The organism is Pseudoalteromonas piscicida (assembly GCF_000238315.3).
GTDB classification, from domain to species: domain Bacteria; phylum Pseudomonadota; class Gammaproteobacteria; order Enterobacterales; family Alteromonadaceae; genus Pseudoalteromonas; species Pseudoalteromonas piscicida.
In genome coordinates this window covers 780,172-1,241,544 of the sequence record NZ_CP011924.1, presented here as the reverse complement: position 1 = coordinate 1,241,544, position 461,373 = coordinate 780,172, and the positions used below count along the sequence as shown (strand labels likewise).

Annotated in this window: 399 protein-coding genes, 8 tRNA genes, 8 pseudogenes and 1 riboswitch (2 of these 416 cut by a window edge); of the genes and pseudogenes, 148 read left to right on the top strand and 267 right to left on the bottom strand. The window is 42.7% G+C overall.

Features of this window, described 5'->3' with window-relative positions:
* From PPIS_RS05730 to PPIS_RS05705, 6 genes are all read left to right on the top strand, one after another.
* Window positions 1–174 carry the 3' portion of a DUF1203 domain-containing protein gene (locus PPIS_RS05730; RefSeq protein ID WP_010372673.1) on the top strand. The gene continues 300 nt to the left of window position 1, outside the view, so the window shows 174 of its 474 coding nt (coding positions 301–474); its start codon lies beyond the left edge, outside the window; it ends in the stop codon at window positions 172–174.
* A 144-nt stretch (window positions 175–318) separates the two neighbouring features.
* A complete protein-coding gene (locus PPIS_RS05725; protein ID WP_010372677.1) occupies window positions 319–1,593 on the top strand; it encodes an RNA polymerase sigma factor in 1,275 nt (424 codons plus the stop codon).
* A gap of 137 nt (window positions 1,594–1,730) precedes the next feature.
* Window positions 1,731–2,579 (top strand): YciI family protein, encoded by an 849-nt coding sequence (locus PPIS_RS05720; RefSeq protein WP_010372679.1) that lies wholly within the window; start codon window positions 1,731–1,733, stop codon window positions 2,577–2,579.
* Between the two features lie 85 nt (window positions 2,580–2,664).
* Complete coding sequence (locus PPIS_RS05715) at window positions 2,665–3,054, top strand: YciI family protein (RefSeq protein WP_010372682.1); 390 nt, start codon at window positions 2,665–2,667, stop codon at window positions 3,052–3,054.
* 14 nt (window positions 3,055–3,068) lie between these two features.
* Complete coding sequence (locus tag PPIS_RS05710; RefSeq protein ID WP_010372685.1) at window positions 3,069–3,422, top strand: DUF1428 domain-containing protein; 354 nt, start codon at window positions 3,069–3,071, stop codon at window positions 3,420–3,422.
* Window positions 3,423–3,476: 54 nt separating this feature from the next.
* Window positions 3,477–4,109, top strand: a complete 633-nt coding sequence (locus PPIS_RS05705; RefSeq protein WP_010372688.1) for a glutathione S-transferase family protein — start codon at window positions 3,477–3,479, stop codon at window positions 4,107–4,109.
* An 87-nt stretch (window positions 4,110–4,196) separates the two neighbouring features.
* Here the strand turns inward: PPIS_RS05705 and fur are convergent, their stop codons facing one another.
* The 5 genes from fur to PPIS_RS05680 all read right to left on the bottom strand — a co-directional run bounded on the left by fur (window position 4,197) and on the right by PPIS_RS05680 (window position 6,643).
* Window positions 4,197–4,643 carry a ferric iron uptake transcriptional regulator gene (gene fur / locus PPIS_RS05700; protein ID WP_010372691.1) on the bottom strand — a complete coding sequence of 149 codons (447 nt, stop codon included), beginning with the start codon at window positions 4,641–4,643 and terminating at the stop codon, window positions 4,197–4,199.
* 103 nt (window positions 4,644–4,746) lie between these two features.
* Complete coding sequence (fldA, locus tag PPIS_RS05695) at window positions 4,747–5,274, bottom strand: flavodoxin FldA (RefSeq protein WP_010372695.1); 528 nt, start codon at window positions 5,272–5,274, stop codon at window positions 4,747–4,749.
* A gap of 14 nt (window positions 5,275–5,288) precedes the next feature.
* On the bottom strand, window positions 5,289–5,567 hold the full coding sequence (gene ybfE / locus PPIS_RS05690) for a LexA regulated protein (RefSeq protein WP_010372698.1): 279 nt from the start codon (window positions 5,565–5,567) through the stop codon (window positions 5,289–5,291).
* On the bottom strand, window positions 5,567–5,788 hold the full coding sequence (locus PPIS_RS05685) for a DUF2788 domain-containing protein (RefSeq protein WP_010372701.1): 222 nt from the start codon (window positions 5,786–5,788) through the stop codon (window positions 5,567–5,569). The genes ybfE and PPIS_RS05685 overlap by 1 nt, the downstream gene beginning before the upstream one ends.
* An 87-nt stretch (window positions 5,789–5,875) precedes the next feature.
* A complete protein-coding gene (locus tag PPIS_RS05680) occupies window positions 5,876–6,643 on the bottom strand; it encodes an alpha/beta fold hydrolase (RefSeq protein ID WP_019647349.1) in 768 nt (255 codons plus the stop codon).
* Window positions 6,644–6,779: 136 nt separating this feature from the next.
* Between PPIS_RS05680 and seqA the strand changes: the two genes are divergently transcribed.
* From seqA to PPIS_RS05645, 7 genes are all read left to right on the top strand, one after another.
* Window positions 6,780–7,328 carry a replication initiation negative regulator SeqA gene (gene seqA / locus PPIS_RS05675; RefSeq protein WP_010372707.1) on the top strand — a complete coding sequence of 183 codons (549 nt, stop codon included), beginning with the start codon at window positions 6,780–6,782 and terminating at the stop codon, window positions 7,326–7,328.
* Between the two features lie 13 nt (window positions 7,329–7,341).
* Window positions 7,342–8,979 (top strand): phosphoglucomutase (alpha-D-glucose-1,6-bisphosphate-dependent), encoded by a 1,638-nt coding sequence (gene pgm, locus PPIS_RS05670; RefSeq protein WP_010372710.1) that lies wholly within the window; start codon window positions 7,342–7,344, stop codon window positions 8,977–8,979.
* Window positions 8,980–9,061: 82 nt separating this feature from the next.
* Window positions 9,062–10,096: a succinylglutamate desuccinylase gene (gene astE / locus PPIS_RS05665; RefSeq protein ID WP_010372713.1), complete on the top strand. Its 1,035-nt coding sequence runs from the start codon at window positions 9,062–9,064 to the stop codon at window positions 10,094–10,096.
* Window positions 10,097–10,447: 351 nt separating this feature from the next.
* Window positions 10,448–11,665 (top strand): thiamine pyrophosphate-dependent dehydrogenase E1 component subunit alpha, encoded by a 1,218-nt coding sequence (locus tag PPIS_RS05660; RefSeq protein WP_010372716.1) that lies wholly within the window; start codon window positions 10,448–10,450, stop codon window positions 11,663–11,665.
* The gene (locus PPIS_RS05655; protein ID WP_010372719.1) at window positions 11,665–12,642 is read left to right on the top strand and encodes an alpha-ketoacid dehydrogenase subunit beta; all 978 of its coding nucleotides are present in this window, start codon (window positions 11,665–11,667) and stop codon (window positions 12,640–12,642) included. Before PPIS_RS05660 ends, PPIS_RS05655 begins: the two co-directional genes overlap by 1 nt.
* Window positions 12,643–12,651: 9 nt before the next feature.
* Window positions 12,652–14,223, top strand: coding sequence for a dihydrolipoyllysine-residue acetyltransferase (locus PPIS_RS05650; protein WP_010372722.1), 1,572 nt, complete (start codon window positions 12,652–12,654; stop codon window positions 14,221–14,223).
* Between the two features lie 952 nt (window positions 14,224–15,175).
* A complete protein-coding gene (locus PPIS_RS05645; protein ID WP_010372725.1) occupies window positions 15,176–18,127 on the top strand; it encodes a TonB-dependent receptor domain-containing protein in 2,952 nt (983 codons plus the stop codon).
* Between the two features lie 724 nt (window positions 18,128–18,851).
* Here the strand turns inward: PPIS_RS05645 and PPIS_RS05640 are convergent.
* The 7 genes from PPIS_RS05640 to PPIS_RS05610 all read right to left on the bottom strand — a co-directional run bounded on the left by PPIS_RS05640 (window position 18,852) and on the right by PPIS_RS05610 (window position 27,973).
* Window positions 18,852–19,100, bottom strand: coding sequence for a hypothetical protein (locus PPIS_RS05640; RefSeq protein WP_010372728.1), 249 nt, complete (start codon window positions 19,098–19,100; stop codon window positions 18,852–18,854).
* 12 nt (window positions 19,101–19,112) lie between these two features.
* Window positions 19,113–19,937, bottom strand: coding sequence for a CsiV family protein (locus tag PPIS_RS05635; protein WP_010372731.1), 825 nt, complete (start codon window positions 19,935–19,937; stop codon window positions 19,113–19,115).
* Window positions 19,934–23,407, bottom strand: a complete 3,474-nt coding sequence (gene mfd / locus PPIS_RS05630; protein ID WP_010372734.1) for a transcription-repair coupling factor — start codon at window positions 23,405–23,407, stop codon at window positions 19,934–19,936. The genes PPIS_RS05635 and mfd overlap by 4 nt, the downstream gene beginning before the upstream one ends.
* A gap of 16 nt (window positions 23,408–23,423) precedes the next feature.
* Window positions 23,424–24,314, bottom strand: a complete 891-nt coding sequence (locus PPIS_RS05625; protein ID WP_010372737.1) for a carbon-nitrogen hydrolase — start codon at window positions 24,312–24,314, stop codon at window positions 23,424–23,426.
* Window positions 24,315–24,319: 5 nt separating this feature from the next.
* A complete protein-coding gene (locus PPIS_RS05620) occupies window positions 24,320–25,357 on the bottom strand; it encodes an agmatine deiminase family protein (protein ID WP_010372741.1) in 1,038 nt (345 codons plus the stop codon).
* Window positions 25,358–25,471: 114 nt separating this feature from the next.
* Complete coding sequence (locus tag PPIS_RS05615) at window positions 25,472–26,038, bottom strand: hypothetical protein (protein WP_010372743.1); 567 nt, start codon at window positions 26,036–26,038, stop codon at window positions 25,472–25,474.
* Between the two features lie 66 nt (window positions 26,039–26,104).
* Entirely contained in the window at window positions 26,105–27,973 is a 1,869-nt protein-coding gene (locus tag PPIS_RS05610; protein WP_010372745.1) for a methyl-accepting chemotaxis protein, read from the bottom strand.
* A 165-nt stretch (window positions 27,974–28,138) separates the two neighbouring features.
* Here PPIS_RS05610 and PPIS_RS05605 point away from each other — a divergent pair, with 165 nt between their 5' ends.
* Window positions 28,139–29,098: a DUF4382 domain-containing protein gene (locus tag PPIS_RS05605; RefSeq protein ID WP_010372748.1), complete on the top strand. Its 960-nt coding sequence runs from the start codon at window positions 28,139–28,141 to the stop codon at window positions 29,096–29,098.
* Window positions 29,099–29,183: 85 nt separating this feature from the next.
* Here the strand turns inward: PPIS_RS05605 and ald are convergent, their stop codons facing one another.
* On the bottom strand, window positions 29,184–30,305 hold the full coding sequence (gene ald, locus PPIS_RS05600; RefSeq protein ID WP_010372751.1) for an alanine dehydrogenase: 1,122 nt from the start codon (window positions 30,303–30,305) through the stop codon (window positions 29,184–29,186).
* A 139-nt stretch (window positions 30,306–30,444) separates the two neighbouring features.
* On the opposite strand from ald, the gene lrp reads away from it, so the two are divergent.
* The 7 genes from lrp (at window position 30,445) to rmf (ending at window position 37,964) form a co-directional block, all read left to right on the top strand.
* Complete coding sequence (lrp, locus tag PPIS_RS05595) at window positions 30,445–30,924, top strand: leucine-responsive transcriptional regulator Lrp (RefSeq protein ID WP_010372754.1); 480 nt, start codon at window positions 30,445–30,447, stop codon at window positions 30,922–30,924.
* Between the two features lie 114 nt (window positions 30,925–31,038).
* Window positions 31,039–33,648 (top strand): DNA translocase FtsK, encoded by a 2,610-nt coding sequence (locus PPIS_RS05590; RefSeq protein ID WP_010372757.1) that lies wholly within the window; start codon window positions 31,039–31,041, stop codon window positions 33,646–33,648.
* Window positions 33,648–34,286, top strand: coding sequence for an outer membrane lipoprotein periplasmic chaperone LolA (lolA, locus tag PPIS_RS05585; RefSeq protein ID WP_010372760.1), 639 nt, complete (start codon window positions 33,648–33,650; stop codon window positions 34,284–34,286). Before PPIS_RS05590 ends, lolA begins: the two co-directional genes overlap by 1 nt.
* The gene (locus PPIS_RS05580) at window positions 34,279–35,619 is read left to right on the top strand and encodes a replication-associated recombination protein A (RefSeq protein ID WP_010372762.1); all 1,341 of its coding nucleotides are present in this window, start codon (window positions 34,279–34,281) and stop codon (window positions 35,617–35,619) included. Before lolA ends, PPIS_RS05580 begins: the two co-directional genes overlap by 8 nt.
* 2 nt (window positions 35,620–35,621) lie before the next feature.
* The gene (gene crcB / locus PPIS_RS05575; RefSeq protein ID WP_010372765.1) at window positions 35,622–36,002 is read left to right on the top strand and encodes a fluoride efflux transporter CrcB; all 381 of its coding nucleotides are present in this window, start codon (window positions 35,622–35,624) and stop codon (window positions 36,000–36,002) included.
* Between the two features lie 7 nt (window positions 36,003–36,009).
* Window positions 36,010–37,305 (top strand): serine--tRNA ligase, encoded by a 1,296-nt coding sequence (gene serS / locus PPIS_RS05570; RefSeq protein ID WP_010372768.1) that lies wholly within the window; start codon window positions 36,010–36,012, stop codon window positions 37,303–37,305.
* A 488-nt stretch (window positions 37,306–37,793) separates the two neighbouring features.
* Complete coding sequence (gene rmf / locus PPIS_RS05565; protein WP_010372771.1) at window positions 37,794–37,964, top strand: ribosome modulation factor; 171 nt, start codon at window positions 37,794–37,796, stop codon at window positions 37,962–37,964.
* A 78-nt stretch (window positions 37,965–38,042) separates the two neighbouring features.
* Here the strand turns inward: rmf and fabA are convergent, their stop codons facing one another.
* Window positions 38,043–38,558, bottom strand: coding sequence for a 3-hydroxyacyl-[acyl-carrier-protein] dehydratase FabA (fabA, locus tag PPIS_RS05560; RefSeq protein WP_010372774.1), 516 nt, complete (start codon window positions 38,556–38,558; stop codon window positions 38,043–38,045).
* Window positions 38,559–38,798: 240 nt separating this feature from the next.
* Between fabA and PPIS_RS05555 the strand changes: the two genes are divergently transcribed.
* From PPIS_RS05555 to PPIS_RS05480, 16 genes are all read left to right on the top strand, one after another.
* A complete protein-coding gene (locus PPIS_RS05555; protein WP_010372778.1) occupies window positions 38,799–39,653 on the top strand; it encodes a 6-carboxytetrahydropterin synthase in 855 nt (284 codons plus the stop codon).
* Complete coding sequence (locus PPIS_RS05550) at window positions 39,646–40,470, top strand: M23 family metallopeptidase (protein ID WP_010372781.1); 825 nt, start codon at window positions 39,646–39,648, stop codon at window positions 40,468–40,470. Before PPIS_RS05555 ends, PPIS_RS05550 begins: the two co-directional genes overlap by 8 nt.
* Complete coding sequence (locus PPIS_RS05545; RefSeq protein ID WP_010372783.1) at window positions 40,467–40,901, top strand: acyl-CoA thioesterase; 435 nt, start codon at window positions 40,467–40,469, stop codon at window positions 40,899–40,901. Before PPIS_RS05550 ends, PPIS_RS05545 begins: the two co-directional genes overlap by 4 nt.
* Window positions 40,902–41,185: 284 nt before the next feature.
* Entirely contained in the window at window positions 41,186–41,551 is a 366-nt protein-coding gene (locus tag PPIS_RS05540) for a response regulator (protein WP_010372787.1), read from the top strand.
* Window positions 41,548–42,129 carry a chemotaxis protein CheC gene (locus PPIS_RS05535; protein WP_010372790.1) on the top strand — a complete coding sequence of 194 codons (582 nt, stop codon included), beginning with the start codon at window positions 41,548–41,550 and terminating at the stop codon, window positions 42,127–42,129. The genes PPIS_RS05540 and PPIS_RS05535 overlap by 4 nt, the downstream gene beginning before the upstream one ends.
* A gap of 2 nt (window positions 42,130–42,131) precedes the next feature.
* Entirely contained in the window at window positions 42,132–43,430 is a 1,299-nt protein-coding gene (locus PPIS_RS05530) for a sensor histidine kinase (protein WP_010372793.1), read from the top strand.
* Between the two features lie 316 nt (window positions 43,431–43,746).
* On the top strand, window positions 43,747–44,262 hold the full coding sequence (locus PPIS_RS05525) for a chemotaxis protein CheW (RefSeq protein WP_010372797.1): 516 nt from the start codon (window positions 43,747–43,749) through the stop codon (window positions 44,260–44,262).
* Window positions 44,262–45,449, top strand: coding sequence for a methyl-accepting chemotaxis protein (locus tag PPIS_RS05520; protein ID WP_010372799.1), 1,188 nt, complete (start codon window positions 44,262–44,264; stop codon window positions 45,447–45,449). Before PPIS_RS05525 ends, PPIS_RS05520 begins: the two co-directional genes overlap by 1 nt.
* An 8-nt stretch (window positions 45,450–45,457) precedes the next feature.
* Entirely contained in the window at window positions 45,458–45,823 is a 366-nt protein-coding gene (locus PPIS_RS05515; protein WP_010372802.1) for a response regulator, read from the top strand.
* Between the two features lie 10 nt (window positions 45,824–45,833).
* Window positions 45,834–46,118: an STAS domain-containing protein gene (locus tag PPIS_RS05510; RefSeq protein WP_010372805.1), complete on the top strand. Its 285-nt coding sequence runs from the start codon at window positions 45,834–45,836 to the stop codon at window positions 46,116–46,118.
* A 1-nt stretch (window position 46,119) separates the two neighbouring features.
* Window positions 46,120–48,096: a chemotaxis protein CheA gene (locus PPIS_RS05505; protein WP_010372807.1), complete on the top strand. Its 1,977-nt coding sequence runs from the start codon at window positions 46,120–46,122 to the stop codon at window positions 48,094–48,096.
* Between the two features lie 14 nt (window positions 48,097–48,110).
* Complete coding sequence (locus PPIS_RS05500) at window positions 48,111–50,345, top strand: methyl-accepting chemotaxis protein (RefSeq protein WP_010372810.1); 2,235 nt, start codon at window positions 48,111–48,113, stop codon at window positions 50,343–50,345.
* Window positions 50,346–50,356: 11 nt separating this feature from the next.
* A complete protein-coding gene (locus PPIS_RS05495; protein WP_010372812.1) occupies window positions 50,357–51,157 on the top strand; it encodes a CheR family methyltransferase in 801 nt (266 codons plus the stop codon).
* Window positions 51,151–51,651, top strand: a complete 501-nt coding sequence (locus tag PPIS_RS05490) for a chemotaxis protein CheD (RefSeq protein ID WP_248694148.1) — start codon at window positions 51,151–51,153, stop codon at window positions 51,649–51,651. Before PPIS_RS05495 ends, PPIS_RS05490 begins: the two co-directional genes overlap by 7 nt.
* The gene (locus PPIS_RS05485) at window positions 51,651–52,703 is read left to right on the top strand and encodes a protein-glutamate methylesterase/protein-glutamine glutaminase (protein ID WP_010372818.1); all 1,053 of its coding nucleotides are present in this window, start codon (window positions 51,651–51,653) and stop codon (window positions 52,701–52,703) included. Before PPIS_RS05490 ends, PPIS_RS05485 begins: the two co-directional genes overlap by 1 nt.
* Before the next feature lie 54 nt (window positions 52,704–52,757).
* Window positions 52,758–53,609 (top strand): lysozyme inhibitor LprI family protein, encoded by an 852-nt coding sequence (locus tag PPIS_RS05480; protein WP_010372821.1) that lies wholly within the window; start codon window positions 52,758–52,760, stop codon window positions 53,607–53,609.
* 34 nt (window positions 53,610–53,643) lie between these two features.
* Here the strand turns inward: PPIS_RS05480 and PPIS_RS05475 are convergent, their stop codons facing one another.
* The 18 genes from PPIS_RS05475 to ggt form a co-directional block, all read right to left on the bottom strand.
* Window positions 53,644–54,036, bottom strand: a complete 393-nt coding sequence (locus PPIS_RS05475; protein ID WP_232288044.1) for a hypothetical protein — start codon at window positions 54,034–54,036, stop codon at window positions 53,644–53,646.
* A gap of 59 nt (window positions 54,037–54,095) precedes the next feature.
* Window positions 54,096–56,387, bottom strand: coding sequence for a sensor domain-containing diguanylate cyclase (locus PPIS_RS05470; RefSeq protein WP_010372826.1), 2,292 nt, complete (start codon window positions 56,385–56,387; stop codon window positions 54,096–54,098).
* A 2-nt stretch (window positions 56,388–56,389) separates the two neighbouring features.
* Window positions 56,390–57,367 (bottom strand): response regulator, encoded by a 978-nt coding sequence (locus tag PPIS_RS05465; protein WP_010372831.1) that lies wholly within the window; start codon window positions 57,365–57,367, stop codon window positions 56,390–56,392.
* On the bottom strand, window positions 57,339–58,478 hold the full coding sequence (locus PPIS_RS05460) for a response regulator (protein WP_010372833.1): 1,140 nt from the start codon (window positions 58,476–58,478) through the stop codon (window positions 57,339–57,341). The genes PPIS_RS05465 and PPIS_RS05460 overlap by 29 nt, the downstream gene beginning before the upstream one ends.
* A complete protein-coding gene (locus PPIS_RS05455; RefSeq protein WP_010372837.1) occupies window positions 58,468–60,366 on the bottom strand; it encodes an EAL domain-containing response regulator in 1,899 nt (632 codons plus the stop codon). Before PPIS_RS05455 ends, PPIS_RS05460 begins: the two co-directional genes overlap by 11 nt.
* Window positions 60,367–60,368: 2 nt before the next feature.
* Window positions 60,369–60,968 carry a response regulator gene (locus tag PPIS_RS05450; RefSeq protein ID WP_010372839.1) on the bottom strand — a complete coding sequence of 200 codons (600 nt, stop codon included), beginning with the start codon at window positions 60,966–60,968 and terminating at the stop codon, window positions 60,369–60,371.
* A 149-nt stretch (window positions 60,969–61,117) separates the two neighbouring features.
* Window positions 61,118–62,446, bottom strand: a complete 1,329-nt coding sequence (locus PPIS_RS05445; protein ID WP_010372843.1) for a Na+/H+ antiporter family protein — start codon at window positions 62,444–62,446, stop codon at window positions 61,118–61,120.
* A 1-nt stretch (window position 62,447) separates the two neighbouring features.
* Window positions 62,448–64,391 (bottom strand): transglutaminase TgpA family protein, encoded by a 1,944-nt coding sequence (locus PPIS_RS05440; RefSeq protein ID WP_010372846.1) that lies wholly within the window; start codon window positions 64,389–64,391, stop codon window positions 62,448–62,450.
* On the bottom strand, window positions 64,381–65,310 hold the full coding sequence (locus tag PPIS_RS05435; protein WP_248694149.1) for a DUF58 domain-containing protein: 930 nt from the start codon (window positions 65,308–65,310) through the stop codon (window positions 64,381–64,383). The genes PPIS_RS05440 and PPIS_RS05435 overlap by 11 nt, the downstream gene beginning before the upstream one ends.
* Window positions 65,311–65,324: 14 nt before the next feature.
* Window positions 65,325–66,230, bottom strand: coding sequence for an AAA family ATPase (locus PPIS_RS05430; protein WP_010372853.1), 906 nt, complete (start codon window positions 66,228–66,230; stop codon window positions 65,325–65,327).
* Window positions 66,227–66,610: a response regulator gene (locus tag PPIS_RS05425; protein WP_010372856.1), complete on the bottom strand. Its 384-nt coding sequence runs from the start codon at window positions 66,608–66,610 to the stop codon at window positions 66,227–66,229. The genes PPIS_RS05430 and PPIS_RS05425 overlap by 4 nt, the downstream gene beginning before the upstream one ends.
* Before the next feature lie 259 nt (window positions 66,611–66,869).
* Window positions 66,870–68,126, bottom strand: coding sequence for a S41 family peptidase (locus PPIS_RS05420; protein WP_010372860.1), 1,257 nt, complete (start codon window positions 68,124–68,126; stop codon window positions 66,870–66,872).
* A gap of 45 nt (window positions 68,127–68,171) precedes the next feature.
* Complete coding sequence (locus PPIS_RS05415; RefSeq protein WP_010372863.1) at window positions 68,172–68,744, bottom strand: MiaE family protein; 573 nt, start codon at window positions 68,742–68,744, stop codon at window positions 68,172–68,174.
* 42 nt (window positions 68,745–68,786) lie between these two features.
* Entirely contained in the window at window positions 68,787–69,440 is a 654-nt protein-coding gene (locus tag PPIS_RS05410) for a sulfotransferase family protein (RefSeq protein WP_010372865.1), read from the bottom strand.
* Window positions 69,441–69,442: 2 nt separating this feature from the next.
* Window positions 69,443–69,817: an MAPEG family protein gene (locus PPIS_RS05405; protein WP_010372867.1), complete on the bottom strand. Its 375-nt coding sequence runs from the start codon at window positions 69,815–69,817 to the stop codon at window positions 69,443–69,445.
* 56 nt (window positions 69,818–69,873) lie between these two features.
* Window positions 69,874–70,578 carry an SIMPL domain-containing protein gene (locus PPIS_RS05400; RefSeq protein ID WP_010372871.1) on the bottom strand — a complete coding sequence of 235 codons (705 nt, stop codon included), beginning with the start codon at window positions 70,576–70,578 and terminating at the stop codon, window positions 69,874–69,876.
* Window positions 70,579–70,795: 217 nt separating this feature from the next.
* Window positions 70,796–72,490, bottom strand: coding sequence for an NAD-dependent malic enzyme (locus PPIS_RS05395; RefSeq protein ID WP_010372873.1), 1,695 nt, complete (start codon window positions 72,488–72,490; stop codon window positions 70,796–70,798).
* Between the two features lie 172 nt (window positions 72,491–72,662).
* Window positions 72,663–74,423 carry a gamma-glutamyltransferase gene (gene ggt, locus PPIS_RS05390; RefSeq protein WP_010372875.1) on the bottom strand — a complete coding sequence of 587 codons (1,761 nt, stop codon included), beginning with the start codon at window positions 74,421–74,423 and terminating at the stop codon, window positions 72,663–72,665.
* A gap of 82 nt (window positions 74,424–74,505) precedes the next feature.
* Here ggt and rrtA point away from each other — a divergent pair, with 82 nt between their 5' ends.
* Window positions 74,506–75,090 (top strand): rhombosortase, encoded by a 585-nt coding sequence (gene rrtA, locus PPIS_RS05385; RefSeq protein ID WP_010372877.1) that lies wholly within the window; start codon window positions 74,506–74,508, stop codon window positions 75,088–75,090.
* Window positions 75,091–75,115: 25 nt separating this feature from the next.
* On the opposite strand, the gene PPIS_RS05380 is transcribed toward rrtA, so the two are convergent.
* From PPIS_RS05380 to PPIS_RS05365, 4 genes are all read right to left on the bottom strand, one after another.
* Window positions 75,116–77,599, bottom strand: a complete 2,484-nt coding sequence (locus PPIS_RS05380) for a S9 family peptidase (RefSeq protein WP_010372879.1) — start codon at window positions 77,597–77,599, stop codon at window positions 75,116–75,118.
* A 356-nt stretch (window positions 77,600–77,955) separates the two neighbouring features.
* Window positions 77,956–79,104 (bottom strand): 5-(carboxyamino)imidazole ribonucleotide synthase, encoded by a 1,149-nt coding sequence (locus PPIS_RS05375; protein WP_021032613.1) that lies wholly within the window; start codon window positions 79,102–79,104, stop codon window positions 77,956–77,958.
* Window position 79,105: 1 nt separating this feature from the next.
* Window positions 79,106–79,588, bottom strand: coding sequence for a 5-(carboxyamino)imidazole ribonucleotide mutase (gene purE / locus PPIS_RS05370; RefSeq protein WP_010372883.1), 483 nt, complete (start codon window positions 79,586–79,588; stop codon window positions 79,106–79,108).
* Between the two features lie 132 nt (window positions 79,589–79,720).
* Window positions 79,721–79,927, bottom strand: a complete 207-nt coding sequence (locus tag PPIS_RS05365; RefSeq protein ID WP_010372884.1) for a hypothetical protein — start codon at window positions 79,925–79,927, stop codon at window positions 79,721–79,723.
* A gap of 129 nt (window positions 79,928–80,056) precedes the next feature.
* On the opposite strand from PPIS_RS05365, the gene PPIS_RS05360 reads away from it, so the two are divergent.
* Window positions 80,057–80,581 carry a TetR/AcrR family transcriptional regulator gene (locus PPIS_RS05360; RefSeq protein WP_010372886.1) on the top strand — a complete coding sequence of 175 codons (525 nt, stop codon included), beginning with the start codon at window positions 80,057–80,059 and terminating at the stop codon, window positions 80,579–80,581.
* Between the two features lie 146 nt (window positions 80,582–80,727).
* Window positions 80,728–81,588: a protease HtpX gene (gene htpX, locus PPIS_RS05355; protein WP_010372888.1), complete on the top strand. Its 861-nt coding sequence runs from the start codon at window positions 80,728–80,730 to the stop codon at window positions 81,586–81,588.
* Between the two features lie 44 nt (window positions 81,589–81,632).
* Here htpX and PPIS_RS05350 read toward each other — a convergent pair whose 3' ends face one another.
* Window positions 81,633–82,112 carry a GNAT family N-acetyltransferase gene (locus PPIS_RS05350; protein WP_010372889.1) on the bottom strand — a complete coding sequence of 160 codons (480 nt, stop codon included), beginning with the start codon at window positions 82,110–82,112 and terminating at the stop codon, window positions 81,633–81,635.
* A gap of 115 nt (window positions 82,113–82,227) precedes the next feature.
* On the opposite strand from PPIS_RS05350, the pseudogene PPIS_RS05345 reads away from it, so the two are divergent.
* The 3 genes and pseudogenes from PPIS_RS05345 (at window position 82,228) to PPIS_RS05335 (ending at window position 85,259) form a co-directional block, all read left to right on the top strand.
* Window positions 82,228–82,430: pseudogene (locus PPIS_RS05345) on the top strand (hypothetical protein).
* Between the two features lie 187 nt (window positions 82,431–82,617).
* Window positions 82,618–84,123 carry a hemolysin-type calcium-binding region gene (locus PPIS_RS05340; protein ID WP_010372895.1) on the top strand — a complete coding sequence of 502 codons (1,506 nt, stop codon included), beginning with the start codon at window positions 82,618–82,620 and terminating at the stop codon, window positions 84,121–84,123.
* Between the two features lie 125 nt (window positions 84,124–84,248).
* The gene (locus PPIS_RS05335; RefSeq protein ID WP_039956069.1) at window positions 84,249–85,259 is read left to right on the top strand and encodes an IS110 family RNA-guided transposase; all 1,011 of its coding nucleotides are present in this window, start codon (window positions 84,249–84,251) and stop codon (window positions 85,257–85,259) included.
* Between the two features lie 445 nt (window positions 85,260–85,704).
* On the opposite strand, the gene bioD is transcribed toward PPIS_RS05335, so the two are convergent.
* From bioD to bioB, 4 genes are read right to left on the bottom strand one after another with little or no spacing between them, the layout of a single operon-like run.
* A complete protein-coding gene (gene bioD, locus PPIS_RS05330) occupies window positions 85,705–86,400 on the bottom strand; it encodes a dethiobiotin synthase (protein ID WP_010379438.1) in 696 nt (231 codons plus the stop codon).
* Entirely contained in the window at window positions 86,397–87,176 is a 780-nt protein-coding gene (locus PPIS_RS05325; RefSeq protein WP_010379437.1) for a methyltransferase domain-containing protein, read from the bottom strand. Before PPIS_RS05325 ends, bioD begins: the two co-directional genes overlap by 4 nt.
* The gene (locus PPIS_RS05320) at window positions 87,173–88,315 is read right to left on the bottom strand and encodes an aminotransferase class I/II-fold pyridoxal phosphate-dependent enzyme (RefSeq protein WP_010379435.1); all 1,143 of its coding nucleotides are present in this window, start codon (window positions 88,313–88,315) and stop codon (window positions 87,173–87,175) included. The genes PPIS_RS05325 and PPIS_RS05320 overlap by 4 nt, the downstream gene beginning before the upstream one ends.
* Window positions 88,316–88,318: 3 nt before the next feature.
* Window positions 88,319–89,362 carry a biotin synthase BioB gene (bioB, locus tag PPIS_RS05315; protein WP_010379433.1) on the bottom strand — a complete coding sequence of 348 codons (1,044 nt, stop codon included), beginning with the start codon at window positions 89,360–89,362 and terminating at the stop codon, window positions 88,319–88,321.
* A gap of 148 nt (window positions 89,363–89,510) precedes the next feature.
* On the opposite strand from bioB, the gene bioA reads away from it, so the two are divergent.
* Window positions 89,511–90,800 carry an adenosylmethionine--8-amino-7-oxononanoate transaminase gene (gene bioA / locus PPIS_RS05310; protein WP_010379431.1) on the top strand — a complete coding sequence of 430 codons (1,290 nt, stop codon included), beginning with the start codon at window positions 89,511–89,513 and terminating at the stop codon, window positions 90,798–90,800.
* A 188-nt stretch (window positions 90,801–90,988) separates the two neighbouring features.
* A complete protein-coding gene (locus PPIS_RS05305; RefSeq protein WP_010379427.1) occupies window positions 90,989–92,326 on the top strand; it encodes a KamA family radical SAM protein in 1,338 nt (445 codons plus the stop codon).
* A 428-nt stretch (window positions 92,327–92,754) separates the two neighbouring features.
* Here PPIS_RS05305 and PPIS_RS05300 read toward each other — a convergent pair whose 3' ends face one another.
* Complete coding sequence (locus tag PPIS_RS05300; RefSeq protein ID WP_010379424.1) at window positions 92,755–93,312, bottom strand: YbhB/YbcL family Raf kinase inhibitor-like protein; 558 nt, start codon at window positions 93,310–93,312, stop codon at window positions 92,755–92,757.
* Between the two features lie 77 nt (window positions 93,313–93,389).
* The gene (locus tag PPIS_RS05295) at window positions 93,390–94,205 is read right to left on the bottom strand and encodes a helix-turn-helix transcriptional regulator (protein WP_010379422.1); all 816 of its coding nucleotides are present in this window, start codon (window positions 94,203–94,205) and stop codon (window positions 93,390–93,392) included.
* Between the two features lie 438 nt (window positions 94,206–94,643).
* Between PPIS_RS05295 and PPIS_RS05290 the strand changes: the two genes are divergently transcribed.
* From PPIS_RS05290 to PPIS_RS05265, 6 genes and pseudogenes are all read left to right on the top strand, one after another.
* A complete protein-coding gene (locus PPIS_RS05290; protein WP_010379420.1) occupies window positions 94,644–95,615 on the top strand; it encodes a hypothetical protein in 972 nt (323 codons plus the stop codon).
* A 219-nt stretch (window positions 95,616–95,834) separates the two neighbouring features.
* Window positions 95,835–96,080 (top strand): annotated as a pseudogene (locus PPIS_RS05285) (reverse transcriptase domain-containing protein); the annotation flags it as partial.
* A 76-nt stretch (window positions 96,081–96,156) separates the two neighbouring features.
* A protein-coding gene (locus PPIS_RS05280; RefSeq protein ID WP_096040897.1) for an IS3 family transposase occupies window positions 96,157–97,337 on the top strand; the annotation gives its coding sequence in 2 pieces (ribosomal slippage) (window positions 96,157–96,415 and window positions 96,415–97,337; 1,182 coding nt in all).
* Window positions 97,285–97,833, top strand: a complete 549-nt coding sequence (locus PPIS_RS05275; protein ID WP_081629155.1) for an HNH endonuclease — start codon at window positions 97,285–97,287, stop codon at window positions 97,831–97,833. The genes PPIS_RS05280 and PPIS_RS05275 overlap by 53 nt, the downstream gene beginning before the upstream one ends.
* A gap of 124 nt (window positions 97,834–97,957) precedes the next feature.
* Window positions 97,958–98,281, top strand: coding sequence for a hypothetical protein (locus tag PPIS_RS05270; protein ID WP_249031250.1), 324 nt, complete (start codon window positions 97,958–97,960; stop codon window positions 98,279–98,281).
* 353 nt (window positions 98,282–98,634) lie between these two features.
* Entirely contained in the window at window positions 98,635–99,594 is a 960-nt protein-coding gene (locus PPIS_RS05265; protein ID WP_010379065.1) for an integron integrase, read from the top strand.
* A gap of 272 nt (window positions 99,595–99,866) precedes the next feature.
* Here PPIS_RS05265 and PPIS_RS05260 read toward each other — a convergent pair whose 3' ends face one another.
* The gene (locus PPIS_RS05260; RefSeq protein ID WP_026000942.1) at window positions 99,867–100,301 is read right to left on the bottom strand and encodes an AAA family ATPase; all 435 of its coding nucleotides are present in this window, start codon (window positions 100,299–100,301) and stop codon (window positions 99,867–99,869) included.
* A gap of 228 nt (window positions 100,302–100,529) precedes the next feature.
* On the opposite strand from PPIS_RS05260, the gene asnS reads away from it, so the two are divergent.
* A complete protein-coding gene (gene asnS / locus PPIS_RS05255; RefSeq protein WP_010379069.1) occupies window positions 100,530–101,927 on the top strand; it encodes an asparagine--tRNA ligase in 1,398 nt (465 codons plus the stop codon).
* 94 nt (window positions 101,928–102,021) lie between these two features.
* Here the strand turns inward: asnS and PPIS_RS05250 are convergent, their stop codons facing one another.
* The 11 genes and pseudogenes from PPIS_RS05250 to trhO form a co-directional block, all read right to left on the bottom strand.
* Window positions 102,022–102,636, bottom strand: coding sequence for a BamJ family beta-barrel-assembly machinery protein (locus tag PPIS_RS05250; protein WP_010379072.1), 615 nt, complete (start codon window positions 102,634–102,636; stop codon window positions 102,022–102,024).
* A gap of 119 nt (window positions 102,637–102,755) precedes the next feature.
* Window positions 102,756–103,139 carry a hypothetical protein gene (locus tag PPIS_RS05245; RefSeq protein WP_010379075.1) on the bottom strand — a complete coding sequence of 128 codons (384 nt, stop codon included), beginning with the start codon at window positions 103,137–103,139 and terminating at the stop codon, window positions 102,756–102,758.
* Between the two features lie 53 nt (window positions 103,140–103,192).
* Window positions 103,193–103,283 (bottom strand) — tRNA-Ser (locus PPIS_RS05240).
* A gap of 90 nt (window positions 103,284–103,373) precedes the next feature.
* Window positions 103,374–103,745, bottom strand: coding sequence for a hypothetical protein (locus tag PPIS_RS05235; RefSeq protein ID WP_010379077.1), 372 nt, complete (start codon window positions 103,743–103,745; stop codon window positions 103,374–103,376).
* Between the two features lie 234 nt (window positions 103,746–103,979).
* Window positions 103,980–104,549 (bottom strand): annotated as a pseudogene (locus tag PPIS_RS05230) (efflux RND transporter permease subunit); the annotation flags it as partial.
* A gap of 156 nt (window positions 104,550–104,705) precedes the next feature.
* The gene (locus tag PPIS_RS05225; protein ID WP_010379077.1) at window positions 104,706–105,077 is read right to left on the bottom strand and encodes a hypothetical protein; all 372 of its coding nucleotides are present in this window, start codon (window positions 105,075–105,077) and stop codon (window positions 104,706–104,708) included.
* A gap of 234 nt (window positions 105,078–105,311) precedes the next feature.
* Window positions 105,312–108,362: an efflux RND transporter permease subunit gene (locus PPIS_RS05220; protein ID WP_211219535.1), complete on the bottom strand. Its 3,051-nt coding sequence runs from the start codon at window positions 108,360–108,362 to the stop codon at window positions 105,312–105,314.
* Between the two features lie 45 nt (window positions 108,363–108,407).
* On the bottom strand, window positions 108,408–109,445 hold the full coding sequence (locus PPIS_RS05215; protein ID WP_010379082.1) for an efflux RND transporter periplasmic adaptor subunit: 1,038 nt from the start codon (window positions 109,443–109,445) through the stop codon (window positions 108,408–108,410).
* Window positions 109,446–109,643: 198 nt separating this feature from the next.
* Window positions 109,644–110,654, bottom strand: coding sequence for an L-threonylcarbamoyladenylate synthase (locus PPIS_RS05210; protein ID WP_010379084.1), 1,011 nt, complete (start codon window positions 110,652–110,654; stop codon window positions 109,644–109,646).
* Window positions 110,655–110,761: 107 nt separating this feature from the next.
* A complete protein-coding gene (locus PPIS_RS05205) occupies window positions 110,762–112,144 on the bottom strand; it encodes an NAD-dependent succinate-semialdehyde dehydrogenase (RefSeq protein WP_010379086.1) in 1,383 nt (460 codons plus the stop codon).
* 302 nt (window positions 112,145–112,446) lie between these two features.
* Window positions 112,447–113,430, bottom strand: a complete 984-nt coding sequence (gene trhO, locus PPIS_RS05200; protein ID WP_010379088.1) for an oxygen-dependent tRNA uridine(34) hydroxylase TrhO — start codon at window positions 113,428–113,430, stop codon at window positions 112,447–112,449.
* Between the two features lie 208 nt (window positions 113,431–113,638).
* Here trhO and PPIS_RS05195 point away from each other — a divergent pair, with 208 nt between their 5' ends.
* Window positions 113,639–114,970: a DEAD/DEAH box helicase gene (locus PPIS_RS05195; RefSeq protein WP_010379090.1), complete on the top strand. Its 1,332-nt coding sequence runs from the start codon at window positions 113,639–113,641 to the stop codon at window positions 114,968–114,970.
* A 2-nt stretch (window positions 114,971–114,972) separates the two neighbouring features.
* The gene (locus tag PPIS_RS05190; RefSeq protein WP_010379092.1) at window positions 114,973–115,803 is read left to right on the top strand and encodes a CvfB family protein; all 831 of its coding nucleotides are present in this window, start codon (window positions 114,973–114,975) and stop codon (window positions 115,801–115,803) included.
* Window positions 115,804–116,045: 242 nt separating this feature from the next.
* On the opposite strand, the gene PPIS_RS05180 is transcribed toward PPIS_RS05190, so the two are convergent.
* From PPIS_RS05180 to tssJ, 36 genes are all read right to left on the bottom strand, one after another.
* Complete coding sequence (locus PPIS_RS05180) at window positions 116,046–116,927, bottom strand: patatin-like phospholipase family protein (protein ID WP_010379094.1); 882 nt, start codon at window positions 116,925–116,927, stop codon at window positions 116,046–116,048.
* Between the two features lie 215 nt (window positions 116,928–117,142).
* Window positions 117,143–118,024 carry a patatin-like phospholipase family protein gene (locus PPIS_RS05175; RefSeq protein WP_010379094.1) on the bottom strand — a complete coding sequence of 294 codons (882 nt, stop codon included), beginning with the start codon at window positions 118,022–118,024 and terminating at the stop codon, window positions 117,143–117,145.
* A gap of 161 nt (window positions 118,025–118,185) precedes the next feature.
* Window positions 118,186–121,302, bottom strand: coding sequence for an efflux RND transporter permease subunit (locus PPIS_RS05170; protein WP_010379096.1), 3,117 nt, complete (start codon window positions 121,300–121,302; stop codon window positions 118,186–118,188).
* A 9-nt stretch (window positions 121,303–121,311) separates the two neighbouring features.
* Complete coding sequence (locus PPIS_RS05165) at window positions 121,312–122,352, bottom strand: efflux RND transporter periplasmic adaptor subunit (RefSeq protein WP_010379098.1); 1,041 nt, start codon at window positions 122,350–122,352, stop codon at window positions 121,312–121,314.
* Between the two features lie 278 nt (window positions 122,353–122,630).
* Window positions 122,631–124,799 carry a DUF6359 domain-containing protein gene (locus PPIS_RS05160; RefSeq protein ID WP_010379100.1) on the bottom strand — a complete coding sequence of 723 codons (2,169 nt, stop codon included), beginning with the start codon at window positions 124,797–124,799 and terminating at the stop codon, window positions 122,631–122,633.
* A gap of 70 nt (window positions 124,800–124,869) precedes the next feature.
* Complete coding sequence (locus PPIS_RS05155) at window positions 124,870–126,909, bottom strand: bifunctional 2',3'-cyclic-nucleotide 2'-phosphodiesterase/3'-nucleotidase (RefSeq protein WP_010379103.1); 2,040 nt, start codon at window positions 126,907–126,909, stop codon at window positions 124,870–124,872.
* A gap of 319 nt (window positions 126,910–127,228) precedes the next feature.
* Window positions 127,229–129,736 (bottom strand): DUF5666 domain-containing protein, encoded by a 2,508-nt coding sequence (locus tag PPIS_RS05150; RefSeq protein ID WP_010379105.1) that lies wholly within the window; start codon window positions 129,734–129,736, stop codon window positions 127,229–127,231.
* A 218-nt stretch (window positions 129,737–129,954) separates the two neighbouring features.
* Window positions 129,955–130,911 carry a hypothetical protein gene (locus PPIS_RS05145; RefSeq protein ID WP_096040871.1) on the bottom strand — a complete coding sequence of 319 codons (957 nt, stop codon included), beginning with the start codon at window positions 130,909–130,911 and terminating at the stop codon, window positions 129,955–129,957.
* A 13-nt stretch (window positions 130,912–130,924) separates the two neighbouring features.
* Window positions 130,925–131,701 (bottom strand): hypothetical protein, encoded by a 777-nt coding sequence (locus tag PPIS_RS05140; RefSeq protein ID WP_249031249.1) that lies wholly within the window; start codon window positions 131,699–131,701, stop codon window positions 130,925–130,927.
* An 11-nt stretch (window positions 131,702–131,712) separates the two neighbouring features.
* On the bottom strand, window positions 131,713–131,988 hold the full coding sequence (locus PPIS_RS05135; RefSeq protein ID WP_010379529.1) for a hypothetical protein: 276 nt from the start codon (window positions 131,986–131,988) through the stop codon (window positions 131,713–131,715).
* 121 nt (window positions 131,989–132,109) lie between these two features.
* Window positions 132,110–133,069, bottom strand: coding sequence for a hypothetical protein (locus PPIS_RS05130; RefSeq protein ID WP_010379524.1), 960 nt, complete (start codon window positions 133,067–133,069; stop codon window positions 132,110–132,112).
* Window positions 133,070–133,265: 196 nt separating this feature from the next.
* A complete protein-coding gene (locus PPIS_RS05125) occupies window positions 133,266–134,225 on the bottom strand; it encodes a hypothetical protein (protein ID WP_010379518.1) in 960 nt (319 codons plus the stop codon).
* 51 nt (window positions 134,226–134,276) lie between these two features.
* Complete coding sequence (locus PPIS_RS05120) at window positions 134,277–135,233, bottom strand: hypothetical protein (RefSeq protein WP_096040870.1); 957 nt, start codon at window positions 135,231–135,233, stop codon at window positions 134,277–134,279.
* Between the two features lie 13 nt (window positions 135,234–135,246).
* Entirely contained in the window at window positions 135,247–136,263 is a 1,017-nt protein-coding gene (locus PPIS_RS05115) for a hypothetical protein (protein WP_096040869.1), read from the bottom strand.
* A gap of 13 nt (window positions 136,264–136,276) precedes the next feature.
* Entirely contained in the window at window positions 136,277–140,086 is a 3,810-nt protein-coding gene (locus tag PPIS_RS05110; protein WP_010377089.1) for a hypothetical protein, read from the bottom strand.
* Window positions 140,083–141,105, bottom strand: coding sequence for a DUF4150 domain-containing protein (locus PPIS_RS05105; RefSeq protein WP_010377086.1), 1,023 nt, complete (start codon window positions 141,103–141,105; stop codon window positions 140,083–140,085). Before PPIS_RS05105 ends, PPIS_RS05110 begins: the two co-directional genes overlap by 4 nt.
* On the bottom strand, window positions 141,102–142,004 hold the full coding sequence (locus PPIS_RS05100; RefSeq protein WP_010377084.1) for a hypothetical protein: 903 nt from the start codon (window positions 142,002–142,004) through the stop codon (window positions 141,102–141,104). Before PPIS_RS05100 ends, PPIS_RS05105 begins: the two co-directional genes overlap by 4 nt.
* Complete coding sequence (locus PPIS_RS05095) at window positions 141,994–143,034, bottom strand: DUF2169 family type VI secretion system accessory protein (protein ID WP_026345619.1); 1,041 nt, start codon at window positions 143,032–143,034, stop codon at window positions 141,994–141,996. The genes PPIS_RS05100 and PPIS_RS05095 overlap by 11 nt, the downstream gene beginning before the upstream one ends.
* On the bottom strand, window positions 143,021–144,172 hold the full coding sequence (locus PPIS_RS05090) for a hypothetical protein (RefSeq protein WP_010377080.1): 1,152 nt from the start codon (window positions 144,170–144,172) through the stop codon (window positions 143,021–143,023). The genes PPIS_RS05095 and PPIS_RS05090 overlap by 14 nt, the downstream gene beginning before the upstream one ends.
* Window positions 144,173–144,189: 17 nt before the next feature.
* The gene (locus tag PPIS_RS05085; RefSeq protein ID WP_010377078.1) at window positions 144,190–144,612 is read right to left on the bottom strand and encodes a hypothetical protein; all 423 of its coding nucleotides are present in this window, start codon (window positions 144,610–144,612) and stop codon (window positions 144,190–144,192) included.
* 16 nt (window positions 144,613–144,628) lie between these two features.
* A complete protein-coding gene (locus tag PPIS_RS05080) occupies window positions 144,629–146,668 on the bottom strand; it encodes a type VI secretion system Vgr family protein (protein WP_010377075.1) in 2,040 nt (679 codons plus the stop codon).
* Window positions 146,669–146,694: 26 nt separating this feature from the next.
* On the bottom strand, window positions 146,695–149,382 hold the full coding sequence (tssH, locus tag PPIS_RS05075) for a type VI secretion system ATPase TssH (RefSeq protein WP_010377072.1): 2,688 nt from the start codon (window positions 149,380–149,382) through the stop codon (window positions 146,695–146,697).
* A gap of 28 nt (window positions 149,383–149,410) precedes the next feature.
* Window positions 149,411–150,376, bottom strand: a complete 966-nt coding sequence (gene tssG / locus PPIS_RS05070; protein ID WP_248694207.1) for a type VI secretion system baseplate subunit TssG — start codon at window positions 150,374–150,376, stop codon at window positions 149,411–149,413.
* On the bottom strand, window positions 150,377–152,101 hold the full coding sequence (tssF, locus tag PPIS_RS05065; RefSeq protein ID WP_010377069.1) for a type VI secretion system baseplate subunit TssF: 1,725 nt from the start codon (window positions 152,099–152,101) through the stop codon (window positions 150,377–150,379).
* Complete coding sequence (gene tssE, locus PPIS_RS05060; protein WP_010377066.1) at window positions 152,101–152,502, bottom strand: type VI secretion system baseplate subunit TssE; 402 nt, start codon at window positions 152,500–152,502, stop codon at window positions 152,101–152,103. The genes tssF and tssE overlap by 1 nt, the downstream gene beginning before the upstream one ends.
* A gap of 78 nt (window positions 152,503–152,580) precedes the next feature.
* Window positions 152,581–153,066, bottom strand: coding sequence for an Hcp family type VI secretion system effector (locus PPIS_RS05055; protein ID WP_010377064.1), 486 nt, complete (start codon window positions 153,064–153,066; stop codon window positions 152,581–152,583).
* Window positions 153,067–153,271: 205 nt separating this feature from the next.
* Window positions 153,272–153,739: a hypothetical protein gene (locus PPIS_RS05050; RefSeq protein ID WP_010377061.1), complete on the bottom strand. Its 468-nt coding sequence runs from the start codon at window positions 153,737–153,739 to the stop codon at window positions 153,272–153,274.
* A 106-nt stretch (window positions 153,740–153,845) separates the two neighbouring features.
* On the bottom strand, window positions 153,846–154,238 hold the full coding sequence (locus tag PPIS_RS05045; RefSeq protein ID WP_010377059.1) for a hypothetical protein: 393 nt from the start codon (window positions 154,236–154,238) through the stop codon (window positions 153,846–153,848).
* 252 nt (window positions 154,239–154,490) lie between these two features.
* The gene (tssC, locus tag PPIS_RS05040) at window positions 154,491–156,017 is read right to left on the bottom strand and encodes a type VI secretion system contractile sheath large subunit (protein WP_010377056.1); all 1,527 of its coding nucleotides are present in this window, start codon (window positions 156,015–156,017) and stop codon (window positions 154,491–154,493) included.
* 12 nt (window positions 156,018–156,029) lie between these two features.
* A complete protein-coding gene (gene tssB, locus PPIS_RS05035; RefSeq protein WP_010377053.1) occupies window positions 156,030–156,548 on the bottom strand; it encodes a type VI secretion system contractile sheath small subunit in 519 nt (172 codons plus the stop codon).
* A 58-nt stretch (window positions 156,549–156,606) separates the two neighbouring features.
* Window positions 156,607–158,190 (bottom strand): TssA family type VI secretion system protein, encoded by a 1,584-nt coding sequence (locus PPIS_RS05030; protein ID WP_010377052.1) that lies wholly within the window; start codon window positions 158,188–158,190, stop codon window positions 156,607–156,609.
* Window positions 158,187–159,179, bottom strand: coding sequence for a type VI secretion system-associated protein TagF (gene tagF, locus PPIS_RS05025; RefSeq protein WP_010377050.1), 993 nt, complete (start codon window positions 159,177–159,179; stop codon window positions 158,187–158,189). Before tagF ends, PPIS_RS05030 begins: the two co-directional genes overlap by 4 nt.
* Window positions 159,180–159,186: 7 nt before the next feature.
* Window positions 159,187–162,897, bottom strand: a complete 3,711-nt coding sequence (gene tssM, locus PPIS_RS05020) for a type VI secretion system membrane subunit TssM (RefSeq protein ID WP_010377049.1) — start codon at window positions 162,895–162,897, stop codon at window positions 159,187–159,189.
* 4 nt (window positions 162,898–162,901) lie between these two features.
* Window positions 162,902–163,624: a type IVB secretion system protein IcmH/DotU gene (gene icmH, locus PPIS_RS05015; protein WP_010377048.1), complete on the bottom strand. Its 723-nt coding sequence runs from the start codon at window positions 163,622–163,624 to the stop codon at window positions 162,902–162,904.
* A 16-nt stretch (window positions 163,625–163,640) separates the two neighbouring features.
* Window positions 163,641–164,981 carry a type VI secretion system baseplate subunit TssK gene (gene tssK / locus PPIS_RS05010; protein WP_010377047.1) on the bottom strand — a complete coding sequence of 447 codons (1,341 nt, stop codon included), beginning with the start codon at window positions 164,979–164,981 and terminating at the stop codon, window positions 163,641–163,643.
* Complete coding sequence (tssJ, locus tag PPIS_RS05005) at window positions 164,981–165,412, bottom strand: type VI secretion system lipoprotein TssJ (protein WP_010377046.1); 432 nt, start codon at window positions 165,410–165,412, stop codon at window positions 164,981–164,983. Before tssJ ends, tssK begins: the two co-directional genes overlap by 1 nt.
* A 1,600-nt stretch (window positions 165,413–167,012) precedes the next feature.
* Between tssJ and PPIS_RS04990 the strand changes: the two genes are divergently transcribed.
* Window positions 167,013–167,336, top strand: coding sequence for a hypothetical protein (locus PPIS_RS04990; RefSeq protein ID WP_010377043.1), 324 nt, complete (start codon window positions 167,013–167,015; stop codon window positions 167,334–167,336).
* Between the two features lie 60 nt (window positions 167,337–167,396).
* Here the strand turns inward: PPIS_RS04990 and PPIS_RS25690 are convergent, their stop codons facing one another.
* The 11 genes from PPIS_RS25690 to gyrA form a co-directional block, all read right to left on the bottom strand.
* A complete protein-coding gene (locus PPIS_RS25690) occupies window positions 167,397–167,696 on the bottom strand; it encodes an ISAs1 family transposase (RefSeq protein ID WP_321527296.1) in 300 nt (99 codons plus the stop codon).
* Window positions 167,697–167,809: 113 nt separating this feature from the next.
* Window positions 167,810–168,418, bottom strand: a complete 609-nt coding sequence (locus PPIS_RS25685; RefSeq protein WP_010377040.1) for an ISAs1 family transposase — start codon at window positions 168,416–168,418, stop codon at window positions 167,810–167,812.
* A 476-nt stretch (window positions 168,419–168,894) separates the two neighbouring features.
* Complete coding sequence (gene pyrF, locus PPIS_RS04980; protein ID WP_010377038.1) at window positions 168,895–169,605, bottom strand: orotidine-5'-phosphate decarboxylase; 711 nt, start codon at window positions 169,603–169,605, stop codon at window positions 168,895–168,897.
* Between the two features lie 28 nt (window positions 169,606–169,633).
* A complete protein-coding gene (locus PPIS_RS04975) occupies window positions 169,634–170,770 on the bottom strand; it encodes a lipopolysaccharide assembly protein LapB (RefSeq protein ID WP_010377036.1) in 1,137 nt (378 codons plus the stop codon).
* Window positions 170,771–170,772: 2 nt separating this feature from the next.
* Window positions 170,773–171,036, bottom strand: a complete 264-nt coding sequence (locus tag PPIS_RS04970; RefSeq protein WP_010377035.1) for a lipopolysaccharide assembly protein LapA domain-containing protein — start codon at window positions 171,034–171,036, stop codon at window positions 170,773–170,775.
* 17 nt (window positions 171,037–171,053) lie between these two features.
* Entirely contained in the window at window positions 171,054–171,344 is a 291-nt protein-coding gene (gene ihfB / locus PPIS_RS04965) for an integration host factor subunit beta (protein ID WP_010377033.1), read from the bottom strand.
* 61 nt (window positions 171,345–171,405) lie between these two features.
* The gene (gene rpsA / locus PPIS_RS04960; protein ID WP_010377031.1) at window positions 171,406–173,073 is read right to left on the bottom strand and encodes a 30S ribosomal protein S1; all 1,668 of its coding nucleotides are present in this window, start codon (window positions 173,071–173,073) and stop codon (window positions 171,406–171,408) included.
* 97 nt (window positions 173,074–173,170) lie between these two features.
* Window positions 173,171–173,887, bottom strand: a complete 717-nt coding sequence (gene cmk / locus PPIS_RS04955) for a (d)CMP kinase (RefSeq protein WP_010377029.1) — start codon at window positions 173,885–173,887, stop codon at window positions 173,171–173,173.
* Between the two features lie 253 nt (window positions 173,888–174,140).
* Window positions 174,141–175,421 (bottom strand): 3-phosphoshikimate 1-carboxyvinyltransferase, encoded by a 1,281-nt coding sequence (aroA, locus tag PPIS_RS04950; protein ID WP_010377028.1) that lies wholly within the window; start codon window positions 175,419–175,421, stop codon window positions 174,141–174,143.
* The gene (gene serC / locus PPIS_RS04945; protein ID WP_010377026.1) at window positions 175,421–176,503 is read right to left on the bottom strand and encodes a 3-phosphoserine/phosphohydroxythreonine transaminase; all 1,083 of its coding nucleotides are present in this window, start codon (window positions 176,501–176,503) and stop codon (window positions 175,421–175,423) included. Before serC ends, aroA begins: the two co-directional genes overlap by 1 nt.
* Before the next feature lie 211 nt (window positions 176,504–176,714).
* Window positions 176,715–179,387 carry a DNA gyrase subunit A gene (gene gyrA, locus PPIS_RS04940; protein ID WP_010377024.1) on the bottom strand — a complete coding sequence of 891 codons (2,673 nt, stop codon included), beginning with the start codon at window positions 179,385–179,387 and terminating at the stop codon, window positions 176,715–176,717.
* Window positions 179,388–179,652: 265 nt separating this feature from the next.
* Here gyrA and ubiG point away from each other — a divergent pair, with 265 nt between their 5' ends.
* The 5 genes from ubiG (at window position 179,653) to yfaE (ending at window position 185,104) form a co-directional block, all read left to right on the top strand.
* On the top strand, window positions 179,653–180,363 hold the full coding sequence (gene ubiG / locus PPIS_RS04935; RefSeq protein WP_010377022.1) for a bifunctional 2-polyprenyl-6-hydroxyphenol methylase/3-demethylubiquinol 3-O-methyltransferase UbiG: 711 nt from the start codon (window positions 179,653–179,655) through the stop codon (window positions 180,361–180,363).
* Window positions 180,360–181,007 (top strand): HAD family hydrolase, encoded by a 648-nt coding sequence (locus tag PPIS_RS04930; protein ID WP_010377020.1) that lies wholly within the window; start codon window positions 180,360–180,362, stop codon window positions 181,005–181,007. The genes ubiG and PPIS_RS04930 overlap by 4 nt, the downstream gene beginning before the upstream one ends.
* Before the next feature lie 355 nt (window positions 181,008–181,362).
* Window positions 181,363–183,648, top strand: a complete 2,286-nt coding sequence (gene nrdA, locus PPIS_RS04925) for a class 1a ribonucleoside-diphosphate reductase subunit alpha (protein WP_010377018.1) — start codon at window positions 181,363–181,365, stop codon at window positions 183,646–183,648.
* Window positions 183,649–183,701: 53 nt separating this feature from the next.
* Window positions 183,702–184,832, top strand: a complete 1,131-nt coding sequence (gene nrdB / locus PPIS_RS04920; RefSeq protein ID WP_010377015.1) for a class Ia ribonucleoside-diphosphate reductase subunit beta — start codon at window positions 183,702–183,704, stop codon at window positions 184,830–184,832.
* Window positions 184,832–185,104 carry a class I ribonucleotide reductase maintenance protein YfaE gene (yfaE, locus tag PPIS_RS04915; protein ID WP_010377013.1) on the top strand — a complete coding sequence of 91 codons (273 nt, stop codon included), beginning with the start codon at window positions 184,832–184,834 and terminating at the stop codon, window positions 185,102–185,104. Before nrdB ends, yfaE begins: the two co-directional genes overlap by 1 nt.
* A 59-nt stretch (window positions 185,105–185,163) precedes the next feature.
* Here yfaE and PPIS_RS04910 read toward each other — a convergent pair whose 3' ends face one another.
* Window positions 185,164–185,688 (bottom strand): YaeQ family protein, encoded by a 525-nt coding sequence (locus PPIS_RS04910; RefSeq protein WP_010377010.1) that lies wholly within the window; start codon window positions 185,686–185,688, stop codon window positions 185,164–185,166.
* A gap of 174 nt (window positions 185,689–185,862) precedes the next feature.
* Between PPIS_RS04910 and PPIS_RS04905 the strand changes: the two genes are divergently transcribed.
* A complete protein-coding gene (locus PPIS_RS04905) occupies window positions 185,863–188,322 on the top strand; it encodes a TonB-dependent receptor (RefSeq protein WP_010377008.1) in 2,460 nt (819 codons plus the stop codon).
* A gap of 68 nt (window positions 188,323–188,390) precedes the next feature.
* Here the strand turns inward: PPIS_RS04905 and PPIS_RS25305 are convergent, their stop codons facing one another.
* From PPIS_RS25305 to PPIS_RS04875, 6 genes are all read right to left on the bottom strand, one after another.
* Entirely contained in the window at window positions 188,391–188,912 is a 522-nt protein-coding gene (locus PPIS_RS25305; protein ID WP_010377005.1) for a M1 family aminopeptidase, read from the bottom strand.
* Window positions 188,913–189,055: 143 nt separating this feature from the next.
* A complete protein-coding gene (locus PPIS_RS25300; RefSeq protein ID WP_010377003.1) occupies window positions 189,056–189,817 on the bottom strand; it encodes a M1 aminopeptidase family protein in 762 nt (253 codons plus the stop codon).
* A gap of 124 nt (window positions 189,818–189,941) precedes the next feature.
* Window positions 189,942–190,574, bottom strand: coding sequence for a uracil phosphoribosyltransferase (gene upp, locus PPIS_RS04895; RefSeq protein ID WP_010377000.1), 633 nt, complete (start codon window positions 190,572–190,574; stop codon window positions 189,942–189,944).
* 12 nt (window positions 190,575–190,586) lie between these two features.
* Window positions 190,587–191,135, bottom strand: coding sequence for an NAD(P)H nitroreductase (locus PPIS_RS04890; RefSeq protein WP_010376998.1), 549 nt, complete (start codon window positions 191,133–191,135; stop codon window positions 190,587–190,589).
* A gap of 185 nt (window positions 191,136–191,320) precedes the next feature.
* Window positions 191,321–192,028, bottom strand: coding sequence for an HvfX family Cu-binding RiPP maturation protein (locus PPIS_RS04885; protein WP_010376996.1), 708 nt, complete (start codon window positions 192,026–192,028; stop codon window positions 191,321–191,323).
* 328 nt (window positions 192,029–192,356) lie between these two features.
* Window positions 192,357–194,318 (bottom strand): FAD-dependent oxidoreductase, encoded by a 1,962-nt coding sequence (locus PPIS_RS04875; protein WP_010376994.1) that lies wholly within the window; start codon window positions 194,316–194,318, stop codon window positions 192,357–192,359.
* A 212-nt stretch (window positions 194,319–194,530) separates the two neighbouring features.
* Between PPIS_RS04875 and sppA the strand changes: the two genes are divergently transcribed.
* The gene (sppA, locus tag PPIS_RS04870; protein ID WP_010376992.1) at window positions 194,531–196,411 is read left to right on the top strand and encodes a signal peptide peptidase SppA; all 1,881 of its coding nucleotides are present in this window, start codon (window positions 194,531–194,533) and stop codon (window positions 196,409–196,411) included.
* Between the two features lie 71 nt (window positions 196,412–196,482).
* Window positions 196,483–197,493 (top strand): asparaginase, encoded by a 1,011-nt coding sequence (gene ansA / locus PPIS_RS04865; protein ID WP_010376991.1) that lies wholly within the window; start codon window positions 196,483–196,485, stop codon window positions 197,491–197,493.
* 89 nt (window positions 197,494–197,582) lie between these two features.
* Here the strand turns inward: ansA and gndA are convergent, their stop codons facing one another.
* Window positions 197,583–198,956: an NADP-dependent phosphogluconate dehydrogenase gene (gene gndA / locus PPIS_RS04860; protein WP_010376989.1), complete on the bottom strand. Its 1,374-nt coding sequence runs from the start codon at window positions 198,954–198,956 to the stop codon at window positions 197,583–197,585.
* A gap of 442 nt (window positions 198,957–199,398) precedes the next feature.
* On the opposite strand from gndA, the gene pyk reads away from it, so the two are divergent.
* Window positions 199,399–200,832 (top strand): pyruvate kinase, encoded by a 1,434-nt coding sequence (gene pyk, locus PPIS_RS04855; RefSeq protein ID WP_010376985.1) that lies wholly within the window; start codon window positions 199,399–199,401, stop codon window positions 200,830–200,832.
* A 131-nt stretch (window positions 200,833–200,963) separates the two neighbouring features.
* Here the strand turns inward: pyk and PPIS_RS04850 are convergent, their stop codons facing one another.
* From PPIS_RS04850 to PPIS_RS04825, 6 genes are all read right to left on the bottom strand, one after another.
* Window positions 200,964–201,788 (bottom strand): LytR/AlgR family response regulator transcription factor, encoded by an 825-nt coding sequence (locus PPIS_RS04850; RefSeq protein WP_010376983.1) that lies wholly within the window; start codon window positions 201,786–201,788, stop codon window positions 200,964–200,966.
* Window positions 201,788–202,858, bottom strand: coding sequence for a sensor histidine kinase (locus PPIS_RS04845; RefSeq protein WP_010376981.1), 1,071 nt, complete (start codon window positions 202,856–202,858; stop codon window positions 201,788–201,790). Before PPIS_RS04845 ends, PPIS_RS04850 begins: the two co-directional genes overlap by 1 nt.
* Window positions 202,859–203,031: 173 nt before the next feature.
* Window positions 203,032–204,588, bottom strand: coding sequence for a SulP family inorganic anion transporter (locus PPIS_RS04840; protein WP_010376980.1), 1,557 nt, complete (start codon window positions 204,586–204,588; stop codon window positions 203,032–203,034).
* 204 nt (window positions 204,589–204,792) lie between these two features.
* Complete coding sequence (locus tag PPIS_RS04835) at window positions 204,793–205,251, bottom strand: Lrp/AsnC family transcriptional regulator (protein ID WP_010376979.1); 459 nt, start codon at window positions 205,249–205,251, stop codon at window positions 204,793–204,795.
* Window positions 205,252–205,362: 111 nt separating this feature from the next.
* On the bottom strand, window positions 205,363–206,004 hold the full coding sequence (locus PPIS_RS04830) for an MBL fold metallo-hydrolase (RefSeq protein ID WP_010376978.1): 642 nt from the start codon (window positions 206,002–206,004) through the stop codon (window positions 205,363–205,365).
* Window positions 206,005–206,006: 2 nt separating this feature from the next.
* The gene (locus PPIS_RS04825; protein WP_010376977.1) at window positions 206,007–207,797 is read right to left on the bottom strand and encodes a M14 family metallopeptidase; all 1,791 of its coding nucleotides are present in this window, start codon (window positions 207,795–207,797) and stop codon (window positions 206,007–206,009) included.
* Window positions 207,798–207,920: 123 nt separating this feature from the next.
* On the opposite strand from PPIS_RS04825, the gene PPIS_RS04820 reads away from it, so the two are divergent.
* Window positions 207,921–208,697 carry an SDR family oxidoreductase gene (locus PPIS_RS04820; RefSeq protein WP_010376974.1) on the top strand — a complete coding sequence of 259 codons (777 nt, stop codon included), beginning with the start codon at window positions 207,921–207,923 and terminating at the stop codon, window positions 208,695–208,697.
* Window positions 208,698–208,855: 158 nt separating this feature from the next.
* Here PPIS_RS04820 and rplT read toward each other — a convergent pair whose 3' ends face one another.
* The 4 genes from rplT to thrS all read right to left on the bottom strand — a co-directional run bounded on the left by rplT (window position 208,856) and on the right by thrS (window position 212,143).
* Entirely contained in the window at window positions 208,856–209,215 is a 360-nt protein-coding gene (rplT, locus tag PPIS_RS04815; protein WP_010376973.1) for a 50S ribosomal protein L20, read from the bottom strand.
* A gap of 15 nt (window positions 209,216–209,230) precedes the next feature.
* Complete coding sequence (gene rpmI, locus PPIS_RS04810; RefSeq protein WP_010604868.1) at window positions 209,231–209,431, bottom strand: 50S ribosomal protein L35; 201 nt, start codon at window positions 209,429–209,431, stop codon at window positions 209,231–209,233.
* Window positions 209,432–209,612: 181 nt separating this feature from the next.
* On the bottom strand, window positions 209,613–210,176 hold the full coding sequence (infC, locus tag PPIS_RS04805) for a translation initiation factor IF-3 (RefSeq protein WP_017217300.1): 564 nt from the start codon (window positions 210,174–210,176) through the stop codon (window positions 209,613–209,615).
* 56 nt (window positions 210,177–210,232) lie between these two features.
* Window positions 210,233–212,143 carry a threonine--tRNA ligase gene (thrS, locus tag PPIS_RS04800; RefSeq protein ID WP_010376970.1) on the bottom strand — a complete coding sequence of 637 codons (1,911 nt, stop codon included), beginning with the start codon at window positions 212,141–212,143 and terminating at the stop codon, window positions 210,233–210,235.
* A 229-nt stretch (window positions 212,144–212,372) separates the two neighbouring features.
* Here thrS and PPIS_RS04795 point away from each other — a divergent pair, with 229 nt between their 5' ends.
* The 4 genes from PPIS_RS04795 (at window position 212,373) to PPIS_RS04780 (ending at window position 217,146) form a co-directional block, all read left to right on the top strand.
* Entirely contained in the window at window positions 212,373–213,365 is a 993-nt protein-coding gene (locus PPIS_RS04795) for an endonuclease/exonuclease/phosphatase family protein (protein ID WP_010376969.1), read from the top strand.
* 34 nt (window positions 213,366–213,399) lie between these two features.
* Window positions 213,400–213,846: a DUF3010 family protein gene (locus PPIS_RS04790; protein WP_010376968.1), complete on the top strand. Its 447-nt coding sequence runs from the start codon at window positions 213,400–213,402 to the stop codon at window positions 213,844–213,846.
* A 178-nt stretch (window positions 213,847–214,024) separates the two neighbouring features.
* Window positions 214,025–215,212 (top strand): hypothetical protein, encoded by a 1,188-nt coding sequence (locus PPIS_RS04785; RefSeq protein WP_010376967.1) that lies wholly within the window; start codon window positions 214,025–214,027, stop codon window positions 215,210–215,212.
* Between the two features lie 89 nt (window positions 215,213–215,301).
* Window positions 215,302–217,146: an ABC transporter ATP-binding protein gene (locus PPIS_RS04780; protein ID WP_010376965.1), complete on the top strand. Its 1,845-nt coding sequence runs from the start codon at window positions 215,302–215,304 to the stop codon at window positions 217,144–217,146.
* Here PPIS_RS04780 and PPIS_RS04775 read toward each other — a convergent pair.
* Entirely contained in the window at window positions 217,130–217,732 is a 603-nt protein-coding gene (locus PPIS_RS04775; RefSeq protein WP_010376963.1) for a TetR/AcrR family transcriptional regulator, read from the bottom strand. The two genes, PPIS_RS04780 and PPIS_RS04775, sit on opposite strands and share 17 nt — an antisense overlap.
* A 418-nt stretch (window positions 217,733–218,150) precedes the next feature.
* Between PPIS_RS04775 and PPIS_RS04770 the strand changes: the two genes are divergently transcribed.
* The 5 genes from PPIS_RS04770 (at window position 218,151) to PPIS_RS04750 (ending at window position 228,267) form a co-directional block, all read left to right on the top strand.
* Window positions 218,151–219,323, top strand: coding sequence for an efflux RND transporter periplasmic adaptor subunit (locus tag PPIS_RS04770; protein WP_010376961.1), 1,173 nt, complete (start codon window positions 218,151–218,153; stop codon window positions 219,321–219,323).
* Window positions 219,324–219,327: 4 nt separating this feature from the next.
* Complete coding sequence (locus PPIS_RS04765; protein ID WP_010376959.1) at window positions 219,328–222,501, top strand: efflux RND transporter permease subunit; 3,174 nt, start codon at window positions 219,328–219,330, stop codon at window positions 222,499–222,501.
* 228 nt (window positions 222,502–222,729) lie between these two features.
* Window positions 222,730–224,439: an AMP-binding protein gene (locus PPIS_RS04760; RefSeq protein WP_010376956.1), complete on the top strand. Its 1,710-nt coding sequence runs from the start codon at window positions 222,730–222,732 to the stop codon at window positions 224,437–224,439.
* 234 nt (window positions 224,440–224,673) lie between these two features.
* Entirely contained in the window at window positions 224,674–226,605 is a 1,932-nt protein-coding gene (locus tag PPIS_RS04755) for a S41 family peptidase (RefSeq protein ID WP_010376954.1), read from the top strand.
* Between the two features lie 219 nt (window positions 226,606–226,824).
* A complete protein-coding gene (locus PPIS_RS04750) occupies window positions 226,825–228,267 on the top strand; it encodes a catalase (protein WP_010376952.1) in 1,443 nt (480 codons plus the stop codon).
* A 57-nt stretch (window positions 228,268–228,324) separates the two neighbouring features.
* On the opposite strand, the gene PPIS_RS04745 is transcribed toward PPIS_RS04750, so the two are convergent.
* From PPIS_RS04745 to PPIS_RS04675, 14 genes and pseudogenes are all read right to left on the bottom strand, one after another.
* Window positions 228,325–228,771, bottom strand: a complete 447-nt coding sequence (locus PPIS_RS04745; protein ID WP_019647539.1) for a hypothetical protein — start codon at window positions 228,769–228,771, stop codon at window positions 228,325–228,327.
* A 483-nt stretch (window positions 228,772–229,254) separates the two neighbouring features.
* The gene (locus PPIS_RS04740) at window positions 229,255–230,592 is read right to left on the bottom strand and encodes a sensor histidine kinase (RefSeq protein WP_010376948.1); all 1,338 of its coding nucleotides are present in this window, start codon (window positions 230,590–230,592) and stop codon (window positions 229,255–229,257) included.
* A complete protein-coding gene (locus PPIS_RS04735) occupies window positions 230,589–231,908 on the bottom strand; it encodes a sigma-54-dependent transcriptional regulator (RefSeq protein ID WP_010376946.1) in 1,320 nt (439 codons plus the stop codon). Before PPIS_RS04735 ends, PPIS_RS04740 begins: the two co-directional genes overlap by 4 nt.
* Window positions 231,909–231,968: 60 nt before the next feature.
* Window positions 231,969–233,189: an ABC transporter permease gene (locus PPIS_RS04730; protein ID WP_010376944.1), complete on the bottom strand. Its 1,221-nt coding sequence runs from the start codon at window positions 233,187–233,189 to the stop codon at window positions 231,969–231,971.
* A gap of 2 nt (window positions 233,190–233,191) precedes the next feature.
* Window positions 233,192–234,553 (bottom strand): ABC transporter permease, encoded by a 1,362-nt coding sequence (locus tag PPIS_RS04725; RefSeq protein WP_010376942.1) that lies wholly within the window; start codon window positions 234,551–234,553, stop codon window positions 233,192–233,194.
* 9 nt (window positions 234,554–234,562) lie between these two features.
* Window positions 234,563–235,258: an ABC transporter ATP-binding protein gene (locus PPIS_RS04720; RefSeq protein WP_010376940.1), complete on the bottom strand. Its 696-nt coding sequence runs from the start codon at window positions 235,256–235,258 to the stop codon at window positions 234,563–234,565.
* A 41-nt stretch (window positions 235,259–235,299) separates the two neighbouring features.
* On the bottom strand, window positions 235,300–236,568 hold the full coding sequence (locus PPIS_RS04715; RefSeq protein ID WP_010376937.1) for an efflux RND transporter periplasmic adaptor subunit: 1,269 nt from the start codon (window positions 236,566–236,568) through the stop codon (window positions 235,300–235,302).
* A 537-nt stretch (window positions 236,569–237,105) separates the two neighbouring features.
* Window positions 237,106–237,825, bottom strand: a complete 720-nt coding sequence (locus PPIS_RS04710; protein ID WP_145957325.1) for an IS110 family RNA-guided transposase — start codon at window positions 237,823–237,825, stop codon at window positions 237,106–237,108.
* Between the two features lie 324 nt (window positions 237,826–238,149).
* The gene (locus PPIS_RS04705) at window positions 238,150–239,181 is read right to left on the bottom strand and encodes an IS110 family RNA-guided transposase (protein WP_169922903.1); all 1,032 of its coding nucleotides are present in this window, start codon (window positions 239,179–239,181) and stop codon (window positions 238,150–238,152) included.
* Window positions 239,182–239,470: 289 nt separating this feature from the next.
* Window positions 239,471–241,366 carry an acetate--CoA ligase gene (locus PPIS_RS04700; RefSeq protein WP_010371424.1) on the bottom strand — a complete coding sequence of 632 codons (1,896 nt, stop codon included), beginning with the start codon at window positions 241,364–241,366 and terminating at the stop codon, window positions 239,471–239,473.
* A 710-nt stretch (window positions 241,367–242,076) separates the two neighbouring features.
* Window positions 242,077–242,742, bottom strand: a pseudogene (locus tag PPIS_RS04695) (GntR family transcriptional regulator).
* Window positions 242,743–243,383: 641 nt separating this feature from the next.
* Window positions 243,384–244,880 (bottom strand): aldehyde dehydrogenase (NADP(+)), encoded by a 1,497-nt coding sequence (locus tag PPIS_RS04685; RefSeq protein WP_026345560.1) that lies wholly within the window; start codon window positions 244,878–244,880, stop codon window positions 243,384–243,386.
* Window positions 244,881–244,964: 84 nt separating this feature from the next.
* Entirely contained in the window at window positions 244,965–245,966 is a 1,002-nt protein-coding gene (locus tag PPIS_RS04680) for a 4-hydroxyproline epimerase (RefSeq protein WP_010371438.1), read from the bottom strand.
* 4 nt (window positions 245,967–245,970) lie between these two features.
* Window positions 245,971–246,885: a dihydrodipicolinate synthase family protein gene (locus PPIS_RS04675; protein ID WP_010371439.1), complete on the bottom strand. Its 915-nt coding sequence runs from the start codon at window positions 246,883–246,885 to the stop codon at window positions 245,971–245,973.
* 228 nt (window positions 246,886–247,113) lie between these two features.
* Here PPIS_RS04675 and PPIS_RS04670 point away from each other — a divergent pair, with 228 nt between their 5' ends.
* The 4 genes from PPIS_RS04670 to PPIS_RS04655 all read left to right on the top strand — a co-directional run bounded on the left by PPIS_RS04670 (window position 247,114) and on the right by PPIS_RS04655 (window position 250,704).
* On the top strand, window positions 247,114–248,349 hold the full coding sequence (locus PPIS_RS04670; RefSeq protein ID WP_010371440.1) for an NAD(P)/FAD-dependent oxidoreductase: 1,236 nt from the start codon (window positions 247,114–247,116) through the stop codon (window positions 248,347–248,349).
* A gap of 177 nt (window positions 248,350–248,526) precedes the next feature.
* A complete protein-coding gene (locus PPIS_RS04665; RefSeq protein WP_010371441.1) occupies window positions 248,527–249,738 on the top strand; it encodes a M24 family metallopeptidase in 1,212 nt (403 codons plus the stop codon).
* Window positions 249,739–249,857: 119 nt separating this feature from the next.
* Entirely contained in the window at window positions 249,858–250,169 is a 312-nt protein-coding gene (locus PPIS_RS04660) for an antibiotic biosynthesis monooxygenase family protein (RefSeq protein ID WP_010371442.1), read from the top strand.
* Window positions 250,170–250,392: 223 nt separating this feature from the next.
* Window positions 250,393–250,704, top strand: coding sequence for a hypothetical protein (locus tag PPIS_RS04655; RefSeq protein ID WP_010371443.1), 312 nt, complete (start codon window positions 250,393–250,395; stop codon window positions 250,702–250,704).
* 64 nt (window positions 250,705–250,768) lie between these two features.
* Here PPIS_RS04655 and PPIS_RS04650 read toward each other — a convergent pair whose 3' ends face one another.
* The 9 genes from PPIS_RS04650 to sdhC form a co-directional block, all read right to left on the bottom strand.
* Entirely contained in the window at window positions 250,769–251,335 is a 567-nt protein-coding gene (locus PPIS_RS04650) for a Crp/Fnr family transcriptional regulator (protein WP_010371444.1), read from the bottom strand.
* Between the two features lie 120 nt (window positions 251,336–251,455).
* A complete protein-coding gene (gene sucD / locus PPIS_RS04645; protein WP_010371451.1) occupies window positions 251,456–252,328 on the bottom strand; it encodes a succinate--CoA ligase subunit alpha in 873 nt (290 codons plus the stop codon).
* Entirely contained in the window at window positions 252,328–253,494 is a 1,167-nt protein-coding gene (gene sucC / locus PPIS_RS04640; protein WP_010371452.1) for an ADP-forming succinate--CoA ligase subunit beta, read from the bottom strand. Before sucC ends, sucD begins: the two co-directional genes overlap by 1 nt.
* A 173-nt stretch (window positions 253,495–253,667) precedes the next feature.
* Window positions 253,668–255,161, bottom strand: a complete 1,494-nt coding sequence (gene odhB / locus PPIS_RS04635; RefSeq protein WP_010371456.1) for a 2-oxoglutarate dehydrogenase complex dihydrolipoyllysine-residue succinyltransferase — start codon at window positions 255,159–255,161, stop codon at window positions 253,668–253,670.
* 10 nt (window positions 255,162–255,171) lie between these two features.
* Window positions 255,172–257,985, bottom strand: coding sequence for a 2-oxoglutarate dehydrogenase E1 component (sucA, locus tag PPIS_RS04630; protein ID WP_010371459.1), 2,814 nt, complete (start codon window positions 257,983–257,985; stop codon window positions 255,172–255,174).
* A gap of 84 nt (window positions 257,986–258,069) precedes the next feature.
* Complete coding sequence (locus PPIS_RS04625; RefSeq protein WP_010371461.1) at window positions 258,070–258,789, bottom strand: succinate dehydrogenase iron-sulfur subunit; 720 nt, start codon at window positions 258,787–258,789, stop codon at window positions 258,070–258,072.
* A gap of 10 nt (window positions 258,790–258,799) precedes the next feature.
* Complete coding sequence (gene sdhA, locus PPIS_RS04620; RefSeq protein WP_010371464.1) at window positions 258,800–260,572, bottom strand: succinate dehydrogenase flavoprotein subunit; 1,773 nt, start codon at window positions 260,570–260,572, stop codon at window positions 258,800–258,802.
* Window positions 260,573–260,920 (bottom strand): succinate dehydrogenase, hydrophobic membrane anchor protein, encoded by a 348-nt coding sequence (gene sdhD, locus PPIS_RS04615; protein ID WP_010371467.1) that lies wholly within the window; start codon window positions 260,918–260,920, stop codon window positions 260,573–260,575.
* Window positions 260,911–261,288, bottom strand: a complete 378-nt coding sequence (gene sdhC, locus PPIS_RS04610; RefSeq protein ID WP_125252744.1) for a succinate dehydrogenase, cytochrome b556 subunit — start codon at window positions 261,286–261,288, stop codon at window positions 260,911–260,913. The genes sdhD and sdhC overlap by 10 nt, the downstream gene beginning before the upstream one ends.
* Window positions 261,289–261,704: 416 nt before the next feature.
* On the opposite strand from sdhC, the gene PPIS_RS04605 reads away from it, so the two are divergent.
* The 3 genes from PPIS_RS04605 to PPIS_RS04595 all read left to right on the top strand — a co-directional run bounded on the left by PPIS_RS04605 (window position 261,705) and on the right by PPIS_RS04595 (window position 264,717).
* Window positions 261,705–262,991, top strand: a complete 1,287-nt coding sequence (locus PPIS_RS04605) for a citrate synthase (RefSeq protein WP_010371472.1) — start codon at window positions 261,705–261,707, stop codon at window positions 262,989–262,991.
* A gap of 102 nt (window positions 262,992–263,093) precedes the next feature.
* Window positions 263,094–264,305 (top strand): aminotransferase class V-fold PLP-dependent enzyme, encoded by a 1,212-nt coding sequence (locus tag PPIS_RS04600; protein WP_010371474.1) that lies wholly within the window; start codon window positions 263,094–263,096, stop codon window positions 264,303–264,305.
* A 4-nt stretch (window positions 264,306–264,309) separates the two neighbouring features.
* Window positions 264,310–264,717 (top strand): SufE family protein, encoded by a 408-nt coding sequence (locus PPIS_RS04595; protein WP_010371476.1) that lies wholly within the window; start codon window positions 264,310–264,312, stop codon window positions 264,715–264,717.
* A 29-nt stretch (window positions 264,718–264,746) separates the two neighbouring features.
* Here PPIS_RS04595 and tcdA read toward each other — a convergent pair whose 3' ends face one another.
* The 7 genes from tcdA to PPIS_RS04560 form a co-directional block, all read right to left on the bottom strand.
* Window positions 264,747–265,544, bottom strand: a complete 798-nt coding sequence (gene tcdA / locus PPIS_RS04590; protein ID WP_010371478.1) for a tRNA cyclic N6-threonylcarbamoyladenosine(37) synthase TcdA — start codon at window positions 265,542–265,544, stop codon at window positions 264,747–264,749.
* Window position 265,545: 1 nt separating this feature from the next.
* Window positions 265,546–266,211, bottom strand: a complete 666-nt coding sequence (locus tag PPIS_RS04585; RefSeq protein WP_010371480.1) for a TIGR01621 family pseudouridine synthase — start codon at window positions 266,209–266,211, stop codon at window positions 265,546–265,548.
* Window positions 266,198–266,959 (bottom strand): 3-deoxy-manno-octulosonate cytidylyltransferase, encoded by a 762-nt coding sequence (kdsB, locus tag PPIS_RS04580; RefSeq protein WP_010371489.1) that lies wholly within the window; start codon window positions 266,957–266,959, stop codon window positions 266,198–266,200. The genes PPIS_RS04585 and kdsB overlap by 14 nt, the downstream gene beginning before the upstream one ends.
* A complete protein-coding gene (locus tag PPIS_RS04575; protein WP_010371492.1) occupies window positions 266,947–267,144 on the bottom strand; it encodes a Trm112 family protein in 198 nt (65 codons plus the stop codon). The genes kdsB and PPIS_RS04575 overlap by 13 nt, the downstream gene beginning before the upstream one ends.
* On the bottom strand, window positions 267,134–268,117 hold the full coding sequence (gene lpxK, locus PPIS_RS04570) for a tetraacyldisaccharide 4'-kinase (RefSeq protein ID WP_010371495.1): 984 nt from the start codon (window positions 268,115–268,117) through the stop codon (window positions 267,134–267,136). The genes PPIS_RS04575 and lpxK overlap by 11 nt, the downstream gene beginning before the upstream one ends.
* Complete coding sequence (gene msbA, locus PPIS_RS04565) at window positions 268,118–269,857, bottom strand: lipid A export permease/ATP-binding protein MsbA (protein ID WP_010371498.1); 1,740 nt, start codon at window positions 269,855–269,857, stop codon at window positions 268,118–268,120.
* Between the two features lie 62 nt (window positions 269,858–269,919).
* Window positions 269,920–272,145, bottom strand: coding sequence for a DNA internalization-related competence protein ComEC/Rec2 (locus PPIS_RS04560; RefSeq protein WP_248694153.1), 2,226 nt, complete (start codon window positions 272,143–272,145; stop codon window positions 269,920–269,922).
* Here PPIS_RS04560 and PPIS_RS04555 point away from each other — a divergent pair, their 5' ends adjacent.
* A complete protein-coding gene (locus tag PPIS_RS04555) occupies window positions 272,146–272,655 on the top strand; it encodes a DUF2062 domain-containing protein (RefSeq protein ID WP_010371507.1) in 510 nt (169 codons plus the stop codon).
* A gap of 116 nt (window positions 272,656–272,771) precedes the next feature.
* On the opposite strand, the gene PPIS_RS04550 is transcribed toward PPIS_RS04555, so the two are convergent.
* From PPIS_RS04550 to PPIS_RS04445, 22 genes are all read right to left on the bottom strand, one after another.
* Window positions 272,772–274,496, bottom strand: coding sequence for a DUF3466 family protein (locus PPIS_RS04550; RefSeq protein WP_010371509.1), 1,725 nt, complete (start codon window positions 274,494–274,496; stop codon window positions 272,772–272,774).
* Window positions 274,497–274,504: 8 nt separating this feature from the next.
* Entirely contained in the window at window positions 274,505–276,421 is a 1,917-nt protein-coding gene (gene uup, locus PPIS_RS04545) for an ATP-binding cassette ATPase Uup (protein WP_010371512.1), read from the bottom strand.
* 1 nt (window position 276,422) lies between these two features.
* The gene (locus PPIS_RS04540) at window positions 276,423–276,653 is read right to left on the bottom strand and encodes a glutaredoxin family protein (protein WP_010371514.1); all 231 of its coding nucleotides are present in this window, start codon (window positions 276,651–276,653) and stop codon (window positions 276,423–276,425) included.
* Window positions 276,646–278,757 (bottom strand): bifunctional 23S rRNA (guanine(2069)-N(7))-methyltransferase RlmK/23S rRNA (guanine(2445)-N(2))-methyltransferase RlmL, encoded by a 2,112-nt coding sequence (rlmKL, locus tag PPIS_RS04535; protein WP_010371516.1) that lies wholly within the window; start codon window positions 278,755–278,757, stop codon window positions 276,646–276,648. Before rlmKL ends, PPIS_RS04540 begins: the two co-directional genes overlap by 8 nt.
* 466 nt (window positions 278,758–279,223) lie before the next feature.
* Window positions 279,224–279,967 (bottom strand): RICIN domain-containing protein, encoded by a 744-nt coding sequence (locus PPIS_RS04530; RefSeq protein WP_010371518.1) that lies wholly within the window; start codon window positions 279,965–279,967, stop codon window positions 279,224–279,226.
* Between the two features lie 159 nt (window positions 279,968–280,126).
* On the bottom strand, window positions 280,127–280,654 hold the full coding sequence (locus PPIS_RS04525) for a cell division protein ZapC domain-containing protein (RefSeq protein ID WP_081629144.1): 528 nt from the start codon (window positions 280,652–280,654) through the stop codon (window positions 280,127–280,129).
* A 121-nt stretch (window positions 280,655–280,775) separates the two neighbouring features.
* On the bottom strand, window positions 280,776–281,786 hold the full coding sequence (gene pyrD, locus PPIS_RS04520; RefSeq protein ID WP_010371524.1) for a quinone-dependent dihydroorotate dehydrogenase: 1,011 nt from the start codon (window positions 281,784–281,786) through the stop codon (window positions 280,776–280,778).
* Window positions 281,787–281,923: 137 nt separating this feature from the next.
* Window positions 281,924–286,762 carry an NAD-glutamate dehydrogenase gene (locus PPIS_RS04515; protein ID WP_010371529.1) on the bottom strand — a complete coding sequence of 1,613 codons (4,839 nt, stop codon included), beginning with the start codon at window positions 286,760–286,762 and terminating at the stop codon, window positions 281,924–281,926.
* Window positions 286,763–286,973: 211 nt separating this feature from the next.
* Window positions 286,974–289,295: an efflux RND transporter permease subunit gene (locus PPIS_RS04510; protein ID WP_010371532.1), complete on the bottom strand. Its 2,322-nt coding sequence runs from the start codon at window positions 289,293–289,295 to the stop codon at window positions 286,974–286,976.
* Window positions 289,295–290,296: a WD40/YVTN/BNR-like repeat-containing protein gene (locus PPIS_RS04505; protein ID WP_026345563.1), complete on the bottom strand. Its 1,002-nt coding sequence runs from the start codon at window positions 290,294–290,296 to the stop codon at window positions 289,295–289,297. Before PPIS_RS04505 ends, PPIS_RS04510 begins: the two co-directional genes overlap by 1 nt.
* Before the next feature lie 78 nt (window positions 290,297–290,374).
* Window positions 290,375–291,742 carry a DUF1329 domain-containing protein gene (locus PPIS_RS04500; protein ID WP_010371539.1) on the bottom strand — a complete coding sequence of 456 codons (1,368 nt, stop codon included), beginning with the start codon at window positions 291,740–291,742 and terminating at the stop codon, window positions 290,375–290,377.
* 11 nt (window positions 291,743–291,753) lie between these two features.
* Window positions 291,754–293,853: a DUF1302 domain-containing protein gene (locus PPIS_RS04495; protein WP_010371542.1), complete on the bottom strand. Its 2,100-nt coding sequence runs from the start codon at window positions 293,851–293,853 to the stop codon at window positions 291,754–291,756.
* Window positions 293,854–294,102: 249 nt separating this feature from the next.
* Window positions 294,103–294,324, bottom strand: a complete 222-nt coding sequence (locus PPIS_RS04490; protein ID WP_010371545.1) for a DUF2835 domain-containing protein — start codon at window positions 294,322–294,324, stop codon at window positions 294,103–294,105.
* The gene (gene pepN / locus PPIS_RS04485; RefSeq protein ID WP_010371548.1) at window positions 294,325–296,910 is read right to left on the bottom strand and encodes an aminopeptidase N; all 2,586 of its coding nucleotides are present in this window, start codon (window positions 296,908–296,910) and stop codon (window positions 294,325–294,327) included.
* Window positions 296,911–297,045: 135 nt separating this feature from the next.
* Window positions 297,046–298,527 (bottom strand): Na+/H+ antiporter NhaC, encoded by a 1,482-nt coding sequence (nhaC, locus tag PPIS_RS04480; RefSeq protein ID WP_010371552.1) that lies wholly within the window; start codon window positions 298,525–298,527, stop codon window positions 297,046–297,048.
* 224 nt (window positions 298,528–298,751) lie between these two features.
* Window positions 298,752–300,788: a carboxy terminal-processing peptidase gene (gene prc, locus PPIS_RS04475; RefSeq protein WP_010371555.1), complete on the bottom strand. Its 2,037-nt coding sequence runs from the start codon at window positions 300,786–300,788 to the stop codon at window positions 298,752–298,754.
* A 10-nt stretch (window positions 300,789–300,798) separates the two neighbouring features.
* On the bottom strand, window positions 300,799–301,449 hold the full coding sequence (gene proQ / locus PPIS_RS04470) for an RNA chaperone ProQ (protein WP_010371556.1): 651 nt from the start codon (window positions 301,447–301,449) through the stop codon (window positions 300,799–300,801).
* Window positions 301,450–301,464: 15 nt separating this feature from the next.
* Window positions 301,465–301,743: a hypothetical protein gene (locus PPIS_RS04465; protein WP_010371557.1), complete on the bottom strand. Its 279-nt coding sequence runs from the start codon at window positions 301,741–301,743 to the stop codon at window positions 301,465–301,467.
* Window positions 301,743–302,201: a GAF domain-containing protein gene (locus PPIS_RS04460; RefSeq protein WP_010371559.1), complete on the bottom strand. Its 459-nt coding sequence runs from the start codon at window positions 302,199–302,201 to the stop codon at window positions 301,743–301,745. The genes PPIS_RS04465 and PPIS_RS04460 overlap by 1 nt, the downstream gene beginning before the upstream one ends.
* A gap of 121 nt (window positions 302,202–302,322) precedes the next feature.
* The gene (locus tag PPIS_RS04455) at window positions 302,323–302,700 is read right to left on the bottom strand and encodes a hypothetical protein (RefSeq protein WP_010371562.1); all 378 of its coding nucleotides are present in this window, start codon (window positions 302,698–302,700) and stop codon (window positions 302,323–302,325) included.
* A 182-nt stretch (window positions 302,701–302,882) separates the two neighbouring features.
* Window positions 302,883–302,973 (bottom strand) — tRNA-Ser (locus PPIS_RS04450).
* A gap of 42 nt (window positions 302,974–303,015) precedes the next feature.
* Window positions 303,016–303,106, bottom strand: a tRNA-Ser gene (locus PPIS_RS04445).
* Window positions 303,107–303,403: 297 nt separating this feature from the next.
* Between PPIS_RS04445 and PPIS_RS04440 the strand changes: the two genes are divergently transcribed.
* Genes PPIS_RS04440 through PPIS_RS04420 form a run of 5 tightly spaced genes read left to right on the top strand, consistent with a single transcriptional unit; the run spans window position 303,404 to window position 305,419 of the window.
* The gene (locus PPIS_RS04440; RefSeq protein ID WP_010371565.1) at window positions 303,404–304,069 is read left to right on the top strand and encodes a Bax inhibitor-1/YccA family protein; all 666 of its coding nucleotides are present in this window, start codon (window positions 303,404–303,406) and stop codon (window positions 304,067–304,069) included.
* A 54-nt stretch (window positions 304,070–304,123) separates the two neighbouring features.
* Window positions 304,124–304,477 (top strand): sulfurtransferase complex subunit TusD, encoded by a 354-nt coding sequence (gene tusD, locus PPIS_RS04435; RefSeq protein WP_019647356.1) that lies wholly within the window; start codon window positions 304,124–304,126, stop codon window positions 304,475–304,477.
* A complete protein-coding gene (locus PPIS_RS04430) occupies window positions 304,474–304,833 on the top strand; it encodes a DsrE family protein (protein WP_010371570.1) in 360 nt (119 codons plus the stop codon). The genes tusD and PPIS_RS04430 overlap by 4 nt, the downstream gene beginning before the upstream one ends.
* Complete coding sequence (locus PPIS_RS04425; RefSeq protein ID WP_010371573.1) at window positions 304,830–305,084, top strand: hypothetical protein; 255 nt, start codon at window positions 304,830–304,832, stop codon at window positions 305,082–305,084. The genes PPIS_RS04430 and PPIS_RS04425 overlap by 4 nt, the downstream gene beginning before the upstream one ends.
* Before the next feature lie 5 nt (window positions 305,085–305,089).
* The gene (locus tag PPIS_RS04420; protein ID WP_010371575.1) at window positions 305,090–305,419 is read left to right on the top strand and encodes a TusE/DsrC/DsvC family sulfur relay protein; all 330 of its coding nucleotides are present in this window, start codon (window positions 305,090–305,092) and stop codon (window positions 305,417–305,419) included.
* A 301-nt stretch (window positions 305,420–305,720) separates the two neighbouring features.
* On the opposite strand, the pseudogene PPIS_RS04415 reads toward PPIS_RS04420, so the two are convergent.
* From PPIS_RS04415 to PPIS_RS04405, 3 genes and pseudogenes are all read right to left on the bottom strand, one after another.
* Window positions 305,721–306,572: pseudogene (locus PPIS_RS04415) on the bottom strand (amidohydrolase family protein); the annotation flags it as partial.
* A 269-nt stretch (window positions 306,573–306,841) separates the two neighbouring features.
* The gene (locus PPIS_RS04410; protein WP_010371577.1) at window positions 306,842–308,071 is read right to left on the bottom strand and encodes an amidohydrolase family protein; all 1,230 of its coding nucleotides are present in this window, start codon (window positions 308,069–308,071) and stop codon (window positions 306,842–306,844) included.
* A gap of 12 nt (window positions 308,072–308,083) precedes the next feature.
* Window positions 308,084–309,466: an amidohydrolase gene (locus PPIS_RS04405; RefSeq protein ID WP_010371579.1), complete on the bottom strand. Its 1,383-nt coding sequence runs from the start codon at window positions 309,464–309,466 to the stop codon at window positions 308,084–308,086.
* Between the two features lie 452 nt (window positions 309,467–309,918).
* Between PPIS_RS04405 and PPIS_RS04400 the strand changes: the two genes are divergently transcribed.
* The gene (locus PPIS_RS04400; RefSeq protein WP_010371580.1) at window positions 309,919–310,263 is read left to right on the top strand and encodes a DUF3718 domain-containing protein; all 345 of its coding nucleotides are present in this window, start codon (window positions 309,919–309,921) and stop codon (window positions 310,261–310,263) included.
* 71 nt (window positions 310,264–310,334) lie between these two features.
* On the opposite strand, the gene PPIS_RS04395 is transcribed toward PPIS_RS04400, so the two are convergent.
* Window positions 310,335–311,027 carry a DUF445 domain-containing protein gene (locus PPIS_RS04395; RefSeq protein WP_010371583.1) on the bottom strand — a complete coding sequence of 231 codons (693 nt, stop codon included), beginning with the start codon at window positions 311,025–311,027 and terminating at the stop codon, window positions 310,335–310,337.
* Between the two features lie 125 nt (window positions 311,028–311,152).
* On the opposite strand from PPIS_RS04395, the pseudogene PPIS_RS04390 reads away from it, so the two are divergent.
* Together PPIS_RS04390 and PPIS_RS04385 are read left to right on the top strand one after the other, a co-directional pair.
* Window positions 311,153–312,007 (top strand): annotated as a pseudogene (locus tag PPIS_RS04390) (fructosamine kinase family protein).
* A 70-nt stretch (window positions 312,008–312,077) separates the two neighbouring features.
* Window positions 312,078–312,281, top strand: a complete 204-nt coding sequence (locus PPIS_RS04385; RefSeq protein ID WP_010371584.1) for a CPXCG motif-containing cysteine-rich protein — start codon at window positions 312,078–312,080, stop codon at window positions 312,279–312,281.
* A gap of 122 nt (window positions 312,282–312,403) precedes the next feature.
* Here PPIS_RS04385 and PPIS_RS04380 read toward each other — a convergent pair whose 3' ends face one another.
* Window positions 312,404–313,045, bottom strand: a complete 642-nt coding sequence (locus PPIS_RS04380) for a riboflavin synthase (RefSeq protein ID WP_010371586.1) — start codon at window positions 313,043–313,045, stop codon at window positions 312,404–312,406.
* A gap of 175 nt (window positions 313,046–313,220) precedes the next feature.
* Between PPIS_RS04380 and PPIS_RS04375 the strand changes: the two genes are divergently transcribed.
* From PPIS_RS04375 to PPIS_RS04345, 7 genes are all read left to right on the top strand, one after another.
* On the top strand, window positions 313,221–314,579 hold the full coding sequence (locus PPIS_RS04375; RefSeq protein WP_010371587.1) for an MATE family efflux transporter: 1,359 nt from the start codon (window positions 313,221–313,223) through the stop codon (window positions 314,577–314,579).
* Window positions 314,554–315,549, top strand: a complete 996-nt coding sequence (locus tag PPIS_RS04370) for a DUF3080 family protein (protein WP_010371590.1) — start codon at window positions 314,554–314,556, stop codon at window positions 315,547–315,549. Before PPIS_RS04375 ends, PPIS_RS04370 begins: the two co-directional genes overlap by 26 nt.
* A gap of 124 nt (window positions 315,550–315,673) precedes the next feature.
* Window positions 315,674–315,750, top strand: a tRNA-Val gene (locus PPIS_RS04365).
* 11 nt (window positions 315,751–315,761) lie between these two features.
* Window positions 315,762–315,838 (top strand) — tRNA-Val (locus PPIS_RS04360).
* 11 nt (window positions 315,839–315,849) lie between these two features.
* A tRNA-Val gene (locus PPIS_RS04355) sits at window positions 315,850–315,926 on the top strand.
* Window positions 315,927–315,937: 11 nt separating this feature from the next.
* Window positions 315,938–316,014: transfer RNA gene (locus PPIS_RS04350), tRNA-Val, on the top strand.
* 11 nt (window positions 316,015–316,025) lie between these two features.
* Window positions 316,026–316,102: transfer RNA gene (locus PPIS_RS04345), tRNA-Val, on the top strand.
* A 164-nt stretch (window positions 316,103–316,266) separates the two neighbouring features.
* Here PPIS_RS04345 and PPIS_RS04340 read toward each other — a convergent pair.
* Genes PPIS_RS04340 through PPIS_RS04330 form a run of 3 tightly spaced genes read right to left on the bottom strand, consistent with a single transcriptional unit; the run spans window position 316,267 to window position 318,117 of the window.
* A complete protein-coding gene (locus tag PPIS_RS04340; protein WP_010371592.1) occupies window positions 316,267–316,695 on the bottom strand; it encodes a GNAT family N-acetyltransferase in 429 nt (142 codons plus the stop codon).
* A 58-nt stretch (window positions 316,696–316,753) separates the two neighbouring features.
* Entirely contained in the window at window positions 316,754–317,746 is a 993-nt protein-coding gene (locus PPIS_RS04335) for an NAD(P)H-quinone oxidoreductase (RefSeq protein WP_010371593.1), read from the bottom strand.
* Window positions 317,728–318,117 (bottom strand): hypothetical protein, encoded by a 390-nt coding sequence (locus PPIS_RS04330; protein WP_010371595.1) that lies wholly within the window; start codon window positions 318,115–318,117, stop codon window positions 317,728–317,730. The genes PPIS_RS04335 and PPIS_RS04330 overlap by 19 nt, the downstream gene beginning before the upstream one ends.
* A gap of 134 nt (window positions 318,118–318,251) precedes the next feature.
* Here PPIS_RS04330 and PPIS_RS04325 point away from each other — a divergent pair, with 134 nt between their 5' ends.
* Window positions 318,252–319,088 carry a hypothetical protein gene (locus PPIS_RS04325; protein ID WP_010371597.1) on the top strand — a complete coding sequence of 279 codons (837 nt, stop codon included), beginning with the start codon at window positions 318,252–318,254 and terminating at the stop codon, window positions 319,086–319,088.
* Window positions 319,089–319,152: 64 nt separating this feature from the next.
* On the opposite strand, the gene PPIS_RS04320 is transcribed toward PPIS_RS04325, so the two are convergent.
* The 5 genes from PPIS_RS04320 to PPIS_RS04300 form a co-directional block, all read right to left on the bottom strand.
* The gene (locus tag PPIS_RS04320) at window positions 319,153–321,834 is read right to left on the bottom strand and encodes an ATP-binding protein (RefSeq protein ID WP_010371600.1); all 2,682 of its coding nucleotides are present in this window, start codon (window positions 321,832–321,834) and stop codon (window positions 319,153–319,155) included.
* 104 nt (window positions 321,835–321,938) lie between these two features.
* Window positions 321,939–324,179 (bottom strand): TonB-dependent receptor, encoded by a 2,241-nt coding sequence (locus PPIS_RS04315; RefSeq protein WP_010371603.1) that lies wholly within the window; start codon window positions 324,177–324,179, stop codon window positions 321,939–321,941.
* A 204-nt stretch (window positions 324,180–324,383) separates the two neighbouring features.
* A complete protein-coding gene (locus tag PPIS_RS04310; RefSeq protein WP_026345565.1) occupies window positions 324,384–326,627 on the bottom strand; it encodes an NAD(P)-binding protein in 2,244 nt (747 codons plus the stop codon).
* A 113-nt stretch (window positions 326,628–326,740) separates the two neighbouring features.
* Window positions 326,741–327,718, bottom strand: a complete 978-nt coding sequence (locus PPIS_RS04305) for an acetoacetate decarboxylase (protein ID WP_026345566.1) — start codon at window positions 327,716–327,718, stop codon at window positions 326,741–326,743.
* A 69-nt stretch (window positions 327,719–327,787) separates the two neighbouring features.
* Window positions 327,788–328,375 (bottom strand): dienelactone hydrolase family protein, encoded by a 588-nt coding sequence (locus tag PPIS_RS04300; RefSeq protein ID WP_010371605.1) that lies wholly within the window; start codon window positions 328,373–328,375, stop codon window positions 327,788–327,790.
* 284 nt (window positions 328,376–328,659) lie between these two features.
* Between PPIS_RS04300 and PPIS_RS04295 the strand changes: the two genes are divergently transcribed.
* Window positions 328,660–329,490 carry a TIGR02285 family protein gene (locus PPIS_RS04295; protein WP_010371607.1) on the top strand — a complete coding sequence of 277 codons (831 nt, stop codon included), beginning with the start codon at window positions 328,660–328,662 and terminating at the stop codon, window positions 329,488–329,490.
* 94 nt (window positions 329,491–329,584) lie between these two features.
* On the opposite strand, the gene PPIS_RS04290 is transcribed toward PPIS_RS04295, so the two are convergent.
* From PPIS_RS04290 to PPIS_RS04275, 4 genes are all read right to left on the bottom strand, one after another.
* Window positions 329,585–330,157: a YceI family protein gene (locus PPIS_RS04290; RefSeq protein ID WP_010371610.1), complete on the bottom strand. Its 573-nt coding sequence runs from the start codon at window positions 330,155–330,157 to the stop codon at window positions 329,585–329,587.
* A gap of 3 nt (window positions 330,158–330,160) precedes the next feature.
* Complete coding sequence (locus PPIS_RS04285; protein ID WP_010371613.1) at window positions 330,161–330,736, bottom strand: cytochrome b; 576 nt, start codon at window positions 330,734–330,736, stop codon at window positions 330,161–330,163.
* Between the two features lie 153 nt (window positions 330,737–330,889).
* Complete coding sequence (ccoG, locus tag PPIS_RS04280) at window positions 330,890–332,272, bottom strand: cytochrome c oxidase accessory protein CcoG (RefSeq protein ID WP_010371615.1); 1,383 nt, start codon at window positions 332,270–332,272, stop codon at window positions 330,890–330,892.
* 141 nt (window positions 332,273–332,413) lie between these two features.
* Entirely contained in the window at window positions 332,414–333,841 is a 1,428-nt protein-coding gene (locus tag PPIS_RS04275) for a sigma-54 interaction domain-containing protein (protein WP_010371618.1), read from the bottom strand.
* A gap of 154 nt (window positions 333,842–333,995) precedes the next feature.
* On the opposite strand from PPIS_RS04275, the gene rsmF reads away from it, so the two are divergent.
* A complete protein-coding gene (gene rsmF, locus PPIS_RS04270; RefSeq protein ID WP_019647359.1) occupies window positions 333,996–335,435 on the top strand; it encodes a 16S rRNA (cytosine(1407)-C(5))-methyltransferase RsmF in 1,440 nt (479 codons plus the stop codon).
* Between the two features lie 261 nt (window positions 335,436–335,696).
* Here the strand turns inward: rsmF and PPIS_RS04265 are convergent, their stop codons facing one another.
* Complete coding sequence (locus PPIS_RS04265) at window positions 335,697–335,945, bottom strand: YkgJ family cysteine cluster protein (protein WP_010371625.1); 249 nt, start codon at window positions 335,943–335,945, stop codon at window positions 335,697–335,699.
* A gap of 236 nt (window positions 335,946–336,181) precedes the next feature.
* Here PPIS_RS04265 and PPIS_RS04260 point away from each other — a divergent pair, with 236 nt between their 5' ends.
* Window positions 336,182–337,357, top strand: coding sequence for an efflux RND transporter periplasmic adaptor subunit (locus PPIS_RS04260; protein ID WP_010371629.1), 1,176 nt, complete (start codon window positions 336,182–336,184; stop codon window positions 337,355–337,357).
* Window positions 337,358–337,362: 5 nt separating this feature from the next.
* On the top strand, window positions 337,363–340,533 hold the full coding sequence (locus PPIS_RS04255) for an efflux RND transporter permease subunit (protein WP_010371632.1): 3,171 nt from the start codon (window positions 337,363–337,365) through the stop codon (window positions 340,531–340,533).
* A 67-nt stretch (window positions 340,534–340,600) separates the two neighbouring features.
* Here the strand turns inward: PPIS_RS04255 and PPIS_RS04250 are convergent, their stop codons facing one another.
* Both PPIS_RS04250 and PPIS_RS04245 read right to left on the bottom strand, forming a co-directional pair.
* Window positions 340,601–341,815 carry a pyridoxal phosphate-dependent aminotransferase gene (locus tag PPIS_RS04250; RefSeq protein WP_010371634.1) on the bottom strand — a complete coding sequence of 405 codons (1,215 nt, stop codon included), beginning with the start codon at window positions 341,813–341,815 and terminating at the stop codon, window positions 340,601–340,603.
* Window positions 341,816–342,003: 188 nt separating this feature from the next.
* Window positions 342,004–342,348, bottom strand: a complete 345-nt coding sequence (locus PPIS_RS04245; RefSeq protein WP_010371637.1) for an Hpt domain-containing protein — start codon at window positions 342,346–342,348, stop codon at window positions 342,004–342,006.
* Between the two features lie 119 nt (window positions 342,349–342,467).
* Here PPIS_RS04245 and PPIS_RS04240 point away from each other — a divergent pair, with 119 nt between their 5' ends.
* Both PPIS_RS04240 and PPIS_RS04235 read left to right on the top strand, forming a co-directional pair.
* Window positions 342,468–343,058 (top strand): tRNA-uridine aminocarboxypropyltransferase, encoded by a 591-nt coding sequence (locus PPIS_RS04240; protein ID WP_019647361.1) that lies wholly within the window; start codon window positions 342,468–342,470, stop codon window positions 343,056–343,058.
* A 9-nt stretch (window positions 343,059–343,067) separates the two neighbouring features.
* Window positions 343,068–343,856 carry a CLCA_X family protein gene (locus PPIS_RS04235; RefSeq protein ID WP_010371643.1) on the top strand — a complete coding sequence of 263 codons (789 nt, stop codon included), beginning with the start codon at window positions 343,068–343,070 and terminating at the stop codon, window positions 343,854–343,856.
* Here the strand turns inward: PPIS_RS04235 and PPIS_RS04230 are convergent.
* From PPIS_RS04230 to apbC, 3 genes are all read right to left on the bottom strand, one after another.
* The gene (locus tag PPIS_RS04230) at window positions 343,816–346,281 is read right to left on the bottom strand and encodes an EAL domain-containing protein (RefSeq protein WP_010371645.1); all 2,466 of its coding nucleotides are present in this window, start codon (window positions 346,279–346,281) and stop codon (window positions 343,816–343,818) included. The genes PPIS_RS04235 and PPIS_RS04230 overlap by 41 nt on opposite strands.
* A gap of 438 nt (window positions 346,282–346,719) precedes the next feature.
* Window positions 346,720–347,304: a dCTP deaminase gene (gene dcd, locus PPIS_RS04225; protein ID WP_010371648.1), complete on the bottom strand. Its 585-nt coding sequence runs from the start codon at window positions 347,302–347,304 to the stop codon at window positions 346,720–346,722.
* Between the two features lie 2 nt (window positions 347,305–347,306).
* Window positions 347,307–348,410: an iron-sulfur cluster carrier protein ApbC gene (gene apbC, locus PPIS_RS04220; protein ID WP_010371651.1), complete on the bottom strand. Its 1,104-nt coding sequence runs from the start codon at window positions 348,408–348,410 to the stop codon at window positions 347,307–347,309.
* Window positions 348,411–348,612: 202 nt separating this feature from the next.
* On the opposite strand from apbC, the gene metG reads away from it, so the two are divergent.
* Window positions 348,613–350,649 (top strand): methionine--tRNA ligase, encoded by a 2,037-nt coding sequence (gene metG, locus PPIS_RS04215; protein ID WP_010371654.1) that lies wholly within the window; start codon window positions 348,613–348,615, stop codon window positions 350,647–350,649.
* Window positions 350,650–351,274: 625 nt separating this feature from the next.
* Here the strand turns inward: metG and PPIS_RS04205 are convergent.
* From PPIS_RS04205 to PPIS_RS04180, 6 genes are all read right to left on the bottom strand, one after another.
* On the bottom strand, window positions 351,275–352,222 hold the full coding sequence (locus PPIS_RS04205; protein WP_249031248.1) for an ABC transporter permease: 948 nt from the start codon (window positions 352,220–352,222) through the stop codon (window positions 351,275–351,277).
* Window positions 352,223–352,258: 36 nt separating this feature from the next.
* Window positions 352,259–353,401 carry an ABC transporter permease gene (locus PPIS_RS04200; RefSeq protein ID WP_010371660.1) on the bottom strand — a complete coding sequence of 381 codons (1,143 nt, stop codon included), beginning with the start codon at window positions 353,399–353,401 and terminating at the stop codon, window positions 352,259–352,261.
* Complete coding sequence (locus PPIS_RS04195; protein WP_010371663.1) at window positions 353,385–354,317, bottom strand: ABC transporter ATP-binding protein; 933 nt, start codon at window positions 354,315–354,317, stop codon at window positions 353,385–353,387. Before PPIS_RS04195 ends, PPIS_RS04200 begins: the two co-directional genes overlap by 17 nt.
* Window positions 354,310–355,260, bottom strand: coding sequence for an HlyD family secretion protein (locus PPIS_RS04190; protein ID WP_010371665.1), 951 nt, complete (start codon window positions 355,258–355,260; stop codon window positions 354,310–354,312). Before PPIS_RS04190 ends, PPIS_RS04195 begins: the two co-directional genes overlap by 8 nt.
* Window positions 355,257–355,904: a TetR/AcrR family transcriptional regulator gene (locus PPIS_RS04185; RefSeq protein ID WP_010371666.1), complete on the bottom strand. Its 648-nt coding sequence runs from the start codon at window positions 355,902–355,904 to the stop codon at window positions 355,257–355,259. The genes PPIS_RS04190 and PPIS_RS04185 overlap by 4 nt, the downstream gene beginning before the upstream one ends.
* Before the next feature lie 443 nt (window positions 355,905–356,347).
* Entirely contained in the window at window positions 356,348–357,652 is a 1,305-nt protein-coding gene (locus PPIS_RS04180; RefSeq protein WP_010371669.1) for an NAD(P)/FAD-dependent oxidoreductase, read from the bottom strand.
* Between the two features lie 625 nt (window positions 357,653–358,277).
* On the opposite strand from PPIS_RS04180, the gene PPIS_RS04175 reads away from it, so the two are divergent.
* From PPIS_RS04175 to PPIS_RS04075, 22 genes are all read left to right on the top strand, one after another.
* Window positions 358,278–359,426: an AAA family ATPase gene (locus tag PPIS_RS04175; RefSeq protein WP_010371671.1), complete on the top strand. Its 1,149-nt coding sequence runs from the start codon at window positions 358,278–358,280 to the stop codon at window positions 359,424–359,426.
* A gap of 109 nt (window positions 359,427–359,535) precedes the next feature.
* Window positions 359,536–360,756 (top strand): AraC family transcriptional regulator, encoded by a 1,221-nt coding sequence (locus PPIS_RS04170; protein ID WP_010371674.1) that lies wholly within the window; start codon window positions 359,536–359,538, stop codon window positions 360,754–360,756.
* A gap of 298 nt (window positions 360,757–361,054) precedes the next feature.
* Complete coding sequence (locus PPIS_RS04165; RefSeq protein ID WP_010371676.1) at window positions 361,055–361,351, top strand: RebB family R body protein; 297 nt, start codon at window positions 361,055–361,057, stop codon at window positions 361,349–361,351.
* 138 nt (window positions 361,352–361,489) lie between these two features.
* Window positions 361,490–361,756, top strand: coding sequence for a RebB family R body protein (locus PPIS_RS04160; RefSeq protein ID WP_010371679.1), 267 nt, complete (start codon window positions 361,490–361,492; stop codon window positions 361,754–361,756).
* A gap of 71 nt (window positions 361,757–361,827) precedes the next feature.
* Window positions 361,828–362,094: a RebB family R body protein gene (locus PPIS_RS04155; protein ID WP_010371682.1), complete on the top strand. Its 267-nt coding sequence runs from the start codon at window positions 361,828–361,830 to the stop codon at window positions 362,092–362,094.
* Between the two features lie 81 nt (window positions 362,095–362,175).
* The gene (locus PPIS_RS04150) at window positions 362,176–362,367 is read left to right on the top strand and encodes a RebB family R body protein (protein ID WP_010371687.1); all 192 of its coding nucleotides are present in this window, start codon (window positions 362,176–362,178) and stop codon (window positions 362,365–362,367) included.
* 16 nt (window positions 362,368–362,383) lie between these two features.
* Complete coding sequence (locus PPIS_RS04145) at window positions 362,384–362,719, top strand: RebB family R body protein (protein WP_010371690.1); 336 nt, start codon at window positions 362,384–362,386, stop codon at window positions 362,717–362,719.
* A 41-nt stretch (window positions 362,720–362,760) separates the two neighbouring features.
* The gene (locus PPIS_RS04140) at window positions 362,761–363,120 is read left to right on the top strand and encodes a hypothetical protein (RefSeq protein ID WP_010371693.1); all 360 of its coding nucleotides are present in this window, start codon (window positions 362,761–362,763) and stop codon (window positions 363,118–363,120) included.
* Window positions 363,121–363,159: 39 nt separating this feature from the next.
* Window positions 363,160–364,167, top strand: coding sequence for a hypothetical protein (locus PPIS_RS04135; protein ID WP_010371695.1), 1,008 nt, complete (start codon window positions 363,160–363,162; stop codon window positions 364,165–364,167).
* A gap of 15 nt (window positions 364,168–364,182) precedes the next feature.
* Window positions 364,183–364,650, top strand: a complete 468-nt coding sequence (locus PPIS_RS04130) for a hypothetical protein (RefSeq protein ID WP_010371699.1) — start codon at window positions 364,183–364,185, stop codon at window positions 364,648–364,650.
* 26 nt (window positions 364,651–364,676) lie between these two features.
* Entirely contained in the window at window positions 364,677–365,252 is a 576-nt protein-coding gene (locus tag PPIS_RS25295; RefSeq protein WP_019647364.1) for a hypothetical protein, read from the top strand.
* 102 nt (window positions 365,253–365,354) lie between these two features.
* Entirely contained in the window at window positions 365,355–366,086 is a 732-nt protein-coding gene (locus tag PPIS_RS25290; protein WP_019647365.1) for a hypothetical protein, read from the top strand.
* Window positions 366,087–366,113: 27 nt separating this feature from the next.
* Window positions 366,114–366,371, top strand: a complete 258-nt coding sequence (locus tag PPIS_RS04120; RefSeq protein ID WP_010371701.1) for a hypothetical protein — start codon at window positions 366,114–366,116, stop codon at window positions 366,369–366,371.
* Between the two features lie 160 nt (window positions 366,372–366,531).
* The gene (locus PPIS_RS04115; RefSeq protein WP_248694151.1) at window positions 366,532–367,011 is read left to right on the top strand and encodes an eCIS core domain-containing protein; all 480 of its coding nucleotides are present in this window, start codon (window positions 366,532–366,534) and stop codon (window positions 367,009–367,011) included.
* Between the two features lie 169 nt (window positions 367,012–367,180).
* A complete protein-coding gene (locus tag PPIS_RS04110) occupies window positions 367,181–368,032 on the top strand; it encodes a hypothetical protein (protein WP_010371704.1) in 852 nt (283 codons plus the stop codon).
* A gap of 214 nt (window positions 368,033–368,246) precedes the next feature.
* Window positions 368,247–369,092 carry a glycosyl hydrolase family 18 protein gene (locus PPIS_RS04105; RefSeq protein ID WP_249031247.1) on the top strand — a complete coding sequence of 282 codons (846 nt, stop codon included), beginning with the start codon at window positions 368,247–368,249 and terminating at the stop codon, window positions 369,090–369,092.
* Window positions 369,093–369,295: 203 nt separating this feature from the next.
* A complete protein-coding gene (locus PPIS_RS04100) occupies window positions 369,296–369,964 on the top strand; it encodes a hypothetical protein (RefSeq protein ID WP_010371709.1) in 669 nt (222 codons plus the stop codon).
* Window positions 369,965–370,149: 185 nt separating this feature from the next.
* Window positions 370,150–371,523, top strand: a complete 1,374-nt coding sequence (locus PPIS_RS04095; protein ID WP_010371712.1) for an ATP-binding protein — start codon at window positions 370,150–370,152, stop codon at window positions 371,521–371,523.
* A 536-nt stretch (window positions 371,524–372,059) separates the two neighbouring features.
* A complete protein-coding gene (locus tag PPIS_RS04090) occupies window positions 372,060–372,332 on the top strand; it encodes a RebB family R body protein (RefSeq protein ID WP_010371716.1) in 273 nt (90 codons plus the stop codon).
* 56 nt (window positions 372,333–372,388) lie between these two features.
* Complete coding sequence (locus PPIS_RS04085; RefSeq protein WP_010371720.1) at window positions 372,389–373,405, top strand: cyanobactin maturation protease PatG family protein; 1,017 nt, start codon at window positions 372,389–372,391, stop codon at window positions 373,403–373,405.
* Window positions 373,406–373,423: 18 nt separating this feature from the next.
* A complete protein-coding gene (locus PPIS_RS04080; protein WP_010371723.1) occupies window positions 373,424–374,218 on the top strand; it encodes a hypothetical protein in 795 nt (264 codons plus the stop codon).
* Window positions 374,219–374,227: 9 nt separating this feature from the next.
* A complete protein-coding gene (locus PPIS_RS04075) occupies window positions 374,228–375,136 on the top strand; it encodes a cyanobactin maturation protease PatG family protein (RefSeq protein WP_010371727.1) in 909 nt (302 codons plus the stop codon).
* A gap of 119 nt (window positions 375,137–375,255) precedes the next feature.
* On the opposite strand, the gene PPIS_RS04070 is transcribed toward PPIS_RS04075, so the two are convergent.
* On the bottom strand, window positions 375,256–376,521 hold the full coding sequence (locus PPIS_RS04070) for a Xaa-Pro dipeptidase (RefSeq protein ID WP_010371730.1): 1,266 nt from the start codon (window positions 376,519–376,521) through the stop codon (window positions 375,256–375,258).
* A gap of 89 nt (window positions 376,522–376,610) precedes the next feature.
* Window positions 376,611–378,356 (bottom strand): MFS transporter, encoded by a 1,746-nt coding sequence (locus PPIS_RS04065; protein ID WP_010371733.1) that lies wholly within the window; start codon window positions 378,354–378,356, stop codon window positions 376,611–376,613.
* 74 nt (window positions 378,357–378,430) lie between these two features.
* Here PPIS_RS04065 and PPIS_RS04060 point away from each other — a divergent pair, with 74 nt between their 5' ends.
* A complete protein-coding gene (locus PPIS_RS04060; RefSeq protein ID WP_010371736.1) occupies window positions 378,431–380,845 on the top strand; it encodes a hypothetical protein in 2,415 nt (804 codons plus the stop codon).
* Window positions 380,846–380,957: 112 nt separating this feature from the next.
* On the opposite strand, the gene PPIS_RS04055 is transcribed toward PPIS_RS04060, so the two are convergent.
* From PPIS_RS04055 to PPIS_RS04025, 7 genes are read right to left on the bottom strand one after another with little or no spacing between them, the layout of a single operon-like run.
* The gene (locus tag PPIS_RS04055; protein ID WP_010371739.1) at window positions 380,958–381,491 is read right to left on the bottom strand and encodes a GrpB family protein; all 534 of its coding nucleotides are present in this window, start codon (window positions 381,489–381,491) and stop codon (window positions 380,958–380,960) included.
* Between the two features lie 31 nt (window positions 381,492–381,522).
* Window positions 381,523–382,071, bottom strand: coding sequence for an HPP family protein (locus PPIS_RS04050; protein ID WP_010371740.1), 549 nt, complete (start codon window positions 382,069–382,071; stop codon window positions 381,523–381,525).
* 31 nt (window positions 382,072–382,102) lie between these two features.
* Window positions 382,103–382,498, bottom strand: a complete 396-nt coding sequence (locus PPIS_RS04045) for an ACT domain-containing protein (RefSeq protein ID WP_010371744.1) — start codon at window positions 382,496–382,498, stop codon at window positions 382,103–382,105.
* Window positions 382,495–382,932, bottom strand: coding sequence for a GFA family protein (locus PPIS_RS04040; RefSeq protein ID WP_010371747.1), 438 nt, complete (start codon window positions 382,930–382,932; stop codon window positions 382,495–382,497). The genes PPIS_RS04045 and PPIS_RS04040 overlap by 4 nt, the downstream gene beginning before the upstream one ends.
* Before the next feature lie 2 nt (window positions 382,933–382,934).
* On the bottom strand, window positions 382,935–383,393 hold the full coding sequence (locus tag PPIS_RS04035; RefSeq protein WP_010371749.1) for a YaiI/YqxD family protein: 459 nt from the start codon (window positions 383,391–383,393) through the stop codon (window positions 382,935–382,937).
* 41 nt (window positions 383,394–383,434) lie between these two features.
* Window positions 383,435–383,875 (bottom strand): GNAT family N-acetyltransferase, encoded by a 441-nt coding sequence (locus tag PPIS_RS04030; protein ID WP_010371752.1) that lies wholly within the window; start codon window positions 383,873–383,875, stop codon window positions 383,435–383,437.
* Window positions 383,862–384,659 (bottom strand): PhzF family phenazine biosynthesis protein, encoded by a 798-nt coding sequence (locus PPIS_RS04025; protein WP_010371755.1) that lies wholly within the window; start codon window positions 384,657–384,659, stop codon window positions 383,862–383,864. The genes PPIS_RS04030 and PPIS_RS04025 overlap by 14 nt, the downstream gene beginning before the upstream one ends.
* Window positions 384,660–384,805: 146 nt before the next feature.
* Here PPIS_RS04025 and PPIS_RS04020 point away from each other — a divergent pair, with 146 nt between their 5' ends.
* A complete protein-coding gene (locus PPIS_RS04020) occupies window positions 384,806–384,991 on the top strand; it encodes a hypothetical protein (protein ID WP_010371758.1) in 186 nt (61 codons plus the stop codon).
* A gap of 50 nt (window positions 384,992–385,041) precedes the next feature.
* Here PPIS_RS04020 and PPIS_RS04015 read toward each other — a convergent pair whose 3' ends face one another.
* From PPIS_RS04015 to PPIS_RS04005, 3 genes are all read right to left on the bottom strand, one after another.
* The gene (locus PPIS_RS04015) at window positions 385,042–385,260 is read right to left on the bottom strand and encodes a DUF6500 family protein (RefSeq protein WP_010371761.1); all 219 of its coding nucleotides are present in this window, start codon (window positions 385,258–385,260) and stop codon (window positions 385,042–385,044) included.
* A 118-nt stretch (window positions 385,261–385,378) separates the two neighbouring features.
* Window positions 385,379–385,849 carry a DUF3291 domain-containing protein gene (locus tag PPIS_RS04010; protein ID WP_010371763.1) on the bottom strand — a complete coding sequence of 157 codons (471 nt, stop codon included), beginning with the start codon at window positions 385,847–385,849 and terminating at the stop codon, window positions 385,379–385,381.
* Between the two features lie 115 nt (window positions 385,850–385,964).
* Window positions 385,965–386,972, bottom strand: coding sequence for a phytanoyl-CoA dioxygenase family protein (locus PPIS_RS04005; protein ID WP_010371765.1), 1,008 nt, complete (start codon window positions 386,970–386,972; stop codon window positions 385,965–385,967).
* 133 nt (window positions 386,973–387,105) lie between these two features.
* Between PPIS_RS04005 and PPIS_RS04000 the strand changes: the two genes are divergently transcribed.
* Window positions 387,106–387,567: a carboxymuconolactone decarboxylase family protein gene (locus tag PPIS_RS04000; protein WP_010371767.1), complete on the top strand. Its 462-nt coding sequence runs from the start codon at window positions 387,106–387,108 to the stop codon at window positions 387,565–387,567.
* A complete protein-coding gene (locus PPIS_RS03995) occupies window positions 387,545–388,309 on the top strand; it encodes an AraC family transcriptional regulator (RefSeq protein WP_010371770.1) in 765 nt (254 codons plus the stop codon). The genes PPIS_RS04000 and PPIS_RS03995 overlap by 23 nt, the downstream gene beginning before the upstream one ends.
* 43 nt (window positions 388,310–388,352) lie before the next feature.
* Here the strand turns inward: PPIS_RS03995 and PPIS_RS03990 are convergent, their stop codons facing one another.
* From PPIS_RS03990 to PPIS_RS03950, 9 genes are all read right to left on the bottom strand, one after another.
* Window positions 388,353–389,207 carry an acyl-CoA thioester hydrolase/BAAT C-terminal domain-containing protein gene (locus PPIS_RS03990; protein ID WP_019647366.1) on the bottom strand — a complete coding sequence of 285 codons (855 nt, stop codon included), beginning with the start codon at window positions 389,205–389,207 and terminating at the stop codon, window positions 388,353–388,355.
* A gap of 18 nt (window positions 389,208–389,225) precedes the next feature.
* Entirely contained in the window at window positions 389,226–389,936 is a 711-nt protein-coding gene (locus PPIS_RS03985) for a LytR/AlgR family response regulator transcription factor (RefSeq protein ID WP_010371777.1), read from the bottom strand.
* Window positions 389,930–390,952: a sensor histidine kinase gene (locus PPIS_RS03980; protein ID WP_010371779.1), complete on the bottom strand. Its 1,023-nt coding sequence runs from the start codon at window positions 390,950–390,952 to the stop codon at window positions 389,930–389,932. The genes PPIS_RS03985 and PPIS_RS03980 overlap by 7 nt, the downstream gene beginning before the upstream one ends.
* A 150-nt stretch (window positions 390,953–391,102) precedes the next feature.
* Window positions 391,103–392,035, bottom strand: a complete 933-nt coding sequence (locus PPIS_RS03975) for a class I SAM-dependent methyltransferase (protein ID WP_010371782.1) — start codon at window positions 392,033–392,035, stop codon at window positions 391,103–391,105.
* A 116-nt stretch (window positions 392,036–392,151) separates the two neighbouring features.
* Window positions 392,152–392,736 (bottom strand): GNAT family N-acetyltransferase, encoded by a 585-nt coding sequence (locus tag PPIS_RS03970; RefSeq protein ID WP_010371785.1) that lies wholly within the window; start codon window positions 392,734–392,736, stop codon window positions 392,152–392,154.
* Between the two features lie 88 nt (window positions 392,737–392,824).
* Entirely contained in the window at window positions 392,825–394,048 is a 1,224-nt protein-coding gene (locus PPIS_RS03965) for a DUF418 domain-containing protein (protein WP_010371788.1), read from the bottom strand.
* On the bottom strand, window positions 394,041–395,384 hold the full coding sequence (locus tag PPIS_RS03960; protein ID WP_010371790.1) for a M23 family metallopeptidase: 1,344 nt from the start codon (window positions 395,382–395,384) through the stop codon (window positions 394,041–394,043). Before PPIS_RS03960 ends, PPIS_RS03965 begins: the two co-directional genes overlap by 8 nt.
* A 1-nt stretch (window position 395,385) precedes the next feature.
* Window positions 395,386–396,714 carry a M23/M56 family metallopeptidase gene (locus tag PPIS_RS03955; protein WP_010371794.1) on the bottom strand — a complete coding sequence of 443 codons (1,329 nt, stop codon included), beginning with the start codon at window positions 396,712–396,714 and terminating at the stop codon, window positions 395,386–395,388.
* A 3-nt stretch (window positions 396,715–396,717) separates the two neighbouring features.
* Window positions 396,718–397,098, bottom strand: coding sequence for a BlaI/MecI/CopY family transcriptional regulator (locus PPIS_RS03950; protein ID WP_010371797.1), 381 nt, complete (start codon window positions 397,096–397,098; stop codon window positions 396,718–396,720).
* A gap of 158 nt (window positions 397,099–397,256) precedes the next feature.
* Between PPIS_RS03950 and PPIS_RS03945 the strand changes: the two genes are divergently transcribed.
* A complete protein-coding gene (locus tag PPIS_RS03945) occupies window positions 397,257–398,816 on the top strand; it encodes a sensor histidine kinase (protein WP_010371800.1) in 1,560 nt (519 codons plus the stop codon).
* A gap of 24 nt (window positions 398,817–398,840) precedes the next feature.
* Here PPIS_RS03945 and PPIS_RS03940 read toward each other — a convergent pair whose 3' ends face one another.
* On the bottom strand, window positions 398,841–399,596 hold the full coding sequence (locus tag PPIS_RS03940) for an SDR family oxidoreductase (protein ID WP_010371803.1): 756 nt from the start codon (window positions 399,594–399,596) through the stop codon (window positions 398,841–398,843).
* A gap of 109 nt (window positions 399,597–399,705) precedes the next feature.
* Between PPIS_RS03940 and PPIS_RS03935 the strand changes: the two genes are divergently transcribed.
* The gene (locus PPIS_RS03935; protein ID WP_010371805.1) at window positions 399,706–400,602 is read left to right on the top strand and encodes a LysR family transcriptional regulator; all 897 of its coding nucleotides are present in this window, start codon (window positions 399,706–399,708) and stop codon (window positions 400,600–400,602) included.
* Window positions 400,603–400,608: 6 nt separating this feature from the next.
* Here the strand turns inward: PPIS_RS03935 and PPIS_RS03930 are convergent, their stop codons facing one another.
* Window positions 400,609–401,460: a GNAT family N-acetyltransferase gene (locus PPIS_RS03930; RefSeq protein WP_010371807.1), complete on the bottom strand. Its 852-nt coding sequence runs from the start codon at window positions 401,458–401,460 to the stop codon at window positions 400,609–400,611.
* A 241-nt stretch (window positions 401,461–401,701) separates the two neighbouring features.
* On the opposite strand from PPIS_RS03930, the gene PPIS_RS03925 reads away from it, so the two are divergent.
* Window positions 401,702–402,397 (top strand): hypothetical protein, encoded by a 696-nt coding sequence (locus PPIS_RS03925; RefSeq protein ID WP_010371810.1) that lies wholly within the window; start codon window positions 401,702–401,704, stop codon window positions 402,395–402,397.
* 81 nt (window positions 402,398–402,478) lie between these two features.
* Here the strand turns inward: PPIS_RS03925 and PPIS_RS03920 are convergent, their stop codons facing one another.
* The 7 genes from PPIS_RS03920 to PPIS_RS03890 all read right to left on the bottom strand — a co-directional run bounded on the left by PPIS_RS03920 (window position 402,479) and on the right by PPIS_RS03890 (window position 408,563).
* A complete protein-coding gene (locus PPIS_RS03920; protein ID WP_010371813.1) occupies window positions 402,479–403,741 on the bottom strand; it encodes a sensor histidine kinase in 1,263 nt (420 codons plus the stop codon).
* 21 nt (window positions 403,742–403,762) lie between these two features.
* Complete coding sequence (locus PPIS_RS03915; RefSeq protein WP_010371817.1) at window positions 403,763–404,464, bottom strand: response regulator transcription factor; 702 nt, start codon at window positions 404,462–404,464, stop codon at window positions 403,763–403,765.
* The gene (locus PPIS_RS03910; protein WP_010371819.1) at window positions 404,464–405,375 is read right to left on the bottom strand and encodes an alpha/beta hydrolase; all 912 of its coding nucleotides are present in this window, start codon (window positions 405,373–405,375) and stop codon (window positions 404,464–404,466) included. The genes PPIS_RS03915 and PPIS_RS03910 overlap by 1 nt, the downstream gene beginning before the upstream one ends.
* Complete coding sequence (locus PPIS_RS03905; RefSeq protein WP_249031245.1) at window positions 405,368–406,501, bottom strand: type 1 glutamine amidotransferase domain-containing protein; 1,134 nt, start codon at window positions 406,499–406,501, stop codon at window positions 405,368–405,370. Before PPIS_RS03905 ends, PPIS_RS03910 begins: the two co-directional genes overlap by 8 nt.
* Window positions 406,502–406,620: 119 nt before the next feature.
* Entirely contained in the window at window positions 406,621–407,265 is a 645-nt protein-coding gene (locus PPIS_RS03900) for a DUF6058 family natural product biosynthesis protein (RefSeq protein WP_010371825.1), read from the bottom strand.
* 3 nt (window positions 407,266–407,268) lie between these two features.
* Window positions 407,269–407,658, bottom strand: a complete 390-nt coding sequence (locus PPIS_RS03895; protein ID WP_010371828.1) for a hypothetical protein — start codon at window positions 407,656–407,658, stop codon at window positions 407,269–407,271.
* Between the two features lie 62 nt (window positions 407,659–407,720).
* Window positions 407,721–408,563: an alpha/beta fold hydrolase gene (locus PPIS_RS03890; RefSeq protein WP_010371832.1), complete on the bottom strand. Its 843-nt coding sequence runs from the start codon at window positions 408,561–408,563 to the stop codon at window positions 407,721–407,723.
* A gap of 485 nt (window positions 408,564–409,048) precedes the next feature.
* Here PPIS_RS03890 and speA point away from each other — a divergent pair, with 485 nt between their 5' ends.
* On the top strand, window positions 409,049–410,962 hold the full coding sequence (speA, locus tag PPIS_RS03885) for a biosynthetic arginine decarboxylase (RefSeq protein ID WP_010371835.1): 1,914 nt from the start codon (window positions 409,049–409,051) through the stop codon (window positions 410,960–410,962).
* Window positions 410,963–410,965: 3 nt separating this feature from the next.
* Window positions 410,966–411,886: an agmatinase gene (gene speB, locus PPIS_RS03880; RefSeq protein WP_010371838.1), complete on the top strand. Its 921-nt coding sequence runs from the start codon at window positions 410,966–410,968 to the stop codon at window positions 411,884–411,886.
* A 66-nt stretch (window positions 411,887–411,952) separates the two neighbouring features.
* Here the strand turns inward: speB and PPIS_RS03875 are convergent, their stop codons facing one another.
* Together PPIS_RS03875 and PPIS_RS03870 are read right to left on the bottom strand one after the other, a co-directional pair.
* On the bottom strand, window positions 411,953–412,732 hold the full coding sequence (locus PPIS_RS03875) for a hypothetical protein (protein ID WP_010371841.1): 780 nt from the start codon (window positions 412,730–412,732) through the stop codon (window positions 411,953–411,955).
* A complete protein-coding gene (locus PPIS_RS03870; protein WP_010371844.1) occupies window positions 412,716–413,120 on the bottom strand; it encodes a DUF2513 domain-containing protein in 405 nt (134 codons plus the stop codon). The genes PPIS_RS03875 and PPIS_RS03870 overlap by 17 nt, the downstream gene beginning before the upstream one ends.
* A gap of 1,050 nt (window positions 413,121–414,170) precedes the next feature.
* Here PPIS_RS03870 and PPIS_RS03865 point away from each other — a divergent pair.
* A complete protein-coding gene (locus PPIS_RS03865) occupies window positions 414,171–414,422 on the top strand; it encodes a hypothetical protein (RefSeq protein WP_010371847.1) in 252 nt (83 codons plus the stop codon).
* A gap of 255 nt (window positions 414,423–414,677) precedes the next feature.
* On the opposite strand, the gene PPIS_RS03860 is transcribed toward PPIS_RS03865, so the two are convergent.
* Window positions 414,678–415,160: a MarR family winged helix-turn-helix transcriptional regulator gene (locus PPIS_RS03860; RefSeq protein WP_010371850.1), complete on the bottom strand. Its 483-nt coding sequence runs from the start codon at window positions 415,158–415,160 to the stop codon at window positions 414,678–414,680.
* Window positions 415,161–415,276: 116 nt separating this feature from the next.
* Here PPIS_RS03860 and PPIS_RS03855 point away from each other — a divergent pair, with 116 nt between their 5' ends.
* Window positions 415,277–416,176 carry a DMT family transporter gene (locus PPIS_RS03855; RefSeq protein ID WP_010371852.1) on the top strand — a complete coding sequence of 300 codons (900 nt, stop codon included), beginning with the start codon at window positions 415,277–415,279 and terminating at the stop codon, window positions 416,174–416,176.
* Window positions 416,177–416,225: 49 nt separating this feature from the next.
* Here PPIS_RS03855 and PPIS_RS03850 read toward each other — a convergent pair whose 3' ends face one another.
* The 3 genes from PPIS_RS03850 to PPIS_RS03840 form a co-directional block, all read right to left on the bottom strand.
* Entirely contained in the window at window positions 416,226–416,741 is a 516-nt protein-coding gene (locus PPIS_RS03850; protein ID WP_010371855.1) for a GNAT family N-acetyltransferase, read from the bottom strand.
* A 27-nt stretch (window positions 416,742–416,768) separates the two neighbouring features.
* Window positions 416,769–417,074 carry an NIPSNAP family protein gene (locus tag PPIS_RS03845; RefSeq protein ID WP_010371858.1) on the bottom strand — a complete coding sequence of 102 codons (306 nt, stop codon included), beginning with the start codon at window positions 417,072–417,074 and terminating at the stop codon, window positions 416,769–416,771.
* 95 nt (window positions 417,075–417,169) lie between these two features.
* Window positions 417,170–417,907, bottom strand: coding sequence for a helix-turn-helix transcriptional regulator (locus tag PPIS_RS03840; protein WP_026001090.1), 738 nt, complete (start codon window positions 417,905–417,907; stop codon window positions 417,170–417,172).
* Between the two features lie 106 nt (window positions 417,908–418,013).
* On the opposite strand from PPIS_RS03840, the gene PPIS_RS03835 reads away from it, so the two are divergent.
* Both PPIS_RS03835 and PPIS_RS03830 read left to right on the top strand, forming a co-directional pair.
* Complete coding sequence (locus PPIS_RS03835; RefSeq protein WP_010371864.1) at window positions 418,014–418,532, top strand: hypothetical protein; 519 nt, start codon at window positions 418,014–418,016, stop codon at window positions 418,530–418,532.
* A 229-nt stretch (window positions 418,533–418,761) separates the two neighbouring features.
* Window positions 418,762–419,133: a VOC family protein gene (locus tag PPIS_RS03830; protein WP_248694152.1), complete on the top strand. Its 372-nt coding sequence runs from the start codon at window positions 418,762–418,764 to the stop codon at window positions 419,131–419,133.
* Window positions 419,134–419,232: 99 nt separating this feature from the next.
* Here PPIS_RS03830 and PPIS_RS03825 read toward each other — a convergent pair whose 3' ends face one another.
* The 3 genes from PPIS_RS03825 to PPIS_RS03815 form a co-directional block, all read right to left on the bottom strand.
* Window positions 419,233–420,846 carry a sensor histidine kinase gene (locus PPIS_RS03825; RefSeq protein WP_021032508.1) on the bottom strand — a complete coding sequence of 538 codons (1,614 nt, stop codon included), beginning with the start codon at window positions 420,844–420,846 and terminating at the stop codon, window positions 419,233–419,235.
* Between the two features lie 31 nt (window positions 420,847–420,877).
* The gene (locus PPIS_RS03820) at window positions 420,878–421,681 is read right to left on the bottom strand and encodes a phosphate/phosphite/phosphonate ABC transporter substrate-binding protein (protein WP_010371870.1); all 804 of its coding nucleotides are present in this window, start codon (window positions 421,679–421,681) and stop codon (window positions 420,878–420,880) included.
* A 111-nt stretch (window positions 421,682–421,792) separates the two neighbouring features.
* Window positions 421,793–422,680 (bottom strand): LysR family transcriptional regulator, encoded by an 888-nt coding sequence (locus PPIS_RS03815; RefSeq protein WP_010371872.1) that lies wholly within the window; start codon window positions 422,678–422,680, stop codon window positions 421,793–421,795.
* A gap of 107 nt (window positions 422,681–422,787) precedes the next feature.
* On the opposite strand from PPIS_RS03815, the gene PPIS_RS03810 reads away from it, so the two are divergent.
* Window positions 422,788–423,450 carry an FMN-dependent NADH-azoreductase gene (locus PPIS_RS03810; RefSeq protein WP_010371874.1) on the top strand — a complete coding sequence of 221 codons (663 nt, stop codon included), beginning with the start codon at window positions 422,788–422,790 and terminating at the stop codon, window positions 423,448–423,450.
* Between the two features lie 208 nt (window positions 423,451–423,658).
* Here the strand turns inward: PPIS_RS03810 and PPIS_RS03805 are convergent, their stop codons facing one another.
* From PPIS_RS03805 to PPIS_RS03780, 6 genes are all read right to left on the bottom strand, one after another.
* Window positions 423,659–426,343, bottom strand: coding sequence for a DUF349 domain-containing protein (locus PPIS_RS03805; RefSeq protein ID WP_010371876.1), 2,685 nt, complete (start codon window positions 426,341–426,343; stop codon window positions 423,659–423,661).
* The gene (locus tag PPIS_RS03800; protein WP_010371878.1) at window positions 426,333–426,614 is read right to left on the bottom strand and encodes a YeaC family protein; all 282 of its coding nucleotides are present in this window, start codon (window positions 426,612–426,614) and stop codon (window positions 426,333–426,335) included. Before PPIS_RS03800 ends, PPIS_RS03805 begins: the two co-directional genes overlap by 11 nt.
* A gap of 2 nt (window positions 426,615–426,616) precedes the next feature.
* Window positions 426,617–426,943: a hypothetical protein gene (locus PPIS_RS03795; RefSeq protein WP_010371880.1), complete on the bottom strand. Its 327-nt coding sequence runs from the start codon at window positions 426,941–426,943 to the stop codon at window positions 426,617–426,619.
* A gap of 108 nt (window positions 426,944–427,051) precedes the next feature.
* Window positions 427,052–428,722: an alanine/glycine:cation symporter family protein gene (locus tag PPIS_RS03790; protein ID WP_010371883.1), complete on the bottom strand. Its 1,671-nt coding sequence runs from the start codon at window positions 428,720–428,722 to the stop codon at window positions 427,052–427,054.
* A gap of 149 nt (window positions 428,723–428,871) precedes the next feature.
* Entirely contained in the window at window positions 428,872–429,999 is a 1,128-nt protein-coding gene (locus tag PPIS_RS03785) for a M14 family metallopeptidase (RefSeq protein ID WP_010371885.1), read from the bottom strand.
* A 245-nt stretch (window positions 430,000–430,244) separates the two neighbouring features.
* Window positions 430,245–431,690 (bottom strand): glyceraldehyde-3-phosphate dehydrogenase, encoded by a 1,446-nt coding sequence (locus tag PPIS_RS03780; protein WP_010371888.1) that lies wholly within the window; start codon window positions 431,688–431,690, stop codon window positions 430,245–430,247.
* Between the two features lie 188 nt (window positions 431,691–431,878).
* On the opposite strand from PPIS_RS03780, the gene PPIS_RS03775 reads away from it, so the two are divergent.
* A complete protein-coding gene (locus tag PPIS_RS03775) occupies window positions 431,879–432,679 on the top strand; it encodes a DUF2989 domain-containing protein (protein WP_010371889.1) in 801 nt (266 codons plus the stop codon).
* 61 nt (window positions 432,680–432,740) lie between these two features.
* On the opposite strand, the gene PPIS_RS03770 is transcribed toward PPIS_RS03775, so the two are convergent.
* The 4 genes from PPIS_RS03770 to nhaD form a co-directional block, all read right to left on the bottom strand.
* Window positions 432,741–434,066: a sodium-dependent transporter gene (locus PPIS_RS03770; protein ID WP_010371892.1), complete on the bottom strand. Its 1,326-nt coding sequence runs from the start codon at window positions 434,064–434,066 to the stop codon at window positions 432,741–432,743.
* Window positions 434,067–434,145: 79 nt separating this feature from the next.
* Window positions 434,146–434,676 (bottom strand): DUF924 family protein, encoded by a 531-nt coding sequence (locus PPIS_RS03765; RefSeq protein ID WP_010371894.1) that lies wholly within the window; start codon window positions 434,674–434,676, stop codon window positions 434,146–434,148.
* A 122-nt stretch (window positions 434,677–434,798) separates the two neighbouring features.
* Window positions 434,799–436,145: a lysine-sensitive aspartokinase 3 gene (gene lysC, locus PPIS_RS03760; protein ID WP_010371897.1), complete on the bottom strand. Its 1,347-nt coding sequence runs from the start codon at window positions 436,143–436,145 to the stop codon at window positions 434,799–434,801.
* Between the two features lie 88 nt (window positions 436,146–436,233).
* Window positions 436,234–436,404, bottom strand: a riboswitch (Lysine riboswitch).
* 145 nt (window positions 436,405–436,549) lie between these two features.
* Complete coding sequence (gene nhaD, locus PPIS_RS03755; protein WP_010371900.1) at window positions 436,550–437,797, bottom strand: sodium:proton antiporter NhaD; 1,248 nt, start codon at window positions 437,795–437,797, stop codon at window positions 436,550–436,552.
* 156 nt (window positions 437,798–437,953) lie between these two features.
* Between nhaD and PPIS_RS03750 the strand changes: the two genes are divergently transcribed.
* From PPIS_RS03750 to PPIS_RS03735, 4 genes are all read left to right on the top strand, one after another.
* Window positions 437,954–439,198, top strand: coding sequence for a hypothetical protein (locus PPIS_RS03750; protein ID WP_010371903.1), 1,245 nt, complete (start codon window positions 437,954–437,956; stop codon window positions 439,196–439,198).
* Between the two features lie 4 nt (window positions 439,199–439,202).
* Window positions 439,203–439,751 carry a condensin complex protein MksE gene (locus PPIS_RS03745; RefSeq protein WP_010371906.1) on the top strand — a complete coding sequence of 183 codons (549 nt, stop codon included), beginning with the start codon at window positions 439,203–439,205 and terminating at the stop codon, window positions 439,749–439,751.
* Complete coding sequence (locus PPIS_RS03740) at window positions 439,748–442,525, top strand: coiled-coil domain-containing protein (RefSeq protein WP_010371909.1); 2,778 nt, start codon at window positions 439,748–439,750, stop codon at window positions 442,523–442,525. The genes PPIS_RS03745 and PPIS_RS03740 overlap by 4 nt, the downstream gene beginning before the upstream one ends.
* Window positions 442,526–442,632: 107 nt before the next feature.
* Entirely contained in the window at window positions 442,633–443,184 is a 552-nt protein-coding gene (locus tag PPIS_RS03735) for a DUF4136 domain-containing protein (RefSeq protein WP_010371911.1), read from the top strand.
* A gap of 343 nt (window positions 443,185–443,527) precedes the next feature.
* Here PPIS_RS03735 and PPIS_RS03730 read toward each other — a convergent pair whose 3' ends face one another.
* The 5 genes and pseudogenes from PPIS_RS03730 to PPIS_RS03710 form a co-directional block, all read right to left on the bottom strand.
* Window positions 443,528–444,412, bottom strand: a complete 885-nt coding sequence (locus PPIS_RS03730; RefSeq protein WP_096040864.1) for a hypothetical protein — start codon at window positions 444,410–444,412, stop codon at window positions 443,528–443,530.
* Window positions 444,360–445,540, bottom strand: a protein-coding gene (locus PPIS_RS03725; protein WP_096040897.1) for an IS3 family transposase whose coding sequence is annotated in 2 segments (ribosomal slippage) — window positions 444,360–445,282 and window positions 445,282–445,540 — 1,182 coding nt in all. Because the reading frame shifts where the segments join, the coding sequence is not laid out codon by codon here. The genes PPIS_RS03730 and PPIS_RS03725 overlap by 53 nt, the downstream gene beginning before the upstream one ends.
* Window positions 445,541–445,611: 71 nt before the next feature.
* Window positions 445,612–446,535 (bottom strand): alpha/beta hydrolase, encoded by a 924-nt coding sequence (locus tag PPIS_RS03720; RefSeq protein WP_010378054.1) that lies wholly within the window; start codon window positions 446,533–446,535, stop codon window positions 445,612–445,614.
* Window positions 446,536–446,894: 359 nt separating this feature from the next.
* The gene (locus tag PPIS_RS03715; RefSeq protein WP_010378053.1) at window positions 446,895–447,866 is read right to left on the bottom strand and encodes a hypothetical protein; all 972 of its coding nucleotides are present in this window, start codon (window positions 447,864–447,866) and stop codon (window positions 446,895–446,897) included.
* A gap of 298 nt (window positions 447,867–448,164) precedes the next feature.
* A pseudogene (locus tag PPIS_RS03710) lies at window positions 448,165–448,923 on the bottom strand (transposase); the annotation flags it as partial.
* 236 nt (window positions 448,924–449,159) lie between these two features.
* Here PPIS_RS03710 and PPIS_RS24795 point away from each other — a divergent pair.
* Window positions 449,160–449,279, top strand: a pseudogene (locus PPIS_RS24795) (IS66 family transposase); the annotation flags it as partial.
* Window positions 449,280–449,642: 363 nt separating this feature from the next.
* Here the strand turns inward: PPIS_RS24795 and PPIS_RS03700 are convergent.
* From PPIS_RS03700 to PPIS_RS03645, 11 genes are all read right to left on the bottom strand, one after another.
* Window positions 449,643–449,930 (bottom strand): hypothetical protein, encoded by a 288-nt coding sequence (locus PPIS_RS03700; protein ID WP_010378050.1) that lies wholly within the window; start codon window positions 449,928–449,930, stop codon window positions 449,643–449,645.
* A gap of 45 nt (window positions 449,931–449,975) precedes the next feature.
* On the bottom strand, window positions 449,976–450,203 hold the full coding sequence (locus tag PPIS_RS03695; protein ID WP_010378049.1) for a hypothetical protein: 228 nt from the start codon (window positions 450,201–450,203) through the stop codon (window positions 449,976–449,978).
* A 265-nt stretch (window positions 450,204–450,468) separates the two neighbouring features.
* Window positions 450,469–451,647, bottom strand: a complete 1,179-nt coding sequence (locus tag PPIS_RS03690) for a cystathionine beta-lyase (protein ID WP_010378048.1) — start codon at window positions 451,645–451,647, stop codon at window positions 450,469–450,471.
* 2 nt (window positions 451,648–451,649) lie between these two features.
* Window positions 451,650–452,552 (bottom strand): NAD(+) diphosphatase, encoded by a 903-nt coding sequence (nudC, locus tag PPIS_RS03685; RefSeq protein WP_019647577.1) that lies wholly within the window; start codon window positions 452,550–452,552, stop codon window positions 451,650–451,652.
* 147 nt (window positions 452,553–452,699) lie between these two features.
* Window positions 452,700–453,494, bottom strand: coding sequence for a glucosamine-6-phosphate deaminase (nagB, locus tag PPIS_RS03680; RefSeq protein WP_010378045.1), 795 nt, complete (start codon window positions 453,492–453,494; stop codon window positions 452,700–452,702).
* 262 nt (window positions 453,495–453,756) lie between these two features.
* A complete protein-coding gene (nagX, locus tag PPIS_RS03675; protein ID WP_010378044.1) occupies window positions 453,757–454,890 on the bottom strand; it encodes a transmembrane glucosamine N-acetyltransferase NagX in 1,134 nt (377 codons plus the stop codon).
* A 523-nt stretch (window positions 454,891–455,413) separates the two neighbouring features.
* A complete protein-coding gene (nagA, locus tag PPIS_RS03665) occupies window positions 455,414–456,394 on the bottom strand; it encodes an N-acetylglucosamine-6-phosphate deacetylase (RefSeq protein WP_249031244.1) in 981 nt (326 codons plus the stop codon).
* A 145-nt stretch (window positions 456,395–456,539) separates the two neighbouring features.
* Window positions 456,540–457,664, bottom strand: a complete 1,125-nt coding sequence (gene nagA, locus PPIS_RS03660; RefSeq protein ID WP_010378042.1) for an N-acetylglucosamine-6-phosphate deacetylase — start codon at window positions 457,662–457,664, stop codon at window positions 456,540–456,542.
* Window positions 457,664–458,575: an N-acetylglucosamine kinase gene (gene nagK, locus PPIS_RS03655; protein WP_010378041.1), complete on the bottom strand. Its 912-nt coding sequence runs from the start codon at window positions 458,573–458,575 to the stop codon at window positions 457,664–457,666. Before nagK ends, nagA (PPIS_RS03660) begins: the two co-directional genes overlap by 1 nt.
* 310 nt (window positions 458,576–458,885) lie before the next feature.
* Complete coding sequence (locus PPIS_RS03650; RefSeq protein ID WP_010378040.1) at window positions 458,886–459,728, bottom strand: isopenicillin N synthase family dioxygenase; 843 nt, start codon at window positions 459,726–459,728, stop codon at window positions 458,886–458,888.
* Window positions 459,729–460,114: 386 nt separating this feature from the next.
* Entirely contained in the window at window positions 460,115–461,236 is a 1,122-nt protein-coding gene (locus PPIS_RS03645; RefSeq protein WP_010378038.1) for an ATP-binding response regulator, read from the bottom strand.
* A 105-nt stretch (window positions 461,237–461,341) separates the two neighbouring features.
* On the opposite strand from PPIS_RS03645, the gene PPIS_RS03640 reads away from it, so the two are divergent.
* Window positions 461,342–461,373, top strand: the 5' end (the start) of a protein-coding gene (locus PPIS_RS03640; protein WP_010378037.1) for a response regulator. It continues 3,700 nt past the right edge of the window; the window shows 32 of its 3,732 coding nt (coding positions 1–32); the start codon lies at window positions 461,342–461,344; its stop codon lies beyond the right edge, outside the window.

The following is a 461,373-nucleotide window of genomic DNA, read 5'->3' as shown; positions in this document are numbered from 1 at the left end:
TTACTGTCCATCAGGGCCTACGACAGCTTAGGTGTAATGATAGAGGCGCAAATCGTAAAAGGAATAGAAATTAAAGACTGCCTCCATACCTTATTTGACGACCATAAAATCGAATATGTGCATATTCACAATGCAAACCCCGGTTGCTTTAATTGCATAGCGTGCAGAGTATAGGAAAAAGAAGGTGGATCTGCCCAGGCTAAAACCAATCTGCTGAGTCTTTCAGAGTTGATGGTGTCAAGTTGAGGCGCTTGTCGATTTATGAAATAGTGACTATACCAATTCAAATGGCGATAACCTAGCTGACGAAGGAAAGTGATGAGCAATCAACTTGCTTGCGATAGCAATGCTATTCGTAAGTCTATAGAAGTGCTGTACAAGCAAGAAAGCCGGAAAATTTACGCTACACTGATCCGCCTTCTAGGTGACTTTGAGTTAGCGGAAGAAGCATTGCAAGACGCGTTTAATGTGGCGTTAAAACACTGGCCTACTCAAGGTATGCCAGAAAACCCAGTCCCTTGGTTAATTTCTACTGGTCGCTTTAAAGCCATTGATGCAATACGTAAACAGCAACGTCAAAGAGAAAAGCTAGAAGTTGCTGCTACTGAAATGGATGAGATTTCTGACATCGCAGGCCACGCTCAAGAGCAAAACGCCAATGCAATTGAAGACGACCAATTGCGATTAATTTTTACTTGCTGCCATCCGGCTATTGATCCAAAAGTACAAGTTGCGCTTACTCTGCGGGAGGTCTGTGGACTAACAACAGAAGAAATTGCCAGTGCATTTTTGGTGTCTAACACAACAATGGCACAACGAATTGTGCGCGGTAAAGCGAAGATCCGTGATGCCCGTATTCCGTTCGAGCTGCCAGACGACACTGACTTTAACAACCGACTTGATGCGGTGCTCACTGTTATCTATCTGGTCTTTAATGAAGGGTATTCAGCAACACAAGGCGAACTTGCAATACGCAGTGAACTGACTTCGGAGGCTATCCGCTTAACTCGTTTACTTTATTCTCTAACACCAGATCCAGAAGTGGCGGGATTACTCGCCTTGATGCTCTTGAATGAAGCGCGAAAGGAGGCGCGCACTAATGCCAGCGGTGACATTATTTTACTGGAAGATCAAGACCGAAGCCTTTGGAGTAAAGGTATGATCGCCGAAGGTACGCAGTTGGTCGCTGAAATAATGCGCGCCGGTGAATATGGCTTTTACACCATTCAGGCGGCTATCTCTGCGACCCATGCAGTTGCGATAACTGCAGCGGCGACAGATTGGTCACAGATTGTCGAGTTATATACTCAGCTACACCAAGTGAGCCCATCTCCTGTTATTGAGCTCAACCAAGCGGTCGCAATCGCTATGAAAGAGGGACCAGATGCGGGTATTACCATTATAGAGCGGCTACTAGAGCACAAAGAAATGCAAAGGTATCACTTGGCTCATGCGGCTTATGGCGAACTATTATCTCGTGCTGGCAGAACCGCAAGTGCGATTAATGCATTTAAAACGGCTCTTAATTTAACTACGCAATTACCAGAGCAAAGGGTTCTCAAACAAAAGCTTCTCAAGCTCGGTGAAAATTAATTAAGAAAATTTTCCTTACTTTGTCGATCTCTAGAGAATGCATTCGACTAGATTGTATAGAGCACTTTATTTATCAAAACCGCAGGTGATCTTTGGTTATTCAGCTCTATTTACGAAAGACAACAGGAGAATTGACGATGAAAGTAATGGTGATTGTAAAAGCAAGTGAAGGGTCTGAAGCAGGGGAGTTACCAACCGCGGAATTAATGGCTGCGATGGGGGAATTCAATAATGCATTAGTTGATGCTGGAATTATGACTTCTGGTGATGGTTTAAAGCCGAGTAAAGAGGGAGTTCGCGTTCGTTTTAAAGGCGAAGAGCGGATTGTAACTAAAGGGCCTTTTGCAGAGACTAATGAGTTAATTGCGGGTTATTGGGTTTGGGAAGTAACATCGATGGAAGAGGCGCTAGAATGGGTTAAGCGCTGCCCTAATCCCATGAATGAGGAATCAGATATTGAAGTTCGACCGTTTTATGAAATGGCTGACTTTGCAGATATTGATCCCTGCGGCGAAATCCTCGCAGACGAAGAACAATTAAGACAAAAGATTGCGATGCAAACTGCACATGTTTGCAATTATTTGTTTTTTGCAGGGCGTACCGAAGAGGCACTTGAATACTATCAACAGCATCTATATGCCAAAGTCGGTCTACTTATGCGCTTTAACGAAAGTCCAGATCCTATCCCAGATGGTGCGATACCAGAAAACTTTTCAGATAAAGTAATGCACTGTGAGTTTAGTATTGGCGATATGAAGATTTTTGCATCTGACGGCTGTGGTGATGATGCTTCGTTTGCAGGATTTAGCCTGTCTATAACAATTGATTCTGAACAAGAAGCTCACCGTGCATTCAATGCTCTAGCCGATGGTGGCACGGTCAGAATGCCATTACAAGAAACATTTTGGTCCCCCCTTTATGGTCAAGTCGTTGATAAATTCGGTGTGGCGTGGATGGTGATGCTACCTAGTAACGCCGCTAATTGACCACGAGTACGGAATAGCTAAGTCAAAGCGAGCAGCAAAAGATGCTCGCTATTCAGATATCATTTAATAAGGAGCTGGACACACTATGAAATATGTCGCTTTGGTTTATTACGATGAACAAGCAATGGAAAAGCTCTCACAAGATGAATGGGACGCACTTAACCGTGAATGCATCGCGTGCGGGGAATCATTAAAAGAGCGCGAGCAGATGATAGGGGGTAACGCCTTGCTCTCAACTCAAAGTGCGACAACATTGCGGGTACGAGCGGGTAAAGTCGATATTACCGATGGTCCTTTTGCAGAGACTAAAGAGCAGCTTGCGGGCTTCTATTTACTTGATGTTAAAGACTTAAATGAGGCTATCCAAGCGGCTAGCAAAATTCCGCCTGCACGCTATGGCAGCATCGAAATTCGGCCAGTTCGCGAGTTGCAAGACGAGAACAATGTCAGCTATGAAGCACAAAGACGTGAATAAGAGAGGGGTCAAAGATGAGTTATATTGATGGTTTTGTATGCGCTGTACCCACCAATAAGCGCGAAGAATATCAGGCGCACGCCAGTAAAGTGGCAAAAGTGTTTAAAAAGTTTGGAGCAGAACGCGTTGTCGAGGCATGGGGGGATGATGTTCCTGATGGAACGCTTACCTCTTTTCCACTGGCTGTAAAATGTAAGCCTGATGAAACTGTGGTGTTTTCCTGGATCACTTGGCCTTCAAAAGAAGTCCGTGATGCTGGAATGGCAGAAGTATTTAAAGATCCTATTTGCGATCAAGAAGCTAATCCAATGCCGTTTGATGGCAAAAGGCTTATCTATGGTGGCTTTAAGACAATAGTAGAGTATTAACCTTAGTTATTAAATTGGGCTGAGTTATCAGTCCAATTGACATGGAGATGATATATGTCGAACTTTACCATTACCACGTTTGATTGGGTGCCTGAGCTGCCAAGAGGTTATGTCCGGGATATTCGCTTGCGCTGGGCGCTAGAAGAGGCGGGAATACCCTATGATATAGAGCTTACCGCTTTCAATGAACGAGAAAATACGCATTATTTACATCAACCATTTGGCCAAGTTCCTTGGCTTAGCCATGAAGATAAGGAGATATTCGAAAGTGGTGCTGGTCTGTTATACATCGCTGAGCATAGCGATGAATTAATATCGACAGAAAATAGCTCATCGGTAATACAGTGGCTATTCGCCGCGCTCAACTCTGTAGAAATGGCGAGTCTTCCATGGACAATTTTGAAATTTTCTGGAGATACTTTTGAGAATGATGGTAGCAAAGCGATAGAGCGATTTTTACATAGCCGCTTGAAACACATGAATGAATATCTTAGGGAGAGAAACTGGTTGACTGAGCAATTTTCTGTTGCAGACATCGCGATGGCTGATGTACTTCGTTTGGTCGATAGGTTTGATGGGCTAAAACAATATAGTTATTGCCGAAAGTATCTAGAGCAATGCGTTTCTAGAGCTGCTTTTAAAAAAGCATACAAAGAACAACTGGAATTGTACTCTACAGTAAGGTAACCAAATAAATGGAAGAAGGTGTTTATGCAACAAATTAAAAAAGCCAGCAATTTGCTGGCTTAATGCTTAAATTGGCGAAGTGGTAGCTTAGTTACCATTTTCCTCAGCGTACTTTTTGCACGCTTCTTTATCTTCACACTCACCGTATAGATATAGTGAGTGATTAGTCAGTTTGATGCCATTGCTGTTCGCGATTTCTTCTTGGCGTGTTTCAATAACGTCATCTTCAAACTCGACAACTTTACCACATTTTAAACATACCAAGTGATCATGGTGCGTGCTGCCAGACAGCTCGAAAACAGATTTACCGCCTTCAAAGTGGTGACGTGTTACAATACCAGCATCATCAAATTGGTTTAGTACGCGATATACCGTAGCTAGACCAATTTCTTCACCTTTGTCTAATAAGATCTTGTACACATCTTCTGCGCTGATGTGTTGATTATCAGGAGACTGAAGGATCTCTAAAATTTTGATGCGTGGAAGCGTTACTTTTAAACCAGCCTTTTTAAGCTCTAAGTTGTGATCAGTCATTAAATCTGTCTCAATCTGTTAGTTATAATTTGTCTTAGGTCAATATTCACGACGCTATACCTAAGAATAACTTGCTCGGGCAGCAAGTGCAAAGCAAATGGAATTAATCTTCCAGCTCGCTTAAGCACATTTCATCATATACTTGTGCGCACCATTGTTTAACACGTTGTTCTGTTAACTCTGGCTGACGGTCTTCATCAATACCAAGGCCAACAAATTTACCATCTTCGACGACAGCTTTTGACGCTTCAAAGTCATAACCATCGGTAGACCAATGGCCAACAACAATAGCGCCGCGCTCAGTGACGATATCGTTGATCATGCCCATCGCATCGAGGAAGTATTCAGCATAATCTTCCTGATCGCCACAACCGAAGATAGCAACTAGCTTGCCTTCGAAATCGACTTCTTCAAGTTCAGGGAAAAAATCATCCCAGTCACATTGCGCTTCACCGTAGTACCATGTTGGAATACCGAACAATAGTAAATCAAATTCTGCAATCTCTTCTTTACTGCTTTTAGCAATGTCTTTTACGTCAACGAGCTTTTTACCTAGCTCTTTTTGAATCATTTTAGCAACGTGTTCTGTATTACCAGTATCACTGCCGAAAAAAATACCTACGCTTGCCATTAATTGCTTACCTTCTATCTATTAACCGCTAACTTCTCTTGTAAGATGGTCTCTATGAGTGCACTTCGACTAATGTTTTGCGACTCTGCCATATCACTTAGCGCTTGATACAACTCTGATGAAACCTTAAATTCTACCCTTTTTAGGCCACGAGCACGATCTCTCTTGATTTGATTGCGCTTGTTAACCTTTAACTGCACTTCTCGTGGCAGTGGATTCGTCTTAGGACGTCCGGGACGTTTTTCATTTTCAAATAGGTCGATAGTCGTTCTATCTGTTTCAGCCTTGGCCATTATCCAACACCTGCGCCTTGCCAAAACACTTGGATCAAGCCTTTTGCTATAAATCCAGAGCAACCAAGAAACAACACCAGCCAAACGATATAGCGTCCGAACTTTGGCACGTCACCTTTTTTCAGTACGTCCTGAATCGCCATACCGATGAAAAAGAATATACCAGCTAGCGCAAACCACAGCCCTAGCGTTTCAAATTCATTTATAAATTGACTGACCATCTGAGCTCTACTCAATACTTAAACGGCGGCTACTATATCATAACCTAAATGCATAAATTAAGTTTATAACGGTAAATTCGATTCGTTTTATTGAAGAAAATCAATAATTGAGCGATTTACCGCTTCAGGCTTTTCAGCATGTAGCCAATGGCCCGCACCTTGAATTATTTTTGCTCGCGCATTTGGGAAAGAACGAGCGATGGCATCCCTATGCTCAGGCAGGATGTAGTCAGAATTATTCCCTTTAATGAACAAAGTATCGCACAAACAGGAATGAGTTTCATTAATATTTGATGTAATTGTATCGTATTTTTCAGTAATTACGTCTAAATTGAAACGCCAAGCAAGCTTGCCTTCTTCATTTTTTGCTAAACTTTTGAGCAAAAACTGACGCACACCGACGGTTTCAATATACTGCGACATGATGGTATCTGCTTCACTACGACTTGATACATCACTTTTTTGCACTTCGTTTAGCGCAGCAATTATTGCATCATGTCTTGAGTGATAATCAACAGGTGCAATATCTAATACGACAAGTTTGTTGATACTTTCTGGGAATAGTTGGGCGAATTGCATTGCCACTTTACCACCCATTGAGTGACCAACGAGGTTTATTTTATCCAGTTTTAACTCATCTATTAGTGCTTTGATGTCTTTTGCCATTATTGGATAGGACATTTGCTCATCATGAAAAGAGCGACCGTGATTTCTCAAATCGACGTTAATCACATTGAAATGTTCAGCAAGTGCTTTTGCCACGACATTTACATTTTCCAAAGAACCAAAGAGTCCGTGCATAACAAATACACTAGGTTTAGTTTGGTCGCCAATTTGTTGATAGTTTAACTGCATAAATCCTCCAAATTTGGCGCTAATTGTGACATTGAAGAGTAAAAATGCAAAGCCATAGAGTAATAAGTTAAATTTGGATATACTAAGTGACAATTGAAATGAGTTGCTCCTAATTAGCATAGATGACAGGAAACGCATGAAAAAGATAGAAATAGATGACGAGCTATATCAATACATTGCAAGTAACACACAAAGTATTGGAGAAAGTGCTTCTGAGATTTTACGTCGTTTATTAAAACTCACTCCTGGGACAGAATCTAAACCCGTCGCACAGCAGGAAGAAAAACAAGTACAAGAAGTTGCAGCTGAGTCACAAACAAAAACACCAAGCCAACCTGTAAAGCCAGCAGCGAATGTCTTTAATATTCTGAATAAAGAAGAGCTTGCCATGCAAAAAGGGGTAGTCGGGCGCTTTTTGTTTATCCTATCCGCGCTCCATCGTACACATAAATCCGAATTTAATAGTGTGCTTGAAATTAAGGGCCGCGATAGAATTTACTTCGCTACGAGTAAAAATGCACTACTCGAAAGTGGTAGCAGTATGAACCCGAAAAATATCGCAGACAGCGAATATTGGGTGATGACAAATTCAAATACGACTAGAAAGAAAATGATGCTTCATGAAGTAGCTAAGGTGTTAGGTTACACAGATGAAGCTGCCGAGAAAATTAGAGACTACCTATAAGTAAGGAAATCTTATGGCGATCCATCCGCAAGCTGGCAAAAAGGTATCGAAAGAATTATTGGTAAATGTACCTAAGCTGGTTTCATCGTACTATTTAAATGAGCCTGATTTAGAAGCGCATCCGGAGCATTGTGTCGCCTTTGGCACAAGTGGCCACCGAGGTTGCTCACTTAATTTTAAGTTTAATGAGTCGCATATTCTGGCCATCACTCAAGCGATCTGCGATTACCGTAAAAACAACAATATTTACGGTCCGCTTTTTCTTGGTAAAGACACTCATGCGTTGTCGGAAGCCGCTTTTAACTCGGCTATTGAGGTCTTGGTTGCCAATGAAGTGCAAGTCATCACACAAGAAAATGATGACTACACACCAACCCCAGTGATCAGCCACGCGATTGTCTCGCACAATTTAACCAATCCACACGAGCTTGCAGATGGTATTGTGGTGACGCCATCACATAACCCGCCAGAAGATGGCGGGTTTAAATATAACCCACCAAATGGTGGACCGGCCGATACCGATGTCACCAAATGGATTGAAGATAGGGCGAATCAGCTACTACTCGAAGATTTGGTTGAAGTTGAGTTATTCCCGTTTGCGAAAGCGAGAAGATCTGGATTTATCAAGTATGAAGATCTGATCACACCATACGTTGAAGACTTGGGTAATATCATTGATATGGAAGCCATTGCTCGAGCCGGTGTTAACATTGGCGTGGATCCACTTGGTGGTTCAGGTGTTAATTTCTGGCCTGTGATAGCCGAACACTACGACTTGAAGCTAACGGTTGTAAATGACGTTGTCGACCCAAGTTTTGCCTTTATGCCACTTGATAAAGACGGTAAGGTGCGGATGGATTGTTCATCACCTTTTGCAATGGCTAATTTGATAGCACTGAAAGATGACTACGATATCGGTATTGGTAATGACCCAGATTTCGACAGACATGGTATTGTTACGCCAGACGGCCTGATGAATCCGAATCACTTTTTAGCCGTTGCAATTGACTATCTCATTAAACACCGGAGCTGGAAGAGTTCAGTAAAAATCGGTAAAACACTGGTATCTAGTGCCATGATTGACAAAGTATGTGGCGCAAATGGTCGAGACGTTTACGAAGTGCCAGTTGGCTTTAAATGGTTTGTAGACGGGTTAGCGGCAGGAGAGCTCGCATTTGGCGGTGAAGAGAGTGCTGGCGCTGCGTTTTTAAGAAAAGACGGCAGCACATGGTGTACAGACAAAGACGGTTTTATCATGGGGTTACTTGCCGCTGAGATCCTAGCTGTTACAGGTAAATCGCCATCTCAACATTACCACGCTTTTGAACAAGCATTTGGCGCGCCTGTATACAAACGTATCGATGCACCCGCAAATACTGAGCAAAAAGCAAAGCTCAAGGCATTAAGTGCAGACAATATCAAGGCTGACACCCTAGCAGGTGATAAAATTACTCAGATATTAACCAATGCCCCAGGTAATGGTGCTGCTATTGATGGTCTTAAAGTCGTTACCGAAAACGGTTGGTTTGCGGCGCGTCCATCGGGCACTGAAGATATCTACAAAATTTATCTTGAATCATTTAAAGGTGAAGCGCATTTAGCTGAACTTGAACATGAGGCAAAGACATTGGTTGACTCAGTGATTAGTTAACAAAAAGCTTCTACAAGCCATACTCCTCGTATGGCTTTTTTGTATCCCAATGCGGATTATTCAACAACATCAATTTGGAATTATGACGTACTTAGCAGAATTAAAACAAAGCGGTGACTTTCTTACTATCACAAGAAATAACGAATTTACACTTGAACCCGTAAACTTCACTTTAGACAACGGTACCTTGGTGGAAGTCCATGATACTGGTGTGATCCAGTTTACGCCCGCGGGTGAAACAACGAAAGATATTGTGCTATCGAGCGCTGTGCACGGCAATGAAACCGCGCCAATTGAAATATGTGACGAGCTTATCCAACATATTATTACTGGCAGATTGGCATTGGCACAGCGGGTGTTATTTATTTTTGGTAACCCGAAATCCATTAACATTGGCCAGCGTTTTGTCGATGAAAATCTAAACCGCCTATTTAACGGCGCACATAATCAAGAAACAGATAACCCTGAAAAGGTCAGAGCTCAAAAGCTAGAAGGTTATGTTAAGGCTTTCTTTGAACAGGGGAGCGGTGAGCGATATCGTTGTCACTATGACCTTCATACTGCTATTAGAGGGTCTAAAAACGAAAAGTTTGCAGTTTATCCGTTTTTACATGGTAAGCCGTGGAAGAAATCACAGCTGCAGTTTTTATTGTCATGCGGTGTCAATACCGTATTAATGATGCGCTCGGCGGCGACAACATTTAGTTACTTTTCTTCTTACCAGTTTGGGGCCGATGCTTTCACTATCGAACTTGGGCAGGTGAAGCCATTTGGTGAGAATAACATGGCGAGCTTTGCAAAAACCAAGGAAACTCTAAAAGCATTAATTAGCCAAGAAAAAGTGGAATATAAAGAATTTAATGCAGATGAGTTCGAGCTATTTACCGTTCATCGTACTATCAATCGTACTCAAGCCGAATTTTCTTTTCCATTCGCTGATTCTGCAGAGAATTTTACCGGGTTTGCGAAAGGTGAATTATTAGCGACGGACGGAGATAAGCAGTATTTCGCTGAGGTTGAGGGTGAAGCTATTATCTTCCCAAATGCCAATGTTGCTTTGGGGCAACGTGCATTACTAACCGTTGTACCGTTAGAGGTTAATGAAAACTTCATATAAATCATAGATGTAAAATTCTACTTGCCTTCGTATCAAAATCTTTCCAAAAACATTGATGCATTTTCACGGTTATTCATCTAGGATTAGTTGAATAACCGTTTACGTTAACGTAAAGTTGAAACGCTTTAATTTAATTTACTTACTTAAATCGTAAATATTATTCAGTCTTTGATAAGTTGTTAGACCAGTTATTCATACTAACCACGAATGTGATCAAGACCAATTAACACAATCATAAATGCGAGGTGAGTTAAGACTCTTTTCGTCTTGCGCTATCTGAAGCCAGATCTCGTATGAGGAAGTCGGGTTTGAACTCCGTAAGTTTGTTATGACAACAAGAGAAGGTAGGTTATGACTAACCCCAATAATATATCCTTAAATATCAGCCACGCGCTGGAATTTATAGATGGTCATGCACTCAATATCCCTACATTAAAGATTTTAAGTGACCAAGGCGATGTTTTAGACGGTGCAACAGCACCAGATATTGATAAAGAAACGGCATTAAGAATTTACTCTACAATGCGGTTTATTCGTTTACTTGACGAGCGTATGCAAGGTGCTCAGCGTCAAGGGCGTATTAGCTTCTACATGCAATGTCTTGGCGAAGAAGCCGCTGTTACGGCAAGTGCCGCAGCGCTTAAAGAAGATGACATGATCATGGCTCAGTACCGTGAACAAGCTGCAATTCACTATCGTGGTTTTTCGCTTGAGCAGTTCATGAATCAGCTATTCTCGAATGAGAAGGACTTAGGCAAAGGCCGCCAAATGCCTGTGCACTATGGTTCTAAAGAATTACATTACTTGACTATTTCGTCGCCGCTAGGAACGCAAATTCCTCAAGCAACGGGCTATGCGTACGGGCAAAAGCTAAAACATATTGATAAAGAAACCGGCGAGCTAACGTCTGAAATCGATAATGTCACGATTTGCTATTTTGGCGAAGGTGCTGCGTCAGAAGGGGATTTCCACGCCGGTCTAAACATGGCCGCAGTGCATGGTTCACCGGTCATCTTTTATGCACGTAATAATGGTTATGCGATTTCAACACCTGCGGATGAACAGTTCAAAGGTGATGGTATTGCTGCTCGCGGTGTGGGTTATGGTATAAAAACTATCCGTGTGGATGGTGCTGATGCACTTGCCGTTTACGCCGCGACACAAGCCGCGCGTAAAATCGCAGTTGAAAACGGTGAACCTGTGATGATTGAATCTATTGCATACCGTTTGGGTGCACATTCAACTTCTGATGATCCGTCTGGTTACCGTACTAAAGACGAAGAAGCTGAATTTAAAAATAGTTGCCCGGTAAATCGATTTAAGCAATGGCTTTTAAAACAAGGTTGGCTGGATGAAGCCCAAGATGATGCGGAAAAAGAGAAAATCCGTGAAGATATCTTGGCTGCATTGAAGGTTGCAGAGAAAGTACAGAAGCCTGCTTTAGAAGATCTGGTCTCAGACGTTTATGATACGCCAATTCCATCGCTGCAGAAGCAATATGATGAATTGAAAGCGCATATTAAAGCTTATCCAGACGCATACCCAGTCACCGCAGGGAGAATTAAATAATGGCTAAAATGAACATGCTACACGCCATTAATTCGGCGCTAGATATCACGATGGCGGAGCATCCGCAGGCTTGTATTTTTGGTGAAGACGTAGGCTACTTTGGTGGTGTATTCCGTGCAACTTCAGGCCTTCAAGAAAAATATGGTAAACACCGCGTATTTAATACACCACTGACTGAACAAGGTATTTTGGGTTTTGCCAATGGCCTTGCTGCGTTTGGTGCCCCTGCGCTTGCTGAAATTCAATTTGCGGATTATATCTTCCCAGCATTTGACCAAATCGTGAACGAGTCGGCCAAGTTCCGTTATCGCTCGGGTAATGAGTTTGATGTGGGTAACTTAACAATTCGTACGCCATACGGTGGCGGTATTGCAGGTGGTCTATATCATTCACAATCACCAGAAGCTTACTTTGCACATACACCTGGTCTTAAAATTGTTGTACCGCGTAACCCATATCAAGCAAAAGGCCTACTGCGTGCTGCCATTAAAGACGATAACCCGGTTATTTTCTTTGAACCTAAGCGCTTATATCGTGCTTCTGTTGGTGAAGTGCCAGAAGAAGATTACAGCATCGAGCTTGGTAAAGCCGAAGTGATTAAAGAAGGTACCGACATAACGCTATTGGCTTGGGGCGCGCAGATGGAAATCATCGAACAAGCAGCGCAAAAAGCTGAAGAAGCGGGTATTAGCTGTGAAATAATCGACTTAAGAAGCATTCTTCCTTGGGATATGGACACGGTAGCAAAGTCAGTGGTTAAAACGGGTCGTTTGGTCGTGAGCCACGAAGCGCCAATCACGAATGGTTTTGGCGCTGAGATTGCAGCAACCATACAAAAAGAGTGTTTCCTGCATTTAGAATCTCCAATTGAGCGAGTTTGTGGATTAGACACGCCATATCCTCTAGCACTTGAGAAAGAGTATGTGCCAGATGCACTGAAAGTGTACGCCGCTATCAAACGTTCTATGGAATTTTAAGGATAAGTTATGGTTAAAGAATTTATCTTACCAGATATTGGTGAAGGCATCGTAGAGTGCGAAATCGTCGAGTGGTTGGTGGCTGTTGGTGACGAAGTAAAAGAAGATCAACCTATTTGTGACCTAATGACGGATAAGGCGTTAGTACAGATCCCTGCGGTACATGACGGTGTGATCACTAAGCTGCATTACGAAAAAGGTGAAATTGCAAAGGTGCATGAGCCTTTGTTTGCAATGGATGTTGCCGGCGAGCAAGCTGCTCAGCCGGAGCAAACGGCACCTCAGTCCTCGCCAACTACTTCAACCAGTACTGTACTTGAAGACTTTATCTTACCTGATATTGGTGAAGGCATTGTTGAGTGCGAAATCGTTGAATGGCTTGTTGCTGAAGGCGATGAAATCAAAGAAGATCAGGCCGTATGTGATGTAATGACTGACAAGGCGCTAGTGCAAATTCCAGCCAAGTACGATGGTATTGTTGAAAAACTCTATTATCAAAAAGGCGAGATAGCACAGGTGCATAGTCCGCTATTTCAAATGAAGTTGGCGTCATCTCACGCCGGAAAATCAGACGATCTAATCGCTGATGTCCACAAACCTAAAGAAAGTACAGCACAGGCTGCTACTGCAAACGATGAGGCTACGCGTAGTTTGCCAAAAAATGGTAAAGCAATTGCCTCTCCTGCAGTACGCCGCAAGGCGCGCGAAGTTGGTATTGACCTCTCTGAAGTACCTGGCTCTGGTAAAAATGGTCGTGTGTATAAAGAGGACATCGAACATTTCCTTGAGCACGGTGTAAGTGACGCTTCGACCACGAATGAAGCTAGCACAACGGTACAGTCTCAAACGCAAAAGCCAACACCTACCTCAGAAGGTGGGAAAAGAGTTGAGCCTCTGCGTGGTATGAAAGCGGCGATGGCCAAACAGATGGTGGCTTCTGTTTCGACGATCCCACATTTCACTTACTGCGACGAGATTGACTTAACCGATTTAATTGCGCTTCGTGGTGCCTTGAAAGAGCAATATGCCAAACAAGGCGTGAAGCTGACGATGATGCCATTCTTTATCAAGGCGTTGTCACTTGCTATCAACGAATTCCCAATTTTGAATGCAAAAGTAAATGATGACTGTACGGAAATCACTTATTTTGATGATCACAATATTGGTATGGCGGTGGACAGCAAGCTGGGTCTTCTAGTGCCAAATATTAAGTCATGCCAAAGCAAATCGATTGTGGAAGTTGCCCAGTCTGTGACTGAACTGACAGAAGCGGCGAGAGAAGGGCGTGTATCTCCTGATTCTCTGAAAGGTGGTACTATCTCAATCTCAAACATAGGGGCGATTGGCGGTACTGTTGCGACACCGATTATCAATAAACCTGAAGTTGCTATCGTTGCACTTGGCAAAGTGCAGCAGTTACCACGATTCGATGCACAAGGTAATGTGGTTGCGCGCTCTATCTTGCAGGTAAGTTGGTCTGGCGACCATCGTATTATTGATGGTGGCACGATCGCACGTTTCAATAATTTATGGAAAACCTTCCTAGAGGAACCGGCTAAAATGATGATGGCAATGCGCTAATCCTTGTTTTTGCTAGTTTCTACTTGTTGTAAAGGGCCTTTACGGCCCTTTTTTGATTGCCTCAAAAGCTAGGGAATCTATTTACGTGGTATTGGCCTGTAATTTTCAAACTTAGCCCCATTCAGACAAATCGTAAGCAAACTTATTCCTTCCTAAAAATTAGCGTCTTTACTAAATAACCCGAGCTGTGGATAATTAATACCTTTCTAGCAGCCAATTTAACTCTAACAGCCAGCTATTGGGGCGTAAATTCACCTTGCCTACAGGATGTAGGTACCTTAGCGAGAGCAGGACACAGAAGCGGTGTTATCCCCAAAACTCTCTGGCTAGATAATTTAATGTGAGCTTAAAAACAATGGGGTAGCTATTTTCTTATCCAAACCTCTGGTTAAATACAGATTTTATCGGTGCATTTCAATTCATCTTAAGCCTAGCCGCAAGTTATGTGTCTTTGGAATCACTAACTAATTGGCTTTTTGTCTAAAAGATAACTATCGAATCCTTAGTGTTCGTAGATTAATTTAAAAAAATCAATAAATGTTTTTTTTTTCACTTTTTTAATCCACTTTAATTTCAGCTCAAAAATTAAAATGCCTATCAGCGTACCCCAGCTTTATTAAAGTAAAGTGACATAAAAAATAATGTTGTAATCATTAAGGTAGTCGTTATTTTGTTTTTTATTTGTTAATCTTTGATTTTTTTATTGGTTTATTGTGCATTTTTTTGGAATTTAAAGGGGGTTCTCTTTAAGGATTAACCTTTTGTTTTTTCGTAATTTGTTTTGATATGTTTACATTGTGTTGTTTTGTTAGTTCATGAGTTTAGAAAGAAAGCTTTTATTTTTTTGTTAAAAAAGGTAGAAATGAGTTGTTAATTTGGTTTGCTATCAAAACTTAACTTAATATGAAGTGTTAGCTAAAAATAAAAAAGAATATCAACAAGGGAAATTTCAATGTTTGCTAAAAATAAAATACTTAGCTCCATTCAAATGTCTTTTCTAGCAGCTGCAACTATATCCGGTTCAGCTCTAGCAGAAGAACAGCAAGACGGCTCAGTAAAAGAAATTGAAAAAATTCAAGTGACGGGTTCACGTATTGCGCGATATGAACTTAGTCAACCGTCTCCAACTATCACGTTAACGGGTGAACAAATAGAGCAAGCTGGCATCCCAGACCTTGCGCAGGTACTTTCAGAATTACCTGCGATTGGTGCAACAGGCACGTTAAGAGCGAATACTGGAAGCAATGAAAATGCAGGTTCAAGTACGATAGATTTACGTCGTTTAGGAACAGACAGAACACTAGTATTGGTAAACGGCAAACGACACGTAGCTGGTCAGCAAGGCTCAGCGGTTGTTGATCTATCGACTATTCCAACTTCAATGATTAAACGTGTTGAAGTGATTACTGGCGGTGCATCAGCGATTTACGGTTCTGACGCGGTATCTGGTGTAGTTAACATTATTACCAGAGATGACTTTGAAGGCCTTGAATTGAAAGTAGGTTATAGTGACTCACTTCATGGCATTGGTAACAAAAATAAAACTTTCAGCTTAGTCGGTGGCACATCAACCGCTGACGGGAAAGGCAACGCGACGGTTTATATCACCAAAGACTCTGTTGCGGAAGTAATGAAACGTGACATGTGTCATTACAGTGAAAGTGGTACTGTTAATAACCCAGCAGATACAGGTGAAGATGATGGTATTCCTGATAAGCTGTGGGCGCCAAATATTTTATCTGAGTGGATCAGTCAAACTTCTGTTTTAGATTACAGTAGAACAAACTACACTTTTGATAATGCAGGAAATGGCCAATTAATGCCGACGCGAGATTTATCCAACTCCCCAGCTTTCGGTAGCTTCCCTGATGGCTGTGAGCTATGCTTTTCTACAACAAGATACGAAAACTTTCTTCCTGAGCGTGACAAAGTTACGGTAGGATCATTCTTTAATTACGAAATCAATGATAATGTTAAATTTTACTCAGACGTAAAATACGTACGCTCGGATATTATTCAACAGGCTCAGCCTGCGTATCGTTTTGGCGATGGTGATACCGTTAACTTATTGGAAAACCCTTTCGTGTCGCAAGAGACGCTTGACTTCTTCACGGCTAAGGCTGCACAAGACGATAGTATTGACTTAGAAAAAATAGGTATACATAAGTTCTTTGATGAGATAGGTAACCGAGAGGCACGTAACAAGCGTGAGACATTTAGATTGGTTTCCGGGATCAAAGGTGATTTCACACTGAGTGAAACGCTATTCGATTATGATGTTTATTATTCATACGGACGTACCGAAAATGATCGTGTTCAGGCTAATGACCTCATTATTGGCAACTGGGTTGCTGCACTAGATGCTGTCATTAACCCTGAAACAGGTCAAGCTGATTGTCGTGCTAATGTTCCATCTATGCAAGGGGAAGGCTACTCGAACCCCGCTACAGTAGATGTGAATAGCTGTGTGGCTTACAACCCGTTTGGCTATGATCAAGCGTCTGAAGAAGCAAAGGCGTGGGTTAGTGCTAATGTCACTCGCCAAGATACGATTAAACAAAGGTATTTTGGTGGCTCGGTGTCGTTTGATAGTTCTGAGTGGTTTGAACTACCTGGTGGTGCTATGGGAATGGCACTCGGCTACGAAAAGCGCTGGGAGTCGTCGGGCTCGATTACTGATGAGTTAACTAAATCAGGGGTTCTAAACGAGGTAGCGACGCCAGATACATATGGCGAATATGATGTGTCAGAATGGTTCTTCGAAGTTAATTTACCTATTTTGTCTGACGTTTTCTTAGCACATGAGTTAAGTATTGACGGTGCATTTCGTAGAGCGGATTATTCACATGCTGGTGAAGTAGATGCTTGGAAAGCTGGTTTCATGTGGTCTCCAGTGGAAGGTTATAGTCTTCGTGGTACTTATAGTGAAGCGGTACGAGCTCCTAACGTAACCGAAGCATTCTCTCCTCGTAGTCCTGACTTTGCACGTGTATGGGATCCATGCGATGTAACAAGATTGGCTAACAATCCTAATCGCGCTGCAAACTGTGCCGCATTGGGTATTCCAGCTGACCATGTTGGTCAAGATAATGCTAGTAAACGGGTAATCATCGGCGGAAATCCAAACTTGACGCCTGAAGAATCAACTTCTTTCACACTTGGCTTCGTTACTACTGCGTTTGAGGATTTCTCATTTAGTATCGATTACTATGATATTGAAATTGAAGATGCTATTCAGTCAATTACGCCACAGACAGTAGTGAATAACTGTGTAGATGGCCCTGAGCTTGATCCTATTTATTGCTCGCAAATTACGCGCGATCCAAACAACAAATCAGTTACGTTTGTTGAGTCTGGCTACCAAAATACCGCTAAACGTGTGTTATCAGGTGTAGAGGCTGACTTTAACTATAACCTTGATCTTGCTGATTTCTCGCTACCTGGTAGTGCAAAGATTAACCTATTTGTTAACCATGTTATCGAGTACGATACGTATGAGTTCCAGAACAATCCTGATAAGCCTGACCGTCAAGACGGCGAAATCGGTGATCCAACATGGCAAGCGACTTTCAGAGCAACGTATAACTTAGATGACTTATCTGTCACTTGGAGTAGCCGTTTCATAGACAGATCCGCTATTATCAATTTGAAAGAAACGTACAGCGCAGATGGTAAGAAAGAAGGTGATACACCTGAAGATACCGCATATCCATATGCTCCGAGCATGGTGTATCATGACTTATCGGCTCGCTACTTAGCAACTGAAGACCTTTCGGTTGAATTGGGTGTTCGTAATATTTTCGATAAACTTATACCTGATTATGTTGGTGGCGCAGGTACGTCATCAGCGATCTACGACCCTTGGGGACGCAGAGCGTTTGTTAATCTAACCTATAATTTCTAACATTTGAAATTGAATAGGGCCACCTTTGGGTGGCCTTTTTACTTTACGGCTCTATGGATATTTAATTGTCATTTTTAAACCATTTTTATCTATAAACTGTTCATCTCAATCTAGCATTTACGGCATATACACTTAATTAAGCGAATAGGGATAAGGCTGTTCTAGGCCAAGCGAGTATCCCTATTTCTGACCAAGTGCACTTCTTCTAGAACTAAATATCCACTCGGCATAATGGGACTTGAGGTATCATTTCAGCAGGTTAATATTGCGTAAAAGCTTATAGCTAGGGTGTATTAACTGGTTGTATCCGAGAAAACCGAAGGGTAGGCAGCTGAAATACCATATCGAATATCTACAGAGTATACAGTGAAACCTTGAGTACCTATCCAATATAGGTGGTGGACGATCGTAGTGTTGTTCTCAAACAAACCTTTCAATCGTTGGCACTATTTTTTTAGTAAGAAAAAGCCATCAGCAAAGTAAAAAGAGCTGAAGTGCAATATTTTAAGTGATTGTCACTTCTCTTCTAAGTGGTTTTTCAAAGTTCAACCTGGTCGCTTCATTTTTCAATGAGGTTATTAGATCATAAACTTGGTCAAAACGGTATTAGAAGTGAATATAGATTTTAGGGGGAAACTAGTTTTTTAGTATTTACATTGTTGCATCGATAGGGGGAGTTAAATGAAATGCCTTCACCGATGATGGAAAAGGCATTGAGTAAAACTTACTCTAACCCTTTTTTAGAATACAAAGTGACTTTATCTGAAAGCAGCGTTACTTTAATGTGCTTGTTTTCGCTTCCCCAAATGCAATTGGTGTGTAGGGTTTTTTCTTCACATTTATCAGCAGAGCCAAGAATATTCTCAACTTCAGCTTTGTCCATGCCTACTTCTAGCTTATTGTAGTTTTCTAAACTTACTTTAGAACAGCCGACTAGGGTGAGTAGCGCAGCAGCAGTTAGTAATTTTTTCATAGGGTTGCCCGTCTAATGTTTGTATTTTCTTATTTGAAAGATGACCCCAAGTTTGGGGTGATCTAAGTAATGTATGTCGCCGCTATACACGCGTGTATATTGGGACATACGAGCAGTACGAATGTCGTTGCCGTCTTCGTACTTTAAATCTAAATCTGTGGTCACGTAAAGGTAATGTCTCACGTGAATTTTAATCAGGCCTTCAAGTTGCCAATGCACTTGCTCTTTCGATTCTTGAATATTAAAGCGATTTGACAATGAAGAAAACTTATCGTCATTTTCTATTACGCTATAACTGGATGGTGACGCAAACTGTTTGCCAGCAATAATTTCGATATTGGGAGCACGCTTGTTACTTTGTTCCGGGAATCGCCAACCTGTGTGTAACAGTGGCTTGAGTCCTTTACGTTTTAATTCAGCAATTTTGTTAGAAAAATTAAGCTGGGACTCATCCAACAAATAAATTGAGTCCATATGTTCTTGTGACTCAACTTGCGGCGAAAGAGGCAAAGTGTCGAATTTTTCAACATAGTTTGCATCTGGATCGCAAGAGCTGGAACGCGCGCCCGACGTTAATCCACGAATAAAATCTTGCTCAGCAAACTGCTCGCTGCCTTCCAAGCATAGTTTATAGCCAGTGGTATTAAAACCGTCGAATAATAGTGACTTGATGTTTTTTTGATTGAGCGGTTCAGGTTCAATACTAAAGTCTTCTCGCAAAGAGAAACTAGGCTCTTGCTCAAATGCTATCATTTCTACTTCAAACCAACGGGTGGCATGTGCAGACGCGCTACTTGCCAAAGCCGCTAGGATGGCCAGACTTTTTATTGTTTTCATGCTACAGCCTTTTTCTCAAAGTCATCAATCATCGCATTAACCAGTTTTAATCTCTCTTGGCCATTTTTTTCTTCGATCAGGAACTTCAGTTTATTCGCGCCTTCCATTCTATAGGTTGACGGGCTACTTTGTATCAATCCTATGATGAATGTTGGGTTAACTTTTGTATGACTACTGAACTCAAAGAAGCCACCTTTAGGGTTTGCCTCGACCTTGTTAATGCCCAATTGAGTTGCCTTTAGCTTAACAGACTGCACCGCAAAGAGGTTTTTAGCCGCATCTGGCAACAGCCCAAAGCGGTCGATTAATTCGATTTGCAGCTCATCAAGCTCCGCCAGTGACTTTGTACTAGCAATGCGTTTATACATACTAAGACGAATGTTTACATCATGAATGTAATCATCCGGTAGCAGTGCTGGGAACTTAAGGTCAACCTCGCTTTGCTGCTGAAGTAGGTTATCGAGTGTCGGCTCTTTACCATTTTTTAAAGCTTCAACTGCTTGTTCCAGCATTTCCATATACAGTGTAAAGCCAACGGTTTGAATTTGACCGCTTTGGTCGTCTCCCAGTAACTCACCTGCACCACGGATCTCTAAATCGTGGGTGGCAAGGGCAAAACCTGCGCCTAAGTCTTCGAGTTGCTCAATGGCCTGTAAGCGCTTGACCGCGTCTTTAGTTAAGGCTTGGCTATTCTTCGTGAGTAGGTATGCGTATGCTTGGTGATGGCTTCGTCCTACACGGCCGCGAAGCTGATGTAACTGTGCCAATCCGAGTTTATCGGCTCTATCCATTATGATGGTATTAGCAGAGGGAATATCGATACCGGTTTCAATAATGGTCGTACACACAAGCACATTATACTTTTGGTGATAGAATTCACCCATCAAGTGCTCAAGTTCTTTTTCACGCATTTGCCCGTGGGCGGTGGTGACATTGGCTTCTGGCACGAGCGCTGAGATATCAGCGGTGATTTTGTCTATCGTCTCGACATTATTGTGGAGGAAGTAAACCTGTCCACCGCGCTTGATTTCACGCAAAATTGCTTCGCGGATAAGCTCGTCGTTGCGCTCTCGCACAAAGGTCTTTACTGCTAATCGTTTGGCTGGAGGTGTCGCGATAATAGAGAGATCACGCATACCACTCATTGCCATATTCAGTGTACGCGGGATTGGGGTAGCGGTAAGGGTAAGAATGTCGACATCCGCTCTAAGCTGCTTAATCTTTTCTTTTTGCCTCACACCAAAGCGATGTTCTTCGTCAACAATCAACAAACCCAAATCGGCGAATTTGATGTTTTCTTGGATAAGCTTATGGGTGCCTATCACAATATCAATTTTGCCTTCTTCAAGTTTTTGTAACGTTTCTTTTTGTTCTTTCGCTGAGTTAAAGCGCGAAAGCACACCAACTTCAACAGGCAGATCGGCAAAACGGTCTTTAAAGTTCTCGAAGTGTTGTTGGGCAAGGAGTGTAGTTGGCACTAAGACGGCCACTTGTTTGCTATCGTTGACGGCAACAAATGCAGCACGCATGGCCACTTCGGTTTTACCAAAGCCAACATCACCACAAACTAGCCTGTCCATTGCTAGGCTTGATTGCATGTCTGCAAGTACGGCTGTGATTGCATTGCGTTGATCGTCTGTTTCTTCAAATGGGAAGCTATCAGAAAAGTCTCGATAGGCACTCGCATCTAGCTTAAATGCATATCCCGGTTTACTTTGGCGTTTTGCGTATATATCTAGGAGTTCAGCTGCAACATCTCTGACTTTTTCAGCCGCTTTGCGTTTTGCTTTTTCCCAGGCGTCGTTACCCAATTTATGAAGTGGTGCACAAGCTTCTTCACCTCCTGAGTAACGACTGAGCATATGAAGCGAAGAAACAGGCACATAAAGTTTAGCGTCATTGGCATAGATGATAGTCACAAACTCGGTAGCAATACCCGCTGCATCTATGGTTTCTAGCCCTAAATAGCGGCCTACACCATGATCTAAATGAACAATAGGTTGACCTTCTTTCAACTCAGCGAGGTTTCGGATCAGCGCATCTTGCCCTTGCTCGTATTTATGTTTACGGCGGCGCTTTTGGGAAATCTTAACACCTAACAGCTCTTGCTCGGTGATGATAGACAGCGATTGTTTATCCAGTAGCTTAACACTGGTCGCAAGTGGAGTGACGACCACACCAACATCTGAGTCGCTAGAGACAAACTCTGCAATGCGCTTATAAGGCTTAAGCTTTAGACCCGTTGGTTTTAATAAGGTAAGCAGTGACTCTCTTCTGCCCTCTGATTCAACACTGAATAACACCCGAGACTTTTGTTTTTTCTCAGCAGCGATGTAATCGAGGATTTTTTGATATGGATTAGCTTGTTTATGCTCAATGCGGACATCGTCGATTAATTCTGCTGCGATATTGTTATTGCCCGCTTTGGTTCCCAGTATCGCTTGACTAAGCTTTATTCGAGAGAAGCCGTTAAGGCCTTCAAATAAGGTCTCTATTGGCTGATATAGCTTGGCTGGTGAAAGTAGTGGACGAAGAGGGTCAACCCGGCGACTTTCGTAGCGTTTAGATACGTCTTGCCAAAAGGTTTGGGCCGCAGATTCAATGTCGCCAAAAGGCATAAATACGGTATCTTCAGGTAAATAGTCAAACACCGTCGCTAACGAATCAAAAAAGAGCGGTAAATAATACTCTATACCCGCTGGCCAGTTCCCTTTACTGACTTGCATATAGATGCTGTCTTTTTCACTACTTGCGCCGAACGCTTCGCGGTAATTAATTCTAAAGCGTTCAATGTCTTCTGCATTGGTTGGGAATTCGTGCGCCGGTAATAAATCGATAGCATCAATCTCATCATTTGAGCGTTGGCTTTCGATATCAAAATGACGAATTGAGTCTAACTCATCATCAAAGAAATCTAGTCTAAAGGGGAGTGGGCTACCCATGGGATATAAATCAATAATGGAGCCTCGAACAGCAAACTCACCATGCTCCATTACCTGCTGAACATGACGATAACCCGCTTGAGTTAAGGTATCACGCAAGCTTTGTGCGTCTACTGTGTCACCTTTTTTTACCTGAAGACTCATGCCGTGGATAAAGCTATGTGGTGCGGTACGTAGCATGAGTGTTGAAACAGGAATGATGAGTACGGATTGCTTTTCCTGTTTGAGTGTATTTAGCGTTGCAAGACGCTGGGAGATAATGTCTTGATGTGGTGAAAAGTGATCATAGGGTAATGTTTCCCAGTCAGGAAACATCATGACAGGCGTGTCTTTTAAAAGATACGCCAGTTCATGCTCAAGGCGAAGTGCAGAGGGTGTATCGGGGGTGACGAGTACAACTAAGTTGTCATGTTGTTGGATGTGCTCACTCAAACACAGTGACAAGCTACTGCCAACCAAATTACCCCACGAAATTTTATCCTTGTTTGATTTTACCCAAGGTAAATTGTTCCATTGCACATTCGCCATTGATTACTCCTATTTATTAATCGCGATAAATTTTGCAAAGATCCTGATAGTGATCGATTCGTCTGTCTCTTAAATACGGCCAGATGCGACGAACAGATTCACTGCGTGCAAGATCAACATCAACAACCGAGATTTCCTCAGCTTCTTCAGATGCATGCAATAACATTTCACCTTGCGGACCGGTAACAAAAGAATTGCCCCAGAATTGAATACCTTCACTTTGACCTGAAGGGTCTGATTCATAGCCGACACGGTTAACGCTAATCACAGGTACTCCGTTAGAGACTGCATGTGCACGCTGTGCAATTATCCAAGCATCTCGTTGACGGATTTGCTCTGCTTTATCATCGCGAGGATCCCAGCCAATTGCCGTTGGGTAAATTAAAAACTCAGCGCCTGCCATTGCCATCAGACGCGCACCCTCTGGGAACCACTGATCCCAACACACTAGTACGCCTAATTTACCTACAGAAGTCTGAATTGGAGTAAAGCCCATGTCGCCGGGGGTGAAGTAAAACTTTTCATAAAAACCTGGATCATCAGGAATGTGCATTTTACGGTATTTGCCGGCAATCGTACCGTCAGACTCAAGTACAACTGCGGTGTTGTGATAAAGCCCTGTTGCACGCTTTTCAAATAACGACGCAACGATGACAACATTAAGCTCTTTTGCAAGTGCGCCTAGTGAGTCTGTGCTTGGGCCTGGAATGGTTTCCGCTAAGTCGAAGAGATCGGTGTCTTCTGTCTGGCAAAAATACAAGCTGCGGTGCAATTCTTGTAACACGATAAGCTTAGCACCCTTACTTGCCGCTTTTCGGATACCGTCACAGGTTTTCGCAAAGTTGTTTACGAGATCTGTAGAGTTACTATGTTGAACAATACCAACTTTGATGTTTTTTTCAGTCATGGTACTTACCTTAAAAAACCTTTTGGTAACTGCATCGTAATACAGTGCAGGCTACCGAATTGATGGATGATTGGTAGGCAGTTTACGCCAATTACCGTTCTTTCTGGGTGAGCAAGAGAGACTTTGTCTAGCGCTTCTTGGTCTTTGTCGTCGCCATAGATAGGTACTAACACCGTTTTATTCAAGATCAGATAGTTTGCATAGGTTGCAGGTAATCTCTCACCCTCATTATCAAACTTAGCGCTAGGCCAAGGTAAACTAATCAAACGGTATGGATCGCCATTTGGGGTGCGGAATGTGCGTAGCTGCTGTTCCATTTTATTGAGGGCATCATAGTGCTCGTCTGATTTGTCGTCGCACTTAACATATACCAAGGTGTTATCCGGTGCAAAACGCACTAAAGTGTCGATATGACTATCCGTATCATCACCGGCTAAGTATCCATGATCTACCCACAGGAATGACTCAGCACCCAACTCTTTTTGCAACAATAGTTCTAATTCGATTTTACTTAGATGTGGATTGCGATTTGGGTTCAACAGACACTCTGAAGTGGTCAATAAGACATTGGACTCGTTGATCTCAATGCCGCCGCCTTCCAGTACCACGTCAACTCTTTCAAAGGTACAGTTTGGGTTGAGGACCTGTTTGGCTAGCTGCTGATTGATCTTATTGTCTAAATCCGCAGCAAACTTATTACCCCAACCCGTAAAGGTGAAATCTTTGATACATAGATTTCCTGTACTTGTTTGCGTTGTAAGTGGACCGTGGTCACGGGCCCATGTGTCATTGCAAGGCGTCACAACAAAGTGACACTTGGTTAAGCTAACCTCAGCTGCGCCGAGTAGGTTCTCGATATGCTGTTTTAGCGCTTCATTATGCGCCACGATAACGACTTCTTGAACTTGGGTAATATGTTGGCAAAGTGCAACGTACACAGGTTCAACGTCACTGAGAATGTCGCTCCAATCGGTATCAGAATGCGGCCAAGTAAGCATGATTGCATCTTGTGGTGCCCATTCTGGGAGTAAAGTAAAACTCATTAAATCATCACCATATAATAATAAGCCTATAGTTTATCATTAACCTCAGGTGTGTCAGTAAGTTTTGTGAAGATAATTGAGCATTTAAAGAAGGCACTTAATGCGTTAAATACCTTATTGGTCTTTTTGCTGCTTTAGCTTAAGTTGTCTGGTCTGGGCGTGTAGGCTTGCCCGTACAAGCAACTCTTGATCCGCTTCTCTAATAGCGGTAAAAGCGAGGGTGAATTTACCATCTTGCTTGGCAATGACTTCTGAGTAGCAAAAGATAGCACTGGCTTCATTGCGCAAAAATATTTTAGTTCGTAACGATTGCCCGACCTCATAATCTGCTTCTAACGTTGCGGTCAGGCCGCCGCCGCCGTAGCTGTCACAAAATAAATGACTGTCGTCAGGCTCTTCAGTCGCGAGAATATGGCTGATAATTAAATCAATCTTACGTGATTGCGCCTGCAAATAAGCTGCTAACTCATTGGCAATATCACCCAGATTACGAAGTGGTCGCAGCGCATTAAGATCTAACTCATTAATTTCGTTCGCGAGTTTAAATAGCGGCGGAATTGCAGCTTCTAATTGATATTCGTTTTCTGGAACCATATTGTCATCAACCGGGTAGAGGTTGATCTGAACCTGTTCAGCTATCTGAAAATACTGTTCAAATAATTCCTGCAAATTCGCTTTCATGTTTTATCTCTTGGCATCGCGCCGCTTTACAACTGTCTCTATAGTAACGGTTTAGTTTACCGATAATCAAACTTTGAATTGCTCAAGTAGTTGTTCTTGGGTTGTTATCTTTTCTACTTGAGACTGCATGGTGGCATCTACGCTCTTAGCTTCGCTATACACCGACTCAGAAATACCACGAATTGATGAGCTACTGCTATTCACGTTATTTACAATGTCATTTTGCTCATTCAGCATATCAGCAATGCGGGAATTCAAATCGACAATATGGCGAATGGCACTACGCATATCTTCAAGCGCGGCTCGAGTTTGCTCTGCCTTTTCAACCGTTTTATCGACATAATGTTGGCTTTGTTTCATTACAGTAACCGCGCTTTCTGAACCTGACTGTAGTTGACTTATCATTCCACGGATTTCAGTTGTGGCTTCTTGTGTTCTTTGTGCAAGCGATCTCACTTCGTCTGCAACGACGGCAAAGCCGCGGCCAGACTCACCAGCTCTTGCGGCTTCAATGGCAGCATTGAGCGCTAGGAGGTTGGTTTGCTCAGCGATGCTGTTGATAACCGATAATATTTGTTCAATAGCTGTAGACGAGCTTTCTAACTCCGTAACTACGGTCATTGCCGAACTGATTTGATTAGATAGCTCTTGAATTGTCTCCGTTGTTTCTGCAACGATTTTTTCTCCTTGGCGAGCAACTTGATCGGTTGTTTTAATTGCTTCAGCGGCTTCATGGGCAGATTGAGTTACTTGATGCTCGGTTGCAGACATGTGTGTTGTTGCTTCATCAAGGACTTTGATACTCGCTAATTGCTCTTGAATGGAAAGTTTGGCTTTATTTGCAACCTGAGATGTTTGTTGAGCATCGTTTAAAACTTCATGGCCTAAGCCCTGAATATTCGCTATTAGAGACTGTAAGCTGCTGGTAAAGGCATTAAAATTTTGCGCCAGTGCTGCAAATTCGGGTTCATGCTCGGTATTTAATCGTACGGTTAAGTCCGCATTACCGCGTGCGATAGCAGCCATGGCGGTGTTGATTTCATCCAGCGGCTTTAATAATAAGCTAATCACAAAAGAAAGTAGCACAGTCGCGAGCGCCACAGAAATAAAGGCAAATATGGCTGCATCTCTTTGCAGTCGTGAAAGTGCGGCAAAAACGGTGTCTTCATCCAGCATCACCCCTAAATACCAATCTAAGCCTTCGACTTCTTTAAACTGCACTAATTTGTCTTCGCCGTTCACTTCAACGTATTGAATATTTTCTGAGATACTTATGTCACCGAGAAATGTACGAGAAGACTTACCATTTAGTTTTACATCAGGGTGTGAGATAGTCGACCCGTCTTTACTCACCATAAAGGCAAAACCCGCGTCTAGCAGGTTAAACGAGTTAATCATTTCGCCGAGTTTTGCCAAACTAACGTCGTAAAAAATCGCGCCGTTAAATTGACCTCGTTTAAACACTGGTGCACCGATTGATACCACAATTTCGTTGCTTACTGCATCAGCGTAAGGTGCTGTGATAATGAGCTTTCGTGCAGTTTTTGCGTCGGTATACCAAGGCCGCTTTCTCGGGTCCCAGTTTGCACCAGGGTTCCAATTTGGATCGCTTGCGACATACTTTCCTGTTTGCTCTTCGCCATAACCTATCAGTAGGAAAGAGGTTGTGAGCTGTGGCTGCGAGAGGATAGGAAAGGCTGCGTCTAGGGTGTCAGTGGAAGCCACGAGATTGGTAGCAAGAGCGGCGAGATCGGTTGCTCCTTTCATTTGCGCAGTGACAGTGTTACCAATTCCTTGAATTGTTTCATTCACACTTTGTTCGGTTTGCGCTTTGATTGCTGATTGCACGGAAATGTATTGAATAACAGATAAGATCAGTAATGCTGCAAGCAGTACAAGCGCTGAGACGGATACAACTTTGTGTTTAAACTTCACGGCCACACTCCAATAAGTTTGATACATTAAACTTATGACATTTAATAAGAAAATGCCAAACCTTCTACACAGCATTTGAAGGTATTTCAAATTATTGCATTTATATTAATTATTTATTCATGGTGCAATTCCTATTCTCTAAAACTTAGAAGAGGAGAAAACATCATGTATAAACCAGCTTTAACAGCAATTGCCTCGGCAATGATACTCGCTGCATGCGGTGGCGGTTCAGGTTCTGACTCAAACGACAACAACACCACGCAACCAACCCAAAAAACCACCGTAAGTGTTGGTGTGTCAGATGCTGCTGTGAATAACCTTGCTGAGGTCAACCTTGTTATTCAACGGCTGACATTTAGAGCATCTGGAAAAGAAGATGTGACATTTGATACCTTGGATGCGCAGGGTAATCCAATGAAGATCAATCTGCTTGAGTATACGGGTGATGATATCTATTTAGTTGTAAACGACCAAGAGATCGATGCTGGGGATTATGAGTGGATCAGAGCCGATGTTGTAAACGGTAGTGCTGGGTCGAATTTTGATTTCACTTCGAGCGTCCGTTTTTTAGATGGTAGTCAAGCACCATTAGTCGTAACCCGTAAAGGTAACGATGGTGTAGGTGAAATCCAACTCAATAATGTCTCACTAAATGAAGGTGAGAACCAAATCGTATTGGAGTTTGACTTAAATAAGGCGCTGTTGAAGCGCACAAATGATGACACCGTTTATCTAAAACCAACAGCTGTCCGTTTGGAGAATCTATTAACCAGTTTCGAGATTGAGGGCATGGTTAGCGAGTCTGTAAAAAATGCATGTGTAGCAGATAATGCAGATCTAGCTCCTCTAGTCGGAGAGTACAAACATGTTGTGTATCTTTATAAAGCGGATGTTGCAGTGCCAAGCGACATTAGTGATGAAGACTCAGCGCCAGTAGCCACCGCAAACTTAGATGCTGAGAGTGAATATGAGATAGCATTTATTGGTTCTGGAGATTACAAAGTAGGGTATTCGTGCTTAGGTCATTTAGATGATGCCGAAACGATAGATGCAGATTTTAGTTTGTATCAAACAAAAGACGTTACGTTGACGCAAGATATCGAAGTGAATTTCGAGACAAACTAATACCAATTAGTGTTTTAAGCGAATTGGTATAACAGCAAACAAAAAGGGCTTCAATTGAAGCCCTTTTTACTACTTAAATTCAAAATTAAGCATTTTCTAGTGCAGCACGCGGGTCAACATATTCCATGTTGAAGCCTTCTGCCACTTCTTTACACGTTACTTGACCTTTCAGAACGTTTAAGCCGTCCATGAAGTGTTTGTCATTTAATAGCGCTTGTTTGTAGCCTAAGTTTGCAAGCTTGATGATGTACGGAAGCGTTGCATTGTTAAGTGCAAACGTTGAAGTACGTGGTACAGCACCAGGCATGTTAGCTACACAGTAGTGAACTACGTCATCAACAATGTATGTTGGTTCTGCGTGTGTAGTCGCTTTAGAAGTCGCGATACAACCACCTTGGTCTATAGCAACGTCAACAATGGCAGCACCTGGCTTCATCGCTTTGATGTGTTCTGCAGTTACAAGCTTAGGCGCCGCTGCACCAGGAATTAGTACGCCGCCGATCACAAGATCTGCTTCTAGTACGTGCTTTTCAAGTGCATCAGCCGTTGAGTAGATAACTTTAGCTTGGCTACCAAACTGTGCATTTAGTGAACGTAGTACGTCGATGCTACGGTCAAGGATAGTAACGTCTGCGCCTAGACCAACAGCCATTTGCGCTGCGTTACGTCCAACCATACCACCACCGATCACAACGACTTTAGCTGGTTCAACACCAGGTACACCACCTAGCAGCATACCACGGCCTTCACGCGACTTTTCAAGCGCTTGAGCACCAGCTTGAATTGACATACGACCAGCAACTTCTGACATTGGCGCTAGCAGTGGAAGACCACCACGCGCATCAGTTACCGTTTCGTATGCGATACAGATAGCACCGCTCTTGATTAGATCTTCTGTTTGTGGAAGGTCTGGTGCTAGGTGAAGGTAAGTAAATAGGATTTGATCTTCACGTAGCATTGCGCGCTCAACAGCTTGAGGCTCTTTTACTTTAACAATCATATCAGCAGTAGCAAAAACTTCTGCCGCTGTGTCTAAAACTTTAGCACCAACTTGAACATAATCTTCGTCAGTAAAACCAATGCCGATACCAGCATTTGTTTCAACAACGACTTCGTGACCGTGATTGATTAGTTCACGAACGCTCGCAGGAACCATACCAACGCGGTATTCGTGGTTTTTTATCTCTTTAGGTACACCAATAATCATAATATTCGCCTCAAAATAAGAACGGGGTAAAATTTTTGACTATTATATTTACCTATAGCCAGTGTGTCTCACTGTTTTAATATTTCAATGTAGTGATATACTCTGAATTAATGAATCATTCAGGATAAAAAACTACACTATGTATCAACAACTAGACAGGATCGACAGAAAGATTTTAGTCGAACTTCAGAAAGATGGCAGAATTTCCAACGTAGAATTAGCCAAACGTATAGGATTGAGCGCTACGCCTTGCTTGGAGCGCGTTAAAAAGCTGGAGCGAGAAGGATTTATTCGAGGTTATAAAGCCGTAGTCGATCCTGCTAAGCTAGGGCAGGGACTTTTAGTGTTTGTTGAAGTGACAGTGAATAAAAACTCGCCTGATGTGTTCGATAGATTTAATCAAGCAGTAAAGCAGCATGACGAAATTATTGAATGTCACCTTGTGTCCGGTAGTTTCGACTATTTATTGAAAACACGAGTGACCGACATGTCTGAATATCGAGGAGTTTTAGGAGAAATTTTACTTAAACTGCCAAACATCAGTGAAAGTCGCACTTTTGTGGTCATGGAAGAAGTAAAAGGAGAAGAAGGAGAAGTAATAAAACCTTGTGCACCTTGAGGTATTTCTTGGTAAGGTGTAAGTATATACAGCAATACTAACGCAAATCACTAATTTGCTGACGTTTTGGGCTTTTATAGTCCAGAAAAGAAACAGAAAAAAGGTTTAATTACAATGCGCTTAAATGGTGTGCAACGCCTCTTAGAGACAGGTTTGATTGTAAGCACGGCTGCAGCAATATTTATGTTGTGTGCGTTGATAAGTTTCGACCCAGCCGATCCTGCTTGGACTCAATCCGGTGAGTACGTAAAAGTAAACAATATAACTGGTGCTGCCGGAGCTTGGCTGGCAGACATTATGCTGCTGAGTTTCGGTTGGCTGGCGTTTTTGATACCAGCGGCGCTGCAGTTTCTTGGCTATTTACTGTTTAAAAAACCACATAAGCTTCTGCAACTAGATTACACCACGCTAGGTTTACGCCTTATTGGCGCGACACTGTTTATTACCTCTGCGAGTGCAATCAGCAGCATCAACTTCGATGATATCTATAATTTCTCATCTGGTGGGGTAGTAGGGGATGTGGTTGCTGGTGCAATGATGCCTGCTTTTAACTTTACCGGCACTTCTATACTGTTACTGTGTTTTTTCTTTGCAGGAATGACACTACTTACCGGTGTATCTTGGGTTGAATTCGTTGATTATTTAGGTGAAAAGGTACTCGCCGGCTTTAGATGGGTACGCGATAGACTGACAGCAGAGCGCAATGTAGAGCAAACGCAGTCAGTTTCACAGAAATCTGAGGGCGCTAGCACCAAAACGGATAGAGTAGAAAGTGAGGCACCAATAATAGCTACTCAGCGAAACGATGATCATGAGCAGGCTCTCCAGCAGCAAACCGATACTGAAATTAATATAGATTTCGATGCTGAAGAAGAACCCAGTGGACTTGGTAAATTAAAAGATAAATTGTTCCGCAAAACTAACACTGAATCTACACCTCAAACTTCGTCTGCACCGCACTCTGATCTACAAGAGAAGAAAGAGCCGTCGGTGTTCGATGAGCTAGATGATATTCTAGAGCAAGAAATCAACTTTTCCGCGATAGAGGATGAGCCACTAGATACTGTCGCGGCTTTAAATGCCTTGGATGAAGCGCCAGTGCACGAAACCAAAGTGGTTTCTCCGGCAAGGCCTCTTAAGCCTAAAGCACCTGAAAAGGCGGCCAATGGTTATCAGCCTCCACCAAGCGCCAAAGAGCAATTTGAAGCGCTTCTAGAAGCTCAGCCACCTGCGGATCCATTGCCTTCATTAGATCTCTTGGATAGACCTGACAAGGCTAAAAATCCAATTTCGCAAGAAGAGTTAGATCAGGTCTCGCGGTTAGTTGAAACTAAACTATTAGACTTCAATGTCCAGGCGCAGGTAGTTGGTGTCTATCCTGGCCCTGTCGTTACGCGTTTTGAGTTAGATCTCGCACCGGGCATTAAAGTGGCTAAGATCACAGGTTTAGCAAAAGACTTAGCGCGTTCATTATCTGCAGTCAGTGTGCGTGTAGTTGAGGTTATCCCAGGCAAAACGTATGTGGGTTTAGAGCTACCTAACAAACACCGTGAAATCGTACGTTTGTCTGAAGTGATAGGTGCCCCTAAGTTTGAACAAAACCCATCACCTTTGACCATGGTACTTGGTAAAGATATCGCGGGCCAACCAGTTGTTGCTGATTTAGGTAAAATGCCTCACCTGCTGGTGGCCGGTACCACTGGTTCTGGTAAGTCAGTGGGCGTTAATGTCATGATCTTAAGCTTGTTATATAAGTCGCCGCCAGAAGATGTGCGAATGATCATGATAGATCCGAAAATGCTTGAGCTTTCAGTTTACGAAGGTATCCCACATTTATTATGCGAAGTGGTTACCGATATGAAAGAGGCAGCAAACGCGCTACGCTGGTGTGTGGGGGAAATGGAACGCCGTTATAAGCTGATGTCGGCACTCGGTGTTCGTAACCTCAAAGGTTACAATCAAAAGATTAAAGACGCTAAAGAAGCGGGTCATCCAATTTTAGATCCACTCTTTAAAGATACAGATGGTATGGCGGATGAACCACAGGAGCTAGATAAATTACCGAGTATCGTGGTCGTTATAGACGAATTTGCCGACATGATGATGATTGTTGGTAAAAAAGTAGAAGAGTTAATAGCACGTATTGCGCAAAAAGCGCGAGCGGCAGGCATACACTTAGTGCTGGCAACACAGCGCCCATCAGTGGATGTTATCACGGGTTTGATCAAAGCGAATATACCAACGCGAATGGCGTTCCAAGTATCAAGTAAGATTGATTCGCGTACAATCTTAGACCAGCAAGGTGCAGAAAACCTGCTGGGTATGGGTGACATGCTCTATCTGCCGCCTGGAACGAGTGTTCCGGTTCGTGTACATGGCGCGTTTGTTGACGATCATGAAGTACATGCCGTAGTGAGTGACTGGAAAGCAAGAGGCAAACCAAACTACGTCGAAGAAATTCTATGCGGTGAAGCAACCGAGGATATTTTACTACCTGGCGAAGCACCGGAAGGTGGGGATGAGGAGTCTGATCCACTTTACGATGAAGCCGTTGGGTTTGTTATTGAAACAGGCAAAGTGTCTGTTTCGAGTGTACAACGTAAGTTAAGGGTTGGTTATAACCGTGCAGCTCGATTAGTTGAGCAGATGGAAATGTCTGGGGTGGTAAGTGCTCCTGGTCATAATGGTGCACGAGATGTATTGGTAAAAGGTGGAGCCAATTAATGAAAAAATTTAAGCAAATTGCGTTGCTAACGGTATTATCAAACCTCTTTATTCAGCCTGTGTGGGCTGATGAGGCTGCGATGCAAAGTCTAAAAGGAAGACTGGCTGAATTAACCAGTTTTCAAGGTAAGTTTGAGCAAATCGTTAAAGATCAAGAAGGCAATGAGTTGCAAACCGGCGAAGGGGCGATAACCTTAGCCCAGCCACTAAAAATCCGCTGGCAACAAGAGATGCCGGATGACACTTTATTTGTATCAAGCGGAGCTACAACCTATTACTACGATACGTTTGCTGAGCAAGTGACTATCCTCGATACGACTAAACTTATTGATACCACGCCGTTTGTGCTACTTACGACCCAAGAGGACAGCCAATGGTTGAAGTACGACGTAGCACTTAACGGTCAAGAATATCTGATCACGCCTAAAAACAAAGTAGACTCGCAGGTAGAGCAACTGACACTGCGTTTTGATGACAAAAACGATGGCTTGGCACTATTGAAAGTGAACGATATTTCTGGTCAAGTCTCTACGTTTAGCTTTAAGGAAAGCAAAGTCAATGCACCAGTAAAAGAGAGTTTGTTTGAGTTTACTATTCCACAAGGAGTGGTCGTAGACGACCAAAGAGGCAGTGACTAGTTTAGGGTTTGATTTTACACCTGATGTACGACCGTTGGCCGCAAGAATGCGGCCAACCTCGTTAGAGCATTATGTTGGGCAGAGCCATATTTTGTCTAAAGGATCTGTACTTTATCGTGCGATTGAATCTGGACGCTGTCATAGCCTGATCCTTTGGGGGCCACCCGGAGTGGGTAAAACCACCCTTGCTGAGATCATAGCCAACTATGCGGATGCAGAGCTTATCAAACTTTCCGCTGTTAGCGCGGGAATTAAAGAGATTCGTGAAGCGGTCGTCGATGCTAAAAATCGATTAGCTCAGTTTGGCAGACGTACGCTGTTATTTGTTGACGAAGTACATCGCTTTAATAAATCCCAGCAAGACGGATTTTTACCTCATATTGAAGACGGCACCTTTATTTTTATTGGTGCGACCACTGAAAATCCTTCTTTTGCACTGAATAACGCGATCTTGTCTCGCGCGCGCGTCTATACTTTACAATCGCTTGCAGAGGATGAATTAGGTCAAGTACTCAAAGATGCGTTGTCACGCGATGAACAGCTGTCGAAATTAGCTATCACCATTGATGACAGCGCACTTGAACTCATCGCCAAAGCAGCTTCGGGAGATGCGAGAAAGGCGCTTAATCTGCTGGAGCAGGCTGTTGACTTAAGTTTTGAGCCAAACTCAAACACTCATTTGGTGAATGAACTTGTACTAAAACAAGTGTTGCCCAGCCAATTATCAAGTTATGACAATAAGGGCGACTTATACTATGACCTAATCTCAGCGTTTCATAAGTCAGTTCGCGGCAGCGCACCAGATGCGGCACTTTATTGGTATTGCAAAATATTAGCAGGCGGTGGCGATCCGCTCTATGTTGCACGGCGATTGCTGGCGATCGCCACTGAAGATATCGGCAATGCAGACCCAAGAGCGATGCAAGTTGCGTTAAATGCTTGGGATATATCTCATCGTGTTGGGCCAAGCGAAGGAGAGCGTGCAATAGCACAGGCAACGCTTTATCTCGCGAGTGCGCCAAAAAGTAACGCGGTCTACATGGCGTTCAATCAAGCTAAACGCGATGCTGCTAGTGATCCAAATTACCCCGTACCAGAACATCTCAGAAATGCACCGACAAAACTAATGAAAGAGTTGGGTTTTGGCGAAGAATACCGTTACGCACATAATGAACCCGGCGCGTTTGCTGCTGGAGAAAATTACTTCCCTGAAGCCATTCAAGAGCGACAATATTATCAACCCACAGACAGGGGACTTGAGAAACAAATCGCTGACAAGCTTAACTATCTACAGACGCAAAATGCGCAAAGTAGCACCAAGAGGTACAAGTAGCGATGCTGATAAATTATCTCACAATTGCGCTAGGTGGAGCGTTTGGTGCAATGTTACGCTTTTTTATCAGCGATATGTCGATAAAACTCTTAGGTAAGGGATTCCCTTTTGGGACGTTGATCGTTAATATTCTTGGTTCATTATTGATGGGTGTGCTTTACGGTTTAATTGAAAAAGAAGTTATTTCAGTTTCTCCATCTAAAACGTTGATAGGTATTGGCTTTTTAGGTGCGCTGACTACTTTTTCTACATTCTCAATGGATTCCTTGTTGTTACTTCAACAAGGGCAATATATGAAAATGGCGTTTAACGTCACATTAAACGTGGTGGCGTGTATCTTTATGGCCTGGGTTGGTCTCTGCCTCATCATGCAAAAAGGTTAAAAAAACAATGTTAGATTCTAAATACTTTCGTCAAGACATCGAGGAAGCCGCTGCGCGTCTGAAAAAGCGTGGTTTTGAACTCGATGTTGCTAAGATCACCGAATTAGAAGAAAAGCGCAAAGCGCTACAAACCAAAACTCAGGAATTACAGAGTGAGCGTAACAGTTCCTCCAAAGCGATTGGTCAAGCTAAAGCGAAAGGGGAAGACGTTCAACCTTTACTAGATGCTGTTGCAAACTTGGGCGACCAATTAAGTGCAGCGAAAGAAGAGCAGGATAAAATTCTTGCTGAACTTAATGACTACGCAATGTCGTTGCCAAACCTCCCTGCTGAAGAGGTACCTGCAGGTGCCGATGAGTCTGAGAATGTTGAAGTAAGCACTTGGGGTGAGCCAAAGCAGTTTGATTTTGAAGTTAAAGATCATGTTGACCTTGGCGAAGCGCTTGATAAGGGTCTCGATTTCGAAACTGGTGTTAAGCTAAGTGGTTCTCGCTTTACAGTGATGCGCGGTGGCGTAGCACGTATGCATAGAGCACTTGTACAACTGATGCTGAATACCCACACTGAGCAAAATGGTTATACCGAAATGTATGTACCATATCTTGTGAATAAAGCGAGCTTGTTTGGCACGGGTCAGCTTCCTAAGTTTGCAGAAGATTTGTTCCATACAGAAGCGTTATCTGAAGACCAAGATGGCTTTAGCCTAATTCCGACGGCAGAAGTACCGTTAACTAACTGCGCTCGTGATGTTATTTACGACGAAAAAGAGCTGCCGATTAAGATGACGGCGCACACGCCTTGTTTTAGAAGCGAAGCAGGTAGTTATGGGCGTGATACGCGCGGACTTATTCGTCAACACCAGTTTGATAAGGTTGAACTTGTCCAGCTTGTAAAACCTGAAGATTCTATGGCTGCGTTAGAAGAGTTAACAGGCCATGCTGAGCAAATTTTACAAGCACTTGGCTTACCTTACAGAAAAGTGGTGCTTTGTACAGGAGACATGGGTTTCGGTGCGACGAAAACGTACGATTTGGAAGTTTGGTTACCAGCGCAAAATACCTACAGAGAAATCTCTTCTTGTTCAAACATGTGGGATTTCCAAGCGCGCCGTATGCAAGCGCGTTTCCGCCGTAGTGGTGAGAAGAAGCCAGAACTACTTCATACTCTTAATGGTTCTGGTTTAGCGGTGGGTCGTACTCTAGTTGCGATTTTAGAAAACTACCAGCAGGCAGATGGATCAATTATTGTGCCTGATGCACTAAAACCATATATGGGTGGTGTAGAGGTTATTAAAGCAAGCTAAGACAGTACTGCTTAATTGAGCTTTGCTCGATTTAAAAACTCAAGTTATTGAAAAGAGGTTGGATTCGTCCAGTCTCTTTTTATTACTATATTATGAATGTTTTTTTACAGAGAAATATAGAAAAACAAGATCATCAACCAATAATTTACGTCTTGAATATCTAGGTATCTATATAAAATTAAAATAATTATGCTTTTTGTGCTCAGCTGTACAAGAATTACATTTCTGATCATTGCATGACTCGCTGAGATGTGATTTATTGAAGGTATGGGTTTGGCCAAATCTCATCGGTAAGTAGCACATCTGTATGAAATACGATGTCGCTCGTGTTTAACTTTTCTCAATAAAATCTTTAATTTAAATTGTTAGTACGAATTGTCATTATATCGCAAGTCACTATCTTCGTTTTGAATGACGTTCGCTTAAGTTTGAACTACACAGTATTAGAAACGCTAATGCTGATCGAGAAAAAGGTGAGGATATTACCTATGAAGAGACAGAAAAGAGACCGTTTAGAAAGAGCACATTCACAAGGATTTAAGGCAGGATTAGCCGGTCGGTCGAAAGAAAATTGTCCCTATCAACAAGTAGAACACAGATCAGAATGGTTAGGCGGATGGCGAGAAGCGATGGATAATCGCAACATCTTTAAAACCTGATACCGAATTTTAGGAGAGCAAAGCCCCAGATGGGGCTTTGTGTGTTTTTAAAGCTATAAAACGATAACAGCGAAAAAGTTAAAATGCGCTGGTATCTTGGAAAAGACCTACTTTCAAATCTTTTGCTTCATAGATCACGCGACCATCAACTTCGACGATACCATCTGCTAGACCCATAAATAGCTTACGTTTGATAACGCGCTTCATTTCAATGCGATAAGTTACTTTTTTAGCAGTCGGTAAGATTTGACCCGTAAACTTCACTTCGCCCACACCGAGTGCACGACCAAGACCAGGACCACCAGACCAACCAAGGAAGAAGCCTACCAATTGCCACATCGCATCCAAACCTAAACAGCCGGGCATTACTGGATCACCTTTGAAGTGGCAGTCGAAGAACCACAGATCAGGGTTGATGTCGAGTTCAGCAATAATTTGACCTTTACCATGCTCACCACCGTCATCATTAATCTGAACGATGCGATCCATCATTAGCATGTTGTCGCTAGGTAGGCGGCAGTTGCCTTCACCAAACATTTCTCCACGACCACATAAAATAAGTTCTTCTTTTGTATAGCTGTTCTTCGGTTCCATAAATCTTCTTCTTAACTTGCAAATTGACGCTACTTTAGCGTACAGATGTACGCTAAACAACTCCGAACAGTTAAAAAGCGTACGGAGACTTGTAAATTTTGCGCTAAAGATATGTCTATTTGATTAAATTTCAAAAAATTGAAGAGATTAAATGCAAATCAGTTCCAATTGGGGGTGATTTATAATGTGAAAATCATTATAATCGGGGATGACTTTTTAGCAGGCTATTTTAGGTGATCTATGATCCTTTTTGTTGACTCTTTGACCGTAATTGATTTTTCATACCTTTGCCCACGTCGTGGTGCGGTAGGTGAAAGCTGGATCACCGATATTGTGTTGCATGGTGAGCTAAACGAAGAGTCTATGGTGTTAGACTTTGCAAAAGTTAAAAAGCAAATCAAGCGTATTATCGACGAAAAGCTGGACCACAAATTAGCGGTACCCAGCGCGCTTGCGTGTAATGCAAAACACAGTGAAGGCCGGTTTGAATTTGATATGCAATTTGATGGGAATCACTTAGCCATGAATGCACCGGAAGAAGCGGTGTGTGTAGTGGAAGGGGATGAAATCAATGAAGCCAATGCAATCGCTTACCTTAAGTCTGTTATTATGCCGCATATGCCTGAAAACGTGAAAGGTTTAGATATAACACTGCGTCCAGAGGCCGCAACTGGCTTCTATTATCACTATAGCCATGGCTTAAAGAAACACGATGGTAACTGTCAGCGTATTATTCATGGTCATCGTTCATTGATTGGTGTGAAGCTAAATGATATCAGCATGCCTAGATTACAAAAACAATGGGCGGATAAATGGCAAGATATCTATCTTGGCAGTGAAGAAGACTTGATTGATCCTAGTTTGCTTCAGTACGTAACCGCGCATGATAAAGATTATGCGTTCGCATATACCTCGTCGCAGGGATATTTTGAGTTGGCGATCAGCAAATCACGTTGCGATATATTACCTTGTGATACAACAGTTGAATGTATTGCGGAGTATCTTGCTGGCCAAATAAAGCTGCAAAACCCACATGATAAGGTTGAAGTAAGAGCGTACGAAGGGGTTGGAAAAGGAGCGATTGCGTATGCTTAAACGTGCAATTGTCATATTGCTTGCGAGCACCACATTATTTGCTGAGGCGCTTGAATTAAAAGGTCACCTGACACAAGGTGGCTTGGTCGTCGGCAAGCTTGAAAATGCAACTGAGATAAAGCTAAACGAGACAAAATTAAAACGCTCGAAAGGTGGCTATTTCGTGTTTGGTTTTGGTCGTGATGCTGAACTTAACCACATCTTGAGTTGGCAATCTGATGATGGTCAAAAGCATCGCCAGGCGATAGTGATCACGAAACGAGATTACGATATAGACAAGATCACGGGGGTGGCGAAAAAGTATGTTTCGCCACCTGAGTCGGTGCTAAAGCGCATACGTGAAGAAGCTCAAGCCGTGTCAAAAGCAAGACAAGGCAATTCGGATTTATTATTCTTTAAAGACCCCGTTTTCAGGCCTGCGAAGGGCCGTATTTCAGGTGTTTATGGTAGCCAAAGATATTTTAATGGTGAGCCAAAACGACCACATTTTGGATTAGATATCGCAAACAAAACGGGTGAGCCGGTCTTAGCGCCGGTATCGGGTAAGGTGGTGTTTGCAAATCCAGATCTTTATTACAGTGGCGGCACTTTGATTATCGACCATGGTCACGGCATTACCTCTACGTATATCCACCTTAGTAAACTGGATGTTAAGGTTGGCGATACGGTAAAAACAGGCGATAAAATCGCTGAAATTGGCGCGACGGGCAGGGTAACTGGCCCGCATTTGGATTGGCGCTTTAATTGGTTCGGGGAACGACTCGATCCGGCTCTACTTATGAAAGATACACTAGCGGATAAAGCAGTAAAAAAATGACAGACGAACAAAGACAAGCCATTGTTGAGCAACGTATTAAAAGCTCAATCACACACGTAACAAAGACCGTATTCCCAGGCCGTACAAACCATCATAACACTCTGTTTGGTGGTGACGCTCTTGCTTGGATGGACGAAGTTGCCTTTATTGCTGCAACGCGTTTTTGCCGCAAACCTTTGGTAACGATTTCGTCAGACCGAGTCGATTTCAAAGAGGCAATTCCTGCTGGTACTTTTGCTGAATTAGTATCGAAAGTAGTGCATGTTGGTAATACCAGCTTAAAGGTTGATGTTGAAATCTATCTTGAAAGAATGCACAAAGATGATAAACACTTAGCAATTACAGGTAGTTTTACCTTTGTTGCCGTAGATGACAATCATAGGCCAACTCCTGTGGTTTGTGACAAAATGCTAAATGGCTTTGACAGCTAGTTTTTCGCTCAGATTTTATTTTTAAAATCTCTAAAACAAATATAGGGCTAAGCCCTATATTTAATATAATATAAAGAACACATCATACAAAAGCTTGTAAAATTGCTACTTGTCAAGAACGGCTAAAGCCCTTTTATGATAATTAATCCAGCCATCATTTGTTATTCGAGTCGAGTTTCTTTCATTCAGAGGACAAATGAGTCACTTTTTACTCATAATTTTTTGACAGTCAAAAAGCCAAAGACCATACTTTTTACCAATACAGTGAAATAGGAGTGGTGCTCATGGCAATTCCAGTAACCGTTGCAGACGATTCTATGATGTCGAGAAAGGCTGTGCTTAGGGCAATACCTGAAGACTGGGATGTCGAGGTCAGTGAGGCAAAAAATGGCAAAGAAGCATTGGTGATGGTTGAGCAGGGCAAAGCTGAGGTGTTATTTTTGGATCTAACCATGCCAGAAATGGATGGTTTTGAAGTTCTTACGCATCTTCACGAGCACCATGCGAAAACCGTGGTAATCGTTATTTCCGCTGATATTCAGCCCGAAGCGAAAAAGTTGGTAGATAAACTCGGCGCGTTTCGCTTTTTGCAAAAGCCACTACAAAAAGAAGAACTACATAACACGCTACAAGAGCTAGGTTTATTATGAATATGCCACTCAGTGAAGAGCAAAGGGATGGCTTGCAAGAGCTAATGAATATATCCATGGGTCAGGCAGCCAACTCTCTAGCTCGATTAATCGAAACTAAAATTAGTTTATCTATCCCTGAAATTACTTCGGTAAGCCCAAATCAACTCAATGAGATCTGTAATACCGCACATGTTTATAGAACGAGGCAGTCATTTTTAGGGGAAATTAAAGGTGAAGTCATTAATCTATTGTCACCGCAAGGCTTACAAGAAATAGCCGAACTTATGGACTACGATAGTCCGCTCGATGACTCTGATCTTAATGAAGTCTTATTAGACTTGTCTAACATTTTGGCTGGTGCATGTTTAAACGGCTTTTCTAGTCAGTTAGAGCTTAAGACCTCATTGACTATGCCAACTATTTATAAACATCAGCTATCCGACGATATTGCTGAGTGGAAAACCACACTAGTGATGAAAATCGCATTTATAATCGAGTCTATTGCTTTTGATTCGAGAGTGATTATCTGTCTGGATGAAAACTCCATTAAAACAGTGATCCAAAAACTTAATGCCATGCTTGGAATAGAGGACTGACTGTGTTTAACGAATTGCAGCGTTATATTCCGGTTGGAATTTGTGTCCTAGACCAAGCACATACGGTGGTTTTTGCGAATGAATTTTTGAAAAACCGGCTACCGGATAACACCCCAAAAAATATTGAGGGCATGTCCATCGATGAGGTATTTCCTGAAGCTGCAAAAATCATTAAGCGGAAATTGAAGAGTGTTTTTGCTTTAAAAGCAGCAAGTTTTAGCTACTGGGAACATCGTCCTCATGTGTTTGAACTAAGCAGCAGCCGTCCTGTTACTGGCGATGAAACTTCAATGTATCAGAATATTCAATATGTGCCGATTTTTGAGCATTCTGAAGAAGTGAAAAAGGTATGCGTGATCATACAAGATGTGACGGAGCTTGCGAGCTATTATCAAGAGCAAAAACGTCTAACCGAAGCATTAGAGATCGAAAAGCAGGAGCTAAAAACACTCAACCTTAAGTTAGAAGCTGCACAAAACCAATTACTACAGTCTGAGAAAATGGCAGCAATTGGCCAATTAGCTGCTGGCGTGGCGCATGAAATCAATAATCCAATTGGTTTTGTGAATTCCAATATTCAAAGTTTAGAAGGCCAGGCTAGCGGACTGTTTGCGATGCTCGCTTTTTATGAATCGAATTTTAGTAAATTTGCCGACAGTGACCTAGCACAGCAGGAGCAGCAGCTCCAAAATCAGCATAGTATCGACTTTTTAAAAGAGGACGTACCTGAATTACTGCAAGAGTGTTTAGAAGGGCTGGACCGAGTATCCAAGATAGTTGAGAGTTTAAAATCGTTTTCTCATGTTGATAACCAGGAGTGGCAAGAGGCAGATCTCATTAAAGGGATTGAAAGCACACTAAAAATAGCAAACAACTCAATTAAGTATCATGCGGTTATCAACAAAACTTACTCCCTTGATGATGAAGTGTTGCTATATTGTCAGCCGATGCAGATTAATCAGGTATTTTTAAACTTAATCATCAATGCTGCACAGTCTATAGAGTCAAGCGGTACGGTAACTATCTCTATCGAAGATAAACAAAGCGAGGTGATTATTGCCATCCAAGACACAGGCAAAGGGATCCCAGCTGAGGACATTAATAAAATTTTTAATCCATTTTTTACCACCAAACCTGTTGGTCAAGGCACTGGCCTTGGGCTGTCTCTATCATATAGCATTGTCGCCAAACACAAGGGCCGCATTCAAGTTGACTCACAAGTCGGTGTCGGCACGACGTTTACGGTATCCTTTCCTAAGCTCAGCGAAGCAGATTTCTCTGACGAATTTACGGATAATTAATTAATCAAACCCAGTTCATAAATAAAGTTAGCCTTCATTAGGTTAGCGTTTCTTTGCAATTCATGTACTCCTTTTTTCTGATTATCCAGTTCTCAATTAGTTGGGTTTAGCTTTCTGACACAGCTTTCATCATCAAAAAATCCACTGTAAAACCGTCACATCGATAAGACTTAACACCGGAGATTATTTATAACTATCTGTTTTTAAATTGATTTGTGCAGATAAGAAATAGTTAAAATAAATTATTGTTCAAATTTTGACAGATAAGAAATGCGAGACTAAAGTAACATATAAGACAAATGAGACGGGGCGAAATATGCAAGCGATCACAGAAAACACACAGTCATTGCAATATCTCACTTTTCAGTCAAGACAGGATTGCTATGCAATTGAGATCCTGTCAATAAAAGAGATCATTGAACTGGGCTCCGTGACAAAAGTCCCCTTGATGCCCGAATTCATTAAAGGAGTGATTAATTTAAGAGGCTCAGTTGTACCCGTTATCGATCTGTCAGCTCGGCTTTGTGGAGAAGTAATAGAAGTTGGCAGACGAACTTGCATCATCATTTGTGAATTCAGTATTGCTGACAACCTCATTGAGATGGGTGTCATTGTTGACGGCGTCAATGAAGTCATAGAAGTTGACGCAAAAGATTTAACCAACTCACCTCAGTTTGGCGCGCAAATCAGAGCTGACTTCATCGCTTCCATGGTAAGGCGCGGCGATGAGCTACTTATCGCGCTAGACCTTGAAAAAGTTCTATCAGTTGAAGAGATGGCTGAGCTAATAGAGTTAAGTGATCGTAGTAGTCACCTTGGGGAGTCAGCATAATGCAGATACTTCCAATTAATGAGCTAAAGGCAATCTACAAGTACTACATTAGCGCTGCGGTGTTGCTAAGCCTAGTATTGTCTCTCACGCTATTACTCAGTGTTCGCGTTGATATTTTATCGCTATCTTCTGTGCTCATTACCAGTGCACTCTTAGCGGTAACGTTAAGGCAGCGTCATTTAACTGCAAAAGTCATTCTCGATTGTGAGGCATTTGCTAGTTATTCGAGTGAGATGCAAGAGCATTGCGAGGTAGAGCAGCACAATACGGAATCTGTTGCCGCGATTTTAGAAACCGTTATTAATCAGGTCTACAGTATTAAGACCTTGGGTAATGACTCGGTTTCAGGGCTTACCCTGCAGTTTTCAGAGCTAAGACAGGCACTAAATAACACTATCGAATCGGCACGAGGTTCTGTAGAAAATTTTGGTGATGATGAACATTGTTTTGCCAAACACAGCCAAGAAGAACTCAATGAAGTCCTGCACAGCTTGCGCGTGGCTCTTGGTTCAAAACTCGAGGTTGTTAATTCCAATCAAGCTGTAAGCCATGCTGCCAAGGAATTAACTGAGCAAACCAAATCCATTCAAAAAATCTCAAAAGAGATCACGTTATTGTCACTCAACGCATCAATCGAAGCTGCAAGAGCGGGGGAAGCCGGTCGGGGGTTTGCTGTGGTAGCGGAAAGGGTGCGTGAGCTTTCGGATATTACCTCAGAAGCTGCAGAGCTTATTATTGAAAAGATGAACGGCTTAACCAATGCCGTTGCTGACAATACTGAAAAGCTCACCGAATCACAGGCACAAGACGTTACGCTTATGGATGACGCTGAATTACATATCCGAAAAGTACTCAATGAGATGGCGACGGTCGCTAATGAGCTGACGCAATCGGTACATGGTTTAGATGATACCGCAAGCAAGATAAAAGCGAACGTCGACGACGCGATAACCGATTTTCAATTTCAAGATAGAGTGAGCCAAAAGCTAGAACACATTTGCAAAGGGCTTACTTCATTAGTCTCGCTATACAGGACAGAAGGTGAGCTAGGCGAGGAAGGGTTGGCTGCATTACAGCAAGAAATGTTCAACTCTTACACCATGAAAGAAGAAAGGGAATGTCATGTTTCAACCACTGAAAATACGTCTCAACACGACCATGTTGAAGATGAAGTAACATTTTTCTAGGAGGTCTTATGACTAAGAAAATTATGATTGTAGATGATTCGGCTTCAATTCGTCAGGTGGCAAAAATGACACTACTCGCTGAAGGTTATGAAGTCATTGACGCCTGTGATGGTCTTGACGCAATCAACAAGCTAGATGATGGCAAAATCAACCTGATCATTAGTGACTTGAATATGCCAAACATGGACGGACTGAGCTTGTTGAAGAAGGTGAAAGAAATGGGTCAATATCGTTTTACGCCTTTTTTGATGCTTACCACAGAATCGGGCTCGGATTTCGTGAGTCAAGGCAAGCAAGCTGGAGCAAAGGCTTGGATGATAAAGCCGTTTAAACCCGAAAAGCTGATTAATACCGTTTCACGTATTTTGGCTTAGGAGCATAAATATGAGCAACTTAACCATTGTGCTGCCAGAAGTATTGACCATTTATGAAGTGAGCAAAGTGGCAGCAAAATGGCAGCTCATGTTAAGCGATGATACGACGGCGGTAGCGATTGACCTTAGCGAGCTGCTGGAGGTGGACGCTGCAGGGTTTCAATTAGTTGTTGCACTCGCACAGTGTTGTACGGAAAGGCCATTATCTGTGATAGGGGTTGATGAGCATCACTCACCTTGTGCCTTATGGCTACTCAATACCTTAGTTGCATCAAACTGCGCGCAAAGGAGGTAAGATGGTTGATTTATCCGAAATTCAAGCGGTCTTTATTGAAGAAGCCAAGGAGTTGGTACTTCAATTTGAAGAAAGTCTCTTGGCAATGGAGTCTATACTGCCAAATAGTGACGACGAGATCATTAACGAGGCGTTTCGTGCTGCACATACCATAAAGGGCTCTGCTGGCGTTGTTGGCTATGACCATATTGTCGACTTTACGCATTTTGTTGAAGCCACTATGGAGCTTCTTCGTGATCACGCGCTAAATCCTTGCGAAAGACTGATTTCGACTCTGCTCGAATGTAATGACCATATAAATGCGTTAATTAAGTGCTTAGAGTCCAACGAAGATTTTCCTCAGGCGTTGACCGATGCTGAAGCTGGGCTGCTAGAAAGTTTAAAGTCATATAGTGGTTTGCAAGACCAAGCCTCAAGTGAGCAAACCGTTGTCGAAAATCAAGAAGCAACGCAGAGCTTTCGAGTCTCAGCGCAGTTTTATAAGGCCTGCATGGTGGATGGTTTTGATCCACTCTCGATTATTCGCTACATCGAAAGTAAAGGTAGTACGGTAGAAGTAGATTGGCTAATTGATGAGGTACCTGCGCTTAACGCGGTCACAGCAGATGAACTAGAATTATGCCATTTTAGAATGCAGCTAGAGATACATCACTCTACGCGAGAAGATATTGATGAAGCATTTGAGTTTATTGCTGCAGAATCAAATATTGAGATAGCCCCAATTGAAGATGATAAGCCAACGCCAACACTTGTCAAAGCTGATAAACAGCCCACCAAAAATAACAAAGTCAAACCAAAGAATCCCGAGCGGATGATGAAAATACCGGCGCAGAAGCTAGATGAATTAGTCAATGAACTTGGCGAGCTGGTTATCGTGTCTGCGGCACTCGAAGATCACACCAAAACAATACGTGACTCGGCCCTTACTGAAATTGTTGAACATATTCAACAACTCGTTAGTGATGTGCAAAGCAGTACACTGCAACTCAGAATGGTACAGATAGGCGAAACGTTCAATCGTTTTAGCCGTGTGGTGCGCGACACCTCAAAGGAGTTGGAAAAACAGGTTTCTTTAGAAATTATGGGGGCTGAAACCGAACTTGATAAATCAATGGTTGAAAAGATAGTCGACCCTCTTACGCATTTAGTTCGCAATGCCATTGATCATGGTATGGAGCCACCTGCACAACGAGCGGACAGTGGAAAACCTGAATACGGTACTTTATCACTCAAAGCCTTTCATGATTCTGGCAGTATTGTAATAGAGATCAGCGACGATGGACGTGGGCTAGACAAAGAAAAAATTAAAGAAAAAGCAATTCAGCGTAATCTGATCTCACCTGATACTGAGCTTACCGACAAAGAAATTGCTAACTTAATCTTCGAACCAGGTTTTTCCACAGCCGAAAAAATATCAAATATCTCGGGACGCGGCGTTGGCATGGATGTGGTGAGGAAAAACATTGAAGCGGTACGTGGAACGGTGAGTGTTGAATCTGTCGAGCACCAAGGTACGTGTTTCCAACTCAGGTTGCCGTTAACCATGGCCATTATCGATGGTTTTATGGTGAGTGTTGCTGATGCTAAGTTCGTCATTCCACTCGATATGGTTACAGAGTGTATTGAACTTCCGCTTGGCAATGGGGCAACTCGTCAAACCGATTACATTAATCTTCGCGGTACGGTGCTGCCATTTATTCATTTGAGTCGTATTTTCGACTTACCGACGAACCCTAAGATCAGACCAAGTATTGTCGTTGTGAAGTACGGCCAGTTGCGAGCAGGCATCGTCGTCGATCAGCTGTTAGGTGAGTTTCAAACGGTCATCAAACCACTCGGTGCGTTATTTGAAAAGATGTCGGGGATCAGTGGCTCAAGTATTTTAGGGTCAGGAGACATTGCGCTCATTCTTGATGTACCAAAGCTTATTCATGATTTTGCTCATGAACCTGAATCTAGAAAATTAGCTAACTCTTAATAAGGGGATATACAATGGGAATTTTACCAGCAATCTTTGACAAACAAGTTAATCAGCTGTCAAAGGCAGTCGTAAACGCGATTGAACACTCAGATCTTACCCAAGTAAACCCCGCTTTATATGAAGGGGAAGCCAAAACACTTGCGACCAATGTGTTAAGTTTGCTTAAAAGTAACGCAGAGTTAGCGGCTATCGAAACCACAGGCACCTTTGCTGCACTCTTAGATGGTGCTGGTCGGATTGTTCATCAAAGCAATCAATTTACCCGGCTTATTGCAAATAACGCACAAAGTGATGGTGGATATATTATTGATATGCTGTCATTGCACAATAACTTTTCCGAGCTGATAGACAAAGCAACCACTGTTAATATACCTAGTGGATCTTATCAATTAGAAATCATGAAATTAGCACAGCCCATTGCTAACTGTAGTTTCGTGGCTAAATTAATCAGCCAAGCGAGTTTGAGCGCTGGAAGTAATAGCGATTTTTATAAACAAGCCATGGATTACAGTACCGCTTGCATTATGCTGGCTGATGAAAATTACGACATTGTTTATATAAATCGTGCTATGCGAGACATGTTACTCAGGTTAGAAAGTGCGATCCAAAGCACGTTACCTACCTTTTGCGTTGACAAACTGGTGGGAGGAAGTATTGACCAATTCCACCGTAATCCAAGCCACCAGCGTACTATGTTAGCGAGTTTAACCTCAACGCACGTTGCGAGACTAGGGTTTGGTGAGCACAGCTTGGAGCTCATGATCACCCCTGTATTTGATGAAGACAATAAGCGTATTTCTACTACGGTTGAGTGGAAAGACGTAACTGATGAAAAGCGTAAAGAGCGCTTGTTAGAAGAAGAGTTTGGTGTTGCCTTCCAAGCGGTAGCTTGCGGGGAATTTGACAGACGCATTGAAGCCAATGAATTAGAGGGATCGATAGGCAGAATTGCAGAGGCATATAATAAGTCGATGGAAGTGCTGGAATCGGTACTTGAGGACAATTTTGCCGTGCTAAACGCAGTGAGTGAAGGTAACTTATCATTAAAGCCCAAAGTACAAGCACAAGGGCTTTTAGGTGAGCTGGCGCAACGTACAGCCAATCTCACCGATGTGTTAGATACCTTAGCGAACGATATCGTCGAGTTGGTTTCACAAGCGGTCAAAGGAAACATCCAAAATCGCGCCGATACCTCAAACTATGCCGGCGCATTTAAAACCATGACTGATGGTCTTAACGAGGTATTGGAAGCGACTGAAAAGCCAATTCAAGAAATTGCTAATGTCATGGAGGGGTTAAAAGAAGGCCGCCTTGATGTTGAGATTGCAGGAAGCTATTCAGGTGTCTATGACGAGTTGAAACAAAGCGTAAATAGTACAATCTCCAGTTTAAGTCGCATTATTTGTGATGTTCGTTCTAACTCAGAATCGCTAGCACAGGCATCGACCGAAGTCTCCTCTACAGCCCAGTCACTGGCACAAAGTGCAAGCGAACAAGCCTCATCAGTTGAAGAGACATCAGCCTCTGTAGAGCAAATGACGGCATCCATTGCACAAAATGCAGAAAACTCTAAAATCACTGACGGTATGGCATCTAAAGCGGCAGGTGAAGCACAAGAAGGCGGTAGCGCCGTGGAAGAGACCGTATCGGCCATGAAACAAATTGCTTCTAAGATAGGTATTGTTGATGACATTGCTTATCAAACGAATCTGTTGGCACTCAACGCTGCCATAGAAGCGGCTCGAGCTGGAGAGCATGGTAAAGGGTTTGCTGTGGTGGCTGCAGAAGTCAGAAAGCTTGCTGAGCGATCTCAATTTGCAGCGCAGGAAATATCTCAGTTAGCATCTGGCTCAGTCAGCAAAGCCGAGCGAGCTGGTAGTCTACTTGCTGAAATCGTGCCTGCGATTGGTAAAACCTCTGATTTAGTACAAGAGATCTCCGCAGCGTCAGACGAACAAGCGGCAGGTGTTGGCCAAATCAACGACTCGATGAATCAAATCACCCAGCTAACGCAGCAAAATGCGTCATCGTCAGAAGAACTAGCAGCTACCGCGGAAGAAATGTCCAGTCAAGCAGAGACGCTTACCCAGCTCGTCGCCTATTTTAAAATCGGAGACATTGAAAGCCAAAGCAAAATCCGAGTGTTAGAAGGAGGCAAGCCGCAATCAGAAGCACAACCCGTCGCCGAGCGAAAAGAAGTGAGTGCTGGGCAAGCTCGCTCAAAAGAGCACTTTGAACAGTTCTAAGGAGGTGCCACATGATTGGGGACTTTATTAGCGATCAAGAATTTACCTGTATTGCTGACTTCTTCAAAGCCGAATCAGGAATACATCTTAGGGATCATAAAAAGAACTTAGTCTGTGGACGACTAAATCAAAGACTGAGGATTTTAGGATTAAGTAGCTATGGTGAGTACATTGAGTATCTAAAGATACCCAATAACAAAGGTGAGCGAAATATGTGCATCGACTTGCTGACTACCAATGAAACCTATTTCTTCAGAGAGCGTAAACACTTTGAAAAGCTCGCAGAGCTGTTTACCACGTACTACCAAAAGTCTGCACCAGATATTTGGTGTGCGGCTTGCTCTTCTGGCGAAGAGGCATACACCTTGGCCATGTGCACGCAGGAGTATTATGGTCACGGGAATTGGGTGGTGCGTGCCAGTGATATTTCTGAGCGGATGCTGGATTTAGCGAAAAAGGCAATTTACCCCTTACATCGTGCTAAAAACATTCCTGACGAATATCTAAGGAAATACTGTCTAAATGGCGTCGGAGAGAAGACCGGCTATATCATGGTGAATGATGAGCTCTATCATAAGGTTAATTTTTTCAAAAATAATCTACTTGTGCCTTATATCGGTGGTAAAGCTGACATAATATTCCTCCGTAACGCACTGATTTATTTTGAAAAAGACGAAAAGGTAAAAATCCTCGAGAATATTTATAGGGCGATGCCGAAGCAAGGTTTTTTGTTTTTAGGACACTCCGAGAGCTTAAATGGCGTGTATGACAAATTTGAGTCAATCGCCCCTGCGGTGTATGCAAAATGTTGATGCCAAACAGAGACGTTGAATCAATATTTTTGCAGCCGGGTAGTTTGGCAATTGAGTCATTTCGTCCAGCAACGCTCAATACCTTGCTGGGGTCCTGTGTTTCATTTGTTTTAGTGTCTAAGCAGCACCAACTAGTTGTTGTCAGTCATATGCTATTGCCAACCACAGAAAAGCCGAATGACGATGAGCCCGCTAAATATGTCGATAAGACTTTTTCGTTGGTTCGCCAATATTTAAAGCGGTTTAGTATCGCTGAGGATTGTGTGGAGATTAAGCTTTTTGGTGGTGGAGAGATGTTCAAAACGTCTTGTTCAGAGACTGTCGGTATGCGAAACATCGAAATGAGTCATAAGCTGATTGACGATTATGGATTTAGGCTTATTGCGCGTGATGTTGGTGGCCCTTATTATCGGAGAATTCAAGTGGATCTCAAGGATGGCTCTTGCCAGGTAGACCGTTTTCATGTTGCGTTATCGAGCAGGAGAGCAACCTGATGTCGAATAAAATTTCTGTCTATATTATCGATGACTCTGCTGTGGTAAGGCAAACGGTCACTGCGATGTTGGAGTATTCGCCTGAAATCTGCGTGACTAAGGTGTTTAGCAACCCTGTCTTGGCGCAGCCCAGCGTGTTGGCAGAGCCGCCAGATGTTATTATTCTTGATATAGAAATGCCACAGATGGATGGCATTACCTTTTTACGCTGGCTCATGGCCAATAAACCTATCCCCGTGATCATTTGTTCATCGCTAACAACCACAGGAGCTCAATTGTCGGTAGAGGCACTCTCTCTTGGCGCATTTGAAATCTTAACTAAACCTGAGTGTGGCTTAAAATCATTTCTTGAGTCTCAACGCGAGCAATTTATTAAAGTGGTTAAGCAAGCGAGATTCTACAGACCAAAGTCCTCTACGGAAGACATAAGCCGCGCGCCTGCTATCAATGTTGCAATGAGCAATACCAACCTTTCCATTAATACCACTGATAAAGTGGTAGCCATCGGCACTTCGACAGGGGGGACGCAAGCGCTTGAGTACATATTTAGTCAATTAGAACCCGAATTGCCTGGTATTGTGGTGGTGCAACATATGCCAGCCAACTTCACTAAAGCCTTTGCTCAAAGGCTAAATGATCTTTCAAAATTAAAGATTAAAGAAGCTGAGCATAACGAACGCGTATTGGCTAACCATGTGTATATCGCGCCAGGAAGCCATCACCTTCAGCTTGTTCGTCGTGGTGCATTCTATTACACTCAGCTCAAAGATGGGCCGCCAGTGCAGCGCCATAAGCCTTCGGTCAATGTATTATTTCAATCTGTTGCGAAGCAAGTTAGAAGCAATGCTATCGGATTTATATTAACCGGAATGGGCGCAGATGGTGCATTTGGTTTGTTAGAAATGAAGAAATCGGGGGCGCAGACTTATGCACAAGATGAAAGCTCCAGTATTGTATTTGGAATGCCCAAAGAGGCCATTAAGCTAAATGCTCACAGTAAAGAAGTGACTCTAGCGGACGTGCCGACGACAATAACTCAATGCTTTTCATAATGTTGCTGTTTTGATAAGCGCAACTCTTGTTTACGCGATTAAAAGGAAATTAGCTTGAAAGCGACTACATTAACCCGTAATTTTTTTCATGGATTGGCTGCAGTTATAGCCATCACTCTATTTGGATGTGCGCCACAAACTAGGACAGTTTTAACACCCACCGAGCAATTGAACGTTGAAGCGTTTCACTGTGGCGAGCAGTGGATGACAGAGGTCGATGATCTTTTAATAAGTGGCGATGGTAGCGGGCATGGTCCTGATCTTGGCAGCCAAGAATGGCAATCGGTCATTGAGTTTAAACTTGGTGTAAGAAGTTACTCGGATAAGCCCGACCGTGGCACGCAGGATTGGTGTCGCTATATTGACGAGCACTTAAAACAACATACCCTACATACGCCTACATTCGCTTGTAACGAGGTAAGAGCTGGAAGCATGGAAGCCGTTATTTGTGATAGTGCGGTGTTGTCTCGACTGGATAGCAGGCTCAATTCTGTGTATGAAAAAATTGTAAAAGAGCCGCATTCGAAGCAGCTTCAAGCCGAGCAAAGAGGGTGGATAAAAGGGCGTAATGCGTGTTGGAAATCTAGCGATAGCACGCATTGCTTGAAGCAGTCGTATATTCACCGTATTGCCGAGCTTGAGGCTCGTTTTGCATTAGTGACTAGCTCCGGGCATACGACGTATCTCTGTAACGATAAGTTATTATCCGTTTTTTACTATGATACTCAGCCACTAAGCATGGTCGCAGAATTTAATGACAGTGAAAAGCTGATGTTCATCGATAACTCCGCCAGCGATACTCATTACCGCGGTGGCGATTATCACCTTAAAGTACAAAGTAATGTAGCAATATTAACTTGGGGTTATTATCAACAGCCCATCCAGTGCAAAGTTACAGTAGACTAAGTTTAGAAGCACATTAGCGCTTCGAGTTGAAGCGTTAATCACCGGTTGAATGATAGCAAATCTTGTCGAGCATCATGATAATAAACGAGTCGTCTTTTGCTTTTCCTAAGAACTCCATTGCGTTAAATTCAAACGTCCCATCAGATTTGACTTCGTATTGAAGAAGAAAATCAAACTTTTCGCCTTCTTCTTCTACATAACCATCAATATTTATGTAGTTTCTGCCCCAATCGCTTGTGAGATAATCCCAAGTGAGTTCGGTAAAAAAATTATTCATAACTTGGCGAAAAGTGTAGTCGCTACACTCTTTAAACGGTGTGTCCTGCATTCTGTCAATTTCTAACTCAGCAGTATAATCGGCATAAGCTACAGATGAAGTGACTAAAAATCCAAGTGCAGCTAGGTTACGTGAGAGCGGTTTCATCATTTTTCCATTTTTATGTCTGACGCGAAATTAAAGTATATCAAGCAATATGAAATATTTTGCTATTCGAACCAAACTACTTTATTTTTGCCAGTATGTTTAGCCTCATACAAAGCTTTATCAGCATCATTTAAATGTCCTGTAATAGACATTTTTTCCATCTCGGGAAGTACCGCTTTTACACCAATGCTGACCGTGAGATGTATTTTCTCTTCTTCTGACAGTGTAATTTCCAAGTTGGATATAGATTCTCTGATAGTCTCAATCAATGCGCTAGATGATCCATGTGTGGCATCAAGCAATACAAATGCAAACTCCTCACCTCCCATTCGCGCGGTAAAATCATCACTGCGTAGCGCATCCTTTATGGTGTAAGCAATCAGCTTAATGGCTTTGTCACCAGCATCATGACCGTAGGTATCATTAATTGACTTAAAGTTATCGATATCTACCATACCAATTAAATAGGGGAAGGATATCTCACCAACTTCGGCGGCTTTTTCCATAAAGGCACGTCGGTTGGGCAGGCCTGATAAGGTGTCGGTCATTGCGAGTTCAAGCAGTTTGTTTTCTGCTTCTTGGCGCTCTTTATCGAGTTTAACCGCATAGTATAAACCAGCTAGAGAATCGACTAATGGTTGTAAGAATTTTGCATCTTCTTCGGTATAGTCAAAAAACTTATTCGCAAGTCCTATCATACCGACCAATTCGCCATTGAGTTTTATCGGCAGCCCTAAAAACTTAGAGATCCTTGGGTGTCCTTTTGGCGTGCCTTTCGACGCAGGGTGCTTGCCTCGTTCATTACTAATTACGGTTTTCCCTGTCAGGATAACCGACCCGAACAGATTATTAAAATCAGTAAAATAAAGATCGTTATCATAATACCGCTGTACCAATTGAGAGCTTAGATCATTCCATTGCATTTCTGAAATTGCATGAATAAAGAGCCTTGGCACACCGGCGGTATGCTCAAGCTCGCCGATCAGCGCAAATTGGCTATCCGCAATGTCGATGAGCTCTTCTAGAATTTCACGGCATGATTTAGACAGATCACCAGTCTTTAAATAGGCTGACTGTGCTTTACTGATAAAAGACAGTAATTGTTTTTGCTTTCGCTCTTGCAACTGCGCTTCCATCCGGTAGGTAATATCCCGGTGAGTACCAGCAAGGCGCAGTGCTCTGCCGCTATTATCGCGTTCAACCACTTTGCCATAGGTTTCTATCCACACCCAGTGTCCGTCGGCATGTTTCATTCTATAGGACGTGGTGTAGGCATCGGTTAACCCTTGTAGGTGCTTGGCTAGGTCTCTTTCTACGTGACTACGATCGGCTGGATGAATAAGTTGGCGGAAGTAATTAACGCTGGTCTCAACGTATTCAAATTCAATTCCAAGCATATCACACCACTTTTTATTAACTTTGTTGATATCTGCTGGAATATTCCAATCCCATGTACCTAGCTCCGAGGCTTCTAGTAACAGGCGCATCTGTCGGTTTGTCTCATTGAGTTTGTCTTCGGTGTACTTTTGCGCAGTATTTTCGGTAATAAAAGCCTGAATGCTTGTCATTCTGCCGTCGTGGTTAAAGTGCGCCACGGTGATCATACGGATCCAGATCTGTTTTGAGTCTAATGCCATCTCTAGCAAAATTTCAGACGCCTCTAAACCATCCAAGTGGTTTTGTAAGTTAAAATGAAATTTCTCAACACTTGGCTCGGTGAGTAAGTCTTCAAAATGCAATTCTCCGGAGCATAAGTGGAAAGCGTCAATACCAATTACGCGTTCAATATTCGGAGAAACCGTACGAATGCGCAGCCCATTATTATACTTCCACTTAATTAACACGATCGGTGAAAAACGGATTAACTCTTGATCTTCGAGGTATAACGAATAGTTCTTTTGTAGCTCTAAAATATTGGTGATAAGACCGCTAATTGTCTCGAGTAAATGAACATCTCGCTCGGCATAATTTTTCGGTTTGGTATCGATTAAACAGACGCCACCGATAGGCTTGCCGTCGAGTCGAAAAGGTACACCCAAGTATGAGCGAATGTAGGGCTCGCCAGTAACCAGTGGGTTATTGGCATAGTTTTCATCTAAGGCGGTATCTGGAACAAGTAAAGACTTGTTATGTTTGATTAAGCTCTTACAAAAAGCATCTTGCTCCGGTGTCTTGTCGGCTAGGATCCCATGTCTGGCGATCAGATGTTGCCATTGCCCTTCAATTACGGTGACTAAAGTAATTGGTACCTCGAAATAATCAGAGAGAGAGGTGAGTAGCGTATTGAGGTCGGCGAGCGGAAAGCTTGATTCGACTAAATCTTGTGTTAATTCAACTTTTGCAAAAGTATCCACGCCTACTCTCCATTATTTAAAAATGCAGCAAGTTGAGTGGTATTACTTTGTATCTCGTGAGGTAGTGCGGTATCGAGTAACTTTTCCAACTGAATTTCTAGCTCTATCTGCTTTCTTGGCAATAAGGATTGCTCAATGTTATCCAGTACAAACAGATAGTTATGGGTCGGTGACGGTAATATTTTATAGTTTCTGAAAACTTCTTGAGCCGCAGCTGCCAATTTCGCTGTGGTGAGTTCGCAAGTTGGCAACGCATAGTAAGTGAGAACGGGGTTTATCGAGTAACATAATAGCAGCTCGGTGATAACTTCATAGACGTTAATTTCGTCTGTTACTTCGACTTTTTCTATCGTGATCAGATAGAACTCCTCGTCTTTTGGATTGCTACGGATCTCACATCTCAAAACACCAAGAGGAGTGTGGTAGATGCCATTACCACTAAAGCATGCCGAGAACTCCGCAAGAATCTGAGATTCTATGTCTTTGCTGAGATTATGCTCGACAACTTGGCCTTCATTATTGATTAATACCCGTGGGCAATCACGCTTTTTTAGTTGTTCCTGTAAAACCGTTTTAAAATAATTATTATTGTATACGTCTATTGCTGCATTAACTTCTTCGAGTAATTTGTCGTTCTCCCATGGTTTACACAAAAACTTATGCGCAACCTTGCTGTTAATCATATCAATAAGCATATCGGAGTCGGTATAACCGCTAAGAATTAGGCCAATTGCACCAGGGTTTATTTTTTTGGCTCGTTTTAGAAAATCTCCACCATTCATTAGCGGCATTCTAAAATCAGAGATAATAACCTGAACGGGGTGCGTGTCTATGTACTCAAGAGCTTCAAAAGGATTATCAAAACTGACAACCTCTACCGAAGGCAGCCGTATGACTCGTTTTAACGCCTTAAGTATTGACGTTTCATCGTCTAATATCAGTACTTTGTAACTAACTAAAGTATTTGCTTCTGAGTTCATAGAAAAGCTCCAACCAATCTTGGCTCTTTTGATCAAAAAAGGTGTTGATCACCGTCTGATTGACTTCTTTATTGGTGATAGTGTCTATAAGCAACAATAGCTTAGTGGCATTGCAATCTGAGCTACCCGTTTCTAGGGCATTAATGAGCGCATACAATTGATCTGTGATGGCTGACTCGTAGCCAATTAATGTGGCTGTATAAAGGGCGATATGCAATTTCTCGATATAGCAACTCTGTGGGGAATGACATTGACTTTCGGTAATAAGCTGAGCTATTTCTGAGCCGAGCTCGCCAAGAAATAATAAGGATTGAACAAAAACAACGCGCTCAGAGTCAATTGAGCCGTCATGTAGCTTATGTACCAATTCCTTAAGTAATTTGACCTTTCTAAAATTAATATCGCTTAACTGCTCACAGTTCGCGATATCATATCTGGCTGCAACCATATTGTGATAACACACAGAGACAATAATTACAGACACTAAATCCACACCGAGCGTCTTAATTGCGGTAGAGAGGGAGTATTGCTTTGTCGATAATCCCACATAAGCACTGTTACACAGGTGGAATAATTTAGCTTGAATGAGCACCTCTTGTTCCAGCATTGCTTCAAGCTTGTGAAAATCTAAATCAATGTCTTCAATTTTACTTAGCAAGATAGGCAATTCGTTTTCAATGAAAGTTTCATTTAGGGCACGCTTTATTGCTTCACTTAATGGCAGCTCATTGAGTCGATAAAAAGCGGTGATCACATCATCGAATTCTTCTCTTCTAAATGGCTTAGCGACGATAAAGGTAGCAGAAATTGAAGACTTACACAGTACCTTGCCTGTGGTATCGCCGGTTAACAACACGGTGAGGACTTGTGGATAACGGCGCCTCACGATATTGATTAATTCAACACCGTTAATCGATGGCATAAGGTAATCACTCACTAATATGTCGATGCTTGCTAACGTATCTAGGGATTCTATGAATTGTTTAGGTGATGAAAAGGTCAATATTTCAGCTCCTTCCATGCTGATTTTGAAGTGGCGGTGGAGCGACTTCAACATTAACTCATCGTCATCAACGAGCACAATCCGTGGCACTTGGCTTTTAATAGACATAGTGAGTAAACTCCTCAAGCAAAACAGGTTTTCCGATGAGATATCCTTGTACTTCATCGCATTTTAACTGCTCTAGAATTTCAAGCTGTTCCACGGTTTCTATACCTTCAGCGACAACTTTTAATTCAAGGTCGTGAACTAATCGAATAACATTTTGGACAAGATCTCGAGCTGATTTCGAACTGTCGATGTTTTCAATCAGGCTTTTGTCAATTTTGATAACATCCACTGGCAATTTTGAAATATAGCCCAATGAGGAATAGCCCGTACCGAAGTCATCGATGGCAATGGAGAATCCGATTTCTTTTAATTGTAGTAATTTAGTTTTAGCTTGCTCGAGATTTTCTAAGACAAAGTTCTCGGTGATTTCTAACTCGAATTGTTCGGGTTTGAGCGAATACCTTTCAATAATCGAATACATGGTTTGTACAAAGCAGGGATCGGAAAGTTGATAAGGTGAAACATTCACTGCAACTTTTTGGATCTCAAGTTCTTCCTTTTGCCATTCGCACAGTGCGATACACGCCTGCTCAAGCACCCAAGTTCCTATTTTGACTATTTGTCCGTCTTTTTCTGCTAACGGAATAAAATAATCTGGTGAGTTAGCGCCAAACTGGGTGTTCTTCCAGCGAATTAACACTTCACAACTATTGATTGAATGTTCATTTAAATTAAGCTTAGGCTGGAACCTTAGATAAAACTCATCATTATCAACGGCGTTAAATAATGCTTCAGAGACTTTATGCTCATTTAGTTTTTCTGAAAGCAGTGATTGCGAATAACGCATATAGAAATCAGTGCGTGACTCGCAAACAAATTGGGTATAGATAACTAAGCTGTCTATTGCTTCCGAGAGTGGCTGCTCAGGCTCAATCATGGTGTACGAGACAGAGAACTTGATTTGGATATTTTTGCGAATGAAAAATTGTTTAATTGAGTTGATTAACTCATCTAAAAACTTGTGTACCTCAATTTCACTTTGTACTGAATCTAGCCAGAAAATGGCTTGATCAAAGCTGATTTTAAGCATCGAAAAATGAGTCGCTTCGCTCAATAGAGCATGATCTATGATTTTTTTAAACGTATCAGAATATATTGGGGTATTGGAAATAATATTCTTAACCAACAAATCTCGAATTTTCAGGCAGATCATGACAGAGTTATCGGTGCGATTGATATGTTCGAGAAAGCCCAGTTTGCTCTGATAGAAGTTAGGATATTTATCCTGCTCGCTGGAGAGGGGTTTAATGATAAGTAAGTAGCTGGATTCTGTTTTTAGCTTGAGCTCAACTTGGCATAACACCCCTGAGCTTTTTAGTGTTGCAATTCTGCGCTCGGTAAAATCATCAAGGCATTTATCACTTTCAAAATTAAACAGCTGAAAGAAATTGCCTTTATTGGCCTCGTTAAGCACTAACTCCGTGTAAGCGTAATTACAGTCAATGACATTACCTATGGTATTTACTTCGACTAAAGGCGCATTATTGTTACGCAGGATTTGGGTTTTTAATTCGTTTTTGTGATGGTTTGTGAGTGCCGCTTCTATCGTTGTGTACAGCTCTTCGTTATTCCAAGGCTTGGATAAAAACTTAAAGGTGTTATTCGCATTGATCAGCGACTTCATATCGTCATAATCAGCTTGCCCACTGAGCACGATGCATTCAATACTGGGATCATGCTTTTTCACTTCTTGGATAAGCTCTTGGCCATTCATGTTGGGCATTCTGAAATCAGTAATAAGCACATGAGGTTTGTGCTCTTGTATCAAACTGAGCGCTTGTCTCGGGTCATCGGTATATACCACTTCATAATGCTGTAAACGCAGAGTGCGTTTAAGCGACTTTAGAATATCAATTTCATCATCAACCAACATGATAGGTGCATTCATAGCTACCCCTGTATTAGCGCATTAATTTTTTCTAACAGAATAGAGTTATCAAACGGTTTAGAAAGGGCATCGTTGGCGCCCATCGCTTTAGCCTTTTCAAGTTCTACATCATTTAACGCAGAGACCACCAAAATCTTAATCGCTTTAAATTCTTCTTTTTCGCGGATAAATGAGATCACTTCAAAGCCATCCATTCCCGGCATGGAAAGATCGAGCGTGATTAAACTTGGTTTAAACTCAGAGATGGCAATGCCAGCCATAAAGCCATCCCCAGCTTCTTGTATCAAATAATCGTTGCCTATCACTCGTCGTATCGCTTTTCTATACTGGGGCTCGTCATCAATGATAAGCACCTTAGCTAAATCCCGTTCTTTATCAGAGTGTAGTCCACTTTCTGCGATTTGATAGTCGCTAATAAAGTCTTGCGAAAGGGGGATTTTGTGCTTGTTTAAAAAGGATAAAAAGTCTTCAAGTAAGACACGGTAGTTACCGCGTCCAGGAAGCTTATGACCTTTTAATTCGCCATTGGCAATCCAACGACTCACACTGCGTTGGTGTACGTTACAGTAACTGGCGATTTCGCTTGGTTTAAGTGTTTGCATAGTCTTTTTGCTTTAATTCTCTTACCTATTGGTATAGCACAAGAAAACTAATAAGACAAAAGCGACATTAGAGACAAAGAAAATAGAGTATGTTTATGAGCTAAAGGTATCAAGGCGGGGAGCCTTGATACCATCATGAATGTATAAACCTATAACACCATCGCGGCTATCCAGCCGAAGCAGAGTAGTGGGATGTTGAAGTGAATAAATGTAGGCACCACGGAATCCCATATGTGATCGTGCTGGCCGTCGGCATTTAAGCCAGAAGTGGGTCCAAGTGTGGAATCTGATGCAGGAGAGCCCGCGTCGCCTAATGCACCTGCGGTTCCCACCAAGGCGGCGGTAGCCATAGCAGAAAAGCCAACTTCTAGAGACAAAGGTACAAATAGCGTGGCAATGATTGGCACGGTTGAAAATGAACTGCCAATTCCCATGGTAATAAGTAAGCCAACAAGCAAAATCATCGCAGCGGCAAGTGGTTTATTATCGCCAACAAAATCGGCACAACTTGCTACTAAACTTGCCACATCACCCGTTGCTTTCATGACGGAGGCAAAGCCTTGAGCAGAGATCATGATAAAACCTATCATTGCCATCATCGCCACACCTTTACTGAAAACATCGGAGTTTTGTTCCCATTTAACAATACCAAAGAGGCTAAAAATCATCACGCCAACGAGCCCACCTAATATCATTGAGCCACTGTTATTTTGTGCGATGAGAGAAGCCAGCACCGCAGCGCCACCGACGATCATCACTTTGGTTGCTTCTTGGCCTTCCGGTACTGTGTTTGACTGAGTACTTTGCTGTTGACTCACCTCGTAAACTCGTTTTTTACGATAAGTAATGAAAACGGCAATCAACAGGCCAATCAGCATACCAAGCGCAGGGATCACCATAGCGTATGGCACGTCGAACTTAACCAATTCTAATCCATTATCGACAAGGTTTTTATGCAAAATAGAGTAAAGGTAAATTCCACCGAATCCATATGGCAACACCATATAACTGGTCGCTAAGCCAAACGTTAAAATACACGCAATCGCACGGCGGTCTATCGTCAGCTTGTTCAGTACGACTAATAGCGGTGGAATGAGGATAGGAATAAACGCAATATGAACTGGCACAAGGTTTTGCGACGCAATCGAGCAAGCCAAAATGATAACCATTATAAACATGCTTAAGAACGTTGAGCCTTCGCTATCATTAGCATTAACCAATTTGAGCAGCTTTTGCGCGAGGATTTGAGTTAAGCCAGACTTTGAAATAGCAACCGCAAACCCACCTAACATGGCATAGCTTAAGGCTATTTCTGCGCCACCAGATAGCCCATCATTAAAGGCGTTTAAGGTTGTCTTCAAATCTAAACCGGCCACTAAGCCCGCAGCTATTGCACTGACGGTCATGGCGACAATTACATTTATTCTAAAGAGGGTTAACCCCAACATGAGCAAGACGCCCAAAATAACAGCATTCATACTATTTTCTTGCCTTTCTTTTTATTGATTTATACAACCTCTTCAACTCACCAAGCTCAAGTTTATTAAGTGGTTTTTGTTGATACTGTGACTTTTCAATTAATTTATAAAACTGCCAAAGCGACGCATCTAACTCAGGAAACAACTTACATAACTCAACAATATGTTGTTTCGCCGTAGTGCCGCTTAGCTGCCCTTTGAAATCGGACACTATAGCATTGTAATAGACCAGTTCGATAGGGCGTTTATGCCGAGTAAGCTGCTTGCTAAGGTAAAATAGCGCAATTGAGAGCAAAAGCAGCATAAACAGGGAAAATATGCCGGCCCAAAGCTGACCATTGCTCCCAAACCACTCTTTAAACAGTGCGCCTTGCTTTTCTTTGTCAAAATTAATGACGACGCGAGTCCACTGATAGTCAAGCTCCTCAAGCTTTAATCGCAACCAATTAATAGATTGCCAATTAGACAACCCAATTAAGCTGTAGCCTAAACCGCTTTTGAACTCGCTCGATAATTGTTCTAACTGAGAAAGGCTCCCAGTCATGCGCTCTGGGGCAATCCAGGCGGTTGGGTCTAAGCGTTGCCAGCCAATTCCCGGTGTAAAATATTCAACCCAAGCATGTGCGTCATATTGATAAACGCTGTAATAGCCTTGATTGTCATTTTTTTCACCGCCCAGATACCCAGATACCAAGCGAGCAGGGATCCCCGCGCTTCGCAGTAGAAATGCCGCGGCAGAGGCATAGTGACCGCAAAATCCATTAAACGAGCTAAATAGAAAGTCATCAATCCTATCGCTCGATTGGGCTGTAGTTGGTGTTAGGGTATAGACAAAACCATTTTGCAAAAAATAGCGCTTCATTAATTCAATGAATTGGCTCGTTGTTGTCGATTGACTGTCCCAATCGCGCGCCAGTTGCCTTGCCTGTTGATTAATGCCGTCAGGTAATGCAGTGTTACGCCTATAATACCAAGGCCTTAACGAATCTTGGGGTTCAAAGTCAGTGAAATCGATTTGATACTCGACAGGTTTTGCTGATAGGTTTTTCAAATAGACCGTGCCAAACACATTACTATTCAACTTAGCGCTTTTCGAATAAGAGTATGATAGGCCGTACAACCAAGGAAGTTGGCTTGGCTGTGCAATAATGGTTGCTGCGCCAATCGGGTCTTTTGGCAACGCTCTGACATTGGTACCTTGATACTCAGAGACTTTCCATTGCCGTCCGTCAAATTCATCATGAATAATAGCTCTCCAATAGAAAGGTCCCGTTTGTCGAGTGTCCTCAAATGACGCCCGAAACACCAAGTCGCTGGACTGGGATAAGTTTGCAATATTGAAAGGATCTACATTCTCAGATAATCCTGTTTTTGCTTGATTCTGCGGTGCAGGTAACTGCCAAAATGCCGGGAGTTTTGGTAAAAAAACAACTAATAAAGTAGCCACGGGCAGCACCAATACCAATCCCTTTGCGCTTACCTTAAGCGCAGATTTGAACCTTAGGTTTTGCTCGAGATTAAGCATGATAGCTAAATTAACAGCCAACAAAATTAATACCAAAAATGCTGCAAATATACTTTGTGTAAAAAGAAATAAGCACGGGTAAGTAAAGAAATTCAAAATACATATTTGTGTAAATTGGCGGGCTTGCGTGGCATGCACTTGTTTCAGTAGCGATGCAACCAACATCAAAGCCACAAAAACATTCACGCTGTTTTTTAGACCTATTAATGAGGCCGTCGCAATGGCGCCGAGTAAAGTGACCAAGTTAATAAAACGAATGCTTAACACGTTTGGTTTAGTCACCAATCTCGATGCTTGCCACAGTGTCAAAACGGTACATAACCCGACAAAGCCGATACCAAAATCATCAACAAGAATAATGCTCAGCAGCCATAAAAATAGTGATGTGCTGTAGTACCATTTTGGGAAGCTAGAATTCACTTAATGCCTCCAAGCAACTTAGTTTATGGGTTTCACCTTGACCGAACGGGATCCTGTTTTGTTGCAATAACAGGGCATAACTTGTTTGTTGCTTGTCGGCGTCAAGCACCATAGTACAGAGTTTACTCAGACGTTCTTCTTTGCTGCCTGAAAGCTTAGAATAATCGAAAATAATGCGGTGTAAATCGGCCGACTCCGGTGCATTCTGTTTAATTAACATTTGGTCAGTCTTGGCGTAATGCTTCCAAGAAACGCGGCTTAAACTCATCCCTTTTTGATATTGAGAAAGATGGTCGAACTCAACTGAACGCTCTTTCTGTTGTATGCTTTGGCTAGTATTCGAGGCACTGCCGAAGCTAAACTCTGTGTCTATAACGGGCAATGGAGTAGGGTACACGTAGAAAGCATCGTTTGGTTTTATATACGACCAGGTACGAATAAGGCCAAATGGGAAGTAGCTGAGGATTTTAATTACCCCCGTATCATATACGCCACGAGGTAATTCAGGGGCACTTAGCTCGAGAACTTTTTCATCACTCACTTTGGAAATATGGGTAGCCGTTTGGTTGTATTCACTTGATAGTCTGAGAGATTGGATCTCTGCGCTAGATGAAATACTGAGTCTAATAGATGAACTATATGGGCTAAAATTAGCATTACTTCCCAAATATCGGATATTTGTATTGTTCAAGTTAAAAAAACCTAAAAATAGGGCGGCTATCATCATCACAGCCATAATGTAGGACACTGCAAGGATTAGATTATTCTGATAGTTGATCCCCAATACAAAATTAAGCAAAGCCACAGCGATAAAAAAACCGCCATCCTTAGATGGCAGTATGTAGATATTATTATGAGATAACTGTATTTCTGAGCCTTGATGTCGTTTATAAACATGCTGCTTAACTTTCCGTTTCAAGCGGTTAATCATGCTTAATGTACCGGTACGTTTTGAAAGACCTGTGTCTTAACTTCTACTTCATTAGTCGTGGTTACGCCAAGTCGATGGGCACAGACTGAAGTGAAAACCGCTTGAACGTCATCGGGTATGACGAAATCTCGACCACTAATAAACGCATATGCACGACTTGCGGCTGCAAGTGCGATGCTAGCTCTTGGCGACAAAGGATCGCTAAATTGACCTGAGCTGCGTGTGTAGTTAACTAAGCGAAGGATGTAATCAATAATAGCGTCACTTAGCACAATGTTAGGCACAACTTGTTGATACGCCAACAGTGTTTTGCCATCGATCACTTGTGGTGCTTGAGTCAGTTTTCTCGTTTTTCCAGCTAACTTAATTAACTGCGCTTCTGCCATTTCCGAGGGGTATCCCAAGCTTATACGCATAAAAAAGCGGTCTAGTTGTGACTCAGGCAGTGGATGCGTGCCAGATTGATGCTGAGGATTTTGCGTTGCAATCACAAAAAATGGGCTAGGGAGCTCATGGCTTACGCCATCGATGGTTACTTGATGTTCTTCCATGGACTCCAACAAGGCGCTTTGAGTTTTTGGACTTGCGCGGTTGATTTCATCGGCCAGTAAAACTTGGCTGAAAATTGGACCTGGATGGAATTCAAAAGACTGATTTTCTCGGTTAAAAATGGAAGTACCGGTAATATCAGCTGGGAGCAGATCGCTAGTAAATTGCACTCGACGATATGTCAGACCTAACACATCAGCAAGAGAATGAGATAGCGTCGTCTTACCCATACCCGGCAAATCTTCAATTAGAAGATGGCCGCGACACAAAAGACTGCAGATCGCGAGCTTTATTTGTTCAGGCTTTTCTAAAATAACGGTAGAGAGCGCATCGGTAAGTTTCTTTATCTCTTCATTCATGTAACCAGCTCTAAACGCTTCATTACCGAATCCACTTTATGTGCATTGAAAGGTTTAGCGATAAAGCCCTTAGCACCAAGTTCCCAAGTATTTTGAACATTCTCCATACTATTATGACCCGAGCACATGATGACATGGGCCACAGGAAAGTTTTCGTTGATGTAGGAAAGAATTTCGGTGCCATCTGTATCGGGAAGCTCAATATCTAAGAAGACAACACTGGGTTGTTTGTGCTTTAGTAGCGGCTTTGCGGAATCAAAGTCTTCACAACCATAAACTTCTTCAAACCCTAAGTTCTCCAAAATCTGTGTCAGAAAATCTCTGATCTCAACAGCGTCATCAATTATCAAGATTGGTTCTAGCGGTCTTACAAATTCCATATGTCGATACTTCAAATTACAAATTCAACCACATACTATAAAAAGCGAAACCATAGCTCAATAGAAAATACAGTAAACTTTTTATTAATGTCCGATACCGTCTAGTATTGGACATTAATAGATAATTTATTTAGCTCCTTAATACTGCTAATACTGGGATTTACTACATCCCATAATTTATATTATGTTAAATAAAGTAAATTAAAAGAGAGACTAACTTACTCTTTGTACAATCAAAATTTCGCTGGATGTTTATGGGCTACTTTTTGACCTGTTTATCCGTTTTCGAATGTAGAACTGACACTGCTGTTTCTAATGCTACGTCCTCACCATATTTGTCCATGTCGCCAGCCACGATTATATTTGGTTCGAAGTCTTCACGAAAATTACCATTTACGTGATATAAGCGTTCAAATCCAACTTCAACCCATGCGTCACTTTGAGCAAGGTCGAGACGTTTGATGCCGCCAAGCAAATCAGCCATCGGTGCGCCAATTACTGCGTCCGCACCCAAAGCATCAAAGCCAATTGTCATGCCTTCTCCAATACTGCCGGTCCAGCGCCCAGCAAGTACAACAAACGGTACCTTTATTTGTTGCTTTGCTGGTTTAGTGAACGCGTCTTTTAACTCTGCTTTGTTGAATTGTACAGCTTTCGTTTGCGTACGGTACTTTTGATACACGCTTGGCGCAGCAGTAAAATGTCCAAGTATGGGTTCTGCGACACCTGTATTCCCGCCGCTGGGTGTATTTCTAAGGTCAATAACATAACCTTTCACTTTACCTAAGGATTTTAATGCTGCTTTAAACTCATCAACAGTTTGGGTGTTGCCCATGGCGTTATTAAATCGAATATGACCAAATTCATCTATTTTTGCGTAGGATACTTTAGGTCCATTGCCTAGCGCATTTATTGCATCGTAACTTGCGGCAAGTTCGACAGTGACTAATTTTGTATCCCGTTGGAATTCAATTTCTCGTTTTTGATAACGTTTCCCTCCTAACGCAATATTCAGTGCGTAACTCTTCTGAGCCTTATTTAATTGACTCAATGGCACCTGCATTACGTCTTGTATGGCCTCCGGTATTGTATTGCCATCTACCCTTGTCACTTTATCTCCGGGTTTTAGTCCTTTAACGTCTGCATCGCTGCTACGTTTTACGTCAATGATAAGTGCGCTGTTATCGTTAAATTCGACATACATATCTGCACCCGTTGGATACACGCTGTAATCCTTTTCATTTAATGGACCAAGATTGAGATGCGGATCTGTGAAGTGGCGTAAATATGCTTGGCTTAAATCAATAAAGGCTTGCTTAGAATCTAAATTATTTAACTTATTCTCAAATAGTTGCCGGGTTTGCTGGTAACCTTTAAAGTCATCTAGATACGCGTAATGGGTTTGCAAGTTATGATCGAGCTCTTTCCAAGCATCCAACGCGCTAAAAGCCTCAGCACTTGCAGCAAAATTTGGCGTTAGAAGGAAGCTAGCACATAAAAAAACATTTAATTTCATATTTTTATGTCCTTGTTGTTATTATTTAATCCCAGTTATTTCATGCTAATGAAGCGCTGCGCTAAATGGAATGCGCTTACATATATCCGCTTCTGCAATGAGAATTTCTTCTAGGCGGTTATCTATCGTTAATTTGTCGAAATACTCGTAGCCAAGCTCTACAAAGAGATTTTTGTGTTTTTCTTCTGATTTGGCAATGGCAACATAAAAATCTTTCTCTTTGCCTTCAGGAAGCGCTTCTGCAACTAAAGAAAAACGTTCATGGCCCCTAGCCTCAATTACTGCGCCAATCAGTAATCTATCAATTAAATATTCGTCAGTGCCTTGGCGGAACAATGCGCGCATTTGCTTTATATAGGGGTCTTTTTGATCGTTCCCAAGTAGTGTACCACGCTCGGTTAAGATCTTAAGTACCTGTTTAAAATGGATCATTTCTTCTATTGCGAGATCAGCCATCGCTTTTACTAGCTTGATCCTGTCTGGGTAATGACCAAGCATTGCCATCGCCATTCCAGCTGCTTTTTTTTCTGCAGCGGCGTGGTCTTGAAGAAAGGTATCAAAGTCGGCTAGGACTTTTTCAGTCCAGCTAAAAGGTGTGTGATATTTTAATTCAAACATAATTCTATCTTGTATATACAGCTTGTAGTGAGTATAACAAACTCACGCGCTCGAGCGAACTTGCATACTAAAGAGCGCGGTGTCTTTATCTGCTTTGCCATTACGTGTCGATTCCACTTTATTGGAGTGTGAAAACCACTTCCATGCAGTTACTTTACCACCGATATTGACATGCGGGATGATCACTTTTTCTTGAGTCACGCCTATAAATTCGGCAAGCGTTTGCTCGGCATCAGCGGCGGTTAGGTTGACCGTAATAAAAGGAATATCATTCATTTTGGCGAATCTAAGCACCCTATCATGATGCTTGTAATAACAATCTTGCCAATAACCATCATCTTCAAAATGTTTGTCAAAATCAGGAAAAGTTTCCAAATAACAACGCTTAATGGTGTCGTTAAAGCCCCCTCTTTGTGACAGTAAGTTTTCTTTCATTGCCCTCATCAAACGCTTAATTGAGGGAAGCCATTGCTCAAATTCTCGTGTTAACTGGATTATTTTGGCTTCAGGATATAAAGCATATAATTTTTCATAATCAGCGAAAACGGGTGTGTCAGCAATAAATTCAGCGCAGTCTAATGCTTGCCTTGTGTATGCCGTGTGTGCTGTTTTGTATCCAGCACCTAATGCGGCAATACACAAACTTGTTGTGCCCGTTCGTGGTAAACCCGTTACCAAAAATTTGTGTTTTGTCATAGTTAGATAAAGTAATACACGAGGTTAAATGACGCTAAAATAAGTATTACTCCATATGTTGTCGCCATCGCTACTTTTCTGATTGAAAAGTTAGTTTTACCGAGCGCAACATAGTGTGCAATTCGAGAAAACAAAAAAGCAATGCCAAAAGCATGAAGTAGGTATGGGTTGATTTGTTGAGTTTCGAGTAACAACATCATTAACAGTACGAAAGGTGTGTACTCAATAAAGTTGCCGTGGATCCGTACTGCACTTTGCAGTTCATCGATACCGCCATCTCCTAGCGATACTTTGTGTCTGTGTCTGAGTGATATTATGTTAAAACTGAGTTTAATATAGATTAGTGCCAGCAATGCCGCATATAAACCGGTGATCATAAAAAGCCCTCCAATGGAGGGCTTAGTGTATAAGTTTAATTAGTTAACAGCTAGTATTACTCAATTAAGTAAACAGCATAAACTTCCGCGTTTAATGTAATTGCACCTGTGTTATACGCATTTTTGTATGCGCCTTGATCTGCTTCCATCGCCATTGCCGCAGAGCGCACGTAAGGCTGAACTGGCGCTTGCATTGGTTGGAATGAAACTGAGTACAGTTTTGCCAATTCAACATCAAACTCGCCGGCTAGCTCTTTAGCTGCTTTCTTTGCATCTTTGATGGCGGCTTTTTTGAGGCTTTGCAAATACTTGCCTTCATTTTCAACACCAAATTCCGTGTTATTGAACTGATTGATGCCGCTGTCTACAAACTCTTGAAGTAACTCTGGGTATTTTTTGATGTCTTTAAGCTTCACAGTCAAGCTTCGGCTCACACGAAAACCATCAAACTCTTCTTCATTTGATTCGCGATTGTAGCGTGTCTGTCTGTAGACATTCAGCTGTTCTGCGTGAATATCGTCTTCTTTAATATCGAAGCGTTTTGCGATTTCGATGGCCTTAGCCATAATCTTATCGACGTTTTCTTTAGCTGTGGGCAACGACTTTTGCTTTTCGGTAATGGCAACGCGGATGGTTGCAATATCGGGTTGTACTTGAATAAATGATGTGCCTTTAACATATAAATGCGGCGAGTCAGGCAATGCGCCTGCAAAGCTAAATCCAGATAAACATAATGCCAGTAAGCCAGTTAAAATTCGCATCTTTTGCTCCTAAAATGTGATACCTGCATATTCAAGCATATTTCAATTAACAACTACTGAATTGGATTTCAGGGTAACAAACTTTAACAAAATGTGCGGTTGTCACTTTGAGAAGTCATATGTAACGCTCTCAAACTTAGACTTACGAGTGATTAATAAATAAAATCGCCGCCAATGTGAGTTGGCGGCGATTTCTGTTTTAGCTAAGTAAAAGTAATTAGACGCTACAGCGTTTGTAGTTTCTATACTTAGGGAGCCAATAGTTTTTCTCTATCGCTGCCCAAATTGCGTCGTCTTCCATTTCAAGTGCAACGCCCTCTTCCATTGCTTTTTTAGCAACTGCAAAAGCAATACGTTTACTCAACGGTTCAATTTCAGTTAGTGCTGGTAGTAGACTACCTTTGCCGGTGTTAGCACGTGGTGATGATTCTGCAAGCATTTCGCTAGATACCATCAACATGCTATCTGTAATACGGTTCGCTTTAGCGGCAAGTACACCAAGACCGATCCCAGGGAAGATATAACTGTTATTACATTGCGGTATGATGATTGTTTGCTCACCATGTACAACCGGTTCAAATGGGCTTCCCGTAGCAACAATTGCTTGACCATCAGTCCACTCAATCACATCTTTTGGATGCGCTTCAACCTGGCGTGATGGATTACTCAATGGGAAAATAATTGGCTGCTCGCATCCTGCATACATCGCACGGATCACTTGCTCAGTGAATAGACCCGCTTGACCTGATACACCAATTAAAATGTCTGGTTTTGCACAGTGCATTACATCTAATAAAGATGCAAATTCACCACTGTATGTCCAATCCGCGAGGTTTGCTTGTTGTTGAACTAGCGCTTCTTGGAAATCTCTTAGCCCTTCCATGCCTTCTGTCAGAAGACCAAAACGGTCCACCATAAACACTTGGCTTCTCGCTTGCTCATCGGTTATCCCTTCTGAAATCATTTGGCTAATAATTTGCTCTGCAATACCACAGCCAGCAGAACCTGCGCCTACAAACACCACTTTTTGTTCAGAGAGCTTTGCCCCTTTAACACGGCAAGCGGCTAACAGCGAACCCGCAGTAACCGCAGCGGTACCTTGGATATCATCGTTAAAGCTACAGATTTCATCGCGGTAACGTTTCAATAGTGGCATTGCGTTAGGTTGTGCGAAATCTTCAAACTGTAACAGCACATTAGGCCAACGGCGTTTAACCGCTTTAATGAATAGATCTAGGAATTCGTCATATTCAGCTTGGCCGATACGTGGGTGTCTTGCGCCCATGTACATTGGGTCATTGAGTAGCTTCTCGTTGTTTGTCCCTACGTCAAGCATTACAGGCAGCGTGTAAGCTGGGCTTATCCCACCACATACGGTGTAAAGTGCCAGCTTACCAATAGGAATACCCATACCACCAATACCCTGGTCGCCAAGGCCTAAAATACGTTCACCATCTGTAACCACGATAACTTTTACTTTGCCTTTAGTGGCATTTCGTAAAATATCGTCGATTTGATAACGGTCTTCATAAGAAATAAACAAACCACGAGAGCTGCGATAGATATCAGAAAACTTCTCACATGCATCACCTACAGTTGGGGTGTAGATGATTGGCATCATTTCTTCTAAATGATCGCGTACTAAGCGGTAATACAGCGTTTCGTTGTTGTCCTGAATGGCACGCAGGTAAATGTGCTTGTTTAGGTTGTCGCTAAAGCTTGAATATTGCTGATAACAACGCTCGACTTGCTCTTCAATTGTTTCATAACGAGGAGGTAGTAGTCCTGCTAAGTTGAAATTTTCACGCTCGCGTTGAGAGAATGCACTCCCTTTGTTAAGCAGTGGTGTTTCTAATAGTGTAGGACCTGAATAGGGAATGTAGAGATAATTTGGATCGGTTTGTTTAGTCATATTTACAAGCTTGACACTAATTTTTTAGTCTAAGGGTTCATTATTGTCGAAAAGGATTAAATTACAATGAATTTAGTGCTCATCAGACCATTATTAACGCGCTCCAGAGCACGTTAAACGCATTTTTCTGGAACGCAAAATTATAGCCTAAAAGCACTTAAGAAACCACGGCTTATTCGCTGCTTTCACCGAGTGCAACACCTTCTCTTCTTGGATCTGCGCCACCGATTAAATGTGTTCCACGAACCTCAATGGCATGTAGTCCTGAGTTTAAGTCGCGGATCTGTACTTCATGGCCTTTTTTCTCAAAGTAAGGTGCTTGTTTTGTCAGCTCAGTGCCTTTTTCAAGCGTTGTGTACTTATTGCGATTGGTGATTTTTGGTAAATCAATCGCAGCCTGAACAGATAATCCCCAGTCCAAAACACCAACTAAGGTTTGAGCAACATAGTTGATAATACGGCTGCCACCCGGTGAGCCGACTATCAATTTAAGCGACCCATCTTTGTTAAACACCATTACGGGTGCCATAGAACTTCTTGGGCGTTTGTTTGCTTCTACCCGGTTTGCAACCCATTTATCCCCTACTTTTGGAGAAAGCGCAAAGTCGGTTAATTGGTTATTGAGTAAATATCCGTTGACCATCACCGTTGAGCCAAATGCCATTTCAATCGAGCTTGTCATAGAAATGGCATTACCCTCTGTATCTACAATCGACACATGGCTGGTCGAAGGTAATTCATAACTATCATCCATAGCATAAGCGAGTGTGCCCGAAGTTGGGTCGCCTACTGGAAAGTCGTGATTATCCATTTCACCGATAAGTTTGCTACGGCCTAATAGATATTGCTCGTTAAGCAATGCTTTTGCTGGCACTTCAACAAAATCAGGATCGGCAACGTAAAAATCTCTATCGGCAAACGCTAGGCGAGATGCTTGAGTAAAGAGGTGCAAGGCTTCAGGGTCATTTGCCTTAAACTTACCTAGGTCGTACGGCTCCAGCAGCTTCATCATTTGCAAAACGGCAATACCACCACTGCTAGGTGGTGCCATAGAGCAAACTTTATATACACGATATTCCGTACAGATAGCGTCTCGGGTTTTGCTTTTATAATGTTCTAAGTCGCTCAGCGCCAATTTGCCAGGTGCGATTTCAGACTTTTGCACAGCTTCTACTAATTGAGTGGCATTTTGCCCTTCATAAAAGGCTTGGATCCCTTGTGTTGCTACTTTGTAGTATAGGTTTGCCAAAGGCAGATTCTTTTTAAGGGTCCCTGGTTGTAGTGCTTTACCATCGGGATAAAAATACTCTTTTGCGGGACTGAGCTTTGTCAAACCTGGGTTGAGTTTTTTCTCAAGCAGCATATTTAAACGTGGAGAGACGATAAATCCGTCTCGAGCTAATTCAATCGCTGGTTTGAATAATTCCTGCCATGGCAGTTTACCGTATTTGTCATGTGCTGATTTAAACGCGTGTAGAATACCAGGCACACCAACAGAGCGACCGCCCACCACAGCCTCAATCCATCTAACCGCATTGCCCGTATCATCTAAAAATAGATCAGGACCTGCAAGTTTTGGTGCGGTTTCTCTACCATCAAAACTAATTAATTCATTGCTTTTCTTGTCGTAGTGCAGGATAAACGCCCCGCCACCTACGCCTGAAGATTGCGGCTCAACTAATGTAAGCACAAGTTGGGTTGCTATCATAGCATCAACCGCACTTCCCCCTTTTGAGAGCATCAATTGACCTGCTTTACTCGCATAGGGATTGGCAGCAACGACCATGTACTTTTCTGCGGTGCGTGCTTCTTTAGATTGGAAACCTGTTGCGGCTTCCGGCTCTCTAATTTCGATTTTTTGTTGCTCAGCTAAGGTGTTGGTTGAAAAGCTGAATGCGGCAATCACGGTTAGTGATGCAAGTGTATGTTTCATAATACCCACTTTGCTTACGTCTTATATTTGGCATCATAAAAGCAATTAGGCACAATATGCAAAAATAATAACGTGAAATCGTATGTTTGAACTTCCAACGAACAAAGAATATCTCATTGGCCCTGCGTCTTTGGCGATATTGTCAACAATACTAATGTTGTTCGGGCTTGGCCCACACTTAGATTTTGACAGAAATGCAATTGCTGATGGTGAAATATGGCGTATTTTGAGCGGTCAGTTTACCCATAGCAATTGGTATCACTTGATGTTAAACCTGCTTGGGATCTTATTTATTTGGTTATTACATGCCGAATATACAACTCTAAGAAAATATTGGCTGAATGTACTTTTTCTTGGTCTGTTTACTGGACTCATGATTTTGCTATTTTCGCCAAACATTATTGTATATACAGGCTTGAGTGGCTTATTACATGGGCTTATCGTATGGGGAGCACTTGAAGATATTAAGCGCAAGCTAACAACTGGATATCTGTTGTTTATTGGTGTGTGGGCAAAGATATGTTGGGAGCAATATGCGGGTGCAAGCGTAGATGTAGCTAAGCTGATAGACTCGAGAGTCGCCATTGAAGCACATCTATTTGGTGCAGTTGGTGGTGTGGTTTTAGCTGTTATCTATTTATTTTATAAAACAAAAAAGCCAGCTTAAGCTGGCTTTTTATCCACTCATTTGATTACAAGTTTTCTTTGAACAACTTGTATATACGACGGTATTCATCCAACCAACTTGATGGCTGTCTAAAGCCATGAGGTTCAACTGGATAAATCGCCGTTTCAAAGTCTTCCTTTTCTAGCTCAATCAGACGTTGCACTAAGCGCACAACGTCTTGGAAAAACACGTTATCATCAACCATAGGCGCATTGATCAGTAGCTTGTTTTTCAAACCTTCAGCATGATAGATAGGCGAACTGCGTTTGTATGCAATTGGGTCTACATCTGGGCGATTAAGGATATTTGAGGTATACGGGTCGTTGTAATAGGCCCAATCGGTGACCGGACGTAAAGCTGCGCCTGCTTGGAATAGATCAGGCTGAGTAAATAGCGCCATAAATGTCATAAAGCCGCCGTATGAACCACCATAAGTACCTACAGCACCACGATCAACATTAGCGTTGTTCACCATCCACTCAACACCGTCTGCCAAATCTTCTATTTCTGGTTTACCCATATGACGATAGATTGCTGTTCTCCAGTCTCGACCGTAACCTTTAGAGCCACGATAGTCCATATCCATGACGACATAGCCTTCGCTCGCGAGAAGTGAATGGAACATAAACTCTCTAAAGTAGTTAGACCAACCCATATGAGAGTTCTGCAAATAACCCGCACCATGGTTAAAGATCACAGCCTTACGATTTTTACCCGTTTCGCCTTCTTGATAATCTGCCGGGTAATATACTTTTGCGTAGACAGGCTCACCTTGATGGCTTGAAGGAACCGCAACAATCTTAGGTGCAATTAGCTTCTTATTTAAAAACGCATCTGAGACCGTATTAGTGAGTCGTGACACCGCTGCTTTTGGCGCTGCATCCGCTACATAAAGTTCTGGAGGCATCATGATTTTTGAGTGAGTTAACAACAGCTTTTGCTCATCTGGGCTTAACTGGTAATCAGTCAGGCCATCTAAATCTGTTAACTGCTCATCTTCACCGCTTGCTAAATTGACGCGATAAATTTCGTATAAACCTGGGTGATCTTTATTGGCTTTGTAATAAACAAATTGACTATCGAGGGTTAAGGTTGGTTCAGAAACCACAAACTTCCCTGAAGTCATTGCTTTTGCTTTACCGTTAAGCGGTTTAACATAAAGCTGACTATATCCAGTTTGCTCTGAAAGATAGTACAAAGCATCTTGGTTGTTTAACCAGCCAAAATCATTGTAGGTGTAATTGATCCAAGCATTGTCATGTAGGCGGTGCTGAGAAACGAATTGTTGTTTATCAAAATCTACAGTTGCTAACCATCTGTCTTTATTATCCCAAGCACCAAGCATCACTGCGACTTGAGAACCGTCACTATTCCATTGGATAGCGGATTGACTCCAGCCCCATGTGTCGATCAAGTTGATATCACGTGGTGCTTTTTCACTCTTATATGATTCACCTTTTGCCTTAGCATTTTCGCGTTTCACCTCGGCTAGTACATCTTCATCAAAGCCCGGCAAAGTATCATAGCTTAGCGTGACTTGTTCTGACTTTGCTAAATCAATGAAAATAACATCAGAACTCATTGGTTTAGTGTCTGCAACACGACGGCGAGCTTTTACCGGATCAATGTCACCGTTTTGACTCACATAGTTAGGCATGATGTCAGAATCGGAACGACTTGGTTTATCATCTGTGATCACGGCGATTAACTTGTCACCTGTCGGTGCTAAGCTAACTGAGATAAGCGTTTTTCCTTTACCTAGATAAAACTGATTATCTTGGATGCTTGTGTTATTCGCTTCTATCTCTTGATTTCTTACTTCTCGATCTTTGCTGTTTTTGTGCGTGAGCGCGACGAATTGAATCAGTTTGTGTTGCTGCTCAGCGATATATCCATTTGGCTCTTTCACCCCTTCAGGCTTATCCGCTAAATGTAACTTTACCAGTTCTTTAGTTAAGCCAGTGGCTAAATCGAATGCAAATAGCGCATTGCCTGAACGGTAAGCTAATCGGTTATCACTTAAGAATTGCGGTGCATACTCATAGTTTGAAGAATGAGTAACTTGTGTCATAGCGCCAGACTTCAGGTTTTTAACGAATATGTTGCCTTTAAATTCATAAGATTGTAGCGTCCGCTCTTTATTATAAATCGCGTTTGCAGCACCAACGGCATGCAAATCTGACAGCGAAACCGCTTCGCTTGTTTGTGCGCTACTGACTTTAAATAGATCTCTTAACTCTGAACCTGCTTGCTTACGCTTATAGAAAACGGTTTTGCTATCAGCTCCCCAGTATGCGCTTTCTGGTTGTCTTCCCAACCAATCAGGATGCGCCATTGCTTGTTTTAAGGTGATCTGCTCACCACCAAAATCAACGGGAGTAGCAACGACTTGTGGAACTGGCGAGTTGGATTCAACTTGTTGTGGTTTTGGGCTTACTTCTGTGGTTTGACAACCGGAAAGGAATAAACCTGAAGCGACTGCCATCGAGATAAGAGAGAGTTTCAACATGTGACTTTCTTATAATAGTTAAATTTGCTTAATTTAAGCAGAAAGCCAGCGGAATATCGACAGATTTAAGATTAAAAGCACGATGGGTGGGACAAAAAAAGGCCAGCATAGGGATGCTGGCCAAATACTCTCTGCGCTCACATAGTCGTTGATGGACAACGAGTATGAAATGAGGCCTATCCGCGCCTCACAATAGTAGACCGCACTATCAGAAAAGAGTTCCAAAAATAACGTTAAAAAAATTAAATTTTTTATATCTTCCCTGAGCTCTGTTACTAGGAATGAGTTAACTCAATAGTTATCATAAGCTTAGGTTTTTAGTTAACAATGGACCTTTTTTGCTAAAAACAGTAGTACTAATTCAAAATTAATTGCTGAGCGGTTTCCATAACCCCAGGGTAGTCTGCCTCAGGCAAGATGTCAGCAAGCTCTGCCAGTGCTTCACCTAACTTATGCAGTGAGTCAGCTGACACGTTGATATGCCCCATTTTTCTGCCCGGTTTCGCATCTTTGCCATACCAGTGACTGGTTGTCCCTGAGACAGCAAGAACTTGCGATGGAATGTGACTTTGCCCTAACACATTTATCATCGCGGTTGGGCGAAGCAGGTTTGTATCACCAATCGGTAAACCGGCAACGGCACGAATATGGTTTTCAAACTGGCTTACATGGGCACCTTGTTGAGACCAATGTCCTGAGTTATGTACCCTAGGTGCTATTTCATTAACTAATAATTGACCTTCAACATCGAAAAACTCAATAGCAAGTACACCAACATAATCGAGTGCATTCGCAAGTTTCGCAAATGCGTCTTCCGCTTGCGCTTGAATATTGGCTTTCTCTTTCCCGGCAATTGATAGGGTCAGTACACCATTGGTATGCTGGTTTTCAGTCAACGGATAAATTTTACATTCACCATTTTTAGCGCGCACACCAATAATCGACACTTCACGGTCAAACGGTATCATTTTTTCAGCAACGATAGAGTGAGGCTGTGCTTCAGTGCCTGCTTGCAAAAACTCGGACATTTCGTCCCAAGTACTATCTATTTCAGACTCTGATTTTACTCGCCATTGCCCTTTACCATCATAGCCTGCCTGACAGGTTTTAACGACCAACGGCATGCCTAATTCATCAATCGCTGTGAGAAAATGCGCTTTATCAGTAATGATTTTGAAAGGAGCACAAGGAACAGATGTTTTATCTAGTAGCGCTTTTTCTTTCGCGCGGTCACCACCAGTGGCTATTGCTTCTGCGCCAGGGTAGAACTTACCACTTTGTTCGCAAACCGCCAAAACATCATGTGGAATATGTTCAAATTCGGCAGTGATCGCATCAGCATTGTCAATAGCTTGCTGTAATGACTCTGGTGTTGTTGCAAAGGTAACGGGGTTTATTACCGTTTGGCTGCCAACATCATAAGCCAACACTTTTATATCAAGATGAGTTGACGATAAGCTCATCATACGGGCTAACTGTCCCGCCCCTAAAACAAGAATATTCATGTTATTTCGCAGGATCTGGATTAGCTAGTACAGTTTCTGTTTGTTCTTTTCTGAACGCTTCTACTTTTGCAAAAATTTCTGGCTGCTGACAACCTAAAATTTGAGCTGCTAGCAAACCTGCGTTTGCAGCACCAGCGTCGCCAATCGCTAACGTACCTACCGCAACACCTTTAGGCATTTGGCAAATTGATAGCAATGAGTCCACGCCATTTAGCGTTTTTGATTTTACTGGAACGCCAAGTACAGGCAGACTTGTAAATGCTGCCGCCATACCTGGTAGGTGTGCAGCACCGCCAGCACCGGCAATGATAACTTTGATCCCACGTTCTGCTGCTGTCGAAGCATAATCCGCTAAAAGCTGTGGAGTACGGTGAGCTGAAACCACTTTAGTTTCATAATCAATACCAAATTTATCTAACATTTCAGCTGCATGTTGCATTGTAGGCCAATCTGATTTTGAGCCCATAATGATGCCAACGGTCATAATAATTCCTCGACTAATTTTGAACGATACAGGGCTAAGGTCCTTCACACCTTAGCTGCGGGCATTATACCTGAGTTCGTCTTTAATGCGAAGAATCAACTTATTGCAATTATCACGCGATGGCGTCCTGAGTTATTTAGACACCACCAATTCTTCAATACTTAATGCTTTCGCACGGTTAAAGTGAGAGAAAAACGTTTTAGGACCCATAATTAAGCATAGCACCACAAGGCCACCTGGGATCAGCACCATTTTTAAAGCTGGACCAAGAATATAGCTGTAAAAAAAGATAAAAGGGATGAACAGAATGTATCCGATGAATAAGCTCAAATATTGCATAACAACTCCTATTGAAATTTAATGAGCACGCTCAATTATAATAATGAGCACGCTCATTATTTGCAAACTTTATCTCTTAAATAATCTGGAATTGTGCTACACTCTCTTCGCAAATAAAAAGGTAACCATATGAAAAAAAGAGAAATTACGTACAATAAAATTCTCAGTGCTAGCTGGCAACTTTTTCAAGACAATGGTTTTGAAAACACTACTACTCGGCAAATTGCCCAAGCAGCAAACGTGGCAACGGGAACAGTTTTCTCTCACTTCCCCACTAAGCTCGACATGCTCAAAGTCGCAATGCATAACCAAATAGATGAACTAATTAATGAAGCGAAAACAACAGATGAGCAGCATAGTGCCAGCTTAAAGTTACGTCACTATGCAAAGTATTTATTTGCTTTTTATCTTAGCAATAGAAATTTCAGTAAAGAGCTGCTTTGTGGGATTATTTGGCATAGCGAATTCTTTACGGGACAACTCAATTTGTTCAAACACTTGTTATTCAGTGAGCAGGAATACAATGAGTTGAAAGCAACCGTTATGATGGATTGCTACTTTATGACCTTATTAGAAGGGTTAAGCAATGAGCATAGCTCTGTTGACCAGATGCTGCATTCCCTATCTCAGAAGTTGAAATTGGTTAGTCAATAATTTGTATGATGTGTTCTTTTTGAATATTAATGCGAATTTACTTGTGCTTTTGAACTTCTGACCATATAAAGCATCTAGGACTAGTGTAATAAGCAAGTGCTTGGGAAAAGTTACTTAGTTCCTTATTTTTGTCTAACGAGGTCAAAATGAAACGCGTCATCTTATTCCTTATCACTAACTTAGCAGTGATGCTTGTGTTAGGAATTGTGTTATCTGTCTTAATGTCTGTGTTTGGTATTTCTAGCCGAAGCTATACAGGCATTATGGTTATTGCTGCCGTATTTGGATTCGGTGGTTCTTTTATCTCTCTTTACATGTCTAAGTGGATCGCAAAAAAATCCACAGGGGCCCATGTTATTGAGCAACCACGAAACGAGACTGAACATTGGTTAGTTTCTACTGTCGCAGAGCAAGCTAAAAAAGCAGGAATTGCAATGCCAGAAGTTGCGATTTACGACAGCCCTGAAATGAATGCGTTTGCAACCGGGCCGAGTAAAAATAACAGCTTAGTTGCTGTAAGTACTGGCCTACTTCACAACATGAATCAGGATCAAGCAGAGGCAGTTCTTGCGCACGAAGTGTCGCACGTTGCAAATGGCGACATGGTTACACTTACCTTGATCCAAGGTGTTGTAAATACCTTTGTTATATTCTTCGCTAAAGTATTGGCGGGTATTGTTGACAACTTCTTGAATAGCGATGAAGAAGAGTCAGGTGGAAGCTGGACATATTTTATCTTTGATATGATATTCCAGATCCTCTTTGGTATTTTGGCGTCTGTTGTTGTCGCTTACTTTAGTCGTAAACGAGAATTCGCAGCTGATAAAGGTGCAGCGGATTTAGTCGGTGCGCAAAAAATGCGTTCAGCACTAGAGCGTTTGAAGCACAACCATGAATCGCAATTAGAAGGCTCAATGATGGCTTTTGGTATTGCTTCAGGTAAGTCTGTTGCAGACTTCTTTGCTTCTCACCCGCCACTTGATGAAAGAATTAAAGCACTTTCGTAATTCTTTTCAAATTCTTATTAGGGCAACTGTTAAGTTGCCCTTTTTTATAACCCAATCTTATACAGATTGTTTCCAGCTGCGCAAAACCCCAAACGCTTGAGTAGGTTTAATGAGCGAAGATTATCAGCAGATACATGCGCCAGAATCACATTGAGCCTAAATTCAATCTGGCTTTTGTTTGCAAATAGACAACGTAAAGCTTCAAACATCACGCCTTTACCCCAATAATCAGGCAGTAATTCATAGCCAATATGTAGGCCCTCAATATCACCCTCTTCGTGATAGAAACCAATACAACCAATCACCGCTTTAGTGTTTTTACACACAAGACAAAAGCGTCCACCTCTACCTTCATATTGACGCTCAATATCCATTTGGATCATGCATTTAAGGTCTACTTCAGTGAGGTTATCACCGTAATCGTTATACACTTTTACCTGCGGTAAATTAAGTAGCGCCAATAACTGCGGATTATCTTTGTGCCTTATCGGCCTGATGACTAGCCTTGGTGTTTCAAATTCCATAAAATGCTCAGGTCTATGTTTCTGCCGCAATGGTAGCACTTATTGCAGCAAATACACCTTTCAATATTATGATCGCTTGCATTGCTTTATAATTTAGCATTTTTGGAGAATGAATATGAGTCAAGAGTTCACCGTTATCCCCCAACGACAAAGGTTTACTGCCCACAAAGAGGTGAAGGCTGGACGTTAACGGGCATTACAGGGATCGATGAAAACGCATCAGTGATGTTCTCTGGCGTACGCTATACCATCTCAGCAAAAGAAATCGTTGAGTCATTATTACCAAACTTTAAAAATAGGCAAGAATCAAATAATTAATACTTTTTAATTATTTTACTGTTGTAAAAGTGTAAATTATGATCAATTATAGCGCTAGATTGCAAAGTCAATAATGGAAGCGCCCGCCTTAAAGGATTAAGTCATCGCATTGAGTTGGACTCAATTGCGAAGACATTGCTTTGTGTTGTTTTAAGTTACAGGACGTAAACTTTTTAGGGTTCCTGCTATGTTAAAAGCATCACTCACAACACTTGGTTTACTCTCAACATTACTTTCCACATACACCTATGCAGATAGTTGCCCAGGTCAGGTTTTTGGTATTAACGCTGGCCGCGGCGATATTGGTATTTTGTTTGGCCTAGATGAAGGTGCAGGACAAGCCAGCGCCAATAGTTTAGCCGCTTTTAGTTCGGCTGCACTCGCCTATGATACTAGCAGTGCACGTTGGTACTATGCATCCGCACCAAGGCCAATCGACTATAAAGTTGATACCAGTCATCTAAACTTACCAGCTGACGCAGATATTCCCATTGAAGGTAAAAAACATCGCTATATTCAACTAGCATATTTTGATGGAACCTCTCATACCATTGTCGGTAGAACGGCTTATTTGGTGGGATTGGCATATGACAGCACAAACGATAGACTCATTGGAACGAGTTACGATTCTATTTACAGCATAGATAAAAACACAGGCGACGCAACTAAGCTCTCGGACCTCCCCTCATTGGCGGGAAAATACCGCGGCGATCTTGAGTTTTATAATGGTCGCTTAATCCTAGTCACTAGTGCAGCCGTTTACCAAGTTAATACCAATGACTTTTCTGTGACTAAATTATCTGATCACGACCTAACTGCCGTTACAGGGGCAAGCCTTAATAGTAACGGAGAGCTTATTATCAGTCGCGTTATCATTAATGACGCCGGACACACCAACAAAAGCGCGATTTATAAGCTAAACCCTGATACAGGAAGCACATGTTATATCAATACATTACCAATACGAGTAAATGACCTCGCATATAACCCAAATGGTAGCAGTACATGCTATACCGTTTCTGGTTGCGGCGGCACACCAACCCCTCCTTCGCCACCTTCTTTTACGTTAACGAGTATTGAAAACACGGTTTATGAAGGAAGTACCCTTAGCTATCAAATTACCTTAAGTAAGGCCTTCGAGCAGGACGTCAGCTTTTCGGTGGCGGTCAATGATGTGACAACGCAATCAAATGACTACGTAGCACCATCTACTTCATTGGTAATACCTGCGGGCAGCACAACTGCTACCATTCAAATAGCAACAATAGATGATGCTGAGTACACTGGCGATCGGGAACTCTCTTTGAGCGTAACAGGCGCGAGCAATACCTCAGGCAATGAAACCCTATCGGGAAACATACTCGACAATGAAACCGCATGTGTGCCTGACAACTACACGCGGATTAATTACGCGTTCGTCAGAGAAGACTCATTATTCAATAATGACTGGGGTATCAAAGTAAATGGCCAGTATATTAAATTGCTTGATGAATACGGAAGTGCCGGCAGCTATGACATCCTTCAAGGACAATCCTTTACCTATGTGCTCGCTATTGATGGTAACAGCAATACACTATCAACCAAGTACCAAGTCTCAGGTACCAACCAACGTTGGGAAGATCAAAACGATAATGATTACAATGACTTTGAGGTCAGTGTGACAACACAAACCATTCAAAAAGGTTGTAACTAACAGACTCAAAGCGGCTTACTACTTTTAGAAGCCGCTTTATTTAACCTGATGTAATGGTCTCCTCCCACACTCGGCATCGGTGTGCCATGATTGAATTGCAAACAATCGAAATGGGAGAAGACCAAATGCAGATTACAACAATCAGTATCGACATCGCAAAAAATATTTTTCATTTTATTGGATGTAACCTATCCAATAAGATTGTAGTAAAGAAAGCTATTAAACGTCGTCAACTACTGACTTATTTGGCACAAATGCCAAATTGTAAATTAGTCATGGAAGCGTGTGGAACCTCTAATTATTGGGGTCGTGAAATTAGCCAATTAGGTTTTCAAGTTGAGCTCATACCACCACAACACGTGAAGCCATTTTTGACGGGGAATAAAAATGATTACAACGATGCGTATGCAATTTTAATTGCATCACAGCAGGCACATATTCGCTCAGTTCCAGTGAAAACATTAGAGCAGCAAGATAGTCAAACAATCCATAAAGTGAGAGAGCTTGCAATTGGTCAACGAACAGCACTGAGTAATCAAATTCGAGGTTTGCTACTTGAGTACGGCATTGCCATTACTAAAGGTATCGAAAATGTTCGCAAAGAAGTGGCTGCTTTGTTAGGTGAGGAGCGAGTATTGACCGCGAGCTTTAAACAAGTGCTTAGCCAACTCTATAAACTCCTACAAGTGCTTGATGAAAGTATTGAAACGTACAATCAACAGATAAAAGAGCAAGTTAAAAACAATGAGATATGCGTCAATTTACAGAGTATTCCGGGCATAGGGCCAATAGTTGCAAGTAGTTACTTTAACGAAGTGGGGAATGGTAGTGGTTATACAAAAGGGCGAGATGTTTCAGCCTCATTAGGTCTCGTGCCCAAGCAACGTAGTACGGGTGGAAAATCAGTTTTGCTCGGGATAAGTAAGCGTGGTAATCGATATTTGAGATGTTTACTTATTCAAGGGGCGAAATCGGTTGTATCGAGAGCAAAGTATAAAACAGACCAACTGAGTCTTTGGATAAATCGACTTGTACAAACGCGAGGGCATAATAAAGCCTGTGTCGCTTATGCCAATAAAATGGCTAGAGTGGCCTGGGCAATTACAGTATCAAAAGAGGCATATCAAGCAAGATAAGTAGATTTCTTTCACCGAATTGCGAAAGTGACTGAAGTAGATGACATAACAGGTCAAACCGGCATATTGAAAACCTGTCGAGCTCAGGGGTAGCTAAATACCGATAACCTGATTAGGGCAATATGCGCGATTTACATCTAGGTCAGAGTTTCAAATAAAACTCATTAACAGACCGTATATATGACAGCAATCCTGTCCCTGTTATTTACTAAAGAAACCTTGCAATAAGGGAGGAGACCATATATGAACTCGGGATAAGAAGTAAGTTAATCCACTAAAATCACTAAGTTAAAAAGCGTAATATCACTCTAGCCAGAAGTTATTTCTTAATACAAGGCAAATTTGTGCGTCAATAGCTGGACTATTGCAAGCAAATTTAACGCAGTAGTAAGGGATAACAGCTGCCAGAGAACAAATTGTTATCTCGAATTCAGGTTATTTAATATTAACTGGTGCCCGATTTAAGCTCAAACAACTCGAGTAACGCTGAGCGAAGCTGTAGCTTTGGTGTGCCCTCACTGTAAGGCGCTGTTGCAAGCAGCGGGCAGTCTAGGCGAAGCTTTAAACTTTCAAGGTTTTCTTCAAATACAGACATCTCAGGGTCAATCTGATTTGCTATCCACCCCACCAAATTCAACCCTTTTTGCTTGATAGATTCTGCCGTTAAAAACGCATGATTCAAACATCCAAGCTTCATGCCAACCACTAATATAACGGGAAGTTGTGCTCTGGCGACCCAATCATACAGATATTCATTGTCGTTAATGGGCAGTGCCCAGCCACCTGCACCTTCACATAATATATACTCAGCGCCCAGTTGCTGAATTTCACTAAAGCGCTCGTGTAGCTTATCGACTGTAATGTCAACATTTACCTGTTTGGCTGCAATATGCGGGGCAATTGGTGGTGCAAAACAAAATGGGTTCACTTGCTCGTAAGTACCGTGCACCGTCGCAGCTTCCATTAAACTGATAGCATCAACGTTCACTAGTTCACCAAATGCCTCTTCAGCATCTGCCGCAATCGGCTTAAAGCCAAAAGCCTTTTTGCCGTGCTTGGCTAACAGTTTCAGTAATAGAGTAGAAATATAAGTTTTACCTACTTCAGTGTCGGTCCCAGTTACAAAATATGCTTGATTCATTTCCTTAACTCCAAAAACCCGACTTGATAACTTACATCAAAACCATTTTCACTCTCAGGGTAGCTGCTCAACAGCTGAGCGTAGGCTGATTTGCCTAACAAACCTTGTCGACGAGAAGCTGCTTTTACATCGTTGGCACCGATATTTTTTACCGAGCGCAACGCCTTTATTGGCGTGTCATAACTATCAATTAATAACGCTTCATCCGCCCAAGTCACTTCGAATCCGGCCTGTAGCGCAAAGGATTTAAGTGTAGACAGCGAATAAAATGAATTGATATGGCCACATTGATCGATGGCTCGCCATGCGCTATTGATTTCGTTTAACGAGCCGTCTAGCACGGAGCTTAGCAACACTCGTCCTTCTTTTTTTAGTACTTCATACAATTGCGCAAACAACGCTTGTGGGGAATTAGACCACTGAATTGCAAAATTACTAAAGACTAAGTCGATACAATTTGACTGAATAGCGAGTTTATCCATATCACAGCAAACACTATTTGTCGTATTTTCAGCGCTTGCCAACATCGCCAAGCTAAGATCCGCTCCAACATAATGATTCGTGAAGGCGTTTAATCTATGAAAGTTTTCATGTGGCCCGCATCCTAAATCGAGCAACCTAGGAAACATACGCACCGCACCAAGCTCGCTATTTTGCTGTGTTAAACGTGAAAAGAGTACATCTGCGGCCTGTTTTTGTACGTTAGCGTGTTGAGAGTATGATTGCGCGGCTTTTGAAAAGCACTTTGCTGTTTGCGTATTTTGTGCTTTGCTCATGCTCCCTCCACTAAGGCCGAAACCAATTTGTCTATATCTTCGTGACTGTGCTGTGCCGTTATTGTTATTCGCAATCGTGCGGTATTTTGCGGCACAGTTGGTGGCCTAATAGCGCCAACCCAAAGCCCCTTTTCCTTAAGTTTATGTTGCGCCGCTAATACATTTTCACTGCTACCATACACCAGAGGCTGTATGGCCGTATCACTAGGAATGGGAGATAAGTTAGTTTGTGCAACTAACCACTTAAAATAGTCGATGTTTACTTGTAATTTGTGTCTCGCTTCAGATGCAGCAAGCAACCTATTCAATTGGCATAATGCAACGCTTGCCATAATAGGCGACAACGCTGTTGTATAGATAAACTCACGATTAAATTGCATCATGTAATTTATCACATCATGATTCGCTAATACCGCAGCTCCTTGACAGCCCATCGCTTTGCCAAAGGTGATCACCAAAATTTCAGGTTTAATGCCGCTTTCAATCGTGCCAAGTCCTTGCGCTCCCACAGCGCCAAACGCATGAGCGTCGTCTACCATGAGCCACGCAGAATGAGACTTAGCCAGCACACTGATTTCAGATACTGGCGCTTGGTCTCCATCCATAGAAAACACCCCTTCAGTCACAATGAGTTTACTGTCGGCTTTGGTTTTTTCTAATCGAGACCTTAAGTGCGTCAAATTATTGTGATTAAAGCGAACAAACTTAGCGCAGCCCGCTAAACCACCGTCTAACAGACTGGCATGGTTGAGCTTATCTTGGAACACCGCAGCGCTTAATTGTTTTTCTTGGGGCGTGAACAATGCCTTTAACACACTGGTATTAGCAGCAAAACCGCTTGGAAACAACAGTGCTGCATCATAACCCAAAACGCTGCAAAGCTTATCTTCTAGCTGACGGTGAATATCAAGATAACCCGTAACAAGCGCCGAACTTCGGCTTCCGGCTTCAGTGCATACGAGCGTATTAAACTCCAACGAGTCTGCAAGTCCCAGGTAGTCATTGCTGGCAAAGTTAATATATTGCTGATCAGCAATTTGAATTCTACTTGCAGAGGCCTTTTCAACCACAATGCGCTTTCTTAGCAACCCTTCAGCGTGACGGGCTGCTAAGGCAGATTGAATATACTCAAACGACATTGATTAGTTGGCTTCGTAAAATAGCTCTGATGTCGCTTTGTCTGCAATTGCAGAGCTTAACGATGCCTCATAGGCCTCATCCGAATAATCTTCACGTTTTTCAGGGTTCATCCCAAGTTTTCTGATGAGATTCATATCGGCGTCTGCTTCCGGGTTTTCCGTGGTTAATAGCTTATCACCATAGAAAATTGAGTTAGCGCCAGCGAAGAAACACATAGACTGCATCTGTTCATTCATTGCCGTTCTACCTGCAGATAAACGCACGTAACTGTGTGGCATCATGATACGCGCAACCGCGATAGTACGGATAAATTCAAAGTGATCGAGGTCATCAACATTTTCAAGTGGCGTGCCCTTAACTTTAACAAGCATGTTAATCGGCACACTTTCTGGTTGTTTTGGCAGGTTTGCTAATTGGATCAGCAAGCCATAACGATCCGATGCCTGCTCTCCCATTCCCACAATACCACCAGAACACACTTTCATTCCTGCATCTCTGACGTGATCAAGGGTATCGAGTCTGTCTTGGTAAGTTCTTGTCGTGATAATTTGCTCGTAGTATTCAGGCGAGGTGTCCAAATTATGGTTGTAATAATCAAGGCCCGCTTCTCTTAGCGTGTGCGCTTTTTGATTATCCAGTTTACCCAAAGTCATACAGGTTTCTAGGCCTAGCTCTTTAACTTCTTTCACCATTTTGGCGATGTAAGGCATATCTCTGTCTTTTGGATCAGACCAAGCGGCACCCATACAAAAACGCGTCGCGCCCTTTTCTTTCGCCAACTTAGCTTGAGTTACAACCTTTTCCACTTCCATCAAACGCTCACGTTCAAGATCCGTTTTGTAATGACCTGACTGTGGGCAGTATTTGCAATCTTCAGGACAGGCACCCGTTTTGATAGACAGCAAAGTGGAGATTTGAACTTCATTGGGATTGAAGTTTTTGCGATGAATACTTGCTGCATAAAAAAGTAAGTCGTTAAAAGGCATGGTGAACAGTGTTTTTACTTCTTCATGTGTCCAATCGTGTCTTAGCGCGCCTAATTCCATATTTTCATTCTCTTTTTATTCTTGCCTAAATTTACAACACAAGTATTTTCTAGTGATTAAATTTAGCGCAGTCAAACTGACGGTGATTGGCTTAGTCTACTTCTTAGCTTAGTATTGTCAACGTTACATGCGCCCACAAGGTTTACAAATGAACAATAAATATACAATCGATATTGAATTTGATCGCAAGCATATATGGCACCCCTATACATCAATGATTGACCCTCTGCCCGTCTATCCAGCCGCAAGAACATTCGAGAACAAAATTGAGCTTGAAACCGGCGAAACTCTCATTGACGGTATGGCATCCTGGTGGAGTGCTGTGCATGGTTATGGTCATCCAGAAATAATCACGGCGATAAAAAATCAAGCTGACACGATGAGCCATGTTATGTTTGGGGGGCTAACTCATCAGCCTGCCGTGGAATTATGCAAACTACTCGTGGAGCTGACCCCAGCCCCACTTAATCGAGTATTCCTAGCGGACGGCGGCTCAGTCAGTGTTGAAGTTGCAATCAAAATGGCGATCCAATATTGGTTGAGTAAAGGCAAAAAGAATAAAACGCAAATAATGACAGCCAAAAAAGGCTATCACGGAGATACATTCGCGGCGATGAGCGTTTGCGACCCTGTGAATTCGATGCATGCCATGTACCAAGGCTTTTTACCTGAGCAAGTGTTTGTCGATGCCCCTAGAAGTGAGTTTTACGGCAGCCAAAGTCAAGATGAACTTAACGCGTTAGAAACCGCATTTGCTGCTCATCATGAAAAGGTCGCGGCATTTATCATCGAACCGATAGTACAGAATGCGGGCGGCATGAACTTCTACCATCCAGAATATCTCAAGGCGCTTCGAGCGCTATGCGATAAGTATGAGGTGCTACTGATTTTAGATGAAATTGCGACTGGATTTGGCCGTACAGGTAAAATGTTTGCCTGTGAACATGCAGATATCGCACCGGACATTATGTGTGTTGGTAAAGCACTTACTGGCGGAAACATGACGCTCGCGGCCACTTTGACAACAGAAGAAGTGGCTTTGGGTATTAGCCAAGGCGAAGCGAAAGTGTTAATGCACGGACCAACTTTTATGGGAAATCCGCTGGCATGTGCCGCCGCTGTAGCTAGTCTCACAATCTTAAAGCGTCAAGAAACAATGGCCAATATTGATCGAGTCGCGAGTGCGCTTAACGCACTCGAGCGCTGTCTTGATCTAAGTGCAGTCACAGATGTCAGAGTACTAGGTGCGATTGGCGTGGTGGAGGTAGAAAGGGTTGTTGATGTTGCAAAAATCCAAAAATTCTTCATACAACACGGTGTATGGATAAGGCCTTTTGGCAAGCTAATTTATATTATGCCGCCTTATATCACCTCAAATGAAGATATTGAATCACTCATTGACGCGATTTACGCTGCCATTGAAGGCGAACACTTCTAAAATGCATTAAATTTGGAATTAGGTCTGTTTTTTGACCTAATTCCGACAATGTAACCTAAAACGATGGCGCATAATCAACAAAATTGCGTTATTTCGAACTTTCCTCGCTTTGTACCTGAAATGATATCAATGGCATGTTACCATGGTCGTTTTTATTATTAGCAAGTGAGAAAAGAGACATATTATCTATGCAGCAAACCGTCAAATTGCAGCCAGCTGAAGCTTATCAGCCCCCTCGTTTTACTGTTTACCAACACCGCCAAATCGATAAGATAGAGCAACTGGATAAACTGCCTGAACATCTTCGCTTTCAAATGAAAGTTGTCGCCAATGTATTCCCTTTTCGCGTTAATAACTTTGTGATTGAAGAGCTCATCGATTGGGATAAAGTGCCTAACGACCCCGTTTTTCAGTTAACTTTCCCACAGCGTGGCATGCTGGATGACGAGTCATACGAGCAAATGGCCGACTTGTTAAGCCGCGAACATACACCAGAAGAAGTGTTTAACCTTGCAACCAAAATTCGTCAAAAGTTAAACCCGCACCCAGCTGGTCAAATGGAAAAAAATGTTCCTGAGTATGAAGGTGAACGCGTAGACGGCATCCAACACAAATATAAAGAAACCGTGTTGTTTTTCCCGTCTCAAGGACAATACTGCCACTCATATTGCACTTTCTGCTTCCGCTGGGCGCAGTTTGTTGGCAAAGCTACCCGATTTAACAATAACGACGCCGAGCTGCTCCACAACTACTTAGCCGAACACACTGAAGTGACCGATCTATTGATGACTGGTGGCGATCCTATGGTAATGCGCACCGTTAAATTGCGTAAATACCTTGAGGCACTAAAAGAGCCAAGGTTTGACCATATTCGTACCATCAGGATCGGCACTAAATCTCTCACTTTTTGGCCGTTTAGATACGTCACCGATCCAGATGCGCAAGAGTTGTTAACCTTGCTAAAAGAGTTGGTTGATGCCGGAAAGCATGTGTCAATCATGGCACACGTTAACCACAAACAAGAACTGCGTACTGAAGTCATACGTGAAGCGATTAAACTTATCCGCAAAACTGGCGCACAGATCAGAACACAAGCACCACTTTTAAATAATATAAACGTAGACGCTGATATGTGGGCTGACATGTGGAAAGAGCAAACGCAGCTTGGCATGATCCCCTACTACATGTTTATCGAGCGAGATACCGGCGCTAAGCGTTACTTTGAAATCCCGTTACACAAAACGTGGGAAACATTCCGTGAAGCTTATAAGCAAGTCTCTGGTGTGAGCCGCACAGTTCGAGGCCCTTCAATGAGTGCGGGTCCTGGTAAAGTTGAAGTGTCTGGCGTAACCGAAGTCGCGGGCGAAAAAGTATTTGTGCTGCGCTTTATTCAAGCACGAAACCCAGACTGGGTGCAGCGTCCGTTCTTTGCCAAGTTCGACGAAAATGCCCACTGGCTGGATGACTTAAAGCCTGCATTTGGGGAAGAAAAGTTCTTCTGGCAAGACGAGTACGACGCCATGTAAATGTGAAAATATCAAAAAAGCCAGAAAATTGCTGGCTTTTATTTTATTTGGCGCATTTAAATAACCTGGGTTTTGGATAAAGGATGGGCTAACTCATTGTTTTTAAATCACAGTAAATTATTTCCTTATTTAGCCAGATAGTTTTGCAGATAACTGGCTGCTAAAAGCTCTAATTTGAATAAGTCTTAACTGTATCTATCATTGCTAGGGCTTAATCAAACCTGACTGTCGCTTAATGGCCAAACTTGGCCGTTCAACAGCAACTTCATATCTTAAACCCAATTGCGATAACGGACACTCGACTAACTCGTATTTGGAAATTTCCTAGTTAAAGCTTTAATTCTAAATCGTCAGTTGCGGATAAAAACTTCTATGGGCTGACGACAAGATAAGCCAATGCGCATTGGCTTAATCTTTTTGTTAAGCTTTTAACGTTTATAGAGAGCTTCGATGGTGCTCGAGCCCAGTGAATGAGCGTTAATCATATACCCTACCAATGCTCCAGAAGCGTTTTCAGGCAACTCCAACTTCTTAGATAAAGCATGCACTGTAAATTGATACCTATGTGCACCATGACCCTCGGGAGGACAAGCACCACCAAAGCCGGCAAAACCGTAATCGTTGACGATATTAAAACTGCCTTTAGGCGTTTGGTTTTTATTCACGTCACCAGCTCCAGTAGGTAAAGTGGATACACCTTTGGGAATGTTAACTAACTGCCAGTGCCACCAACCGCTGCCTGTTGGTGCGTCTGGATCATATACGGTAACTGCGAAAGCTTGTGTACCAGCCGGAGCATTACTCCATGATAATTGAGGAGACCTATTCTCACCGCTGCAACCGAAGCCCTGAAATTCATGGGAAGACTTCATAAACGTTCCATGGCTTATATCAGTACTACTGAGTGTAAATGAGTCAGCTAAAGTCGAAGTTGAAATAAATAGTAATGACAACATGCCACTGAATAATTTGATTGATAATTTCATTTGTATCTCCAAGTGAGCTATTAGGAGCACTTATCTTATTGTTAAACATCATGCTCTAATAGCTCAAAAACAATCATTTATTCGCCTGAATCGCTCATCCTCGTTTTCCGCAGTGCTGAGGGGGTTAGGCCGTAAAGCTGTTTGAATCTATCGGTAAAACGTGATGAAGAGGAATATCCACACTTTTCTGCAATCAAACCAATTGGCTCGTAACTGGTTTGAATTAAGTGCAAACCATGACCCAGCTTCACACTATCTTTTATAGCTTGTAGGCTGTTTCCTTCGGCGCTCAATTTTCTTCGAAAAGTTGATTCGCTGAGTGCTAACATGGATGACAAAGTCTTAGCGCTCATGTCGATCGAAACTTGGTCGCGAATAATTTCATATACTTTATGACTTAAAGTAGGAGGCTCGATAACCCCTGCAACCTGATCAAAACCCAATGAAAGTAATACTTGAAGCATCTCCTGACGACGGAGATACCACAAGCTCGGGGGAGAGTATGTCGACCATTCGACAAACTGCTGAATAGTTTGCTCTAGCCTCTTCTCAATTTGTCCTTGGAAATAAGTTTTAAGATTAGGTTTTCTGTGAGAAAGAAAATTAAAATCTGAATAATCAAACTCAAATAACAAGGCATAGTAAGTCACATTATTCGGTATGTTCCTCATTGTGATTTTTGGCGTATTTGAAAGAAAAACAAAACTACCTGAAGGGCAATTAATCTCGTTTTCTCTACCTAGAATCTTAGTGCCAGATAATATCAAGATCAAAAGTGGCTTTATAATAGGCACATTCAATATATGTTGCTCTTCGGACGAGCGATAGATGGAAAAAGGTAGGAGTTCTTTTTCCTTACTAATTGCCTGTGTGATTTCGATGAGTTTCTGCATAAGCGAATTTGATTAAGCCCAACGAGCCTATAGATTTACTCGTTTTTTAATACATTGAGCACAGTGCTATTAACTTTAGCTGAGTTCTTAATTTGATTCAATTGTTTACTCAAAGCGCCTGCCAAGTGAAGCGATTGTGATACGATGGCACTAGTTTTTTAAAGGTCATTGGATAAGCCAAAAATTTACGGAAGGTGAACCACTCAATGATTAGGAATTAGTTAACTGCTGAAAAACACCCGATGTTGTACCAGTACTAAGTGCCCCCCATAATATTTTTGCTTAAAATTAAAAGATATAAAGCTTGCTCCTAAAAACTCTTACCAGTGCTCACCTCGCCCTTAAGAACAAATCGCTGACACCCACCACTAATTTGCACCTTCCTAAGATACCTCCTAAGCTTTAACTCTGCACTCAAAGGATTGAGGAAACCAAACTATGGCAACTGCCCGTAAAAAACAAATTAGTTTAACCGACACCAAATACTACCACTGTATCTCCCGTTGCGTCAGGCACGCCTTTCTGTGCGGTGAAGATAAATTTACTGGCAAATCATACGAACACCGCCGTGATTGGGTTGAAGAAAAGCTCCTGATGTTGGGCTCCGTGTTTTGTATTGATGTCTGTGCTTATGCCGTGATGAGTAATCACACTCACATTGTTTTATATGTTGATGATAAAAAAGCTAAGCGCCTGTCGGATGAAGCAATTGTGATGCGGTGGCACAAGTTGTTTAAAGGCAATTGGATAAGCCAAAAATTTATTGAAGGTGAGGCTCTCAATGAATCGGAGCAATTGATATTCGACGAGCTGGTTGATGAGTACAGAGAAAGGCTCGCAGATATTAGCTGGTTTATGCGAGTGCTTAACAAAGACATCGCCCGCCGAGCAAATAAAGAAGATAATTGTACAGGCCGGTTTTGGGAAGGACGATTTAAATCCCAAGCACTACTGGATGAGGCAGCACTGGCTGCTTGTCTCGCTTACGTAGACCTAAACCCCATTAGAGCTAAAGTCGCCGCAACGCCTGAAACCTCAGACTACACCAGCATCAAAAAACGCATCGACTACGCTAAACAGGGCAAACAACCAAAAAGCCTACTACGCTTTGCTGGTAGCCCAAGAAAACATATGCCGAAAGGACTGCCTTTTGAGCTCAAACCCTATATTGAGTTGGTTGAACTCACAGGCCAATGTATTCGCGCCGACAAGCGAGGTCATATCTTTGAGTCACAACCCATTCTTACTCGACTAAATATCGAACCGGAGAACTGGATAAAACTCACCACGCAATTTTCACGGGTATTCCATGGTGCAGTGGGTCGAGAGCGAAAAATAACCGCTTACTGCGAAACGCTTCAAAAACGACGACGAACGAACCTCACAAACTGCGAGCGCTTGTTGGCTTAGCAAAACTCACATTCTCAACGCTAGAGTTTCTTTCTGTTGTATTTACATCGCTTTGTCGTGCTCGATAACCCAGTTTTAGTGTAGCGATACGCTTATCCGCCAAAGGTCACCCTATCTAAGAACGCTTTTTGTCCATATTCTTTAAGTGGTTCCGCACGTTTTCATCTCACTTTGCCAGCTTAGATACAAATAACGGTGGGTGTCATCAATTATACTTCACCGCAAGGCGGCCCTCTTTCTCCTTTATTATCCAACATTATGTTGGATGATTTAGACAAAGAATTGGAGCAACGAGGTCACCAATTTGCCCGTTACGCTGATGATTTTATAATCTTAGTAAAATCAAAACGTGCGGGCGAACGTGTACTTGCCAGCGTTACTCGGTTCCTTGAAACTAAACTCAAATTGCTTGTTAACACGGATAAAAGACAGGTGGTTAAAACCACACAAAGTAAATTCTTAGGGTGTAGTGGCATAGTTAATTTGGCCACCCATTAAGAAAGAAATGTTATGCTATTTGCATACAAATTTGGGTGAAAAAATGACGAAATTAAAACGCGCAACCTATTCTGCGGCAATCAAATTAGAAACAGCTCAACTTGTAGTTGACCAAGGCTACACACAAGAAGATGCAGCTAAGGCTATGGGGGTTGGTAAATCAACTGTAAGTAAGTGGGTAACTCAATTGAAGCAAGAGCGGAATGGCCAGACCCCCACAGCGTCACCAATGACACCTGAACAAATTGAAATCCGCGAACTTAAAAAGCAAATCCAACGCATTGAATTAGAAAAGGATATATTAAAAAAGGCTACCGCTCTCTTGATGTCCGACTCCCTGAACAATTCTCGTTAATTGAGAAATTAAATCAACGAGAGCGTTACCCAATTAGCGTGTTGTGTAGCGTATTCAATGTGCATCGCAGCAGCTATAAATATTGGGCCATACGGGATACAACGCCTACACCAGAGCAAATAAGGCTAGAAGCTGAAGTTAAAGCCATACATGCAATGAGCGGCGGTTCAGCTGGGGCACGGACAATCGCAGCAATCGCAACGAATAACGATTTTGAATTAAGCCGTTATCGCGCCGCTAAGCTAATGGTTAAACTAAAACTAGAGAGCTGCCAAGTACCACAACATCAATATAAAAGGGGTGGTAATGAGCATCTTGAAATCCCAAATTTGCTAGACAGGCAGTTTGATGTTGTTGAGCCGAATACGGTGTGGTGCGGTGATGTGACGTATATTTGGACAGGCAATCGCTGGGCCTATTTAGCGGTCGTTGTTGATTTATTTGCACGTAAAGTCGTTGGTTGGGCAATGTCGTTGTCGCCAGATACTAGCTTAACGCTAAAAGCGCTTGAACTCGCGTATGAAAGCAGAGGTAAACCAAGTGGATTGATGTTTCACTCAGACCAAGGAAGCCATTATACAAGCTTGAAGTACCGCCAACGTTTATGGCGCTATAAAATTACACAAAGTATGAGCAGGCGCGGAAATTGTTGGGATAATGCGCCAATGGAGCGATTTTTTAGAAGCTTTAAAACGGAGTGGATGCCAAAGGTTGGATACGAAAACTTTAAAGATGCTAAATATGGTGTGAGTGATTATATCAACGGATATTATAACAACGTTAGGCCTCATCATTATAATGCTGGTTTAGCGCCAAATGAATCTGAGGTTAGATACCAAGATTCTAAAACTGTGGCCAAAATTAGTTGACCACTACACTTGTGAGCAGTGCGGGGTTGAGCTTAGTCAATATAAACGACTTTTACATACCCATCACATCAATGGTGTAAAAACAGATAACTCTATAAGTAACTTACGCGCACTTTGCTTGGACTGCCATAAAAAGCAACCTAAGCATGAGCATATGCATGTCACTCACAACGACCAACTGATTATCAATCAACTAAGACGTGAACAACATAAATTTGACTGCAGCGAATACTCTGACGTACTTCAATACGCAGATTCTGCGCTTGAAGGGTTACTGTTAAAATGTAAAAAGTACAATTTGCCAACCCCCGAGCTGGGGATCGGTGTCAGAAACGGTGATGATTTCGTTTCTATCGATTTAGCTTGGCCAAGAAGAAAGTTTGCAATAGTCATCGAAAAGGAACAACTCTCCCCTTTAAGAGCTCAAGGTTGGAATGTTTTCTTAGCGAGCGAATGCCTTGACAACTTCACGAAAATGCAACGTATGGTACGTTAAAACAGATAACAACTACTATAGTTTTAGTCGTTGCAAGTCAAAGTTTTTATTAGAAGTTAGCTCAACTCGTTAGAAAATATAGAATGAATCAGATCTAATTGAGGCTAGTGCCTTCGGAGTAATCGTGAAAGATATAATTATTAGGGCACTGAAGTATGCAATGGTAAGAATTGACAACTCCTACCCTATTGAACGTGAGGTTGACCTCCAATCAGTGTTGTTTGGTGAGCTTTATAAAGCAATGCCAAAAGCTATCGTTCGCTTTGAACACACATTAAAAAGCGACTTTCAATCGTATCGCATGCGGGGTCGTTCAGCTAAAAATAGAAAAAGTAGAGTAGATTTACACATTCAGACAAGGTTAAAAAAGGCAGTAATTGAGCTGAAATACTTTAAGGGTGCGGGCCGGGAAAGTTGTATAGGACTTCATGCTCTTTTTTACATTTGAATTCGTGTAGTTTAGTTTCGAGTTTACTCATATCTCACAGGGAATATAACATTTTATTCGTGCGCATGCGCGTTTACCTCGTTGGACCAGTGAAAACGCGCACAGTTAACTATCAGTATGCAAAGAACTTATCAGCATTCGGCTAAATATACCATCTGGAAAAATGCGCATGCGCGTTTCCCCAAACCTATTATCTCAAATCGCAGACAAATAACCTTCTGATAAAAAATAATATTTTTAATTTATTCATGCGTAAACGCGCAAAAATTTTTTCATTATTTTCCTTGATATCCGAGAATTCTAGATAACACTGTATATATATACAGAAACGTAAGGTAAGGTAAGGAGCTATCATGAGTCTAAAAAGCCCATTTCTGAAAGGTATTCAGGAAGAAATGCGTATGCGTGGTTACAGCATTAGAACAGAAAAAACCTACCTATATTGGATTAAGGCATTCATTAACTTTCACCACAAGCGTCACCCTGAAACAATGGGAACGGAAGAGGTTACACAATTTTTAACCTTCCTTGCCAACCAACGAAATGTGGCTATCAACACACAAAAAATTGCACTTAACGCCTTAGCCTATTTGTATCAGAAGCATTTGCACCATGAGCTTGGGGATTTAGGTTTTTGCTATGCCACTAAACAAAGACATTTACCTACAGTGTTATCCCCATCAGAAATCTCACTAATACTAAATGAACTTGATGGCCGCGATAGACTAATAATAGAACTACTCTATGGTAGCGGACTAAGAGTTTCAGAATGCCTCAGGTTACGTATCCAAGATATTAATATTGATAGAGCTTCGCTGACCGTTAGAGACGGTAAAGGGCATAAAGATAGGCAAACCATCCTCAGCAATAGATGCGCAAAAAAGCTCACTACATATATTGAAATGGCTATTAATATTCAACAGGATGACAACCTTCACGGGATAGGTCCATCTCTGCCAAATGCACTAGAACGCAAGTATCCCAACGCGTTTAGGCAGCATGGGTGGATGTTTATTTTCCCTTCCAGCACTACTTGTATCAATCCTTATACAAGAACACTTTGCAGGCACCATTTACATCAAAGTGTTATTCGTAAAGCGCTCGGGAATGCCGTGCGTAATATTCAAATAAATAAACGCGTCACCTGCCATACGTTTAGGCATAGCTTCGCAACCCATTTGCTTCAAGCTGGTCGTGATATAAGAAGTGTTCAAGAATTACTGGGCCACAATGACGTTAGTACCACACAAATCTATACACATGTACTTGGCCAACATTTTGCAGGTACAACTAGCCCGTTAGACACAATATAAATGTCAGAGTCCTTTCGAAACTCAGTAGCATTACGAAAATTGGGTCAACTGAAGCTAAAAAAGTTGGTTGCACATTCCACTGCTGAATCGAAATGGGGCAGGAATGAGTTGACTAAACGGCCGCTATGTAAAATGAAGCTAACATTGATGACCGTCTCTTGTTTGCTCGAAGGCGAAGTCTAAACCCGCTCTTTTTAACTGTAAGATCGGATATGATACTACCCTGTTTACCATGCACGAGCGTTGTTAGGGTTACTCTACCCTAAGCCTTATCACCATTCGAAAAGGTGGGCCATTTTTGAAATTGTTTTCAAGCCAATGCCATGGCTATTACGCTTGGCATATAAGTGCTGTAGGGATTTATCTTTAATTTCGCCAACAATGACTTCTTTCACTTGATAACCCATTGCCACAGCAGCTGACGCATAAGCAACAAACTCCCATTTTTTTATGTTGGTGTTGTCTACAACGACCAAAGGGATTCCTTCAGCTAAAGCATTAATAAACCGCGCTAAGTTTAAGTTGTGATATTCTGAAAGGCGTTGTTTTTCAAAATGATACTCGCCGTTTTCATTAAGAAAATAATCATCGGTTGAACAGATAAAATACTGTGTTTCATCGCCAGAGACGAGATCGTCGGCTAGCGTTTGCGCATAATGCGATTTTCCAGAGCCAGGTAGACCCCTCAAAATAAAAACTTGTTTCATCGAGTTTTGAACGTCACTGTTAGTATTAATAAAGCTATTTTTATCATCGAACATTCATAATGCCACAGTCCGACTGTTTTTTCATGGCTTTTACTCATTCTTTTCAGCCCAGTTTTTTGCATTTCAGTGTTTTTTTATTTGTCCATCGCAGGTAAGATACGGCTTACATGACGATAAGACACTCTGTCTTTTAATTTACAAATAAAAAATAAATCATTTGGAGTAAAGATGAGCCACACAGCGATAACGGAGCTACTAGCAGGCACCGTTGCGGTTGACAGCCAAGTAACAGTAAAGGGCTGGATCCGTACACGACGTGATTCAAAAGCAGGTATTTCATTTCTAGCCGTTCATGACGGTTCTTGTTTTGACCCTATTCAAGCCGTAGTCCCTAATTCGCTGAATAATTATGACGAAGTGACTCGTCTTACTGCTGGGTGTTCAGTAGCGGTGACTGGTGTGCTTGTACAATCACAAGGTCAAGGTCAATCTTTTGAGATCCAAGCGAACAGCGTTGAGGTATTAGGCTGGGTTGAGAATCCAGATTCATACCCAATGGCTGCAAAACGCCACAGTATTGAATACTTACGCGAACATGCGCACCTTCGCCCTCGCACTAATGTTATGGGCGCGGTTACGCGTGTACGTAACTGTCTTGCACAAGCTATTCACCGTTTTTATCATGAGCGTGGCTACCAGTGGATCAGCACGCCTATCATTACCGCAAGTGACTGTGAAGGCGCAGGCGAGATGTTCCGTGTATCTACACTTGATATGAACAACCTACCACGCACAGACAAAGGCGATGTAGACTATTCAGAAGACTTTTTTGGTAAAGAAGCATTCTTGACCGTATCTGGTCAGCTTAACGGTGAAACATACGCGAGTGCCCTTTCAAAAATCTATACTTTTGGTCCAACATTCCGTGCTGAAAACTCAAACACTTCTCGTCACTTAGCAGAATTTTGGATGGTTGAGCCTGAAGTGGCATTCGCCGACCTTAACGACATAGCAGCGCTTGCAGAAGACATGTTGAAGTATGTGTTTAAAGCAGTACTTGATGAACGTCGTGATGATATGGAGTTTTTCGCACAGCGCATCGAAAAAGATGCCATTACTCGCCTAGAATCATTCATCGATAAAGACTTTGCTCAGGTAGATTACACAGATGCTATCGAAATTCTAAAAGCATGTGATAAAGAGTTTGAATTCCCTGTTGAGTGGGGCGTCGACTTACAATCAGAGCACGAACGTTACCTTGCTGAAGTACACTTTAACGCACCAGTAGTTATCAAAAACTACCCTCGTGATATCAAAGCATTCTACATGCGCCAAAACGAAGACGGTAAAACCGTTGCCGCTATGGACGTCGTTGCGCCTGGTATTGGTGAAATCATTGGTGGTTCACAACGTGAAGAGCGTTTAGATGTGCTAGATGCGCGTCTTGAAGAAATGGGCTTAAACAAAGAAGATTACAGCTGGTACCGCGACCTTCGTAAATATGGGACGGTGCCTCACTCAGGTTTTGGTCTTGGCTTTGAGCGCTTGGTTGCTTATGTTACTGGTATGGGCAACGTACGTGACGTTATTGCCTTCCCTCGTACTAAAGGCAGCGCGACTTACTAAAGTCTTGTCGAACAGCCAAAGTTGTATTTTCAGCAGCTTTGGCTAAACGCAAATAGGCCTTCGTTAAGAAGGCCTTTTTGATCACGCGATACTATTATAAAACTTCTAGTAGCTCAACGTCGAAAATTAGCGTTGAGAAAGGTGCGATTGCAGCACCAGCACCGCGCTCGCCGTATGCAAGCTCATGCGGTACGTATAGACGCCATTTCGAACCTGCAGGCATCATTTGAAGTGCTTCAGTCCAACCTTTGATCACGCCATTTACTGGGAATTCAGCTGGTTGACCACGCTCGTACGAGCTGTCAAAAGTCGTACCGTTGATTAGTGTACCGTGGTAATGAACACGTACTTTTGAATCTTCAACAGGCTTATCACCTTCGCCAGTTTCAACTACTTCATACTGAAGACCTGACTCAGTTACTGTTACTTCAGCACGTTTTGCATTTTCTTCTAGAAATGCAACACCTTCAGCTGCTAATACTTTCGCTTCTTCTTCACGACGCTGTTGGATTTCAGCATTGATCTTCTCAAATGCAGCTTGAATTTCAGGGATCTCAACGCGGAAGCTGTCACCAGCATAAGCGTCTTTCATACCTTCGAATACAGAGTTAAGGTTTAGACCTTCAAAAGGGTTTGCTTTAAGTTGCTCACCCATTTGTAAACCAATACCGTAGCTCGCTTTATCTGCGTCTGTGTTGAATTGAGACATAGTCTTTCCATATTTTTTATTAACAAGAATCTTAGATTGTATCACAGCCAAAATAGGCAAGATACCGGAGCTGCTTGATTATCAAGCAGTCGAGCTATTCGTCGGACACAAAAAAACCGCTAACTAGCGGCTTTCTCTTCGGCATATTGTTTGAGTTTTTTCATTACAAAGGTTGCAAATGGCAGCAATAATACAAGACCAATATTAAGCTCATCACTGTACTCACCCAAGCTACCAACAAAGTAGTGTCCAAATCCAACCACACCAAATAATGCAATAACCACACTGGCGATTTCTGGCCAAGATTTTTCATATTTAGTGATCAGATGACCGACAAGGCAATTGAATAAAAAAATATGCAGTAGCGTCATCGTAATATCAGGGTCTTGTTGCGAATCAATCGACAACGTAAGCGCCATGTTTAGGCCACTAAGATAAAAATAACTAAATACAATCCAAATAGAACTATGTTTTATTATTGCCATGTTACTAGCCGCAGACATACACGCCTCCAAACGAAAAAAACCGCCATTTGGAGGCGGTTTTGGGAATGAGGTGGCGGAGAGATAGGGATTTGAACCCTAGATACGCTATTAACGTATGCCGGTTTTCAAGACCGGTGCTTTCAACCACTCAGCCATCTCTCCGTTGTTGGCGCGCATTTTATGGAGTTATCCATCGGTTGTAAAGCACTATTTCGATTTTTGCATTCAAAAGCGCAAATAATAGCCGAATAATCAATAATATTGCTTTGGCCTTTTGGCAATGTAAGCAAAAATACAACTAGCGATAACCATTGCAATCACGATGATCCCTGAGTCAATCATACCAATGACCGCGTTTTTTGCAGGCAGCACTTTTTCAATGATAACCGGAATAGATGAAAACAACACAACGGTACTGAGCACTTTAAATGCTCTGGAAAAATCAAATCGCTTGGTGTAACTCATCCATGTTGTTAGTAATCCTAATACCAAAATAGGCGCTAATAGCCCCATCCATATCTCACTGGTATAACTCGATAATGCAACGGTTGCCGTGCATCCTATCAAGCTCCAAATAATCCAAGCGGTCCAATTTTCCCGTTCTTTTAAAAATAAATTACCCATGACACATCTTCTTTCAATTAGCTTGTTATTTTTATTATTGTTATAGAAAACAGGATTTACTGTCTTAGAGTAGCAAACATACTGGCTATAAAACAACCACATCGGTTGTGACAGTTTAAATAATGAAAAGTTCAACAAAAAGTATCAAAGAATGTGTTACCACAACATTAATCACTGTATAAAAAAAGCGCAGCCATTGCTGCGCTCACCCCACTTTATTTTTACCCGGGGAATTTAACTTTCAGCTTTATCAAGTTCATCCACTAATAATTTAGTTTCATCAGCCCTCGGTTTTGTAAATCTCGCTAAACCGAGATAAACGACAGGTGTGAGGTAAAGCGTAAAGAAAACCGCTAATCCTAAACCGCCAAATACGACCCAGCCAATTGCATTTCTCGACTCAGCACCTGCGCCAACCGATAAAATCAATGGTAAAGCACCAAGTAATGTGGACACCAAAGTCATCATGATAGGGCGTAAACGGATCACTGCGGCTTCTTCAACGGCTTGTCTTACTGACCGTCCTTTATCACGTAACTGATCTGCGAACTCAACTAACAAGATGGCATTTTTAGCAATTAAACCAATCAACATCACTAAACCGATTTGCGAATATATGTTAAGCGAAGTACCTGTAAGATACAGCGCCAATATGGCAGAAGTAATCCCAAACGGAACTGTGATCATTACTACAACGGCACTATTCACACTTTCAAATTGCGCAGCAAGCACGAGCAATACAATTAAGAACGCCAGCACGTAGGTAAGTAACACTTCGTTGGCCGTTTCTTCAAACGTTAAGGCTTAGATACGCTATTAACGTATGCCGGTTTTCAAGACCGGTGCTTTCAACCACTCAGCCATCTCTCCGTTGTTGGCGCGCATTTTATGGAGTTATCCATCGGTTGTAAAGCACTATTTCGATTTTTGCATTCAAAAGCGCAAATAATAGCCGAATAATCAATAATATTGCTTTGGCCTTTTGGCAATGTAAGCAAAAATACAACTAGCGATAACCATTGCAATCACGATGATCCCTGAGTCAATCATACCAATGACCGCGTTTTTTGCAGGCAGCACTTTTTCAATGATAACCGGAATAGATGAAAACAACACAACGGTACTGAGCACTTTAAATGCTCTGGAAAAATCAAATCGCTTGGTGTAACTCATCCATGTTGTTAGTAATCCTAATACCAAAATAGGCGCTAATAGCCCCATCCATATCTCACTGGTATAACTCGATAATGCAACGGTTGCCGTGCATCCTATCAAGCTCCAAATAATCCAAGCGGTCCAATTTTCCCGTTCTTTTAAAAATAAATTACCCATGACACATCTTCTTTCAATTAGCTTGTTATTTTTATTATTGTTATAGAAAACAGGATTTACTGTCTTAGAGTAGCAAACATACTGGCTATAAAACAACCACATCGGTTGTGACAGTTTAAATAATGAAAAGTTCAACAAAAAGTATCAAAGAATGTGTTACCACAACATTAATCACTGTATAAAAAAAGCGCAGCCATTGCTGCGCTCACCCCACTTTATTTTTACCCGGGGAATTTAACTTTCAGCTTTATCAAGTTCATCCACTAATAATTTAGTTTCATCAGCCCTCGGTTTTGTAAATCTCGCTAAACCGAGATAAACGACAGGTGTGAGGTAAAGCGTAAAGAAAACCGCTAATCCTAAACCGCCAAATACGACCCAGCCAATTGCATTTCTCGACTCAGCACCTGCGCCAACCGATAAAATCAATGGTAAAGCACCAAGTAATGTGGACACCAAAGTCATCATGATAGGGCGTAAACGGATCACTGCGGCTTCTTCAACGGCTTGTCTTACTGACCGTCCTTTATCACGTAACTGATCTGCGAACTCAACTAACAAGATGGCATTTTTAGCAATTAAACCAATCAACATCACTAAACCGATTTGCGAATATATGTTAAGCGAAGTACCTGTAAGATACAGCGCCAATATGGCAGAAGTAATCCCAAACGGAACTGTGATCATTACTACAACGGCACTATTCACACTTTCAAATTGCGCAGCAAGCACGAGCAATACAATTAAGAACGCCAGCACGTAGGTAAGTAACACTTCGTTGGCCGTTTCTTCAAACGTTAAGGCTTCCCCTTTAAACGCCAGCGTCACGCTGTCGGGTAAACTCTGATCTGCCAGCGTTCGTAATTTTTCGACCACTTCAGCCATAGGCATGTCTTCTGGCTGTTTCATATCCAGCTCGATACTACGACGCTGAGCGTGGCGTTCAAGCTCGGCTGCTACGCCCTCTTCCACAATAACGGCAAGGCTACTTAGCGGAACTAATGCACCAGAGCGGCTGCCAACATAAAGGTTAGCCAAATCACTTGGATCTCTGATGGTATGGTTTTGAGCCTGCAGCATAATTGGTATGGATTGGTCGCCAACATTCAAATCAGCAACATCATCGCCATTAATGGCCGCCCTAAGTGTCGTTGAGATATCACTCAAACTAACGCCAAGCTCTTCTGCTCTTCGACGGTCAATGTTTACGCGCAGCTGAGGTTGCGAAGGTTGATAAGAAATTTGCACCGGCGCCACGTCTGGCATTTCTTTTTCAACCAAAGCTGCAAATTGTTGCGCTGCTTTAAATATCTCTAAATAGTCGTTACCAAGTAGCGCAAGCTCGATACCGCCACCTTGGCCTCTTAGGTTTAAGCTGTTTGCACCAAAGGCACGAGCAGGTGCACCGGGTATGTTACCAAGCGGTCCTCTGATCTTATCGATAATTTCCTGTTGCGAGAAATGACGCTCATCCCAATGCTTTAATGGCACAGTGATAAATACAATATTTGGATCCCACTGACCAACAACCGTATAGATTGACTCTATTTCTCCGCTTTCCACAAAAGGTAATAAAATGTCTTCCATTTGTTTGGCTTGTCTATCCATAAAGTTAAGACCAACACCGTCAGGCCCTCTTGCGAAAATCCGGATCTTGCCTCTGTCTTCAGATGGCAAAAGTTCATTATCCAATTGCGAATAGAGCGCACCAGATAAGCTCGCAATAACCACAAATACACCAAAGGTTAGCCATGCATGGTCAAGCACCCAATGGATCGTACCGCGATACATTTCTGCGAGTTTCACACCAATACTCGAAAATAGATGCTTTTTGCTATCTTGCTTTACTTTTAACTTAGAGGTTAATGCTGGCACCAATGACAGTGCTACAAATGAAGAAATAATCACGGCACCAGCTAACACGCCACCAAACTCCCTGAACAGTCGGCCCGCAGTTGACGGTAAAAAGGCAATCGGTATGAATACCGCAGCAAGTACTGCGGTTGTCGCGACTACAGCAAAGAAGACTTCTCTTGTCCCAAGAACCGCCGCAGCGCGACGACCTATCCCTTCGCCACGGCGACGCTGAATATTTTCACTAACAACAATCGCATCATCGACGATAAGTCCAGTGGCCAACACCAGTGCTAGCAAGGTTAAAATATTAACAGAGAAGCCAAGCGCCCAGATCAGCGCCAAAGAACCGATAAGCGCGACCGGGATCGCAAAAGCTGGAATAAGCGTCGCACGCCACGAGCCAATAAATACCCAAAGCGTGAATACCACCAACAATATGGTTATCACTAAAGAGCTCAAGACTTCATCTACGGATGAACGAATAAACTGTGCATCATCGGAGGTGACGAATAGCTCCAGATCTGGAAAGCGTACTTTTATCTTATCAACGAGCTGCAATACTTCATCTGAGATTTCAATGGTATTGGACTGTGCTTGGCGAATGATCTCAAGGCCTATTACAGGCTCTCCATCAAGCCTCACCATAGAGCGAGGATCAGCCGGTCCAAAATACACAGAGGCAATATCCCCCACCCGAGTCTCACCACGAATGATGATATCACTCACCTGCTCAGCGGTTACAGAAGTGGCATCGGCACGGACAATCAGCTGTTGATCGTTCGACTTTAAACTGCCGGCGGGCACATCAAACGGGGCTTGTCTAAGCGCCGCAGCTACATCTGGAACGGTTAGATTAAAGCTTGTCAGTTTTAAGGGATCAAGCCTTACGCGCAGCACCCGCTCTCTATCGCCGTTCAGGCGCACATCAGCTACACCAGGAATAGTTAAAAACTGCGGCGCTAAGTCTTTTTCTACTCGCTCGGTCAATCCTTCAAGTGTTAAAGAGGCACTACTTACAGTTAAAGACACCACCGCTTCTGCATCATTATCCGCTTTAATAATGGACACCCGTTCAACTTCTTCAGGTAGCTCTCTTTGTACTCGAGATACAGATTCGCGTGTTTCGTTGGCTGCATCATCTAGATTAATACCCGGACGAAATTCAACAACAATCCGCGCATTATTCTCTTCACTTTGTGCACGAATGCTTTTTACACCGCTGACACGCGCGACAGCGCCTTCTAACTTACTCGTGACTTCGGTGTCGACGGTCTCAGGCGAGCCGCCAGGAAACGATGCGGACACCGTTAAACGCGGCCTATCTACATCGGGCAGTTCACGAACTTCAACGCCGGCAAGAGCTGCAATACCTGCAATAATAATCAATAAATTTAATACAACGATTAATACCGGACGGCGAATGGCCATCGACGGTAAATCTTGTAACTGTGGTAACTCCGGTTTAGTCACGATTTATTCCTTCGCCAGTGCATTCGTCACCGCAATTTCTTGCCCAGGACGAAGACGTTGCACCCCTTCTACAACTAATAACTCTCTTGCAGCCAAATCACCTGATACCAGCAATTTACCCGGCAAACGCTGTTGGATTTTCACATCAATACGCTTAGCTTTGCCATCTACTTCTTTCCACACATAAGGACCTGTTGCACCCCAAAGCAGTGCAGCTTCAGGAATAACGGCAAACTCTTCACCTAATACCGTTAGCGATACTCTAAAGCTCATTCCAGGCAAAAAACGGTCATTGCGGTTTTCAAAGATGGCTTTGATTTTTAGTGTGCGGGCTGTTGGGTCTATCCTAGAGTCCATTTGTGCTATCTTTGCGTCGATCCGTGTTGAATTATCATTCCAAGGTGTCAGCAGCACGCTATCGGTCGATTTAAGCATGCCATACGCCGATTCCGGTGCCGCAAATTGAACATACAACTTGTCAAAGTTATCGATACTCGCAATCGCGGTTTGGGTGGTAATGCGATCTCCAACCTCAACGTCGGTGAGTCCCATTACGCCAGAAAAAGGGGCGATCACTTGGCGGTCTTCTAATTCATTCTTAGCTTGGATCAAGGCGACCTTTGCTAAATCTCTGTCCGTTACCGCTTTATCTAATTCATTAATTGGGACGGCGCCGCGCTTTTGGCTATCGGTTAAACGGTCAACGGTACGCTGCGCATCTGCAAGACGAATTTTAGCTTCTTCAAGCGCCGCTTTTTGGCGGCGTGAGTCTAGCTCCAATAGCAAAGTACCCGCTTTAACCTGATCGCCCGGTTTAAAATGTACCGCAGTCACCCTATCACCAATTGCGGGATACAAAATAACTGATTGAATAGCTTCAGCATTACCTACAGCCTGAATTTGCTGGCTACTGCTTTCAAATTGAATAGGCTCTGCAATCACTTGCGAAGGTTTGGCCAAAGCGATATTGGTTATTAGCATAGTGGCCGTAAAAACCACCAAGCGCGTTACTTTACACATATTAACCTTAATAATTTCCATTGTTCTTAGCTATATTTGAGTGTAACAGTTAATCACTCACATCAAGATAAACTATTCGATAACACACAGTATAAGTGCGATAAGATGCAGTATGCCTTGCAGCGTTTTAAAGGCAAGATAAGCCCATGTAAAGTAAGGTAAAGTTATGTAAAGATTGAGGCAGAGTGAGGCGCGATAGACTACCGCGCCAAATCATGACTATTGTGCGGCCGCGCGCATCAGTCTGTCGTTAACATCGCGCCACTCGGGGGCAGTTGGTGGTGCTTCTAACAAAATCTCGGTTGCACTTGATTGATCCAATTGATGTAACCCGTGATAAAGGCCCTGCGCATACTTGGCTTTGTCAGCACCGAGTTTGAGATCCACCAGCTCGTTGTTTGCTGAATTCTCAGAGATCATTTGCTCTATTTGCGATGAGTAATACAACACGCCGGTATTCGCTTCGCACTGGCCGCTTAGGCGAGCAACTAATTCTTCCGTCGACAACAGGGTAAGCGGTTTGCTTGGTTGGTAATGGGCTTTTACGTTACCTGGGACGGCTACAGTGTGTACATCAGGCTCATCTACTTCAATATTGAGCACCGCTTCAAGTGCAGCTTTGGTAATAGGGCCCGCTCGCAATATCCTCGGTGTGGCTGAAGATATATCGACAATCGTCGACTCAAGTCCTACTTCACACGGACCACCGTCTAACACAGCTGCTATTTTGCCAGACAATCCAAACAACACTTGCTCGGCGGTGGTTGGACTAATTTTTTTGTAAGGATTGGCAGAAGGCGCAGCAAGTCCGGAGTTAATGCGCTGCAATAAAGCTAGCATTGCAGGATGATTTGGCACACGAATACCCACGGTTGGGTGGCCGCCTGTCACTATATCGCTCACATGTGCTTGCTTTTTGGCAACGATCGTCAGTGGTCCCGGCCAAAACGCATCAGCTAAAGCATCAAAATAGTCTGGCAAAGTTTCCACCCACTCAGTGACCAAAGACTTGTCAGCGAGATGTACGATTAACGGGTGATCTGCTGGGCGTCCTTTTGCTGCAAAGATTTTTTTTACCGCATCGGGTTGCCTTGCATCTGCTGCTAATCCGTAAACGGTTTCTGTTGGAACCGCAACAAGTTGACCATCACGTGCAAGTTCAGCCGCTTGCGCCACTGCGCTTGGATCGGTTGCCAGTAAATGTAAGGTAGTTAAGCTTGCTTCGCCCACGTGTCTTTCTCGCTGTAAAAAATGGACGCGAATTATAACCAATTTAAAATGCAAAGAGCCAGTATTACTGGCTCCAGCGTAAAAGCTAACATCAGGAGCGGTTAGCGTTATTCAGCGCTTGCGACCATCACGGTTTTCACGTTAACAAACTCTTTGATCCCAAAGCCACCATGCTCTCTACCATAGCCACTGTCTTTAACACCACCAAACGGCAAGTTTGGTTGTGCCAACGAATAGCCATTGATATTCACCATGCCAGTATCAAACTCCTTAATAGCAAGCTCTGTTGCACGTTGTGTGTCTTCAGAAAAAATCCCGCCACCTAAACCATAGCGTGAATCATTGGCTACCATCATCGCCTCAGCCTCATCATGCACACGGATCAGCGACGCCACAGGGCCAAAGAGTTCATCATCATAAGCCGGCATACCGGGTTTAACGTCTTCCAAAATGGTGACTGGATAATAAAAGCCTTGTTGCTTTGGAATTTCTCCACCAAGTGTACAGTTTGCACCCGCATTAACCGATTCTTCGACTTGTTGGTGTAATTCATCACGTAGATCTTTACGCGCCATTGGACCTAAGTCGGTGTCTGCTGCGCTTGGATCTCCCACCTTAAGCTGCTTAAAGCCAGCCACAAAAGCCTCTCTAAATTGATCATAAATCTCATCAACGATAATAAAGCGCTTTGCTGCAACGCAGGTTTCACCGTTGTTGACAATACGACCTTGAATACACGCGGACACCGCTTTATTAATATCAGCATCTGCCAGCACCACAAAGGCATCGTTACTGCCAAGTTCTAGGACGGTTTTCTTAGAGAGCTCAGCAGCTTGTTTTGCAACTTGTTTACCTACTTTATCGCTTCCGGTAAACGTAACCCCGCGAATATATGGATTCTTTATCAATTCGCTTGCTGTCTCACCATCAATTAACAGTGATTGATAGCAACCTTTTGGAAAACCGGCCTCTAAATACAACTCTTCAATTAATTTAGCCATTCCAAATACATTTGAGGCATGTTTCATTACCGTGGTATTACCCGCCATCACGTTCGAAACACTGTATCTGATAACCTGATAAAGCGGAAAGTTCCAAGGTTGTATTCCTAAGATCACGCCTATTGGTTGATAAGTGATAATGGCGTGTCCCTGCTCAAATACCCGATGCTCATCCTGTAATTCTTTTTCGCCATGTTCAGCGGTATATCGGCAAATTTCAGCACACAAAGAAACTTCCTGTTCACCCTGCTCCGTCACCTTGCCCATTTCCTCGGTCATCAGTGAGACTAACTTGGATTTATTTTCCTCGATTAAGTCAGCAAGCCTGTTTAGCTTTTGTGCTCTTTGCGTAAATGTGGTTTTCTTCCAAAATGAATAACAATCATTGGCTAAGTCCACCGACTTTTGCGCCTCGTCCAAGCTCATTAACGTATATTCATTAACGGGTTGCTCTGTCGCAGGATTAATTGTGGTTACCGTATTTGACATCATAAAGCTCCTTCAAAAATTTAACGGCGTAAATCAATTTTTAGATTTACAGCGATAGCCTTTAAATAAGCAAGGAAGACACCAATCTGAGAATAATGAATATCCCATTGATTATTATGAATTAATTTAATTTCAGAATTAGATTTAAAAGAATTTGAATACGTGAATTAGAAAAGGCTACACACCTAATATGAAAAGTTTGCAGAGCGAATGGCGCCTGCGCAAATAGCTTGCAATGAAAGTTTAGCAGAGAAAAGGGACCATCTGGTCCCCTTGTTATGTATTCTTAGTACAATGCACCTTTAGCGCTTTTGACGTTGCGCTTCTTTTTGCGCTAGCTTTTCTTCTTTACGCTTACGAATAGCATCCTGTGCTTCATGACCGATATGACCTTCGCCGCGTAGCTTCGCCAGTTCAATTTGCTTTTGGCGCTCAGCAAATCGTGCAACTTGCTCTTCTGTTAAGTCTTTGTGGCAGTGGTGACAAGACACCCCTTCCATATATTCTTCGAGTTGTTTCTCTGCTTCCGTGATTGGCATACGACAAGCATGGCATTGATCATAAGACCCTTTGTTTAAATCATGATCGACAGCAACACGGTTATCAAACACAAAACACTCGCCTTCCCACATGGTTTCTTCTTTTGGCACGTCTTCTAAGTATTTTAGAATGCCGCCTTCCAAGTGATAAACCTCTTCGAAGCCTTGCTCTTTCATATACGCTGTCGATTTTTCACAGCGGATCCCGCCAGTACAGAACATCGCCACTTTTTTGTGTTTTTCTGGGTTTAAGTTATTTTGCGCCCACTCAGGGAACTCACGGAAAGTCTTGGTTTTAGGATCGATGGCATTTTTAAACGTACCGATCTCGATTTCATAGTCGTTACGCGTATCAACTAGCACAACGTCAGGATCTGAAATCAATGCGTTCCAATCTTGTGGTTTTACGTACGTACCAACCACTTCTTTAGGGTTTATACCTTGCACACCCATGGTCACGATTTCTTTCTTAAGCTTTACTTTAGTGCGGTAGAAAGGGCAAGTTTCATCGAACGACTCTTTATAAACGATGTTATCAAGGCCCGGTTGTTTGTCTAACCATGTAAGTAGCGCATCAATGCCTTCACGTTTACCGGCAACGGTACCGTTAATGCCTTCTTCGGCAAGTAGTAACGTACCGCGAACTTCATTCGCTTCCATCACATCGTGAAGTGGCTGTCTTATCTCTTGATAGTTAGGTAAAGAGACAAACTTGTACATAGCACAAACAACGTATTGTTCTGACATTGTATTTTCCTAGATTTAAGCTTTGATTAGCTTACACATTAAGCATGACGATGTGTAAAGCACGAAAACCGAGTCGCAAACCCGGCGCTGAGGCGCGTATTTTACGGATTTTTGATTAAAATGCAAAAAACACAAATTCTATATCCGATAGCGTCTATGCTTTGGTATAATCTCGTGTTTTTAAAATTCAAGACTTGGAGAAATTGACTTGAGATTCACTGAACTTGGGATAGATACGCGCCTAGAACAACAACTGGCTCACCAAGGGATCACGGAACCGACCGAGATCCAAGCGCATGCCATCCCAACGGCTCTAGCTGGCCACGATGTTTTTGCGCAGTCTAAAACAGGCTCTGGCAAAACCCTAGCCTTCTTGCTGCCTGCCGTACAGCGTGTAATGAAACAAAAAGCGCTGAGTAAACGCGATCCTCGCGTTGTTATCGTAGCTCCAACTCGTGAACTCGCGACTCAAGTATTCTCTGAGTGTCGTGCACTGTGTGCTGGCACTAATATTCAAGTCTGTAAGATTTTGGGTGGTGAAAACTACAATGATCAGGTAAAAGCGCTACGCCGCGACCCGCATTTTGTGGTGGGTACTCCTGGTCGTATTGCCGATCACGTTGAAAATCGTTCATTATTTTTAGGCGGTCTTGAACTGCTTATTTTTGATGAAGCAGATCGTATGTTTGACCTTGGCTTTGAAAAACAGTTGGACGTCATTAATGATTCTGCGGATCACCGCCAAAGACAAACGCTGCTATTTTCAGCCACGCTAGACCATACCCAAGTTGAAGCATCGTCACGTCAATTACTTAAATCGCCAAAGCGCATTATGTTAAGCAATGCCCACCAGCAGCATGAAGACATTAAGCAAGCACTCTACTTTGCCGATCATTTAGATCATAAAGAAGCGCTGCTTAAGCACTTCATCACACAAGATGACGTAGGACAGTGCATTATCTTTACCGCAACTCGTGGCGACACAGACCGATTAAGCAAACTGTTAAATGAGATGTCGATTAAAGCGGTATCGTTGTCGGGCGATATGCCGCAAAATAAGCGGTTAGACATTATGGAAAGCTTCAGCCGTGGTATCTATAAAGTACTTGTTACCACAGACGTTGCTTCTCGTGGTCTCGATTTGCTCTCTGTTACCCATGTTATGAATTTTGACTTGCCTAAGCAGGCAGAAGAATATGTCCACCGTATCGGTCGTACAGGACGTGCCGGGTTTAAAGGCACTGCGATTTCATTTGTTGGTCCTAAAGATTGGGATAGCTATGTGGCAATCAAAAACTATCTTGATGAGCCACTACGTTTTGAAGAAGTCCCCGGTCTTGTTGGTAAATTCAAAGGACTTAAGCAAAAACCGCAGCAGAGTAAAAATCGCCCTGCAGAGTCTGCGCCAAAGCAAACAAGTAAACCTAAGAAAAAGCCGGTGAAAAAGTCAAAACCGAGAAAAGTGGTCCCGCCACCGATTGATATTGACGGTACTATGCCGATGCGTCGCAAACCAAAACCACAAACTGACGAGGAATAATCATGTTAGGTCAAATCAAAATGTTAACCATTGAAGAGCTTACCGCTGAAGGGGCTTATTTAAACGGTGGTGAGCTTGGTGACGTATTTCTTCCTCGAGCAGAGGTGCCAAAGCACACCGAAGAAGGTGACTCTGTTGAAGTATTTATCTATTTAGATAACTTGGGACACGCAACGGCAACAACCAAAAAGCCACTTGCACAAGTCGGTGAGTTTGCCCTGCTTCGCGTAAAAGAGATCAATAAGGTTGGTGCTTTTATGGATTTGGGTATTGAAAAAGACGTGTTAGCGCCTTTCAATGAACAAAAACCGAAAATGCGCGACGGCTATAGCTATTTGGTTAGGCTTTACCTAGACAACGCCAGTAAGCGTATTTGTGCGTCTAGTGCGTTGGGTAAATTTTTGAGTAAATCAAAAGCCGAGTACGAAAAATTCGAAGAAGTAGACCTAATCGTCGCGGCAAAAACCGATCTTGGCTATAAAGTGATAGTCAATGAAAAACACTTTGGATTGGTCTTTTTCAATGATGTATTTAAGCGGATGTATATTGGTCAGCGCATGAAGGGCTTTGTAAAAGCAGTTCATGACGAAGATAAGATTGATATCGTGTTAGAAAAGCCGGGTATTGGTAAGGTTAAAGACCTTGCGGAAATCATTTATAGCAAGCTCGAAGAAAGTGGGGGCTATTTACCGCTAGGCGATAAGTCAGATCCTGACGCAATCAAGCGTACTTTCTCTACCTCTAAAGCTAACTTTAAAAAAGCCATCGGTGGTTTGTTTAAAGACGGCCGAATTGATATTGAAGCGACTTCTATTTCAATTCGCAAGTCTTAAACGCACATAATACTTAACCTGAGGTTTGGATAAGGAATGTTCCAACTCATTGTTGCTAAAGAACAACTTAGTTTTTTCCTTGTCTAGCCAGAGAGTTTTAGGGAAAACAAGGCGAATTTACGCACCAATAGCTGGCTATTGGAAGTGAATTCAACGCAGTTAGCGCTAAAACTGGCTGCTAGAAAGGCATTAATTATCCGCAGCTCAGGTTACTTAGCAAGTCTCAACCTGAGACTTGCTTGTCACATTACACTTACTTCAAGCATATCTCGCCATTTATCTACCGCTTTTAATCCAAGTTCAAATCCCAATTTATAATCTGACTTTAAGGTCTCTGGGCTTGAGCCTAAAATCATAGATTCCAGTGGTCTATTGGGCGCTATTTGAATGACGTTAACATCTTCTGGTGGTGAATTCATAAAGTTAACCGCATCGGCATAACGACTTTGATAGTGATGATACATTTCAAACATTCGAGGAGATTGATTAACGCGTCGCATGATTGGCTTTAAGCGCTCAAGCACTGGCATTTTGCCATCGTCATGTGCCTCAATGGTTCTGATCACCCAAATCGTCTTTGCCCCTTGACTGTGTGCCCAGCGTACGGGTAAAGGATCGGCTACACCACCATCCATCATGCCGTGACCCGCAACTTTAACGCCTGGACGATATAAAAAAGGGATTGCACTAGAAGCCTTTAAATGGGTAAACATGTTATCGTGCCAGGTATGCAAATAATGTGGCTCAAGCGAGTCTAAGTGACTTGCAACCGCATAAAAGTTACTTTCCGGCGTGAGGTGATTAGGCTCAGTTGGAAACCGTACTTTGCCGCTGTGCTCTACTTGTTGAAAATACCAATCCAAGTCAATGACGTTACCACCAGTAAAAAATCGCGCGGGACGGAAAAACTGCTGCTCCGTTGTAAGTGATTCGATAGCGGTTTGCGCATATTGACTGGCGCGAGCGCAATAAGCTGCGAGGTTTTGTGCGCCCGCTGAGACACCCACTTTTAAATCAAAAGGCGTAAATTTTTTCTCAAGAAAAGCATCAAGCACGCCCGCTGTAAAAATGCCTTTTTGACCTCCGCCCTCAGCGATAATTGCAGAGCGTATGTTATTTGTCATGTTGTGCTCTTTTTATTATATAAACCTGTACGCATCTTATTTTACTGAGGGCAAAACCTAGAAATTCAAGCTTCCATACAACTTAGCAATAAAAAATGCCCTGCTGAACAGAAACGTTCAAGCACAACGCAGTTAGCGCTAAAACTGGCTGCTAGAAAGGCATTAATTATCCGCAGCTCAGGTTACTTAGCAAGTCTCAACCTGAGACTTGCTTGTCACATTACACTTACTTCAAGCATATCTCGCCATTTATCTACCGCTTTTAATCCAAGTTCAAATCCCAATTTATAATCTGACTTTAAGGTCTCTGGGCTTGAGCCTAAAATCATAGATTCCAGTGGTCTATTGGGCGCTATTTGAATGACGTTAACATCTTCTGGTGGTGAATTCATAAAGTTAACCGCATCGGCATAACGACTTTGATAGTGATGATACATTTCAAACATTCGAGGAGATTGATTAACGCGTCGCATGATTGGCTTTAAGCGCTCAAGCACTGGCATTTTGCCATCGTCATGTGCCTCAATGGTTCTGATCACCCAAATCGTCTTTGCCCCTTGACTGTGTGCCCAGCGTACGGGTAAAGGATCGGCTACACCACCATCCATCATGCCGTGACCCGCAACTTTAACGCCTGGACGATATAAAAAAGGGATTGCACTAGAAGCCTTTAAATGGGTAAACATGTTATCGTGCCAGGTATGCAAATAATGTGGCTCAAGCGAGTCTAAGTGACTTGCAACCGCATAAAAGTTACTTTCCGGCGTGAGGTGATTAGGCTCAGTTGGAAACCGTACTTTGCCGCTGTGCTCTACTTGTTGAAAATACCAATCCAAGTCAATGACGTTACCACCAGTAAAAAATCGCGCGGGACGGAAAAACTGCTGCTCCGTTGTAAGTGATTCGATAGCGGTTTGCGCATATTGACTGGCGCGAGCGCAATAAGCTGCGAGGTTTTGTGCGCCCGCTGAGACACCCACTTTTAAATCAAAAGGCGTAAATTTTTTCTCAAGAAAAGCATCAAGCACGCCCGCTGTAAAAATGCCTTTTTGACCTCCGCCCTCAGCGATAATTGCAGAGCGTATGTTATTTGTCATGTTGTGCTCTTTTTATTATATAAACCTGTACGCATCTTATTTTACTGAGGGCAAAACCTAGAAATTCAAGCTTCCATACAACTTAGCAATAAAAAATGCCCTGCTGAACAGAAACGTTCAAGCAAGGCATTCATAATATCCACAGTGTGATTAATATATGGTTAAAGTTTGCTTACAGAACTCTCTATCGGCCGTTTTAAAAAGCTGACTAATAGCGCCGGTAAAATGGTGAGTGTAACGATAGTTGCCATAGCAATACCACAAAGCACTATCATGCCAACGCCTCGATAAAGCTCAGCTCCTTCTCCTGGAATGAACACCAATGGCGCAAGACCGCATAGGGTTGTCATCGTTGACATCACAATCGGTTTTAATCGCGTTTGTAGTGCTGAGATCACCGCCTCATACACACTCATCGCAGTACTCTCAAGGTTTCTGCGGCTTTGATCGACAATCAGAATAGGGTTATTCACCACAGTCCCTAACAAGATTAAAAAGCCGAGCATAGTGATCATGTCAAAAGGCTGATGGAAAGTGCCTGTTATGCTACCAATGCCATTAATAGCAATTAGTCCAAGTAAACCCCCTGCCATGCCAAGCGGCACTGTTGCCATAATAAATAGCGGATAGCCCCAATGCTTGAAGATTGCGACAAGTAATAAGTAACACAGCGCTAATGCAACGACAAAATTACTGCCCAGCGCTTCTTTGGTTTTGTCTAGTTGGTCGGCAGCGCCACCGATACTCACATTGACACCAGGAAGCAGATCGCCCTGCCTCTGAAGCTGCGGTAATAATTCCGTTCTTACTAATTCCTGCGCTTCCTCTAGCGCAACATTTCTTGGTGGAATAATATATACAGTCACGGTTCTACGCCCATCAACTCGACGCAAACTATCACTGTCTGCTTTTTCTCGTAGATCGGCCAAAGCGCTCAGCGGGATCAGTCCAGCTTTGGTTACAACTGGAGATTGCGCTAATTGCGAAAGACTTTGCTGATTACCCGACTCAGAAAATAAAAAGACGTCTACTTTGTCATCGTCTAAAATCAACTCATCAACATAAGCGCCGTCACTCAGAGCTGCGACCGTATAGCCGAGTTCGTCAGCACTCATACCCACTTCAGCCAGCCGTTGCCACCTTGGTTGAATCTCTATTAACGGTTGGTCGAGTGTCAGAGAAGATGGCGCAGAATCCACTTGTGGATTATCAAAGACCTCCCCCGCTAACCGGTACACTGCATCTGCCGCTCGGTAGAGCGCCGTTTGATCTGTACCGCTAATATCCAAAGCCACCGCTCTTGAACCGCCATCATTACTGGAGATAATCGAGCCTCGTGAAGAAAATGCACGCATTCCTGGGTAGCTTCTAAACTTGGTCGTGATTGCCTCCATCATTTCATCGATGTATTCACGGTTGTATGGTTCACTCAATAGCCAAATGCTACCGACACCAACAGACATCGAATAATACTTTAAAGGTGGCAACGACGTGTTACCTGATACAAAATCGCTGTCATCTTTTTCCAAATGCTTATTTAAATAAGGAAGTAGTTCATCACCAATTTTTCGCATATGGCTGAGGTTATAGCCCGGAGGCGCTATCATCATAGAGAACGCTTTTGGCTCCTCTCCCTCTGGCAAATATTCGGCTTTAGGCATAAATAACCACGCACCACCGAGTAACAACACACTACCGAATACAATACACACTATGCGAGCACGCGGACTTGATAACATCGCCGGAATAAACGTTGGCAGTTTAGGCGTAGACAACATGCCATTGGAGATCTCCTTACAGGCAAAATTTGCATTTGCCGCAGGCACCACAAACAAGGCCACCAACATAGAAGCGATAATTGCAGCAGAAATCGCAATTGCGACATCGGAATAAAGCTGTCCGGCTTCTTGCTGAATAAATAAAATAGGTGCGAATACCAACACTGTGGTCAGGGTTGAAGCGAGCACCGCAGGCCATACCTCTTGAACTCCGGTAATAGCTGCTTGAAGTTTGTCGAGACCTCGGCGTCTGGCTTGCTCTATGTTCTCAAGTACAACAATGGTGTTATCAACCGTCATGCCAATGGCGAACGCAACGCCGGCGAGGGAAATCACGTTGATCGTTCTGTCAAATAGCAACAGACCCAAAAATGCCGCGATGGTACAAATTGGAACGCCCATCACACCAATAAAGGTCGAGCGTGGGCTCTTTAAAAACCAAAACATCACCAGAGTCGCAAGCACCGCACCCAGCGCTAAATTAGTCCAAACATTTTCAACAGAGCCTTTAACGTAACGAACATCATCGCTCAATAGCGTCAGTTGTAGTCCATTACTTGCGAGCATGTCACGGTTGACGCGAGCCACCACCTCCATCATTTCTTCTTTAATGGCCATCACGTTAGAACCGCTTTCCCGTCTCACCGAGAGCATTAAGGCTCGCTCGCCATTGTTATAGGCAATATCGCGCACTTCATAATGATCAAGCTTTACCTGAGCGATGTCTTTGAGCTTAATTGTGGTGCCCGCACGGTGACTGACTACCAGCTCTTCTAGCACTTTAGCTGACTCAAAGCGGCCGACCATACGCAGTAAATAACGCCGTTTACCGCTGTCTATATCGCCGGCAGAGGCATCTTGGTTACGACTGCGTATTGCATTTCTAACATCAACTAAGCTAATTCCACGGCTCGCCAGTTGTTCTTGATCTACCAAAATTTGTACTTGATAGAGTGCACCACCACGCACACCAACCTGTGATACTCCGCTGACTCTCTCCATTTCTGGACGAATAAAGTCTTCGGCATAATCGCGAAGCATATCAATATCAAGATTGAGTGGGTTCCCCGGTTGTGGTTTTAGATTAAAAAACATAAAGGCATTGCTCGAAAACGCGCTGCTGTATAACACCGGCTGGTCAACGTTTTCAGGATAATTTGGCACTTGAGATAACGCATTACTCACGTTTATGAGCGCTTCGTTGACGTCGACACCAAATGGAAACTCAAGCTCTATCTCTGCCTCACCAGTATTGGCATAACTGGACATTCGAGTTAGATTCGCAAGTGAGCGAAGATACCTTTCTTGCTCTATAAGTATTTCTTTTTCAACATCCTGCGGCGTGGCACCGGGCCAATTGGTCACCACAGTGATGGTTCTTACTTCAAGATCTGGGATCATTTGCACCGGAATTTTAAACGCCGCAACAATGCCCAATATCGAACAGATCAATACCGTGACAGCAACTAAAATGGCGTGATTTACACTGGCTCTTAACATCACCCGCTCCTATAATCCCGGTACAATGTTTAATGCCTGGCCTTCTTGCAGTAACTCATTGCCTTCAACCACCACTTGTTGCCCTATCTCTAAGCCAGATAAAACTTCAATATGACCATTAATTCGCTCACCAATTTCAACGTTTAACCGCTTTGCTTGACCGTCAACGGCCACAAAGACACTGAACCCACCGTCGGGGTGACGCAAAATCGCATCGCTAGGAATAATCACGCTTTGGTCTTGTGCTCGAATTAGCGGCAGTTTTGCCGTAGCCGATGCGCCGACACGTATCTGCGCACCTTTTGGGATTGCCAATCTTAATAGAAACGAGCGACTGGTTTTGTCAATGACAGGAAGTTTTGCTAATACATGAGCTTGATGCTGCACGCTTGGCTCGCTTGCGACGCTAAAATTAACGACACGGCCGAGATTAATAAGCTGAAAGTACTCTTGTGGCACTTGCAAATCGAGCCATAGTATATCGCTACTCACTAATTCAAACACCGTTTGTCCACGCGTCACCCACTCACCTAAATTAACTGTGCGCTTTGCAATCACCCCCGTAAAAGGCGCTTTTAATTGATGGCGGTTAACGAGCTCTCGCTGATAAGTTATCTTAGCTTGTGCTTCTAAAAGAGTGGCTTCTGATGCTTGTAACTTAGCCTCTCTGTCAGCAAGCTCAGTTTGCGCAAATAATTTTTGCTGCGACAGAGACTGTGCTTCTTTTACCAACCTTATCGCATTGTTGCGATCGACCTTGGCGCGCTCAAGTGCAGCTTCTACACTTTTCAGCTCAGCTTTTACTAAAGCTGCATCGAGACTCAGCAGTACAGTATTTGCTTCAACAATATCACCGGCTTCAGCTGAAATCTTAGTTATTACACCATCGGTTAAACTTGACACTTGTGCGTATTGTGCTGCACTAATTGAGCCCGTTAAAGACAATGTTCGTTCAAGCTGTTGTTGCTTTACATCAGTGACCACAACATTGACCGCTGCAGCATAAAGGTTAAAGGATAAAAGAGAGAGTATTAAGCAAACGCATTTCATGTAGTTTGTTCCAAAGTTAAAAACACTATTCCTTTCAGTAAACACTATGCAATAGCACCTACTGATCTCGACGAAGCATTGCAGCTGGCGAGTTTATGTCACTATAACGCCGACACACTAACACAAATAAAAATCATTACCATCCAAACTAGGTAAATGACCTCAAAAGTGTAGTTTGTGAAATAATGAATGAACAAAGAATATACAGGAATAACGCTTAGAATAAAGTAGACATAAACGTCGCTATGCCTACTTTAAGGAGGGTCAATTACAATGATTTAATTTAACAATACAAGTGAAGTAACATTGCGAACACCGGGATGACTCATATAGTCATTTTTAATCCCTTCAACTCTCAGTGATTTACCAATCAAACTCGGGTTAAGCTTGGGACTAAATGCATCGCGCTGAGCTGATTCCAACTTAATATATAGTTTGTTGCCAACGACAGTTGAGTCACTTAATTCAAGCGCATAGATATCGTTTACCGCAGCTGTGATTTTGCCACTGACTACCACTGCCGAGCCATTATTCAGCGCCAATACGTCAGCAACACTCATATCACTTGATGGCTCTGTCGTTGTACCAACGGTTTGTATTTCACTGACTTCTCGTATCCCCGGTGCACTCATATACGATGAGCGAACACCTTTGATAACTAAAGTAGAATCAAGAATGGATGGATTAAGCTGCGGACTAAATGCAGCACGCTGGTGACTTTCAAGTTTAACATTTATCGTATGATTTGGATTTTGGCTGTCCTCAAGTACTAAAGCATAGATATCATTAAGTGCAGATTTAACACGCCCTACAAGCTCAATTTCATTGCCCTCGGCGGTTGCAAGCGCCTGCTCAACCGACAATGCCACTGGTGCAATCTGAATATCGCTTACATAACGAATACCAGCCTCACCCATGTAACTGTCTCGAGTACCAGTCACTATAACTGATTGACCAAGGATCTCAGGATTGAGTTGCGGGTTAAAGTCACTGCGCTGAGCAGATTCAAGCTTTACGTTGATACTTAACGATGCGTTGGCAGTATCTGTGAGTAGTATGCCATAGATGCCGTTTACTTCGGCTGTCACTTTACCTAACACAGCAAATTTAGACCCAGTAGAAGCAGCAAGGGCCTGTGCTACAGAAATCGTGCCATCAGGAGTTGGCTCTGGATCAGGATTAGGATCTGGGTTGGTTTGCCCTGAACCATAAGGCGCATTGAAAGAGTTATTTTTATAGCTATCTGTATTCCACGCATCAAAACCCGATGCAGGCGTCCCCCATGGCTGACCATTGTTTGGATCAGACATTTCTTGCGGCGCCATTGGCACAGGTGTTACTTCACCGCTTGCATGACCGTTAGTACCATCAAAGTACTGATACGACTCAGGAGTCGCTAGCCAGTTGATGATATTGACCGAAAGTACAGCGGCATTACCATTGTCTGTCCAGCCAGGGTACGTCTTTTTACTATTGCCATTATCCTGACGCTTGTACTTAGGTGTAGCGTCTTCAATTGGGGAAGAATCACCAATAAATGCGGCTTTGCCTAACCCAGCTTTTGAGATAGCAACATACGGGCCTTCATTTCTACCACCAAAGTAAAGTCCATCATCTTTAGCATGACGCCACTTAGCTGGTGTATCTGAAGGTGAAAAATAAACCAAGCCTTTCGCTTTTTGTTCATCTACAATCGCAAGCGTCGCGCCTGCGGCCATCAATACAGGAGTAACTCCGAGTGTGATCCCTTCTGTTTTGCTCGCAGACTCAATACCACTTACGCCTTGTTTGTAATCCGCGGCATTAAAGCGAAAGCGGATCCCAAAATTTTCTGCAAGCCATCCCATGTCTGCTGATTTTGGATTACGCCAGTCACCGTACTCACCACCTAGATTATACTTAGCCAGATCTGAGCGGTTGTAGCCGTTAAAGACTTCAGTGGCATCCCACGTATTTAGATTACGATCCGCGTCATAATGATCTGCAATAAAAAATATCCCTTTTCCATCCGCTACAAACTGCAATAACGCCGCTTGCTCTGATTGAGTGAAAGGACGGTTAGTTTCTGCCAATACAAAGACATCGGCATCTTTAATCGCATCATAGCTGATAACCGCTTCATTTTGATTGCTTTGAGAGGTACGGTCGTCAAAGAATCTAATCTTGCCGTCATTGTTTAAATCAACACCACGATATTCTTTTACGGTATATCCTTCATTAACTAATGCATCCGCAAAGTCTGAAAACGCACCGTCAATAACCCAATCAGCGTTTCCTTCAACGCCACCGTGTGACACATCAAATAATACTGTCTTACCATTGTTGTTTGTGCTTGGTGTTTTGACTGGAATGTGGTTATTCCAGTCATACGGCTGCGCTGCAAATACAGAGGTGGATATAGCTGCAGCCAAAACTACGCTGCAAAGCTTGAAGTTTACTTGTTTCATTCGTCAAATCCTGTTGAAAATTATAAAAAGAAGCAATAAAAAAGCCGCCAAAATATGGCGGCGTAGTGTATTAGTTCAGCGGTTGTGTTAAATCCAGCTGATAAAGTGCAAAACCTCTTTCGTCGGTTTTGCCGGTAGGTAGAATATGATTAAATTGCTGACTGTAAGTTTCAGCATCCGCACTGGTTGAGCTAAAGAATTCAATATTGGCGCCAACTACAGGTGCAAACGACCAGTTCATATCGGCGGACGGATCAAGTCCTGCAGCACCATTTTGGTCGCTAACAAAAGTAATATAGTCAGCAACGACCTGACGGTTCTCATTTGGCGAGTCGACAACGATTTTATCTCCCTTAATATTTGGGAAATTACCGCCACCAGATGCACGATAGTTATTCGTTGCAACCAAGAATACTTGGTCGTCCTTCACCAACTCACCTTGATACTTCAATGCCTTAATGCGGTTACCGTTTGACACCTTTTCACCGTTTGCCGCGTAGCGTGCAGGCTCAGTGACATCAATTTGATACGTCACACCATCTAGTACATCATAGTTATATGAAGGAAAGTCTGGATTGATCAGCGCTTGAACGCCTTCAGTATTTGGTGTGATTTGATTGAACTGTCCTGCAGACATTTCAAGCCATTCGCGCACTTCGCTCCCTTTGAGCTTCAGCACCTTAAGTACGTTCGGGTAAATGTACATATCCGCAACGTTACGATAGGCGATATCACCTGCAGGTATTGCGGTAAAGTCATCTGGCCCGCCACGCCCTGCTCTGAAAGGCGCACCCGCAGACAGAATAGGTAATCCATCAAGCTCAGTACCTTGCACGATTTTTGCTGTATACCATGCTTGTGCGTCAGTCACGATTTGGATTGAGGGATCGTCATTCACTAACGCAAAATAGCTGTTCACTGTGTTGGTAATTTTAGCAAAAGGCTCATTCACCCATGCGCGAGTTTCAGCATGCTCACGATGTACCGCTGCTTCAATTGCCGCATCGCTTTCTACCAACGATACCGTATTACGATTTTCATCCGTTTCATAGATAGCTTTCAGCGTAGACTGTGAGTCAACCACCACCCATTTACCTGATTTAAATTGGATATCTAGATCAATTACACCAAGATGATTGCCCCAAAAACCAGGCATTACAGCCGCAACGCCATTGATTGTGCCTTTGTCGTTATCGACACCATGTGCCGCTAAGTCTGCGTAGCCCGAACCAGGGAAGTTTGCATGCGCGTGACCAAACATAATGGCGTCTATATCATCCACCTTGGACAAAGCATAAGATGCATTTTCAGCCATTGGCTTATCGGCTGACACGTCTAGGCCTGAGTGCGGAATAGCAACGACAATATCCGCGCCTTCAGCTTTCATCTTAGGTACGTAGTGCTTTGCCATTTTTACGATGTCTTTAGCGATCACTTTGCCTTCAAGATTGGCCTTATCCCATTGCATAATTTGCGGTGGAACAAACCCGATAAAGCCGACTTTAATCACCTGAAGTTTGTCATTCTCATCAAAGAATTGTTTTTCTTGAATTAGGTAAGGCTTAAACAACGGAACATCATTTGTTTCATCTTCGTCGCCATCAACCTTAAATACGTTTGCACTAATATAGGGAAAATTCGCATCGTCGATTGCTTCGTCTAAAAACGCTAAGCCAAAGTTAAACTCATGATTACCAATATTTGCTACATCGTACTCTAGTGTGTTCATGGCCTTATAAACAGGATGAACCTCTCCCTCTTTGAGGTTTTTTATCTTCGCCATATAGTCGCCAAGCGGACTACCTTGGATCAAGTCGCCATTATCTACCAGCATGGAGTTTTTAACTTGGCTTCTCGCTTGATGGATTAACGCCGCGGTTTTCACTAGACCCACTTTGTCATCTTGCTTGTCTGAGAAGTAGTTGTAGTTCAATACATTTGCATGCAAATCTGTGGTTTCTAGTAAACGCAAAGACACCGCAGTGCCCTCTTTTGGAATATCAGGTCCTTTCGGCACGTTTATATCAACATCGTTATCTGAATCTGAGCAGCCAGTAATAATGCTTGTGGCACCGCACAGTAGTGCGATTGGAAGTAGTTTTGTTTTCATAAGTCCTTTCTTTACTTTGTTTGCATACCCGTGCGCATGCTTTTAGTTATTTCAGTAATACCAATTCACGTCTCTTCTTATTCCACTTCATAGAAGCTGAACCAAGAAGCACAGCGAGTCAGAATAAACCGTTGCGTTTTGCGTGGCGGGTGTCACTATACGAGGGAAAAAAGTCAAGAAAGCTAAGCTTTTATGGCAGTTAAGTGCTAGAAATATGACGGTACTAAGTCAGGAGAAGTGAATTAACTTTAAAGTGATAAATATACAAAAAAGCCCCCACATTGGAGGCTTTAATTGCTTACTTAACATTTAGTAGTATTTAGTCTTCGAACTCTACTTTTTCTGCTTGAATATAAGTTTCACCATCCTCGGTTACTAAATAGCCCTCTACTTCAACGTTTTTACCCGTTGCAATATCAGACTGTTCACCATCTTCAAACTGAGTTTGCTCAGACACTTTAATTTTCTGATCGAGTACATAAAACATGGTTGCTGAATCAACCTGCGTGATTGCCCCCTCAACTTCTACGTACTTTATTGCTTGAAACTTCAGCTCTTTAGCAACCACTGTCACGCCATCTATGGTGTATCCTTCGACTTCCACTTCTAAACCATTATCTAGCTTTTCAAAATTACCATGCTTAAACTCTGTGTTTGCGGTAACTTGAACACGCTGCGCGCCGAGATTGAACTGATAATCAAACGGAGAGTCCTTAACTAAATCTTCGATAAACCCCGCAATCTCTACTTCTTCGGCATCGTCATCATCAAATTCAACTTTCTTAGCCAATAGTAGGTTATCTTGGGTTAACACCCCTTCGACTTCAACAGAGACGCCATTCGCTAAGTTTTCACGGCTGCCATCTTTAAACTCAGTATTGTTATCCGTGATAATTGAAATGCCATTTACCATAAACTCAGACGCTGAGACAAAGTTGGTGACGTTACCTTCAACTTCAAGCTCAATGCCGTCTTCAGACTCGATTTCAATTTTAAGCGCAAAAACTGAGCCGTCGGCACGCTGAATCGCTTTGACTTCAACGAAGTCGTCATTGACAAATATGCCGTTTTTAAACTCGGTGTTTTCATCAAAAAATACGGTTTTACCATTGAGGCTAAAAGTTGCATCGACAGGGTTAAAGTCCGAAACCTTACCTGTTAATTCAAAAGTTCGGTCATCAAAGTCGTCGTCTTTGTCGTCAACCTCAACTTTCGTGGCGATAAGTGCATCACCTTGGATCACATAGTCAACTTCCGCGATATCACCTGCCGCCACTTTTTCAAAAAATACCGTTAGATCAACATCACTCTCAAGCTCAAGTTCGGTTGCTCCATTGATAGCAAAGACCAGTTTACCAACAGTGATTGTCTGCTCAGCTGCATTCACAGCAGTAACTTTTCCTTCAACTTCATGCTCTTGCTGATCATTAAAATCACTCGCAGAGAGGCGCTCTAAGTCTCTCACGACATAAGCACCTTCAAAGCCAAAAGCTTCAATTTCAACGACATCGCCAATATTAAGCTTCTCAAGTTTAAGTTCGTTGTCCTCAGCATCTGACTCATCTTCAAATTGGGTATAGTTATCTACAAAATAACTGCTACCAAATACCGTTAGTGTTTGTGCTTCAAGATCAATTGCGTCAATTACACCAGTTAGTTCGATTTCAGAGTGCTTATCAAAGCGTACTTTTTTGGCGATTAAACCTTCTTCAGTTGCAACTGCAAGCACAAATACACGCATACCGACTTGTAAGTCGTCATCGTCGCCTTTCTTATAGTCAGTCTCATCGCTCAATGTAAAAGTATGGCCGCCAATTGCAAAAGCATCGTCACTGACTTGCGTTACTATTCCTTCGAATTTAGCCACCGCTCCCGAAGGCGCTGAATTGGCGCTTTCAACTTCGATGCTGTCAGCAAGTAAAACGCCCTCTACAGGCAAGTTCGATGCCTCTACTTCTACTATTGCATCATTTTCTATCGTGCCTTCGACCTCTGACGCTTGGCTGTAGTCGACAATAAGCGCGCCTAATTTAAATGTCTTGGCATCGAGATTTAGTTCAGAAACCTTGCCTTCAACCTCAAACTCGCCACTTTGTTCTTCAACATCAATACGGGTAGCGATATATTGACCCTGCCCTTGATGCAGCGCACTGATCTCAACGAAGTCTCCCGTATTTAACTCAATAAATGCGATATCTAGCTTTGTGCGCTTATCAACACCAAATTCTTGACCCAACACAGTGATTGTTTGTTTGGCGTAGTCGACTGCCGTCACTACACCTTTAGCGGTTGCGTCGTAGCTAATAGAATCAGCTACTGCAAAATCACCATCTGCGCCTTGCTTACCTTGCAGATTTACCTGCATACCCACTTTAAGATTTGCTTGTTGTTCTGGCGTTGTTTCATAACGCACACCGTTTACGTACACACTGCCGAATCCAGTTACGGTTCCCTGTGCACTTACTGATGTACGGTAGGTAATGGTGATTGTTTCTTCCTCATTGCTGCTTAAATCAACGGTAATTGATTCTTCATTGGGCTGATAAAGCGCCTGATTTACAGAGCGAGAGGTAGCGGTTAGCTTATATTCACCTGTAGCAAGCGCACTGAGTGTAGTGGTAGTAGAAATATCTTCGCTATAGCTTGATGGACCTGTTAACGTTAGATCAGCCTCAGCTCCAGCGGGTAAGCCCTGTACAATGACTTTTATTGAACCTTTGGCTCCGGTGTTATCGCCAGGTTGCGGATCGTCATCACTTCCGCCCCCACATGCGACCAGAAGGCTACTTGATGCCAATAATGATGGTAATAACCATTTTCTATCCATTACATAATCTCCTAAATTTTTGGCTCATTTAGTACATGCAGCTGCTTTGCCACAAAAACTTAACATGCACTCTAGACGGCCAAAAATGAATACCCGCTTTATTACTGGTACCTTGGTATCCACCTAATTGGAGACTGATATTAAATTGGTTTGCTTGTTGAAATAGCTATCATGCTGAGGCCCGCGCAGCTGCAGATGAAAGTTTTTTAGAATTCGTATCACCACACTTCCATGCGATTTACTTGGCAGTCATCTGCATCAAAGTACTTTTTCATCACCTCTGGAAATGGGCCATTGCCGTGAGCATTCCTATTCTTTTTAAACGTATACTCCATAGCACTGTGATAGTACTCGTCAATTGGTTGAGTAATATCCATAAATCTATTCATTTGTGACCAATCGTGAGTATCGCCACCTCCCGCAATACCAATACGATTTCCAAACCAATAGTGCTCGGGGTATTTTCTACAACTTAAGTAACCCGTTTGCATCGATGCGCTGCCTCGCATATTTTTTACTTCTGGACCAACAACATACTCAAGATCTTCTATGGGGATATAAAATGGCTTTCTGAATAAGGTGTACGGCGTTCTTACCAATCCGGTATGGCGATTAAACTCGATTGCATCCACAATACGAATTGCATTCCCTATTTTGTACATTATAAAAGGGAATGCAGTCAGTAAAAACAGCCCCAACCATGAATGCCAAGCTGGCATACTGTCGTCTGTCATACTTACCCCTAACAGACAAACCCCAATGATAGGGCCTAACACCAACCCATGTAGCCTAATAGACCATAATCCCGGTGAGCGCGGTACGGAAACAACCCGACCATCGCATTGGCTAGGGTAACTTACACCACTAAAGTCGTCTCTCGGCGCAAATCTGTCTTTACAGGGTTTTGCTTCTTTAAACTTACAGCCGTTTAATTCTTCAGCCTTGGCTAAGCGTTCCTTATAGCTTTGGTTATGGAGGTAGTCTTTTGATAACGCATCATAAAAATTTCCCTCTCTAATATATTTTAACCTTCGTTCTGAGTACCTTTGCATTTCCTCCAATTCTTTTTTCTCAGCTTCACTAGCTTCTTCTTGATAATATCTTTCTCTTCTTTTGTCGCCTTCTTTGATGATTTCTTCAAGTTCTTCTTGAGTCATCTCTTCAATCTTTTTCATTCGTCGTTTCCTTCTATCTGATTGGCGGCCTTTCAGGAAATCTGAACTTTTGATTTAATCTGGATAGTTTTTTGATATATCTAACCCCATTCGCAATCAAATAGCCATCGTCTTTTTTGGTCACCACCGTTGGTAAAGAGTACAATTCAGTAGCACTTTCGATCACTTTTTTTCCTTTACCATTGGGGTAGCTTTCTACTTCTATGATTAACTCAATAGAGCTACCAACTTCTAGGTTTAACAGTTCACAGAGTCTTCCTTCAGTGAACTCAAAGTAATAACCGGTTCGATTAGGATATAGCTTCCAACCACTGCTAAGCTTGGCCAACTGATGGTGATTTATCTCCTGTATTTTGTCATCACCTTCTTTTGACCAATAAAAACGAGCAGAAAAGCCTTCTAACTCATTGGTAAGGGGCGCGCTTATCTGCACTTTAAACACACTTAAAAATCTTTGAATATTTATCGCAGGCGAGTACAACATACTATAAAAATCGGTTAATGCATTTTCCATTTTGTGTTGCCATGTTGATGCCCTTACAGCAGAACACTTATTGCTATCGTCTATATATTTTTGTTGACGATTTTTACTCCAAGGACAGGCATTTAGCCAAGCCTCAATTTCAGACTCATGAAAAATAAGCAGTAAACCAGCACCAATCAAGATAATCAACAAACCCAATAACCCTAGCGCACTTGCAATAGCGCCAAATGTTGCGACTGCGCCAACACTTAAAGCGGAAATTAAATGTGTTGCAGCGACTAAACTTGCTGAAGCGGTTAGTGACAAAAAACCCACCATCATTTTGCTTCTTTAAACTTACAGCCGTTTAATTCTTCAGCCTTGGCTAAGCGTTCCTTATAGCTTTGATTATGGAGATGATCTTTTGATAGTTCCTCAAAATAGATACCACTAATAAGGTATTTGCTCTCTCTATCAACATATTCACGTATTTCTTCTCTTACTTTTTTCTCTTCTTCTGTGGCTTCTTCTCGATAATACCGTTCTCTTTCCTTCGCTCTTTCCTCTAGGTATTCATCTAACTCTGCTTGAGTCATATCTTCAATCTTTTTCATCAACTACTCCTTTTAGCTGACTACTATAAAGCACTTGTAATGATTAACCCCTACCACACTTCCATGCGATTAATTTAGCAGTCATTGGCATCAAGTTTGAAGCCAGTTATAACTATAAACCCTATTCCGGATAGCAAAATACTAGCTGTAACATTATCATGGTGAACATACCTCTTGGCTTGGGTGGCCGTTTGGGGTCAGGGGTCCATACTTCCCACGGTTTTGTAATTTCTGGTTGAACTTTGCCCTCAGACCAGTCAAATTTTAAAGCCTCTTGAAATATTTGCTCTTCAATTTCTCTTTGCTGTTCAAGGCTGAATTGTGTCCAAAAGCCTTTTGGTCGACCATTGCTTTTATCAAACGATTTCGTGAGCGGATCCAACTCTCGATACAGCTCGTATTCCGGTGTATCAGGTAGAGGTTTATCTTGCTGCATATGCCTTACAATCGCCTCCCATTCCAAAAAACACCGTACAGGCTTCGACGTATCACCAGAGGCATTTATTGTTAGTTTCGCATTCGGGTAAAGCTCTAAGTCTTTATGTCTTATTTCAATAAACCCTTTCATAATACCTAAAGTTGCAAATTCATTTTTAGTGTGACACTCAATGTCTTTCCAATCGAATGTTGGATTACCAAATCGATCAAATTCACTAGCGTTTTTTACTTTCCATGTAAAGCTGACTTTTTGATCTTTGCGGTCAAAATAAGCTCCTTTAAACTTTACACGATCATATGTCAAACCTAAAATATTAACCGTTATAAAGGAGTAAATTGGAATTATAAATAGAATCGGCCAGTAGAAACTTCCGTCAGTAAAAATAACAACAAGAAAGTTCAAAAGTAGCAAGACCCAAATAGCAAAGGAAATACCGCATGGTAAATAAAATAGAAAAAAGGTTGTGCTACTAGGCTTTTCTTCATAATAGTAGCGTTCATTAGTATTTAAATACACATCCAATTTTGGAGTGTAAAACCTTCTATAAATTGCCAAGCCATGCCTATTTTTACTTAGCCCACCTTTAAAGCTATTTTCACGAAAAAATCGATTAAAGAAACTATTTTTCTGAAGTGTGTTCACTATTTTCCTCCCTGAAAAAGCTGTAGCAACCGTTATGGTAACCCTGTTAGAATCTGTATTAACGCGACTTTTATAAAGCTTTGCTTTTTATTGACCTGCTCTTGAGTCAGATCTGGTTTCCACTTTAACCAAGGCTTTACAATTTCCTCACGTTCAGGGCTGTAAGTGAAGTTAAAATCTGCAGCGTCTATCGCCCCTACCACACCTTCCAACGGTTTATTTGGTAATCATCAGCATCAAAGTACTTTTTCATCACCTCGGGAAATGGACCATTGCCGTGAGCATTCTTATTCTTCTTAAACGTATACTCCATAGCTTTTTTATAATAATAGCGGTTGATTGGTTGAGTAATATCCATAAATCTATTCATTTGTGACCAATCGTGAGTATCGCCACCTCCCGCAATACCTATACGATTTCCAAACCAATAGTGCTCGGGGTATTTTCTACAACTTAAGTAACCCGTTTGCATCGATGCGCTGCCTCGCATATTTTTTACTTCTGGACCAACAACATACTCTAGGTCTTCTATGGGGATATAAAAAGGCTTTCTGAATAAGGTGTAGGGCGTTCTTACCAGTCCGGTATGACGGTTAAACTCGATTGCATCAATAAAACGAATTGCATTCCCTAATTTGTACATTATTAAAGGGAATGCAGTCAGTAAAAACAGCCCCAACCATGAATGCCAAGCTGGCATACTGTCGTCTGTCATACTTACTCCTAACAGACAAATCCCAATAATAGGGCCTAATACCAACCCATGTAGCCTAAGGGACCATAATCCCGGTGAGCGCGGTACGGAAACAACCCGACCATCGCATTGGCTAGGGTAACTTACACCACTAAAGTCGTCTCTCGGCGCAAATGCGTCTTTACAGGGTTTTGCTTCTTTAAACTTACAGCCGTTTAATTCTTCAGCCTTGGCTAGTCGTTCCTCATAGCTTAAGTTATGAAGATGATCTATTGGTAGTTCTTCATAAAAAATACCACTTCGACGATAAACTAATTGTCTATCAAAGTATGCGTCTATTTCAGCATCCTTTTTCTTTTCTTCTTCCGTAGCTTCTTCACGGTTATATCGTTCTCTCTCCTTAGCTCTTTCCTCTAAATATTCGTTTAACTCTTCTTGAGTCATCTCTTCAATCTTTTTCATCAACAACTCCTTTTAGTTGACTACCATAAAGCGCTTGTAATGATTAACGCCCTACCACACTTCCATGCGATTAATTTGGCAGTCATCTGCATCAAAGTACTTTTTCATCACCTCTGGAAATGGGCCATTGCCGTGAGCATTCCTATTCTTTTTAAACGTATACTCCATAGCACTGTGATAGTACTCGTCAATTGGTTGAGTAATATCCATAAATCTATTCATTTGTGACCAATCGTGAGTATCGCCACCTCCCGCAATACCAATACGATTTCCAAACCAATAGTGCTCGGGGTATTTTCTACAACTTAAGTAACCCGTTTGCATCGATGCGCTGCCTCGCATATTTTTTACTTCTGGACCAACAACATACTCAAGATCTTCTATGGGGATATAAAATGGCTTTCTGAATAAGGTGTACGGCGTTCTTACCAATCCGGTATGGCGATTAAACTCGATTGCATCCACAATACGAATTGCATTCCCTATTTTGTACATTATAAAAGGGAATGCAGTCAGTAAAAACAGCCCCAACCATGAATGCCAAGCTGGCATACTGTCGTCTGTCATACTTACCCCTAACAGACAAACCCCAATGATAGGGCCTAACACCAACCCATGTAGCCTAATAGACCATAATCCCGGTGAGCGCGGTACGGAAACAACCCGACCATCGCATTGGCTAGGGTAACTTACACCACTAAAGTCGTCTCTCGGCGCAAATCTGTCTTTACAGGGTTTTGCTTCTTTAAACTTACAGCCGTTTAATTCTTCAGCCTTGGCTAAGCGTTCCTTATAGCTTTGGTTATGGAGGTAGTCTTTTGATAACGCATCATAAAAATTTCCCTCTCTAATATATTTTAACCTTCGTTCTGAGTACCTTTGCATTTCCTCCAATTCTTTTTTCTCAGCTTCACTAGCTTCTTCTTGATAATATCTTTCTCTTCTTTTGTCGCCTTCTTTGATGATTTCTTCAAGTTCTTCTTGAGTCATCTCTTCAATCTTTTTCATTCGTCGTTTCCTTCTATCTGATTGGCGGCCTTTCAGGAAATCTGAACTTTTGATTTAATCTGGATAGTTTTTTGATATATCTAACCCCATTCGCAATCAAATAGCCATCGTCTTTTTTGGTCACCACCGTTGGTAAAGAGTACAATTCAGTAGCACTTTCGATCACTTTTTTTCCTTTACCATTGGGGTAGCTTTCTACTTCTATGATTAACTCAATAGAGCTACCAACTTCTAGGTTTAACAGTTCACAGAGTCTTCCTTCAGTGAACTCAAAGTAATAACCGGTTCGATTAGGATATAGCTTCCAACCACTGCTAAGCTTGGCCAACTGATGGTGATTTATCTCCTGTATTTTGTCATCACCTTCTTTTGACCAATAAAAACGAGCAGAAAAGCCTTCTAACTCATTGGTAAGGGGCGCGCTTATCTGCACTTTAAACACACTTAAAAATCTTTGAATATTTATCGCAGGCGAGTACAACATACTATAAAAATCGGTTAATGCATTTTCCATTTTGTGTTGCCATGTTGATGCCCTTACAGCAGAACACTTATTGCTATCGTCTATATATTTTTGTTGACGATTTTTACTCCAAGGACAGGCATTTAGCCAAGCCTCAATTTCAGACTCATGAAAAATAAGCAGTAAACCAGCACCAATCAAGATAATCAACAAACCCAATAACCCTAGCGCACTTGCAATAGCGCCAAATGTTGCGACTGCGCCAACACTTAAAGCGGAAATTAAATGTGTTGCATTTGCTTCTTTAAACTTACAGCCGTTTAATTCTTCAGCCTTGGCTAAGCGTTCCTTATAGCTTTGGTTATGGAGGTAGTCTTTTGATAACGCATCATAAAAATTTCCCTCTCTAATATATTTTAACCTTCGTTCTGAGTACCTTTGCATTTCCTCCAATTCTTTTTTCTCAGCTTCACTAGCTTCTTCTTGATAATATCTTTCTCTTCTTTTGTCGCCTTCTTTGATGATTTCTTCAAGTTCTTCTTGAGTCATCTCTTCAATCTTTTTCATTCGTCGTTTCCTTCTATCTGATTGGCGGCCTTTCAGGAAATCTGAACTTTTGATTTAATCTGGATAGTTTTTTGATATATCTAACCCCATTCGCAATCAAATAGCCATCGTCTTTTTTGGTCACCACCGTTGGTAAAGAGTACAATTCAGTAGCACTTTCGATCACTTTTTTTCCTTTACCATTGGGGTAGCTTTCTACTTCTATGATTAACTCAATAGAGCTACCAACTTCTAGGTTTAACAGTTCACAGAGTCTTCCTTCAGTGAACTCAAAGTAATAACCGGTTCGATTAGGATATAGCTTCCAACCACTGCTAAGCTTGGCCAACTGATGGTGATTTATCTCCTGTATTTTGTCATCACCTTCTTTTGACCAATAAAAACGAGCAGAAAAGCCTTCTAACTCATTGGTAAGGGGCGCGCTTATCTGCACTTTAAACACACTTAAAAATCTTTGAATATTTATCGCAGGCGAGTACAACATACTATAAAAATCGGTTAATGCATTTTCCATTTTGTGTTGCCATGTTGATGCCCTTACAGCAGAACACTTATTGCTATCGTCTATATATTTTTGTTGACGATTTTTACTCCAAGGACAGGCATTTAGCCAAGCCTCAATTTCAGACTCATGAAAAATAAGCAGTAAACCAGCACCAATCAAGATAATCAACAAACCCAATAACCCTAGCGCACTTGCAATAGCGCCAAATGTTGCGACTGCGCCAACACTTAAAGCGGAAATTAAATGTGTTGCAGCGACTAAACTTGCTGAAGCGGTTAGTGACAAAAAACCCACCATCATCGTCATATTGGCATAATATAATGCAGTATCTCCGCTTTCCTTTTCTAACATCGCATCCTTAAACGCAACATAAGCACTAACGACAGCGGCAAGTAGGGAAACCGCGTTTGCTGTAAAAACCAATACCCCTCTTAATACGACCATGCCTGAAACATGCGATGCTGAGTTTTTCAATATGGCGTTTACTTGCCTAGGGGTTGGTAATCCAGCTTTTTTTTCTACCACATTCGCACCGATATTGATCATAATATCGGCAAAATCAAGAATTGCAGAGGCTTTTGTAAGTCCACTTGCACTGGCATTTTTCATTGTATCGAATAAATTAACTGCCTCTAATGCGGCAACAAAAGATAGTGCACCGTTTAATGCTATATTGTATGTGCGAGGTTTTACAGCAAACTTTGAGAGTCTTCCCAAGGAGTCCACTTCTTTTAGGATGCTTTCTTGTTTCCAGATATTCAAGTCGATAAGCCTAGACACGCTTTTTCGTTTGAAATTGGCACTTTCTTTATTACTTTCCAATGCATCAATCCTACTCGCATCCAACACCAATACTTTTTGCTGTAAGCGTTTTTGTGCAAATTCGGCTTTTATTTTTTGTCGCTCCAGTGTTTTTTCAATTTCACCCAAGGTACCATCCAGAGACAAAATATGATCTAACTGTTGCTGAACAATCTGTCCTCCACCTAACTCAGTTCTGACATAAGGGTGTGCTACAGGGGTCTTCTGATGACTATCAGCAAACGCCTCTGCCGCTTTTTCCAGCTCACTGAGGCGCTTAGATGCTCGTTCAGCTTTTGACTGAAAATCCAGAGGTAAAAATCCATCAGGTAAATTGCCATCTAAATAGTCTGCAATTGATAGGTTAATCTCTTTTATCAAACCATTTGTCGAAACATCTACTAATTGCTTAAATCGACCAAAGAGATCCCCTCTGACACTGTTTTCAAATCTAGCTGATTTTGCATACTCTATAGAGCTTGACAATGCACTAAGCTCTCTCTTTGCATTCGTTAGTTGGTATTGCACATTGGAGGCAGTTTTTTTGATATCACGTAATGCTTGCTCTTGGCGCTTTATTTGTAAGTCTAGCTGTGCCACTACTGAGTCAGGATTCATCCCTCCTGCAACAGCCGCATTTAAAATTTGGTTACGCGCTTTAATGTAAGCATTAATTTCCGCTTGTTTAGCTTCAATAGAGCGCTCTAGTGCCACTTTTTCATCTTTTAGTGCATTTGTATCAAGCGCTAACGTTTCTGCTTTAGCTTTACGGTCTCCGTATACCGATTTAATATCCTGCCCTTGCGCTGCATTTAATCCAGTTGGCACCTCGAGACCAATCACCAAGAATCCCCACATCGCCTGTGAGGCTCTTCGGAGTACTTGTATTACCGCATCTGTAAATGATGCGTCTTGGTCATGCATGGGCTGCAAGTTATCTTGCATAAGCGTAAGATCAAAGCGCGTGTCAAATTCGTCGTTTGAACCTTTAAGACGGCACTCATACGCAGTCATTTCATCCTTTATCTTTTTAGGATAGAGCAGCTCAATTAATCTTAGCCTTTCAGTCGGATGCGTCCCCATCGCTTTTAGCCAACATTCTTGCCCTACGTCATTCGCATCCAATTCATCTAACTTTTTGAAATCATCGTCTGACACCGCAAAATGACTGATCAGGGTAATGGTTAAGTCCTTTATTGGGCCGAGTACATCGGAGCATACTGCGTATAGTAAGCATCGGCGTATATCATCGTAGTAGGCATAGTCTTCAATGGAGTAATAAAAAGAATTGTTTTTTTGCTCGTCGCTCATAATCTCAAAGAGCTTCGCTTTTGATTGATTAATTTGCAGACCAAGTTCAAAGGCGCGGTCAGTATGTAGATATTTTCTAAATTCAGTGGTGCTGAAGCTATCTTCTATATACTCCTGATACTGCTGTGCAAGATCTTCGGCGTCTTCATCAACTTCCACTCCGAGCGCCTTCTTCTTTTCTATTCCTTTTGGATAGTGAAAGAAAGTGCTCTGAATTGCAGTTGCTAACGAATGCTTTGCCAATTGGTTTGGACTAGGTTCAAAACGTTCTGTGTTTGACTCTGATTTAAATTCAGGATCTTGTTGTATTGACGTTACGGGAAGGCTTAACAACTCCTTGCGATATATCGCAACTCTGGCACTGGTGTCACGGGCTAACCCTAAACTGTCGGCTAGTACCGGTACATACACACCTGACATATCTGGAACAGGTAAAACTAGGTGATCGGGTAATGTCGAATTATCGTAACCCCGCTTAAAACTTGCCAGTTTATCGAGTTTTTGCATTCTGTTGGCACGTCTGTTGGTCGCTTTCTCCCCATTAAGACCGGGCTTTACACTTGGTCCATAATTTAAACGCGGATCCGTTTCAGCCATACCGCCAAATGCTTCAATTTGCTTCCAGCTCCATTGCGTTTCTGAATAGGCGATTTCTACACTACACTGTTGGCCATACAACCTGTTTGGGACGATGATGGTACTTAATTCTTCTGTGGTGGCTTTCCGCTCCCCTTTGTCGACCATCTCAAGTGCTAATTCTGTATTGTCTACACTACACTCTTTGCCATAGTTATCTTTTTTATACGAATATTCAGCAACACGAATAACTCTATGACCCTTTTGAAAGGCTAAATTGACATCTTTAAACGCGACACCTTCACCATTTTCCCTTGGAAGTACTTCCAGCTCTCGCCATAAGTGTCCGTCAACGTAAATATAGATAAACCCTTCTCTTAGCTGATCTTCTCCCTCTATCCCCATTCTCAACGGATAAATATGGACCAGCTCCACTTCTGCATCTTGCGCAGTGTCATTCGCCGAAGAAGTACCAAGTGGTATTTTGTAGTATCCCGAGGTGCCAAGATCTGGGTTAGTATCAGCAACCATCAAAGACACTTTCTCTTGGTCGTTTGCTAGCCCTTCAAAAACTAGCTCTCTGTGAGCGGTTTCAAGATTCGTTAAGTCTGGTACTGTAAAATCACTCATCCTAGTTTCACTCCATCCTTGTAATACTCTTTACCTGATACGCTTACTTTTAACTTTTTACTTCCTGATTTATCGGGGGTTGCATCTCTTTTTGCCACTGACAGTGAGCTAGGGGTCGCACCGCCCGGTTGATTAAGAGGAGAAGGCGGCGTGTTTTTACTGTTAGAGATCATAAGATCTCCTTGGCGAACTGCAGGTTTTCCTTCGATATACACATCAAAAGAGCTGGTAATAAACTCTGCTTTGCCTTTGATTGTGCCACTGGCAATGCCTTTCTTTTTACCGGGTTGGTCACCTGTGCTTTTTGAAAAGTTACTTTTGATATTTGCTGCGGGATTGCCATTGATTTTTACCGAGCTTGCCGTGCTCGCTGCATCACCGGACTTAGCAAGATTGCTATAAGGAATTGGCACAACAACTTTGCCAATTTTAGTCCAGCACACATCTATGGTATTTAGCATGCCACCACTGTCTTTATGGACTGCAGTGCGACCATTAATTAATACGTTTTGCCCGCTTACGATACCGACTTGCTGTGCTTCGCTATCTACATCTTTTTCAATTTGTTCCTCAGTGCCAGCTTGCCATCCTATTTTGCGTTCAACCAAACCTAAAAATGCCCGAGCGTCATCAATTGGCTTATGCATATCCATGCCAGTATCTGGCTCTTGATGAGGTAAAATTGGCTCGTTTTTTTCGTCGTTCCAGTTTGGCGGTGGGACAATATAGTCACTGGCAAACTCAGTTATCATTTCACCCAATACCATATCGCCATATTTAGCGCGCGCAATCTCATCTATAAATGCGTTTTCATCGCTGGCCTTGTCAGGAAATACGGCTATCCCATTTACACAACCAATGGCACCATTATTTTTCGCTGCGATAGTAAGCTTTAACAATGCAGGATTGTTATGTCGCCACGACACACTCCCGCCTACTCTCAGCGTTGCAGACATGGCATCTTGATCGTACTGAATCGAATCTGGCTCTTTTCCCTTTACTGCTGCGATAAAGCTCATAACACACTCCTTGTTACTGAGATTAATTGTGGTTTTTCTTGCTCTGTGATCAGCCACACTCTTTCAATGTGGCTATTTAACGGGTTGTGTAAATAACTGCTGGCAACCGCAAGCCCCATTGCATTATGGCCAGCGCCAATATAACCAATGGTATTTGCCGTGTTGTTGAGTTCAATTAACGCGTCGTGTTCTTGGTACAAGACGCGGCTAGCATTAAGCCATTCTCTTTGCCACTGCTCACTAAGTAAGCGGGTCGAAATATAAGGCTCGTTTATCTCTGCGTGCAGCTCTTTTAATAGCTCACCTAAGTCGCCCTGGTATGCTTTGGTTTGGCATGCATTTTTATTAGCACTTGTACCAAGCAATGCGCAACCGCCTTCACTTAATACAACACCTTCAGGGCCGCCAACAACTTGTAGCTTGCCTACCCAGTTTGGTTTTGACGCTTCATCATAACCAACGCAACTGTCTACAAATACATAGAGGCTATTTGGCAAGAGCGAATCAATATCAAGCGTTTGATGCAACTGAATATCGTCAACTTTCAGCTCAAGGTGGTCACAAAGCGTCCTAATATCAGACAGCTCTATATATGGCTCTTCTGCTTTTGTGTTGGCAGTAACTAGATTAATGGTGCCATCCCACGTGTTGGCACTGCCATCAAACCGTTGCTTAGCCTGGCTTAATAACGATTCTAGAATGGCTAAACAGCGGTCTTTACGTAGTGTGACCGAGATTTCTTCAATTTGTGCGCGCAAGTATGGGGCATCGAGGCTTCTATCGTATCTAACAATGGCTTTGCTCGGCGTGCAAAAGCGCATGTTGTTTGCGACGGCGGTATATAAAGCACTGGGATGGTTACCGGCGGGGGTTTCTAGCGCGATTAATTCAAACTGCATGTGCCACTCCTTGCGCTTGCGCCTCTTCTACTAAGAACACACTGTTACTGCCTGTTTGGCTCTTTTTTACCCTTCCTCGCCATATTAATGAAAACTGTTGTGTTTGCGAGTCAATTACCAGCGTATCACACTGCATATCAATAGGCATGCCGTCTGGGCCATTAACCAAACGACAGCGAGGCATGATTCTGGGCAACGTTAGCTTTAGACTTTGTCCATAAGGTAAATCTGGTGTCAAGCCCATCATGTCAATCCACCAGCCATCACTAAATGGGTTTTGAGTTTGTTGGTCTTGCGGTGCGACTTGATAATGCGCAGCAGGGACTGCTGCTTTAAATGGGAACTTGCCCTCTAAAGCTTGGGATTCGTCAACCTCAGGAAGTTTATCCACCCTTGGCGACCAAAATGGTGGGATCGCTGCAAAACTTGCAACCGCAGTGTCGTGACTCGGCTTTTTTAATACCTGATTGGCATATTCCACTTGCGGCAATGGCTGGCCTTTCGCTTCTTTATTTTTGAGCTTATAGCCACGACCAAGGGGATTTTGGGTTGAAACTTGTTCTTCATCCGACGGACTTGTGCCGCCATAGGCAAGTTGGTAATTTAATACACAGGGCGATAACACTTGTGGATCGCTCGCCACGGGCCCAAATAGAGATCGCTTCCACACACGCTCACCAGTAACTCGAAGTAATTTATCAACAAAGACCCTGTCGTTACAGCCGAGTTTGAGTCCTACTTCAATCACTCGCGCTTGTTTGTCGGTTGGTGGAAAGCAGGTCAATTCACCATATACTTCAAAACCGGTTTTATAAGGCTGAACTTCGCTAACGGCGGTTAGGCTGGCTTCAAGCCCTTCACCGTCAAAGTCATCAGCAAGTACAACAGGCGCTCCAGTTGGATCGGGATACACATTACCCTTTACGTCGTATTCAAAGTTTTGCTTTACAGCGATGACTACGATGGGATCTTTTTCCTCATCCCAAGCCTCAACCGTGCTACTTTGCCACTCGGATTCATTCACTAGCATGGTTCAACTCCTGTTTCACTGATTGCCATTGAAGATAAGCCATCGGCATGTAAAAAAGCGCAGCGCCAGGTGCATGCGAGGAAATTTTGGAAAGCTTGCGCTGTATAGCAAGGCCAGCCAATCCCTGTTGTAACCAAGCCGCTGGCTCAGAGACTTTACGCCCTGCGAGTTGATGTTGGATATTTGCCGTAATTAGGGCTTGGCGTTCGTATTCTGCTTGCTTAAAACTGGGTAGTTTTTGCGATTTTTGAGATTTAACGCCAGTTTGCGCATCACTTATTGAGAATTCTTCAGGCAAGTCGAGATCGGTGATTTGTTTCCACGCCTCGTAAGCTGGACGAGCGGTACTGGGGACTTCGAGTAACTTAACTAGATTTTGTAACGAGCGGATATGAGAAAAGTATGGAAATACTTCTGCAATGTAGCTTGGATTATGCTGACAATAAAGTAAGCATGGTTCATCCCATTTTGGCTCATCGAGTAAACCTGCCAGCTGCAATAATTTTGCTTTGAGCGCGGCATCATCTGTCATCGCAAACCGCTTTACTAAGTGCTCTGAAAGTTGCTCTGTATTACACAACCACATATTTACCAATGCCGTGTAGGCAATTTCAGGGTTGCTATGATCAAGTGCGGCCATGAGTTGGTGGCGCGACAAGTTAGCCGTACTAAATGCTAAATAGATAAGGCTCGTAGGCCAATTTTCATCTGTTGATAAAATTCGCTGTCTGAGTGCATCACCAAGATCAATGCGCCATGCTGACAAGTTATGAATGAGCAGCTCAGCAAGCGCAGGCTCGCTGTTAATCGCCGTGATGATTTCACTAGCTTGGGCTTCAAGTGCTCTTGTCCCAAAAAGATGGTTAATAAGTAACAACAGCTGTGGTGAGTCAATCTCTTGGGTTAACGTAAATACATCGTCAATCGACCCGTGCGAGATACAATCTAGTTGGGAGCGATTTATCCAGTGCTCGTCGTCCGTCTCAGCTAAGGTATACAAATGATTTAATAATTGTTTTTCAAGGGCATGTAAACGCCCAGTCTCAACTACTTGACGTGCATTAAACTTTTGATAATGACGCCAAAGCGACTTGAGTTGTTGACGGTGAACGGCCAATTTGGTTGCAGCTAAAAACATAGTCACACCGTATCAGCTTAATTTAATCGAATTGGCCAGCCTTGGAGGCTGAGATCTTGCTCAATATCGGCGTTTAGCAGTTTACCTTCAAGCTGTATCTCACCATTGCCGTTGATTGCAATGCTGCCATTTTTGGTTTTGACACAGACTTTTTGCTCGCCATTTAACACCACGGTGCCGTTGTTATTTGTCACCGACGCTGCCGGAAAGTCTTGCGGTGCAGCTAAGCGACCAATAACAATAGGCATTGCCACGCTATGTAGCAACACTTCATCGTCAATACTTACGCGTGTCACACTGTCTAATTGGCCTTTAACCTTCATTTCTACATTAGATTCGTCACACTTCACTCGTAACACTTTACCTAATTTATCAATGGCAGATACACGCCATACGATGTTACTCAACGATTGTGGAAATTGTACGACATTGGTTTTCATAGACTTTGCTCCCTGCTTAGTTATGGCTAATTGCTGAGCCAGACACTGAAATGTTGCTGGCGCTTAAGTTCAAGTTGTTGGCATCAATGGTAATATTACCTGCCGCATCTATTTCTATTTTGCCGCCGCCTTGAGAAAGCTGAATTGAACCGCTACCTTGCCCAACAATAGAAATGTTTCTATCGGCATTGATAGTGAAGTTACCATTTTGTGCCGCAAGCTCGACGTTACCATCAACACTGAAGTAACTGATGTCTTGCGCGGCCTCTAGGTTGATGGATTGTTGCGCTTCAAATTGAATATTGCTGTCAGCAGACTGAATTTTAATGTCGGTATCTGCGGTGAGTTGAATCGCCTCTTTGGCATTGATCTCAATATTGGACTCGATACTTTGGATATAAACAGCATCTTCTACGCGAATGCTTATTTCTTTGTCGGCTTGTGCCACAATATTCGCTTGTGATTGCAGCGTCATCGCTTCTTTCGATTTAATATCGATGTAACCTTTTTTGGTTTCAAGCTTGATAAATTCGCTGCCTTCGGTGGCATTAAATTCGAGCATGTTTTCTTGCGCTTTGGTGAACAGTTGGATTTTCTCTTCGCCTTGTTTGTCATCCATCAACAAGGTGTTTTCTGCCTTTGTTACCAATTTATTTTCAGTAGCATTCTCGGCTGTCACCGGGCTTAGTGCTTCATCGTTAAATAGTGCACCGAGAATAATCGGCCTGTCTAAGTCGCCATTTTCGCCCGCCACCATAACCTCGGTTCCTTTGTTTAAAGGAAAGTGCATGCCGTGCCCGCCAGGCCCACCATAGTGCTGCATAAGTCGAGTCGGTTTACTCTCTTCCCCTTCACCATCTTGGTTGAATGGCAGCTTGACTTTATAGCGTCCTTTGTCATCCACTTCTTGCTCAATCTTGGCGTTAAACGATGCAAAAACCTTTTTGCGCTTAATAACAGGCGCTTTAAACTGCACATCAATTGGGATAATCGTCGCTTGGTTTTTATAGGTTAAGCCTTTTACCTTGGAACCGTATTCAACACTACCGCCTTGACAGCCTTTGTGGGCAACGGACACCACTAAGTAACGACCACTATAATTAAGGTGATCGGTTATGGTTAAAGCTACGCCCGGGCGAAGCGCTCGGCAGTCGGTATCGATAACAAAAACATTTCTCCGGCAGTCGATGCTTTGCTGGTGTACTTTGGTAAGCGCATCGCCATCTCCTTCAGTCATGAAGTTTTCAGCAAATATACAGTCTTCACCAAAGCCACCAACCTCTGATTGATTATTGCTATTAACAGACAGTGCGCAGCCTTTTTCATAGTCTTCGTCATACAGCCTAAAGCCGCTATTTAGTAGGCTCGCTTTTTTAGAAAAGGCAAAGACAGACTCACTCGGTCTAACTTGTCCGGTGGGTGACGCATAAGGCAAGGTGATCTCTTCCATCTCTGAAGAAAAATCACTGCTACTGCCAAACACCGACAGGTTGGCTTGGCTACCCGTTGACTCTGTGCTGCCGTAAACAAAACCGTAGCGGCGCATTAAACGCGTTACAAAGTCAAAATCACTCTCGTCGTATTGCACTGTCATGGCAAGGGATGGTGATGAAGCCTTAAATTGCAATTTTCCTGACGGGAACCCTGCCTTATCTAACACGCTTTTAATAATGGCATCCGCCGACATGTCGGTAAAAACGCGATTAGATCGCTGATGTTTGAGCAACACCAAAAGTGATTGAAAAGATAAGGTATAGACGTAGCCTTGATGACTGCGACCATGGCAAACATATTCGGTAATAATTCCCGAAACCGTTCTGTCAGACATGGCCCACGTAATGGAAAATGTAACATCTTTACCAATCACCAGATCAGGCTCAATTAGCTCTTCACTTAACACCTCAATATCGAAGCGATAGTCACTGCATAGGCTGTCATTCTGTGATTCAAAACTCAATACTTTAAATAAACTCCCAGACAGCCCCGCAATTTCGATTGCAAAGTGACTTTCGTTTGCCTTAGGCAGTTTATCGGCAAGTGATGCGAACATTTCCATTTTTGTCTCCTTACTCGTATCTACCGTTAACTTAAGTCGGCGAATACGGCTTCAATTTCACCATTTTCATCCAGTGTCAGCGTCAGCAGATCTGGCATATCTTCTTCGCTCATAAAGCCCAAAATTGAGCGAGCGATCCCAGGTAAAATTTGTTGTTCAATTGTTGCGTTAACCAATCGTGCGCCGCTATCAGACATAGCGCATTTATCGGCTAGATAATCCAGCGCCGTTTGATCTACGCGCAGTTGTATAGCGTGATTGTCACGAAGTCGCGCCGCGACCTTCTCAAGCTTTAGTGCCACGATATGTTTTAACACATCAGTATCAAGCGGGAAGAAAGGCACAACCTGCATACGCGCTAAAAGCGCAGGTGCAAAATGCGCGAGCAAGTTTGGCTTAATTAAGCTGACTAGCTGCTGAAAGCTCGGTCTCTCAAACGGTGTTTCTTCTTCGTTGTTGTCTTGTGCTTCTTCGTCTTCAGGTACGCCTTGCTGAATGATCCCATCCACCATTTGCTGCATGGCTTGCTGCTCGGTTTCTGGTGTACAAGCATTGATGATTTGCTCAGCCCCTAAATTAGAAGTCATGATGATAACCGTGTTTCTAAAATCGATTTCACGCCCTTCACCATCACGCATTACGCCCATTTCAAACACTTGATAGAACATATTCATGACATCTGCGTGGGCTTTTTCCACTTCGTCAAGTAACACCACAGAATATGGACGTTGGCGCACAGCTTCGGTTAACACCCCACCTTCACCATAACCCACATAACCCGGTGGCGAGCCTTTAAGTTGTGATACCGTGTGTGACTCCTGATATTCACTCATGTTTATCGTGGTTAAGAACTTCTCGCCACCAAATAATAACTCGGCTATGTGTTTTGCCGTTTCGGTTTTACCAACCCCTGAAGGGCCTGCTAATAAGAATACGCCCAATGGGCCAGATGAGGCCGATACACCCGCTTTTGCTACCCGTAAGGTTTGTGCAATCGCAGTCAATCCTGCATTTTGCCCCACAACACTTTGCGCTAGTGATTGCTCAAGCTTAAGTAAGTTCTCCAGCTCGTCTTTCACCATGTTACCAACAGGGATCCCAGTCCAACTTGCGATCACTTGCGCTACCGTATCGCTGGTCACTTCGGAGAAAATCGCATTATCATCTTGATTTAACGCAGCAAGCGCTTGTCTAATCGCAGGTTTCTCTTCGTCACTCGCACCGTGCAAGGCGTTATAAGCATCAATTTGCAGCTCTCGACTTTGCTCAAGCTCAGCAAGCTGCTCTTGGGCTTGTGTAAGCGCATCGGTGAGACTTTGAATACAGGTTTGATCTGCAATCCCAAGCTTTGACTCAATTGCCAAGCGTTCAATTCTGCTTTGATAGTAACGGATCTGCTCTTTGGCTTTATCAATCACAACAGGCGACGTTGCCGGTCCCATTCTGACCATAGCAGCTGCGGTATCTAGTACATCAATGGCTTTGTCAGGCAATTGTCTACCTGTGATATATCGAGCTGACAACGTAACCGCGGCTTCAATTGCACTGTCTGTGATTTGAATTTGGTGGTGCTTTTCGTATTTATCTTTCAGCCCCGTTAGCATGAGCTTTGCAGCTTGCTCGGTTGGCTCATCGACTTTAATTAATTGAAAGCGGCGTTCAAGCGCAGCATCGCGCTCAAAATATTTTTTATATTCGCTCCATGTCGTTGCAGCAAGTGTTCTTACTTCTCCACGTGCAAGCGCAGGTTTTAGTAGGTTTGCGGCATCTCCCATACCAGCATCGCCACCAGCACCAATCAAGGTATGCGCTTCGTCAATAAACAAGATAACGGGGGTAGCTGAGCTCTTTACTTCATCAATGACTTGTTTAAGACGACGCTCAAATTCACCTTTTACACCTGCTCCAGCTTGTAGCAGACCCATATCCAGTACGCAGATCTTAACTTCTTTAAGTTCTGGTGGAACTTGCCCTTCAACAACGCGCTGAGCAAGTCCTTCTACCACTGCCGTTTTACCAACACCGGGTTCACCGACAAAGATTGGATTATTTTTACGGCGACGACACAACACATCGATTGCGAGACGGATCTCTTCGTTGCGCCCAAGGACTGGGTCAATTGCACCAGAACGTGCTTTTTCAGTGAGGTCTTCACAAAATGCTTCTAGCGCGCTTTCACCTTGTGAACGGCTATTCGACACTGTGTTGTCAGCATTTGGCTTACTGAATACTTGACGCTCAGTCGAGCCTTTACAGATCTTATTTAAATTCTGCTTTAAGAAGTGCGTATCAATCTTGTCGAACTCGCGCGCCAGTCCAAATGCAGGGCTGTATATCGCCATGTCTTTGAACGAGTCAATCAGCGCAGCTCCTGTGATCCAATCATTTTGATGGCGCATGTTTGCACTGAGCCATGCTTTTTCTAACCACTCATAGAGGCGACGGGAGAAAACCGGCTTGCTCGGGTTACCAGCATCTTGTTGATTGATAAATTCGAGCGCACTATTCCACAATGCGTCTTGATCAACTTCGAAGAAAGGTAAAATCTTCGCAACATCGCCGTCATTGTGCTCTTCCATTAACTTTAATAGGTAATGCTCTGGTAGCACTTCAAAATGCTTTCGACTCGCTGCGAATCCAGCCGCGGCTTCTAACGCTGTCGCGCTGTGATGATTGAGTTTGTCTATGAGATTCTTTATGCCTGTTGCGTCCATCTTTTAATCCTTGCTATTCCCGTTCGCATTAAAACTGTGATTGTGAATATATTTTCTTCTCTATGCGTGCGTTAACTTTACCTATCGCACAACTTACCCCAAGCTTGCCAGCCCCTAACCGAGTGCCCTCGCGCGCTTGGCGATTGATCTGCACTAACAGTTGCCAATTCATTTTGGTTGAGGTGTGCCAATTTAATAATTGTGATAACCGTTTCGCCTTTACACCACCTGGCTCATATAGCTGTGCCTCAGCCTCGTCCATTGGACCAAGCTCAATGCAAATACGATTGCCGGTGACCAGTACGCGTTTACCCAATACGCCATTGCCACCCAATGAAAAACCGCTTTGTTTTGAGCCTAACTTGCCCGCTTCGGTAATATCTTCCCACTCAACGATATTGTCTTTTAGCGTTAAGCTTTCGTCTTGTAGCGCTTGCTTTAATACTTGCTCAAGCCCAGCTGCACTGGTTTGTTTAGCACTAATAAGATTTAGTTTGCTCTTATCTGACTGATTATTTTCAAATACTGCAGCAACTATCTGATCAAATTGCTGCGCACCAATGCCTGCGAGATTAATCTGAGACTTCTTCCAACTTTGAAATAGCTGGCAATACAATACATGATTAAAGAGATCTAAAAATGCGCGTGTTCTAGCACCTATCTCTTCATCTCCTGCGGCTTGCTCTAATAAGTAGTGCGGCATCGCAGCGTCAACGCCATATAAACCGAGAAATGACGTTTCAAGCCTCAATTTACCTCGTTGCCTTACTTGCAATTCGCAGCGTCTAACGTCTGAGGCTGGAAACCCAAGTTCTTTATACGGTGCAATTTCAACGCGATGACTGTGGCCACTTTGTAACTCGTTATTGCTAGCCCAGTGCTGTTCAATAAGCGTTAGTGCCTTATACAAGCTAAAACGCCAAGGTGTGGCCATCAATTTCGCTATCGGCTCTGGCAGTTTTGCCCAAATGGGTTGGTTTTGCTGCTCCATCATTTACACCTGATAACTATCGCCTGCCGTCACATCCCACTCCCACTCGTGGTAACTTGGCAGCAGCGTAACTCGGGTTTTTAAGCACTCGTTAATTGGCGCATATAATTTAAAGAACTGATGCAACACATCGCAAAAATGATACGCATCAGCTGTGCAAACAAAGCTCTTTTCGTTTAGGGTTAAATGGATCTCTATCCCTTTAACAAACACGCCCTTTTGTAGCAATGAGATAGGTTTAGATTCAGCGCCTTGGATACTCTCAATACGGTTTCGATTTTCAGAGCGCTCCGACCAATCAAACAGTGCCAATAGCTTTTTCAGCTGGGTTGGCTCTGCAAGTTGAGAGAAACGCATATTCAACAAGCTAATGAGCTGCCAATGTAAAGCCTGATCAGGAGAATTAAGCAACTTGCTCGGTCTTACAACATTTTTAACGCCAAGTACCGACGGTACATCAGCGCTTTGTGCATTGATATCGCCTTCTTGCAGTGTTTGCCTTGGCCACGCTGCGTTATGCGCTAATAGATCAGTCGATAAAGTAGTAATATCACCCACTTCTTGCATTGAAAGCTGAATGTACGTCTGCGGCGATACCCCGCCAATATCACGGCTTATCAGTGAATACAAATGGGCGTTATCTTCATATACCGTGCTATACCGAGAAACAAAGTCGATGGCTTCTCCAGTGCTACTGCTTGCGCCTTGTACCGACTTAACGCTATAACAAAAACTTTCTCCAAGCTTATTTTGCACCGGATGCAGTTGGTATTCGGTTTGGTTTTCGCTGACTCGGATAGGCTCCGCATCTACCGGGTAGATATTTACCGCTGGTACACAATTAAGCAGGATATTATCCGCATTTACTTTGTTACCGGGCGGTAATTTAATATCACTGGCTATTTTGATACTGATAGTATTAGTGTCTGGATCAATATTTAGTGTATCCAGTCCCGTTAGTTCAACAAAATAGAACTTTTCACGAGAGTTAAAGTAATCAAGCAGCAACGCATAAGCGGGATGACTCTGTTCGCTATTCGGCAACATTCCGGTGCTGTCTTTATGAAAAGCTGCATCTATTTTTGACTTGCTCAAGGTATATTGCGTCGTACTGCCAAGTTTTCCTGTCTCAACCTCTATCGCTGCGTTTGGGTTCTTCATCATTTGATAAAGACTGGCACAAAGCGGCGTGTCACCACGTAAATACACCCGCAATTTAGAGAGATCGTAATCATCTAAACTGCCTTGGCCTAACCGCTTGAGGTGCAGGTTTAATGTCGCACCGGTATGGATCTCATGATAGTCCACGGAGTAGATCTCAAACGGCAGCACTTTCGTTTCTGCGGTGGTCGTAAAGTGACAAGCCACAGGAGCGTTGTCACTTTTATGGGAAGAGATTTTCGCGCCTTTTGGCACACTCACCAACCCTTGCATGGTGAGTTTTGGCGCAAACTCTAGCACCGTCGTAGACGGATAGTAGTTTAATAATATTGGGCAAATCTGTCTGAGTACTTGCTCAGACACTTCAGGTAGCGTCTCGTCCAATCGTTTTTGCGTGAATGCCGTTAAATAAGCGACTCCTTCGAGCAAGCGCTCAACATGGGGATCTCTATCCTTTAATGCGTCAATATTTAAAAAACCGGCATGTTCAGGATACTGCTGAGCAAATTGTTTACCTGCTTGTGTTAACAGCCTCATTTGCGCATCAAAATATTGCTGCATATCCATTAGTCTGCTCCTCCTGCATTGACGTTTGCTTTACCACCTGACGCAAACTTAGTATTCAATCTGATTATCTCGCCGGTTTTTAATTGCGCTCTTATCTCAAATCGAATCACACAGTTTTCCTCTTTTATGTCGATGGGTCGAACGATGAGGTTGGTGATTCTTGGTTCGTACTTTTCTATGGTTCTTTTTACTTCATTGGCAAGTGTTTGCTGCGAGTAAGGAAGTCCTTCATATAAATCTTCCACATCCGGTAAACCGTAATCACCTAAGTGCTCAAGCACTCCCCTATGCGCATTCAACAGTTGCGTTAGGTGTTTACATACGCTGTCGCTTAGATGCGATAAATTGTTATCGCTATAGGCTTGGCGTGATGGCTGAGCTAGCAAATCAAATAAGGCCATAGAAAAATACGCTCTCTATTCATTGTGCGAACTAGTGTAAGCTTGAAAAGGAGGCCAATAGGCCTCCAACACTCGAAATTAACGACCTTCAGTCCATGAGTCAGAGAACTCAATGTTACCGTCTAGGTACGTCCAAGTGATGCGCTTGTAACGCATGTGCACTGTTTCAAGGTGAGGATAACGCTCTTTATCCAAATCTTTAACGTTGTGCATTGTTGGCGTGATTGAAGTGATTTTCACGTCTTCAAGCGTATGGCGGAAGTACTCACGCTCAGTACCCGTGTCATCAATACGGTACCATTTAAGCTCAAGTTGCTTTAATGTTTGACCGTTTGAACACGCTTTGTACATGTACGGAGTAGCAGCATCCACAGCTTTTGTGATAACAAAAGGCTCGTGCTTACGAGTACCTGTTAGCTCGCCCGTGTCGTTATCAGTTGGGATACGCAATTCGTGATCGAAATGCAAAATCTCAATTGAACCTTCACGCTCAGCTACAGTTACTGAACCTTTAACGTCGTTACCTTGGTCGTCCTTTAACCACATATACGCTGGAATTGCCATTTTTAATTTCTCCTTTTAAGATAAGATGTTTCCTAATTATTAAAGGCATTGATCAAACGCATGTTTTTCACGTTTGATCCCCAAACAAAGCGCCACGCTTTATGCCAATTTGGGAACATGTCCCAAGTTGGTGGCAGCCAACTTGGGGCAATCTTTCACTACATGTTATAAGTCACCACGTAATTCCATCACTAACGTCGCCGCATCAAATGGCGTTTTTAGTATATCCAGCTGCAAAAAAGTGCTGCTGAACCGCTTCGGGTAACTGTTTAAATTCGAATTCTCCACGTACTTCTTCCTCCAAAGCGGAAATAACAAAGCTATCAACCTCTAACCATTCATCACGATTAACCAAAGAGTTGTAGTAGTTAACTGCACTTAAGAAACGAATATATTCGTCTTTCATACAATGGTTAAGCGCCACGTAATGCAGGTAATTTACTGCCTCTACGACTAATTCTGTCTCGAGCTTGTCTGTCTCTAACTCGCTTGGGCGAACGCGTGGAGTATGCTCAAAACACGTTTCCATCGCCGCGGTGTAAGCTATAGCTGCTTTTTGCAATTTCTTTTTTGCAAAAAAGAGCTCTGGTGTCATCTCTTGGCTATATGACAAGTTAGTCACCAAGACTGTACTTAGTATCATCAACCAGTTACATATTTTTCGCTTCAACATGACAATCCTTTGCCTCATCATTTATTTCTCTCAAATATTTCAGTCTTCTATCGCACAACACTTGTTTTGGAGTACAACGAGTAAGCATTTATTATTTTAAGTTTATTCATGACTTAATTGGTTCTCCTATAAAGCTTCTGTACTTAACTACAGGCAAGGAAAATAAAATTAAAATCCAGATTATATTCCCAAAAAACAACATTTCAGACGAGGTATAACCGCCCAAATAAAATTCGTTTAACAACGAGTATATATTTACAAACCACCACACCCAAACTACCAAACCCCATGTTCTTCGACTTAACACACGAACTTGTAATATGAGCAATAAGTTTGCTGCCAAAACCAAGCTATCTAAGACAAAAACAACAATGTCTACAAACGCAACGCTGATCTCAGACGAGGTGAAAAGCTGATTATCGTATATTAAAAATACAGTTAAAGAACACTGCACTAAAAATATAACTTTCCAAATAATATGGTCTGCTTCTACATTCATAAATATACCATTTAATACCAGCAACCATATTAAATTTGGTCTTTTTATTAGTAACCGTTTTCCATAATTGCGCCTATCAACCTAACCCGGTTTGAAACTTCTTCCTTTTTCACTTTTAGATGCAAACTCAATTAACATCTCAAAAGCGCTTGCCGATACTTCTGAGCCTCTACAATTAAGGTTCAATGTCATGCTTAATAATGGGCAGCATTCACTGCCCTAAATACGCTTCATTGGTTCTTCAGCTGGCCTTCACTTTTCGCCAGGCATTTGACCAACGAGTGCGAGGCGTACGTCGATACCTTCCACTTGGAAATGTGGAACCACATACGTATTCACACGGTAATAACCAGGATTACCCGGGATCTCCGACACAGTCACGTTGGCATCTTTTAACGGGTGCGTCGCAATTAGAGACTCGTCTGGATTATTCATCTTAGTAACTAATGCACCTAACCAATCATTAAGTTGCTGCTCAAGTTCGTGACGAGGTTTGCTTGAACCGATATTTTCACGTTGGATCACCTTCATATAGTGCGCAATACGCGATACCAAGTAGATGTATGGTAATCTTGCATTGATCCGCGAGTTAGAGGTGGCTTCCGGCGTCTCAAAAATTTGTGGCTTTTGCGCACTATTTGCAGAGAAGAAACACGCAAAGTCACTGTTTTTGTAGTAGCTCAGTGGGATAAACCCTTGGTTTGCAAACTCAAGCTCTTTGGTTTCAGAAATAAGTACTTCCGTTGGGATCTTAGTTTCTTGACCACGACCTGCTTCAAAAGAATGCAGAGGTAGATTTTCAACGCGACCACCAGATTGTGGACCACGAATATTTACCGCCCAACCATTTTGGTGGAAGCTACGGACGATATTTGCCGCGAATGCAAATGTCGCGTTACCCCATAGATAACGTTCATGATGCTCACTGCTAACGTCTTCTTGATAGTTAAAGTGACGAATTGGATTTAAGTCACCGTATGGTAAACGCAGTAAGAAGCGTGGGAACGCTAATCCAATGTAACGTGCATCTTCTGATTCACGGAAGTTCTTCCAACGTAAAAATTCCGCACGCTCCATGTAAGAGCCCAAATCCTGAATTTTTGATACTTCTTCAAGCGAATCTTTTAGGAAGAACTTGGCACCGACACTGCCTAAGAAAGGACAATGTGCTGCTGCAGAAACCCTTGAAATTTCTTGCAATAACGACACATCCGGCGCTGAACAATCAAATTCAAAGTTTGACACCATAGTCGAAATTGGCTCGCCCCCAGGTGTGTCATACTCAGCTGTATACACTTGCTTATAGAGCGCAGATTGCGTGGTATCTGGTGCTTCTTCGAAGTCGTCACGTAGTGTTTCTTTATCAACATCAAGTAGTTCAAGCTTTACGTTTGAGTTATTTGGACAACGATTCACCAAATAACGCAGTGAACGCCACGCTGACTCTACTTTTTGAAACTGCGGATGATGTAAAATTTCGTCCAGCTGTTCAGAGATAATTTTGTCGACTTTAGCGATGTAGTCATCAAGTAATAACTTGTCGATACGTGACACTTCTTTGCTGTCATTAGTGGCCATGTCTAAAAAGACATTGATAGCAGCAGTTAGGCGTTCATTGGTGTCGGTCTCCGCAAGGTTATTAGCATCACGAAAGTTATCTATGCTGATTTCACTTGAAACCGGCTCAATAGACACAAGATTACAGATTGTTTCATAAGCTGAAGCTGTCAAAGTCTCTTCTTTGCGCGCTTCAACGTTTAACGTTTCTTGCATATTCATCGGTTTGTGTCCTTACTCTTGCGGTTGTTTTTCTTGCTCAGACAAAAGCGGCGCTAACTCGTTTAAGCGTGCTTTTAACTCATCAAGTTCTGGTTTGTTCTGCAAAATGCGCTCAAGCTCTTTTCTCAGCGTTGAGTTATCAAGCAAGTTAGATTTCAGATCACGTAATAAGTTACGCATTGACATCATCTTGTTAAGCTCTGGTACTTGCGCTGCAACTTGCTCTGGATCGAATGACTTAAAATCATCAAACGTTAGGTTAATACCGATTTCACCATCACCTGCGATTTTGTTCGATACTTGAAACTTTGCCTTTGGTGACATGTCTTTAAGCACTTGCTCTAAATTATTTTTATTAATAGCAATGCGCTCACGCTCAGCGAGGTCACTATCGTTTTGGCCGTTGGAATAATCACCAACCACCAAAACTTTCATCGGTAGTTCGCTCTTTTGCGTTGCACCATCGGTTTCCAGCTCAAGCGCTATATTAATCCGCGCTCTTGGGATCTCTTTTTGAAACGTATCAGACATAGTCTTTCCTTATTTAATCAGTCGTTGCGCCTGCCGTTACAAGCCCAGCGGTTAACAATCAAACCCAGTCAATCGCTGAGCTTACTTTGGTTACGAGCATCTGCTGCTTTATCGCGGTTGCTCGTAGGTCAAATTCATCCCCTTGCTCCAAGGATACTGCTTCATTGCATTGCTTAGCATAACGCCAAACCTCTAGAGCAAACGACTCGTGCCATAAATCCAGCCGGTACTGTTCAATGTCTTTTAACAGCTGCTCAAACATTGGATAGGCAAGATCAGCGCGTTCACTGCGCATCAATAAACGCGCTTGATATAATTTTTGCTTCGCAAAATCGAACTTGTCTTGCGCAAACCCTTCCATTAGCAGCAGTGCTTGCGAAAGCTTATTTTGATCAACAAGCGCCTGCGCTTCTTTAAATTTATCTAACCAAATCTTCTGATTGCCATCAGTGCTTACACCTTCACCTTGGTTTAGTAATTTATGTTCGCCAATTCGCTCGCGATTTGCTGCTGAGCAAAACTCACTTCCGTCTTCATATTTAAGGCTGAGCAGTGTTGGGTATTGATCAGCGATTGCGGCAAGTTCTAAATCTATCCACTGTGCTTCTTTAAATAACTTGAGCCCTTTAAGTGCAGCGATGGCTAGCCTTTGTAAATTAAGGTTAAAATGCATCGCCCCTTCCATGAATAAGGCTTCTGCCTTTTCTAACGCCTGAGCAAAATTTTGTGCGGCTAATGCGTTTTCAATAGGCACAAATGCCGCTTGCCTTGGGGCTGGTAAGCGCGTTTTCAACTCATTATCGTGCGGTGGTAATGCAAGCGCCCCCCACCTCACTGCACGTGCCAAGCGAATCGCTCGCATCCAATTTTGGCTTTCTTTGTCATACGCCAATAGTTTGCGAACTTGCTCTGTATAAGCCGAGTCTGACTGCGGTGCTTCCACGGCAATAGCGAGTGTAGAAACTGGCTTTGAAGCAACAGCCGTAGGCTGTGAAGTCGCCGCTACAGCTTGCTGTACTTGAGGCTGCTCAGCTGTGACCACCTCATGCTTCTCGACAGCCTCTTGTACCGTCGCAACAGCTTGTACAGGAACTGGTTGCGAAATCAAACCTTGCTCACACCAGTGTTTTAAATCAGCAAGCGGACCTGAATCTGCATCAAGTATTGCCACGGATTCTGTTGCATACTGTTCAAGTACGCGCTTTAACTCTGGCCACTGCTCCGGCATTGTCGCACTGTGCGCTGTGGCAACACCAAGTAAACGCTGTTGTTGTTGTAAGAACCAAGTATGAACCGATGCTCTCGCACGTTCTTTCACTGGGTGGATCTGCGCCTGATACTGTTGCAAAAGCTGATTAAACAAATCTAACGAGTGGGTCAAACCTTCGAGCCCAAACTCATTGGTAGCGGCCAACGCTAGATACGACGCAATGCGAATATCTTTGGTCTGCTTTTCTAATAGCTCTGATGCCAAAATAAAGTTAGCTTTGAAGTCTGGCTCAGCAACACCTGACGAAGAGGCTTTTAGTAATTTAAATGACTCTTCGTATTTTAAATCGTCACCGCATGGCATGCCGCCTAGAGGCGCTAATAAATTTTCACGCCACTGCTGCCAGCTCTGATACTTATGTGGTTGACTCATAACTTACTCCAACTTCTTAGCGCATCGAAAACACTCATATTTGATGCTTTTGCCAATTCATACATATGCGGTGTCACCGGATGTTGTGGCAAAGTCCCTGTTAGATTAATGGTCGTCGACAAGCTATTATGCTCAAGCCAAACTGACGCAAAATACGAGGCCGGCATAGGTCTGCAATACACCACCAGCGAGGCTTTCTGGCTCAATTGACCATAGTTATAAAAACACCAAGGCTGCCAGTGATGATCGGCCACCATATTGGTGATTAGATGCAGCCAAAATGCACCTAACAACTGGGTATCTTCACCCACTTGTGGCATCGGTAACTTCAACCCGAACTGACAACGCAAACAGCCTTGGGTTTTGATCATTTTGAGCGCCGACATCACTTGGCTGATTAATTGTGCTCGCTGGTCAAGATCTTCTAGTTCAAGCGCATCCCATATACGCTGTATCGGTGAAGCTCGTAGTGAAGACATTGCCTTATCAAAATCAATCGGTTGCGAAACCAGCTCACTTACCTGCTTAAGCTCCTGTGCGCTATGGCGCATTTGCTCAACACTACTGCAGTTTCTGATCAGCTCATGGTTTAGACCTAATGATTTAAACGCACTACCACATTCGCTAAATAAAAATGCAGGGTTTTGTTTGTAGTCCGCATTACTCGATAATACAAACGAGCAAAATGGGTATTGTCTTCCACTTTTATCTTCGCTTGGCTGTAATGTGCCTAATAAACAGTTTTCGTCTTGACCTGAGGCTATAAAAAATAGCGTTGACTGCTCTTTTTGAGAAGCTGCATCTTTTATCAACGCCTGTCGGCTCATGTCTGCGTAACCTTCTTGAAGCCAGCGTTCAAGCGCTATCGCTTCTCTTGAGTCAACGTTAAACTTAATGAAGTCCGCTTGAATTGGGTTTTTACCCATAAATCCAAATGGTTGAGTCGTTGGCACCTTGGCGACTTTCTTATTATTAAAAAAACCGAACATGCTTGTGCTACCTCAACGCCAAGTTTTCATTGGAAGCTACACTTACTTTGGTATCAAACAAAGACTCAGGCAGCGCAAATGACGTCATAAAATATTTGCTGAATATGCCACTGTTTCTGCTCGACTTAAGTGCAACTTGAACTTGGATTGGTTCAACACTAGCCTCTGCTTCTCTTTGTAATTGCCATGTTGCCATAAATTCAGTACCACGAACCCACTGTACATTCGCTTCATTCAATACTTTTAGGAATGCCCAAGGCCCTGACTTTTCGATTTCGATTCTGCGGCCTTCACTGTCTAAACCATATACCACTGCTTTTTCAGTACCCGCACGTGCAGGCCAGTTAAAACGACGCCACTCTTCAGGTTCGTTTCTATAACGGTAATTTTGGTCACTAAAGCCGATATAAGTTTCTTTTAATCCCTTTTGTGCCACAGGCATCATTTGGAAGCTAATCCCTACCTCAGAACCGTCTCGAGGAAATAGAGAACGCGTAACCTTTCTCGCCTTAGTTAGCTTGTCTAGTACCCCAGGCTTAAAGCCGATGCCAATACCATTCCACGTTTTCTCTACCCACTCACCACGTTTTAAACGAAGGTAGGGAGATAGATTCTCAGCCATAAATTGCCAGAACACACCTGACTCTTGGTTCAGTAGTTCGCTAATATCTTCAACTGCAGCATCTGGCCCGTCGATATTAAACGGATATTTACCACGGATATTTTCTTTGTATGTTAAGAATACTTGATTAGACCAACGCTCATTAAGCTGTACTTTCGCTTCGTTCATTACCGTTTGTACACTCGCTAAAAGTGGTGCTTTTAGTAGTTTTTCAAGTGCTTGCTTAGTATCTGGGTCAAGCGCTCTTACTTGGCTTTCTACCACCACCCATGCACTTTGCAGCGCATGGTTTTTGCTATCACCGTTTAACAACGTTTGAGTAAATGACATCGCCATATAGTCATCATTGTTACTCGCCGCGATCGTTTTGATGTCTGAATGAAATGCACTCAAAGCACCGAGATATTGCTCTAGGTAATCAGAGCGAGCGTTCTCTTCTCCTTTTGCCGTATAGCGACGAAGATCTGCAAAGCGGCTCGACAGTTCAGGTACACGCTTTCTCGCAGCGGCTTCTATTTTTGCACCTTTAACCTTGTTGTTTTTAGACTTTGCAAGTAATGCATTTGCCTGCTCGGTTAACTTTTCTGTCTCCACCGTTTTGTTGGGCGAATCAATTAGATTCACGTTGTCATCGATTGACGCCATTAAATCGACCAATGGACCTTCTGGTGACGACAGCTGAGCCAGCGTTAAACTTGCCGCATTGCTCGTATTAAATGGACTTATTTCTACCGAATTTAAGAACTCAAACCACACATTGGCATAGTCTCTGAAATACAGCGCACGGATAGATTTGACCAAAGCGCTTGCTTTTGCTTCATCAACAGAACCTTGGCTTTCTGCATTGTCTGTGCCCATCACCCAATCGCCAGAGAATGCTTTGCTCGCAATGACCTTGATGGCATCGTACACCTCGTTTTCCCATGCTTCTTTGGTGTAAACGTATGGAATGCTGATCTTGGACTGCAAAAAGGTTTTGTTGTTTTGCTGCATCATTTGATCAAGCGTTAGTGCGGCTTTTGATACCGTTACTTTTGCTTTGATCTGCTCATATAATGCGGTTGGCTCTGGCGCGCTCATTAAGTCTGAACGAGCCTGACTCACCAAGAAATCATTATTCTGCCAAATCGCAAGCTGCTGCGGTGTAGGTTCAACCGCTAATTGGGCTAAGTAAAAATCAATCAGTCCTGACAGTTGCTCTGTTAATGCTTGTGTGTCTTCGTTTAGTGTTAGCTCTAAGCGGTCCGCCGTGTAGTCTAATAGCTCAGACTTCGCATAGTCTTTGTTTAAACGTTCAAACTCGTTACTCATCATGAGTTGCAGCTTAAGTGCTTGATAATACTTATCACGTAGTTTTGGTTCGATACGTTTAGCAACCTGCTCTTCTGTACTTAGTAGTGCAATCCAGTTTTGGTGGCTTTCAAAAAGCGCTTGTTGCACAAGCTCCGAACTTGGTTCACCAATGAGCGCTTGTACACGTTGACGTAATACCTGCTCTATTGGTTTTATGGTGTTGTCAGCACTGTAAACCCCGAGTAAGAAATACCAAGGCAGCTTTTTCTCATAACCGATTAGCTCTTGATAGTGTGCAAAAAGAGACAAAGTTGAGTTAAATTGCTCGGCCAACGGCTGGTTTTCAACTCGTGTATTAACCACAGCAGTCGTTAACTTATCACTGGTTGTTAAAAGCTGTTGATTGTGGGTATAAGAGTTAACCAACAAGCCCGCAAGAGCAAATACCGACGTCACACACAAGCATACTGCAAAGCCTTTGAGCCATTTTTGTACGCGGCGCTTTTTCCGGTTACCCCGAGTGAGGTCTTGCAATTTAAACAACATATCTTTGAATACTTGGTTGATAAAGAACGCAGAAGTTATGCTTTCTTGGCGATACTCAAACAATACTGATCTAAATGTAGACAGTTTGCTCGTTGCGCTGCGCTCAATAGGTGTACCCTCTTGCGTACCAGAGGTAAAATACACACCAGCAAACCACGGTACTTCCTGGTACGGGTTTTCTTTAAATAATGTGTCAATAAACTCTTCAACTTTGGCAGACGCCGCTTTGAACTGATTGGGAAAATCGTAAATCAGTTGTTTACGTTGGGCGTTACGCTCACGCGTCATTTTAACTAGGCGCTGATCACACAGTCGCTCATATAGACCAGTTAGATGTTTTGAAAAGTTCTCGCTCGCCACCTCACCGGTATTGGTGCCATCTTCCTCAAGTAAATACGCACCCCAGGGTTGCTTACGCTCATCTTCACTTAATTCATTAAAGAAAGGCTCGAAGCCGCTGATCAAATCACATTTGGTAAACACCACGTATACTGGAAAGATGAGTCCAAGTTGGTTAATTAACTCATCAATACGAGCGCGGATCTGTTTAACATGGTCGCGGATCTGTTCGCTGTCTGAAGTCAAGATGTCGGCAACACTAATCGCAACCATCACGCCATTGATTGGCTGCTTAGAGCGGTATTTACGTAACAGCTTTAAGAATGACAACCATTGATCATTATCTGACTCTTCTGTGGTGTAACGACCTGCGGTATCGATCAAAACGGCTTGATCTGAAAACCACCAGTCACAATTACGCGTGCCACCAAAACCTTGGATATGCAGTTGATTAGATTTTGAATAAGGGAAATGCAGCCCAGAGTTTGCAAATAACGTACTTTTACCCGCTGCCGACGGACCAATGATCATATACCAAGGCAATGCATACAACGCAGCATTACCACGATAGCCAGCACCTAAATGAGAAGCTTTTAATGCAGACAGCGCTTCTTCCATTTTGGCTTTAATTTCTTCGACTTCGGCTTCTGTCCCCGCATGATTATTGGCAATTTCTTTCGCTAACTTGTCACCAGAGCGCTTCACCCACAACCATCGAGCTAATAAAGTAAGACAAAACAGACCAAATACCGCACCCATCACCATTAAACGATGATTTTGATCTTCAAGGCCAATAAACCGACCAGCGAACCAAATTAGCGTCAAAATTGCGAATATGCCGACCCAATGAGCCGTCGCACGAGATGACAAAAATCCTAAGACTAGGTGCACTAGTCCACTACGATTCACTCCTGACATGATGTTACCTCGCTTTCCCTGTTTTCTCTAACTGCGTTAGTACTTCAATATGCTTATCAATTTGCACGACTTGCTGGTTAGCACGATTCTCAATGAAATACGTTGAACCAACATACATACTGGCGAGTAAAGCAAGCGTTACCGATAAAATAACCCAATAAGGTAGGTTTCTTCCTACTTTAGTGACCATACTTTCTTGCGGTTTTGCATTATCAGAAAGCTGTAATTTTGCAGGTCCAGCAAGCTCTTCTAATTGCGCTCTAACATCCAACATCAACGCTTTGAGTTGCTCTACCCCTTTGATCTTATAGATCCCTTCGAAACCCAGTTGTAAACAAACAAAATAGACTTCTAATACCGTGCGTTGCTGCGCTGCTGCGCGTCGGATATTTTCAAGCTTTTCAAAAAAAGCTTCTCCCGCACGCATGTTGCCAAATAATTCTAATTGTAAAGGTCGCGCCATCCACTCCATACTGTACGGCTTCTGTGCCGTCATGATTTGCTCGTCGACCAAAGCGGTTAATGCAAATTTGGCTTCCTGCATTTCCGACGCACTGATCCGTGCGTCATAACAGCTCTTTTCATATTCATCAAAAGCATCCATGACTTTACTGCGTAGACCATCAACTCCTTGATGATCTGCCCCGCCTTGGCGAATTGAAGTAAGCACTTCAAGTACCGGAGAAATGCAGGCGACTAGTTCAGATTTATTTTTCGACGCTTCCATGACCTTTACCTACTAACTATTTACTCGCCACTGAAACCACTTCAAGTTTCACGCCTTGAAGGCTAAATGGCACAAAGATTCTTAACGCTAATTCCTGTACAACTTGTTCCCAAGCGGCACCATGTGGTTCAACTTTAAAATACTCATATCCACCTTTAACAGACACTCTATTCGGTGGACGCTGGCAATGTGTTAACTTCACACCACCAAGCGCTGAAGCGATTAATATTTCTAACTGACTTGGCGCTGCCAGCTTAACTTGCTCTGCAAACAACTCGATCCATTGCGTAGATTCGTTTTCATAGAAAGCTGCGATATACAATTCACCGCGAGTCAAAGTACTGCTTTCTATGTCTTTAACCTCAAAGATAGACTGAGAGATTGCACTGAGTACCAGATCAGACGAGCGCGCTGCGCTTATCGAACCAATAAGGGTTTGAATATGAGATTCGATTAAACCAAAGCTGCGCGTTAAGTCTTGATGGTCATAAACTGGTAACTCAAATTTACTCGCTTCTGGTTCGAAATTTATCAGTTGGCAAACCAGTTTATTTAGCGCCATAAACAATGCATCTGGACTAGTTTTGGCTGTGGTATTTAACTGCTTAATTTCAGGAAAAACAGAGCTAAATGTTTGTAATAACAAAAAGTGTTTGAGTTCTGTTGGACCAAAATCTTCCACGATCCCCATACTTGCGCGGTTTGTAAACATCGCGGTGTACTTAGCTTCAACCATATTGACGAGTTTATTTACACGCTCGGCCAAATAGCCATGGGCTTTGATGTTTAGCAGTGGAGGAATATAACTTGAGTCAATTTCGAACTGCCCATGCTCACCACGTATAACTCTTATACAAGGCAATTGCTCTATAAAACTATTACTTGCGCTGAACTCAACCAGCATAAGTTTAGGTTTAGCAACCATCACTTCTGCTTTTCGGTTTGGATCATGTGCATCTTGAAGCTCAACAAAATCACAGTCATAAGCACTAAGTTGCCCGGTTTGCGGGTAACCTTGGATATTACTTACTGAATGATTGTTTGCAAGCGCCACACTAATGATGTATTCGCTTTTGTTATCTTCAAGCTCAAACATAGGTGCTTCGTTGTCAGCAAAAACATGATGTATATGACGACCACTTTTGAAGATTGCCGCAATACTTTGCAATTTGACTACACCTTTGGCCAATGCCGATTCGTCAAATACAATGCGGTCTAAACCATATGCATTATCTCTAAGACTTTGCTGTACACCAGTTAGTTGAGATTGCTGGTATTGATCGAACAGTTGTAAGTGCTGCTGACTGAGCATTAAACCTTCAGCCCAAACAGGTTTGTATACGTTGTTGTGCTGCATTACTTGTCCTCCTCTACTTCAGGTAAGCGAAGCGAGTTACTTGTAATTTCAATATCTAGAGAAGTAGATAAAGGCACAGGCCAATCATTTAAGTCATAAAATGCGCGCCAGTTACCACCCGTTCTATCTCTAAATAGCGCAACAAAAGCCACGTACTTTGCAGATTCAGCTTGTTCAAACTCGATTTTTATACGATCTGAGGGGTTTACGGTGCGTTCTTCCACCGTAACTAAGGTGTTAGCCAGAATTGATTTATCTGACTTCCAAAGCTGTTCAAATGTAGAATTTTTAAACGCTTGAATATCAGTAAGTTGATATACTTTTAATACCACAGGTAGTGGCTCGTTAAACTGGTTTAAATTTATGTTATCAGTAGCAGTTACGTCTAACTTAACGTAAGTAGACATACAACCAGTCAAAAACAAAACCATTATAAATAAAGCATTCCTAGCCATATCCGCCTCAATTATAAGACATCCAAATTAGATTATTGGAAACAATTAATCTTTTTAATTTCCAGTACAATAGTAAAAATACATTTGATTTAACTATTTAACAAGAAATTACAGAACACAAGTATGCAGTTTGTAACTGAATACTAAGTTAACATTCGGAAATCTTCTTAAAAAATATTTAAGCCATTGTTTTTTTGTAGGTTTTACTTTTTATTGGGCATTCAGAGAGGAAGTCATGAAGCTTAGTGAGCAATTCAGTTTGCATTAAGCTTTCTTACAACTTGTTGAGATAGACACTTCCCTGAAAACAAAAACCACACTAAACATCTGGACTTTTGATGTACATTCTCGAACGGCGCATACGATACACAAACGAATTTTCTAGATCAACCTTAATATCAAATTAATATTATCAAGCTATAAAAAACACACTTGCATTCGACTAAATCTATGTAATAACCTCTATTATTATATGAATTTATTTAATAACAGATAATTACATAAAAAAATCATGTTTACACTACATTAACCAAGCTTTGTGGATTGTTGTGGGAGTTTTTAAATCAACTAAGGTTAAATATCATGCACACAAGGATGACCATTTACGACATAAGCCAAAGTACTAAGATCGTTAGTTTTGAACTAAGTACTTGTATAAAGGAAGCTTTTGTTTACCATAGCACTTTAGGGCCATGTCCCTATCTTTCTTACGAACTTTTTACTGGGAATGATGTAACTTTTGAAACAATCAACTCAGATCAAACAAGCACTTTTTTCATGGGTACCCTTTTTAAAATTTTCACGAGGATGGCTTCTGAGCACACTTATTCTTATCAATTCACCTCAAAGCCAAGGACTGAACTACGTAAACAAACAGAGAAAAACCAAGTTTTTGTAAAAACCAATGTACAACCTTTGATCAACTCCCTTATTTTAAAAGCCAACTATTCACAAGAGTATATAAAATGGCGAGTTACTGAAGATTTGCGCACGCTACCGCGGTGCGTAAAGCGCTAAAAAACGACGACCCTTTTTTCAGCGGACTCTTGGCAAAGTACAGCTTAATTTATTGGCTTGAATGCCATGATTTTATTGGATCGAGAGTGATTCCGGAGAGTAATTGAACCGAACACTTTATGAAACGTTTCTTTAAAGCGACAGAAAATGAATAAAATAATTTACTCATCTATTAATAAGGAAATACCATGATCACAATGGAACAGTATTTTATTGGTTTTTTGGTGTCTTTTACCAGTTTCGTCGTTGCTGTATTGATTAGCAAAAAGAGACATAAGTTAGTTCACCTTGGATAAAAGCCATTGTGTTACTAGGGCCTGTTGACCTTTGCTACTTGAAAGATCAACAGGCCCTAACATCTGTGCTTTCGTTTTTTATCTGTATGTCTATACTTTCAGGGCTATTTTCCAATGCAGTTATCATAAGTAAAGCCGCGGGTCAGTCGCTCATATTTATACTGGTCGGTTTTGGGATCTACAAGTTTATAGCACATACTAAAGTTAAAAGTCGCCAGTAAAATCAGAGCAACATTTATCGCTGAACATAACAAGGAGTTGGAATGCGAGAAGAAAACCGACAAGTCCCACAACAATTGGGCCAGTATCTATACCAGCAAATTAAAGAGCCGTGGAGTGAAGCACGGCTCGTATTGGACTACCATGAAGACAATATGCCTAGGTGTTCCGGCTTTTACTATGACACCAGCACACCAAAACAAGCACACGTTATACCAGTAAGTGATGAAATTTCCGTTCTGTTTTTAAGCTTGTTCGAAAATGCAACGTCAAATCAAGAAGAGAACTGGCAAAAGGCCATTTTCTCAGTACAGCGCAGTGGTCAGTTTAGTTTGAACTTTGAAACTGCGGATAATGAAGAGCCATAATCACCAAAAGGGGGGAGTTCCCCCTTATCCCAAGATGAAAGCATACTTCGTTAACGACCATCAACCGAAGATAAGCTCTGCCCTGAATTCATCGTCAAAGCTGGCCCGAACACACTTGCCACGTATAGAATCTTTACGGCCTGTGTGCTGTTTTACCAGATTGCGAACAACCCGTCTGAACAGCGCCATGTTTTCCGCGGAAATAGGCTCACTTATCTGATAGGCATCTTCTTTAAACACCACGTCCAACACCCAATGCTGCTGGTTCTCGATGTGCCAATGGTGGCGGATGGCCTTTTGTAACATCTGTGCATCTGGCTCAACAGAAGTAACATAAAAGTGCGTGTCTATTTTTGTTATCGACTCGGATTTTTTTGTCTTTCAACCGCGACCAGCGAAGTGATCCCAGGCCATTTTTCTTTTATCTCATCAGGCAGGTTGTTGGCCTTCAGAACATAAGTGATGCGTGTTTACTAATGTCCATGACCACCGCTGACTTGTACATCTTCAAGCAAACTACTCTCTTCTGCAAAGGCTGTTTCAAAACATGAAGTGACTGCTTTATAAAGTGTTCTCTGATTTGCTTTAATCTGAACCAGATAGTCAGCCCCTCTTGAAATAAGTGTTGATAGTGTCGCTTTCTGACAATGTAGCGCATCTAGTGTGACGATTGCATCTGAAACATCAAGCACATCTAACAAGGCTCTGACTGCCGGTATCTCATTGGATTTATTGTCGACTGTACGCTGATATGAAGTTAAACCAGACTCGCAATCAAAAGCTGATACCAGGTGTAAGTTGTGTTCATACTTTTTACTTGCACCGCGTAGGGTTTTGCCATCAAACGTAATAATTGGCTTACCAGATTGAGAGCGCTGCTCGTTGACCCAGCTGAACAAGGCCAAAACCAATGAATCAGTCTCCACTGTTTTAAGAATTCGTGCAATGCTATGTCGCGTTGGGATACCGTGTTTAAAGGCTCTGAACTGTCTGAGCCAAGGGAGTTTACTGTGCCCGAACACTTCAATATCTTTCCAGCCCTCACAACCGGATAGAAAAGCCGAGATGATAAGAAAAAACATTCGTAAGATCATGATGTTGATTGATAGAAGAACGCTTATCTTCAACAAGTTCAAGGTGGCTAAATAACGACATAATTAACAAGTAGATAGTGACAATGTAGGCGTTATTAGATCAGAAAGAGGCGGGGGTTAAAGCCTTTTTACAAAGTACGATCCCACCGTGATGAGCAAACTGAGATCAGTCGGGGGGTTGATTTTATTGCCAGTGGAAATTATAAGCTTAGAGAGAGTACGCTTACGCTTAAGGTTGGTGCAACCGACAATGCAAAGTTAGAAAAGTTTAGCTTTGTTGCTAGTGACGATCCTAACTATACGTTTATGGGAGAGTGGTATATAAATAACAAAACCAAAGTATATGCCCAATACTATGGTAAAGATTATTACTATGCGTTTAGTTGTGACTTAAGGCTCAGTCAATAGCAGACATGACCAACGCATCTTATGCGTTGGTCATTAAAAAATGTAAATTTATACGTTTAAAGTGAAGCTATACTTTGGTTAATTGCTTCTAGAGCTGCCGCTGGGTTTTCAGCTTTAGTGATCGGACGCCCTATCACTAGATAATCACTACCCGCTTTCACTGCTTTTTCAGGTGTCATAATACGTTTTTGATCGCCAGCATCAGCACCTGCTGGTCGAATACCTGGTGTCACAAGCTTAAACTCTTCACCGAGTTGAGCTTTTAAAAGTTCGGCTTCTTGTGCAGAACAAACCACACCATCTAGGCCTGATTCTTTTGCTAATTTTGCTAGATATAGCACTTGCTCTTGAGGTGTCTTTTCAATTCCAAGCTTTAATAACTGTCCTTGATCCATACTCGTTAGCACGGTCACAGCAATAAGTAACGGCGCTTTATCCCCATAAGCTACCAACGCTTCTTTTGCTTTTGACATCATTTCGTGACCGCCACTGGCATGAACATTTACCATCCACACACCAAGCTCAGCTGCAGCAGTTACTGCTTTTGCGACTGTGTTTGGAATATCATGAAATTTCAGGTCTAAGAATACATCAAAATTCATATCTACCAGTTTTTTTACAAACTGAGGGCCAAAATAGGTAAACATCTCTTTACCTACTTTCAATCGGCATTCGTCAGGTGAAAGCTGAGAAACAAATGATAATGCAGCTTCTTCATTATCATAATCAAGCGCAATCAAAACCTTTTTTAAATCTTGTGTCGACATAGTTACCCTATTTGGCCAAATTAAAAACTTAAAAACCGTCTAACCCACGGCTTGGAGCAAGTGACTCCCAATGTTTGCAGGAGGGACATAACCAATACATCGTATGACTTGTAAACCCACAATGACCACATTGATAGTTTGGCTTAGTTGCAATATAAGACTTCACCAATTTATCTATTTCTTGTAGTACGTGATCTATTTTAGCATCTTTGCCGCTAATGAGTTGCAGCAAATAACTAAAGCCCCTAATTGATGGTTCACGCTTTAAACTATCAGTTAGAAACTCTATTGCCTCAGAAATATGACCTTTTTGGACCAACCCTTGGCAAAACTTAATTCTGATCAGCACGCCTCCTTTTTCTAATAACTCTGAGACTAGCTCAAAGAATTGATCGTGAATATTTAATTTAACATAACAGGATTCGAGCTCTTCAATTACTAGTGGTGCCATAAATACAAATTGGCTCACGAGCTTTCGCCAATAATATATACACTTCACGTAATCATCATGTTTGTATGCATCTTTGCCCATTTCGTACAAGGGTCTTACTGTTTCATGCGCGAGCGCTGTCGCTTTTTCGAATAGGCTTGGATTCTTTTCTTGATTTGCAGCTTCACAATAGAAGTTTGCAATAGTGGCGCAATGGGACGACTTTTTGAAAAGCTCAGGATGCGCTTCATACATATGAACGCCTTTTCGCCAATCTCTAGTTTGAGAGTATAGGTTTAAAATTGGATCGAGTGCATCCTTAAACCCAAGCTTTACAAGAATGACTAAGTGTTCTTCAGCACTATCCAACAGACCAGCTAAGATGTAATCTTGAGCTAGCTCTAGACGACAGGACTTCACCACTTCTTCATCTAGATTAGGTTGTTTAAGTAATAGCTCATGAATTTTTATCGCTCTATCTAACTCTCCCCGCTTTCTAAAAAGCGATGCGAGTGTTAAATAATGATCAACGGAGTCTGCTGAGACTTCAAGTAATTTGGTGAGGTGTTCAAGACCCTGATCTTCTTCCCTATCTAGTAGGAATTTTAGGCCTTTACTGTATTCAGAAGTAATTTGTCTACTTTGCTCTAGGGCTTGATTCTTTGCACTATTTTTACCCATAACATAACCGTAAGCGGCGGCTACAGGTAGTAATAAAAACAGCAGCTCGATCATAACTAGCGTTCGGCTGCTTGACTAAGCTTACTATTACTTTTTTTTAGGCGATGATTTTGCCATTTAAGCTTAGATAAAACCGACGCAGTTACAAGTAAACCGATAATTATCCCAAGAGCTAAGCAAATACTCATTAAGGTTGCGAGTGGTAACTCTGCACTTGCAATTACAAAATTGACATTAACAACTTGTGGATTTTGTGTTCCAACTAAAAATGCAATCAGTATGGCAACAACAGCTAATCCCTTTTTCAATACTGCAACCAAGTTTAGCTCCGTTAGACTTAATTATTTAAGCTTTCGTTTACTCTATCGCGCAGCTCTTTGCCTGGCTTAAAGTGTGGTACGTATTTACCATCCAATTCTACAGTTTCGCCCGTCTTAGGATTACGACCAGTGCGAGGTGAACGGAAGTGAAGCGAGAAACTACCAAAACCACGGATTTCGATACGTTCCGAGTCTGATAATGAGCCAGCCATTTGTTCAAGGATTTCTTTTACCGCATTCTCTACATCTTTAACAGGAACGTGAGCGTGCTGCAGTGCAAGTTGTTCTATCAATTCAGACTTTGTCATAATGTTTCCTTTAGTGTAAAAGGAAGGGCTAAGCGCCCTTCCTAGTTTAAAGACTGATTAATTAGTCTTTTTGAGCATTTTTGAAAGCTGCAGCCATTGCGTTTTCGAACGCTGGCTCATCTTTCTTAAGCTTCTCTAGTACTTCTTTTTCTTCAGCTTCGTAGATAGCTTTAACCGATAGGCTGATAGTACGGTTCTTACGATCAACACCTACAAATTTAGCTTCGATTTCGTCGCCTTCAGAAACAGCAGCAGTCGCGTCTTCAACACGCTCTTGCGCGATGTCAGCTACACGGATGTAACCTTCAACGCCTTCGATTAGCTCAACAGTTGCGCCTTTAGCATCAACTTCAGTCACTTTACCTTTAACAATAGCACCTTTTTTGTTGGCGTCTAGGTAGTTAGTGAATGGATCAGCGTCGATTTGCTTAACGCCTAGAGAGATACGCTCACGCTCTGGGTCAACTTGTAGAACGATAGCTGTGATTTCGTCACCTTTCTTGTACTCACGTACAGCTTCTTCGCCTGGAGTGTTCCAAGAGATGTCAGATAGGTGTACAAGACCGTCGATACCGCCGTCAAGACCGATGAAGATACCAAAGTCAGTGATAGACTTGATCTTACCAGAAACTTGGTCGCCTTTGTTGTTAAGACGAGCAAATTCTTGCCAAGGGTTAGCTTTACACTGCTTAAGACCTAGAGAAATACGACGACGCTCTTCGTCGATTTCAAGAACCATAACTTCAACAGTATCACCTAGTGAAACTACTTTTGAAGGGTGAATGTTCTTGTTAGTCCAATCCATTTCTGAAACGTGTACTAGACCTTCAACGCCTTCTTCGATTTCAACGAAACAGCCGTAGTCAGTTAGGTTAGTTACACGACCAGTAAGCTTAGCACCTTCTGGGTAACGACCAGCGATAGCAGCCCATGGATCTTCGCCAAGTTGCTTAAGACCTAGAGAAACACGAGTCTTCTCTTTGTCGAACTTAAGTACTTTAACGTTGATTTCGTCACCTACGTTCACGATCTCTGAAGGGTGCTTAACACGCTTCCAAGCCATGTCAGTGATGTGTAGAAGACCGTCAACACCACCTAAGTCTACGAATGCACCGTAGTCTGTAAGATTCTTAACGATACCCTTAACTTCTTGACCTTCAACAAGGTTTTGAAGAAGCTCTTCACGCTCTTGTGAGTTCTCAGATTCGATAACAGCACGACGTGAAACAACAACGTTGTTGCGCTTCTGGTCTAGCTTGATAACTTTGAACTCTAGCTCTTTACCTTCAAGGTGAGCTGTGTCGCGAACTGGACGTACATCAACAAGTGAACCAGGTAGGAATGCACGGATTGAATCAACTTCAACTGTGAAACCGCCTTTAACTTTACCGTTGATCATACCAACAACAGTTTCGTGCTCTTCACATGCTTTCTCTAGACGGATCCAAGCTTCGTGACGCTTCACTTTCTCACGAGAAAGGATAGTCTCACCGAAACCGTCTTCGATAGCGTCAAGTGCTACATCTACTTCGTCGCCAACAGCAACTTCTAGTTCACCAGCAGCATTTTTGAATTGCTCTGCAGGGATTGCACTTTCAGATTTAAGGCCAGCGTCAACAAGAACAACGTTGTTCTCGATAGCGATTACTGTACCTTTAACGATTGAGCCTTGCTCAACTTCAAAACCCTGTAGGCTTTCTTCAAATAACTGCGCAAAATTTTCTGACATACTAAATACGTCTCTATAAAGTTAAATTACCAATTAGCAACCATGCTGCATGGGGTTGTTAAATAAACACTAGCTTCCTGCCTGTGTCATTAAAAAATTACTTAGGTAAACAACTTTTTGGAAGTTTACCTGCCACAATGGCGTCTTGAATAAAAGACATAACCTGTTCGAACACTTGCTCAGCATTATTCTCAGTTGTATCAACAACTATCGCATCGCTAGCAGGAACTAATGGGGCAACCTTGCGATTCATATCGCGATCATCGCGAGCTTTAATGTCTTCTAACAGACCACTTAGTGTAACATCATGGCCTTTCTCATTCAACTCAACAAATCGCCTGCGAGCACGTTCTTCTGCACTTGCAGTCAAATAAATTTTAAGTTCAGCATCAGGGAACACCACCGTTCCCATGTCACGTCCATCTGCAATTAAGCCAACTTCAGTTCTAAAAGCGCGCTGACGTCGTAATAATGCTTCTCTCACACGAGGTAGCGCCGCAATTTTTGACGCAGCTGCGCCGACTTCTTCATTGCGAATGGTGTTAGTAACATCTTCACCTTCAAGTACAATTTTGCTTTTTTTAGTTTCTTTATCGATAGAAAATTGTACATCCAAATTGGCAGCGAGTGGGACCAACCCCTCTTCGTTATCAGTTGCAATTTGGTGGTGTAATGCTGCTAACGAAAGCACGCGATAAATCGCACCGCTATCCAACACTTCCCAATTTAATGTTTCAGCTAACAAGCGACAAACAGTTCCTTTGCCTGAACCACTTGGGCCGTCTACGGTGATAACTGGCATAGCTGCCTGCATTTAGACCTCCTAAAAATGCTCACCTGAATTTGACGGCGCATAGTATACGTCAATTTGCTGAATATATCCTTATTTACCTGTCATTTTTTGTTATATCTCAAATTATTAGTGCAGCGAACGGTGCTAAATGCCAGGTGCTGACTGGCTTTGACTGAATGAAATTCAGTCAAATATACGCGTATTTGACTTTGTAATGATGACTATTTTAGAGAAGATTTTAAGGTGCTGAACATCTTCAGCACCTTGGATGAAATTAATACTGACTAATACTTTCTAACACTGAAAAATAGGTTGGGAAAGTTTTTGCCGTACATTTAGGGTCGTTAATCGTGATAGCTTGACCACCCACTGCCACCATCGAAAAACACATCGCAATGCGATGGTCATTGTATGTGTCTACATCCGTAAAATTAAAATTAGCTGGTGGTGTAACTTCGATAAAGTCGTGCCCTTCTACTACTTCTGCGCCTACTTTTTTAAGTTCAGTCGCCATGGCAGCTAGCCTATCGGTTTCTTTCACGCGCCAATTGTAGATATTACGAATTGCCGTTTTACCTTTTGCGAATAGTGCTACGGTTGCAAGCGTCATCGCCGCATCGGGGATAGCGTTGGCGTCAATGTCCACACCATTTAGCTCACCTTTTCGGACAACGATACGCTCATCGTGCCAATCAATGTTTGCACCGACTTGTTCCATCACTTTGGCAAAGCCGATATCACCTTGCACACTTTGTTTACCCACTCCCTTTATCTCAATTTCACCACCTGCAATTGCAGCCGCTGCGATGAAATAAGAGGCTGACGAGGCGTCCCCTTCAACCATAAGTGTTCCAGGAGATTGATACTGCTGGCCTGCTTTTACCACGAAATGTTGATAATCGTGGTTTTCGACATGAACCCCAAAGTGCGCCATCACGCCAATGGTAATATCAATATAAGGCTTTGAAACCAGTTCACCTTTAATCGCAATATTCGTATCGCCACTAAAAAGCGGTGCTGCCATCAATAATGCAGTTAGGAATTGGCTTGAGATACTACCGTCAATCTCAACTTCACCACCAGCAAGTTGCTTACCTGTAATTTTTAACGGCGGGTAGTCTTTGTTTTTGAGATATTGAATATCTGCACCAAGCGTTTGCATGGCATCAACAAGATGGCCAATTGGACGCTCTTCCATTCGTGGTTCACCAATCAGTTCATAATCACCGGGTATAGCTGCAAGCACTGCAGTTAATGGGCGATATGCTGTACCGGCATTGCCTAAAAATAGCGGCTCAACAGGGGTGTTAAAGTTACCACCATTTCCTTTGACCAGTGCCACTGTATTATCATCTTCTAACGTTACTTCAACGCCTAACTGAGACAATGCGCCTAACATATGGCGGATGTCATCGCTATCCAATAAGTTCGTCACTTTTGTCGTGCCTTCGCACAACGCTGCAAGCAACAAAATACGATTTGATAAGCTTTTAGAGCCAGGTAGCGTCACACTGCCACTGACTTTAGTAATAGGCTTGAGGGTCAATTGTTCCATCAACTGTTCTCCCGTGCGAATTTATCCATAAATGCAACTAACGCTTTGATCCCTTCAATTGGCATGGCGTTGTATATACTAGCTCGCATGCCGCCAACAAAACGGTGGCCTTCAAGTGCAATTAAACCGTTTTGTTCTGCCTCTGCCAAGAATTTAGCATTTAGGCTATCATCATTTAACCAAAATGGTACGTTCATCAATGAGCGACAATGTTTTGCAACTTTGTTTGAATAGAAGTCAGAGTCGTCAATATAATCGTATAAAATGGCTGCTTTTTCTTGATTGTGCGCTTCCATGGCTTTAACACCACCAATGCTTTCAAGATACTTGAATACCTCAAACGCAAGATACCATGCAAATGTCGGTGGTGTGTTGTACATGCTTTGCTGATCAGCCTCAATGGCGTAATCAAGGATAGCAGGTCTTGGCAGCCCTTCACGCTTCAATAACGTCTTACGTACAATGGCGATACTGAGCCCTGAAGGACCGATATTTTTTTGTGCGCCAGCATAGATCAAATCAAAGTCATCGACGTTAATTTCACGAGATAAAATATTGGAAGACATGTCCGCTACAATTGGTGCGGTTGCATGCTTTGGAACGTCAAATATTTCGATACCGTCGATGGTTTCGTTTGGACAATAGTGAATAAATGAAGCGTTTTCTGGTAACTTCCACTCGGAGACCGGTAAAATGTCGAATTGACCATTTTCGTCAGTACGAATATTAACCGCATGCGTTTGCGTGAATTTTTCACCTTCTTTCGTCGCACCGGTAGACCAGATCCCGTTCTCGATATATACGCCAGGTACACCATCTACATGTAGGTTTAGCGGTACAGCAGCAAAGTGACCTCGACCACCACCATGCATAAACAGGACTTCAAATTCATCAGAGATGTTCATCAAACGACGTAAGCTTGCTTCACATTGCTTTGCCATTTCGAGATACGGTGCCGAACGATGGCTCACTTCCATCACTGAAACACCTAGATTTTGCCAATCTAGAAATTCTTTTTGCGCTTTTTTCATAACTTCAACAGGTAACATCGCAGGACCCGCGCAAAAATTATAAACCGTCATATTTTTCCTCATTCCAAATAATCTAGATCATCCAAAGAATAGCGTTATTCTCATGACTTTTTGGATGAACAATAGGCTGCCCGACTAAAATGTCGGATTGTTGGTAGCCTTAATTTATCAGGCTTCAGGCTGTTGTCATAGAGGAACAGATTGAAAAAATTGACAGAAAGAAAAAAAGCGACCGAAGTCGCTTTTTTTGAGTAGGATTTTTTTATTCCTCTGCGTCAGATCCCGCATCAGGTGTTGCTTCACCTTCTAGCTCTGCAACGTCACCTTCAGGCAGCGCTTCCACTTCAATTTCTTCGATGCGTTGAAGACCTACTACCTTTTCTTCTTCCATCGTACGGATCAGAATAACACCTTGGGTGTTACGGCCTACCGTAGAAACTTCGTTTACACGCGTTCTAACTAGCGTACCACGGTTTGAGATCAACATGATTTCATCGTTGTCATCAACTTGAACCGCGCCAACCACAGAGCCATTTCTTTCAGTTACTTTGATTGACACAACACCTTGTGTTGCACGGCTCTTCGCTGGGTACTCTTCAAGCGGTGTACGCTTACCATAACCATTTTCAGTTACGGTCAAGATTGCACCATCGCTTTGTGGTACGATTAGTGATACCACTTTCACGTCATCTGGCATCTTGATACCACGAACACCTGTTGCTGTACGGCCCATCGGACGTAAAGCCAACATTTCTTCGCCAGTTTCAGGATCGCGCTTCACTTCACCTGTTTCTGAATCTCTTTGCTTCTCGTTAAAGCGTACAACTTTACCATGCTCAGTAAATAGCATGATGTCATTTTCACCTGTGGTGATGTTAGCACCGATCAGGCTATCGCCTTCGTTCAAGTTGATAGCAATAATGCCACTTGCACGCTGACGGCTGTATGCAGTCAGAGGTGTTTTCTTAACGATACCACTTGCCGTCGCCATGACGATAAACTTATCTTCTTCGTATTCACGAACCGGTAAAATTGTCGTAATACGCTCATCAGCTTCGAGTGGTAACAAGTTAACAATTGGCTTACCGCGCGCAGCACGTGATGCAAGCGGCAACTGGTAAACTTTCAACCAATACAAGCGACCAGAAGTGGAGAAACAAAGAATTGTATCGTGAGTATTTGCAACGAGTAGACGTTCGATAAAGTCTTCATCTTTCATCTTAGTTGCAGATCGCCCTTTACCACCACGACGCTGAGCCTCGTAATCGCTAAGAGGTTGATACTTCACATAGCCTTCGTGAGAAAGCGTAACTACAACGTCTTCTTCGTTGATCAAATCTTCTAGACTGATATCGTGCGCAGCAGCAGTGATCTCAGTGCGACGCTCATCACCATACGTTTCTTTGATTTCAACTAACTCATCGCGGATCACTTCCATCAAACGCTCTGGAGTAGAAAGGATGTACAGTAGTTCAGCGATAAGATCGAGTAGTTCTTTGTATTCAGCTAGAATTTTCTCGTGCTCAAGACCCGTTAATTTGTGTAGTCTTAAGTCTAGGATTGCTTGGGCTTGTTGCTCAGACAAATAGTACTGACCATCACGGATCCCTAATTCTTCCGCTAACCAATCTGGACGCGCAACATTTTCTTCGCCAGTACGCTCAAGCATTGATTTAACGTTACCAAGGTCCCAAGCTCGCGCAGTTAGCGCCGCTTTCGCTTCTGCTGGTGTTGGTGACTTACGAATAAGCTCAATGATTGGGTCAATATTGGCTAGCGCAATTGCAAGGCCTTCAAGCGTATGCGCTCTGTCTCTAGCCTTACGCAGGTCAAATACAGTACGACGCGTTACGACTTCACGACGGTGAATAATAAACGCATCAAGCATTTCTTTCAGGTTGAAACACTTAGGCTGGTTGTTGTCTAGTGCAACCATATTGATGCCAAACACAGTTTGTAGTTGTGTTTGCGCGTATAGGTTGTTTAGTACAACCTCACCTACTTCACCGCGTTTGATTTCAATAACAATACGCATACCGTCTTTATCCGACTCGTCGCGTAGTGCACTGATCCCTTCAACCTTTTTATCTTTAACAAGCTCTGCAATCTTTTCGATTAGTCTTGCTTTGTTAACCTGGTAAGGAATTTCGTGAACGATGATGGTTTCTTTGTTTGTTTTCTCATCGACTTCGATTTCAGCTTTCGCGCGGATATAGATCTTACCACGGCCTGTTTTATAGGCTTGTTCGATGCCGTTTTTACCACTGATGATGGCGGCAGTCGGGAAATCAGGACCCAGAATATAGTCGATTAACTCTTCAATGGTGATGTCTGGATTCTGGATCACAGCCAAACAGCCATTGATCACCTCAGTTAAGTTGTGAGGTGGAATATTGGTCGCCATACCAACCGCGATACCAGATGAACCATTCACCAATAAGTTAGGCACTTTAGTTGGTAACACATCTGGAATTTGCTCTGTACCATCGTAGTTTGGTACATAATCAACGGTTTCTTTTTCAAGGTCAGCAAGTAACTCGTGAGCGACTTTCGCCATACGTACTTCGGTATAACGCATCGCAGCTGCAGAGTCACCATCGACAGAACCAAAGTTACCTTGTCCATCTACGAGCATGTAGCGTAGAGAGAAAGGCTGAGCCATACGTACAATAGTATCGTAAACCGCGCTATCACCATGCGGGTGATATTTACCGATTACGTCACCAACTACACGAGCTGACTTTTTATAAGGTTTGTTCCAGTCATTTTTAAGTTCATTCATCGCGAACAATACACGACGGTGAACAGGCTTTAGGCCGTCACGTACATCAGGTAATGCACGACCTACGATTACACTCATTGCATAATCTAGGTATGAATTTTTTAATTCATCTTCGATATTGACTGGCAGGATTTCATTGGCGAGATCAGACATTTGACTCCACTTTCCTTCAGTGTCCACCCCTTTTGTGTCACACTACAACTTGTGTTGAGATGCTATCTGAATATCAAATTGCTTATTCTGCTGAAGCGCCAATTAAACGCACTTCAAAAAATAGCCGAATTGCCTCAGAGTATCAGCGGGGGCTTTGTTTATTATAAAATTCGTCAAGCATGCTAACACACTTTTTACCGTTTTACAGGTGCTATTTTTATCTAATCCCCTTTATAATGCGCTCAATTCGACGAGGAAGTTTTTTATGACCGAACATCAAAATGTAGACCCTAATGAAATCGCTAAATTTGAAGAAATAGCAGAGCGCTGGTGGGACCGAGAGGGAGAATTTAAACCATTACACGACATTAACCCTTTGAGGTTGGACTTTATTAACGATAAGTGTGAAGGCCTATTCGCAAAAACAGTATTGGATGTCGGTTGTGGTGGTGGGATTTTAACAGAAAGCATGGCTAAGCTGGGTGCAAATGCAACCGGTATCGATATGGGGCAAGAGCCGCTTAACGTTGCAAAGCTTCACGCATTAGAGGTCGGCGTTAACGTAGACTATCAAAAAGTGCCAGCGGAAGAATTCGCAGCCATGCACCAAAGTGAATTCGATGTAGTAACTTGCATGGAAATGCTAGAACACGTGCCAGACCCAGAATCCATTATTCGTTCAGTCGCACAGCTAGTTAAGCCTGGTGGTCATGTATTTTTTTCTACCTTAAACAAAACTACAAAAGCATATTTACTGGCTATCGTCGCCGCAGAAAAACTGCTTAAAATGGTTCCTGAAGGCACGCATGAGCATGATAAGTTTATTCGCCCTTCGACCTTAATTGATTGGGCTGAAAAGTACGACCTCAAAGTTAGAGCAGCGACAGGGATTAACTACAACCCTATCGGCAAAACATTTACCTTAACTAAAGACGTTTCAGTTAACTACATTCTACACTTTGAGAAGCTGGCATGATCCAAGCGGTACTATTTGACTTAGACGGCACCTTGCTGGATACCAGTGATGATTTGGGCGCTGCACTAAACCACGTTTTAACTGCTAATAAAATGCCTACTGTCGGCAAACAGGTATATAGCAGTGCGATTTCAAACGGCGTAGCAGCGATGTTGCAGATAGGATTTGGTGAGTCACTAAAGCACTACGACACTAAGGTTTTACGTCAGGGTGTGCTCGACTACTACCTGGAGAATTTATCGGTACACTCCCAATGCTTTGCGCAAATTGGTGAGTTATTAGCGGCACTTCTAGAAAAAGAGATTCAGGTTGGGATCATGACAAACAAGCCTGAGTTTTTAACACTTCCGCTACTAAAACAGATCCCTGAACTTGCAAAGATCGAGACAGTAGTATGCGGAGATACACTGGCGGTGGCCAAACCTCATCCCGAGCCTTTACTGTTAGTGGCGTCAAAATTGGGGGTTTCACCAGAGCAGTGTATTTATGTTGGCGATGCTGAACGAGACATTATTGCTGCAAAATCTGCAAAAATGATTAGTGCCGCAGCAATGTGGGGATTCATTCCATCTGAAGCTGAAGCTAAGTCTTGGTATGCGGATCTCTATCTTACTAACCCATTAGACACGTTATCGCATATTTAGTGTCGATAAAAAAATAAAACACCATATATTGTGTTTTTGCTATAATAGATACGAATTTGTGTAGAAAAAAATCAGTTAGAATTTTTTTTTATTTTTGCTGAAAAGCATCATCTTTTTGTTGATTTTTCTTTGTGGGCAGATAAGTGGATTGTCATAGGTTAGTGGATACTTACATAAATAAATTATCCCAAACTTATCCACAATTCTGCCCGAGTTGTTCTCTTGCAAATTCACGTCAACCCCACTATCTTGTGATCCCTAGCCACTAGGGCACCATATATAGTGGTGGTTTGCTAAACAATTTTATATTCGTGCGATATCTAAAGCGCGTTCCTAAGGAATACAGGCACATAACATGAACCAACAGCTATCTGTATGCAAAAGAAACGGTCGCAAAGAACCGTTAGATCTAGATAAGATCCATCGTGTCATTACATGGGCGGCAGAAGGCCTAGATAACGTCTCAGTTTCTCAGGTTGAATTAAAGTCACACATCCAGTTTTATGACGGTATTCGTACTGGTGATATCCACGAAACGATTATTAAAGCTGCAGCCGATCTGATCTCAAAAGAGTCTCCAGATTATCAGTATCTAGCCGCTCGTTTGGCTATTTTCCACTTGCGTAAGAAAGCCTATGGCTGTTTTGAGCCGCCGCACTTACACGACCACGTGGTAAAGCTGGTTGAAGACAAGCGCTATGATCAGCACCTTCTCACTGACTACACAAAAGCAGAGTTTGATGAACTAAACAGCTACATCGACCATAGCCGAGATATGAACTTCAGCTATGCAGCCGTTAAGCAGTTGGAAGGTAAGTACCTTGTACAAAACCGCGTAACAGGTGAGATCTATGAAAGTGCGCAGTTCTTATATGTTCTTGTTGCTGCAAGCCTGTTTGCAAACTACCCGAAAGAAACGCGTCTAGATTACATTAAGCGATTCTACGATGCGGTTTCAACATTCAAAATTTCATTACCAACGCCAATTATGGCGGGTGTTCGTACGCCGACACGTCAGTTTAGCTCATGCGTACTGATTGAATGTGCCGATAGCCTAGATTCAATCAACGCAACTTCTTCTGCGATTGTAAAATATGTCAGTCAGCGTGCTGGTATTGGTATCAACGCTGGTCGTATTCGTGCACTAGGTAGCCCAATCAGAAATGGTGAAGCGTACCACACAGGATGTATACCGTTTTATAAGCACTTCCAAACTGCCGTTAAAAGCTGTTCTCAAGGCGGTGTGCGTGGTGGCGCAGCTACCCTATTCTACCCGCTTTGGCATCTTGAAGTTGAAAACCTATTAGTACTAAAAAATAACCGTGGTGTTGAAGAAAACCGCGTGCGTCATTTAGATTATGGCGTGCAGTTCAACAAAACCATGTATAGCCGCCTAATTAAAGACGACTATATCACGCTATTTAGTCCATCAGATGTGCCAGGTCTTTACGACGCATTCTTTGAAGATCAAGATAAATTCGAAGAACTGTATGTTAAGTACGAGCAAGATGAGTCTATTCGTAAGAAACGCATTAAAGCGATTGAATTATTCTCAATGTTTGCACAAGAGCGTGCGAGCACTGGTCGTATTTATCTACAAAACGTTGACCACTGTAATACGCACAGCCCGTTTGACTCTAAGGTTGCACCGATCCGCCAGTCAAATCTATGTCTTGAAATTGCACTACCAACGAAGCCGTTAAGCCATGTAAATGACCCTGAAGGTGAAATTGCACTTTGTACGCTTTCAGCATTTAACTTAGGTGCCATCAAGTCTCTAGATGAGCTAGAAGAGTTAGCAGAGCTGGCGGTTCGCGCACTTGATAACCTATTAGACTATCAAGACTACCCTGTTCCTGCTGCGTACAATGCGACGATGGGACGCCGTACACTGGGTATCGGTGTGATTAACTTTGCTTATTATCTTGCAAAGAACGGTGTTAAGTACTCAGACGGTAGCGCTAACGGCCTAACACACAGAACATTTGAAGCTATTCAATACTATCTGATGAAAGCATCGAATGAACTGGCAAAAGAGCGCGGCGCTTGTCCTAAGTTTAACGAGACGACTTATTCACAAGGTATCATGCCAATAGATACCTATAAGCGTGACCTTGATAAAGTCTGTGAAGAGCCATTACAACTTGACTGGGATGCATTAAGAGCAAGTATCCAAGAACACGGTATGCGTAACTCAACGTTGTCAGCCTTGATGCCATCGGAAACATCATCGCAAATTTCAAATGCGACAAACGGCATTGAACCACCTCGTGGCCATATCAGTGTCAAAGCGAGTAAAGATGGTATCTTGAAGCAAGTTGTACCAGAGTACGACCGCCTCAAAGACAACTATGAGCTACTTTGGGATATTCCATCTAACGATGGTTACCTTGCGCTAGTTGGTATTATGCAGAAGTTCATCGATCAAACTATCTCTGCAAATACCAATTATGATCCAAGTAAGTTTGAAGCGGGTAAAGTTCCTATGAAGCTATTGCTAAAAGACTTACTCACCGCGTACAAACTTGGTGTTAAGACACTTTACTACCATAATACCCGCGACGGTGCTTCGGATGCTCAAGATGAGTTGAAACCAGAAGCAGAAGACGATGGCTGTGAAGGCGGCGCTTGTAAGATATAACTTTTTATGCGGGTGGTCTTCACCCGCTTTTTTAGGTATTGAGTAACACATTTATGGCATATTCTACGTTTAGCAGAAATCATAACGACCAATTAAAAGAACCGATGTTTTTCGGGCAAACTGTTAATGTATCTCGCTACGACCAACAGAAGTTCCCTATTTTCGAAAAGCTAATTGAAAAGCAATTATCGTTTTTCTGGCGTCCAGAAGAAGTAGACGTAAGTAAGGATAGATTGGACTTCCAGGCACTTCCTGAGCACGAAAGACATATCTTTTTGAGCAACCTAAAATATCAAACATTGCTAGACAGTGTGCAAGGTCGCTCTCCAAACGTTGCACTTTTGCCGATCGTCTCCATTCCTGAGCTTGAAACTTGGATCGAAACTTGGGCATTTAGTGAAACGATCCACAGTCGCTCTTACACTCACATTATTCGTAATGTGACGCAAAACCCGGAAGTGATCTTTGACGACATTGTGGGCAATGACAAAATTGTTGAACGTGCGGATGCAGTGACCAAGTATTACGACGAACTGATTGAAAAGGTAAGCCTTTATAATCAGTACGGTGAAGGAAAACATGAAATTAACGGCACAACGGTCGTCATTAATTTGTTTGAGCTGAAAAAGCTTCTGTACCTTTGCATCATGTCAGTAAACATCTTAGAAGCGATCCGCTTCTACGTGAGCTTTGCTTGCTCATTTGCTTTTGCTGAGCGAGAGCTTATGGAAGGTAATGCAAAGATAATCAAGCTAATTGCTCGTGATGAGGCGCTTCATTTGTCTGGCACACAGCATATGCTGAATATCATGCAAGAAGGCAAAGACGATCCAGAAATGTCTATCGTGGCAGCACAATGCCGTGAAGAAGCAATTAAGATGTTTGTTGAAGCAGCTGAGCAAGAAAAAGAATGGGCTGAGTACCTGTTTAAAGACGGTTCAATGATTGGCCTAAACAAAGATATTTTGTGTCAATACGTTGAGTACATCACAAATATTCGTATGGCAGCAGTTGGTTTACCAACGCAATTTGAGACCAAATCGAATCCTATTCCGTGGATCAATGCTTGGCTTGTTTCTGACAATGTTCAGGTTGCACCACAGGAAGCTGAGATCAGCTCATACCTTGTTGGACAAATCGACTCTGAAGTTGATGCCTCAGACTTTGGCGATTTCGACCTGTAATGGTTGAAAAGCCACCCTTCCTAATTCAGGTTGAGAATATTAAGGAGCCACTGGAATATGTGGCTTCTTCGTCTTCGATACTCGAAACACTTGAAGCCGCAAATATTGAAGTCCCCTATCAATGTCGCGAGGGTTTTTGCGGCGCCTGCCGCGCCAAACTCATCGAGGGACAAACACAGTACGCGAACGAACCACTTGCTTTTGTGAGAGATGGGGAAATTTTATTGTGCTGTAGCAGACCCACAAGCCATATTAAAATAGAGTTGCCGTAAATAACCAAAACACGAGAGAGTAATTTGTTCTCTAACAGCCGTTATCCCTAACTAATGCCTTAAATCAGCTTGGTAATTTGAGTACGAATATAGTGTTCACTATCAGTAACACTCATCGCCCCATTTTCAAAAATCACATCCCAATGCAAACTTCGCGTCAGCATTTCACACAATTCAGCTACAAAGTCCGTGGGAATACTAAACACAGAGAAAGATCCAATAAACTGTAATTGCGCTCGACGCTCTTCAAACCATTGCTCACCGCCAGCACACAACACCACAACCTTAGTATAAAGCTTTTCATACTTGAGTATCTCATCGACTTCTAAGGTACCAATAAACAAAGCGACTTCAACCTGTTCGTTGTCATCTTCTAGCCATACATCCGGCCAATATTTTTTCTCCGCCTTGCTCCACTTTGCCGGCTTATCAAAAGATAGTGCGCAGATCCCAAGCAGTTTCATCGCAAAGTGCTCGCTACTTTCTTTTGACAACATGGCAGTAGTAAACGCTTCTTCATGGTGGCTATGGTGAAATAAGTCAGCAACCTTAATCCTTGCCTTGAAAATAAATGGCTTATTCATTATGTTGTGCTCACTTTAGCTTGTTTCTTAACTATAGCTGTAATTCTAATTTCAACAATAACTAAGTTATAGTATAACGTTATTGATCCGCAAAATTTGTAGTGTTATATTATCACTCTATTAGTAGAACAGCTCACTCGTTCAATACATAACCTAACTCGTGGTAATAAAAATATGTTTAAGCAGTCTCTTATCGCCAGCGCATTAATTTCAATAATAGGTGCAGCGCCAGCTTATGCTGCACAACTAACAGGTAAAGTGGTTGATGCAAACAACCAACCGCTCAGTAACGCCACTATCCACCTTCATGGCAAAAGCAAATCGGTAAAGTCAGATAAATTTGGCCAATTTACGATTGAGCTTGATGCTGACTCGCAGCTTCATATCTCAAAGCCAAACTACTTAGACCATCGTATTAATGTTACCGAAGAACAAGGTTTCGTACGTGTTGAGCTAACACCAACGTCCGTTGAGAGCATAGTTGTTTATTCTTCTGCCCTGCACAAAAATAGTATGGAAATGACCTCTCCAGTAAGTGTATTAAGCGGTGATGAACTAAAAAACCGTGCAAAACCCACATTGGGTGAAACACTAAAAGGCCAACCAGGGATCAATGCTAGTTACTTTGGTCCGGTGAGTTCAAGCCCAATCATTCGTGGCTTAGATGGACCGAGAGTCAAAATCACACAAAATGGGTTAGACAGTAGCGATGCCTCGCGCGTTGGTCCAGATCACGCCAACACTAATGACTCGCTAGCCGCGCAACAGATTGAAGTGCTAAGAGGCCCAGCTACCCTACTATACGGCTCAGGTGCAATAGGTGGTGTGGTTAATGTCGTTGATAATCGTATTCCGACTGATGTGATCGAAAGCCTTCAGGCCGCTGCCGACTATAGCCATGATACCAACTCAAATACCAATACCTTTGCGGTGTTATTAGAATCAGGCTTTGACGGCTTTAACTTCCATTTCGATGGCGTTAAGCGTAAAGGTGGTGACTATGAAACCCCAAATTTTGCGCTACCTCATGACGAACATGAAGAACACGAGCATGAACATGAGGGCGAAGATCATGCCCACGAAGCAGAAGAGCATGAAACAGAGTACGCCAGTCGCGTCGATAATACCTTTATCGACTCTGAGCAATTTAACTTAGGTACAAGTTACGTCGGCGATCATCTGACCGTTGGTTTCTCTTATGGCCGTGTTGATACGGACTATGGCATTCCTGCTCACTCTCATATTGGTCATGACCATGATCACGAACATGAAGAAGAAGGACATGACCACGAAGAAGAATCCGTATTTGCTCGAGTAAAGCAAGATCGTTGGCAAGGGCTTGTAAATTATGCAGTACACAGTGATTGGCTTGAATCTGTTGGTCTACGTGTCGGCTACACCGATTATGAACACGCTGAAATTGAAGATGGAAATATTGGTACTGTATTTGAGAATGATACAACTGAGTTACGCTTAACGGCGGAGCACCGCTTAGGAGAGTGGCACGGCACTGTTGGTTATCATTTCTCCGACAGCGATTACGCCGCGAACGGTGAAGAAGCTTTTACACCATCGACCAATACCAAAACGCACGCACTTTATATCCTTGAAGAACGTCGCTTTGGAGATTTTACGCTTGAGTTAGGTGCTCGAATCGAAGACTACCAGCTATCAAGTAAAGGTAACCAACTGGAAGCGTACGAAAACGACCATGACCATGACCATGACCATGACCATGAAGGTGAACACGACCACGACCATGGTGGTAACTTAGATAATGGGTTTATTTCTTATGACCTAGAAATGACTAATCTAAGCTTATCTATTGGTGGTGTGTACGACTTTGCTGAAGGTCAAAACGTTGCTGTTTCGCTGTCTCGCTCGGAGCGCGCACCATTAACCGCGGAACTTCTTTCAAATGGTATTCATATCGCAACCAGCACCTATGAGCTAGGGCTTGGTTATGAGCTAGAAGGCGATCATTTACACTTTGAGCCACAAGATATTGAACAAGAGACATCAAACAACTTAGACATCAGCTTTAGAAAGTTCTCAGGTGACTTTGGCTATACCGTTAACTTCTTCTATAACGACATCGAAAACTTCTACTATCAAGCATTAACAGACTATATCTATAGTCCAGAGCACGGTTTAGAAGTGGCAGATCACGAACATGAAGGCGCTGTTCCAGTGTTTAAGTTTGAAAGCAGTGATGCCAAACTATACGGTCTTGAGTTTGATGCCCATTACAAATTAAGCAACTTTGCACGCGTTAAAGTGTTTGGTGACTCGCTAACAGCCAAGTTAGATAACGACGAATATTTACCACGTATCCCAAGTAACAAGCTAGGTCTTGATTACGAACACAGTTACGAGAACTTAACTGCTAACTTCACAGTGACGCATTACTTCAAGCAAGACAACATCGCCAGCTATGAAAGTGAAACTAAGGGCTATACGTTAGTGGATATGTCATTTAACTATGACTTTGAGTTTATGGGCAGTGACATGGTTGGTTATGTTAACCTTGATAATTTGACTAATGAACTCGGCTTTGTGCATAGCTCGTTTATCAAAGAGCAAGCCCCACTTCCAGGTCGTAACATTAAGCTTGGTATCAGAGGCTACTTTTAATACCGATTCCTTTCTTTTATAGAAACCAAAAAGCTACCTCTTATCGGTAGCTTTTTTATTTGGGTTGTTTATATTTTACTGCTTCTTATACTCAACATGATGAAGTGCTCAAAGTTGGTAGCGTCTAAAATATCAAGCGTGAACCTATGGCTATTCACCCAACGAGATAATATCCAATCAATGTTAGGGTTTTTCAAGTCACGCAGTGCAAGGATAAAGTCGCCTGTTGATGCTCCGCTTTTAACATGTTCTGCATAAAAAGTACGTAGTAAATGATTAAACCTTTCCTCTCCTAGCTCATGATGCAAGAGCGCAAAAAATAGCGCCCCTACCGAATAGGCATTAAGCCCCGCTTTGCCATATTCTTCAAACGTAGTCGTTAAATATTTTGGCTGTTTAACAAATTGTTTCTTTGCCCGTTTTAACACGTTTGTCATATGCGAGCTTAAAGACACCGTTTTATTCAACCGCGAATCCGTTAAATACTCTAAAAAGGTCGCCTTGCCTTCATTCCAACGCGGTGAGTAACTTTCATTCGAACGTGGATCCCATAAATGACTAAGTTCATGATACAGGCGGGTTACCTCCACAAACCCTTCGCTGTCTTGGATAATTGCGGTAACGTCAGCTTGAGCACCAAACCCCTTTGGGATCTCTATAAAACTAAACTCACCAGTACTTTGACGTTGACCAAACCAACTTTCATACAGTGTTATAGTTTGCTTTGCCTTTTCTATATAGTCAGTTGCATATTTATCTCCAGGAACGTAAATAGCTTAAAGCCATGTCCTTTTGTCACGGTATATGGTGCAACCATGAAGTCCATTCTCCATGAGGGTTTCTGGTTTTTGTATGAATACACCTTTCGACCATGACTGGTTTCTATTACGCCTAGTAAAATGCCACCATTTGCTACTACTAAGCCACTATCCACTTCGATGTCAGCAGTGTAGTTATACAACTTCTGCCAAAAGCGTGACGCGCGATTTACCCTATCATCAGGCACTGTGATGAGCGGGTAAGCATATGCGTCCATACGAATAATAGAAAATAAAGGGGTGATGTCATCTTTAATATAACCCATCCCAGTTTCCACATATCCCTTTATATGGCCAGAATAATTAACAGTAAAAGTTGTTTGTTGATCTGGTTGGAGCGTCTCAGATAACGATAATTTAATATAATTAGACTGAAATAGTGAGTCATCAATATTACTTACTACTCGTTGTGTATAGTTGAGGGATTTACCCGCTTCCGAAGTGATACTGACTACACTAAGCAAGCGATAAAGTCTTAAAGGGATTACTCTAGTTGGTGTTGTTCCTTGGTTTTTAACCGTTATCGTTGCGCTGCCAGATAGACTGCTTGTTTGTGTATGAATGCTGAGATTGAGATGATAGTTAGTTGCAAATGTTTCTATTTTTTCAATACTAGGGAGCTCGTTTGCTGAAGCAGAAATGCAGCTTAGCCACAAAAAAATACGTAGCAAATACATCGTCTATCCTTAATATTATTTTGTTGTTTTAACAAAAATAGAGCGGAAGACGTGTTTTTACTACCATATTTTTTTGTATCATTGTTTTAGATCAAAAAACAATATCTATTAATCACTAAACCAGCTAGGTTCTCGTACCAAAGATTTTGTCACCGGCATCACCTAGACCTGGCACAATATATCCTTTTTCATTTAGATGACTATCCAGCGAAGCGGTATAAATTTCAACATCAGGATGCGCTTCTTCCACCAGCTTTACTCCCTCTGGCGCTGCCACAAGTACAATCGCTCTGATCTCTTTTGAACCTGCTTTTTTTAGCATGTCGATAGTAGCAATCAGTGAACCACCAGTCGCAAGCATTGGGTCAATAACTAATGCAAGTCTGGCATCGATATTGCCCACCAACTTCTCAAAATAAGGCACAGGCTCAAGTGTTTCTTCGTTGCGCTGTAAACCCACAACACTCACTTTAGCTGCAGGGATCAACTGCAGTATGCCATCTAGCATTCCCAAACCGGCTCTTAAAATTGGCACTAAGGTGATCTTTTTACCTGTAAGCCTTTTAACTGTTAACTCGTTACCGTCCCAAGCAGAAATAACTTGATCGCTCAACGTCAAATCTTTTGTTGCTTCGTAAGTGAGTAAGTTGCCAACTTCTGAGACAATTTCGCGAAAGTTTTTGGTTGATATACCCTGCTCTCGCAAGAGTCCAAGTTTATGCTGAACTAATGGGTGATCAATTACATGTAATGCCATGGCTGCGTATCCTTATAAACTGCTAAAGAAATCTTCTGGTTTATGCCTTACTGGCTTTGTACACTGCACTGTAGGCGTGCCTAAATAAAGGTAGCCTACGATCTCATCTTTTTCATCGAGACCAAGTTGCTTTTTCACTTCAGGGCTTTGGGCAAAGTAGCCCGTTCGCCACACACCAGACAACCCCTGTGCAAAAGCCGCTTGCTGCATAGCAAGTACACTACAACCGGCACTTTGAATTTGCTCAATACGAGGCACTTTTGGATGTTCTTGATAAGGAGATACTGCGATGATCAACATAGGCGCGCGCTCTGGTAGTTGTCTCGCTCTATCTATCACCCGCTGCTCTTGCAGCTCTTTCACCGCCGCTTGATAATAGATTTCACCTAGCTTTTCACGGCCTTTTTCTTCAACTGTAATAAATCTAAACGGTGTTAAGCCACCATGATCTGGCACTTTTAGTGCTGCTTTTTTAATGATTTCTAACTGAGCTGGATTAGGTCCAGGAAAAGACAGATTGCTATCTGACTGGCGTGTTAAGAGTAATTCTATGGCGTCCATTAACTCATCCCGTGTTGTGCCTTCAAAATGGCCGTGAATTATACCAATTTGACTTATTACGTGTCTCGAAATAGACCAAATACTTAAGCAAATTGGTATTACGTGGCTTGTAGTCTACCATTTTCCCTTAAATTCGACCACGCGACATCACGGATTTCTGAATAGCATCTTTGCAATATTTCGTTTTACTCTGGAAGTAAATCGCGTTGTTTCCTATCAATAAGTATCCTCAACCAATAGTCGACACTGACATAACGTCCACCACCGGTAAAAAATAGTGAAAGTAGTAATGCAAAGTAAGTTGCCGCAAATTCAATTCCATTGTTTAAAATAACAATATTGCCTTTTTCGTAGAGATAATTCGGTCTGCCATTTTCTTCGACTATCTCTTTAATTAAATCCAAACGTTGCTTTGCTGCTACGCTATTTTCTAAACTCACTTTGGCTTCGTCAAAGCCGAGCCAGTCTAATACTTTAGCGGCGCTGGTGTCTGGGTTTGTTGGCGTTACCGAAAACCAGCCATGCTCCAAATGCACCGTAGTTGCAGCAACAACCATAGTCACCATGAGCGGAATAGACACTAAACGAGTAAGCAGGCCAAACAAAATTAACCAACCACCTAAAAACTCCGTCCAAGCGGCGAGAAAGGCAAGCAAGTCAGGAAAAGGTAAACCTAAGCCCCATTCACTATTGCCAAACCATGCGACAATATTGGGATCGGCGAGGAGACTTTGTAAAAATGTCGCGTCTGGATTAGACAAATTTAATTTATTGTAACCTGCAATGATCATAACTGGCGCGAGAATAAGGCGCATGAGTAATGGCGCGATACCAGAAAAATTTTGAGATAAATGTTGTAGTTGCCGATACGGCTTTAGTAGGTTGGCAAGCATATGCGGTCCATAGTTGATGTTTGAATTATCAGTATAGACCGCAGATTGGGTTGGGTTATTTCGTAAGGGCCTGTTAATCTTTCAAGTTTGTTTTTGCAGCAGTTTGATTGGTGTTTATACAAGGCAGAGCCTGCGTAGCATAGTTGTTCTATGTGAGTCAGGCGATAACACAGTAGAAATGCCAATCAAGCGCTGCCCTATGGGTTCACCTGAGTGCGCTTTGTTCATTGTTGCTCAACTCTTGCTTAGATTACTAGGCGGCAAGTCGAGCGTCGCGACCAAAACACACTCAGGAGAACAAAAATCAAACAGCAAAGTTCAACAGACCCTAAATCTTTCTTGCTACCTGAAGGGCCTCTGCAATCGCTCGCTTAGCATCAATCGCTGCGGCCAGTTTAGCACCACCAATAACGTGCTGATTTTCAGGTAGTGCCTCTTTATCGAACAAGCTATCGTTAGAAACTTGTCCAATACAAGCAATGACTGTATCTACATCTAACAGTTGTTCTTCACCTGCTACTCTTACAGTCAAACCTTGATTATCAAAGCTGATATATTCGCATTCTGCAATTTGCTGAACATTGTGATGTTTTGCAACAGCTCTGTGGATCCAGCCAGTGGTCTTACCTAAGTCTTTACCAAAACGTCCTTCAGAGCGTTTTAACATATAAATCGGTCTTTTCTCTTGTGATGGTTGCGCTTCGCATTCTATTCCCCATTGAGATTTAAAATCAGGAATCGTTTGTTCTCGCTGTTCAGTTAAAAACGCTACCATGTCAAAGCCAATACCACCTGCGCCTAAAATAGCGATTTTATTGCCTAATTCTACCTCACCTTTAATAACTTCGTCATAGGCAAACACACGTTTCCCATCTGCGCATTCAATTTTCGACATCCGTGGACTTACACCCGTTGCAAATACCACATCATCGAACGCGCTTGCCATTGTTTCTTCGTATGGTGTATTTAGGCAAAGCTCAACACCTAAGCGATTTATTTCGCTGACATAGTATTTAAGCGTATGTTGGAAGTCTTCTTTACCTGGTATTCGCATCGCTAAATTAAACTGACCACCAAGCTCACTACCTTTATCAATCAACTTAACTTGGTGGCCTTTTTTAGCGAGATAATAACTTACAGACAACCCAGCAGGTCCTGCGCCAACAACGAGTACTTGTTTTTTCCTTTGGACACTCTGAAGTGGATAATCCAATTCAAATCCGGCTTGTGGATTCACCAAACATGTTGCTCGTTTACCTTTAAATACATGGTCTAAACAACCCTGATTACAGCCGATGCAAATATTGATTTGCGCCGAGCGCTGCTCTTGATATTTATTAAAGAATTCAGGATCAGCCAGTAACGGACGTGCCATAGAAATAAGGTCGGCATCTCCTTTAGCTAAAATGTCATTAGCAAGATCTGGGGTGTTAATCCTATTTACTGCTACAACAGGTATATCAACGGCTTGTTTTAATCTATGTGACGCTTCACGATAGGCACCTGGGGGCACCATCGACGCAATTGTTGGAACACGCGCTTCGTGCCAACCAATACCAGTGTTGAGAATATCCACACCTGCCGCGACCAAAGCTTTGGCTTGAAGCACAACTTCTTCTGGTGTTGAGCCATTTGGGATTAAGTCCATGACCGACAAACGAAAAACGATAATGAACTTATCGCTCACTTTTGCTCTAACCGCTTTTACAATATCTGTTGCCAATCGCATTCTGTTTTCTAAGCTACCACCATACTCATCGGTGCGTTTATTGGTATGAGCCGCCATAAACTCATTGATTAAATAACCCTCTGAGCCCATGATCTCCACACCATCGTAGCCTGCTTTTTCGGCCAATTTAGCTGAGTGAGCAAAGTCTTTAATCGTACCTTTGATTGCGCTTACGCTCATTGCTTTTGGTTTATATGGATTAATCGGTGCTTTTATCGCACTAGGTGCAGTGTTGAATGGATGATAAGCATAGCGCCCTGCATGTAGTAACTGTAGACAAATTTTGCCACCATGCTTATGTACTACATCAGTGTATGCTTTGTGTTTAATTACATCGTATAACGAGTTAAAAGAAGAAGAAATTGGTGTCAACTTACCGCGTAGGTTTGGACTGTAGCCACCGGTTACTATCAGACCCACTCCACCTTTTGCTCGTTCCTCATAAAACGCAACCAGTCGCTTTCGGTTGTGCCACCCTTCTTCAAGCCCGGTATGCATTGATCCCATTACCAAGCGATTTCGCAAACTGGTATGTTTAAGTTGTAGTTCTTGTTCTAACATTTGCCGCCCCACAAAACTGGTCTTACCTGTGAACATTAACGTTTTTTTATTATTTGGCAAGTCTTAAGGAGAAAGAAATTAACGAATTTGGCAGCATTGGCGATATTTCAATCATGAAAATACTTCGTTACGTTTTTCTATTATTCATGAAACTCGCTCTGATATATGATAAATGTATAGAGTTGTATTGAAGTTAAGCATAAGGGATCATTTTGAAACTGATAGCGAATATTTTTAAAGGCATTTGGGCCACACTGAACTTTTCCAGGCGATTAATTTTAAATCTGCTGTTTTTATTCATTCTTATCGCCATCGTGATAAGTATTGTATCGGGTGAGGATCAGGTTAAGGTCGAAAATAAAAGCGTACTACGTTTAAACCTGAACGGTATCATAGTTGAGCAATTAACCTATGTTGACCCTATTGATGCCGCAATGAGTGATGCTTTTGGTGACTCAGAAGAGCCAAGCGAAATTTTATTAGATGATGTCATCGATGTTATCAATAAAGCAGCTCAAGATGACCGCATTACAGTGATGTATCTTGATTTACAACGTCTTCATAGCGCCCATCTCGATAAATTACGAGATATCAAAGATGCGCTCGCGCAATTCAAAGCAGCAGGCAAAAAAATCTATGCGCACGGCGCCTATTACACTCAAGCTCAATATTATCTCGCCTCGGTAGCCGATGAAATTTCTCTACACCCATACGGTGGAGTTAATATCACCGGATTTGGCATGTATCCGCTGTATTTTAAAGAAGCCCTTGATAAGCTAAAAGTTACGCAGCATATTTTCCGCGTTGGTACATATAAGTCGGCCGTTGAGCCTTATATTCGCAGCGATATGTCACCTGAAGCAAAAGAGTCGAATCTTGGATGGATCACCCCGCTTTGGACACAATATAAAACAGAAGTAGCCGAGAACCGCGGTTTCGATGTGGCTAATTTTGATGAAACCTTCGCTGCATTAACAGACAAAATGGAAGCGGCACAAGGCGATTCCGCCAAATACGCTATCGACAACCAATGGGTCGATGCGTTAACGACCAATCAAGCTTTTGCACAGAAACTGATCGATGAAGTTGGTCTCGATGCAAAAGGAAAATCTTTTAAACAGGTCTCGTTCAATCAATATCTATCGACGTTGCCGCCTAAAGAGTTTGCAGAAAATCCATTTACCGAAAAAGTCGCAGTGGTTGTTGCTAAAGGTCAAATCTCTGATGGCAAGCGTAAAGCTGGTGCTATTGGTGGCGATTCAACAGCTGCACTACTTAAAAAGGCCCGCCTTAACGACAAAGTGAAAGCCGTTGTACTAAGAATTGACTCTGGCGGTGGTAGCATGTTTGCTTCTGAAACCATTCGTAATGAAGTTATTGCACTAAAAGCCGCTGGAAAACCCGTGATAGCATCAATGGGTTCAGTTGCAGCTTCTGGTGGTTATTGGATTGCAGCGTCAGCTAATGAAATTTGGGCATCACCAAGCACGATCACGGGTTCTATTGGTGTATTTGGCATGATCATGACCTTTGAAAATGCAGCAAACTCATTAGGCATATACTCTGATGGTGTTGCAACAACCGAATTAAAAGGCCAATCTCCATTCAGAGGGATAGATGGTGGCTATAAAAACCTTATCCAGATGGGGGTTGAAGATGCCTATGATAAGTTTATCACTATGGTTGCAACCGAGCGAAACCTTGATAAGTCAGCGGTTAACGATGTTGCGCAAGGACGTGTCTGGCTAGCAACTCAGGCGCTTGATTTTGGCCTAGTTGATAAGTTAGGTAACAAGAACGATGCCATTGAAGCGGCAGCAAGTCTTGCCAATTTAGAGATGTATGATGTTATCACTATTGAACAAACACTCACCGAGCAAGAAAAGCTGATGCAGCAATTATTCGGTGCATCTATGGTGCAAAGCGCCATTAGTGCCCTTGTACCTGAGCAATCGATATTCGCAAAAACTGCATTAAATACCCTAGACAGTGTTAGCAATACAATAGCACTACAAACTCAGATGTTAGGCCAGCTTAACGATCCTAACCATGTCTATACGCTTTGCTTAGTGTGTAACGTTTCACCTGAGTAAAATCGATTAAGCACTGCAATTGTGGTGCTGTAATTGTTATACTGAGCCCAGATTTTATTCTGGGCTTTTTTATGAAAAGAAAAAAAATATATATCGCCTATACCGGTGGTACCATTGGTATGAAGCAATCCAGTCGCGGTTACGTTCCGGTTGCAGGATATCTAACAGATACGGTAAAAAATAACGCTGAGTTTACTCGCGATGAAATGCCGCTTTTTGATATTCATGAATATTGCCCGTTAATTGATTCGTCAGATATGTCACCGCATCACTGGCAACTTATCGCGGATGACATTCAATCAAAATATCACGACTACGACGGCTTTGTGGTGCTACATGGCACAGATACAATGGCCTACACTGCCTCTGCACTATCCTTCATGTTTGAGAACTTAACAAAACCTGTGATAGTGACCGGCTCTCAAATTCCGTTGTCACAACTGCGCTCTGATGGTCAAGTAAATCTATTAAACGCGATGTATTTGGCTGCCAACTACCCTATCGCCGAAGTAAGTTTGTTTTTCAACAATAAACTTTACCGCGGTAATAGAGCAATCAAAGCTCATGCTGATGGCTTCGATGCATTCGCTTCTCCAAACCTTTCGCCGCTGGCACAAGCTGGGATCAATATTCAGCTGATTGAAGGGAAGCTAAGCCCTTACGTTGAGCAAAGCTTGCAAGTCACCAAGATTTCACCTCAACCTATCGCGGTAATGCATTTGTATCCAGGGATTTCAACTGAAATCCTTAAGAACCTAATGCGTGGCGAGATGAAAGCGTTAATCTTATTGAGCTTCGGTGTTGGTAACGCGCCACAAGACGAGCATTTTTTAACTGAGCTTAAAGCAATCAGCGACCGCGGAGTGGTGATTATCAACCTCACCCAATGTATTCAAGGAAAAGTGAATATGGGCGGCTACGCGACAGGAAATGCGTTATTAAACTGTGGTGTGATCAGTGGCTACGATATGACACTGGAAGCGTGCTTAACAAAGCTACACTATTTATTTAGCCAGCAGCTAGAGCTTGAAACGATCCGCCATTTGATGCAAGACAATCTGCGCGGTGAGCTAACTCGATAGCAGTAAAGCGAAAAAGTAACACAACAAAAAAGCCGTGGTATCGTTACCACGGCTTTTAAATCAGCTCGAAATGCTCCGAACGTCGATTATTATCTAACTTTTGCTTCGATATCGACAAGATCAGTAAGGTGACAAGTTTCACCACTGTGTGTCTTTATGCCGTGCTCACCAAAGTAATCACGCTGTGCTTGCACCAAGTGTCCGTTGCTTGGCGTGCTCAGTGTTGCAATATAAGTTTGCGTCGCAGCAAGCACTGGGAAAGACAAACCAGTCGCCACCGCTTTACCTGTAATACTACGTAGTGCAAGTGCAGGCTTCTCAAGTGAATCGATAAATTCAACACCTTCAGCGATATCGTCTAAGTAATCAGCTCGGATAATACAGCCCGCACGCCAGGTTTGTAGCGTTTTATTGAGATCCACTTTCCATTGGTGTGCACGAGACGCCCCCTTAATCAGTGCAAGACCTTGGCGGTAACATAGTAAACTGGCAAAATAGAATGCGTCTTTTAACTCGTCTAAATCAACCTCAATTGTTTGCGTTGATTTATTCGCATACGTCATTTCTTTCGCAGCTGGAGTATCAATAGTGTTGGTGAGATGGCGAGCTTGTACCGCAGCCACAAGCGAAGGTACGGCAATACCAAGCTCCAGTGCGTTTTGCGCCGTCCAAAGGCCAGTGCCCTTAGCTCCTACCTTATTGTCGATGAGGTCGACTAAAGACTCGCTCTGCTCTGTTTCTAGACTTAAAATGTGGCTAGAAATTGCAAGTAGATAACTATTTAATTTACCTTCAGACCAAGATTCAAAAATCTCAGCAACTTCTTTAGGAGAGCGACCGGTACCCAGACGAAGCAATTGATAAAGCTCCGCAATGAGCTGCATCAACGCATACTCAATACCGTTGTGCACCATTTTAACAAAGTGACCACTGGCCGATTGCCCCACACGCGCGAAACATGACTCGTTGTTGTAGCTCGCAGCAACCTTTTCGAACCAAGGCTCGATACGCTCCCAACCACCTTCTGACCCACTTGCCATCATTGCAGGACCATGACGTGCACCTTCGGCACCGCCTGAAATTCCCATAGTGGCAAACTCAAATTTATTCTGATATTTCAATTTACGTGCGATACCATCTTTGTAATTACTGTTACCACAGTCAACGATGATATCGTCTTTTTCAACTCCAGCTTCAACCAAATCGCTACAAACTTTATCTACTAGTTCACCCGCTGGAACGAGTAATAAAATCGAGCGAGGAGTCTCTAATCTTCTGATCATATCACCGAGATCAGACACTATGTGTAAGCGCTCCGCCATACCTAACGACTGTGCGCAACTCAATAATTCCGCACCTACTTCGGGGTTCTTGTCGTAAGCGACTAAGGTCATCCCCTTCTCAATTAGATTTAGCGCGAGGTTTTTACCCATCACACCCAAACCAACTAATGCAACCTGCATTTAGTTTCCTCCTCGGTAACATCAAAACTTTATGCGTTCGTGTATGTGCATTATACCTGAGCGACCATGATTGACCAGCGAGACACACAATTCACTGATATCATATCGGTCCCCAAAATATGACAGCTAACACAATTCACTGTATAGCAATATAGTGACAGCAGCACGAATTCACCAATTTTGTGATAAATCTCAAATAGTCCTCTAAGCTGTAAGGTAAAATATTCGAGATTGACGGCCACTGACACCGATGTCATAATGATGACATATAGATCATATAACTTAATTCGAGTGTTAAAAAGGGTTTTGCATAATTCTTTATGCTCTAATTAGTTAAATCGTGATTTTACAATGTGACATGTGTAAAAAAACAGCAATTTTGATTTACTTTTAACACATTCATAAGTTTTTGCTTACCTTGATAAGCTAACAGGAGAATCTGATGCTTAGACGCACAAAAATCGTCGCAACACTGGGGCCAGCGACGGATAGAGATAACAACTTAGAAAAAATCATTCGTGCCGGTACCAACGTAGTCAGACTAAACTTTTCACACGGTGTCGCTCAAGATCACAAAAATAGAGCCGAAGCCGTTCGCGAAATTGCTAAACGCTTGGGTGTAAATGTAGCGATCCTTGCAGATTTACAAGGTCCTAAAATCCGCGTTTCAACATTTAAAGAAGGCAAAGTGTTCCTAGAAGTGGGTGCAAAATTCACTCTCGACGCAAAAATGGAACCTGGCCAAGGTCACGTTGAAGCTGTGGGTATCGACTATAAAGAATTACCGAATGACGTAAAACAAGGTGATTTACTGTTATTGAACGATGGACTTATTCAGCTTGTTGTTGAAGAAGTACAAGGTCACTTGGTTCATACCAATGTTAAAGTTGGCGGCGTATTGTCGAATAATAAAGGGATCAACCGTTTAGGTGGCGGCTTAACAGCACCTGCATTTACTGACAAAGACAAAGAAGACTTGCTCACAGCAACAGAAATTGGTGTGGACTATATCGCGGTTTCGTTCCCTCGCAGTGGTGACGACATGCGTTACGTTAGAGGACTGGCGGAGAAAGCAGGTTCTAATGCACAATTACTTGCAAAAATTGAACGTGCAGAAGCGGTTGAAACCGTAGAAGCGATTGACGACATCGTACTGGCTTCTGATGCGGTGATGGTTGCCCGTGGTGATCTAGGTGTAGAAATTGGCGATGCAGCTCTTGTTGGTAAACAGAAGCAAATTATCAGCCGTGCTCGCTCACTAAACCGTACGGTGATCACTGCCACACAAATGATGGAGTCAATGATTGACAACCCAATGCCAACTCGTGCTGAAGTTATGGATGTCGCAAACGCAGTGCTTGATGGCACTGATGCGGTAATGCTTTCAGCGGAAACCGCTGCTGGTGATTACCCAGAACAAACGGTCGCGGCAATGGCACGTGTGTGTTTAGGTGCAGAATCCCAACCGCAGATCCATATCTCTAAACATCGTTTAGACAGCCGTTTTGCTGATACCTGTGAAACTATCGCTCTGTCGGCAATGTACGCTGCAAACCATTTAGACTCAGTAAAGGCAATTGTTGCACTAACTGAATCGGGTAATACCGCAAAATTGATGTCTCGTATCAGTTCTGGATTGCCTATTTACGCACTGTCTCGCCATCAATCAACACTTGGGCAGGCATCACTCTATCGTGGTGTATATCCGGTAAGATTTGACTCGACGCAATGCTCAGATGATTCAACTGTTCGTGAAGCGCTTGATACGCTAGTAGCTGCAGGCTCATTGGAAAAAGGCGACACAGTGATCATCACACACGGTGATAAGATGGAAACTATCGGCGCCAGTAACACGCTGAAAATCGTCACAGTGTAAAAGCGTTGAACTAGGTAGCCTTGCTGCCTAGTTCATCTTTCCTTAGAATACTCTAAAGTGTACAAGCACATAAAATACACTACGTCACCGTAGGCTAAACACGGTGCAAATCACTTTAGCTCGCTATCGTATCAGCTTGCGAGTGCGGCCTTTACTTTATCACGGTAACTACGGCTGACTTTAAGCTCTTGACCATTCTCAAGTACCAATAAATATTCGCCACTGCTTTGCGTGACCAGTTTACTGATCTGCTTAGTGTTAACAATTGCAGAGCGATGTACGCGCACAAATAACGTTGGATCTAACTCTTGTTCTAGATCTTTCATTGTTTTACGTAAAATATGAGTCTGACCATCGCTACAGTGTAAGCACATGTAGTCACCGGCTGCATCAATCCACTGAATTGACGATGTAGATACTCGAATGATTTCACCCTGCTCTTTTACCGCGAGCGACTCCGGGAATTTTTTATCTTCAATTGTATCTCCTGTTGCAAGTTTTTTAAGGATTTCTTCACAGTTATTACCAGTGATCCCTGCAACAAAGCTGGCTAGCTTTTTCTTATGCGCATTGTCTTGTTGTGTTTTTAAATAGCTTTGCACTTTCTCCACCGCCTGTTTTAATCTGTTGTCATCAACGGGTTTTAAGATGTAATCCAGCGCATGGATCTCAAATGCCTTTACAGCATATTGATCAAACGCAGTTACAAATACGATAGCAGGCAATGGTTTAACACTTTCACTCAACGCTCTCGCCACTTCAAAACCGTTCATGTTCGGCATTTGAATATCGAGAAAGACCAGATCTATGTCCTCAGATTTGCATAGATCGATTGCTTGTTGACCACTGCCACACAATTCTACAACTTCGATTTCAGAAAAATCTCTTAACCTTACCGCTAACCCTTTTCTCGCTAGCGGCTCGTCATCTACGATTAGTGTTCTAATTTTGCTCATTACTTCTTCGCCCTTTCATATGGAACGCGAATGTTTACCTTCAAACCAGTTGGCTCATTATCCGAGAGCACAAATGAATAATTATTTTCGTACAAGGTTTTTAAACGGTCTTTGGTATTCGCTAAACCCACTCCCTGTGCACTTTTCAGTTGCCCACCTTCCAATTCTGCGCCAGGACCATTGTCTCCTACTTCCAAGAGTAGTTCATTGGCAAACACCTGCGCTTTTATTTCAATTTTGCCGCCATGCTCCATATGGGCAATTGCGTATTTAATGCTATTTTCAATGAGTGGTTGTAGGATCAAGCTTGGTACTAGTGCCTGTTCAGCTTCTTCTGTCACATCAAGCTCAATAGATAAGCGCTCATCAAATCGCACCTTCTCAATTTCTAAGTACAGCTTTAATGCATGTAGTTCTTGCTCAAGCGGTACCTTTTTTATTGGATCTGTGTTCAATGTATGCCGCAAGAAATCACTGAGCCTTGAGACCATTTGATTCGCATCTTTGTTTTCTTCAACCAATATAAGCGTTGAAATTGCATTAAGCGTATTGAATAGAAAATGCGGATTCAATTGATATCTCAGCATTTTCAATTGCGCTTCATGGGCCATAGTATTGGCTTTCAAAGCTTTTTGACGCTCACTCTGTAGCAACTGGTAATACTTAATACCAAAGTACAGTCCACTCCAACAGAGTATGATATAGACAGAGTCTAGTCCCTGCTGTAAGTAATAAAACCACTCATCCGGTCGATATCCGTGGCGATATATTTCCCAATGATTAAACTTCTGAACGACCGCCCATAGTGTTCCAGTTACATATGACGCCGTAAACACAACGAATATCAGCACCAACGGTGTTGCATTCCAAATTTTACGATAGAGGTATCGTAGCGGTACGGTCATCAAGCAACCAGCATAGGCATTTAATGCGATGACAAACACATAAATATCACGCATTTCAAAGACTTTTGAGCCAATATAGTTAACTAGCGCGTAGCCCAGCCAACCGGCTATTTGTAATACCCAGAAAAATCTCTGCCTGTTATCAACCAGTGATTGCCACTTCAAAATGATTATACCTCTTCTATCTTAACTGGATTATATCTCAGCATGTCGTCTCTATTCACTGCTGGTGGTCTCAGTTTTTACACACCTTGCCGCAAATAAAAAAGGCACCTTAGTGCCTTTTTTTGAAATAAATTAACCAGTTAATTTATATTCATCTATTCAAACTGTCGCTCTTAAGCAAGCTTGTCAGATGCCACTTTATAAGTAGGATCTGCTTGGCCGTCTAGCTCAACGAGATCTTTAGCTTTACTTAGCAATACTTTACAGTCTTGGCTTAAGTGGCGAAGATGCAGCGTTTTACCAGCCTTTTTATAACGTTCAGCTAACGCATCTATCGCTTCAATTGCACTGTGGTCAGCAACACGGCTATGTTTAAATTCAACAATGATATCATCAGGGTCATTGTTAACATCAAACAGCTCAGCAAAGTTTTTCACCGACCCAAAAAACAGAGGTCCGTGTAATTCATATACCTTGGAGCCTTGCTCATCAATATAATTATTGGTGTAAATATGTTTCGCATGCTCCCACGCGAACACGAGTGCCGAAACAATGACACCAACGCAAACTGCGATGGCCAAATCCGTAATCACTGTAACCCCCGACACCAAGACGATTACAAATGCATCTGATTTAGGGATCTTTCTTATTAATCTAAAACTTGACCATTCAAAAGTCCCTAATACCACCATAAACATTACACCAACTAACGCCGCAAGCGGGATCATCTCGATAAGGCTTGCCGCAAACAGAATAAATACAAGTAGTAATAATGCCGCTGTGATACCTGACAAACGACTACGTCCACCAGAATTAATATTGATCATTGATTGCCCAATCATCGCACAGCCCCCCATCGCACCAAACACACCACAAGTAACGTTAGCCGCACCTTGACCGATACATTCGCGGTTACTGTGACCACGTGTTTCGGTGATTTCGTCGATTAACGTGAGCGTTAGTAGAGATTCAATCAAACCAATCGCTGCTAGGATAAGTGCGTATGGGAAGATGATTTTAAATGTTTCAAATGTCCATGGTACTTCGGGGATATGGAAAGCAGGAAAACCACCGGCTATCGTTGCATCTACGTTACCTGACATATCTTTCAGATAATCAAGCACATTACGAGCATCTAAATCTAAACCAATAACAATACCGGTTACCACTAAAATCGCCGCTAGACTCGAAGGCACAGCGGTTGTTAGCTTTGGTAAAAAGTGAATAATGGCCATAGTCAATGCTACCAAGCCAGCCATAATATATAGCGCCTCACCTTGCATCCACGTAAGATTACCCTGTTCGTCAAGTACTTTGAATTGTCCAAGCTGGGCGAGGAAGATAACGATAGCTAAGCCATTTACAAAGCCTAGCATTACAGGATGCGGTACCATACGTATAAACTTGCCGAGCTTAAATATACCCGCGAGTATTTGTAAAAGGCCCATGAGTAATACGGTTGCAAAGAGATACTCTACACCATGCTCAACAACGAGGCTCACCATTACTACGGCAAGAGCCCCTGTTGCACCCGAGATCATACCCGGCCTACCACCAAAGATTGAAGTCACAAGACCGACAATAAATGCTGCGTATAAACCGACTAATGGGTCCACTTGTGCAACAAAAGCGAAAGCCACAGCCTCAGGCACAAGTGCCAAAGCGACCGTAAGCCCAGACAGTACATCGTTTTTAGCAGAGCTAGGCGCTTTGCTGATAAGATTAAACATCAATATCCTCTGGTGTGAATTGACTATGAACACAAAGGCGGCGGATTTTAGCAAAAAGCAGCGCCTTTAACAAATAAGATACAAGCGTGTATCGCAAACTCGTTTGCAATACATAGCTCAATAAAGCAGTTTATATTGTAGTATAGAACAATGGTGAAAAGATGACGGGAAGCCCTACCCAACGAAGCAGGGCAACAAATTGTATTAAAGTGGTAAGGAAGTGCTGCGCTTAACGCAAGTCATTGTAACGTTTGAGTGTACTTCTTGGACGAATTCTAAATTAAGTAAGTTATCACGAACAAATTGCTCATAGCCTTCAATGCCTTTCGAAATGATACGCAGCATAAAGTCCATGGTACCTGCCATAGAGTAGCACTCTGTCACTTCGTCATAACTTAAGATCAATTTTTCAAACTCGGCAAGGTTGTTGCGGCCATGGTTTGAAAGCCTAACATGCGCATAAACCAACATATCAAATCCGAGTTTTTTCTCATCCAGCAATGCAACTTTGCCTTTGATATAACCGTCTTGCTCTAATTTAGCGATGCGACGCCAACAAGGTGACTGAGATAGTCCCACTTTATCAGCGATTTCAGCGGTAGAAAGACTTGCGTCTTGCTGTAACAATGCCAGTATCTGGCGATCTACTTGGTTCAATGACATATCTATTCTAGTTTAATTAGCACATCAGTCTATTAACCGATGCTGATTGTTATTCCCTGAAGCATAGCAAATTAAAAAATGCATACCACTACTATGCCACTTCCACTATATTTAACCAAATCGGCCACTCATAAAAGGATTTGTCGCCTTTTCGAAGCCAATTGAGGTATTTTCACCATGACCCGAATGCACCACAACCTCATCAGGCAAAGTAAACAGCTTATCTTGTATAGACTGTTTTAGCTGGGCTGCATCGCCTTTTGGAAAGTCAGTACGACCAACAGACCCTTTAAACAACACATCTCCTACTAAAACCTGTTTTGAGCTTGGTTCATAAAATACCACGTGCCCTGGAGTATGCCCTGGACAATGTCTGACTTCGAGAGCTAAGTTTCCCACCTTAACCTTATCACCATCATTTAACCACTTTGATGGTAAAAAAGCAGCATGATTAGGAAAACCAAACATTTGTGATTGCATTGGCAAGGCTTCCAACCAAAATTGGTCGCCCTGATGAGGCCCAATAATCTCGATATTAAAATGTTCACTTAATTCTGTACTTGCCCCCACATGATCAAGGTGCGCATGGGTAAGCAAGATCATGCTTGGCACTAACCCCTGAGTGTCCAACTGCGCGATAATTTTTTCCGCTTCACCACCTGGATCTACAATTGCAGTGGCTTGTGTTTCTGGACACACGATAACACGACAATTTTGCATAAACGGGGTAACTGGAATTGTGAACACTTGCATGGTTAGTTCGCTCCAAACGACATCAAAACAGGATATTTAAGATACGCATTATCATAAAACGGAGTTCTTGCATAAAGCCACTCCATCCTCGCTTTTGGATCGTTTGCAAATTGCTTGTCTTCACGTATTTTTTTATCGAAGGCTAGCGCCATTGCTGGATTTTGTTTTAGCATTTTTCGCGCAAAAGGTTCAAGTGCATAATTTTCAACATATTCTGTACGTTGGAAAATAGTATTGAACTCCCCCCAAGCAAAAAAAGAGTCTGGCGCCTCTGGATGTAGCAAGTGAGTCACCAGCTCTCCAGATTTTTGTGCCGTTGCTACTTTATACCACCCACTGAGATCGACCTTGTCTGAGAGCTCCTTAATGTCAAAAGTCGCATTTACTCTAAAGCGCCCTTCAAAAGGAGCCGTATCGAACTTGTAGTCTTTTACTGTAGCTTGGCTTACTTTTTCCACTACCGTTCCATCCGGCAGTGTAGAAACGGTAATTCCATGCAGTTTTAATTTTTCGACCACTTCCGGATATGCCGGGGGAATGTAAAACTGCTCAGGTACATTCACCGTTGTTTTTACTTCCTTCTGCCAATAAATTGGCAGCTTCTCATAGTTTTGTGGCTCGCCTAAGTACTTAGCTTCCAAATGACCAGACAATGCACTTTCAAACTGCTTGTATTGGATGCCTTTAAATTGAATAAAGTCAGGCTCTTTTGCATAGCTGCGTTCAACAACCAATTGTTTAGGTGTGAATTCAGCCTCTTTTTGAACCGCTTCTCGTAATACCTGAATATTGCTTGAAAGGCCACTGATAACGCCATCCATAAACACATAGGTGCCCAGTACACGCTGCTTATAGGGTTTCAATGAGTGATTCTCTACAAGTATGGTAGGCAGCCCCTTTAAATCTCCCCAACCATTTGAAAATCTTGGCGTTGCCACCCAACCAGCTAGCCCTTTTTTAAAATCTCGTTTATCCATCACAAATACAAGCGGACCTGGAATATGCCCTTGAGCGGCAAGCGCTGCATTAATTTGTGGCGAAATCTGATTTTCTAACACCTCAGCTATTGCCGGTGACTCACTTGCAAAAGTTGGGTTAAAACCATAAGTGACATCGTATTGGTAGTCTGCGCCATCCGTTACATGAACATCGATGTACAGATCCGGATTATATTCATTAATCACCTGCATGACCGCCTTAACTCCTGGCGTATCCAATTTAGTGTAATCACGATTCAGATTTAAGTTATTGGCATTGGTTCTAAAGCCCATAACAGTCGGGCCGCGTTGATTTATACGGTTAAACTCGCTGCGCCTTTCATGCCCATCGACGTTGAGAATAGGGATAAAGAGTAAATTCACTTTCGTCAAGATATCACGGCGCTTACCGGTTGCAACATCGCGAAGCAACATAAACATGGCATCTTTGCCGTCAATTTCTCCGGCATGAATACCAGCTTGTACTAAAATGGTTGGCTTACCATTATTAATAACATTTGACTTGTCACCGCCCTGCTCCGTTGCAACAATCATCTTAATCGCGCGATTACTATTGCTAAATCCGATCGTCTCTAGCTTAAATTGGGTCGGATTAGCAGCCACTAGGCGGTCAACAAATGCCATCGTATCGGCGTAATTAGGAGAATCTATCGCACCACTTAGTTCAAAATCAGTCGTTAATGGGCCTTGTTGTTGTAATAGTTGTTCACTTTTGCCCTGCCACTCTATCAAAGGTGGTAAATGACCGCTCATACCTAGCATTGCAGTAAGCATAATAATGCTGGAACTCATCATATTTATCTATTCCTCTGCTTTTATCTGCCAATTATATCAATATTTTAGATATCGGCTTACAATGTGCGGTGATTCAACAAAAATTTGCAGTTAATCGCAGATAACCATAACTTTAGGGATCAAATGAGCGTACAAAAATCAATTTTAATCACAGGTTGTTCTAGCGGGATTGGTTATTACTGCGCTGTGCAATTGTCAAAAGCAGGATATCAAGTTATTGCTTCGGTTAGAAATGCAAAAGACTTGAATAAATTTGAAGGCACAGACATTCAATGTATTTTGCTCGACTTAGCGTGCGAGCAAAGTATAAATGATGGCTTTAACCAAGCTTTGACAATCGCAAATGGTCAGCTAGACGCGTTGTTCAATAACGGTGCCTACGGCCAACCTGGTGCGGTAGAAGACTTGCCTACAGAGGTGTTACGGCAACAATTTGAAGTTAATTTTTTTGGCTGGCATACGCTCACCTGTCTCGCAGTTGAGCAAATGCGTAAGCAAGGCGCAGGCCGCATTATTCATAACTCATCCGTACTTGGGTTAGTTGCACTGCCATATCGCGGCGCCTATAACGCGAGTAAATTTGCACTTGAAGGACTTACCGACACCTTACGCATGGAGCTTTCAGATAGCAATATTCAAGTTAGCCTAATAGAGCCAGGTCCAATCGTGTCTAAATTTAGAGAAAACGCGAAACACGCCTTTTTAGCGAATATCGATCACGAAAATAGTGTACATCACAAAGCATATCAGGCGCAGCTTAACCGCTTAGGTTCAGAAGAAGCACCGCAAAAATTTACTTTAGAGCCAGAAGCTGTTTATAAAGTGCTGCAACACGCACTGAGTGCGAAGACTGCAAAGGCGAGATATTACGTTACGTTTCCGACCTATTTGATGGGATAGTTAAAACGAATATTGAGCAGTAAGATGCTGGATAAAATCTTAATAAAAAACCGCTAGTGCCAATGTTAGCGTTGATAACGAGTATAAAACTAAAAAAGGAGCCTAAGGCTCCTTTTCAATACCAGGTTTAGTCCTAAGACTAATTCTAGTTCCGCTTATTAAGCAGCTAGACCATCTTTTGCTTTAGCAACTAGTGCTGCGAAAGCTACTTGGTCGTATACTGCGATATCAGCTAGGATCTTACGATCGATTTCAATCGATGACTTTTTAAGGCCATTGATGAAACGGCTGTAAGAAAGACCATTTTGACGTGCAGCTGCGTTGATACGAGCAATCCATAGTTGACGGAAAGTACGTTTCTTAGCACGACGGTCACGGTAAGCATATTGACCAGCTTTAGTTACCGCTTGGAAAGCTACGCGGTAAACGCGTGAACGCGCTCCATAGTAACCTTTAGCTTGCTTTAATACTTTTTTGTGACGTGCACGTGCAACTACGCCGCGTTTAACTCTTGCCATTTCTGATATCCTCTATTAAGCGAATGGTAACATACGATCGATTAGGCCTAGGTCATTCTTATGAACCATAGACTTAGCACGAAGGTGTAATTTACGCTTTGAAGATTTCTTAGTCAGAATGTGACGAAGATGCGACTGTTTACGCTTGTAACCGCCAGAAGCAGTCTTTTTGAAGCGCTTAGCAGCACCTCTGTGTGATTTTAGCTTATAAGCCATTTGCAATAACTCCGAATGATATTGCTTTAACACAATGTAAGCAGGCGGAGATAAACTCACTTGTAGGCCTAGCTTACTACCTAAAACCGGTGAAGGATCAATACCTTACTTTAAAACCGGATAACGCAGGTGGCGTTAGCACTTGAGACCTGCGTTAAATTCGATGCGTATTATGCCGAGATTAAGACTTTTTAGCAATAGGCGCCATCATCATTATCATCTGACGACCTTCTACTTTTTTCGGGAAAGACTCAACTGATGCGATATCTTCCAATTCAGTCTTGATACGTTCTAGTAGATCAATACCAATCTCTTGGTGCGCCATTTCACGACCACGGAAGCGAATTGTGACTTTAGCTTTATCGCCCCCCTCAAGAAACTTGCGAAGGCTACGTAGCTTGACTTGGTAATCACCAACATCTGTACCAGGACGGAATTTAACTTCCTTAACCTGAATTTGCTTTTGCTTTTTCTTTTGTTCTTTTTGGATTTTTGCTTTTTCAAAAAGGAACTTACCGTAGTCCATCACTTTACAAACCGGTGGCTCAGCATTTGGACTGATCTCAACTAGATCTAGACCTGCTTCATCCGCCATGTTTTGTGCGTCTCTTGTTGAGACAATGCCAGCTTGCTCGCCTTCAGCGTCAATTAAGCGAACCTCTTTCGCTGTAATCTCTTCGTTAATACGATTTTTCTGAGCGTTATTTTGCCCTTTTTTGCCGCCTCTAATGGTACGTTCCTCCAAAAAATTCAAAAGTAAATGCGTGCACCAGAAAAAGTAAAGTACACGCAAGTTTATATTTATAGTCGATTTTTAATCTCTTCGCTAACTTTAACGATGAAATCATCAATCGATAATTTACCTAAATCTTCACCAGTACGGGTTCTTACTGCAACTTCTTGTTGCTCGACTTCTTTGTCACCCACCACTAGTAAATAAGGTATACGTTTTAAAGTATGCTCGCGGATTTTAAAACCAATCTTCTCATTTCTCAAGTCGGCACAAGCTCTTATTCCAAGTTTATTCAACTTTTGTACAACTTCGTGGACATAATCCGCTTGTTTATCCGTGATATTCATGATCACAACTTGTTTCGGCGCAAGCCAAGTTGGGAACTGACCAGCATATTCTTCCGTTAGAATTCCAATAAAGCGCTCTAGTGAACCCAGAATTGCGCGGTGGATCATAACTGGTGTTTTACGCTCGTTACTTTCCGCAACATAAGTTGCACCTAAACGACCTGGTAGTGCGAAGTCTAATTGCACTGTACCACATTGCCACGCACGCTCTAAACAATCATACAGCGTGAATTCGATCTTAGGACCATAAAACGCCCCTTCACCCGGCAGATATTCAAACTCGATGTTGTTAACTTTTAACGCTTCAGCCAATGCAGCTTCCGCTTTGTCCCATATTTCGTCTTCACCAATGCGCTTTTCTGGACGAGTCGAAAGTTTTACAACAATCTTTTCAAAGCCAAATGTCGAGTAAGTGTCATATACCATTTTGATACAGGCAGATACTTCATCCATGATTTGCTCTTCTGTACAGAAGATATGCGCATCATCTTGAGTAAAGCCACGAACGCGCATCAAGCCATGTAGTGCGCCTGATGGTTCATTACGGTGACAACAGCCAAACTCAGCCATACGTAATGGTAAATCACGGTATGACTTTAGACCTTGGTTAAAGATCTGCACGTGACCTGGGCAGTTCATCGGCTTAATAGCATACTCACGTTTCTCTGACTCAGTCGTGAACATAGCATCTGAGTACTTGTCCCAGTGACCTGATTTTTCCCACAAGCCACGGTCCATCATCAACGGACCTTTTACTTCTTCGTACTGATATTCGCGTAGTTTCTCACGAACAAAATCTTCAAGCTCACGATAAATGCTCCAGCCATCATTATGCCAGAAAACCATGCCTGGCGCTTCTTCTTGCCAATGCCACAGGTCGAGTGCTTTACCAATTTTACGGTGATCACGCTTTTCAGCTTCTTCTAAACGCTTAAGATACGCCTTTAGCTGCTTCTTGTCAGCCCAAGCTGTACCATAAATACGCTGTAACATCTTGTTTTCTGAATTACCGCGCCAATACGCGCCCGCCACTTTCATAATCTTGAAGTGGTGACAGAATTTCATATTTGGTACGTGCGGACCACGACACATATCAACATATTCTTCGTGGTGATATAAACCTGGACGGTCATCTTTCGCGATATTCTCGTCTAGGATTTCCATCTTATAGATTTCACCGCGTGCTGCAAATGCATCGCGCGCTTCTTGCCAGCTCACCTTTTTCTTTACTACGTCGTAGTCGGTTTTTGCCAACTCCAACATGCGTTTTTCAATCGCTTCAAGGTCTTCTTGAGTAAGCGAATGCTCTAAGTCAACATCGTAATAGAAACCGTTGTCGATGGTAGGACCAATCGCCATCTTAGCTTCTGGGAACAATTGTTTTACAGCGTGACCAATCAAGTGCGCACACGAGTGACGAATAATCTCAAGACCGTCGTCGTCTTTTGCGGTGATGATTTCAAGCGCTGAGTCATTTTCGATGAGGTCACAAGCATCAACACGAACGCCATTTACACGGCCAGCAATCGTTGCTTTTGCAAGGCCAGGACCGATGTCTTGAGCGACTTCTAGAGTAGTGACAGGGTTTTCAAAAATACGCTGACTGCCGTCAGGGAGAGTAATAACTGGCATGATAAATCCTATTTACAGTGGTGACACCTACAATGCATCACATGTATTTAATTAATTTTAAAGTGTGCCTATCAACGCTTTTACGAATAAGCATTGTCTTGCGCGAATTATCGCGGCTCATCCGAGGGCTTTCGAATAAGAATCACTATTCTCGCGTGTTACTTGGCTAAGTGCAAGCCTAGAGCTAAAATTAATCTATTAATTTACAAAAACTATTTTGGGATTATTCGTGGCCAAAAAGCGTTATCGGTTTGCAACCTTTAATCTACTAAATTTTGCAGCGCCGCCTTATTCGTTTTATCAACTTCATGAGCACTATAATGAAACACAGTGGCAAACCAAAACTCAGTTTATCACGGGACTCATTCAGCATATAAACCCCGATGTCATTGTGTTTCAAGAAGTCTTCTCACCCGATAGCTTACAGATGCTGTGCGAAGACTTGGGTCTTGTTCACTTTGCCACAGTCGATGCGCCAAGTCCTGATCACGTATACCCATCGGTATTGTTTAAACCCGTGGTCGCTATTGCATCAAAACTACCATTTAAATCCTTTGCGCCGTTAGAGCCCTGCCCCGAGTTACTTGAATACCTCAATAATCAACATCAATTTAAATTCAATCGCACCCCGATAAAATGTAAGTTCGACATTCCAGGCTTCGGGTTACTCGCGTGTTATGCCGTGCACTTTAAGTCTCAACGCGTGCATTCAATGGCCCACATGCTGGGAGATTCCAATCAAGACGACCCGCTACTTACATTACTTCACGAAACCGTAGGTACGATGCAGTCGCAAATCTCACGTTCACTCGAAGCTTCCATCATTTATTACGATGCATTAAAAACACAAAGAGAGAAACAGGCTGCAACGTTGGTGATGGGCGACTTTAATGATGCATTAGACAGCCCAGCATTATCTTTTATGACGCAAGCCTTTCCACCCGTCCTTGCTAGTAATGGCTTTGACAGTGTCGGATTGTTCGACAGTTTTCTTTACGCCGACAACAACCACAAAGTAAAGCCAGCCAGTCATTACTATCAAGGTGAAGGTAACGTACTTGATTACATTCTTTGTTCAAAAGAATTCAATCCCAACCGAGAAACACCCAGAGTGAAGTCGTTACATTACTACAGTTACGATGCTCACCTTGATCCGAAGCGTATGGACGAAGATATTTGCTATTCTGACCATGCAGCGATAGCAATAGAAATAACACTGTGAGATAATTCAGTTTTTGCATAATCTGGACACGAAAATGAGAACACTTGGGGTTGAAATTTCAGGCAGCGAAGCTCTGCTTTGTATGCTAACGAAAGAAGATGATGTTTTTGATATCAGAGACATTCGTCAGCGCCGCTTTACGTTAAGTAACCAAGGGACAGAACTTGATGAAATGCGCAAGTTCCAATTCGACTTTGCAAAACTAGTAGAAGATTACGGCGTAGATTCTATCGCCATTCGTCAGCGCCCACACAAAGGTAAATTCGCAGGTAGTGCGGCTGGTTTTAAAATGGAAGCTGCAATCCAGTTAATTTCAGGTGTGGACGTGCAGTTACTATCTAGCACTGAAGTTAAAGAGCAATTAAAAAGAAACCCAATTCCTGTTGACTATGAAGACACTGGGTTGAAAAAGTTTCAAGAGCAAGCTTTCATCAATGCCTATGTTTATATTCTTCGTAAAACATACGGCAAAGAAGAATAATCATATCAAGGGCCAGCTGTTACTTAACTACTGGCCTTTTTATTTGCTTCCACATTTATCTCCCCTGTAAATAATTCAAATATAAAATACTTGTAAAAAATTTGCTTTTATTTGATTCAGCCCTCCGCGCTTTTATGCTATTAATATAACCGTAATAAACCGCAAGGAGTGGATTTAGGTGTTACCTCAACAATATGGAAAAGCCGTTATTTTTTGCGCATGTTCGCTGATAGCTGTACCAGCATTAGCAAATTCAAGCGCTAACCCTGCTTCTTTAATCTTTGGTGTTAACTCAGATAAACGTGTGTTTGAAAACACACAGTCACTTGAAAGCCAAATTCCAGTCAAAGGACATTTAGATAGTAGCTCAGCAAACATTCAATATGCAGCAACCTATCATTCTATCGTCGGCAATTATTTTGAAGCAGAAAAACTCACCTCTGGGGTGATCAATCCAGATATGTTGCTAAACGATTATCGGCTAGTTCCTGCGTTAGAAATCATAGAACAAAAGGCTGCTGACACGCGTATCACTATGGTAAACGAGGCGTATCATAATGCTAAACACCGAGCGCTAACGATTGCCCTATTGAAGCCTTTATATGAACAAGGCTATCGCTACCTTGCATTAGAAGCCCTCACTCCACAGGTAAGCGTTGAGCAGCAAATCAATAAACACGGCTTTACAACATACGAGCATGGGATCTACACCATGGAAGCGACTTACGCGAGCTTGATATTTGAAGCCAAATCACTTGGCTACGAGATTATTAGTTACGATCACGATTCACAACAAGGTAGAGCCAAAGCCGCAGCTGAACACTTAAAAGAAAAGGTATTTGATAACAATCGTGATGCAAAACTACTCGTTCATCTAGGATTTTCTCAACTAGATGAGCAAAACCAACTGGCGAGTGAACTCAAACAAACATTGAAAATTAATCCACTCACCGTTGATCAGGTTCGCTTATCTGAGGTTCAATCAGTGAGTGGCAATACTCCTTTGCTGCTTGCACGAGTAGCAAGCCAATCTCAGCACTACTCTTCAGATCCGCAACGATTTGATCTTTCTGTAACTTGGCCCAGAACCACGATAATCAATAATAGGCCAAGCTGGCTCTCCTCAACGTTTGATCTACAACAACAATCACTCGGTGTATGTAAAGAGGTTTTTCCATGCTATTTAGAACTGTCATTTTTTGTCGATGAAGGTAAAAAACTCGTCCCAATCGACAAAATTACAGTAGAAAAGCCACATGATCAGGTCTATTTAAAGCACTATTCTACGCCACTGACTTTGAGTAGTTATAATGCTGTCACTGGTGAGCTCATTACACAAAAACAACTCAACCAAAAACAGCTATAATTATTCGTGCAAATTAGGCACCAATCTGTGACTCGCGCATTTCATACTATCAAGGTAGACTAGCTTCTGAACAAATTTAGGGATCATCCATGTATCGAGTATTTGAACGCTTTACCAAGCCCTTTCCCGAGCAAGAAGTTGGTCAGCCACCACAAGGTTTGTTGGCTTTCTGTCGCTTCTACACTAAGGGAATGGAATTACCCTTGCTATTTATGTCGCTAAGTGCCGCGATCCTCGCAATTTTGGAAGTAACATTATTTGGCTTTATGGGTGATTTAGTTGACTGGCTCTCAACTTATACACCACAAACTCTGTTTGAGGCCAAGCAAACCGAGTTAATTCGAATGTCTGTGATCACGTTAGTGGCATTGCCACTGTTAGTCTTTTTTCACAGCGCCATTTTACATCAGAGTTTATTGGGTAATTACCCAATGGCTATTCGCTGGCAGGCACATCGCTACTTGCTAAAGCAGTCTATGACATTCTATCAAAACGAGTTTGCAGGACGTATTGCAACTAAAGTGATGCAAACTGCCCTAGCCGTGCGCGAATCAGTCATGAAACTACTCGATGTGCTGGTATATATTTTAGTGTACTTCACCGCAATGCTCGCGCTTGTTGCAAGCAGTGATATACGTTTGATGATCCCGCTGGTTATTTGGCTTGGCTGCTATATCTGTTTCCAATTTTATTTTGTTCCTAAGTTAAAACGTGTTTCTAGTGAACAGGCTGACGCGCGCTCAGAAATGACAGGAAGGATAGTTGATAGCTACACCAATATTTCAACCGTAAAGCTTTTCTCTTATACCAAACGAGAAGAAGAATATGCTAGAGATAGCATGGATGTATTTATTCAACCTGTATATAAGCAAATGCGCTTAGCAACTAGCTTAAACGTTAGTATTCAGGCCTTAAATTATCTTTTGGTATTTTCCGTCGCGGCACTTTCCATCTATTTATGGTCTTTCAATGCGATAACCGCTGGTGCAATCGCAATTACAGTAGGCTTAGCCTTACGACTAAATGGTATGGCGCAGTGGATAATGTGGGAAATTAGCGGCCTATTCGAAAATATTGGTACAGTTGCAGACGGCATGAACACGCTCTCAAGACCGCTTGATATTGTTGATCAACAAACAGCGCCGCAGTTAGATTTTAAAGCCGGAAAAATCGACTTTTGTAACACTACCTTCGCTTATAAGCGTAAGGATGCAGCGAGACAACATAACGTCATCGATAACCTGAACCTACATATCAAACCCGGCGAGAAAATTGGTGTAGTTGGCCGCTCAGGTGCGGGGAAGTCGACCTTAGTGAACTTATTACTGAGATTCTACGATACCGACGGCGGCAGCATCGAAATTGATGGCCAAAATATTGCTAAAGTAAAGCAGGAAAGCTTACGACGTCATATCGCTATGGTGACGCAAGATACTTCTTTGCTCCATCGCAGCGTACGCGACAATATCCTTTATGGTCGCCCTGATGCATCAGAGGAAGAATTAATAGCCGCAACAAAAGAAGCGCAGGCTTATGATTTTATCCAAGACTTAGAAGACAGCCACGGAAATACCGGCTTTGACGCACAAGTCGGTGAACGTGGTGTGAAACTATCAGGTGGCCAACGCCAACGTATCGCCATTGCTCGTGTATTACTAAAAAATGCGCCAATTTTAATTTTAGACGAAGCCACTTCTGCTTTGGATTCTGAGGTTGAGCAAGCCATCCAAGAGAGCTTAGATGCACTGATGGAAGGTAAAACCGTTATTGCAATTGCCCATAGATTATCCACAATTGCACAAATGGACAGATTAATCGTAATGGATGAAGGTCGGATAGTAGAAGAAGGAAGCCATCAATCCTTGCTAGCCTTAGGTGGTATTTACGCCAAACTTTGGTCGCATCAAACCGGTGGATTTATTGGGGTTGAGTAACGCCGTTACAAAATAGCGCGACCGCCTTTTCAACTAATATATCAAGCTCTGCTTCTGGAAGCGGAGCTTGCCATTTTATCGCGCGTTCCCAATAGCCTAGCTTTTTCAGTGCGCCCAAAAAGTACGCTGCGGCAAAGTCCGCATCAAAACTACCAAGACACCCTGAATTCGCCGCATCTTCGAACCATTGGATCATCGCGGCTTCACAATGACTAAACTTTTCATTTAGATTCTGTGCTTGCTCAAAGCTACGCATCGATTCAATCATCACAATACGCGACAAACGCATATAATCCTCGTCATTCAACAAAGTCATTGCGCTTTTCGCAAGATGTTGCAATTGCACTGAAAAATCATAGTTTGGGATAAATTGTATCGCAGTTATCGGCTTTATCCGCTCAATTAACAGCTCAACAACGGCATCAAAGAGCTCGTCTTTGGTCGAGTAATGTTTGTATAACGTGCGCTTTGATACTTCCGCTGATTGACTGATCGACTCCATCGTCGTCGCCTGCAAGCCTTTTTGAGCGAACTCTTCTATCGCTGCACATAAAATTGACTGCTGTTTTGGTGAAAGTTGCGTCATTTACTTATTCTGTCTTTAATTAATAGTGGGAAAAGCGAGCCTTTGATAGCTGCTACTCACATGGTCAGTTGTATACCAAGAACCACCTCTCTATACAGAGATAAGCCTTCTTTGTAATAAATCAACATTCCCTTTATTTTAATCAATAAAGTCGTTAATAAAAAGTACACATGATCGTATACCTAAATTGAAGAAAAGTACACGCAACCGTTTACCTTTTATTTCTTTAAGTATACACTACCGTTTACTTGTTTAATTGTCGAACAAATAGCCTTTACTTTGGTGTGGTTAAGGTATGAAATGAAGTCACTTGTCTGATTGCATCCAGTCGAGTGTGCGTTATTAAAGGCAAATTGCAAGGTAGTTCCCCGCTAAAGTGGGGGCAGCATACAATGATAATATAGGAATTGGAGTGTTCATGTATCCAGCATCAATACGCAGTCGTGTTAAACACCTATCTTTTTTAATGCTCACGTTAGGCACTTTGTCAGCGTGTTCAGAAGCACCACAGCAAGGGGGCCACGCAATGCCGCCTGCGCAAGTGAGTGTACAACAAGTTACTACTCAATCAGTGCCATTCGATATCGAACTTCCAGCGACCCTCGCGGGTGATAAGGAAGTAGAAATTCGCTCTCGAGTTTCTGGGATAATCGAATCTCGCAACTTTGAGGAAGGTCAGTTTGTAAAAGCTGGTCATTCACTATTCACCATCGAACTTAAACCTTTTGAATTAGCGGTAGACAAAGCGCAGGCAGCACTTCAGGCAGCAAAAGCAAACGTTGATCAAACTAAGCGCGAGAGCGAAAGGCTTGAGCGTTTGAAGAATGAGCGTTCGGTATCAAAGCGCGACTTTGATAACTCAGTATCGGCCTACGATATTGCAGTTGCGAATTTAGAATCTGCAAAAGTCGCATTGAGTGAAGCTAAGCTAGACCTTGAATACGCCAAAGTTGAAGCGCCAGTTTCTGGTATCGTGGGTCGTGAGCTAATGTCAGAAGGCAGTTATGTTTCCGGTCCGAGTGTACTATTAACTGAACTTACTGACATCAGCACTATTCGTGCTCGCTTCGGCTTTTCAGAGCGTGAGCAGCTAACAATGCGCCAAGATGTAGAAAATGGCTCATTGTCATTACCAGCTCATAATGAATTTGATACCACGATTATTCTGCAAGACGGTTCACTCTATGGACAAGCCGGTAAAGTAAACTTTAGCGACGTTAGGGTAAATCGCTTTACGGGTACCAGTGAGTTACAAGCTCGTATTCCTAATGAAAACGGCGAGTTAAGACCGGGTCAATTTGTGCGAGTTAAGCTCTCTGGTGCGGTACGCAATAACGCTATTGTGCTTCCGCAAAAAGCGGTACTAGACAATGGTACGGGGAAATTTGTGTACATTGCTACCAAAAATGAACAAGGTGCAACCGTAGCCCTACCTGCGCCGGTCAAAGTTGGTGAATGGGTCAAGCTTAATAATGAAAATATGTGGGTTATTCGCGAAGGCTTAAAAGAAGGTCAACCTGTCATCGTTGAAGGTATGGCGAGGATCTTCTTCCCTGGTATGCCAGTATCTGTGAGCGAGCAAGGAGAATAATCTGATGTTCTCCAAATATTTCATAAACAGGCCTATTTTTGCCTTTGTTATCTCTATCGTGATAGTGCTTGCCGGGCTTGCTGCAATGCGTAGTTTGCCTGTCGCACAGTATCCCGAAATTACACCACCTCAAGTTGAGGTGCGTGCAGTATATCCTGGTGCATCAGCGGATGTACTAGAACAAACCGTAGCAACTCCTATCGAAAACGCGATTACCGGTGTTGAAGGCATGATGTACATGACATCAACCAGTACCAACTCCGGTGTAACGACTATTGCAGTAACTTTTGAGATTGGAACGGATGTTGATCAAGCCGCGGTAGATGTTAACAACCGTGTTAAGCAAGTCGAGGCTCGTCTCCCTGAAGAAACTAGACGCCAAGGCGTGGTAGTTCAAAAGACATCTTCTAACTTCTTACAAGTACACGCATTCTATTCGCCAGATGGTACTCGAGAAAGTCTCTGGACATCTAACTACGTCACCATGAATATCCTTGACCGCGTCAAACGTATTCCTGGTACGACTAACGTGCAGATCTTCGGTGCTAAAGACTATGCCATGCGTATTTGGTTGCGCCCGGACATTATGAGTCAACTGCAAGTCACAGCAGACGATATAGCGGGAGCAATTAGAGAGCAAAACTCTCAGTATGCAGCGGGTAGTATTGGTGCAACACCGACTTCTCAAGACGCGCAATCGCTAGTTTATAGTGTCACCGCGAAAGGACGTTTATCGACGGCTGAAGAGTTCGAAAATATCATCGTTCGTGCAAACCCTGATGGCTCAACACTGCGCCTTAAGGATGTTGCTCGCGTAGAGCTTGGTTCTAAAGACTATAACTTCCAAGGTACTATTAACGGTAAGGAAGCGGTATTACTCGGTGTATTCTTGCAACCGGGCGCGAATGCGCTTGACGTGGCTAAAGCAGTAGAGGCTGAAATTGAACAGATCAAACCTCAGTTCCCTACTGGCCTCGCTCACGTTAACTCTTACGACACCACACGCTTTGTAGAAGTCTCAATTCGAGAGGTGTTAAAAACGCTTGGTGAAGCAATGATTTTGGTATTCTTAGTGGTTTACCTGTTCTTGCAAAACTGGCGCGCAACGCTAATTCCAACGCTTGCAGTTCCGGTCTCGTTACTTGGTACATTTGCAGGTCTGTATATGCTCGGTTACTCGATTAACACGCTAACGCTGTTCGGCATGGTGTTATCGATTGGTATTGTGGTAGATGACGCCATCGTGGTACTTGAGAATGTCGAGCGTATTATGCATGAGCAAGGCTTGCAGGCTAGAGAAGCCGCAGTTAAAGCGATGCAGGAAGTAAGCGGCCCCGTAGTCGCGATTGTATTGGTATTGTGTTCGGTGTTTGTACCTATCGCTTTCCTAGGTGGGTTAACAGGCGAACTATTCCGCCAATTTGCGATCACAATCTCTATCTCTGTAAGTTTATCCGGTGTGGTTGCACTGACGATGACACCTGCACTTTGTGTATTGCTGCTTAAGCACGAGCACAAACAAGATGCCAAGTTTTTCTTGTGGTTCAATGACTGGTTCCATCGTGTAACCGGACGCTATGTTGGCGCGGTTAGCTTTATGGTTCGCCGTGGTTTTGTAGGCCTAACATTGATGGTAGCGATGATTGGTGCGACAGTATTCCTGTGGCAAAAAACACCAAGCTCTTTGGTACCAGACGAAGACCAAGGTTACTACATGATTGCTGTGTTCTTGCCTGATGGATCTTCATTAGAGCGCACCGCTAAAGTGGCTGATGAAGTAATCGCTGCTGCGAAGTCAAACCCAGCTAACGAAAACGTCGTGGCGTTTACGGGGATGGACTTCATCGGTGGTGGCTTCAAAAACAGCGCGGCGACTATGTTCGTGACGCAAACACATTGGGATGAACGCGATGTGTCGGCGAAGGAACTTGTTGGTGAGCTATTTATGAAAACCGCGCATATTAACGAAGCATTAGTGCTGGCGTTTAACCCACCGCCAATTTTCGGCTTGGGTACAACAGGCGGATTTGAAGTCTTCTTGCAAAATAAAGGCGGCTCTGATCCCGCTAAATTGAAGCAAGGCATGCAGATGATCATGGCCGAGGCGCAGAAGAGCCCTATTCTTACAGGCATTCAAACGCTATGGCGTCCTGATGCTCCGCAGCTAAAGGTGCATATGGATCGTGAACAAGCGCGTGCCATGGGGGTTAATATCAATTCTGCGTTTAACGCACTTGCAGCCAATTTAGGTAATTACTACGTCAACGACTTCAATAAGTTTGGTCGTGCATGGCAGGTGATTATGTCCGCAGAAGCCGAGTTTAGAATGACACCGGAAGATGTTGGCCGCATTTATGTGAAAAACAATCGTGGCGAAATGGTACCAATTTCTGCATTTACGGATGTTGAGTATAGTCGCGGTCCGGAAACCATGAATCGTTACAATAACTTATCTGCAGTTAAGTTAATGGGCGAAGCAGCACCTGGCTACAGCTCAGGTCAAGCTATCGCGGAGTTTGAGCGTATCGCCAACAAAGTGCTACCACCAGATATGACTTACGAGTGGACGGGTTCCGCGTTCCAAGAAAAGCAAAACTCTGGCACAACCGGTATTGCGCTCGGTATGGCCGTGATCATGGTATTTTTGATCCTCGCAGCACTTTATGAGCGCTGGTCATTGCCATTCTCGGTTATGTTAGCGCTACCGTTTGGTACTTTTGGTGCGTTGGTCTCAATCTGGATTGCAGGGCTGACCAACGACGTTTACTTCCAAATCGGCTTGGTTACCCTGCTTGGCCTTGCCAGTAAGAATGCCATTCTTATTGTCGAGTACGCGCTAATGAAGTATCAAGAAGGGTGGAGTCCAGCAACCGCAGCCCTTGAAGCGGCAAGACTGCGTTTTAGACCTATTATCATGACTTCACTTGCTTTCATACTTGGTGTAGTTCCACTGGTGATGAGTTCTGGAGCTGGCGCAGGAGCAAGGCACAGTGTCGGTACTGGCGTAATGGGTGGTATGCTCTCGGCTACCTTCCTCGCAGTATTCTTCTTGCCACTATTCTTCTATTGGCTAATGGCAAGAAGGATGTCAGAGAAGCGTTCTAAGCAAGAGCTTTCAGATGAAATCGCGAAGCATCATAAAGATGAACATGTCGATACAGATGAAGGATTAGCTTAATAACATCCCTTAAGTTAAACCACAAAACGCCTGAACTTTCAGGCGTTTTTTTATATGTCTGATAAAGTTACAACCGCCTTTCCACTATCTTGCCATCACGCACTTTATCACTATCCATTAGTCGTAATTTCATGCTTTTCGTCCAATCGCACTTGATTTTGTCGACAATTAGGTTATCATTGATAAAGCATAATGATAAAAACTAGAGATCAACAGCAAGGACAAGATATGACAACAGAGAGCCAATTAATAAATGCAAGTACACTTACAAAGAGTTACTTCAAAGGCCCCCAAGTAGCACCGCTGACTCACCTCACTATAGGGCAATATCTAGAAGATATTGTCGACAATTACCCAGAAAGAGACGCCATTGTTGTCTCTCATCAATCAGTTCGATTAAATTATCGTGAGTATCTGGCAAAAATAAATCAACTTGCCGCAAGTCTTTTAGCTGTAGGCATACAACCAGGGGATAGAGTTGGGATTTGGTCTCCAAACAATCTTGAATGGAGTCTAGTGCAATTCGCAACCGCTAAAATTGGTGCAATTATGGTGTGCATTAACCCCGCCTATCGCCCAAGTGAGCTTGAATACGTGCTAAACAACGTTGAGTGTAAGATGTTAGTTATGGCGAAGTCTTTTAAACATAGCCATTACGTCGACATGATAAGAGAGCTGGCACCAGAATCTTATGACTGTATGTTTGGCGAATTATCTTCACAGCGCCTTCCCTCACTCAAACAGATTGTGCTTATCGACGAGGATATTGAACCAGGTCTAATGAATTTCAGCACTTTGTTATCTAAAGCTAATGATGCCCACTATCTTGAGGCAAATGCGATTGCAGCCAACCTCAGTGCCTGTGATGCTATCAATATTCAATTTACTTCAGGTACTACTGGCAACCCAAAAGGCGCCACCCTCACCCACAGTAATATCCTCAATAATGGATTGCTCGTCGCCAATGCCATGAAGCTCACAGAGCAAGATAAGCTTTGTATTCCTGTGCCGCTTTATCATTGTTTTGGCATGGTGCTCGGTAATCTCGTTTGTATCAGTAAAGGGGCGTGCGCTGTATTCCCTAACGATAGCTTTGATCCACTTATCACCTTAGAAGTTGTTGAACGAGAAAAATGCACCGGGCTTCATGGTGTACCGACAATGTTTATCGCACAATTAGAACACTCAGACTTTACGCAGTTTGATTTATCTTCGCTGCGCACTGGGGTGATGGCAGGTTCCACCTGCCCAGAAAAGGTCATGCGCCAAGTACAAACCCAAATGCATATGACCGATGTACTCATTGGTTACGGGCAAACCGAGTGCAGCCCAATCAACAATATTACCGAGATCGATTCGCCTGTAGAAAAACGCGTGCAGACTGTTGGTCGCGCGATGCCACATACCGAGGTCAAAATTATTGACGAGCTAGGACATATTGCCCCAATTGGTACGCCTGGTGAAGTATGTGCCAGAGGATATTGTGTAATGAAAGGCTATTGGCAAGACCCAGAAAAAACGGCGGCGACCATAGATGACGACGGCTGGCTACACTCTGGTGATTTAGGGGTAATGGACGACGAAGGTTTCGTTAGCATCGTCGGCCGCATAAAAGACATGATCATTCGCGGTGGCGAGAATATTTACCCCAGAGAAATTGAGGAGGTGCTTTATCATCATGATGATATTCAGGATGCCGCTGTATTTGGGATCAAAGACGAAAAGTATGGTGAGGAAGTATGTGTTTGGGTTCAACTTAAGCCCGGACACTATATTTCGGAAGAAGATATTCGTGTATTTTTAAAAGATAAACTGGCCTATTTCAAAGTACCAAAATACATCAAATTGGTTGACGCCTATCCGATGACGGTAACGGGTAAGCTACAAAAGTTTAAAATGAGAGATCAAATGGAGCAAGAGTTACATCAAACAGCGTAATTTGCGTTCGACATCTTTGTTGCCACGCAAAAGGGTTTTGCGTGGCAACTAAAATAATCCTCTAAAGCAAAATCCTGCCAATAATCTCTTTAGTTAGCCTGCAACGAGTAAGAAGTTCGGTTTAATTAACACACATAAAAGCAATGAATTATTATCATTTTGTTTAACACCTATCGACTTTTGTACCCAAAAGATATAAAACAGTTTTGTTTCTATATACAGGACAATAACAATATGTTTAAATTATCAACAGTTGCCAGTCTTTTGGCATTAAGCTTTACATCGGGTGCTATGGCACAAATATCCTATCTTGAGGACACACGCGACCAAATTAGTATTCAAGATTATAGTTATGAACAAAAAGCGCTTGTAGCTGAGCAAGCGAAACTATTGCTTGACGGTTTATACGTCAATAAATACGCAAAAAACCTGTACTACGGACTTTCTCCGGCCGGACACTTAGACCCAGTAGTTGCAGTAGACGACTTAATCAATAACATGGGAAATCTAAGTTCTTCTCAATTTCATCAGCAGCTGCAAAAGATCTTCTTATCTCAGCGAGATTTTCATTTGGACTATAACTACCCGGCACCAATGAAAAACTTTGTTTCTTTTGTGCCAGTTCATTTTGCACAAACCGTTAATGCAGATGGCAGCAAGGAAGTACGCGTAAACCGCATCTGGCAAAACTACACCGTACTTGCACCAGATACATCAACGGTTTCTTTAGGCGATAAAGTCATTGCATACAACGGCCAAGCAGTGTCTGATGTGGTAAACAACACACTATTCCAAGGCGGTGGGGCTAACCCAGATGGCGGGTTTGTTGGTGCGTTAAACAACTTGACTATCAAATCACATAATAAACAGATGCCGCCACAAAATGACGCGCTAGCGCTTACTTTGGAATCTTACGAAACGGGCGAAATATATAGCGTTAACTTGCCTTGGTTGGTTTATAACGGAAATCCGAGTACACAAGCGAATACAGAAGATGATACAGCGCAGTTTACGCAAAGTATTAACTATGAATTTGCTACATTTAAAGAGTTAGAAGCGGCCGCACAAGATGGTGCTTTAGCCCTAGCAGCGAATGCCACAGCTGAGCCGACGGTAACATGGAATAAGGTGCAAGTAGACGGCGAATCCGTCGGCTACATTAAGATTGCCTCTTTTTCACCTAAAAATGGAACTAACACCGCCCTTGTTGCCATCATAGATATCTTAGATAACCAGCTAAGTGACACGAAAGCACTTATTATTGATGTTAGAAGTAACCCTGGCGGCAATATTCTATACAACGACTATTTGCTACAACTGTTTACACCAAAACGTGTTACTCCATCTCATGTACGTTTTATCAACACACCTGAGAACCACCATATTCTAAATAATTCGCTGTTCGGTACTTACCTAAGTGATAATTGGCACCAAGTATTGGCCGACGTACAAGGCACCAATGAACAATACTCTGCTGCAACCTCATTCATGACAAAAGATGCAGCAAACCAGATTGGTCAGGCATATTATGGTAACGTGGGGGTTTGGGCAAACGCTAACACCTACTCTGCAGGTGATATGTTCACATGTGGTATGCAAGATAATGGTATTGCAACCGTATTTGGACAGCACGAACGTACAGGTGCAGGTGGCGCAAACGTAATTGAGCATGGTTTATTTGTACAGTACGTGGGTGCACCATATCAAGCGCTACCTTATGATCAAAGTATGCGGGTGTCTTGGCGTCAGTCGGTACGTCAAGGTCATCACATCAATGCGCTCATTGAGGACTACGGCTGTGTTGCCAATGAAGTTGTCAGTTATAACGTTGAAGACATATTCGATGGTGATGCTCAAGATTTCAATACGATCGCTCGTAAGTTACTCGCAAAACCCACGGCGCGAGCAACGGTAGCATTTAATTCAGATAGATTTGCGTCGGTTGCTGAAACTAACGGCGTGTATAATTTTGATGTAACCAATACAGAGTACGTAGACGTTTACATTGATGGTACTAAAGTAAAACGTATTTCTGCATTTGCGTATGGTACTCAAGCTAAAACGATTAGCTATACATTACCAAGTAACGTAACGACAGGTACAGTGCAGTTTGTTGGGTTAGATAGTGGTAAAACTCGTTTATGGAATTCAACGAGGTTTTTCTAAAACTTTAGCTACGATTAATTTCTAAAAATGCAGCGGATAAAACCGCTGCATTTCAACCGCCTACATATTTCATGTAGCGCTTACATCACTCTGAAAACTTTGCTCAGTAAAACTCACAACCCCCGCCGACAAGATCTATAACCAATTGTTTTTATTTCACTTTTATTTTGGTTCATTTATTGCTGTTAATTTCTAAATTTTATATGAAGGAAACGAGCAATGACCAAGTGTCCATTAACCACCACAGCTGGTAATCCAATCGCCGATAATCAAAATAGTTTGACCGCAGGTTCTAGAGGCCCCTTATTGGTTGAAGATTACCAGTTAATCGAAAAACTGGCGCATCAAAATAGAGAGCGTATACCAGAGCGTACCGTGCATGCTAAAGGATGGGGTGCGTTTGGAACATTTACGGTAACAAACGACATAAGCCGATATACCAAGGCAAAGCTATTTGCTGAGGTTGGTAAGCAAACCGACATTCTGATGCGCTTTTCAACGGTAGCCGGAGAAAAAGGGGCTGCGGATGCGGAGCGTGACGTAAGAGGTTTCTCGATAAAGTTTTACACTGAAGAAGGAAATTGGGATTTAGTTGGTAATAATACCCCCGTATTTTTTGTCCGTGATCCGTATAAATTCCCTGATTTTATTCACACCCAAAAGCGCCACCCAAAAACCAACTTGCGTTCCAACACTGCGCAATGGGATTTTTGGTCACTGTCGCCAGAAAGCCTGCATCAAGTATTAATTTTAATGTCTGACCGTGGCTTGCCAACAGATGTGAGACACATGAACGGTTATGGCTCTCACACCTTTAGTTTGATTAACGACGAAAACCAAAGAGTTTGGGTGAAGTTTCATATGAAAACCCAACAAGGCCACCAGCATCATACCGATGAAGAGTCAAAATCAGTAATTGGCGAAAGCAGAGAGAGCTTTCAAGAGGACTTGCTTGAAGCCATAGAGCGCGGAAATTATCCGAAATGGGATATGAAAATTCAGGTGATGACTGAAGCGCAAGCAAAACAGTTCCAACACAATCCGTTTGATTTAACCAAAGTCTGGCCGCATGGCGACTTTCCACTCATCGATGTTGGCACACTCGAATTAAATCGCGTACCAGACAATTATTTTGCAGAGATAGAACAAGCCGCATTTAGTCCGTCTAACGTGGTATCTGGCATTGGATTTTCTCCGGATAAAATGTTGCAAGCACGCATTTTCTCCTATGCAGATGCTCACCGCTACCGACTCGGTACGCATTATGAGGCATTACCTGTTAATCGCCCAAAATGCCCTGTGCATCATTATCACAAAGACGGTGCAATGCGATTCTTTAACAATGAACCCGGTGGTAACGAAGATGCTTACTACGAGCCTAACTCGATGGGAGGCCCAAAAGAGAATCCAGAGTATAAACGCCCTGCTCTTGAACTTGAGGGAATGGCGGATAGATACGACCACCGCAAAGACAATGATGATTTTTCACAGCCTCGTGCTCTATATTGCTTATTTGATGATGCCCAAAAGCAGCGCTTGTACGGCAACATAGCACGCGCGATGGCGGGTGTACCTGAACATATCATAGAACGCCAACTTGGGTTATTTAAATCTGTTCACGAAGAACTTGAAGCCGGCGTTAGAACGGCACTGAATAAATAAGATTAACTAACCAATCTGAACAAAAAGCTAGTACCTGAGTGCTAGCTTTTAAAGCTGTTAGATTTGTGACCATGCCTTTTTGGTTCCAAGCGCGTAAGCCCCTCCTATTACCAAACAAATTGAGGAACTCACCAGCCAAAACGTCATGCTGTTATCAGGGATCGTTGGCATGATAAAAACAAAGCCAATTCCCCTTATTAAAAAGATTGCACTTATTATACACAGGGCGATTTTAAGCATAGGTAATTGTCGGATCCGTTTCGCCCCTGAAAACGCGTAGCATGACCAGAGCAGTAAAATCGTAGCGATAACGGCAGTGATAAGGTGAGGATAAATAAACCCTTGCTCCGCCATAGTAGCCATTTCCTCACCGGCACCAAAAAAGCGATACCAAGGTGCACCGAAGATGATGCAGCCAATGTGCGCCACTGCTGCAATGACTGTACACACACCCGCGAAGAGTAAAAAATGGTTGGTCGTTTGAGTTTGCGCGTTCAAATTCATTTCCCTATATTGTCAACTTGCTTGAGTATCGCTGTTCTGCCTTTGCCTGTCGATAGATATGCGCTCAACCGGTTTTATTTGTAGGTCGTGATTTATCTGACCAAAGGATTTCTGCCGCCTAAGATACGGCATTAAAACCCAAAGATCGCGGGGTGAACCCGCTCCCACCCTACATACGTTTAGTAAAAAGTGAAGTCAATAAAATAAACCTGTGAAGCTTATTATTTGTAGGTCGTGATTTATCACGACAAAGAGATTTCCGCCGCCTGAAATACGGCATTAAAACCAAAAAGATCGCGGGGTGAACCCGCTCCTACCAGAAATTGAGCTTTTAGGACAATATTTGCTTTAGCAGCGCAGCTGACTGGTAGATTGTGATTTATCACGACAAAGAGATTTTCGCTGCTTAAGATACGCCATTAAAACCCAAATATCGCGGAGTGAATCCGCTCCCACCCGATATGGGTTGGTGCAATGACAACGCTATGCTTTAGGTGCAACGAGAGGCAGATCAAACTGCACCATTAGTCCGCCCTTTTCGCGATTAAATAGCTTAAGTTGTCCACCGTGGGCAATGGCAACTTCATTACAAATACTAAGTCCTATGCCTGTGCCACTGGGTTTAGTAGAAAAGAATGGCAGTACTGCGTTTGCTAGCTTTTCTTCTTCCATCCCTGCGCCTCTGTCAACAACTACAACGATTAGTCGTTGGTAGTCAACCAGCAGCTTCACACCTATTTCGCTCACCTCTGAGCCTGATTCGTGTGCATTCTTTATTAAGTTTATCATCACCTGCTCTACCTGTATGGGATCAAAAAAAGCGCGCTCCAAAGGAAGTGCTGCCAGCAAAGTAAAATCATAAAGCTTACCAACGGTATCAAGTAAGGGCTGCAAGGGTTGCTCTGTAATATGTGGCGCAGGTAATCTTGCAAATTCGCTATATTTAGCCACAAATTCACTCAAGTTTTCGGTGCGGCGGTTAATCGTCGAAAGCATTTCGGGCAATAGTTGAATAAGGGCGTGGTTTTGCTCTTTGGCGCTTCGCTCTACAATTGTATTTGCGGAGTTCGTCAACGAAGAAATGGGCGCTAATGAATTATTGAGCTCATGACTTATCAGCCGAATGGCGTTTTTCCAAAGCCCTACCTCTTGGCGGCTCATTTCGCTAGATAGGTTTTGACACATAAGCAACACATGCGGCTGGTGGTTGAGTGTGATACTCTGCCTTGAAAAGTAATAGCTCTGCTTTTCATCATTGGCTTGAAAAGTCACAAACCCGGATTCTTTTTGTAGCAAAATTGTTTGCAGCTTAGGATCTGCATTCGCGATGGCATGATGAAGTACAAGGCCACTTAAAGATTTTTTGTTATTGAGTAATTTCCCAGCTTTGTCGTTGGCATATACAACCTGATCAAACTGATTGAGTAATATAATCGACACCGGCGACACCTGCAAAATGGTATCGAGTAGTAACTCCCTTTGGCTAGTAGCGTGGCGCTGCTTTTTTAGTGTTGTCGATAAACGATTATATTCCAAAATTAGATCAGACATTTCTATGCTTTCAAAATGCGTAATTTGAACTGAAAAGTCTTGATCTTTAAAACTGCGGATCCCGTCCGTTAAGCAATCTATGATCCGTTGTTGGCGAGAGAAAAAGTAACTGATACCGATAACGCCTACTACCGCCGCAACAAGTAGCCCCAGTGGAATTGCCAGAGTAAATGGTATTGCAAATAAAGCTGCCAGCCATAGAATAGCCGCAAACACTAATAGTGATACAAATAGGCATGCAGACACCGCTGCTTGAAGAGACACCATCATTTTAAGCCAAACTTCTCCATTCTCCGGTATAGTGCTTGCCGACTTAACCCAAGCTTTCTTGCGGCTTTACTGACTACGCCATCAGCGCTGTCTAATGCGGCTTCGATATCTGCTTGTGTATATTCAAGCGGCTCTTCATGTTGTGGTGTTTGAATTGCTAAATGCTCACACTCAATTTCTTGCCCGGGGCTCAATAGCACAGCACGACCTATGGTGTTTTCAAGCTCCCTAACGTTTCCAGGCCAAGTATGATGCTTTAACTGCTTCATTGCCGCGTTGCTTATCGTTTTATTGCTCGGTAAAAAATTCTCCACCAACACCGTAATATCTTCTTTGCGTTCAGATAATGGCGCTAGCTTCAGCTCAATCATGTTAATTCGGTAATACAAGTCTTCTCTAAAACTACCCGCGCGAATGGCCTCTGGTAAATTACTGTTGGTGGCACTGATCACCCTAACGCTCACCTTTTTGGTCACGTTACTGCCAACGCGCTCAAACTCACCGCTTTGTAAAACCCTCAGTAATTTTTGTTGCCCTGTCAAAGACAAGTTGCCGATTTCATCCAAAAACAAAGTGCCACCATCGGCGGCTTCAAAACGTCCAGCCCTCGATTTTTGTGCGCCTGTATAAGCACCACTTTCAACCCCAAATAACTCGGCCTCAATGAGGTCCGCCGGAATAGCCCCCGCATTCACTTTAATAAAGGGTTTATGTTTATAGCTGCTATTGGCTTGCACGATTTCTGCAATTTTCTCTTTACCAGCGCCGTTTGGTCCTGTGATCAGAATTGGCGCGTCGGAGTGCGCAACCTGCGTCGCCATTTCAAGCAAGCTCAACATGGCCGGATCGGCAACCACCACACCACACAGGTCGTATTGCGCTTTTAGCTTTTGTAATCTGACATTACGCTGATTAGCAGCACTACTCACCTGCTCTTGCAATTCACGCATTTCGAGCAAATTTTTCACTGAGGTGACGAGTTTATGGTCTTTCCAAGGTTTGGCTAAGTAGTCTGCCGCACCATCTTTTATTAGCTCTACCGCCATTTCAAGGTTTGTCCAAGCCGTCAATAAAATGATTGGCAAATCAGGCTCTAAATCTCGAATGGCTTTATACAGGGCTTTACCTTCCGCACCGCTGGTGGTGTCTCGGGTAAAGTTCATATCTTGAATAACTAAGTCGAACTGTTTGCTACGAACCTTCTCTAGGCCCAGCTGCGGAGAGGTAACACCTTCACACGGAATATCATTGAGCAACAAAAGGACTTTAATGGCTTGAATTACATCCGGATTATCGTCAATTACCAATACACTCATGAACGCTTTTTATCCTAATTTGTAGATTTAGCCCCTTTCGGGGCTTTGTTGTTTTTATTCTTAACTGGATTTCGTTACTTGTGCCGGCGACACTTTCGCAGCTTCCTTGGCTGGCAGGTACACCGCCAATGTACTCACAAGCCAAGTAAAAATAGCTACCCCAACCAACAACGGGATCTCTACCACACTTTGCACGCGAACATTATTCATCAAAAAATAGTAAAGCAAAATCGAGAGACCAAAGCCTAGCACTAAACCGATAAAGACTAAAATTGTATTTTCTTTAATTAAAGACCACATCACTTTGCCTTTAGATGCACCTAACGCACGAAGTACACCATGATCTTTCTTTCTTAGGCTAACAGAAAAACTGACAAGTGCGACAATACCAAGCGCGGTGACCACGCATGCTATGATGCTTATACCTGCCATGGTGAGTGCAAAGGTGCTACGGCCATCCCACAAACGTTTTTTTGCTCTGGCAACAAACTCTACTCGCTCAACCATTCGTCCGTTGGTGTGATAAAGTGCCGTTTCAACTTCTTCTAGCACTCGCTCAGACACGCCTTTTTCAACTCTGACTAAATAATTTGCCCGTTGACGGTTACCCCAAATGACTTCAGGTACAACCCCCGAATTGTAGGGTTGTTGATTGTATGTTGCGCCTTCTCCAAGCATTTTACCTTTATAAACACCAACTACTTGATGTGGAATGCGTTGTCTTGAAATATACACCGTCTGTCCAAGAGCAGAGTCATCACCAAATAAGGACGTGGCAAGGTCGTCACTTATCATAATAACGCCTGCATTTTTTGTTGCCTCATCACCTTTGATAAATTCGCTGGCATAAAATCTACGCCCCTCAACGAGTTCAAGCCCAAGTACATCTACCCCTTTTTCATCTAAGCCAAAGTAGCCGAACACGCTGTAGTCTGTTTCTGGTTGGGTATCTTTAAAAATAGTCCATCCAGGGCCTAAGCTGTTTAATACCAGCTCTCTACCAGCATAAGATGCGGCAACGACCCCAGGCACATTTTCAATCGCTTGAATATCCTTTTCTATAAGCGACTGCATGTCTACCGAGGTATCAAATACTCGCGTCGTTACGTTGAGAATTTGTTGCTCTTCCAACTTTGAAGGAATTAGCCAGTTTTGTAGCGTTGCATAGCTGATAAACGCCGTATTGCTGACTATCATCACGGTGATCGCGATTTGTAGAATGATTAACAGTGCAATACTTTTTTGCTTTAAGATCAGTTTCAAAATATGTTTAATCGCCATACTTACCCCCTTAACTCTGCAGCTGGTGATATACGGCTACTACGGTATACCGGATATAATCCAGATATCCCAACCGCCAAGAAAATACCTGTCGTCGTCCAAAGTGCCAGCTCACCATCGAACTGATAGATTTGACGAACTTGCTCGGCAAACGCCATATAATCCGTCTGATACATACGCAAATGGAACATCAACTCGAGTCCTGCAAATGCTAGTACAAAACCAAGCACGACAGAGGCAACTGTGAGCATCAAAATCTCTAAAAAGTGAATTTGCATTATGACCCCACGGTTTGCGCCGAGCGCTCGATAGAGGGAAATAAGCTTGCGATTAGCTTGGAATTTGGCGAGCAGAATGCCAACGGTATTCACTAAACAAATGCCAAATAGTAAATACGCAAACGTCAGGTAAATGGCTTCCCATGCCATAAAACGCTGGATCAAAATATAGAGCTCGCCCATGCTATAAAAGTCGGTAAGATTTTTATGTTGAAAGCGACCGACCGCTTGCTGATTTGCAATATAGCTATTCAACCACGTTTTTAATTCCGCGAGGTGTGCTGTTCCCATATCATTTTGGTATTGGAACCAAACCGTCAAATAACCACATTCAGCACTTTTCAGCATGTCGATATTGCCGCTACGCGGGTTAGTTTCGGTGTATAAATCGTCGGTTCTACACGATACTTGCCCTGTTCGTGGAAAGCTTTGCACATAGGCATAATTTAGCGGGATAAAAGCATCGTGATTGTAATTATTACTAAAGCTCAAATCTTGGAAACGACGTTTATAATTGCTTAAATCAACCACGCCCACGACTTGTATTTGTTCGCCTTGAACTTGAATAAACTGCCCGACAGAATTCGCCCCACCAAAAAGATGATCATTAGCATTTTTACTGATCACAGCGACCGCTTCACCACTTTGCTGGCTTTGTTCACTCCAAGAAGCTCCGTGGATAAACGGCGCATCTAGTACACTAAACATCTCTCTATCTGTGCCAGAAGCTTCTACACTAATAGGCCTAACTGAGTTATCCGCCAGCCCCACAATAAACTCTGTGGTGTAGTTAAATGATAGATGCTCGTATGGTATATCTGCTTGCTTAAGCGCCTCTGCATCTTGATATGTCCAGCGAGGAAATTGGTTGAAATCGACAACGTCTTGGTCGCCATCAAAAAAATTCAGGCCCGCGGTGTACAAGTAATCCCCCTTATGACCAATCACCTCACTACTGCTTTGTTTTACAATGGCTGACATCGTCAACATTAACGTGATCCCAACTGCAAGGTTGATCACCATCAATGCACTTAGCTTGGGTTTTTGCTTTAATCCCTGCCAAGCTAACAGTATTAGCTCTTTCATTGCTTGCTCCTACACTGCCAATTCGGTTAACTGAGATTTAGTGATGTCGGTTAACTCACCATCAAGAATTTGGATATTACGACCCGCTCTTCGAGCCAGCTCATTGTCATGGGTTACCATAATCAATGTGGTGCCCGCCTGATTCACTTCTTGTAATAAATCCATCACTTGCCTTGCCATTAAGCTGTCTAAATTACCCGTTGGTTCATCCGCTAAAAGGAAGCGCGGTTTCCCCGCCAGCGCTCTGGCAATAGCCACACGCTGCTGCTGCCCACCACTCAACTGTGCCGGATAGTGCTTCATTCGGCTTGCAAGCCCAACGAGTTCAAGCGCTTCCTCAATGCGCTTTTTACGCTCACTGGCTTTTATTCCCCTAAAAATAAGGGGAACTTCAACGTTGTCATATAAAGATAAGTCGCTGATAAGATTAAAGCCTTGGAAGATAAAGCCAATTTTTTCGTTTCGTAGTTGTGATAGCTTTTTATCGTTAAGATTGGCAACGTTTTCACCATCTAGAAAATAGTCACCGCGCTCAAAACGCTCTAACAAACCGGCAATGTTCAAAAAGGTCGTTTTGCCTGATCCTGACGGGCCTGTGACCGCAATAAACTCCCCTTCTTCAATGGTTAAATTGACATTGCTGAGTGCATGGGTCTCAATCATATCTGTGCGATAGATTTTGCTTACTTCATTCATTTTTAACATTGTCTATTCCTTCTCATTCTTATTCGGTACGCAAGATGAAGCTACTTCCCGAGTAACACTCGCGCTTTGTTATTGAACGGATCTAAACTTGAGATCACGATTTCTTGTCCTTCATTCAGGCCCTCGATAATCTCAACTTCAGAAATACTTTTTACACCGAGCTGAATGGGTGTTTGATCAGCCTGCTCACCGACAACCGCATAGGTAAAACGCCCAGCGCCGGTTTCAACAAATGCACCACGCCTTACTTTGAGCACGTCTTGCTTTTGCGACAGGATAATTCTTGTAGATACCTTTTGGTTTTGGCGAAGACCGCTTGGTTGTTCATCAAAACGTACTCGCGCACTGACACGGCCTGCTTCGATTTCAGGGGAAATAGCGACCAGCTTTGCGTGATATTGGTATTGATTGATAAATACTTCAGCGGCCATGCCGACACCTAGATTGTCGGCGTAAATTTCTGGTATTTGCGCTTCAACCTCAAGCTCAGAAAGGTCAACCAAGGAGATTAATGCCGCATCTCGCTGTACAAACTGCTTTTGCTGGACATGCACTGTACCAACAATACCTGACAACGGCGAAATAATGTTAAGAGCGGCTACCTGACGCTGCACTTCTTCTAAAATATGCTGTTGTCTGGTTAGGCTCAGCTCACTACTTTTTAGCTCAAACGCAAGTCGCTCTTGCTCAAGCTTTAGCGAATCGATGGCGTGACGCTCTTGTAGCTGCGCGCGCTTAAGTTCAACCATTGACTGTTCAAGCTCTAGTTTTGAGATAATTTGCTTTTCGATGCTTTGTTTTGAGCGTGCCATTTCCCGCTCTGCCGCTTCTAAGTCTACTTTCGCCATTTCCATGCGTTGTTCAGTATCGAGTAGCTGCTGTTTAATCGAGATCCTTTGGCGCTCAACTTCCGTTTGTAAACGTTCAAATGTCGCCTCTTCTTGTAGTAAACGGTTGGTTAGCTCTGGACTGTCGATATTAAGCAACGCTTGCCCCGCTTTGATGGCATCACCGGGTTTAACATTGAGTGTTACTGTGCCCGATGCGATGGCGTATAAGTCTGGATTATTCGCAGCGAGCGTACGCCCTTCAACGCGAATATCTTCGCTGATATCTCCTCTCACTACTGTGGCGAGACGTACTTGCTCGCGCGATACGGTCTGCTCTGCTGACAGAATCGTGTTAATGCTTGGCCAAGTACTGGTTAATCCAGCTAAGGTGATGCCAACGGCCAACAACGCAATCACCGGCTTTTTTATGGTTCGCTTTTTTGCGATTTGTTTGTCTTGCACACTTGTATCTTTAATCATGCTACCTCCTTGCGGACAAGTGGGTGTCCGCGATTATCATGAGTAACTAATTACAAGTAGTGTGCCAGAATTTATACTACTGTTTTATATAGCATTTATTATATTTAACGGCTTTATTCAAGGGGATTGGACGGACACCGGACAGTTTGCGGACAATAGCTGAACGTAACTAAAACTGGCTGTTCGTGACTTACCGCAACATCAAATTTTAGTGGGAACCACAATTAAAAGATCGCGGGGTGAACCCGCTTATATGGACTCCTCCAATTGTACAAGCCACTTTTAGCATTATTAGTGTGATTGCGTGCTTATATCCGGGCTCTTGATGAGGTGCTACCTCGGCCTCTTTGATGTATTCGCGCCCTTGTGCCTTCTCTCCCACGCGGTATTTGTATACACCTGCGGTTTAACAGGCTCTCAAGGGTGGGTCTCACCGCTTAATGCTCTATCTTGGCTTGTTCAATACTGGGGGTAATCTCAGTATGCTTTCTGCTTTTACGTTCTGTTTATCTTGATTTGTTCTTCTGTTACTCAGTGCTACGCCGCTAAGATTTTTGGCTCGTATGTTGAACCGTTTTTAAGTAAGGCATAGGCGGTTCTAACCGTTTTATTGGCCAATGCAATGGCAACACATTTCACGCTTTTCTTGGCGAGTAGGTTTTTTATCCAGCGTTCTTTCTCTGTGGTCGCTTCTTTATGTTTTAGCCTGCTGACTACCGTTCTTGCACCGAGAAACAGGTTTTTCCTTAATGTATTGCCTCGTCTTTTGGGGATATGACCTATCTTGGCTTTTCCGCCTGATGAGTGCTGGGTCGGTGTAACACCTGCACATGCCGCCGCTCCTCTGGCATCACTAAATTGTGAAGTATTGCCTAAAAATGATAACAGCTCTATCGCGGTAATTGGGCCAACGCCTTCTAATGCCATTAAACGCTGGCAACTGTCATTTTGCTTGGTTATCGCTTCAACTTGTTTATGTAGTTGTGCTTTAGCGGCACATTGTGTTTTATATAGCTCGTAACTCACCGCGAGTGCTTGTTTTAATGCGATAGGGAGCGCATTTTCAGCATCTTCTAAAATATCTGGAACCGCTTGTGTTAACGCTGCATCGCCTTGATTAATGACAACACCAAACTCTAATAGCAAGCCACGTATTTGATTTGAAAGCTGAGTCTTTTGTTTATCTACTAAGGTTCTCGCTTGGTTCAATGACTGCAACGTTTGCTCTTCAACCGTCATGATTTTACAGGGCTTCACGTTAACCACAATTAAAAGATCGCGGGGTGAACCCGCTTATATGGACTCCTCCAATTGTACAAGCCACTTTTAGCATTATTAGTGTGATTGCGTGCTTATATCCGGGCTCTTGATGAGGTGCTACCTCGGCCTCTTTGATGTATTCGCGCCCTTGTGCCTTCTCTCCCACGCGGTATTTGTATACACCTGCGGTTTAACAGGCTCTCAAGGGTGGGTCTCACCGCTTAATGCTCTATCTTGGCTTGTTCAATACTGGGGGTAATCTCAGTATGCTTTCTGCTTTTACGTTCTGTTTATCTTGATTTGTTCTTCTGTTACTCAGTGCTACGCCGCTAAGATTTTTGGCTCGTATGTTGAACCGTTTTTAAGTAAGGCATAGGCGGTTCTAACCGTTTTATTGGCCAATGCAATGGCAACACATTTCACGCTTTTCTTGGCGAGTAGATTTTTTATCCAGCGTTCTTTCTCTGTGGTCGCTTCTTTATGTTTTAGCCTGCTGACTACCGTTCTTGCACCGAGAAACAGGTTTTTCCTTAATGTATTGCCTCGTCTTTTGGGGATATGACCTATCTTGGCTTTTCCGCCTGATGAGTGCTGGGTCGGTGTAACACCTGCACATGCCGCCGCTCCTCTGGCATCACTAAATTGTGAAGTATTGCCTAAAAATGATAACAGCTCTATCGCGGTAATTGGGCCAACGCCTTCTAATGCCATTAAACGCTGGCAACTGTCATTTTGCTTGGTTATCGCTTCAACTTGTTTATGTAGTTGTGCTTTAGCGGCACATTGTGTTTTATATAGCTCGTAACTCACCGCGAGTGCTTGTTTTAATGCGATAGGGAGCGCATTTTCAGCATCTTCTAAAATATCTGGAACCGCTTGTGTTAACGCTGCATCGCCTTGATTAATGACAACACCAAACTCTAATAGCAAGCCACGTATTTGATTTGAAAGCTGAGTCTTTTGTTTATCTACTAAGGTTCTCGCTTGGCTCAATGACTGCAACGTTTGCTCTTCAACTGTCATGATTTTACAGGGCTTCACGTTATATGCTTGGCTTGCACTGGCAATGGCGAGGACATCATTTGCATCAGTTTTTTGGCCTTGCCTAAACGCTTTAACAAATTTAGGGGGAAGCAACATGACATCGTGCCCCAGCGACAGCGCTTTGCGAGCAATGTGCTGGGCGCTACCACAAGCTTCCATCACGACCTTTGAACCCTCGGCTTTTGCTAGCAACTCAAGCATAGGTTCGCGTTTCATTGGCTTATTAAACTTGAGTTTATTGCCTTTCAGCTGCGCTACTTGGAAAATGTTTTTTGCCAAGTCGATAGCAATTAAATTAGACTGTGTCATGTATGGATTCCTTATTTGGTAAAAGTGTTTTGCAATATCTTTATACCGTACTCTCCCGTTAAGGGGGAGGAGTCCATACATCTCCCACCTAATATTGCTGCACGCTTAACACAAGTTACTCTAATAGCTCAGCAGCACCGCTAGATCGCGACTAAAACTGGTAGATTGTGATTTATCGCGACATCAGATTTTAGAAGGAACGACACACCAAAAAATCGCGGGGTGAACCCGCTCCTAACTAATGTTGATGCGCGTTTAGCGTTAGGGGTAACCGGCTAACACACAAAAACTATTGGTGCTGGCTCACATCCCACAATTGCTTTAACTCTTCTATAATGGCGGGGTCGTCAATGGTAGATGGCACGACAATGTCTTCTCCGTCTACCAGCTGGCGTAGGTTCTTTCTAAGAATTTTACCTGAACGGGTTTTGGGTAAACGCTCAACCACTTTAATGGTTTTAAGACAGGCAATCGCGCCGATTTTTTCGCGGATCAGGCTTCTTATTTCCTCGGCAATGGCCGTTTCAGTGGTGTTTACGCCATCTTTCAGTACCACCATGGCAATAGGCACTTGGCCTTTTAGCTCGTCTTTACCGCCAAACACGGCGCATTCTGCAATTGCATTGTGACCTGCGACGATTTCTTCCATTTCACCGGTTGACAGTCTATGCCCGGCTACGTTTATTACGTCATCGGTGCGGCCCATAATAAACAAATAGCCGTCTCCATCAAAATAGCCGCCGCCACCAGAGAGATAATAACCGGGGTATTGTGATAAGTAACTGCCTTTAAAGCGTGCTGTATTATTCCAAATGGTGGTTAAACAACCAGGGGGAAGTGGCAATTTAACCGCAACAACACCTTGTTGATTGGCTTCACATGGACTGCCGTCCACATCAAGGATCTCAACTTGATAGCCCGGTGTAGGAACTGTGGCACTGCCCGCCTTTGTAGGCATCAATTCAATTCCAACTGGGTTAGATGCAATTGCCCAGCCCGTTTCCGTTTGCCACCAGTGGTCGATTACCGGCAGCTTTGTGGTGGACTGTAGCCAGTCGTAGGTAGCAGGGTCGAGTCGTTCACCAGCTAAAAATAGTGCTTTTAGACTGCTGGTGTTGTAGTTAGCCAAGAGGGCTGCGCTCGGATCTTCTTTTTTTATGGCACGAAATGCTGTCGGAGCACTAAAAAGTGCAACCACTTGGTATTCTTCGACCACTCGCCAAAACGCCCCTGCATCTGGAGTTTTAATCGGTTTTCCTTCGTATAATACGCTGGTGCAACCATAAATCAGCGGGCCATAAACAATATAAGAATGCCCCACAACCCAGCCAATGTCGGATGCAGCCCAAAACACTTCACCGGGCTCCATGCCGTAAACGGTTTTCATACTGTAGTTTAATGCCACAGCGTGACCGCCCTGCTCTCGCACTACTCCTTTGGGTGTGCCTGTGGTGCCAGAGGTATACAAAATATAAAGCGGATGGGTGCTTGGTAACGGCACGGCATCAAAGGATTCTGGCGTGTTTGCCACCACAGCCCAATCTAGGTCCCTTGGCGACGAAATCTGCGCTTGGTACTCCTCACGCTGTAACACAATGCAATGTTCCACTTGATGCTTTGCCAACGAGAGCGCTTCATCCAGCATAGGTTTGTATTCAATGATGCGGTCTATTTCAATTCCGCAAGAAGCGCTGATCACTAGCTTTGGCTTAGCATCATCTATTCTCACCAAAAGCTCATGAGGTGCAAAGCCGCCAAACACCACAGAATGAATAGCACCCACGCGCGCACAAGCAAGCATAGCAACGACCGCTTCAGGCACCATAGGCATATAAATTACGACCCTATCACCTACATTTACACCAAGTTGATTTAAGCCAGCGGCAAAATGGCTCACCTGAGAGAGCAACTCTCGATAGCTAATTTTGCGTTTTGTATTCGTCACAGGCGAATCATAAATTAGCGCGGTTTGCTCTGCTCTCCCTTGGTTTACATGATGGTCGAGTGCCAAATAACTAGTATTCATCAAGCCATCACTAAACCAATGACTCAGTCCCTCTTGGTCTTGGTTATGTCCGATTTTTGGTGGCGTATGCCAATCAAGCCGTGCCGCTTCTTTAAGCCAAAATGCCTCTGGGTCTTGGGAAAATGTTTGATATGCCTGTTGATAGGTTGTTGTTGTCATAATAAGTTACTCAGTTTCGCTGGAACTTAGTAAAGATAGATAAAAAACCGCCAAGTTTTGATGAGACTTTAGTCTTGCGAGGATGATGTGGATCAATGTTGGGGGCGTTAGATATGATTATGGTTTGTATGGGGATACAATAACTTAGCTAATGTACATTTCCGGAGCTAAGCTTACTTTCTTTTATAGTCAAGAAAATGCCTATGAGCGTCATCTACTCACTACGAACAACTAGCCCTACTTTTTAACAAAAAAGTTGGTGGATGTTCGATTAATCTGGTACTAATATGAAGTAGAATGAGGTGATTGCAGGAGTTACAGTTTACTGTTAGTTTGTTCTGCACGCCTAAAGTTATTAAAAAATAAAGGATTATTTCTATATCTCCCCCTAAAAAGCTAGACAGTCAGTTTCTTGGAAAAAGTATTGCAGTTGGCGCAGGTATTGGAACTACAGTAGGTGTTATGGTTGGCGTCACATTTAACATTCTTTCCTTTAGTGTGGCAATAGGTGCGGCTTTTGGTTGTAGCATTGGGGTTGCAGTATGTGCTGCCTTTACTCAAAAGAGTTAGCATAAGTTAAAAGATAACCTTAAATGAGCACTTGCTCTTGCAAACAAATATAATCACAGCACCCTGAACAATCGAGCCGCCATTGGAATATACGTGACGATTGTTCAGAGATCCTCCGAAGCCTACCCCACCAAGGTTACCTACTGCTCGCTTTCAAGCTTTAGCAGCAACGCTTTGATATCATCTTTTGCGCCGGTGATATGTTTTTTCAAAAAGTCACAGGCCCCTTTGGTATTTTTATCGCGGCATAGCTCTAATAGCTGGCGGTGTTCCTCTGGTGCGGTTTTAATGCCGCCGGCGAGTAAGATGTGCATGCGCACGTAACGCTCAGAGTTTTTACTGTACACATCCACCAGCTCACGTGTTTGTGGGCGCTGTGCTTTGCTGTAGAGTTTGCTGTGAAATTCGGCGTTGAGTTTGCCCGTTGCCAGTTGTGTATCGCCAGCGGCCATTGCTTCTTCAAGCTCGGCTAAAATGGCTTCGGCTTCTAATAGGTCGCGTGCGGTTAACTTGTTGATTGAGTGACGTAATAGCTCGGCTTCTAACAATGCGCGTAGATCAAATATTTCATCGATTTGTTCGGCACTTAAACGCGTGACTGTCGCACCTTTGTGCGCTTCAAAGTTAACTAAGCCTTCAGCTTCTAGTTGCAGAAGGGCTTCTCTAACAGGAATACGGCTTACATTTAACTCATCTGCCAGCGCGGCTTACCTTAGCGGCTCGCCCGCTTTGATTTCGCCAGTGAGGATTTTTTCACGAATTGCTTCAGCAACTAATTGAGTTCGAGTTTTATGTACAATCGCCATAGTATTTAGTAATTATTGTTTTATGAACTCATTATAAACGTATCTGAGTTCAAATTGCATGTTTGTCTTAATTAATTACAGAGTCATGTATTGAGTTATAAGTGGCTGCGCAAACTTAGGTTTATGTTTATTGTACTGAGCTTCGTCTTATAGTTTACTTGTAGAAGAAGAAACATATTTGTTCCTTGTTATTAAATCGCATCAGTAGCATCGTATAAAGCACTACACGTATAACGGCCGCTTTATTAATGAACACAAGTCTCTAGTGCGTAATCAAAGCTTCCCCCAGCATCTAAACAATTGTCAACCGCAATAAAATTACTGGTCAGGACAAAAAATACAACAGTACCGACTAGCGCTATGACCCCTAAAACCAGCGCTAGCTTGAACTTGTACTTGTTTGAGTTGATTGGTGAATTAGGCTTTTTATCTGTGTCTTTACAAACCATGGACGCTATGACTGTTCCGATTATTGTTATGAAAAGCGGTAACTTATCACTCTATACATATCCGCTCAAGCGAAAATATTTTAAGTTCCTACCGTAATTCAACCTCGCCATAAGTATGAACACCGCCTAAAGTAAAATTTAGTAAAAAGCCCATAGCAATACTATGGGCTTGGTTTGCTTAACTTGGTTTGCTTAACTTTGTATACAAATTGGTCTTACGAATCGCTTTAGCGCTTCTAGCCCTACCGATGTTGAGCGTACATCGGTTGATGACGGAAACGGCCCACCATGGTTCATGGTGGCGCACACTTCAACGCCTGTTGGCATTTGCCCGTAAATCAGTCGACCTACACGGTATTGTAGCGCCTCTATGATGCCTTCGGCTTGATATAGGTCAGACTCAGTCCCATGAATACTGGCGGTGAGTTGTCCATCTAAGTCTGCGATTAAGTCTTCAAGCTGCGCTAAGTTGTCATAGCTCACCACTAAAGCACTTGGCCCAAAGACTTCTTCTTTAAGCCTTGCATCGGTTGCAAAGCTTTCGCTATCCGTCAGGAACAAGTGAGCGCTTGCGTGAAACGGCTGTGCTTGCTCACCAGCGCTCAACAACGTTACTTGAGGGTGTGCTTTTAGCGCCGCGATGCTGTTTTGATAAGCTTTTAAAATGCCCGGAGTCAATAAGGTATCTGAAGGCGCTTCACTAATATGTCGCTTAGTTGTCTCGATAAATGTTTGCGAACTATTCCTTGGCACCAACCAAATGCCGGGGCTAGTACAAAATTGACCATTACCCATAAGTAAAGACTGGACAAATTGTGCACCAAGCTCTGCGCCTTTTGCCTGTACTTTTTCAGGTAAGACAATTTGCGGGTTCACGCTGCCAAGCTCACCGTAGAGCGGGATAGGCTCATGGCGCTTCGCAATGGTGTCTTGCAATGCTTTTGCAACGCCAAAGGAGCCTGTAAACCCAACAGCTTTGATAGGCTTAGCTTCCACCAGCCAATGTGCAACATCATACGCTGTGGCTTGCAGCATTGAAAACACCCCGCTTGGCATATCGCACTTGCTTATTGCTGTGGCGATGGCCTTAGTCATTAGCTCACACGTTGCCGGATGTGCTGGGTGACCTTTATATACCACAGGGCAGCCAGCGGCTAACGCAGCTGCGGTATCGCCTCCGAGCGTAGAGAAGGCATACGGGAAGTTTGACGCGCCAAACACCGCAACAGTGCCAATTGGAATATGCTTAAGCTGTGATTTCGGCTTAGGCAGCGGCGTCCGATTTGGGTCTGCTTGCTCTTCTTTATCTAGACTGAGCTCTGTTAGGTTATCTCTCAGCGCTGCGGCAAATGCGTTTAATTGGTTTACCGTGCGGCCGCGCTCGCCCTCGAGTCTTGGCCTTGGCAGGTTAGTTTCTGCCATCGTGGTGGTTATTAGCTCATCACCTAAGGCGAGAATTTCTTGTGCTATGGTCTCTAAAAACTCTGCTCTAGCAGTCATCGACGTTTTACGATAAGCCTTAAAAGCCTGCTCTGCTGCATTAACGGCTTCCTCTACTTGTGCTTCACTGGCGTTAAAAAATGCTTGCGTTAACGCTTCATTGGTTGCCGGGCAAAACGCGTAAAACGTTGTTGCCGCTTGTGCGGCTTGCCACGCACCGTTAATGTAACTCTTTCCTGATAAATTCATTGTTAGCTCCTGTTTTCTTTCAGTCTTAATGGCTAGGGCCTGTTGATCTTTCAAGTTTGTTTTTGCAGCAAAGGCCAACAAGCCCTAGAGCACCTGAAAACCAAATGCATACGGATCTTCGCCATCTACAGTGATACAATTACTCCCCGTTTGACGTGCCCAACCTTGAATACTTGGCAGAATTGCGGCTTTTCCCGCCACTTCAGTTGTGCCTTCGACCTTACCGATAAATTGGCTGCCTATGATGCTCTCGTGAACAAACGTATCGCCCTCTTTTAGCTGTCCTTTTGCAAACAGCTGTGCCATTCGTGCACTTGTGCCTGTGCCACAAGGCGATCTATCAATCGCTTTATCGCCATAAAATACCGCGTTGGCCGCATGACTATCTGGATGTTGTGGCTTGCCTGTCCATAACACATGGGAGGCGCCACACACGGTGGAGTCTTCAGGATGAATTGGGTTTATTTGTGCGTTAACTGCCGCGCGCACTTTGGGGCTCCACGCCAGTAATTCGGCAGCACAGCTTTGATCCACACCAGCAAATAGACTTTGAGGCTCAACAATAATGTAAAAGTTACCGCCATAGGCAATATCAACGATGAGCTCCCCTAGCCCATCAACGTGGACAGGCACCGCTTGGTATGCCAAAAATGCCGGCACATTGTAGAGCTTTACCCAAGTCACTTTACCAGCCTTCATCTCATAATAGGCATTCACACGCCCCGCAGGGGTGTCAAGCTTGAGTACACCCTGTTCCTTTGGAGTAATAAGGCCGCTTTCAAGGCCAAAAGTGACTGTCCCGATAGTGCCGTGCCCACACATAGGCAAGCACCCAGAGGTTTCGATAAATAGGATTGCCACATCCCCATCTGCGGTAGTCGGTGGATATAAAAAGGCACCCGACATCATGTCATGGCCTCTGGGCTCAAACATCAGTGCGCGCCTTATCCAATCGTAGTCACGTAAAAAATGTTGGCGCTTTTCACTCATGCTCTCGCCCAAAAGCGTTGGATGACCGCTTGTGACCAAGCGCACGGGATTGCCACAGGTGTGGCCATCTATACAATAGTAGGTGCCTAAAATCATACGCTTAGTCCAAGTTATATTGGCTTAAGTCAATTCGATTTGCCATCGCTTCATCGTACAAACGACTCACGTAAGCCTTTTGTTCTTGGGTGAGTGGCAATCTTGGAGAACGAGTCACTTCACTACCACGTCCAGCCAAATGTTCTGCATATTTGATGCACTGCACCAGTGTCGGAATAGTATCTAAGCGTAGCAAAGGTAAAAACCAACGCCACAGCGCGCGCACTTCCTCATAGCGACCTTGTTCAGCAAGCTTATAAATAGCCACTGACTCGCGTGGGAATACATTGGTCAATCCCGAGATCCAACCTGTCGCGCCAAGCATTAGGCTTTCCAGTGCGATATCATCAACACCACCAAATACAACGTAGCGATCGCCAAATGCGCTAAACAGCTCACTAATACGGCGGGTATCTTCCGTCGCCTCTTTTACAGAAACAATATTGGGCTCTTCAGCTAAGGTTTTCATGCCCTCAATAGACACATCGACACCGTAGGTCACCGGATTGTTGTAAATCATAATAGGTAATGCTGTGCTTCGCGCTACCTGTTGGTAATGATGAATCGCTTCGCGCTCGGTTGAGCGGTAGACCATCCCCGGCAATACCATTAGTCCATCTATGCCGAGCGCTTCTGCATCCTTGGCAAACTCGACAGCAAGTGCAGTTGTAGTTTCAGCCACACCACTAAGTAGTGGCACTCTATCACCTACCACTTCTGTTGCAGCTTTTAACACTTGGCGTTTCTCGTCAGCCGTGAGTGAGCAGTTTTCACCGACGGTGCCTAATACTATGATGCCATGAACCCCTTCGTTAATCAGGTTATCTATCATCTCTTTGGTAGTATCAAAGTTGATGCTTTCATCATCATGGAATTGAGTGGTTACTGCTGGATATACACCCTGCCAATTTACGTTCATGGTTCTCGCCTTTCATTAGGTTGTTTAGTTATTGTGCTTGCCATCATAGGTATATTGTATACAATAATCAATATTCAAAAGAGAGATTTTTTAGTCATCAACTCAAATGACTGGCCTAAATGTCTGTAATCTTATGACTTATAAGTGGTAAATTTTTTCTTGTAGGTATTTAAACGAGGCCTGATTGATGTCTATGTGGAAATACAATTTAGGATGGTGAGGTGAATTGTGGAAAGTAATAATAAAATTGCAGTGATCGGCGCAGGGATCATTGGGATCACCACCGCGCTGCAATTAGCTCGACGAGGCCACGCTGTTACCTTGTTCGATAAAAACCGGCCCGCGGAGGGATGCTCTAAGGGTAACGCTGGGCATTTTGCCACAGAACAGGTATTCCCCATGGCTGATGCAGCTTTACTAACAAAAGTGCCTGCCATGTTAGTCAATCCGGTGGGGCCTTTGCGAATAGAGACCACCTCTTTACTCAAAAATATTCCTTGGTTTCTACGATTCTTAAAGCAAATGAAAAGTAGCTGTTTCCACAAAGGTACAATCGCACTTAGAAGTTTAAATGAACGCGCACTACCCGCATACCAGCGTTTACTTGGTGATAAGTATCATACACTTATATCTAGCAACGGCAGTTTACTGGTATTTGAAGGTGACGAAAGCTCTGCGCGTCAAAGCTATAAAAAATACGCCGAACAAAACATCTCAGTGAGCTTACTTACAGGTGATCAAGCCCGAGAAATGGAGCCGATCCTATCAAATACCATTACCTCGGCACTGTATTTTGATAAAGTCGCGCATAGCACAGATCCCTACGCTCTCTGTTTGACGTTATATGAGCAGTTTATTCAGCTAGGGGGAGCATTCCAACAAGGCTCTATCGACGATATTACCCACACAGAGCATGGCTACACACTTCACTCCAAAAGCCACAAGATGACCTTTAACAAAGTCGTTGTGGCAACCGGAGCTGCAAGTAAAACGCTCTGTGCGTCTTTAGGGTATTCACTGCCCATTATTGCCGAGCGTGGTTATCACAACATGTTGGCAATGAATAATACGCTTACACGACCTGTCGCATCGAGTGAACGAGGGTTTATCATGACGCCCATGTCACGAGGTTTACGACTGGCCGGAACGGTAGAGTTTGCCGCACTGGAGAGTAAACCCAACTACAGCCGTGCTCGCGTATTATTACATCACGCAAGTATTCTATTAAGGCAACCTCTGCCACAACATAGTGAAGCGCTTTGGGTTGGCTGCCGTCCCTCACTCCCAGATTATTTACCTGTCATCGGACAAGCGCCAAATCATCACAACCTGTATTTTGCACTGGGTCATCAGCATTTAGGACTGACCCAAGCCGCAATTTCAAGTGAATGTATCGCAGATCTTATTGACAACAAGCCCAACGACATCGATCTTACTCCCTTTAGTATTGCTCGATTTAATTAGTAATAGCAATTTGCTTGATTAAGAGGTCTATTTGAAGCAAGAAAATTTTACCGATAGCAAGGCAAAAATTTTGTGATTTAGTTACGCTAAATAAGAAATTTTTAACGCAGTTAGCGTAAAATTTACTCCTTCAAATTGAGCAAGTATCAAGTCAAATTGATATATAGGATCACAAAAATGAAAGGTATTGCATACCAGAGCGCGCAACAGGCGCTAGATAACTTAGAAGATATGACCAAAGGCGTAGCGCCAATTGGCGAAAGCGAGTATTTAGCAAGAATAGAGAAAGCTCAACAATATATGCAGCAGAACAACATTGATGCACTCTATTTAAATGCTGGTACAAATTTAAAATACTTTACTGGTTTGCAGTGGTACGCCAGTGAGCGTTTGGTCGGTGCTATTTTACCCGCCAATGGACAAGTTCAGTTTATCGTCCCATTTTTCGAGATCGGCTCAATCAAGGATTATTGGCTGATTGAAGGTCCTATTCATGCTTGGCAAGAAGAAGAATCTCCTTACCAGCTCGTCGCAAACGTACTTAACACACTCAATATTGATAGCACAGGCACACTCGCCATTGACGAAAGCACTGCGTTTTTTGTTGCTGATGGGATCAGACTCGCGGCACCTGAGCTTTCGCTTATCAATGCAAAGGCAGTAACCGCGCATTGTAGAATGCATAAATCGGCCAATGAAATTGCCCTTATTCAACGTGCAATGGACATGACACTTGCCGTACATAAAGCAACGGCATCTATGCTGTATGAAGGGATCACGACAACCGAAGTTGAAGCCTTTATTAATGAAGCGCACAAAAAAGTGGGGGCGCCGGGCAATTATTTTTGTATTGTGCTATTTGGTGTGGCGTCGTCATTCCCACATGGTGTAAAAAATCCACAAACGCTGAAAAAAGGCGATGTGGTTCTCGTCGACACTGGCTGTAAGTTACACGGCTACCTTAGTGATATTACCCGTACTTATGTTTTTGGCGACCCCAGTGAAAAGCAAAAGTCCGTTTGGCAAATCGAGAAGCAAGCGCAAATTGCAGCATTTAATGCAGCCAAAATTGGTGCGCCCTGTGGCGCTGTTGATAAGGCCGCGAGAGAATATATTGCCAGCAATGGGCTCGGTCCTGATTATCAACTACCAGGTTGCCCGCATCGCACTGGGCATGGCATCGGCTTAGATATCCACGAATGGCCTTATTTAGTCAAAGACAACCCAGAACCGCTTGCAGCCGGAATGTGTTTTTCAAACGAACCTATGCTGGTTATTCCTGATGAATTTGGCATTCGCTTGGAAGACCATTTCTATATGACCGACGAAGGTCCACGTTGGTTTACTGAACCTGCACATAGCATAGAAAATCCTTTTGGGGTTGAATAACCCTAGCGATAGCTACATGGTGAGATGCTCTGATAAGCAATTCACCATTTATCGTGATTGATTTAAGCAGGGGTTAATTGGTATAAACTTAACACCTGCAATTTACTGCGTCACAACTTATGATAGCAACTACTCCTCCACCACCCTATTACGCTGTAATTTTTACCAATATTAAAAATAAAGACGATGAAGGCTATGCGCAAACCGCTTCGCGAATGGTCGAGCTTGCACAGCTACAACCCGGGTTTTTAGGGTTAGAATCTGCGCGTGAAGAGGTTGGGATCACCGTTTCTTATTGGCGCGACCTAGAATCAATCAAAGCATGGAAAGCCAATGCTGAGCATATTGAGGCACAAAAAAACGGCAACAAAAAATGGTATCAAAGCTATACAACTCGTATTGCTAAGGTAGAGCGAGAATATAGCTTATAAGGCTACTAACGATTACCACCACCGACAAAATTGTCTTGCTCTAGCTGTTTTTATCTCTAGCAAGACAACTTCAAATTACGACAAAAACCCTTCAAATAACAACTAATATAAAAATTGCAACTTTTAAATAAAAAATTTCATAAATTACTGGTGGCATATTTTAAAAACTCTTCTATGATAAATTCTCAAATCAACGTAAGTTAACATTTTAAAGGAAAATAGAATGAAATCACTCATTGCGTTATCTATGGTATTAGGAGCATCGGTAGTATCTGCCCAAGAAGTTACTTATTATTCAAGTGAGTGCTATTATGCAGCTAATGGGATAACAAGCGTTAATGGCGTACTCTATAGTTATTCAGCTTCGGAGCGTTCAAATACGCCTTGGTATTTGACTGAAGAAGAAGCCACATGTGAAGGTGGTAAGGTGATACTTGGCACTTACAGGAGCTTTTTTGGTTCTTCAGTAATGTATAGAGATGTATATACTCCACTGCAAAGTAGTAAATTAAATACTAAAACCGTTAACGAGTAATCCTAGATTATAATAAACCACTATAATTCCTATATTTATAATAGTGGTTTATTATTAAAATAAATCAATTAATTTTCTTTATTCTATTTTTAATTCTTGATAACCCTTGTGCCGTGCATCCTAGATAGTTTGCCAAATCTTGATTAGTAATCTTCATTACCCAATCAGTTCTATACTCAAGTAAAAATCGGTAGCGTTCTTCAACCGTGTTTAAAAGTAAAAAAGCTTCCTTTGCCTCTTTAAACAATAACTGTTGCTGAAACAACTTTAATTTAAGCTCTGTTGTTGTCTGCTGCTTGAATAGGCTCAAGGGAACGTGCACTAACATCGCATCTTCAATTACAGCTAGTTGAAAGTGGCTGGGTAAGTCCCTTATCCATTCGGCATACAAAATACATAGCTCACCTGGAAAATAAAACTCCTTATGCCTTATCTCTCCACCCTCGCTGATAGCTGAGGAAACTAGCTTCCCCTTTTCGATAAAATAGCCTATGTCCTGTTTAGCACCTTGTGACAACACTATTTCACCTCGAGTATGATTCGTCCTAATAAGTTCAGGATGTTCATCAGTGAACGCTAAGAGTTCAGCTTTCATTGTTTCACAGAGCTGACCTAAAGTTTGATAAGGCATGTACAGTCCTCTCACCGAAGTCGATTTAATTACACTCGCGCTGATAATACCAATTTTATAATCTGCTTAAATAGATCAAAAAAGGCTCCATAAGGAGCCTTTTTAACGTGTGGTATTAACTTACCAACCCGCTTTCTCTTTTAGTGCAGAACCGATTTCTGCAAGAGAGCGAACTGTTTTAACACCCGCTGCTTCAAGTGCTGCGAATTTCTCGTCAGCTGTACCTTTACCGCCTGCGATAATTGCACCAGCGTGACCCATACGCTTACCTGGAGGAGCTGTAACACCTGCGATGTAAGAAACAACAGGCTTAGTTACGTTGTGCTTGATGTACTCAGCCGCTTCTTCTTCAGCTGTACCGCCGATCTCACCGATCATTACGATAGCTTCAGTTTGCGGATCGTTTTGGAACATCTCTAGTACGTCGATGAAGTTAGTGCCTGGGATTGGATCACCACCGATACCAACACAAGTAGATTGACCGAAGCCAGCGTCAGTTGTTTGCTTAACTGCTTCATAAGTCAAAGTACCAGAACGTGACACGATACCTACTTTACCAGGCAAGTGGATATGACCTGGCATGATACCGATCTTAGTTTCACCTGGAGTGATAACACCTGGGCAGTTAGGACCAATCATGCGAACGCCAGTTTCTTCTAGCTTCACTTTAACATCAACCATATCTAGTGTAGGGATGCCTTCAGTGATACATACGATTAGTTCGATACCTGCGCTGATCGCTTCAAGGATAGCGTCTTTACAGAATGCAGCTGGTACGTAGATAACAGATGCAGTTGCACCAGTTGACTCTACCGCTTCACGTACTGTGTTAAATACAGGTAGACCTAGGTGAGTTGTGCCGCCTTTACCAGGAGAAACACCACCAACCATTTGTGTACCGTACTGGATAGCTTGCTCAGAGTGGAAAGTACCCTGACCACCAGTGAAACCTTGACAGATTACTTTAGTATCTTTGTTAATTAGTACAGACATTATTTGCCCTCCGCAGCAGCAACTACTTTCTCAGCAGCGTCAGTTAGTGACTCAGCTGCAATGATGTCAAGGCCAGAGTTAGCTAGTACTTCACGACCAGCTTCAGCGTTAGTACCTTCAAGACGTACAACTACTGGTACGTTTACGCCAACTTCTTTAACCGCACCGATAATACCTTCAGCGATCATGTCACAACGTACGATACCACCGAAGATGTTAACTAGTACTGCTTTAACATTGTCGTCAGAAAGGATGATCTTGAATGCTTCAGATACACGCTCTTTAGTCGCACCACCACCAACGTCTAAGAAGTTAGCTGGCTTGCCGCCGTGTAGGTTTACGATGTCCATAGTACCCATCGCAAGGCCTGCACCGTTAACCATACAACCAACGTTACCGTCTAGTGCTACATAGTTAAGTTCAAAGCTTGCTGCGTGTGCTTCACGAGCGTCTTCTTGTGAAGGATCGTGGAATTCACGGATCTTAGGCTGGCGGAACAATGCGTTGCCGTCTACACCGATTTTGCCGTCTAGGCAGTGTAGGTTACCAGCGTCTGTGATCACTAGAGGGTTGATTTCTAGTAGAGCAAAGTCGTGGTTGATAAACATTTGCGCTAGACCCATGAAGATCTTAGTGAATTGCTTAACTTGAGTTGGGTTCAAACCTAGTTTGAACGCTAGCTCACGACCTTGGTAAGCTTGAGGACCTACTAGTGGGTCGATCTCAGCTTTATGAATTAGTTCAGGCGTTTCTTCTGCAACTTGTTCAATTTCTACACCACCTTCAGTTGATGCCATGAACACGATTTTACGTGAGCCACGGTCAACAACAGCACCTAGGTATAGTTCATTTGCAATATCAGTGCAGCTTTCTACTAAGATTTTAGCAACAGGCTGACCTTTCTCGTCTGTTTGGTAAGTAACTAGGTTTTTACCTAACCAGTTTTCAGCGAATGCGCGGATTTCGTCTTTGCTGTCTGCAAGTTTAACACCGCCAGCTTTACCACGGCCGCCAGCGTGTACTTGACACTTAACAACCCACTTGTCTCCACCGATTTTACCAGCAGCTTCAACTGCTTCTTGAGGTGTATCACAAGCAAAGCCTTCTGATACAGGTAAACCATATTCGGCAAAAAGTTGTTTTGCCTGATACTCATGCAAATTCATGATGCTTTATCCAATTTTTTATACTAAAAAAGCTGAATATTTATGCAAATAGTCAGCTATCCCAAATTGCGCACATAGTATAGATCCCAAGGCTTCTGATGAAAACCCCACTTAGACCAAAGGCGCAAAAAAAAAGCTGTATGCGAGCATACAGCTTATTCTTTAAACAAATATTAAACGTCTAGTAGTAGACGTGTTGGATCTTCAAGCAACTCTTTAATTGTTACTAGGAAACCAACTGACTCTTTACCATCGATTTGACGGTGGTCATAAGATAGTGCTAGGTACATCATAGGTAAAATTTCAACTTTACCGTTTACTGCCATAGGACGCTCTTGGATTTTGTGCATGCCCAAGATTGAAGACTGTGGCAAATTGATGATAGGCGTAGATAGTAGTGAACCGAATACACCACCATTGGTAATAGTGAAGTTACCGCCAGTCATATCGTCAACAGTTAGTTTGCCATCACGACCTTTGATAGCCAATTCACGAATATTCTTCTCGATTTCAGCAACAGAAAGCTTATCGCAATCACGTAGTACTGGAGTCACTAGACCACGAGGTGTTGATACCGCGATGCTGATGTCAAAGTAGTTGTGGTAAACGATATCGTCACCGTCGATTGACGCGTTAACTTCAGGGAAACGCTTAAGTGCTTCAGTTACCGCTTTCACGTAGAAAGACATGAAACCTAAACGAATACCGTGACGCTTCTCAAATACCTCTTGGTACTGCTTACGAAGGTCCATGATTGGCTTCATGTTTACTTCGTTGAACGTTGTAAGCATTGCTGTTGAGTTTTTCGCTTCTAATAAGCGGTTAGCGATTGTCTTACGTAGACGAGTCATAGGTACACGTTTCTGAGTGCGCTCACCTACCGGGGCAGCTGGTGCAGAAGCTGCAGCCTTAGACTCTGATTTTGCTGGTGCTTTAAGGAAAGCATCCACATCTTCTTTAGTAATGCGACCGCCTTTACCAGAACCTTTGATCTTAGAAGCATCAAGGCCTTTCTCCGCGATAAGACGACGAACAGATGGTGTTAGTACATCTGAGTTTTCGTCAGAAGCAGCAGCTGGTGCTTCTTCTTTCTTCGCACTTGATGATGCAGCTGGTGCGCCACCGGCAACGATTTTACCGATAACTTGATCACCTAGTACTGTCTCACCTTCAGCGTGGATGTGCTCACCCATCACACCGTCTTCAGGTGCAACAACTTCAAGAACCACTTTATCTGTTTCAATATCAACTAGATTCTGGTCGCGGCTAACCGCTTCACCTGGTTGAACGTGCCAAGTTGCGATAGTAGCGTCTGCTACTGACTCAGGAAGTACAGGTACTTTAATGTCCACTTCTTTACCTTCTGCTGCTGGCGCCGATTCTGACGCTGCTGGTTTTTCATTTGATTGAGCAGGCGCTGCTGCTTCATCAGCAGCACCTAGTTGTGCAATAACTTGTTCGCCAAGAACGGTTGCGCCTTCCTCTTCAGAAATTGCAACAATAACACCATCTTCTGGCGCTACAACTTCTAAAACGACCTTATCCGTTTCGATGTCAACTAAGTTTTGATCACGAGTCACTTTATCGCCAACGCTTACATGCCATGTAGCAACCGTTGCATCGGCAACAGACTCAGGAAGAACAGGAACCTTAATTTCGGTTGTCATCTCTTATTCCTTATTTCTTAATTGTTAAAGCGTCAGCAATTAACGCGTTTTGTTCTTTAGTATGTGTAGACATGTATCCACATGCTGGTGCAGCTGAAGCCTTACGGCCTGCATAAGTCAGATTTGCGCCAGCTGGGATAGCTTCCCAGAAATGATGCTGTGAACAGTACCAAGCACCTTGGTTTTGTGGTTCTTCTTGACACCAAACAAAATCTTTTACGTGCTGATAGCGAGCCATGATCTCATCCATCTCTTTGTGAGGGAATGGATATAGCTGTTCAACACGAACGATAGCCACGTTGTTAAGCTCTTGCTTACGACGCTCTTGCAGTAGTTCGTAATAAACCTTACCGCTACAGAACACTACACGCTCAACGTTTTCAGGATTGATATCATCAATCTCATCGATCATGTTATTGAATACGCCTTCAGATAGCTCTTCTAGGCTAGAAACAGCTAATGGATGACGTAATAGCGACTTAGGCGTCATTACAATCAGAGGACGACGCAGCGGACGAACCGATTGACGACGCAGCATTGCGTATACTTGCGCTGGTGTTGACGGCACACATACTTGCATATTGTGGTCAGCACAAAGCTGTAAATAACGCTCTAAACGCGAAGAACTGTGCTCTGGACCTTGACCTTCATAGCCGTGAGGAAGTAGTAGTGTTAGACCACACAAACGGCCCCACTTCTGCTCACCTGAACTTAAGAATTGGTCAAATACGACTTGCGCACCGTTAGCGAAGTCACCAAATTGCGCTTCCCATAATACCAATGACGTTGGCTCTGCTGTCGCGTAACCATATTCGAATGCAAGTACCGCTTCTTCTGATAGTACTGAATCGTACACTTCGAACAAGCCTTGACCTTCGCGAATATTTTGCAGCGGAAGATAAGTAGACGCGTCTTTTTGGTTATGAACTACGGCATGGCGGTGGAAGAATGTACCACGACCAGAATCCTGACCAGTAAGACGAATATCAGTGCCTTCATCAACCAAGGTCGCGTAAGCCAATGTCTCAGCCATACCCCAATCAAGCATTTTCTCACCTTGCGCCATAAGTTTACGGTCATCGTAAATCTTTTTAACGCGTGATTGTGCTTTATGAGCCTCAGGGTAGCTCGCAATCTTTTCGCCAAGCGCTTTGAGTTTATCTAGCGCAACTTTTGGCTCATACGGCGTGTCCCAATCGTGACCAACATACTTAGACCAATCTGATGAGTGTTTGGTTTCTTTTTGAATTTCTTCTACAACACAAACGCCTTTATCAAGACCATTTCGGTAATCATCAGCAATTTGTTTCGCATCGTCTTCAGAAATCACACCTTCGCGTACAAGTTGATCAGCATACAATTGGCGAGGTACTGGGTGCTTTTTGATCTTCTGATACATCAGCGGTTGCGTTGCATTTGGCTCATCCGCTTCGTTGTGACCGTGACGACGGTAACATACTAAGTCAATCACCACATCACGTTTAAACTTATTACGGAAATCAAGTGCAACTTGTGTAACAAAAGCAACGGCTTCAGGATCATCTGCGTTCACGTGGAAGATAGGTGCCTGAACCATTTTAGCGATATCAGTACAGTATTCAGTCGAACGAGTGTCTTCGCGTTTTGACGTAGTGAAACCAACTTGGTTATTAACTACGATACGGATCGAACCGCCAACGCCGTATGCACGTGTTTGCGATAAGTTAAACGTTTCTTGAACGACACCTTGACCTGCGATTGCAGAGTCACCATGAATTGTGATTGGTAATGCTTTAGAACCACTTTGGCAATTCAAACGGTCAAGACGAGCACGTACCGAACCCATTACTACTGGGTTTACGATTTCAAGGTGAGATGGGTTAAATGCCAATGCCATATGAACATTGCCACCCTTCGTACCGAAGTCAGAAGAGAAACCCATGTGGTATTTAACGTCACCAGAACCTGCGTGCTCGCCATATTTACCAGCGAACTCGTCAAATAGTTCTTGTGGGTTTTTACCCAATACGTTCACTAGTACATTTAGACGACCACGGTGGGCCATACCAATTACGGCTTCTTGCTGACCGCTTTCACCAGCACGGTGAATAAGCTCTTTCAGCATAGGCACAAGTGAGTCACCGCCTTCTAGAGAGAAACGCTTAGCGCCTGGGAATTTTGCGCCCAAGTACTTTTCTAAGCCGTCTGCAGCAGTTAGACCTTTGTAGATTCTTAGTTTGGTTTCTTTGTCGAATTGTGGCTTCGAGAAGGACGATTCCAAACGCTGTTGTAACCAACGTTTTTCTTCGGTAGAGGTGATGTGCATGTACTCAGCACCGATAGAGCCACAGTATGTCGCTTTAAGCGCAGCGTACAAGTCTTTGAGTTTCATTGTCTCTTTGCCACAAGCAAAAGAGCCAACGTTAAATTCTTTATCTAAGTCTGCATCGGTTAAATCATGAAAAGCAGGGTCAAGATCGCGAACACGTTCTCTATCCCAAATCCCTAACGGATCTAGGTTTGCGTTCTGATGACCTCTGAAACGGAATGCATTAATTAACTGCAGAACTTTAACTTGCTTGGCATCAGCAGAACCCTCTGCGGAAACCACGACTTCTCTGTGTTTGTTTTTAGCAAGCTCCGCAAATTGCGCTCTTACTTCTGAATGTTTAGTGTCAACATCCACTCCATCAACTTTAGGTAGTTGATCAAACACCTCTCGCCACTCTTCTGGCACTGAAGCTGCATCATCTAGATACGCCTCATATAGATCTTCTACGTACGCAACGTTACCGCCGTACAAATGCGAAGATTCTAGCCATGCCTTCATCACACCTTCGTGCATCTATTAGCCCTTTTATCTAGCGCAGAAACTCAAACGAAAACAAGATGGCAAGCTTTTGCTTGCCATCTTAGCTAGTAGTATGTGTTATACCGAACGGTTTAACAACATTGATTTAATTTGTCCAATTGCCTTAGTTGGATTAAGGCCTTTTGGACATACGCTAACACAGTTCATAATACTGTGACAGCGGAATACGCTGAACGCGTCATCAAGACCAGCAAGACGTTCTTCTGTCGCTGTATCACGGCTATCAGCCAAGAAACGATAAGCATGTAGAAGACCCGCAGGACCGATGAACTTGTCTGGGTTCCACCAGAAAGAAGGACAAGACGTTGAACAACATGCACAAAGAATACACTCGTACAGGCCATCTAGCTTTTCACGTTCTTCAATTGACTGAAGACGCTCTTCACCACCAGTTGGTTTGTCGTTGATCAAGAATGGCTTAACCTTCTCGTATTGCGTATAGAACTGGCTCATGTCGATTACCAAGTCACGGATCACCGGAAGACCTGGTAATGGACGAATGACGATCTTGCCTTTACCACCATTCTGCAAAGCAGAAATTGGAGTAATACATGCAAGGCCGTTTTTACCATTCATATTAATACCGTCAGAACCACATACCCCTTCACGGCATGAACGACGGAAAGATAAAGATGGATCTTGCTCTTTTAACTGCATAAGAGCATCTAATACCATCATGTCACGACCTTCCTCTACTTCTAGAGAATAGTCTTGCATGCGTGGTGCCGCATCTTCATCAGGATTATAACGATAAACAGATAATTCTAAAGTTGCCATCGCTTAGCTCCTAGTATGTACGTGCTTTCGGTGGGAATGCTTCACGAGTCTTAGGCGCGTAGTTAACTTCACGCTTACTCATAGACTCAGACTCTGGGTTGTAAATCGAGTGACACAACCAGTTTTCATCATCACGCTCTGGGTAGTCGAAGCGAGAGTGTGCACCACGACTTTCCGTACGGAAGTTCGCAGCAACCGCTGTCGAGTACGCTGTTTCCATCAAGTTATCTAACTCTAGACACTCAATACGTTGCGTGTTGAATTCAGCAGACTTATCGTCAAGACGTGCGTACTGTAGACGCTCACGAATTTCTTTAAGTTCTTTAAGACCTTCAGCCATTGCATCACCTTCACGGAATACCGAGAAGTTAAGCTGCATACAACGTTGTAGATCTTTCTTGATTTGTACAGGATCTTCACCCTGACCTTTCGCAGAAGTTTCCCAACGATTAGTACGCGCAAGTGCTGCGTCTACGTTATCGTTGCTTGCTTCTTTGGCGATTTCAGCATCTTTCAAGTAAGTACCAAGGAAGTTACCCGCCGCACGACCGAATACGACAAGGTCAAGCAGTGAGTTACCACCTAGACGGTTTGCACCGTGTACAGATACACACGCAATCTCACCTACTGCAAATAGACCTTCAACGATCTTTTCATTACCTTGACCGTCTACGTTTAGCACTTGACCGTTTACGTTAGTTGGTACACCACCCATCATGTAGTGACAAGTTGGGATTACTGGAATTGGCTCTTCTGCTGGGTCTACGTGTGCGAATGTCTTCGCTAGATCACAAACGCCAGGAAGACGTAAGTTAAGTGTCTCAGCACCTAGGTGGTCAAGCTTCAGCTTGATGTGCGGACCCCAAGGACCATCACAGCCACGACCTTCACGGATCTCAGTCATCATTGAACGTGCAACAACGTCACGTGACGCTAGGTCTTTCGCGTTTGGCGCATAACGCTCCATGAAGCGCTCGCCATCTTTATTAAGAAGGTAACCACCTTCACCACGACAACCTTCCGTTACTAGTACACCCGCACCTGCGATACCTGTCGGGTGGAACTGCCACATTTCCATGTCTTGCATTGAAATGCCAGCGCGTACCGCCATACCAACGCCGTCACCCGTGTTGATGTGCGCGTTCGTTGTTGATGCGAAAATACGACCCGCACCACCAGTTGCAAGGACAACTGCTTTTGATTTGAAATAAGTGATTTCACCTGACTCGATGTCGATTGCGGTGACACCCACTACATCGCCATTGTCATTTTTTACTAGGTCTAGTGCATACCACTCAGAGAAAACGTTTGTTTTGTTTTTAACGTTTTGCTGATATAGGCAGTGTAGCAACGCGTGACCAGTACGGTCCGCTGCGGCTGCTGTACGTGCAGCTTGCTCGCCACCAAAGTTTTTCGACTGACCACCGAAAGGACGCTGATATACGCGACCGTTCTCAAAACGAGAAAAAGGTAGACCCATGTTCTCAAGTTCAGTGATAGCTTCTGGACCTGTTTTACACATGTACTCGATAGCGTCTTGGTCACCGATGTAATCAGAACCTTTAACCGTATCGTACATGTGCCATTCCCAGTTGTCCTCGTGAGAGTTACCTAGCGCAACGGTGATACCGCCTTGTGCTGATACTGTATGAGAACGAGTTGGGAAAACTTTTGAAATAAGAGCACAAGTTTTGCCTGATTCCGAGATAGCAAGTGCCGCGCGCATACCCGCACCGCCTGCACCGACTACAACTGCGTCAAATTCACGTACGTTATATTTCACTTAAACACCCCACAGAACAAACAGACCAATAGCTACGTAAGCTAAAGCCATAAGGTTTAATACAAAGCCAAGAATAGTGCGAGTTGTTGAGTTCTTAACGTAGTCAGTTAGAACCTGCCACAAACCGATGCGTGTATGTACCATGATGCATACTAGTGTGATCATCGTTGCTGCTTTGACAGCTAAGTTTGAGAACAACCCTGACCAAGCTTCATAAGTCAGTTCAGGAGTAATTAGAAGATAGCCTACGATGAATACCGCGTAAGCTAGGATAATTAACGCAGTTGTACGTAGTGACACGTAGTCTTGTACGCCATCACGCTTTAGAGTCGCTTGATTTAAGACCATATCCATACTCCAGCCAAAATTGCTACGATAACCCAAAGTGCTAGTGCAATCTTCGCGCTATTGTTGCCTGATTCTAATTCTTCCCAATGTCCCATATCCTGGATCATGTGACGGATACCACCGATGATGTGGTAAGACAATACAGTTAGGGTGCCCCACGCGATGAATTTCGCGATAAAGCCAGACATCAGTTCTTTTACAAACTCGAAGCCTTCAGGAGAAGAAAGGGATTCAGACCAAGCCCAAATCACAAAGGTCAAAGCGAAGAAGAAAGCGACACCGGTGACACGGTGAAGAATCGACGCTTTAGCCGTTGGCGGCATAGATATAGTCGTAAGATCTAGATTTACAGGTCTTTGCTTTTTCACAGTTACTTGCCCATCTTTGCCCACAAAGGAGCTCATCTACTTGTTTTTATGAAACCCACCTACATATTGCAAATGTAAGTGGCACACTCTAGATAAACCAATTAGGACACCAAAAAGTTCACTCGAGTGTAAAAATTGATGTAAAAATAGGTTTACCCACAGACGATACGGTATAAAACCGTTGACAGTATATAAGGCTATGCGCCCTTTTACAATTCTTGTTTAGATAGAGACGCTTGCGAATTAGCGAATGGTCTAATATTTAATCGTCGTAGAATATTTATTATACATTTATGCATAAATCACAGAAAAATTGACTTTTAACCTAGGTTATAAGTTAGAATGATCTGAATTTGCTTAACATTAGTATCACAACATAACAATCAGAATATTGTTATTAAATAGGAGACAAATAGATGGCAGATAAAAAAGCCACAGTCCATATTGATGGTCACGATCCGATTGAGTTACCAATTTACGAAGGTACAGCTGGACAAGACGTAGTTGACGTTCGTTCTTTGGGTGCTCACGGCCTATTTACGTATGACCCAGGATTTATGTCGACTGCCTCTTGTGACTCGTCTATCACTTACATTGACGGTGCCAAAGGTGTACTGCTTCACCGCGGTTATCCAATTGAGCAACTTGCTGAAAATTCTAACTATATTGAACTTTGCTACCTACTATTAAATGGTGAATTACCAAGCGAAGAACAACTAGCTGAGTTCTCAGATGAGATCACTCGCAACACAATGATGCACGAGAAAATTGCAGCGTTTTTCCAAGGCTTCCGTGTCGATGCACACCCTATGGCAATGCTATGTGGTGTAGTTGGAGCGTTATCTTCGTTCTACCACTCAGATTTGGATATTTCTGACGAAGATCAACGTATGCGTTGTGCAATCAAGTTAGTAGCTAAGCTACCAACAATTGCTGCAATGGCGTACAAATATAACGTTGGCCAACCGTTCGTATATCCACGTAACGACTTGAGCTACGCAGAAAACTTCCTCCACATGATGTTCTCTGTGCCAGCTGAAGACTACAACGTCAGCCCTGTACTTGCTAAAGCAATGGATCGTATTTTCATGCTTCACGCAGATCATGAGCAAAACGCGTCAACTTCAACAGTTCGTCTTGCTGGCTCTTCAGGTGCAAACCCTTACGCGTGTATCGCGGCAGGTATTGCATCACTTTGGGGTCCTGCACACGGTGGCGCAAACGAAGCATGTTTGACTATGCTTGAAGAAATCGGCTCTGTTGATCGTATTGACGAGTATGTTGCAAAAGCAAAAGACAAGAACGATCCGTTCCGTCTAATGGGCTTTGGACACCGCGTTTATAAGAACTTTGACCCACGTGCGACAGTAATGCGTCAAACGTGTCACGAGGTGCTTAAAGAGCTAAACATTCAAGATCCACTGCTTGACGTTGCAATGAAACTTGAACAGATCGCCCTAGAAGACCCTTACTTCATCGAGAAGAAACTATACCCGAATGTAGACTTCTATTCTGGTATCATTCTTAAAGCAATCGGTATTCCAACAAGCATGTTTACGGTTATCTTCGCGATGTCTCGTACTGTGGGCTGGATTTCACACTGGAACGAAATGCTTTCTCAACCAGGACACAAAATTGGTCGTCCGCGTCAGCTATACAAAGGCTACACGTCTCGCGACTACAAAACACAAAACGACAGATAATCTCGTTATTGTGTTTGAAAAGGCCGCTTAATGCGGCCTTTTTTGTTTTAATATCGCCGCGTATTCGTTAGAATCGCGCTGCTCAATTAACTCAGGTACGTTATGACTGACATCCAATCTCTGCGCAACGACTTTCCAATTTTGAACAAACAACTCGATGGGCAGCCGCTTTGCTATCTTGACTCTGCTGCAACTGCGCAAAAACCGAACAAAGTCATCGATGTCATAAAAACTTTTTATCAAAATGAGAATTCAAACGTACATAGAGGTTTACACACGCTTAGTGAAAACGCCACGGTTCGCTACGAAAGTGCCCGAGAAACAATTGCCAATTTTTTAAATGTAGAAACACGAGAAATCGTATGGACCAGCGGCGCAACTGAATCACTCAACTTGTTGGCTCATGGCCTGAGTGCACGCTTCAATTCAGACAGCGTCATTGCCATCAGTCCCTTTGAACATCACGCTAACATAGTGCCTTGGCAAGAAGCTTGTCAGCGTACCGGCGCAACTTTACTGGTGTTACCTATGTTAGACGGCGTCCTCGATGAGCAAGGCGCTATTGCGCTGTTAAAGCAGCATAAACCTGATGTGTTAGCCATGGGCCATGTTTCAAACGCACTTGGGAATATTCATCCAGTTGAGTCGCTCATTTCAGTTTGCAACGCCTTAGGTACCATCACGGTTATCGACGGCGCACAGTCTTTACTGCATTTGAGACCTGATCTGAAGGCACTGGATTGCGACTTTTATGTTTTTTCAGCTCATAAAGCGCTTGGACCAACAGGTGTCGGTGGACTTTATGGTAAATACCAGCAACTAAATGCGCTCCCCGTATACAAAACCGGCGGCGAAATGATAAAAGAAGTGAACTTCGAGCGTTCCAGCTATAGAGAGGCACCTGGCAAGTTTGAGCCCGGCACTCCCAATATTTCTGGCGTTATCGGATTTGCCGCAGCGATAGATTATGTAAACGAGATTGATCCCAGTGCACTTCAACGATACGAGCAAGCGCTCTACCACTCCCTTTTAGAGAAGCTAAGACAGATTAAAGGCATCACGGTTTATGGCGATACACAAAACAATGTTGGCGTCGTCAGTTTTAACTATAAAAACGAACACCACTACGATCTTGCCACACTACTCAATACATACGGCGTAGCAGTGAGAAGCGGACACCATTGTACTCAACCGCTAATGAAAATGCTCAAGGTTAATGGGACTGTACGTGCAAGTTTGGCTTTTTATAATAACCAAGACGATATTGAGCATTTTATTAATGCGTTAAATGCCACAATAGATTTATTAGATTAAACTTATGAATATTGAACATATCACAAAAAAATTATCCGAAAGTCACGGCTGGCAAGCCAAATACCGTGAAATTATGCTGCTAGGAAAACAACTTCCTGAGCTTCCTGATGCACTGAAAGTCGACTCAGCATTAGTGTCGGGCTGTGATAGTAAAGTGTGGCTCTATCTGGACTTAGATGAAAGTGCGCAGCAACTCGTACTTATTGCCGACTCAGATACGCGTATTGTTAAAGGCTTACTTGCAATCATCATTGCAGCGTACGCAGGTAAAACGCCTGAGCAGGCGAGTCAATTTAATGCTTATGAGCTGTTTGAGTCGCTTGGATTAATTGCTCATCTGAGCCCATCAAGAGGTAATGGTATACGTGCGATTGTTGAACAGATCCAAGTGCAGGCGGAGATATTAAAATAAAGTGATATAAGGTGCTCAAACGAGCACACTTATTTGCTGCTTTTGCTTTGTTTATCGAGGTACTTACGTATTGCTTTGGACGCCGCAAAAAAACCAAAACTCCCGGTTACCATAGTGGCAGAGCCGAACCCGGTGGCGCAGTCCATGTTTTTCCCACCTTCAGCTTGTTGCTTTGCTTTGCACACGGTGCCGTCGGTACTTGGGTAAACGAGTTGCTCTGTGGAATACACGCAATCTACGCCAAATTTACGTTTTGGATTATCGCTAAAGTTATATTGTTTTCTGAGAATATAGCGTACTTTTGCCAGCAGCGGATCATGGGTCGTCTTTGCCACATCCCCAAATTGGATCTGGCTCGGATCGGTTTGACCACCTGCACCACCTGTAGTGATCACCGGTATTTTATTGCGCTTACAATGCGCAATTAATCCTGCTTTCTCTTTAACCGCGTCGATACAGTCGATAACATAATCAAAGCCTTGAATATAATTTTTAATGTTATCTAACATCAAAAAATCATCGATCAGGGTAACTTCACAATCTGGGTTAATCGCAAGACAGCGATCTCGCATTGCCTCTATTTTTTGCATCCCGATACTTTCGCTATGAGCATGTAACTGACGGTTAATGTTGGTTACACAAATATCGTCCATATCGATAAGCGTTATTTTACCTATACCCGTTCTCACTAGCGCTTCTATAGCCCAACTGCCAACGCCACCAATACCAATGACACAAAAGTGTGCTTTACTTAATGCTTCTAACTCGGCGTTACCGTATAACCGACCAATGCCGCCAAATCTTAGTTCTCTACTCGAATCAGTCATGTTACCACTCTAATTGACTTGGATTTTGCCAACTTGCAAAGATTTCATGTGCCAATAAATGGCCAAATGCACCATCACCTTCAGGCGCCGCTTGATAGTGTTGATGGTTACCTTGCCACTCAAATTCAAGGCAAAATGCGTGAAGATACGTTCTATCTGCAGGCTCTCCACTATAGGCTAAATCGCCTAAAATTGGCGCACCGATGCTTTTTAGTGCCACCCGAATTTGGTGTGTTTTGCCGCTAAACGGTTTAACGATACAAGCGCGTAGGTTGGTCGCAACAGAGCATGAATAAAATCGAGTCACCGCAGGATTTAGCTTAGTTTTAACCAGTTTATAGGTGCCTCTACGCGACTTAGCCATATCACCTTTTATCCAGCCTTGCTTTTTCTTCGGTTTAGCACTAACTAACGCCAGGTAAAATTTGTCTATTTTCCGAGCGGAAAACAAGCTCGTCAGCTGCTTTGCAGCCTCGCTAGACTTCGCTAAAAGGATGAGTCCCGATGTGACTTTATCGAGGCGGTGAACTGGAAATAAGGGATAGCCTAGTTGATCCGTCAGTAAGGCAACAAAACCTGCACCGTCCTCACTATGGAAGCTCATACTATGTGGTTTGTATGCAACCACATAGTCTACCTCGTCCGCAATGAGCTTAAACTTTTCCATTCAGTATCTCTTGAACCCGTGCCAAATCTTCAGGAGTATCCACTCCAGCATGCACCGGCTTAGCCGCTTTAGCGACCTTAATTTTGTATCCATGATACAGCACGCGTAGCTGCTCTAGCGACTCTTGCACTTCTAGCGGTGAAACACTTAGCGATAAATAGGTTTGAATAAAGCCCGCACGATAGGCATATATGCCAACATGACGTTTAAAATGGCTCACTGGAATGCTATTTTTGTCGAGCGTTAACATACTGTCACGCTGAAACGGAATAGACGAGCGAGAGAAATACAGTGCGTTGTCTTGAATATCAGACACCACTTTTACGGCATTCGGATTTAACACCTCTTCTACATCTTCCACATCAACGCACAAAGTCGCCATCGGTGCATCAGAATGATGCAGTAGTGCTGCCACTTGTGCGATGTTATCAGGCTCTAGCAGTGGCTCATCACCTTGTACATTAACCACCAAGGTTTGTTCGTTCAGCTCCAGTTGTTCAACAACTTCGGCGAGTCGCTCAGTACCTGATTGGTGATCTTCACGCGTCATGAGCACATTATCAGTGAAGTGTTGCGCAGCCTCAAATACCGCACTGTGATCGGTAGCAATATAAACCGCTGCAGCGCCAGATTGAATAGCCTGTTCGTAAACACGCTGGATCATTGGTTTACCGCCGATATCGGCAAGTGGTTTACCAGGCAGCCGGCTTGAAGCATAACGCGCCGGAATAACGACTACGAATTCCACTGCTCAACCTCATCACTGCTCAGCTCGCGCGCTTCGTTTTCCAATAACACAGGAATATCGTCTTTAATTGGATACGCAAGCTTGGCTGCTGTGCTGATCAACTCTTTGTTTTCTTTGTCATATCTTAATTTGCCTTTACATACTGGGCAGGCAATTATTTCTAGTAATTTGGTATCAAAGGCCATGATAAATCTCTTTCTTTTTAAGTAAATTTAATACCGCTTTTTCAAGCGCTGATGTAGGTTTGGCATCTACTTTGAGGTAATACCAATTATCTTTTGCAAATGTGCGACACTTTACCGCATCTTTCTCTGTCATAAAAATAGCGCCGCTTTCAATTTGCGAGAAGTCGGACGCTTGGTATGGATGATGGTCCGCAAAATGTAGAGTTTCACCCAGAACAATCCCTCTATCTCGTAGCGTATTTTCAAATCGCGCTGGATTGCCGATAGCACAGACTGAAGCGCCAGCCATTTCTATGTTGGATGCTGGACTATCATCTGTAACACGAAAAAAACCAACCGTCTCTAACGTGTAGGAGTAACTTTCGCTTCCACCATTGTATACGGTAAGATCGACACTCTGAATACGCTTAGGTGATTCCCTAAGCGGCCCTGAAGGCATCCACAAGCCATTACCAAAGCGTCGCTCAGCATCAACAATACAGAACTCAATATCTCGTGCCAATTTATAGTGCTGTAGCCCATCGTCGCTGACGATGATGTTTACATCGCTATTACCTAATAATTTTTCAATACTGGCTTGTCTATCAGCACCAATCATCACTGGGCATTTCAATCGTTTAGCGAGTAAACAAGGTTCATCACCGCCCTCTTCCGTTGAAGTCGCTGCAGTGACCAAAAACGGGGTTGAGCTAGGTTTTGCACCGTAGCCTCGACTGATCACACCAACCTTAAAACCAAGCTTTTCAAGAAAAGGGACTAACCAAAGCACAAATGGCGTTTTGCCATTACCGCCCACACTGATGTTACCGACAATAATAACCGGAACAGGCGAGCGGTACGCGGGGCATATACCGAGTTTATAAAGCCCCTTTCTCACCGAGCTAATAAGTCCAAATAGCAGGCTTAACGGAAGCAATAATAACGTCAGTACGCCCGGCTTCTTATACCAACTTTGCTCTATTTTTGATGCCATTTATTGCTCACCAAACTGCATTTTGCAAAGTGCATGATAAACCCCTTCCTGCGCGACCAATTCAGCATGCTTGCCTTGTTCAATGATCTTGCCTTTATCTAGCACATAGATGCAGTCGCAACGCTCGATTGTCGATAACCGATGGGCAATTACTATGGTTGTTTTGTCGGCCATCAGCTCTTCTAACGCTTGTTGGATCAAACGCTCAGATTCTGTGTCTAACGCTGATGTGGCTTCATCTAAAATAAGGATAGGTGCATCTTTCACAATAGCACGCGCGATGGCGATACGTTGCCGTTGTCCGCCAGAAAGCATCACACCATTTTCACCAACAACAGTATTTAGGCCCTCAGGAAGATCTTTAACAAACTCCCAGACGTGAGCTTGTTTTACGACTTTTTCTAAGGCTTCTTGCGATAATGGCTGCTTTAACGAGTACATTATATTGTTTGCAATGGTGTCATTAAACAGCACCACTTGCTGCGACACGATGGAAAACTGCGCGCGTAAATCCGCAAGCTGGTAATCATTTATGTTCGTGCCGTCTAACTCAATACTGCCCGCTTCAATATCATAGTAACGCGGTAATAGATTAGAAATCGTTGATTTTCCTGAGCCACTTCTACCAACCAACGCAATACTCTGCCCGGCTTTGATTTCAAGGTTTAATGACTCAATTACCGGATCGTTTTTAGATGGATAAGTAAAGGTTAAGTCTTTGACTTGTAGGTTACCTTGAGCACGAGATAAAGACTGAGTGCCAGTGTCCTTTTCTTTTTCAAGATCAATCACCGCAAACACACTTTTCGCCGCAGAGATCCCGCGTTGCAGGTCACTATTCACATTGGCAAGTTGTTTTAAAGGACGCAGCATCATCATCATAGAGGTGATCAAAGTGACAAAGGTGCCCGATGAAATTTTATCTACCATAGAAGGCATTGCGACAATCGCGAGTATCACCGCCATTGCGCTCGCCGCTATAATTTGGATGATAGACACGCTCAGCGCTTTAGTCGCGTCCATTTTTACGCGTTGCTGGCGATTATGATTATTAACTTTAGCAAAGTGAGAGATGGTTTTATCTTGACCACCAAAGCCATGAATAACTTTATGACCCGCCATCATTTGCTCAGAGCTTTTCGTCACTTCTCCCATCGCATCTTGAATATTCTTGGAGATTTTCTTAAAACGCTTAGACACCACAGTAACTATCACCGCCACGATTGGTACCACAACTAAGAAAATGAGCGATAGCTGCCAACTTGCATAAAACATCGTGATAAGTAAGAAAAATACAAATGCACCTTCACGGATCAGCACTTGAAGCGCCTTAGTGACGGCTTGCTGTACCTGCTCAGTATCAAAAGTGATTTTTGATATCAATTCTCCATTAGAATGTTGATCATGAAACGACACTGGTAGATACAACATATGTTCAAATAGTTGCTGACGCAAAGCACGCACAACCTGAGACCCAACATAAGACAAGCAATACGATGCCATATAGTTAAAGATACCGCGTCCAATAACTAACGCGATGACAACAAAGGGAGCCAGTTTTAGTACATCGCGATTCCCTGCAGTAAGGCCCTCATCGATAAACGGATCCATTAGCGCAACGAACGAAGCGTCCATCGCAGCGTACCCTATCATGCCAATTACTGAAAATATGGCAGCGAGTTTAAAGTCTTTTACATAGCTAAATAATCTAGCGTAAATCTGCTTGTCGGTTGGTTGCATTGCCAGCCTCTACTTTTCTATATGGCATTATTGTAACTTTCAAATCGTTAAAACTGAATGGATTATCTGAGAAACCAGTAATTTTCCACTTCCCGAGCTCGTTCAACTGTAATTTCTTGAGCAAAAATTGAGATCTTTATATGGCCATCTAAGGCGGTATCCAATAGTGTGCTCCCTACTCTTTGGTATCTTTCAATCACTTTCTCATTGGGAATTTTCCAAGGCGAATAAAAGGCACGAGAAAATATCGCAATATCTGGGTCAACCGCTTGAATAAACTGCTCGCTCGAAGAGCTGCCACTACCATGGTGTGGAACCAGTAATATATCGGCCTTGAGTGCATCTTTTTCGAGGTTAAGTAACTTAGTTTCAGTGACTTTCTCAATATCTCCTGGTAATAAAAGCGTAAACTGCCCATCAGAGATACTAACTACACAAGAATTATTGTTGTCATTGTTCGACATTTCTTGAGGCCAGATCACTGATATGTCTAGCCCTTGAAATTGATGTGTTCCAAGCACACAGCTATCAGCAGCACTTGCTCGGTGAAAACGCTGTAACGATTTCCCGCCGTCAAAAGCTATGAGGTCGTCAACGCCACCATTATGGTCACCATCGTTATGACTAATGATGGTATCTTGTAGCGTAATTCGATTATTCAAAAGATAGGGTTTGATCACAAACTCAAACATCGAAAAATAGCCAAAATACTTGGCCCCCACATCATAGAGCAGCCCTTTGTTATTACGAGAAACTAACACAGCGGTTCCGTGACCGACGTCAAAAACATCGACTTGCCATAGCGGAGAGGCTCGAAATAGATACTGAACGAGGAAAATTAATATAGGTAATAAACCAAAATAATTTCTGAATAAAAACAGCAGCAAAGCACTTAAGTAGCTGGTTATTAGAAACATGGACGAAACGCTGGGTATATCCACCCAAGTTAGTGGAGCGCTTTGCAACAGCTCAAACAGAACCACTAACCCACTATCAACTAGATGAAGTGGAAGTTGCCAATCAATAGCGTGCAACGCAGTAACATGAAGCAGTAGTAGCGGAAATACCACAACAGAAATCAATGGGATCACTATGATATTTGCAACCAATGAAATGATGCTCGCACCGGAAAAGAAATAGAGGTTGAGTGGCAACAGACAGATAAATAACGCAAGCTGCAACTTAATTAACGCAAGCAGTTTCGCACCTAAACCTCGGCCAACTTTTGTCACTAACGTTACGATAATAGCTACCGCAAAAAAGGAATAATATAAACCAGGATTGAGTAGTGAAAACGGGTCTACCACTAAGACGATTGTCAACGCAGCCGTTAACACCTGAAGTGCTTTAAGGCGCACGGCAAAGAGGTAACATGCAACCCATACCATTGCCATGATCAAAGCTCGAGTCGCCGATACACTGTAGCCGCAGAGAATAACGTAACCAAAACACAAGAGTAACGCAAAAACCAAACACCATTGATGTAAGTTAGCTGCTTGGGAAATTATTACCGGGATACAATACAGCACGACTTTTATCAGCAAAAACGCGATGGCAAATACCATTCCGATATGAAGCCCTGAAATCGCTAGCAGATGGCTCAAACCAAGACTTCTAAATTGTGTTTTGTTTTCGAAGTCGACTTTGCTTGTATCGCCTGTTAATAAAATATAATACAGCCAAGCATAGTTGAGCCCATTGAACTTTTTATCTATGAATAAGCGGTAATTATCTCGCCACGTAGTGTCCTTCACTAGCGAATTGATTGTTTTGATGCTGCCCTTGAAATACATATGTTTTCTAAACGCGTGCAATTCAGCGTTAAAAAGTCCGATATTAACTCGGCTACGATAACGTTTAAGTTTTACCGTAAATTTAATGTGGTCACCGACACGCAACATAGGCGTTGATGAGTTACGATAGAGTTTTGCATTTACAGTACGCCAACGCGCAAACTGGTAGCCGTCAACTTGCTCTAGCTGTACCTTTAACGCTTCACCAATCACAGAATTATCAACGTCAATAACTTTACCCGAAGCAGTAACAAGCTGCGATTGCCAAATTTCTGGTATTTTTAGCTGATAAAAAACAAAGTAATGACTAAGAACAATGGAAATCCCTAAAATAAATCCTGCCAATATAGGACAAAAAAGCTTAGAATAGCGGCCCATGAAGTAGAGGAATATGCTTATTGCGGCTAATCGCCAATTGTCGAGAAGAAATACCGCACTGAAGCAACCCAGAATTATTCCAAAACATATCAGAATCCAAGTAGATGGCAGCTGCAAATGGCGAAAAAAACGATTCAACGCTTTTTACCTGATCATAATAAAATCAAACAACAGAAATCATTAAAAATCTTTGGTAAGTTACTGCATGATGCCAACCTCTGGCATTTAAACCGGCGCTCAGCACGTGGCGCATTCTCGGTGGGGCTATTTTTCGCATTCATCCCTGTTCCTTTTCAAATGGTATTGGCAGCAGCACTAGCGATTCCATTTCGCGTTAACTTGCCTTTGTCTATTGCTCTCGTGTGGATCACCAATCCACTCACGATGCCGCCGATATTTTATTGCTCATACTTAGTCGGTGTATTTGCCCTTGGCCAAGAACAACAGCCATTCCATTTTGAGGCGAGTTGGGAATGGCTTGCACAAAGCCTAACAACGATTGGGCCTGCATTTATCGTCGGCTCTTTGATCTGCGCAACACTTGCCGCTATTATCGGCTTTTTCGGTATCGATTACCTATGGCGACGTTCAGTGAATAAAGCGTGGCAAAGTCGCGGCCAAGGCTAATACCAGTATAGTTAAGATTTGTACTGGTTGAATTAAATATCGAATTGAATTTGCGAATATTTCTTTTCGAACACAAAAAAAGCCCTTCCGGGCTTTTTTATCGTCTAAATTGTACTTTAGGCTTTACGACGTCTTCTCAGCGCCACTAGTGGTAACGCGAGTAAACTAAGCCAAGACCAGCTTGCAGATTGACGCTCATATGTCTCTGCTTCAGGTGGTGTACAGTTTTCAGGCTCACCAGAAATTGGGGTAAGTAGAACAGGTAAGCTTACCGATTCATACTCAGTCTCGCCCTTACTGTCCTTCTCAATTTCACCCAATGTATTGCGTCTTTCAACCGTTTTGGTCGCAATCGCATATATCTTGTTGTCATCAGTGATCTTCACAGCTTCTGCAATGGTGTAAGGGAAAGAATCGTTCTTACAAGGAAGAAGTGAGTTTATATTCACTAGTTTTTCTGCACCAATTTCATATAAAAACGCTTCGCGACGACGGTTAGAGCCACTCTTTTCTGTAACACCTTGGCCTACAACAAAGCCATTATTGTTGATATCTGTGATTGCTGTCGCCGAACCCTCAAAGTATGCAGGCATTTCTTTGAACTCAGCGGTATTCGCATTAAAATAAAAACCTGTTGAGTCATAATCTCTTGAGCCATTCGATGAACGACCAAACATACCAACAATAATCCCATTATCATTTACATCAACCGCTTGGCTGTATTCGATATAACTCTCAACTTCTTTGATGCGCTTAATTTCATTGTTAGTAAAGTAGACGGCTTGCTGATAAGGAAGTACTTTATCATCGCTTTTCCTACGAGCATAAGAGTCACCAACAGTCAGACCGTCCACATTAGTTGCCAAAGCCAAGCTTGAATAGGCTCGATCATCATCTTCATCTGGTGTAAAACCAAGTCCAAGATCGGTTGAACTGACTAAGTTAAAATCGTTATCAAACGTCCACTTGTAGGCTCGAGTATGATATGGCGAGGTCAATCTTTGAATACACACATCGACTGGTTCATCCACACCATCACAACTGTCTTCTATATTTTCTGTTGCTCTTTGCGATAACGAAGTTGAACTTTGTCCCACAACAATATAGCCGCCATCAGCGGTTTGTTTAATATCAGTGGCAAGAGAAAGGCCGCCATATTCTGTAAAGGCAGGCTCTAACCTAATTTTCTCTCCAGCAGGTGTAACTAAAATACCTTTATTTCGCCAATCACGTACAAAATAAGTTTCTTCTTCTGTTTCACCCTCAGGAGTAAAAGTTATCTTTTTAAAAGGTGCAGAGCCCCATCCTACTATTGTCCCGTCTTCTGCGATGCTTGTAAGATAGTTAGTGACTGAGCGAGTGAGTCCTTCGTAATCAGGAGATTGTTCATCAAATACCACAAACTCTTCTGCAGTATTGTTGTTATATGTCAAAGAAATTGCTCTTTCAATTCTTTGATACTCTTGGCTAGCTACTCTACTTGAATTCATAACATAGGACAGCATAAATGCATGAGCTTGAGCATTCGTATTAGCTGCATTATTGTTTTGAATATCTTCTAGTGTGAAGGTGATTTCTTCTTCGATCAGCTCGTACTGCTTTTTTGTACTGTCGTAATAATTTTTGAGTGTTGAATCATCGAAGTCGATATACGACACATCAATCTTTACACCAAATAAATTGGAAGCGTGACCAATCACGTCTCCAGCTTCATTGGCATCCGACACGTAGCTATATTTGCTATTATCATGTCTTGGTAATTCAGTTAACTGATAGGTGGCAGCGGCCGCCTGTTGTGAAAGGGCTACGGCGACACTCGCGGCTAAAAGTTTAAATTTCATTTTAATCCTTACTGCTGATTCTGTAATGCTTCTAGTTCTTCCCAGCGTTCAAACGCGGCTTCCAGCTTCGACTCTAGCTCAGTCAAATGGTTCAATGCCTTGTGGGTCGTTTCTTGATCTTGTTTAAAGAAGTCTGGATCGCTGACCAGTGCTTGTTGTTTGTTCACTGCCTCTTCAAGTTCCTCTACTTTACTGGGCAACGACTCTAATTCAAGTTTTAATTTGTAACTCAGTTTATTTGAACGAGCAGGCGCAGCTGCCTTTTTAGTCTCGGCTTGTTGCTGTTTTTCTTGATGAACCTTTTGTGCTTCTTTCTTTTGCTGCTCTCGTCTTTGCTGATACAGCTCAAAGTCACTATAACCGCCAACAATTTCTGTCACCAGGCCTTCGCCCTCGAACGCCCAAACACTGCCACAAGTATTATCGATAAACTCTCGGTCGTGGCTGACGACCAGCACCGTGCCTTGGTATTGGTTTAAGATTTCTTCAAGTAACTCGAGCGTCTCAATATCCAAGTCATTGGTCGGCTCGTCCAGCACAATAATATTTGAAGGCTTAAGGAAGAGTTTAGCAAGTAATAAGCGGTTTTTTTCACCGCCCGATAATGCCTTTACAGGGGTTCGTGCTCTCGCAGGTGGAAATAAAAAGTCTTGCAGATAGCCAAGCACATGACGCGAGCGTCCGCCCATCATCACTTCTTGCTTACCTTCTGCGACATTATCCTGCACAGTTGCTTCTTCATCCAATTTTTCACGGTATTGGTCGAAGTACGCAACTTCTAGGTTTACGCCTTGTTTTACGCTGCCTGCATCAGGTTTAATATCACCAAAAAGCATTTTTAACAGCGTGGTTTTACCCGCTCCGTTAGGACCGACCAAGCCAATACGGTCACCACGCATCACCAGCGTTGAAAAGTCCTTCACAATGCATTTTTCTTGGAATGCTTTGTCTAAATGTTTCGCTTCAAAGACCAGCTTACCGGAACGATCCGCGGTCTCGATGTTAAAGTCTGTCTTACCTTGCTGCTCGATGCGTTGCTTACGCTCAACACGGAGCGCTTTTAGTGCTCGCACACGCCCTTCGTTACGGGTTCGACGAGCCTTGATCCCTTGTCTTATCCAGGTTTCTTCTTCGGCAAGCTTTTTATCAAACAAGGCATTCTGTTGCTCTTCCACTTTTAAATCATGGGCTTTTTGTTCTAGATATTGCGCATAATCTCCAGGGTATGAAACCAACTTGCCACGGTCTAAATCTAAAATTCGAGTCGCCATTGCGCGAATAAAGGCACGGTCGTGAGAGATAAACACGATCCCCCCTTTAAACTCTTTCAGGAATTGCTCAAGCCAGATAACACTTTGCATATCAAGGTGGTTAGTCGGCTCGTCGAGTAGCAGCAAGTCTGGATCGCTCACCAACGCTTTGGCCAGCGCGACTTTGCGTAGCCAGCCACCTGAGAGTTCTTCTAGGCGCATATTCGCATCTAATTGCAACTGGCTAAGCACTTGCTTGATCCGTGACTCAAAACGCCACGCATCTTCGCTTTCCAATCGCTGAGTCAGGCGCTCAAGCGAGGTCATCAGTTTATCTGACTGGCTGGTTTGTAGTTTTTCACTGACTTCATGAAATTCAATGAGCAGCTCAGCAACATCAGGTAAACCGTTCGCAACATAATCAAAGACCGACCCATTTGCGCCCTTTGGTGGGTCTTGTTCTAGCCTTGAAACTTTTAATCCACCAACACGGTTGATTTCACCATCATCAAGTTGAACTTGATCATCAAGTACTTTCAGTAACGTTGATTTACCGGCACCATTTCGGCCCACAATACAAACGCGCTCGCCTGATTCAATAACGGCATCAGCTTGATCAAGTATAGGGTGTGAGCCAAAAGCCAGTTGGGCTTTAGCAATTCGAATGAGATCCATATTATTCTATAAATTCTTGTAGTTGTTGTTGAGTAAAAGGCCAGCCAAGTTCCTGACCTGTCTCGCCTTTTTTAATCACAGGGATTCTATATTGATATTCCGTCATCGTCTCTTCGCTATCGACGATATCGACTAGTTCAATTTCGGCTTCAGGCAAAAATTGAATTAACATCGCCAACGCTTCTTCACAAAGATGACAACCATCGGTGTGGAATAAGGTACATTTAATCATGACGGATCAACCAGCTGTTGTGAATTTGCTTGTTACGTTTAAAATCCAAAGACAAGGTTTGCGATGAGTATTCCTCAGCAGTTAGGCCAAGTGCCGCAAGTCCCATTTCATCGATTTTAAATCCGCGTTTGTTGTTAGAAAACAGCAATACACCATTCGGTGCTAATATCTTCTTTACCCAACCAAATAGTTTTAAATGATCTCTTTGTACGTCAAATGCGTCAGACATACGTTTAGAGTTAGAGAATGTTGGTGGGTCTAAGAATATCAAATCATATTGACCAACTGCTCTTTCAAGCCATTTTAAGCAATCCGCTTGCTCAAATCTGAAACGTGGATTCTTCAAACCATTTAGCTCAAAGTTTTCTTCAGCCCATTTTAGATAGGTCTTTGACATATCTACCGTGGTAACAGATTTAGCACCGCCAACTGCGGCGTGCACAGAAGCACTACCTGTGTATGCAAATAGATTCAACACCCGCTTATCTTTCGAATGTTGCTGAATAAACTTGCGGGCTAAGCGGTGGTCAAGGAATAGACCTGTATCAAGATAATCAAATAGGTTAACCTTAAACTTAGCACCGTACTCTTCCACTACCTCAGTGCGGTTTTGCTTGTCTAGGGCCTTGTATTGCTCTTGACCTTTTTGGCGCTTTCTTACTTTTACCGCGATGTTTAGCGGGTCGATATTAAGCTGCTCGGCGGTCAGTGTGATCACGTCTTGCAAACGTTTTTGCGCAACGCTATCGTCAATTTCTTTTGGCGCTTTGTATTCAAAGATGACTGCGTTATCGTTATATACATCAACCGCAACATTGTACTCAGGGATATCTGCGTCATAAACACGATACGCGTTAATGTCTTCTTTTTTCAGCCGAGATTTTAAGCCTTGTAGGTTTTTCTTCAAGCGGTTGCCAAACGCAGTCGAGCCTTCAAAATTAAGCCCACTGCTCTGTTTATTTTGCTGTACCTGCATTTCATTCATTTCATACAGGTTAAGTAGCACGTCGAGCGGACCATTTTTGAATTTATAAGACTTTTTACGCGCTAGTTTTAGCACTTTTAATAGGCTTTCTTCACTCGCAAGTAACGCCAAATTCCAGTCTTTGTAGTGCTTTTTAAAGGCGATACCCATATTGCGATATAGCGTAATAATTTCAGCCATACCACCTAGACGTTCACCATAAGGCAAGTTACTCAGCACAGTGCCAGGACGTTTAGCAGCAAGGCTAAGCTGATTGGCATCTTCAAACTTAAACTTAATATGTGACTCAACGCCTGCGCGCTTAGCATTACGCTCAGCAATTGACAGCACACGTTCATCGATATCACTACCGATCAGCCATAAGCTCTTTTGCTCTGGTTGTACATTTAATTGTGCTTTAAGCTCGGTGAACTTACTTTCACGAAAACTCGGCAGGCGTTTAAAGGCAAAATCTTTATTAAGGTTAGTCGGTAAGCCAAGCGCCATAGATGCCGCTTCAATTAATAACGTGCCAGAACCACAGCAGGGGTCAAAAAGCGGCTTATTAGTATCTTCAAGCCAGCCGCTACGTTTAACCAGCGCTGCCGCTAAATGTTCACGAATTGGCGCTTTACCTTGTTTGTCACGATAGCCTCTATCAGATAAGCGAGGTCCCGAGAAATCGATATATAGCGCACAGCCTTGCTTAGATAATTTCGCTATGATGCGAATATCCGGTGTCTGTTTGTCAACATCTGGACGTTGTTCAAACAGGTCATTGAAGTAGTCAACGATCCCATCCTTAACCACCAGGCCAGAGAATTGCGTATTTTTAAGCGCATTATTCGTACCATTAAACTCTACTGCAAAGGTCTGCTTTGGGCTAAACCAATCTTGCCATGCCTGAAAACGAACAAACTTGTAGAGAGAATCTTTGTCATTCACTTCTGGTTTGTCATCGATAAGCAACATCACGCGCGTTGCAAATCGTGTCATCATACAGAACTTTTGTACGTCTAGATTAGCGCCTGTGAACTTAACTGAACCAACGGTTTGCTTGTTTATTTCAAAACCAAACTCGGTTAATTCTTCAACCAGTAACTGCTCTACACCAATAGATGTCAATGCGATAAATTGCAATTTGAATACCCTTAAATTTCAACTGGGCGCAGTATAACACACAAGTTATCGTTAGTTATTAGTTGAGCTTGGTTGTATGAGGATAAATTACGATAAAAATTTTAGAAAATGTAGAATATCGGACTTACTTTTTATACTTGAACAGTAAGAGAATTGTATAAGCATATTGAATAAACCGTACGAACTTGCACGACCATTAAAGCTACAATACATCGCAAGATACATATTGATACCACGAGCACTCAGTTCGACATTCCACGATACTCGTTACCTGTTCCTTATGCACCCTACTGAATTTGCAAAAGTTAATTAGTGCCTATTTAACCCAAACCGCAATCTTATGCCTTCAACAAAACTTAGAATAGGCACTCAAAAATATAATGATAAACCTCGTTCATAGAGCGAAGTTTATCATCAATATGAACCATATTTAGAAAGGTTCTTTCACAAAAACTAATGAGGCAGATTAATACCTACCATTAGTTTCACCCCAATATGCAACTTCCCATTGCTGATCAGGGTAGCCATCGCAGTGATACAACATCATACTAATGCCTGACTTACCTGAATAACCCCTAACATCTAAACACATACCATTCTGTTTATTCACAATTTCGCCTGTTGAAGTGAACCTCCACAGTTGATCTGGTTTACTTTCGCAGTCCCAAAACATTACATTGTCTTTCGACTTTCCGCTGTATCCAGCAGCATCTAGGCACAAATGAGGATCTTTCTTTCTTCCAGAGGTGTTTTCTGGTGGATTAGTAGGTCTAATCTCAACCCATGGGTCACTAAATTCTTCCCCTATAATATCAGCAAGTATTGATACATTATAGGTAGTATATCCAAGATTATATGGACCTCTATCCCAAGGATCTCTAGAACGAGGATCATTAGGGTACGGATATTCAGGAACGACTCCTAGTGGATATATAGGTTTTCCGTTTTTATATAATGCGAAAAACTGGTCTGCACCTTGGTCACATGTATGAGTTTGCACGTTCTGGCCTTTAGAAGGCCTGTATTCATTGCCTTTACCGTCTATACATATTTCCTCGCCTTCCTCGAACAAGCGTTGATAGTTTAGAAATCTAAGCCCGTAATTATAAGCTTTCAACTCGTCGTCTGTTGCTGCGCTAGAACTTGTAGAGTAAGGTAATGCTGATGTCGCTATCAAAATCATAGCCGCTTTGGTATGTAAGTTTCTCAAAATTTTATCTCCTTATTCCTGAGAAGCGTCAGATAATAAAGCACCCATAACAGAAACACAAGAGAAAATACAAACAATTAGCCTTCTAGAAGGGCTATTTTAATCTAGGCTATAAGCAAAACTCTATACCCATCCCTATTTACTCACAGAAATGAGCTTTTATGCGCTTTGATGAACTCGGTGTGTTAACACAAGAGGCGCTAACCGATCGTTTAGTACTTTTATCGCCTGAAATTGTTCAAGCTCTATTCCCTCATCAAGAATAAATTGCTCGTTCAAGCTTAAACAAAGGCTTGATTGACCATCATGCTCGATAATTAGAAACTCGCCGCGGCTTAACTTGGAATTTAAACACACAACTGCCTCACTCACAGGTTCACCACCAAAATATGGCTTAAAAAACCAGCTTTTTGCTTGCATCGGTTGTAAGTGAAATTTTGCTGCAGTTGCATTTAAAGCGATTTGGCAGCATCTAGGCTCGTTCCAAACACCAAAACCGCATAGGTAGGAAAATACACTCTGATAAAATTCAGCCTCGCTGAGACTAAAATTGGGATTAACGGTTGAGTCTTCAGTAAGGTGGCGCAAACGAAAAGGCGTGCAAAGCTGAAGCTCGTCACCCAAATCAATTAACAACCTGTTCCTTTCTGTGCAGCGGATCCATTGCCACTCTTTTGAAGCTTGCAAAACTTCTCTCCCACCAACCAATTAGCTCAACTAGTAAGTGGGAGTATAACGCGAAAAACGCAATGATGAAATTTTTTATAATAACGTTTTGTTTTGGATCATTTGGTTATATGACCGATCCTTATAAGGACGAAACGATCTTTTTAACAAGCGCTGGCCCTTCATAAATAAAGCCTGTGTAGACTTGCACTAAATCTGCACCAGCTGAAAATTTCTCTTTTGCAGATTCCGCACTGTCAATACCACCTACACCGATAATTGGTAGCTTACCGTCGGTAATACGCTTCAATTCGCTGACAACATGCGTCGATTTTTCACGAACAGGTCTTCCAGACAAACCGCCTGCTTCATTACCGTGCTCTAGGTTTTCTACCGCATCACGGGCTAATGTTGTATTAGTTGCAATAACACCATCAATACGATTATTAACTAACGATTCTGCGATCTGGGTTAACTGAACGCCATCGACATCTGGTGCGATCTTTACCAACATAGGCACTGACTTGTTATGCTTGGCGATCAGATCCATCTGTTCATTTTTCAGGCTTTGCAATAGATCATCTAGCGCCTCGCCATATTGTAGATCTCTCAGACCCGGTGTATTTGGTGAAGAGATATTCACGGTGATATATGAGGCATGCTCAAATACTTTTCTCATACAGTGAATGTAGTCATCTTTACCTTGTTCATTCGGTGTATCTTTATTTTTGCCAATGTTGATCCCAAGGATCCCATCGTATTTTGCTGCTTTTACATTGTTGACTAGGTAATCGACGCCCTTGTTATTGAACCCCATGCGATTAATAATCGCATTTGCCTCAGGTAGACGAAAGATCCGAGGCTTATCGTTGCCCGCTTGTGGTCTCGGCGTGACAGTTCCCACTTCAATGAAACCAAAACCCATTTGCGCAAATGCTTCGATACACTCAGCATTTTTATCAAGACCGGCGGCCAACCCGACTGGATTTTTAAACTCTAACCCTAGAAAATTAACAGGTTTGTCTTGAACTGATTGAGACCATGCAAGGCTCATTGGCGTATTCGCAAAGCGGCGCAGGTTGTTTAGGGCAAAATCGTGTGCCCACTCCGCATCTTTATTAAACATAAAACGACGCGCAAGATCGTAAAACATGGTAGCTCCTCAGTATTGATAACGTAATCGACTTAGCTAAAATTACCCAAGCGTAACTTTAGCTAAATGGATTATGCCAATGGCATTAGACAAAAAAATACCCCAGTCAAAGCTGGGGTATTGTAGCGATTTCTAGATTATTTGGAAGTATCGCAGTTATGGCTTAGTAACATTAGCTCACGAAGTGCAACTGAGAACTTAGCAAAGTCATGACTTTGCGACGTCTTAAACTCAGTTAGCATTTGCTGCCAACGGTGTAGTAAGCCTGCTTGCTTATCCATCCACTGTTCAATCTGTTCATTGATATCACTGTCATCACCAGCAAAGCTGTTTAACACAACCTCTGACAACGAACGCTGTTGCCAATCCAGCTCTTCACGATATGAAGCACGAGCAAGCGCCTGCCAATGGTTTGCAACAGGTTGAGCCGTGATTTGGTCAAGGAACCAATGTAGGCCCATGTTTGCACCAAGCGTGAAGTAGGTATTAGACACAACACCGATCTTACGACCTGAGCTATGTGCAACTTCCGCTAAGTCCATGACAGAGAACAAGCTTGAAAGTGACACGATACGCAGTGCAATCTCAGCTGGCACACCTTGAGATTCAAGGTCACGTGCTTTATCAACGATCTGCTCGCTTTCATTTGCAACCATGTAGTTGTGTAGATTTGCACTTAAGTCTTTAAATGTAGGTGCAAAGAACGCGATGGTTTGCTCGATAGTTTGAGACTTGTCACGGTGACGCAAGAACCAACGCGTTGCACGGCGAACCGTACGACGTAATTGATATAGCATTTCCGTTTGAACTGCCGCTGGGATCTTATTATCTAGCGCAGAAATCGCTGACCACGTTTCCTTCATTTCAAAGATTGCACTTGCAATTGAGTAGCAAATCGCAATTTCTGCATCCGTTGCACCTGTCTCTTCGTGCATACGAACCATGAAGTTTAGACCCATATCGTTAACGATATTGTTTGCAAGTTTCGTTGCAATGATCTCTTTACGTAGCGGGTGATTATCCATCGCAGCATTGAAGCGCTCGCGCAGCGGTGCTGGGAACGAGTTCACTAGCAACTGACGGTAGTATGGATTTTCTGAGATCTCATCAACAACTAATGTCTCTTTTAATACCATCTTAGAGTAAGAAACCAATACAGATAGCTCAGGACGCGTTAGGTCTTTACCTGCCGCCGCACGCTCTGCTAGCTCTTCATCAGTTGGTAAGAATTCGATTGCACGATTTAGCTTGCCGTCTTTTTCAAGTGCATGGATAAAGCGTACTTTCTCTTTCAGCGTCGCTGGACCTTTAGACTTAGTAACCGACAACGTGTGCGTTTGACGGTAACAATCTTTCAGTACCAATTCTGATACTTCATCAGTCATTGAATACAGTAATTCGTTACGCTGCTTATTCGTCAATTCACCTTCAGCAACTAGGCCGTTAAGTAGGATCTTGATATTAACTTCATTATCCGAACAGGCAACACCACCTACGTTGTCGATAAAGTCAGTGTTGATACGACCGCCGTTTGAAGCAAACTCGATACGACCCAGCTGAGTAGCACCTAAGTTACCACCTTCACCAAAGATCTTCGCACCAAGCTCACCACCGTTGATACGTAGCGCGTCGTTTGCACGGTCGCCTACTTCAGCGTCAGTTTCAGATTTAGACTTGATGTAAGTACCGATACCACCATTCCACAGCAAATCAACTGGCATCTTCAACAATGCTTTGATCAACTCGTTGGGTGTCATGCTCGATTTCTTAGTGCCTATCATCTTCTTCATTTCAGCGCTTAGCGTAATTGCTTTCGCTGCACGAGAGAAAATACCACCGCCCTCAGAAATTAGATCCTTATTATAATCTTCCCAGTTTGAACGTGGCAGATTAAATAGACGCTCACGCTCTACATACGAGCTTGCCGCATCTGGGTTTGGATCGATAAAGATGTGCATGTGGTTGAATGCCGCTTGTAAACGAATGTGCTTAGATAGCAGCATTCCGTTACCAAATACGTCACCACCCATGTCACCTATACCAACCGCTGTGAAATCAGTTGTTTGACAGTCAACGTCCATTTCACGGAAGTGACGCTTAACCGATTCCCAACCGCCTTTAGCAGTAATACCCATCTTCTTGTGGTCGTAACCAACTGAACCACCTGACGCGAAAGCGTCACCAAGCCAGAAGTTATAAGACTCAGCGATACCATTTGCGATATCAGAGAAAGTCGCAGTCCCTTTGTCCGCTGCAACAACTAGGTATGGGTCGTCTTCGTCGTGACGTACAACATCCACTGGTGGCACAATGTCACCATGTACGATGTTATCTGTGATGTCTAGTAGACCACGGATGAAGATCTTGTAACACTCTTGGCCTTCTTTGAAGAACGCTTCACGTTCAGTTGGAAGTTGTTTACAAACAAAGCCGCCTTTAGAACCTACAGGTACGATAACCGTATTCTTAACCTGCTGTGCTTTAACCAGGCCAAGTACTTCTGTACGGAAATCTTCACGACGGTCTGACCAACGTAGACCACCACGAGCTACTTTACCACCACGTAAGTGAACACCTTCTACGCGTGGAGAGTAAACGAAGATTTCAAACGCTGGTAATGGCAATGGCATATCTGGCACTGCGCTTGGCTGGATCTTGAATGACGTGTACGACTTATTCGTGCCATCAGCTTCTTTTTGATAGAAGTTAGTACGCAGCGTTGCATTGATCATATCAACGTACAAACGAATGATACGGTCATCATCTAAGTTCGCTACATTTTCAAGCTCTAAGTAGATAGCATCAACAACCTTCTGAAGCGCCTTTTCAGTAGCAACTTTCTTCGGTGCAAACTTCTTCACGAATAGATCAACGATCATCGCTGCAATGTGCGGGTAGCGGTCAAATGTATTCTCAATGTAAGACTGCGAGAACGTCACACCAATTTGGCGCATGTATTTAGCATATGCGCGCAGGATAGATGCTTCACGACCAGTTAGACCACCTAATAACACTAAACGGTTGAAACCATCGTTTTCTAGACGGTTATTCCACACATTGGTCAATGCCGCACGGAAACGTGCTGATACTTTGTCAAAATCAGTGATCCCTTTGCTGTCGATAAGCATAGAGAAATCCATGATCCAGTTTACTTGACCATCAGTCGTCTTCACCGCGTATGGTGTTTCACCAATAACACGTAGGCCAAAGTTCTCAAGCATTGGCATCACGTCTGATAAGTGAATAGGCTCTGCTTTATGGAACAAGCTCAAACGAACAAGCTGTGACGTTGCTTCTTCTTGAGGTCTGTAGAATAGCATCTCAAGTTTGTTGTCGTCGTTTAGTTGCTCTAGCTTTTCGATGTCTACGACTGCTGCGCTTGGCAATACTTGGTCTTTATAAGCAGACTGGAAGGCATTCGTGTATTTACGGTTTAACTCGTTACCACGAGACTCACCCGTTCTTTCAAGAAGTGCAGATTGTAACTTGTCTTCCCAAGTACGAGCGGCTTCTACCAAGTTATTTTCGATTTCTTTCACGTTGTAATCTATGTTGTTGTCATCAACACGCACGATATAATGCGTACGCGCAAGTGTTGATTCAGAGAAAAAGGTGGTGAACTCTACTTTGTCGCTAGACTTAAATGCACGGCCTAGCAGCTGTTGAGTTTCACGGCGTAACGCTGTGTTGTATCGCTCTCTTGGCACATAAACCATACAAGAGAAGAAACGACCATACACATCCTTACGCACAAATAGGCGACACATGTCACGTTCTTGAGTTTGTAGAACGCCCATTGCCACTTCAAGTAGCTCGCTTTCGCGTGCCTGTACTAACTCATCACGAGGGTAGGTTTCAAGAATATTGAGTACCGCCTTGTATGCATGTGTGCCTTTAGCAAAGTCACATTGCTCCATGATACGGTTAATTTTACTCTTAAGTACCGGAACATCTACCGCACTGTTGTTGTAGAAGCTAGACGAGAACAAACCAATGAAACGGTCTTCACCAATCACGTTACCTTCATCATCAAAACGCTTGATACCAACATAGTCGATATACGCTGGTCTATGAACGCGTGAAAGTGAGTTTGTCTTGGTTAAGATCAACAAGTTGTTACTGCGTGCTTCTTTGCGCGCAACTTCAGGCAGTTCAGACAATAAACGGCTGTGATCGTCACCTGAGTTTTTCATTAGTCCGAGACTTGTGCCTTCAACTGGCTTCAGTTCATAGTCACCTTGAACTGGTGTCAAATCATATTGGCGGTAGCCCATAAAGGTAAAGTTGTCGCTAACCAGCCAGTCTAAAAACTCGACGGCTTCAGCAACTTCTTCTTTTGAACAACTATAATGACGGGTCGGCAGCTCTTTACTTACGCTCACCAATTTATCGCGAATTGGTAGCCAATCAGCAACCGCAACAGAAACATCATTTAAGACAGATTCAAGCTCAGCTGTAAAATCAGCGATCACCGAATCATCTGTTTGCCTGTCGATTTCGATAAAGAATACGGTCTTAGTAGACGTAGATTCTTGTTCTGCTTTTAAGTTAGAAACTGCGGTGATTGCACCTGCATCATTTCTTTGTAACTTAAGTGGAGAATGAAGTAATAGGTGAGAGACTATGTTTTTGCGATTCATCGCCATGCGCACTGAATCAACCAAAAACGGCATATCTTTAGCGATTATCTCGACAATCGTATGCGATGATTGCCATCCATCCTTTGCAACCTCAGGATTAAAAACGCGAATGACGGCATCGTCAGACTTGTTTTTATCAAGGGCATTCCAAAGGCTCAATGCTGCGCCGTATAAGTCACTGTCGTTACGATGTGCCAAATCCTCTTTAGACATATTGCTGTACAAGGTTTTGGCAAACGTTTCGACAAGTGACACTTTGTCAGCATGGACTTTTTTATGGATAAGCTTGCAGACGTTATCTAGGATAACAGAAGCTGTGCCTTCATTTTGTGTCATTATGTGTTCCTTAATCTATACCACCTTTGAACGGTAGATTATTTGTACAGCCATTTATTAGCGTGGAGTCAGGTAAATTCTAACCTTTCTGACGCTAATAAACAGCCTTTTTGACGAAAACATTTCAAGCTTTTCAGCTGTTTGCTCATCTATTCACAAAAAATAGATATAAATCGCCAATACCAAATAAAAAGGAGCACAATTATTCACATTATTTTTTCTGGTCAGACCAGACAAGCGTTCCAATTGCCGGTAAAAGCAGCACAGCACCCAGCATATTTACCAAGAACATGAAGGTTAAAAGGATACCCATATCAACCTGGAACTTAAGCGCAGAGAAAATCCATGTGCTTACCCCAATCGCCAATGTGATACCAGTAAACAGTACCGCACTGCCTCGTTCAGCAAGCGCATTTCGGTAGGCAACCGACAATGGCATACCTTGCTTAAGCTGTCCCATCATAGAGGATAGAATATAAATGCCGTAATCGACACCTATTCCCACACCCAAAGCAATTACCGGTAGCGTGGATACCGTTAAACCGATTTCAAGCTGCACCATAAGCGCCTGCGCCAGCGTTGATACCACATATAAAGGTAGTACCACTGCGATAGTCGCTCGCACGCTCCTAAAGCTCGCTAGGCACAACAGGATCACCGCGCCGTACACGTAGATCATCATAGGAACCTGCGCCTCGGAAACGGATTCATTTGTTGCCGCCATCACACCGATTGGACCTGATGCTAATTTAAAGGCAACGTCATCAGTTCCCTCTTCTTCTGAGAACGCTTTGATTTTTGCAATCACATGGTCGATAGATTCGGCCTTATGATCTGCCATAAAGATGATAATAGGCATCACCGAACAATCACCGTTAAGTAGCCCAGAGCTGGTCTCCACTCGAGAGGTAGCTTGAACTAGAGAAGCGGTATTTCTTGGTAACGTCTGCCACTTTAAGTTACCTTCGTTGTACCCAGCATTAACCGCTTGTGCAACGGAGCTTAAAGAAACAGCCGATTGTACACTCGGTAAGTTTTCTACTCGCCATTGGAAGCGACTAATACGCTCCATTGTATCGTGCTCAGTACAAGCCGCAGGTGTCGCTTCTACAATTACCTTTAAGATATCAGAAGAAATGGCATAACGGTCTGAGATAAGGAAAGTGTCTTGGTTGTATCTGGCATCTTCATGTAGCGCCGGTGCACCAGCATGTAAATCACCAATACGCATTTTTTCAGATTGCCAGTAGCCAAATGCGAATAGTACTGCACTGATAAGTAAAATCACTCTGGCCACTTTTTTGTCTGTGGTTTTCACCAAGGCCTCTCGCATTGCCTCAAACATACCATGGCTGGCGTTTTTACCATCACCAAGTCGCTTAATATTTGCAGACTCAAAGAACGATGCCATCACAGGAAGCAGTACCAAGTTGGTAAAGATAATAACCGCAACCCCTAAACTGGCAGTAATAGCAAGTTCACGAATAATGCCGATGTCGATTGCCAGTAAGGTTAAGAAACCAACGGTGTCCGAAAGTAGAGCAATGCCGCCTGGGATAAGTAATGCTTTAAAGCTCGCTTCAGCTGCCACTTTGCAGCTTACCCCTTCCGCTACTTTTTTACCTATCGCGTTGATCATTTGCACACCGTGACTCACACCAATAGCGAACACTAAGAAAGGCACCAAAATAGACATAGGGTCAACACCAAAACCCAAAGTACTGAGTAAGCCCATCTGCCAAATCACAGCAATAAATGAACAAACAATCGGAAGCAGCGTAAGCTTAAAGCTCTTACAGAACATCCAGACCATAATAAAGGTAAAAGCAATTGCTAACGCAAAGAAAAGCACTACACCTTTCGCACCATCAGCAATGTCACCGGCCATTTTCGCAAAGCCAATAATATGTATGCTCACGTTATCAGTGCTCAGTGGCGCTCGGATCTCAGATTCTAGTTTTTGCGCAAAGGCTAAGGTATCAAGCTTTTCTTGAGTTTGCGGATCGGTTTCCATTAGCTGAGCGGTTACCATGGCACAAGAATAATCGCTTGCAACCATACGACCCACAACTTTTGCTTTCTCAATATTCTGCTTTACAACCGCTAGACCTTGTTCGGTAGGTTGAAAATTAGCGGGAATAATGGGTCCACCGGCAAAGCCGTCCTCTACCACCTCAACGAACCTCGCACTGGGTGCAAAAATTGAATTCACCAGTGGACGATTAACACCAGGGATAAAATAAAGCTGATCATGCACAGCCTTTAGCTGAGTGAAAAATGGCTCATTAAAGATGTCACCACCTTTATCACAAACAGAAATAAGAATACTATTTGCACCACCAAACTGTTTTTCGTGCTTCAAGTACACTTTCATGTATTCATGATTTAATGGAATATTTTTGTTAAATGACGCGTCGAGCTGAATTTGTGTAGCTTTGAAGCCCAAAAATATCGTCGTCAGTACGAAAAAAGACGCGACGGTAATACGGTGCCTAAAGATGGCGTATACCAATTGATTTAAAAACGCTTGCATTAGTTTTTCACCTCTACCTCAGCAATCCCCTGCTCCGTCGCTAGAATTAGCTGATTCTTTTTAACCACGCCTGCTAAAATAGAGTGGCCGTTTTTTAGTTGTTTTGAGGTTAGCTTACCTGCTTTCAACGTGAATATTACACCGCTGTTAGCAAACATATAGGTCACATTATCTTTGTGAGCAATACTATTTATTGTCGCCGTTTTTTGAGTATCAAGTTGCACGACTTGCTGTGCATTGCCAATAAATGCGTTGCCCCTAAGGCCTGCAACAATAAGTTGGTTATCTGAGGTTTGATCAACAGCAAAAAATGAACCGCGATAAAAAGGCTCAAATTTTTGCCATGTTTTTCCTAAGTCATCACTTTGTGCCACAAGTCCCATTTCACCGGCAAGGTACATCATGCCTTCGGCGATTAACAGGCGATTAAAGTGAGGGAGAATAAACGCCGTTTCTTGTTCGTATGCCGCGGGGTCTTGCTCTTTTAAATCGGCTAAGTAGTCGACATCATCGGGGTGAACAAATTCACTGATAAAACGTTTTGTCCAAGACTCACCACCATCAGTGGTTTCAAAAAACATGCCATAAGCACCCACAGCAAAGCCGTGTTGTTGGTCAATAAACTCAATATCAAGACAAGGCTTTTCCAATGTTGGTAGATATTGTTTTAGCGCCCATGTTTTACCACCGTCTGTGGTTTTGATTATGCTGGCGTCGTGGCCACAAGCCCAACCAATATCTTTACCTTTGAAAGTCACAGAGGTTAACAGTGATTGAATTGGCACCTCTGCCTGCGTCCAGTTTTGCCCTTCTTGTTTAATAATTATTGTGCCGTGTTTACCTACCGCAATTAACGCATCACCGTTATCTGTAATATCTGTGAAAAGCGTTTGCTCTGGGTGAGCGACCATCAGGGCTGATTTTGCTGAGATCTGATCACTACTTTCAGCTACTGCTACATGCGCCATAGTTAAAATCGAGGCTGCTACTAACTTCTTCATCATGAGAAAACACTCGAGTTGTGAGAGGAAAGGAGGAAGAAGGCTGAAGCGAGGTTGCTTCAGCCTGATAATATTTGATTAACGGCGACCCTCACGGCGCAAAGCACCCTGAGTAAACTCGTTATCGTTGAAAGACTGACTGAAGTCGTACATGTCTTCTTCGTTATCTAACCCAATCGCAAGGTAGCGACGAGAGTTTAGATCATGATAGACATCCAACGTACTCCAATGTGTCGGCACTTCGTAGTGATTAAGACCATGTGCCATCGCAACGCGATACATCTGGTCACGGTTATCATAGATATCCGTTACGTGGATTTGCCAGCTATCTTCATCAATATAGAACACACGCTTTTTGTAAATATGGCGAGTACCTTCTTTCAGGTTAGCTTCAACTACCCATACGCGGTGCTTTTCATATCGTACATGTTCTGGGTTAATATGACCGGCCATCAAAATATCATCATACTTCAGCTTGTCGCTATGTAGTTTGTAACTGTTGTAAGGGATATACATCTCTTTTTTGCCAACAAGTTTCCAATCATAACGGTTTGGAGAGCCGTTAAACATATCAAAGTCATCTGTTGTACGTAAGCTATCTGACGCAGTTCCTGGTGCATCATATGCAACGTTTGGCGCACGTCTTACACGACGCTGGCCTGCGTTATAGGTCCAAGCCTGACGAGGTGTCAAAATTTGGTCCATGGTTTCATGCACAAGCAATGCAGTTCCAGCAAGACGTGCAGGTTCTGTCACTTGCTGCTTAAACTTAAACAGGATATTTGACTCTTGCAACGCTTCAGGGGTTGCGTCTGTTGCAGAGTACTTAACCAATAGTTGCTCATCGAAACCGATAATGTTGTAAGCCCCTGACTCCGTAGGCATCGCTTGACCGCCGAAACGTGCAATCGACAAGCCACGGAAACGCAATAGGTGGTTCCAGATAGCTTCTAAGCCATCTTTTGGCACCGGAAACGGAATACCGATAGCAGTATTTTTAATGCCGTTACCACCTTCGATCAGCTCTGCTGTAGATGCGTATTTCTTTGTCGCATCATACACAAACTGCGGATAAGACGCGCTGCGTCTAGTTGGGTAGATGTTCATTTTGAACGTTTCTGGATACGTTTCAAATAACGCAATTTGACCAGGACTTAACAATGACTTGTATTTATCTAAATTTGATTTATCAATCGTGAACAATACTTTGTCATCAGCAAATGGATCTGGATGGTGCATGCCCACTTCATAACCAGCTGGAGGCGCAGTGATCCCACCATTCCAAGCAGGAATACTGCCATCAGCATTACCCGCTTTCTCTGCACCGATAGGTGTCAAGTCTTTACCTAAACGTGCAACTTCGTCAGCGCTCATCTTCGCCATAGCGCTACTGGCAGACAGCATTGTAATTATTGTTGCTGCGATAAATGTAGGTTTTCTAAACATATCGAAAGCCCTTAAATTGAATACTTAATGTTGAATGAGATGAAATCACGGTCCGCAAAGGTATTCGTCTTACCACCACCCCAAAACGTGTTATAGCCAAAATCAAATGACCACGAATTTAGGTAGTTAAAGTTTAGATTAATGCCTAGCGATTTACGATCCTCAATGAACAAGAACATAGGATCCGGGGTGATACCGTTAACATCATGTGAGAACACTACGCGTGGAGAAAAATTCACACCACTGAATAGATTGTTATACTCACCCTTAGCAATAAGGCGATAGCCCCATGCAGAAGCCGATGGGAATGGGTTGGTCTCTGGACCGTTTGAAACCGCTTGGTGGATAAGATTGTAATCTCGGCCAGAAAGCCCCTCAATCGTGCCACTTCGGCCAGTACCTGAAACATTCAAACGAAGCTCATCGTACTCTGGCATGTCTTTGATGGTAACAGCACCGACTTCACCAACCACTGCCCAGCTATCTGCGCCTAGCGATGGTCCGAACAAATGCGTTGCAGTAAACTGTGCTTGAATAGTGTCTCGCAAAATATAACCTTGCGCGACTTCACCAGGACCCACATAAGCGATATCGTCACCTTGACTAAGCTGAGATAAACCAGCCAAATCATCACGCAGACCCGCAGCGGCCAACTGCTCAACCATACCTGCGTAAAGTAGTTCAACGTCATCTATCTGCAGTGGTTCATCTTGTCTATATGCCACTTCACCAGCAAATGCGGTTTCACCAATCGCAGTATTAAAACTTAAGCCATACAGTTTGATGTCTTCTGGGTAGGTAATTTGCGCTTGAGTAAAGGCATTTAGGTTAGTGACATTGTCTGCTGTAATTTGATTTTGTGCGATGTAAGCTAAATCCGCCATTATCGCTTGCTGTGTAAAATTAGATGCTTTACCAGAAATCAAAGGTCTACGGCTGTGGTAATTAATGTAATACAAACCAAATTCAGTGTCGTTTAGCTCTGGAGAGAAAATACCTAAGCGTAAACCGTACTGACCACCATCACCAGGTTCGCTCTTACCGTTATTCCCTTTTCCTTTAAGCGCCACTTTAGTCGGATAAGCCATATACATGGACGCTGCAGCGCTGCCAACAGCTTGTGCTGTTGGTACTACGCCTTGAGCAACCAATGCGGCCGTTGCATCAGCATATAAGCTGTTTAACGCATCCGTTAGGTGATACAGATCGATATCAGGGTTTGAGGTAAAACCAAGTTGTACATTTTGCATATAACCATTTTCAGATGCAAAATCATTGGTTGAGAAGTAACTACCCGTTGCTGGCAACCTTGTTTCATGCCATTGATATTGGTAGAAGCCCTCTAGGTTTACATTCTCAGATAACACCACCGACGCCCAAAGCATACCTACAGGGATAAAGGCTTCTTTTACTTCAGAGCCAGGTGCTTTCAAACGGTCAATATCCACTGGGTTGACGTTAATGCCATGGGAAATAAGCGTACTTTCACCCCAGTTAACTACTTGTTGACCTAAACGCACAGAGAGCGGGTTTTTACCATCATTGAGGTCAAAATCCGCCCAAACAAATGCATCTAGCAAGCGTAAATCAGAACAGACTTGTTTTTTGGTATCGTCGTCTTCACACGGGTCAACTTTTTTGCCTGAAACAGGGTTGCTATACGCAAAATCACCATCTTCCATCGCAAAGTCATAGAAATACATGAAACGAGTGAATAAACCATAGTTATCTTTGGTAATTGCTAAATCATGGGTACCTTTTAACAACTGAGAGAAAGTATCTCCAGAGTCAAAATTTAGGTTACCAGCATCACCATTATTTGAATAGGCCCCCTGTTGTGACCAGATCTGTGACGAAGAATAGATGGTATTGCCAGTGGTTGCTTTATAACCATCCCAGTTAAACTGAGGATGATTACTTTTACCGATGAAATCAAAGTTACGATCTTCAACGCGAATGCTTTGACCATAAGAAAAAGTCGAATCGAAGGTAATTTCGAAATCACCAACCTCAAAACTGGCCGCGTGTACTGACGTGGCGGCAGCTCCCATTACTGCCGCACTAAGACCGAGCATGATTTTGTTTTTCACAAAGAGCGATCTTTTTATCATTATTTCTCCCCCTTTTGGCGGGTCATGTCTAGAGCTTAAGCTCTTAGAGTTATTGTTTTTTGTTGTCTAAACGATAGAAGCGAAACCGCGAAAATACAAATACTGCTCAACTAAATCAACGCTTTTTCGCCTCTAGGGGCGTATTTTACTCTTGGTAAGACGTCCTACCAGATAATTTATAACACGTATTTCAAGCTTATAACAAACTCATTTAACAAAAATAAAATATGTTTTGCAGTTCTACTTCGATTAAGTGACTTTTTCTAACGATAGAAACTTATTGCTATCATCCAAGGTGAGACGGAATCTCCCCCTGATCCCAATTGATGAAATAAAGGGGCGAATATGCTCTGCGGGGAAGCGAATACTCTTCCCCCCATCTTCAATCACTTGCACTGAAGTATAGTGCCCGTAGTAGTAACCGAGGCACTTGTCGTAGCTCAAATCCATGTAAAAGAAGTACTCTTTCATCTACTGCGCTAGCGCCTTCTCTACCTTCTCATATAAGTCGTCGCTTAAGCCTTCTAAGTTAGCCAAACGATTCAACTGTGCCCGCATCAGTTGTTGGCGCGTTTCATCATAACGCTTCCATGACATGAACGGCGTAATCATACGAGACGCATTTTGTGGATTGATACTGTTTAGTTCCACTAATAGGTCTCCCAATAACGCATAGCCCTTACCATCTGTACGATGGAATTGCGCAGGGTTACTTCTTGCGAAGCTTCCTATCAATGCGCGAACACGGTTGGGATTACCCTTGTCAAAACAAGGATGCGCATAAAGCGTATTTATATCCGATATCACCTCATCATTAGATAAGCTTGCACTTAATGCAAACCATTTGTCCATGACTAGACTATCGTGACGCCATTGGCTATCGAATTGACTGAACAAACTTTCCATCTTTGTGTGCTGCGCGGCGACAGCTGCTTTTAGTGATGCCAACTTAGTGGTCATATTGCTTGAAGAAAATTGATTATCTAGCGCGCTGTCCACACTATCAGAGTCTGTTTTCGCTAAGTAATAAAGCGCTTTATTTTTAAAGGCTCTGATCGCGACATCCTTTGCTTCCAATGAGCCTGAGTCTTGCAAAGACAAATAAGCGTGTTCAAACACCGATTGCAGTGATTGCGCAATTTGCATTTCAAATGCATCGGAAATTGAAACGAGTTTGTCTACTGGGATAATTTCAAATTGACTGGCTAGCGTGTCAAACGTTGGTAAAGTCAATAACTCAGCCAGTAGCGCAAGGTCTCCTTCTAATGTTTCCACTAATGAGGACAACGCGCCGAGGAGTTTTGGATCCAGTTTGAAATCACCTGACGTAACCGCTCGTTTAACTTCAATCATAAAGATTTGCTGCATTGCTTCCCAGCGAGCGTAATCACTGCGCGCAAAACGCAATATGTGTAGTAACTCATCAATGGAATAGCTGTACTCCATAAGCACAGGTGCTGAGAAATCTTCTAGCAATACAGGAACCGGTTTACTTACAACTTGCTCAAATTCAAACCGCTGTTCAAATTCAGTAATATCTAACGCCCGTTGTATTTCACCGTGCTTTGTTAGCAACGGGATGCTTTCACCTTGCTCATCCAAAAGCTCTAGCTTAAAAGGAATATGCAGTGGCGCTTTTACAGGGTCGCAATCGGCATGGCTTTGGCTCACCGTAATTGCGTATATTTGTGCCTGTTCGTCATACTCTGTAGCCACTTTTACTCTTGGCGTGCCGAATTGCTCATACCATAGTTTAAATTGCGTTAAATCAACACCAGAAGCATCCATCATTGCATTAACGAAATCATCGCACGTCACAGCTTGTCCATCGTGACGCTCAAAGTAGAGCTTCATCCCTTTTTGGAAGTTTGCTTCCCCCAATAAGGTATGCATCATACGGATCACTTCAGCGCCTTTATTATAAACAGTAACGGTATAGAAGTTATTCATTTCAATAACTTGCTGTGGCCTTATTGGGTGTGCCATTGGCCCTGCATCTTCCGCAAACTGATGTGTACGCATCGCCATTACTGCATCGATACGGTTTAGGCCTCGAGAACCTAGATCACTGCTAAACTCCTGATCTCTAAATACGGTTAGGCCTTCTTTTAAACTAAGCTGAAACCAATCTCGACAAGTAACCCGGTTCCCAGTCCAATTATGGAAGTATTCATGTCCAACTATCGATTCAATGGTGTGAAAGTCTCGGTCTGTCGCAGTCTCTTGGCTTGCCAAGACACAGGCACTATTAAAAACATTTAGTCCCTTGTTTTCCATTGCCCCCATATTGAAAAAATCAACCGCGACAATCATGTATATATCGAGATCGTATTCCAAATCAAACCTTGACTCATCCCACTCCATGGCCTTTTTTAGTGACGTCATAGCATGGGGAGCTTTATGTAAATTGCCTTTATCGACAAATAGCGCCAACTTCACCTCTCTACCCGACTTAGTGCTGTAGTTGTCTTCTAATACGTCAAAATCGCCGGCAACCAAGGCAAACAAGTAGCTCGGTTTTTTGTGCGGATCGTGCCATTTTGCAAAATGTCTGCCGTCACTTAAGCTCCCTTCTTCAACTTTATTGCCATTTGATAATAAGTAACGATACTTTGATTCACCGATGACCGTCACCGTATAAGTCGTCAGTACATCAGGTCTATCCATAAAGTAGGTGATTTTTCTAAAACCTTCCGCTTCACATTGCGTGCAGTAAGCGCCATCAGAGAGGTATAAGCCTTCAAGTGAGGTGTTTGTTTGCGGCGAAATTTTAGTGACAATTTTAAGCTCAAAGGCCTCAGGCAAGTTAGAAAGAATCAATTCAGAGTCAGATTTTTCAAGGCTTTGCCACTCTTCACCATTTACCTGACAAGATGCTAACTCTAAGTCGACACCATCCAATATTAATTGTGTCGCATTGCTCACAGCGACAAACTGACTTACGGCAGTCACTATGGTATTTCTTGGGCTTAACTCAAAGGTCAAGCAAAGCGTATCAACGGTATGGCTTGGTGTAAGGTAATCTTTAAGAAATTTGGCTTGTGGTTTTTGAGTCATATATAGTCCTTACAAAAACGCCCCATAAAGGGGCGAGTGATAAAACAAATTTGCTATCGCCAATGCTAAGGATAGGCGTTTAATTTCTATTTGACCTGTTGGAAAAGGCCTGATCAAGATTGCAAATGTGCTATTTTACGCTTGCCCTGCTTTCTCATTCGGTTCTTCCGCGTTTACCGTTGGTGGCGTAATTTTAAGGATCTTGATACCAAGATACGCGTAGATAACCGCCAGCACAGGATTGATCAAGTTAAAGAATGCGTACATGGCATAATCAAACGGATTGATCAGTAGTACACTTTGCATATATGCGCCACAGGTGTTCCAAGGGATCAGTGGACTGGTGATTGTGCCACCGTCTTCCAGCGTGCGAGAGAGGTTTACACTCTTCAAACCGCGCTTTTTATATTCTTCTTTGAACATACGACCAGGAACAACAATCGCGATGTACTGATCCGCGGCAACTAGATTTGTACCAATACAAGTTGCAATAGTCGAGGCAATTAGTGAGCCCGTGCTTTTTGCAATTTTAAGAATGCTGCGTACGAAGACATCAAGTAAACCAGTTTTTTCCATAATGGCGCCAAACATCAATGCCGTCATCACCAGCCAAGTTGTCGTTAGCATTGATGACATGCCACCGCCACTTAACAAGTCGTCCATTTTTGCATCGCCTGTTTGCAACGCAAAACCATCAAAGAAAGTCGCCCACACCAGTTTCACATAGCCCACTAACTCACCTTGGCTAGCATCAATTTGACTTGCAATAAGATCACCTTGGAACAGTACAGCCCATATCGCCCCCATCACCGCGCCGATTGAAATCGCCGGAAAAGCAGGCATCTTCTTGATAGCAAGCCCAAGCAGCACCAGTAAAGGAACTAGCATTAACAGGTTAATGTTGAAATTAGTTTGAAGTATCGAAACAATTTCATCTATTCGCCCCGCCTCGCTTGACGCTTCAGCATTAAAGCCCATGACAATAAATATAATAAGTGCGATTACAAAGCTAGGTACAGTGGTCCAAAGCATATGCTGAATATGATCAAATAAATCACTACCAGCGACTGCAGGCGCTAAGTTTGTGGTTTCAGACAATGGGCTTAACTTATCACCAAAATAAGCACCTGAAATAACTGCACCCGCTGTCACGACTTGATCTAAGCCAAGCCCCGTCGCCACACCTAGTAGAGCGACACCTATTGTTGCGGCCGTCGTCCATGAGCTACCTATACTCATCGCCACAATCCCACAAATCAAACAACTCGCGGCATAAAACCAACTTGGATTGATAATTTGTAGTCCGTAATAAATCAGTGTTGGGACCGTGCCAGACAGCAGCCAAGTACCTATTAAGGCACCCACCATCAATAAAATAATAATGGCGCCAAGAGAGATAGTTATCCCCTTTATCATCGCTTCTTCAAGCGTCTTCCACGTAAAACCATTTTTTAGGCCGACGAGCGCCGCTGTGAATGTTGCAAAAAGCAAGGCTATTTGGTTTGGACCTGATGATGAACTGTCACCATAGAGGTACACCGCAGCACCAAGCAAAGCGACCAACAAAGTGATCGGAATAAGAGCGTCAATAAATGACGGCTGTTTTTGTTGTTTCAAAAGGAATACTCCTACGCACGACGACCCATGCTTATAATTATTTTATTTGCAGTATACCGTTTTGAGCCGTTTTGAGTAGCTAGGTTGCCAGTGGTCGAGCCACGCACCATTCTCAAAAAGCCTCAAAAGAGTATCAGCTTAGAAAATCTGGCAGATGATAACAAAATTTGTAAAGTAAAAGTAAGTGTAAAAGGCATAATAAAAGGCGCTTGAAGCGCCTTTTATTATTTATTAACTTCGTTTTTGGCTATCCGCCCGTATGAAATTAGGTCCTGCGTGATAAGCGCAGCCTCTTCAAGGTAAGGGTCTAACTCCGAAATAACCTCTGGTGCATCATCCAAATCTTTAACCGGCTCTAAACCGAGACGTTTCAACCTTTCATTAGTGCGTTTCAATACCAGATCATCGCGTTCTTCACGCTCCTTGATACGCTCGGCTTCAACTAATGAAATCGCCTTATCATCTTTGCGCGCTTTGTATTCTTCAATATCTTTATAAATATATTCGAATTCTGGCTCTGCTTTTACTCGCTCATCATGGCGCTTACTCAAGTATTGAATAGTTGGCGACAAGTTATCTAGACTCGCATATTTTGCACGAACAATACTATCCCAAGGCAGTGCATTATCTTCTTGGCTCTCTCCCCACTCCTCAGGATTGATTGCCGACGGTAGCAAGATATCAGGGATCACGCCTTTATGTTGCGTACTGCCACCATCAATACGGTAAAACTTCGCAATAGTGTAAGTTACACTCCCCAAAGGATTTTCGAATAAATCGTAGTTTTTACCGAGGCCACGATGTTGTTGCACGGTGCCTTTACCAAAGGTTTGCTCACCAATCACCACTGCTCGACCATAATCCTGCATCGCGGCAGCAAAAATCTCAGATGCCGACGCACTGTAGCGGTCAACTAAAACGGTCAAAGGTCCATCGTAGAAGGTAATGCCATCTCTATCTTGTTGACTTTCAACACGGTTATAAGCGGTATGGATCTGAACAACTGGACCTTGGTCAAAGAATAAACCGGATAGCTGGGTCGCTTCGTAAAGCGAGCCACCACCATTTTGGCGAAGGTCAATGATAACCCCATCTACTTTGGCTTCTTTAAGTTTAGCGATTTCAGTTTTTACATCTTGAGAAAGATTATTGTAAAAACTCGGGATTTCTATCACGCCTATTTTGCTTTGTAGCTCAGAATATTTGGCTTCAAAGACAGAAGACTTAACTGCGCGGTCTTCCAATTTTACTTTGTCACGAACAATTTCAACGACTTTGGGCGTACCGTGACTATCAGTACCTTTAAGGTATTGAAGTCGAACCTTGGTTCCCTTAGGGCCTTTGATGAGATCGACCACATCATCTAAACGCCAGCCGATAACGTCTACAAATTCTTTATCATCTTGTGCTACGCCGATGATTTTGTCGTCCGGCTTAAGCTTTTCGGTTTTGTCCGCAGGGCCGCCTGGAACTAAACTTCGGATCACAGTGTAATCTTCATCGTAACTTAATACCGCACCAATACCTTCCAGCTCTAAGTCCATATCCATTTTGAACTGTTCAGCTCGGCGTGGCGAGAGATAGGAAGTGTGCGCTTCAATACTACGTGCGAACGCATTCATGATTACTTGAAATGCATCTTCACTGTTCGTTTGGACTAGGCGTTTTTGCGCGTTTTTGTAGCGCTTGGTAAGGACTTCTTTGGTCTCTTCCCAATTTTTGCCGGTCAATTTTAAGCGCAGCGCATCAGATTTAACGCGCTGGCGCCAATATTCGTCAAGTTCGCTTGTCGCGGTTGCATAACTTTGCTCTTCTCTATCAAAAATGAACTCATCTTTTTTGTCAAAGTTCATTTCTTTGTCGAGTAAGCCAATGGCAAAATCATAGCGCTCAAAGCGACGCTTCATGCTTAGATTAAACATATCATAAGCAAAACCCAGTTTTCCTGAGATCAATGCATCATCAAATTGCTTACGATATTGTTGAAAACTATCGATATCCGACTGTAGAAGCAAAGACTTATTAAAGTCGATGGCTTCTACGTACCTATCGAAAATTTTATCCGATAAGCTGTCATCAAAACTGAAGCGTTTGTAGTGTTGTCGAGTAAATAGGTTAGTCACTCGTTTACTAGCCGTTGTGTGTTGCGCTTCAGGTTTAAGAACCGGCAAGTCCTTAATAGTGACTGTGCTTGTTGAGGCTAAAGTAACACTCGATACGAACGCGGCGACTAGGGAAATGAGTGGTAACTTTTTACTCATATACAACTCCTTACTGGATATATAGGCTATCTGCTTTAGTTTTAACTTGCATTCCTGTTACAAGCTCTACGTGCACTTCATCATTTTTGACTTCAGTGATAGTAGCGTTTACAAGCGCTTGACCAAGTTTAACTTTAACTTTGTTATTAACCTTGACCTGTTCAGCCGGTAAAGGTTCAACTTTACCACTGCGCTTTGGTTTAACTTCAGCAGGTTTATTACTCATTTTAGGGCGTTTTTGGTCTTGACGATCCCTAGAGTGAGGTTTCTTTTTGTAAGATTTTGTTTCGCCATCGCGATTGTTTGGACGCTGTGGCTTTTTACGCTTAGCCATTTTTGCACGGCTCTCGGTCAATGCTTTTTCTGCGTGTTCAACGTGCTCTTGTTCAACCTTTTCTGCTTGATTGCCGTCTAGGTCTACACGAAACTCGTTCTTCGTGACTGCTTCGAGATAACGCCAGTTTGAAGTGTATTTACGAAGTGCTTGACGAACTTGAGTTTTACTGACTTTGTCAGACCCCTCAATACGCTCAGCGATATCTTTGAAAATACCAACCTTTAATGGCTTAATCCCTTCCTTTTGCTTGAAGCAGTTAGGAAATTCTGAAAATAAGAAGTCTAATACTTCATTTGTGTCTTTTAGCTTGTTTGTGGTTTCCATTTTTAAACCTATTAATTACATCTGCTCATCGAGCGACGAGTTTATATAGTGTGTAACCCAGTCAATTAGCTCTTCTATATCTGCTTCAAGAAGCGCTAAATCACCGCGAAGATGTTCCCAAATACCTTCTATGAGCCTATCTATTGTGTCACAGTCTAAATCTTCGGGAAGCAAATCCCATGCGTGATGAATAAGTTCATTTAAGCGTTCTGCAACAACTTCTTCTTCACCTTCCCAATCACCAACATCGGCGTAGGAAAACAAATAATCTTGTACCTGAAGCATATCTTTCATTAAAGCGTTTCCTCAAACGCTTTAACTAACGCTTCTAATCCGATCTTATCCTGCTCGTCAAATCTTGCCAGACTAGGACTGTCAATGTCTAGCACGGCAATCACTTTATTATCTTTAAAAACAGGGATCACAATTTCTGAATTTGATGCTGCATCGCAAGCAATGTGGCCAGCAAACGCATGAACATCCTCAACCAATTGCGTTTCACAAGTTGCAGCAGCTGTACCACACACCCCTTTACCAACAGGAATTCGAATGCAGGCAGGGTTGCCTTGGAATGGCCCAAGAACCAACTCTTCAGCGCTATCCATAAGATAAAAGCCTGCCCAGTTGATATCTTCAAGAGTTGTAAATAAAAGCGCACTCAAGTTTGCCATATTGGCAATCACATTGTGTTCACCACTGATTAGCCCTTGAGCTTGTTTAACTAAAGTCTGATAAAAGTCTTGCTTTTGCATTACCATCAAATTCACGAATTGAACGACAAAAGCTAAAGGTACTCTTTCGGAGAAATAATTAAAACCTTTTCGACTGAAAAAGTATTAATTATCTGTAAAACTGACACTGCTCGGTTAATTATCACTCAGTTTTACGATGACCTGCCCGTAAACCAAACAAGAATAGCCCCGCGGCGAGCATTGACATTAAGGCGTTAACAATAAAACCGACACCCGATTGTGCAGCGAAAAGATAGCTAAATACCGCACCACCAAGTAAGCCTAGTGTTAACAAACCACCATATTGCACCTTGTTGTACCTAAACATAAGGATATATCCGGGAACAACGAATAGACACATTGCAAGACCAACGATGTATGCGTTAGAAATTGCGCTGAGTAGTAAGTTAAAGAACATCTCACTGCGACCGAGTGTAAAGCTGTAGTAAATCCCAAGCACACCGCCCACAATTAACGGTGATAATAAAGAGAACCCAACCCCTTTGCCAACTTGTTTCATATTCAACACTCTCTACACTTATTATTCATTCAACACTATTGAGTATTGTGCAAGCAGTGCCTCGGCACTAGCCGACTTTGGTCTAATAGGTATTTTTATCGAGAGTATATCGGTGAAATCGCAAGATGGGAGATTTCTGATATCAGAAACAAAAAAGCCCTCAAATATGAGGGCTTTAAATGTGGCGGAGAGATAGGGATTTGAACCCTAGATACGCTATTAACGTATGCCGGTTTTCAAGACCGGTGCTTTCAACCACTCAGCCATCTCTCCAAAACCTATAATCCACGCTTTCAAGCATGAATCTAAAATAAGTGGCGGAGAGATAGGGATTTGAACCCTAGATACGCTATTAACGTATGCCGGTTTTCAAGACCGGTGCTTTCAACCACTCAGCCATCTCTCCGCAGCGGGGCGAATAATAGAGAATCCCCATGCGCTTGTGAAGCTTTTTTTTCAATTATTTGATCGTTTGCGTAAAATTTGGCTCAATCGTCTAAGAACCAGCCAAAATTATGCGTGTTTTTGATATTTCAGCGAACTTTTGAAAATATTCAAAGTCTTACGTATTGAGTAACAATTACCGTAGAGACCCAATTAACGACAGATATTGATCCAGAAATCATTGCCCCAACATATAACAATTGATACTCTTATCTCAGTTATTTTTGGGATCAGCATGTTTTATTAAGGAGCTTGAATCATGGCATTCAATCATTCATACAACACTGCAAAACCTGTCATGTCGACAATGGAAACAAACAAAGTGTTGAAAAACACTTACTTCCTATTGGCAATGACATTAGCGTTCAGTGCAGTAACAGCCGCAATTTCAATGACAATGGCATTACCAGCGTTTACCGGTATTGTTTGTTCATTAGTTGCATTTGGTTTGCTATTTGTTATCGGTAAAAAAGCAAACTCATCTTCTGCTATCGGTCTTGTATTCTTATTTACTGGTATTTTAGGTTTCGGCCTTGGGCCTATGCTTAATCACTATGCTGCACTACCAAATGGTGGCATGTTGATAGTACAAGCTCTTGGCACAACAGCGTTAATTTTCTTCGGTTTATCAGCTTATGCACTAACCACGAAAAAAGACTTTTCGTTTATGGGCGGCTTTTTAACGGTTGGTTTAATCGTCGTTATTATCTCAAGCCTAGTAAACTTGTTCATTGGATCGAGCATCGCGTTTATGGCAATTAATGCGGCAGTCGTGTTATTAATGTCTGGCTTTATCCTTTATGATACAAGCCGAATTATCAACGGCGGCGAGACAAACTACGTGCTTGCAACTGTGAGCTTGTATTTAAGTATTTATAACTTATTTACCAGTATCCTTGCCCTTTTAGGCGCGTCGGATGACTAACTCAGAATTTCTGATAAAATAAGCCCCATTACGGGGCTTTTTTATGAGTAAAATTTGAGTCAAATAGCCATATCAGTGCACTTTGGCGTAGCTGCACAGTCAAAGTTAACTATACTAGAACGGTATGTCGATGCCGCTATTAAAAGTGACCATCAAATCGCGTGTATCTTTCTATACCAAGATGGTGTTTATCACGCTAGTCAAAATATCGTACACGCTTCCGACGAATTGCAAGTCAACGCGATTTGGCAACGCATCAAAGATAAAGGGATCCCTCTGTTGCTGTGTGTCACCGCTGCGGAAAAGCGCGGCGTTAGCATCGAAGACGTTAGCCCTTTCACCGTTGCAGGCCTTGCGGAGTTTGCCATGATCTCGAGTAAGTCTGATAAGTGGATGCAGTTTAAATGAGTAAAAACGTGTTAATTATTTCTCAAACCAGTCCATTTGACCAAAATAGCCTGAAAGAAGCGCTCGATGTCGCACTAATCTATGCAGCGATTGATCAACAAGTAAGTTGGCTTTTTACCGGTTCTGCTGTGCTATCGCTCCAGAAAACCCTCAATGCTCCACTACTGGGTTTAAAAGATATGTTTAAGCAATTAAAAACTCTGGAAATTTATGATGTCGAGCGGGTTTATGCCTGTCAGTCAGCGATGGAGGAGTTTAACATATCGCCACACTCCCTTGCAGTTGCTACTGAAATCAAAAATCAACATGAAATCCTTGCGTTAATCAAACAACATGACTTTGTGGTGACACTATGAGTACGCTACATATTATTTCTAGTATTGAAGCATGCGATCAGCTGCAGTTTGTATCCCATCAAGACACAATTTTATTGTGTAATGATGGCTGCTTTGGGCAAACGCGTATCTCAGCTGGAGATGCAAATGTGGTGATGCTGCAAACCTGCGCCAGTGCCAGAAGCATTGTCCCAGAAGCCGGAGTAAAGCTTATTTCTGACAAAGATTGGGTTGAGCTGACCATTACTATGAACAATTCAATTACTTGGTAATCATCATGCTAGAATTTAACAACCAAACTATCGAGACAGATAAACAAGGCTATTTGCTAGATCATACTCAATGGACTAAAGATTTAGCACCACTTCTAGCCGCGGAAGAAAACATTGAGCTTTCAGATTCACATTGGGAAGTCATTGAGTTTGTGAGAAATTTTTATCTCGAATACAACACCAGCCCTGCGATCCGCATGCTGGTAAAGGCAATGGCTAAAGCACTAGGCGAGGATAAAGGTAATAGCATCTATTTATATAAGTTATTTCCAAAAGGCCCAGCCAAACAAGCAACAAAAATAGCAGGATTGCCAAAACCCGCCAAGTGTATTTAACCTGAACTTCGGATAATTAATGCCTTTCTAGCAGCCAGTTTTAGCGCTAACTGCGTTGAATTCACTTCCAATAGCCAGCTATTGGTGCGTAAATTCGTCTTGCCTACTAGGATGTAGGTACCTGGGCGGTAGCAGGACGCGAGAGTGGAGTTATCCCTAAAACTCTCTGGCTAGATAAGGAAATAATTTCATTAAGTTTAAGAACAATTAGTTAGCTCATTCCTTACCCAAATCTCAGGTTATTTAGGACGGGACAAACCGAATTAAAAAAGGCCTCAAATGAGGCCCTAATTTAAAAACATTACTTCGTATACGCTCTAGGCATATCAGAATCTGTCGTATATCTGTCTCTTAGCTTATCGTGGCGTGATTCAGTAGACACTTCCTCACCATTGATCCAGATTTTATCGATTGTGGTGCTGAATTCGAACGGATCCGCACTCCACATTACGATGTCTGCACGTTTACCAGCTTCAATTACACCGCCATCAATACCCAGTGCTTTCGCAGGGTTAGCGGTAACCGCCTTAAGTGCGCCTTCATGACTCATGCCATTTGCTACCGCAATACCCGCATCAAAGCGTAGCTGGTAGACGTTATGACTACCGTCACCACCAATTGACAGGATGACATTGACACCCGCTTTTTCAAGCTTACCTGCGTTATCTAGACTTGCATGCATTGAGTCAAAGCTAGCTGGTAGGTTTGATACTGCACTCAAAATAACAGGTACTTTCGCCTCAGCTAATTGCTCAGCGACCACTACCGCATCATCTGCCCCCTGAAGAATCAGATCTAAACCAAACTTTTCTTTTAGCTTAATCGCTTCAAGAATATCCGACGCTCTTGAAAGCGTCGCAATCACAGGCATATCACCCGCAAGCACTTGAGTTAACACTTGTTCTTCTAAACTTGGTTTTCCCTCGTCTTTTTTGTCTTTCTTAGCAAGCTTTTCTTGCTGTGCTTCAAGCTTTTTAACAACGTTATCTAACGCTTTTGCACGAGACCCTTTGCTTTTGGCACCCAGGTGAATAATTAACGCTGTTTGCTTGTCGGTCACACTGTTAAATTCACCAGATAAGTCAACAACAAAACCAAGCCCTGCAAACTCACTTTTACCACCCCAAGGTGCGACAAAGTTTTGCGTTACACCAGCCAGTTTTAGCGCTAACTGCGTTGAATTCACTTCCAATAGCCAGCTATTGGTGCGTAAATTCGTCTTGCCTACTAGGATGTAGGTACCTGGGCGGTAGCAGGACGCGAGAGTGGAGTTATCCCTAAAACTCTCTGGCTAGATAAGGAAATAATTTCATTAAGTTTAAGAACAATTAGTTAGCTCATTCCTTACCCAAATCTCAGGTTATTTAGGACGGGACAAACCGAATTAAAAAAGGCCTCAAATGAGGCCCTAATTTAAAAACATTACTTCGTATACGCTCTAGGCATATCAGAATCTGTCGTATATCTGTCTCTTAGCTTATCGTGGCGTGATTCAGTAGACACTTCCTCACCATTGATCCAGATTTTATCGATTGTGGTGCTGAATTCGAACGGATCCGCACTCCACATTACGATGTCTGCACGTTTACCAGCTTCAATTACACCGCCATCAATACCCAGTGCTTTCGCAGGGTTAGCGGTAACCGCCTTAAGTGCGCCTTCATGACTCATGCCATTTGCTACCGCAATACCCGCATCAAAGCGTAGCTGGTAGACGTTATGACTACCGTCACCACCAATTGACAGGATGACATTGACACCCGCTTTTTCAAGCTTACCTGCGTTATCTAGACTTGCATGCATTGAGTCAAAGCTAGCTGGTAGGTTTGATACTGCACTCAAAATAACAGGTACTTTCGCCTCAGCTAATTGCTCAGCGACCACTACCGCATCATCTGCCCCCTGAAGAATCAGATCTAAACCAAACTTTTCTTTTAGCTTAATCGCTTCAAGAATATCCGACGCTCTTGAAAGCGTCGCAATCACAGGCATATCACCCGCAAGCACTTGAGTTAACACTTGTTCTTCTAAACTTGGTTTTCCCTCGTCTTTTTTGTCTTTCTTAGCAAGCTTTTCTTGCTGTGCTTCAAGCTTTTTAACAACGTTATCTAACGCTTTTGCACGAGACCCTTTGCTTTTGGCACCCAGGTGAATAATTAACGCTGTTTGCTTGTCGGTCACACTGTTAAATTCACCAGATAAGTCAACAACAAAACCAAGCCCTGCAAACTCACTTTTACCACCCCAAGGTGCGACAAAGTTTTGCGTTACACCGCCTTTTCTTGCATAGGCAATTAAGCTACTACGTGGATTAAATGCGGTGCTTGCGTCAAAGTCTACGCCGGCATCGTCATCACCAGCATCACGAGAAGCAGCAACAGCACCAACTTCAACTAAACCAAGTTGGTTCATTGAGCCGATAAAGCCTGGAGTAACAACCTTACCGCTGGCGTCAATCGTTACATCAGCAGTGACGTTATCTGGGTTAATCGCTTTTATTTTACCGTTCTCGATAACTAAGGTCGCGCCTTCAAGCACGCCAGCATCTGTCGCGGTATGGATCGTTGCATTAGTAATTGCAGTAACATTGGCAAAAGCAACAGAGTGAGCTAGCAGTGCGCTAGTGATCATGGTTAATTTCATGGTTTTCATCTCATCAACTCCTTACTTTTGACCTAACATAAAATCACTAACCGCTTGATATTTTTCATCGTGACGATCATAGACTTTACCACCATCTACAAAGACCTGCTCTGCACGAGAGTAGACGCTGAACGGGTTGGTGTTCCAAATTACTACATCGGCTTGTTTACCTTGCTCTAGCGATCCAGTTTTATCCTGAATGCCTAACGACTTAGCAGCGTTCGAGGTGATCCACTTAATTGCATGCTGCTCGTTAATGTTAAAGCCAGACTGGTTAGCCGTGTTCATCACTTTTGCGGCTTCATGATTCAAGCGTTGGATTGTGGTATCTGAATCCGAGTGAACAATTGCACATGAGTTTTTCACTGCATCAACAATTGCAACGTTTTCCTGAACCATATCATAGGCTTCCATCTTAAAGCCCCACCAATCTGGCCAAAGCGCAGCACAGTTACCGTTTTCACCTAATAGATCTGCAATCTTGTATGCTTCAATTCCGTGGTGGAACGTCCCTGCGTGATAACCAAACTCTTTAGACAAGTCGATCATCATTGCCATTTCTTCCGCTTTATAACAATGGTTATGGATCAAGATTTCACCATCTAGCACACCACGAAGCGTATCGAACTTGATATCACGTTTTGGGGCATCCGGATTCAATCCAGCAGCATACTCGGCTTCGTATTGTTCCCACGCGCGCTTATATTCACCAGCTTCAATCCAAGCTTCACGGTATCCTGCCATGTTACCCATACGAGTATAAGGGGCGACACCTTTGGAGCCATATACACGCTTTGGATTCTCACCACATGCCATTTTTAACCCATATGGCGCTTCTGGGAATTTCATTGCTTGCATCGTTGGTGCCGGTACATTCTTTAAGGTAACACCACGACCACCAAATAGGTTTGCAGAGCCAGGTAAGATTTGTAGCGTGGTGATCCCACCTTCTCTAGCTCGGTTAAAGCCCGGGTCTTGCGGCCATACAGAATGCTCTACCCATACCTGAGAAGTATTAGGGTTAATCATTTCATTGCCATCGCTGTGCGATTCTACACTTGGGCTGGGGTAAGCCCCTAAATGAGAATGTACATCGATAATGCCAGGTGTTACCCATTTACCTTCAGCATCAATGGTAATATCTGCCGTGACAGATAGGTCTTTACCAACTTGCTTGATTTTACCATCAACAATAAAGACATCACCTTGTTCTATCTTTTCACCCGTTCCGGTAAGAACGGTAGCATTAGTGATTAGGGTTGATTGAGAAGGTACAGGCTTGTAAGTACTTGGGTACGGGTTTTTCTCTATGGTAACTTTTTCTTTTTGTGGGCCGTTATCCTGACAGCCCATCAAAGCTGCGGCAATGCCAGCTACGACTATGGAGGGAGCAAATTTATACATTTTTGTCATCTCTATTGTTTTTTTGTGACTTTAACTCATGCCATCGCACTTTACGCAATTATGAGTTTTAGTGACAAGTAATTACGACGAACGTCCGGACATTATAACGCATGTTGTCATCAGTGAGTAATTTCGAAAAGCCTTAGTTGCCACAACGGAATGTAAATGAGCGTCAATATTGACACGTTTTGACACATCAAGAGTCATAAGTAACAAAGAGGAAGTAAATCTAAGAATGAAGTGTTAAATTATCGATAATGGTATTTTATAGTGAAAAAAGTTTTTGCTATTTGTATCTTTAGAAACAAAATAATTTATTACTTTACAGATAGATAGAAAGCCTGCACACATTTGACATACTCTATTACATTCGGAATTACTTGATTTACAGCATTCTGCGGCAACTTTAGTAATACTAAGAACGTGTCCTAGAGATAGCCAAGGAGCTAACCATGAAACTGTTCAATTTAGTATGTGCAACCTCGCTTCTGATCGCAGGTACCGCATCTGCTGCAGACTTTGTTGCTGCGGATAATAGTAAAGCGACTAAAGTTTGTATGTCGGTAGTCAAAGACAATAAGATTCACTTGTTCCACACCATTAAAGAGAACCACCTAAAGAAACGTGTTGTAGAAGAAAAACTACATTGCAATGATATGCCAGTCGGCAAATTTGCAGCAACCTACGGGTTTAATAAAGCTGCTGACTTCCTTGGTGTAGACAGTAAAGTAGAAACCAGTATTAAAGACATCGCTAAACTAGATAAAAAGACCATTTTTGTCTCAGGATCTAAGTAGTCATGTCGACATATTTGTAAACAAGAAAGCAAGGCGTAGCAATCCCTGACTGCGCCTTTTTCTCAGCTTAGCTACACAACTGTAGCCAATAACCCAAATAGACCACCAAAGACGCCTCCCCACACAACTAACCAACCCAAGTGAGTCTTAATCATATTTTGTACAATCTCCTTTACCATTTTCGGCGTTAGTTCATTGAGTCGATCATCCACCGCTTTTTCAATGGTTTGATGTAAGTCATCACCGAGTAGACCGTTACTGAGCGACTCACTAATTGCAGCATCAAACTCAGGCTGTTCACCGAGCTCAACTATTGCTAATCGCATTTTCTCAATAAATGGCTCTCGCAGCGGTTGTACAGCTTCAGTCCCACCAAACATCTGCAGCATCGCACCAAATTGCGACGCTTCAATGACACTTAACAAACGGTCAAACGCTGGATTTAAATCGACTTTATTGGCTATCGGCGCCAAGTCAAACTTTGGATGCTCCTTGCCGAGAAATTTTTCTAGTTTTTCTCTACTAAAGAACTCGCTCAAAATGAGCTCTCGAATCGACACTTTAAACGATTCGAACTTAAGCGTAATAATCCCTGAACCATAGAGGAAAGGCACTTTCTCAAATAACATATGTACCGCTAACCAATTCGTCAGTGCACCAGATAATGCAAACAATCCAACCGAAAACATCACGTCGTTTTCTAGTGCTAAGCCAGTACCTGTTAGCAGTACCGCGAGTAAATTGGTGATGATATTTTTATTCAATGTACTTCCCTTGGATAAAATGACAGACGCGATATTTTATTTTTTTTAGAAAAAGGCCTCAAGTATTTGTGATCTTGAGAATTTCAACCATATTTTAGAGTAAGTGAATATGTTGGATCTAACTTATGTGGAACAAAGTCAACCAACAAATCTCAGAATCTCTCCATGACGCTTTTGAGTTTACTTCAAAACAAACCTTAAAAAGTTATGGGTCTAAAAAACTTTATAAGATTGCAGACGATACCCATCAATTTTTGGTCAAAGTAGCCCCTATTCAGGCTTTAGAGCGATTTGAATGTGAAGCATCTAATCGTGAAAAGCTCATTCGCGACTCTGATTTCCTCGTGGCCGATACAATTACCCTAGGTACGAGTGTTGAGTTCTGCTTTATTGTGCTGGAATGGTTAGAACTAGATCATCGCAATGAAAACTGGCTTGAGTGCGGTCAAAGCCTTGCTAAAATGCACCAACGTCATGAACAGGAAATGTACGGCCTAGAAGAAGATAATTATATTCATGAGCTGCCGCAACCAAATTAATGGCACAAAAAATGGGAAGTTTTTTTTGCTGAGGAAAGAATCGGTTGGCAACTGCAACTGCTTGCTGAAAAAGGGATTATCCTCACTGATATTGATACATTTGTGGAGCAGCTTAAGCCACTCCTTCCGCACCAAGTTCAACCGTCCTTGGTTCACGGTAATTTTTGGCATGGTAACATTGGCTTTAGCCATCAAAAACCCGTGCTATTTTCCCCAGCTTGCTATTATGGTGATAGAGAAGTTGATATTGCGATGGCTTCGTTATTCGCTCCGCTACCAGATGACTTCTATCGTGGTTACGAGTCTATCTATCCACTTGCAGAAAATGCACCTGAGCGATTAGACATTTATCGCTTATATCCTCTTTTAGTGCAAGCAAACTTGTTTGCTGGCAAGTACATACGGGACGCGGCTGAACAAGTGCAAGCCCTGCTCAAATAACTGCCATATTTTCGTCACAATGCGCTATAGTTAAAGGGTATTTAGTTTGGCCAATTCAGGTGGAGGGCCAATGAAAAGCCTATATCAACAACGTATTGAATGTCCTCATTGTGGACATCATATTTTTGTCAATCTTGATACAAGTGAAGGCGATCAGGACTACTACGAAGACTGTGCTGCTTGTTGCAATCCAATACACCTAAATATGCACTTAGACCAACTGCACAATAAGCTTGAGCTTAGGGTTGATAGCGACGACGAACAAGTGTTTTAACCAAAGAAGAAGTACTATATAAAGGGCAGCTCATTTGCGAGCTGCTTATCATGTTGGCGCAACCTCAGCCTGTACTTTTTGTATCTCAGGATAGACGTAAAGGGTATTACTCGGGCAAAGTACTAGCTGTGCTTCAATAAAGTTTGCTTCTTCATGTAGTTTTCCACGGTATTAATAATCGTGTAGGTTTGTTGGTCAACCTCTATATTTACAGTATCTCCCACGCACATCGTACCTAAATTGGTAAGTGCCAGCGTTTCAGGTATTAGGTGTAACCAAAATCCGGCATGATCAAGCTCCCCCACTGTCAGACTCGCACCGTTTAACGCGATAAAGCCTTTATACATAACATATTTATGCCAGGCTTCTGGCAAGGCTATATGCATCCTACAGTTGCCTTCGTTGCGATGTATTTCACTGATCTTCGCGCTTGTTTGAATATGGCCTGAAATTATATGTCCGCCGAGTTCTGTCCCAAACGTCATTGAGCGTTCAAAGTTAACTTGCGACCCTCTTTGTACTTCACCTAGATTAGTGAGTCTCAATGTTTCATCAATCACATCAAAGCAAACTTGCCCTACCACATCATTTTCTGGCTGTTCGAAGTGCACCACCGTTAGGCAGCATCCATTAATTGCAATGCTCGCCCCCAAGGTCAGCTTATCGAGGTATTCAGCACCAACAGAAATAACTAATTTTAAAATATTATCGACCTGCTTCGCCGACACCACCGTCGCTTTTGTTTGAACAATTCCTGTAAACATATCTACCCTCTTAATTTATCCTTGAGATTGTAGCGAAATCGCACTAAGAGATGTACTTAATTTGTATAGAATATCCAACTAGATAAAAATAGTTGCGACTGCTAGCCGCAAAATTTTGCTAAAAACAAAGCACTAAAATAAACTAACGCTTTTACGCCTTAAGTAGTATCTCACCATGAATTTTTCAACTTGGGAAGCCAGACGCTTGCTTCAACTTGCGATCCCCGTTTTTCTCGCTCAAGTTACGTTAGTCTTAATGACCGTCGTTGATACGATGATGGCAGGTCAAGTCAGTGCTGAGGACTTAGCTGCTCTTTCTATTGCTACGGGTGTTTGGAACCCTTTGATTTTTAGTTTACAAGGGATCTTACTTGCACTTACGAGTATTGTTGCACATTGCCATGGTGCTAATGACACTGCTGGGATCAAACGATTTTTCCAGCAAAGCTTGTATCTTGCTTTAGCGCTTTTTACCGTTGGTTTGGTTTTAGCGAACTTTACTTCTATGGTTTTTTCAAATATCGGGGCAAGTGAGAATGTTCAGACCCTCGCTCAAGGCTATATTGATTTTGTAAAATGGGGTCTATTGGGCTTTTTGATCTTTACGGTATACCGCAATGTCACCGAAGGGGTTGGCCAAACAAAGCCTGCTTTTTACATCAGTATTGTTGGTCTTTGTATCAATGTCGTTGCTAACTATATTTTCATCTATGGTAAGTTTGGCGCGCCAGCGCTTGGTAGTGCGGGCTGTGGCCTCGCTACATCTATCGTGCTTTGGTCAATGGCAATTGCACAGTGGGTGTATAGCTTGAAGAGTAAACACATAGATGGAAAGGCCCTCATCAGCGGTTTTACCAAGCCAAGTCTATCTATGATGAAATATGTTGCTGCACTTGGCTTTCCAATTGCATTGGCAACCTTCTTTGAAGTTACGCTATTTGCTTGTATTCCTTTATTTATTGCAGATCTAGGTCCTATTTCCGTATCTGGTCACCAAATTGCTGCCAGCGTCACTACTATGCTGTTTATGATGCCATTGAGTTTGTCGATGGCTATTGCAATACGGATCGGCAATCTAACTGGACAAGGAGCCTTAGACCAACTTAAACTTTCAGTAAATACCGCGTTTCTTTTGGCTACCTTAATTGCACTATTTGTCGCACTCATTACGTATATAGGAAGAGATCAGATTGTTTGGCTCTATACAAACAATACTGAAGTAGCCGCTCTTGCAACCAGCATTATGGTGCTGGCTTGTTTGTATCAATTACCCGATGCATTACAAGTCTCAGCAAATGGTGTGTTAAGGGGACTCAAATATACTAAACCAATATCTTGGGTTACCTTTGTATCATATTGGCTAATTGGGTTTTCATTAGGCTATGTATTAGCAAAGACCGATTTAATAACGCCTGCAATGGGTCCTCAAGGCTTTTGGATTGGTATTATTATTGGCTTGAGTACGGCGGCAGTATTATTGGTGACATGCGTAAACAAACGGGTGAAATTTGAGATTAATCAAGCGAATAGCTAGTACGCTATTACTTTTTACTTTGGCCGGCTGCAGCAAGCAGCCGAGCGATATTGCTGTTGAATATCAACAACGTTTGGCGAGCGCAACTGACATAGAGGTGGTACTCCCAGCACCACTTTACAATCCGGAGGTACAAAAAGTACCATTGCCGACAAGTGAGCTAACTATCTCTATGTTAGACATCGCGACCGCTGGACACTGCAAAGTCACAAATCTCATCGCTGCGCACAATAATCAATTAGGGAAAGTAAGTTACCCAAGCGAGCGCTTGAAATATAGCATCTTATTTATTCAGCAAGCGCCTCACTGCATTCAGCACCCAAAAACGAGCGATGAGCTGAAACAAACGTTAACTCAAGCCGCACAGGAAAAGAAACAGCAGCTTTCACGTTACTTGCTTCATATGATGACATTTGAAAGAGAGTTGGCAAGTTTGAGCTTGTTAATCGCTGAAGAAGTACCACTGGAGCTGCCAGCAGCCCACAGCAACATGCTAGAGGCAGTTAACGAGCTCGCAGAGCTGGCAATAAACATGGATACGCCAGAAAATCTCAACCCTGCCACACTCACACCCGCTTTAAAGGTGCTTTCTCAGCGATTTATCTCAACTTTAGTGACGAGCGTTCGTAAACAGACTCAACTGAATAATGCGACTACAAGCCAATTACAAAAACTTGGGCTAAGAGATGGCATTTGCAAAAGTGGCGAAAATAAAAAGCAGGCACAGATCATAAACAATATCTTCAACAAATATTATTTATCCGTTCTTCAGCCTTATCAGGCGATGCTCTCTCTTTCTATGGAAGAGTTGATCACAGCCTGGCAACCTATCCACCTATTGTATCAAAATAATAACCTTGCCGATCCGCTCACGCTTCAACAACACTTGGATAACCTTAAAGATTCTGCGAAAGCACACGTAAAATGGTGGCAAAAATTTTACGAGCTGTGTGAAATCCCTCCAGTATGAACAAAAAAAAGGCAAACAATCAAAAAATTACTTAAAGCCGCTTGATCCGTTAGCTGAGTCACTATATATTACAACGCGTTGACAGGCACAGACCTGAAAACAATTAATAAGAAAATGTTATTGTACGACCGTAGCTCAGTTGGTTAGAGCACTACCTTGACATGGTAGGGGTCGGTGGTTCGAATCCACTCGGTCGTACCAAATCTTATAATACAACCGTAGCTCAGTTGGTTAGAGCACTACCTTGACATGGTAGGGGTCGGTGGTTCGAATCCACTCGGTCGTACCAAATCTTATAATACAACCGTAGCTCAGTTGGTTAGAGCACTACCTTGACATGGTAGGGGTCGGTGGTTCGAATCCACTCGGTCGTACCAAATCTTATAATACAACCGTAGCTCAGTTGGTTAGAGCACTACCTTGACATGGTAGGGGTCGGTGGTTCGAATCCACTCGGTCGTACCAAATCTTATAATACAACCGTAGCTCAGTTGGTTAGAGCACTACCTTGACATGGTAGGGGTCGGTGGTTCGAATCCACTCGGTTGTACCAACCTTAGATCTAATTCAAATAAAGAAAAAGCACTACCTACTCTCTATAACCCGCGCCAAAGGTCGATAATTCGGATCCACTCGGTTGTACCCCGTCAAAAGTTATCTATACCTAGAAGTAACACCTTTCGCTATTTCTTATCAGCCAAGAAAAAAGTTGAGAATTCAAATGTTAGTGCTTTTAATGGGGTCTACTGTGAACTTCTTTGTCATTCCTTGACTCGCTGGAGATACAAGGCGGTAACCCAGCTTTTCATAAAAAGCAGGCTCGTCCGCAATCATTGAAACATAAGAGCCCGGCAAAACATTTGCTGCTAAGTAACCATCAATATATTCCATTACTGTACGCCCTAATCCCTGCCCTTGATAAAGTGGATTGACGGCAACATCGACAACTTCAAAATTGCAACCTCCGTCTCCAACCACCCGGCCCATTGCCACAAGTTGTTTGTTATGTCGAATTGCGATCCCGTATAATGAGTTAGGTAGTCCCCTTGTGGCTGCTTCTAGAGATTTTGCAGATAATCCAGCGGCTATTCGCAAATCACAATATTCCTCTGGGCAAGGTACTTTCTCTTCAATTTTGAACGTCAAAATATTCACTCCTCGAATCACTAAGAAGTGATAGAATAGCAACTGTATAAATAAACAGTCAACTAACTCTAACTATCACCTTCCCGAGATTCTGGTTGTGTTCGAGAATATCGTGGGCTTGCTCAATTTCACCCCAATATAACTCCTTATATATTGGTATCTTCATCGTCTGATCCGACAGGTCCGAGCCAAACTCATTCAGAAAATCTTTCACTAATTCCTTTTTATAGCTCAAGGAGCGATTTCTTAACGTACTTCCATGCAAGTTAAATCTTTTCGCGAGTAACTTGGCAAAGTCTAGCTCTGTATATCTTCCGCCTAGCATTGCGAGCATCACACAGTGACAATCCATTGCTGCAACTCTTAGGTTCGCTCTGAGGTATTCACCGCCAACTGGATCAAGAATGACATTTGCTTTCAAACCAAGTTTTTTCATTTCTTCAGCAAAGTCACTGTCTAAATAATTAATCGTGTGATCTGCACCCAGAGACTTTGCGTACTCGGCCTTTTCCTTGCTACTTTGGGTAGTAATGACCGTTGCACCAAGCCTTTTTGCAATCCTTATGGCAGCACTGCCAACACCCGAAGCGCCACCATGGCATAGTAAAATCCCATTAGAATTTAGCTGCCCTGTTCGTACAATCGCATCATAGGCCGTAAGATATACTTCAGCTAAGCCTGCCGCATAGCTCAACGACAAGCCTTCGGTTAACGGCATGAGTAATTCACTTTGTGCAACCACGTACTCAGCATAGCCACCGCCAGAGGTTAAACAGAACACTTGATCACCAAGTAAATGTTCAAGCTCAGGAGACGCTACTTGAACTATCGTTCCAGACACTTCCAGACCCAAAATCTCACTATCGCCTTCTGGCGCAGGATATTTCCCCTGTTTTTGCAAAATGTCTGCTCTATTAACCCCAAATGCATGCACTTTGATTAGCACTTGCTTTGCACTCAATGCTGGTGTTTCGGTATATTGGATTTGAAGCTGAGAAGATGCGTGACTGATATAACGCATCTTCTTTGGGATCACTGAACTTTTTTCCATACTTCCTTCTCGACAAACTTACCATCTTCATACAGTTCATGATGCCATAAATTACCATCAATCTTGTAGCTGAATGACATCGTTCGACCGAGTAAAGTAGTAACATTTCCATATTCATAGGTTTCGATAAATCTATCTCCCTCTATTTTGTAACTCCCCCCACCAGCGTATTTAAACTTTCCTTCGCTTTGCGTAATGTAGCTGTGGTGAGCCTCAGTAATTAACTTTATCGACGTCAAGCTCGGCGCTTTCGCTGATACAATGCCATCTGTGGTGGCATATTTTCCCTCAACAAACTCCCAAGTACCTAAAAGTGGGTTTGCCAAAGCAACAGGACTCAATAACAATAAACTAAGTGCGGTGACTTTCATCTTATTTCCTTTTAACGTTGTTTTATTCAGTTTTACATAATCATCCAACGAGGTCAGTTGAGATAATCTCAATATCAAGAATGAAATGATGCGTTCTCAGGTCTATTTACGAAGTAACCTTTGTAGAGAAAATAATGAAATTATTAATGCTAATACTGTCGTTCAATTTAATTGTCGCTACACAGGCAACCGAAATTGAAATCGAATATAAGGGCTGGATAAATAGCAGTGATCGACAACATGTAGAAACTTGGCTAGAACGCGGTGTTGAAGCAACAGAGTCTTCCTTGGGAGCACTGCAACAGCAAACACTTCCATTTATTATTGAACCGAGCTTATTCGCATCTGAGCCAGTGCCATGGGGCACGGTTCAGCGTGGCAAACCCGATGCTATTCTACTCCAAATCAAACGATTTACCTCAAGCCGAGTGCTGATTAAAGATTGGACCTTGTACCATGAAATTGCTCACCTTTATCATCCTTTGCTTGACCACTCAGATTTCTGGCTTGCAGAGGGACTTGCTACCTATTTACAAAATGTCATTATGCTAGAGAACAATATTTTTAATGTTGGGGAGTTTCATACAAGATTAATTTCAGGGCTCAGCCGAGGCGCAAAAAATACGCTAATGAATAAAGGGTCACTTAAAAGAGTGAGCGAACATATGTGGTCATTAAACGCGCAACAAAGAGTCTATTGGAGTGGAGTTGCATTCTTTATAGAAGCAGAAATTGCACTACAGGATATGGGCAACAAGAATACTATCAGAACGCTTATTTCCTCATTTCAGCAGTGCTGTAAAAGCAGTGTAATATCGGGAGACAAAAACAGTGGACGTTTATTTATTGCAAGCCTAGATAAACTATCCAAAACCACCATATTTTCCAATCTATATGCTAACTATAAGCAGCGGGAGGATTTCCCTAACTTAAGTAAAACTCAAATCTATAGTCTGCAGCCATTAAGATAAAGTGTTTTATGGCATCCTTGAACGGTCACTCTATCCGCTGTAAATATTTATAAGGCGTAGAAAACTAAGCTTGTTTGGTTTGCTGCTTTTCTGACTCAATAGCGGCTGTCATTGCGCCAAGTAATTCAGTTAGCTGTACTTCTACACACTCGAGTTGTTTATTCTTCAGCTTAACATCCAACTCGTTTGCGATTTTATGAATATCAATACAATCAAACATCGCAGCAGTGCCTTTAATCGCGTGAACTGTTTTTGCTAACGCATCGTAATCCTGATACTTAGCTTGATTCTTGATCTGAATGATTTGCTCATGCAGCCCAGAAATATACTGTTGCTTTAACTGATAAAACTCGGCTTCAGGCAGATCAACTTCCTCATCGACTTGGATATCCAAATAATAGGCTATTTTTTGACTGAATACGACTCTATCGATAGGTTTTGCGAGATGATCACTAAATCCAAGTTTTAAATAACGCTCAATTTCATGCTGCATGGTGTTGGCAGTTAATGCAATCACAGGTGTGCTACAGCCAGTGGCCTGAATAAAGCTAAACGCCTGCTCACCATCCATTACCGGCATTTGAATATCCATTAATATCAAATCGAAATCACCATCTAGTACCGCCTGTACCGCTAGCTGACCATTTTCAACCGCCGTCACAGATAAGCCCATACGCTCTAAAATACGCTTAATAAGCTTACTATTGTCTGTGTTATCTTCAGCTAATAACACTTCACCTTTAAGCTCTTGATTTATTTCATCAGGTATTGTGCCTTGTTCACGAACATCGCCAATTTGAGCGAGACTTTGCACCCACTTTGTTTTCTCGGTGGTATATAGGCCAACAGTAAGAGTAAAGGCAGTACCTGAACCTACCTCACTTTCTACCGAAATATCACCATCTAACTTCCTCGCTAAGCTTTTGGAAATATTTAGTCCAAGCCCTGTCCCACCATATTTCCTTGATGTGGAAGAGTCGGCTTGATAAAACGCACTGAATAATTCTTTTTGCTCATCCGCTGTCATTCCTATCCCGGTATCTCGTACCGTGATCATAAGGCGCTCGTTTTGACACGCCACATCAATCGAGATTTTACCAACCGTCGTGAACTTCATTGCGTTAGATGTGAGATTTAGTAATATCTGCCGCAATCGAGTGGGATCAATAACCACAAAATCAGGCAGTGGAAAGTGATAATTCAATGCAAACTCAAGCCCTTTATCTCTAATTTGCTTACCCAATAACGAATCGACATGCGCAATTGCTTGAAAAAGGTTTGACTCCACCAACTCAACTTCTAGTTTATTAGCCTCAATTTTAGACATATCCAAAATGTCATTAATTAGTCCAAGTACATGGCGCGAGTTTTGTAAAATAACGGAGATTGCGTGATTACGCTCATGCGGCTTAATATCTCCGAGCATAATGCCATCGGCATAACCAATAATTGACGTCATTGGTGTTCTTATTTCATGGCTCATGTTCGCCAAAAATCGACTTTTTGCCTCACTAGCATCTCTAAGCTCTGAGGCCACCTGCTCTAACTCATAAGTACGTTTTAACACCTTTGCTTCAAGGTTTTTGTTTAGTTCTATATTTTCTTCACTGGTAATTCTAAATTTGTCCGCAACCGCGAAAGCCAACAGTAATGCATCAAGCGCAGTACCTATTAAACCGTAAAGATATAAGTTACTCGACGATTCTGGCAGCAAACTTAAGTTAGTTAAATTGCCCACCATATTGGGGATCGCCATTGCGATATATGCCATCACAAAATAGCGAGCTGGCTTAAAGCCCTCAACCCAGCGCTTAATACCGACAAATAGTCCGAAACAGAGCGCTAATCCCGTTACCAATGTTGCCCAAATAAAGCCAAAACCTGGGAAAAGAATACAAAACGGTAGTCCAAGCGCTGCTATCACTCCGAGCCAGATAGAAATCGACACATAGTTTGGATGAACATCCTTGAGTTTTAAAAGATGGATATAAAATAACGCGTTGGTTAATGGCGCAAGCGCAAAACCTAACCAATGTAAGTTTGCAGAGTAAAACCCGAATAGCTCGTCGGGAATATGAAAGAAATGGCTCCACGCAAATACCCACACGCAAGTAAATAATGCGTAATAAAAATGAGTGATATCTTTAGAGCCGATGTAGATTAATAAGTTATAAAGCCCAAGAACAATGCCTACACCAAAACAAAGCGTCATGATAAGGTTTTCATAGACCACCTCCTGCTGAAAGTCTCTCAGAGGCTCAATGGTCAACTTTACCGGGGTGTAAAAGAAATCACTCTCGAAGAGCGTAACGATATAATAATCTTGGTTTGGTTCTAACGTGACTTGGTTACCATAATGAAATGCAAATTCATTTTCGACCTTGCCCCCTGAAAAAACTCGCAAGACCGTCTCTGGTGTATATATCCTCGACTCAATTTTGCTCAATACCGTATTGTATGGATAGAGCACAAATTCATTCAACGGCGTCTCATTTCTGACTTTAGTCACCAAGAAATAACGACCAGAAAACAGCGCTCTCTTCTTTAGTGGCGCATGAATAGATTCCCATGCACTCAACTCATCCCAGCTTTGAGGAAACCTTGTACTGGAACTTGCCTCATAAGCCTTTCCAACGTGATGTAAATTTTGATATTGCCAAGGCTGCGTCAATTTCAACACAGTCTGATCTGCATAGGCGAAACTAGAAAACAGAATTATGCTGAAAATGATCAGTAATAAACGCATTCTAGCCAGTTACCCTAGTAAAGTTACCTGTGGTTCGGTATTTTATCTGCAAGTTTTCTACCCCCAAGTCAGGTGACTTATCTCTATATAGTGCTCAAACAAAATCAAAAGCGATATGTTACATCCATGCCTATCCTTCTTCCCTCACCTTTAAAGTCTTCCAATATTCCCAAAAAGCTACTTAGGTCAAACTTAAGATGGCTATACTCTTTATCTAAAAGATTTTTACCCCAAATACCTAACTGCCAGTCTCTATACTCCACCTGTAGATTGGCATTCCAAAGCATATAACTGGGCTGCTTAGCATAGAGAGATTCGTTTTGGTCAAAGTAATATTCGCTTTGATAATCAAATGCTATTCTACTTTTTATACTAACTTCATCCCAATTAAATGCATAATTTATTTGTCCAGAGATATTCCATTCGGATGTAAACGGTAAGCGGTTGTCGGTCAATACAACACCAACTGGATCAATAAATTCCTCAAAGTTAGCTTCAGGTATATACCCTATATCCAAGCTTATCTGAGTTTGCTCCGATAGATACCAAGTGTTTTCTATCTCAGCACCATAGATTTTTGACTTACCTACGTTTTCAAGTAACTGATAAGGCGGTGCTCCAGGTACTTCTGAAGCCTGATTCATAAATACCTGTTGGTCTTTATAATCATAGTAAAAAGCGGCCAAATTTGTACGAAGTTTAAGCTCATTAAATAACAGCTTTGCTCCTATTTCATGAGCGATTAATTCTTCGGGGCCATAACTTGCCTGTATCGCGGCATCCTTCGAAATAAGGAAGCCACCGTTATAGCCGCCGCTTTTTACACCATTAGATAAACTATAATAAACGCTTTTATCCGGTTTAACTTTATGGATAACTGACACTTTTCCAGACAAATTACTATCGGATTCTTTTCCCTCAATGTCGTAGGCAGGGACTAAAATGCCAGCGAGGTTATCTCCAAACGGTACATTTAGGTAAGAGAAAGAGTCATAATTCACCTTTTCATCGCTGTACCTTACTCCTACAAGTACATCAGTATGTTCACTGATTTCATATTCATATTGACCAAACAAAGCCATTGATTTTACTTTGATATCATTGTCATAGAAAAAGGTTGCTGCACTTGCCCCATTAGGGGTTCCTCTAAAATCACGTAATAAATCATTGAAATTATCTTGGTAAATACGCTCTTCTAGTTGAAATAAGCCTAGCGTTAGAAAGCCGGTTTCCATACTTTGCTCAAACCTAAGCTCATTCACCAGCTTTTCATTTTTAAGCCCTAACTCACCTTCACATAATGAAAATGGACTTCCATCACAATTAAATCCATGTATCCTATCTAAGCGATTGAAAGCTCCTAGATAAATAAGTTGAGACCGATCATCCAATGCATACGCGACCTCTGTTGTAACGCCTTTGCTTATACTGTGATGTTTTTGATAATTATTGACCCGCACAGCCCAAAAATCGTCACTGCCTATATTAAAGCCAAGCGCATCAACGCAGTTGCTAGTACCCGCTTGTGCTGGAGAACATAATGAACCATCCAAAGGGTTTGAGAATAATCCGATATTCCCGACCGGCTGAACCAGTCCATTCCAATGACCATAATCTAATTTCACAAAAACACTGAACTTATCAAACTCGCCAAAATAACTTAGTCGAACATCATTTTGTTCCATATACGCCTCAGGAGCGTCAGGCTGGAGGTTATACGTTGTGTACTCATAGTTATTGTGGCTCGCGGCAAGTCGCACCGCGCTATTTTGATCTAGGCTATAGTTGAGCATCGTACGTGCTCTTGTTAAAGAATCCGATCCGACCCCCACGCTGACAGAAGCAAAATTACCATCTGTTGGGCGCGCCGTGCGCACTAAAATTGCCCCCCCAGTGGTATTTCTACCAAAAAGTGTACCTTGTGGACCTTTCAATACTTCTACTTGCTCAACATCAAACAAGTTAATGATTTGATTATTCGCAGACCCAACAGATATACCATCTAAATACACCCCAACCGGAGAAGTGTTGGCCGTATTGTAATCGACAAGTCCGACACCTCGAATGCTGACCGCTGGAGGCGTGCCCTCAGCTGCATTTTGACTGATTTTTACATTCGCAACTAAACTACCCAGTTCGGTCGTATCTTTCAGTGCCGCGTCAGTGATGACTTGTCCGGATATGGGTTTAACAGCGATAGCAACATCATTGATAGATTGCTTTCTTTTTTGAGCGTATACCTCAATGACTTCGATTTCTTCTTCGACTTGTGCTGACGTTTCCATCGAAACTACTGAGAGTAATGTTAGTGTTATCGTATTTAACAGCACATTTGGATGTGGCATAGTTTGAATCCCGAGCTATATCATGCAATTGCACTATCAGTATAGCTGAATTAAAAAGACCCCCAAACAAATGAACCCGATTACCTTTTTAAGGTTCAAGTTATCGTTCATAACGCATACAAATTATACCAAAGTGGGATTTAAGCCCTGCAAATTGCAAGGCTTGAAATGTAGTTGAACTACTCAGTCAGTATGACTAACTACTCAACGGTTAAAGGGCTCAAACCCTGATTCTCCACTAATGCTTTGAGGATACCCAGTGATAGCTCTACTCGTTTGCATGCCAGCCATCACAGCAGCTTCAACACAACCTGCGTTGACACCAGTTTTAATCCAATCTCCGGTAATGTAAAGGTTATTGAAGACGCTACCGTCCGTAGGCAGTCGAAATTGACTGCTATCAACAACACTTAACACATAACGCTCACTGGGGTCGACATTCACCCTCCAATACTGAGTGTTGAACCTAACTTCTCCTTCATTATTATCAACATCAAACAATACGTTCCAATCGAAGTCGTTACCATGATAAACCTCTGGCCACAGTGGCTGCATCTGTAATCTAAGTTTTTGCAATGCGTTTTCTTTTACCTGAGCTTTCATGCGTTCAGGAAACTCATGATCGCTCGGAGGTGGATAATCTGCGCAGGTAAAAGCACTACAAAAGTAGGCAATGTTCTTGGGCTGTGTATTTGGCCAATCTTCAAACTCAAGTAAATTAGACATCGCAGCCCAAGTGTCAAAGGGTTGAGAAAATGCGCTTAATATAGGTGGCTCATTACTGCCAGAAGGGTCGTGAAAACCCAGTTCACTGTCAGTTTTAGTGAGCCACAACTGTAATGCTTGAGTCGCAACAGTTTTGACCTTTTCGGCTTGCAACTTTAAGCTGTTATCTTTAGCCAATAATTGCTGACAAAGTGGCTCAAGACCTGCCACTGAGATCCCAAAAATCACTAAATCGAAATCAGTACCTTTATTCAGTGTTTTTCTCGGTAACCTCTGTCCAAATGCTTGTTGGTAAACCACCTCCCAATTAGACCAGTAAGACTCTAGATTAATCTCATGTTCTTTAAGTAGTGCCACTTGCTGCGGGTCAATTTGTTGCCACAGTGGAAAGCTTGGCCAACATGGCAAGTCTTTCACTAATTCCAGAGGCTCGTAACATTGCGTCTCTTTTAGTTTAACCTGCTGAATTAATTTAATACTATCAACATAATGACCATCATCATTCTGTGCACAGTGTAGCGACTCGACCTGATGAAAAAACGCAAACTTAACGCCTCGATGTTTGAGCAGCTCATAGATAGGAGAGAAAATAATATCTCCCATCCCCGCTTGCATTTTCCACATCACACCGCCGCGATAACACAGCATAATCCGAAGCATAGCCAAAGCCGCAACTCCCGCTTCGACATTCGGCTTTTTAAAATCACCGTCCTCATAGCCAAAAACGAGGTCATAAAAGCCGCGGACAGGCGCAGACTCGACAGACAGCGATTCATTTGCGCCATTGCGCTTGAGCCACTGTTTAAAATCGTACCGATCAAGATAGCCAAAACCTCGTGAATAGACTTTATCACGGAGCATGCCTATGGTCATCGCAACACCTAAATCTATACATATATACAGACGTCTAATGATAGGGTTGTCATCAATTAAGTCGTTTACTTCAGACTGCAACCAACGCCTAATTTTTCGAACCATATACCAAACAACTAAGTGATCTTTCTTATTCTCTAAACGATGATCAGCTTCACGCACCGTCAAAAAATTACTGAGTTGCGTTATTAACAGCTTTGGTGTGGATACAACCTCTTGAACATGGTTTTCTGCGTCATCAAATAAGGTCTTGGCTTTATCTTCTACGCTATCAAAAAAGCTTTTAACTTCCTGTCCCAAGTGAGCAAGCAGCGCTTTATCTCTTTCTTTTTTAGTTTTGAGTTGTGTGGATTTGTGCGTTTTCTCAACTTCACACTCCAAATCATCAACCCACTTGTGTAGCCAAGCCGCAAGTAATTTTAAAATCTGCCAAAAATGTAAATCGAGAGTGCCATTTGCTGGATTACCTGGGATCTCAGGGAAATCTACTGACCAAGTTTGCCATTGCTGGTCGATATATTCTTGCAACACCACCAAACTATGCGGTTTTAGTGCTTGTTGCCAAGTGTGAATGGGGATATCACTTGAGCGCTCAAGCTTATTATAAACTGTCTCAATTGCCCTAAAAGAATTGACATAGGCACCAAACCAAACGTGAAGACCATGCTCCTCTATACGCTCGCCGTATTCAGCATTACGACCACTCGCCCCTTTGCCCCCCAAACGCCAACCTTGCTGATAAACGGTAATATCGTAGCGCTCTTGCCAATCTTCTTGTTCAGTCATGTATACCGCAGCTGTCATCGCCGAAACGCCGCCGCCAAGTATTGCTACTTTTTGTTTACTCATAAGCCTTCCTTTTTCAAACGTGTTGACGAGCAACACCTAAAGCCACATAGGAAGACAACTAAACATGCAAATATCGCTTTAGTAAAAATCGTGTTTTTTATGCCACAAATACACTAACGATGGAGGTTAGCCATACTCTGAGCACTGGAAACAATTTCTTCGACTCCAGCCTGATCGAAGTCCATTTTCACAAAGTAAGGTAGTTTGACCTCGCTTTTGCCTAATGGAATGCCAAACATTTTATCGAGTGGAAACGCATCCATTCGTTGTAGATTCAGGCTTAAGTCATCTTTGATAAAACCAATTTTGTGGATTTTCTTCACCTCAGAAGGGGAATGCACCACTGCCGAATATACAGACTTCTCGGCATGGCCATCTGGGAACTGCTTAAATAGTATTTGATCCATTTGCGGGTGGGTAAAACCCGATAAGAACTGCTTAAGAAATTGGCTATCGACATCTAAATCAGACACTGAATCTTTGAAAAGCTCAGCAATTTCTTCACCCACTTCCAACACTTCTTTTAGCCATGACTCCCCGTCATCCTCAGGTTCAATGGATAACAATTCATGCCATGCCATTTTCACGTTGGGATCAAATTCCTTAAAGGTCTCCAGAGAGAGGGAAAAGTTCAGTGGATCGCCAAAGCTTTCAGGCATTTCGTAGCGACATAAATATTTGTTGTAGCCCCATATTTCTCGACCATTTATCAGTGCGTTAATGTTGTTGACAGAGATAAACGCAGGATACCAATACAGATGCTCTGCTTTTAACGTTTCGAGATTGACTTGCAGAATTGGCAACCAGACGATGACATCGGTTTCTTGCATATATCCATAGTTACTAAATGGCGGCACTTTTGATGCGATATTTTCAATATCCGTAAAGGTCAATAAGCACCAATCCGTTAAGGCCCTGAATACAAATTCACTATTAGAAACCGAATTAAGCGTTTTATCAACATAGGCTTGGACTGTTGATTTATTTCCTTTGACAAAGAAGCCATACATTTGCGCATTTAGCATTCTACATGGAGGTTTGGCGATCGGATTACTATAAAAATGTTGATAATCAGGCAACTCGGGATACATCTCTCACTCCTTAAAGTATGATAAGTTAGTGTTCAGTGTAGTTCGCTCAAGCCGCTTTTGCGTATGTCGTTATGAAAACTCCGCCTCTCGTTGCACAACCTCGATATAGTTACGTGCCTCTCGCTGGCAAAAATACTGATAATGCGAGTATGCGTACTCATCATAGTTACCCGAAAGCATGTTCATAAAACCGTGTAAATATCGCGTCCGGACACAATCCAGCCCTTTTTTATCTTTTAACTGTTCTATAACGGGCTCAACGTCAAAATGAGATTCAACTTGAGCAAAGAAGATAGACACATCGCAACTAGGCTTAATATTCAGATGGTTACGTATTTGGCTAGGATAAAATGCAATAAGCTGCTCAACAGAGTGAGAGGCACCTTGTTCAGACAATGCAACCCACGCAGCAGCTCCGCCTGCACTAAAGCCAATAATAAGTTTTGGTTTGTATTCAGAAATCGCTGCTGATACTTTGTCAGCATATAAACGATGACCACATTGCGCCAAAAACAAATCATAACAATCCGACTCAGAGACACTGTTTGGTTCTTCTATAAATGGTGAAAGCACCTGCACGTCACTTCCAAGCGATTTAGCAAAACGATCAATATGATCCGTATAACCGAAAATATCGGTAACGATTAATATAGCCATCGGTTTTCCTTATTAATAATTTATAGTTATTGGCTTGTATGACTTTCCTTGCCATGCGGCCTTATCTACTTATATTTGGGTTAACGCGCTGCAATCAAACTCTATATTCAATCGCTTGACTGAGCTTTAATTAGCACACTTTTACCCAAAACTAAAACCTCTTTTAAAGCTAGCATACCGCCAACCTCTGTAAACATTAAATACAAATTAAATAAACATTAATTTAATCATCAATATCGCAATCAATGCTAAGCTTATTGTAAGTTCAGCAAGAGTGACCCAATTTGATCAAAATCATCTTACTCCTCTTCATTGCCTTTCAATCCAGTTTTGTATTTGCAAAACAAATCACTTGGATTGCTATAGACTTCGCGCCTTATTATATCCTTTCTGACGATTTGGAGGGGCAAGGACGGGACGAGTTATTGATAAAACTCATCCAACAACAGATGCCCGAATACACCTTCAATTATAAAGTGTTCCCCGCATCGAGGGCGATACATGAGCTCTCTAATTTCAACAACCAATATTGTATGATCTCCCTCTATAAAACACCCGAGCGGCAAAGACATATCGCTTTTAGTGATGAGTATTCTACCATTGGATTGTCAACCTCTGCCGCACTAAGGAAAGATGTCGCACAGTCGCTTGGCATTAGCAACAGCGCAATTGATTTGGAAAAGCTCGTAACTGAGCATGGGCTAACCGTAGGTGTGGCGGCAAATCGTTCGTTTGGTCATGAAATTGATGCGTTATTGGCGAGTTTGCCTACCAAGCAAGTGCTTATAAGACCAGGAAGAGATACGTTAGAGAGTTTGACTATCATGCTACTCAAAAAAAGAGTCGACGTGATACTCGGATACCCAAGCGAACACCACTACCACAAATTGCATGTTGATAAGCAAGATGAATTGACACAAGTCAGATTGAGTATCGCCTCGCAGATAACTGCTGGATATGCAGGCTGTAATAACAATGCGATTGGTAAGGAACAGATAGCAGTAATTAGCGAAGCGTTAAAGCAAGCCCACAAAAACGAGCAGTTCAGATTAGCTATGGCTCGTTGGTTACCAGAGCAATTTCAACCACAGCTAGCTAGTATTTTTAAAAACTAACTTTCTAAAACTGATATTGCGTTTGAAAAGTGGACCCCTCCTAGAATATAAAGCGCAGCACCACGTATGTAGAAACACGTGGTGCTAGTAGAGATTACTTACGAATACCTTCCAAGTGCAAACCGATGGTAACGTGCGTTGATGCCGGACCTAGATCATAATCAATGTCATAATCAGCAAGTTTTAACTGGGTTTCGCCTTCAAAGCCAACTCGGTATCCACCCCAAGGATCTTTACCTTCGCCCACTTTTTGAATATCAAACTCGATATGCTTTGTTACCCCATTGAGTGTAAAGCTTCCTTTCACCTTCGCATTTGTATCATCGCTAAAAGTAATCGAGTTACTCTTAAAAGTCGCCTTTGGGTTTGCTTTTACGTTTAAAAAATCATTACCGCGCAAATGTTTATCACGCTCTGCATGATTCGAGTCAATAGAATCAGTATCGATCACTACATTGATTTTCGATGCATTTGGATTTTTTGCATCATAGCTAAAGTCGCCTTCAAAGCTATTAAATCGGCCATGCAACCAGCTGTATCCTAAATGTTTAATTTTAAAGTTTACAAAGGCATGTGCACCCTTTGTATCAATTACATAATCCGCAGCATTTACTCCGGCCGATAAGGTCATAGCTGCCATGCTTAATGCAATGATTGTTTTTTTCATGTTTTAATCCTCAACTTTTGTAGCGTTTGGTACCTTGAGCATTCGAACTAAGGTACGATCTTTATTAATAAAGTGGTGTTTTAGCGCTCCCACAATGTGCAGCGCCACTAATCCAATGAGCCCCCAAGCAATATATAAATGCACAGTGCCTGCAATATCACTTTGTTCATCAAACAGCTCCCCAATACCTGGAACAGAAAACCAGTTGAACACCTCTATTGCTCTACCATCTGAGGTAGAAATTAAGTAACCTGTGACAAACAGCCCAAACAAACCTAAATACAAAACGACGTGAACGACATGTGCTATTGTGTTTTGCAATTTGTCCATGGGAGTGGCTTCGCTTTCGGGTTTCACGCTAGGGTTGGTAACCTTCCAAATCAGTCTAAGTACTATCAAAGCTGCTAGCATTATTCCTATGCTTTTGTGAATATGTAAGCCATCACGATAGAAAGGATCGTAATAACTGAGTTCAACCATGTACAACCCGAGACCAAACATGCCAAATACCGCAAGCGCGCTAACCCAGTGAAAGATGATGGCTAACAAACCATAGTGTTGTGATGTATTTTTAAACATAATATTCAGCTAATAAAACTCATTCTCAATAAGAGTAAGCTTATACGCTAAAAGTTCAGAGAGAAAGCCATAAATTTAGCGTCAGATTGTGCATATATGCACACAAAAAAGGCGCTTCATAATACAAGCGCCTTGAGTCGGGGGGAGTGTAAACTAATTTTTATAGAAGTAGCTGTCCTTCGTGATGCTAATATTGGCATCTTGTTGCGACTCTATAGTGAATTGGATTGGAGTGCGCTTACCTTTAAGCTCATAGCCATCAGCGGTCACTGTTACTGGGATTAACGCCATGTCGCCGCCAGCGATATGCGTTGTGATTGGAGCTGTAAGTTTCGCATCTGGCAGTCCCTTTAAGCTCACGGTGTAAGTTAAATCATGCTGTGTTTTGTTTATTACACTTAAGGTGTATGGGTTCTCGACTAACCCCTCATAATTAACACGATAAAGCGCATTACGGTCGCGAATAACAGAGGCTTCTATTGGTGTACGATTGAATGCCCAAATCACCATTGTGACTACTATCAATACAGTAATAGCACCATAGCCTACTATTTTTAACCTAAATGGATTCGACTTTTTGCCTGCTTGTTGATGCTCACTTTGATACTTAATCAAATCTGGCTGATAGCCGAATTTATTCATCGTTTCGTTACACGCATCGATACATAAACCACAGTTAATACATTCGTATTGCAGGCCATTACGAATATCAATACCAGCGGGGCAAACTTCAACACATAAATTACAGTCTACACAGTCGCCGAGCCCCAGCTGTTTTGGGTCTTCTTTGCGTTTGCGACGACCTCTATTTTCACCGCGCTCACTATCATAGGTGACAACCAATGTATCTTTGTCAAACATGACCGATTGGAAACGAGAATATGGACAAGCCACAGTACACATTTTTTCTCGCAGAAAGCCCGCGTTTCCATAGGTACAAAGTGCGAATAAAAATACCCAGAAGGAAGTCAGGCCAGTCCACTCAAGCGTAAACATGTCTAGATACAACTCTTTTGCAGGTATAAAATAGGCCATAAATGAAGTGGCAGTAAACACCGAAATTATCAACCAAATAGCGTGTTTAGCCGTTTTCTTAGCGACTTTTTTGCTATCCCAGTTTGATTTGTCCAACTTTATTCGTTGGTTGCGAGTCCCCTCCACTCGGTGCTCAACCCAAGTGAACATAAGCATCCAAATTGTTTGTGGGCAAGTATAACCACACCACACGCGACCCAGCCAAGTTGTGACAAAGAATAAAGCAAAGGCACCCACCATAAAAATCCAGGCTAGAATCATAAAGTCTTGAGGGAGAAAGGTGGCACCAAATATCCTAAATTGCTGCTTACCAAAATCAAGCAAGATGGCCTGCTGCTCGTTGTACGGGATCCAAGGAATGAGAACGAAAGTTAACATTAAAAACCAGCCAAGGTTTCTTCTTATTTTTTGGAAAAAACCTTTTTGCTCTCTGACGTAAATAGGCCCTTCTTGTTTATAGGGCTTAATGATCATGTCTTCTTCTTTGATATCAAACTTCATGTTATTTGCTACATTGGTAATACACGAGTTTGATATTGCAACTTTCAGACCAATCTGAAAGTTTATAACATTTTGATTTTTATCGTATTTATTTTTATTATATTTTCAACATCGCGAAATATCACGAATAGGCGCGAAATATCACGAAAGCTTAGCAATTTTTAGTTTTTTCATTTTCGACCTTAGCGTACTTTCGGGTAGTCCTAACTTATCAGCCGCCCCGTTGCTGCCAGCGATCTTCCAGTTACTTATTTCTAGCACTCTTAATATGTGTTCAGCTTCTGCCTGCGCTAAAGTCAGTTCACCGTTTTCAGATTTATGCTGCTTAGTAGCGTTAAGTGCTTGAGATAAATCAATTAAACGACCTTTAGATAATATCGCTTCGCGCTCCAACACGTTTTGGAGTTCTCGAATATTGCCAGGCCAATCATAACGCTGTAGCGCATGGATAGCCTTTTTTGAGATCCCGCGTAGTTGCTTACCCAGCTTTTTGTTGAGCTGCACGATGAGGTTGTTGGCCAATACGGGTATATCCTCTATACGCTCTCGTAGTGCAGGCACTCGAATAGGAAAAACGTTTAAACGATAATATAAATCCATTCTAAACCCTCCCTCCTCGACCATTTTCCATAAATCTCTGTTGGTCGCCGCGACTATCCGTATATCTACTTGGATCGACTTACTTCCCCCTACACGTTCAAACTCTCGCTCTTGTAATACACGTAATAACTTGCTTTGCGCTTCTAGCGGTAGCTCGCCAATTTCATCTAAAAATATGGTTCCTTTATCCGCCAACTCAAAACGTCCTTTACGTCTTTCATTCGCTCCAGTAAATGCACCTTTTTCATGTCCAAACAATTCAGATTCGATCAAAGTTGATGAAAAAGCAGCGCAATTTACTTTAACGAAAGATTGCGATGAACGCTCACTAAGGCGGTGCAGATTTCTGGCAACAAGCTCTTTACCCGTGCCATTTTCCCCTAAAACCAATACCGTACTGTCGGTCTGGCTAACCAGCTCTAGCTGCGCTAACATGGCCTGAAATATTGCGCTACTGCCCACCAAACCCGAGTCTTGCCAATTTTCATTTAATGTTTCTAGCAGGTAGGCATTTTCATCTTTAAGTTGCTCAGTAAGTACTTGAACTTTATTCAGCGCCTCTCTTAGGGCATTTTCAGTTTTGTGCTGTTGCGACACATCGCGAAATATCGCGACTGCACCGATAATTTGCTGATCTTTGAAAATTGGCGTAGAGGTATATTCCACAGGAAAACAGCTCCCATCTTTCCGCCAGAACACCTCATTGGTTACCTGTCGTGTTTTACCATCAAACATTGTTTTGTAGATGTTACATTCATCAGCAGGATACTCACTCCCATCTGCATGACTATGATGATGGTACTGATGTATTTTTTTCCCCAAAAGCTCATCACTTTGCCACCCAGTCATACGCTCTGCGGCCGGGTTTACAAAAACAGCGTTACCAGAAAGATCAAAACCATAGATCCCCTCTCCAACCGCATTCAATAATAATTTAGGGTCCGCCAAAAAGTGTTTGATAATAGACATAGCAATCCTCGCGATATTTCGCGAAGATTATATAACCATAGCCTTTTACTGTCAGCCATGAGTTTTACTTAATAATCACCATAGTCACAACAAACATGCATTTTTCACTCATGAAAGTGTAGAATGAGAGAAAGCTTATAACTTGAGTAACTGCGTGGACAAATCAACTTATATTCCCAGCGCGTTTCTAGACGACATAAAAACCTACTTACCAGACCACCTTAGCATCGAAGACTTTATAGATAAGTGCCAGTCTCCTTTACGCCGAGCAGTCAGAGTCAATACCCTAAAAATGTCTATCACGGAATTCTTAGCCTACTGCGAAAAAAGTGATTGGCAGGCAGAACCGATCCCTTGGTGTGAAGAAGGGTTTTGGATAGCAAGAAGTGAACAAGAAGAAGCTAATCTTGCTATCGGCAACACAGATATCCATTTAAGTGGCTGCATCTATGTCCAAGAAGCAAGTTCCATGTTGCCGCCAACAGCATTGAAATCGACTATCAGCAGCGGTGATATTAATTTGGATATGGCGTCAGCACCAGGGTCGAAAACTTCGCAACTCGCAGCTTATATGGATGGACGTGGCGTACTAATCGCTAATGAGCTATCTTCATCTCGACTCAAAGCGCTTGCAGCAAATATGAAACGTATGGGCATACGAAATGTTGCATTATCTCATTTTGACGGCTGTATCTTTGGCGATTATATGCATGAATGTTTTGATAACATCTTGCTTGATGCACCATGTTCTGGAGAAGGCACAGTTAGAAAGGACCCAAATGCCCTTAAAAACTGGTCAATAGAGTCTAATGTTGAAATTGCACAAGTGCAGAAGCAACTGATAGACAGCGCATTTCAAGCCTTAAAGCCAGGTGGTACCTTAGTGTATTCAACTTGCACATTAACACCATTGGAAAATCAGCAAGTATGCCAACACCTCATTGATAATTATCCTCAAGCAGTAGCAGTCGAAAACCTGTCGACCTTATTTGAGGGTGCTGAAAAAGCAACAACGTCCGAAGGATACTTGCATGTGTGGCCTCAGCTATATGATAGCGAAGGGTTTTTCATTGCTCGATTTAAGAAGTTACACTCTGTTGCCGTTAAAAATCCAAAGCAGAAAAAAGGCGCTTTCCCTTTTGAGGAACTAGACAAGAAAACCACTCAACTATTGTTATCCGTACTAAAAAAACAGTTTGGTATTACCCAACTTGACGGTAAGTTGATGCAGCGCGATAAAGAGGTGTGGTTATTTCCTGACAACTTTGAAGTAATCCAAGATAAGATCAAATATTCTCGCATAGGGATTTTAATCGGTACTACCCATAAAAACGGGGTAAGATTAGAGCATGAGTTTGCCACTACTTTCGGTCACTTAGCGTCTAAAAACACTTTAGCACTAACAAAAGAGCAAGCAAAAGATTACTTTAATGGCAAAGATATACGCCTAGATGAAGTTACCAAACTAACGGGAGAGGTGATCCTCACGCTATGTGGCAGTGCCATCGGGTTAGGAAAATGGCAAAAGAATAAAGTTAAAAACAGTTTGCCTCGGGATTTAATTAAAGACGGCCTGTTGATAACTTGGGTATAACCTGAATATACCCTTTTGATATTTTTAAGACCAATTATGAATATAAAGAACAACTCTTTGTTTTATATAAACTTAATAAATCATTCATTTATTTGTAAAAAGAATGAAAGGTTAACTAAACTTAACAGTACTTTCTACTTCTCCCTACAGTCTTAGAAGGTGTTTTTAGTTAGCGCACGGCTCAATCTTGAGCCTTTCCCTAGGCCCAGAACTTAGCAGGTAAGTTTCTGGGCGTTTTTTTATCAGTTAACCAGAGGCTAGTTAGGTCAACATTTCGAGTTCTGTGATGATCTGCATCGCTGCTTCATTACTGTCACCGCACACATCTTCCATGGCCTTAAATTGCAAACACACCTGTGGGCGCTCTGGCTGGTTAAACAGTTTACACAGATTATTTTCATCTAGTTGAATACACCGCTCCCCCGCAGGTTTACCATTTGGCATACCGGGAATGGGTGTTGAAATACTTGGTGCTATACAACAAGCGCCACAACCAAGCCTACAATCCATTCTGTTTCTCGCAATTTTGACAATAAGTGGTGCATTTTATCGAAAAATCGACTACACGTAAAAGCATCAATCGCTTTTAAGAATGTAACGATAAATTTAGGTACGCAAAGCTTTGTTACATATTCAGTCTGGATTTAAACACCTCGACATAACTATTCGCGCATTCTTAAGCTTATCGATGATCTAGAGCCGTTAATCTGGGTCATTAAAAATCATTCAACAGGAAGGATTTTAACGTGGCTAGTAAAAAACAAATAATTCTACCAATTGCCGTTCTTGCGGTGGGAATTGCAGCGGCTGTTGCCATGTCTGCAATGAAACAACCTCCAGAAGAGAAGAAAGAAGAAATAGTACATCCTCTCGTACAGGTTCAACCTATTCATATTGACCAAGTTAGGCTTAACGTATCGTCATACGGTATCGTGATGCCAAAATACAGTACTGATCTTGTTGCTCAGGTCAGTGGTCAAGTCATTTCATTGTCTGACAAGTTTGTCAAAGGTGGCTTTGTCAAAGAAGGTGACGTACTTGCTCGCATCGACCCGAATGACTATGAAGCGTCGCTGATTGAAGCCGAAGCGGCTTTAGCACAAGCCAGCTCAGCGCTAGAAATAGAACAAGCTCAGGTGCAAGTAGCAAAAGCAGAATGGCAAAGAATTAAAGCAAATGCTAACGAAAAAATACCTTCTGAACTCTATTTGAGAAAACCTCAGCTCGCTGAAAAGTTAGCAAGCTTTAAAGCTGCGCAGGCTGCAGTGAAAAGAGCGAACCGAAATTTAGAGCGTACTTATATCAAAGCGCCTTACGATGCGATTATAGAATCTCGCACCGTAAGCCTTGGTAGTGTAGTCAATCCCGGTAATGGCTTTGGTAAACTCAATGCGACATCTGTTGCGGAAGTACGCCTCCCTGTTGCCGATAATGAATTGAAATATTTACCGCAACAAGGTGTTGGCACCGATGTCGTGATCACAGCAGAAGTCGCTGGTCAACCGATGAGTTGGAAAGGCGAAATAGTGCGCAGTGAAGGCGTTATCGATAACAAAAGTCGCATGACCTACCTCGTTGCTCAAGTCGAGCAGCCTTATCACAACGACATGAAACCACTACGTTTTGGCGCTTATATCAATGCTGATATTCAAGGTTTGTTAGTGCAAAATGCCACTATGATTCCTCATCACTTAGTGAAAGAAGGTCGCGTTGCGACATTGGATGACGATGCCAAGCTGAGCTACAAAAAGGTCAATATTATTAGAGAGTACAATGGCATGGTCGTCATTGATAACGGCGTTGAGTCAGGCCAACAGATCATTACTTCAGCACTGGACTATCCTTCTGAAGGGATGCAACTACGTACAGATGACACTCCTTCGCAAAGCGCTAACACCCAGTTAGCGCTCAAAGAGGAGTAAGGTTTATGCATAGTCAAAGTACAGAAAAAGGCTTAATTGCTTGGTTTGCGCGTAACCCCGTTGCAGCAAACTTATTGATGATATTTATTATTGTTGGCGGCTTGCTTACAGCGTTTTCGATCCGCAAGCAAATGTTTCCGCAATATATAAGTAACTGGATAAGTGTTCAAGCAGTGTATCCGGGCGCGGCACCTCAAGAAGTCGAGGAAGGGATCACGATTAAGATTGAGGAGTCCATGGAGGGTCTAGAAGGGATCAAGCGCTTGATCACCTACTCTAACCGTGGTAATTCGCAAACTTGGATAGAAGTAGACGAGCAGTACAACACTAAAGAAGTACTCGACGAAATAAAAATGCAAGTAGACTCCGTCTCAACTTTCCCATCCGGGATGGAGCGTCCTATTGTACGTCACGAAAAAGAAAACCAAGAAGTAATGTGGTTGTCACTCAATGGCGACTTAAGTCCCCATGATCTTAAAGAGCTTGGTAATCGCATTCATGAAGAAATGCTGTCGTTACCCGGCGTTAACCTTGTACGCTTTGATGGTGGTCTGAACTACGAAATCTCTATTGAGATAAGCCCTGATAAAATGCGCGAGTACGGCCTAAGTTTTAGAGCAATTTCGGATGCGGTAAAGAGCTTCTCAGCGAACATGTCTGCTGGCCAAATTCGCTCCGAAAATGGCTATATTTCAATGCGAGTTGAAAACCAAGCCTATCGCGGTGACGAGTTTAGAAAACTCCCCTTACTAACACTACCAGACGGCGCACAGGTTAGCTTAGGCGACGTCGCCACCATTAACGATGGCTTTGAAGAAGGACTTCAATACTCTAAATACAATGGTAAGAACTCACTGGTTTATGAAGTTAGCGCATCAAAAGACCAAGACATCACCAAAGTTGCAGATATCATTAAGAACTATCTTGAGGCCAAGAAAGGCTCACTGCCACAAGGCGTAGAACTTGAACCTTTTATTGACTTGACCTATTACCTTAATGGCCGCCTTAACATGATGCTAGAAAATATGGCGTTAGGTGGCGTATTAGTTATGTTGATGCTCGCCCTATTTTTACGTGTGCGTTTAGCATTTTGGGTAATGATGGGGTTGCCAGTTAGCTTCTTAGGTGCATTTTTAATGATGCCAATGGGCTATTTAGACGTAACGATTAACTTAGCCTCACTGTTTGCCTTTATTTTGGTGTTGGGGATTGTCGTTGATGACGCGATAGTCGTCGGTGAATCCGCCCATGCTGAAATAGAAAAACATGGTCATAGCCTCGATAATGTCGTTCGTGGCGTAAAACGTGTTGCTATACCTGCCACTTTTGGTGTGCTTACTACTGTTGCTGCTTTCTTGCCGCAAACATTAGCAACCGGCCCAACGGCAGCTTTTTCTAAAGCAATTGGTGGCGTAATAATTCTTTGCTTACTATTCTCTTTGGTTGAATCTAAGCTGGTTTTACCTGCACATTTAGCAGCGATGAAAGACAAACCAAGCAACCCTAAAAACCCGTTCCACCGCCTCAGGGAAAAAATGGATAGCGGCCTTCAATCTTTCATTGAAAACACGTACCGCCCATTTATTGTGCGCTGTATTCACTACCGCTATACCGTTATTGTTGGCTTCTTAACCATTTTAATTGTCAGCGCAGGGATGTTTGCTGGTGGCTTAGTGAAGTTTGTTGCTAACCCAAAAATCCCACATGATTTTCCACGTATCTCGATTGATATGAACTTATCCTCGTCAGAAAACGCGACGCTTGAGTCAATTCAAAAAGTCGAGCAAATGGTACTAAATGTCGACAAAGAAATTGAGGCTGAGTATGGCAAGAAAATGATCCGTGATTACATGGTGAATATGAACGGCCGCACTAGCGCAAATATTATGGTGATCTTGGTTGAACCAGATGCGCGCCCAATCGATACCTTTGCACTCAGCGCCCGCTGGCGTGATGCAATGCCTGCACTACCAGGTGTTAAATCGCTAAACATTCAAGATAGCATCATGAATGGTGGTCGTGATGACGGAGATATTAGCTTTAGATTAGAAGGTAAACACAAAGAAGAGCTCCGCGAAGTCGCACAGAAACTAAAAGACAAGCTAGCAACTATTGAAGGTGTTGGTGATATCAATGACTCTATGCAATCAGCAACCGATGAAGTGCAGCTTGAGCTTAAACCATTAGCGTATAGCCTTGGACTGACGTTGGCAGATGTTGCATCCCAAGTAAACTTCAGTTATTACGGCCTTGAAGCACAGCGTATTTTACGTGATGGTGAAGAGATCAAAGTGATGATCCGTTATCCTAAAGAAAACCGTGATGCCATTAGTGACATTCAGGATGTGCGTATCTTAACGCCTCAAGGTGCAGAAGTGCCGTTGGTAGAAGTGGCTGATGTAAAATTGGTTGATGGTGTGAACCGAATTCGCCGCGAAAACGCCAAACGCACGATTAATGTTTGGGCATCAGTTGATACAGAAATCGCACAACCATTTGAGATAGCAAAACAGGTTCGTGACGAATACCTTCCTAGTCTATTAAAGAACTATCCTGGCGTTCAAAGTGCAGTAGCGGGTCGCGTACAAGAAGAAATGGACAGTGTTGCGGAGCAAATTCGTGACTTTGCCCTGTCATTAATGATTATCTTCGCACTACTGGCAATTCCACTACGCTCTTATTCTCAGCCTGTCATCATCATGTCTGTGATCCCATTTGGTGTGGTTGGCGCGGTATTCGGTCATATGATATTAGGAATGACAATGAGTAGTTTGTCTTTCTTCGGTATTATTGCCGTGGCTGGGGTTGTGGTGAACGACTCTTTGGTTATGGTTGATTTTGTCAATAAAGCACGCGAAGAAGGCATAGATTTAAAAGCCGCAGCCGTCGAGGCGGGATGTAAACGCTTTAGAGCAATCTTGCTCACTTCGTTGACCACCTTTATCGGACTTGTACCAATCATTATGGAAACGAGCCTGCAAGCTAAAATTGTTATTCCAATGGCAGTATCGCTTGCATTTGGTGTGTTGTTTGCCACGGTGATCACCCTTGTACTTATCCCTTGTCAATATGTGGCACTTGAAGATGTTAAACGCGTTGGTCGCAAATGGTTTAAAGGGAAAGACTCGGCTGATAGCCAACAATCGACACCGGAGCTACATTCTAATACTCACTAAGTAACAAATTACTAGCCCACAAAAAAGCTCGGAAATTTCCGAGCTTTTTTATTTTTTAATACAGATGTTACTGACTATAATGCGCAAAAAAGCGCTTTACTCTATCCATTGCAGGCTGTAAATCATCTTTATGTGGTAAAAACACTAATCTAAAATGATCCGCACTGGGCCAGTTAAAAGCGCGTCCGTGGACAAGTAGAATTTTTTCTTCTTTGAGCAAGTCCAGCACCATGCGCTCATCATTCTTAATATTAAACCGCTTTACATCCACTTTTGGAAACGCATAAAGCGCGCCCTTTGGCTTTACACAGCTTATCCCTTCGATATCGTTTAAACCTTTAAACGCAATATCACGCTGCTCATACAAACGCCCACCCGGTTCAATGAGTTGGTCGATGGATTGTATGCCTCCGAGCGCTTGTTGAATGGCAAACTGTGCAGGAACATTAGCGCATAATCGCATAGACGCAAGCATTTCCAAGCCTGTGATCAAATCCAGCATCACTGAATGCTTACCACTGATCACCATCCAGCCCATGCGGATCCCGGCTGCACGATAGGTTTTTGCTAAGCCGTTAAACGTGATAACTGGGATATCATCGCAAAGACTCGCAATTGAAAAATGCTCTGCATCATCATATAAAATCTTTTCGTAGATCTCATCACTCAGTATTAATAGCTTGTGTTCTCTGGCAACGTTAATTAATGCTTCGAGCAATGCTTTGTCATATACAGCACCGGTCGGATTATTTGGGTTGATCAGCACCAATGCCTTTGTGCGACTCGTGATTTTACGCTTGATATCTTCGATATCTGGAAACCAGTCTTGCTCTTCATCACAAAGGTAATGCACTGGATTACCGCCTGATAATTTAACTGCGGCAGTCCATAACGGATAATCCGGTGCGGGGATCAAAACTTCATCACCATCATTGAGTAAGGCTTGCGCGGTCATTTGGATCAATTCACTAACGCCATTGCCAATGAAGATGTTATCGACACTAATATTGGGAAAGCTTTTTTGCTGATAATATTGATACACGGCGACTCGGGCAGAATACAATCCTTTTGAGTCACAATACCCCTGTGCAGAATATAAGTTTTTTATGATGTCTCGGTGCATATCTTCTGGCATATCAAAACCAAACGCCGCCGGGTTACCAATATTTAATTTGAGGACTTTCATGCCCTCGTCTTCCATTTTTCTAGCTTGATCCAATACTGGACCACGAATATCGTAACTCACTCCGTTGAGCTTATTACTTTTTGTTATTTGTAGCATCTATAACCCCCTCATTTTGCTCAAGCATATATCACAATGCCGTCTAAATTCTATGCTTGTGATAACTTTTTATGCTTCAAAAAAGCAACTTACAAAATGAAGTGACTAGGGTGGGATAAATAAGCGCAATTTTAAATAAAAAAGGCCGTATAAACGACCTCATTTCCGCTCTTTAGCTTATTCTGGATTTAAGATTGAGCACTCACCCACTGCTGTAGTTTCGCTTTTGAACCTGCAACTTGTGCTGCAAGCTCTTCAATAGAGTCATCAACAATATCCTGCTCCCCTTGAATAAGGGCATGCTCTATCGTCTTTGCTAAATCGCTCAAACTAGCGGCCCCAAACTGAGCAGCGTTAGATTTCAAACTGTGAGCATGACGAATGGCAGCTTCTTGATCCTGATTCAAATTCAGCATCAACTCCGATTCTAACCGCTCGAATTCAGAACAACAAAAATGAACCGTATCTTCGAATTGCTCGCCCAGCAACATTTGCATGTTTTCTAGGGCACCTTCATCTATTACGATGCTCATAATTTTCCTTAAATTTAATATTCTATTACTTATGCTAGCCAAATCTGGTTTTTTGTGCAAAGTAAATGCGGGGAAGATATGATAAAATATGACTTATATTAAGAAACACCTCGTTGAACATGAAACGTAATACCTGTCCAGTCTGTCAGTTTCCCACAAAAACTTGCGTATGCTCCTATATTGGTAACGTGATACCAAATGCGACTCAAGTTATTATCATGCAGCATCCGAGCGAAGTAAAAGTCGCCAAAAATACCGCAAAGCTCCTCGCCCTGCAGTTAGACAGTTTTGCGCTGTATGTTGGAGAAAATACCAGTGACTTTGAAGAGTTGATTAACTTCTGCAACGTAAACCATGTTGCATTGCTCTACCCAAACAGCCACGCTAAGACCTTAACTATAGAACACAATCACGCTCAAAAGCCTGATGCCATCATCTTATTGGACGGGACTTGGAAGAAAGCCACTAAGCTTTATAACCTCAATCCGTGGCTAAGCCAGTTGCCCAGTTTTCAGTTCGATTCGATAAATGAAAGTGAATATACTATTCGTAAATCTAAACATGAATACAGTTTATCAACACTTGAAGCGGCAGCTCAATTTCTCGAGATTGTAGATCAATGCGAAACTTCGGATCTCTACAAACTTCAAGCAGGCATGGTGAAAGAGCAGATGAAGCGAATGCCTGAAGATGTTAAAGCTCGGTATTAAAGGAAGAAAATGCCAAGCTCGAGACTACAGCGCGGATACACTCGCCGAGGACCCGATTATCGATTCGGCGATCAAGTTGATTTCAGTGAAATCAAACAGACCTTTGGCTTTAAAACCATGACCATTGGTCATTGGGTTACGCCCGAAGAAGCCCGTTTATCCGCCAATTTAATTTATGATGCCCTCGCAGATCTTGCCCAAATATTACAAGTACCGCCACAGGTCATTGGCCTTCGGGGAACACTTAATTTTGCTTTTGGTACAGGCGGTCAACAAGGTGTTCAAGCACATTACGCAGCAAATACGAGAACACTCGCCCTAGCAAAAAATGCCGGTGGTGGCGCACTTGCCCACGAATGGTGGCATGCATTTGATCACTATATTTGCCAGCATTTAATAACACAGCCAAAAAAGCCTTTTGCATCATCAGCTTGGTTACTTTCTACCGAAACAGTATTACACCCACTGAACAATGCTTTAGCAACGTTTTTTGCGCTTATCTTTTTAGATGAACAACATCAAAAACCAAATCGGTATTTTCATACCGCTAAGATTGCTGATAGCGCGAACAAACAGATTTATTACGCACTACCCGAGGAACTAACAGCTCGGATGTTCGAGGCCATTATTGCCTACCACAGCGATATATCAAATTCATTTTTGGCCGCGGGAATTAAGGGTTCAGAACAAGAAAAACTGGGGATTTACCCAGAACATGAACATAGAAAACGATGCGCTGAGCCCATTTTTCACTACTTCAGCGAACTAGGAAAGATTTTATATCACCAGCATAGGTGACTTTACCAAGCCAACTCTTAAATTCAGTAAACGGCAACGGACGTGAAATAAAATAGCCCTGTGCAAAGTCGCAGCCATAGGCCTGCAAACGAATGTAGCTATTGATATCCTCAACCCCTTCTGCCACCACCCTTGAGCCTAAACTGTGCGCCATATCACACGTCGCTTTACATATTGTTTGATTGCTCTTAGATGTCTCAATATCCATCACAAAACTTTTATCAATTTTAAGTTCATCAAATCCAAGTTTACTCAAATATGCAAGTGACGAATATCCAGTACCAAAATCGTCTATCGCCACTTTTACGCCGATTGAACGATAATCATCTAACACCCCTTTAAGTTCAGCTTCTTTTCCTATTGTTACAGATTCCGTGATCTCTATCATTATTTGAGAAGGTGCGAGTGATAATTCATTGATAAGCGTAATAAGCTGTACCGACAACTCTCTTCTACTCAAGTCACGACCAGATACGTTGATTGAAATAACGTGCTCAGGCAATAACTTGGTTATCTCAGCTTGATAATGAAGCGCATGCTCAATCACCCATTCGGTGATCTCATAAATTTGCCCTGAAGACTCCGCAATCGGAATAAATTCATCAGGTGGAATGTAACCAAGTTCAGGGTGAAGCCAGCGCAGTAGCACTTCCGAGCCAAATACCCTGCCAGTCCTGAGGTCTACCTGCGGCTGAAAGAATAAACTGAACTGTTCATGCTCTATCGCACTTTTCAGAAACGAGGTGAGCTTTAATTGTCGCTCAGTCGAAATAGAGCTTTCAACATCAAATAGATGCCAACGTTGGCCATTGTGTGACTTAGTATTAAGAGCCTGCAGAGCGCGCTGGATAAGCTTCTCAGTGGATTTTGCATGCATTGGATAATTCGCTACCCCAACCTCTAGACTATCGACAATCTGCGTGTCTTTATAGCCAACCCCTTCTTCGAATACAGCAGATAAAATACATACATATTGCTCAACTTGACTGACTTCAATTTTACCATCAAGTACGATGGCAAACACTTGGTCTTCTAGGCGATAAATAGGTGTGTTTCCTTTATTTGCAACGGCAGCGCTACCATAAGTATTGATTTGCTCAGAGACCTCTTTGAATAACTTATTGATGTGCTGATTTGCAAAGGTTAAGCCAAAACTCAGTCTTATTGATGGCAGGATCAGTGGTTTAAAAAGCAACAATGTATGCGCTTTATTTTGCTCCTCAAGCTTAGCGAGCGAACCAAACAGGGCGAATTTATTGGGCAGTGCCGTCTCTTTATCAAACTCAGCATAATGAATATACATACGCCGCTTTTCTGCATCATGCCAAACCACAAATAGTAGTAAGAACATTAAATGTAGGCTGATCAACACATGGTTTACGATTGATATTTGCTCACTTGGTTGGATTAATTGACTTCCAGCAAAACCAATTAATACCGCCACCATGGGAGACCAAATTGCGCAGCAAAAATAGACTTCTTTACGACTGTCTTTATCTTGGCTGACCAAAATCATCGTACTTAATACAATTGCACCAATAACCATTATGGACTGAAGTGCAAACGGTAAATTCACTTTCGCAAACGCCACAACGACACCGCTGAGTAAATAGATATAAGCAGTCGTCTTGATGGTTAGCTTAATCTTTCTATCAAGCCTATTTTTAGTAAGAAAATGATGAAAAAACAAAAGGCTGAAGCCGAGTGCAAAACACACAAAGCTGCCACTGTAATGTAAAAAATGAATGCTATTTTGGTAGCTGAAAAAGATATCAGCGAGTCCTTTATGGGTGACGTAAAGGCAGGCTAATGACAGCAAATAGCCACCAACCGAAAGCAGGCTTGCGCGTTTCGAAATAATACCGGTACTGAGCATAAAAATACTCAATAAAAACATTACCCCTAGAAACAACCCGGTTAAAAATAGATGAGCATTAGTATCTTCTATATAAACTTCATAAGGTTCAATACTCACTCTAGACAAGGAAACATAGGGTGATTGAACCTTTACAATGATCGGCTCAATATAGCTATTAGCATCAATCACCAAATGGGGCGAAAAATGGGATAACGATGTATGATTGTTACTTTCGGGGATTTGAGTTAGTTTTCCAATAGGGTCCGTGGTAAAAAACTCAACACTACCCATGGATGGACGTGCAACTGTTAGCACTTGGTCTGACGCCTCATCGCGTACAAGGTTTGTGATTCGAAGCCAAACCGCAACGCCCTTTGGAATAATTACCGTTTCTTGCGATACACTAAATTGGGCCTCGGAAAAGTCACCATAGCCTACTGAAATTAAAGGTCTTGCTTCTATAGTTTCTGCGGCCAGCTGCGTTTCAGCAGTAGCCAACATCGCAAAGATGCAACACACAATTATTGTAAACATCAGTGTGGCATACCTAGCAGCGCTAAGCCACATACCCATTCTCCTTGAGTCACTTTGACGGTGATTTATCAGCCTATTCGTTATGCAAAAAACCAAGCGTTAACGTTCAAGAAAAACACCAACTCGAATACATTGGCTATGAGCTTCTCTTTGCAAACCAGGAAGCAACGTCATTCGCGCGCTAATACCTATTTCACTTTGTCTACTGCTACCATGTGCATGGCGCTTTCGCCGACAACATAAAAAACGCATTACAATAAGTATGGTTTGGATCAAAGCAAATGCAAAAATATTATTGAATTTAAATCGTTATGGCTATTTGATGGGAAATCAAAAATGTAAAGATGGCATGCCGTTTAGATAAGCTGAGGGGCTTGTCTAAACTCGGAATAACAACTTGTTTTCTAGTCGTTGTTATTCCCAAGGTCAGCGTCAGATTTGCTACACAAATCCTCTCGCCTACCTATTCAATTAACTGTCGTCACTAATACGCGAAGCAACCGCACTATTTTGATCCTTATATTTGGCGTCTTTACGCTCGTTATAAGGGAATTGCGCAGCACTTGTCATCGTTTCAAAGCTCATCGCACCTATTTTCATGTTTGGCCTAAGTGCCAAAGGCAACTTACCTGAGTTATAGAACTCTAATACGATGTTTCCAGACCAGCCGGGATCAATACGATGCGCAGTAACATGAACCATTAAACCTAGCCTAGCCAGCGACGAGCGGCCATCTAACCAACCAACAAGGTCGGCTGGTAGCGTTACTTTTTCATACGTCATTGCCAGCGCCAGCTCACCAGGGTGCAAGAAAAACGCTTGGCCATCTTCTAACACAATTTCGTCACTCATGATGGATTCCATCGCGGCATTGATCTGATCTTTAGGACCACTGAGATCAACGTAAGGCGCGGCATGGTCCTGAAACACTCTAAACTTGTTACCCAGTCTTAAATCCACGGTAACGCCCGAAATCATATCTGGCTTAGGTGTAGGTTCGATGATTATGCGTTGTTGTTCAATCGCTTCTCGAATATGGGTATCCGATAATCTCATTCTTAATCTTCCGTCATCACAATCTCAACACCCGATGTTGAGTCTGATTGGTAATATAACATACTGGCAACCAGTTGGGCACAATCAACATAGTGATCTGCTATACCATGATTGTCAGTCTTACTTTCTGAATTAGGCTCACGGACTGTGGCAATGATATCTTCGCCCTGCTCCGTTGCTGTTCTGATCTGTTCGTTGAGCGGTACTTCCGCAAGCAAAGGCACACCATAGCGACTCGCCAACGTGGTGCCACCAGAGTGACCAAAAATATGGTTGCGGCTACCGCATTGCTCACAATTGAAGTAACTCATATTTTCGACCAAACCTAAAATGGGGAGCTGCACTTTTTCAAACATCGCGATGCCCTTCTGTGCATCTGCAAGCGCCAAGGTCTGCGGTGTGGTGACAATCACCGCACCACTGGCAGGCACTTTTTGCGTCATGGTAAGTTGGATATCTCCTGTGCCTGGTGGCATATCAACAATCAGATAATCCAGCTCGCCCCAATCCGTTTCATTTAACAATTGAGTAAGCGCTTGAGAAGCCATTGGTCCTCGCCAAACAGTGGCGTCCTCTGCTGGAACCAAAAAGCCAATAGACATGGCTTTAATGCCCGACTTTTCAATTGGTAGTAAGGTTTTATCATCTTTCGCCTGAGGCTTTTCATCCTCAAGAGCCAATAAACTCGGTAGCGAAGGGCCATAAATATCAGCATCTAGCACACCGACTTTCGCGCCTTGAGCACGTAGCGCATACGCCAAGTTAATCGCAGTGGTAGACTTACCCACCCCGCCCTTACCTGAGGCAACAAGAATAATATGTTTAATAGCTTTAAACTTTGGTCTGCCGACAACGACGACTTTCGATATCACCTCAACGGCCTTGCCTAAGTGTTGCTGTAGATAATTAGCAACATCTTGGTCGCATTGGATGGCAAATGGAAAATTAATTTGTACTTGAATTTGCGCCTTTGATTCTTGTGTTTTGATCACCCAATTTGCATCAATGCCCACTGGTAATGCAGCACTACGATAGCCATTTAAAAGCTCAATGATTGCCTGTTTGGTGTTTTTTCCCTTGGCAAACCATTTTTCCAGTCCAAACATACAAATTAAACTCCTCTGGGTGATGAAAATAGCCACGGAATTATGTAACATTCAACTCATTAAAACCAGTCAATTCGCGGTTCATGGTCTGAACGAAGGTGAGTCACTAAGCACACTTGTCCATTCAAGTGTTAACTCGGTGAATAATCAACCAATTCAACACCATCACTTAGAAAGATCGCGCTAAATTCATGGAATCGTTATGACGAAGAGAAAAATTCTCATTACCAGTGCATTACCATACGCAAATGGCCCCACACACTTAGGCCACTTGCTGGAATATATTCAAACCGATATTTGGGCTCGCTTCCAAAAGTTACAAGGCCATGAAGCCTATTATGTATGTGCAGACGATGCGCACGGCACGCCAATCATGCTAAATGCACAGAAGCAAGGTATCACGCCTGAAGAAATGGTTAAGCAGGTGGGTATTGAGCGTCAGCGTGACTTTGCAGACTTCAATATCGAGTTTGATAACTATCACAGCACACACAGTGACGAAAACCGTGAACTAAGCGAGCTAATCTACACTCGTTTAGACGAAAAAGGCCATATCAAAAAGCGCACGATTTCACAGTTATTTGATCCAGAGAAAGGCACTTTCCTACCAGATCGTTTTGTTACTGGCACTTGCCCGACTTGTAAGTCTGAAGATCAAAATGGCGACAGCTGTGATGCTTGCGGTGCAACCTACAGCCCAACAGAATTGATTGAGCCAAAATCAGTGATGTCTGGTGCGACACCCATCTTGAAAGATTCAGAGCATTACTTCTTTGACTTACCGGCATTCGAAGACATGCTAAAAACATGGCTACGCTCAGGTAGTCTGCAATCTGAAATGGCGAACAAGTTAGACGAATGGTTTGCAGACGGCTTACAGCAGTGGGATATCAGCCGCGACGCCCCCTATTTTGGTTTTGAAATCCCAGGCGCGCCTGGCAAGTATTTCTATGTTTGGTTGGATGCACCAATCGGTTACATGGCAAGCTTCAAAAACCTTTGCGAGAAACAAGGCCTAAACTTTGACGAGTTTTGGGGTGAAGGCTCCGACACCGAGCTTTACCACTTTATCGGTAAAGACATCATCTACTTCCACAGCCTGTTTTGGCCTGCAATGCTAGATGGCGCTAACTTCCGCAAACCAAATAACGTATTCGCTCACGGCTTTGTCACCGTGAATGGCGCTAAGATGTCTAAGTCAAAAGGCACTTTTGTAAAGGCTCGTACCTATCTTGAGCATTTAGATCCTGAGTATCTACGTTATTACTACGCAGCTAAACTAAACAGCGGCGTTACGGATTTAGACCTCAACCTAGAAGATTTTGCAGCACGCGTAAACTCAGATTTAGTAGGTAAAGTGGTAAACATCGCGAGTCGCTGCGCAGGCTTTATTACTAAGAAATTTGACGGCAAGCTAAGCGGCTCTGTCATGGACGAAGCGCTACTAACTAGCTTTGTTGCTGCAAAGGATTCAATCGCGACACATTTTGAAAACCGCGAATACAGCCGCGCAGTGCGTGAGATCATGACCCTTGCTGACAAAGCAAACCAGTTTATTGATGCCGAAGCGCCTTGGGTGCTTGCAAAGAATGAAGAGACGCTTGAGCGTGCACATCAAGTGTGCTCTATGGGTCTTAACCTATTCCGCGTATTACTGACTTATTTAAAGCCAATCCTTCCAGGTATGGCGAAAAATGTTGAAGCTTTCTTAAATACCGAGCTTACTTGGGAAAGCGTTGACAACGCCCTTGTTAATCATGAAATCAATAAGTTTAAGGCACTAATGCAGCGTGTTGAACTTGATAAAGTGAATGCGATGATCGAGTCTTCGAAAGAAAGTCTTGAAAAGAAAGTGGGTGGTCAATCTGTAGCAGCAGATCCGAATAGCCCGCTTGCCAAAGAGCCAATCGCTGCGGAAATCGAATTCGATGATTTTGCCAAAGTTGATCTGCGTGTCGCAAAAATTGCCAACGCAGAGCATGTTGAAGGTGCAGACAAACTGCTTAAACTTACGCTTGATTTAGGTGGTGAAACGCGCCAAGTGTTTGCTGGCATTAAGTCAGCTTATGCACCTGAAGATCTTATCGGCAAGTTAACAGTAATGGTTGCAAACCTAAAACCTCGCAAGATGCGTTTTGGTATGTCAGAAGGCATGGTGTTGGCTGCAGGCCCAGGTGGTAAAGAAATTTACATCTTAAATCCAGACGAGGGCTCACAGCCTGGCATGCGAGTGATGTAATCACCCTATTACTTGTATACAAATAAAGGCAGGCTTCTATCTAGAAGCCTGCCTTTATTTTTGCTCAGATCAAACCTTCGCGCCAAATTTCATTATCGAAAATTAACCAAGCCGCGACCAGATACAAACAGCCGCCGTAAAACCGATTCAACCATTTATTATAATTTGGGTCATTCGACACTCGCGCCAACAAATCACCAGCTTTAATCCACACCAAATGCACCGAAATGTTGAGTATCGCAAGCCATAACACCAGAATTAAATTGCCCAACGCGCCGAAGGTATCATTTGCTTACCCACTAAAAAGCGTAAACATAATAAAGACTAATACCCATCCTTTGCGATTCAATATTTACACAACTAGGGCCTGTTGACCTTTGCTGTTTGATTTTTGTTCTCCTGAGTGTGTTTTGATCGCGACGCTCGACTTGCCGCCTAGTAATCTAAGCAAAAGTTGAGCAACAATGAACAAAGCGCACTCAGGGGAACCCAAAGGGCAGCGCTTGATTGGCATTTCTACTGTGTTATCGCCTAACTTACATAGAATAACTATGCTACGCAGGCTCTGCCTTGTATAAATACCAATCAAACTGCTGCAAAAACAAACTTGAAAGATCAACAGGCCCTAATCTAATCGCTTTTTAAAGCGCATCGTCGCAATCATAAAGCCAATCACACTAAAGGCGACCAAACAGAGTAAATCAAAATACAAATCGCTAAAGTGCGCGCCTCGAAGAACTACAGCTCGGATCGACCTTACATAATGTGTGGCAGGTAAGATCTCTGCAAGGTATTGCGCCGCTCTTGGCATCGCGGCAAATGGGAACATAAACCCAGATAGCAATATTGCAGGCAGTAACACAAAGACCGTCATTTGCATTGCTTGCAATTGGTTTTTGGCTTTAGTGGAGATCAGCAGTCCCAAGGTAAGGCTCGCGGTGATAAACAACAACGTCACGATAAGTAGACTTGGCATATCAAAATTGAGCGGTACATCAAATAGCCAATGTCCTAAAAATAGTATTATCGCCATTTGAATAAAGCCAACAAGAATGTAAGGTAGAATTTTACCTAACATTAGTTCGGTTGGCCGAACCGGTGTGGTGATAAGAAATTCCATATTACCCTGCTCACGCTCTCTAACCAGCGCTGATGAGGTAAATAGGATCATCGTCATCGTTAATATAATAGCAATCAAACCGGGAATAATATTAACCGACGAACGTTTCTCTGGGTTAAAGTAATTTTGCAGCGCAAAAGCTGGATCTGGCAGTGCAGGCATAGGTAACCTTTTGATGCTAATAGGCAACTTACTGAGCCCTGCCACGGCACCACTTAATAACGGATCGGAACCATCAATCAACCACTGCGCAACGCTATGTTGCGCTGTACTATTACCCACTTTATAGCCACTTAGTTGATAATCACGATTGAGCTGCCGACGCACAAAATCAGCAGGAATAACCAACACGGTATTCACCTTTCCTCGGGTAATGGCCTGCTCAGCCGCCGCAATTGAATCGTAATAGCCGATAAAGTCAACAACTCTCTGCCTTGTATAAATACCAATCAAACTGCTGCAAAAACAAACTTGAAAGATCAACAGGCCCTAATCTAATCGCTTTTTAAAGCGCATCGTCGCAATCATAAAGCCAATCACACTAAAGGCGACCAAACAGAGTAAATCAAAATACAAATCGCTAAAGTGCGCGCCTCGAAGAACTACAGCTCGGATCGACCTTACATAATGTGTGGCAGGTAAGATCTCTGCAAGGTATTGCGCCGCTCTTGGCATCGCGGCAAATGGGAACATAAACCCAGATAGCAATATTGCAGGCAGTAACACAAAGACCGTCATTTGCATTGCTTGCAATTGGTTTTTGGCTTTAGTGGAGATCAGCAGTCCCAAGGTAAGGCTCGCGGTGATAAACAACAACGTCACGATAAGTAGACTTGGCATATCAAAATTGAGCGGTACATCAAATAGCCAATGTCCTAAAAATAGTATTATCGCCATTTGAATAAAGCCAACAAGAATGTAAGGTAGAATTTTACCTAACATTAGTTCGGTTGGCCGAACCGGTGTGGTGATAAGAAATTCCATATTACCCTGCTCACGCTCTCTAACCAGCGCTGATGAGGTAAATAGGATCATCGTCATCGTTAATATAATAGCAATCAAACCGGGAATAATATTAACCGACGAACGTTTCTCTGGGTTAAAGTAATTTTGCAGCGCAAAAGCTGGATCTGGCAGTGCAGGCATAGGTAACCTTTTGATGCTAATAGGCAACTTACTGAGCCCTGCCACGGCACCACTTAATAACGGATCGGAACCATCAATCAACCACTGCGCAACGCTATGTTGCGCTGTACTATTACCCACTTTATAGCCACTTAGTTGATAATCACGATTGAGCTGCCGACGCACAAAATCAGCAGGAATAACCAACACGGTATTCACCTTTCCTCGGGTAATGGCCTGCTCAGCCGCCGCAATTGAATCGTAATAGCCGATAAAGTCAACAACTTGAGTATTGGCTGCGGTTTGGATCAACTGTCTGGATTGATAAGTCTGACTAAAATCAACAATACCTGCGGAAACATGTCTCACATCAGTATTAATTGCATAACCAAATAGCAACAGCTGCGCCAATGGCAACATCACAATCATCGCAAAGGTAATACGGTCGCGTGCCAGCTGCATAAACTCTTTACTGACGATGGCATTTAACCTACGCAAGCTCAGCATAGCCCCTCCCTGTGCTCGTTACAAACACATCCTCGAGGTTAGCGCGAGTGAAATCCACTTCGTAACCACCTCCAGATTCAGCTCGCAATAATGCCAGAGGTTGTGATTCTTTTTTGTTTATCAACACCCTAAGGCGAGCACCTATTTGGGAGACGGAAATCACACTCGGTAATGAAGCTAAACGTGTTTTTAATGCCGCGACGTCGTCACCCACAACTTCGCACACCGAAACCTTTAACTGTTCCATCAGCGCTATGGGACTATCATCCGCACGCTTTACACCTTGCTCTAAGATAGCAAGCCGGTGACAACGCTCTGCCTCGTCCATATAATGGGTAGACACTAAAATGGTCGTGCCCTGCGCACTTAAACTAAATAACTGCTCCCAAAATGCGCGTCGATTTTCGGGGTCAACCGCTGACGTCGGTTCATCTAAAAAGAGCAACTCTGGTTTATGAATAACTGCGGCAGCAAGTGCAAGGCGCTGTTTTTGTCCGCCACTCAACGCACCGGACTGCACCGATTTTTTATCTTCTAATTGGTATTCCTGTAGCAGCTCAGCCACTCTATGCTTAACATCATTGCGTGATAAACCATAAATTTTCGCCACAAACTCGAGATTCTCCAGCACACTTAGCGACTCATATAGGGAGAATTTTTGCGTCATGTAGCCTAATCGATTACGCAAGCTTTCACCATGTGCCTGGACATCCTTTCCCATAATACTGACATGACCTGTGGTTGGTGTTAACAGTCCAGTCAACATCCGGATTGTGGTTGATTTTCCGCAGCCATTTGGCCCTAGAAAACCGTAGATTTCCCCCTGTTTTACGGTAAGATCTAGGTCAGAAACTGCCCAATAGTTGTTAAATTTCTTACCCAAACCTTCACTTTGGATCACGATTTCCTTAGTCATTTTGCAGTTCCACCCATACCGGCGTGCCTGAAGGGACAGTCACTTTATCAGTGAGCACCACTTCCACCACATACATCAAACGTGCTCTTTCCTCTTGTGAAAGTGCAAAATAAGGCGTGAAGCTCGCGCTTTGGCTAATGTAGCTGACGGCGCCTTGTAGACTTTTATCACTGCCATCGAAATGCACGTTTAGCACACTTCCCAAAGAGACTTTAGCAAGCTGGGTTTGCGGTAGATAAAGCCGTGCGAATGTTTTGTCGTCAGCAGCCAGCAAAATAATCGGTGCACCTTTAACCGGACGCTCACCAACAAGCCAAGGTAAATCTTCGACAATGCCGGAAGTGGGTGCTTTAAGGGTAAGCTCAGCGAGCTGTTTGTTGGCAATAATTAGCTGTGTTTGTGCTTCTGCAATTGCGATTTTTGCTTGCTCAATTGTCTCCTCTCTCGTACCATTTTCAAGCTCATTCAGACGTTCTTGGGCCTCTTGCAAAATACCAAGTGTCGACTCAACATTGGCAGAGGCGGTATCCACCCTATCTTGAGAGGTCAACTTGTCTTTGATTAACTGCCTCTGTCGAACAAGTTGCCGCTGAGCTTCTTCCCAAGCGGCTTGGGCTGCATGCACCCTTGCTTTGGCTTGTTTGACTTGCTCAACTCGGGTGCCTGAGAGTAACAATCGATATTGCGCTTGCAAGCGCGCGATTTGCTGTTCAATGGCATTAACCTGTTGTTGCTGCACCACGTCATCGATTTTCGCCAGTGGCTGTCCTTTTACCACTTTATCGCCGCGCTCTACCAGCAACTCAACTAATAACTCTCCGGTTGGGCTGCTGATCTGCACCTGAGGTCGTTCGATAATGCCGAAGATTTTACGCTCGGGTTTAGAGCAACCAACCAAAAGCGTCAGTAACACAAAACTAATGATGTAAAACGGTGTTTTCATGATGTTTTCCGTTCAATGTGCTGGGATAGAAACACGTTAAAAATAGCTTGCTGATGTTTGCCAAGGGTGCGCCACAGCTCAGTATCCGAGTTTTCGATACCAAGTAGCGGCTGCATCACTGGTGGCACCAAAAAAGGAAATGCCGACAAGCCAAGGCAGGTTAAAAGTAACCATTCAGCTCGAATGGGCTCTACAGGCGAAAGCGTTTGAAAGGTCGAATTTAAGGTACTGACACCGTTCTCTACATGCTCAAAGAAAATCTTTTTTATGATTTCATGCTCTTTAGAGTGTGTATCATGTAGTGCCATAAAAATGATCTTAGGTAGCGTTGGGTATTGGCTCATCACCTGAAAGTAGCGCTCTATAAACTGAGTTAAAATGAGCGGTGAGAGTTCGCGTAACTGTGATTTTTTAATCCCTTCAAGCAAGCTCAGTAGAGGTGCTGCAACTTCGCGAAATACCGCTTCAAACAGTCCCGCTTTATCGCCGAAGTAGTACTTAATCAAAGCAATGTTAACCTCTGCAAGGTCCGCAATTGCTCTGGTCGTGACTCGATTATATCCGCGGTTAATAAACAAACATTTACCATCGGTGATTAGCTTTTCTCTCGGGGTAACAGCGGCTTCCGTTAGCTTATTTGTCATGTTTCAGCTCCATTAATCACTTGATTAATATACTAGGACAAATGCGCAAGCTTCACGACAGCTTTCGTTAATCAAAAAAGAGGAAATGATTAATCACTAATCTACATCAAGCTTTCATTGGTTATCTGACCTTTTCGTGGACAGGCACACAAATTGAGTAAATTATGACGTGATTACAAGTCCATTATCGTGGATAGTCACTTAATAGTTGATATTCAAATAGCGAAGTAAACACAGCAAAAAGCCGAATTTCATCGGCTTTTGAAATGCTAAAAATTGCTTCACTTAGCCAGAGAGTTTTGGCGATAACTCTGCTCTCGTGCCCTTCTATCACGCTGGTACCTAGCTCCTGTAGGCAAGGCGCATTTACACACCAATAGCTGGGCAGTTAGCGCTAAAACTGGTTGCTAGAAAGGCATTAATTATCTGAAGTTCAGATTAACTTAGTGCAGTTTCATTTTTGGCCGTACCACTCTTAGCACCTTTTCGCTTATCCATAGTGCAAAGGTTTTTGCGATACCATGAATTGCGCGCTGATGCATTCTATACAGTGAGATATACATGAATCGCGCTATCTTGCCTTCAATAAAAAAGCTATTGCTGGTTAGGTTTCCCATTAAACTACCAACGGTGCTGTAACGAGATAAATTCACTAAAGAGCCGTGGTCACTATAGATAAACTCTTGTAAAGGTAGATTTTTTAGTGTCGCGATTAGATTTTTCTCTACACATTGCGCCATTTGATGGGCCGACTGAGCACGCGGCGGCACTTGAGTGCCATCCGCTTGGGTAAACGCGCAGCAATCACCGATGACATAAATATGCTCATCTACACTGCTTTGTAAGTATTGATTTACCTTAATTTGATTATTGCGAGTAAGCTCAAACAGCCCAATCTCTTTAATAAAGTCAGGTGCTTTTACCCCCGCAGCCCACACCTTGATGTCTGCCTTTAGCTGTTCATCTTCTTTAGTAATAAAACTGTCTTCGGTTGCCTGCTTTACTTGGGTGCCTTCTCGCACCGTGACACCTAGCTTCACAAGCTCCCGTTTAGCTGAATTAGCAATACGCTCAGGTAGTGCTGGTAATATTCGAGGACCTGCTTCTATTAAATCAATACGAAGGCGTTTGGCCGTCATTTTACTCAGCCCGTACATTTTCAACATGTCTGATACATGATACAGCTCGGCAGAAAGCTCAACGCCAGTAGCACCACCACCAACAATGCCAATGGTTAACGAGTGCTTTGGATCGTCGTCTTGGTGTAAGCGTGTAAAGTTATCGAGGAGTGCATGCTGAAATCGCTCAGCTTGCTGATTTGAATCGAGAAAGAAGCAATGATCCTTGACCCCCGGCGTATTAAAATCATTGCTAATACTACCAATGGCAAGCACTAAATAATCATAGCTGACTTGTCGCTCTGGGAGGATACGATGACCGAGTTCATCTCTTAGCTCGCTCAGCGTGATGGTGTTATTGCTTGAGTCTACGTGGCTAAAACTGCCGAGTTGAAATTGATAATAATGCTTTGCTGCATGAGCAGAATAAACCACTCCATCTAAGTCAGCGTCAATAGACCCTGTCGCGACTTCATGAAGCAGCGGTTTCCAAATATGACTGCGATTTTTATCAATTAATAAGATTTCTGCTTGGCGTTTTTTTCCGAGTTTATGCCCTAATTGTGTTGCCAACTCTAAGCCACCAGCACCACCACCGACTATCACGATTTTAGGAAGTTGCGTATTCATCATGTTGCCCTTAAAAGTATAATACTTAAGTACTCTAGGGTCTTAGAAAAGCACTTAGGTATTTCAAATCCATCATGAAATACCTTGTCTGGCAACGCCTTCAATTATGCGCTTTTTTAGTCTGTTTGTCAGTAAGACTTAGTCACTACATAGTGCTACTCGTTATATAGCGTTGACTCTCAACCCTCACTTTTTCCATAACATACCAAACCCAAAACTCCCCTCCTCAAAATTTACCAAACAATAAATTAAACGCTGTAATACCTTGTAATAGAAATGAAGCAATAATATAAATAGATTATTAACAACAAACACAGCTGGCAACAATAATGATGTATCAATAACATAACGACAAGGATCTGAATAATGACTACACCCAACCTAGGTAGAATTGCGGTGAATAAAACAACGTTACTAATGCTGAGAAAAAAAAGCCCTAAGTAGAGAAAAGCTTGCTGAAAACTGTAGAAACCAACGCTTCCCAGTATCGGTTTCCACAATAAAACGAGCAGAATCTGGTAATCGAGTACTCTGCAGAACTATTCAAAATTTAGCAAAGTACTTCCAGGTCAGTATTGATACATTAATCGATCAAGCAGAGTCTCCTTTATGGCTATATAGCTATTTGTTAAAAGACGAGCCCACTCCATTATATGGAAGAGAATGGGAGCTTAATCAATTACATATCATTTTTAGTAGAGCGGTGGCGTTACCTTGCGCTCAAACCATCTTACTACTGGGTATGACAGGAATAGGTAAAAGCGCGCTACTCAATTCCTTTGTTTGCCACTTAAAGAGAGCGGAGAAAAACTACCTCCTATTTACTACAAACTCCTGCTTAAATCACAACAACCCTCACTTTTTTGTTGCCAATTTTGTTCGCTCATTATTGCTTGTTAAGGCACATAGTGAAGTAGAGTTAGGCCATCAAATAGACCTCGTTTCTAGCACACCGCTGAGCGCAATTCGTATGCGTCAATGGGCGGACTTGCCTTTAAATTCTGCTCACAAGCAGGCGCTTCGTCAATTTTCAGACGAGCGCTTAAGGTTGCTTGATAGAACCGTAGTCAGTGATTTACTGAAATATCTCAATCACAAAAAAGTGCAAGCGATCTTGATAGACGATGCACACACTCTTAGCGAGCAAAGCAGATATTTTTTGAGCATACTTACACAAGTCCAATGTCATTTTGGTATTTTGTTTATCCTGTCTGCCCAGAAAAAAAATGCTTTTACTCATCCTCCCAAATGGCTCTCCTCTGCACATATTATCTATCTAAAGCCACTAGATATCAGTTCGATGCAGCAATTAGCACATCACACATTATTGAGCCGAGATATGCTTCCGTGCAAACATCAACATAGAACCGCTATTGCCTTAAAACGGGCATGTGGTAACCCATTATTTTTAATTCAACTACTTTGTGTCACCCATCCCCAATCAGAACTTCCTGAAACCCTACAGCAACTCACTCAACACTACCTCAACTCGATGCCATGTGAAGTTGTAAATACCCTTAAGTTTGCAGCGCGAATTGGACAACACTTCGATACGAAACAACTTCACCAATTTAATGAACATAAAAAAATCCGTGCTCCCTTGTGTGTGTTACACAAAATGTTGAGCAGTGGATTGATAACCCAAGACGCTGAACACTACAGTTTTGTGCACCCTCTCGTATGGGAATCTCTGAGAAGTCACGCAAACGACTTAGAACTGGATTGGTATAAACACCATCAATCTAATACACAAAACCAAGTGACCCCTATCTGAGCCAATATCTGAGTCGAAATATCCATATCGTTTCCTTAGCCCCATAACATGCCATTCAAATGAACCTTGAATGGCATGTTTTCTGCAATATGAGAAATAAGGAAACACCATGTCCATACTCGTAAAATTAACACCTTCAGCACAACCTTGGATTGGCAGTAGTGATGTACTTTTCAAACTGAAACAGCAAATTCAACATTTAGCACAATGTGATTTACCCATACATATTGTTGGTCAACCCGGTTCTGGGAAACATTTAGCCGCTTGCCATATTCATGAGCTGAGTAAATCGCATTCTGAAGATATGATTGTATCGTGTGTAAACCATTGGCAAGGTCAATGCGCAGCAACCCTATTAGAAGAGCTTGTCAACCGAGCTCAAAGCGGTACCATTTACCTCAAAAATGTCGACGCACTGACCCAAGTGCAGGCCGAGTCAATCAAAGACTACTGGCTCACCCTTTCCCCGCAGTCTCCCACGCCACGATTAATCACCTCAACTAGCGCGGAAAAACAAACCTCTGCAGACACACACATGCAGTCCAACTCCTTTTTGAGTTGGTTGCATTATCATTGTCTTGAGCTACCCATACCTCCTCTTTACAACCGTAAAGAAGACATCATTGCCCTAATAAACCACTACAAACATACTTGTAAACATCTCGCCAAACTGCAATTTCAAGGACCTGCGCTAGAAGTCTTAACCAGTTATGATTGGCCACATAACGTAAAACAGCTCAAACGTTGTTTAGACAAACTGACGTTCTTATGTGAGCAACCAGAAATCACTAAACAGACTCTGTTGACTCTATTCCCCGCAATGGAAAATAAACCTTCACCAACTACGGGTAATCTTATCCCACTAAAACAAGCTGAATGCGATTTTACCCAAGCTATGCAAACACTGATATCCTGCGATGATGAGCACAGTTACACCCCTTCAGATAGTCGTGAGGGGGTCGACTTTACTCCGTTATCACCGCTTAGGCCTGTCAACAAACCTCATCCTGCTTTAGCAAGAGCGCTGCAATATATTGATGACAATTTTAAGAAGCCACTGAGCCTAAGCGAGGTTGCCAATTATGCGTGCGTCAGCCCTTCTCATCTCTCGTTCTTATTCAAACGTTATGTTGGACAGTCATTTAAACAAACTTTGCTACGAATAAGGATCAAGACAGCAATGACGCTTTTGCGTGAAGACCCTTATAGTCAAGTGACTGAAGTATGTGACGATGTCGGCTTCTCCGATCTGAGCTTTTTTGTTAGAAAGTTTAAGTCCGTCGTTGGCGTCAGTCCTGGTGCCTACCGAGATCACCGTACAAAACACTGAATAACGGTACAACCGTATGCTGAATGCACCTCTCGTGTTCAGCACTTAGTTAGCTGTAGCAACGGTTAGAATATTTCTTAGTGACCAGATTCAATTTTTGGTATTTCACCTCTGGTGATTCAGATAAATCTACCAAGTAGTTCCTGAGTTATACCAACAATTATGCGAAGTACTGCCAATTCTAACCCTACTGCGTTTTCTATACTAACCTCAGTGTTTAGGAGCTCCATCTAGCTTGTTAGACCTAAGCACCACTCATATTTTTTTTCGTCAAACTTAAAGCTAAAAAGGTGGAATTATGGCATTTCCAACAGCAGTAAACGATCAAATTACCGACTCAGTCACTCAGGCAAACGTAAAGGTATTAGGCGACGCTCCAGCGATGTCTATGGGTAACTTATTTCAAGCTACCTCTCAGGCATTAGCTAACGCGGCACACAATGCGACATCAGCTCAACAACAAGCTGCAATGACAGCGCAAGCGGCAACAACGATGGGGGTGACTACTTTATACTCTATTGACACCGCAACCACAGGTATTGCAACAAAAAGTATTCTTCAACCTCAGAAACAGCCGGTTGCTGGATTAGGTTAATTCTCGGCTCCCCGATACTTGTTCAACATCGCGCACAGCAGCGACTCAACGAAGACGCTTATCTGGGAATGTGAGATACCTACAAACACAGCTAACGATATTTAGGCTGAACTTGTTAATGACAATAAGGATAACACTATGGCTTTTCCAACCGCTGTAAATAGTCAAATTACAGACTCTGTTACACAAGCCAATGTACAGGTGCTAGGCGATGCGCCTTCTATCGCTATGGGAAACCTCTTTCAGGCAACTTCTCAGGCATTGGCGAACGCGGCTCACAACGCAACGGCCGCACAACAACAGGCAAATATTACTGCGCAAGCAGTAACAACAATGGGCGTAAATTTACTTTACTCCATTGACACTGCAACGACTGGCATCGCGACAAGTAAGATTTTTGCATAACGTACTCGGTTCAGTCACAAACTAACGGGCTTTAACGCCTAGATATTTAATACTTTAAAAGGAAGATAGTTATGGCATTTCCAACAGCTGTAAACAGTCAGATCACTGACTCAGTCTCACAAGTAAATACGAAAGTACTCGGTGACGCACCTGCTGTAGCAACTGGTAACTTTATGATTGCTACAAGCCAAGCACTCTCAAACGCTGCACACAATGCAACAACTGGACAGCAAAATAACAATGTGACAGCTCAAGCCGCATTGGTGCAAGGCGTAGATACCCTAATGAGTATCAATACGGCAACTACGGCGGAAGGCATCACTAAAGTCTACCGTTAAGTGCTAAGTCGTACTGATGGATCCAACATCAGTACGACTTTACTCACAAAGACTTAAGTGCTGCTCAATTGGAGAAATACCATGTTACCCCTTGTCGAAGCACACACTTTTTCGCTCGGTGTAGCCGCCATCACGATGGGAAACTCTATCTCTTTATTGATGGAGAACGCCGTGCAGAACGAAGCTCGAGGTCAGATGATATCCAGTGCAAGTGTAGCACAGTGCTGTGCACTCATTATCAGCTCTGGCGTAGCTTCCGTTAAACCAGGATAAGAAAGGAATTAACAAAATGAGTACAGTAAACGACCAAATCTCTGATTCAGTGAATCAAGTTAATACCCTATTGACGGGCTCTGCTCCAATGCAATCTATGGGCATGCTCAATATTGCAGCAACCGAAACTATGGGGATGTCGATGTATAACGCCGTCACAGCACAGCAAAACGCGCAAACTTCGGCCTCTGCTGCTGCGGCAGCGAGCTGTGCAAAAATGCTACAGCAGTCACCGCCTAAACCAGAAAAGCCCAAAGCGCCTGAAGAACAACTGGATCTAAGCAAAATTGAAGAGGTAGTACAAAAACTCCTGCATCAATACCTCGACCCTGATAGCAAAAAAAGCACCTAGAGGTAAACCCAACATAACTTAAATTAACTGAGGCAAAGCATATGAATGAGTTAACAAATGTCGGGCCATCAACACAAGCGACGCTTGATATCATCAAAAATGCCAGCTTAAGCGGCGAGCTAAATAAACTCTCTGGTGCCGGTAAGGCTTATCAGTCAGTTTCTCAATCAACGGCAATTGCAATTCAAGATGCAACCGACAACCTAAGAAATATCAATACCATGGCGACTACCGCAATGGGGGTTGCGATTTCACAAATGCTGACGACTGGTAAGGTCGAAGAATACAACAGTATCATCGAAGCGGCTAACAAGATGGTTGAAAACGGTACGAAAAACTTTGGCGATGTCGGTAGTTCTGCCAGTGATCTACTCAATAACTTTCCAAGTGGTGGAAGCTAATGGGGGCTCACGTCACTGACGCTAGCACGGGAGGCAAGCATGACGATCGTAGTGAATAACATAGAAATTGAGCAGTTGGCGCAATTTTCCGACAAAACGCAAACCTTGATCCAATTTTTAAATCAGGGAAAAGAGAGTGTCAACGCCCTCATACAACAGAGCGAGATAATGCGCTTTTCGTCAGAAGCGCAATTTATCGAGCAGCTTTACTTGGGATTGATGAATTCAACGTTGATCTACTTACATCATATTCCCATTTCAATCGATGTGAAAAAACTACTCGAGTTGACTACTAATGATCTCAGAGACCTCGCGACCTTGAGCAATCGAGACTCTGAAAAAGGCAAAGCAATTTTAGATGATCTATTAACCAAATATCATCTGTTAGATAGTACGATTCTGAACAAAATTGCACTATTTTATCGCCGTTATAACTTGAGTTACCATGCTCTGGGTTGGAGCGCCTCATTTAAGGATCAACTCAACTTATACCATGTTATTTGTTATTGTGAGCGTTGCTATGAACTATCAAATCAAACCGTTATCCCAGCTTGCCAATGGGCAACTCAGCAGGCACAAAATCTAAGTGAATTTGCTCGATATTTATGTATTTACCTTGAGTGGAAAAAGCGCTCACTAAGTCCTATTAGTGCGCTAAATGACGCAATTACTAACCTCTCTCCGGTGGTTAATGCCAACTTAGATTCTCCTGTGGTCACCTACGAACTTCAAGCTATTGATCTACACAATGCGATTAAGCAATGGCATGAAAGTGGAAAATATCTGGGCTTTAGCAGTTTCAGCGCAGGCTTGCTTAATATCGTGCTTAACATAGACCTAGGTAAGGGCGATTTAGTGCAAGCTGCAAATGACTATCTTGAAACGCTTCAACATACGCTAATCAACTCATTAGCGAAAGACAGCTATATCTGTCAGGCCGGCCAGTGCCGGCACTATTTATATGACCTATATCACAGCGAAGCGTTGCTTGATGTTGATAGCCAAGGGTGTCTGAGTGTGCAAAATCACTGGCCGCTGGTTGCATAATAAGAGGACTGAACAATGAATACCAAAAATCAAAAGGTTACAGCGCTTGGTGAACTCTCTCAAGCCGTTATGCCGAAACAAATGAATAGCATTTTAGCCGACATTGATACCATGCTTAACCGCGCACAACACACTATAGATATGTCATTACAGCAATCTTCACAGCTAATTGAACAGTCTCGTCAACATCTCGCCAGCATTCATAATGCGCTCGAGAGTGAGACTCAAATAAACCAATCTGACGCTCACGAAACGCCCTACCAAGATACATTACTGCAAGCGCAAGTAACACAATTAGAGGACCAGCAAGCACAGATAGAGCAAGTATATACGGAGCAGGAAGTCGCAGCTCGCCAAAGTGCTGAGGCCGCACAACAAGCGATGGAAGAAACGCTAAAAAACATGGAAAAGCAGCTAATGCATCAAAATCAAGTCTTTCAACATGATGTAATGCAGCGCAGTGCTGACACGCAAGGCGAATAAAACAAGTTGCAGGGAGCCTGACCACAATGATCCAGATAGATTGTAAACCTATAGCCTGGTTACCAGACGAAGACGTAAAAATTGCAGCAGCAAATAAACAGATGCAAGCACTCATGGCGCGCCTGGTAGACGCACCTAAATATCATACGCTGACAATTGAAGATAGAAAGCAGCTAGTAAGCGAGGGCTACGCTCCTGACTTAGTAGATAACCTCGTATTTATCACGCTCAGGCTGACAGGCTTAACAGAAGACTTGGTTAATGTGGGGTTTAACTATGCCGCTTTTGATACAGCGCTATTTGCATCCGATCATTTGAAAGCTCACTTGCAACAACTCAGTAATGGCTGCTGTGCCTATTGCGAAAGCTATTTATTAGCGACAAACTCCGGCGAAGTTGGCCACTTCAGGCCTGTTGAGTTACTGGAAAGACCGGTTTCAACACATTTAGACGTAGTGGCGACCTGCTCGCCGTACTTTTCATTGGCATATGATCAAAACAACCTACTTTTTGTCTGTAATGCTTGTCACGAGCAATATAAAGGTGGTCAATTTCCACTTGTTGGCGAACGTGCGCCACTGATTAATATCGACCAAGAGTAGCCCTTACTAGTCTGCCCTTACCTAGAAGACCCAAGACAATTTGTCCGCTTTGACCCTCAATCAGGTCGAGCCTATGCCTTTGATGTTTTGTCTACTTTTTTGATGGACAGCAAATCTATCAGTCAAAATGAAGCCGAGCAGCTTGTTTGGTCACAGCCCGAATTACTTCAAGAGTCACACGACTTGATGGAATCGCCTGCGTTTACGAGATGGCTTCAGTCATTAGACAAGGATAGCGCAATACAATTAACCAAAGGTCAAACTACGATTGAAATACTTGGTTTAAACCGCCCAGAGCTGGTTATTTCACGTCTGAACGCAATTGGCCAATTACATTTTGCTTATGAACGCTTTAAGTTAAGTAAAAATGACGATTTGCCAGCCTTTATTGACTCGCTCCCGCTTTTGCAATACCGAAGTTTGGCTATAGATGCACTACACACTTGGTATAATCAACAGAGTCCTCAAGCAACCGCAGACAATACCACGACTCCTCAAAACCAGCCATCCAGTTTGCCATTTCCAAACTGGTTTCGAGCGTCATTACGCTATTGCGTGGAAGAGTCTAACCTTGCGGATAACCACAAACGAAACTTAGTTTTCCTTTCCGCCAACGATAGACTCTACGGTCAAAAGGCTAAAGAAAGATGTGTATTTCTGCCAGTAAACTGGAAACAGGACAAGCATAAGCTCATCAAAGTGCGCTCCCAACGCAATATTTGGGAAACTTCTTTATCTGAACTAGCTGACTCGCGGCCGCTAGAGCTCATCAATTTGTTTACTCATAACGATGTTTGGGTTGAAGGCCCATTCGAAGCACTGCACAGTGCATAAATTAACCATTAGTAAGGATATTCCATCATGACCACTCAAAATGAACAATCGGTTCTCAGTGCAGAACAACAAGCAATGCAAGCAGTATCACAAGCTGAGGTCGCCACGGCAGCTCAGTCCACAGGCCATACTACGGCAACGCCTTCTGAGGCTGAAAATGTCGCTAACAACGCCGTCATCGCAGCAGATCAAAGTGTCTATCAGCAAGCGTTTGATGCCCCAGCCACCTCAACCCCAGATGAAGCAGAGCAACAAGCAACCCGAGCAGTTGAAGCTACTGAATAAATGTCACAAATACCCGGCTCAGTCGGGTATTTTTCATGAATACCTCCTTTCAGTTTGCAGTAACCTTACGAATAAATACCAACGACTCCAGACTTTTTACCAATCGTTACCGCTATACCATGCCTATAGTAAAAGTATCCAGCAAGCACGAAACAACACGATGACATTTTATCAACTCACGACCAAACAGCGCCACATTACCGGAACGGTAAGGCAGAACCCCGCACGTCAGCGAGGAGCAAAAAACGTTCCTCTTCAGAGCTGCGCTTTACCAATACGCCTCAGACGTGGCATGGAAAAACTATCTGGTGTTAATTTGGCCAATGTGCGAGTGCACTACAACTCGTCAAAACCTTCGCAAGTACAAGCTCATGCATATGCTCAGGGTAAGGATATTTACTTGGCCCCAGGTCAAGAGAAACACCTTCCCCACGAGCTTGGTCATGTTGTTCAACAAGCGCTGGGGATAGTAAAGCCCACCACAGAGGTAAATGGCATAGCTGTAAATGACGACCCAACTCTGGAGCAGCAAGCAACGGACTGGGGAAAATTGGCATTATATTTAGGTGAGCAGATTAAAAAATGTAGGGACGATTTTCCGGTAAACATAAAAGTCAGCTCCCTTTCACTCCCAATTTAAAGTAAGGGATTAAAATTGACCTAAACCTATTTATTAAATTAGTGGGTTTATTTTAAATTCCATACTGAAAATAGGTAATTCGGCAAAACTCATTTTCAGAAAATCAGCTGTTATCTGGATTGAAAATTACCTCTCACAATCACAAATGAGAATCGGAGAAATTAGGCTCATGTATGCACAATTGAAAAAATCAAAAGGGCATAACGGTATATTAGATTGCAATTATACCGCCACAGAAAATAGTTCGTTAAAAAAGAGTAAGGAGAATTTAGATGCTAAAGCAGCTGCAGTGATCCAAAAAGTGGGGCTCTATGATTATCTCACTGGTAATCTAACTGAAGATGAGAAAGATGGGCTATATCTCCGTCGCTCAAGTTATAATCCGCTGAATTGGATAGCTCAAAACAAGAACGAAAACTTTGAACAAAATAATCAAGCTTATCACTCTACTTCTGTGCATGGTGCTCAAAACTCGCTACAAAATATCAGAAATAGACATTACGCAAATCCCGGAGGCCCCAGAGGTATGAGTGCAATGATGAACACTCTCACAGGTGCCGTAGGAAATATTAGAAGACAGCAACATAGCAGTCGCTTTGCATCCTCTAGCTGGGAAGCTCATGTAAGAAATGAAGCTAGAGAACAATTCAATACTGCAGCAAATGCAGTTGGTCTTAATGTAGTTTGGAATGATACCCCTCCTCCGTTTCGAGCTGTGATACCAGGTCTTAGCAGCTCAATGTTCTTCATTACCTACTCGAATCCAATCACTGGTAACTACGAAGTTGGCGTGACCTCCAATAGGCCAAACATTGGCGCTGAAAGGCGCTCTCAAGTAACAAATGTTGCTAAGGTAACAATTAACTATTATCAATTACCAGGAAATCGAGTATCTGCATGGATAGGTCAAATGTTCCCAGTGCCTATAGCCACTCATGCACATAACTCCGGTCCGGTACAAGTTGCAAACTTCCACGGAACGGCTTGGAGTCTGTCAGATCTTAGTCCAATAAATGATTGAGTAGAAAGGTCATTTTCAACATCACAGACAGTCGAAAAGGTTGGCGAATACTAGTTAACCTTTTCGAAGCTCAGATCGATTCGCCTAGCGTTTTCTAAAACGCTATGTCTAACGGTTTATCATCCAAATATGATCCATTACAGTAGCTGGGCTAAGATAATAGTCTGCCAGTAATATTTCTCTCTTATTTTAGTACTCTCATATATAAGGAACAATGATGTCTAAAACCATTACCTACTATAATTCAGGTGCTATTCCTTTGGCCAATGCCGGTGAGCTTCCTTACGATGTAGTAAACTTGGCGTTTTTATCTTCGGCTTCAAACAATCCGTTTAAGCTAATTTTAAGCGGTGCAATTGCTGCTACAGAGACCAGCTTCACAGCCCATACGGTAGAAGCGATACAAACCATGCAGCAAAATGGGCAAAGAGTATTGATCTCATTTGGTGGTGGCGATATGGATCACAACGTATATTACTCGTTATCTCAAGATCCAGACAGGCTGGCTGATTCCTTGGCGGACTTTGTTAAAAATAACCATCTGGACGGCATTGATATCGATTATGAAGATAGTGCTGCATTTATCGCGAATGCAAGTTATGACGGCGTACAGTTTCTCGTATCATTAACACGGGCTCTGAGAAAACAACTGCCCTCACCCCGCTACTGTATTTCCCACGCCCCGCAACCTCCTTACCTAGAGCATGGTGGTTACATGGCAGGTTATCTTAAAATAGTCGAACAAGTTGGAGAGGATATTGACTGGTTAAACGTTCAGTTTTACAACAATCCACCTTGGAGCGCATGCCCAGATCAAATCGTTAGTTCCTATATGGACTATATCAAGCTACCGAATATGTCTGCGAAGAAAATTATTGCAGGATTCCCAGTGACAGTACACGATGCTGGCTCTGGATACATGCCGGCAGGGACTATTATTCAAGCGATTATTGACCCCATTCAAAACACCACTGAACTGGGTGGTATTATGAACTGGCAGTTTTCAAGTGACGCAAATGGCGATTGGATTAAAACCATCAAAAATGCACTTAAAAACTGAATATTGCTTCTATTCTTTGGCCGCCTTTGTCGGCCTATCTTCCTACATTCACCCCAATAAAAGCGATAAAGTAAAATATACCAACTGAAAAATAACTTTTACCAAGTTGGTAAAACCAGCCTCTCTTATAGTTAATTCAACCAATTTATCTATTTGGTTGCTTTCACCCTGAATTAATTAAACGCATTAAGTGAGACTAGATTATGAACGCCAAAAAACCTTTAGGTTCAAAAGACGATCCAAGTTATGTCAGAGTAACGAATATGCCAGATCCCAATCTGGCCTACTCCAGTGTTGCCCACCCAGGTGCAAAAGGCTTTATTTATAACGGTACCATGAAGCCAAGTGTCGCAGACAAATATAAAGGCGAAGGTTATAGCTTTTGTATGCGCAACCTTAACACACAAGACAATGAGTGGGATGTTGCGCTAACGGCTCAAGAAACCGACAGAATAACCGGCACCAGTGAAAAGCACGGATACGCGCTGGCATTGATGCCGATGTTTATCCTCAACGTGTCTTCTATCAATAACACCAATAACAATCCTCTTGATATAGCTAACAACGTTCTTGACCTGTTAAATAGCGCCTCCATTCCTATCGGTACGACAGTCTGGCTACAGCTAAAAGACAATGACAATGACAATGGTGCTAAATCTGACCAAATACAAGAAATTGAACACTATATATTTCAATCAGGTTATTCAATAGGTATTTTAGGCGATGAGGTGCAGCTACAGCAGCAAACTAACGGCCGTGTACTTGAATCAACTTATACTCCATTTGAAGAATCAAATAGTGGCACCACAATACGCACAATTATGATTGGCGAAAACTCAGGTACTTACCCAATTTACTGGGCACTTCAATGATCTTTATGTAAAGACTGAGCAGGATAGGCAACTCGCCTGCTCTTTTACGTAACCAACCACCTCTTAAATAAAAGAACCTGCAGCAATTAGTCTGTTATACCAACATAATCCCTAAAGTTGCCAATCAGATTCGCAGCCGCACAAACTACACTGTGGAACGCTTATTTAAAAAATAAGGAAGTAAAATGTGGCAATCTAACTTTGAGCCTTTAGCTCAAACTCCTTCCAAAGCGGCTTTAAATGCCAAAGACTTAGAACAAGAGTGCGACTGGCTGCAGCGTGCTATTCAATATCGTGTGTCACATTACTTTGGACAGTCACTCGATAATACTGAGCAAGAATTTCCACTGCCACCTACGCTAGATAACTCAGGCTCTGAATTTGCGGACTTTATTACCCGCAGCAAGCCAAACCTGATTGAAAGATTATTAATTATTCTAGCATTTGTTCCGGTTATCAATGCCCCTTTACTCGACATTTTCCTGTCAATCAACGAACAAACAAACCGCCCTTTTAGTGAGTTTGGTATACAAGAATCTCAAGGGCTGATATTCACAACGGGGATCACAGCGGCATTCATTCTTGACGGAAATAATCTCAACACGGAGTTTGATGTCCTTCAAACGATCCATTCAAGCCAATTATTTAACCTTATGATGGACAGTCATCGAGAATCTGAGGGTATATCACGATTAAACATCCCCTTGGTTCTTAAACCCGAGTTTATACAAATGTTCACGACTGCAGAGCCATACCGGCCAGAAACAAGTCATCAGTTTCCTGCAACCCAAGTAAACACAGTACTTGAATGGGATGATGTAAAGCTACCAGATACCACTCGTCATCAGCTAAACGAAATTATTACTTGGGTTCAATATGGCAAGACACTACAAACGCAATGGAAAATTGGTAAACAACTCCGCCCCGGTTACCGAGCACTGTTTTACGGCCCTCCCGGAACAGGAAAAACCCTAACGGCGAGCGTACTTGGAAAAATACTAGATAAATTAGTCTATAAAGTCGATTTATCGCTGATCACCTCAAAGTATATTGGAGAAACAGAGAAAAACCTTGAACAGCTGTTTAGCCTTGCAGAGCATCGTGACTGGATCCTTTTCTTTGACGAAGCGGACGCGCTTTTCACTAAGCGCTTAAAAACCAGCTCTTCTAACGATCAGTTTGCTAATCAAAATGTCGCCTATCTGCTGCAGCGTATTGAAAGCTTTAGCGGTGTGGTGATCTTAGCGTCAAACTATAAAGATAATATCGACGACGCGTTTTTTCGCCGATTTGAATCGATTGTCCAGTTTCAGGCACCAAAGGCTGCACAGCGACTAGAAATTTGGCAAAGCGGACTTTGCCACCAATCTCGCCTATCAAGCAATATATGTTTAAACAAACTTGCAGAGCAATATCCACTGAGTGGAGCCGATATTATCAATGTATTACGCTTTGTATCATTAAGATTACTCAGCGAAGCACGCACAGAAATAACCATGACGGATATACGTGAGGGCATAAGTCGACTTTCTAACCACCAAACTCAACTTAGGTGGTGATCTCATCACACTCACACCTTTACTTTTTCATAGACTGGTTAAACTCACAATTTGCAAACATCATAACTTCTACCAAGTTGGTAAAAGCGGCCCGCGATATAGTTAAAAATGCCAACTCAGTTGGAAATGTCAATTTATGCCCACTTTATCAATACGGTTTAGTCAGCAGGTGACTTAGCTAAGAGGCAAGTTCGCAGTGAATCAAAAGCTGACAACGAGTAAAGCATTCCTTAGCTGATAAACGGGTTGTAATTTAAACCTGTTTGATGGACAGGCATAGCTAATGACTAACCCCATTGCGAGAAAAGTATGGAGCTCTCATGATGGGGTTATTTTTACACCGTCAGTACTCCCTTAGCTCAGTTGTACAGCCGCAATGCGTAAAAACCACCAAACACTGTTAAATATTACGCATTTTAAAGTCGTCCAATCTACCATAAAAACAATTAGTTAAACCAAAACATCTGTGACGGAGCGGGCTACATTATCCTTTAGTTATTAACGCTAAAAAGCAACTAACCATTAAGGAAAAAATCATGGCATTTCCAACTTCTGTAAACGATCAAATCACTGACTCAGTCACCCAAGCAAACGTAAAAGTACTAGGTGATGCTCCAGCAATGTCAATGGGTAACTTGTTCCAAGCAACTTCACAAGCGCTTGCAAACGCAGCTCATAATGCAACCACAGCTCAGCAGCAAATGGCTGTTACAGCTCAAGCTGCCACCACTATGGGTGTTACAACTCTCTATTCGATAGACACAGCAACTACAGGTATTGCAACGAAGAAGATCCTTGCAAGTAGTTAACACCAAAGTGAAGTGCTGTGCTCCATCAGCACTTCTTCATCAAAAAAGAGAATAATATGAGCGAATTACACCCTGAGGTCACCTCAGCAGATCCCGCAATTTGCAGTTCTAAAGAAACAGAAACACAAGATAGCAAAACTTGTGACTCAGACACACTTGGCATAGCGCCGGTAGAGGCAAACGATGCTAGGCTACCGAGCGCCCAGCAAGACCTTGACTCATCCGAGCAAATGCAAGCGCAGGAAATTCAGCATCCTACTTCCGTGCAATGCGCTGCTTTTGACTACATTTATGCAGTGGGGCAAGTAGAAATAGTCTTTCCTAATGAGGGAATAAAAAAGCAATTTTTACAAGCCGCAATGGAGCTCGCAGTCGATGAAAGAGCCTATTACGAAGTTTTCACTAATAAATCATTGCCGATTGGCGATCCTAACAGAGACAAATATCTTTATCTTGCCGAGCAAGTTTCTTGGATTTTAGTCATTCAAAAACAGCTGAGTTACCACTTAACTCCCGCGACAAAAGTCGAGTTAGAAGAGCTAATTGAAGCGCTACAGCCACCTAAAGATACACTGGAGCTAGTGTATACCTGCGTCATTGGCCATTCTTCTAATAACCACGACTCCAATTTAGCTGAGATAGTTTGTCATCAGGTATATCATCAAACATTGTCAGAGCTGCATAATACAATTCAAAAAATTTCCAGTGCGGAAACCAATGCCATTCAAGATGTGATAAAAGCACTAGAAGTCGAACCAAATGCTGGCCGCGATGACTTTGATAGAGCTAAGAATTTTGTTGCATTTCGCTATCCAGATATCTACTTACAAACCCATAAAATGCGTCTTGGGTCTGCAACCGTGCCAAGTGCTTCTCTAACCGACATCACGTTTTCCCAATTTGACGCAGTGTCTGAACATAAGATTGTTGATATTACGCTAACCTATAAAGAAAACGCTTCTGCTAAACATCATTATTACTTTTGTCGTATCGACGTGAGTGGCTTGTATCCTTTTATCAATACAGAAATACAACAATTCCTCCCGCTGCTGAATACGATACCACTGGATTAATGCAAAGGAAGGATATAAATGAAGACCTCAATACACAATGATAAAACAGTGCCAATACAGTTTGCGCCTCATGACAATCATGATACATCTATTTATGCAATTGGTGTTATTCAACCAAGCTTTCCGACCTTAAACCTCGAAAAGCAATATGAAGCTGCTGCGTTGTCTATAAAGGCCAATCCCGAAGAGTTTTATAAAGTGTTCAACTATCGTGTAACCATGGACAGTCAACCTCAGTTGAGTTACAGGCCATTTTTATATTTAGCGCAACAAGCAACATGGGTTCTTACCATAAACCTGGTAGACACTTATATCCTTGAGCCAGATACACCGACACAACTGAATGCACTGATCAATACAACAGAACAACAAAATACTTATGTGGTTATTGGCGAGCTAACAGGCGAACATGCCGCACAGCACTACGATGACATTGCTTTGCCAACCGCCACGGTAAAGCATCTAGTTGCCGTTACCGATATCAAAGTCCCAATACTCAAAGATGGTAAACCAGCCAACCAACAGCTTGAGCTGCCCGCACTTAAGCCTACTATTGGGTTAACTAAAAAAGACAGAGCCAGTAACTATTTTTTGAGTCACTTCTATCAAATCGTCGTTGATAGCAGCCAACACTTATTGATTGATGATATTCAAGCTATTCAATTGCAACAGATACACTCTGAACCAATGCGCCACGTTGTTGAGTTTATTCTGTGTAGTTCAGATCGTAGCCGCTATGCCTGTAATATCGACGTAACCAACCACTATCCTTTTGTTTCATCCAGACTAGCGCCATTTGCGAAAAGTATTTAGGGAGGCTTCATGAACCAATCATTATCTACTCAACAAAATTTGCCACTTAGTCAGAGGTTGGCCGACGGTGAAACAAACTCAGAACCTTCAACCATATCCACAAACTTTGTCTATGCCGTTGGTGTGATAAATGCCCAATTTCCGACCCTTAATCTAGAAAAAGAGCTATATCAAAATAGCTTAATGGGCAACCAAGAAACACAGCTCCCCATGTTGGAGAACGTCAATGATGACATTGCGCTACAAAGGCTCAACAGGAATAAACAACTTAATCAGGAGCTGTTTAAAGGCTTAAGTTTAGGTAAAAATCGTTACATAGCGCGCAGCATGAAATGGGTCTTGGACAATCGCTACATTGAGCAACTTTATACTTTACTCATTCCAACGGATGAACTGTTGACTCAATGTATTACCGCACTGGATCGAACAATAAATGGTGAAACCGGACAAGTGGTAATTATCGGCGAAATGCACTCGCCAAATACAGTACTAGTTAGTGCCATTATTCCAGTGATGGTACTGCCATTTGGTGAGGTGTTACATGGCGTCAAGGCAAATAACGATCAGTTTCAAAACCTTGTTACTGAAATAACTTCGCTCAATATATCTAGAGGTAATAGTGACGCAGCACGCGCGTTAAACTATGTGCTATATAACAACCCTGCAATATACCAGCAGTCATTTCACCTTTACTACCAAAGCAACCAAGATGGTCCTAATCCTAATGGTTATCAGCTGATCAATGTTGACGTCAACGTTAGCAACAGTGGAGATAGAGTTGCTGCAGATGTTATTTTTGTCTATCAAGGGATTAATACTGGCGCGACGCAGTTTTGGCGCAGTCGAGTAGATGTAACGGGTGAGTATCCATTTTCCGTGTCGAATTGGGAACAATATTTACCAAGCAACCACAGTTAACACGATAAAATGTGTAGTCTGTCTCAAAGCGTTGCCTGTCCACTTATTTTTATTATGATTACAACGATATATTGCAAAGCTGCGCAGTTCTTTGCAGAAGAACTGCGCAGAACGTTTGGCTATTGCTTTTCTACTTTGCCATCTTTCATCACAAAGATGACGTTTTCCATCACACTAATGTCTTTTAGTGGGTTGCCTTTAACCGCAATAATATCAGCAAGTTTCCCCACCTCAAGCGAGCCTAATTGTGTATTTTGCTTCAGTAACGTCGCCGAGTTAATAGTGGCAGCTTGTAAGGCTTGTAGCTCAGTCATGCCAAATTTCACCATGCGACTAAACTGCTTACCATTGTCACCGTGAGGATAAACGCCAGCATCAGAGCCAAACACCATATTCACGCCTGCTTTTACCGCTTTTGTAAAACTAGCACGCTGAGTTGCACCGACCTTACGTTCTTTATCCAAGCTTTCAGGCAAAATACCTGCCTTTTCGCCCTCACCAAGAATATATTCAGTATTGTAGATGTCCATAGAAAAGTACGTGCCTTTGTCTTTGGCTAGCTGAATGGCTTCATCATCAACAAAACTTACATGCTCTACTGAATTCACACCTGCTTTAATTGCAGACTTGATACCATCAGTACCGTGCGCGTGGGCAGCAACCGTTAAACCGCGTAAGTGTGCTTCGGTCACAATCGCCGTCATTTCCTCTTGAGAATATTGTTGAGCACCCACTTTAGTGCCTTTAGACAGTACGCCACCCGTTGCACAGAACTTGATTAAGTTAGCGCCATATTTAATATTTTCACGTACCTTTTGCCTTACTGCCCAAGGTCCATCAGCCACCCCTTCTGAAAATACTTTATGCTCATGGGTTAGGAGGTTGTTGTCACAATGGCCGCCAGTGATCCCAAGTGAAGGGCCTGCTGCGTTTACACGTGGGCCTGATACGTCACCATCAATAATGGCATCGCGCAGTGCGATGTCAGCATAGCCAGCAGCACCGAGGTTACGAACAGACGTAAAGCCCGCATCTAGTGTGCGCTTAGCGTTTCTAACACCAGTAATTGCCGCACGAGGTGCAGTGCGTTGCAACCTTTTGTAGCCATGAACATGTGCGTCTGAAGTTAGGTGAACATGCATATCAAATAGACCGGGTAATAATGTGTGGCCACTTAGGTCTATCACCTCTGCATCTTTTGGATAGGCTTTACGATTTGATTTTCCGACTGAGATAATTTTATTATCTTCAACGACCACAGTTGCAGGTGAGATAAGCTTGCCTGACACCACATCAATCGCAGAGTCAGCGTTTAAAACATACGTTTGCGCGTACACACTGCTGGAAACAAAGAGTGCCGTGCTCATCCATATTTTTTTATTCATGTTACTTCCTCATTTTTTGCTTGAGTGTAGAAAGAATATGACTTGCAAACAAACTGATCGCGACCAATAACTGTTCCCATTTCAAAAAACTATGTTTTTCTGTCTATTATCACTTTGTTAAACCAGAATAATGCAATGGCGGTTATAAGTGCGATAGCGGCAAATAGCCCCCACATTAACTCTGGTGCCGCCATTTCTTGCACCAACACTTTATAGCTCCAACCAGATAAAAATCCAGCAAACAAGAAGCCCAGCGCCATAGAAACAAAGTAGTATCCCATATACAACGCAGCTTGAGACTGAGGCGCGATACTCGCAACATACTCTTGGCTTTTAGGAGAGGCAAGCATTTCACCAAGCGCGATAAGCAATATGACAGTGACGATGAGATGACCGCTTAACCAGTCGCTATCGCTAAGTAATGCGATAAACGCAACCGCCATTACTAGTAAGCCTGTGACTAACACATAAAATGGTCTAAATCGCTGACAGAGAAAGCTCACCAAAATTTGTGCGACCACAATCGCTGCAAAGTCTAAATTAATAAGATACTCAGGATTAATTTGACGATATTGTACGAGTTGTTCAGCAAGGGCTTGCGCTTGCTGCTGGGAAAGTACCTGTCCATTATCGTGAAGCGCATTTAGCGTTTGCATTATCAACTGTATTTGCTCATGTGGGACATTCACTTTGAGGTGAACCCATTCAAGCCTAGTGGTTTCAATAGGTACCGCGCCGCTTTCCTTAAGCTCGTTGAACAGCGCAAAAATGGCAGTGGTTAACTTATCAATATCAACGTGCGCTAAAAACGCGACGCCAGAATCGCCAAACCACGCCAATATATCTCGGGTATCTGCATAATCACGGATATACACAGGTAAAGTATAAAACAGCTGATTATAAACAGTCCAAAAGCCTGCAAGGATCAGTAAATATAACGCAAATGGCAAGTTACTTACCTTCATTGGTTGTTGCCACCATGCTTTATTTGGCGCTCGATTTATAAGCACTCTGTCCCACACCCAGTTAGCTGCTAGCCATATTGCAATCCAAGTAAACGCTTGACTGTAGTTAGCAAACCCGACTCCTGCTGACATCAAGAGCGCCAGTGCGACAAACAGCGTAAGTGCTAAACGAGTATTACCCAGCACCGACTGTGCGGTTTTTAATACTTGAGTAAAAGATTGCTTGGTTTTAGGTAATGTTTGCGGGTCTTTGTAAAATAACATCAAGGGAATAAAGTTTATGGCAATCCAAACTGCCGACATCATAAATACCGCATCCCAGCTAATGGCGCGCATATATCCCGCAACCAATGGACCTAAAAATCCACCAATATTCACCATGGTATAAAAGATCCCAAATCCAAGGCCACGATTACCATCGTTTGTACTGTGGCTTACGGTGCCAACGACCACAGGTTTAAAGCAAGCAGCACCCAGTGCAACAAAGCTCAGCGCAGCAAAAAACGGCCAGAAACTCTGTGCCTGTCCCAATAAATAATAGCTTGGCGTCATGATCAAAAATGCAAAAAAGAACATCCTTTTATACCCGACGCGATCTCCTAGCGCACCAGTTACAACAGGCAAAAGATATAAAAAGAAGGGAATAATCCCCTGTACGGCGCCACGCTCTATATCAGTAAAGCCAATACCGCCTTGCGACTTCGGTGTTGTCATATAAATTGATGATACGGCGAAGAAGCCATACCAAGCGAGCCGCTCAAATATTTCCATGATATTCGCAATGTAAAAAGTTCGACCAAACCCAGAAGACGACTTTGACCAATTTGCCTCATTGAGATCTGGTTCACCCCACTGCTGCTGATTTTGCATAATGACAATACCTGTTATCTTTGTTATTTTATATTGCATACAATATACACAAATAACAACGAGAGAAAAGTATCATGTCATTATTTTATCTATTCCATACCTTTTATTGGCGAATACCCTCTATCCAAAAGCCTCGGCTAGTATTTGCTCCTCTAATTGCAATACTTGCTTTACTCAGCGGATGTAAAACTACGCGAAGCGATATTATCGCTATACCAAGCCCCGCTGATATGCGCTCGGAAGTAAGCATTAATGGCCGAGTCAGCACGTTGAAACACATCGATATCCAACATATTGGTAAACAAATTCCGCTCACTTATAGCGATGGAAAAATAGCTAACTCGAGGGGATATGACTGGTGGGTGAGTAAACATTTCGCGTTAAAAAGTGACTTGCCTGAGGACAAAGTAAAACTCTATTTAGAATTACTAGAAATGTCTTACCCTCACTATGTTGAATTGTTTGGTATGGCGCCTGCAGCGATTGATAAAAAGAGAATTGCAGTCGTCTATGGCAGTTCACGCCAACGTACAAAAGAAGCCATGCTGGATGATGGCTTTTTGCGCGGCGTACATAAAACGGCTGGCGGCGAAACCATGTTTTATAACCGTGCAGGGTACAACTTTCCGAGTCATCGCCAGCATCACCAGCGCTACATCGTGATCCATGAAACCATGCATGCGTTTCATATGGCTCTGAACGGTCACTCAACTTGGGCACCTAATTGGATCACTGAGGGGATGGCTGATTCCATTGCAAGCCACGTATATGATCCAAATAAAAAGCAGTTAACTGTGATGGTTTTCGACCGTGCTCCAATGAACTATCTGCACTTGGGTTTACAGCAGTATCACCAGAATGGAAAGCCATCTTTCGAAGCAATCAACGATGATCCATCACTCAAACGCGGACTCAACTTTTTTATCGTGCATTTTTTATTGAGCGATCCTGAGCGATATCAATATTTTAAACGCTTTATCGGCAAATTAATGGACGCAAACCCTCACTCTGAAAACACCTTGCCAACTGCCAATGCACTCTTAAAACAGACCTTTCCCAATTGGCCTCAGCTTGAACAGCAGTTTGCAGCATTTGTGCGCTCTGCCACGCCAAGTTTTTATATTGTCTATGGGCCTTGGGAGCAAAACGGTGCCACATATTGGCTCAGAAATACCGAAAGCAAAGCACTTAAGCGTCTCGACATTCATCCAAACTTTTCTTCTACACATGCCGTGATGGATTTTCCCGCATCAGATAAAACACCTCTAATCAACTCACTTGATGAGAATAGTGTTGCAGCACTAATCGACTTCGAGCCGGAGCAGATTAAACGTGGGGAAATTGGCTTTGCGTTAATCGCTGATTTAACAAGTCAAAGCTTAGATGCGCGTCTTGGACGCGCTAAAGTTGAAGAAGTTGACTTTAGTAAAGACAACTTGCTGCAATTTACCCTTCAAGAAGGAGTAAAGTTAACGGTCTCAAGCAATCAAGCTTTGTTCCCCGCAAAGTCTATCGCACTGCTGCCGCAATTACGCATGGATATCAAGCAGTATCATCAACTTGCGCTCACGCTTTCAAAGCAGGACGATGTGCTAGTTATTAAAATGAAAACACAACAGCATGAGCAACTGGCTAGATTACAATTGAACCAAATCGACATTTCAGCGCTTAGCTTGCAAAAAATCAGTCTTCTTGGCCGAAATAATAATCACAGAATAGCGCCCTACTTTGCCGCGCATGATTACTTGATCACGAATGAACAAACCACTAATCCCTGGCACTTTAAAGGTGCATCATTACTTCGCAGAGCCTTTAACACCTGTGTGGAATATAGTGCTCAGTTAAGTGACTGTATGACCTCACTTCGCGAAATATTTAGCAAACAGAAATCAAGGACAGTCACTGAAACTGAGAATAAAACCCTCAAGCGCTTGATGCAGCAATGGCAATCAACCCTTGGCGACGATGCGCTCTTTACGCTAAGTGGTATCAACATCCAGGACTACTTTTCTGATGGATTGCACTATCTTTACGTCAACAATCCCAGTATCCATGATATTGCGCTAACTTACGGTAACTACAAAAAAATTCTAGCTTCAGGTGAACACCGTGTTCTATTGCCAAAACATACCTTTCAGAACTTAGTGATTAGTTGGAACGGATTAACACAACAAAAGCCTCTTCGAACGCCAGAGAAACCTTTTGATGGGGTAAAAATGGAAGTAACTATTCGAGACAATATCACCATTACGCTAACCGGTCCCTATTCAGGTGCATCGAGTGGCATATTACGCGTCGATTTTACTCCATTTCAATCATTTCAAAATGAAGGTTCACTTTGGCAGCGGCCAGTTACTTTCTTACCTTATCAAACACAAGTAATTGAAATAGATAAGTTACAAGGATTAAAAAATGGATTACTTGAGATTAAGGGTGAGTTTGACGTTGATGGTGAACTAATTAGGCTGGTTAAAATAGTCAATTTGTAGAAACAATTAATTGGAAGTCTGCAAAGCCAAATAAAGTAGAGCTGTTAGTGTTAGGTCTTATCCATTGTCCTCACACTAACAGCTATAAAGATCTGATTTATGCGAACATAAGTTAACTAAAGTGGATGTCCTTCAAAGTGCGTTTTACAAATGGTGCTTTAGCTTTTCCATACTCATCTTGAGAAGCTATACCTTGCGCTATTACTAATTGCTTCTGAGTTTCATACTCCGCACGCGCGTCAGGATTACTGAGCATATAAGCTTTAAACTTTTCTTGCTTTATATGTTCTTCACTCCCTTTTTCAATGGCATGAGCATGCACTTGAAAAAGCTCACCTTGATACATCACCGCGATGTCTTTTCTCGGACGAGTATCAGGAAATGGATTATCGCTGTGCTGATCTTTAAAGCCTAAATTTTTAAGATGTTCAACAGCTTGTGTTAATTTCCCGGGTTTGTATAACACAGAGATATCTATAATCCCTTTGCCAGCAACCTTAAAAGAGCTTGAACCAAAGTGTAGAAATTCAAGTTCAGGGTGTGCTAATGCCACCATCACTTCTTCTGCCACTTCAACAAATATTTCACGCCATGGATTAAAGCTAGCTGGGACTAATTGGTAAGGGACGAATTCAATTTTTGACATGCCTGTCCTTTTAAATTTTTATATAAAATAGTTAGAACCAATAAACTGGGTAATGCCGTTTGGGGTTGCGCGACATATTGTTCACAGACAGCGCGACCAATAGCATCAGCAGAGCCCCCACCAACACGGGATAAAATGCATACATATATCCCAAGTTATGAACAGACTCACCACCAATAATGGCGATTAACGCGGTCGCTCCACCGGGTGGATGCAAGGTTCGAGTAAAGTGCATCACAACAATTGAGAGCGATACCGCAAGCGGTGCTGCAAACAGACTCTCTTCTCCAAGCAAAATAAAAATGCTGACGCCGAGTAAAGCTGAAAAGAAATGCCCGCCCAGTAAATTCCTCGGTTGAGAGAACTCTGCCATAGGAGCGCCATAGAGTAAAACGGCAGTTGCACCAAAAGAGCCAATGAGCAATGCGCTGCCAACACCATATGGTAAAGCGAGGTTAGAAATCACCGTAATCAACAAGATCCCCACCATTGCACCAACCCATGACCAAAGGATTTTCTTAAGCGGTTTTCTCGGAGGACACACACCTTTGGAGGCCATTCTTTTAAAGTAAACTTTCATGCTTCCTAACAATCTTCGAGATTTATCAATGTCATTTTGCCAACGTTTGTATCGCGTGTACCGCCCGCTTAGCATCATTTACGGGTACGAAAATATGATCATGATAGAAGCCTGCAATTACATTCGCGCTAATATCAACATTTTTCAGTGCATTAGAAAATGCAGCAGTTAACCCCACGGCTTCTAAGCTCGAATGCACTTTCAAGGTAATTTTATTCATCACACAGCTGTAATCCAATCCATGTTCGTCTGCTATTTGCTTGGTGACTACCAGCGTTAACCCTTCGCGCTCCATAAAGGTCGCAATTGGATTGAAAATTACGCACTCAGCAAGGCTTTTTTGCACTGTACAAAATACATAAGGTGTTACATCAAGCGTCGGCGAAATGTCTTTTAATAACTGCGATAAATCGCTAATACCCGTCACAAATTACCTCCCGATGTTGTTGATAAATCGCGGCTAGGCTCAAATGCATCGTAACGAGGAAGCGGCGCGTCTAAGTCGTCCCAATTGGCTTTTGAAGAGACAAAATTATGTGATATTGGCCGCTCTTTGATATCAGAGTCCAAAATGCCAAGTCTTAACCTCACCCGCTTTGGATCGCTTTCGTTCGAACTAAAAATTGGACTTGCACAATGTTTGCAAAAATGACGCTTTCTTCCAGGTTTGAACTCGAAGATGTTTAGTGCCTCTTCGCCACTTAGAATCACAAAATCACTCCACTGTACAAAGCCATTGGTCGCATAAGCCGTGCCTGTAGACTTACGACATAAAGAGCAATGGCAGTGAATGATATCGCTGATTGGTCCACGGATCTCAACTCGAACCGCTTTACACAAACAACTCACCTTGTAAGCCATACTTACCCCTTTGTGTTTCTGGTGATCCAAGTATCCAATTGATTGGCGAAATTTTGTTTATCAGCTTGAGACAAAGGTGGTGGCCCTTGAGTTTGTACGCCGCTGGCACGCATCGTGTCCATAAAGTCACGAATATTTAAGCGAGATTTTATGTTTTCTTTCGTCAGTAATTCACCGCGCGTATTAAGTGCAGTGCACTTTTTCTCAATGACTTCGTCTGCGAGTGGAATATCGCCGGTAATAACCAAATCACCCTCATTAACGCGCTTCACGATTTCGTTATCCGCAATATCAAATCCCTTTGGAACCTGAAGCTTTTGAATAAAAGGAGACGGAGGCGTTTTTAGATATTGATTTGCAACCAATGTAACCGTGGTAGAAGTACGCACTGCAGCGCGAAACAGCATTTCTTTTATTACCACGGGACAGGCATCGGCATCTACCCATATTTGTTTTGCCATAACAACTCTTTTAAATTTAAACTGGCTAGAGAATACTAAATTTAGGGATTAGGTTCACGCCTAAAATGAAACTCATATTCATCATCATCAAACTGCACAAATCCCAACTTCTCGTATAAACGCTTCGCGGGATTCGCTTTAAGCACCGTCAATACCCAAGGCAATGTTAAGTGGGTTTCTATCAAGCTTTTTATGACTTGTGCACCGAGCCCCTTTCCTTGTTGGTGGGGCTCTATTTGCAGCTGAAAGAGGTAATAGTCATGTTCACGTTGCTTAAACTTAGCCAAGCCAACACATTTTTCATTTATATAAATCAAATGTGAGCTTGAGTATTCGTATAATACTCGGGCTTTATGTTCAGCCTCAGTCAAAAACAGTCCTGCATTTTCTAAGTGAGGCACCATGGTCGCTTTACGCAGTGCCAATAGGTAATCAAAGTCACTTTCTTTTGCCTGTATGAAGTGAATCTTATTCGTCCTCAATTTCGAATATTCCTTTTGCGTAAAGTACACCAAACCCAGATACGATGACATTTGTATCTGTCACTTCACAAAATAGCTCACCGCCACGTTTTGAAGCCTGATGTGCATGAAGTTTCTGTTTGTTTAGCGCCTTTGCCCAGTATGGCGCTAACCCGGCATGAATTGAACCGGTAACCGGATCTTCATCGCCCCCGTTGGCGGGCCAAAAGTAGCGCGACACAAAATCAACGTCATCGCCTTTTGCTGTTACCACAACATCAAAAGGCGCAAGGGTTTTCAGTTTATCGCTGTCGTACTCACAGCTGCGTACTTGCTGCTCGGTCTCAACAATCACAAAGTACGCTTGGCGATTTTTAAGTACCCGCGTCGGTGTTACGTTAAGCCCTTCCAGCAGTGCATCGGGGGCTTCAGTTAACTCAGGGGCTAAGTTCGGAAATTCCATCACAATGCGACCATCAGCCACTTGCTTAACAGCGAGTGTCCCGACTTCTTGGGTTTGAAATTTTATCTCTCCTGACTTTCCCTTGTGATTAAAAAGCACATACGCCGCGGCAAGCGTGGCATGACCACAAAAGTCAATTTCAGTAATTGGAGAAAACCACCGGATCTCATAATGATTGTTACCAATTGGCTTCAAAAAGGCGGTTTCGGAAAGGTTATTTTCGATGGCTATCTGCTGCATTAAGCCGTCGCTAAGCCAATTTTCAAGCTCAACGATTGCAGCGTTGTTACCACCGAAACGTTTACGCGTAAATGCGTCAACCACAAAATACTCAACTTGCATCTTTTACTCCTTTCAGAAACACCTAAAAACACAGTATAATTTACTGTAATTAGAAGCGAATACAACTTAAATAAACGTGTATTGAGGTTGATCTGTGTGGCCATGATACACGTAATTAAAATGAGTAGAACCAAGTCGAGGCTTATATGTTTACAGATGCTACCTTATCAATTTTATATTTATATTCATTAGCAATGTTTGTCACTAGCCTGCTAATGATAGCGACAGCCCCTAAAACTGATGATGAGAAACGCAAACAAACCATCACTGAGTACACTATGTTTGCACTTGCATCTGTTGCCGTATTTTTTGTGTCATTTTACACGCTGTAACTGCCAGTTGGGTCATCTCGGTTGATGGTCCATGATCATGTCCTTTGGGCCTACTTTCCACTTTCAACCATTGCTTTTATCTTTAACGCCTTTTCGAAGTGGTCTAGTTCGTGAGTTTGTATCCACCAAGTTGCCGCTTCCATAAGTAATGCAGGGTCCGTGTTTTTATTGGCAAAAAAAGCGTAAAATGATACGCCAACGTTATCCCCTTTTTGTGCGATTTTTTTATCACATACTTCTATTATCTTGCTTCTTAGTGCCGCGCGCATTTTTCGTTAAATCCATACATCATGATCTCCGGTAAGTGTATCACCAACATCATCGGTATTCACCACTCCACGCGGCTCTCCCCCTTAGGGTTGACTATCATTTCATCGGTGCACAAGATTAATCTTCTTCACAAGCTTCCCTCTCCCTTAGGTCTAGTTCGGTGAAACTATTTCTAAACGTAAAGGCATAAGCCGAATCTCCAAAGCGACGCAGGTAATCAAGCCTTTCTTTGGCCTCATCCAGTGTCGGGATATGGCCTTCTTCAACCCACCACAACACGTAGGTTTCCTGTTCAGCGCGGTGAAACCATTCCTTTTTTCGAGCCAAAAATTCCTTATGTGCGGTTTTAAACATAAAATCTTTGAGCGCTTGCTCCGACTGCCATACAGACATGTTGACGATAATATTTGGATCATCAAACGCCTTAATCTCTGTTGCATTACCGGTTTCATCTTTTAAGCGCCAAATAAAGCCAGGGCTTTGCTCTGCGAGTAAATTAATGCGGTCTAAACTTTCTACAAAGTATTGAATTTCTGGCGCATCCATTTGGTATTTAGCGGTGGCTATATTGAGTTGTGCTAATTGCATCGACGGCTTTTCCTTGTGGTGAGTTGCTATATTCTCCCAAACTTCACAATCATACTACTGTTTGCTCGCCGTCAAGTTAAGACAAAATTTAACCAAATTTAGATTTTTTCATCCGCTAAACCTCTGGGAATGGATTCATATTAATATACTGCACTATGCGAGGTGCGTTTGCTTTATTCACACTGCCACCATGGGGTAAAAATTGATGCCAAATCACCATATCTCCTGCATTGGCTGCAATTGCTTTGGAACCCAGTTGATGTAAGTACTCGGTGTTTGGTATACATGGATCCCACGGGGCAGTTGCAAGCCATGACTCTAGCTTTGTATGAAATCCTGGCACAACCGTTGTTGCACCCTGTTTTTCTTCAGTGTCTGATAGATACAAAATCCCTTGCGTGCCAAACTTGAGTTGCTTAGAGAAATCTAAATCCCAATGTAGATCAGGACCTTGAAAACTAGATTGCGCTGTTTCAGGCGGGTTGAACCCACACCGGTCGGTTGAAACGATCAATCGTTCGCTTTGCCATAACTGGCTAAAGGCCTTATGAATTCTCATCGAGTTACGATTATCTTCCAATGCTTTATGTTGAACCAAATGCACCATACTGCGACTCATTTTTTCTTGGTTAACTTTATACCAAGTCTTTGGATCCGCTAGCTCTATTTCTAAATAGTCTAGGATCGCGTTTCTCGCTTTGGCACAGCCTTCAACACTCACTGCATTTTTAACGATGACATAACCGTTGTCCCGCCAGCATTTCAGGTCGTCCTCAGTGAGTACATTCGGCATATTCTGAACAGCAGCTATTTTTTCTTGATAACTGTCGGGACAAGGCATCTGGCAGGTGACATGTTTTAGCAGTGCTATTTTTTCACTACTTGGCTGAGCAATTGTTACTATTGCATCAATAAAACTATCGTAATCATGAGCATATTGAAACTGTAGCTGATGTGCTTGAGATTGACTTAGCCCAAGTATGTCAAAAGTCGCTTTATATAATTCGAACTCGACAGACTCTCCTTGCTGCTGTCTATTTGTGAAAGTGTTGTTGGCTTGAAGCCAGATTTTTTTGAGTATGGATAAATGATAAAGCGCTAGAGCAAGGTTTACATCGCACATTATTTTCCAACCATCCTTTAAAGTAGAGTTGTGTGTTCCCTCCTTAAAATTTTATTACAAAGACGTTTTTTTTCAATTTTTACCGCTTACACCTCATTACACTATACGTATCACTAAACATGAGGATCCAGAAATGAAAAGAGCAGACTACTTCAATCAGGCACCTGAACTTATTCAGCACTTATTGGGACAAGAGGAATTATTAAAACAGCAAGCCCACGCAACTTTTGGAATCACAATCTGGGAGCTTGTTAAACTTAGAGCATCACAAATCAATCAATGCGCTTTTTGTATTGCAATGCATACTAAACAGGCACTAGAGTATGGTGAAACCACTAATCGAATTATTGGATTAAGTGCATGGCAAGACATGCCGTTATATACCAATAAAGAAAAACTGGCATTAGCGCTTTGTGAAAAGCTGACAAACGCACAAGTGATTGATGATGCTTTTTATCAAACACTCAATGTAGAATTTGATGATAAAGAATTGACCACGTTAACTATCGCTATTAATGCCATCAACAGCTGGAATCGGATCGTGAAAATGTTTAAGCCAAATGTAGAGTTCAATGAGCACAGAACTAACGCTTGAATTAATAAACCCAACAGGTGAAATCGCTAACTATGTGCAAGCTATCTGGTTTGCACAATCACATAAGCGCGGAGAAACTTGGCTTCCAAGCGACGGGGCAACTGGATTTATTTTCCCTCTTCGTGGACTCGTTAGCTTCAATGACAATCCGCTCACAGCCCCCTTTTATCTGCAACCAATTGCCATTCAGTCTAGCAAAGTCAACTATTCTGAACAGGCATGTTTTTTCGGGATCCGCTTTAAACCCGCGGGACTGGCATTTCTGAAAACGCTGCAACACCCTATAGCAAATCCCAATAATATATTGCCCTTGTTGAACACGCTGCAAACTAGTGCCAACCTGACAGCATTACTTCGACTTCTAGAGCCGATATTGAATATGCCAATTCCTCGACAGAATTCTATCCTACATACCCAAATACTCCTTGAGCATATTGTTTCAATGACCTCTTTAAAGCAAGCATATGCTCAAACTCCGATCGGAAAACGGCAATTAGAGAGACAAGTTAAAACACATTGTGGGATCACCCCTAAACATTTAGCTCGCATTTATCGAGTTCGATTGGCTAAACAAAAACTGAGAGAAACGCCTGACATAAACATCGCTCAACTCGCGCTAGATTGCGGCTACGCTGATCAATCTCATCTTATTCGCGAGTTTAAAACTATCTTTCAGATCACACCGGCGAAATACACAAAGCGACTAAAAGCTGCAGACACAACGTTACCTGCAGCTCGGTAAATTTTTCAACGACCAGCAATACAAAAGCAAGGTGAATTTATTACTATTTATTCGTGCAACGTGCTACCAAGGTTTCGCTTAAAAATTGATTTACCTCAGTTTGCACTTTTTTGTTAAAGCTGTAGTGACCCGAGTTAAGTGCGATATGTTTAAATGGATGAGAAAAACTAGCTTCGCGTAAATCAGCTTCAATATATCCGGCCATTTTGTACGATGGCCAAATTTCATCATGTTTGGCAGAAACCAGCAACACTGGCCCATTGGTGTTTTCAACCGGGATGCGAGCGGCTGCAATTGCTTCAGGCGTTGCCTCTGCCAATGCAGCCTCAAAGGCAGGTGTAAACTCTCCCGTTACGTTCCCTTTTTGCATTTTCCATGACAACAGGGGTGCATCAATGTAGTCCAGAGCATTGCCGCTAAGCGTCCAGCTCGAGCGAGAAGACAAGGTCTTAACAGCATTCCAGCTTACGTGACTAGGCATAACGGACACTACATGGTTTATCTCATCAAAGTGCGCACCGAGTAATAACGCAAGCTCCGCTCCTTTAGAAAAACCATACACCGCTACGCAATTTGGGTTTATCTTTGGATCTGCACTCAATGCTTTTATCCGTTTGGCTATATCATTCAAAGATAATTCAGCTGCACTGCTCGATGTATTTTCAGTGCCATAATAACCAAGTGCCGCTACTGAGACACCAATATCATTAAATCCATCTAAAAATGGTTTCCACTGAGGATTAGCGAGTGTATTCCCCCCTTCGCTGCCACCTAACACCACAACCAATGGATGAGTCTGACCATCATCGATAAACTGACGTTTAACATCTGGTATAGTCGTGTTTGAACAGGCCGCAAGAAGCCCTACCAAAGAAAATGGCATTATAGTTTTCATCATTTTATTACCTTTTTTGAGTTAGCTGAGCCCTATGTTGCTCAGTTGTTGTTTGAGTAGTTTTGCACCGCCCCGGCTGGTCACAACTTGTAAATTGCTATCTCGCAACTTGACAAGGTAACCCCCTGTAACCCAGCGTTCAAACGCAGTTATCGCGCTTTGGTTTACAATGGCATTACGGTGAACTCTTAAGAAATGTGTTGGCAATTGCTGTTGGATCTCCTCAAGGGAGCCATCAATGGGATATTGTTGTCCATTACTAAACGCAATGGCTTGACCGTATTCTAGCTTGATAAGTTCGATACTGCTGACATCAATTAGTGAGGTTTTCCCCGCCACCTTACTCGTTAAAGTAGCGGCGAATCCTGTCGCGATAACACGATTGACTCTTGATAACGCTAGGGCTAAGCGTTCAGTACTATACGGTTTGAGCAAATAATCAACCGCGCCGAGCGTAAAAGCCTCAACCGCAAACTCACTGTAGGCCGTGGTAAAAATTATCGCACCTGAAAACCCCGCCCCTTGAAGTTTCTCGACCAGAGTAACACCATTGCATTCTGGCAAGTTAATATCGACAAAGACAATATCTATCGCAAGTTCTCGATATGTATCAAGAAATACTAATGGCGTGTTACAAGTCAGTACCAGATTGTACTTGGTGATCTGGCTAAGTTGTTCCGTTAATTTATCAATGGCTGGTTGCTCATCTTCCACAATAGCAGTGTTCAACATTCCTTTGCTCCTCGTGTGAGTGAAAAGCTGACAACCGCACCACCTGTGTGCATGTCGTTACCAAGCCTAAGTTCAGCATTTTCTTCTAACTTTAACCGTGAGCGCGTGATCGAAAGACCGAGTCCCGCATCTGACGAACTCAATATGTCCCGCTCCTTAAAGCCCACCCCGTTGTCACTGATTTTAAACACTAACTGGTTCGCTAACTTTTTGATTAATACATCAATGTGAAGCGGCCTACTGTTGCCATGTTTTACTGCATTTTCCAAAAGCGGCTGTAAAATCATTGGCGGTATTACTTCGCTCAATAATGCATCGTCGATATCAAAGTCGATGATAAGCGCATCCCCAAACCGGCTTTGCTCTATCTCGCACCATTGATTTAGTGCAATTAGCTCATCAGCAACGGACACTTTGCTCGGTATTTTTCCGCTTGTCACAGAATGCGTTAATGAATATCTTAATACCGCAGCGAGATTATGAACCAAAGACCGTGCTGCTTCTGGTTGATTTGGTACAAAGGCTGCAATTGTGTTGAGGCTGTTGAACATAAAATGCGGGTTTAACTGACTGTGTAATAACTTAATTTCAGCAAGTTGGCGAAGCTGTTTTTCTTGTTTTAACAACTTTTGGGAAAGGTAGAACTTAATCACCACAAAAATACCGCTAGACCAAGGCAGTGCGATGGTTAGCGCCTCAAACAGTGAAAATGCATGGGTATTTAACATTCCACTTCTGAGTACACCCCAACATAAACAGCCCATTACCATCAGTCCGTAAAAGCCGATATATTGCAGCGGCCAATTGCCTATCTTGAAACGGATGATGAGTACGTAACTTATCACCATAGGTAACCAGTAGAGGAACACAACCGCCAAAAGAGAAGAAAGCGCGATATTTGCCGACAACAACATGCCCCGCTGCACCCAATCGGTAAGACTGATAGCAAAACTTATTGCGGCAACGATGGCTAAAATTGCGAATTGTTCATTTCGCTGCAATGTGAGATTGACCATAATCAATACAAATAGTGACTGAATACGTTCATGGTACGCATTTAACGTCGAAAAGCACTCTGGATATTGCTGAATGGTCGCTTTTCAATACTAAATGGTTATCTGTATTAGTCCACACTTTTACATCCAGTAAAAGTGCTAAAAAATAGATTAACTTGCTTTAAACCGTAAACACTTGAGGCTGCTTTGCTCATCAATGTCTTTAAATTCAGGTGGGTTTTGCAAACGTTCAACAAACGTAAGCGCTGGTGCCTCTCTGGTCATTTCATCAATGAGGAATTGACTTGAAACATCGGGAGAATTCACACACGCCAACACTTGGGCATTTGGCGTAAGTAACTCAGGAAGCTTTCTTAAAATACGTTGATAGTCTTTGGTCAGTGCAAAGCTGCCTTTTTGAAAGCTTGGCGGATCAATTACGATTAGGTCGTACGGCCCATATTTACGTACTTTTCCCCAAGATTTAAACAAATCATGGCCTAAAAAAGACACCTTGCTGAGGTCGTGTTCATTGAGTTGGTGGTTGACTCGGCCTTGCTTGAGCGCCGCTTTTGCCATATCTAGATTCACAACATGGGCAGCACCGCCCGCAATCGCCGCGACGGAAAACCCACAAGTATAAGAAAACAGATTAAGTACCCGAGCCCCCGCAGACTGAGCTTTAACAAACTCACGACCCAAACGCATATCTAAAAACAGTCCCATGTTCTGCTTTACGCCAAGCTTTAAGCCATATTTAAGTCCATTTTCTTCAACGATAGGCATAGCGGTTAATTCACCATACAAAACCTCAAGATCTGAGTCAGGCAAATAACGATGTTGCAGCAAAATAGCAGAGAGTTTTCCGTTAAATGCTTCGGTCTCCACAAGCGATAATAATGCCTGCTTTAACGACGCTATCAAGTCAACGTCGTGCTCCTTGAATAAAGAGACTAAAAGCTGACCTTGTAACCAATCTACTGTGATTTGTTCAAGCCCTTCATAGCAACGACCACGTCCATGAAATAGACGTCTAAGCTCGTTTGGTACGGCTTGGGTTTGCAAATGATTAAGGAGGGTCGATACAGGGTTTATTGCTGTCATGTCGGTGTCTGGTTATGCGTAAAGTTCGGCATTTTACTTGTTACTTCATAGCAAAAGCAAATGCCTAAGGTCTGCTTATCTTTCACGTTTATTTTTTGCAGCAAAGGAAACCGGTCTTATGGACGCCACAACATCGTTGTTGCCCCGCTAAAACCGATTAACCAATTGAGATAAGAAAAATCTTCATGATGGGAGGCAACAAAGCCCATTCTCATATAAAGCTTTTTTGCTTGAGGGTTAGAGTCAATGACATCAAGTCGTAAAGCGTGAAACCCGCTTTGTTTGGTATAGCGCTGCAGTGCCACTAAAAGCGCAGTACCAACACCTTGTCCTCTAACCGATTCTGCAACAGCAATGCCGTCCATCACCACTTCATTGGGCGCAGGCTTTCGCTCAAATAGGGTAAACACCGCTGCGGCTTTAACCCCGCCTAGCAAGCCTAATTCGTCAATGAGTCCAGTAAAGCCCATATTCGATGTAAAACCGCTTTTGCCATATTGAAAGCCCGCAACCCCCACTAACTTACCGTTTGCAAAGGCAGCAAAAGAGTATTCTGAGATGAAGCTCTTCGCAATAATAGTGATCAGCTTATTGCGAGCCGGCACTGCTGCTTTGAATTTGCTACCAAACGCGTCAACATAAAGCTCAGCAGCCGCTTGCGCATACTCAATGTCCCATCCTTGTGTTATTTCTATTTCCATACCTTACCTCAAGCTAACGTGTCGACTTCAATATTAGGTCAAAATTAGCTTAGGTATGAAGTTCGAATTTGTAAAAAATTCGAGTCGATTATGCATGTAACTTAATTGTTAGTTTGCGCCATACATGTTCAACGGGGCCCACCTTAAAGAATCGCCCGTAAGCCGCATTTAACAACAGCTGCACTGGCATAATAACAAACCATAAGAGCAAGAGATCACTGCGACTTTGCGTATTATGTAATCCAAAGCCATAAAATATCACCACCAATAACAGTGACTGTCCAATGTAATTGCTCAGTGCAAATCGACCCACTTGATTTATCGCCTCCAGGGGTTTGAAGCGATGCAACCAACGGTTATATAGCAAAGATAACAAAACCAAGTAAACAATCGCTTGCAGCTCCCGGTTAAGTACGATGATCATTTGTTTAACGTAAGACAGCACTGGGATATGTGAACTTTGCAGCCAATGAAAATAGCGAGCTTGAGTGGCATAGCACGACACTGCAATCAAGCAAAGTAATGCCACAACCGCAAATGGGCTAAGTTTAGTCTTTGAGAACAATCCCCATTGAAACAGCTGCGAGCCTATCAGCATCATCATTAGCGTGGACCAAAAAATACTTGAATAAAACAGCTTACCTTTGTGGACTTGCGGGCTGTCAAAGTTTTCCTGCCAATACTCAGTTAAGCTTGGCGTTTCTTCCAAAGTACGATGGGTGGGTGTCCGTGGTTCGGTTTTATTGTGCCACCGATTAATCGCTTTTTGCTGGTCTCGTGTGCGAGACGCTTCGTCCACATTGAGTGCTGCTTGGTAGGCATCGTATTGGGCGATGGTGCGCTCTGCTCTGCCAAAACCTGCAACTAACATAAACGCCAAACAAATTACTATGCTGACTTTGATGGCTCGGGTGCCAAGTAATATGATGGTGGTGGCAATCATTCCTATCACGGCATAGTGATAGAGAATGTCGCCACTCCAAATACAATAAGCATGAACAAGGCCGAGTATAAATAAAGCCACTAGCCTAGCCGCACTTAATTTAATCGCAAATTCAAATGACTGCTTTTGAAGAATAATGGTGAGACCTGCGCCAAATAACATCGCCAGCAGTCCGTAAAACTTGCCCTGAGCAAATACATAAACCCAGTACCTTACCTCACTGTCTATATCCGTCATAAAGCCATATTGGTAACTGCCCCATGGATTGGGATAGGCAAAGCTTTCGATGTTGATAAGTAAAATACATAGAATTGCTATCCCACGAATAAAGTCGAGGCTATTAATACGATTTTTTTCAGCACTAGTCATCTGAGTTACCCATGCGGCCCGACTGTCCATCATGGTGAGCAAGCTTTGTATTTTCGCTATCGAGCAGTGTAGTAATTTGCGCTACCTGCGCGCTAAATTCATCAAATTGCGTGTCACTCAGCTTGGTGTTTTTAGGTTGTTTTAGGGTGAGTGGATTGATGGCTTTTCCGTCTTTATGCACTTCATAATGTAAGTGACGCGCCTGCGACAGGCCGGTATTACCAAGATAACCAATCACGTCTCCTTGCTTTACTCGCGTCCCAGCCTTAAGGCCGTTCGCAAAGCCATTTAAGTGAGCATACAGTGTTTGATAGCCTTTACCGTGATCTAACACTACGCGATTACCAAAGCTGCCGCCCCACCCAGCTTTGAGTACTTTTCCAGAGCCCGCAGCCATAATAGGCGTACCAACAGGCGCACCAAAATCGATCCCTTTGTGCATTCGGGTGTAGCCCAATACTGGGTGATGACGTTTACCGAAGTTTGATGATAATCGAGCACCGTTAAGGGGCGTTTTCATTAGAAAGCTTTGCGCGAGGGTACCGTCTGAGTGGTAAAAAGCGGTCGTTCCGCCATTATCTGTAAACCGGTATAAGCGGTATTTTTCTTTTCCTGAAAGTAGCGCAACATGTTGTAATTCTATAGGTTTGGAGATTTGTTTGAGTAACTCTTTGGCTGCCACAAGCTGCTGTTCTTGAAATACAAAATCAATTTGATCGCCGGCATATACTTCTCTTTGAAAATCGACAAGGTGAGATAAGGCCACAATACTTTGATTGATAATGTCATTGGGTACCCCGATTTTGCTGGCGTCTACAAAAAAGCTAGAATCTATGCTTGTCGATAAGCGCTTTGTTTGCGTGACGGTTTCAAGCTCACTTAGCGATGCATGCCAGTGTTCATCTACTCTTTTAATCTCAATAACCTGTGCAAATGCATATTCAAAGCGGATCTGCTGTACTTGTCCGTCTACAAGCTCTGCTTCTATTAACTGTCCAGCCTTGAGTTTAGTCAGTGATGTCCACGTACTCACGGCTTGTTCCACCAGCCAACTATCGCGGTCACTGAATGCAAACTCACTTAAAAGATTTGCTAAACTCTCACCCGATTTAAGTTCAAGTAAACGAATATCTTGAACTGGCTTTAGCTCCTGAGTGATTTGGGCCGCGACTGAGTCTTCAGCAGATCCATTATGTACAACAGCTTGCTCTTGATCTGCTTGCGCCGACACAAAGGTGTTCTCTTGCGCTTTATTGACCGAATGAGTCTGCTCGGGTTGTTTCGAGCAGCCAAAAGTTGCCATCATTGCAATGGCGATAGAAAGCTTTTTTATCATGTTAATTTTCCAATAAGGTCAGCGGATCAATACGCATGTTGTTATGCAGAGCTTCTAGATGTAGATGTGGACCAGTGACTCGACCGGTTTCACCTATGGTACCGATCACTTCTCCTTGTGATACTTGATCACCCACTTCAACATCAATGCTATCAAGGTGTGCGTATAGACTTTGATAACCATTGTCATGATGGATCAACACCACTTTACCGTAATTCTTAGGCAAGGTTTTATCATCAGCAATCGTGACCGTACCGCTGGCAACCGCCATCGCAGGTTCACCAACGCTGCCAGCTAAATCCAGTCCTTGATGTGCTTTATTGTGACGAAAGTTCGATACATGCCCAAACCTTGATGTTATTTCAGGTGTGGCGACTGGGTATGTCCATGTTTTACTGACCATTGCCGTTCCCATTGTCCATTGAATATTGCCATAGGCTAAACCTGAACTAAGCAACACAAAAAACCCTATCAACACAAGGTTATTTGGCTTCTTTTTAGATTTAAGAATAACGCTAAAACGCTTTTTATAGTCATCTAAAGTCAGTGAATTAGACGCGAAACTTGCAGTCATATTCATCGTTTTCGGCTGCGCAGCAGCCCGTTTTAAAGAGTTCATTAATGCTTTGCTATAAGCCAAAGGCTGAAGACTGTGCTTCGCTATCGTCACCTCATCACAGTGATATTCCATCGCTCGAATAAAGCCCTGTTCCATTTTTGCAATAAACGGATTAAACCAAGCAAGCGTCGCGAGTATTCGCCAAATTACAACAGCAATATGGTCGCCCTTATCTATGTGGGTTAACTCATGCAGAATAAGTGCTTGCTGCTCGGCTTTTGGTAGCGTGTCAAATTCCACCGGCAAATACACTTTAGGTTGCCTCAGTCCGAACACAAAAGGAGAGCAAGTAATTGGCAATTGATAGCAACTCCGTGCGCCGAGCTTTATTTTTGAGGCGGTACTACAGAGGCGTTTTACTCGCCAATACTGTCTCCCAAGTACCAAAAAATGAGCAATAAGCCCAACGCAATAGACTATAAATAAAGCCATGAGCGTCAGGTTTAGCCAGTCAGACCCAACTTGAGTGCGCTTCGTCATTACCAGTAGCGGCTCTGCAAATTGTTGTAAATTGGCATTGAACAGTATGGCTGGAATGGCATTCTGTTGATCCATGTGTTCAAGTGGGAGCCAAGGCACAAAAGTCACTGCCAATACACTCCACCAAAGTCCTTTGTTTTGTACATATCGAGTAGAAAATTTCACACCAAGTGCATACGTTAAACCACTAAGCACCACCCACAGCAAGATCGAAAGTAATATTAGTTCCATACCTTACTCTTTATCACCTTGCGTCTTAGCTAACTCATCTAACATGGCTTCTAATTCATCTAATTCATCCGCTGCAATTAACTTACTATCTGAAAACATAGCGATTGGCAGAGGCTCATCCAACTCCATAATTTGCTTTGCAAACTCTTGGGCATAAAGTGCGAGAGTCGGTACCTTAGCAAGGACAGCTGAGTATATTTTTTTATTGCCTTGCATTTGCTCGGCGAGATAACCCTTTTCACACATTCTCTCAAGAGTTTTTCGAGTTGATGAGTAGCTCCAGCTGAGCTTTGATCCTATTTCTGTGTGGATTTCTTTACCCGTTCTTGGCTGTTCACGCCAAAGGATTTTTAAAACGATTAGTTCGGTTGAGTTAGGTTTCATTATTTTTCTCACAACTGCGACATATGTCACACATTAACAAACAAAAAAGTGCGACACAAGTCGCACATTATGCTTTTTTAATTTTCACCACGAAAAATGGCGACATTATCAACAGCACTTATACTTCAAGTTGATATGTAAAAAATGAGTTATCTGTAGTGCTAGAGCTAATTAATATTCGCCATAAATTATGGCTGCTAATTGTGTTTCCCATCATTGCGCTTGCCTTACTGCTTGGATATGCTTTTAACCGTTACGCTCACCTTGAGTCAGAAGTAGAATCTCTATACGCCGATCGTGTTGTGCCGCTTATTCAAATAAAAAAAGTATCAGATCACGGTGCGATTCAGATTGTCGACATACTTCATAAGTATCGTGCAGGGCTGGTCTCCAAAGACGAGGTGTTGATGCAAATAGCAGATGCTACTCGGGTCATGAACGACGCGTGGCAAAGCTATCTAAACACATATTTGGTGACGGCGGAGCAAGTCAAAGTTGAACTCATTGAGTTCCAACTGCAGGCCGTATTTACGCATATTGCCACGCTCCAAAGCGCGATAAATCAAGGGACATTTTTAGCGATTCCACAAAATCAGTTTGTTACTGCACTCTATGAAAAGTTCGATCCGTTAACTTCGTCACTACAAGCACTCACCGAGGTACAAAATGACGTCGCACTCAGTATTGTGGAGCAAACCGAGCAACAATTTAGCCAACTAAAGTTGTTGCTCATTATTTTTTCTGTGATTGTATTGGTGAGCTTAATCGCCGTTGGCTTAGCTTTATATCGCTCTATTCAACATCCAATCAATCATATTCGCTCGCAAATCAATCACATTATTGAGAGCTCGAGTCTCGAAAAACGTATCGACATTGATAACCACAATGAACTGACTGATGTTAGCCTTGCCATCAATCAGCTCCTTAGCCACATTCATGTGATCCACCAACAACTGGTAGAGGCGGAAAAATTATCGAGCCTAGGTAGTTTAGTTTCGGGATTGGCTCACGAGGTAAATACCCCACTTGGCGTCTCGATTACCGCAGTGTCATCCTGCCAAGAGCAAGTGGATGTGATGGAAACCGGCATGAAAGCGCAGCGTTTGTCGCACGCTGAGTTTTTAGAAATTATGGCAGCATTGGATTCTGGGTTGTCTATCGCAGAGCGAAATCTCGGCAAAACGGCAAAGCTAGTACAAGAGTTCAAGAATATCTCCGCAGAGCAAGAAACTGACGTCGAGCAACTTGTCGACCTAGAAGCCGTTATTCGCGATTATTGCGAACAAACGGCCCGTTTTCAGTTAAAGATGCGCGTTGAATTTAGCGCTACAGGAAAACTGGAACAACTGGTCAAAATCAACGTTAAGGCGCTACAGCAAATTTTGTTGCAGCTGCTTGAGAATGCTCGAGTGCATGGTTTTAGTAATGATAGCGACACCCAGCCGTTTGCCGCTGTTCGTTTAGAGATCACTGACAATAAAATATTTATTCGAGTCAAAGACGAAGGCGTCGGTATGAGTAATGAGGTCCTAAACCGGATCTTTGAGCCCTTTTACACCACAGCTCGCCAACATGGTCATGCCGGGCTTGGACTTTCCGTCACCTATAATCTCGTCAAAAAACATTTAGAAGGTGACTTAAAAGTCAATTCCAAAGCCGGAAATGGCACAACGTTTACCATCTTGTTGGCGAACAAAACGTTGGCACAAACCGCCTAACCAACTTGTGCCCTCATAGCATACTTAACGAGTGACAAAGCCTCCGTTAACAAACAAAGTTTGCCCAGTCGTCCAGCGTGATTGCTCCGACGCAAGATAAAGCACCGCAGGGGTAATATCGTCTACTTGCCCTAGTCGGTTCATTACACTTGCAGACTGCAAATAATTAACGGTTTGCTCGTTTTCTTCGCCATGGAAAAAGTCAGTGTCAATTGGACCTGGTGCGATGGTATTGACGGTCACTCCTCGATGTCCGATTTCCTTTGCTAGCGCACGAGTGAAATGCTCAAGTGGTGCTTTTGAGCCAGCATAGAGCGCATAATTTCCAGTAAATGCTGCCAGCAGCGAAGTGCCCATATTAATGATCCGACCGTTATCACGAATATGTTTAGCGGCTTCTTGCATCACAAAAAATGCCCCTTTACAGTTGATCCCAAATAGCCTGTCAAAATCCTCCTCGCTATACTCAACAAACGGTTTTTTACTGATAGTACCGGCATTATTGATAACGATATCTACGCCGTCAAACTCACTAATAATATGCTCAAATATATTCATTACCTGCGCTTTATTGCTGACATCTCCGTGTACTAGCGTCGTCCTAACACCCAGCGCTTCAACTTCCTTCTGGGTTTCAAGTGCTTGTGGTTTAGAATGCGCACTATGATAGTGAATGACAAGATCAGCGCCTTGCTTAGCCAGCGCTATGGCAAAATCCTTGCCCATATTTTTGGCTGACCCTGTGATAAACGCAACCTTACCTGTTAATTGCTTAGACATACCCATTTCTCCTACTTGAAATATTCAATCGACTTTTAGTGTAGCTAGGTGAAGGGGATACAGGTATAGTGATTTTAGTCATTTACTAATTGCATTTTTTACATCCGCTATGAAATCGATTACTGAAGAAGATTTGTTTGTTCTTACCGTTGAATCTGGCAGCCTCAAATCTGCGGCTGAAGTGATAGGTACCGATCCCTCCTCGGTAAGCCGAAAGCTCGCAAACTTAGAAAGTCGATTAGGAGTAAAACTTTTACAGCGCTCCACCAAGCAAACGGCCGCAACTGAAGTTGGGCTTGAGTACTATAAAGGCGTAAAGCAATTACTAGATGAAAAAAGGGAATTAGAAGAATCGATTTCAGGCACCTCAGCAGTGCCTTCTGGGACATTGAGGGTTGCAGCTCCACACGACTTCGCCGAGCGCTTCATTGCTCCTGTGGTACAAACCATGATAACCACCTATCCAGACCTCAATATCGAGTTACTGCTCGGCAGTCATTTTGAAGATCTCAAGGCTAAACAAATCGATATTGCAATTAGGATTGGCAAACTGGATGATTCCTCCTTGATTTGCCGACAACTAGGCCATGTACCACGGGTCTTGGTGGCCTCTAAATCGTATATTGAACGCATGGGACAACCGCAACGCTTTAGCGATTTAAGCAAACTGGATTTTATCTTTTACAATAAACCTAAACTTGGTGATCAGCTCATTCTCGGTAAAGGCCTGCACCGTGAAGCCGTTGCGGTAAGTGGTAAACTCATCGCCAACAGTGTTGCAGTGCTAAAAAATTGGGTAAACGCTGGCCTTGGTGTGCATTACGGGCCGCTATGGGCATTTCAAGATGAATTAGCTATGGGCAATTGTATACAGCTACTACCTGAACTACACGATGAAAGTTATCCTATTCACGCACTGTACTTGTCGAAGCAATATACTCCCGCAAAGGTACGGGAGTTTGTTGAGCTATTGACTTCAACCTATCAGCAATACCGCTTCGATTGAATCAAACTAACCAATTTCAAACGAAGTTACCCCGAACACTCGCGTTAATGGCAGATCTGGACGTTCACCGGTGTACATTCTCGCGGTTTCAAAAGAAAGCGACATCTTGTACTTTTGTGCAAGCGCAACAGCAGCTGCATTTACTTCTGGCACATCCAAGTAAATGGCCTCAGTTGCCGATACCTTGGACCTAAGCGCTAAGAAGAGTGTCTCTGCAAATTCAGCACAATCAGCGTAAAGAGGACCTATTTTATAGCCGACGTGGCAAGGGCGGATCACACCTATGGCTGAGAGTGTATTACCCTGATTAATACCTAAGGCGTAGCAATTTGGCTGGTTAATCCAAGCGTCAACAAAAGCTACTCTTTTTGCTGGGAAAAACGCACTGTCGTAAGCAATGACCTCTTCTATCGGTAATTTTTCAAGTGCCACTAAGTTTGTACAATTAGGCGCTTCGCCACCACCTACGCCTTCGTAGCGAATATTGCGATAGGCGAGCTTAAAACCCGATTTTTTGTAATTCTCTTGCTGCGCGACCACCCCATCAAGTGCGATGTTACAACCAGCTAGATATTGAAGTCCTGCCTGCCAAATCTGCATCCCATAACCCTGACCTCGATATTCTGGTTTAACAATATAAAAGCCTAAAAAACCAAATGTATCATCATACTTAACCACCGAAATCGAAGCGATAGGTTCATCGCCAAGATAGCCAATTAAAAAGCCATTCGGATCGGCCTGATAGTAGCACCGTGCGTCGCTAAGCCCAGGGTTCCACCCTTCTTGCAGAGCCCACTTTGCTGCAATTTCTAATTCAGTTAGGTCCATTACTTTTATTTTAAATGCTCTATTTTCCATGGCGTATCTACTTTCCTCACCTGATGTAGTTTGTATTATAGCGGACAATCCTGCACTGCAATGGCCCAGAGATAGGCATAATAAGCCTCAAATTTGGAGCAAATATAAAGGACAGGCACACTAACACCCGAACAATTATTATCACTGATTGATTTTCCACACGCATCGCTATATGGTGTGCACCAAATACAAGTCTAACGTATTAATTAGCAAAAAATAAACCATAAAAAGGAGTTGTTTTATGGCCCTCTACATTAAAGATTCTGCACTCGCATGCCCTGCGACAAAAGTGCTACAAGCGACTGATTTTTACAAGCCATTCCCAAGCAGCCAAGATGTCGCGTTTAATGACACTCAGCTATTACCAGTAGGACTACTTGCCTATTCAAAGTTAGACGCAAACAGCGATGATAATGTACTTATCGCATTACCGATTTCTATGGAGATTTTTGATGGTGACCTTCCTTATATCTCCTACTCACTGACAGACATTGGGTGGCAAGTTGACGCTCACAATGTTGACAACCTAAGTGAAGAGAAGGAGGATTTTGAAGACTATAGCGAATACTATCAGCAAGCAGCCAGCTTCTACGCTAAACATCAACGACTTAACTACTCTCTTGACGAAAACGATGAAAGCGTTCCGCTATTTGAATTCGGCGGCCAACCCATACTCGGTTGCAATTGGGATGCCTATTTGTGGGATGAAGAAGGTGATGATGAAACGCGCTATTTTGACGCTATGGATGAGCAAAGCGGAGAGAATTACAGCCACTACTCCACTCGTGAAATTGGCTTTTTTGATGAAGAGCATGACGTAGATTTTACGTACCTTGGCACCTTCTGCTTCTCCACTTATTTTGAGGGCGGTGGCGAAGGGATTGTTTTTTATAGTGCTAAACACAAGAGAGTATTGGTTATCGCCGAGTTTTCTTAAGTTCAATTAAATTCTCTCAAGGCACGATAACGGAAGTCGCCGTGCCTTTTCATTCTGTGTTGGGTCAGGTCAACAACAACCCTAAGCAAACTTTAAGTGAACCGACACACCCGTTTCGCCACTTTCAATCATCACCTCTACAGAAAACTTCTCACAAAGACGCTTTACTAGCGATAAGCCAATGCCTGTACCTAAACTATTAGGACCCCGCATGCCAGACTCAAAGGCTTGCTCGTTTACCGTAAAGATCTCTGGTAACCCTTGGCCATTATCCGCAATCGTTAGTGTATTATCTCTGTAACGAATATGAATTTGCTCGCCTTGGCTATGATGTACAGCGTTCTGTAACAGGTTTTGCACTACCAATCTTAGCTCCTGCGCGGCCATAGGAACAAATACATTGCCGGGTAAGTCAATACTTAGGACTTTATGCTCAAACAGCGCTTGATTATTAATAATGCAGGCTTCAATCACGGATTGTAGATTAGTCTGCTCCGGTGTATTTGCTTTTTCCCGGGCAAGGGCAAGTAACGCTTCTAGTGTTAGCTGCATCTGCTGATCAGACTCCGCTATCCTTGCCACCAGCTCTTGCTGTTTACTGTTTAACTCAGTGTGGTTGAGTAAACTGACCGCCCCTTGGGAAATGGTGACAGGTGTTCTCAATTCATGGGAAATATCTCTGGTAAATTGGCGTTCACGCTCAACGAATGCTCGAATGCGAGCAAGGGCCGATTCTAGCGTTTGTGCAAATTTACCAATTTCATTTTGCGAAAACTGAGATGCAAAATTGGTCGGTAGGTTTTCAACGGGACTCGCCTCTACAATAGCCATAAGCTCATCCAAAGGTTTAAGTAGTTTTTTTGCCAGCTTTACCGTACCGAGCGCTAACAATAACGCGATTACTAATCCAATCACCAATAAGGTCAGTGAAAAACCAAGCATTAAGCCTCGAAGTTCGCGCACCACAAGATGGCCGCTTACTTCAGCAAGCAATAAACCTTGTCCACGGTCATCCTTGTTTAGAAAGGCGATATGATAATGTTTACCCGCCTCAGCGCTAAACTCTTTACGGTTTGGTTCCTCAGCGAGTAGCGTTCTTACCACCGCGGGTAAAGTGTCGGTTGTAGGATGAAATGTGACGAAGTCAAAATGTGCTTTTGGTGTCTCGTTATTGACGATTTGAAGCGCTATCTGCTTTCTTTCATCCTCTAAAATTTGATAAAAAAAACTGTCTTCTATGATGTAGCTAAAAAGCAAAGTGATCAGTGAAAATAATACACTGAGCAACACGACGATAGAGACAAAATAAGTGATGATGCGGTTTCTTAGTTGTTTTGTTTTCATTTTTCTCAGTTGCAATTTCAGCTATAAATCCAGCACTAAGCCAACGCTGTGAATGGTTTTAATAATGGCAGTTGGAAATGGCTTATCTACCGCTTTACGTAATTGGTAGATGTGTGACCGTAAAGAGTCCGGGTCAGTGCCCTCCTCGCCCCAAATACGCTCAACGAGCTCACTCTTTGATACCGCTCGAGGGTAACTTTCCATCAAAATTTTAAGAATATTGAACAATATGGGCGGTAGCACGAGTACAGTTTCACCTCGTGTTACCGTTTGATTTTGATAGTTGAGCGTAACCTGTTTATCTGCGTCCCCTACACTGAGTGTTCTTGCAGCAGATGTGGGATTTAATCGGCAAGTTAATGCGCTGACTCGAGCAGCTAGCTCCTCTAGCGAGAAAGGTTTGGTGAGGTAATCATCCGCACCCTGCGCAAATCCTGCTAATTTATCGTCCAAAGTATCTCGAGCAGTTAACATTATGATGGGAATATGCCTGTCGGCTTGAAGTCTTAATCGCTGACAGACCTCAAGTCCTTCAATATCTGGCAGCATAATATCCAAAATAATACAGTCAAAATATTGCGTTAAAGCAAGCTCACAACCCTGCTCTCCCGTATAGGCAAAGTCCAAACTATGTCCCTGCATATCAAAGTAATCAGCAATATTACTTGCAATCGCGGGGTTGTCCTCAATCACTAAAATATTGAGTTGTGAGCTTGTTTTCATTAATACCAGCCTTGTAGTTTTTTATAGTAGCCTTCAGGCAAGATATGCTCACCTTCAATGACCACGTGATGTTTTTTAACACTCGCAATGGCCTCGAATAATGCTTCATTTTCACGCTCGCTGGCGTATTCATCGTCATCCGCCGAGACCAACCACACCTTGGGAGAATCAACAGCCGTCGCAAAGTTTTTAATCGCCACTCGAGCCACCGCGTTAGTCAGGTAAGGCGGAACAATTGATAACACATTATCTACTCGTTTATCCAGTGCAGCTAAAATTAAACTGATTTGACCTCCCATGCTGTATCCTGCAACGCTGATTTGGTTTTGATCAAATTGCGGCTGAGTTGCTACCCAATCAAGCAATACTCGGTGGTCTTTTACCGAATCAATAATTAACTTTTCGTATGGATCGCGCTTGCCCCACCAATCTAAATCATGCATCACTTCAATAATATTATGATCAAGATTTTTACGCTTACCATGATTCCTCGAATCAATAGCAACCACTGCATACCCATTTGCTAGTGCCATTTTGGTAAGCTCATCCGTTTGCTCAAACGTATCACGCCCCTTAAAGCTCTCTTGTATCCAGCGTACATCACTTCGGCCCATACCGTGGACACCCACCATAACGGGCATTGGTTTAGTCGCGTCGTAATTACTTGGGTAGAGAATATGACCATTGACTTTATCGCCATCAAACGTCGTGTACTCAAGCGCAAAGTGATTGGTTTTTAATGGCGAAAGATTTACCTCCACCGCCTTTTGCTCATAGCTATATATTTGCGTTAATTCCTCTGTAGTAACGCTATATGGCTTTAATCCAAACACTGCATACCAAACAGCGGCAACGCCTGCGATAATTCCAGTCACTACTAACATTGCTTTTCTCCAGTTTTGCTTAACCATAAACTTTCTCTTTTAGTGCAATCAGATTCTCTGCCGTACCATGCTTTTTAAGCGCTGCTTCTAATGTGGATTTTGCACCAGACATATCATTTAGTTTGAGCTGTGCATTTATTAGTGCTTCGTACAGCATGGGGTGATCGATATCTGCAAGGGTTAATTCCATCAACTCAACGGCCACGGCAAGTTGATAAGCAGTTTGCGCATGCTGCGCTTGATATAAACCAGAGATCCCGAGCAACATAGGATCAAACGATGACTTATCCGCTAAGTAACGCGCCTTCGCTTTGCTGCTATCTAAAAAGAACCCTTCTACCAACAAAATACTTTCATCGTCTTTGAATCGCGGTAACTCGCTTACCGTCAGACCTAGTGCCGCAACCATCGCTTTAGCAGTATCTACCGTAGAAAAAGGGTTTTGTCCTGTGATCAAATGGCCGTCAATACTTACCTGATTCAACATCAACCCGTCTTGCACAAACGATGCTCCACGCTCAATGAGTTTATCTTCAAGTAGGAATGGAAACTGTTTGGTCCACTTTTTACCAAACGCTGCTTCTTCTTCGTTAGTAAAGCCATTTACTCGCTTGCCAGCAATTAAATACTCTCCATTTTCAAGCTTTACATCCACCAATGCCGCAGGACCATGACAAACCGCACCAATCACGCCGTTGTTAACGTAGATATCACGAATAATTGCCTGTAACGGCTTGGAGTCATGCAAGTCGAACATTGGGCCTTTGCCCCCAACCACAAATACAGAATCGTATTGCGAGGGCTCTAACTCACTCAGTCTTTTAGTGTTTTTAAGCTGCGCCATCGCAGTCGTATCGTTACTGTATGCTTGATTGTAGGGTTTGTTCTTATCGAACTTATCGGCCAGTGGTTCACCGCCCTTTGGCGAGGCTAACGTGACTTTTATGCCATTTTGTTTGAACACGGCATACGCTTTACTGAGCTCGTCAAATTCAAATCCAGGTTTGCTTAAAGAGCCATCAGCCCCCATTTCGCCATAACTACTGAGCACCATGAGCACATGAGGTGTATTTTTATCTTGCGCAACCGCATTGATTGAAGTTGCTGACACCGCAGCAACGAGAGATAAGGTTAATAGTGATTTGTTCATCATCCTGTCCTCGGGCCTGTAGACCCTTGTGTTGTTTTGTTACAGACACTTTATGCGGACAGGTGTGAAATGGATGTGAAGTGAAGTCAATTCACATGATTTAAAAAGCGAAAAACAGTTAATTATGATGTCAAAGGCTTTGGGAATTTAGCTCTTACGTCGTCTATTAAGCGCTTGCGCGAGCTACGTTCACGCTCATGAGGCGCAAATAAGGCACTGGCCTCATCCAATAAATCGACCACTTGGTGAAGGTTGGTTAGTTCATCTAGGCTCAAGCGTTCATCTCGTGCCAAATACTCATTGATGATAACGATAGCGGCTTCTTTATTTGCAATATCTTCAGGTAAACCCGTTTTAGTACAAAGTCCGTAAATACCGCCAAGGAAGTGTTGCCATTCACTTTCTAAGTGGGCGTCTATGTTTTGATCCAGTTTTGCATCTCGCGGATTAAAGCCTTGCGCTTTTAATCTATGCAGTTGGTTTTTATGACGTTTACTAAAGAGTGCAAAGGCTTGTGCTTCATCCGTAACTTGCGAAACAGCACCAAGCCACACTAAAGCGCCTTGCGGATAAAATTCTAGGCAGCTTTCATCACTGTGCTCGCCAAAGAATGAGTCACATTCGAGCTTTAATGCTAACTTATAGGCGGCTTTTGGTATCAAACGTTTTTCAATTAACGTAGCCAATTCAAGGTGGGATAACTGCGACTCGCGCAGCAAAGTCTCTTTAGTAATAAAATGCGTCTGCAGATAATTGAGTAGTTCCATTAATTATTCCTTTGCATTTGTTAACTTTATTTTTGCCCTAAGCGCAGTCGCGATGATAATCAAGCCAAGTAAGTTGATGTTTACGGCTATGGTTTCTAGGTTCAACTGAACTGTTAATAGCAGCCCTGATGAAAATTGGATTAGCGTATCATCAACGACTACGCCAATGGACATGAGCGCGCCGAGCACCGCAGCCCAACTTAAGGCCCTGAGTTGCTTTTGATATAACTTAAACGCGACCACCAAGCATAAAAAGCTTGCTGTAAAGTCGAGGATTAACGTCAATTCCGGATGGTTAAATACACCCAGTACTGACAATACCACCCCTGCAAAGCCGGCTGCAGCTACTAAGAAAGTCGTGATTTTTGAACTGATTATGTGATGAGAGAACATTGCTTTATTATTGTTAGTTGGGTTAGCAGCAGTATAACCGCTAACCCTTTGCGTAAAAAATATTATTGTACCTTTTTCACCATTTCTTCAATATATTTGATGGCAATAAATGGATCTGTTTCATCAAACAGGTGAGATGCATATTTCATGGTAATGGGCGTAACATTATCGCCAATTTCTTGCAGCTTTATTTGTGCGTCATTCCAAGTTAGGGTGTAAATATCGACATCGGCATAACTCATACCTGCTGAGCGAATAGAAACATGAGGGATCCCACGTGACAGTATAGTAACTGGCATTTCTCGACTGGTTTTGTACATTGCTGTATGAGAAGAAGCCTCTTCAAAATCTTCTAGTGAATGAGTATCTCGCTCCCAGTTAATGATCCATTCCATTATCTTCCATGCTTCTTTGGACATCTTACTTTTCATATCGTGATACCAAGACTCATGAGCGATATCGATAAGCACCATACCTTTTACTTTTTCAGGGTTTCGGTTGGCATAGGCTCTTGCAACAAAACCACCAAAAGAGTGAGGTACAAGTACCAAATTATCCATTTTAGTGGCTTGAGTGAATGCCTCAAGCTCTTGTGTAAGCTCCAACATAGTACGCACTCGTGGCTTTGCAAAAGTGCTTTTTCCGGTGCCCGCTCTATCATAAAAACATAAACGATAGCCTTTTGGATTTATGTTATGAATGGTGTTTTTGTAGGTTTCATGAGCATCAAGGCCCATTCCAGCAAGTAAAAGTGCCGTTGTTTCGCCCTCTCCTTTACAAGCATAAGCAAGTTTATTGCCGTTTATTTCCACATATTGATAATCGTGTTCATGAACTGATTGGTTGGCGCTGGCCACTGAACTATAAGCGACGAGTCCGAGTACTGCTGATATTATTGTTTTCATTGTCCTTTCTCATTTTTAAGTTTTCCCAATAACATACTAATTAGTCTACTCGATAAACGCAACAAAGTTTCAGAAACTTCTGAAACTTTATTAACTCAACGTATAAATGAAATAAGCTACATAAACAAGATACCACCTTCTCGACAACTAAGCTTAAGGTCTAAAATAAGCAAAGGCACACAGAGCAAAGCGACATAAATAATATTGATTGTCATCGATGCAAATCTTGCGCTTTGATGGAATGTTAGCTTAAAAAACCACGAGAGTAGAATTTACTACTCCTTGTTTACACTCACTCAATTCACGTTATAGCGCAACTAAACTAAGGGAAAGATTTGTCACTCTTGACGAGCAAAATAACTCATTAGACTGAGACTTTCTATTTGTGTCTAATGCGCGAAAATTAATGAGACCTATCACTCAGTGAGTAGCCGCCATTGATGGCGCACTGCAGGCTGAACTCTAACTTACGTTAAGGAACTTGAATGACCAAATTTACCTCTTCTGAGCAAGCACGTGAATGCTACAACGTGCGCCACTGGAGCCAAGGCTTCTTTGGTATTAATGATCAGGGAGAGGTTACAGCGATGCCGAACCAACATCAGCCACAGCACGCCGTAACTCTGACAAACATTGCACAACAAATTAAATCTGAGGGTTATACCCTACCTGCGCTAGTGCGTTTTCCACAAATTCTAGAACAGCGTGTACATAATATTGTTGGTGCGTTTAATCAGGCGATTACTGATTACAGCTACCCAGAAGACTATTTATTGGTTTACCCAATTAAAGTAAACCAACAAAAAGAAGTCATTGAGGGGCTTATTGCAAGCCAAGCAGCCAGCGATAAAAAACAGCTTGGCTTAGAGGCTGGCAGTAAAGCTGAATTACTTACTGTATTGGCGCTTAGTGAAAAAACCAGCGCAGTGATCGTGTGTAACGGCTACAAAGACAGAGAATACGTCCGTCTTGCGCTTATCGGTGAAAAATTAGGTCATCAAGTTTATATCGTTTTAGAAAAGCGTTCTGAGCTCGACATCGTGATGGCAGAAGCCAAAGCACTAAACGTTAAACCACGTTTAGGGTTACGCGTACGTTTGGCATCGCAAGGTAAAGGTAAATGGCAAGCAAGCGGCGGCGAAAAGTCCAAATTTGGTCTGTCTGCATCGCAAGTTCTTACGGTTGTTAACCAATTAAAGCAAGCTGACATGCTAGACGCGCTGCAACTGGTGCACTTTCACTTAGGCTCGCAAATGGCCAACATTCGTGACGTGCGCGTTGGTGTGGGTGAAGCCGCTAGATTCTACTGCGAGTTACGCCGTTTAGGTGCAAACCTGTTGAATTTAGACGTAGGTGGCGGACTTGCAGTGGATTACGACGGTACGCGTAGTCAATCGTCCAACTCGATGAACTACAGCTTAGCTGAATATGCAAACAACATCGTTTACACAGTAGGCGATACCTGTAAGCAATACAATCAGCCAATGCCAAAGATCATCTCTGAGTCGGGTCGTGCGTTAACGGCGCATCACGCGGTATTAATCACCGATGTGATTGGCACAGAGAGCTATCAAGTAGAAGAGATAACTGCACCGGTAAGTGACGCCCCAAGACTACTGCACAATATGTGGACGTCTTGGCAGGCGCTCAACGAGCAGAGTGATGACCGCGCGTTGATTGAAATTTTTCATGATACGCAGGGCGATTTGGCAGAAGTACACAGCCAATTTGCAATGGGCCTATTAAGCCTTGAGCAAAGAGCATGGGCGGAGCAAGTAAACCTGCGTGTATGTTATGAGCTAAACAGGCGTATGGACAACAAAAATCGTTTCCATCGCCCAATTATTGACGAACTCAGTGCTAAGCTTGCGGATAAATTCTTTGTGAATTTCTCGCTATTTCAATCTTTGCCAGACGCTTGGGGTATTGAACAGGTATTCCCTGTACTGCCACTCAGCGGGTTAACAGAAGCACCAAAGCGCCGCGCGGTATTGCTGGATATTACCTGTGATTCTGACGGTACAGTGGAGCATTATGTGGATGGTCAAGGTATTGAAGCCACGCTACCAGTACCAGAGTTTTGCAAAGATAAACCCTATTTATTGGGATTTTTCTTGGTGGGAGCATACCAAGAGATTTTAGGTGACATGCACAACCTATTTGGCGACACCCACACCGTTGTAGCCACATTAGATGACCAAGGCGAATTATCGCTTGGTAATGTGGATGCGGGTGACACCGTTGCCGATATGATGCGTTATGTACACCTTGATGTTGAACAGTTTAAGCGTAATTTTGCCAACCTAGTTGAAAGCAAACTACCGCTTGAAGAACGAGCTACCTGCCTAGCAGAGCTTGAAACCGGCCTTGACGGCTATACTTATTTGGAAGATTTTTAACCCATGAGCCACTTATTCGATCACACCGATCATTCTCTGTACTCCAACGGCATGACGTTTTTACGTCAGCCAATGGTACGCAATATCACAGATATTGATGCAGACGTTGTGGTACTTGGCTTGCCATTTGACTTGGCAACCTCTGGACGCCCAGGCGCACGCTTGGGTCCAGATGCAATCCGTCGCGCATCCGTGCATTTAGCTTGGGAAAGCAAAAAATATCCTTGGTCATTTGCATTGTGGGACAAAATTAAACTAGAGGACGCTGGCGATTTCACTTACCCAGTTGGCGATCCTGAGTATTTTACTGCGCAGCTCGAGCTAGCTGCTCTGCAAATTTTGCAGCAAGGCAAAACGCTATTAAGCCTAGGCGGTGATCACTTTGTGACCCTGCCACTGCTGCGTGCTCACCAGCAAATTCACGGCAAAATGGCGCTCGTACATTTTGATGCGCACACAGATACATACAGCCAAGGTTCACGCTATGACCACGGGACTATGTTCTATCATGCTCCCATTGAAGGCTTAATAAGCCCAGAGCATTCAATGCAAATTGGCATTAGAACCGAGTACACAGAGCAAGGTCACGAGTTTGGCGTGATTGACGCTATGGCAGCAAACGACTTAAGCGCTGAAGAAATAGCAGCACAAATCAAAGCACGCGTCGGCGATTTGCCGGTGTACTTAACCTTTGATATCGACTGTCTAGACCCAGCATTCGCACCAGGCACCGGCACCCCAGTGTGCGGCGGTCTAACCAGCGACAAAGTGCTGAAAATTTTACGCGCACTGCAAGGGATAAACATGATAGGCATGGACGTAGTAGAAGTTTCCCCTTCCTACGACCAAAGCGAGCTCACCGCAATCGCCGCCGCCACCATTGCACACGAACTACTGCATCTGTGGGCTGTAAAGCATAAATAACCGGATGCAGGTTTGGACTAAGCCACCTTAACAAGGTGGCTTTTTCTGCCTGAGTATATGAGATTTTTATACTTTTCCGTTGATAACATCTATGGCTTTAAGCATTACTGAGATATCTTGCTTCATTCTGTCAGTCACCTGTAAATCGTCATAGTACTGTTTTCCATGAAATCGGATTATGACGTCTTTCGATGTGACGATTTTGTCTGCAAGCCTACGGAATTCCATTTGTTTTAAATCGAAATAAGTGTATTCCCAAACTTTAGCATAATGATCTCTATAGAATTTTCTCTCTGGTGATTTCCATATGAAGTCATCAGCAACAATTGTAATTCTATCAGCAAAAAGCCAATCGTTTCCGTAATACTGGATTTTAAGCAATGCACTTGCTTTTAATTTCGTAAAGCTACCTTTTAGTGAAACGTATGAGTTAGAAGAGTATGGCCCTGATATATATCTAAGCGGTTCAAACTTAATAACTCTGTCTACCTTATCATACTCCTTGTAAAATCTAGATAATCCATTTAATACATCGTTTCGTTTTTCTAATGGAAGATTTTCAACATACGCCTTTAAAAATCCATTCCATGTGTTGCCCCGTAAGAGCATGCCGTTACTGAGCATCATTTCGCTAGGATAATATTTGTAATTTACGTCAACTTTTAGTTCTGCCCCTTCAACCAATGACACCCATTTTGGTGCATCTAGTGTACTTTTATCTGTAGTCACTGTTTCACGTGATTGACCAGCTAGGGGAGTTGTCACACAACCAGCTAATGTAAGCATGAGAACAAAGGCAAATATTCTTTTAATTGGTTCGGTTTGATTGTTATATTTGAAATTCACCTAACTTCCTTTCTATCCACTTTTTAGAATATCCCTTTAATAATTCAAGGCTAAAATCCAGAGATTCACTTGCTGTTTTATTCTTAAACTCTTCCCAGACAGGTAAACGGTTAACAGAATCCCAGTATTGGTTTGCAAACTCTGTAAGCCTCCATTCAACTGAACTCCACACAACGTTAGCTTCGTCAAAATTTTTATAAGGTTTTCCATCGTAATTAGAAATAAGCCAACCTCTGTCAACAAGCCTATTTAAGTGAAACTTGAGTTCTTCGGTTGAGTACCCTTGCACCGTATCACACTCGACGACTTGCTGAATTGATAATTCAGCTTTCTCCGATTTGATATAAATAGCAATAATATCTTTTACACAGTCGTGATTGATTTCCATAACGCTCCCTAGAAATATAATACTTTGGCATTTATGCACACGCAGTATGCATAATAATCCTCCACCTGTACACCTTAAACCCTTAGGTTTGATAAGTAACTATTTGACGCTACCGATACAACGTGACTTAACCTCTTCCGGAACAATGTATTTATGTACATTATTAAACTCATTTTTTATTTCGCAAGGTTCTGTTAGCTCTGACGCAACTTGATTGACCCCAGCTTTTTGGTATCAGCCAGGGAAAGAATAACTTGGGGCTACGAGTAAAGTCAGCCCGTCCTCCTGACAGATTTCGACGCCCATCCATGGGCTACGACATACTTTTCTTTGATGCCCAAAGAATCGTTGCGCAAAAGAAAGGGCACTCCCAACATCACACTGACTCCTCAAGCAAATTGCCAATATGAACGTCACCGCTGTGTAAGGGCCATCCTTTGCCCTGTCACCGCTTTTCACGCATCCATGCGTTGAAATGACTCATTGGCAATTTACTTTCGGGTGTGATGAGGGAGGAAAACGGTGCTGAGAGATTTTTTGGTGCTTGCAAACAACTATGTTGCTAATGGCTTTGTGAACAGCTAACAGGCGACTTATTCCCCTTCATCACACCCGAAAAGTATAAGCCGATATGCAATGTGCCGACAGGACGTCGGCCAAGTCTTGTCTCGCTCAGGGACGTGCCTTACAAGACGGTTGCACTATATCGGGTTAGGATTTGAGGATTAAGTGTGATGCTAGGGCGACGTTTTCTTGGTTCGCTCGAGCGCGTCGTTTCAAAAGAATGAACGAGAAGCGCATGGATGCGCTTTGATACCAATCAAAAAAGGCAATTTCAAGTTAACGTATTTAGGTCGGTCTTGTAATTTATTTTGCTTTTTTAAAGATTAAGCATGCCATCTCACCAACAAAGCACTTGTACCAAGTATGGGCCAATGATAATTTGCACATCACAAGGAATGAAAAGGTAATCACTGTACGTTTTAAGTATCTTCAACACAGACTTGAGACCTGAATTCATATCGCCACTTTTTTATTTGATAAACGGTCATGGAATATAAACAACCTAAAACACTATTCGAGCGTAGGCTTGATACGCCGGATCACGAACTTTATCTCGTCTCCATTCAGAGTGATGGTACTGTGTTATCTGCGTATGGTAGATATGCACACAATTCAGGCGCCAAAACCGTATCTTGGAATGAATTTCTTCAAGGGGATATGAATTCCCTCGTGGAAAAAACAATGGGAATTGCTGTACTAAACGAAGTGCTTGAAAAATTGCGAGCGCTGCAGTCATGATAAGAAAGTACACTGAAGATGACATGGATACCATACTTGAAATTTGGTTAAGTGATCTGAACCATTAAAAGTGGATTTCTTCGTTACTTCTGTTATTTATTCCTGAGAACAATTTTATTGAAACAGCAAATTAAACTACAACAAACTACCCTACCGCTAAATAAGAGGTACTACACAGTCAACACCACTTTCCCCCTCACATCTGAAAGGCATCACTTCTCAGCGGGTAAACCGCCTACAAGACTGTTTACATCCTCACTCAAATTGCGTTAACCACTCTTTTAACACACTATTTAACAAGGTTTGCTGCTCTTTACTCATTCCTTCAACCAATTGGGCCTGAATGGTAATATGCGGTTCAATCAGCTTTTCAATCAGGGCGAGGCCTTCGGTTGTCAATTCAACTGTTACACTGCGGCGGTCTTCTTTACAATGCTCACGTTTGATAAGGCCTTTTGCCGCTAGCTTATCTAAACGATTGGTCATCGCGCCAGAGGTGAGTAGCATGGTTTTAAATAGCTCTGATGGGGTTAAGCGAAATGGTTTGCCGCTGCGGCGCAAGGTAGCTAACACATCAAATTCGCCCAAATTTAATCCGTATTGCTTGTGCAGCTTTTCAACTTCGGCTTCCATATGTTTAGCTATGCGCACTAAGCGACCCATTATCGCCATGGGCGTTGTTTCTAACTGTGGTTTTTCACGAGCCCATTGCTCTTGTACTCTATCAATCGCATCCATCAATATTTGCCCCGACAACAAACTTTATAAAGAAATATTTTAACATAAAGATACTTTACAAAAAGTGTTTTTAGTAATACCTTACCGCAAAGTATCTCAATATAAAGATAGTTAATGTGAATATACTCCTCGCGATGATCCCTGCATTTTTATGGGGTACCACATATGCGGTGACACAATACACCCTTGCGGACTGGCCGCCTCTTTTACTTGGCGCTATTAGAGCGCTGCCGGCTGGGCTTATTTTGCTGGCAGTTAAGCCGAGTTTGCCAAAAAAAGCAGACTGGAAAATACTATGCGGCCTTGGGGCGATTAATATCGCGGCCTTTTTTAGCATGATCTTCGTGATGTCGTTAACGCTACCATCTGCTATATCGAGCGTAGGCATGGTGTCTGTGCCGGTATTCGCCATGCTTTACCATTGGTTAGTCAACAAGCAACGTCCAGGATTGGTGCAAGCGTTATGCGGCGCGGCGCTTATTGTGTTGGCCTGGTTGCTATTTGATCCGAGTTCACTGAATTTAAACCCTCTTGGTTTAGCGGCAATACTTGCGGCAATAACCTGTATCGTGATCGGCAGCTCAATCACTAAGTCTCTTGGTGATCGCATGCATTGGTGGACGGTGTTAACTTGGCAGCTCATAATTGGTGGTGTTATTCTCACATTCGCATCAACCGTTCACGGTGTAATCGCACCAGCTAAGTATATTGCGGCTCTTAACAATTTATCGATGACCAATCTCAGCGGCATATTATGGGTTGTGCTCCTGAACACCGCGCTGGGTTATAGCTTGTACGTGTGGTTACTACAACGTATGTCTGTGGTGGACTTTACCTTTGGTGGTATCGCAAATCCGATAGCGGGTATTTTGACGGGGTTGGTGCTACTGGGCGAGACGTTCACGCCGCTTCAATATAGCTTGATGGTTGGCATGATTGTAATGCCGCTATTACCGCAAATTATCGTCACTACCCTACGAAGCAGAGCTATGCCTGCTAAGTGTGAGGTAAACTAATCAGTTGAGCGCATAGCAACTATGCGCTCACTCACTTAAATAGACGAAATTAAAGTGTGAGTCGATAGATATATAGCGACTCGTCACTTGCTACGCCCAGATCATTGACACAGGACTCAACAAACTGGCCGCCTATTTTTTCAATGATCCGCTGGCTCGCAATATTTGACTGTAAACATTGAAACTCCACAGCTTTAATATCACTTACCTCTCGAAGCTTGGCAATAACCTGTTCAAGCACTAGACCGATTAAGCCGTGACCTCTTGCCTTTTCGCCAAGCCAGTAGCCGATCTCAGCGGTTTGCGTTTGGGCGTCCATATATTTAATCCCAAACACACCACAAAACTCGCAATTAAATTCAATAGCAGACCAAAGTCCGCCAACTTGGTTGTTTATACGTGTGTCGATATATCGCTCTGCGTCAGCCTCGGTATGTAGTGTCGCAACCCACGGCAGCACATTTTGTAAACTTGCACGACTGCTTTGTACGCAATCAAATAATGGCTTTGCATGCGTCAAAGCAAGGTTTTGTAGTTTGAGATTGGCAGAAATATCTAGTTCCACGAGATGTTCAGCTCCATTTACTCACCTCTATTCAAATACAGGTCTAAAGAAGCTGCGTTCATAGCTGATTATGCAACCGGTATCTTCTGCAAATTTAATTGCAGCCTGACACTGTGTATCTTGAAACGACTCATTACGATACGTTTCATAGGCCGCCAAACTGGGAAAGGTGAATAATGCCAAGGCAATATTACTTGCACCTTCCGATGGTAAAAAGTAGCCATTATGCTGCCCACCAAAGCGATTGACGAGTGGGATCCACATTTTGGCATACTCCTCAAAGTCAGCAATTTTTGCCGGATCAACAACATATTTTAAGTAGCAAGTAACCATACAACCTTTCCTTTTTGTTAAAAACACCAGTTTCACATTGCTCTACACAGCGATAGACTGTGTGTGAGATTACTTTAAGCGTTAATAGCATGAAGTTACAGTGATATGGGACTATCGGTCTCGATTAAATGCTCAAACACCTGTTTTGGTCTGAGCTCAAAACGCGCTGACAACGCGAATGACCGCTTAATTCTATCCACACGAAATACGCGAAAGTCCATTCGTAAATGATCCCAAGCAAATATGTACCAAACAGGCGTATTAAAATACAAATAATGGGGTTCTATGACTCTATGGGTCTGTCTTTTATTTTCATCTTCATAGCTTACTTCCAAACATAACTTAGAGATGAAGGCCTGCTTCAGTGCGCTGCAAATTAGCACGTCTGATTGCTCATAGGACGCATGTACCGAGGGCGATGCAGAGCTGCCTATGAGTATCCGACTACGCAGACTCTCTATCTTTCGCTTTTGATCAGTACTTAACAGCGCCAACAATTTATATTTTATAGATTGCAAACTCTCCAAAAACAGCGGCGAATTTAGTCTATCTGACATTGCAAGGCTCAGTAATAAATCCACCGACTCTTCTTCTGTTAAGCTGAGTTTCCCCACTCCCCAACTACGATGTAATCTAACACCACCTCCCTTACCCTTATCAGCATCGATGGGAAGCCCTCTGTCTCTCAAGATATTAATATCTCGATATAAAGTTCGTGTTGATACGTGCAATGCATGAGACAGGGCACGCACCGTTAAAAAATCTTCCGACTTTAACATGCTCTCGAGTTTATCAAGCCTTGCTAAATGACCTGATGAGGTGGTTCTTTTCATATTCTAAATGTGACACAAAATGGCAGCTATATAAGTAGACTAACATGACTAGCAATTAAGTGAACGAAACTTTCAGATCAAATTTTCCACAAATAGGAGATACATAATGACCATAACGACGAAACAAAGTAACGACCTCATTAAGTCCGGCTCTGCGGGAATAAATGATTTTGATTTTGCAATTGGTTGCTGGAAAGTCGTCCATCGACGACGTCACAATCTACTGGATAGCAACTCACCTTGGGTCGAATTTCCAGCGGAGTCAACAACTCGCAAAATCCTCGGCGGACATGGGAATATAGAAGATAACCTGCTGCACTTTCCTGACGCCTCATTTCGAGCAGCGGCTATCCGCTCATTCAATCCCAACAGTAAGCTATGGTCTATTTGGTGGCTTGATGGCCGCTTTGCGGATCAAATCAGTGTTCCAGTCGTGGGGTTCTTTCAAAATAACATCGGTCTCTTTTACGCAGAAGAGCTACTTGGTGGCAGACCGACAAAAGTCAGGTTTAGATGGGATGCTACCACCCCAGACAAGCCACAGTGGGAACAAGCTTTCTCGGTAGATGACGGTGAAACATGGGATATTAATTGGCTGATGAGCTTTACTACAAACAACAAATAAATACCAAATCCTGAGGATGTCAGTGTCAATTCGCAATGGCATCCGAGCAACTTTCGGATCGCAGATACCAACAACTGAGTGATCCGTTTTCACACGATCACCGGTTATTTCTAAACAAGCTATCTACTCACCATAACTAGAGCCTCTTCCTCTAGGCTAAAGCTACTGACAGTAACTGACACACTGAGAGAGTATCGTAGCTGCAACTTTTTAAAAATGATGGAATTCCATGATGGTCACCGTTGATTCTTTGGTGTTATATGTAAGCAATATCGAGCTTAGCGAAGCGTTTTATAGACAGGTATTCCAATGTGAGACTGTAAAGCTTTCTCCAACTTTTGTTTCTATGAAGTGTGCAAACAACATCTCCATTGCACTTAAACAAAACACAGCCCTTACACCACCAAGTCGCATTACCGGGGGCGGTACTGAAATCTCTATTATGCAACCAAGCCAAAAGGCGTTTTTTGCTTTATACGATACATGGAAGTTACTAGATATTGAGTTTGCTCAGGTCCCGCAAGCCGAGGTATATGGCGACAGTTTTGTCGTATTAGACCCAGATAAACATCGTATTCGCGTGTTTGTCGTCAATGAATAAATTTGGCAAAAGCTGCTAGCGCTTCAAGGTGTAACAGGTCTTGACAAACCAACCCATAGTAACACGCAGCTTACCCTCCAAATAAAATCACCCAACTTCTTACTTGCATGGCGGCAATAAAATAGTAAAACATGTCCCAATGCCCTCTTCACTCTCAACCAATAACTCTCCACCATGCTCTTTGATTATATCGTAGCTAATGGAGAGCCCGAGTCCTGTGCCTTTACCGACAGGCTTAGTAGTAAAAAAGGGGTCAAATATCTTATCAATGATCTCCTTGGGGATCCCAACGCCACTGTCTTGCACACTGATCGCAACACTGCCATTTTCCAAATACGTTGTTACCTTAATCTCTCCTTCACTCTTTAAAGCCTGCGCTGCATTGATGAGTAAGTTTGTCATTACTTGAATTAGCTTGCCTTGGTTCCCCAGCACTTGAGGGACTTCACCTAACTGAGTTATCACGTTCGCATGATATTTGAGCTTACTCTCAACCAGATTTAACGTTGTCTTTATGCAGGCATTAATATCGCAAGGTTGCAATTGAATAGTATCAGCTCTTGAAAACTGCTTGAGGTCGTTCACAATCGCAGAAACTCTTTGTAGCCCAGTCATCGACTCATCAATCAGTTCAGTACAATCGCTATTAATAAAAGCAAAGTCTTTGTCTTTAACAAATTGATTGAACGCATGACGTTCATCAGGTTCAAGTCCAAGCAGAACCGCACGCTTTGCAAGCTCAGCATAATCGCCATGATAGTGACGCATCACATCAAGGTTACTCATCACAAAACCGAGCGGATTATTTATTTCATGGGCAACTCCCGCAGCCAATTGACCCACAGAGGCCATTTTTTCTGAGTGAACAAGCTGTTGCTGCGCGGCTTCAAGCTCTCTATTCGTAGCCTCAAGCTGCTGATTTTTCTGGTTCAGTTTTTCAGTTCTTTGCGCCACTAATTCTTCTAGATGTTTATTTAGCTCAATCAAGTCATGCTTATATCGCTCTCGACGCTCATGCTCTTCGGCTAAGGTTTGTGATAGTTCATCAAACGCTAAAGACAGTTCTTGTAACTCATCTTTACTCTGTATTGGTTTCCATTTGAAATCAAATACGCCTTTTTTGACATTACGAGCGATAAATTTAGCTTGGCTCTTCAAGATATACAGATTGGTTGTGAGATATATACCGAGAAAATAAGAGAAAATAGCAACTAACGCCATTTCAAACAGCGCGATAGAAACCGTCCAGCGTTTTACTTCAGACATCGTTCGATTTATCGTACCAATATCTATGCCTATCTGAATAGTGCCAAATAGTGTCCCTCCTTCAACAATATCAGCATGAATATCAAAAATACCGTCCGTGACTTTCGCAACTAACGTATCATCTTCAAATGTGCGCGTTTTAAAGCGCTCGTTTCCTGCAAAGGAAAGTGTTTGGCTTTCACCATCGATCACTTTAACGTAAAGGATATCTGGGTTGCTTAATAACTCATTGGTAAAAGCATCCAGCGTGGCTAAATCGTACGACAACACAGCATCTTTGGTCGCGCTCGCAAACAAACGTGCAGTCGTGGTTGCGCGTTTATTCATGGCGTCATTTGCGGACTCCATCATAAAATCAATCACCACAAATATGAGCGCACTCAACAGCACCGCTTCAATAATAGCGGTGCCAATCATGGTTTTGAGTCTTAACGATAGCCTTTTCATTCAGTCGTGGCGCTTCTTAATAATCCGAGTACTATTTGCCAACCAAGGTTTCTAATTCTAATGCTTTTACGTCTTGCCAGTCCTCATTCGACGCTGCCATAATGCCTTTGAAATTCACCGCTTCGAGTAGCCTCATTCCCTCTTCAGTCAGTTCAAGAGAGGTCAACGCCGCTACTAATCTTTGCCTTGCATCTTCTGGCATTGCTCTTTTTACAGCAAATGCATGTGGTGTATAACCTTTTGTCGTCCAGAGAATGTCGAGTTGTGATTTAATTTTAGGATCGGCGTTGTTGAAAGTACGCATGACACCGCCCCCCGCTTTGACAAATCCTCTCGACACGTTGAGATAAACGGAGTCATGGGAAGATACATATCTTGGCGTAAATTCAATACCTTGCTTCGCCAATTCCCCTCGGGGCAAAATGCTCGCAGCGAATGCAGCAGGAGCCGGAAAAGCAAGCGTTTCTCCTCGTAATTGCGATAAGTCAGTAATACCCGCTCCTTTTTTAACCACGATGATCCCTTTTATCATTTTATCTTTTTGCTTGGCGATAGCTTGATAACCTACCCGCTCATTAAATACAACAAAGTGATAGGGATTCATGTATGCCACATCATACTCTTGCTGCAGCACCCTGGCTTCAAAGGTTGGTATATCTTTAGCGGTTTTAAATGTGTAGTTATCTCCGGTTTTATCACTGAGATAATCGAGAATAGGCTGCCAATTTTTGGCTAACTTATTTGCAGACTGCTGCGGCACAAAGGCGAAGGTATAATCACCACTCAAACATAAAGCGGGAAACAAAATGAGACTCATCAGCAGGATTTTTATCATCACATCACCACCTAGCAATAAACACTTTTCGAATAAGGACTTAAGTTCCACAAAAGTATAGATCAATATTAAAAAACGGCTTATTTACTCATTGATAAAAGTGCCTGTCCTTTATCTTATGTCCTTATCTTTGTTGGCCTTGATATTTTGTAACGCGCTTGCCAGCCAAATGGTAAACTGGTGAAAAATCGCCGAACTCTTGCGATAAGTCGTTTGCCTGAGCCAATAGCCATAGCCTGAAAATTCCTCCATTGCTGAGCTTTTACTTAACCACCCCTGTCTAACTGCAGACTCTGCTAATACATCGCTCAATAGTGCCAGCCCTTGCCCGGCCACAGCCGCCTGCAAGACAAAGTGTTCTTGCTCAAAATAACGCAAGTCATAATGACTTTCGTCAATGTGCGCTTGCCAAGGAATATTTTCAAGCCCCGTTTCGTCTTGCCAATGGGTGAGAAATAGTACAGGTTTACCGTGGTCTGGCACCCGATAATTTGGACTAGCATAAAGCCCTATTTTCTCGGTAATAAGATGAGTTTCATTGGAATTCGGAACCGCTTTGCCATAACGCAGGGCGATATCAATATGCTTCTCTTTATTTAAATCAATGAGCTGATCGCTCGCGCATATTGTGACGGTTTGGTTTGGAAAAGCGCGATTAATGGCAGCCATATTAGGAGCAAGCCAAAGTGCAGCAAATGAATTACAGCATGAAATAAGCAAATCATTCTTTTGCTCAGTAAACTCAATAAACGCATTATCAAGCATATTGAGTGAATCAATACACACCTTTGCCAGTGCCTGTCCTTGTAATGTTAATTGCACTGCTCGCGTTTTTCGCTCAAAAAGCTGAACCCTTAACTGTGATTCCAGTGACTTTATCTGATGTGACACTGCCGTAGGCGTAACATTAAGTACTCGCGCCGCATCTTTAAAACTTAAGTAGTGCGCGGCAACCGCAAAGGTTTTTATATTATTCAAAGACGGTAAATGTGTGAACATAACAAACCTATAAGTTAGTATATCTCATCTATAAGTGGATTCTTCTCAGTTGTCACATTGCTTACGTAAGCACAGAATAAAACACAGGACATAACTGGAGAAAAACCATGAAAAACATTTTATATATAAGTAGTAGCGCAAGAAAGTATAGTGAGACAAGTTCGCAACATCAGTCAATTAGTCGGATGTTAGGTGAGCAATTTTTGACAAAATTTAGCAGCTGCATACATGAAGTGGAAGTCACCCATCGCGACCTCTCCGTGAAACAACCTGCATTCATCGATGAAGCATTTATAGCGGCTGCATTTGCAAAAGGCGTGTTGAGCGAAGAGCAACGCTTAGTACTCGCTGAGTCTGACGAAATTATCAAAGAAGTGACCAATGCCGATATTATCGTGATCGCAAGCCCTATGTATAACTACGGCATGCCTGCTGTGCTAAAGGCATGGTTTGATATGGTGATCCGAGTAAATAAAACCTTCAGCTTTGATTTAGCGCGAGGTGATAAACCACTTGAGCCAATTTTATCGGGTAAAACTCTCGTATTACTGGCATCTTGGGGAGAATTTGCATTTAAAAAAGGTGAGTCACAATATCATTTGAATCACCTAAGTAGCCATATCGAGCAGTTGGCTCCATATTTAGGTGCTGAAACGTTTTATGAAATAGCATCTGAGTATCAAGAGTTTGGCGACGACAGGCATAAGCGCTCAAAACAACGTGCTATTGATGATGTGCACAAACTAGCACAAATACTTAGTGCTAAGTAAGAGCATAAGTGAGCGTATTGCACTCTCCCTACTCTCACGCAGCGTAGCGCTTATAGTGATATATCATCATAATTTATAGATACTTATTCTATATTAATAAAAATTATCAGCAGAGCATGTAACCATATTGAAGATATAGGCACGAGCGGAAATCTACATCGGAGAAGCCTACCCAGAGTGTTCTGAGTAGGCTCAAAGTATATAATGACTATGCGTTCAAAACAGCAAGTAACCTGCCTTTTGACGTCACTAAATCGGCTTTGTCAGCCTCAGCTAGATAACTGATAAGGTAAGTCTCAAGGCTGCTTTCTTCACCTTGCAGTTTTGCATCCAGCATCGCGACTTGCTCAGACATTCTTTCGCTTTGCAACGCTTCCGGTGATGACTGATTCGTTAAAATCTCAAGCCTCAATAGCAACTGGGCGGCGTTTAGCGAGGTTTTATTATTACCTTGCCAAGAGCTAGGAATATCACCGTCAGTTTCTACCGCTTCCACCAATTCATTGAACTTTTCACGACGCTGTGAAGAGAATAGATCATCTAATTTCGACTTCACTTGTGACAATAAACGATTCTTTTCTTGCTTCAGTCCTGGCACTACAATAAACGTATTGAGTTCGTCACGAATGGCAGCCAGTTCATTTTGAGTGACCGCTTCAATGACCTTGTTGTCGAACTCTGCAAGCAACTGGCGCTGCTCGGCTTCCTGCGACTTCTCCTGTGCTTTTTGCTCGGCATATTGTGTGCTGCGCTTTTCAAACACGGCGTCATTATGGGCACGAAATGCTTTCCACAAAGTATGCTCTTGCTTGGCACCAGCAAAACCAATTTGCTGCCACTGTTTTTGCAATGATTTCAGTAATTCACAAGCTGCTGCTAAATCTTCAGCCTCAAGCTGCTGCTGCGCAGTTTCAACTAGCTTGGCCTTTTCAACAGCGTTGGCTTGATGGAAAGCTTTAAGTTTCTCGTAAACCGCTTGATGGTGCTCACGGTAAATCGAATTCAGCTTTTGATAGACTTTGGCATCCACATTGCCAGCGTTTTTCCACACTTTGGCTAGGCGATTAAATTGTGCTTCCACTTCTCGCCAATCAATACCCTCGTTATCCAAAGTACTAACAAGTGCTTTCACTTCTTCAATCACCGCTTCACGCGCTATTTTTGCCTGCTCACGCTGTACTTCTTGCTCCGCAAAGTAAGCGCGACAAGGCACAAACAATAATTCAATTTTTTCATCAAATTGAGCTGCTTGCGCCTTTTCCTGTTCAGTTTCAACATGACCAAGCTCGTTCCAACGTGTTCTAAGCAATTTTACTTCCTCAGCACGCTTAACTGGGTCAACCGACTCCTCAGCCAGTTTGATATCAAGCTCCGTAAGCAATTCTTCACGTTTAGGTGTAGCTGCATACTTTTGCCAATCTTTAAGGTCTTTTAATGCTTGAGACAAGCTTTCATGCTGGTTTTCAAGCTGCTTTTTGTAGTTTGGCGTAAGCAACTCAAACTGCTCAATAAAACCATTAAAAACACCAAATGCCACGTTAAATCGACCCTGATCAATTAATCGTTGAACATCGCGTGCTTTCTTCTTCGCGATTTTGAGTGATTTTTCTTGCTCATTTTTCAGCGGCTCGATAGCTGTCATAAACACTTGGCTTGCATCTGATAACTCAGCTTTTGCTGATTTATGCAATACCTTAGGCAGTGAATCTAACGCTTTACGCGCTGTAACATAGCGGTCTTTTTGTGCTTGTACTTGGGTATCAAGCGCTTCTAACGAAGTTGGTACTTCAACTGCCTTCAACTCTGCCAAGGCATTATTGAAGTTTTCACTTGCAGCAATAAGTGCCGGTAAATCAGCAAGATCACGCTCAATATTTTGCAGTTTTCGGGTGAACTCGCCAAGCGCTTCAACAGTAACATATTGAGGTGCAGACACCTTACCTTTTAATACTTCACTACGTTTAACCAGTGCATCGTGCGAGGCTAAGTCTAGCGTTTTACATGCAATTTCGACCGATTTTTCAATGGCTTCAAGTTCAGCAGTTAATTCCGCGACCTCTAGGGCTTCATTTTGCTTTTGCATTAACACAGCTTGCTGCGCTTGATGTTTAACTTGTAACTCATTGAGATGACGGTTTAATTTATCTGCTACTTGTTGATACTTTGCATCTAGTGCAGTTACCGTTTCAGTATCTAACCACTTAAGCTCAATGCTTTGCCACTGTGCAAATAACTGCTGTGCTTGCGCGTTCACCGTTTCATAGTTTTGCTTATCTCTTAGCGCGTTTAACTTAGCAAGCACAACTCGCGTTTGCTCAGCAACTTGGGCAGGCATTTCTTTTGCTAATCGCTGCTGCTCCAGTGATCCATTCAGAGAAGTCAGCGCTTCACCTTTAGCGGCTTTTAGGACACTCTTTTCAAGTGAATGCTGTGCAATCAGTTCCAGCATAGCGATCTGAAGTGCTTCATCACCTTCTTTGAAGGATTTTTCGATCAACGTGGCATTCGCAAGGCGCTTAAGCAGTTTAACTTTGTTCGTTAAATCGGTTTCAATTAATGCAACTTTCTCAAGCGTTTTAGCTGGCGCATAGCGTTCAATGTATTCTTCACGAATGTTGCTCTGCAGTGTGGTGTCTTGATTAATGACCGCACTCGAAATTTTCTGCTCAGCAAGCTCTTTTAACTCGCTATCTTGCTTATAAACTTTCCACCAAAGACCAAGGTCATTTACCTTAGTAAGTACCTTTTTTCTGATCTGCGCAGACTCGTCCTCAAGTGCTAGCGTATGTAGTAAAGTTGCGTCTTTGCTTAAATCTAACTTGTCCACTGCTTGTGAGCGAACGTCAACCTTAGGGTGTTTCCATTTCGGTGTAAAAAGGTGTTTAAAGATCATTTTCACTGAACCTAGCTATTTCATTGTCGGCTTTGAATTCTTGTTGTAATTCGCGTTTGGATTTTTGCACCATTTCACCTTTTTCGTTGATGGTGAACTGCTCATTGGACTTAGCTACTTTTGCTTGATATAGCATAACCAACTGCACGGTTTGCTCTTTTTGCGCATCACTTAGTGGCGTACCATCTGGCCACTTTCCGGTTGATGCACCATATTGCAAACGCTCGAATACTTCTGGGGTAATATTTTGAACTAAGCTATCTACATTCATTACTACTTTTTCTTTTTCAAAATAACGAGGATGACTCGATTAATTAAGTACCAAACCGCACCAATGCCTATAGCGCTTTTGCTTGCGATCATTTCAAACGAGTTAGGGTCAGGCTGCTGCCAATAGATATATAAGAATCCACTTAGTACTAGGATCAGTGCAATAAACGAGTAATTCATTACAGATTGCTGACGTTTTACACGATTTCTAGAGGCCGCTCTCTCTCTGTCTTCTTGAGAAAAGTCTGCTAAATTGGTTTCACAATGCGGGCAGGACTTATGTTTGGAGGAAATAGATTTACCGCAGCTTGGGCACTGTGCTATTGCCATCGTGTTACTTCTCCATAATACAAAAAAGGGCACCTGTGAGGTGCCCTATTCTACTACCTTTGCGAACTCTTGTCCTTAAATGACAAGATAATTTTAATTAAAATTCACTCACTGTTTGTGTTCTTTGTTGAAATCTTCCCAGTATTCTTTAACCGAAGATTTCATTTCTTTTCTGAGTAGTAAAATACCAAATAAGTTAGGTAACATCATCACCACGATGGCCACTGCAGCCAACTTCCACACCAGTGTCGTATCAGCAAACGACGCCCAGAAGAAACCTGCAACATAGAATACGCGATACGGCATGACCGAACGACTACCAAGAAGATAAATCATCGCTCGGTCGCCATAGTATGACCATGCAATTGCCGTAGAAAACGCGAATAACAACAAACCAATCGAAACGATGTATTTACCATTTTCACCTAAATAACCTCGGGTAAACGCTTTGGTCGTCAGCTCCGCCGAATGCACTAAAGAGTAACCAATCACGCTGATGCTATTGTCTGTTGGCAAGCCGTCTTTCACTTCGACGGTACCCGTGTACTTGTGACGCTCTGTAATACCAAAACGTACTTGCTCACCAATAGAACGCGAATGGATCACGGTAAAGTTTTCTGTTACCGCTTTACCCTGTACGACTTCAATCTCACCATTGAAAGGTTTGACAGTATGCTCTTTTTTACCATTCAAGTAGGCGTACAATGCATCTCGGTCTTGTTGATTCGATTCGTCATATTTACCGTCTAAGATAACCATAGATGAGCGCTCAAAATGGGTTTCGAACTTTTCGGTCCACACACCCGATGACAAAATAACCAATCCCGTCAAGGTACAGATAATGATTGTGTCAATAAACGGTTCAAGAATGGAAACCATACCTTCAGACACTGGTTCATCGGCTTTTGCCGAGGCGTGCGCGATTGGTGCTGAACCTTGACCCGCTTCGTTAGAAAACAGACCTCGGTTCACCCCACGGTTAAATGCATAAGCAAAAGAAGCCCCTAAGAAACCACCCGCTGCCGCAGAACCCGTGAAAGCATCTGTAAATACAGAAAGGAAAGAAGGAACGATATTCTCAACGTTGTAGAAGATAACGGCAAAAGAACCAAGAATATAAATCGCAGCCATTAATGGCACGACGCGAGAAGTGATAGCAGCAATGCGCTTAATACCACCAAGTATTACAAGCGCAAGCAAAACTGAAAGCACAGCACCGGTTGCCATCGGTGCAAAACCAAAGGTCGCTTCCATGCCTTGAGCAATGTTGTTGATCTGCGGCAAGCTACCTGTACCAAATGAGCTAATCACAGTAGCAATTGCAAATAATACCGCTAACCATTTCATGTTTAGGCGACGATCCATATAGTACATTGGACCACCGGCCATGGTGCCATCATCTGTTTGTACACGGTATTTATGCGATAGTGTGACTTCCACAAACTTGGTTGTCATACCAAAAAAGGCAGTCATCCACATCCAAAATAATGCTGCTGGCCCACCGATTGAAATTGCCAGCGCCACCCCACCAATATTACCAGTACCAACTGTGCCAGAAAGTGCCGTTGCGAGTGCTTGGAAGTGTGTGGTATCGCCTTCTAGGCCTTTTTTATCATATTTACCAGTAACGACTTTACACGCATGTTTGAAATATCTGATCTGTGGAAATTTCAAGTAGATTGTAAAAAACAAACCTACCCCTAACAGAACATACGGGAACCAAGGTGAACCACCTAACATTCCATCTAAGCTATCTAATAAGCTGCCTAACGCATCCACGAATATTCCCCTTTATTGTTGTTATTACACCCTGTTGAGGTGTTCTACCTTATTTTTTAATATTAATTTGCTTTAAATATTATTTTGTTGTTCTTTTAAACGCACAAAAATAAACGGGTAATCAAAATGGTGATTACCCGTCTTTAAGCTTATCTTAAGTCGTCAACCACATTTAAGATTGCAGCTAAGGTGTCTTGACCAAACTGATATGAACGTCGGTCTGACCAGCCGAAGTAAGGATCCGGTAGATTTGCATTATCTTTAAACGGCATTTCAACGGTATAGGCCAACGCTTTGAACGCTTCACCAACAGCACATGATGCTACAGTAAGATTTGCTTCACCCGGTGCATCTTTATCGTAACCAAATTCATCTTGGAACTCAGGTGTGATAGTTAACAATGCCGCCTTGAAAGATTCTTCCAAACGCTGTAGACGCTCATCATAGCTCGGAATACCTTCACTACCCGCAACGAAGTTATACGGTAGTGCTTCATCACCATGAATATCGAGGTACATATCCAGCCCAGTTTCATGCATTTTATTTAATACATAATAAACTTCAGGTGAGTTCTCAAGTGTTGGCGTTTGCCATTCACGGTTAAGGTTAACGCCTTTTGCATTTGTACGCAGATGACCACGAACGCTGCCGTCCGGATTCATATTTGGCACGACATAAAATACCGCTTTCGATAACAGTGCAGCGGCATGTGGATCTTCGTCATCCAATAGTTTTTGAAGTAGACCTTCAACAAACCATTCTGCCATCGTTTCACCTGGGTGCTGGCGCGCCGTGATCCAAATCTTTTTCTTCTCATCTGACGGCTCACCAATAGTGAGTAAGCTCATATCACGGCCATCAAGCGTTTGACCTAGCGTCTCTACAACGCACGCATCATGGGCTTGAGCCCAGTAGACTAGGTCTAAATGGCGCTCATAACTATAAGGCGCAAAATAAGCAAAGTAGGTGTGAGCACATTCAGGCTCAAAATCGATAGTTAATGTACCATTCTCATAACGGGTTGGCACACGGAACCAAGTTTGACGATCATAAGATGCAACCGCATGATAATCATCCCAACCTTCTGGATAGGCCGAGTTTAATAGTTGATTGATATGAATTTTGTGCTCTAAAAAAGGCGTAGACTCTAGTCTAAAGTGAAACCATTGAAAAAAGTCAGACTCATTGTCTTTATTGATTTCTAGTTGAATATCTGCAGGTGATTCTGCTTTTACCACCTTGATATTACCACTATCGAAATTACTCGTAATGCGCATAGGTTTCCCTAAATAAGTTAAAAACTGCTGTGTAAATACACTGTTACCATACTCAACTATGCTTCAGTCGAGAATTATATTAAACCTCAAAGAGAGGTAATACTGTGCCTGCCTTTGCACAAAGTTGAGGTGTAACTTTTTGTTAGCTAATTGTAGCTGACCTATCTTAGCAAGCCTACCACAACGAACTTGTTTCAAAAACTAAAAAAGCCAGCTGGTGCTGGCTTTTTATCGTAAATTTCGTATTAGCGAGGTAGGCTCGGGAATTTTACTTCCGCCATGTCTTGCATTACACGTACAACCTGACAGCTGTAACCAAACTCGTTATCGTACCATACGTAAAGTACTACACGGTCGCCATCAACGATAGTTGCTTTTGAATCAACCACACCTGCATAACGGCTACCCACAAGGTCAGTAGACACGATTTCTGTTGATGCAGTGTAGTCAATCTGGTCACGTAGTTCGGAGTAAAGTGAAGACTCACGAAGGAATTCATTTAGCTCTTCAGCGGTTGTTTCTTTACCTAGATTTAGGTTAAGAATTGCCATTGATACGTTTGGTGTTGGTACACGGATTGCGTTACCAGTTAGTTTACCAGCAAGCTCAGGCAGTGCTTTAGCAACCGCTTTCGCAGCACCGGTTGAAGTAATAACCATGTTCAATGCCGCACTACGACCACGACGCTCAGCTTTGTGGTAGTTGTCGATCAAGTTTTGGTCATTGGTGTAAGAGTGAACCGTTTCAACGTGACCGTTTTTAATACCAAACTTGTCGTTAAGTGCTTTTAATACCGGTGTGATTGCGTTAGTTGTACAGCTTGCTGCAGAAACAATCTTGTCTTCAGATTGAATGTCTGAGTTGTTAACACCATAAACGATGTTTTTGATGTCACCTTTAGCTGGTGCTGTAAGTAATACTTTAGACGCACCGATTGACTTAAGGTGTTTACCTAAGCCATCTTCGTCTTTCCAAACACCTGTATTATCTACGATAAGTGCGTTTTCAATACCGTATTTTGTGTAATCCACTTCTTCAGGTGAGTTTGCGTAGATAACTTGAATGTAGTTACCGTTTGCTTTAATCGCACCTTTTTCATGGTCTACTGTGATTGAACCATTGAAAGGACCATGAATTGAGTCACGGCGCAATAAACTTGCACGTTTCTCAAGATCACCATCGCGGCCACCGCGAACAACGATTGCACGTAGGCGTAAATCAGCGTGAGAGCCGCCACGTTCGATAAGTAGGCGTGCTAATAAACGGCCAATGCGACCAAAACCATAAAGAACGACGTCACGAGGTGACGGACGTGCGCCTTGGTTTAGTAATTCTGCAAGTTCTGCATTTAAAAACTCTTCGATTGAGCGGCCTTCACCTGCATTTTTATAAATGTAGGCATAAGCTAGCTTACCAAGGTCAACACGACCTGGTGCTAATTCCATTTTGCTGATCACTTCTAAGAATGGAAAGCTTTCACGAAGACGTAGTTTACGCTCTTCAAAACGTGCTACTGTTTTGTGTGCTTTGATAACATCAATGGTGCTTGCGCTCACAAGAGGACGACCGTATACAGAGATTTCAACGCCTTTGTTACGGTATAGACGACCGATTAGGGGTTGCATGCTTTCTGCATAATCTTGACGCTCTTGCCAGCTGTTTTGATATTCTTGCTCGTGAGATAAGGTCATTTTTTCTGCCTAATAAACAATTTTCTTTGAACGGATAGCCCGAATGGGCACGGCTATTCTAATTTAAACTGCCGTGATTCTCCACTGTTACCGAACAATTCATTGCGTTAAACTAGTAAACTATTAGCTCTACCCTGTTTATTCGGGCGTAACCCCCTATAATTATAAAAAATCATTGAGGTCAAACTATGGCGTTTAAAAAGTCGCTAGTTTTTGCAGCGTTACTACTTGCTGGTTGCGACGACACCCTAACCTTGAACCAAGTGTGTAGCGAAACGCCTGGTTTTTGTGAAGACTTAAATAAAGACAGTCACTGTAAAGACGAACGTGCGTCGCTTATCTACGCGCGCTATCACGAATACAAGTCACCGACGGACGAAAACAAATATGACTTGTTGCAGAATTTAGAAAGCTACAACCTATGTGTTTCTCGCGCCGCCAAAATTGAGCACATCAAGTTAAAGGAAAAAACCACTTCACGAGTGGAAGGTCATCTCACTGCACTAAAAGAAATGACACGTATTTATAACGAAACAAAAGGCAGTAACCACCCAGGTCTACTTTATTATCATTGGTCTCGTGACAGTGATCGCACAGCAATGAACAAGCTTTTGAACATGCAGGATGACCCTAGAGTTCAGAACGATCCCGAAATTCAGCTTTTCCTCGCAGAGTTTTACGCCAAAGTAGACGATGATAAAACCGTTGATATTCTCTACCGCGTATTAGAGCTAAACAAGAGAGGCCATACCCCTAACCCAGAAGTCTATTCATCTTTAGTCAGTATTTTCTACAAACACGAAAAGTATAAGCACGCATATACTTTTGCCAGAGTGGCTCAACTTTCTGGGGTTGAAGATATCGATATTATTCCAGTGACAAACCAACTGGCTTCAATGGGAAAAGATTTAGCCAACTTAGATTCATTGGCGCAACGAACTTACGAGAGCATTCAAGCTGGGGAGTTCGTTTCCCCTCGTGATTTCTGAGTCTTGTTATCAAAATAAAAACGGGAAGCCTATGCTTCCCGTTTTTGAAAAAAAATGATCACTATTTTGCCAGTGCAACGTTAATAAATACCGCGGTCATTAAGATTGGGCAAACAAATCTAACGTACTGAGCAAACCAGTAATGTGCACCACGGGATTCTAAGTGGAGCTGATTACCGCGCTTCCAAACCCAACCAACAGTAATAAAGTAGAACAGCCCCATCAATGGTAGCTGATATTGCGTGAATAGACTGATCACCAATTCGAACAGCCAATCAAAGTTTAGAATAATCGTGCTCGATGCTAAAAAGATAACTAGCGTAACCAACCAAGTCGCTTGTTTACGTTTAAAGCCATGGTTTTCCACCAAGAAAGATACCGGAATTTCTGTTGAAGAAATGGTAGAAGTTACCGACGCAATAGACATAAGCACAAAGAAAGTCAGGCTAACTAATAATCCCATTTCCCCAATATTGGCAAATAGCTCGGGTAAAATAGCAAAAATCAACCGGCCTTCACCGATTAATTTGCCGTCTTGAAATACTTGAACACCATTTTGCTGCGCAACGAATATTGCAGGGATAATAAGTAAACCGGCCAAAAATGCGACACTGGTGTCTAGCATTGCAACACTAAACGTAAGCTTAGGTAGATTTTCGTTCGGTTTTAAGTATGAACCATAAATCATCATGCAGCCCACACCTAACGACAACGAAAAGAACGCCTGCCCCATCGCCGCGATGATCAAGTCAGGATCGCTAATTTTTGAAAAGTCCGGAACTAAATACGTTCTAAACCCTTCTGCTGCGCCGTCTAACGTCGCCATATAGCCAATAAGGCAAAGCAGTAATACCAGTAACAACGGCATAAGTCTGCGCGACCAAGCTTCTATGCCTGATTTTACGCCTTTAAGAATAATGCTCGCAGTCAAAATTAACATCAGTGGGGTAAAGATAAAGTTTCTCAGCATTGAGTCACCGCTTAGAAACTGATGTGCAGCATCTAGTTCAGCCATTTGCGCAAGAGGATCAAGTGCATGAGACAGCATCCACCCAGCCACGATGGAGTAAAAGCTGAGCATCACAATAGCACCAGCAAGGCCGATATACCCCGCAGCGGCTCCTATTTTCGGATTACCTTCACGCCAAGCTGTCTTAAGTGCTTTAACTGGGTTTGCTTGTGCCTGATGGCCTAAATACAATTCTGTGTAAAGTGCAGGTAATGCGAGTAAAAAAATCACCGCAAAATAAACCAGTAAAAATGCACCGCCACCGTGGTTTGCAGCTTGTGTGGGAAATCCCCAAATATTACCAAGTCCAACAGCCGCACCAGCTGCTGCTAACACAAAGCCAAGTCGGCTTTGAAATCCATCGCGCGTATGAGCCATGTCTGTAATCAATCATTATTTTTGTAGACGGCCGATTATACGTACTTCCGCTGAAAATGCGAGAGGTTCTAGCCGTGCCTCAGAAACTCGAGTTGGGCGTCTCTAGAAAGTCCATTTCCTCTTCTGTTGAATCGCGATTGAGTATTTCGTTTCGATGGGGATAACGGCCAAATCTATCGATAATTTTTTTATGCGCGACTTCAAAATCATAATTAGGCAGGTCGCGAAAATAATGGTCAGCGGCACGGTGGATGATGCGACTTTCGCTATGCATCATGGGTAGGTATAAAAACATCAATTCAGTATCATTGAGCTGGCGGTGATAGCCTTTTTCGATAGCGTGTTGGGTGAGGCTTAGCGCCAAAGGATCACAGGCAAACGCCTCTGGAGTGTCTCTGAATATATTGCGTGAAAACTGATCTAATATAATGATTTCGCACAGCGCGCCAAGTGGTGTTGCTCTCCAACTCGAAAGCTCACCTTGGTGCGCCATTTGGTGCAAAATACCGAAGCGATTTTTTATAATGCGATCAAAGTCCGCAGACTTCTTCCACCAGTCTGATTCAGTGCATTCAACAAACCAGAATTCGTAGACGTCTTTATAATTCATGATGGCACTCCTAGGGAAAAACAAACTTGAAGGTCAGCAGACCCTAACCGTTATAAACAAAGTGCCACCCATTACTCAATAATGCAACTTTTTTATTAGTTGACTAATTACAATAAATTTACTTAAGCAACCTCTAGTAATTTAGCATGAATTGATTGCACAACCTGATCTGACTCCTGCTGCTCAACTAAAAAGCACAGATTGTGCTTGCTCGCACCATGGCATATCAATCGAATATTAAACTCTGACAACACATCCATCAGGTTAAGTTGGCACTTCTTCAACTGGATCTCAGAACCTATCATGGCCACCAAAGTAAGATTATTTTCAACGGTCACATGACAAAACTCGCCAAGTTCATCCAAACAAGCTTGTTCTAGCTCTGGTCGAGAAGCATTCGGCGCATTATCCAGCGTAAGTGCAACACTAATTTCCGAAGTCGTTACCAAGTCAACCGATATATTGTAATTGCTTAAAATGGTGAAGATACGAGCCAAAAAGCCGCTAGCAAGGAGCATTTCAGGGCTTTTTAGTGTCAATAGTATTTGGTTTTTGCGTTGTGTCACTGCACGAATACCTGCTTGCGCCGTTTTCTCTTTTTCAATCCAAGTGCCACCCGATTGCGGATCACGGCTTGAACCAACAAATACTGAAATACCCTTACGACTCGCTGGCAATATAGTTGCGGGATGTAACACCTTGGCACCAAATGTTGCCATTTCTGCCGCTTCATCAAAACTCAAACGAGGAATAGGTCTAGCCTTTACACACAAACGCGGATCGGTACTGAAAATACCAACAACATCAGTCCAAATATGCACACTTGACGCGTCAATTGCCTCAGCTAACAATGCAGCACTATAGTCAGAACCACCACGGCCAAGCGTAGTCGTCTGGCCGTATTGGTCACTACCAATAAACCCTTGTGTCACCTGTACTGTGTCGCCAAGTAGCGCGACCAAATTAGTTTGCGCAGCTTCACGCGTAGCTGCGACATTTGGATTCGCTTTACCAAATTGATTATCTGTTTTAAGTACTTTACGCACATCAAAGCGCGACGCCTGAACCTGGTTATTACGTAATATTTGGGTAAACAAATAAGAAGAAAAACGTTCGCCAAAGCTCAGCATTTCATCGCATTGCTGTCTGCTAAGTGCAGGCAAACTCGCAAGGCTTTCAAATTCACTGAACGTTTGCTTGTAACCCTCAGCAAGATCAGCATCCAAAGACACTTGATCGATAATCGCTTGCTGTATGTTTTCAACCGCTGCAACAACTGCTTTGCGCCCGGCTTCATCTTCCTTTTGTTGGGTTAGCGTTACAAGGTGATTGGTTACGCCAGCACATGCACTAACAACGACCACTCGAACATTTGGGTTGTCACGAACAATGTGAGCACAACGAGACATAGCTTCAAAGTCAGCGACACTGGTACCACCAAATTTGGCTACAACATACTGCGAATTCATTTTCTCTCCTCTCGACTGTTGGCACAGTCAAATTTTATAAGGAGAACTCGGCATGGGATTTCTAGAAAGACGAACGCTTGAAATGACCTTTGCCAGAAGCTCTCCACCAATACGGTGACAGTTCCGAGGATTCAGCCTCGTAAACCGAAGAATCGTTGCGACGAGCAACTTTTCTCCTCGGCGAATACTTCCCTCACTAGTGATCATTGGTCTCGTCACCTCACACTAACTACCTAAGCATCGCGCCTCTTCTGTTTATTTTGCCTTTGTTAATCTGAATAAAAGCAAAATAAAAGCCCGCAATAAATGCGGGCGATGTAAGAAAATTATCTTTTAGCCGTCTAGGTGTCAAGTTATTTATGAAAAACTTATCCCAAAGCGGTAAAAAATTAAATCCATTGGTCTTAAATAAGCTGACCCGCGAAATACGCGCCACTATATCCAATGGTATATGCGATAAGCAGGTAGATACTCATTTTAAGATAGCTTGAGAAGGTTAAAGCTTTAACCTTACTCATTGCAATGATCCCCGCTGCAGAGCCAATAATGAGCATAGAGCCACCAACGCCAGTCGCATAAGTAAAGGTTAGCCATTGCGCTGGAGTCATCGTAATGTCTGCTTTTAATAGCGCAGCCGTCAAAGGCACGTTATCTACCGCCGCACTCATTAAACCGACCAAGTAGTTTGCGTATTCCGGCGCAAGATGCAGATATAAATCGGTAAACTTAGACAATACACCGACTTCTTTCAACGCACCAACTAATAACAGCACACCCACAAAGAACAATAAAGTGTCGTATTCAATTTCACGGATATAGTCGATGATTTTCTTATTTACGTCCTTCTTGCGCATCAAGAATTGCGCCATTAAGAACATCAAAGACAAGCCAAATAAGAAGGTTAACATCGGCGGTACATGGTATTGCACGCTTAAGAATAACGTGGCAAAAATGGTTGATAAGAAGATGAGCGCAATGGTGATATCGGTCTTTTCAATTCTGCGTAATTCAGCCTTTTCAAAGGTGATCTTATCATTCATGCCGATTGACAGCATCGCAGCTAAGATAAATACGCTAAAAATAGAGGGAGCTATTAGTAAAAGCAGATCAGGGATAGTCACTTTATCGGCTAGAAATATCATCAAGGTGGTTACATCACCGGTGATCAATGATACCCCACCGGAGTTAACACTAAAGATGATTAACGTCGCATATCTAATTAGCTTTTTCGGGTCTAATTTCAAAGACATGACTACAGCTAATGAAATAAGCGTCGCGGTGATGTTATCCGATATTGACGAAAATACGAATGCAAACGCACCGACCAAAAACATTAGCTTGCGTTCGCTAATATGGGTTGGCATGATCCGGTGAACAATATTTTGGATAAACCCTTTTGAGTTCAAGTAGGCCACAAACGTCATTGCAGCCATTAAGAACAGCCAAAGTGTCGCGATTTCCAAAATGTTATGGTCTAGCTCAATTTGTACAATTTCTGGGCTTTGACCATGAATTGGAGAGATAAAGGCGATAATCCAACATAAAGTACCAAAAAAAAGCGTTGTTTTGGCCTTGTTTACGTGAATAATATCTTCTATAACGATGAGTATAAAAGCGATGGCGATCAGGGTTAGAATAATGGGCGTGACCATAATGCGTAAACAACCTGTAATTAAATGTAACAAGGGGTGGGTTCGTTTTCGCGGCGGATTCTAGCACCATCACAGTCCCCATGCTACGTACGATAAACATTTTGTGACAAATTGATGAAGTAGTGATGTAACTTAACTACTACACACTGGAAAGTTATGATCCCAGCAAAAAAATTATTAAATATGATAAATGAACACTGGAGCGTACTCGAGCTACTTTTTAAACGATTTAAGCTCGCAGATTTCAGTCTAAAAGATGTACAAAACATCCTAAAACAGAAAAACCCTAGCTGGTCGAGTGAACGAATTTATAAAGAAACCAATCGATTACTCCAACAAGAAATTATTATCCCTTTAGCTAAATCTTCACAGTTAGAAATCAACCGTGCAATCGCTGACTTCGCCAGCTTTCTTTTACAAGAAGAGAGCCTTGGTTTAGCAGAAGAGATCACTGTGCTGGTAAAAGACTTAGAAAGATTAGGTAATCGCATCGCACAAGCTGGTGAAGAGGCTGACTACTCTGAGCTACGCCGTTTTAGCCGCATTATGGACGAACGCGTTCGTAAAATTGTTAAGCTGTTCGAACATAACGAAAGCGCTATCATGAACTTGGTTGAACAAGCCAAATCTGACACCTCAACGCTTTCTCTTGGCATGAGATATAAAGCCGTATTGGAAGCGTTTGACGAATATATCGAACCGATGCTGGAAATGGTCGATATTCATGGCCCATTCCAACGCTGCTTTGATCAAATAGAGCTTCAGGTCAGTGAGCAAATTGACGAGATTGAACAATTAGGTCGTGGCGCTGCAGACAAACGTATGTTGGAGCAACTCAGAACACGCATTTTAGATATGCACCTCATTGGTAGAGAAAGTTTAAGCCGCAGTGCCGATCTCCTAATGCCGTTAAGAGAAGAGCTACGCCGCAATACACTCATTACACGCCAAGCCTCCAAAGTCCTTGGACAAATTAGAAAGCGCGGCGTTGACCGTTTACTCTCACCAGTTCAACCAGAATTTGTGTCAGACATTCAACGTTTTAACCTCGGACAAAAGCGTCACATGGTCGCTTATATGGCAAGTCTTGTTGAGTTTGAGCATGAAGAATATCAGCTGCCCGATCACGACGATGTGCCAGCTTATCAAAGTCCTAACATTCCAGATTACAACTCGGTAAAAACGAGATTTCAACAAACCGGTAAAAAGCGCCAGGCACTATTGGGCTTTTTAAGCGATAGCTACCCAGATCTTGAAGCAGACGAAATGCTGTTTCTTTATCAAAAGCTGATCAACGAATCTGACTTGGCACTTAGCCAAGAGCAACAAAAGAGTAAGATCACTATCGCATCGCATACCTTCTCTTTATATCCATTTAGTGCCAAAGCAAAACAAGATTAGCATTATGACGACAATTAACTTAGACATGCTCAATGAACTCCAAGCCATTAATAAAAAACTGGTGAGCGGGTATCATATCAGTGAGCAAGACACGACCCTGTGGCAAGAATTAGATCAGCAAATTGATAGCTATCAAGCGCTATTTTCAGCTTTAGGCCATGACTTACAGCACGATGCCCGTGGCTTTTATTATTTGGCAAGCGATGAAAGTACGCCAAATATGGGGAAAATTTCACGCGCGATTGCCTTAACCATTTATATTTTGATTGAGCACTATGCCAACCAAGGTAAAGATCCGCTGCGCGTACTATTTGATGAAAGCTGCGATTTAGAGCTAATGCAAACCATAGTGCAGCTCAATAAGCATCTTTTTGATCAGTTGGAAATATTTTCGGGCTCTGATCTCAGAAAAGACGTGTTTTTACGTATGGTGAGACTGGGCCTTGCCCGTGAGGTTGAGCAAGGCTTTATGCTACTTGCACCGATTTATCGCTACATAGACGCGCTAATGGAAGTAAACGAAGAACAATATGATATTGAGGACGAGCTATGAGCGAGCAGTTGTACGGCTTAAGTAAACTAGCATTATTAAATACCGCCGGATACGCTAAGTGTGTCATTCCTCTGGATAAAAGCGCGTCTATCTGCGCTCCGAATAACACTGGTAAAAGCTCGGTGATCAATGCGCTGCAGTTTCCACTTATCAACGATTTAAGACTGACTGAATGGGATGGTCACGATTTAGAAGAAACGCGTAAGTTTTACTTCTCTTCTGATCAATCCTATATTTTGCTGGAAGCCAACCTCCCCCACGGCGATGTGGTCATTGGCGTTGCGGGGCTGGGTAAAATCGCCGGTTACGCGCACCAGTTTTTTTGCTATCAAGGCAAACTGAATCTTGATGATTACACCCAAGGTAAAAGTATCATCAAGTACACTAAGCTCTTTAATCACTTACAGGAAAAACAACTTAAGCCTGTAGAGCTAAAAGCACAAGAACTTAATGCCCTACTCACAGGTGGCGCCACACCATTTGATGGTGATATCAACCTGAAGATGATCCCACTGAATAATGTCCAAGATGCGCCTGTATACAAAGAAATATTCCGTCGTATTCTGAATCTGCATAAACTCGGCGCGCAAGACGTAAAACGCTTTATGCTCAAGGTGTTCGAACGCCATATGTCGAACTCGAAAGTCGACTTTTATGAAGTCTGGCGTCGCGCTTTTGATAAGGTCAACCGTGCGCGCCGTGAGCTGAATGCGCTGGAGTCGATGCAAGAGCCAATTTCAGCCCTTGAGAAAATGCTTGGAAATGAGGCGGTATTAAAAGGTAAATTAGCGGCTTACGCCCCGAAACTCGATTTAGCTTTGGTTGAATATGATAACTATCACAACGAGCAAATTGCAGAGCTGGCAACACAGCTAGAAGACATAGAAGCCGAAAAGCGCGAATTTGAGTCTAAGCAGCAGCTGTACGTCCAACAGTCTCGTGATATCGAGCGTAAGCAAACCCAAATCGAGCAATGGTTTACCGACTTCCACGCGTTAAAACGTGAATTTGAACTAACTAATCATGCAACGCTTAAAACCAATTTAACACTGTTAAAAAAGGAATATGAGCAGCTTTCCTTCTCTATTAATAGTGCACAGGGGCAAAGTCTCCATACCCTTGATTTTCGCATCAACGAAACACAAAAGCAGATTAAGAGTTTAAAACTGCAACTCAAGAACCTTGAGTTCAACCTGTTTACTCGTATGCGTGAAGATCTTTCTTTAAAAGAAGTGGAAGAGATCTCGCGGATCTTGAATCCAGATTTGTTATCGTTTTCAACCACCTCTCAAGGTGAAATTGATATCACTGACGAAGATGCCTTTGGCGCATTTTTGGAGTCGCTGTCTAAGTCAGTTCAAGGTGGTGAGCTTAAGGTGCCTGGCGCTACCGTTAAGTTGAAAAAACTAAGTCCCGTGCAAATGCAAAGTGGTGAGAACAAAGCCCAACTGCAAGCACAGCTGGAGTCATTACAACAATCACTTAGCGACTTAAAGCAACAGCGTGAAGCAGCCGCAAACGTCGCTGAAAAGCAAAAAGAGCGTGATGCGCTTTATGATGAACTCATGGCTACCGAAGCGGCCATGAAGCGCTTTGAGCAATATCAAACTATGTTGCAATCTGTTGATGCTCAACAAGCACTAAAAGAGCAACTGGAGATGGAACGAGAGCAAGTTGATGAATATTTGCATGATATTCAACGTAATGCTGGTTCGATTTCAGACCGCCGCTCTATCATTAAAAGCAAGCAAGACTTATTGGTGCGCCAAGCCGACCGCCTAAAGCAAGTGAAGTCAGAACGTATCGACCACACACTAGACCTATACTCGGGTAAGCTGGCACCGTACGAAATCGAAATTAACCTAGATTTTGATAACCTCTCTGAAGTGATCCACCAGTTTAATAAAGATTGTAATGAGCTTAGAAACTTAGACGTTAATGTGCGTAATACCTACTTGCATATCTACAATGCTGGGATCACTAAGTTTGAAAACGAGTCAGACGTTACTATTAAGTACCAAAAGCTGATCAGTGCGTATCATAACTTAGATAACGAACGAGATGCCGTCGATAAACAAGCGCGAGTGGCGCTCACCGAAGTGGCCGCAACCATTAAAGGACTGCGTCAAGACTTAGACCGCTTACGCCGAGAGATGAACAGTTTTAACAAAGGCATAAGCCAGCATCGTATCTCTAACTTGCAGGCATTCAAAATCAATGTCATCCCTCGTAAGATGCTAGTTGATAGCATAGATACCATTATTAGCACTTCAGATTTATATGAAAAAGGCGAAAGTTTAGACCTACTCAGCGAGCAGCCTAGCTCAGAGAAATCTGTTAATGAGGCGAAAGATCACATCATCAAACTAGCAAGTGACAAAGCGGGATTGACGTTAACCGATCTCTTTGATATTCGCTTTGAAGTGGTCAACCGCGCAGGTGACACTGAGCACTTTGATAAAATTGACTCGGCCGGTTCAAACGGTACGCGGATCACCATCAAGCTTTTATGTGGCATGCTATTTATTCGCTATCTGCTATCTGATCAAGAGCAAGCAATGTATCGTATCCCAATTTACATCGATGAAGCCGCGGATATCGACCCACAAAACCAAAAGGCTATTATCGAAACCGCACTAAGCTTTGGGTTTGTGCCAATTTTTGCATCGGTGAAACCACAGATCAGCTGTGACTACTTGGTGCCGATCCGTAGTGTTGCACAAGGTAGCCAAAACTGGGTGGATGAAAAAGACTGGATAGAAGTGGAACATTAATCCCAAGTTAATGTCTTAGACACAATTATTAAAGGATGCTTGTCTCTACCATTTAACGCCTTAACACGTTAAGGTAGAGCAAACATCCGACTAAGGAGTAAAGACACATGTTTAAGAATATTGTTATCGCCACTTTGGTGCTGATGTTAGCGGCCTGCGCCAAAACCCCTGATTGGGATTATGATAAGTCTGTACAATTCGCTAACTATAAAACCTATGCTTGGTCACCCGAAGCGGACCTAAAAAATAATGGTCGTGAATACCAAGTTAATGACTTAATGGAAAAGCGGATCCGCAGTGCAATTCAAAACGAAATGAGCAAACAAGGTTTCACCCTCACCGATCCGCAATCGGCCGACTTACTGGTTAACTATCACGCATCAGTTGATACAAAAATTGAATCTGACTCGCTTCACACCACTTATGGTGCGCGTTGGAATTACTGGGGTATTGGCTGGCAAACACAGACCACAACACGTGAATATGAAGTGGGCACGCTTGTACTCGATATGATAGACAAAGCGTCTAACCAGCTAGTTTGGCGCGGAGCAAAAGAAGGTCGCTTACGTAGCAACCAATCACCAGACCAAAGAACAGCGTCAATTAACAAAACCATTTCGGAGTTGCTGGCTAACTTCCCACCACAGCCACAACACTAAGCGAAAACCGGATCAAGCCTTGGCTTGATCCGAATTCTTCATCTTTATTTTGAAGGTGAACAGTCTTAAGATGCATAAGCCTTAACTTTATCTGCAAAGCTTGATTGTTAGGGCTTAAGCAAATGTAAGTGCCAAACTCAGCCGTTCAACAGCAATTTCATATCTTAAATCCAATTGCGATAACGGATGCTCACTCAACTTGTATTGGGACAAAAACAATTTAGAACCGAATGTCGACCCAGTGCCAATAGCCGCCGTTAAGAACGATTTTATGCCTCATCTTAAGGCAAACTAACTTTCCTAATGCGCTAATGACTAGCTTCTTTAAAAGAAAGCTGATGGGCTATATAGAACTAGTTATCCCAATATCATCCACGATGATAGATACATCTCGCTTCGGTGCAAAAATCAAGACAAGCTCTAATTCGCTTTCGGCACTGATTGTCTTATTCAATTCAATAGGGAGCGTAAAGGTTTGCAATACTGGCTCTGTCGGCGCATATTTCATATCACCTTTTTCCAATTCAGAGAAGTCAGAAATTAATAAAGGGGAGACACTGCCAGATACGCCAATACTTTTTTTAAATACTACACCAGACTTATCAAGTAGCTCTACCCTCGTATCAGATAACAAATTGTATGCTCCACACCCTTCGCTTTCTCCTGAATCAGCGCGAGCCAGTGAGAAACTTAGGTAGGATTTTCCTTTGTGATTTTTATGTAACAACTCAGCTTCTGAAAGCTTAATGCTCAACCGTGTTTCAACTTGTTTCTTAAGTTGAACCTTTAATACATTATTAGAAGTTTTAGTTCCGTTTCTTAGGCGCTCTGAGTCTATATTGATTGGCACTTCTGTTAACGTTTTATCGGATAGGACTTTAACGGTACTTTCCTTTTTAGCTACATTTTCAAAATCTTCTATAACTTTGAAATCAGATGCCATATGGCGACTGATATAAATATCGTCAGGAAGACCAAACTCACCAGCCACAGGTTGTCTAAAAATTTTTCGATACTCTTTTGCGTTCGCCAATGTAGCTTCCAAAAAAGCAGAAACATACACTTTAGTTAAATTCTCCTGTTGTTTGGGTGTTAATAGCTTAGAATAAAAATCTTTGCTGCTTCCCCAATGGAAATCATCAGACATATCTTGATTAAAGTTTATATTGTAGTGGTCAACTAATTTTGGCCACAGTTTTAGAATCTTGGTATCTAACCTCAGATTCATTTGGCGCTAAACCAGCATTATAATGATGAGGCCTAACGTTGTTATAATATCCGTTGATATAATCACTCACACCATATTTAGCATCTTTAAAGTTTTCGTATCCAACCTTTGGCATCCACTCCGTTTTAAAGCTTCTAAAAAATCGCTCCATTGGCGCATTATCCCAACAATTTCCGCGCCTGCTCATACTTTGTGTAATTTTATAGCGCCATAAACGTTGGCGGTACTTCAAGCTTGTATAATGGCTTCCTTGGTCTGAGTGAAACATCAATCCACTTGGTTTACCTCTGCTTTCATACGCGAGTTCAAGCGCTTTTAGCGTTAAGCTAGTATCTGGCGACAACGACATTGCCCAACCAACGACTTTACGTGCAAATAAATCAACAACGACCGCTAAATAGGCCCAGCGATTGCCTGTCCAAATATACGTCACATCACCGCACCACACCGTATTCGGCTCAACAACATCAAACTGCCTGTCTAGCAAATTTGGGATTTCAAGATGCTCATTACCACCCCTTTTATATTGATGTTGTGGTACTTGGCAGCTCTCTAGTTTTAGTTTAACCATTAGCTTAGCGGCGCGATAACGGCTTAATTCAAAATCGTTATTCGTTGCGATTGCTGCGATTGTCCGTGCCCCAGCTGAACCGCCGCTCATTGCATGTATGGCTTTAACTTCAGCTTCTAGCCTTATTTGCTCTGGTGTAGGCGTTGTATCCCGTATGGCCCAATATTTATAGCTGCTGCGATGCACATTGAATACGCTACACAACACGCTAATTGGGTAACGCTCTCGTTGATTTAATTTCTCAATTAACGAGAATTGTTCAGGGAGTCGGACATCAAGAGAGCGGTAGCCTTTTTTAATATATCCTTTTCTAATTCAATACGTTGGATTTGCTTTTTAAGTTCGCGGATTTCAATTTGTTCAGGTGTCATTGGTGACGCTGTGGGGGTCTGGCCATTCCGCTCTTGCTTCAATTGAGTTACCCACTTACTTACAGTTGATTTACCAACCCCCATAGCCTTAGCTGCATCTTCTTGTGTGTAGCCTTGGTCAACTACAAGTTGAGCTGTTTCTAATTTGATTGCCGCAGAATAGGTTGCGCGTTTTAATTTCGTCATTTTTTCACCCAAATTTGTATGCAAATAGCATAACATTTCTTTCTTAATGGGTGGCCAAATTAACTATGCCACTACATTTGGTTAGCACGATAGATATAAATGGACTGCTTTAAGTAGTTTTTATCATCATCGAAGTGAGTTCGATGCCATTGTTGGCTACCAAGAAACTGATAAACATCCGCATCATGACCTCCTTGTAACACTAAATAGTTAACATTTTTCAGGATGTTTCTACCATCAGCATGTTGATATTGCCCGTCCATTGGGGCTAAAGCGACAATGGATTTAATGTTAAAACCAAACTCTGTTGATTCACTACTATTTGGTAAGGTCTTCCATTGATTAAATGATGCAGCTAAAGCAACAGCCTCCCCTCCTCTAGACATCCCTATTAAAGCGATATTCTCTAAATCTATTTTGTTATAAAAAGCGTGACCTTGCTCAGCATTCCATTTTTGCAGCAGCTTAATATGTTCAAGTAGTATCCAACCACGGGCACCATTTTCTCCCAATAAATCATTCAAATAAGTTTGATTTACTTGCACAACAAAGTGACCTCGGCTGGCGAGCAATTCACCTAGATAATCAAACCCCGGGGCAGAATTTCCATGGACTAATAATACTAACGGTAGTGGTTGGGCTCCCAACGGAAGCCAAACTTTAGCCTCCAAAGGTAAATTACTACTTTTAAATTTGTGGTAGGCATTGTCCTCATATCCTTGGTTACGAGAATAGTCGGAAAGAAAGCTAGGTAAGCTCACATTTGGAGCAATTACATCAGGTTTTGATATAGCAAATAAAAATGGTCGTTCGCCATAGTTCATCACTGTGTATTTATGTTCGCCCTGTTCGGCAGGATTAGGTAAACCCGTAAACGGGCTATTTGGCTGACTATAACTCTCAATAACACAATCTAAAACATCTGAAGCTAATGTCGAAAATGAGGTGGTAACTATGGATAAAATGGTACAAAAGTACGAAAAACGAGTAAGCATCAAAATTGTCCCTAATGTCAAAATTTAGCACGTGGTATTGTATAGCAAATCGATCTTGCTATTAAAAAATACAATTTTTTATAATTATGCTCCTTGAGACGCAAGTAACTCAATAAAGGTTTAAATCAGTTGTTAAAACAAGTGACACCCACCACTACTAGCACCACTACTCGCATCCAAGCTGAGGAAGTAAAGTAAAAAAGTATAAAAATACTTTAATCGCTAGGTACAAAAACGTTATTAGATAGGCCAATTCTTGTCGCCCAAGCATATCTCTACACCAAAGCTGAGTTATCACGCACGACAAAGCGATGTAAATACGGAAGTAAGAAATTCTAAAATTGAGAATGTGAGTTTTGCTAAGCCAACAAGCGCTCGCAGTTTGTCAGATTCGTCCGCCGTCGTTTTTGAAGTGTTTCACAGTAAGCGGTTATTGTCCGCTCTCGACCAACTGCACCGTGGAATACCTGAGAAAATTGCGTGGTGAGTTTTATCCAGTTCTCCGGTTCGATATTTAGTCGAGTAAGAATGGTTTGTGACTCAAAGATATGACCTCGCTTGTCGGCGCGAATACATTGGCCTGTGAGTTCAACCAACTCAATATAGGATTTGAGCTCAAAAGGCAGTCCTTTCGGCATATGTTTTCTTGGGCTGCCAGCAAAGCGTAATAGGCTTTTTGGCTGTTTACCTAATTTCGCATGGTCAATTCGCTTTTTGATGCTGGTGTAGTCTGAGGTTTCAGGCGTTGCGGCGATTTTGGCTCTAATAGGGTTTAGGTCTACATATGCCAAACAAGCAGCCAGTGCTGCCTCGTCCAGTAATGCTTGGGATTTGAATCGTCCTTCCCAAAATCGGCCTCTACAATTATCTTCTTTATTTGCTCTACGGGCGATATCTTCGTTGAGTACTCGCATAAACCAGCTAATATCGGCTAGTCTTTCCCTGTACTTATCAACCAGCTCATTGAGTATCAATTGCTCCGACTCATTGAGAGGCTCACCTTCAGTAAATTTACGGCTTATCCAATTACCTTTAAATAACTTGTGCCATCGTATCACAATCGCTTTATCCGACAGACGCTTAGCCTTTTTATCATCAACATATAAAACTATGTGAGTGTGATTACTCATCACGGCATAAGCACAGACATCAATACAAAACACAGAGCCCAACATCAAGAGCTTTTCTTCAACCCAATCACGGCGGTACTCGTATGATTTGCCAGTAAGTTTATCTTCACCGCACAGAAAGGCGCGCCTTACGCAACGGGAGATACAGTGATAGTATTTGGTGTCAGTTAAACTGATTTGTTTTTTACGGGCAGTAGCCATAGTTTGTTTTCCTCAATCCTTTGAGTGCAGAATTAAAGCGTAGGCGGTATCTTAGGAAGGTGCAAATTAGTAGTGGGTGTCAGCGATTTGTTTTGTGGGTGTCAGCGATTTGTTTTCGTGGTGGGTGTCAGCGATTTGTCAGCGATTTGTTTTCTCTTACCGGTTAGATAAATCAGCGCAAACGATGCTACCAAAATCGAAGCGAGGGCAAAGCCGTCCACAACACACTCAGATAATGGTCAAAACTCGTTCGCTACCTAGATGACAGACATCTAAAGATAGACTATGGTCGTGCAGAGCATGCTACTGTGAGTTCAACCAACTCAATATAGGATTTGAGCTCAAAAGGCAGTCCTTTCGGCATATGTTTTCTTGGGCTGCCAGCAAAGCGTAATAGGCTTTTTGGCTGTTTACCTAATTTCGCATGGTCAATTCGCTTTTTGATGCTGGTGTAGTCTGAGGTTTCAGGCGTTGCGGCGATTTTGGCTCTAATAGGGTTTAGGTCTACATATGCCAAACAAGCAGCCAGTGCTGCCTCGTCCAGTAATGCTTGGGATTTGAATCGTCCTTCCCAAAATCGGCCTCTACAATTATCTTCTTTATTTGCTCTACGGGCGATATCTTCGTTGAGTACTCGCATAAACCAGCTAATATCGGCTAGTCTTTCCCTGTACTTATCAACCAGCTCATTGAGTATCAATTGCTCCGACTCATTGAGAGGCTCACCTTCAGTAAATTTACGGCTTATCCAATTACCTTTAAATAACTTGTGCCATCGTATCACAATCGCTTTATCCGACAGACGCTTAGCCTTTTTATCATCAACATATAAAACTATGTGAGTGTGATTACTCATCACGGCATAAGCACAGACATCAATACAAAACACAGAGCCCAACATCAAGAGCTTTTCTTCAACCCAATCACGGCGGTACTCGTATGATTTGCCAGTAAGTTTATCTTCACCGCACAGAAAGGCGCGCCTTACGCAACGGGAGATACAGTGATAGTATTTGGTGTCAGTTAAACTGATTTGTTTTTTACGGGCAGTAGCCATAGTTTGTTTTCCTCAATCCTTTGAGTGCAGAATTAAAGCGTAGGCGGTATCTTAGGAAGGTGCAAATTAGTAGTGGGTGTCAGCGATTTGTTTTGTGGGTGTCAGCGATTTGTTTTCGTGGTGGGTGTCAGCGATTTGTCAGCGATTTGTTTTCTCTTACCGGTTAGATAAATCAGCGCAAACGATGCTACCAAAATCGAAGCGAGGGCAAAGCCGTCCACAACACACTCAGATAATGGTCAAAACTCGTTCGCTACCTAGATGACAGACATCTAAAGATAGACTATGGTCGTGCAGAGCATGCTATCAAACCGTTCGTCATAGGCCGAAAGAACTCTACAAATGGTGCGGAAAGCGAAATACCGCGCACTTGCTCTCTTGGCAAGTCACCTTGGCTTTTTGGTTTAGAATAGCCATTTTTCGTTTTTAACTCATTAATTATCTTTGCTTCCACCAAGTAGATATCCACATTGGAATTCTCGTTATCCATCCCCCGATTAAACAATATGTATTTACCATCCGAAGTAACCGTAGCGTAAGCATCCCATTTGTCTGAATTTACCTTGTCCCCCATGTTGATAGCACGTCCCCAACTGCCATCTTGTTGTTTAAAACTGATGTGCCGAATCCCTCCGGGAGCTAGCACAAGTGGTTTTGGAGCGTTGCGCTGTGCTTAAACCAAAACACGACGCAACAATTAAATAAGTTTGTAGTTAGTTTTAAGATTTATTTTCGCATTTTATCGTCTCTTCCCCAAGACGATAGGCATTATTTGCCAACACATAAGTTCCCGAAATAATAGCAGTAGTAGGAACGAGTATCGGCGTTAATATAATTCCACTCACGGAATAATACGTATTGGTTTCATCTGCAACATCGACTATTTTTAGGGTTTTTCTATCCGATGAAATCTCACACTTGTTGATGTGGGCAGTATCCTTAACGGGCATTACCACACAAGCACTGAGTGAGACTATCGGTAACATAATCAATAAACTTAATTTCATCACTTTTCCTTGAATTTGGGTTGTAATATTCTTGTGACGTAAGTCTTAAATATTACCTTCCTCAATAGATTCCCTGTACTTACGTTTAAAGTACTTCAAACTGGCATTGATCTCTTTAATTTCCATTCTTGATTCCACCGCTAAATCTCTCATTTCTTTGACTCGTTTTGAAATAAGGTAAATAAAGAGGGGAATTGGTATACACAAAAAAATAAAACCGATGTAAACAAGCGCACTTATGACGCTGATACTACTCCACATTACTTCCATCATATAATTCTCCTTGAAACTTCCTATGTATTATTTTATGTAAAGCTGGCAAAAATACGTAAATAAAGTTACTCCTTTCAACGCCATAAAACTAGCTTTATATGATCTGTGTCTACAGATTTTGGACAATTATGAAATGGAAGTATTAGGTAATGGCACTACTTGGGTCAAGGTGATGAAAAACATGCGACCTTCAAAATGGTATAAATAAGTCCGAGGTACCTCATTTAAAAAGAAGCACCCCATACCAATAAGTCGAACCGAAATTTTAAGATTTACCGAGGTTTTGTTCGTAGACTTTAAGTGCGTGTTCTAAATCTTCTATCAAGTCTTCTACATCTTCAAGACCGATGTGAAGGCGGATCACGGGGCCAAGTGTCCAACCTGTAGTTGATCGCAAATGCTCCATGGTTTTATTGGCTGTAACTAAACTTTCATAGCCGCCCCATGAGAAACCCATTTTAAAATGGGATAAGGCATCTAAGAAACGGTTAATCGCCTTTTGGCTACCTTCTTTCATTACGATTGAAAATAAACCATTACTGCCATCAAAGTCTCGCTTGAAGAATTCATGACCGGGACAAGTCTCAAAAGCGGGATGTCTAATGTGGTCCACGAGCGGGTGCGCTTCGAGCCATTTCGCCACTATCATTGCCGACTGTTCGTGTTGTTTTAACCTCGCAGGCATAGTACGTAACCCACGTAGTGCTAAATAAGCATCATCTGCAGAGGTACATTGACCCAGTAAATACGAGTGCTCTCTAAGCTCAGGCCAATAACGCTCATTTGCAACGGCAACCCCCATCATGACATCCGAATGCCCAACAATATACTTGGTTGCCGCTTGAATGCTGATATCAACACCATGATCGAGCGGACGAAACTGCCAGCCATTGCCCCACGTATTATCAAGCATAGTGATAACGCCACGGCGCTTTGCAACTTCAACCATCGCTGGCACATCTTGAACTTCCATGGTGATTGAACCTGGAGACTCTAAGAACAACACTTTGGTATTGTCTTGAATTAACGCGTCAATACCTGCGCCAACCATAGGGTCATAATAAGTGGTTTCGATACCATAGCCTTTTAACAGCTTATCGCACAAATCTCTGGTTGGCTCATACGCAGTATCCACCATCAGCAAGTGATCGCCTGCTTTTAAAAATGACAGTAGTGACTGTGCGATAGCAGCAGCACCAGACGGATACAAAGCGCAACCTGCACCATTTTCAAGCTCAGTAATGGCATCTTGCAAGGCGAAATGGGTATTGGTACCACGGCGGCCGTAAAACAGTGTGCGATGTCCACGGCCTTTTATCGCTTCTTGCATTTCGGCAACGCTCTCAAAAACTACAGTAGAGGCGCGCTGAACAACTGGGTTTACTACCCCTTTGGTATATTCTGCTTTTCTTCCAGCAGCAACGATTTTAGTATGCTTTTTCATAATTACTCTTCTGATTGTGCACGCCAGTATTCAACTAAATATCTGGAAATAGAGTCTTCTCTGGTGAGTTTATAGCCGGGCTTTGTATCACCCCACTCTGAAAATGTATTAAGCTCCGCCCGTGAAAACCATTTAGCTTGCTCAAGCTCATCTTGCTCAACAAAAATCTCTGTGGTTTTTGCCTTCGCGATAAATCCAAGCATAAGTGAAGACGGGAACGGCCAAGGCTGTGAGGCAATATAAGTGGCGTCGTATGCTTCAACACCCGCCTCTTCCATCACTTCCCTTATCACGGCTTGCTCTAGCGACTCGCCGGGGTCAACAAATCCAGCCAGCGTCGAAAATACACCTTCTGGCCAAACAGCCTGACGGCCCAACAAACAGCGTTCAACGCCATCAGGGAAAACATGAGTGATAAGCATGATAACGGCTGGATCTGTACGTGGAAACGTCATATGGCGACATTCAGGGTTAACACAACGTCTTGCATGGCCTGCTTCAACCATTTTATTGGGTTGCCCACAACGTCCGCAAAAACAATGGGTTTTATGCCAGTAACATAATCCTCGTGCAAGCACACCAATTGAGCCCTGTTGCTTTGGTAAGTTACGACCCACTTGGCGCATATCGATGAATTCTGACTCGGAGTCAATAAAAGAAAGCTTGTCTCGTTGTTTGGAGACATCAAGCGCAAAATAGCTGTGCGCTTCGTCACGACCTAAGAATATCGCGTCTTGGAGCGCTAAATCAGCGACTTCTGTGCGAGAAAGATAATGTAATTCATTATCTCGGGCACGCACTAGATTAGCGTCGTCTTGAATTAATAACCAGCGACTATTGTCACCCATTTGAGATAATAACCAGTTTTGATCTTTTCTTTCGTTAGACGCTCTGTCTAACGTCATTTGAGTGTAATACAGCAAGCCCCTATTCCTTCGTGTTCTGGAACATTTTATCCACCTCGGCGAGACCTTAAAACTACCATAGCACAAAGGTACAGGCAAAAAAAAAGCCCATAAATGGGCTTTTGAAAACTACAGTGTGATTTCACACTACAGAGAGGCAAGATAGTCCAGCAACTTTTGATTTTCGTTTTCAATATGCTTATAGAATTCAATATCTTTTAGCTTAGATGCCGCAGCTTCATCGATGACGATTACAGCATCACGATGCATTTGTAGTGCCGAAGCTGGACACGCCGCAGTCAACGGGCCTTCCACCATAGCAACAACGGCATCAGCTTTATTTTCACCAGTCGCTAATAACACGACTTTTTTAGCATCTAAAATCGTGCCAATACCCATAGTGATTGACAAGTGAGGTTGGTACTCATCAGCTTTAAAAAAACGAGCATTATCATCAATCGTCGCTTTCGTTAGGGTTTTAACCCGAGTGCGTGACGTTAAGCCAGAAGATGGCTCGTTAAAGCCAATATGGCCATTTCTGCCAATGCCTAACAGTTGTACATCTATACCACCAGCAGATTTAATACGCGCTTCATACTCGCCGCACGCCGTAATTGGATTTTTTGCATCACCCGGCGGTACGTGCGTGTTACTTTTATCAATGTTGATATGGTCAAACAGCTGCTGCTGCATAAAGTAACGATAACTTTGTGGGTGCGAGCCATCTAAACCTAAATATTCATCTAGGTTAAAGCTGGTAACTTCAGCAAAACTGATATCGTTCGCTTGGTTACGCTTAATTAATTCTTGATACAAAGCAACCGGTGTTGAACCCGTCGCTAATCCCAACACAGAGTTAGCTTTACGCTTTAATTGCGTTGTAAAAATGTCTGCACCATATGCTGCCACTTCGGCAGCGTCTTTTAAAATGACTACTTGCATACGATTAACCAAATGTTGAGATGATTAGAATAAAATGGGATCTGAGCCTTGCCTCGCGTGCAATCAAAGCAAGGTCAGATCGAACCTAATTGGGATACACAACATTAGGTTATTACCATTATGACAACGCTGTCATTATTATCAGAAATAATTCGCTTGTAAAGCAAAAGTGAAAAAAAAAATGGATATTTTTTACTCTATGCAATCGAAAGGTGTTAAAAAGCCCACAACGGTGGGCTTTTTGAAAGGAGGCTTGCGAATATTATACACTTACAAAAATACGGCGTTTATACATCCAATGCAGCACTAAAAGCTGTACCGCCAGTAGCGCAAAAACAGCAATTAATGGTTGCCACGCAGTTGGCACAGCGGCAATCACGCCACCGAATACGCTTTTACTAATAAAGGTCCAATTCACTAAGCTTGACGCCAAATAAATGATAATGGAATTGGCTCCTATAATAACAAATGAATACGCCCAACGTTGAAAGCTGAGTACATCTACTATCGCGTAAAATACCGCAAGTAGAATTGCGCTCCAGCCGACGGTTACTAGCACAAATGAGCTTGTCCACAATTCTTTATTAACTGGAAATTGCATGTCCCAAAGCCAACCTAGTGCTAGGACAAGTACACCGGAGCCTGCCAAAATACCAACGGTTTTCCACTCTCCTTGCGTTTGGGCATTGGCAATCGCACGACCAGCAAATACACCTGCGATAGCATTTACAATGGCAGGTAAGCTTGACAGCACACCTTCTGGGTCAACCGGACGGTTTTGATAACTGATCCCAGGTAGTAAATACGTATCAATGAACGCATTCCAACTACCAACACCATTTGCACTTAAGTCCCCCGCTTGCCCACCAGGAACCGGGATAAAGCAAAGCAGTAACCAATAAAATAACAATATGCCTACACCCACATGGGCCAAGGTTCGCAAACTCGTATGCCAAACCAGTAAAGCACAAAAGAACCAAGCAAACGCGATGCGACCTAATACACTGGCGTAGCGAATACCGTCAGGATCCATTGGGATCCCAGTTCCCCAACCATGGTTGTATAACACGCCAAAAGCACACAGTAACAAAAGGCGCTTCAGTGCTTTGAGATAAAACGGTTTACGTTCATTAAAGGGCAGATGGTCGATACGTTTAGGCGACAAGCCCATCGCCACACCCGATAAAAAGATAAACAGTGGAAAGATAAGATCGTAAAAAGTAAAACCATGCCAAGGACTGTGCAGCGTGTGCGCTTCAAAAGCCTTCCACCCTTGCCATCCGGTCAATACAAACAGTGCCGCAAAAATAGACTGGCCACCTAAGATCCAGAACATATCCATGCCGCGTAAGGCATCTAAAGACGCAAGTCGCTTTGGCTTATTATTCGTTGTCATTGTTATTTATCCGCGTGAAAACATTAACTATGGATCGCTCAATCAAGCAAATCCATTTGCCTCAAGGTTAGTTTTGATGCGCGTTGCAATCATGACTCTATCATTACGCACACGACAATAACTTCCTGAGTTGTCGATCCACCCATGCTTAACCAAATACTAGGACCTGTTGACCTTTCAAGTTTGTTTTTGCAGCAGTTTGATTGCCATTTATACTAGGCAGAGCCTGCGTAGCATAGTTATTCTATGTAAGTCAGGCGATAACACAGTAGAAATGCCAATCAAGCGCAGCCCTTCGGGTTCACCTGAGTGCGCTTTGTTCATTGTTGCTCAACTTTTGCCTAGATTACTAGGCGGCAAGTCGAGCGTCGCGACCAAAACACACTCAGAAGAACAAAAATCAAACAGCAAAGGTCAACAGGCCCTAACTAAGCTTAAAAAACAAAGCCCCGCGGTACTGCTGCGGGGTTTTATCAGGGAAACTTAAGCGGCCGTTTCCGTCCACTATTCAATTGCAAATCAGTTATAACAACTGACCACCAATATAGGTTTGCTTCACAATCAAATCGCTATCGAGCACCACGAAATCAGCATCAGCCCCCGATCTTAGATGCCCCTTTTGAGACAGGCCAAGATATTGCGCAGGGTACAAAGAAGCCATGCGTAAACTCTCCGCTAGACTCACGTTAAGCGTATTAACGGTGTTCCGCACCGCACTTGCCATATCCAATACACTGCCAGCAAGCTCACCAGTCGTTGAATTTAACCGATCACCGGTACGAATAACTTTTCTGCCATCAAAAAAGTCAAACTCCGTATCATCAGTCCCAACCGGAGGCATGGCATCCGTCACTAGCATCATTTTGCCGCGCTGCTTAGTACGAATCGCAAGCTGCGCCGACAATGGATGAACGTGGTGGCCATCAACAATCAAACCACACCAACTATTGTCATTCCAAAGCGCCGCGCCGACAACGCCCGGCTCACGGGAAGTAAACGCAGACATTGCATTAAATAGGTGCGTAAAGCCATCCACGCCAACGTTTAGTGCGGCGCTGGCGGTGTCATAGTCCGCGTTTGAATGACCGATACACACTTTAACACCCAATGAAATCAAGCGCTCTATATCGCTAAGCGGCACAGTTTCAGGTGCTAAAGTCACCATTTTGATGCCTAAATCTTGACGCGCGTATACCGCAAACTCTTGCTCTGAGATTGGCCTGATGAACTTTTCGCTATGCGTACCCTTTTTAGGATGAGATAAGTGTGGGCCCTCAAAATGGATCCCAAGCACTCCGGGCTGATTAGTAGCAATCGCTTCTGCTGTTGCATCTGCCGCTTGTTGCATTACTTCAATTTTGTCAGTGATAAGGGTTGGCATTAATCCCGTTGAACCAAATTGGCCATGTGCTTTAACCATAGTCGCCAAGCATGCCGTCGATTGCTTGGCGTTAAAAAATGCACCGCCACCACCATTAACTTGTACGTCAAGCGTCGCGACCAAAACACACTCAGAAGAACAAAAATCAAACAGCAAAGGTCAACAGGCCCTAACTAAGCTTAAAAAACAAAGCCCCGCGGTACTGCTGCGGGGTTTTATCAGGGAAACTTAAGCGGCCGTTTCCGTCCACTATTCAATTGCAAATCAGTTATAACAACTGACCACCAATATAGGTTTGCTTCACAATCAAATCGCTATCGAGCACCACGAAATCAGCATCAGCCCCCGATCTTAGATGCCCCTTTTGAGACAGGCCAAGATATTGCGCAGGGTACAAAGAAGCCATGCGTAAACTCTCCGCTAGACTCACGTTAAGCGTATTAACGGTGTTCCGCACCGCACTTGCCATATCCAATACACTGCCAGCAAGCTCACCAGTCGTTGAATTTAACCGATCACCGGTACGAATAACTTTTCTGCCATCAAAAAAGTCAAACTCCGTATCATCAGTCCCAACCGGAGGCATGGCATCCGTCACTAGCATCATTTTGCCGCGCTGCTTAGTACGAATCGCAAGCTGCGCCGACAATGGATGAACGTGGTGGCCATCAACAATCAAACCACACCAACTATTGTCATTCCAAAGCGCCGCGCCGACAACGCCCGGCTCACGGGAAGTAAACGCAGACATTGCATTAAATAGGTGCGTAAAGCCATCCACGCCAACGTTTAGTGCGGCGCTGGCGGTGTCATAGTCCGCGTTTGAATGACCGATACACACTTTAACACCCAATGAAATCAAGCGCTCTATATCGCTAAGCGGCACAGTTTCAGGTGCTAAAGTCACCATTTTGATGCCTAAATCTTGACGCGCGTATACCGCAAACTCTTGCTCTGAGATTGGCCTGATGAACTTTTCGCTATGCGTACCCTTTTTAGGATGAGATAAGTGTGGGCCCTCAAAATGGATCCCAAGCACTCCGGGCTGATTAGTAGCAATCGCTTCTGCTGTTGCATCTGCCGCTTGTTGCATTACTTCAATTTTGTCAGTGATAAGGGTTGGCATTAATCCCGTTGAACCAAATTGGCCATGTGCTTTAACCATAGTCGCCAAGCATGCCGTCGATTGCTTGGCGTTAAAAAATGCACCGCCACCACCATTAACTTGTACGTCAATAAAACCTGGTGCAACTAGTCCCGATAACTTAGATACATTGGTCGCTTGCGACTCGTAGATATAACCAATTTGGCCGTTGTTTACTTCGAAGTAAACGTCTTTTCTAAAACTTTCACCATCAAAAAATTCTGGAGCAAAATAACATTGAGTCGTCATTAGTTCGCCTTTTTTAATTCTTGACCTGCACTTTGAATTGCAAAGTAAATTGCCCCCATTTCAGGAGGTTGTTTCGGTAATTGGACTTGCTTTGCAACTTCTGGGTCGAGCCAAGGTTGTAGCGGCTCTGATAATCCGCCGATCATAGAGAGTCTAGGCGGGTTTAGTTCAAGTAAACGCTTCGCTAAACGACTAATGTATTCCGCACCAGACTTTACGATAGAAAGGGCAATTTCATCATTTAGTTTTGCTTGCTCTAACACATAACGAGCCAGCTTTGCATACCCACTAGACGGCTGCCCCGCCATTTGTTCTGCAATACCCATTGCCCCTTTCGCACTGAAGTGCTCTAGCAATACTTGGCTCAATGACGTTTTTTCACCAAGACCATCAAGATCGAGCAATGCAGCTTTTACCGCCTCTAATCCCATCCATGCGCCACTGCCCATATCGCCTTGAGCAAAGCCATGACCACCATAGTTCACTGTTTTACCATCAACCAAGGCAAAACCACAGGAGCCGGTGCCCGTAATAATCACGGCACCATCGCTACCTTCATGAGCACCAATACACGCGGTGTGTAAGTCTGTGGTAAGGAACATTTGTTTAAAGGGATGCTCCCATTGCATGATTTTGTCATAGAGCGCGGGTAAGTTAACACCAGCAAGGCCAAGACCTGCATTTAGCTCATGTACTTGTTCAACACGAAGACCCGCGTCTTGTAACGCCATTTGTGTCGACACCATGATGGATTCAAGCGTACGCTCTAAACCATGTAAGGGATTCGCAGGACCGCCTAGACCCGTACCCAAAACGCCATGTTGAAGAGAATAAATTGTAGCGCGGCATTTTGTTCCACCACCATCGACGCCGATGTATAGTTGGTCTTGGTTAACCTGTTTAGCCATCATGTAAAGACCCCTACTTTGTTCTGGATTAGACCGCGTTATTGTTTTCGTTGGACACGGTTTTTCATTCATGTTGAATTGATGTTACACAACAAATGACAGCGTTGTCATTAAATTTTTCAAGAAATTTCTTCATTTTGAAAAAAACTAATATTGCACAGATTGTGAGGATTGTCAGTGAAAAATTGCAATAATCGTCAAATTACAAGGACTAACAGAGATTAGGGATTGTTAGACACATAATAAAAAAGCGACTCAATATTACATCAAGTCGCTTTATCGATTTAACCTTATCGTTCAGGTTATTCGCAGATTACTTAACCCCAAGTTCTCTTAAACGCTCTTGCAAATAGCTATCTGCAGTGTAACGCTCTGACAACACAACATCCGGTCTTGGATGTAAGAATAGCGGCAATGAAATACGAGATTTCGTCGACGCTTTGCCTGTTGGGTTAATCACACGGTGAATTGTCGATGGGAAGTAATCACCCGACGCCTCTTGCAGCATGTCACCAATGTTAATAATTAGCGAACCAAAGTCGCATGGTACGTCTAACCAGCTGCCATCTTGTCTTTGCACTTGTAGGCCAGGCTCATTTGCCGCTGGCAATACAGTAAGTAGATTGATATCACCATGAGCTGCGGCGCGAATTGCACCTGGTTCTTCATCACCTGTCATTGGTGGGTAATGAAGAATACGCAGTAATGTCTGCTCTGATTCTTTGATCATATCTTTAAGGTCGATAGAGAATCTCGCACTCACATCTGCAGGCGCTTCCTCTTGTACCCAGCTTAGCAACTCTTGAGCAAACTCGCTCGCTAAACGGTAATATTCACGAATCTCTGCTTCTAATTGAGCCGGTACGCGACCTTTTGGATAAATGTGAAAGTACTCTTTAATGTCTTTTACTGTAAAACCTTTCGCAACTTCAGAGACTTCTGGTGGAAAGTAACCATCTTGGGTTTCTTTATTGAAAAGGAATTCGTGTTTTTCTTCTGAATTAAAAAATTCTTGCCAATGTTTGTAGATTGATTCAACCAACTCTTGTGGGATTGGGTGATTTTTTAGTACACCGAAACCCGTGTTTCTTAAAGATTCTACAAATTCTTTCGCAGCATTTGGCGATTGATAGTCTACGGTAGGTAACTGTTGCATAATGGTTCCACCAAAATTATTAGTAATTCATGGTTATTTACTCAATTGCACATTGGAGTAAATAACGCACTTCCCGTGTCATCTCAACACTGCGTACCTAGTAGAAGGTAAGGCGTATGTTATCGGGTCTGTTAACCTAGGGGGTTGTTTTTAAGCAGTAAACTTGTATTTGACAAGACTCGCTCAAAACAGCAACAGCAAAGGCTAAAAAGCCCTTATACGATCGTGTTGTCGATAATTCTTAAAAAAGTGTAGCTAATTACATGGTTAGCAGAGTACTTTTTAAAGATTACGTTTTAACAGCGAGCGAGCTTATTGAATTAGGACAAATGATATAAGGACTTATGTCCGCTTTTATGTATAGGACCTGAGACTTTTGATGCAGATCAAGCATTATCGGGGGCATCTATCGGTATTTGGATATCCCACTCCAATCCTTGCGGTGTATTTTTCACACTAAACTCTCCATTGAGTGCCCCTGAAACCAAGTTGGCAGTTAAATTTGCGCTGAGCCCAACATGACCTGCATTACCTCTTTTTGTTGTAACAAATGGTTTTAATAACTCTTGTGTACTAATTCCTCTAAGCCCTATTCCATTGTCAGTATAATTCACATGTAAATTGTTACCCGAGTGCGTAAAGGTGATAGTGGCAAGATGATCATGGTCAATCCAAGCATGCGCAATGGAATTTTCAACTAAGTTGCTCAATACCTCAACCAGAGCTTGTCCATCCACATAAATCTCTGTTGTTGTGTTACCAACAAACTGAATTTGTACGTCTTGCTTTGAAAAATCTTTTTTCAGTCTTGTTTCTATTTCTTGTAATTTAACGTCAGCACAGCTGCTATCTCGCTCAGACTGAGAGACCGATTTCAATAAGCTGACAAACTTAGCCACTTTTTCTAGATTACGGCTGCACAGCGCACTGCTGTCTTTGATCTGTTCAAACCCCGTAACCAGCCCATCCTGCGTAAGCGTACCTGCGGTAAGTGCACTTTGAAGCTCTTGCATGACGCCTTCTAAAAAGGTGTTTGATGTAATACTGGTACCAAGCGGGGTATTGATTTCGTGTGCAATCCCCATCACCATTTGGTTTATGGCTTTAGATAGCTGCTGTTTTACCGCTAACTTTTGCGCTTCAATTAACTTAAATTGGGTGTTTACTCTGGCTATGATTTCAGCGGGTTTATAGGGTTTGGTAATGTAATCAACACCACCAACCTCGAATGCTTGTACCAAGCTCTCGCTGTCTTCATAAGCACTCACAAAAATAACGGGAATGGCCGCAGTCGAGTTGTCGGACTTAAGCACTTTACATAGTTCAATCCCCGACATGTTTGGCATTTTTATATCAGTAATAATTAATTCAGGCTGATGCTTTTTAACGATACCTAATGCAATGTCCCCGCCTCGTGCCGCCAATACTTTATATCCTTCCTTTCTTAGTATGAGCTGCAATACTTGGAGGTTTTCCGGCATATCGTCAACAATTAAAATGTCTGACATGTAACGTTACTCAAGTCCTTAAGGTAGACACTTTTTACAGCATAGCTTGAGAAATTGTATATCGCGACTATGTTTATATATAAATTCACGCGTAAATAATAACTTATGTCCTCAAAAGCATTACTAAGTTGGATCGC

Excerpts from the sequence above, each read along its gene's own strand:
- PPIS_RS05350 (WP_010372889.1), bottom strand. The coding sequence starts at position 82,112 with ATGGAATTTGAAACACCAAGGCTAGTCATCAGGCCGATAAGGCACAAA.
- PPIS_RS04275 (WP_010371618.1), bottom strand. The coding sequence starts at position 333,841 with ATGTCTATTATCAAACACTTTTTGGCGGACCCTAAATTATTATTGAAT.
- PPIS_RS04160 (WP_010371679.1), top strand. The coding sequence starts at position 361,490 with ATGGCTTTTCCAACCGCTGTAAATAGTCAAATTACAGACTCTGTTACA.
- PPIS_RS05430 (WP_010372853.1), bottom strand. The coding sequence starts at position 66,230 with ATGAATGAAGAGATAAAGAAACTTACCGATGCGCTCTCTACCGTTATT.
- PPIS_RS03650 (WP_010378040.1), bottom strand. The coding sequence starts at position 459,728 with ATGCAACAGTTACCTACCGTAGACTATCAATCGCCAAATGCTGCGAAA.
- PPIS_RS04100 (WP_010371709.1), top strand. The coding sequence starts at position 369,296 with ATGAACGCCAAAAAACCTTTAGGTTCAAAAGACGATCCAAGTTATGTC.
- PPIS_RS25290 (WP_019647365.1), top strand. The coding sequence starts at position 365,355 with ATGGACAGCAAATCTATCAGTCAAAATGAAGCCGAGCAGCTTGTTTGG.
- PPIS_RS05080 (WP_010377075.1), bottom strand. The coding sequence starts at position 146,668 with ATGGAAATGTTCGCATCACTTGCCGATAAACTGCCTAAGGCAAACGAA.
- PPIS_RS05190 (WP_010379092.1), top strand. The coding sequence starts at position 114,973 with ATGTTAGGTCAAATCAAAATGTTAACCATTGAAGAGCTTACCGCTGAA.
- trhO (WP_010379088.1), bottom strand. The coding sequence starts at position 113,430 with ATGTCAGAACAATACGTTGTTTGTGCTATGTACAAGTTTGTCTCTTTA.
- PPIS_RS04685 (WP_026345560.1), bottom strand. The coding sequence starts at position 244,880 with ATGAATTTATCAGGAAAGAGTTACATTAACGGTGCGTGGCAAGCCGCA.
- PPIS_RS04440 (WP_010371565.1), top strand. The coding sequence starts at position 303,404 with ATGGCATTCAATCATTCATACAACACTGCAAAACCTGTCATGTCGACA.
- PPIS_RS03840 (WP_026001090.1), bottom strand. The coding sequence starts at position 417,907 with ATGAAAAGAACCACCTCATCAGGTCATTTAGCAAGGCTTGATAAACTC.
- PPIS_RS05405 (WP_010372867.1), bottom strand. The coding sequence starts at position 69,817 with ATGATCACCGGTTTATATGCGGCATTGCTGGCACTAATCTATATTAAA.
- PPIS_RS04770 (WP_010376961.1), top strand. The coding sequence starts at position 218,151 with ATGTATCCAGCATCAATACGCAGTCGTGTTAAACACCTATCTTTTTTA.
- ccoG (WP_010371615.1), bottom strand. The coding sequence starts at position 332,272 with ATGAAGTTTGATATCAAAGAAGAAGACATGATCATTAAGCCCTATAAA.
- PPIS_RS04720 (WP_010376940.1), bottom strand. The coding sequence starts at position 235,258 with ATGTTAAAAATGAATGAAGTAAGCAAAATCTATCGCACAGATATGATT.
- cmk (WP_010377029.1), bottom strand. The coding sequence starts at position 173,887 with ATGCAGGCAGCTATGCCAGTTATCACCGTAGACGGCCCAAGTGGTTCA.
- PPIS_RS04230 (WP_010371645.1), bottom strand. The coding sequence starts at position 346,281 with ATGTGGCTTAGCGCTGCTAGGTATGCCACACTGATGTTTACAATAATT.
- PPIS_RS05105 (WP_010377086.1), bottom strand. The coding sequence starts at position 141,105 with ATGAGCTTTATCGCAGCAGTAAAGGGAAAAGAGCCAGATTCGATTCAG.
- fabA (WP_010372774.1), bottom strand. The coding sequence starts at position 38,558 with ATGGAACCGAAGAACAGCTATACAAAAGAAGAACTTATTTTATGTGGT.
- PPIS_RS05645 (WP_010372725.1), top strand. The coding sequence starts at position 15,176 with ATGTTTGCTAAAAATAAAATACTTAGCTCCATTCAAATGTCTTTTCTA.
- sdhD (WP_010371467.1), bottom strand. The coding sequence starts at position 260,920 with ATGGTCTTAAATCAAGCGACTCTAAAGCGTGATGGCGTACAAGACTAC.
- PPIS_RS04400 (WP_010371580.1), top strand. The coding sequence starts at position 309,919 with ATGAAACTGTTCAATTTAGTATGTGCAACCTCGCTTCTGATCGCAGGT.
- tcdA (WP_010371478.1), bottom strand. The coding sequence starts at position 265,544 with ATGACTGATTCGAGTAGAGAACTAAGATTTGGCGGCATTGGTCGGTTA.
- PPIS_RS05545 (WP_010372783.1), top strand. The coding sequence starts at position 40,467 with ATGACAGACGAACAAAGACAAGCCATTGTTGAGCAACGTATTAAAAGC.
- fur (WP_010372691.1), bottom strand. The coding sequence starts at position 4,643 with ATGACTGATCACAACTTAGAGCTTAAAAAGGCTGGTTTAAAAGTAACG.
- PPIS_RS04305 (WP_026345566.1), bottom strand. The coding sequence starts at position 327,718 with ATGTATCCCGAGTTGCCTGATTATCAACATTTTTATAGTAATCCGATC.
- PPIS_RS04385 (WP_010371584.1), top strand. The coding sequence starts at position 312,078 with ATGAAAAGCCTATATCAACAACGTATTGAATGTCCTCATTGTGGACAT.
- PPIS_RS03800 (WP_010371878.1), bottom strand. The coding sequence starts at position 426,614 with ATGAATGTAGATAGCTTAGTTCAAAATATTACCCCAGAAGTATTCGAG.
- PPIS_RS05160 (WP_010379100.1), bottom strand. The coding sequence starts at position 124,799 with ATGAAACAAGTAAACTTCAAGCTTTGCAGCGTAGTTTTGGCTGCAGCT.
- PPIS_RS04180 (WP_010371669.1), bottom strand. The coding sequence starts at position 357,652 with ATGAATACGCAACTTCCTAAAATCGTGATAGTCGGTGGTGGTGCTGGT.
- pyrD (WP_010371524.1), bottom strand. The coding sequence starts at position 281,786 with ATGTTTTACGATCTTGCGCGTCGTTTTATGTTTAATAAAGATGCGGAG.
- tssG (WP_248694207.1), bottom strand. The coding sequence starts at position 150,376 with ATGATGGAGCAGCAAAACCAACCCATTTGGGCAAAACTGCCAGAGCCG.
- sucD (WP_010371451.1), bottom strand. The coding sequence starts at position 252,328 with ATGTCTGTACTAATTAACAAAGATACTAAAGTAATCTGTCAAGGTTTC.
- PPIS_RS03805 (WP_010371876.1), bottom strand. The coding sequence starts at position 426,343 with ATGATCTTTAAACACCTTTTTACACCGAAATGGAAACACCCTAAGGTT.
- PPIS_RS04655 (WP_010371443.1), top strand. The coding sequence starts at position 250,393 with ATGAAATCACTCATTGCGTTATCTATGGTATTAGGAGCATCGGTAGTA.
- PPIS_RS03695 (WP_010378049.1), bottom strand. The coding sequence starts at position 450,203 with ATGATGGAAGTAATGTGGAGTAGTATCAGCGTCATAAGTGCGCTTGTT.
- PPIS_RS25685 (WP_010377040.1), bottom strand. The coding sequence starts at position 168,418 with ATGTTTTTTCTTATCATCTCGGCTTTTCTATCCGGTTGTGAGGGCTGG.
- PPIS_RS05485 (WP_010372818.1), top strand. The coding sequence starts at position 51,651 with ATGTCGAATAAAATTTCTGTCTATATTATCGATGACTCTGCTGTGGTA.
- apbC (WP_010371651.1), bottom strand. The coding sequence starts at position 348,410 with ATGTTTGGACTGGAAAAATGGTTTGCCAAGGGAAAAAACACCAAACAG.
- tssH (WP_010377072.1), bottom strand. The coding sequence starts at position 149,382 with ATGGACGCAACAGGCATAAAGAATCTCATAGACAAACTCAATCATCAC.
- PPIS_RS05340 (WP_010372895.1), top strand. The coding sequence starts at position 82,618 with ATGTTAAAAGCATCACTCACAACACTTGGTTTACTCTCAACATTACTT.
- ggt (WP_010372875.1), bottom strand. The coding sequence starts at position 74,423 with ATGAAACATACACTTGCATCACTAACCGTGATTGCCGCATTCAGCTTT.
- dcd (WP_010371648.1), bottom strand. The coding sequence starts at position 347,304 with ATGAGATTATCGGATACCCATATTCGAGAAGCGATTGAACAACAACGC.
- PPIS_RS04715 (WP_010376937.1), bottom strand. The coding sequence starts at position 236,568 with ATGATTAAAGATACAAGTGTGCAAGACAAACAAATCGCAAAAAAGCGA.
- PPIS_RS05360 (WP_010372886.1), top strand. The coding sequence starts at position 80,057 with ATGAAAAAAAGAGAAATTACGTACAATAAAATTCTCAGTGCTAGCTGG.
- aroA (WP_010377028.1), bottom strand. The coding sequence starts at position 175,421 with ATGGAACAATTGACCCTCAAGCCTATTACTAAAGTCAGTGGCAGTGTG.
- PPIS_RS05410 (WP_010372865.1), bottom strand. The coding sequence starts at position 69,440 with ATGACAAAACACAAATTTTTGGTAACGGGTTTACCACGAACGGGCACA.
- htpX (WP_010372888.1), top strand. The coding sequence starts at position 80,728 with ATGAAACGCGTCATCTTATTCCTTATCACTAACTTAGCAGTGATGCTT.
- PPIS_RS05680 (WP_019647349.1), bottom strand. The coding sequence starts at position 6,643 with ATGCAGTTAAACTATCAACAAATTGGCGACCAAACTAAACCTAGTGTA.
- PPIS_RS04025 (WP_010371755.1), bottom strand. The coding sequence starts at position 384,659 with ATGCAAGTTGAGTATTTTGTGGTTGACGCATTTACGCGTAAACGTTTC.
- PPIS_RS04730 (WP_010376944.1), bottom strand. The coding sequence starts at position 233,189 with ATGGCGATTAAACATATTTTGAAACTGATCTTAAAGCAAAAAAGTATT.
- PPIS_RS05265 (WP_010379065.1), top strand. The coding sequence starts at position 98,635 with ATGAGTCTAAAAAGCCCATTTCTGAAAGGTATTCAGGAAGAAATGCGT.
- PPIS_RS03910 (WP_010371819.1), bottom strand. The coding sequence starts at position 405,375 with ATGGTTAAGCAAAACTGGAGAAAAGCAATGTTAGTAGTGACTGGAATT.
- rplT (WP_010376973.1), bottom strand. The coding sequence starts at position 209,215 with ATGGCAAGAGTTAAACGCGGCGTAGTTGCACGTGCACGTCACAAAAAA.
- PPIS_RS04515 (WP_010371529.1), bottom strand. The coding sequence starts at position 286,762 with ATGACACAAAATGAAGGCACAGCTTCTGTTATCCTAGATAACGTCTGC.
- PPIS_RS04010 (WP_010371763.1), bottom strand. The coding sequence starts at position 385,849 with ATGCAATTAGCACAACTCAATATAGCCACCGCTAAATACCAAATGGAT.
- PPIS_RS05095 (WP_026345619.1), bottom strand. The coding sequence starts at position 143,034 with ATGCTAGTGAATGAATCCGAGTGGCAAAGTAGCACGGTTGAGGCTTGG.
- PPIS_RS04760 (WP_010376956.1), top strand. The coding sequence starts at position 222,730 with ATGACAACAGAGAGCCAATTAATAAATGCAAGTACACTTACAAAGAGT.
- PPIS_RS05375 (WP_021032613.1), bottom strand. The coding sequence starts at position 79,104 with ATGAATATTCTTGTTTTAGGGGCGGGACAGTTAGCCCGTATGATGAGC.
- PPIS_RS04150 (WP_010371687.1), top strand. The coding sequence starts at position 362,176 with ATGTTACCCCTTGTCGAAGCACACACTTTTTCGCTCGGTGTAGCCGCC.
- PPIS_RS05085 (WP_010377078.1), bottom strand. The coding sequence starts at position 144,612 with ATGAAAACCAATGTCGTACAATTTCCACAATCGTTGAGTAACATCGTA.
- PPIS_RS03865 (WP_010371847.1), top strand. The coding sequence starts at position 414,171 with ATGGAATATAAACAACCTAAAACACTATTCGAGCGTAGGCTTGATACG.
- icmH (WP_010377048.1), bottom strand. The coding sequence starts at position 163,624 with ATGGAAGCGTCGAAAAATAAATCTGAACTAGTCGCCTGCATTTCTCCG.
- PPIS_RS04070 (WP_010371730.1), bottom strand. The coding sequence starts at position 376,521 with ATGAATAAAAAAATATGGATGAGCACGGCACTCTTTGTTTCCAGCAGT.
- lpxK (WP_010371495.1), bottom strand. The coding sequence starts at position 268,117 with ATGGCATCAAAAATAGAGCAAAGTTGGTATAAGAAGCCGGGCGTACTG.
- PPIS_RS04910 (WP_010377010.1), bottom strand. The coding sequence starts at position 185,688 with ATGAATAAGCCATTTATTTTCAAGGCAAGGATTAAGGTTGCTGACTTA.
- PPIS_RS25295 (WP_019647364.1), top strand. The coding sequence starts at position 364,677 with ATGATCCAGATAGATTGTAAACCTATAGCCTGGTTACCAGACGAAGAC.
- PPIS_RS03825 (WP_021032508.1), bottom strand. The coding sequence starts at position 420,846 with ATGAAAAGGCTATCGTTAAGACTCAAAACCATGATTGGCACCGCTATT.
- PPIS_RS04330 (WP_010371595.1), bottom strand. The coding sequence starts at position 318,117 with ATGAAAGTCACCGCACTTAGTTTATTGTTATTGAGTCCTGTTGCTTTG.
- PPIS_RS03895 (WP_010371828.1), bottom strand. The coding sequence starts at position 407,658 with ATGTTCTCTCATCACATAATCAGTTCAAAAATCACGACTTTCTTAGTA.
- PPIS_RS03975 (WP_010371782.1), bottom strand. The coding sequence starts at position 392,035 with ATGACAGCAATAAACCCTGTATCGACCCTCCTTAATCATTTGCAAACC.
- tssB (WP_010377053.1), bottom strand. The coding sequence starts at position 156,548 with ATGTCTGATACGTTTCAAAAAGAGATCCCAAGAGCGCGGATTAATATA.
- PPIS_RS04740 (WP_010376948.1), bottom strand. The coding sequence starts at position 230,592 with ATGATGGTGTCTCTTCAAGCAGCGGTGTCTGCATGCCTATTTGTATCA.
- pyk (WP_010376985.1), top strand. The coding sequence starts at position 199,399 with ATGCTTAGACGCACAAAAATCGTCGCAACACTGGGGCCAGCGACGGAT.
- PPIS_RS05300 (WP_010379424.1), bottom strand. The coding sequence starts at position 93,312 with ATGAAATTATCAATCAAATTATTCAGTGGCATGTTGTCATTACTATTT.
- PPIS_RS03905 (WP_249031245.1), bottom strand. The coding sequence starts at position 406,501 with ATGATGAACAAATCACTATTAACCTTATCTCTCGTTGCTGCGGTGTCA.
- PPIS_RS04750 (WP_010376952.1), top strand. The coding sequence starts at position 226,825 with ATGACCAAGTGTCCATTAACCACCACAGCTGGTAATCCAATCGCCGAT.
- PPIS_RS04605 (WP_010371472.1), top strand. The coding sequence starts at position 261,705 with ATGGCAGATAAAAAAGCCACAGTCCATATTGATGGTCACGATCCGATT.
- PPIS_RS04315 (WP_010371603.1), bottom strand. The coding sequence starts at position 324,179 with ATGCCACATCCAAATGTGCTGTTAAATACGATAACACTAACATTACTC.
- PPIS_RS05490 (WP_248694148.1), top strand. The coding sequence starts at position 51,151 with ATGTTGATGCCAAACAGAGACGTTGAATCAATATTTTTGCAGCCGGGT.
- PPIS_RS04990 (WP_010377043.1), top strand. The coding sequence starts at position 167,013 with ATGCGAGAAGAAAACCGACAAGTCCCACAACAATTGGGCCAGTATCTA.
- PPIS_RS04600 (WP_010371474.1), top strand. The coding sequence starts at position 263,094 with ATGACTGACATCCAATCTCTGCGCAACGACTTTCCAATTTTGAACAAA.
- PPIS_RS04850 (WP_010376983.1), bottom strand. The coding sequence starts at position 201,788 with ATGAGCAAAATTAGAACACTAATCGTAGATGACGAGCCGCTAGCGAGA.
- PPIS_RS04550 (WP_010371509.1), bottom strand. The coding sequence starts at position 274,496 with ATGAAATTTAAACTTTTAGCCGCGAGTGTCGCCGTAGCCCTTTCACAA.
- PPIS_RS05510 (WP_010372805.1), top strand. The coding sequence starts at position 45,834 with ATGAGCAACTTAACCATTGTGCTGCCAGAAGTATTGACCATTTATGAA.
- PPIS_RS04115 (WP_248694151.1), top strand. The coding sequence starts at position 366,532 with ATGACATTTTATCAACTCACGACCAAACAGCGCCACATTACCGGAACG.
- rpmI (WP_010604868.1), bottom strand. The coding sequence starts at position 209,431 with ATGGCTTATAAGCTAAAATCACACAGAGGTGCTGCTAAGCGCTTCAAA.
- nagB (WP_010378045.1), bottom strand. The coding sequence starts at position 453,494 with ATGCAAGTAGTCATTTTAAAAGACGCTGCCGAAGTGGCAGCATATGGT.
- PPIS_RS04135 (WP_010371695.1), top strand. The coding sequence starts at position 363,160 with ATGACGATCGTAGTGAATAACATAGAAATTGAGCAGTTGGCGCAATTT.
- PPIS_RS04510 (WP_010371532.1), bottom strand. The coding sequence starts at position 289,295 with ATGCAAGCGTTTTTAAATCAATTGGTATACGCCATCTTTAGGCACCGT.
- nagX (WP_010378044.1), bottom strand. The coding sequence starts at position 454,890 with ATGACAACGAATAATAAGCCAAAGCGACTTGCGTCTTTAGATGCCTTA.
- PPIS_RS04660 (WP_010371442.1), top strand. The coding sequence starts at position 249,858 with ATGATAGCAACTACTCCTCCACCACCCTATTACGCTGTAATTTTTACC.
- PPIS_RS03700 (WP_010378050.1), bottom strand. The coding sequence starts at position 449,930 with ATGAAATTAAGTTTATTGATTATGTTACCGATAGTCTCACTCAGTGCT.
- PPIS_RS03920 (WP_010371813.1), bottom strand. The coding sequence starts at position 403,741 with ATGAAAACAAAACAACTAAGAAACCGCATCATCACTTATTTTGTCTCT.
- PPIS_RS04060 (WP_010371736.1), top strand. The coding sequence starts at position 378,431 with ATGTCATTATTTTATCTATTCCATACCTTTTATTGGCGAATACCCTCT.
- PPIS_RS04585 (WP_010371480.1), bottom strand. The coding sequence starts at position 266,211 with ATGGAAAAGTTTAAGCTCATTGCGGACGAGGTAGACTATGTGGTTGCA.
- PPIS_RS04085 (WP_010371720.1), top strand. The coding sequence starts at position 372,389 with ATGAGCGAATTACACCCTGAGGTCACCTCAGCAGATCCCGCAATTTGC.
- upp (WP_010377000.1), bottom strand. The coding sequence starts at position 190,574 with ATGGCATTACATGTAATTGATCACCCATTAGTTCAGCATAAACTTGGA.
- ubiG (WP_010377022.1), top strand. The coding sequence starts at position 179,653 with ATGACCGAACATCAAAATGTAGACCCTAATGAAATCGCTAAATTTGAA.
- PPIS_RS04490 (WP_010371545.1), bottom strand. The coding sequence starts at position 294,324 with ATGAAAGAGTACTTCTTTTACATGGATTTGAGCTACGACAAGTGCCTC.
- PPIS_RS04165 (WP_010371676.1), top strand. The coding sequence starts at position 361,055 with ATGGCATTTCCAACAGCAGTAAACGATCAAATTACCGACTCAGTCACT.
- PPIS_RS04930 (WP_010377020.1), top strand. The coding sequence starts at position 180,360 with ATGATCCAAGCGGTACTATTTGACTTAGACGGCACCTTGCTGGATACC.
- PPIS_RS03845 (WP_010371858.1), bottom strand. The coding sequence starts at position 417,074 with ATGGTTACTTGCTACTTAAAATATGTTGTTGATCCGGCAAAAATTGCT.
- PPIS_RS05505 (WP_010372807.1), top strand. The coding sequence starts at position 46,120 with ATGGTTGATTTATCCGAAATTCAAGCGGTCTTTATTGAAGAAGCCAAG.
- purE (WP_010372883.1), bottom strand. The coding sequence starts at position 79,588 with ATGACCGTTGGCATCATTATGGGCTCAAAATCAGATTGGCCTACAATG.
- PPIS_RS03935 (WP_010371805.1), top strand. The coding sequence starts at position 399,706 with ATGAAATCGATTACTGAAGAAGATTTGTTTGTTCTTACCGTTGAATCT.
- PPIS_RS05400 (WP_010372871.1), bottom strand. The coding sequence starts at position 70,578 with ATGCGAATTTTAACTGGCTTACTGGCATTATGTTTATCTGGATTTAGC.
- PPIS_RS05710 (WP_010372685.1), top strand. The coding sequence starts at position 3,069 with ATGAGTTATATTGATGGTTTTGTATGCGCTGTACCCACCAATAAGCGC.
- proQ (WP_010371556.1), bottom strand. The coding sequence starts at position 301,449 with ATGGAAACCACAAACAAGCTAAAAGACACAAATGAAGTATTAGACTTC.
- PPIS_RS03925 (WP_010371810.1), top strand. The coding sequence starts at position 401,702 with ATGGCCCTCTACATTAAAGATTCTGCACTCGCATGCCCTGCGACAAAA.
- PPIS_RS04975 (WP_010377036.1), bottom strand. The coding sequence starts at position 170,770 with ATGATCGAGCTGCTGTTTTTATTACTACCTGTAGCCGCCGCTTACGGT.
- PPIS_RS04380 (WP_010371586.1), bottom strand. The coding sequence starts at position 313,045 with ATGTTTACAGGAATTGTTCAAACAAAAGCGACGGTGGTGTCGGCGAAG.
- PPIS_RS05475 (WP_232288044.1), bottom strand. The coding sequence starts at position 54,036 with ATGATGAAACCGCTCTCACGTAACCTAGCTGCACTTGGATTTTTAGTC.
- PPIS_RS05655 (WP_010372719.1), top strand. The coding sequence starts at position 11,665 with ATGGCTAAAATGAACATGCTACACGCCATTAATTCGGCGCTAGATATC.
- nrdB (WP_010377015.1), top strand. The coding sequence starts at position 183,702 with ATGGCATATTCTACGTTTAGCAGAAATCATAACGACCAATTAAAAGAA.
- sucC (WP_010371452.1), bottom strand. The coding sequence starts at position 253,494 with ATGAATTTGCATGAGTATCAGGCAAAACAACTTTTTGCCGAATATGGT.
- PPIS_RS04250 (WP_010371634.1), bottom strand. The coding sequence starts at position 341,815 with ATGCTACAAATAACAAAAAGTAATAAGCTCAACGGAGTGAGTTACGAT.
- PPIS_RS04790 (WP_010376968.1), top strand. The coding sequence starts at position 213,400 with ATGAGAACACTTGGGGTTGAAATTTCAGGCAGCGAAGCTCTGCTTTGT.
- PPIS_RS05055 (WP_010377064.1), bottom strand. The coding sequence starts at position 153,066 with ATGGCAATTCCAGCGTATATGTGGTTAAAGGACGACCAAGGTAACGAC.
- PPIS_RS04505 (WP_026345563.1), bottom strand. The coding sequence starts at position 290,296 with ATGAAGAAGTTAGTAGCAGCCTCGATTTTAACTATGGCGCATGTAGCA.
- PPIS_RS04700 (WP_010371424.1), bottom strand. The coding sequence starts at position 241,366 with ATGACAACAACAACCTATCAACAGGCATATCAAACATTTTCCCAAGAC.
- PPIS_RS04005 (WP_010371765.1), bottom strand. The coding sequence starts at position 386,972 with ATGTGCGATGTAAACCTTGCTCTAGCGCTTTATCATTTATCCATACTC.
- PPIS_RS05120 (WP_096040870.1), bottom strand. The coding sequence starts at position 135,233 with ATGAAAAAGATTGAAGAGATGACTCAAGAAGAACTTGAAGAAATCATC.
- PPIS_RS04410 (WP_010371577.1), bottom strand. The coding sequence starts at position 308,071 with ATGAAAACCATGAAATTAACCATGATCACTAGCGCACTGCTAGCTCAC.
- PPIS_RS04200 (WP_010371660.1), bottom strand. The coding sequence starts at position 353,401 with ATGCTGAGCTTGCGTAGGTTAAATGCCATCGTCAGTAAAGAGTTTATG.
- bioA (WP_010379431.1), top strand. The coding sequence starts at position 89,511 with ATGAACAATAAATATACAATCGATATTGAATTTGATCGCAAGCATATA.
- PPIS_RS04095 (WP_010371712.1), top strand. The coding sequence starts at position 370,150 with ATGTGGCAATCTAACTTTGAGCCTTTAGCTCAAACTCCTTCCAAAGCG.
- PPIS_RS05365 (WP_010372884.1), bottom strand. The coding sequence starts at position 79,927 with ATGCAATATTTGAGCTTATTCATCGGATACATTCTGTTCATCCCTTTT.
- PPIS_RS04735 (WP_010376946.1), bottom strand. The coding sequence starts at position 231,908 with ATGAGTGTATTGGTAATTGACGATAATCCGGATGTAATTCAAGCCATT.
- PPIS_RS03930 (WP_010371807.1), bottom strand. The coding sequence starts at position 401,460 with ATGGAAAATAGAGCATTTAAAATAAAAGTAATGGACCTAACTGAATTA.
- PPIS_RS04155 (WP_010371682.1), top strand. The coding sequence starts at position 361,828 with ATGGCATTTCCAACAGCTGTAAACAGTCAGATCACTGACTCAGTCTCA.
- thrS (WP_010376970.1), bottom strand. The coding sequence starts at position 212,143 with ATGCCAGTTATTACTCTCCCTGACGGCAGTCAGCGTATTTTTGAAAAC.
- PPIS_RS05620 (WP_010372741.1), bottom strand. The coding sequence starts at position 25,357 with ATGAGTTTTACTTTACTCCCAGAATGGGCACCACAAGATGCAATCATG.
- PPIS_RS05110 (WP_010377089.1), bottom strand. The coding sequence starts at position 140,086 with ATGAGTGATTTTACAGTACCAGACTTAACGAATCTTGAAACCGCTCAC.
- nudC (WP_019647577.1), bottom strand. The coding sequence starts at position 452,552 with ATGACGTTAGACAGAGCGTCTAACGAAAGAAAAGATCAAAACTGGTTA.
- PPIS_RS04235 (WP_010371643.1), top strand. The coding sequence starts at position 343,068 with ATGCCAAGCTCGAGACTACAGCGCGGATACACTCGCCGAGGACCCGAT.
- yfaE (WP_010377013.1), top strand. The coding sequence starts at position 184,832 with ATGGTTGAAAAGCCACCCTTCCTAATTCAGGTTGAGAATATTAAGGAG.
- PPIS_RS03750 (WP_010371903.1), top strand. The coding sequence starts at position 437,954 with ATGATCCCAGCAAAAAAATTATTAAATATGATAAATGAACACTGGAGC.
- PPIS_RS03645 (WP_010378038.1), bottom strand. The coding sequence starts at position 461,236 with ATGTCAGACATTTTAATTGTTGACGATATGCCGGAAAACCTCCAAGTA.
- PPIS_RS03970 (WP_010371785.1), bottom strand. The coding sequence starts at position 392,736 with ATGGAAATAGAAATAACACAAGGATGGGACATTGAGTATGCGCAAGCG.
- PPIS_RS05320 (WP_010379435.1), bottom strand. The coding sequence starts at position 88,315 with ATGTCGTTTGAGTATATTCAATCTGCCTTAGCAGCCCGTCACGCTGAA.
- PPIS_RS04020 (WP_010371758.1), top strand. The coding sequence starts at position 384,806 with ATGTTTACAGATGCTACCTTATCAATTTTATATTTATATTCATTAGCA.
- PPIS_RS05420 (WP_010372860.1), bottom strand. The coding sequence starts at position 68,126 with ATGAAATTAAATGTTTTTTTATGTGCTAGCTTCCTTCTAACGCCAAAT.
- nagA (WP_010378042.1), bottom strand. The coding sequence starts at position 457,664 with ATGACGACTCAATGTTATTTTGCTCCAGAATTTTTTGATGGTGAAAGT.
- PPIS_RS05155 (WP_010379103.1), bottom strand. The coding sequence starts at position 126,909 with ATGAAAACAAAACTACTTCCAATCGCACTACTGTGCGGTGCCACAAGC.
- odhB (WP_010371456.1), bottom strand. The coding sequence starts at position 255,161 with ATGACAACCGAAATTAAGGTTCCTGTTCTTCCTGAGTCTGTTGCCGAT.
- PPIS_RS05295 (WP_010379422.1), bottom strand. The coding sequence starts at position 94,205 with ATGCAGAAACTCATCGAAATCACACAGGCAATTAGTAAGGAAAAAGAA.
- PPIS_RS03940 (WP_010371803.1), bottom strand. The coding sequence starts at position 399,596 with ATGTCTAAGCAATTAACAGGTAAGGTTGCGTTTATCACAGGGTCAGCC.
- ihfB (WP_010377033.1), bottom strand. The coding sequence starts at position 171,344 with ATGACAAAGTCTGAATTGATAGAACAACTTGCACTGCAGCACGCTCAC.
- PPIS_RS03690 (WP_010378048.1), bottom strand. The coding sequence starts at position 451,647 with ATGAAAAAGCATACTAAAATCGTTGCTGCTGGAAGAAAAGCAGAATAT.
- nrdA (WP_010377018.1), top strand. The coding sequence starts at position 181,363 with ATGAACCAACAGCTATCTGTATGCAAAAGAAACGGTCGCAAAGAACCG.
- PPIS_RS03745 (WP_010371906.1), top strand. The coding sequence starts at position 439,203 with ATGACGACAATTAACTTAGACATGCTCAATGAACTCCAAGCCATTAAT.
- bioB (WP_010379433.1), bottom strand. The coding sequence starts at position 89,362 with ATGGAATTAGGCGCGCTAAGACACGATTGGACACATGAAGAAGTAAAA.
- PPIS_RS04130 (WP_010371699.1), top strand. The coding sequence starts at position 364,183 with ATGAATACCAAAAATCAAAAGGTTACAGCGCTTGGTGAACTCTCTCAA.
- lolA (WP_010372760.1), top strand. The coding sequence starts at position 33,648 with ATGAAAAAATTTAAGCAAATTGCGTTGCTAACGGTATTATCAAACCTC.
- PPIS_RS04040 (WP_010371747.1), bottom strand. The coding sequence starts at position 382,932 with ATGGCTTACAAGGTGAGTTGTTTGTGTAAAGCGGTTCGAGTTGAGATC.
- PPIS_RS05395 (WP_010372873.1), bottom strand. The coding sequence starts at position 72,490 with ATGACTAAACAAACCGATCCAAATTATCTCTACATTCCCTATTCAGGT.
- nhaD (WP_010371900.1), bottom strand. The coding sequence starts at position 437,797 with ATGGTCACGCCCATTATTCTAACCCTGATCGCCATCGCTTTTATACTC.
- PPIS_RS05100 (WP_010377084.1), bottom strand. The coding sequence starts at position 142,004 with ATGCAGTTTGAATTAATCGCGCTAGAAACCCCCGCCGGTAACCATCCC.
- msbA (WP_010371498.1), bottom strand. The coding sequence starts at position 269,857 with ATGCAACCAACCGACAAGCAGATTTACGCTAGATTATTTAGCTATGTA.
- PPIS_RS03990 (WP_019647366.1), bottom strand. The coding sequence starts at position 389,207 with ATGATGAAAACTATAATGCCATTTTCTTTGGTAGGGCTTCTTGCGGCC.
- PPIS_RS04665 (WP_010371441.1), top strand. The coding sequence starts at position 248,527 with ATGAAAGGTATTGCATACCAGAGCGCGCAACAGGCGCTAGATAACTTA.
- PPIS_RS04775 (WP_010376963.1), bottom strand. The coding sequence starts at position 217,732 with ATGACGCAACTTTCACCAAAACAGCAGTCAATTTTATGTGCAGCGATA.
- PPIS_RS05500 (WP_010372810.1), top strand. The coding sequence starts at position 48,111 with ATGGGAATTTTACCAGCAATCTTTGACAAACAAGTTAATCAGCTGTCA.
- PPIS_RS03815 (WP_010371872.1), bottom strand. The coding sequence starts at position 422,680 with ATGTTCACACATTTACCGTCTTTGAATAATATAAAAACCTTTGCGGTT.
- PPIS_RS03950 (WP_010371797.1), bottom strand. The coding sequence starts at position 397,098 with ATGAAACCTAACTCAACCGAACTAATCGTTTTAAAAATCCTTTGGCGT.
- ansA (WP_010376991.1), top strand. The coding sequence starts at position 196,483 with ATGAAAAGAAAAAAAATATATATCGCCTATACCGGTGGTACCATTGGT.
- PPIS_RS04595 (WP_010371476.1), top strand. The coding sequence starts at position 264,310 with ATGAATATTGAACATATCACAAAAAAATTATCCGAAAGTCACGGCTGG.
- PPIS_RS04825 (WP_010376977.1), bottom strand. The coding sequence starts at position 207,797 with ATGATGAGTTCCAGCATTATTATGCTTACTGCAATGCTAGGTATGAGC.
- rrtA (WP_010372877.1), top strand. The coding sequence starts at position 74,506 with ATGTTTGAACTTCCAACGAACAAAGAATATCTCATTGGCCCTGCGTCT.
- PPIS_RS04075 (WP_010371727.1), top strand. The coding sequence starts at position 374,228 with ATGAACCAATCATTATCTACTCAACAAAATTTGCCACTTAGTCAGAGG.
- PPIS_RS03835 (WP_010371864.1), top strand. The coding sequence starts at position 418,014 with ATGACCATAACGACGAAACAAAGTAACGACCTCATTAAGTCCGGCTCT.
- PPIS_RS04035 (WP_010371749.1), bottom strand. The coding sequence starts at position 383,393 with ATGGCAAAACAAATATGGGTAGATGCCGATGCCTGTCCCGTGGTAATA.
- PPIS_RS04420 (WP_010371575.1), top strand. The coding sequence starts at position 305,090 with ATGCTAGAATTTAACAACCAAACTATCGAGACAGATAAACAAGGCTAT.
- PPIS_RS05685 (WP_010372701.1), bottom strand. The coding sequence starts at position 5,788 with ATGGTCAGTCAATTTATAAATGAATTTGAAACGCTAGGGCTGTGGTTT.
- PPIS_RS04425 (WP_010371573.1), top strand. The coding sequence starts at position 304,830 with ATGAGTACGCTACATATTATTTCTAGTATTGAAGCATGCGATCAGCTG.
- asnS (WP_010379069.1), top strand. The coding sequence starts at position 100,530 with ATGAGCCACACAGCGATAACGGAGCTACTAGCAGGCACCGTTGCGGTT.
- PPIS_RS05180 (WP_010379094.1), bottom strand. The coding sequence starts at position 116,927 with ATGACAAATAACATACGCTCTGCAATTATCGCTGAGGGCGGAGGTCAA.
- PPIS_RS05555 (WP_010372778.1), top strand. The coding sequence starts at position 38,799 with ATGATCCTTTTTGTTGACTCTTTGACCGTAATTGATTTTTCATACCTT.
- PPIS_RS03965 (WP_010371788.1), bottom strand. The coding sequence starts at position 394,048 with ATGACTAGTGCTGAAAAAAATCGTATTAATAGCCTCGACTTTATTCGT.
- PPIS_RS04430 (WP_010371570.1), top strand. The coding sequence starts at position 304,474 with ATGAGTAAAAACGTGTTAATTATTTCTCAAACCAGTCCATTTGACCAA.
- PPIS_RS05445 (WP_010372843.1), bottom strand. The coding sequence starts at position 62,446 with ATGAATGCTGTTATTTTGGGCGTCTTGCTCATGTTGGGGTTAACCCTC.
- PPIS_RS05090 (WP_010377080.1), bottom strand. The coding sequence starts at position 144,172 with ATGTTTTTAGCTGCAACCAAATTGGCCGTTCACCGTCAACAACTCAAG.
- PPIS_RS05325 (WP_010379437.1), bottom strand. The coding sequence starts at position 87,176 with ATGAGCAAAGCACAAAATACGCAAACAGCAAAGTGCTTTTCAAAAGCC.
- PPIS_RS05720 (WP_010372679.1), top strand. The coding sequence starts at position 1,731 with ATGAAAGTAATGGTGATTGTAAAAGCAAGTGAAGGGTCTGAAGCAGGG.
- PPIS_RS03915 (WP_010371817.1), bottom strand. The coding sequence starts at position 404,464 with ATGAAAACAAGCTCACAACTCAATATTTTAGTGATTGAGGACAACCCC.
- lysC (WP_010371897.1), bottom strand. The coding sequence starts at position 436,145 with ATGAATTCGCAGTATGTTGTAGCCAAATTTGGTGGTACCAGTGTCGCT.
- PPIS_RS05590 (WP_010372757.1), top strand. The coding sequence starts at position 31,039 with ATGCGCTTAAATGGTGTGCAACGCCTCTTAGAGACAGGTTTGATTGTA.
- PPIS_RS04055 (WP_010371739.1), bottom strand. The coding sequence starts at position 381,491 with ATGTCAAAAATTGAATTCGTCCCTTACCAATTAGTCCCAGCTAGCTTT.
- PPIS_RS04190 (WP_010371665.1), bottom strand. The coding sequence starts at position 355,260 with ATGAAAACACCGTTTTACATCATTAGTTTTGTGTTACTGACGCTTTTG.
- PPIS_RS05205 (WP_010379086.1), bottom strand. The coding sequence starts at position 112,144 with ATGTCAAATACGGTAACCACAATTAATCCTGCGACAGAGCAACCCGTT.
- PPIS_RS04885 (WP_010376996.1), bottom strand. The coding sequence starts at position 192,028 with ATGCTTGCCAACCTACTAAAGCCGTATCGGCAACTACAACATTTATCT.
- PPIS_RS04555 (WP_010371507.1), top strand. The coding sequence starts at position 272,146 with ATGGCGAAAAAAACGATTCAACGCTTTTTACCTGATCATAATAAAATC.
- speB (WP_010371838.1), top strand. The coding sequence starts at position 410,966 with ATGAGCCACTTATTCGATCACACCGATCATTCTCTGTACTCCAACGGC.
- PPIS_RS03955 (WP_010371794.1), bottom strand. The coding sequence starts at position 396,714 with ATGGAACTAATATTACTTTCGATCTTGCTGTGGGTGGTGCTTAGTGGT.
- PPIS_RS05525 (WP_010372797.1), top strand. The coding sequence starts at position 43,747 with ATGCAAGCGATCACAGAAAACACACAGTCATTGCAATATCTCACTTTT.
- PPIS_RS03960 (WP_010371790.1), bottom strand. The coding sequence starts at position 395,384 with ATGATAAAAAAGCTTTCTATCGCCATTGCAATGATGGCAACTTTTGGC.
- PPIS_RS04375 (WP_010371587.1), top strand. The coding sequence starts at position 313,221 with ATGAATTTTTCAACTTGGGAAGCCAGACGCTTGCTTCAACTTGCGATC.
- tssM (WP_010377049.1), bottom strand. The coding sequence starts at position 162,897 with ATGTCAGGAGTGAATCGTAGTGGACTAGTGCACCTAGTCTTAGGATTT.
- fldA (WP_010372695.1), bottom strand. The coding sequence starts at position 5,274 with ATGGCAAGCGTAGGTATTTTTTTCGGCAGTGATACTGGTAATACAGAA.
- PPIS_RS03980 (WP_010371779.1), bottom strand. The coding sequence starts at position 390,952 with ATGGTCAATCTCACATTGCAGCGAAATGAACAATTCGCAATTTTAGCC.
- serC (WP_010377026.1), bottom strand. The coding sequence starts at position 176,503 with ATGACGGTTTATAATTTTTGCGCGGGTCCTGCGATGTTACCTGTTGAA.
- PPIS_RS04000 (WP_010371767.1), top strand. The coding sequence starts at position 387,106 with ATGAAAAGAGCAGACTACTTCAATCAGGCACCTGAACTTATTCAGCAC.
- PPIS_RS05260 (WP_026000942.1), bottom strand. The coding sequence starts at position 100,301 with ATGAAACAAGTTTTTATTTTGAGGGGTCTACCTGGCTCTGGAAAATCG.
- pepN (WP_010371548.1), bottom strand. The coding sequence starts at position 296,910 with ATGACTCAAAAACCACAAGCCAAATTTCTTAAAGATTACCTTACACCA.
- ald (WP_010372751.1), bottom strand. The coding sequence starts at position 30,305 with ATGATTATTGGTGTACCTAAAGAGATAAAAAACCACGAATACCGCGTT.
- PPIS_RS05215 (WP_010379082.1), bottom strand. The coding sequence starts at position 109,445 with ATGGAAATTATTAAGGTTAATATGTGTAAAGTAACGCGCTTGGTGGTT.
- PPIS_RS04105 (WP_249031247.1), top strand. The coding sequence starts at position 368,247 with ATGATGTCTAAAACCATTACCTACTATAATTCAGGTGCTATTCCTTTG.
- gyrA (WP_010377024.1), bottom strand. The coding sequence starts at position 179,387 with ATGTCTGATCTCGCCAATGAAATCCTGCCAGTCAATATCGAAGATGAA.
- tssJ (WP_010377046.1), bottom strand. The coding sequence starts at position 165,412 with ATGGTTTTGTTTTTGACTGGTTGTATGTCTACTTACGTTAAGTTAGAC.
- PPIS_RS04540 (WP_010371514.1), bottom strand. The coding sequence starts at position 276,653 with ATGATTAAATGTACCTTATTCCACACCGATGGTTGTCATCTTTGTGAA.
- PPIS_RS04830 (WP_010376978.1), bottom strand. The coding sequence starts at position 206,004 with ATGCAAGTGTTCACAATTCCAGTTACCCCGTTTATGCAAAATTGTCGT.
- PPIS_RS04195 (WP_010371663.1), bottom strand. The coding sequence starts at position 354,317 with ATGACTAAGGAAATCGTGATCCAAAGTGAAGGTTTGGGTAAGAAATTT.
- PPIS_RS04015 (WP_010371761.1), bottom strand. The coding sequence starts at position 385,260 with ATGCGCGCGGCACTAAGAAGCAAGATAATAGAAGTATGTGATAAAAAA.
- PPIS_RS03765 (WP_010371894.1), bottom strand. The coding sequence starts at position 434,676 with ATGAATTATAAAGACGTCTACGAATTCTGGTTTGTTGAATGCACTGAA.
- astE (WP_010372713.1), top strand. The coding sequence starts at position 9,062 with ATGACGTACTTAGCAGAATTAAAACAAAGCGGTGACTTTCTTACTATC.
- rmf (WP_010372771.1), top strand. The coding sequence starts at position 37,794 with ATGAAGAGACAGAAAAGAGACCGTTTAGAAAGAGCACATTCACAAGGA.
- PPIS_RS03830 (WP_248694152.1), top strand. The coding sequence starts at position 418,762 with ATGATGGTCACCGTTGATTCTTTGGTGTTATATGTAAGCAATATCGAG.
- PPIS_RS05515 (WP_010372802.1), top strand. The coding sequence starts at position 45,458 with ATGACTAAGAAAATTATGATTGTAGATGATTCGGCTTCAATTCGTCAG.
- PPIS_RS05050 (WP_010377061.1), bottom strand. The coding sequence starts at position 153,739 with ATGTTGAAGCGAAAAATATGTAACTGGTTGATGATACTAAGTACAGTC.
- PPIS_RS04890 (WP_010376998.1), bottom strand. The coding sequence starts at position 191,135 with ATGGACGCCATAGAATTACTCTTAACACGCCAGTCAGATAGCAATCTG.
- PPIS_RS05450 (WP_010372839.1), bottom strand. The coding sequence starts at position 60,968 with ATGCAAACACTTAAACCAAGCGAAATCGCCAGTTACTGTAACGTACAC.
- seqA (WP_010372707.1), top strand. The coding sequence starts at position 6,780 with ATGAAAAAGATAGAAATAGATGACGAGCTATATCAATACATTGCAAGT.
- PPIS_RS04745 (WP_019647539.1), bottom strand. The coding sequence starts at position 228,771 with ATGAATTTGAACGCGCAAACTCAAACGACCAACCATTTTTTACTCTTC.
- prc (WP_010371555.1), bottom strand. The coding sequence starts at position 300,788 with ATGAGTAAAAAGTTACCACTCATTTCCCTAGTCGCCGCGTTCGTATCG.
- PPIS_RS04140 (WP_010371693.1), top strand. The coding sequence starts at position 362,761 with ATGAATGAGTTAACAAATGTCGGGCCATCAACACAAGCGACGCTTGAT.
- PPIS_RS04500 (WP_010371539.1), bottom strand. The coding sequence starts at position 291,742 with ATGTTTAGAAAACCTACATTTATCGCAGCAACAATAATTACAATGCTG.
- PPIS_RS04725 (WP_010376942.1), bottom strand. The coding sequence starts at position 234,553 with ATGAAAGAGCTAATACTGTTAGCTTGGCAGGGATTAAAGCAAAAACCC.
- PPIS_RS05535 (WP_010372790.1), top strand. The coding sequence starts at position 41,548 with ATGAATATGCCACTCAGTGAAGAGCAAAGGGATGGCTTGCAAGAGCTA.
- PPIS_RS04820 (WP_010376974.1), top strand. The coding sequence starts at position 207,921 with ATGAGCGTACAAAAATCAATTTTAATCACAGGTTGTTCTAGCGGGATT.
- PPIS_RS05715 (WP_010372682.1), top strand. The coding sequence starts at position 2,665 with ATGAAATATGTCGCTTTGGTTTATTACGATGAACAAGCAATGGAAAAG.
- PPIS_RS05170 (WP_010379096.1), bottom strand. The coding sequence starts at position 121,302 with ATGTTAAGAGCCAGTGTAAATCACGCCATTTTAGTTGCTGTCACGGTA.
- PPIS_RS04875 (WP_010376994.1), bottom strand. The coding sequence starts at position 194,318 with ATGTTAGAACAAGAACTACAACTTAAACATACCAGTTTGCGAAATCGC.
- PPIS_RS05725 (WP_010372677.1), top strand. The coding sequence starts at position 319 with ATGAGCAATCAACTTGCTTGCGATAGCAATGCTATTCGTAAGTCTATA.
- PPIS_RS25300 (WP_010377003.1), bottom strand. The coding sequence starts at position 189,817 with ATGTATTTGCTACGTATTTTTTTGTGGCTAAGCTGCATTTCTGCTTCA.
- PPIS_RS05135 (WP_010379529.1), bottom strand. The coding sequence starts at position 131,988 with ATGAAAAAGATTGAAGATATGACTCAAGCAGAGTTAGATGAATACCTA.
- PPIS_RS03900 (WP_010371825.1), bottom strand. The coding sequence starts at position 407,265 with ATGGAACTACTCAATTATCTGCAGACGCATTTTATTACTAAAGAGACT.
- PPIS_RS05615 (WP_010372743.1), bottom strand. The coding sequence starts at position 26,038 with ATGAAAGCGAATTTGCAGGAATTATTTGAACAGTATTTTCAGATAGCT.
- PPIS_RS04325 (WP_010371597.1), top strand. The coding sequence starts at position 318,252 with ATGAAATTATTAATGCTAATACTGTCGTTCAATTTAATTGTCGCTACA.
- PPIS_RS04240 (WP_019647361.1), top strand. The coding sequence starts at position 342,468 with ATGAAACGTAATACCTGTCCAGTCTGTCAGTTTCCCACAAAAACTTGC.
- PPIS_RS05425 (WP_010372856.1), bottom strand. The coding sequence starts at position 66,610 with ATGGAATTTGTAAGACCGCTAGAACCAATCTTGATAATTGATGACGCT.
- PPIS_RS04245 (WP_010371637.1), bottom strand. The coding sequence starts at position 342,348 with ATGAGCATCGTAATAGATGAAGGTGCCCTAGAAAACATGCAAATGTTG.
- PPIS_RS05250 (WP_010379072.1), bottom strand. The coding sequence starts at position 102,636 with ATGTCTCAATTCAACACAGACGCAGATAAAGCGAGCTACGGTATTGGT.
- PPIS_RS04465 (WP_010371557.1), bottom strand. The coding sequence starts at position 301,743 with ATGAAAGATATGCTTCAGGTACAAGATTATTTGTTTTCCTACGCCGAT.
- PPIS_RS04080 (WP_010371723.1), top strand. The coding sequence starts at position 373,424 with ATGAAGACCTCAATACACAATGATAAAACAGTGCCAATACAGTTTGCG.
- PPIS_RS04755 (WP_010376954.1), top strand. The coding sequence starts at position 224,674 with ATGTTTAAATTATCAACAGTTGCCAGTCTTTTGGCATTAAGCTTTACA.
- metG (WP_010371654.1), top strand. The coding sequence starts at position 348,613 with ATGACGAAGAGAAAAATTCTCATTACCAGTGCATTACCATACGCAAAT.
- PPIS_RS05660 (WP_010372716.1), top strand. The coding sequence starts at position 10,448 with ATGACTAACCCCAATAATATATCCTTAAATATCAGCCACGCGCTGGAA.
- PPIS_RS04255 (WP_010371632.1), top strand. The coding sequence starts at position 337,363 with ATGCATAGTCAAAGTACAGAAAAAGGCTTAATTGCTTGGTTTGCGCGT.
- PPIS_RS04145 (WP_010371690.1), top strand. The coding sequence starts at position 362,384 with ATGAGTACAGTAAACGACCAAATCTCTGATTCAGTGAATCAAGTTAAT.
- PPIS_RS04050 (WP_010371740.1), bottom strand. The coding sequence starts at position 382,071 with ATGAAAGTTTACTTTAAAAGAATGGCCTCCAAAGGTGTGTGTCCTCCG.
- PPIS_RS03730 (WP_096040864.1), bottom strand. The coding sequence starts at position 444,412 with ATGAATCTGAGGTTAGATACCAAGATTCTAAAACTGTGGCCAAAATTA.
- PPIS_RS04705 (WP_169922903.1), bottom strand. The coding sequence starts at position 239,181 with ATGACACAGTCTAATTTAATTGCTATCGACTTGGCAAAAAACATTTTC.
- PPIS_RS03995 (WP_010371770.1), top strand. The coding sequence starts at position 387,545 with ATGAGCACAGAACTAACGCTTGAATTAATAAACCCAACAGGTGAAATC.
- tagF (WP_010377050.1), bottom strand. The coding sequence starts at position 159,179 with ATGTTCGGTTTTTTTAATAATAAGAAAGTCGCCAAGGTGCCAACGACT.
- PPIS_RS03720 (WP_010378054.1), bottom strand. The coding sequence starts at position 446,535 with ATGCTTACTCGTTTTTCGTACTTTTGTACCATTTTATCCATAGTTACC.
- PPIS_RS04840 (WP_010376980.1), bottom strand. The coding sequence starts at position 204,588 with ATGTTTAATCTTATCAGCAAAGCGCCTAGCTCTGCTAAAAACGATGTA.
- PPIS_RS05650 (WP_010372722.1), top strand. The coding sequence starts at position 12,652 with ATGGTTAAAGAATTTATCTTACCAGATATTGGTGAAGGCATCGTAGAG.
- PPIS_RS03860 (WP_010371850.1), bottom strand. The coding sequence starts at position 415,160 with ATGGATGCGATTGATAGAGTACAAGAGCAATGGGCTCGTGAAAAACCA.
- PPIS_RS05415 (WP_010372863.1), bottom strand. The coding sequence starts at position 68,744 with ATGTTTGAATTAAAATATCACACACCTTTTAGCTGGACTGAAAAAGTC.
- PPIS_RS05245 (WP_010379075.1), bottom strand. The coding sequence starts at position 103,139 with ATGTCTGCGGCTAGTAACATGGCAATAATAAAACATAGTTCTATTTGG.
- PPIS_RS03785 (WP_010371885.1), bottom strand. The coding sequence starts at position 429,999 with ATGCGCATTACGAGTAATTTCGATAGTGGTAATATCAAGGTGGTAAAA.
- PPIS_RS05465 (WP_010372831.1), bottom strand. The coding sequence starts at position 57,367 with ATGAACTCAGAAGCAAATACTTTAGTTAGTTACAAAGTACTGATATTA.
- pgm (WP_010372710.1), top strand. The coding sequence starts at position 7,342 with ATGGCGATCCATCCGCAAGCTGGCAAAAAGGTATCGAAAGAATTATTG.
- PPIS_RS04290 (WP_010371610.1), bottom strand. The coding sequence starts at position 330,157 with ATGAAAAAAACAATCATTGCATTAAGCATGGCAGCTATGACCTTATCG.
- PPIS_RS05705 (WP_010372688.1), top strand. The coding sequence starts at position 3,477 with ATGTCGAACTTTACCATTACCACGTTTGATTGGGTGCCTGAGCTGCCA.
- PPIS_RS05640 (WP_010372728.1), bottom strand. The coding sequence starts at position 19,100 with ATGAAAAAATTACTAACTGCTGCTGCGCTACTCACCCTAGTCGGCTGT.
- PPIS_RS03715 (WP_010378053.1), bottom strand. The coding sequence starts at position 447,866 with ATGGCTACTGCCCGTAAAAAACAAATCAGTTTAACTGACACCAAATAC.
- PPIS_RS03795 (WP_010371880.1), bottom strand. The coding sequence starts at position 426,943 with ATGGCAATAGCACAGTGCCCAAGCTGCGGTAAATCTATTTCCTCCAAA.
- PPIS_RS05235 (WP_010379077.1), bottom strand. The coding sequence starts at position 103,745 with ATGGGTAATTTATTTTTAAAAGAACGGGAAAATTGGACCGCTTGGATT.
- PPIS_RS05175 (WP_010379094.1), bottom strand. The coding sequence starts at position 118,024 with ATGACAAATAACATACGCTCTGCAATTATCGCTGAGGGCGGAGGTCAA.
- PPIS_RS05495 (WP_010372812.1), top strand. The coding sequence starts at position 50,357 with ATGATTGGGGACTTTATTAGCGATCAAGAATTTACCTGTATTGCTGAC.
- PPIS_RS05635 (WP_010372731.1), bottom strand. The coding sequence starts at position 19,937 with ATGAAAACAATAAAAAGTCTGGCCATCCTAGCGGCTTTGGCAAGTAGC.
- PPIS_RS03780 (WP_010371888.1), bottom strand. The coding sequence starts at position 431,690 with ATGACCTTATCTCACGAGCAAGAATATCAAAACAGCTGGCAAGAGCGT.
- PPIS_RS05625 (WP_010372737.1), bottom strand. The coding sequence starts at position 24,314 with ATGACTGAAAAAAACATCAAAGTTGGTATTGTTCAACATAGTAACTCT.
- PPIS_RS05150 (WP_010379105.1), bottom strand. The coding sequence starts at position 129,736 with ATGGATAGAAAATGGTTATTACCATCATTATTGGCATCAAGTAGCCTT.
- PPIS_RS05115 (WP_096040869.1), bottom strand. The coding sequence starts at position 136,263 with ATGAAAAAGATTGAAGAGATGACTCAAGAAGAACTTGAAGAAATCATC.
- PPIS_RS04765 (WP_010376959.1), top strand. The coding sequence starts at position 219,328 with ATGTTCTCCAAATATTTCATAAACAGGCCTATTTTTGCCTTTGTTATC.
- ybfE (WP_010372698.1), bottom strand. The coding sequence starts at position 5,567 with ATGGCCAAGGCTGAAACAGATAGAACGACTATCGACCTATTTGAAAAT.
- serS (WP_010372768.1), top strand. The coding sequence starts at position 36,010 with ATGTTAGATTCTAAATACTTTCGTCAAGACATCGAGGAAGCCGCTGCG.
- PPIS_RS04265 (WP_010371625.1), bottom strand. The coding sequence starts at position 335,945 with ATGGATTGTAGGCTTGGTTGTGGCGCTTGTTGTATAGCACCAAGTATT.
- PPIS_RS03870 (WP_010371844.1), bottom strand. The coding sequence starts at position 413,120 with ATGGAAATCAATCACGACTGTGTAAAAGATATTATTGCTATTTATATC.
- pyrF (WP_010377038.1), bottom strand. The coding sequence starts at position 169,605 with ATGTCGACACAAGATTTAAAAAAGGTTTTGATTGCGCTTGATTATGAT.
- sucA (WP_010371459.1), bottom strand. The coding sequence starts at position 257,985 with ATGCACGAAGGTGTGATGAAGGCATGGCTAGAATCTTCGCATTTGTAC.
- PPIS_RS04675 (WP_010371439.1), bottom strand. The coding sequence starts at position 246,885 with ATGAACGTAAATTGGCAGGGTGTATATCCAGCAGTAACCACTCAATTC.
- PPIS_RS05030 (WP_010377052.1), bottom strand. The coding sequence starts at position 158,190 with ATGAGTCAACCACATAAGTATCAGAGCTGGCAGCAGTGGCGTGAAAAT.
- PPIS_RS05520 (WP_010372799.1), top strand. The coding sequence starts at position 44,262 with ATGCAGATACTTCCAATTAATGAGCTAAAGGCAATCTACAAGTACTAC.
- PPIS_RS04065 (WP_010371733.1), bottom strand. The coding sequence starts at position 378,356 with ATGCAAAATCAGCAGCAGTGGGGTGAACCAGATCTCAATGAGGCAAAT.
- tssK (WP_010377047.1), bottom strand. The coding sequence starts at position 164,981 with ATGCAGCACAACAACGTATACAAACCTGTTTGGGCTGAAGGTTTAATG.
- PPIS_RS04170 (WP_010371674.1), top strand. The coding sequence starts at position 359,536 with ATGTCCATACTCGTAAAATTAACACCTTCAGCACAACCTTGGATTGGC.
- tssE (WP_010377066.1), bottom strand. The coding sequence starts at position 152,502 with ATGGCCTTATTTGATTTGCTAGCTCAGCCATCACGCCAAGCCTATAGC.
- uup (WP_010371512.1), bottom strand. The coding sequence starts at position 276,421 with ATGGATCTCATTCGAATTGCTAAAGCCCAACTGGCTTTTGGCTCACAC.
- PPIS_RS04495 (WP_010371542.1), bottom strand. The coding sequence starts at position 293,853 with ATGATAAAAAGATCGCTCTTTGTGAAAAACAAAATCATGCTCGGTCTT.
- PPIS_RS05125 (WP_010379518.1), bottom strand. The coding sequence starts at position 134,225 with ATGAAAAAGATTGAAGAGATGACTCAAGAAGAGTTAAACGAATATTTA.
- PPIS_RS04905 (WP_010377008.1), top strand. The coding sequence starts at position 185,863 with ATGTTTAAGCAGTCTCTTATCGCCAGCGCATTAATTTCAATAATAGGT.
- PPIS_RS04335 (WP_010371593.1), bottom strand. The coding sequence starts at position 317,746 with ATGGAAAAAAGTTCAGTGATCCCAAAGAAGATGCGTTATATCAGTCAC.
- PPIS_RS05225 (WP_010379077.1), bottom strand. The coding sequence starts at position 105,077 with ATGGGTAATTTATTTTTAAAAGAACGGGAAAATTGGACCGCTTGGATT.
- PPIS_RS05460 (WP_010372833.1), bottom strand. The coding sequence starts at position 58,478 with ATGTCTATTAAAAGCCAAGTGCCACGGATTGTGCTCGTTGATGACGAT.
- PPIS_RS04110 (WP_010371704.1), top strand. The coding sequence starts at position 367,181 with ATGTATGCACAATTGAAAAAATCAAAAGGGCATAACGGTATATTAGAT.
- bioD (WP_010379438.1), bottom strand. The coding sequence starts at position 86,400 with ATGAATCAAGCATATTTTGTAACTGGGACCGACACTGAAGTAGGTAAA.
- PPIS_RS04405 (WP_010371579.1), bottom strand. The coding sequence starts at position 309,466 with ATGTATAAATTTGCTCCCTCCATAGTCGTAGCTGGCATTGCCGCAGCT.
- PPIS_RS05605 (WP_010372748.1), top strand. The coding sequence starts at position 28,139 with ATGTATAAACCAGCTTTAACAGCAATTGCCTCGGCAATGATACTCGCT.
- PPIS_RS05335 (WP_039956069.1), top strand. The coding sequence starts at position 84,249 with ATGCAGATTACAACAATCAGTATCGACATCGCAAAAAATATTTTTCAT.
- PPIS_RS04835 (WP_010376979.1), bottom strand. The coding sequence starts at position 205,251 with ATGTCATTGAACCAAGTAGATCGCCAGATACTGGCATTGTTACAGCAA.
- PPIS_RS04680 (WP_010371438.1), bottom strand. The coding sequence starts at position 245,966 with ATGATTTTAGGCACCTACTATTGTATAGATGGCCACACCTGTGGCAAT.
- PPIS_RS05380 (WP_010372879.1), bottom strand. The coding sequence starts at position 77,599 with ATGTTGAAACTCTCTCTTATCTCGATGGCAGTCGCTTCAGGTTTATTC.
- PPIS_RS04320 (WP_010371600.1), bottom strand. The coding sequence starts at position 321,834 with ATGCGTTTATTACTGATCATTTTCAGCATAATTCTGTTTTCTAGTTTC.
- speA (WP_010371835.1), top strand. The coding sequence starts at position 409,049 with ATGACCAAATTTACCTCTTCTGAGCAAGCACGTGAATGCTACAACGTG.
- PPIS_RS04780 (WP_010376965.1), top strand. The coding sequence starts at position 215,302 with ATGTATCGAGTATTTGAACGCTTTACCAAGCCCTTTCCCGAGCAAGAA.
- PPIS_RS05045 (WP_010377059.1), bottom strand. The coding sequence starts at position 154,238 with ATGAATGTAGAAGCAGACCATATTATTTGGAAAGTTATATTTTTAGTG.
- gndA (WP_010376989.1), bottom strand. The coding sequence starts at position 198,956 with ATGCAGGTTGCATTAGTTGGTTTGGGTGTGATGGGTAAAAACCTCGCG.
- PPIS_RS03810 (WP_010371874.1), top strand. The coding sequence starts at position 422,788 with ATGAAAAACATTTTATATATAAGTAGTAGCGCAAGAAAGTATAGTGAG.
- PPIS_RS04625 (WP_010371461.1), bottom strand. The coding sequence starts at position 258,789 with ATGGCAACTTTAGAATTATCTGTTTATCGTTATAATCCTGATGAAGAT.
- tssC (WP_010377056.1), bottom strand. The coding sequence starts at position 156,017 with ATGAATATGCAAGAAACGTTAAACGTTGAAGCGCGCAAAGAAGAGACT.
- PPIS_RS03890 (WP_010371832.1), bottom strand. The coding sequence starts at position 408,563 with ATGAAAACAATAATATCAGCAGTACTCGGACTCGTCGCTTATAGTTCA.
- PPIS_RS05145 (WP_096040871.1), bottom strand. The coding sequence starts at position 130,911 with ATGAAAAAGATTGAAGAGATGACTCAAGAAGAACTTGAAGAAATCATC.
- PPIS_RS04120 (WP_010371701.1), top strand. The coding sequence starts at position 366,114 with ATGACCACTCAAAATGAACAATCGGTTCTCAGTGCAGAACAACAAGCA.
- PPIS_RS05290 (WP_010379420.1), top strand. The coding sequence starts at position 94,644 with ATGGCAACTGCCCGTAAAAAACAAATTAGTTTAACCGACACCAAATAC.
- PPIS_RS04460 (WP_010371559.1), bottom strand. The coding sequence starts at position 302,201 with ATGCAAAAGCAAGACTTTTATCAGACTTTAGTTAAACAAGCTCAAGGG.
- PPIS_RS05220 (WP_211219535.1), bottom strand. The coding sequence starts at position 108,362 with ATGGCCATTCGCCGTCCGGTATTAATCGTTGTATTAAATTTATTGATT.
- tssF (WP_010377069.1), bottom strand. The coding sequence starts at position 152,101 with ATGGATATGCAGCAATATTTTGATGCGCAAATGAGGCTGTTAACACAA.
- PPIS_RS04650 (WP_010371444.1), bottom strand. The coding sequence starts at position 251,335 with ATGCCTTATCAAACTTTAGGTCAGCTCTGTGAAACAATGAAAGCTGAA.
- mfd (WP_010372734.1), bottom strand. The coding sequence starts at position 23,407 with ATGGCGAATGTGCAATGGAACAATTTACCTTGGGTAAAATCAAACAAG.
- PPIS_RS04300 (WP_010371605.1), bottom strand. The coding sequence starts at position 328,375 with ATGGCTATATTAATCGTTACCGATATTTTCGGTTATACGGATCATATT.
- PPIS_RS04575 (WP_010371492.1), bottom strand. The coding sequence starts at position 267,144 with ATGGCCTTTGATACCAAATTACTAGAAATAATTGCCTGCCCAGTATGT.
- PPIS_RS04090 (WP_010371716.1), top strand. The coding sequence starts at position 372,060 with ATGGCATTTCCAACTTCTGTAAACGATCAAATCACTGACTCAGTCACC.
- PPIS_RS03740 (WP_010371909.1), top strand. The coding sequence starts at position 439,748 with ATGAGCGAGCAGTTGTACGGCTTAAGTAAACTAGCATTATTAAATACC.
- PPIS_RS05540 (WP_010372787.1), top strand. The coding sequence starts at position 41,186 with ATGGCAATTCCAGTAACCGTTGCAGACGATTCTATGATGTCGAGAAAG.
- PPIS_RS03770 (WP_010371892.1), bottom strand. The coding sequence starts at position 434,066 with ATGGCTCATACGCGCGATGGATTTCAAAGCCGACTTGGCTTTGTGTTA.
- PPIS_RS05550 (WP_010372781.1), top strand. The coding sequence starts at position 39,646 with ATGCTTAAACGTGCAATTGTCATATTGCTTGCGAGCACCACATTATTT.
- PPIS_RS03820 (WP_010371870.1), bottom strand. The coding sequence starts at position 421,681 with ATGATAAAAATCCTGCTGATGAGTCTCATTTTGTTTCCCGCTTTATGT.
- PPIS_RS05165 (WP_010379098.1), bottom strand. The coding sequence starts at position 122,352 with ATGAAATGCGTTTGCTTAATACTCTCTCTTTTATCCTTTAACCTTTAT.
- PPIS_RS05305 (WP_010379427.1), top strand. The coding sequence starts at position 90,989 with ATGCAGCAAACCGTCAAATTGCAGCCAGCTGAAGCTTATCAGCCCCCT.
- PPIS_RS03775 (WP_010371889.1), top strand. The coding sequence starts at position 431,879 with ATGGCGTTTAAAAAGTCGCTAGTTTTTGCAGCGTTACTACTTGCTGGT.
- nagK (WP_010378041.1), bottom strand. The coding sequence starts at position 458,575 with ATGATGGCTAAACAGGTTAACCAAGACCAACTATACATCGGCGTCGAT.
- PPIS_RS05275 (WP_081629155.1), top strand. The coding sequence starts at position 97,285 with ATGAATCTGAGGTTAGATACCAAGATTCTAAAACTGTGGCCAAAATTA.
- PPIS_RS03985 (WP_010371777.1), bottom strand. The coding sequence starts at position 389,936 with ATGTTGAACACTGCTATTGTGGAAGATGAGCAACCAGCCATTGATAAA.
- PPIS_RS04185 (WP_010371666.1), bottom strand. The coding sequence starts at position 355,904 with ATGACAAATAAGCTAACGGAAGCCGCTGTTACCCCGAGAGAAAAGCTA.
- PPIS_RS03735 (WP_010371911.1), top strand. The coding sequence starts at position 442,633 with ATGTTTAAGAATATTGTTATCGCCACTTTGGTGCTGATGTTAGCGGCC.
- PPIS_RS04285 (WP_010371613.1), bottom strand. The coding sequence starts at position 330,736 with ATGTTTAAAAATACATCACAACACTATGGTTTGTTAGCCATCATCTTT.
- lrp (WP_010372754.1), top strand. The coding sequence starts at position 30,445 with ATGTATCAACAACTAGACAGGATCGACAGAAAGATTTTAGTCGAACTT.
- PPIS_RS05455 (WP_010372837.1), bottom strand. The coding sequence starts at position 60,366 with ATGAATGCACCTATCATGTTGGTTGATGATGAAATTGATATTCTAAAG.
- crcB (WP_010372765.1), top strand. The coding sequence starts at position 35,622 with ATGCTGATAAATTATCTCACAATTGCGCTAGGTGGAGCGTTTGGTGCA.
- rpsA (WP_010377031.1), bottom strand. The coding sequence starts at position 173,073 with ATGTCAGAAAATTTTGCGCAGTTATTTGAAGAAAGCCTACAGGGTTTT.
- PPIS_RS04310 (WP_026345565.1), bottom strand. The coding sequence starts at position 326,627 with ATGAGTAAACAAAAAGTAGCAATACTTGGCGGCGGCGTTTCGGCGATG.
- PPIS_RS04455 (WP_010371562.1), bottom strand. The coding sequence starts at position 302,700 with ATGAAACAAGTTGGCAAAGGGGTTGGGTTCTCTTTATTATCACCGTTA.